General features: G+C 60.0%; 428 protein-coding genes, 7 tRNA genes, 1 other RNA gene and 18 pseudogenes (2 of these 454 running past the window's edge). 184 read left to right on the top strand and 270 right to left on the bottom strand.

From position 1 onward, the window contains the following. The 3 genes in view from ACP8IT_RS03130 to hepT are tightly spaced (at most 56 nt apart) and all read left to right on the top strand, a layout consistent with a single transcriptional unit that may run on beyond the window. On the top strand, window positions 1-462 hold the 3' portion of the coding sequence (locus ACP8IT_RS03130; RefSeq protein WP_490290377.1) for an amidase. The gene continues 741 nt to the left of window position 1, outside the view; only the last 462 of its 1,203 coding nucleotides appear in the window; its start codon lies beyond the left edge, outside the window; its stop codon occupies window positions 460-462. A 56-nt stretch (window positions 463-518) separates the two neighbouring features. Beyond that, window positions 519-938, top strand: a complete 420-nt coding sequence (locus ACP8IT_RS03125; RefSeq protein ID WP_284612451.1) for a hypothetical protein — start codon at window positions 519-521, stop codon at window positions 936-938. Further along, entirely contained in the window at window positions 935-1,369 is a 435-nt protein-coding gene (gene hepT, locus ACP8IT_RS03120) for a type VII toxin-antitoxin system HepT family RNase toxin (RefSeq protein ID WP_284770055.1), read from the top strand. Before ACP8IT_RS03125 ends, hepT begins: the two co-directional genes overlap by 4 nt. Here hepT and ACP8IT_RS03115 read toward each other — a convergent pair. Further along, the gene (locus ACP8IT_RS03115) at window positions 1,355-1,864 is read right to left on the bottom strand and encodes a 2'-5' RNA ligase family protein (protein ID WP_490290376.1); all 510 of its coding nucleotides are present in this window, start codon (window positions 1,862-1,864) and stop codon (window positions 1,355-1,357) included. The two genes, hepT and ACP8IT_RS03115, sit on opposite strands and share 15 nt — an antisense overlap. A gap of 346 nt (window positions 1,865-2,210) precedes the next feature. Between ACP8IT_RS03115 and ACP8IT_RS03110 the strand changes: the two genes are divergently transcribed. The 4 genes from ACP8IT_RS03110 (at window position 2,211) to ACP8IT_RS03095 (ending at window position 8,436) form a co-directional block, all read left to right on the top strand. After that, on the top strand, window positions 2,211-4,157 hold the full coding sequence (locus ACP8IT_RS03110; protein ID WP_490290375.1) for a fructose-specific PTS transporter subunit EIIC: 1,947 nt from the start codon (window positions 2,211-2,213) through the stop codon (window positions 4,155-4,157). A gap of 145 nt (window positions 4,158-4,302) precedes the next feature. Next, on the top strand, window positions 4,303-5,064 hold the full coding sequence (locus ACP8IT_RS03105) for a LamB/YcsF family protein (protein WP_490290374.1): 762 nt from the start codon (window positions 4,303-4,305) through the stop codon (window positions 5,062-5,064). Beyond that, window positions 5,064-6,653 (top strand): 5-oxoprolinase subunit B/C family protein, encoded by a 1,590-nt coding sequence (locus ACP8IT_RS03100; RefSeq protein WP_490290373.1) that lies wholly within the window; start codon window positions 5,064-5,066, stop codon window positions 6,651-6,653. The genes ACP8IT_RS03105 and ACP8IT_RS03100 overlap by 1 nt, the downstream gene beginning before the upstream one ends. Beyond that, a complete protein-coding gene (locus ACP8IT_RS03095) occupies window positions 6,643-8,436 on the top strand; it encodes an acetyl/propionyl/methylcrotonyl-CoA carboxylase subunit alpha (protein ID WP_284640291.1) in 1,794 nt (597 codons plus the stop codon). The genes ACP8IT_RS03100 and ACP8IT_RS03095 overlap by 11 nt, the downstream gene beginning before the upstream one ends. Window positions 8,437-8,446: 10 nt before the next feature. Here ACP8IT_RS03095 and ACP8IT_RS03090 read toward each other — a convergent pair whose 3' ends face one another. Continuing rightward, window positions 8,447-9,580: an ATP-binding protein gene (locus tag ACP8IT_RS03090; RefSeq protein WP_490290372.1), complete on the bottom strand. Its 1,134-nt coding sequence runs from the start codon at window positions 9,578-9,580 to the stop codon at window positions 8,447-8,449. 144 nt (window positions 9,581-9,724) lie between these two features. On the opposite strand from ACP8IT_RS03090, the gene ACP8IT_RS03085 reads away from it, so the two are divergent. Then, entirely contained in the window at window positions 9,725-10,342 is a 618-nt protein-coding gene (locus ACP8IT_RS03085; protein WP_490290371.1) for a GntR family transcriptional regulator, read from the top strand. 19 nt (window positions 10,343-10,361) lie between these two features. On the opposite strand, the gene ACP8IT_RS03080 is transcribed toward ACP8IT_RS03085, so the two are convergent. From ACP8IT_RS03080 to ACP8IT_RS03070, 3 genes are all read right to left on the bottom strand, one after another. After that, entirely contained in the window at window positions 10,362-11,141 is a 780-nt protein-coding gene (locus ACP8IT_RS03080; RefSeq protein WP_490290370.1) for a putative hydro-lyase, read from the bottom strand. Then, entirely contained in the window at window positions 11,132-12,295 is a 1,164-nt protein-coding gene (locus ACP8IT_RS03075) for an NRAMP family divalent metal transporter (protein ID WP_005277435.1), read from the bottom strand. Before ACP8IT_RS03075 ends, ACP8IT_RS03080 begins: the two co-directional genes overlap by 10 nt. Window positions 12,296-12,455: 160 nt before the next feature. Next, complete coding sequence (locus ACP8IT_RS03070) at window positions 12,456-13,406, bottom strand: DUF559 domain-containing protein (protein ID WP_232207987.1); 951 nt, start codon at window positions 13,404-13,406, stop codon at window positions 12,456-12,458. 460 nt (window positions 13,407-13,866) lie between these two features. Here ACP8IT_RS03070 and ACP8IT_RS03065 point away from each other — a divergent pair, with 460 nt between their 5' ends. Continuing rightward, window positions 13,867-14,919 carry a ribonuclease HI gene (locus ACP8IT_RS03065; RefSeq protein ID WP_490290369.1) on the top strand — a complete coding sequence of 351 codons (1,053 nt, stop codon included), beginning with the start codon at window positions 13,867-13,869 and terminating at the stop codon, window positions 14,917-14,919. Window positions 14,920-14,939: 20 nt separating this feature from the next. Here the strand turns inward: ACP8IT_RS03065 and galK are convergent, their stop codons facing one another. The 6 genes from galK to ACP8IT_RS03035 all read right to left on the bottom strand — a co-directional run bounded on the left by galK (window position 14,940) and on the right by ACP8IT_RS03035 (window position 20,809). After that, entirely contained in the window at window positions 14,940-16,166 is a 1,227-nt protein-coding gene (gene galK / locus ACP8IT_RS03060; RefSeq protein WP_490290368.1) for a galactokinase, read from the bottom strand. Then, on the bottom strand, window positions 16,159-17,253 hold the full coding sequence (gene galT / locus ACP8IT_RS03055; protein WP_302521148.1) for a galactose-1-phosphate uridylyltransferase: 1,095 nt from the start codon (window positions 17,251-17,253) through the stop codon (window positions 16,159-16,161). The genes galK and galT overlap by 8 nt, the downstream gene beginning before the upstream one ends. Further along, window positions 17,253-17,495, bottom strand: a complete 243-nt coding sequence (locus tag ACP8IT_RS03050; protein WP_023016871.1) for a hypothetical protein — start codon at window positions 17,493-17,495, stop codon at window positions 17,253-17,255. Before ACP8IT_RS03050 ends, galT begins: the two co-directional genes overlap by 1 nt. 10 nt (window positions 17,496-17,505) lie before the next feature. Beyond that, entirely contained in the window at window positions 17,506-19,155 is a 1,650-nt protein-coding gene (locus ACP8IT_RS03045) for a sodium:solute symporter family protein (RefSeq protein WP_490290367.1), read from the bottom strand. Window positions 19,156-19,173: 18 nt separating this feature from the next. Further along, on the bottom strand, window positions 19,174-20,073 hold the full coding sequence (locus tag ACP8IT_RS03040) for an aldose 1-epimerase family protein (protein WP_005281655.1): 900 nt from the start codon (window positions 20,071-20,073) through the stop codon (window positions 19,174-19,176). A gap of 280 nt (window positions 20,074-20,353) precedes the next feature. Then, window positions 20,354-20,809, bottom strand: coding sequence for a YdcF family protein (locus ACP8IT_RS03035; protein WP_490290366.1), 456 nt, complete (start codon window positions 20,807-20,809; stop codon window positions 20,354-20,356). Between the two features lie 121 nt (window positions 20,810-20,930). On the opposite strand from ACP8IT_RS03035, the gene ACP8IT_RS03030 reads away from it, so the two are divergent. Genes ACP8IT_RS03030 through ACP8IT_RS03010 form a run of 5 tightly spaced genes read left to right on the top strand, consistent with a single transcriptional unit; the run spans window position 20,931 to window position 26,248 of the window. Then, window positions 20,931-21,920: a LacI family DNA-binding transcriptional regulator gene (locus ACP8IT_RS03030; protein ID WP_490290365.1), complete on the top strand. Its 990-nt coding sequence runs from the start codon at window positions 20,931-20,933 to the stop codon at window positions 21,918-21,920. Beyond that, window positions 21,917-23,467: a sugar ABC transporter ATP-binding protein gene (locus tag ACP8IT_RS03025; RefSeq protein WP_487282228.1), complete on the top strand. Its 1,551-nt coding sequence runs from the start codon at window positions 21,917-21,919 to the stop codon at window positions 23,465-23,467. Before ACP8IT_RS03030 ends, ACP8IT_RS03025 begins: the two co-directional genes overlap by 4 nt. A gap of 9 nt (window positions 23,468-23,476) precedes the next feature. Then, entirely contained in the window at window positions 23,477-24,418 is a 942-nt protein-coding gene (locus ACP8IT_RS03020; RefSeq protein WP_023016865.1) for an ABC transporter permease, read from the top strand. A 10-nt stretch (window positions 24,419-24,428) separates the two neighbouring features. Continuing rightward, on the top strand, window positions 24,429-25,343 hold the full coding sequence (locus ACP8IT_RS03015; RefSeq protein WP_490290364.1) for a substrate-binding domain-containing protein: 915 nt from the start codon (window positions 24,429-24,431) through the stop codon (window positions 25,341-25,343). Then, entirely contained in the window at window positions 25,340-26,248 is a 909-nt protein-coding gene (locus ACP8IT_RS03010; RefSeq protein WP_005277419.1) for a ribokinase, read from the top strand. Before ACP8IT_RS03015 ends, ACP8IT_RS03010 begins: the two co-directional genes overlap by 4 nt. 18 nt (window positions 26,249-26,266) lie before the next feature. Here the strand turns inward: ACP8IT_RS03010 and ACP8IT_RS03005 are convergent, their stop codons facing one another. The 3 genes from ACP8IT_RS03005 to ACP8IT_RS02995 all read right to left on the bottom strand — a co-directional run bounded on the left by ACP8IT_RS03005 (window position 26,267) and on the right by ACP8IT_RS02995 (window position 29,163). Then, entirely contained in the window at window positions 26,267-27,130 is an 864-nt protein-coding gene (locus ACP8IT_RS03005; RefSeq protein ID WP_490290363.1) for an endonuclease domain-containing protein, read from the bottom strand. Window positions 27,131-27,429: 299 nt separating this feature from the next. Continuing rightward, window positions 27,430-27,930, bottom strand: coding sequence for a 5-(carboxyamino)imidazole ribonucleotide mutase (gene purE, locus ACP8IT_RS03000; RefSeq protein WP_302521138.1), 501 nt, complete (start codon window positions 27,928-27,930; stop codon window positions 27,430-27,432). A 24-nt stretch (window positions 27,931-27,954) separates the two neighbouring features. Then, window positions 27,955-29,163 (bottom strand): 5-(carboxyamino)imidazole ribonucleotide synthase, encoded by a 1,209-nt coding sequence (locus ACP8IT_RS02995; RefSeq protein WP_490290362.1) that lies wholly within the window; start codon window positions 29,161-29,163, stop codon window positions 27,955-27,957. On the opposite strand from ACP8IT_RS02995, the gene budA reads away from it, so the two are divergent. After that, window positions 29,149-29,880, top strand: coding sequence for an acetolactate decarboxylase (gene budA / locus ACP8IT_RS02990; RefSeq protein WP_284628974.1), 732 nt, complete (start codon window positions 29,149-29,151; stop codon window positions 29,878-29,880). The two genes, ACP8IT_RS02995 and budA, sit on opposite strands and share 15 nt — an antisense overlap. Here budA and ACP8IT_RS02985 read toward each other — a convergent pair. Together ACP8IT_RS02985 and ACP8IT_RS02980 are read right to left on the bottom strand one after the other, a co-directional pair. Then, the gene (locus ACP8IT_RS02985) at window positions 29,858-30,298 is read right to left on the bottom strand and encodes a YdbT family protein (RefSeq protein WP_034653800.1); all 441 of its coding nucleotides are present in this window, start codon (window positions 30,296-30,298) and stop codon (window positions 29,858-29,860) included. The genes budA and ACP8IT_RS02985 overlap by 23 nt on opposite strands. Before the next feature lie 87 nt (window positions 30,299-30,385). Then, window positions 30,386-31,255, bottom strand: a complete 870-nt coding sequence (locus ACP8IT_RS02980) for a biotin--[acetyl-CoA-carboxylase] ligase (RefSeq protein ID WP_302520821.1) — start codon at window positions 31,253-31,255, stop codon at window positions 30,386-30,388. Between the two features lie 43 nt (window positions 31,256-31,298). Here ACP8IT_RS02980 and ACP8IT_RS02975 point away from each other — a divergent pair, with 43 nt between their 5' ends. The 6 genes from ACP8IT_RS02975 to treS all read left to right on the top strand — a co-directional run bounded on the left by ACP8IT_RS02975 (window position 31,299) and on the right by treS (window position 37,363). Further along, window positions 31,299-32,288: an ABC transporter ATP-binding protein gene (locus ACP8IT_RS02975; protein WP_490290361.1), complete on the top strand. Its 990-nt coding sequence runs from the start codon at window positions 31,299-31,301 to the stop codon at window positions 32,286-32,288. 101 nt (window positions 32,289-32,389) lie between these two features. Then, window positions 32,390-33,652, top strand: a complete 1,263-nt coding sequence (locus ACP8IT_RS02970) for an ABC transporter substrate-binding protein (RefSeq protein WP_237799334.1) — start codon at window positions 32,390-32,392, stop codon at window positions 33,650-33,652. Between the two features lie 195 nt (window positions 33,653-33,847). After that, complete coding sequence (locus ACP8IT_RS02965) at window positions 33,848-34,855, top strand: carbohydrate ABC transporter permease (RefSeq protein ID WP_431832154.1); 1,008 nt, start codon at window positions 33,848-33,850, stop codon at window positions 34,853-34,855. After that, a complete protein-coding gene (locus ACP8IT_RS02960; protein ID WP_023016855.1) occupies window positions 34,855-35,676 on the top strand; it encodes a carbohydrate ABC transporter permease in 822 nt (273 codons plus the stop codon). The genes ACP8IT_RS02965 and ACP8IT_RS02960 overlap by 1 nt, the downstream gene beginning before the upstream one ends. Then, window positions 35,676-35,861 carry a hypothetical protein gene (locus tag ACP8IT_RS02955; RefSeq protein ID WP_023028381.1) on the top strand — a complete coding sequence of 62 codons (186 nt, stop codon included), beginning with the start codon at window positions 35,676-35,678 and terminating at the stop codon, window positions 35,859-35,861. Before ACP8IT_RS02960 ends, ACP8IT_RS02955 begins: the two co-directional genes overlap by 1 nt. Then, complete coding sequence (gene treS / locus ACP8IT_RS02950; protein ID WP_302526337.1) at window positions 35,858-37,363, top strand: maltose alpha-D-glucosyltransferase; 1,506 nt, start codon at window positions 35,858-35,860, stop codon at window positions 37,361-37,363. Before ACP8IT_RS02955 ends, treS begins: the two co-directional genes overlap by 4 nt. Window positions 37,364-37,606: 243 nt before the next feature. Here the strand turns inward: treS and ACP8IT_RS02945 are convergent, their stop codons facing one another. From ACP8IT_RS02945 to ACP8IT_RS02935, 3 genes are read right to left on the bottom strand one after another with little or no spacing between them, the layout of a single operon-like run. Beyond that, the gene (locus tag ACP8IT_RS02945) at window positions 37,607-38,185 is read right to left on the bottom strand and encodes a hypothetical protein (protein WP_005277394.1); all 579 of its coding nucleotides are present in this window, start codon (window positions 38,183-38,185) and stop codon (window positions 37,607-37,609) included. Window positions 38,186-38,188: 3 nt separating this feature from the next. Beyond that, entirely contained in the window at window positions 38,189-38,761 is a 573-nt protein-coding gene (locus tag ACP8IT_RS02940; protein ID WP_490290360.1) for a hypothetical protein, read from the bottom strand. 22 nt (window positions 38,762-38,783) lie between these two features. After that, complete coding sequence (locus ACP8IT_RS02935; protein WP_490290359.1) at window positions 38,784-40,052, bottom strand: hypothetical protein; 1,269 nt, start codon at window positions 40,050-40,052, stop codon at window positions 38,784-38,786. 342 nt (window positions 40,053-40,394) lie between these two features. Between ACP8IT_RS02935 and ACP8IT_RS02930 the strand changes: the two genes are divergently transcribed. The 4 genes from ACP8IT_RS02930 to ACP8IT_RS02915 are packed head-to-tail and all read left to right on the top strand — an operon-like array spanning window position 40,395 to window position 43,105. Next, window positions 40,395-41,855, top strand: coding sequence for an acyl-CoA carboxylase subunit beta (locus ACP8IT_RS02930; RefSeq protein WP_490290358.1), 1,461 nt, complete (start codon window positions 40,395-40,397; stop codon window positions 41,853-41,855). Between the two features lie 6 nt (window positions 41,856-41,861). After that, window positions 41,862-42,071, top strand: coding sequence for an acyl-CoA carboxylase subunit epsilon (locus ACP8IT_RS02925; RefSeq protein ID WP_005281605.1), 210 nt, complete (start codon window positions 41,862-41,864; stop codon window positions 42,069-42,071). Then, window positions 42,071-42,658: a Maf family protein gene (locus ACP8IT_RS02920; RefSeq protein ID WP_023016848.1), complete on the top strand. Its 588-nt coding sequence runs from the start codon at window positions 42,071-42,073 to the stop codon at window positions 42,656-42,658. The genes ACP8IT_RS02925 and ACP8IT_RS02920 overlap by 1 nt, the downstream gene beginning before the upstream one ends. 30 nt (window positions 42,659-42,688) lie before the next feature. Further along, window positions 42,689-43,105: a DUF3151 domain-containing protein gene (locus ACP8IT_RS02915; protein WP_005281598.1), complete on the top strand. Its 417-nt coding sequence runs from the start codon at window positions 42,689-42,691 to the stop codon at window positions 43,103-43,105. 89 nt (window positions 43,106-43,194) lie between these two features. On the opposite strand, the gene ACP8IT_RS02910 is transcribed toward ACP8IT_RS02915, so the two are convergent. Beyond that, the gene (locus ACP8IT_RS02910) at window positions 43,195-43,914 is read right to left on the bottom strand and encodes a DUF4282 domain-containing protein (RefSeq protein WP_484483627.1); all 720 of its coding nucleotides are present in this window, start codon (window positions 43,912-43,914) and stop codon (window positions 43,195-43,197) included. Window positions 43,915-44,248: 334 nt separating this feature from the next. Between ACP8IT_RS02910 and ACP8IT_RS02905 the strand changes: the two genes are divergently transcribed. The 6 genes from ACP8IT_RS02905 (at window position 44,249) to ACP8IT_RS02880 (ending at window position 50,743) form a co-directional block, all read left to right on the top strand. Beyond that, complete coding sequence (locus ACP8IT_RS02905) at window positions 44,249-45,112, top strand: sulfurtransferase (RefSeq protein WP_237800608.1); 864 nt, start codon at window positions 44,249-44,251, stop codon at window positions 45,110-45,112. A 150-nt stretch (window positions 45,113-45,262) separates the two neighbouring features. After that, window positions 45,263-47,023 carry an acetyl-CoA carboxylase biotin carboxylase subunit gene (locus ACP8IT_RS02900; protein ID WP_005281591.1) on the top strand — a complete coding sequence of 587 codons (1,761 nt, stop codon included), beginning with the start codon at window positions 45,263-45,265 and terminating at the stop codon, window positions 47,021-47,023. Between the two features lie 22 nt (window positions 47,024-47,045). Beyond that, the gene (locus ACP8IT_RS02895; protein ID WP_005281589.1) at window positions 47,046-47,504 is read left to right on the top strand and encodes a hypothetical protein; all 459 of its coding nucleotides are present in this window, start codon (window positions 47,046-47,048) and stop codon (window positions 47,502-47,504) included. A 158-nt stretch (window positions 47,505-47,662) separates the two neighbouring features. Continuing rightward, window positions 47,663-49,168, top strand: coding sequence for an ATP-binding cassette domain-containing protein (locus tag ACP8IT_RS02890; protein WP_490290357.1), 1,506 nt, complete (start codon window positions 47,663-47,665; stop codon window positions 49,166-49,168). An 85-nt stretch (window positions 49,169-49,253) separates the two neighbouring features. Continuing rightward, entirely contained in the window at window positions 49,254-49,622 is a 369-nt protein-coding gene (locus ACP8IT_RS02885; protein ID WP_023028373.1) for a GntR family transcriptional regulator, read from the top strand. After that, on the top strand, window positions 49,619-50,743 hold the full coding sequence (locus tag ACP8IT_RS02880) for a DUF1648 domain-containing protein (protein WP_490290356.1): 1,125 nt from the start codon (window positions 49,619-49,621) through the stop codon (window positions 50,741-50,743). The genes ACP8IT_RS02885 and ACP8IT_RS02880 overlap by 4 nt, the downstream gene beginning before the upstream one ends. Here the strand turns inward: ACP8IT_RS02880 and ACP8IT_RS02875 are convergent. Continuing rightward, a pseudogene (locus ACP8IT_RS02875) lies at window positions 50,740-52,026 on the bottom strand (thymidine phosphorylase). The gene ACP8IT_RS02880 and the pseudogene ACP8IT_RS02875 overlap by 4 nt on opposite strands. Window positions 52,027-52,230: 204 nt before the next feature. Between ACP8IT_RS02875 and ACP8IT_RS02870 the strand changes: the two are divergent. From ACP8IT_RS02870 to ACP8IT_RS02845, 6 genes and pseudogenes are all read left to right on the top strand, one after another. Then, window positions 52,231-52,671 carry a cytidine deaminase gene (locus ACP8IT_RS02870; RefSeq protein ID WP_490290355.1) on the top strand — a complete coding sequence of 147 codons (441 nt, stop codon included), beginning with the start codon at window positions 52,231-52,233 and terminating at the stop codon, window positions 52,669-52,671. A gap of 33 nt (window positions 52,672-52,704) precedes the next feature. Next, complete coding sequence (locus tag ACP8IT_RS02865; RefSeq protein ID WP_284781843.1) at window positions 52,705-53,925, top strand: NupC/NupG family nucleoside CNT transporter; 1,221 nt, start codon at window positions 52,705-52,707, stop codon at window positions 53,923-53,925. A gap of 595 nt (window positions 53,926-54,520) precedes the next feature. After that, window positions 54,521-55,102 carry an ABC transporter ATP-binding protein gene (locus ACP8IT_RS02860; RefSeq protein WP_005281569.1) on the top strand — a complete coding sequence of 194 codons (582 nt, stop codon included), beginning with the start codon at window positions 54,521-54,523 and terminating at the stop codon, window positions 55,100-55,102. Further along, window positions 55,099-56,121 carry a hypothetical protein gene (locus tag ACP8IT_RS02855; RefSeq protein ID WP_023028369.1) on the top strand — a complete coding sequence of 341 codons (1,023 nt, stop codon included), beginning with the start codon at window positions 55,099-55,101 and terminating at the stop codon, window positions 56,119-56,121. Before ACP8IT_RS02860 ends, ACP8IT_RS02855 begins: the two co-directional genes overlap by 4 nt. Before the next feature lie 140 nt (window positions 56,122-56,261). Beyond that, window positions 56,262-56,639, top strand: coding sequence for a GntR family transcriptional regulator (locus tag ACP8IT_RS02850; RefSeq protein ID WP_490290354.1), 378 nt, complete (start codon window positions 56,262-56,264; stop codon window positions 56,637-56,639). Continuing rightward, window positions 56,636-57,682: pseudogene (locus ACP8IT_RS02845) on the top strand (DUF1648 domain-containing protein); the annotation flags it as partial. The gene ACP8IT_RS02850 and the pseudogene ACP8IT_RS02845, both read left to right, overlap by 4 nt. Before the next feature lie 253 nt (window positions 57,683-57,935). Here ACP8IT_RS02845 and ACP8IT_RS02840 read toward each other — a convergent pair. From ACP8IT_RS02840 to prpD, 4 genes are all read right to left on the bottom strand, one after another. Then, on the bottom strand, window positions 57,936-61,367 hold the full coding sequence (locus tag ACP8IT_RS02840) for a pyruvate carboxylase (RefSeq protein ID WP_490290353.1): 3,432 nt from the start codon (window positions 61,365-61,367) through the stop codon (window positions 57,936-57,938). Window positions 61,368-61,823: 456 nt separating this feature from the next. Continuing rightward, window positions 61,824-62,984, bottom strand: coding sequence for a bifunctional 2-methylcitrate synthase/citrate synthase (locus ACP8IT_RS02835; RefSeq protein ID WP_023030189.1), 1,161 nt, complete (start codon window positions 62,982-62,984; stop codon window positions 61,824-61,826). Window positions 62,985-62,997: 13 nt separating this feature from the next. Continuing rightward, window positions 62,998-63,930 (bottom strand): methylisocitrate lyase, encoded by a 933-nt coding sequence (prpB, locus tag ACP8IT_RS02830; RefSeq protein ID WP_490290352.1) that lies wholly within the window; start codon window positions 63,928-63,930, stop codon window positions 62,998-63,000. Further along, a complete protein-coding gene (prpD, locus tag ACP8IT_RS02825; protein WP_490290351.1) occupies window positions 63,930-65,441 on the bottom strand; it encodes a 2-methylcitrate dehydratase PrpD in 1,512 nt (503 codons plus the stop codon). The genes prpB and prpD overlap by 1 nt, the downstream gene beginning before the upstream one ends. 165 nt (window positions 65,442-65,606) lie before the next feature. Here prpD and ACP8IT_RS02820 point away from each other — a divergent pair, with 165 nt between their 5' ends. Next, window positions 65,607-66,920: a short-chain fatty acyl-CoA regulator family protein gene (locus ACP8IT_RS02820; RefSeq protein WP_023016835.1), complete on the top strand. Its 1,314-nt coding sequence runs from the start codon at window positions 65,607-65,609 to the stop codon at window positions 66,918-66,920. Between the two features lie 9 nt (window positions 66,921-66,929). Here ACP8IT_RS02820 and ACP8IT_RS02815 read toward each other — a convergent pair whose 3' ends face one another. From ACP8IT_RS02815 to upp, 4 genes are all read right to left on the bottom strand, one after another. Beyond that, window positions 66,930-68,357, bottom strand: a complete 1,428-nt coding sequence (locus ACP8IT_RS02815; RefSeq protein ID WP_005281545.1) for an NAD(P)H-quinone dehydrogenase — start codon at window positions 68,355-68,357, stop codon at window positions 66,930-66,932. Window positions 68,358-68,427: 70 nt separating this feature from the next. Further along, window positions 68,428-69,618, bottom strand: a complete 1,191-nt coding sequence (locus tag ACP8IT_RS02810; protein WP_005277354.1) for a M20 family metallopeptidase — start codon at window positions 69,616-69,618, stop codon at window positions 68,428-68,430. A gap of 78 nt (window positions 69,619-69,696) precedes the next feature. Beyond that, window positions 69,697-70,065 carry a helix-turn-helix domain-containing protein gene (locus tag ACP8IT_RS02805; RefSeq protein WP_023028365.1) on the bottom strand — a complete coding sequence of 123 codons (369 nt, stop codon included), beginning with the start codon at window positions 70,063-70,065 and terminating at the stop codon, window positions 69,697-69,699. Window positions 70,066-70,112: 47 nt separating this feature from the next. Beyond that, window positions 70,113-70,748 (bottom strand): uracil phosphoribosyltransferase, encoded by a 636-nt coding sequence (upp, locus tag ACP8IT_RS02800; RefSeq protein WP_034653796.1) that lies wholly within the window; start codon window positions 70,746-70,748, stop codon window positions 70,113-70,115. 57 nt (window positions 70,749-70,805) lie between these two features. Here upp and ACP8IT_RS02795 point away from each other — a divergent pair, with 57 nt between their 5' ends. Genes ACP8IT_RS02795 through ACP8IT_RS02785 form a run of 3 tightly spaced genes read left to right on the top strand, consistent with a single transcriptional unit; the run spans window position 70,806 to window position 73,286 of the window. Beyond that, entirely contained in the window at window positions 70,806-71,084 is a 279-nt protein-coding gene (locus ACP8IT_RS02795; protein ID WP_005277346.1) for a hypothetical protein, read from the top strand. After that, entirely contained in the window at window positions 71,085-71,993 is a 909-nt protein-coding gene (locus ACP8IT_RS02790) for a C40 family peptidase (protein ID WP_126318403.1), read from the top strand. 54 nt (window positions 71,994-72,047) lie between these two features. Next, window positions 72,048-73,286 carry a hypothetical protein gene (locus ACP8IT_RS02785; protein ID WP_284610014.1) on the top strand — a complete coding sequence of 413 codons (1,239 nt, stop codon included), beginning with the start codon at window positions 72,048-72,050 and terminating at the stop codon, window positions 73,284-73,286. Between the two features lie 142 nt (window positions 73,287-73,428). On the opposite strand, the gene ACP8IT_RS02780 is transcribed toward ACP8IT_RS02785, so the two are convergent. From ACP8IT_RS02780 to ACP8IT_RS02735, 10 genes are all read right to left on the bottom strand, one after another. Beyond that, the gene (locus ACP8IT_RS02780; protein WP_288747809.1) at window positions 73,429-74,106 is read right to left on the bottom strand and encodes a type 1 glutamine amidotransferase domain-containing protein; all 678 of its coding nucleotides are present in this window, start codon (window positions 74,104-74,106) and stop codon (window positions 73,429-73,431) included. A gap of 31 nt (window positions 74,107-74,137) precedes the next feature. After that, complete coding sequence (locus ACP8IT_RS02775) at window positions 74,138-75,058, bottom strand: amidohydrolase family protein (RefSeq protein ID WP_490290584.1); 921 nt, start codon at window positions 75,056-75,058, stop codon at window positions 74,138-74,140. A gap of 48 nt (window positions 75,059-75,106) precedes the next feature. Continuing rightward, window positions 75,107-76,000, bottom strand: a complete 894-nt coding sequence (locus ACP8IT_RS02770; protein ID WP_490290350.1) for an RDD family protein — start codon at window positions 75,998-76,000, stop codon at window positions 75,107-75,109. Between the two features lie 55 nt (window positions 76,001-76,055). Further along, complete coding sequence (locus ACP8IT_RS02765) at window positions 76,056-77,135, bottom strand: YhjD/YihY/BrkB family envelope integrity protein (protein ID WP_490290349.1); 1,080 nt, start codon at window positions 77,133-77,135, stop codon at window positions 76,056-76,058. Between the two features lie 95 nt (window positions 77,136-77,230). Next, window positions 77,231-78,262 (bottom strand): tryptophan--tRNA ligase, encoded by a 1,032-nt coding sequence (gene trpS / locus ACP8IT_RS02760; protein WP_284897330.1) that lies wholly within the window; start codon window positions 78,260-78,262, stop codon window positions 77,231-77,233. A gap of 11 nt (window positions 78,263-78,273) precedes the next feature. Continuing rightward, the gene (locus tag ACP8IT_RS02755) at window positions 78,274-78,753 is read right to left on the bottom strand and encodes a DinB family protein (protein WP_126318391.1); all 480 of its coding nucleotides are present in this window, start codon (window positions 78,751-78,753) and stop codon (window positions 78,274-78,276) included. Window positions 78,754-78,768: 15 nt separating this feature from the next. Next, complete coding sequence (locus tag ACP8IT_RS02750; protein ID WP_005277318.1) at window positions 78,769-78,960, bottom strand: hypothetical protein; 192 nt, start codon at window positions 78,958-78,960, stop codon at window positions 78,769-78,771. Window positions 78,961-79,010: 50 nt separating this feature from the next. Continuing rightward, complete coding sequence (locus tag ACP8IT_RS02745) at window positions 79,011-79,958, bottom strand: trimeric intracellular cation channel family protein (protein ID WP_005277314.1); 948 nt, start codon at window positions 79,956-79,958, stop codon at window positions 79,011-79,013. Beyond that, on the bottom strand, window positions 79,958-80,851 hold the full coding sequence (locus ACP8IT_RS02740; protein ID WP_490290348.1) for an exodeoxyribonuclease III: 894 nt from the start codon (window positions 80,849-80,851) through the stop codon (window positions 79,958-79,960). The genes ACP8IT_RS02745 and ACP8IT_RS02740 overlap by 1 nt, the downstream gene beginning before the upstream one ends. Before the next feature lie 35 nt (window positions 80,852-80,886). After that, the gene (locus ACP8IT_RS02735) at window positions 80,887-82,140 is read right to left on the bottom strand and encodes an MFS transporter (protein WP_302524857.1); all 1,254 of its coding nucleotides are present in this window, start codon (window positions 82,138-82,140) and stop codon (window positions 80,887-80,889) included. Window positions 82,141-82,331: 191 nt separating this feature from the next. Here ACP8IT_RS02735 and ACP8IT_RS02730 point away from each other — a divergent pair, with 191 nt between their 5' ends. The 3 genes from ACP8IT_RS02730 to ACP8IT_RS02720 all read left to right on the top strand — a co-directional run bounded on the left by ACP8IT_RS02730 (window position 82,332) and on the right by ACP8IT_RS02720 (window position 88,699). Further along, window positions 82,332-84,545: an NADP-dependent isocitrate dehydrogenase gene (locus tag ACP8IT_RS02730; RefSeq protein ID WP_490290347.1), complete on the top strand. Its 2,214-nt coding sequence runs from the start codon at window positions 82,332-82,334 to the stop codon at window positions 84,543-84,545. Window positions 84,546-85,143: 598 nt separating this feature from the next. After that, window positions 85,144-86,574: a PepSY-associated TM helix domain-containing protein gene (locus tag ACP8IT_RS02725; protein ID WP_490290346.1), complete on the top strand. Its 1,431-nt coding sequence runs from the start codon at window positions 85,144-85,146 to the stop codon at window positions 86,572-86,574. Window positions 86,575-86,629: 55 nt separating this feature from the next. Further along, a complete protein-coding gene (locus ACP8IT_RS02720; protein WP_490298658.1) occupies window positions 86,630-88,699 on the top strand; it encodes a M3 family metallopeptidase in 2,070 nt (689 codons plus the stop codon). On the opposite strand, the gene pdxT is transcribed toward ACP8IT_RS02720, so the two are convergent. Then, window positions 88,696-89,304, bottom strand: coding sequence for a pyridoxal 5'-phosphate synthase glutaminase subunit PdxT (gene pdxT / locus ACP8IT_RS02715; RefSeq protein WP_490290344.1), 609 nt, complete (start codon window positions 89,302-89,304; stop codon window positions 88,696-88,698). The genes ACP8IT_RS02720 and pdxT overlap by 4 nt on opposite strands. A gap of 10 nt (window positions 89,305-89,314) precedes the next feature. After that, window positions 89,315-90,202 (bottom strand): pyridoxal 5'-phosphate synthase lyase subunit PdxS, encoded by an 888-nt coding sequence (pdxS, locus tag ACP8IT_RS02710; protein ID WP_126318381.1) that lies wholly within the window; start codon window positions 90,200-90,202, stop codon window positions 89,315-89,317. 81 nt (window positions 90,203-90,283) lie between these two features. On the opposite strand from pdxS, the gene pdxR reads away from it, so the two are divergent. After that, on the top strand, window positions 90,284-91,600 hold the full coding sequence (gene pdxR / locus ACP8IT_RS02705) for a MocR-like pyridoxine biosynthesis transcription factor PdxR (protein ID WP_490290343.1): 1,317 nt from the start codon (window positions 90,284-90,286) through the stop codon (window positions 91,598-91,600). Window positions 91,601-91,637: 37 nt separating this feature from the next. Beyond that, window positions 91,638-91,835, top strand: a complete 198-nt coding sequence (locus tag ACP8IT_RS02700) for a hypothetical protein (protein ID WP_023016815.1) — start codon at window positions 91,638-91,640, stop codon at window positions 91,833-91,835. 4 nt (window positions 91,836-91,839) lie between these two features. Here ACP8IT_RS02700 and ACP8IT_RS02695 read toward each other — a convergent pair whose 3' ends face one another. Genes ACP8IT_RS02695 through ACP8IT_RS02685 form a run of 3 tightly spaced genes read right to left on the bottom strand, consistent with a single transcriptional unit; the run spans window position 91,840 to window position 95,885 of the window. Next, window positions 91,840-92,676 carry an SPFH domain-containing protein gene (locus tag ACP8IT_RS02695; RefSeq protein WP_023028350.1) on the bottom strand — a complete coding sequence of 279 codons (837 nt, stop codon included), beginning with the start codon at window positions 92,674-92,676 and terminating at the stop codon, window positions 91,840-91,842. After that, window positions 92,677-93,321 carry a hypothetical protein gene (locus tag ACP8IT_RS02690; RefSeq protein ID WP_490290342.1) on the bottom strand — a complete coding sequence of 215 codons (645 nt, stop codon included), beginning with the start codon at window positions 93,319-93,321 and terminating at the stop codon, window positions 92,677-92,679. Further along, the gene (locus tag ACP8IT_RS02685) at window positions 93,321-95,885 is read right to left on the bottom strand and encodes a nitric-oxide reductase large subunit (protein WP_005277288.1); all 2,565 of its coding nucleotides are present in this window, start codon (window positions 95,883-95,885) and stop codon (window positions 93,321-93,323) included. The genes ACP8IT_RS02690 and ACP8IT_RS02685 overlap by 1 nt, the downstream gene beginning before the upstream one ends. 221 nt (window positions 95,886-96,106) lie before the next feature. Here ACP8IT_RS02685 and ACP8IT_RS02680 point away from each other — a divergent pair, with 221 nt between their 5' ends. Further along, window positions 96,107-96,331: a hypothetical protein gene (locus ACP8IT_RS02680; RefSeq protein ID WP_023028348.1), complete on the top strand. Its 225-nt coding sequence runs from the start codon at window positions 96,107-96,109 to the stop codon at window positions 96,329-96,331. Here the strand turns inward: ACP8IT_RS02680 and ACP8IT_RS02675 are convergent. The 3 genes from ACP8IT_RS02675 to ACP8IT_RS02665 are packed head-to-tail and all read right to left on the bottom strand — an operon-like array spanning window position 96,328 to window position 97,796. Then, entirely contained in the window at window positions 96,328-96,939 is a 612-nt protein-coding gene (locus ACP8IT_RS02675; protein ID WP_023016811.1) for an anti-sigma factor, read from the bottom strand. The genes ACP8IT_RS02680 and ACP8IT_RS02675 overlap by 4 nt on opposite strands. Then, the gene (locus ACP8IT_RS02670; protein WP_490290341.1) at window positions 96,936-97,544 is read right to left on the bottom strand and encodes a sigma-70 family RNA polymerase sigma factor; all 609 of its coding nucleotides are present in this window, start codon (window positions 97,542-97,544) and stop codon (window positions 96,936-96,938) included. Before ACP8IT_RS02670 ends, ACP8IT_RS02675 begins: the two co-directional genes overlap by 4 nt. Window positions 97,545-97,553: 9 nt before the next feature. Further along, the gene (locus tag ACP8IT_RS02665) at window positions 97,554-97,796 is read right to left on the bottom strand and encodes a hypothetical protein (RefSeq protein ID WP_284809125.1); all 243 of its coding nucleotides are present in this window, start codon (window positions 97,794-97,796) and stop codon (window positions 97,554-97,556) included. A gap of 162 nt (window positions 97,797-97,958) precedes the next feature. On the opposite strand from ACP8IT_RS02665, the gene ACP8IT_RS02660 reads away from it, so the two are divergent. From ACP8IT_RS02660 to metX, 4 genes are all read left to right on the top strand, one after another. Continuing rightward, window positions 97,959-99,524, top strand: a complete 1,566-nt coding sequence (locus ACP8IT_RS02660) for a redoxin domain-containing protein (protein WP_490290340.1) — start codon at window positions 97,959-97,961, stop codon at window positions 99,522-99,524. Between the two features lie 10 nt (window positions 99,525-99,534). Beyond that, the gene (locus ACP8IT_RS02655) at window positions 99,535-100,116 is read left to right on the top strand and encodes an MBL fold metallo-hydrolase (RefSeq protein WP_284608922.1); all 582 of its coding nucleotides are present in this window, start codon (window positions 99,535-99,537) and stop codon (window positions 100,114-100,116) included. A gap of 82 nt (window positions 100,117-100,198) precedes the next feature. Next, window positions 100,199-101,515, top strand: a complete 1,317-nt coding sequence (locus tag ACP8IT_RS02650) for an O-acetylhomoserine/O-acetylserine sulfhydrylase (RefSeq protein WP_490290339.1) — start codon at window positions 100,199-100,201, stop codon at window positions 101,513-101,515. Beyond that, window positions 101,512-102,618 (top strand): homoserine O-acetyltransferase MetX, encoded by a 1,107-nt coding sequence (gene metX / locus ACP8IT_RS02645; RefSeq protein WP_490290338.1) that lies wholly within the window; start codon window positions 101,512-101,514, stop codon window positions 102,616-102,618. Before ACP8IT_RS02650 ends, metX begins: the two co-directional genes overlap by 4 nt. Before the next feature lie 365 nt (window positions 102,619-102,983). Here the strand turns inward: metX and ACP8IT_RS02640 are convergent, their stop codons facing one another. From ACP8IT_RS02640 to ACP8IT_RS02630, 3 genes are all read right to left on the bottom strand, one after another. Then, on the bottom strand, window positions 102,984-103,949 hold the full coding sequence (locus tag ACP8IT_RS02640; RefSeq protein WP_490290337.1) for an HNH endonuclease signature motif containing protein: 966 nt from the start codon (window positions 103,947-103,949) through the stop codon (window positions 102,984-102,986). Window positions 103,950-104,064: 115 nt separating this feature from the next. Next, the gene (locus ACP8IT_RS02635; protein WP_023030162.1) at window positions 104,065-104,379 is read right to left on the bottom strand and encodes a DUF3017 domain-containing protein; all 315 of its coding nucleotides are present in this window, start codon (window positions 104,377-104,379) and stop codon (window positions 104,065-104,067) included. Further along, a complete protein-coding gene (locus tag ACP8IT_RS02630) occupies window positions 104,376-105,224 on the bottom strand; it encodes a bifunctional methylenetetrahydrofolate dehydrogenase/methenyltetrahydrofolate cyclohydrolase (RefSeq protein WP_284636312.1) in 849 nt (282 codons plus the stop codon). Before ACP8IT_RS02630 ends, ACP8IT_RS02635 begins: the two co-directional genes overlap by 4 nt. Window positions 105,225-105,247: 23 nt before the next feature. Between ACP8IT_RS02630 and ACP8IT_RS02625 the strand changes: the two genes are divergently transcribed. Continuing rightward, window positions 105,248-105,718 carry a tRNA (cytidine(34)-2'-O)-methyltransferase gene (locus ACP8IT_RS02625; RefSeq protein WP_005277253.1) on the top strand — a complete coding sequence of 157 codons (471 nt, stop codon included), beginning with the start codon at window positions 105,248-105,250 and terminating at the stop codon, window positions 105,716-105,718. On the opposite strand, the gene ACP8IT_RS02620 is transcribed toward ACP8IT_RS02625, so the two are convergent. Further along, window positions 105,702-107,000 (bottom strand): PH domain-containing protein, encoded by a 1,299-nt coding sequence (locus tag ACP8IT_RS02620; protein ID WP_284636311.1) that lies wholly within the window; start codon window positions 106,998-107,000, stop codon window positions 105,702-105,704. The two genes, ACP8IT_RS02625 and ACP8IT_RS02620, sit on opposite strands and share 17 nt — an antisense overlap. Then, complete coding sequence (locus tag ACP8IT_RS02615; protein WP_284636310.1) at window positions 106,997-107,458, bottom strand: PH domain-containing protein; 462 nt, start codon at window positions 107,456-107,458, stop codon at window positions 106,997-106,999. Before ACP8IT_RS02615 ends, ACP8IT_RS02620 begins: the two co-directional genes overlap by 4 nt. Window positions 107,459-107,570: 112 nt before the next feature. Between ACP8IT_RS02615 and ACP8IT_RS02610 the strand changes: the two genes are divergently transcribed. Then, window positions 107,571-108,119 carry a hypothetical protein gene (locus tag ACP8IT_RS02610; RefSeq protein WP_278722801.1) on the top strand — a complete coding sequence of 183 codons (549 nt, stop codon included), beginning with the start codon at window positions 107,571-107,573 and terminating at the stop codon, window positions 108,117-108,119. After that, window positions 108,112-108,330 carry a helix-turn-helix domain-containing protein gene (locus ACP8IT_RS02605; RefSeq protein ID WP_023025311.1) on the top strand — a complete coding sequence of 73 codons (219 nt, stop codon included), beginning with the start codon at window positions 108,112-108,114 and terminating at the stop codon, window positions 108,328-108,330. The genes ACP8IT_RS02610 and ACP8IT_RS02605 overlap by 8 nt, the downstream gene beginning before the upstream one ends. Before the next feature lie 164 nt (window positions 108,331-108,494). On the opposite strand, the gene ACP8IT_RS02600 is transcribed toward ACP8IT_RS02605, so the two are convergent. Next, window positions 108,495-111,614 carry an error-prone DNA polymerase gene (locus tag ACP8IT_RS02600; RefSeq protein WP_490290336.1) on the bottom strand — a complete coding sequence of 1,040 codons (3,120 nt, stop codon included), beginning with the start codon at window positions 111,612-111,614 and terminating at the stop codon, window positions 108,495-108,497. Between the two features lie 136 nt (window positions 111,615-111,750). Between ACP8IT_RS02600 and ACP8IT_RS02595 the strand changes: the two genes are divergently transcribed. The 3 genes from ACP8IT_RS02595 (at window position 111,751) to ACP8IT_RS02585 (ending at window position 114,401) form a co-directional block, all read left to right on the top strand. Then, window positions 111,751-112,614 carry a MetQ/NlpA family ABC transporter substrate-binding protein gene (locus ACP8IT_RS02595; protein ID WP_023016795.1) on the top strand — a complete coding sequence of 288 codons (864 nt, stop codon included), beginning with the start codon at window positions 111,751-111,753 and terminating at the stop codon, window positions 112,612-112,614. Between the two features lie 72 nt (window positions 112,615-112,686). Beyond that, window positions 112,687-113,724, top strand: coding sequence for a methionine ABC transporter ATP-binding protein (locus ACP8IT_RS02590; protein ID WP_126318359.1), 1,038 nt, complete (start codon window positions 112,687-112,689; stop codon window positions 113,722-113,724). Continuing rightward, a complete protein-coding gene (locus ACP8IT_RS02585) occupies window positions 113,721-114,401 on the top strand; it encodes a methionine ABC transporter permease (RefSeq protein WP_005277229.1) in 681 nt (226 codons plus the stop codon). The genes ACP8IT_RS02590 and ACP8IT_RS02585 overlap by 4 nt, the downstream gene beginning before the upstream one ends. On the opposite strand, the gene ACP8IT_RS02580 is transcribed toward ACP8IT_RS02585, so the two are convergent. Beyond that, window positions 114,388-115,260: a sucrase ferredoxin gene (locus ACP8IT_RS02580; protein ID WP_490290335.1), complete on the bottom strand. Its 873-nt coding sequence runs from the start codon at window positions 115,258-115,260 to the stop codon at window positions 114,388-114,390. The genes ACP8IT_RS02585 and ACP8IT_RS02580 overlap by 14 nt on opposite strands. 110 nt (window positions 115,261-115,370) lie before the next feature. On the opposite strand from ACP8IT_RS02580, the gene ACP8IT_RS02575 reads away from it, so the two are divergent. Further along, window positions 115,371-115,928, top strand: coding sequence for an AMIN-like domain-containing (lipo)protein (locus tag ACP8IT_RS02575; protein WP_023016792.1), 558 nt, complete (start codon window positions 115,371-115,373; stop codon window positions 115,926-115,928). Here ACP8IT_RS02575 and ACP8IT_RS02570 read toward each other — a convergent pair. Both ACP8IT_RS02570 and ACP8IT_RS02565 read right to left on the bottom strand, forming a co-directional pair. Continuing rightward, window positions 115,925-117,457 carry a DNA polymerase Y family protein gene (locus ACP8IT_RS02570; RefSeq protein WP_490290334.1) on the bottom strand — a complete coding sequence of 511 codons (1,533 nt, stop codon included), beginning with the start codon at window positions 117,455-117,457 and terminating at the stop codon, window positions 115,925-115,927. The genes ACP8IT_RS02575 and ACP8IT_RS02570 overlap by 4 nt on opposite strands. Further along, window positions 117,454-118,122, bottom strand: coding sequence for a hypothetical protein (locus ACP8IT_RS02565; protein ID WP_126318350.1), 669 nt, complete (start codon window positions 118,120-118,122; stop codon window positions 117,454-117,456). The genes ACP8IT_RS02570 and ACP8IT_RS02565 overlap by 4 nt, the downstream gene beginning before the upstream one ends. Before the next feature lie 58 nt (window positions 118,123-118,180). On the opposite strand from ACP8IT_RS02565, the gene ACP8IT_RS02560 reads away from it, so the two are divergent. Together ACP8IT_RS02560 and ACP8IT_RS02555 are read left to right on the top strand one after the other, a co-directional pair. Continuing rightward, window positions 118,181-118,600 (top strand): hypothetical protein, encoded by a 420-nt coding sequence (locus ACP8IT_RS02560; protein WP_490290333.1) that lies wholly within the window; start codon window positions 118,181-118,183, stop codon window positions 118,598-118,600. 137 nt (window positions 118,601-118,737) lie between these two features. After that, entirely contained in the window at window positions 118,738-119,802 is a 1,065-nt protein-coding gene (locus ACP8IT_RS02555) for an HNH endonuclease signature motif containing protein (RefSeq protein ID WP_490290332.1), read from the top strand. Window positions 119,803-119,865: 63 nt separating this feature from the next. Here the strand turns inward: ACP8IT_RS02555 and guaA are convergent, their stop codons facing one another. The 3 genes from guaA to guaB form a co-directional block, all read right to left on the bottom strand. After that, the gene (guaA, locus tag ACP8IT_RS02550) at window positions 119,866-121,440 is read right to left on the bottom strand and encodes a glutamine-hydrolyzing GMP synthase (protein WP_474896638.1); all 1,575 of its coding nucleotides are present in this window, start codon (window positions 121,438-121,440) and stop codon (window positions 119,866-119,868) included. Window positions 121,441-121,694: 254 nt separating this feature from the next. Then, window positions 121,695-122,846 (bottom strand): GuaB3 family IMP dehydrogenase-related protein, encoded by a 1,152-nt coding sequence (locus ACP8IT_RS02545; RefSeq protein WP_005277202.1) that lies wholly within the window; start codon window positions 122,844-122,846, stop codon window positions 121,695-121,697. 7 nt (window positions 122,847-122,853) lie between these two features. Further along, complete coding sequence (gene guaB, locus ACP8IT_RS02540; protein ID WP_490290331.1) at window positions 122,854-124,374, bottom strand: IMP dehydrogenase; 1,521 nt, start codon at window positions 124,372-124,374, stop codon at window positions 122,854-122,856. Window positions 124,375-124,494: 120 nt separating this feature from the next. Here guaB and ACP8IT_RS02535 point away from each other — a divergent pair, with 120 nt between their 5' ends. After that, window positions 124,495-124,866: a DUF5319 domain-containing protein gene (locus ACP8IT_RS02535; RefSeq protein ID WP_005277198.1), complete on the top strand. Its 372-nt coding sequence runs from the start codon at window positions 124,495-124,497 to the stop codon at window positions 124,864-124,866. Between the two features lie 19 nt (window positions 124,867-124,885). On the opposite strand, the gene ACP8IT_RS02530 is transcribed toward ACP8IT_RS02535, so the two are convergent. Together ACP8IT_RS02530 and ACP8IT_RS02525 are read right to left on the bottom strand one after the other, a co-directional pair. Continuing rightward, window positions 124,886-125,644 (bottom strand): hypothetical protein, encoded by a 759-nt coding sequence (locus tag ACP8IT_RS02530; protein ID WP_278723923.1) that lies wholly within the window; start codon window positions 125,642-125,644, stop codon window positions 124,886-124,888. Window positions 125,645-125,709: 65 nt separating this feature from the next. Further along, complete coding sequence (locus tag ACP8IT_RS02525) at window positions 125,710-126,282, bottom strand: sigma-70 family RNA polymerase sigma factor (RefSeq protein WP_005277195.1); 573 nt, start codon at window positions 126,280-126,282, stop codon at window positions 125,710-125,712. A 419-nt stretch (window positions 126,283-126,701) separates the two neighbouring features. Between ACP8IT_RS02525 and ACP8IT_RS02520 the strand changes: the two genes are divergently transcribed. Further along, window positions 126,702-126,998, top strand: a complete 297-nt coding sequence (locus ACP8IT_RS02520; RefSeq protein ID WP_023016784.1) for a WhiB family transcriptional regulator — start codon at window positions 126,702-126,704, stop codon at window positions 126,996-126,998. 368 nt (window positions 126,999-127,366) lie between these two features. On the opposite strand, the gene groL is transcribed toward ACP8IT_RS02520, so the two are convergent. The 4 genes from groL to ACP8IT_RS02500 form a co-directional block, all read right to left on the bottom strand. Further along, window positions 127,367-128,992 (bottom strand): chaperonin GroEL, encoded by a 1,626-nt coding sequence (gene groL / locus ACP8IT_RS02515; protein ID WP_490290330.1) that lies wholly within the window; start codon window positions 128,990-128,992, stop codon window positions 127,367-127,369. Between the two features lie 9 nt (window positions 128,993-129,001). Beyond that, window positions 129,002-129,295: a co-chaperone GroES gene (gene groES, locus ACP8IT_RS02510; protein WP_023028321.1), complete on the bottom strand. Its 294-nt coding sequence runs from the start codon at window positions 129,293-129,295 to the stop codon at window positions 129,002-129,004. A gap of 311 nt (window positions 129,296-129,606) precedes the next feature. Beyond that, window positions 129,607-130,869: an FtsX-like permease family protein gene (locus ACP8IT_RS02505; protein WP_490290329.1), complete on the bottom strand. Its 1,263-nt coding sequence runs from the start codon at window positions 130,867-130,869 to the stop codon at window positions 129,607-129,609. Next, window positions 130,853-131,458 carry an ABC transporter ATP-binding protein gene (locus ACP8IT_RS02500; RefSeq protein WP_237791472.1) on the bottom strand — a complete coding sequence of 202 codons (606 nt, stop codon included), beginning with the start codon at window positions 131,456-131,458 and terminating at the stop codon, window positions 130,853-130,855. Before ACP8IT_RS02500 ends, ACP8IT_RS02505 begins: the two co-directional genes overlap by 17 nt. 112 nt (window positions 131,459-131,570) lie before the next feature. Between ACP8IT_RS02500 and ACP8IT_RS02495 the strand changes: the two genes are divergently transcribed. Together ACP8IT_RS02495 and ACP8IT_RS02490 are read left to right on the top strand one after the other, a co-directional pair. Then, the gene (locus tag ACP8IT_RS02495; protein ID WP_490290328.1) at window positions 131,571-132,791 is read left to right on the top strand and encodes a sensor histidine kinase; all 1,221 of its coding nucleotides are present in this window, start codon (window positions 131,571-131,573) and stop codon (window positions 132,789-132,791) included. Continuing rightward, window positions 132,788-133,423 (top strand): response regulator, encoded by a 636-nt coding sequence (locus ACP8IT_RS02490; protein WP_474896635.1) that lies wholly within the window; start codon window positions 132,788-132,790, stop codon window positions 133,421-133,423. Before ACP8IT_RS02495 ends, ACP8IT_RS02490 begins: the two co-directional genes overlap by 4 nt. A gap of 11 nt (window positions 133,424-133,434) precedes the next feature. On the opposite strand, the gene ACP8IT_RS02485 is transcribed toward ACP8IT_RS02490, so the two are convergent. The 11 genes from ACP8IT_RS02485 to ACP8IT_RS02435 all read right to left on the bottom strand — a co-directional run bounded on the left by ACP8IT_RS02485 (window position 133,435) and on the right by ACP8IT_RS02435 (window position 142,299). Then, window positions 133,435-133,863, bottom strand: coding sequence for a hypothetical protein (locus ACP8IT_RS02485; RefSeq protein ID WP_005277173.1), 429 nt, complete (start codon window positions 133,861-133,863; stop codon window positions 133,435-133,437). Window positions 133,864-133,952: 89 nt separating this feature from the next. After that, window positions 133,953-134,996: a tRNA (adenosine(37)-N6)-threonylcarbamoyltransferase complex transferase subunit TsaD gene (gene tsaD / locus ACP8IT_RS02480; RefSeq protein ID WP_284628603.1), complete on the bottom strand. Its 1,044-nt coding sequence runs from the start codon at window positions 134,994-134,996 to the stop codon at window positions 133,953-133,955. Further along, window positions 134,996-135,517, bottom strand: coding sequence for a ribosomal protein S18-alanine N-acetyltransferase (gene rimI / locus ACP8IT_RS02475; protein WP_284628602.1), 522 nt, complete (start codon window positions 135,515-135,517; stop codon window positions 134,996-134,998). The genes tsaD and rimI overlap by 1 nt, the downstream gene beginning before the upstream one ends. After that, entirely contained in the window at window positions 135,514-136,206 is a 693-nt protein-coding gene (gene tsaB / locus ACP8IT_RS02470) for a tRNA (adenosine(37)-N6)-threonylcarbamoyltransferase complex dimerization subunit type 1 TsaB (protein ID WP_284628601.1), read from the bottom strand. The genes rimI and tsaB overlap by 4 nt, the downstream gene beginning before the upstream one ends. Continuing rightward, on the bottom strand, window positions 136,206-136,715 hold the full coding sequence (locus ACP8IT_RS02465) for a hypothetical protein (RefSeq protein WP_005277164.1): 510 nt from the start codon (window positions 136,713-136,715) through the stop codon (window positions 136,206-136,208). Before ACP8IT_RS02465 ends, tsaB begins: the two co-directional genes overlap by 1 nt. A gap of 173 nt (window positions 136,716-136,888) precedes the next feature. Beyond that, the gene (locus tag ACP8IT_RS02460) at window positions 136,889-138,478 is read right to left on the bottom strand and encodes an aspartate:alanine exchanger family transporter (protein ID WP_490290327.1); all 1,590 of its coding nucleotides are present in this window, start codon (window positions 138,476-138,478) and stop codon (window positions 136,889-136,891) included. A gap of 88 nt (window positions 138,479-138,566) precedes the next feature. Beyond that, the gene (tsaE, locus tag ACP8IT_RS02455) at window positions 138,567-139,067 is read right to left on the bottom strand and encodes a tRNA (adenosine(37)-N6)-threonylcarbamoyltransferase complex ATPase subunit type 1 TsaE (protein WP_284611550.1); all 501 of its coding nucleotides are present in this window, start codon (window positions 139,065-139,067) and stop codon (window positions 138,567-138,569) included. Further along, entirely contained in the window at window positions 139,057-140,154 is a 1,098-nt protein-coding gene (alr, locus tag ACP8IT_RS02450; protein WP_284611549.1) for an alanine racemase, read from the bottom strand. Before alr ends, tsaE begins: the two co-directional genes overlap by 11 nt. Window positions 140,155-140,365: 211 nt before the next feature. After that, a complete protein-coding gene (locus ACP8IT_RS02445) occupies window positions 140,366-140,731 on the bottom strand; it encodes an SdpI family protein (protein ID WP_126318322.1) in 366 nt (121 codons plus the stop codon). A 372-nt stretch (window positions 140,732-141,103) separates the two neighbouring features. Continuing rightward, complete coding sequence (locus ACP8IT_RS02440) at window positions 141,104-141,979, bottom strand: IS3 family transposase (RefSeq protein ID WP_490290326.1); 876 nt, start codon at window positions 141,977-141,979, stop codon at window positions 141,104-141,106. Window positions 141,980-142,014: 35 nt separating this feature from the next. Continuing rightward, window positions 142,015-142,299: a transposase gene (locus ACP8IT_RS02435; protein WP_284611587.1), complete on the bottom strand. Its 285-nt coding sequence runs from the start codon at window positions 142,297-142,299 to the stop codon at window positions 142,015-142,017. A gap of 45 nt (window positions 142,300-142,344) precedes the next feature. Between ACP8IT_RS02435 and ACP8IT_RS02430 the strand changes: the two are divergent. Both ACP8IT_RS02430 and ACP8IT_RS02425 read left to right on the top strand, forming a co-directional pair. Further along, window positions 142,345-143,313 (top strand): annotated as a pseudogene (locus ACP8IT_RS02430) (IS256 family transposase); the annotation flags it as partial. 36 nt (window positions 143,314-143,349) lie between these two features. Continuing rightward, window positions 143,350-144,077 (top strand): annotated as a pseudogene (locus tag ACP8IT_RS02425) (IS1634 family transposase); the annotation flags it as partial. A 30-nt stretch (window positions 144,078-144,107) separates the two neighbouring features. Here the strand turns inward: ACP8IT_RS02425 and ACP8IT_RS02420 are convergent. Next, window positions 144,108-144,998 (bottom strand): cation diffusion facilitator family transporter, encoded by an 891-nt coding sequence (locus ACP8IT_RS02420; protein ID WP_005276393.1) that lies wholly within the window; start codon window positions 144,996-144,998, stop codon window positions 144,108-144,110. Between the two features lie 212 nt (window positions 144,999-145,210). Beyond that, window positions 145,211-146,357 (bottom strand): annotated as a pseudogene (locus tag ACP8IT_RS02415) (IS1249 family transposase). A gap of 72 nt (window positions 146,358-146,429) precedes the next feature. On the opposite strand from ACP8IT_RS02415, the pseudogene ACP8IT_RS02410 reads away from it, so the two are divergent. Then, window positions 146,430-147,503 (top strand): annotated as a pseudogene (locus tag ACP8IT_RS02410) (IS256 family transposase); the annotation flags it as partial. Here the strand turns inward: ACP8IT_RS02410 and ACP8IT_RS02405 are convergent. The 5 genes from ACP8IT_RS02405 to ACP8IT_RS02385 form a co-directional block, all read right to left on the bottom strand. After that, a complete protein-coding gene (locus ACP8IT_RS02405; protein ID WP_490290325.1) occupies window positions 147,423-147,875 on the bottom strand; it encodes an ATP-binding cassette domain-containing protein in 453 nt (150 codons plus the stop codon). The pseudogene ACP8IT_RS02410 and the gene ACP8IT_RS02405 sit on opposite strands and share 81 nt — an antisense overlap. Window positions 147,876-148,070: 195 nt before the next feature. Further along, complete coding sequence (glmS, locus tag ACP8IT_RS02400) at window positions 148,071-149,942, bottom strand: glutamine--fructose-6-phosphate transaminase (isomerizing) (RefSeq protein WP_284628596.1); 1,872 nt, start codon at window positions 149,940-149,942, stop codon at window positions 148,071-148,073. Window positions 149,943-149,965: 23 nt separating this feature from the next. After that, window positions 149,966-151,132, bottom strand: a complete 1,167-nt coding sequence (locus tag ACP8IT_RS02395; RefSeq protein ID WP_284628595.1) for a mannitol-1-phosphate 5-dehydrogenase — start codon at window positions 151,130-151,132, stop codon at window positions 149,966-149,968. Next, window positions 151,132-153,117, bottom strand: coding sequence for a PTS mannitol transporter subunit IICBA (locus tag ACP8IT_RS02390; protein ID WP_282006252.1), 1,986 nt, complete (start codon window positions 153,115-153,117; stop codon window positions 151,132-151,134). The genes ACP8IT_RS02395 and ACP8IT_RS02390 overlap by 1 nt, the downstream gene beginning before the upstream one ends. Before the next feature lie 306 nt (window positions 153,118-153,423). Then, window positions 153,424-156,228 carry an FAD-binding and (Fe-S)-binding domain-containing protein gene (locus tag ACP8IT_RS02385; protein ID WP_490290324.1) on the bottom strand — a complete coding sequence of 935 codons (2,805 nt, stop codon included), beginning with the start codon at window positions 156,226-156,228 and terminating at the stop codon, window positions 153,424-153,426. Window positions 156,229-156,430: 202 nt separating this feature from the next. Between ACP8IT_RS02385 and ACP8IT_RS02380 the strand changes: the two genes are divergently transcribed. Continuing rightward, entirely contained in the window at window positions 156,431-157,264 is an 834-nt protein-coding gene (locus ACP8IT_RS02380) for a dienelactone hydrolase family protein (RefSeq protein ID WP_490290323.1), read from the top strand. Between the two features lie 22 nt (window positions 157,265-157,286). On the opposite strand, the gene ACP8IT_RS02375 is transcribed toward ACP8IT_RS02380, so the two are convergent. The 4 genes from ACP8IT_RS02375 to glmM form a co-directional block, all read right to left on the bottom strand. Then, the gene (locus tag ACP8IT_RS02375) at window positions 157,287-157,565 is read right to left on the bottom strand and encodes a hypothetical protein (RefSeq protein ID WP_490290322.1); all 279 of its coding nucleotides are present in this window, start codon (window positions 157,563-157,565) and stop codon (window positions 157,287-157,289) included. Further along, entirely contained in the window at window positions 157,565-159,361 is a 1,797-nt protein-coding gene (locus ACP8IT_RS02370) for a hypothetical protein (RefSeq protein WP_490290321.1), read from the bottom strand. The genes ACP8IT_RS02375 and ACP8IT_RS02370 overlap by 1 nt, the downstream gene beginning before the upstream one ends. After that, window positions 159,361-159,675 carry a hypothetical protein gene (locus tag ACP8IT_RS02365; protein ID WP_034653448.1) on the bottom strand — a complete coding sequence of 105 codons (315 nt, stop codon included), beginning with the start codon at window positions 159,673-159,675 and terminating at the stop codon, window positions 159,361-159,363. The genes ACP8IT_RS02370 and ACP8IT_RS02365 overlap by 1 nt, the downstream gene beginning before the upstream one ends. A gap of 95 nt (window positions 159,676-159,770) precedes the next feature. Further along, window positions 159,771-161,114 (bottom strand): phosphoglucosamine mutase, encoded by a 1,344-nt coding sequence (gene glmM, locus ACP8IT_RS02360; protein WP_005277129.1) that lies wholly within the window; start codon window positions 161,112-161,114, stop codon window positions 159,771-159,773. A gap of 195 nt (window positions 161,115-161,309) precedes the next feature. Between glmM and ACP8IT_RS02355 the strand changes: the two are divergent. Then, a pseudogene (locus ACP8IT_RS02355) lies at window positions 161,310-162,023 on the top strand (BCCT family transporter); the annotation flags it as partial. 118 nt (window positions 162,024-162,141) lie between these two features. Next, window positions 162,142-163,236 carry a BCCT family transporter gene (locus ACP8IT_RS02350; RefSeq protein WP_490290320.1) on the top strand — a complete coding sequence of 365 codons (1,095 nt, stop codon included), beginning with the start codon at window positions 162,142-162,144 and terminating at the stop codon, window positions 163,234-163,236. 328 nt (window positions 163,237-163,564) lie between these two features. On the opposite strand, the gene rpsI is transcribed toward ACP8IT_RS02350, so the two are convergent. The 6 genes from rpsI to eccCa all read right to left on the bottom strand — a co-directional run bounded on the left by rpsI (window position 163,565) and on the right by eccCa (window position 170,583). Continuing rightward, window positions 163,565-164,107 carry a 30S ribosomal protein S9 gene (gene rpsI, locus ACP8IT_RS02345; protein WP_237800669.1) on the bottom strand — a complete coding sequence of 181 codons (543 nt, stop codon included), beginning with the start codon at window positions 164,105-164,107 and terminating at the stop codon, window positions 163,565-163,567. After that, window positions 164,107-164,550, bottom strand: coding sequence for a 50S ribosomal protein L13 (gene rplM, locus ACP8IT_RS02340; protein WP_237800670.1), 444 nt, complete (start codon window positions 164,548-164,550; stop codon window positions 164,107-164,109). Before rplM ends, rpsI begins: the two co-directional genes overlap by 1 nt. 360 nt (window positions 164,551-164,910) lie before the next feature. Then, window positions 164,911-165,198 carry a WXG100 family type VII secretion target gene (locus ACP8IT_RS02335; protein ID WP_005277116.1) on the bottom strand — a complete coding sequence of 96 codons (288 nt, stop codon included), beginning with the start codon at window positions 165,196-165,198 and terminating at the stop codon, window positions 164,911-164,913. 44 nt (window positions 165,199-165,242) lie between these two features. Next, window positions 165,243-165,557 carry a WXG100 family type VII secretion target gene (locus ACP8IT_RS02330; protein ID WP_005277114.1) on the bottom strand — a complete coding sequence of 105 codons (315 nt, stop codon included), beginning with the start codon at window positions 165,555-165,557 and terminating at the stop codon, window positions 165,243-165,245. A 133-nt stretch (window positions 165,558-165,690) separates the two neighbouring features. Then, entirely contained in the window at window positions 165,691-166,893 is a 1,203-nt protein-coding gene (locus ACP8IT_RS02325) for a type VII secretion-associated protein (RefSeq protein WP_490290319.1), read from the bottom strand. Then, window positions 166,894-170,583: a type VII secretion protein EccCa gene (eccCa, locus tag ACP8IT_RS02320; protein ID WP_490290318.1), complete on the bottom strand. Its 3,690-nt coding sequence runs from the start codon at window positions 170,581-170,583 to the stop codon at window positions 166,894-166,896. A 152-nt stretch (window positions 170,584-170,735) separates the two neighbouring features. On the opposite strand from eccCa, the gene ACP8IT_RS02315 reads away from it, so the two are divergent. Together ACP8IT_RS02315 and ACP8IT_RS02310 are read left to right on the top strand one after the other, a co-directional pair. Further along, window positions 170,736-172,184: a ubiquitin family protein gene (locus ACP8IT_RS02315; RefSeq protein ID WP_490290317.1), complete on the top strand. Its 1,449-nt coding sequence runs from the start codon at window positions 170,736-170,738 to the stop codon at window positions 172,182-172,184. Next, on the top strand, window positions 172,184-173,434 hold the full coding sequence (locus tag ACP8IT_RS02310; protein WP_490290316.1) for a S8 family serine peptidase: 1,251 nt from the start codon (window positions 172,184-172,186) through the stop codon (window positions 173,432-173,434). Before ACP8IT_RS02315 ends, ACP8IT_RS02310 begins: the two co-directional genes overlap by 1 nt. Here ACP8IT_RS02310 and eccB read toward each other — a convergent pair. The 12 genes from eccB to secY all read right to left on the bottom strand — a co-directional run bounded on the left by eccB (window position 173,431) and on the right by secY (window position 183,414). After that, on the bottom strand, window positions 173,431-174,714 hold the full coding sequence (gene eccB, locus ACP8IT_RS02305; RefSeq protein ID WP_490290315.1) for a type VII secretion protein EccB: 1,284 nt from the start codon (window positions 174,712-174,714) through the stop codon (window positions 173,431-173,433). The genes ACP8IT_RS02310 and eccB overlap by 4 nt on opposite strands. A gap of 93 nt (window positions 174,715-174,807) precedes the next feature. After that, window positions 174,808-175,689 carry a tRNA pseudouridine(38-40) synthase TruA gene (gene truA, locus ACP8IT_RS02300; protein ID WP_490290314.1) on the bottom strand — a complete coding sequence of 294 codons (882 nt, stop codon included), beginning with the start codon at window positions 175,687-175,689 and terminating at the stop codon, window positions 174,808-174,810. 419 nt (window positions 175,690-176,108) lie between these two features. Beyond that, complete coding sequence (gene rplQ, locus ACP8IT_RS02295) at window positions 176,109-176,621, bottom strand: 50S ribosomal protein L17 (protein ID WP_005277082.1); 513 nt, start codon at window positions 176,619-176,621, stop codon at window positions 176,109-176,111. A gap of 67 nt (window positions 176,622-176,688) precedes the next feature. Beyond that, window positions 176,689-177,699, bottom strand: coding sequence for a DNA-directed RNA polymerase subunit alpha (locus ACP8IT_RS02290; protein WP_005277080.1), 1,011 nt, complete (start codon window positions 177,697-177,699; stop codon window positions 176,689-176,691). A 115-nt stretch (window positions 177,700-177,814) separates the two neighbouring features. Beyond that, window positions 177,815-178,420, bottom strand: coding sequence for a 30S ribosomal protein S4 (gene rpsD, locus ACP8IT_RS02285; protein ID WP_023016758.1), 606 nt, complete (start codon window positions 178,418-178,420; stop codon window positions 177,815-177,817). 21 nt (window positions 178,421-178,441) lie between these two features. Next, window positions 178,442-178,846, bottom strand: a complete 405-nt coding sequence (gene rpsK / locus ACP8IT_RS02280) for a 30S ribosomal protein S11 (protein ID WP_005277076.1) — start codon at window positions 178,844-178,846, stop codon at window positions 178,442-178,444. Window positions 178,847-178,849: 3 nt separating this feature from the next. Continuing rightward, a complete protein-coding gene (gene rpsM, locus ACP8IT_RS02275; protein WP_005281309.1) occupies window positions 178,850-179,218 on the bottom strand; it encodes a 30S ribosomal protein S13 in 369 nt (122 codons plus the stop codon). A 182-nt stretch (window positions 179,219-179,400) separates the two neighbouring features. Further along, on the bottom strand, window positions 179,401-179,619 hold the full coding sequence (gene infA / locus ACP8IT_RS02270) for a translation initiation factor IF-1 (RefSeq protein WP_003854422.1): 219 nt from the start codon (window positions 179,617-179,619) through the stop codon (window positions 179,401-179,403). Between the two features lie 259 nt (window positions 179,620-179,878). Further along, a complete protein-coding gene (locus ACP8IT_RS02265; protein ID WP_005281304.1) occupies window positions 179,879-180,670 on the bottom strand; it encodes a L,D-transpeptidase in 792 nt (263 codons plus the stop codon). Window positions 180,671-180,749: 79 nt separating this feature from the next. Continuing rightward, window positions 180,750-181,544: a type I methionyl aminopeptidase gene (gene map, locus ACP8IT_RS02260; RefSeq protein ID WP_023028299.1), complete on the bottom strand. Its 795-nt coding sequence runs from the start codon at window positions 181,542-181,544 to the stop codon at window positions 180,750-180,752. Beyond that, window positions 181,544-182,089: an adenylate kinase gene (locus tag ACP8IT_RS02255; protein ID WP_005277013.1), complete on the bottom strand. Its 546-nt coding sequence runs from the start codon at window positions 182,087-182,089 to the stop codon at window positions 181,544-181,546. The genes map and ACP8IT_RS02255 overlap by 1 nt, the downstream gene beginning before the upstream one ends. Further along, window positions 182,089-183,414, bottom strand: a complete 1,326-nt coding sequence (gene secY / locus ACP8IT_RS02250) for a preprotein translocase subunit SecY (protein ID WP_023030124.1) — start codon at window positions 183,412-183,414, stop codon at window positions 182,089-182,091. Before secY ends, ACP8IT_RS02255 begins: the two co-directional genes overlap by 1 nt. A 377-nt stretch (window positions 183,415-183,791) precedes the next feature. On the opposite strand from secY, the gene ACP8IT_RS02245 reads away from it, so the two are divergent. Continuing rightward, entirely contained in the window at window positions 183,792-185,099 is a 1,308-nt protein-coding gene (locus ACP8IT_RS02245) for a class I SAM-dependent methyltransferase (RefSeq protein WP_005281300.1), read from the top strand. 11 nt (window positions 185,100-185,110) lie between these two features. Further along, complete coding sequence (locus ACP8IT_RS02240) at window positions 185,111-186,613, top strand: FAD-binding oxidoreductase (RefSeq protein ID WP_490290313.1); 1,503 nt, start codon at window positions 185,111-185,113, stop codon at window positions 186,611-186,613. A 107-nt stretch (window positions 186,614-186,720) separates the two neighbouring features. Here the strand turns inward: ACP8IT_RS02240 and ACP8IT_RS02235 are convergent, their stop codons facing one another. The 7 genes from ACP8IT_RS02235 to rpsH form a co-directional block, all read right to left on the bottom strand. Beyond that, a complete protein-coding gene (locus ACP8IT_RS02235) occupies window positions 186,721-186,861 on the bottom strand; it encodes a hypothetical protein (protein ID WP_005277003.1) in 141 nt (46 codons plus the stop codon). A gap of 142 nt (window positions 186,862-187,003) precedes the next feature. Further along, on the bottom strand, window positions 187,004-187,450 hold the full coding sequence (rplO, locus tag ACP8IT_RS02230; RefSeq protein WP_005277000.1) for a 50S ribosomal protein L15: 447 nt from the start codon (window positions 187,448-187,450) through the stop codon (window positions 187,004-187,006). Window positions 187,451-187,453: 3 nt separating this feature from the next. Beyond that, window positions 187,454-187,639: a 50S ribosomal protein L30 gene (gene rpmD / locus ACP8IT_RS02225; protein ID WP_005276997.1), complete on the bottom strand. Its 186-nt coding sequence runs from the start codon at window positions 187,637-187,639 to the stop codon at window positions 187,454-187,456. 3 nt (window positions 187,640-187,642) lie between these two features. After that, complete coding sequence (rpsE, locus tag ACP8IT_RS02220) at window positions 187,643-188,266, bottom strand: 30S ribosomal protein S5 (protein ID WP_005276995.1); 624 nt, start codon at window positions 188,264-188,266, stop codon at window positions 187,643-187,645. Window positions 188,267-188,306: 40 nt separating this feature from the next. Then, the gene (gene rplR, locus ACP8IT_RS02215) at window positions 188,307-188,708 is read right to left on the bottom strand and encodes a 50S ribosomal protein L18 (RefSeq protein ID WP_023016753.1); all 402 of its coding nucleotides are present in this window, start codon (window positions 188,706-188,708) and stop codon (window positions 188,307-188,309) included. A 3-nt stretch (window positions 188,709-188,711) separates the two neighbouring features. After that, window positions 188,712-189,248, bottom strand: coding sequence for a 50S ribosomal protein L6 (rplF, locus tag ACP8IT_RS02210; RefSeq protein WP_005276991.1), 537 nt, complete (start codon window positions 189,246-189,248; stop codon window positions 188,712-188,714). A gap of 15 nt (window positions 189,249-189,263) precedes the next feature. Then, the gene (rpsH, locus tag ACP8IT_RS02205) at window positions 189,264-189,647 is read right to left on the bottom strand and encodes a 30S ribosomal protein S8 (RefSeq protein WP_005276990.1); all 384 of its coding nucleotides are present in this window, start codon (window positions 189,645-189,647) and stop codon (window positions 189,264-189,266) included. Window positions 189,648-190,001: 354 nt separating this feature from the next. On the opposite strand from rpsH, the gene ACP8IT_RS02200 reads away from it, so the two are divergent. Beyond that, window positions 190,002-190,250 carry a DUF6457 domain-containing protein gene (locus ACP8IT_RS02200; protein ID WP_005276987.1) on the top strand — a complete coding sequence of 83 codons (249 nt, stop codon included), beginning with the start codon at window positions 190,002-190,004 and terminating at the stop codon, window positions 190,248-190,250. Next, window positions 190,250-191,068: a formate dehydrogenase accessory sulfurtransferase FdhD gene (gene fdhD / locus ACP8IT_RS02195; RefSeq protein WP_490290312.1), complete on the top strand. Its 819-nt coding sequence runs from the start codon at window positions 190,250-190,252 to the stop codon at window positions 191,066-191,068. The genes ACP8IT_RS02200 and fdhD overlap by 1 nt, the downstream gene beginning before the upstream one ends. On the opposite strand, the gene ACP8IT_RS02190 is transcribed toward fdhD, so the two are convergent. Further along, a complete protein-coding gene (locus ACP8IT_RS02190; RefSeq protein ID WP_490290311.1) occupies window positions 191,065-191,850 on the bottom strand; it encodes a formate/nitrite transporter family protein in 786 nt (261 codons plus the stop codon). The two genes, fdhD and ACP8IT_RS02190, sit on opposite strands and share 4 nt — an antisense overlap. Before the next feature lie 145 nt (window positions 191,851-191,995). On the opposite strand from ACP8IT_RS02190, the gene ACP8IT_RS02185 reads away from it, so the two are divergent. From ACP8IT_RS02185 to ACP8IT_RS02175, 3 genes are all read left to right on the top strand, one after another. Next, on the top strand, window positions 191,996-193,006 hold the full coding sequence (locus ACP8IT_RS02185; RefSeq protein WP_023028294.1) for a hypothetical protein: 1,011 nt from the start codon (window positions 191,996-191,998) through the stop codon (window positions 193,004-193,006). 202 nt (window positions 193,007-193,208) lie between these two features. Next, a complete protein-coding gene (locus ACP8IT_RS02180) occupies window positions 193,209-196,658 on the top strand; it encodes a choice-of-anchor M domain-containing protein (protein ID WP_490290310.1) in 3,450 nt (1,149 codons plus the stop codon). An 836-nt stretch (window positions 196,659-197,494) separates the two neighbouring features. Further along, the gene (locus ACP8IT_RS02175) at window positions 197,495-197,782 is read left to right on the top strand and encodes a hypothetical protein (protein ID WP_490290309.1); all 288 of its coding nucleotides are present in this window, start codon (window positions 197,495-197,497) and stop codon (window positions 197,780-197,782) included. Window positions 197,783-198,336: 554 nt separating this feature from the next. On the opposite strand, the gene rplE is transcribed toward ACP8IT_RS02175, so the two are convergent. From rplE to rplN, 3 genes are read right to left on the bottom strand one after another with little or no spacing between them, the layout of a single operon-like run. Next, a complete protein-coding gene (rplE, locus tag ACP8IT_RS02170; RefSeq protein WP_005281269.1) occupies window positions 198,337-198,888 on the bottom strand; it encodes a 50S ribosomal protein L5 in 552 nt (183 codons plus the stop codon). Between the two features lie 2 nt (window positions 198,889-198,890). Continuing rightward, window positions 198,891-199,205: a 50S ribosomal protein L24 gene (gene rplX, locus ACP8IT_RS02165; protein WP_005276967.1), complete on the bottom strand. Its 315-nt coding sequence runs from the start codon at window positions 199,203-199,205 to the stop codon at window positions 198,891-198,893. A 4-nt stretch (window positions 199,206-199,209) separates the two neighbouring features. Further along, the gene (gene rplN / locus ACP8IT_RS02160; protein ID WP_005276965.1) at window positions 199,210-199,578 is read right to left on the bottom strand and encodes a 50S ribosomal protein L14; all 369 of its coding nucleotides are present in this window, start codon (window positions 199,576-199,578) and stop codon (window positions 199,210-199,212) included. Window positions 199,579-200,309: 731 nt separating this feature from the next. On the opposite strand from rplN, the gene ACP8IT_RS02155 reads away from it, so the two are divergent. From ACP8IT_RS02155 to ACP8IT_RS02145, 3 genes are read left to right on the top strand one after another with little or no spacing between them, the layout of a single operon-like run. Then, complete coding sequence (locus tag ACP8IT_RS02155) at window positions 200,310-201,149, top strand: MetQ/NlpA family ABC transporter substrate-binding protein (protein ID WP_023028291.1); 840 nt, start codon at window positions 200,310-200,312, stop codon at window positions 201,147-201,149. Between the two features lie 15 nt (window positions 201,150-201,164). Continuing rightward, window positions 201,165-202,187 carry a methionine ABC transporter ATP-binding protein gene (locus ACP8IT_RS02150; RefSeq protein ID WP_490290308.1) on the top strand — a complete coding sequence of 341 codons (1,023 nt, stop codon included), beginning with the start codon at window positions 201,165-201,167 and terminating at the stop codon, window positions 202,185-202,187. After that, the gene (locus ACP8IT_RS02145; protein WP_005281257.1) at window positions 202,187-202,864 is read left to right on the top strand and encodes a methionine ABC transporter permease; all 678 of its coding nucleotides are present in this window, start codon (window positions 202,187-202,189) and stop codon (window positions 202,862-202,864) included. The genes ACP8IT_RS02150 and ACP8IT_RS02145 overlap by 1 nt, the downstream gene beginning before the upstream one ends. Window positions 202,865-202,922: 58 nt before the next feature. Here ACP8IT_RS02145 and ACP8IT_RS02140 read toward each other — a convergent pair whose 3' ends face one another. After that, the gene (locus ACP8IT_RS02140) at window positions 202,923-204,950 is read right to left on the bottom strand and encodes a sucrose-specific PTS transporter subunit IIBC (RefSeq protein ID WP_023028289.1); all 2,028 of its coding nucleotides are present in this window, start codon (window positions 204,948-204,950) and stop codon (window positions 202,923-202,925) included. A 124-nt stretch (window positions 204,951-205,074) separates the two neighbouring features. After that, window positions 205,075-206,283, bottom strand: coding sequence for a glycoside hydrolase family 32 protein (locus tag ACP8IT_RS02135; RefSeq protein WP_023028288.1), 1,209 nt, complete (start codon window positions 206,281-206,283; stop codon window positions 205,075-205,077). Window positions 206,284-206,303: 20 nt separating this feature from the next. Between ACP8IT_RS02135 and ACP8IT_RS02130 the strand changes: the two genes are divergently transcribed. Further along, window positions 206,304-207,188 carry a carbohydrate kinase family protein gene (locus tag ACP8IT_RS02130; RefSeq protein ID WP_490290307.1) on the top strand — a complete coding sequence of 295 codons (885 nt, stop codon included), beginning with the start codon at window positions 206,304-206,306 and terminating at the stop codon, window positions 207,186-207,188. Beyond that, window positions 207,185-207,580, top strand: a complete 396-nt coding sequence (locus ACP8IT_RS02125) for a hypothetical protein (RefSeq protein WP_023028286.1) — start codon at window positions 207,185-207,187, stop codon at window positions 207,578-207,580. The genes ACP8IT_RS02130 and ACP8IT_RS02125 overlap by 4 nt, the downstream gene beginning before the upstream one ends. Window positions 207,581-207,618: 38 nt before the next feature. On the opposite strand, the gene ACP8IT_RS02120 is transcribed toward ACP8IT_RS02125, so the two are convergent. The 4 genes from ACP8IT_RS02120 to ACP8IT_RS02105 all read right to left on the bottom strand — a co-directional run bounded on the left by ACP8IT_RS02120 (window position 207,619) and on the right by ACP8IT_RS02105 (window position 211,589). Further along, on the bottom strand, window positions 207,619-208,446 hold the full coding sequence (locus ACP8IT_RS02120) for an ABC transporter ATP-binding protein (RefSeq protein ID WP_023030112.1): 828 nt from the start codon (window positions 208,444-208,446) through the stop codon (window positions 207,619-207,621). 84 nt (window positions 208,447-208,530) lie between these two features. Then, on the bottom strand, window positions 208,531-209,565 hold the full coding sequence (locus ACP8IT_RS02115) for a FecCD family ABC transporter permease (RefSeq protein WP_490290306.1): 1,035 nt from the start codon (window positions 209,563-209,565) through the stop codon (window positions 208,531-208,533). Then, window positions 209,562-210,641: a FecCD family ABC transporter permease gene (locus tag ACP8IT_RS02110; protein WP_278723832.1), complete on the bottom strand. Its 1,080-nt coding sequence runs from the start codon at window positions 210,639-210,641 to the stop codon at window positions 209,562-209,564. Before ACP8IT_RS02110 ends, ACP8IT_RS02115 begins: the two co-directional genes overlap by 4 nt. Further along, the gene (locus ACP8IT_RS02105) at window positions 210,642-211,589 is read right to left on the bottom strand and encodes an ABC transporter substrate-binding protein (protein WP_284631355.1); all 948 of its coding nucleotides are present in this window, start codon (window positions 211,587-211,589) and stop codon (window positions 210,642-210,644) included. 100 nt (window positions 211,590-211,689) lie between these two features. Here ACP8IT_RS02105 and ACP8IT_RS02100 point away from each other — a divergent pair, with 100 nt between their 5' ends. Beyond that, entirely contained in the window at window positions 211,690-212,511 is an 822-nt protein-coding gene (locus ACP8IT_RS02100) for a siderophore-interacting protein (RefSeq protein ID WP_278723833.1), read from the top strand. 71 nt (window positions 212,512-212,582) lie between these two features. Here ACP8IT_RS02100 and rpsQ read toward each other — a convergent pair whose 3' ends face one another. The 11 genes from rpsQ to rpsJ are packed head-to-tail and all read right to left on the bottom strand — an operon-like array spanning window position 212,583 to window position 217,757. Further along, window positions 212,583-212,891: a 30S ribosomal protein S17 gene (rpsQ, locus tag ACP8IT_RS02095; RefSeq protein WP_005276946.1), complete on the bottom strand. Its 309-nt coding sequence runs from the start codon at window positions 212,889-212,891 to the stop codon at window positions 212,583-212,585. Between the two features lie 2 nt (window positions 212,892-212,893). Next, window positions 212,894-213,124 carry a 50S ribosomal protein L29 gene (gene rpmC / locus ACP8IT_RS02090; protein ID WP_005276944.1) on the bottom strand — a complete coding sequence of 77 codons (231 nt, stop codon included), beginning with the start codon at window positions 213,122-213,124 and terminating at the stop codon, window positions 212,894-212,896. Then, complete coding sequence (gene rplP / locus ACP8IT_RS02085; RefSeq protein ID WP_005276943.1) at window positions 213,124-213,540, bottom strand: 50S ribosomal protein L16; 417 nt, start codon at window positions 213,538-213,540, stop codon at window positions 213,124-213,126. The genes rpmC and rplP overlap by 1 nt, the downstream gene beginning before the upstream one ends. Window positions 213,541-213,543: 3 nt before the next feature. After that, window positions 213,544-214,290, bottom strand: a complete 747-nt coding sequence (rpsC, locus tag ACP8IT_RS02080; protein WP_005276941.1) for a 30S ribosomal protein S3 — start codon at window positions 214,288-214,290, stop codon at window positions 213,544-213,546. Then, a complete protein-coding gene (gene rplV / locus ACP8IT_RS02075; protein ID WP_005276938.1) occupies window positions 214,290-214,652 on the bottom strand; it encodes a 50S ribosomal protein L22 in 363 nt (120 codons plus the stop codon). The genes rpsC and rplV overlap by 1 nt, the downstream gene beginning before the upstream one ends. 3 nt (window positions 214,653-214,655) lie before the next feature. Continuing rightward, window positions 214,656-214,934, bottom strand: a complete 279-nt coding sequence (rpsS, locus tag ACP8IT_RS02070; RefSeq protein WP_005276936.1) for a 30S ribosomal protein S19 — start codon at window positions 214,932-214,934, stop codon at window positions 214,656-214,658. A 13-nt stretch (window positions 214,935-214,947) separates the two neighbouring features. Next, window positions 214,948-215,784 (bottom strand): 50S ribosomal protein L2, encoded by an 837-nt coding sequence (gene rplB / locus ACP8IT_RS02065; RefSeq protein ID WP_005276935.1) that lies wholly within the window; start codon window positions 215,782-215,784, stop codon window positions 214,948-214,950. A 35-nt stretch (window positions 215,785-215,819) separates the two neighbouring features. After that, window positions 215,820-216,122 carry a 50S ribosomal protein L23 gene (rplW, locus tag ACP8IT_RS02060; protein ID WP_005276934.1) on the bottom strand — a complete coding sequence of 101 codons (303 nt, stop codon included), beginning with the start codon at window positions 216,120-216,122 and terminating at the stop codon, window positions 215,820-215,822. Next, on the bottom strand, window positions 216,122-216,775 hold the full coding sequence (rplD, locus tag ACP8IT_RS02055) for a 50S ribosomal protein L4 (protein WP_005281229.1): 654 nt from the start codon (window positions 216,773-216,775) through the stop codon (window positions 216,122-216,124). The genes rplW and rplD overlap by 1 nt, the downstream gene beginning before the upstream one ends. Beyond that, window positions 216,772-217,428: a 50S ribosomal protein L3 gene (rplC, locus tag ACP8IT_RS02050; protein WP_005276932.1), complete on the bottom strand. Its 657-nt coding sequence runs from the start codon at window positions 217,426-217,428 to the stop codon at window positions 216,772-216,774. The genes rplD and rplC overlap by 4 nt, the downstream gene beginning before the upstream one ends. 23 nt (window positions 217,429-217,451) lie before the next feature. Further along, window positions 217,452-217,757, bottom strand: a complete 306-nt coding sequence (rpsJ, locus tag ACP8IT_RS02045) for a 30S ribosomal protein S10 (RefSeq protein WP_003848085.1) — start codon at window positions 217,755-217,757, stop codon at window positions 217,452-217,454. A gap of 711 nt (window positions 217,758-218,468) precedes the next feature. Here rpsJ and ACP8IT_RS02040 point away from each other — a divergent pair. The 6 genes from ACP8IT_RS02040 to amaP are packed head-to-tail and all read left to right on the top strand — an operon-like array spanning window position 218,469 to window position 221,788. Then, window positions 218,469-218,948, top strand: a complete 480-nt coding sequence (locus ACP8IT_RS02040) for an Asp23/Gls24 family envelope stress response protein (RefSeq protein WP_005276899.1) — start codon at window positions 218,469-218,471, stop codon at window positions 218,946-218,948. Between the two features lie 5 nt (window positions 218,949-218,953). Then, window positions 218,954-219,301 carry a Rossmann-fold NAD(P)-binding domain-containing protein gene (locus tag ACP8IT_RS02035; protein ID WP_005276897.1) on the top strand — a complete coding sequence of 116 codons (348 nt, stop codon included), beginning with the start codon at window positions 218,954-218,956 and terminating at the stop codon, window positions 219,299-219,301. A 2-nt stretch (window positions 219,302-219,303) separates the two neighbouring features. Then, window positions 219,304-219,498: a hypothetical protein gene (locus tag ACP8IT_RS02030; RefSeq protein WP_005276895.1), complete on the top strand. Its 195-nt coding sequence runs from the start codon at window positions 219,304-219,306 to the stop codon at window positions 219,496-219,498. After that, entirely contained in the window at window positions 219,498-220,661 is a 1,164-nt protein-coding gene (locus tag ACP8IT_RS02025; RefSeq protein WP_023016736.1) for an Asp23/Gls24 family envelope stress response protein, read from the top strand. The genes ACP8IT_RS02030 and ACP8IT_RS02025 overlap by 1 nt, the downstream gene beginning before the upstream one ends. After that, window positions 220,654-221,220 (top strand): DUF6286 domain-containing protein, encoded by a 567-nt coding sequence (locus ACP8IT_RS02020; RefSeq protein WP_005281210.1) that lies wholly within the window; start codon window positions 220,654-220,656, stop codon window positions 221,218-221,220. Before ACP8IT_RS02025 ends, ACP8IT_RS02020 begins: the two co-directional genes overlap by 8 nt. Continuing rightward, on the top strand, window positions 221,213-221,788 hold the full coding sequence (gene amaP, locus ACP8IT_RS02015) for an alkaline shock response membrane anchor protein AmaP (RefSeq protein ID WP_023016735.1): 576 nt from the start codon (window positions 221,213-221,215) through the stop codon (window positions 221,786-221,788). The genes ACP8IT_RS02020 and amaP overlap by 8 nt, the downstream gene beginning before the upstream one ends. Here the strand turns inward: amaP and ACP8IT_RS02010 are convergent. Continuing rightward, window positions 221,777-222,475, bottom strand: a complete 699-nt coding sequence (locus ACP8IT_RS02010; protein ID WP_490290305.1) for a hypothetical protein — start codon at window positions 222,473-222,475, stop codon at window positions 221,777-221,779. The genes amaP and ACP8IT_RS02010 overlap by 12 nt on opposite strands. A gap of 347 nt (window positions 222,476-222,822) precedes the next feature. Between ACP8IT_RS02010 and ACP8IT_RS02005 the strand changes: the two genes are divergently transcribed. The 4 genes from ACP8IT_RS02005 (at window position 222,823) to ACP8IT_RS01990 (ending at window position 228,533) form a co-directional block, all read left to right on the top strand. Beyond that, entirely contained in the window at window positions 222,823-223,806 is a 984-nt protein-coding gene (locus tag ACP8IT_RS02005) for an ABC transporter permease (protein ID WP_490290304.1), read from the top strand. After that, on the top strand, window positions 223,807-224,799 hold the full coding sequence (locus ACP8IT_RS02000) for an ABC transporter permease (RefSeq protein ID WP_023028275.1): 993 nt from the start codon (window positions 223,807-223,809) through the stop codon (window positions 224,797-224,799). Beyond that, window positions 224,796-226,679 carry an ABC transporter ATP-binding protein gene (locus ACP8IT_RS01995; protein ID WP_490290303.1) on the top strand — a complete coding sequence of 628 codons (1,884 nt, stop codon included), beginning with the start codon at window positions 224,796-224,798 and terminating at the stop codon, window positions 226,677-226,679. Before ACP8IT_RS02000 ends, ACP8IT_RS01995 begins: the two co-directional genes overlap by 4 nt. 147 nt (window positions 226,680-226,826) lie before the next feature. After that, entirely contained in the window at window positions 226,827-228,533 is a 1,707-nt protein-coding gene (locus ACP8IT_RS01990; protein WP_490290302.1) for an ABC transporter family substrate-binding protein, read from the top strand. Window positions 228,534-229,072: 539 nt separating this feature from the next. Here ACP8IT_RS01990 and tuf read toward each other — a convergent pair. The 8 genes from tuf to ACP8IT_RS01950 form a co-directional block, all read right to left on the bottom strand. Beyond that, entirely contained in the window at window positions 229,073-230,263 is a 1,191-nt protein-coding gene (tuf, locus tag ACP8IT_RS01985) for an elongation factor Tu (RefSeq protein WP_005276884.1), read from the bottom strand. Between the two features lie 390 nt (window positions 230,264-230,653). Continuing rightward, on the bottom strand, window positions 230,654-232,783 hold the full coding sequence (fusA, locus tag ACP8IT_RS01980) for an elongation factor G (RefSeq protein ID WP_023016729.1): 2,130 nt from the start codon (window positions 232,781-232,783) through the stop codon (window positions 230,654-230,656). 319 nt (window positions 232,784-233,102) lie between these two features. Next, window positions 233,103-233,570, bottom strand: a complete 468-nt coding sequence (rpsG, locus tag ACP8IT_RS01975; RefSeq protein WP_005276881.1) for a 30S ribosomal protein S7 — start codon at window positions 233,568-233,570, stop codon at window positions 233,103-233,105. A 6-nt stretch (window positions 233,571-233,576) separates the two neighbouring features. Further along, window positions 233,577-233,948 (bottom strand): 30S ribosomal protein S12, encoded by a 372-nt coding sequence (rpsL, locus tag ACP8IT_RS01970; protein WP_005276879.1) that lies wholly within the window; start codon window positions 233,946-233,948, stop codon window positions 233,577-233,579. Window positions 233,949-234,211: 263 nt separating this feature from the next. Further along, on the bottom strand, window positions 234,212-234,763 hold the full coding sequence (locus tag ACP8IT_RS01965; RefSeq protein ID WP_284781935.1) for a nucleoside/nucleotide kinase family protein: 552 nt from the start codon (window positions 234,761-234,763) through the stop codon (window positions 234,212-234,214). Window positions 234,764-234,789: 26 nt separating this feature from the next. Then, complete coding sequence (locus ACP8IT_RS01960; protein ID WP_237800707.1) at window positions 234,790-235,560, bottom strand: energy-coupling factor transporter transmembrane component T family protein; 771 nt, start codon at window positions 235,558-235,560, stop codon at window positions 234,790-234,792. After that, window positions 235,553-236,980, bottom strand: a complete 1,428-nt coding sequence (locus tag ACP8IT_RS01955) for an ABC transporter ATP-binding protein (RefSeq protein ID WP_490290301.1) — start codon at window positions 236,978-236,980, stop codon at window positions 235,553-235,555. Before ACP8IT_RS01955 ends, ACP8IT_RS01960 begins: the two co-directional genes overlap by 8 nt. Before the next feature lie 13 nt (window positions 236,981-236,993). Further along, complete coding sequence (locus ACP8IT_RS01950) at window positions 236,994-237,608, bottom strand: ECF transporter S component (RefSeq protein WP_490290300.1); 615 nt, start codon at window positions 237,606-237,608, stop codon at window positions 236,994-236,996. Window positions 237,609-238,121: 513 nt separating this feature from the next. On the opposite strand from ACP8IT_RS01950, the gene ACP8IT_RS01945 reads away from it, so the two are divergent. Next, window positions 238,122-238,877 (top strand): hypothetical protein, encoded by a 756-nt coding sequence (locus ACP8IT_RS01945; RefSeq protein WP_284610061.1) that lies wholly within the window; start codon window positions 238,122-238,124, stop codon window positions 238,875-238,877. 161 nt (window positions 238,878-239,038) lie between these two features. Here the strand turns inward: ACP8IT_RS01945 and ACP8IT_RS01940 are convergent, their stop codons facing one another. The 3 genes from ACP8IT_RS01940 to pgfA all read right to left on the bottom strand — a co-directional run bounded on the left by ACP8IT_RS01940 (window position 239,039) and on the right by pgfA (window position 248,049). Beyond that, the gene (locus ACP8IT_RS01940) at window positions 239,039-243,034 is read right to left on the bottom strand and encodes a DNA-directed RNA polymerase subunit beta' (protein ID WP_237800711.1); all 3,996 of its coding nucleotides are present in this window, start codon (window positions 243,032-243,034) and stop codon (window positions 239,039-239,041) included. A 132-nt stretch (window positions 243,035-243,166) separates the two neighbouring features. After that, window positions 243,167-246,661, bottom strand: coding sequence for a DNA-directed RNA polymerase subunit beta (gene rpoB / locus ACP8IT_RS01935; RefSeq protein WP_005276870.1), 3,495 nt, complete (start codon window positions 246,659-246,661; stop codon window positions 243,167-243,169). Window positions 246,662-247,035: 374 nt separating this feature from the next. Further along, window positions 247,036-248,049 carry a cell envelope lipid trafficking protein PgfA gene (gene pgfA / locus ACP8IT_RS01930; RefSeq protein ID WP_490290299.1) on the bottom strand — a complete coding sequence of 338 codons (1,014 nt, stop codon included), beginning with the start codon at window positions 248,047-248,049 and terminating at the stop codon, window positions 247,036-247,038. Between the two features lie 366 nt (window positions 248,050-248,415). Here pgfA and ACP8IT_RS01925 point away from each other — a divergent pair, with 366 nt between their 5' ends. The 4 genes from ACP8IT_RS01925 (at window position 248,416) to ACP8IT_RS01910 (ending at window position 251,740) form a co-directional block, all read left to right on the top strand. Next, the gene (locus tag ACP8IT_RS01925) at window positions 248,416-248,970 is read left to right on the top strand and encodes a hypothetical protein (protein ID WP_490290298.1); all 555 of its coding nucleotides are present in this window, start codon (window positions 248,416-248,418) and stop codon (window positions 248,968-248,970) included. Between the two features lie 29 nt (window positions 248,971-248,999). After that, entirely contained in the window at window positions 249,000-249,410 is a 411-nt protein-coding gene (locus ACP8IT_RS01920; protein WP_349018032.1) for an ATP-grasp domain-containing protein, read from the top strand. A 149-nt stretch (window positions 249,411-249,559) separates the two neighbouring features. Further along, window positions 249,560-250,465, top strand: coding sequence for a SagB/ThcOx family dehydrogenase (locus ACP8IT_RS01915; protein WP_490290297.1), 906 nt, complete (start codon window positions 249,560-249,562; stop codon window positions 250,463-250,465). A 90-nt stretch (window positions 250,466-250,555) separates the two neighbouring features. Beyond that, the gene (locus ACP8IT_RS01910; RefSeq protein ID WP_239275287.1) at window positions 250,556-251,740 is read left to right on the top strand and encodes an MFS transporter; all 1,185 of its coding nucleotides are present in this window, start codon (window positions 250,556-250,558) and stop codon (window positions 251,738-251,740) included. 495 nt (window positions 251,741-252,235) lie between these two features. Here ACP8IT_RS01910 and ACP8IT_RS01905 read toward each other — a convergent pair whose 3' ends face one another. The 7 genes and pseudogenes from ACP8IT_RS01905 to rplJ form a co-directional block, all read right to left on the bottom strand. Beyond that, window positions 252,236-253,357, bottom strand: a complete 1,122-nt coding sequence (locus ACP8IT_RS01905) for a hypothetical protein (RefSeq protein WP_284639960.1) — start codon at window positions 253,355-253,357, stop codon at window positions 252,236-252,238. Further along, window positions 253,341-254,096, bottom strand: a complete 756-nt coding sequence (locus ACP8IT_RS01900) for a class I SAM-dependent methyltransferase (protein WP_284897171.1) — start codon at window positions 254,094-254,096, stop codon at window positions 253,341-253,343. The genes ACP8IT_RS01905 and ACP8IT_RS01900 overlap by 17 nt, the downstream gene beginning before the upstream one ends. Then, complete coding sequence (locus ACP8IT_RS01895; protein ID WP_490290296.1) at window positions 254,089-255,222, bottom strand: nitroreductase family protein; 1,134 nt, start codon at window positions 255,220-255,222, stop codon at window positions 254,089-254,091. The genes ACP8IT_RS01900 and ACP8IT_RS01895 overlap by 8 nt, the downstream gene beginning before the upstream one ends. Beyond that, entirely contained in the window at window positions 255,222-256,325 is a 1,104-nt protein-coding gene (locus tag ACP8IT_RS01890; RefSeq protein ID WP_490290295.1) for a SagB/ThcOx family dehydrogenase, read from the bottom strand. The genes ACP8IT_RS01895 and ACP8IT_RS01890 overlap by 1 nt, the downstream gene beginning before the upstream one ends. A gap of 294 nt (window positions 256,326-256,619) precedes the next feature. Beyond that, window positions 256,620-256,911 (bottom strand): annotated as a pseudogene (locus ACP8IT_RS01885) (IS1249 family transposase); the annotation flags it as partial. 296 nt (window positions 256,912-257,207) lie between these two features. Beyond that, window positions 257,208-257,597 (bottom strand): 50S ribosomal protein L7/L12, encoded by a 390-nt coding sequence (rplL, locus tag ACP8IT_RS01880; RefSeq protein WP_005276856.1) that lies wholly within the window; start codon window positions 257,595-257,597, stop codon window positions 257,208-257,210. A gap of 88 nt (window positions 257,598-257,685) precedes the next feature. Then, the gene (gene rplJ, locus ACP8IT_RS01875) at window positions 257,686-258,207 is read right to left on the bottom strand and encodes a 50S ribosomal protein L10 (protein ID WP_005276854.1); all 522 of its coding nucleotides are present in this window, start codon (window positions 258,205-258,207) and stop codon (window positions 257,686-257,688) included. Window positions 258,208-258,493: 286 nt separating this feature from the next. Between rplJ and ACP8IT_RS01870 the strand changes: the two genes are divergently transcribed. Beyond that, complete coding sequence (locus tag ACP8IT_RS01870) at window positions 258,494-259,831, top strand: cryptochrome/photolyase family protein (protein WP_490290294.1); 1,338 nt, start codon at window positions 258,494-258,496, stop codon at window positions 259,829-259,831. Between the two features lie 111 nt (window positions 259,832-259,942). Here the strand turns inward: ACP8IT_RS01870 and rplA are convergent, their stop codons facing one another. The 7 genes from rplA to ACP8IT_RS01835 all read right to left on the bottom strand — a co-directional run bounded on the left by rplA (window position 259,943) and on the right by ACP8IT_RS01835 (window position 263,270). Further along, window positions 259,943-260,647: a 50S ribosomal protein L1 gene (rplA, locus tag ACP8IT_RS01865; protein ID WP_490290293.1), complete on the bottom strand. Its 705-nt coding sequence runs from the start codon at window positions 260,645-260,647 to the stop codon at window positions 259,943-259,945. A 68-nt stretch (window positions 260,648-260,715) separates the two neighbouring features. Further along, entirely contained in the window at window positions 260,716-261,159 is a 444-nt protein-coding gene (rplK, locus tag ACP8IT_RS01860; RefSeq protein WP_005276845.1) for a 50S ribosomal protein L11, read from the bottom strand. 170 nt (window positions 261,160-261,329) lie between these two features. Beyond that, a complete protein-coding gene (gene nusG / locus ACP8IT_RS01855) occupies window positions 261,330-262,229 on the bottom strand; it encodes a transcription termination/antitermination protein NusG (protein WP_490290292.1) in 900 nt (299 codons plus the stop codon). Between the two features lie 129 nt (window positions 262,230-262,358). After that, window positions 262,359-262,691: a preprotein translocase subunit SecE gene (secE, locus tag ACP8IT_RS01850; protein ID WP_023016713.1), complete on the bottom strand. Its 333-nt coding sequence runs from the start codon at window positions 262,689-262,691 to the stop codon at window positions 262,359-262,361. 173 nt (window positions 262,692-262,864) lie between these two features. Further along, window positions 262,865-262,937: transfer RNA gene (locus tag ACP8IT_RS01845), tRNA-Trp, on the bottom strand. A 137-nt stretch (window positions 262,938-263,074) separates the two neighbouring features. Further along, window positions 263,075-263,146: transfer RNA gene (locus tag ACP8IT_RS01840), tRNA-Met, on the bottom strand. A 48-nt stretch (window positions 263,147-263,194) separates the two neighbouring features. Beyond that, window positions 263,195-263,270, bottom strand: a tRNA-Thr gene (locus ACP8IT_RS01835). A gap of 174 nt (window positions 263,271-263,444) precedes the next feature. Between ACP8IT_RS01835 and ACP8IT_RS01830 the strand changes: the two genes are divergently transcribed. From ACP8IT_RS01830 to ACP8IT_RS01810, 5 genes are all read left to right on the top strand, one after another. Then, complete coding sequence (locus ACP8IT_RS01830) at window positions 263,445-264,380, top strand: sugar-binding transcriptional regulator (protein WP_490290291.1); 936 nt, start codon at window positions 263,445-263,447, stop codon at window positions 264,378-264,380. Window positions 264,381-264,493: 113 nt separating this feature from the next. Continuing rightward, entirely contained in the window at window positions 264,494-265,219 is a 726-nt protein-coding gene (gene deoD, locus ACP8IT_RS01825) for a purine-nucleoside phosphorylase (protein WP_284628539.1), read from the top strand. Window positions 265,220-265,234: 15 nt separating this feature from the next. Beyond that, window positions 265,235-266,590, top strand: coding sequence for an MFS transporter (locus tag ACP8IT_RS01820; protein WP_284628538.1), 1,356 nt, complete (start codon window positions 265,235-265,237; stop codon window positions 266,588-266,590). A gap of 11 nt (window positions 266,591-266,601) precedes the next feature. Next, window positions 266,602-267,249, top strand: a complete 648-nt coding sequence (gene deoC / locus ACP8IT_RS01815; RefSeq protein WP_490290290.1) for a deoxyribose-phosphate aldolase — start codon at window positions 266,602-266,604, stop codon at window positions 267,247-267,249. Window positions 267,250-267,252: 3 nt separating this feature from the next. Next, a complete protein-coding gene (locus tag ACP8IT_RS01810; protein WP_490290289.1) occupies window positions 267,253-268,830 on the top strand; it encodes a phospho-sugar mutase in 1,578 nt (525 codons plus the stop codon). A 164-nt stretch (window positions 268,831-268,994) separates the two neighbouring features. Here ACP8IT_RS01810 and ACP8IT_RS01805 read toward each other — a convergent pair whose 3' ends face one another. After that, window positions 268,995-270,032: an ABC transporter substrate-binding protein gene (locus ACP8IT_RS01805; protein WP_284611438.1), complete on the bottom strand. Its 1,038-nt coding sequence runs from the start codon at window positions 270,030-270,032 to the stop codon at window positions 268,995-268,997. A 141-nt stretch (window positions 270,033-270,173) separates the two neighbouring features. On the opposite strand from ACP8IT_RS01805, the gene ACP8IT_RS01800 reads away from it, so the two are divergent. Genes ACP8IT_RS01800 through ACP8IT_RS01790 form a run of 3 tightly spaced genes read left to right on the top strand, consistent with a single transcriptional unit; the run spans window position 270,174 to window position 272,999 of the window. Then, window positions 270,174-271,121, top strand: a complete 948-nt coding sequence (locus tag ACP8IT_RS01800) for a FecCD family ABC transporter permease (protein ID WP_005276827.1) — start codon at window positions 270,174-270,176, stop codon at window positions 271,119-271,121. Then, window positions 271,118-272,173: a FecCD family ABC transporter permease gene (locus ACP8IT_RS01795; protein ID WP_237791537.1), complete on the top strand. Its 1,056-nt coding sequence runs from the start codon at window positions 271,118-271,120 to the stop codon at window positions 272,171-272,173. Before ACP8IT_RS01800 ends, ACP8IT_RS01795 begins: the two co-directional genes overlap by 4 nt. 22 nt (window positions 272,174-272,195) lie before the next feature. Beyond that, window positions 272,196-272,999 (top strand): ABC transporter ATP-binding protein, encoded by an 804-nt coding sequence (locus ACP8IT_RS01790; protein WP_490290288.1) that lies wholly within the window; start codon window positions 272,196-272,198, stop codon window positions 272,997-272,999. A 475-nt stretch (window positions 273,000-273,474) separates the two neighbouring features. Here the strand turns inward: ACP8IT_RS01790 and ACP8IT_RS01785 are convergent, their stop codons facing one another. Next, the gene (locus ACP8IT_RS01785) at window positions 273,475-274,149 is read right to left on the bottom strand and encodes a hypothetical protein (RefSeq protein ID WP_034666810.1); all 675 of its coding nucleotides are present in this window, start codon (window positions 274,147-274,149) and stop codon (window positions 273,475-273,477) included. Window positions 274,150-274,343: 194 nt separating this feature from the next. On the opposite strand from ACP8IT_RS01785, the pseudogene ACP8IT_RS01780 reads away from it, so the two are divergent. From ACP8IT_RS01780 to ACP8IT_RS01765, 4 genes and pseudogenes are all read left to right on the top strand, one after another. After that, a pseudogene (locus ACP8IT_RS01780) lies at window positions 274,344-274,481 on the top strand (transposase-like zinc-binding domain-containing protein); the annotation flags it as partial. Window positions 274,482-274,635: 154 nt separating this feature from the next. Then, window positions 274,636-275,040 (top strand): hypothetical protein, encoded by a 405-nt coding sequence (locus ACP8IT_RS01775; protein ID WP_005276821.1) that lies wholly within the window; start codon window positions 274,636-274,638, stop codon window positions 275,038-275,040. Further along, entirely contained in the window at window positions 275,033-275,362 is a 330-nt protein-coding gene (locus tag ACP8IT_RS01770; protein WP_005276819.1) for a transcriptional regulator, read from the top strand. The genes ACP8IT_RS01775 and ACP8IT_RS01770 overlap by 8 nt, the downstream gene beginning before the upstream one ends. Before the next feature lie 125 nt (window positions 275,363-275,487). Beyond that, a pseudogene (locus ACP8IT_RS01765) lies at window positions 275,488-275,694 on the top strand (IS1249 family transposase); the annotation flags it as partial. A 124-nt stretch (window positions 275,695-275,818) separates the two neighbouring features. Here the strand turns inward: ACP8IT_RS01765 and ACP8IT_RS01760 are convergent. Together ACP8IT_RS01760 and ACP8IT_RS01755 are read right to left on the bottom strand one after the other, a co-directional pair. Beyond that, window positions 275,819-275,900 (bottom strand) — tRNA-Tyr (locus ACP8IT_RS01760). 110 nt (window positions 275,901-276,010) lie between these two features. Continuing rightward, on the bottom strand, window positions 276,011-277,015 hold the full coding sequence (locus ACP8IT_RS01755; protein ID WP_005281118.1) for a polyprenyl synthetase family protein: 1,005 nt from the start codon (window positions 277,013-277,015) through the stop codon (window positions 276,011-276,013). A gap of 98 nt (window positions 277,016-277,113) precedes the next feature. Between ACP8IT_RS01755 and ACP8IT_RS01750 the strand changes: the two genes are divergently transcribed. Then, complete coding sequence (locus tag ACP8IT_RS01750; protein ID WP_490290287.1) at window positions 277,114-278,382, top strand: geranylgeranyl reductase family protein; 1,269 nt, start codon at window positions 277,114-277,116, stop codon at window positions 278,380-278,382. Window positions 278,383-278,397: 15 nt separating this feature from the next. Here the strand turns inward: ACP8IT_RS01750 and ACP8IT_RS01745 are convergent, their stop codons facing one another. From ACP8IT_RS01745 to ACP8IT_RS01720, 6 genes are all read right to left on the bottom strand, one after another. Then, on the bottom strand, window positions 278,398-279,102 hold the full coding sequence (locus ACP8IT_RS01745) for a demethylmenaquinone methyltransferase (protein ID WP_023016699.1): 705 nt from the start codon (window positions 279,100-279,102) through the stop codon (window positions 278,398-278,400). 11 nt (window positions 279,103-279,113) lie between these two features. Further along, the gene (locus ACP8IT_RS01740; protein ID WP_023030077.1) at window positions 279,114-280,313 is read right to left on the bottom strand and encodes a glycosyltransferase family 4 protein; all 1,200 of its coding nucleotides are present in this window, start codon (window positions 280,311-280,313) and stop codon (window positions 279,114-279,116) included. Window positions 280,314-280,373: 60 nt separating this feature from the next. After that, window positions 280,374-280,823 (bottom strand): DUF3592 domain-containing protein, encoded by a 450-nt coding sequence (locus tag ACP8IT_RS01735; RefSeq protein ID WP_490290286.1) that lies wholly within the window; start codon window positions 280,821-280,823, stop codon window positions 280,374-280,376. Continuing rightward, window positions 280,824-282,446: a 2-succinyl-5-enolpyruvyl-6-hydroxy-3-cyclohexene-1-carboxylic-acid synthase gene (gene menD, locus ACP8IT_RS01730; protein WP_023030075.1), complete on the bottom strand. Its 1,623-nt coding sequence runs from the start codon at window positions 282,444-282,446 to the stop codon at window positions 280,824-280,826. 109 nt (window positions 282,447-282,555) lie between these two features. Continuing rightward, complete coding sequence (locus tag ACP8IT_RS01725) at window positions 282,556-283,308, bottom strand: hypothetical protein (protein ID WP_490290285.1); 753 nt, start codon at window positions 283,306-283,308, stop codon at window positions 282,556-282,558. Between the two features lie 78 nt (window positions 283,309-283,386). Beyond that, complete coding sequence (locus ACP8IT_RS01720) at window positions 283,387-285,801, bottom strand: excinuclease ABC subunit UvrA (protein WP_490290284.1); 2,415 nt, start codon at window positions 285,799-285,801, stop codon at window positions 283,387-283,389. Window positions 285,802-286,064: 263 nt separating this feature from the next. Here ACP8IT_RS01720 and ACP8IT_RS01715 point away from each other — a divergent pair, with 263 nt between their 5' ends. From ACP8IT_RS01715 to ACP8IT_RS01695, 5 genes and pseudogenes are all read left to right on the top strand, one after another. Continuing rightward, the gene (locus tag ACP8IT_RS01715; protein WP_490290283.1) at window positions 286,065-288,044 is read left to right on the top strand and encodes an FAD/NAD(P)-binding protein; all 1,980 of its coding nucleotides are present in this window, start codon (window positions 286,065-286,067) and stop codon (window positions 288,042-288,044) included. A gap of 190 nt (window positions 288,045-288,234) precedes the next feature. Beyond that, complete coding sequence (locus ACP8IT_RS01710) at window positions 288,235-288,534, top strand: transposase (protein WP_121953200.1); 300 nt, start codon at window positions 288,235-288,237, stop codon at window positions 288,532-288,534. Window positions 288,535-288,708: 174 nt separating this feature from the next. Beyond that, window positions 288,709-288,907, top strand: a pseudogene (locus ACP8IT_RS01705) (hypothetical protein). Window positions 288,908-289,086: 179 nt separating this feature from the next. Continuing rightward, window positions 289,087-289,833 carry an IS3 family transposase gene (locus tag ACP8IT_RS01700; protein ID WP_490290253.1) on the top strand — a complete coding sequence of 249 codons (747 nt, stop codon included), beginning with the start codon at window positions 289,087-289,089 and terminating at the stop codon, window positions 289,831-289,833. Beyond that, window positions 289,760-289,969: an integrase core domain-containing protein gene (locus ACP8IT_RS01695; RefSeq protein WP_490290282.1), complete on the top strand. Its 210-nt coding sequence runs from the start codon at window positions 289,760-289,762 to the stop codon at window positions 289,967-289,969. The genes ACP8IT_RS01700 and ACP8IT_RS01695 overlap by 74 nt, the downstream gene beginning before the upstream one ends. Before the next feature lie 228 nt (window positions 289,970-290,197). Here ACP8IT_RS01695 and ACP8IT_RS01690 read toward each other — a convergent pair whose 3' ends face one another. The 5 genes and pseudogenes from ACP8IT_RS01690 to ACP8IT_RS01670 form a co-directional block, all read right to left on the bottom strand. After that, window positions 290,198-290,743 carry an EamA family transporter gene (locus tag ACP8IT_RS01690; RefSeq protein WP_232207983.1) on the bottom strand — a complete coding sequence of 182 codons (546 nt, stop codon included), beginning with the start codon at window positions 290,741-290,743 and terminating at the stop codon, window positions 290,198-290,200. Window positions 290,744-291,224: 481 nt separating this feature from the next. Further along, window positions 291,225-291,937 (bottom strand): annotated as a pseudogene (locus tag ACP8IT_RS01685) (IS6 family transposase). Window positions 291,938-292,067: 130 nt separating this feature from the next. Then, on the bottom strand, window positions 292,068-292,832 hold the full coding sequence (locus ACP8IT_RS01680) for an ABC transporter ATP-binding protein (protein WP_490290281.1): 765 nt from the start codon (window positions 292,830-292,832) through the stop codon (window positions 292,068-292,070). Beyond that, on the bottom strand, window positions 292,825-293,703 hold the full coding sequence (locus tag ACP8IT_RS01675) for an ABC transporter permease (protein ID WP_490290280.1): 879 nt from the start codon (window positions 293,701-293,703) through the stop codon (window positions 292,825-292,827). The genes ACP8IT_RS01680 and ACP8IT_RS01675 overlap by 8 nt, the downstream gene beginning before the upstream one ends. 14 nt (window positions 293,704-293,717) lie before the next feature. After that, window positions 293,718-294,887, bottom strand: a complete 1,170-nt coding sequence (locus ACP8IT_RS01670) for an ABC transporter substrate-binding protein (protein WP_490290279.1) — start codon at window positions 294,885-294,887, stop codon at window positions 293,718-293,720. Between the two features lie 227 nt (window positions 294,888-295,114). Between ACP8IT_RS01670 and ACP8IT_RS01665 the strand changes: the two genes are divergently transcribed. Then, a complete protein-coding gene (locus tag ACP8IT_RS01665) occupies window positions 295,115-295,660 on the top strand; it encodes an OsmC family protein (RefSeq protein ID WP_284628526.1) in 546 nt (181 codons plus the stop codon). Window positions 295,661-295,722: 62 nt separating this feature from the next. On the opposite strand, the gene ACP8IT_RS01660 is transcribed toward ACP8IT_RS01665, so the two are convergent. Next, a complete protein-coding gene (locus ACP8IT_RS01660; RefSeq protein ID WP_490290278.1) occupies window positions 295,723-296,733 on the bottom strand; it encodes an o-succinylbenzoate synthase in 1,011 nt (336 codons plus the stop codon). Between the two features lie 426 nt (window positions 296,734-297,159). On the opposite strand from ACP8IT_RS01660, the gene ACP8IT_RS01655 reads away from it, so the two are divergent. The 7 genes from ACP8IT_RS01655 (at window position 297,160) to ACP8IT_RS01625 (ending at window position 303,133) form a co-directional block, all read left to right on the top strand. After that, window positions 297,160-297,459 (top strand): type II toxin-antitoxin system RelE/ParE family toxin, encoded by a 300-nt coding sequence (locus ACP8IT_RS01655; protein WP_023030060.1) that lies wholly within the window; start codon window positions 297,160-297,162, stop codon window positions 297,457-297,459. Between the two features lie 14 nt (window positions 297,460-297,473). Beyond that, the gene (locus ACP8IT_RS01650) at window positions 297,474-298,568 is read left to right on the top strand and encodes a HigA family addiction module antitoxin (RefSeq protein ID WP_023028234.1); all 1,095 of its coding nucleotides are present in this window, start codon (window positions 297,474-297,476) and stop codon (window positions 298,566-298,568) included. A 495-nt stretch (window positions 298,569-299,063) separates the two neighbouring features. Continuing rightward, window positions 299,064-299,525, top strand: a complete 462-nt coding sequence (locus ACP8IT_RS01645; protein ID WP_023028233.1) for a DIP1984 family protein — start codon at window positions 299,064-299,066, stop codon at window positions 299,523-299,525. A 301-nt stretch (window positions 299,526-299,826) separates the two neighbouring features. Further along, window positions 299,827-300,795: a 1,4-dihydroxy-2-naphthoyl-CoA synthase gene (locus ACP8IT_RS01640; protein WP_034658040.1), complete on the top strand. Its 969-nt coding sequence runs from the start codon at window positions 299,827-299,829 to the stop codon at window positions 300,793-300,795. A gap of 15 nt (window positions 300,796-300,810) precedes the next feature. Beyond that, window positions 300,811-300,951, top strand: a complete 141-nt coding sequence (locus ACP8IT_RS01635) for a hypothetical protein (RefSeq protein ID WP_023028231.1) — start codon at window positions 300,811-300,813, stop codon at window positions 300,949-300,951. Between the two features lie 66 nt (window positions 300,952-301,017). Further along, the gene (gene menE, locus ACP8IT_RS01630; protein WP_490290277.1) at window positions 301,018-302,154 is read left to right on the top strand and encodes an o-succinylbenzoate--CoA ligase; all 1,137 of its coding nucleotides are present in this window, start codon (window positions 301,018-301,020) and stop codon (window positions 302,152-302,154) included. 73 nt (window positions 302,155-302,227) lie between these two features. Next, window positions 302,228-303,133, top strand: coding sequence for a 1,4-dihydroxy-2-naphthoate polyprenyltransferase (locus ACP8IT_RS01625; RefSeq protein WP_490290276.1), 906 nt, complete (start codon window positions 302,228-302,230; stop codon window positions 303,131-303,133). A 21-nt stretch (window positions 303,134-303,154) separates the two neighbouring features. Here ACP8IT_RS01625 and ACP8IT_RS01620 read toward each other — a convergent pair whose 3' ends face one another. Then, entirely contained in the window at window positions 303,155-303,478 is a 324-nt protein-coding gene (locus ACP8IT_RS01620) for a DUF4229 domain-containing protein (protein WP_023025118.1), read from the bottom strand. 38 nt (window positions 303,479-303,516) lie between these two features. Between ACP8IT_RS01620 and ACP8IT_RS01615 the strand changes: the two genes are divergently transcribed. Beyond that, window positions 303,517-303,792 carry a hypothetical protein gene (locus ACP8IT_RS01615; protein ID WP_005276761.1) on the top strand — a complete coding sequence of 92 codons (276 nt, stop codon included), beginning with the start codon at window positions 303,517-303,519 and terminating at the stop codon, window positions 303,790-303,792. On the opposite strand, the gene ACP8IT_RS01610 is transcribed toward ACP8IT_RS01615, so the two are convergent. The 7 genes from ACP8IT_RS01610 to hemL form a co-directional block, all read right to left on the bottom strand. Next, window positions 303,789-304,046 carry a helix-turn-helix domain-containing protein gene (locus ACP8IT_RS01610; RefSeq protein WP_023016668.1) on the bottom strand — a complete coding sequence of 86 codons (258 nt, stop codon included), beginning with the start codon at window positions 304,044-304,046 and terminating at the stop codon, window positions 303,789-303,791. The two genes, ACP8IT_RS01615 and ACP8IT_RS01610, sit on opposite strands and share 4 nt — an antisense overlap. Continuing rightward, window positions 304,047-305,153, bottom strand: coding sequence for a c-type cytochrome biogenesis protein CcsB (gene ccsB / locus ACP8IT_RS01605; RefSeq protein WP_490290275.1), 1,107 nt, complete (start codon window positions 305,151-305,153; stop codon window positions 304,047-304,049). 82 nt (window positions 305,154-305,235) lie between these two features. Then, window positions 305,236-306,867, bottom strand: a complete 1,632-nt coding sequence (locus ACP8IT_RS01600; RefSeq protein WP_490290274.1) for a cytochrome c biogenesis protein ResB — start codon at window positions 306,865-306,867, stop codon at window positions 305,236-305,238. Between the two features lie 7 nt (window positions 306,868-306,874). Next, window positions 306,875-307,678 (bottom strand): cytochrome c biogenesis CcdA family protein, encoded by an 804-nt coding sequence (locus tag ACP8IT_RS01595; protein ID WP_490290273.1) that lies wholly within the window; start codon window positions 307,676-307,678, stop codon window positions 306,875-306,877. Next, on the bottom strand, window positions 307,679-308,296 hold the full coding sequence (locus ACP8IT_RS01590; RefSeq protein WP_490290272.1) for a TlpA disulfide reductase family protein: 618 nt from the start codon (window positions 308,294-308,296) through the stop codon (window positions 307,679-307,681). After that, on the bottom strand, window positions 308,296-308,904 hold the full coding sequence (locus ACP8IT_RS01585; RefSeq protein WP_023028225.1) for a histidine phosphatase family protein: 609 nt from the start codon (window positions 308,902-308,904) through the stop codon (window positions 308,296-308,298). Before ACP8IT_RS01585 ends, ACP8IT_RS01590 begins: the two co-directional genes overlap by 1 nt. A gap of 36 nt (window positions 308,905-308,940) precedes the next feature. Beyond that, window positions 308,941-310,251, bottom strand: a complete 1,311-nt coding sequence (gene hemL / locus ACP8IT_RS01580; protein ID WP_023016662.1) for a glutamate-1-semialdehyde 2,1-aminomutase — start codon at window positions 310,249-310,251, stop codon at window positions 308,941-308,943. A 136-nt stretch (window positions 310,252-310,387) separates the two neighbouring features. Here hemL and ACP8IT_RS01575 point away from each other — a divergent pair, with 136 nt between their 5' ends. Further along, window positions 310,388-311,227: an NAD(P)-dependent oxidoreductase gene (locus tag ACP8IT_RS01575; protein ID WP_284609760.1), complete on the top strand. Its 840-nt coding sequence runs from the start codon at window positions 310,388-310,390 to the stop codon at window positions 311,225-311,227. A 115-nt stretch (window positions 311,228-311,342) separates the two neighbouring features. After that, window positions 311,343-312,386, top strand: a complete 1,044-nt coding sequence (locus tag ACP8IT_RS01570) for an HNH endonuclease signature motif containing protein (protein ID WP_490290271.1) — start codon at window positions 311,343-311,345, stop codon at window positions 312,384-312,386. Between the two features lie 371 nt (window positions 312,387-312,757). Here the strand turns inward: ACP8IT_RS01570 and ACP8IT_RS01565 are convergent, their stop codons facing one another. The 9 genes from ACP8IT_RS01565 to ACP8IT_RS01525 form a co-directional block, all read right to left on the bottom strand. Then, window positions 312,758-314,140, bottom strand: a complete 1,383-nt coding sequence (locus ACP8IT_RS01565; RefSeq protein WP_490290270.1) for a protoporphyrinogen oxidase — start codon at window positions 314,138-314,140, stop codon at window positions 312,758-312,760. Further along, entirely contained in the window at window positions 314,141-315,175 is a 1,035-nt protein-coding gene (gene hemE, locus ACP8IT_RS01560; RefSeq protein ID WP_490290269.1) for a uroporphyrinogen decarboxylase, read from the bottom strand. A 183-nt stretch (window positions 315,176-315,358) separates the two neighbouring features. Continuing rightward, window positions 315,359-315,913, bottom strand: coding sequence for a tellurium resistance protein TerC (locus ACP8IT_RS01555; RefSeq protein ID WP_490290268.1), 555 nt, complete (start codon window positions 315,911-315,913; stop codon window positions 315,359-315,361). Next, the gene (locus ACP8IT_RS01550; RefSeq protein ID WP_490290267.1) at window positions 315,910-316,899 is read right to left on the bottom strand and encodes a proline-rich domain-containing protein; all 990 of its coding nucleotides are present in this window, start codon (window positions 316,897-316,899) and stop codon (window positions 315,910-315,912) included. The genes ACP8IT_RS01555 and ACP8IT_RS01550 overlap by 4 nt, the downstream gene beginning before the upstream one ends. A gap of 9 nt (window positions 316,900-316,908) precedes the next feature. Then, window positions 316,909-317,892: a porphobilinogen synthase gene (gene hemB, locus ACP8IT_RS01545; protein WP_490290266.1), complete on the bottom strand. Its 984-nt coding sequence runs from the start codon at window positions 317,890-317,892 to the stop codon at window positions 316,909-316,911. A 29-nt stretch (window positions 317,893-317,921) separates the two neighbouring features. Continuing rightward, entirely contained in the window at window positions 317,922-319,598 is a 1,677-nt protein-coding gene (locus ACP8IT_RS01540) for a bifunctional uroporphyrinogen-III C-methyltransferase/uroporphyrinogen-III synthase (protein ID WP_490290265.1), read from the bottom strand. A 209-nt stretch (window positions 319,599-319,807) separates the two neighbouring features. Then, the gene (gene hemC, locus ACP8IT_RS01535; RefSeq protein WP_490290264.1) at window positions 319,808-320,704 is read right to left on the bottom strand and encodes a hydroxymethylbilane synthase; all 897 of its coding nucleotides are present in this window, start codon (window positions 320,702-320,704) and stop codon (window positions 319,808-319,810) included. Further along, window positions 320,705-322,039, bottom strand: a complete 1,335-nt coding sequence (locus ACP8IT_RS01530; protein ID WP_490290263.1) for a glutamyl-tRNA reductase — start codon at window positions 322,037-322,039, stop codon at window positions 320,705-320,707. A gap of 76 nt (window positions 322,040-322,115) precedes the next feature. Next, the gene (locus ACP8IT_RS01525; protein ID WP_302525257.1) at window positions 322,116-322,355 is read right to left on the bottom strand and encodes a glutaredoxin family protein; all 240 of its coding nucleotides are present in this window, start codon (window positions 322,353-322,355) and stop codon (window positions 322,116-322,118) included. A gap of 97 nt (window positions 322,356-322,452) precedes the next feature. Between ACP8IT_RS01525 and ACP8IT_RS01520 the strand changes: the two genes are divergently transcribed. Continuing rightward, on the top strand, window positions 322,453-323,490 hold the full coding sequence (locus ACP8IT_RS01520; RefSeq protein ID WP_023016651.1) for an HAD family hydrolase: 1,038 nt from the start codon (window positions 322,453-322,455) through the stop codon (window positions 323,488-323,490). A 110-nt stretch (window positions 323,491-323,600) separates the two neighbouring features. Here ACP8IT_RS01520 and ACP8IT_RS01515 read toward each other — a convergent pair whose 3' ends face one another. From ACP8IT_RS01515 to ACP8IT_RS01495, 5 genes are all read right to left on the bottom strand, one after another. Then, the gene (locus tag ACP8IT_RS01515; protein WP_003855542.1) at window positions 323,601-323,702 is read right to left on the bottom strand and encodes a 30S ribosomal protein bS22; all 102 of its coding nucleotides are present in this window, start codon (window positions 323,700-323,702) and stop codon (window positions 323,601-323,603) included. Between the two features lie 275 nt (window positions 323,703-323,977). Beyond that, entirely contained in the window at window positions 323,978-324,166 is a 189-nt protein-coding gene (locus tag ACP8IT_RS01510; RefSeq protein ID WP_005276651.1) for a helix-turn-helix domain-containing protein, read from the bottom strand. Window positions 324,167-324,417: 251 nt separating this feature from the next. Further along, the gene (proC, locus tag ACP8IT_RS01505) at window positions 324,418-325,209 is read right to left on the bottom strand and encodes a pyrroline-5-carboxylate reductase (RefSeq protein WP_023016649.1); all 792 of its coding nucleotides are present in this window, start codon (window positions 325,207-325,209) and stop codon (window positions 324,418-324,420) included. A gap of 81 nt (window positions 325,210-325,290) precedes the next feature. Further along, window positions 325,291-326,520 (bottom strand): Rv0497 family membrane protein, encoded by a 1,230-nt coding sequence (locus ACP8IT_RS01500; protein ID WP_490290262.1) that lies wholly within the window; start codon window positions 326,518-326,520, stop codon window positions 325,291-325,293. A 9-nt stretch (window positions 326,521-326,529) separates the two neighbouring features. Next, window positions 326,530-327,459, bottom strand: a complete 930-nt coding sequence (locus ACP8IT_RS01495; RefSeq protein ID WP_175279178.1) for a Ppx/GppA family phosphatase — start codon at window positions 327,457-327,459, stop codon at window positions 326,530-326,532. Window positions 327,460-327,492: 33 nt separating this feature from the next. Between ACP8IT_RS01495 and ACP8IT_RS01490 the strand changes: the two genes are divergently transcribed. Next, window positions 327,493-328,392: a DUF3109 family protein gene (locus tag ACP8IT_RS01490; protein ID WP_490290261.1), complete on the top strand. Its 900-nt coding sequence runs from the start codon at window positions 327,493-327,495 to the stop codon at window positions 328,390-328,392. Here ACP8IT_RS01490 and ACP8IT_RS01485 read toward each other — a convergent pair. From ACP8IT_RS01485 to mshA, 4 genes are read right to left on the bottom strand one after another with little or no spacing between them, the layout of a single operon-like run. Then, the gene (locus tag ACP8IT_RS01485; protein ID WP_490290260.1) at window positions 328,389-329,099 is read right to left on the bottom strand and encodes a response regulator transcription factor; all 711 of its coding nucleotides are present in this window, start codon (window positions 329,097-329,099) and stop codon (window positions 328,389-328,391) included. The two genes, ACP8IT_RS01490 and ACP8IT_RS01485, sit on opposite strands and share 4 nt — an antisense overlap. Then, complete coding sequence (locus ACP8IT_RS01480; protein ID WP_490290259.1) at window positions 329,096-330,376, bottom strand: sensor histidine kinase; 1,281 nt, start codon at window positions 330,374-330,376, stop codon at window positions 329,096-329,098. Before ACP8IT_RS01480 ends, ACP8IT_RS01485 begins: the two co-directional genes overlap by 4 nt. Window positions 330,377-330,426: 50 nt before the next feature. Beyond that, a complete protein-coding gene (locus ACP8IT_RS01475; protein WP_005276632.1) occupies window positions 330,427-331,173 on the bottom strand; it encodes a phosphoglyceromutase in 747 nt (248 codons plus the stop codon). Between the two features lie 41 nt (window positions 331,174-331,214). Beyond that, window positions 331,215-332,480, bottom strand: a complete 1,266-nt coding sequence (gene mshA / locus ACP8IT_RS01470; RefSeq protein ID WP_023028206.1) for a D-inositol-3-phosphate glycosyltransferase — start codon at window positions 332,478-332,480, stop codon at window positions 331,215-331,217. Between the two features lie 66 nt (window positions 332,481-332,546). Between mshA and ACP8IT_RS01465 the strand changes: the two genes are divergently transcribed. The 4 genes from ACP8IT_RS01465 to ACP8IT_RS01450 all read left to right on the top strand — a co-directional run bounded on the left by ACP8IT_RS01465 (window position 332,547) and on the right by ACP8IT_RS01450 (window position 338,158). Beyond that, complete coding sequence (locus ACP8IT_RS01465) at window positions 332,547-334,265, top strand: long-chain-fatty-acid--CoA ligase (RefSeq protein ID WP_490290258.1); 1,719 nt, start codon at window positions 332,547-332,549, stop codon at window positions 334,263-334,265. Window positions 334,266-334,285: 20 nt separating this feature from the next. Beyond that, window positions 334,286-334,813 carry a methylated-DNA--[protein]-cysteine S-methyltransferase gene (locus ACP8IT_RS01460; RefSeq protein WP_490290257.1) on the top strand — a complete coding sequence of 176 codons (528 nt, stop codon included), beginning with the start codon at window positions 334,286-334,288 and terminating at the stop codon, window positions 334,811-334,813. Between the two features lie 70 nt (window positions 334,814-334,883). Beyond that, window positions 334,884-336,593: a long-chain-fatty-acid--CoA ligase gene (locus tag ACP8IT_RS01455; RefSeq protein ID WP_490290256.1), complete on the top strand. Its 1,710-nt coding sequence runs from the start codon at window positions 334,884-334,886 to the stop codon at window positions 336,591-336,593. A gap of 11 nt (window positions 336,594-336,604) precedes the next feature. Further along, on the top strand, window positions 336,605-338,158 hold the full coding sequence (locus ACP8IT_RS01450; RefSeq protein ID WP_490290255.1) for an AMP-binding protein: 1,554 nt from the start codon (window positions 336,605-336,607) through the stop codon (window positions 338,156-338,158). Window positions 338,159-338,206: 48 nt separating this feature from the next. Here the strand turns inward: ACP8IT_RS01450 and ACP8IT_RS01445 are convergent, their stop codons facing one another. Beyond that, a complete protein-coding gene (locus tag ACP8IT_RS01445; protein ID WP_005276616.1) occupies window positions 338,207-339,376 on the bottom strand; it encodes a YihY/virulence factor BrkB family protein in 1,170 nt (389 codons plus the stop codon). 70 nt (window positions 339,377-339,446) lie between these two features. Between ACP8IT_RS01445 and ACP8IT_RS01440 the strand changes: the two genes are divergently transcribed. Further along, window positions 339,447-339,923, top strand: a complete 477-nt coding sequence (locus ACP8IT_RS01440) for an S-ribosylhomocysteine lyase (protein WP_023028200.1) — start codon at window positions 339,447-339,449, stop codon at window positions 339,921-339,923. Window positions 339,924-340,134: 211 nt separating this feature from the next. On the opposite strand, the gene ACP8IT_RS01435 is transcribed toward ACP8IT_RS01440, so the two are convergent. After that, entirely contained in the window at window positions 340,135-341,256 is a 1,122-nt protein-coding gene (locus ACP8IT_RS01435; RefSeq protein WP_284609775.1) for a UDP-N-acetylmuramate dehydrogenase, read from the bottom strand. Between the two features lie 24 nt (window positions 341,257-341,280). Here ACP8IT_RS01435 and ACP8IT_RS01430 point away from each other — a divergent pair, with 24 nt between their 5' ends. From ACP8IT_RS01430 to ACP8IT_RS01420, 3 genes are read left to right on the top strand one after another with little or no spacing between them, the layout of a single operon-like run. Beyond that, window positions 341,281-341,772 (top strand): DUF2505 domain-containing protein, encoded by a 492-nt coding sequence (locus ACP8IT_RS01430; RefSeq protein WP_005276611.1) that lies wholly within the window; start codon window positions 341,281-341,283, stop codon window positions 341,770-341,772. Window positions 341,773-341,804: 32 nt separating this feature from the next. After that, on the top strand, window positions 341,805-342,614 hold the full coding sequence (locus ACP8IT_RS01425; protein ID WP_023030030.1) for a hypothetical protein: 810 nt from the start codon (window positions 341,805-341,807) through the stop codon (window positions 342,612-342,614). A gap of 49 nt (window positions 342,615-342,663) precedes the next feature. After that, on the top strand, window positions 342,664-343,467 hold the full coding sequence (locus ACP8IT_RS01420) for an LmeA family phospholipid-binding protein (protein ID WP_237801421.1): 804 nt from the start codon (window positions 342,664-342,666) through the stop codon (window positions 343,465-343,467). A 37-nt stretch (window positions 343,468-343,504) separates the two neighbouring features. On the opposite strand, the gene ACP8IT_RS01415 is transcribed toward ACP8IT_RS01420, so the two are convergent. The 8 genes and pseudogenes from ACP8IT_RS01415 to ACP8IT_RS01380 form a co-directional block, all read right to left on the bottom strand. Then, window positions 343,505-343,948 carry a hypothetical protein gene (locus ACP8IT_RS01415; protein ID WP_005276605.1) on the bottom strand — a complete coding sequence of 148 codons (444 nt, stop codon included), beginning with the start codon at window positions 343,946-343,948 and terminating at the stop codon, window positions 343,505-343,507. 2 nt (window positions 343,949-343,950) lie between these two features. After that, window positions 343,951-344,241: a DUF2516 family protein gene (locus ACP8IT_RS01410; RefSeq protein WP_005276604.1), complete on the bottom strand. Its 291-nt coding sequence runs from the start codon at window positions 344,239-344,241 to the stop codon at window positions 343,951-343,953. Between the two features lie 5 nt (window positions 344,242-344,246). Next, window positions 344,247-344,672, bottom strand: coding sequence for a CGLAU_01105 family protein (locus tag ACP8IT_RS01405; RefSeq protein ID WP_302520101.1), 426 nt, complete (start codon window positions 344,670-344,672; stop codon window positions 344,247-344,249). 33 nt (window positions 344,673-344,705) lie between these two features. Beyond that, the gene (locus ACP8IT_RS01400; RefSeq protein WP_490290254.1) at window positions 344,706-346,037 is read right to left on the bottom strand and encodes a DUF445 domain-containing protein; all 1,332 of its coding nucleotides are present in this window, start codon (window positions 346,035-346,037) and stop codon (window positions 344,706-344,708) included. A gap of 179 nt (window positions 346,038-346,216) precedes the next feature. Beyond that, window positions 346,217-346,549: a hypothetical protein gene (locus ACP8IT_RS01395; RefSeq protein ID WP_005276599.1), complete on the bottom strand. Its 333-nt coding sequence runs from the start codon at window positions 346,547-346,549 to the stop codon at window positions 346,217-346,219. Between the two features lie 260 nt (window positions 346,550-346,809). Next, window positions 346,810-347,013 (bottom strand): integrase core domain-containing protein, encoded by a 204-nt coding sequence (locus ACP8IT_RS01390; RefSeq protein WP_490290250.1) that lies wholly within the window; start codon window positions 347,011-347,013, stop codon window positions 346,810-346,812. Then, entirely contained in the window at window positions 346,946-347,692 is a 747-nt protein-coding gene (locus tag ACP8IT_RS01385; RefSeq protein WP_490290249.1) for an IS3 family transposase, read from the bottom strand. The genes ACP8IT_RS01390 and ACP8IT_RS01385 overlap by 68 nt, the downstream gene beginning before the upstream one ends. Before the next feature lie 179 nt (window positions 347,693-347,871). Further along, a pseudogene (locus ACP8IT_RS01380) lies at window positions 347,872-348,070 on the bottom strand (hypothetical protein). A gap of 14 nt (window positions 348,071-348,084) precedes the next feature. Between ACP8IT_RS01380 and ACP8IT_RS01375 the strand changes: the two are divergent. Next, window positions 348,085-348,210 (top strand): hypothetical protein, encoded by a 126-nt coding sequence (locus ACP8IT_RS01375; protein ID WP_255342443.1) that lies wholly within the window; start codon window positions 348,085-348,087, stop codon window positions 348,208-348,210. Between the two features lie 403 nt (window positions 348,211-348,613). Here the strand turns inward: ACP8IT_RS01375 and ACP8IT_RS01370 are convergent, their stop codons facing one another. Both ACP8IT_RS01370 and ACP8IT_RS01365 read right to left on the bottom strand, forming a co-directional pair. After that, a complete protein-coding gene (locus ACP8IT_RS01370; RefSeq protein WP_023016632.1) occupies window positions 348,614-348,940 on the bottom strand; it encodes a hypothetical protein in 327 nt (108 codons plus the stop codon). A 2-nt stretch (window positions 348,941-348,942) separates the two neighbouring features. Further along, a complete protein-coding gene (locus tag ACP8IT_RS01365; RefSeq protein WP_023016631.1) occupies window positions 348,943-349,455 on the bottom strand; it encodes a hypothetical protein in 513 nt (170 codons plus the stop codon). A gap of 239 nt (window positions 349,456-349,694) precedes the next feature. Here ACP8IT_RS01365 and ACP8IT_RS01360 point away from each other — a divergent pair. From ACP8IT_RS01360 to ACP8IT_RS01335, 6 genes and pseudogenes are all read left to right on the top strand, one after another. Then, window positions 349,695-349,893 (top strand): annotated as a pseudogene (locus tag ACP8IT_RS01360) (hypothetical protein). 179 nt (window positions 349,894-350,072) lie between these two features. Beyond that, complete coding sequence (locus tag ACP8IT_RS01355; protein ID WP_490290249.1) at window positions 350,073-350,819, top strand: IS3 family transposase; 747 nt, start codon at window positions 350,073-350,075, stop codon at window positions 350,817-350,819. Continuing rightward, a complete protein-coding gene (locus ACP8IT_RS01350) occupies window positions 350,707-350,955 on the top strand; it encodes an integrase core domain-containing protein (protein ID WP_490298657.1) in 249 nt (82 codons plus the stop codon). Before ACP8IT_RS01355 ends, ACP8IT_RS01350 begins: the two co-directional genes overlap by 113 nt. A 598-nt stretch (window positions 350,956-351,553) precedes the next feature. Next, window positions 351,554-352,078: a hypothetical protein gene (locus ACP8IT_RS01345; protein WP_200442019.1), complete on the top strand. Its 525-nt coding sequence runs from the start codon at window positions 351,554-351,556 to the stop codon at window positions 352,076-352,078. A gap of 67 nt (window positions 352,079-352,145) precedes the next feature. Continuing rightward, window positions 352,146-352,628 carry a helix-turn-helix domain-containing protein gene (locus tag ACP8IT_RS01340; protein ID WP_005276570.1) on the top strand — a complete coding sequence of 161 codons (483 nt, stop codon included), beginning with the start codon at window positions 352,146-352,148 and terminating at the stop codon, window positions 352,626-352,628. Then, the gene (locus ACP8IT_RS01335; protein ID WP_005276573.1) at window positions 352,621-353,040 is read left to right on the top strand and encodes a hypothetical protein; all 420 of its coding nucleotides are present in this window, start codon (window positions 352,621-352,623) and stop codon (window positions 353,038-353,040) included. Before ACP8IT_RS01340 ends, ACP8IT_RS01335 begins: the two co-directional genes overlap by 8 nt. Before the next feature lie 193 nt (window positions 353,041-353,233). Here ACP8IT_RS01335 and ACP8IT_RS01330 read toward each other — a convergent pair whose 3' ends face one another. Both ACP8IT_RS01330 and ACP8IT_RS01325 read right to left on the bottom strand, forming a co-directional pair. Next, window positions 353,234-353,614: a hypothetical protein gene (locus tag ACP8IT_RS01330; protein ID WP_155802666.1), complete on the bottom strand. Its 381-nt coding sequence runs from the start codon at window positions 353,612-353,614 to the stop codon at window positions 353,234-353,236. Between the two features lie 312 nt (window positions 353,615-353,926). Next, a complete protein-coding gene (locus ACP8IT_RS01325) occupies window positions 353,927-354,553 on the bottom strand; it encodes a hypothetical protein (protein ID WP_155802668.1) in 627 nt (208 codons plus the stop codon). Window positions 354,554-355,199: 646 nt separating this feature from the next. Here ACP8IT_RS01325 and ACP8IT_RS01320 point away from each other — a divergent pair. Continuing rightward, window positions 355,200-356,379, top strand: a pseudogene (locus ACP8IT_RS01320) (IS3 family transposase). On the opposite strand, the gene ACP8IT_RS01315 reads toward ACP8IT_RS01320, so the two are convergent. Beyond that, complete coding sequence (locus tag ACP8IT_RS01315) at window positions 356,380-357,174, bottom strand: ArsR/SmtB family transcription factor (protein ID WP_005276583.1); 795 nt, start codon at window positions 357,172-357,174, stop codon at window positions 356,380-356,382. It abuts the pseudogene before it with no gap. 29 nt (window positions 357,175-357,203) lie between these two features. On the opposite strand from ACP8IT_RS01315, the gene ACP8IT_RS01310 reads away from it, so the two are divergent. From ACP8IT_RS01310 to ACP8IT_RS01300, 3 genes are read left to right on the top strand one after another with little or no spacing between them, the layout of a single operon-like run. Further along, window positions 357,204-358,082 (top strand): ThiF family adenylyltransferase, encoded by an 879-nt coding sequence (locus tag ACP8IT_RS01310; RefSeq protein ID WP_035108266.1) that lies wholly within the window; start codon window positions 357,204-357,206, stop codon window positions 358,080-358,082. Then, window positions 358,079-358,741: a formyltransferase family protein gene (locus ACP8IT_RS01305; RefSeq protein WP_005276586.1), complete on the top strand. Its 663-nt coding sequence runs from the start codon at window positions 358,079-358,081 to the stop codon at window positions 358,739-358,741. The genes ACP8IT_RS01310 and ACP8IT_RS01305 overlap by 4 nt, the downstream gene beginning before the upstream one ends. After that, the gene (locus ACP8IT_RS01300; RefSeq protein WP_005276588.1) at window positions 358,738-360,102 is read left to right on the top strand and encodes an MFS transporter; all 1,365 of its coding nucleotides are present in this window, start codon (window positions 358,738-358,740) and stop codon (window positions 360,100-360,102) included. The genes ACP8IT_RS01305 and ACP8IT_RS01300 overlap by 4 nt, the downstream gene beginning before the upstream one ends. Before the next feature lie 638 nt (window positions 360,103-360,740). Here ACP8IT_RS01300 and ACP8IT_RS01295 read toward each other — a convergent pair. The 9 genes and pseudogenes from ACP8IT_RS01295 to ACP8IT_RS01255 all read right to left on the bottom strand — a co-directional run bounded on the left by ACP8IT_RS01295 (window position 360,741) and on the right by ACP8IT_RS01255 (window position 368,510). Further along, window positions 360,741-360,968 carry an integrase core domain-containing protein gene (locus ACP8IT_RS01295; RefSeq protein ID WP_302526375.1) on the bottom strand — a complete coding sequence of 76 codons (228 nt, stop codon included), beginning with the start codon at window positions 360,966-360,968 and terminating at the stop codon, window positions 360,741-360,743. Further along, window positions 360,901-361,647 carry an IS3 family transposase gene (locus tag ACP8IT_RS01290; protein ID WP_490290249.1) on the bottom strand — a complete coding sequence of 249 codons (747 nt, stop codon included), beginning with the start codon at window positions 361,645-361,647 and terminating at the stop codon, window positions 360,901-360,903. The genes ACP8IT_RS01295 and ACP8IT_RS01290 overlap by 68 nt, the downstream gene beginning before the upstream one ends. Window positions 361,648-361,826: 179 nt before the next feature. After that, window positions 361,827-362,025 (bottom strand): annotated as a pseudogene (locus ACP8IT_RS01285) (hypothetical protein). 514 nt (window positions 362,026-362,539) lie between these two features. Next, window positions 362,540-362,683: pseudogene (locus ACP8IT_RS01280) on the bottom strand (IS256 family transposase); the annotation flags it as partial. Between the two features lie 76 nt (window positions 362,684-362,759). Then, window positions 362,760-363,953: pseudogene (locus ACP8IT_RS01275) on the bottom strand (IS3 family transposase). 590 nt (window positions 363,954-364,543) lie between these two features. Then, window positions 364,544-364,918, bottom strand: coding sequence for a hypothetical protein (locus ACP8IT_RS01270; protein ID WP_005276566.1), 375 nt, complete (start codon window positions 364,916-364,918; stop codon window positions 364,544-364,546). Between the two features lie 56 nt (window positions 364,919-364,974). Next, window positions 364,975-365,724, bottom strand: a complete 750-nt coding sequence (locus tag ACP8IT_RS01265) for a succinate dehydrogenase/fumarate reductase iron-sulfur subunit (protein ID WP_126318127.1) — start codon at window positions 365,722-365,724, stop codon at window positions 364,975-364,977. Continuing rightward, complete coding sequence (locus ACP8IT_RS01260; RefSeq protein WP_126318125.1) at window positions 365,724-367,739, bottom strand: fumarate reductase/succinate dehydrogenase flavoprotein subunit; 2,016 nt, start codon at window positions 367,737-367,739, stop codon at window positions 365,724-365,726. The genes ACP8IT_RS01265 and ACP8IT_RS01260 overlap by 1 nt, the downstream gene beginning before the upstream one ends. Window positions 367,740-367,754: 15 nt before the next feature. Next, window positions 367,755-368,510, bottom strand: coding sequence for a succinate dehydrogenase cytochrome b subunit (locus ACP8IT_RS01255; RefSeq protein ID WP_023016617.1), 756 nt, complete (start codon window positions 368,508-368,510; stop codon window positions 367,755-367,757). A 372-nt stretch (window positions 368,511-368,882) separates the two neighbouring features. Between ACP8IT_RS01255 and ramB the strand changes: the two genes are divergently transcribed. Next, window positions 368,883-370,292 carry an acetate metabolism transcriptional regulator RamB gene (gene ramB, locus ACP8IT_RS01250; RefSeq protein ID WP_490290248.1) on the top strand — a complete coding sequence of 470 codons (1,410 nt, stop codon included), beginning with the start codon at window positions 368,883-368,885 and terminating at the stop codon, window positions 370,290-370,292. 93 nt (window positions 370,293-370,385) lie between these two features. On the opposite strand, the gene lpdA is transcribed toward ramB, so the two are convergent. Beyond that, window positions 370,386-371,798 carry a dihydrolipoyl dehydrogenase gene (lpdA, locus tag ACP8IT_RS01245; protein ID WP_490290247.1) on the bottom strand — a complete coding sequence of 471 codons (1,413 nt, stop codon included), beginning with the start codon at window positions 371,796-371,798 and terminating at the stop codon, window positions 370,386-370,388. A 634-nt stretch (window positions 371,799-372,432) separates the two neighbouring features. Between lpdA and ACP8IT_RS01240 the strand changes: the two genes are divergently transcribed. From ACP8IT_RS01240 to ACP8IT_RS01230, 3 genes are all read left to right on the top strand, one after another. Further along, the gene (locus tag ACP8IT_RS01240) at window positions 372,433-373,512 is read left to right on the top strand and encodes an alpha/beta hydrolase (RefSeq protein ID WP_005276560.1); all 1,080 of its coding nucleotides are present in this window, start codon (window positions 372,433-372,435) and stop codon (window positions 373,510-373,512) included. Window positions 373,513-373,548: 36 nt separating this feature from the next. Then, entirely contained in the window at window positions 373,549-374,874 is a 1,326-nt protein-coding gene (locus ACP8IT_RS01235) for a M1 family metallopeptidase (protein WP_490290246.1), read from the top strand. A gap of 176 nt (window positions 374,875-375,050) precedes the next feature. Beyond that, complete coding sequence (locus ACP8IT_RS01230) at window positions 375,051-375,338, top strand: hypothetical protein (protein ID WP_284900319.1); 288 nt, start codon at window positions 375,051-375,053, stop codon at window positions 375,336-375,338. A 232-nt stretch (window positions 375,339-375,570) separates the two neighbouring features. Here the strand turns inward: ACP8IT_RS01230 and ACP8IT_RS01225 are convergent, their stop codons facing one another. Further along, on the bottom strand, window positions 375,571-377,049 hold the full coding sequence (locus tag ACP8IT_RS01225; protein ID WP_490290245.1) for an ApeA N-terminal domain 1-containing protein: 1,479 nt from the start codon (window positions 377,047-377,049) through the stop codon (window positions 375,571-375,573). A 285-nt stretch (window positions 377,050-377,334) separates the two neighbouring features. On the opposite strand from ACP8IT_RS01225, the gene ACP8IT_RS01220 reads away from it, so the two are divergent. From ACP8IT_RS01220 to rfbA, 4 genes are all read left to right on the top strand, one after another. Beyond that, a complete protein-coding gene (locus ACP8IT_RS01220; protein ID WP_474902064.1) occupies window positions 377,335-378,891 on the top strand; it encodes an HNH endonuclease signature motif containing protein in 1,557 nt (518 codons plus the stop codon). A 134-nt stretch (window positions 378,892-379,025) separates the two neighbouring features. Next, window positions 379,026-380,030, top strand: coding sequence for a dTDP-glucose 4,6-dehydratase (gene rfbB, locus ACP8IT_RS01215; RefSeq protein ID WP_490290244.1), 1,005 nt, complete (start codon window positions 379,026-379,028; stop codon window positions 380,028-380,030). 2 nt (window positions 380,031-380,032) lie between these two features. Continuing rightward, on the top strand, window positions 380,033-381,418 hold the full coding sequence (rfbD, locus tag ACP8IT_RS01210; protein WP_490290243.1) for a dTDP-4-dehydrorhamnose reductase: 1,386 nt from the start codon (window positions 380,033-380,035) through the stop codon (window positions 381,416-381,418). Between the two features lie 2 nt (window positions 381,419-381,420). After that, a complete protein-coding gene (rfbA, locus tag ACP8IT_RS01205; protein WP_284897050.1) occupies window positions 381,421-382,269 on the top strand; it encodes a glucose-1-phosphate thymidylyltransferase RfbA in 849 nt (282 codons plus the stop codon). Here the strand turns inward: rfbA and ACP8IT_RS01200 are convergent. The 3 genes from ACP8IT_RS01200 to ACP8IT_RS01190 are packed head-to-tail and all read right to left on the bottom strand — an operon-like array spanning window position 382,266 to window position 384,836. Continuing rightward, window positions 382,266-382,880, bottom strand: coding sequence for an MBL fold metallo-hydrolase (locus ACP8IT_RS01200; protein ID WP_284636612.1), 615 nt, complete (start codon window positions 382,878-382,880; stop codon window positions 382,266-382,268). The genes rfbA and ACP8IT_RS01200 overlap by 4 nt on opposite strands. Then, window positions 382,880-383,965: an S-(hydroxymethyl)mycothiol dehydrogenase gene (locus ACP8IT_RS01195; protein WP_284631724.1), complete on the bottom strand. Its 1,086-nt coding sequence runs from the start codon at window positions 383,963-383,965 to the stop codon at window positions 382,880-382,882. The genes ACP8IT_RS01200 and ACP8IT_RS01195 overlap by 1 nt, the downstream gene beginning before the upstream one ends. A gap of 52 nt (window positions 383,966-384,017) precedes the next feature. Beyond that, a complete protein-coding gene (locus ACP8IT_RS01190; RefSeq protein WP_005276540.1) occupies window positions 384,018-384,836 on the bottom strand; it encodes a GDSL-type esterase/lipase family protein in 819 nt (272 codons plus the stop codon). 152 nt (window positions 384,837-384,988) lie between these two features. On the opposite strand from ACP8IT_RS01190, the gene ACP8IT_RS01185 reads away from it, so the two are divergent. Next, window positions 384,989-386,611, top strand: coding sequence for an AMP-binding protein (locus tag ACP8IT_RS01185; protein WP_490290242.1), 1,623 nt, complete (start codon window positions 384,989-384,991; stop codon window positions 386,609-386,611). Here the strand turns inward: ACP8IT_RS01185 and ACP8IT_RS01180 are convergent. The 3 genes from ACP8IT_RS01180 to ACP8IT_RS01170 all read right to left on the bottom strand — a co-directional run bounded on the left by ACP8IT_RS01180 (window position 386,595) and on the right by ACP8IT_RS01170 (window position 388,577). Next, window positions 386,595-386,936 (bottom strand): hypothetical protein, encoded by a 342-nt coding sequence (locus tag ACP8IT_RS01180; RefSeq protein ID WP_490290241.1) that lies wholly within the window; start codon window positions 386,934-386,936, stop codon window positions 386,595-386,597. The two genes, ACP8IT_RS01185 and ACP8IT_RS01180, sit on opposite strands and share 17 nt — an antisense overlap. Window positions 386,937-387,159: 223 nt before the next feature. After that, window positions 387,160-387,235 (bottom strand) — tRNA-Thr (locus ACP8IT_RS01175). A gap of 142 nt (window positions 387,236-387,377) precedes the next feature. Then, the gene (locus ACP8IT_RS01170; RefSeq protein WP_284900328.1) at window positions 387,378-388,577 is read right to left on the bottom strand and encodes a DNA polymerase III subunit delta'; all 1,200 of its coding nucleotides are present in this window, start codon (window positions 388,575-388,577) and stop codon (window positions 387,378-387,380) included. A gap of 37 nt (window positions 388,578-388,614) precedes the next feature. Between ACP8IT_RS01170 and ACP8IT_RS01165 the strand changes: the two genes are divergently transcribed. Further along, on the top strand, window positions 388,615-390,147 hold the full coding sequence (locus tag ACP8IT_RS01165; protein ID WP_034666788.1) for an adenylate/guanylate cyclase domain-containing protein: 1,533 nt from the start codon (window positions 388,615-388,617) through the stop codon (window positions 390,145-390,147). Beyond that, window positions 390,147-391,355, top strand: coding sequence for a DUF418 domain-containing protein (locus ACP8IT_RS01160; RefSeq protein WP_490290240.1), 1,209 nt, complete (start codon window positions 390,147-390,149; stop codon window positions 391,353-391,355). Before ACP8IT_RS01165 ends, ACP8IT_RS01160 begins: the two co-directional genes overlap by 1 nt. Here the strand turns inward: ACP8IT_RS01160 and ACP8IT_RS01155 are convergent. Together ACP8IT_RS01155 and topA are read right to left on the bottom strand one after the other, a co-directional pair. Beyond that, window positions 391,348-392,106, bottom strand: coding sequence for a hypothetical protein (locus ACP8IT_RS01155; protein ID WP_490290239.1), 759 nt, complete (start codon window positions 392,104-392,106; stop codon window positions 391,348-391,350). The genes ACP8IT_RS01160 and ACP8IT_RS01155 overlap by 8 nt on opposite strands. 26 nt (window positions 392,107-392,132) lie before the next feature. Next, complete coding sequence (topA, locus tag ACP8IT_RS01150; RefSeq protein ID WP_490290238.1) at window positions 392,133-395,138, bottom strand: type I DNA topoisomerase; 3,006 nt, start codon at window positions 395,136-395,138, stop codon at window positions 392,133-392,135. Between the two features lie 246 nt (window positions 395,139-395,384). On the opposite strand from topA, the gene ACP8IT_RS01145 reads away from it, so the two are divergent. Next, a complete protein-coding gene (locus tag ACP8IT_RS01145) occupies window positions 395,385-396,023 on the top strand; it encodes a DedA family protein (protein ID WP_023016600.1) in 639 nt (212 codons plus the stop codon). A gap of 15 nt (window positions 396,024-396,038) precedes the next feature. Here the strand turns inward: ACP8IT_RS01145 and ACP8IT_RS01140 are convergent, their stop codons facing one another. Continuing rightward, window positions 396,039-396,242 (bottom strand): cold-shock protein, encoded by a 204-nt coding sequence (locus tag ACP8IT_RS01140; protein ID WP_005276524.1) that lies wholly within the window; start codon window positions 396,240-396,242, stop codon window positions 396,039-396,041. A gap of 180 nt (window positions 396,243-396,422) precedes the next feature. On the opposite strand from ACP8IT_RS01140, the gene ACP8IT_RS01135 reads away from it, so the two are divergent. Further along, window positions 396,423-398,792: a DEAD/DEAH box helicase gene (locus ACP8IT_RS01135; protein ID WP_490290237.1), complete on the top strand. Its 2,370-nt coding sequence runs from the start codon at window positions 396,423-396,425 to the stop codon at window positions 398,790-398,792. On the opposite strand, the gene ACP8IT_RS01130 is transcribed toward ACP8IT_RS01135, so the two are convergent. The 8 genes from ACP8IT_RS01130 to ACP8IT_RS01095 form a co-directional block, all read right to left on the bottom strand. Continuing rightward, window positions 398,789-399,112, bottom strand: a complete 324-nt coding sequence (locus tag ACP8IT_RS01130; protein ID WP_284611201.1) for an Rv3654c family TadE-like protein — start codon at window positions 399,110-399,112, stop codon at window positions 398,789-398,791. The genes ACP8IT_RS01135 and ACP8IT_RS01130 overlap by 4 nt on opposite strands. Further along, the gene (locus ACP8IT_RS01125; protein WP_005276517.1) at window positions 399,105-399,419 is read right to left on the bottom strand and encodes a hypothetical protein; all 315 of its coding nucleotides are present in this window, start codon (window positions 399,417-399,419) and stop codon (window positions 399,105-399,107) included. The genes ACP8IT_RS01130 and ACP8IT_RS01125 overlap by 8 nt, the downstream gene beginning before the upstream one ends. 33 nt (window positions 399,420-399,452) lie before the next feature. Beyond that, window positions 399,453-399,656 carry a DUF4244 domain-containing protein gene (locus tag ACP8IT_RS01120; protein ID WP_005276515.1) on the bottom strand — a complete coding sequence of 68 codons (204 nt, stop codon included), beginning with the start codon at window positions 399,654-399,656 and terminating at the stop codon, window positions 399,453-399,455. A 58-nt stretch (window positions 399,657-399,714) separates the two neighbouring features. Then, window positions 399,715-400,338, bottom strand: a complete 624-nt coding sequence (locus ACP8IT_RS01115) for a type II secretion system F family protein (RefSeq protein WP_490290236.1) — start codon at window positions 400,336-400,338, stop codon at window positions 399,715-399,717. Further along, window positions 400,335-401,114: a type II secretion system F family protein gene (locus ACP8IT_RS01110; RefSeq protein ID WP_490290235.1), complete on the bottom strand. Its 780-nt coding sequence runs from the start codon at window positions 401,112-401,114 to the stop codon at window positions 400,335-400,337. The genes ACP8IT_RS01115 and ACP8IT_RS01110 overlap by 4 nt, the downstream gene beginning before the upstream one ends. Beyond that, window positions 401,107-402,309 carry a TadA family conjugal transfer-associated ATPase gene (locus ACP8IT_RS01105; RefSeq protein ID WP_490290234.1) on the bottom strand — a complete coding sequence of 401 codons (1,203 nt, stop codon included), beginning with the start codon at window positions 402,307-402,309 and terminating at the stop codon, window positions 401,107-401,109. The genes ACP8IT_RS01110 and ACP8IT_RS01105 overlap by 8 nt, the downstream gene beginning before the upstream one ends. Beyond that, window positions 402,306-403,376 carry a septum site-determining protein Ssd gene (gene ssd / locus ACP8IT_RS01100; RefSeq protein WP_490290233.1) on the bottom strand — a complete coding sequence of 357 codons (1,071 nt, stop codon included), beginning with the start codon at window positions 403,374-403,376 and terminating at the stop codon, window positions 402,306-402,308. Before ssd ends, ACP8IT_RS01105 begins: the two co-directional genes overlap by 4 nt. 350 nt (window positions 403,377-403,726) lie before the next feature. Beyond that, window positions 403,727-404,443: an oxidoreductase gene (locus ACP8IT_RS01095; RefSeq protein WP_490290232.1), complete on the bottom strand. Its 717-nt coding sequence runs from the start codon at window positions 404,441-404,443 to the stop codon at window positions 403,727-403,729. 126 nt (window positions 404,444-404,569) lie between these two features. Between ACP8IT_RS01095 and ACP8IT_RS01090 the strand changes: the two genes are divergently transcribed. Together ACP8IT_RS01090 and ACP8IT_RS01085 are read left to right on the top strand one after the other, a co-directional pair. Further along, the gene (locus ACP8IT_RS01090; RefSeq protein WP_023028175.1) at window positions 404,570-405,073 is read left to right on the top strand and encodes a phage holin family protein; all 504 of its coding nucleotides are present in this window, start codon (window positions 404,570-404,572) and stop codon (window positions 405,071-405,073) included. A gap of 78 nt (window positions 405,074-405,151) precedes the next feature. Beyond that, the gene (locus tag ACP8IT_RS01085) at window positions 405,152-406,060 is read left to right on the top strand and encodes an alpha/beta fold hydrolase (protein ID WP_490290231.1); all 909 of its coding nucleotides are present in this window, start codon (window positions 405,152-405,154) and stop codon (window positions 406,058-406,060) included. A gap of 63 nt (window positions 406,061-406,123) precedes the next feature. On the opposite strand, the gene ACP8IT_RS01080 is transcribed toward ACP8IT_RS01085, so the two are convergent. The 4 genes from ACP8IT_RS01080 to nth all read right to left on the bottom strand — a co-directional run bounded on the left by ACP8IT_RS01080 (window position 406,124) and on the right by nth (window position 409,329). Further along, entirely contained in the window at window positions 406,124-407,320 is a 1,197-nt protein-coding gene (locus ACP8IT_RS01080; protein WP_490290230.1) for a MarP family serine protease, read from the bottom strand. Between the two features lie 62 nt (window positions 407,321-407,382). Further along, window positions 407,383-408,084: an NUDIX hydrolase gene (locus ACP8IT_RS01075; protein ID WP_126318081.1), complete on the bottom strand. Its 702-nt coding sequence runs from the start codon at window positions 408,082-408,084 to the stop codon at window positions 407,383-407,385. Further along, on the bottom strand, window positions 408,081-408,671 hold the full coding sequence (locus tag ACP8IT_RS01070) for a TlpA family protein disulfide reductase (RefSeq protein ID WP_490290229.1): 591 nt from the start codon (window positions 408,669-408,671) through the stop codon (window positions 408,081-408,083). Before ACP8IT_RS01070 ends, ACP8IT_RS01075 begins: the two co-directional genes overlap by 4 nt. A gap of 4 nt (window positions 408,672-408,675) precedes the next feature. Then, window positions 408,676-409,329: an endonuclease III gene (gene nth / locus ACP8IT_RS01065; protein ID WP_490290228.1), complete on the bottom strand. Its 654-nt coding sequence runs from the start codon at window positions 409,327-409,329 to the stop codon at window positions 408,676-408,678. Window positions 409,330-409,672: 343 nt separating this feature from the next. On the opposite strand from nth, the gene glxR reads away from it, so the two are divergent. After that, window positions 409,673-410,356: a CRP-like cAMP-activated global transcriptional regulator GlxR gene (glxR, locus tag ACP8IT_RS01060; protein WP_005276495.1), complete on the top strand. Its 684-nt coding sequence runs from the start codon at window positions 409,673-409,675 to the stop codon at window positions 410,354-410,356. Between the two features lie 87 nt (window positions 410,357-410,443). Here glxR and ACP8IT_RS01055 read toward each other — a convergent pair whose 3' ends face one another. The 4 genes from ACP8IT_RS01055 to ACP8IT_RS01040 all read right to left on the bottom strand — a co-directional run bounded on the left by ACP8IT_RS01055 (window position 410,444) and on the right by ACP8IT_RS01040 (window position 412,309). Continuing rightward, window positions 410,444-411,259, bottom strand: coding sequence for an MBL fold metallo-hydrolase (locus ACP8IT_RS01055; RefSeq protein WP_023028172.1), 816 nt, complete (start codon window positions 411,257-411,259; stop codon window positions 410,444-410,446). 18 nt (window positions 411,260-411,277) lie between these two features. Beyond that, the gene (locus tag ACP8IT_RS01050; protein WP_005280879.1) at window positions 411,278-411,736 is read right to left on the bottom strand and encodes a RidA family protein; all 459 of its coding nucleotides are present in this window, start codon (window positions 411,734-411,736) and stop codon (window positions 411,278-411,280) included. Next, window positions 411,737-411,895 carry a Sp36 family protein gene (gene sp36, locus ACP8IT_RS01045; RefSeq protein WP_126318073.1) on the bottom strand — a complete coding sequence of 53 codons (159 nt, stop codon included), beginning with the start codon at window positions 411,893-411,895 and terminating at the stop codon, window positions 411,737-411,739. Between the two features lie 90 nt (window positions 411,896-411,985). Next, the gene (locus tag ACP8IT_RS01040; RefSeq protein WP_005276491.1) at window positions 411,986-412,309 is read right to left on the bottom strand and encodes a WhiB family transcriptional regulator; all 324 of its coding nucleotides are present in this window, start codon (window positions 412,307-412,309) and stop codon (window positions 411,986-411,988) included. Window positions 412,310-412,454: 145 nt separating this feature from the next. On the opposite strand from ACP8IT_RS01040, the gene ACP8IT_RS01035 reads away from it, so the two are divergent. Continuing rightward, complete coding sequence (locus tag ACP8IT_RS01035; protein ID WP_490290227.1) at window positions 412,455-414,926, top strand: transglycosylase domain-containing protein; 2,472 nt, start codon at window positions 412,455-412,457, stop codon at window positions 414,924-414,926. A gap of 3 nt (window positions 414,927-414,929) precedes the next feature. Here ACP8IT_RS01035 and ACP8IT_RS01030 read toward each other — a convergent pair whose 3' ends face one another. Further along, window positions 414,930-415,394: a GatB/YqeY domain-containing protein gene (locus ACP8IT_RS01030; RefSeq protein WP_005276488.1), complete on the bottom strand. Its 465-nt coding sequence runs from the start codon at window positions 415,392-415,394 to the stop codon at window positions 414,930-414,932. Between the two features lie 43 nt (window positions 415,395-415,437). Between ACP8IT_RS01030 and ACP8IT_RS01025 the strand changes: the two genes are divergently transcribed. Together ACP8IT_RS01025 and ACP8IT_RS01020 are read left to right on the top strand one after the other, a co-directional pair. Beyond that, window positions 415,438-416,325, top strand: coding sequence for a metallophosphoesterase (locus tag ACP8IT_RS01025; protein WP_490290226.1), 888 nt, complete (start codon window positions 415,438-415,440; stop codon window positions 416,323-416,325). A 67-nt stretch (window positions 416,326-416,392) separates the two neighbouring features. Then, a tRNA-Pro gene (locus ACP8IT_RS01020) sits at window positions 416,393-416,466 on the top strand. A gap of 69 nt (window positions 416,467-416,535) precedes the next feature. On the opposite strand, the gene ACP8IT_RS01015 is transcribed toward ACP8IT_RS01020, so the two are convergent. Together ACP8IT_RS01015 and ACP8IT_RS01010 are read right to left on the bottom strand one after the other, a co-directional pair. Continuing rightward, window positions 416,536-417,900, bottom strand: a complete 1,365-nt coding sequence (locus ACP8IT_RS01015) for a CitMHS family transporter (protein WP_484483727.1) — start codon at window positions 417,898-417,900, stop codon at window positions 416,536-416,538. 351 nt (window positions 417,901-418,251) lie between these two features. After that, window positions 418,252-419,715, bottom strand: coding sequence for a hypothetical protein (locus ACP8IT_RS01010; RefSeq protein WP_490290225.1), 1,464 nt, complete (start codon window positions 419,713-419,715; stop codon window positions 418,252-418,254). Between the two features lie 84 nt (window positions 419,716-419,799). Here ACP8IT_RS01010 and ACP8IT_RS01005 point away from each other — a divergent pair, with 84 nt between their 5' ends. Continuing rightward, window positions 419,800-420,372: a hypothetical protein gene (locus ACP8IT_RS01005; protein ID WP_490290224.1), complete on the top strand. Its 573-nt coding sequence runs from the start codon at window positions 419,800-419,802 to the stop codon at window positions 420,370-420,372. Between the two features lie 116 nt (window positions 420,373-420,488). Here the strand turns inward: ACP8IT_RS01005 and ACP8IT_RS01000 are convergent, their stop codons facing one another. After that, on the bottom strand, window positions 420,489-422,039 hold the full coding sequence (locus ACP8IT_RS01000; RefSeq protein WP_490290223.1) for a catalase: 1,551 nt from the start codon (window positions 422,037-422,039) through the stop codon (window positions 420,489-420,491). A gap of 183 nt (window positions 422,040-422,222) precedes the next feature. On the opposite strand from ACP8IT_RS01000, the gene ACP8IT_RS00995 reads away from it, so the two are divergent. Further along, window positions 422,223-422,765 (top strand): RNA polymerase sigma factor, encoded by a 543-nt coding sequence (locus tag ACP8IT_RS00995; protein WP_005276476.1) that lies wholly within the window; start codon window positions 422,223-422,225, stop codon window positions 422,763-422,765. A gap of 260 nt (window positions 422,766-423,025) precedes the next feature. Next, on the top strand, window positions 423,026-424,384 hold the full coding sequence (locus tag ACP8IT_RS00990; RefSeq protein WP_490290222.1) for a YkvI family membrane protein: 1,359 nt from the start codon (window positions 423,026-423,028) through the stop codon (window positions 424,382-424,384). A gap of 127 nt (window positions 424,385-424,511) precedes the next feature. On the opposite strand, the gene ACP8IT_RS00985 is transcribed toward ACP8IT_RS00990, so the two are convergent. Further along, window positions 424,512-425,543: an aspartate-semialdehyde dehydrogenase gene (locus ACP8IT_RS00985; protein WP_490290221.1), complete on the bottom strand. Its 1,032-nt coding sequence runs from the start codon at window positions 425,541-425,543 to the stop codon at window positions 424,512-424,514. Between the two features lie 25 nt (window positions 425,544-425,568). Continuing rightward, on the bottom strand, window positions 425,569-426,834 hold the full coding sequence (locus ACP8IT_RS00980) for an aspartate kinase (protein WP_023016575.1): 1,266 nt from the start codon (window positions 426,832-426,834) through the stop codon (window positions 425,569-425,571). A gap of 240 nt (window positions 426,835-427,074) precedes the next feature. Here ACP8IT_RS00980 and ACP8IT_RS00975 point away from each other — a divergent pair, with 240 nt between their 5' ends. Then, window positions 427,075-427,917 (top strand): DMT family transporter, encoded by an 843-nt coding sequence (locus ACP8IT_RS00975; RefSeq protein WP_034653341.1) that lies wholly within the window; start codon window positions 427,075-427,077, stop codon window positions 427,915-427,917. Here the strand turns inward: ACP8IT_RS00975 and ACP8IT_RS00970 are convergent. Further along, window positions 427,914-429,005 carry a hypothetical protein gene (locus ACP8IT_RS00970; protein ID WP_490290220.1) on the bottom strand — a complete coding sequence of 364 codons (1,092 nt, stop codon included), beginning with the start codon at window positions 429,003-429,005 and terminating at the stop codon, window positions 427,914-427,916. The genes ACP8IT_RS00975 and ACP8IT_RS00970 overlap by 4 nt on opposite strands. A gap of 234 nt (window positions 429,006-429,239) precedes the next feature. On the opposite strand from ACP8IT_RS00970, the gene leuA reads away from it, so the two are divergent. From leuA to ACP8IT_RS00940, 6 genes are all read left to right on the top strand, one after another. Continuing rightward, window positions 429,240-431,057, top strand: coding sequence for a 2-isopropylmalate synthase (leuA, locus tag ACP8IT_RS00965; RefSeq protein WP_490290219.1), 1,818 nt, complete (start codon window positions 429,240-429,242; stop codon window positions 431,055-431,057). Between the two features lie 34 nt (window positions 431,058-431,091). Continuing rightward, window positions 431,092-431,874: a hypothetical protein gene (locus ACP8IT_RS00960; protein ID WP_490290218.1), complete on the top strand. Its 783-nt coding sequence runs from the start codon at window positions 431,092-431,094 to the stop codon at window positions 431,872-431,874. Between the two features lie 429 nt (window positions 431,875-432,303). Beyond that, the gene (locus ACP8IT_RS00955; RefSeq protein WP_414017574.1) at window positions 432,304-433,404 is read left to right on the top strand and encodes an exonuclease domain-containing protein; all 1,101 of its coding nucleotides are present in this window, start codon (window positions 432,304-432,306) and stop codon (window positions 433,402-433,404) included. 27 nt (window positions 433,405-433,431) lie between these two features. After that, a complete protein-coding gene (locus ACP8IT_RS00950; protein WP_005280819.1) occupies window positions 433,432-434,709 on the top strand; it encodes a Mur ligase family protein in 1,278 nt (425 codons plus the stop codon). Next, window positions 434,702-435,475, top strand: coding sequence for a type 1 glutamine amidotransferase (locus ACP8IT_RS00945; RefSeq protein WP_490290217.1), 774 nt, complete (start codon window positions 434,702-434,704; stop codon window positions 435,473-435,475). Before ACP8IT_RS00950 ends, ACP8IT_RS00945 begins: the two co-directional genes overlap by 8 nt. 124 nt (window positions 435,476-435,599) lie before the next feature. Further along, window positions 435,600-436,682, top strand: a complete 1,083-nt coding sequence (locus ACP8IT_RS00940) for an HNH endonuclease signature motif containing protein (RefSeq protein WP_490290216.1) — start codon at window positions 435,600-435,602, stop codon at window positions 436,680-436,682. A 61-nt stretch (window positions 436,683-436,743) separates the two neighbouring features. Here ACP8IT_RS00940 and ACP8IT_RS00935 read toward each other — a convergent pair whose 3' ends face one another. From ACP8IT_RS00935 to ffs, 6 genes are all read right to left on the bottom strand, one after another. After that, on the bottom strand, window positions 436,744-437,400 hold the full coding sequence (locus tag ACP8IT_RS00935; RefSeq protein WP_023029977.1) for a recombination mediator RecR: 657 nt from the start codon (window positions 437,398-437,400) through the stop codon (window positions 436,744-436,746). 72 nt (window positions 437,401-437,472) lie between these two features. After that, window positions 437,473-437,838, bottom strand: coding sequence for a YbaB/EbfC family nucleoid-associated protein (locus ACP8IT_RS00930; protein WP_023024999.1), 366 nt, complete (start codon window positions 437,836-437,838; stop codon window positions 437,473-437,475). 56 nt (window positions 437,839-437,894) lie between these two features. Further along, window positions 437,895-440,627, bottom strand: a complete 2,733-nt coding sequence (locus ACP8IT_RS00925) for a DNA polymerase III subunit gamma and tau (protein ID WP_490290215.1) — start codon at window positions 440,625-440,627, stop codon at window positions 437,895-437,897. A gap of 18 nt (window positions 440,628-440,645) precedes the next feature. Then, window positions 440,646-441,170: a suppressor of fused domain protein gene (locus tag ACP8IT_RS00920; protein ID WP_237791637.1), complete on the bottom strand. Its 525-nt coding sequence runs from the start codon at window positions 441,168-441,170 to the stop codon at window positions 440,646-440,648. Window positions 441,171-441,192: 22 nt separating this feature from the next. Then, window positions 441,193-442,464, bottom strand: a complete 1,272-nt coding sequence (locus tag ACP8IT_RS00915; RefSeq protein WP_284629513.1) for an aspartate aminotransferase type Ic — start codon at window positions 442,462-442,464, stop codon at window positions 441,193-441,195. Between the two features lie 64 nt (window positions 442,465-442,528). Continuing rightward, window positions 442,529-442,625: signal recognition particle sRNA small type (gene ffs / locus ACP8IT_RS00910), an RNA gene on the bottom strand. A 209-nt stretch (window positions 442,626-442,834) separates the two neighbouring features. On the opposite strand from ffs, the gene ACP8IT_RS00905 reads away from it, so the two are divergent. The 3 genes from ACP8IT_RS00905 (at window position 442,835) to ACP8IT_RS00895 (ending at window position 444,866) form a co-directional block, all read left to right on the top strand. Further along, window positions 442,835-442,923, top strand: a tRNA-Ser gene (locus ACP8IT_RS00905). Window positions 442,924-443,050: 127 nt separating this feature from the next. Next, window positions 443,051-444,592 (top strand): molybdopterin-dependent oxidoreductase, encoded by a 1,542-nt coding sequence (locus ACP8IT_RS00900; protein ID WP_490290214.1) that lies wholly within the window; start codon window positions 443,051-443,053, stop codon window positions 444,590-444,592. 25 nt (window positions 444,593-444,617) lie between these two features. After that, entirely contained in the window at window positions 444,618-444,866 is a 249-nt protein-coding gene (locus ACP8IT_RS00895) for a hypothetical protein (RefSeq protein ID WP_023016563.1), read from the top strand. On the opposite strand, the gene ACP8IT_RS00890 is transcribed toward ACP8IT_RS00895, so the two are convergent. The 3 genes from ACP8IT_RS00890 to gluQRS are packed head-to-tail and all read right to left on the bottom strand — an operon-like array spanning window position 444,863 to window position 447,701. After that, window positions 444,863-445,198: a hypothetical protein gene (locus ACP8IT_RS00890; protein WP_490290213.1), complete on the bottom strand. Its 336-nt coding sequence runs from the start codon at window positions 445,196-445,198 to the stop codon at window positions 444,863-444,865. The two genes, ACP8IT_RS00895 and ACP8IT_RS00890, sit on opposite strands and share 4 nt — an antisense overlap. A gap of 3 nt (window positions 445,199-445,201) precedes the next feature. Further along, on the bottom strand, window positions 445,202-446,794 hold the full coding sequence (locus ACP8IT_RS00885) for a cation:proton antiporter (protein ID WP_005276438.1): 1,593 nt from the start codon (window positions 446,792-446,794) through the stop codon (window positions 445,202-445,204). A gap of 13 nt (window positions 446,795-446,807) precedes the next feature. Next, window positions 446,808-447,701, bottom strand: coding sequence for a tRNA glutamyl-Q(34) synthetase GluQRS (gene gluQRS / locus ACP8IT_RS00880; protein WP_490290212.1), 894 nt, complete (start codon window positions 447,699-447,701; stop codon window positions 446,808-446,810). 33 nt (window positions 447,702-447,734) lie between these two features. On the opposite strand from gluQRS, the gene ACP8IT_RS00875 reads away from it, so the two are divergent. Next, window positions 447,735-448,418 (top strand): queuosine precursor transporter, encoded by a 684-nt coding sequence (locus ACP8IT_RS00875; RefSeq protein ID WP_237791641.1) that lies wholly within the window; start codon window positions 447,735-447,737, stop codon window positions 448,416-448,418. On the opposite strand, the gene tgt is transcribed toward ACP8IT_RS00875, so the two are convergent. Beyond that, window positions 448,394-449,650 carry a tRNA guanosine(34) transglycosylase Tgt gene (gene tgt, locus ACP8IT_RS00870; protein ID WP_490290211.1) on the bottom strand — a complete coding sequence of 419 codons (1,257 nt, stop codon included), beginning with the start codon at window positions 449,648-449,650 and terminating at the stop codon, window positions 448,394-448,396. The two genes, ACP8IT_RS00875 and tgt, sit on opposite strands and share 25 nt — an antisense overlap. Then, window positions 449,647-450,585, bottom strand: the 3' end of a protein-coding gene (locus ACP8IT_RS00865) for an MMPL family transporter (protein ID WP_490290210.1). 1,716 nt of this gene lie beyond the right edge of the window; only the last 939 of its 2,655 coding nucleotides appear in the window; its start codon lies beyond the right edge, outside the window — the gene reads right to left on this strand; the stop codon is at window positions 449,647-449,649. The genes tgt and ACP8IT_RS00865 overlap by 4 nt, the downstream gene beginning before the upstream one ends.

Here is a 450,585-nt window from a genome sequence, read left to right as displayed (position 1 = left end):
GCTGCTACCGCGAAGCTCTACGCGCCGATGCGCCTCAAGGAGGCTTACGACGTCCACCAGCCCTACCTTGATCAGCGGGATAAGTACCAGGGCGTCATCTTGCAGCGCGTCCTCGGCGGGCAGGATATTTCTCAGGCAGACTACGACGCTGCGGCGCAGCAGGTACAAGAACTGCGCACGAAAACACTAACGCTTGTCGATGCCTCCCCCATCATCCTCACCCCCACCCTCGACGCCGGCCCCATCAAGTGGGAGGACATCACTGTAGAAAACACTGCAGATTCCGCTGCCAGCCTGCGCCGCTGGACCGAGCCATTCAATGTCTTGGGCTGGCCGGCGATCACTATCCCGCTGCGCACTACAGAGACCAAGGGAGTGGGTGATGCGGTGCAGGTCATCGGCAAGCCGGGCCAGGACCTCACCGTCTTGCGCGTCGCCCGCGAGATTCAGGCGCTGCTTTAAGCACACCGCAATTCTGCGCGTCTCTGCCTGCTGACGGCGTTGGTAAGGTGATGGTTATGAGCACTCCAGCACAGCTTGCCGCGCGGTTGCGCGCTGAGGCCGATGACGGGTCCTTGGAGTCATTCTGCTTGGATACCGGCATTGACCTGCTGGTTCTTTTTGGCAGCGCGCACGTAGATGCCACCAATGCGAATGATGTTGACCTTGCCTATTCGGTTGATTTCTCGCGCGCGAAGGCTGACCGGCCGAATCTGCTCGACGTTGCCACGGCGTTTTACTCCCGTTACGGCGACGGCATCGATCTCATGTGCCTGGATACCGCAGACACGGTGGCGCAGCATGAAGCTCTGCAAAAGTGTGAGCTCTTGGTCGATCCGTCCAATTCCAAGTATGGAACGCTGCAAATGATGGCGGCACGGGAGTACATCAATACGGCGTACCGCCGCGAGTTCGAGCTCAGGAGCTTAATGTCATGAGTCCACGGGATTTCCAATCAGACACTATCCGCAAAAGGCTTGTCTCCCTCCGGCGCATACTTGGCGAGCTTGAAAAATACCGGGATTCAGATGCGAAAGAACTGCGCTCTGACCTTTCACAAATGTATGCCGTGTTTTTCATGCTGCAGCAAGTAATCGATCTTGCCACGGATATTAACCAACACATTGCGGCAACGACCTTAAACGTTGCGGACTCTAGTAGCCGTCGCGGTTTCGAAGATCTCATCCGCGCGGGCGTTTTACCCGCTGACTTGGAGCAGGATTTCTATAAGAGTGCGGCTTTGCGCAATGTCATTACTCACCAATACGTTGAAGTTGATTTGGGAATCGTCTCCAATTCAATCCCGCGAGTATTAGATGTATATACGCAATACGTTAAATCGATTTCGCGCTGGCTAGCCTCCCGCTAGCACGGTCTTTTCTTGCGTGCGCGGGCGCCAATACGCAGCTTCTACTGCGTTAAGTTCCTTAAAGTGCGAGGACGTCAGTTCATCCATCGCGGTTAAATAGCCACCCACATCCTCGCGCGGTAAGCGCAGGCCCATCGTCAGATGCGGCGTCCAGCGCGGTCCGCGGCCCTCAGGATTGGCAGCGCTAATCTTCCGCGCTGCTATTTCGAGTTCATCGCTAGTCTCTAATAACCAGGCCACGGTTCGTTTCCGCTTCGTGCCGAAGATGACGTTTCCCACGCGCCGAAACGTCGCCGGAATAACCGCCGGTAAAAGCTCCGCGGCAAGCTCCACAACGTGGGGCTCCATCTTCTGTGCGAAGGTCACCGTAATATGCGGGCGCTGGTTTTGCACGGGGAATCCGCGCTCGGCAAGACCTGCAAAGATCTCCCGAATCTGCTCTTCCTGCTTTTCTGGCAGGTAGAGCAGGATATTATCCGGCGATGCTGTACTCACGATGCGGCTTTCTTCGGTTCAAGTGGGCACGATTCACTCGTGTTCCCAAGATGCGGGCGGTTACGGTTTACTTCTAGTTCTGTTTCTAGGGTACCGCCGGTCAACACTGGTGCGATCTCCGCGATGCTATAGGTCCCATGCTCAATTTGAGCAAAGTCGCCCCTCAAAAATCGCATCGCGCCTTCAATTGACGCAGAGGAGGATGCGCATAGGACCCTGCACAGAGGAGGTTGTACATCGGGCACTGCGCATTGGCTCCCGCACACAGGCCCCCGCACAGCGGACTCTGCGCAAAGAACCTCCCCTTTTCCTTGTGCTCGTTTACACGGGTGCCTTTAATAAGAGTATGAGCACATCAGATTCTTCGCCCTTCATTCTCGCCATCACGGCGTGCCCAACGGGTATCGCCCATACCTATATGGCCGCCGAGAACTTGGAGGCCGCCGCCAAAAAGCTGGGCTACCGCATCAAGATTGAAACGCACGGTTCCATCGGCGTGGAGGGCAACTTCAGCGCGCAAGACATCGAGGAAGCCGATGCGATTGTTATCGGTGCCGATACGGCCATCGCAAAGGACCGATTCCACGGCAAGCGCCTGGTAGCCACCGGCGTGGACGAGGCCATCAAGCACCCAGAGCGGCTACTGACCAAGTCCTTGGAGGCGCAGCGGTGGAAGGGTGAGGATGAGGGGGCATCGGAAAGCGAGGCAGAGGACGCAGCGGACGATGCTGGGCTGCGAGGTATCGGGCAGACCATGTACAAGGCGCTGATGAACGGCGTTTCCCACATGATTCCCTTCGTGGTTACCGGCGGACTGCTCATCGCCGTGGCGCTGTCCTTGGGCGGCACGCCCACGCCGGAGGGGCTCTCGATTCCTGAAGATAGCTTCTGGAATACGCTCAATGAACTCGGCGGCCTGGCATTTTCGCTGATGGTGCCGGTCTTGTCTGGTTACATTGCCGTCGGCATCGCGGATAGGCCGGGCTTAGCGCCGGGCCTTATCACCGGGCTCATCGCCACAACCGGCTCGCTGTACGGGTCAGAGGCTGGCGCCGGATTCTTGGGCGGTATCGTCACCGGTATTCTCTCCGGCTACGTGGCCCTTGCGATCAAGAAGATTCCGGTGCACAAATTCATCGCGCCGATTTGGCCGATTATCGTCATCCCGATTTTCACCACGCTGATAGTGGGCTTGGCCTTCATCTATTTCATCGGCGCGCCGATTGCCACGGCCTTTGAGGCCATGACCGAATACCTCGGCGGGCTGGAAGGCTCGTCTGCGATTGTGCTGGGTCTTATTATCGGCGCGATGATCGCCTTCGATATGGGCGGGCCCTTCAATAAGACTGCCTTCCTGTTTGGCGGCGGCATGATCGCTGCGGGAAATGCGGCCCCGATGGGTATGGCTGCTGCCGCGATCGCGGTCCCGCCGCTCGCAGTGGGCGTGGCCACCCTCCTGCGCCGCGGTTGGTTCAATAAGGCGGAAAAGGATTCCGGTATCGCCGCGCTATTCATGGGATTTTTCGGCATCACCGAAGGCGCCATTCCCCTGGCGGCGGCGCGTCCCCTGCAGGTCATCCCGGCCAACGTCGTCGGTGGTGCCGTCGCCGGTGCCATGGCCGGCGCTTTCGGGGTCCAAGATCATGTCATGCACGGCGGCCCCATCGTCGCCGTCCTCGGCGCGGTGGATCAGGTGGCGTGGTTCTTCGTGTCCATGCTCTGCGGCGTTGCCGTGTGTGCCGCGCTCATGCTCCTGCTCATTCGCCTGACGCAACGCTCCCCGGAATCGGACGAGGATACACAGTCACCTACTGAGCTCCCACTTCTCGATGCCTCCACCATCAGCCTCGATGAGCCGCTCGGCCAAGACTCCGAGGCCGTCATCAAATCCTTGGTTTCCCTCGCCGCAGCCGATGGCCGCATTAACGACGCCGCCGCGGTTGCCGATGCCGCCCTTGCCCGCGAGGCCCAACACTCCACCGGCGTGGGCCACGGAGTGGCCATCCCGCACGCTCGTTCCGCTGGGGTTACCACACCGACGCTGGCTTTCGCCCGGCTTCCCGAAGCCGGTGTCACCTGGGGAAGCGGCGAAGAACCAACGACCTTAGCGTTCCTCATCGCCGTTCCCGATGACGCCGGAAAACAGCACTTAAAGCTGCTGTCTACCCTCGCCCGCGCCATCATGAAGGAAGATTTCCGCGCCCAGCTGCACGAGGCCAACTCCCGCGAAGAGGCAGAAGGGATTGTCTCCTCTGTCCTCCAGGCCGAACCCCACGCCGCCGTGGAGTCTTAGTCCTCTGCCCTACCCTCGGCCGCTGCTGAGAGGAGCTGTTCCACCGACACCACTCCGCCCAAAAAGTAACCGACTTCACAAAAGGCAGTGGCACGGGTTACACTTGGAACCATACTTATTGTTCAACAATTAAGGATGGTGTTGAATGGCTTCGCTCCACATTGATCTCAACGCAGACTTGGGTGAAACCACCGCTGGCAACCCGGTAGCAGATGATGCTGCGATGCTGGAGATGGTCTCTTCCGCCAATGTCGCCACCGGCTTCCACGCCGGTGACCCGCACTCCATTGCCCAGACCCTTGAGGCCGCGGCGCGTGCGGGAGTAACGGTCGGTGCACACGTGGGCTATAACGATCCAGCCGGCTTCGGCCGCCGTTTCATCGACTACAACGCGGCGGAGCTCGCGGACGAGGTCACCTACCAAATTGGTGCGCTCGATGCGCTGGCGCGCGCCAATGGCACGCGGGTGTCTTATGTGAAGCCGCATGGCGCGATGTACAACACCATCGTCAAGGACGAGGCACAGGCCAAGGGAGTTATCGCGGGCATTAAGGCCTTCGGTGACCTCCCCGTGATGCTGCTGCCAGGCGGCCTCGCGGTCGATATTGCAGAATCCCAAGGACTCACCGTCATCCGCGAGGCGTTTGCGGATCGCAACTACAACCCCGATGGCACGCTGGTCTCCCGCAAGCAGGACAATGCGGTAATGGGGGATGAAGGGGATGTCGTCAAGCGCGTGCTGGAAGTCGCCCAAACCGGATCCATTACCGCCATCGATGGCACCACGCTCGATGTCGATGCCCAATCCGTGTGCACCCACGGTGACTCGCCGGGCTCCGTGAAACTGCTGCGCGGTGTGGTCGAGCGCCTCAGCGCGGAAGGAATCGACATTCGGAGCTTTATCTAATGCCACACATTCACTTCGTAGGCACCCGTGCCCTGCTCATTGATTTGGACGGGCTCGAGCAGGTCATGGCGTGGCACGCGGCGCTGTCCGCTAAACCACTCAAGAATCAGGTGGATTGCATTGCCGCCGCCACCACGTTGCTCATTACCTTTGAGGCGCCGAATTCCGCGCGCGCGGCCGCAGAGTTCCTGACGGACTTCTCCCCTGCCGCCGCTACCGCGAAGGAGACGCGCACGGTAGACATCGACGTGCTTTACGATGGCGACGATGTCGACGCCGCCGCCGAGCTCCTCGGCATGTCGCGCGAGGCCTTGATTGACTGGCATACCTCTACCGAGTGGACCGCCGCCTTTGGTGGTTTTGCCCCCGGTTTTACCTACTGCGCGCCTTCTGATCCGGCCCAGGCCAAGGCCGTGCCACGCCGCGCCGATCCGCGCACGGCCGTTCCGGCTGGCGCCGTGGGTATTGCGGGCGAGTTCTCTGCGGTCTACCCGCGCGTTTCGCCAGGTGGCTGGCAGTTGCTCGGCACCACCAATACCCCGATGTGGGATTCGCACGCGAACCCGCCAGCACTGGTGCAGCCCGGCGACCGGGTGCGCTACCGCGCGGTGGACGAGCTTCCGGACTTGGTGGATCGCAGCGCGGAGTCCAAGCGCTCGCCGGCCCGCCTGCCCCGCATGGAGGTCCTCGATGCCGGCCTGCTCACGCTTTTTCAAGACCTTGGCCGCCCCGGCGTAGGTGACTTGGGCGTAACACCCTCCGGTGCCGCCGACCACGCCGCCGCGGCAACCGCGAACGTTGCCGTTGGCAACCCGCGGGGCGCGACGGTGCTAGAAAATATCGGCGGCATTAAGCTGCGCGCGCTGACCGATACCGTCATCTGCGTTACCGGCGCCACCGCCCGCGTCCGTCTGGGTGAGATGCCCGTGCACCTCGCCCGCCCGGTGCTCGTTACCGCCGGCCAGACCGTGACGGTCGGTGCCGCAACGGTGGGCATGCGCAACTACGTGGCCATTCGCGGCGGTATTATTGCCGAATCCGAGCTCGGCTCCTCTGCCACCGACGTCCTCTCCGGCCTCGGCCCCGACCCCGTCACCACCGGCGATGTCATCGGCGTGCTGCCGCGCTCGACCGGCATGACGGATGCACAATTGGTCAACCCCCTGCGCGTATCCGCTGATTCCGCTGGCAAAACGCGCGCGACGCTGCGCTGCGTGCTGGGCCCGCGCGATGACTGGTTTGGCGATAATATTTCCACCTTCCTGGATACCGAATGGGTCGTTTCCTCTGATTCCAACCGCGTTGGCCTCAGGCTTTCGGGGACGAAAGACGGGGATGTCACCGTGCAACGCGTCAAGGACGGCGAGCTCCCCTCAGAGGGAATGGTGGCCGGCTCCATCCAGATCCCGCCGAATGGCAAGCCGGTGGTCTTCCTGCGCGACCATGCCGTCACCGGCGGCTACCCCGTCATTGCCACCGTGCTGGAAGAAGATATCGACATCGCCGCGCAGCTCCCGCCCGGCGCGCGCGTGACCTTCCGCCTCGTGACACCCCAAGCTTTAAATACTGGAGAAGAAAATGCAGATTAAAACCGTCCTCATTGCTAACCGCGGCGAAATCGCCGTGCGCATCGCCCGCGTGGCCCGCGATTTGGGCATTAAGTCCATCGCCATTTATTCCGAGGCCGACGCCGGCGCCCTGCACACCCAGGTTGCCGATGAAGCCTATGCGCTGCCCGGCAATACCGCCGCCGATACCTATATGAATATCCCGGCGCTACTGGATATTGCAGTGCGCGCCGGTGCCGATGCCATCCACCCGGGCTACGGTTTCCTCTCCGAAAATGCTGACTTCGCCCGCACCGTCACCGATGCCGGCATGATCTGGATCGGCCCCTCCCCGGAATCCATCGAGCTTTTGGGCGATAAGATTGCCGCCCGCCGCGTGGCCGAAGAGGTCGGCGCGCCCCTGGCCCCGGGCACCTCCGATCCCATTGATGATTGGCAGGAGGCCCGCGCCTTCGCCGAGGAGCACGGCCTGCCGATTGCCATCAAGGCCGCTTATGGCGGCGGCGGGCGCGGCCTTAAGGTCGTGGACTCAATGGATGAGATTGAGGGCGCGTTTAACTCCGCCGGGCGCGAGGCCATGGAGGCCTTCGGCCGCGCCGAGTGCTACGTAGAGAAGTTCCTTACCCACCCGCGTCACGTGGAGGCGCAGGTCCTGGCGGATACCCACGGCAACGTCCGCGTGCTGGGCACCCGCGATTGCTCCACCCAGCGCCGCTTCCAAAAGCTCATCGAGGAGGCCCCGGCGCCCGCGCTTTCCGATGCCCAGCGCACCGGCATCATCGAAGGCGCCCGCTCCATTTGTTCCCACGTGGGCTATACCGGAGCCGGCACCGTGGAATACATCGTTTCCGAGGACGGCACCATCTCCTTCTTGGAGGTCAATACCCGCGTCCAGGTCGAACACCCCGTGACCGAGGTGGTGACCGGCACCGATATCATCGCCGAGCAATTCCGCATCGCCGCGGGCGAGCCCCTGTCTATCTCTGAGGATCCAGCCTCCACCGGCCACGCCTTTGAGTTCCGCATCAATGCCGAGGACATCCTCAACGGCTTTGCTCCCTGCCCCGGCACCATCGTCTCCTTCGAGCCGCCCACCGGCCCCGGCATCCGCGTCGATTCTGCTGTCCGCTCGGGTTCTATCATTCCGCCGTACTATGACTCGCTCATCGCCAAGCTCATCGTCTGGGGACCCACGCGCGAGGTGGCCCTCGCCCGCTCGCGCCAGGCGCTGCGCGAATTCGATGTCTCCGGCGTGCGCACCGTACTGCCCTTCCACCGCGACATGATGGACGAGCCAGCACTTATTGGCACCCCGTCTTCCGCCGAGGCCGATGCCGGTGCCAGCGACATCGGCGTGTTCACCGACTGGCTCGACCACAACTACCGGCCCTCTGCCGCCAACCAGGTAGACAAGGTCGAGGCCATCTACACCAAGCGCCGGACGGTAGCGGTGGAAATCGATGGCAAACTCGTCAATATCGGCGTGCCCATGGACTTCCTCGCTGGTGCTGGTGCCGGCGCTGGCGCGGGCGCCGCGGGTGATTCTGGTGCCACTGCCACCGCTCCCTCAACGGCCGGGGCACAGTCCAGCGACGATAACGCGGTCACCTCCCCCTTCGAGGCCAACCTCGTGGCCTGGAATGTATCCGATGGCGATAGCGTCTCCGAAGGAGATTCCATCGCCACGGTCGAGGCCATGAAGATGGAATCTGCCATCAAGGCCCCGCGCGGCGGCACCATCAAGATCCTCGCTGAAGAGGGCGACCGCCTGGATTCCGCGACGGTGATTGCGACCATCGACTAGCGCGTGCTGCCTAACTGGGTGCTTGGCCGCGCAAATACTCGCCAAGGTAGGGCAAAAGGAAATGCACGGTTCCGTAGCTGCGGCTAGCGATGAGATCGCGTTCTAAAAGCAGCTTGCGGGCCATGGAAATGGCATTGGGAGTCTTGCCCAGGTGCGCCGCGATGGCACCGGTGGGAATATCAGCCCCGTGTTCGAATTCCAGCTCCGCCATGGCATTGAGAAAAGCGCGCTGGGCATCAGGAACATTCTTCAACGCAATCTTGTGCACCTGGTTGCCCATATGCGCTGGAACCTCGCGCGCAATGGAGGACACGTGGCGCTCTTCGATGGCATCCGCCCCATCGAGTACCGCACGGGTCCACGCCAAAGCACCGACCAGCTGCAATAGGTACGGATAGCCCCGCACCAATGCGGTCGCCTCTTCCAAAGCGCGCTCGCTGAAACCGCGCCCAGCCGCGGTGGCGGTGCTGTGGAGGGTTTCGGCTACGGTGGCATCATCAAGCAGCCCCAAATCCAGCCGTTGAGCGCGGCGCAAAAAGGTGGTGCCCTCGTGCTCCAATAGCTCTTCTACCCCAAACGTCAATCCCGCGGCGGCGAAGGCAATATCGTACTCGTCCCGAATGAGATCCTGGATGGCGGTGGCAAGCTGCGCAAGCTCATCCACGCTGGCCGCTTGCACCTCATCGACAGTCAACAGGACACCAGCATCATGCGCACGCGCGGCCTTCAGGAGGCTGCGCAGCCGCGAGACCAAGCTGGGTTGGGCCTGGTTGTGGGGCAATTGCGTCGTTACAGATCCCACGCCCGCCACAGAGAATCCCGTGATCTTGCGGCCAGGAGTCTCCGTATAGTCCAGCTCCTCGATGGCTTCCGGAATCGTGGAATCGCGCAGCTGCGCTACCATCTGGGCATCCGCATAGGCGCGGATGACAACCCACCCAAGGCGGCGCGCGGATTCTTCAAACTCATTGAGCAGTACCGTTTTGCCCACCCCGCGCGTACCGCTGACCAGCAAGGCGCGCTGCATGCTGCCCACGCCACCCACGAGACCATAGTTAAACGAGCTGATTTCAAATTCGCGCCCGGCCAGCTGCACCGGCGACGCGCCGAAACTGGGGCGAAAAGGATTCTTATCCGGAATCACTATGCCAGACCTTCCTTTTAGATCCTTTAGAACTATGGCTTCAGTTTAGATCCTTTAGAACTTCGCCGCCTCTTTAGAACTTTTAGATCTTTAAGTCATACGGAATGGCCGTTGACGCCTCACCCATTCAGTAAGGTGAGGGTCATGCTTTCCCAGTCCGTCGCCACCGCTTTGCGCCAAGAGATGTCGGCCGGCAATTTTCAGCCCGGCGAGCAGCTCAGTGAGGTAAAGGTGGCCGAGCAATTCGGTTGCTCCCGCAATACCCTCCGCGAGGCCTTCACCACGCTCGCCGCTGAGCGCCTGGTTGAACGCATCCCCCACCGCGGCGTCTTCATCGCCACCCCGGATGCCGCCTATATCCGCGATTTATTCGCCGCTCGCGCCGCCATCGAACCCGCCGCGGCGCGCTGGGGCGCATTTGCCGATGCCCCCTCGCTCATCTCCCTCGCCTCCTCCGCCTTCGAGTGCGCGAAGCGCGATAAACACCAGGAAGTCTCCTCCATTAACCAGCGCTTCCACCAAGCCCTGGTGGCAGGGCTTGGATCCCCCACCTTGGATGAGCAGATGAGCAACCTGCTCGCGCGCATGCGGCTTACCTTCTTATTGGTCATCCCCCGCTACCCGCAGCTGCACGCCGAGCACATTCAAGACAACGTTGCTGTAGCCACGCTCATCGCGGATGGAAAACGCGAAGAGGCCACCACGCACTTGCGCGATAGCCTCTTAGAAACTTGCGATACCATCTTGTCCTTCACGGACTAATTAAGCGGCAGTTAAATGCCTATGGAATGAGATACTCCGCATCGCGGGCACTGGTCACCAGCATCTTGCCCGGCGCATGGGAAATGGCCAGCTCCGGCTTTGATTCCATCACGATGGCCTGCGGAGTAACCCCACACGCCCAAAAGACGGGCAGGCAACCTTCTGGGATGTCCACTGCATCGCCAAAGTCCGGGTGCGCTAAATCCGCAATGCCGATGGCCGCCGGATCCCCCACGTGCACCGGCGCCCCGTGCACGGACGGATAGCAGGAGGTAATGCGCACCGCATCGGAAACCTGCGATGCCGGAATCGGGCGCATCGATACCACCATTGGCCCGGAGAATACGCCCGCAGGAGTAGTAGGGATATTCGTCCGGTACATCGGCACATTGCGCTGCTGTTTAATATGCGCGATCTCGATGCCCGCATCCACCAGCGCCGTTTCAAAGGTAAACGAGCAGCCGATGAGGAAGCTGACCATGTCGGGGGTGTAATAGGAGGTGGCATCGGCAAGCGTGGCCGTGTGCTCACCGTTTTCAAAGATGCGATAGGCCGGAATATCGGTGCGAATATCGCCGCCAGGTAGCAGATCCGAGGTGTACTGCCCCGCCTCAAGCACGCCGACGATGGGGCACGGCTTGGGGTTACGCTGGGCAAAAAGCAGGAAGTCGAAGGCGTATGCGCTGGGCAGCGAGAGCAGGTTGGCCTGCATGTATCCCCGCGCGTGCCCGGCGGTGGTGGTCATCTCGTGGGTGCGCGCGAACTCGCGCACCTCTTCTGGCGTGTGCATTATGCCCATATCGCTGTGATTCCTGAGACTGCGCGGAGACCGATGAAGATGGTAAGCAACCAGGCCAGGCCGCCAAGGATAAGCAGCCACTTTGGGTACTTATAGCCCTGCAGCAGATCCTTGCGGCGCCAAGCCACCCACATCACCAGGGCGAAGCCGATGGGAAGGATGAGCCCGTTAATCGCACCGGCGAAGATCAAGAGCTTTTGCGGCGCGGAGTTGATTATTACAAAAATGACCGTGCAGACCGCAATGAAGATAACGGTGAAGATATTACGGGTCCGGGCCGGGGTTTCCTGGGTGGTCACGAAGGAGACCGAGGTATAAGCGGCACCGATGACGGAGGACAGCCCTGCGGCAAAGAGCACCATGCCGAATGCACGAAGGCCGAATTCACCGGCCGCGTGGTAGAAGGCATCGGCGGCGGTATTATTTTCTTTTAGCGTGACGCCGGTAGCCACCACGCCCAATACCGCTAAGAAGAGCAGCATGCGCATAATACCGGTGACGATGATGCCGCTGACGGAGGTCCGCGTAATATTCTTGACGTTTTCAACGCCGGATAAGCCTGCATCGATCAACCGGTGCGCGCCGGCGAAAGTGATATAGCCACCGACTGTGCCGCCGATGATGGTGGTAATGACGAAGAAATCGATTTCACCCGGCGCGACGGTATTCTTCAGCGCCTCCCCTACCGGCGGCTGGCTGACGATGGCCACATACAGCATGAGCAGGATCATCACCGCGCCCAGGGCTGCCACGAGGCGGTCCAGCGCCATTCCAGCGCGGCGGGAGAGGAAGATGAACACCGCAATCGCCGCCGCAATGACGCCGCCGATGCGCGCATCGATGCCCAACATTGCGTTCAAGCCTAGGCCCGCGCCGGCGATATTGCCGATATTAAAAATCGCCCCGCCGAAAAAGACGAAGCCAGCAAGCACCCAACCCAAGCCGGGAAGGACGGTATTGCCCAAAGTATTGGCGCGCATTCCCGTCACGCAGAGCACGCGCCACACATTGAGCTGGATGGCAATGTCCACCAAGATGGACAGCGCAATTGCGAAGGCAAAAGAAGCGCCCATCTGGACGGTAAAGACCGAAGTCTGGGTCAAAAAGCCCGGGCCGATAGCCGAGGTAGCCATGAGGAACATGGCGCCCGCCATGGCGCCGATGCCCTTGGGCGGGGCGGAAGCCTGTTTTTCAGCACTCACTAATTTCACCTTTCGTGACGCCGGTCTCTCCTAAATGTGATTCGCATCATCATAATTGCTCCCCCGGAGGTTGTTCAACAACATTTATGGCAAGGGGTGCTGCGGGGGTGATCTACGCTACTTTTCCCGCCTTTCGCTCCAGGTATTCAACTATTGTCTCTACGACCCTATTCGGGTCATTGACCAGCTCTTTTGGCCCAAATCTCAATACCGTAAATTGCTGGTTTTCGATTTCTCGTTGCCGGCGCATCTGTTCCTTGACCACTGTTTCCGGCGCTGTCCCATACGTACCGTCGTACTTAGTGTCCCCGTCGACCTCGATAATGAGCCACCCATCGATACATAAGTCAGCCCGATACTTTCCCAATACGCGAAATTGAGGATACACAGTGGCAGCGGGAATCCTTTCAATAATTAACGCCCGCAAAAGCGACTCGTACGGTGATTCGGAACCGGCATACGCATGCTTGACTACCATTTTCATGGGGATAGGCCCCTTCATCCGAGCCATCGCTGCCCGTGTTTCCTTCAGATCTTCTACCGAAACCAGGCCCGCACGTAACGCGGAATCGACCGCAACAAGCCCCTCCGCAAACCCATGTAGCCTGGCGATATCCAAGCATGTCCGCGCCGGATTCGTCACGCGGACTCCAGACCTTTCCACCGTTGTTTCCTCTATCCGTGCCATGCGGTAATACTTTCGCGGCCACTGCGTGTGCGGTGGAATACTTCCTGACGGTGAAGCGAGCTCAATGAGCTCATTTCTCCGGGGAATCACCCAAATTCCCCAAATACGCGCAGCTGACTTAGCCACCAACGATGCCCTGTGCGCACTTAGGCCGGCCCCTAAAGTAAGGGCCAACTGTTGCTTATGCCATGGCCAGCTTTCCCACGTCGTTGTTTTTACTGCAATCCAGGGTGCAACCCGCTTTAGTTCTCCTGAGTAGAGCGCTGGATAGTAAGGACTAGTTGAACCTGCATAACGAAGATTAATGAACTCATGATTTAACATGCTCTTTATCTTCGCCGCTTCTTGGAGAAACTGCTGAGCGTGATGCTCCAAATGGTCACATTCTGAGCTCCTTGCGGGACACCTGCACCGAACGGGTGCCAATCCCAAGGGACGGGCGACTAACACCTTTTGCGAAGGCCCGGAAGTCGGTCGCTTTGGTCAGAGTTCGAAGGTCAGCCTCCTATGGTCAACCTCCACTGCAATAACTGAGCAAACTGGCGCCTCAAATATCGCAAATCTTCTTCAAATATTGCATAGGACCCTGCACATTTTGCGAAGCTCCCTGAGGAGGCCTTCGAGCTGCCGGTTGCGGAGTATGCTGAAGCGGCTTTGCGCAGCTTTTGGCGGAGCTTCTGAGGGGCCCTTTGAACAGCCCACCATACAGCTCTTTGCGGCACTGTTGCGGTCCGGACCGCAACGAGTACTAGAACTATCGCGAACCTTCACGAATCGAGCCCACATCAGGCGCGTGCAGCTCACCGCTGGAATGGGGCGTGATTTACTAGAACCAATGGAACCCCTCGAACTCTCAGCACTCACCGGCACGCAATCGCGCACCTATGGCACCCGCAAAATCACCAAGGACATGGTGTCTGCGCCGGTCCATGTGGCGATCGCGTTGTGGGATGAACGCTGGGATTCAGCGGAGGATGGAACCATCGAGGGGTGGGTCATTGCGGTCAATACCGCCCAGGCACGCTTCGTGCGCAAAGGCCAGATCAAAAAAGGCGATATCGTTAAAGTTGCGGTACGCGAGCTGCAACGCGCCCTGCACGGAATCGATGGGCGCACCTGGATTGTCACCGGGCACAGGCAAAATGCGCTCCGAGCGGCGCTCGAGAAGCGCGGCTATACGGTGACGGGGAGCTTTGCGGGGGAGAATCGGGCATCGGCAAGCGCGAGCTCCGCACGCCGCAAACAAGCTGGCCTGACCGCGCGGAAGGCGCGCAAGCTGGGCGAGGCCCCGAAAAAGAAAGAAGCCAACCACGTCGAAACGCCAGAGGCGAAATGGTGGCCCAACTTCTCGCACACGACGTCGTGGCCGGCGGGCACGGTGGTGCGCATCGCCACCGACGCCTCCTCCGATACCGTGTTCAAGGGCTCGATGTGTTTCGTGGCAGGCAACGGCGACTACCGCCTGCGCACCCGCGAGACGAAAGCCAGCACGGACGAACTGGAGCTAGAAGCGCTCACACTCGCCTTAAAGTACCTGCTCAAGGTAGGTGCGACGAAGGCCGTCATCGAATCCGACTCCGTTGCGGCATTGGATGCGGTCAACCACATTGTGCACAAGAAAGGCTCGAAGGCGGCACGATCTGGACGCAGGTGGCGCGGGGTCTCATCTGGTGCGCGTTCCCGGTTCCAACAGGCCTGGGGCGACCTCGAAGGCACCTGCGAAGTGGATATCCGCAGGGTGCTCGGTCATGCCGGTGATCCGCTCAATCGCGCCGCCGATCAGATTGCGTATATGGGGCTGCGCGCCATTGCCCACCCCATGAAGCAATCGCGGCCTACCTTGCAAAGCGGGATCAGCAAGGCGCTCAAGGCGGTAAAGCCCCGGTAACGGTTACCGCCGCAGCACGCTTATTGCAATCGGCGCGCGCCCTCTCCAGGGCGGGCCACCACGAAGGTCGGAGCGGGAAAGCCCTGCTGTGCCGCTGCTTCTTCAATAGCCTGCGCGGTCGCGTCCACTTCGTCCTTCGCTATTAGGGCGATAACCGCACCGCCAAAGCCACCACCAGTCATGCGCGCACCGAGCTCACCTGCCGCGTTAAAAGCAGAATCGAGTTCGGGCGTTGTGACCTCGTAAAGATCCCGCAGCGAGACATGGCTATCGCGCATCAGCTGGCGAAATGTATCCATATCGGATGCGCACAAGGCGGAAGCAGCACTCAAAGTGCGCTCGGTTTCTTCCACCACATGGCGCACGCGCCTTTGGTACAGCTCGGCCGAATCCGAGGACTTTTCGGCAACGATTGCGGCAAAGTCCACGGCATACGGAATATCGCGGATGGTGCACCCAGCTGCGGATTGCACGTCATCGATAACTCCGCGGCGGGAGGCGTATTGGCCATCGGAAAGCGTGTGAGGTGCGTTGGTATCCGCAATGAGCAGCACCAAGTCTTGGGAGGCGATATCGAATGGGATGCGTTCGACGGCACCGGTAGCAAAATCGAGGAATAAGGCCTTTCCACGCTGCCCAAAGAGGCTGGCATTTTGATCCAGTCCCCCGGTGGAGGCGCCCACCACCTCGTTCTCCGCGCGAATACAGGCTTCAACGAGCCCGCCGCGGGCAGCATCATCGGGTAAATGCCCATGGTCGAGTTCATAAGCCGCTACGGCAATAGAGCACTCCAACGCTGCAGAACTGGATAAACCAGAGCCAACGGGAACGTCCGATACAATCGCGACGTCGAGTCCATCGCACCGCAATAGATCGGCCTCGACCGCCGCCCAGATGGCTCCTGCGACGTAACCTGACCAGTCAGCAGGATGTCCCGGTTTCACGCTAGAAAGCGGAACACAGGCCTGAGCTACGGAACCATCGAATTCCGATGCAATGCGGATTGCGCCATCTGTACGCGGGCGCACGGCCACGGCCGTATTTTGTTCCAGGGCAAAAGGAATGGACGCACCACCGGCATAGTCAATATGTTCGCCGATGAGGTTCACCCGCCCTGGAGCCGCCCACACCCCAACCGGCTCAGGGGCAGCAGCACCTGCCTCATCTTCAGCGAAAGTCTCCACGAAAAGCCGACGGGCAGCGGTAGCAAGTTCCTCGTCTGTGCGCGTAGAAAACCATTTAGGCATCCCAGACCTCCTTAAAGCGCGCAGCGATGCGTTCTGGTGTGGTGTCATTAATCCACACTCCCTGCGCGGATTCAGAACCGGCAAGATACTTCATGCGATTTGGCGAGCGCATGAGTGAAAATAGCTGCAAATGCATCCGGATGCCCGGGCGAAGCTCCGGATCCACCGGGGCTTGTGTCCAGCCGGCAATATATGGCGTCTTTTCCACGCCCTCAAAAAAGCGATCGACCGCGGAATAAAGCTTTTTCAGCACTCCAGCAAGGTCGGCGCGTTGTGCTTCATCGAGCGCCGAAAAGTCTGGGACATCGTCATTGGGCAGAACCATCGCCTCAAGCGGCCATTTAGCTGCCGCAGGAACGAATACCGTGAAATATTGCGTCTCCGCAATGATGCGATCGTCTGCTTCCCGTTCCCTATCGAGAAGATCCTGGAAAAGATCGCCATCATAGGCGCGAACCGAATCCACAATGGAGCGCAACCGCGGGGAAAGGAACGGGTAAGAATAAATCTGGCCATGCGGGTGCTGGAGGGTAACCCCAATTTCTTCCCCGCGATTTTCAAAGGGGAATACTTGCTGCACTCCGTCGATGGCGGATAATGCGGCGGTGCGGTGTGCCCAGGCCTCGATCACGGTGCGAATACGGGATTCAGGCAGATCGCGGAATGAAAGGGTTGGGTCCTCGGTAAAACACACCACCTCGCAACGGGCCTGGGCTGGCAGGCGCGGGACCATGCCGAGGAGCTCATCTTTATCCGGTTCCTCAATCGTGGCGGCCATGGAGAACGAGGGAAAGCGGTTTTCAAAAACCACCACGTCATAGCTGGGGCTGGGAATCTCAGTAGGCAGTTGGTCTGGCCGCGTCGGGGCTAGAGGGTTCTCATTGGCAGGCGGCATGAAGGTTCTGTTCATGCGGTGTGCGGCGAAAGCAACCCAGTCTCCCGTCAATGGATCGCGCCGCATTTCGGAAGCGGGAGCAACGGTGGGAATATCGCGGGCATCATCAAGCACGCGATCGGAATGCGGCTGATCGTCGAAGTAGATGATCTCGCGGCCATCGGCAAGCTGAGCGTGAGTGATATCAACCATTAGTCTTCTCCTGGGATCCGGATTGGTTTCAGGCGCGCCCACAGAACAAAAAGCGCTGCTACCGCGAGCATTGCCAGGCCTGCCCACAGGTTATTCGCCGCCTCTTTTGGCATTGCGGTATCCGGGTTGACGCCAGGGTCAAGGAAGAAATAACAAGCAATGAGAATAATTCCGTACAGGCCTAATAAGGCGCCAATCACATTGCGCAAGTCAAACGCGCCTGCGTGTTTTTTATCAGACATGAGCTACTCCTTAGGCAAAGATGATGTTGAGGCCGACGGCAATGACGAGGCAAATAATGCCCAGTGGGACAGTTTGCTGGTACCACGGCAGGGACTTTTCGGTGTAGTCCTCGAAGTGACCCTTTGGGGTAACGGAGGAGACGAAGCCCACAAGCTCGCTGTCAGGTTTGGGCTGGGTGCACATGCTGACGATGATGGACACAAGGATATCCACAACGAAGGCGACACCAGCAGCAACGAACGCAGTTCCCTGCCCCGGAAGATTAATGGCGTCAGTGAAGGTAGCTACGTACCAGAACGCAATCGCCGAAGCCGTACCGGCAACCAAGCCCGACCAACCGGCGTGCGGAGTCATCCGCTTCCAGAACATGCCCAAGATGAACGTGGCGAAGAGCGGCGCATTAAAGAATCCAAAGAGCGTTTGCAGGTAATCCATGATATTGCCAAAGTTTTTCGCCAACAACGCGGTGAAAATCGCAATCGCCGTCGCCGCTACCGTAGCCCATCGCCCGAACTTGAGGTAATAATCGTCCTCACGATCCTTAACCACATACGTTTGCCAGATGTCATAGGACATAACTGTGTTAAAGGCAGAGATATTGGCGGCCATACCAGCCATAAAGGATGCCAGCAGACCGGCAATAGCCACGCCCAAGAGGCCATTGGGCAATAAATCGCGCATTAGCAGCAAAATGGCGTCGTTCGGCTCGGCGCGTTCTTCCATCAGGTCCGCAACCGATACCGAAGCCACCATGCCGGGGATGACCACCAAGAATGGGATAAACATCTTGGGGAAAGCACCAATGATCGGGGTCTTGCGGGCCGCGGAAATGGAATCCGAGGCCATTGCTCGCTGCACTTCTACGAAGTTTGTGGTCCAGTAACCGAAAGACAGCACAAAGCCCAAACCCAGGACGATTCCGATGACCGACCACACGGGGTTTTCGAAACCGGAAATTTCCGTGCCCGGCCACGTGTGAAAGTGCGATTCATCAGCAACGGCATCTTTCAAGCCGCTCCATCCGCCGACTCGGTTGAGGCCGATAATCGTCAAAGGTGCGAGTGCCGCCACGATGACAAAGAACTGCAATACCTCGTTATAAATGGCTGCGGAAAGGCCACCCAATGTGATGTAGGACAGCACGATAATCCCGGCTACCAGCAGAGATACCCACATCTGCCATCCCAGCAAGGCTTCTACGATGGTGGCTAGAAGGTAGAGGTTCACGCCGGCAATGAGCAGCTGAGCGATGGCAAAGGAAATCGCATTCACCAAGTGTGCTGCGTTGCCAAACCGCTTGCGCATGAACTCTGGGACCGAACGCACCTTGGAGCCGTAATAAAACGGCATCATCACGATGCCAAGAAATACCATGGCGGGAACGGCACCGATCCAGAAGTAGTGCATGGTCTGGAAGCCATACTCCACACCATTGGCGGACATACCAATAATTTCTACCGCACCCAGATTGGCGGAAACGAAGGCCAACCCGGTTACCCAAGCCGGCAGACCCCTTCCGGATAGAAAGAAGTCAATGGAGTTTGAGACCCGGGCCTTTGCCGCCCAGCCGATGCCCAACACGAATAGGAAGTAAATGGCTACCAACAGGTAGTCCACCCATGAGGCATCCAGCCTCAATACGGATTCAGCTGTTTCCATCGCTGACCTTTCTCGATTTTATTTTTCTACGGCAGACAAATGTAGGTTAAAAACTTGCGGTTTCCCCTGCTTTAGTCGCACAAGATCTATCCCACTGCGCAAGGCATTAGGTGGCGCACTCATAGGTTCAACTGCCAAGGCCTTGCCCGATGGTGCTACTTCGCGGGGAAAATTCTCCGGTGTATACAGTTGCACCCACTCCACACCGCTATCCATGGCCAAGCGGACCCCGCGGCCATCGGCGGTATAGTCCGCTACAAGCGGGCCGTGTCCGTGAAAACAGTCATCCCAGTTCACACGGTCCAGCGGTGTGTCCACCAACTTCGCCGGGCGCACCTCACCGGTGGGCAGGTTTCTTTCATCCAGAAGGTGGTGCTCATCCACATTCAGGTTGAGCACGCACTCGTGCGTGGGTGCACCCTGCGCAGACAAGTAAAGGTGAAGCCCATAAGCAAATGGAATCTCCTCGGCGTGCTCGGTCACGGCCTTCACATGAGAATGCAAGCCGCTGTCATCCACGGCGTAGGTGGCCACTAGCTCTACAGTCCAAGGCCAGCCATTGTGGGGCCCAATGCTAAAAGTTAGCGTGACCTCGTCTTTATGCTGTTCAACTAGCTTCCACCAGTTCACTGCAAGCCCATGAATAGCGTTATTGCGCTCTGGTTCTGTAATGCCCAGCTGGTAGTGCTCACCCTGCCAGGTGAATTGACCGTCTTCGGTGCGGTTAGGCCACGGCGCCATTACCACCCCGGCCATCATCGGGGGCTTGTCCTTATAGGTTTCTAACAGCGGCCGTCCCTGAAAGGTCAGGGACTTCACGCCGCCGCCCCATAGGGCAATTTCGGCTAAGTAATCGCCATGAGAGATGCTGACGCACTCAATGTCGGCGCGCTCTTCATTCGATGTATAACCGGTCATATTAACGACCTTTCTGGCTATAACGTGTGATTGAAATCAGCTTAAGATCTCGCGCAAAATCAAGTCAATCGTTTGCACAACCATCTCCTTAAAAGGAGCATTTGGCCAGCTCGGCCACTGCAAGATTGACCCATTTCAGGGCTACTGCGGTGTACATACCCACACCATTGCGTACCCACATGCCTGAGATTGATTTTTACCTCTCCCCCAGAATGCGAGGAATACTAGCCTCCCAGCAGTCCAAGCCAGACGAGATCACCCACTGCACAATCGCTTCCCACTACTTGCGCAGTCGCCGCCACAGGATGCGCGCCGCGGAATGCGGGGTCGCCACAACCTCGCGCAGGTAATTGCTCGGCATCGAAAGCCACGGCGTGCGCGCGGGATGAACGTTAATCGCGATCCCCAAGTGCCAAGCCCACAATGTGGTGCGCAGTGCATGGAAATCGTTGGTAACCACCTGCAACACAGCATCTGGTGCGAGGCTGTGCGCGTTTTCTAGGTTCTCATTTGTGCTGGTAGCGGCCGGTTCCACGAGCACATCCGCAGGATCAACACCCCGCTGGATTAGGTACTCAGCCATCGCGCCCGCTTCCCCGCGGCCAGAGACGATGACCGTCTGCCCAGAATAGAGTTCGAGCGCCTTATCCAAGCGAGACCGCAGCATGGCGCCCGGATGGCCGTGGGTGACACGGGAGCCCAATACAAGGAGCGGATCGCGCTGGGAATTATCCATGATTATTAGCTTAGACCGGCGGGAACCCTTGACACTGATAAGAGCCAAACCGTAGAGTTAAAATAATCGTGCAAACGATTGCACACTTAGTCGTTTATTCCCCATCTATGAGGAGCTCGGCATGGCTACAACCACGCTGAAAGACGTCGCCGCGGCTGCTGGGGTGTCCATTTCCACCGCCTCACGCTCGTTGGCGGGAAATACCTCGATCTCAGAAGCCACGCGGACTCGGGTTCAAGACATCGCCGATAAGCTTAATTACAGGCCCAATGCTCAAGCGAGGGCCCTGCGCAGCGCGCGCTCACACGCCATCGGGCTCATCATTCCCAATCTAGATAACCCCTACTTCGCTGCCATGGCAGCGGCGGTGGAAAAAGAAGCAAACGCCCAAGGTATCGCCACCATCATTACCAATTGCGGGGAAGATCCGGAACGCCTAGTGACAGCACTGGAAGCATTGGGACAACGACGAGTCGACGGCATCATCGCCGTACCACTCGCTGGGACAAAGGATGCCCTAGCGCAATCGCAGGAACAACGCCCCCTCGTTCTCATTGACCGCGAACTCGACTCGCTGCCAGCCGTAGTTTCGGACCCCACCCATGGAATCAACGACGCCGTGGCCCAACTCAAGGACAAGGGGCATACCAAGATTGGTTATCTCTCGGGGCCGCAGGAAACATCTACTGGTCGCCAGCGCCTCGAAGTGTTTAAGCAGGCCGCTCAGGGAATGGATATACACATCCACCAAGGCAACTTTCGGCACAAGGAAGGCTATAAGGGCGCCATCGAACTGCTGCAAGCAGAAGTCACCGCAATTGTTGCCGGGGATTTCATGATGACTGCCGGCGCATTAGAGGCCTGTCATAACGCCGGTAAATCCATCGGCCAAGAAGTAGCGCTCGTTGGTTTCGATGATTTTATCTATCTGCGGTTTCAAGCAGCCCCAATTTCCGTGGTGGACCAAGATGTCGCCTGCATGGGCCGAGCCGCCGCTGCTGAACTCATCGCATCCATCGAAGACAAACGACAACCCCAAGGAAAAATCCTTCCCACCCGCTATATTCCGCGGATGTCCACAGCCCACGAGGTGCAGGGAGAAAACACATGAGCGATACCGTCCTCAAACTCGACAACGTTACTAAGTCCTTCGGACCAGTCGAGGTCATCAAAGGCGTAGATTTAGACGTACGCTATGGGCAGATTCAAGCCCTCCTCGGTGAAAATGGTGCCGGGAAATCCACACTCATCAAGATGATCGCAGGCGTACACGAGCCGGATTCAGGACGAATCCTCATTGATGGATCCGAGGTAAAAATCCCCGATACCAAAGCCTCCGAAGCGTTTGGCATCGCCACAATCCATCAAGAGCTCAACCTCGTTCCCACGATGTCTGTGGCAGAAAACATCATGCTCGGGCGGACGCCGAATAAGTTTGGCCTAGTCAACAGAAAACACCTCAAAGCACAAGCTAAAGCAGCATTAGACCTCATCGGCTTGGACGTTGATTTAAATCAACCGGTAAGCGAGCTGGGCATCGCCAAGCAGCAATTGGTAGAAATAGCCAAAGCCCTATCGATGAATGCGCGCATCCTCATTCTTGATGAGCCAACCGCGGCATTGACGGGCAAAGAGGTCGATGCCCTTTTCACGGTATTAGAGGACCTGAAAGCCAAGGGCGTCGCGATGGTTTTTATCAGCCATCACCTCGATGAACTGGCGCGAATCGCAGAAACCATCAGTGTGCTGCGAGACGGCGCCTTCATCGCTGAAGTCCCCGCTGATACCGATAAGGACGAGCTGGTGCGGCTTATGGTTGGCCGTGAGATTGAAAACCAGTATCCGCGAGAAGCTTCGGCTCAGCCTGGTAAGGCACTGCTTGAAGTTAAAGACCTGTCCTCCGAAGGCGCATTTCACGATGTCTCGTTTGAAGTGCGCGCCGGCGAGGTGGTCGGGCTGGCCGGCCTTGTGGGAGCGGGCCGTACAGAGATTATCCGCGCTATCGCCGGAGCAGATTCGTACGATTCAGGCACGATACATGTCGAAGGAAACGCTCTGCCCAACGGCGATATCAGTTCCTCCATCGCCGCGGGGGTGGGCCATATTCCGGAAAACCGTAAATCACAAGCCTTGATTCTCGATGCCTCAGTATCCGACAATCTTGGCCTTGCCACCTTGTATCCCACGGCGAAGGCAGGGCTCGCAGACCGCAAGGGGCAACACCGACGTGCCGGTGAGGTTGCCGAAACCCTTCGGATCCGTATGGCCGGGCTGGACCAACCCATCCGTGATCTCTCGGGTGGTAACCAGCAGAAGGCTGTGTTCGGCCGGTGGGTACTGGCCGGCTCCAAAGTCTTATTGCTTGATGAACCAACTCGCGGCGTCGATGTTGGTGCAAAGGTAGAAATCTACAACATCATCAACGAAGTAACTGCAGAAGGCGGAGCAGTACTCATGGCTTCCTCTGATCTGCCTGAGATTCTCGGTATGTCTGACCGCATCCTCGTAATGTCCGGTGGCCAACTGGTGGGACAGCTACCCAAGGATTCCACTCAAGACGAGGTCATGGCACTTGCCGTTTCCAACGTAGCTGCCGCTACGGAAGTCTCCGCAGTCAACACCGAATCCGCCACACCACCTTCCGCCTCTACAAAATAAGGAATACTCATGACCAAGAATCGCATTGCCAACTGGGCCATGAATAATGGCGCGCTCGTGGGGCTCATCGCCTTGTGTATCGCGCTCTTTATCGCCACTCCCTATTTCCTTACGGTGGCTAACCTCCTCAACGTAGGTATTCAAGCTGCCACGGTGGCCATCTTGGCCTTTGGCATGACTTTCGTCATCGTCACTGCAGGCATTGACCTTTCTGTTGGCTCGGTGGCGGCCTTGGGAGCAATGGTTTCGGCCTACATGTTCTCCAACGCTGGGCTTCCCGGCTGGCTTACTCTGCTTATCGGTTTGTTCGTCGGTGCGCTCGCCGGTGCTATCTGCGGTATGGCCACTGCTTGGGGAAAAATTCCCTCTTTCATTGCAACTCTGGCCATGATGTCCATCGCCCGCGGCATCACGCTCGTAATTTCACAGGGTTCGCCCATCGAAACTGCACCCACAGTTAACGCCTTCGGCGGCGACGTATTCGGCTTCCCGGTTCCCATCATCATGATGGTCATCGCTGGCGTTATCTGCTGGTTCATCTTAGAGCGCACCGTCCTCGGCCGTTCCATGTATGCCATCGGCGGAAACCTTGAAGCCGCGCGCCTGTCTGGTCTGCCAGTAAGGCGTATCCAAATCGCAGTATTCGCGCTTTCCGGATTTTTCGCCGCCTGGGCAGGAATGGTTATGGCGGGCCGCCTTGAATCCGCACAGCCACAAGCCGGAACCGGTTATGAGCTAGATGCTATTGCAGCCGTTGTCATCGGTGGTGCCTCCCTTTCCGGCGGACAAGGCAAAGCCACGGGCACACTCGTTGGCGCCATCCTTTTGGCCGTGATTCGCAATGGCTTGAATCTGCTCAATGTTTCTTCTTTCTGGCAGCAGATTGTCATCGGCTTGGTCATCGCCCTAGCCGTGGGCTTCGACGTATTCCGTAATAAGACCGCGAATTAGGCAGGACACCATGAAGACACTTTTAGCCTCACTCATCGTCCCAGCTCTAGCGTTGGGCCTTGCCTCGTGCAACCGCTCCGAGGAGGACCGAAACCGCATCACCCTTTCTGTATCGACGCAAACGAATCCATTCTTCGTAGAGTTACTCCACGGCGCACAAGATAAAGCCAAAGAGTTAGACGTTCCCCTCGATATCCAAGATGCCTCCGATGACCCGGCTCAACAGGTCAATCAGTTGGGAAATGCAACATCCATGGGCGCAAAAGTCGTTGTCATTAATCCCACCGATTCTGATGCCGTCGCCCCCGCTGTACGCAGCATCAAAAATGATGGTGTGCCAGTCATTGGGGTCGACCGAGACGTCAACGGCGTGGAACTAGATTCCATGGTTGCTTCTGATAACGAGGCCGGTGGCGCCCAAGCGGCGGATAAACTCGCAGAATCGATCGGAGAAGAGGGCGAAATTCTGATCCTGCAGGGAACCGCCGGTACCTCTGCCTCGCGCGAACGCGGCAAGGGATTTGAGGAAAGGATCGCGCAGTACCCGGGCATCAAGATCGCCGGCAAACAGTCTGCGAATTTCGACCGCACTGAAGGCCTCAACGTAACTACCAATCTGCTGCAGGCGAACCCGAATATCAGCGCCATTTTTGCAGAAAACGATGAGATGGCTTTAGGCGCTGTTGAGGCTCTCGGTTCCAGAGCCGGCAAGGAAGTCAAAATTGTTGCCTTCGATGGCACCTTTGACGGACTCAAAGCCGTAAAAGATGGCAAGCTGGAGGCAACGATCGCCCAGCAGCCTGCCGAGCTTGGTGCCCGAGCAATTGAACAAGCAGCAGCGCTTCTGCACGGCGAGAGCGCAGAAAAGAATGTCCCTGTTGAGGTTATTACCGTCACCAAAGACACCGTGGAGGATTTCCAATGAGCAAACTCACCGTCGTCGGCTCGATTAATGCTGACCTTATTGTCCACGCCGAACGCCACCCGCACCCCGGCGAAACCCTGCTGGGCTCCGGCGGCGAGATCCTCGCTGGTGGCAAGGGCGCAAACCAAGCGGTAGCCGCTGCGCAATTGGGCGCCAATGTAGCTTTCGTCGGCGCGGTCGGTTCCGATCCCTACGCCGAGCCCGCCATGCACTACATGCACAGCTCCGGCATCGATCTCAGCGCGGTGGAACAGTCCGATACCACTACTGGTTTGGCGGTCATCACGGTCTCCGCCGATGGCGAAAACACCATCGTCATCTCCCCCGGCGCGAACGCTCTTGTCGATGCCCCCTTCGTCACCGCCCGCCAATCCACCATCGCCGATGCGGACGTGGTCCTGCTCCAGGGCGAAATCCCCGCCTCCGGTTTCAAAGCTGCTGTCGATGCCGCCCAAGGACGCGTAGTCGTCAACCTCGCCCCGGTCATCGAGGTGGACCGCGACGCCCTCCTGCAGGCCGATCCCCTCATGGCCAACGAGCACGAGGCCGGCCTCATCCTTGAGCAACTGGGTCTTTCTTCCACCGGCACCCCGCGCGAGCTCGCCCACCGCCTCGTCTCCGCCGGCTTTAAATCGGTGGTGCTGACCCTCGGGGCCGAAGGCGCCTACGTGGCAACGCCCGAATCCAACACGGACATCCTCACCCCACAGATCACCGCGGTCGATACCACCGGCGCCGGCGATGCCTTTGCCGGAGCATTTTGCACCAAGCTCCTTGAAGGCGCCACGCTTGTCGATGCCGCCACCTTCGCCGCCCGCGTCGGTGCCTTCGCCGCCACCAGCGCCGGCGCCCAGCCGTCCTATCCCACGACCTCTTCGAGGTTGCCAGAGGTCACGCAGAAATAGAACTGTGTTCAACGGTATCTAGCCGTAGATTGGTTCGGACTCAAATCCGGCGAGAATCCAATGCCACTGCCACACGGGCTTGTGAACGTGCGACGTGAAGTTGGTGCGGTTCTCGTCTGCTTCGATTATTTGCTGCACTACATCCACTAAGTGGTGCTTCACGCAGCTCCCCGAGTACCGCAACACCGTATAGCCTTTCACCGCAGCGTTATTTCCCTTCCATCGGTCCTTAATGAAAGTACCTAGGTCTTCAGCCTTGTGATAATCGTAACCATCAATCTCTACCGCCACCTTACCCACCACAATGTCCCACAGGTACGGACCAATTTGGTGGTTAACCTGCACCTTTTTACCGCGCTCCTGCAATGCGCGGGTCACCTTCCTCTCCGCTTCACTATCGGCCCCGATGGCGGCCTTTTTCACCAGTTCTTTGACCCTTGCCGGTACCCGAGAGATAGCGCCCCATTCCTTCTCTAGGGCTTGTTTCCCGCGTCGCGTCTTATAGCGCCCTTCTAGCATTGCCAACGCTTCCGCTTCTCCTACTTCTCCCGCGGCCAAAAGCGGATTCTGCACGGGAACGCCATCCTGGCTAAAGGTCGTTGTCTGCCGCGTACGCTGCACCTTTAACCAAGTAGAGTTCGCCAGCGGGTGCTCGTAGGCACAATGCAGCGGAAAGGTCAGTTCCTTCTCGGAATAGAGCTCAACCGCAGATTTCCCCGCGAGCATTATTCCAGGCCATTTTTCATGCACGATGTAAGCGAGCTCGAATGGTGTGGGTTTCCGCCACGTATACAACCCACGGCGAATTTTAATTATCTTGCCGCTGGCCAGACCGGACCTCAGTTGCCTTTGATTCAACCCCGATACTAAAAGTTCCTTCATCTACTCCCCCTCGGAGCACTTACGCCCCGAGTGGAAGTGTAAGTGAGGCGGCACGGACTCGCAGGGCCACGTGCCACCGACCTCAGCCCTGAGGCGTCCATAATAACCGCGTTCCTCTAAAAATCAGGCCGAAAAATGCAGAAACGCGGTTGTTTTGAACGCAGCGCCGCCCGATGAACGCCCTAGGAGCCAGGAAACCTACGCACGCCATACAAAAATGTCCAAAACAACCGCGTTCCTCTAAAAATCGGGCCCAAAATTGGAGAAACGCGGTTGTTTTGGACACAGAGTACTAGGGACTACTCCCCTAGCAGCTTCGAGCGCAGGTTCTTATCCTTCTGCTCAACTTCTTCTGCCATCTTTTCTTGGTAGGCAACCATCTTGTCTTGCAGGGCGGGGTCTCCGGCGCCCAGGATGCGGGCGGCCAGCAGGCCGGCGTTCTTTGCGCCGCCGATGGAGACGGTGGCCACGGGAACGCCGCTAGGCATCTGCACGATAGAAAGCAGGGAGTCTAGGCCATCGAGGTCCTTGAGTGCGCGCGGGATGCCGATAACGGGCAGCGGCGTGGCCGCTGCAACCATGCCCGGCAAGTGGGCGGCGCCACCGGCACAGGCGATGATGGCTTTAAGCCCGCGGGAGTGCGCTCCCTTGGCGTAGGCCAACATCTTTTCCGGGGTGCGGTGGGCGCTAACCACACCAACCTCAAAGGGGATGCCGAAGTCCGCGAGGACTTCCGCTGCGGGTTCGACGGTGGGCCAATCCGAGTCCGAGCCCATGATGATTCCTACCTGCGGTTCCATAATGTCCTTTCTAGGTTTTAAGAGTTATGCCCACGTTGCGTGCATGAGAAAGTGCGCGGCCTGCCGGGCGGCATCGCGGGTCTCATCGAGTGATGTACCAGCGACATTGACGTGGCCGATCTTGCGGCCGACGCGGTGATCCTTGCCGTACAGGTGAATCTTGGCGTGCGGGTAGCGTTCCATGACCTCGCGCACGCGCTGCGGCATAGGCATCTTGGGGTCTTCGTCCGCGCCGAGCACATTTGCCATAACGGTCACCGGGGCGAGGGCGTCCACCGCGCCCAAGGGCAGGTCGAGTACGGCGCGCAGGTGCTGTTCAAACTGCGAGGTAACGCAGCCATCCTGGGTCCAGTGGCCGGTATTGTGCGGGCGCATGGCCAATTCATTGACGGAGATGTCCTCGCCACCCTCACCGTTGAAGGCGAAAAGCTCCACGGCCAGCACGCCGGTCACGCCAAGGGATTCGGCAATGCTTAGCCCCAGCGCAGAGGCACGTTCTGCCAGCTCAGGCGAGAGACCGGGCGCGGGCGCGATGGCCTCGACACAGATGCCGTTGGCCTGGCGGGACTGGGTAATGGGCCAGACCTTGGCTTCACCGGATGGGCGGCGCGCTACCAAGATGGACAGCTCGCGGGTCAGATCCACCTTCTCTTCGGCCATGAGCGGCGTGCCGGCATCTAATAGCTCGGCGACGAGCTCATCAAGATCCGCATCCGAAGGAAACCACACGCCCTTGCCGTCATAGCCACCGCGGCGGGCCTTGAGGCAAACGCGCCCGTCTACGGCATCGAAAAAAGCGCGGGCATCGGCGACGGATTCGATGGCGCTAAACCGCGGAACGGGCGCCCCCAGAGCGGAGAGTTTTTCGCGCATGTCCAGCTTGTCCTGGGCATAGCGCAGGGCGCTGGGCTGGGGCTGGACGTTGAAGGAGGCATCGATAAGCGCGGCGGAATGCTCATTGGGCACATGCTCATGCTCAAAGGTAACCGCATCCGCGCCGCGGGCTGCCGCGAGCAGATCCTCGTACTTGTGGTAATCGCCCACCACGATATCCGGGGTAACCTGCGCGGTCGAAGAATCCGGGCTACCAGCAAGAATCCGCAGATGAATATCGAGTTCAGCGGCGGCAGGCTGCATCATGCGCGCCAGCTGACCATCGCCACAGACAGTTACAATAGGTTTTGAGACACTCACGCCCACAATATTAGCTTGGATACCATGTTTACCCGTCATTCGATCTTCCAGAACTCCCTCATGAGCGCCCTCCTTGATGGCATTTATGACGGCGAGATGACCATCTCTGAGCTGCTAGGAAAGGGCAATTTTGGTATCGGCACCTTTAACGGCCTCGATGGTGAAATGATCATCTTGGACGGGACCTGCTACCAGCTGCGCGGCGATGGCTCCGCGCGGGTTGCGGACCTAGACCAGCAGACCCCTTATGCCGTGGCCACCAACTTTGTGCCGCGCATTCTTGTCGATGCCCCACGGGGCCTGCGCCGCAACGAGCTTTCCGCCTTCATCGATGAGGTGGAACCTTCCGCCAATTACATGTACGCCGTCCGCATCACGGGCAGGTTTTCTGAGGTCTCAACGCGCACCGTGGTTAAACAAACCAAGCCCTATCCCCCAATGACCAAGGCGGTCGGTGGCGATAAAGAGATGCACTTTAGCGATGTCGAAGGCGTCATCGGTGGCTTCCGCACTCCCGTGTACGAGCGCGGGATTTCGGTGCCCGGCTGCCACGTGCACTTTATCGACGCCGCGCGTAAGTCTGGCGGACACGTGCTGGATTACACCGTGGATGAAGCGAAAATCGAGCTCTGCCCCGGTTCCGATCTAGAACTGCGCCTGCCGCTGACCCAAGAATTCGGCCGCGCAAACCTCGCGCCGGAGGATCTTGATAAGCAATTGCACTCCACCGAGGTTAAAACCAGGGGCGATCATTAATAATCTCCGCCACCTGCTTTGACTTGGCTACGGTGGGAAAATACATGGCTCTGTCCCAGCCGTTGAGCGCAATGGAGATACCGCCGCGGCGCTTGCGGGCGCCGCGAATATCTTCCAGCGGGATCGAATCGATGTGGCGTCCTTCCCGCACGATGACGCGGCGGTTGGTCACGATGAACCGCTTGCGGCGGGCCTTATATAAAGGAATAAGGAAGCGCCACGTGCTCAGCCCAGCCCACAAAACGACGAGTCCATTGCGCAGTATTGGTTCTACCCCCTCGGCATCGCACCAGCCGATGGCAATCCACAGCACGCCCGTAATGAGGATGAGCTCCAAGAATGGGAAAACGAGCGCGCGAAACGGCGCGGACACGTCCGCGCGCTTAACCTCGCCTTGGCCCATCTTCATCAATCCCATAGCCATGGATAGTACCAGTGCGAGGCCGTGCTGCTCAGTCCACGCGGACTCCGCAGCACCTGCCGCGCGATGCCTATCGTGCGGCGCTTATCGCGCCGGACGCAGATGCGTCACGTCGCCGGCGGAGTAGTACTCGCCCGCGACGTTAATGCGGCCGTCATCGCCGATGCCCTCGACGCGGCCGATGACATCGCCAGTCGGGGTCTCCAGCCGCACCTCTTGGTCAATAGATGAGCACACCGCCCGGTAATCCTGCATCAGCTGCGGATCTTGGTTCTCCCACTGCGTAATGCGCCGGCGCAGGTTTTTCAGCACGGTAATGGCCAGCTCGGTGCGGTCGGTATCGCGGCCTTCCAGAGCCAACGAGGTCGCCTTTTCGATGGGCAATTCCTCGCGGGTGAGCGTGACATTAATGCCCATGCCCACGACCACGCGCGCGAAGGGCGCCTGCCCGCCGACGGCCTTATTCACCTCGGCCTTATTGACTTCTGCTTTGTTGACCTCAGCCTTGTTCAACTCAGTCTTATTGAGTTCTGCCTTGTTGACCTCGGTCTTCGGTGCGGACTTGAAGGCTTGGCCCACGGGACCGGCCTCGGCAAGGATGCCGCAGAGTTTATTGCCATCGATATGCACATCATTCGGCCACTTCAGCACGGACCCCTCGATGGAATCGGTCACGGCCAGGCCGGCAGCCAGCGGAAGCGTGCCCAAGTAATCGAGGGAATCGGGCAAGAGCAGCACGGAAAAAATCACTTGGGAGCCGGCCGGCGCCGTCCACGCCCGGCCGAGGCGGCCCTTGCCGGATAGCTGCTCATCGGCAAGCAGCACGGTGCCATCGGCAACGTTTGTGGCCTGCATCAGATCGGTATTGGTGGAACCGGTCTGATCCACAAAATCGATGGTGGTGAAATCCTCTGCCAGGGCGGTGCGAATGCGGTGCTTATCAAGTGCAGTCATAGATTCCAAGATACCGCCCGCTGGTGGTGCTAGTGTGTTGCGCATGGCAAAGGTCACTTTTGAAAAGGTAAATATCACCTACCCCGGCGCGGCGGCGCCCACCGTGAAGGAATTGGACCTAGAAATCGCGGACGGCGAGTTCCTCGTTTTGGTGGGCCCTTCTGGCTGCGGCAAGTCCACGACGCTGCGCGCGCTGGCGGGCCTTGAGCCAACGTCTAGTGGCCGGATTCTCATCGATAATGCGGATGTCACGGGCCTCGAGCCGGGCGATCGCGATATCGCGATGGTTTTTCAAAATTACGCGCTCTACCCGCACCTTTCGGTGGAAGAAAACATGGGCTTTTCGCTCAAACTGGCCAAGCTCCCGAAGGCTGAAATCAAGCAAAAGGTCCAGGATGCCGCGGAAATGCTGGGCCTAAGCGAGTTCCTTAAGCGCAAGCCCAAGGACCTATCGGGCGGTCAGCGCCAGCGCGTGGCCATGGGCCGTGCCATCGTGCGCAATCCTAAGGCCTTCCTCATGGATGAGCCGCTATCTAACCTGGATGCAAAGCTGCGCGTGCAGACTCGTACCGAGCTTGCGAGCCTGCAGCAACGGCTTGGGACCACCACGGTCTATGTCACCCACGACCAGGTCGAGGCCATGACGCTGGGGCACCGGGTAGCCGTGCTCAAAGATGGCGTATTGCAGCAGGTTGCCCCGCCGCGCGAGCTTTATGCGGAACCGGCCAACGAGTTCGTGGCCGGCTTTATCGGTTCGCCTGCGATGAACATCTTTGACCACAACGGCGAGCGCCTGGGCGTGCGCCCGGAAAACATGCACCTCAATGAGGGTGCTGAGGGCCTGCACGGCGTGGTCGACTTGGTTGAAGAATTGGGATCCGAATCCTTCGTTTACGCCACGGTGGGTGACGAGCGTTTCGTTGCGCGCTGCGAAGGCACCCCGCCGCAGCGCGGCGAGGAAGTTGTATTGACCTTTGATGAAAACGCGGCACACCGCTTCGATCCAGAAACCGGGCAGCGCATCACCACCTAAAGCACCCCCGTATAGAGGTGAATAATCAAAATCTATTCAGCGCGCGGTGTTTGTAAATTATTTTTAAGGAACACCCAAGCTTTCTGAAAGGTGAATCCCCCATGAAGAAGTACTTCATTCGCACCACAGTCGCCACCACGGCGGTACTGGCCCTTGCCGGCTGCTCCACGTCTGACGATGGTGCAGATAACGCGGATGGCTCCGCATCCGGTTCCGGTTCCGGCGCTGACTCCCACGGCCCCATCACCTTTGCCATGGGCAAAAACGACACGGATAAGATCACTCCCATCATCGATAAGTGGAATGAAGAAAATCCGGATGAAAAGGTCACGCTCAAGGAGCTCGCGGGCGAGGCAGATGCCCAGCGCGAGACCCTCGTGCAGTCCCTCCAGGCCGGTAACGATGACTACGATGTCATGGCCCTCGACGTGGTCTGGACCGCGGAATTCGCCGCCAACCAGTGGCTCCAGCCGCTCAACGGTGACTTCGAGACCGATACTTCGGAGCTCTTGCCGGCCACCGTGGAATCGGCAACCTACAATGACGTGCTGTATGCGCTGCCGCAAAACACCAATGGCCAGCTCCTCTTCCGCAATACTGAGCTCGCGGACGCTACCCCGGAGAAATTCGCTGACCTCGAATCCGCCTGCAAGGCCCTGGAAGATGGCAAGAAGTGCCTGACCACCCAGCTCAAGCAGTACGAGGGCTTGGCTCTGAACACCGCCGGCTTCATGGAGGGCTGGGGCGGCTCGGTGCTTGACGATGACGGCAATGCCACCGTCGACTCCAAGGAGGCCCAGGAAGGCCTGCAGGCCATGGTGGATGCGTATGAAGACGGAATCATTTCCAAGGACTCCACCGCCGCCACCGAGGAAGAGACCAACATGGCCTTCACCGAGGGCAAGACCGCCTTCGCAGTGAACTGGCCCTACATGTACACCAATGCCGTAGATGCCGGCATCGACGTTGAGGTCCAGGCACCGCTGGGCAAGGACGGCGTCGGCGTATCCACCTTGGGTGGCTACAACAACGGCATCAACATCAATTCCAAGAACAAGGGCACCGCCCTGGACTTCATGAACTTCATCATCAATGAGGAAAACCAGAAGTCCTTTGCTGAGCAGTCCTTCCCGCCGGTTCTTTCCTCCATCTACGATGACCCGCAGCTGCAGGAGGAATTCCCCTACCTGCCAGCGCTAAAGGAATCCCTGGAAAACGCCGCACCGCGCCCGGTATCGCCGTTCTACTCCGCCATCTCTAAGGCCATTCAGGACAACGCTTATGCCGCGCTGACCGATGGCAAGTCCGTCGAGGATGCCACCTCCGATATGAAGGCGGCCATCGACTCTGCTTCGCAGGGTTAAAGATACGCTCCCTACCCCTCGTATCCCACGAGCAGGGAGCATGCATAAAACTGAGAAATACATAGCGAACCGCTAGTGCACAAATGGGTGAGGAAGGCGCATACGCCATAGCCTCACCCTTTGTGGTTTTCCCACCCTAGTTGGGGATAGAATCTAGCGCACCAGAAATTATCTGAACCAGAAAGGCGAATAACCGTGGTCACCACTTCGCCGACGCAACAGACGCACCCATCATCGAAGAAACCCAAGCGCAGCCCTAGCTCCAGCAGGTTTGCCAATTTCGGGCGGCCGGCCGCGCTGATCGCCCCGGCGCTTATCGTGCTGGGCATTATCATCGGCTATCCCATCGTGCGCGCGGTCATCCTGTCCTTCCAGGGAAACCGGCAGCTTAACCCACAAACGGGCATCTTTGAAGAAGGCGGTTTTGCCGGCCTAGACAATTACCTGTACTGGATCAATAACCGCTGTGTTTCCGGTGCGGGGGAAATCACGACGTGCCCGCCCGGTGTTATCGCCACCGACTTCTGGCCGGCCGTAAAAATCACGCTGTTTTTCACCGTGGTCACGGTCGCCTTGGAGACCATCCTCGGCATGTTCATGGCCATCATCATGAACGGCGAGTACCGCGGCCGCGGCTTAGTGCGCGCCGCCGTGCTTATCCCTTGGGCCATTCCTACCGCCGTGACCGCCAAACTGTGGCAGTTCATGTTCGCCCCGGACGGCATAGTCAATTCCTTACTGGGCACGAATATCGCCTGGACCACGGACCCGTTTTATGCGCGCTTTGCCGTCATCATTGCAGACGTGTGGAAGACCGCACCGTTTATGGCGCTGCTCATCCTGGCTGGCCTGCAGATGATCCCCAAGGATGTCTACGATGCCGCCCGCGTCGATGGCGCCAACCGCATCCAAACCTTCTTCCGCATCACCCTGCCGCTGGTGCGCCCAGCCCTGATGGTGGCCGTACTCTTCCGCACTCTGGATGCGCTGCGCATGTATGACCTTCCCGTCATCATGATTTCGAGCTCGTCTAACTCCCCAACCGCCACCATTTCCCAGCTGGTGGTGGAAGATATGCGCCAAGGTAACTTCAATTCCGCCTCGGCGCTATCCACCCTTATCTTCTTGCTCATCTTCTTCGTCGCTTTCATCCTCATCCGTTTCCTCGGCGCGGATGTCTCCGGCAGAAAGGGTGCAAAATAATGCGTAAATTCGGACACTACGCGGGCATTATCTTCATCATGTTCTGGGGCCTTGCTCCCTTTTATTGGATGGTGGTCACCGCCCTGCGCAGCCAGGAATTCACCTTCGATACCACGCCCTGGCCAACGCATATCACGCTCGATAATTTCCGCGATGCCCTCGCGACGGACAAGGGCAATGACTTCCTCGGCGCGCTAGGCAATTCGCTGTTCATCTCGCTCGCAACCACCGCGGTAGCCGTCTTGGTCGGCGTATTTACCGCGTATGCGCTCTCCCGCTATGACTTTCCCGGCAAGGGTATTGTCACCGGCATCATCCTGGCAGCCTCCATGTTCCCCGCCATCGCGCTGGTTACCCCACTCTTCCAGCTCTTTGGCCGCCTAGAGTGGATCGGCACCTACCGCGCGATGATCATCCCGAATATCTCCTTCGCCCTGCCTCTGACGGTCTATACCCTGCTCAGCTTCTTCCGGCAGCTGCCGTGGGAGCTCGAGGAGGCCGCCCGCGTGGATGGCGCTTCCCGCGCCCAGGCATTCCGCCTCATCCTCCTGCCGTTGGCCGCACCGGCGCTCTTTACCACCGCGATCATTGCCTTTATCACCACGTGGAATGAATTCATGTTGGCCAAGCAGCTATCCACGACGGGCACCGAGCCGGTCACGGTGGCCATCGCCCGTTTCTCTGGCCCCTCGGCCTTCGAGTACCCTTATGCCGCAACCATGGCGGCTGGTGCATTGGTGACCATTCCGCTTATCATCATGGTGCTCATTTTCCAGCACCGCATCGTCGCCGGGCTTACCGCAGGAGGTGTCAAGGCCTAATGCGCCGGTCCCTGCTGTGGGATTCGCTCCTCGGATTCCTCGGCTTCTTCGCGTGCCTTGCGGTCATCCAAGCCGTAGTGAACTTATTTGAAGACTCCCCCGCCGTATGGCCCGGCCTAGTGGCCGGCGCGCTGTGCGCACTGACCTACCTTGCCTGGCGGGCAAAAAGAAAGGATCTGCAATGAGCTGGTACCACAACGCCGTCTTCTATCAAGCCCTCGTGGGCTCCTTTAAGGACTCCGGCAATAACGAGGCCGAGAATAAGGGCATCGGTACGCTGCGCGGGGTCATCGACAAGCTGGATTACCTCCAGTGGTTGGGCGTGGACTGCCTCTGGCTCTCGCCGTTTTATGCCTCGCCGCTGCGCGATGACGGCTACGATATCGCCGATTATTATTCCATCCACCCCGATTACGGCACGATGGCCGATTTCGAGGAACTGGTCGAGGAATTGCACCGCCGCGATATGCGCATCATGACGGACCTGGCGCTCAACCACACCAGCTCCGATCACCCGTGGTTCCAGGCCTCGCGCTCCGACCCGGATGGCCCATTTGGGGATTTCTACGTCTGGGGCGATGACCCCGAGCGCTACCCCGAAATCCGCGTCATCTTCACGGACGTTGAGACCTCCAACTGGACCTGGGATGAGGAGCGCCAGCAGTACTATTTCCACCGCTTCTACTCCCACCAGCCGGATCTCAATTACGATAACCCGGACGTGCAGGATGAGGTCTTTAATATCTTGTCCTTCTGGATGGACAAGGGCCTTGATGGCCTGCGCCTCGATGCCATCGCGTACCTCTTCGAGCGCGATGAGCTCGGCGGCGAATCCCTGCCGGAGACGGTGGAGTTCGTGGAAAAGATTCGCTCCTTTATGGATACCCACTATCCCGAGGCCGTCCTCATTGCGGAGGCCAACCAGCCACCCAAGGAGACGATGGAGTACTACGGCTCCGGCAATCGCTTCCACATGGTCTTCAACTTCCCGGTCATGCCGCGGCTGTACCAGGCGCTCGCGCTTGGCGATGCCACCCCCGTCTACGACATCCTCGACCAGCTACCGCCGCTGCCCGAGGGCTGCCAGTGGGGTACCTTCCTGCGCAACCACGATGAATTGACCTTGGAAATGGTCGACGATGACGTCCGCGAGCTGATGTATCAGACCTACCTGCCAGAAGAAGGGATGCGGGCGCATGTGGGCATCGCCAGGCGGCTCATGCCGCTCATGGGCGGGGACCGCCGGAAGGTGGAGCTGATGTTTTCGCTGCTGATGACCCTGCCGGGTGCGCCCTTTATTTATTATGGCGATGAAATTGGCATGCTCGATGACACCTCTTTGCCGGACCGCTATGCCGTTCGCACCCCTATGCAATGGGACGATAGCCAAACCGCGGGCTTTAGTTCCCGCACCCCGGCGCGGCTGCCCATCGTCGGCGGCACATCCGTGGAATCGCAGCTCAATGATGCCACTTCCCTGCTGCACAGCGTGCGCACCATGATCACGGAGCGCCACGCGCACCCCGAGCTGGGCACGGCACCCTGCGAGCCGGTGGAAACCGGAAAAGAAAGCGTGCTGGGTTACCAGCGCGGCGACCTTTTGTGCCTGCACAATTTCAGCGACCGCTCCGTTGACCTAGGCCCCGTCGAGGTCGGGCCTTACGGGTACGCGTGGTTGCCGGCTTAACTTTGTGCATCCTCCACTGCGATAACTGAGCAAACCCAGCCTTCAGATATCGCAAATCTTCCTCAACTGTTGCAGGGGACCCTGCACTTTGGAATGTGCACTTTGGAGGATGCACTTCTACAAAGCGGGCGGTGCGCGCTACGGGTTGTGCGCGCCACGGGTAGTGCGCGCTGAGCTGCCACACAAAGAGCCCAGCTCCACACCCCCATTCACAGGGTGCAGCTGGGCTCATTTCCTTATGACTTAACTCCAGTCCGGGGCGTCTTCTAAGCGCAGCTCGGAATAGCGGGACTCTGGAACGGTGGCCGAGTATGGTTTGCCCACCGTTTCCCACACTTGATCTTGATTGCAGCGCACATCCTGGCCGTCGGTATCCAGCATGGTAAAGCCCCACACCAACTTGCCTTGGGAATTTGCCGGCAAGGTATATGGCCCAACTACCTGGTTAATCTTCCAGTGTTGTTCGCTGACGTAGTTGAAGCCGTAGGTCTTGGTCAGGATCTTGGCCAGATCGCCTTCACCGCGCACGGAGCCAGACACTTGAACGGTTTCCGTTCGCGCTTTGGATACGGTGTGTTTAACCGGCAGCGGCTCAGCGTTGTGGTTTGCCACGCTGGCGGCATCGGTTTGCTTGAACCAGCGGCGCTTCGCGGTGACATAGGTGGAGTTCTCCCCCGGCGTTGCGCAATGCGTGCCGGGCTTAAAGTCATCGTTCCAGCGCTGGGGCAGCTCAAAGTCTCCGCCGAAGTCAGAGGCGTGGGCGACGGGGACGGCCACCAGGCTCAGCGCTGCGATCGCACTAGCGATGGACTTCGCCTTCACGGTTTAACCCCAATCGTTGTTATCGCGGGTGGAGACCGCGACGTGGCGTTCCTTGGGCAGGGTTGCGGTAAAGGTATCGCCGTTGGCCTGCCAGGTGTGGTCGGAACCGCACACGGTCTTTTGGCCCTCAAAATCAGAAACTACCCATCCGGCCTTCAGCACAGCGGTCTTGCCCGGCGCGATATCGTATGGGCCGATCTGCTCGCCAACCTCATAGGACTGGCTCGAGGTGTAGCTGGAGGAGAAAGTGAAGTTGATCAGATCCAGCAGCTTGAAGTCCACACCAGCAGAAACGTTCCACTCCTTGGTCTTGGTTTCCTTCATGGAACGGGTCACTGGAAGCGGCTCGTCGTTGTAGTTAGAGATGGTCCAGGTACCGGCGGAGCCGTCGAAATAGGTGCGCTTGATGTCAACGGTTTGGCCGGTATCGCCGGGGTTGGCGCAGCGCTCGCCAATGGTAGTGGGGTTTGCTGGGCCCAGGTCGCGCTGTGGCAATGCGTTAGCGGCTGGGGCAGCGAATACGCCGGTGGCAACGGCCAAAGCCGCGGTGGTGGACGCAATCTTGGACATGCGCATGAGGTGTGCTCCTAAAAGGTAGTTAGTAGATGGTTTGGGTGGGTACGGGCAGATCGCGGTATTCGTCAGGGGTGACGTCTACGGTGCGGGTGCTGCCGTCTTTGGAGGTGATGGTGGCCTCGGCCCAGAAACCGCTCGGGGCGGTGGTCTGCTTATAGTTCGAGGTGAGGTCGTACTTGCCGGATTTTCCGCAGTGCACCTCACGGTAGTTGATGCGGGTCATGGTGGTGCCGTACTCCACGCGCACGCGTTCCCCGGGCTCAAGGTGTATGTGCTTGAGCTCAGTACCAACCGGCATATAGGCGCGCTTGACGGCGCCAACGGATTCGAGCCAGCCCTGTGGAATATCGCCCCTATTGCCCCGCCAATTGGTATACGGATCGTGCTGGGCGCCGACGACGAAGTCGGTCACTGGCGCAAATTCATAGTCCCCGTGCGACCAGTTGAGGAAGTCGGTGGAGTAACCGGGCTTGCGGAAGGTTGGCTGCACCGCGGTGATATCCAGCGGGTACCAGGACTTTTCTTTGGCCTCGCACGTATCGCCTTCCTTGGGCCACGCGGGATCGCGTTGGGGTTCGGCGGCCGGCTGCACGATCTCGTCTTTGTCTGGATCAGCAATCTTTTCCAAGCTGGGACCGGAGACCGCGGTGTAGTTTCCTTCGATGGGCTTAGAATTCGTGCTGCCGGAGCGGGAAGGAATTTCCATGGCCAGATCCGATACGGAGCCATCGGCCTTGATGATATAGGCAAAGGCATAGCGCTCTGCTGGGCCTTTACCGCGGATGACATTGGCGCCCGGGATGTTTTCGAGGCGATCATCATTGCAGCCGACGAACATGGAAATAAAGTCCTTTTCCACCACGCCGTATTCCACACGGAAGGATTCGCCCGGCTTGAGCTTGACGGGGCCAAAGGTTTCCTTGTCTCGCCAGCCGTTGGCCAGCTTTAGGCCGATATCGGATTTAGCGGTGGTATCCCAGCCAGAGGGCAGCTTGGCCTTGGAATTGGCATCAATCTCGTGGTTGGTGCCGGTTTCTACCTCTGCGGTATACGGCACTTCCTGGTCGGTGCTGTTTTTAAATTGCAGGGTGCCATCGCTTAAATAGCGACGCCCGGTTTCAGCAAAACGCCATTCGCGCTCGGCGTAATCTCCGGCGGCACTGCAGCTTTTGTAAAGATTGGTAATGGGATATGCCTGTGGCATTGGAGGAATATCGCGCGCCTGTGCTGCGGGGGCAATAAGCGCCGCGATGGCAAGTGGGGCGATGAATCTCAGTCTCTTTGAAATCACCTGAAGACCATCCTTGTGGTTGTGAAATATACAAGAAATTATTCGTGAAGACGCAGCTAATATTAAGCCCGCTGTTATAAGTCCTCAACAGTTACAGAATTTTTCACCCATGCCTTCTCACCCGCCGTGCGGTGGGAAAATACCGTCTTACTGGTAAGAAATGCCAGAGATTGCCACGCGCCCCATCCCCCAATAAAGGGGATCTAATGCTTCCTAAAGGCCCAGCCCCACCGATGCCGCGCCTATACCGCGCCGGCGCCCTCCCGTCGCCACCGCTAACCGGCCTGCGCGAATCCAGACAATTTCCGCATCTTTGGCCTTCCACTAGTAAACTCAACGCCTATGACTGACCTGAAGACCACCGCTGGCAAGATTGAGGACCTGGATAACAAGCTCACCGAGTCCCGCGCGCCGTTGGGGGAAGGCGAGCCAGCCGCCCGCACCCGCGTGAATCAGCTGCTCGATGAGGGGTCCTTTGTAGAAACCGATGCACTGGCCCGCCACCGCTCCATCGACTTTGGCCGCGAGCACGATCGCCCGTACACCGATGGCATCGTCACCGGTTATGGCACCATCGACGGGCGCCGCGTGTGCATCTTCAGCCAGGATGCCACCGTCTTTGACGGCACGATGGGTGAGGTTTATGCGGAAAAGCTCACCAAGGTCTATGACCTTGCGCTGAAAACCGGGGTGCCCATCGTTGGCATCTATGATTCCACCGGCCCGCGCGTGCAAGAGGGCATCGTCACGCTGGCCGGCTACGCCCGCAACCTCGCCCGTGCGACGGAGGCCTCCGGTCTTATCCCGCAGATCTCTGTGGTGGCCGGGGATACAAGCGGCATCGCGGCTTTTGCGCCCACGCTTGCCGATGTCCTCATTGTCACCCACGGCACCAGCCTGCACCAGGCAGCCGGCGAGGTGACCCAAGCGGAACCGGAAACCTTTGGTGGTGCCGCAGTCCACGCGAAATCCGGCACCGCGCAGCTCAGCGCCCCGAGCGAGCAGGCAGCGCTCGCCTTGGTCCGCGACGTACTGGCTTACCTGCCGGCCAATAACCGCGCCGAGGCAACGCGCATCGATACGCGCGAGGTCGCCGAGTTCGATCTGGATTCCGTCATCCCGGATTCAGCAGAGGATGCCTATGACATGCGCGAGGTGGTCAACGCGGTCGTCGATAAGGGCTCCTTCTTTGAGCTTTCGGCCGAGGCTGCGCCCAATATCATTACCGGCTTTGCCTTCGTGGATGGCCGCGCCGTGGGCATCGTTGCCAACCAACCGCTTTCACTTGGCGGCGCGTTGGATTCGGCCGCGACGGAAAAGGCGGCGCGCTTTGTGCGCCTGTGCGATGCCTTTAATACCCCGATCATCGAGTTCGTGGACTCGCCCGGTTTCGTTGCCACGCCGGAGGAAGAAAAGGCCGGTCTCCTGCGCCGGGCGGCGGGGTTTGCGTATGCGCAGGCGGAGGCGAGCGTCGGCAAGCTTACGGTGGTCACCCGCAAGGCCATTGGCCCGGCCTACGCGTTTATGGGGTCCAAGGATCTGGGCGCGGATTTGGTCTATGCCTGGCCGACCGCGGAAATCTCCGTCGCCGAGGCGGCCGAGACCTCGCTGGCCATCTACGGCGATAAGGATAAGCAGGAAGAGATGGACGAGCTCTTCTTGCACCCCTACGCCGCCGCCGAGCGCGGCCTGGCCGATAATGTCATCGAGCCTTCCGCCACCCGCCACTACCTGGTTGAAGGTCTGCGCCTGCTAGAGCGCAAGGTCGTGGCCCAGGTACCCAAGAAGCACGGAACTGTTTAGGAAAAAATGTCTGAAACCGAAATCAAAGTCCTGAAGGGAAACCCCACGGAAGAAGAGCGCGCCGCGCTATCGACGGTGCTCAAGCAGATGAAAAAGGACCACTCCGGTGCCTTTGGGGATCGCAACCACTGGGGCAGGCCCGGTGAGCGCTTCGACCACTACGGCGCGCAGCGCGTCTTTAATCCTTCCGCCTTCCACACCGTGCGGTATTACTAATGCGCCTCATTTTGGCCTCGCAGTCGCCCTCGCGCGCCGCCATCCTGCGCGGGGCCGGCGTGGAACCGGTGCTCGAGCCCGCCGAAATTGACGAGCGCGCCCTAGAAAACCAGTTGGTGGGGCACTCACCTGCCGATACCGTGGCAAAGCTTGCCACCGCCAAAGCCGAGAAGGTTGCTTCCCGGTACCCCGACGAGCCGGTCATCGGCGGCGATTCCATGCTGCTATTGGATGGCCAACTGCAGGGCAAACCGCACACCGTCGACGCCACCATCGAGCGTTGGCACCACCAGGCAGGCCGCACCGCGCAGCTGCTTACCGGCCATTGCCTGATTTTTGGCGCGCAGCGCCACGTGGAAACCTCCACCACTACCATCCGCTTCGCAGAGGCTTCTGCCACCGATATTGAGGCCTACGCCCGCACTGGCGAGCCCTTGGAGTGCGCGGGAGCGTTTACTTTGGAGGCCATGGGTGGCTGGTTTATCGATAGTATCGACGGCGATCCCTCCTCTGTCATTGGGCTGTCCCTACCGGTGGTGCGCCGCGCGCTCTACTCTTTTGGGCTCAGCGTTTCTGATTTCTGGTAGGCCCGCACGAGCATCGCTAGAGTGTGTCTTATGGAAATGAAAGACATGCTTGCCCCAGAACCTATTAAGTTGCCCGCCGATCCCGGCGCTAAGGACGCGGCCGCGCCTGCGGCCGGCATCGTAGACCACCCAGATTCCCCGTTGCTATGGGCCATGCTCGCGGAGCAGGAGCTCGCCAAGCTCGAGGGCGCGGACCCCAACGAGTACATCACCGCTTATGCCTATGCCCGCACCGGCTACCACCGCAGCTTGGACCGCCTGCGCGGCAACGGCTGGAAGGGCTGGGGCCCAGTCCCCTTCTCCCACGAGCCCAACCAGGGTGTCCTGCGCGCCATTGCCGCCCTCGGACGCGCCGCCAAGGCCATCGGCGAGGACGATGAGTACGACCGCATCCGCCAGATGCTTTCCGATGCCGACCCCGATAGCGTTGCCCAGCTGCTCGACTAAGCCCACACTGCGGCTTATTAGGCCAATATAAAAAGCACATTCTCCCTGTTCAATCCCAGAGGAGAATGTGCTTTTCTTGTAGCTCATGCCTAGTTCAGCCGGTGCAGGATTTCGCGGGTATATTGCGTCGTCCGGATATTTGCGACTGCGAACTCTAAAAAGAGCCTCAAGCCAATGAGCTCGCCAAAGCAGATAAGCGTAACCAAGATGGCGGTGATAATCCCGAACGGACCAAAGAAAACGAATCCTAAAAGTAGGCCCAACAACCACGTGCAGCCAAGGATGATCATGCCGATGACATAAATCGCCGAAGCATAGCCTACGGTGATGAATTTATCGAAGCTGAAGTCCAAGAGGCCGGAGAAGAAGCCATCGGTTGGCGTCTTCGTGCGCGGAGCCTGTGGCGGGAACTGCCCGCTGTTATTCGGATACGCAGTAAATCCTGGCTGCTGCCCATTCGGCGCGTTCCACGCCTGCTGTCCCTGCCAAGAATTGCCCTGTTCTGGATAGGAATTTGGCGGCTGCGCGGGCCCCGGTTGCGCTGGACCCGGTTGCTGCGAGTACTCGGGGTGCTGATAAGCCGCCTGTTCCTGGCCCGATTGCGGGTGCTGCTCTTGGCTGCTTTGCGAGCCTTGTTCCTGGCCAGCCTGCGGGGTGCCATGGGAACCGAAAGCTCGCGCGTCATTGTCCGCAAAAGCACCGAAATCCTCGGTAGTGTCATTGCGCGGACCCTCAGAGAAATCACGGGCAACGAAGCCCTTCGAGAATTCCTCGTTGTCGTTGGTGGAGTTGTCGCTATGATCAGCCATAATCGCAGCCCATATTCCTAGGTCTAGGGAGAAACAGAACGATCTGACTATAGACCTTTTCAGCGCGTGGCGCGGTGTAAACATGATTAAAATTCGCTGCCCCGATTAATCTTCGAGAGCTGCTGGGTGCGCTCCTTAAGTAATGCAGCGGGAAAACTTGTAGAATCGCGGCTCCAAGTAAAAGCACTATTATGTTTAATGCTTTCCCGCCCCCACTTGGCTGTTTTATTGTATGGAATACCACACTACGGCCTCCCAAGTGATCAATTTGGCATTCATCGGGTTAGAGTGGTGGGAGCGAATCATCCCGTTTTATTAGAAAGGCAGGCGGGCAGTGGCAGAAGTAGACCCCTATCCCCCATTCCAGCAATATGCGCACCCAGAGCGGCTTGTCTCCGCTCCGTGGCTGTCTGCGCGCCTGGGCGTTAAAGGGCTGCGCGTCATCGAGGTCGATGAAGACTCCCTTTTGTACGATATCGGGCACATTCCCACGGCCACGCGGATTAATTTCCGCACCGAGCTGTTGAGCTCGCTGACGCGCGACTTTATCAACGGCGAGGAATTTACCCGCTTGATGCGGGAAAAGGGCATCCACGAAGACGATACCGTTGTTTTGTATGGCGATAAGTCCAATTGGTGGGCGGCCTATGCGCTGTGGGTATTTACCCTCTTTGGACACAAGGATGTTCGCCTTCTCGATGGCGGGCGCGATGCGTGGATGTCAGAAGAACGCGATACCTCCTTCATGGTCCCGGAATTCCCGGAGTCGGATTATCCCGAGGTAACCCGGGACGATTCCGTCCTGCGCGCCTTTGTTTCCGATGTTCGCGAGGCAACTGGTTCCCTGGTTGATACCCGCCCGCCGGAGGAATTCGCGGGTGAGGCGACGGAGTTCGACCCGAATGGAAACTCGCCGTATGGCACGACCATGTGCCACGGCCACATTCCGGGTGCGATCAACTTGGAGTGGGACCGCGCAACCTACCCCAATTCTTGCTTCCGCAACATTGATGACCTCAAGGTCAACTACGGCATGCTGGAGCCGGATACCCCCACCATTTTGTATTCCCACGTGGGCGCGCAGGCCGCGTTTACGTGGTTCGTGCTGACCTACCTTTTGGGCTTTAAAAAGGCGCAGGTCTACGATGGATCATGGTCTGAGTGGGGCAACATGGTCAATATGCCGATTGAAAAGTAGATTTTCGTCCGGTCATTAATTACCCACATCGTGACGATGTGGGTTTATTTTTGTTTAAACGTAACAATTATTGCCAAACGGACGAATTAATATTTTGGTGTGCAACAATAGATCCCGTAGTAAACGAAGTGTATTCAGGAGGTTACTGCCGTGGCAGTAGAAACCAAGAAGATCTCCAAGGTTCTCGTAGCGAACCGAGGTGAGATCGCCGTGCGCGTCATTCGTGCTGCTCGCGATGCCGGGATCTCCTCAGTCGCCGTTTATGCCGAACCGGATGCGCAGGCGCCCTTCGTCACGCTTGCCGATGAAGCCTTTGCCCTCGGCGGTTCCACCTCTGCTGATTCTTATCTTGTCTTTGACAAGATTCTGGACGCTGCCGCTAAGTCCGGCGCGGATGCCATCCACCCCGGCTATGGTTTCTTGTCCGAAAATGCCGATTTTGCTCAGGCCGTTATCGATGCCGGCCTGACCTGGATCGGCCCGCCTCCCCAATCCATCCGCGCTTTGGGCGATAAGGTCACGGCCCGCCACATCGCCGAGCGCGCCGAAGCCCCCATGGCCCCTGGTACCAAGGATCCGGTGGCCAACGCGGACGAGGTCAAGGCCTTCGCGGATGAGCACGGCCTGCCCGTGGCCATCAAGGCGGCGTTTGGTGGCGGCGGCCGCGGCATGAAGGTCGCGCACACCGCCGAAGAGATTCCGGAGCTTTTTGAATCCGCGACCCGCGAGGCCACCACCGCCTTTGGCCGCGGCGAGTGCTTTGTCGAGCGCTACCTCGATAAGGCCCGCCACGTGGAGGCCCAGGTTTTGGCGGATAAGCACGGCAATGTGGTGGTCGTCGGCACGCGCGATTGCTCCCTGCAGCGCCGCTTCCAAAAACTCGTAGAGGAGGCGCCGGCGCCTTTCCTGAGCGACGAGCAGCGCGCCTCCATTCACGAGTCCGCCAAGCGCATTTGCCGCGAAGCTGACTACTGCGGCGCCGGCACCGTGGAGTATTTGATTGGCGCCGATGGCCTGATTTCCTTCCTCGAGGTCAATACCCGCCTGCAGGTGGAGCACCCCGTTTCGGAGGAAACCACCGGGCTGGACCTCGTGCGCGAGCAGTTCCGGATTGCCCAGGGCGAAAAGCTTTCGCTCAGCGATGACCCGACACCGCGCGGGCACGCCTTTGAATTCCGCATCAACGGCGAAGACGCCGCGGCCGGTTTCATGCCGGCTCCCGGGACCATCGTCAAGTACTCCGAGCCAGCCGGCCCGGGTGTGCGCGTGGATTCGGGCGTCGTCGAGGGCTCGGTCATCGGCGGGCAATTCGATTCCATGCTGGCCAAGCTCATTGTCTGGGGTCCGGACCGCGAAACCGCCCTGCGGCGCTCCGCCCGCGCCCTGGCTGAATATCAGGTTGAAGGCCTGCCCACCGTGTTGCCCTTTGACAGGGCCATCGTCGCGAATCCCGCCTTTACCGCGGAAAATGGTTCCTTCGATGTCTACACCAAGTGGATCGAGGAGGCTTGGGATAACCAGCTGACGCCGCACGATGATTCCACCGATGCGGAAGCCGGCGCGCCCGAGGCCTCCCAGGTCCACACCGTAGAAATCGACGGCCGCCGCATCGAGGTAGCATTGCCCGCCACCTTTGGCATTACCGGCGCGCGCAAGCGGAAAAAGCGCAAGGGTGCCGGTGCCAAGGCCGCGGTATCCGGCGATGCCGTGACCGCACCGATGCAGGGCACGGTTATCAAGGTCAACGTGGAAGAAGGCCAAGAGGTAGAAGAAGGCGATATCGTCATGGTCCTTGAGGCCATGAAGATGGAAAACCCCGTCAAGGCCCACAAGTCCGGCACCGTGACTGGGCTGGCGGTCGAGGCCGGCGCGTCCACTACCAAGGGCGCGCAGCTGCTGGAAATTAAGTAACCGTGCCAGCTAACCTGGAAGAATGACTGATTCTTCTCTTGGTGTTCGCTTGGCCAAGGAAGAGGACCGCGACTACCTTGCGAGCCTCTTCCCCTCCTATATCGCGGACTGGTCCCCCATCGTTGATGGCGGCGTCATCGCCTTGCCCCTTGCTGCCAATGAGGACCCAACTGTAGAGCCCGTGGGGGCCGCGCTCCTGCGCTACTACCCCGCCGCCACCAAGGGCCCAGCCTTCCTTGGGGACTCGGGCGCTGACCCGCTTGACGATGCCACCTGGCTCACCCCCTTCGATCCCGAGGACATCCCAGAGCTCATCGTCGCCACGAATGGCACCGACGACGAGGCTTCCCGCGCCCACGACCTGCTCGTTGCCAATGCTACAGACCTCGCGGCCGAGCAAACCGCCCCCGGCATCGCGTCCGCCACGCCACTACCGGGGTTCGAGGAGCTCACCCAGGGTAAGTTCTTCCGCCGATTTTAATCTGGCACCCATTTCTTGCAGGCCTCCGGTTCCAGCAAGAGATGAATTTTAGCTAGTACCCTTGTGTTCTGCACCACAGCTGCTATTGTTGAGGGCTATGAAGATTTCCGCCTAGTACGACGTCCCTTGCACACTCGTTCTTTAAAGGTGGATTCTTCATGCCGATTTCTTTTTCCCAACTCAGCCTGTCGTGGCCAGACGGCACGCCCTGCTTTTCACAGCTTTCCGGAACGATCCCTGACTCGGTTACGGGGATGATTGGCGATAATGGCTCCGGAAAGTCAACCCTTGCTAAGGTCCTGTCCCACCAGATCGCGCCGTCCTCGGGTACATTCACGGCACCAGAGGTCACGTACCTAGACCAAGATCTTGGCTTGCGTGATTCCTTAACCATCGCCGAAGTATTCGGCGCGGCGGAAAAGATTGCCGCGCTCCACGCACTTGAAGCGGGAAATTACTCCGAGGATCTGCTGAAAACCATTGGTAACGACTGGGATATCGAAGACAGGATTCATGCGTGCCTCCATAACGCAGGGGTTCCCTACCCGCTAGATCGCACCATCGGTACGCTGTCTGGAGGCGAAGCGGTCACCATCGCATTAAACGCCGCCTTTTTTAATCATCCAGACTTTGTCATCCTCGATGAGCCGACCAATAACTTGGACGCAGCAGGAAAATCCAAGGTCACCGAGCTTATTTCCAGCGCTTCTACGCCCATTCTTGTCATCTCCCATGACCTAGACCTGCTCTCCCATGTCGAGCACATTGCAGAACTCTACGCGGGAAGTTTGCGGTTATTTTCCGGAAATTATCACGCTTACCGGGAGACGATAGAAACCGAACAGCGCGCTGCTGAAGCAGAAACGCGCGAGGCCAAGGCCGAACACCGCAAGCAGGTGCGCGAGCGCGAGGCGATGCAGGTGCGAATTTCCAGGGACAATCGCCGCGGGAAGGCCTTCTCGCACAACCGCCGAAAGCCCGGGATGGCGATGGGAAATGACAAGAATCGCGCCCAAAATACCGCGGCTAAGCGGTCGGCTCAGGCATCGGGTTCGGTAAAGGAAGCATTTGCTGCCTATCAAGCTGCGCAACATAAGATCCGCCCGGACGAACACGTACACCTTGACCTCCCAGGCACGCAGCTGCCTAACGGCACCCGCGTGCTCACCAGTAGCATCGTGGATATAACCGGCCCTGAGCATGTACGCCTTATGGGACCAAACGGCAGCGGGAAAACCACGTTCCTTAATGAGGTTGCGCGGGGCGGCGTTGAGTACAGCTTGGACTGTGGATACTTGCGGCAGAAAATCACCCTGCCAGAAGATCGCACAATCTTAGAAATGGTAACAGAGGCCAATCCCACGGCTCACCCACAAGTCATCCGCGATCAATTGGCACAGCTACTATTTCGCGATGACCAGGTGCACCGCCGCACCGGCCAGCTTTCCGGCGGCGAACGCTTCCGCGCGGAATTTGCCCGAGTCCTATTGGCCGAGCCCAGCCCTCAATTCCTCTTGCTTGATGAGCCCACCAATAATTTGGATATCACCACCATAAAGTGGCTCGTGCAGATCCTCGAGTCCTACGAGGGTGCGTACCTGCTGGTCAGCCACGATGACGGTTTCTGCAAAGAGCTCAGCCTCACTTCGCAGGTGCATATCTAGGCCCCAGTCTCCGCTTTGTATTACCTCCACTAATACAGACTGTGCTACTATTAGTTGCACAAAACTTATTGGAAGGAGGTAGCTCATGCTCATCACGCTCAACCCTGACGCGGATGCGCCGGTCTTCCAGCAGATTCACGATGAAATCGTGCTGGCCATCGCCCGCGGGCAGCTTTTTGCCGGCGACAAGCTCGATCCCGTGCGCCAGGTCGCCGCGGATATTGGTATCAACCCGGCCACCGTAAAACACGCCTACGACTTGCTCGTTGCTGATGGCCTCGTCGAAACCGCGGGTCGCTCCGGATCGATCGTCCGGCCCGGCGCGCACACCGCGGCGCAAGAACAGCAGGTTCGGCAACGCCTGCGCCGCGTGGCAACCCTCGCCCGCGCCCAGGGCTTTTCCGCTGAGGAGCTCCACGGCTATCTCGATTCCACACTGAAGGAGCTCGCATGATTCTTACCGTCCTCATGGCCGCGACCACGCTGGTCATAACGTGGATAATGACCACAATCCCGGCGCTTGCGGCGCCAGGCGCCCCGCTCGGCGTTCGCGTTCCCCAAAGCCACCTTTCGGATCCCGTTGTGGTCGGTGCTATTTCTGGATTTAAGACTCGGACGTGGGTTGTGGGCATCGCCGCGACGGTTATCTCGCTGTTCTACGTTAACCATTCGTGGGTGGCGGCCCTGTCTTCCCTGCTGGTCATTATCGGCAGCATGTGGGCTTACCTCTCCCAGCGCCGCTATATCATCGCGGCTAAGAAGAACGGCGGCTGGTTCGACGGGGTAGAAACCGCGGTCAGCGCCCAGGTAGCGGGGCGAGACTCCGAAGCCGTGCAGGATATTGATGTACCTACGCCGTCTTTTCCCTGGCTGACCATGTTGGGTTCCTTGCTTGCCATCGTCGCCGGCGCGCTCATCGTCGCCGCCCATTGGACCGATATCCCCGATCCCGTACCGGTGCACTGGGATGATTCTATGGAGCCCGATAGCTGGAGCGACAAGTCCATCGGCAGCGTCTTTTTCATCACGTTTATCGCGCTGGGAATGTGGTTGCTTTTCGTCGGCATCTGCTGGCTTATCCAACGCACCGCGGTTCGTCCACGCTCGGAGCGCTCCATCAAGGCGCGGCTGCGGAATCAGGCAAACCTTGCAGCCTCCAACGAAGCGATGGGCGTCCTGCTGCTTCTCATGTCCCTCGGGCTGGCGTTTATACAGATAACCGGCCCGGTACCGAGCTATCAGGACCTAGCTGGCCTCTCCTTTATCACCATGGTGGTGATGACCATTAGCGGCACCATAGCCATCGTGGCGATGATACTGCGCGCCCAATCGCAGCTCGAGCAACAGCTGCGTGGGGTGAAACTTCCGGATAAAGACAAAGAATCCCCCGATAATGACGAGCATTATAAGTGGGGGATCCTGTACTACAATCCCGATGACCCAGCGGTGCTGGTGGACAAGCGCCTGGGCGTCGGAGTGTCCTTCAACTACGCCACGTGGCAGGCAAAGGTCTTCCTCGCCGTCATGGCACTCATCATCATCGGGTCGATTGCTCTTCCATTACTCCTGATTTAACCAATGCGGTCCAGGATGATCTGGCGCTCCTTATCCAGCGGGGCCTCGGTAATCTTAAAGCCCTGCTACAAGGTCTCGAGGGAGCGCTCGAAGCGCTCTGGGGTCTCCGTGTGCAGGGTGAAAAGCTTCTGGCCTTTGGATACCTTTTCGCCCTTGACCGCGTGCAATTCGATGCCCGCGGTTGCCTGTACCGGGTCTTCCTTCCGGGCGCGGCCAGCACCCAGGCGCCAGGAGCTCACGCCGACGGACAAGGCATCGAGTTCGGTCAGGTAACCATCGGATTCAGCGATGACATCGTGGGTATGCGTAGCCACGGGAAGCTTGGCGTCTGGGTCTCCGCCCTGCGCCTTAATCATTTGTTTCCACTTGTCCATGGCGCGGCCATCCTTGAGCGCCTTTTCCACGTCGGCATCGTGCACGCCGGCCGCTTCCAGCATCTCGCGCGCAAGTGCCAGGGTCAGCTCGACGACATCGCTTGGCCCACCGCCTGCCAGAACCTCGACGGATTCTTCAACCTCGAGCGCGTTGCCCACCTTGCGGCCCAACGGGGTGGACATATCCGTGAGCAGTGCCGTGGTGGCGGTGCCGGCGTCATTGCCCAAGTCCACCATGGTCTGCGCCAGCTCGCGGGCCAAGGTCTCGTCCTTCATAAAGGCACCAGAGCCCACCTTGACGTCGAGGACCAAAGACGAGGTACCTTCCGCGATTTTCTTCGACATGATGGAGGAAGCAATAAGCGGAATCGCTTCAACGGTGGAGGTGATATCGCGCAGGGCATAGATCTTCTTATCCGCGGGCGCGAGGCCAGAGCCTGCCGCGCAAATGATGCAGCCCGGATCCTCCAGGATTTCCATCAATCGCTCATTGGAAATATCCGCCTGCCAGCCAGGGATGGCCTCCAGCTTGTCCAGGGTGCCACCGGTGTGGCCCAGACCGCGGCCGGAAAGCTGCGGGACCGCGACGCCAAAGGCGGCAACGAGGGGCGCGAGAGGCAGCGTAATCTTATCGCCAACGCCGCCGGTGGAGTGCTTGTCCGCAGTCTTCTTGGACAAGGACTCAAAGCTCATCGTCTCACCGGAGGCAATCATCGCCTTGGTCCACTGCGAGATTTCCTCGCGATTCATACCGTTGAGGAAGATCGCCATATTGAGTGCGGCCATCTGCTCATCGGCCACGACCCCGCGAGTATAGGCATCGATGACCCAGTCGATTTCCTCCGGGCTAAACACCCCCTTATCGCGCTTGGTGCGAATAACATCTACCGCATCGAATTTCTCGGCCATGACGACTCCTCCTGTAATGATTTGGAAACCGAAACATACAAGCACATAATGTGATTTACTGCACTATATATAGTGGTTGTACACTCCACCACGTCCAATTATTATTCCCTATAGAACAGATGTCAATGAGTATTTTTCTTTTTGTTCTAATGGAGAATTAACGCAGTCTCTCTTCACCCCCGTACAAAGAAAGTCCATACCGCAATGAACGCCACCCCGGATTCGCCTCCCACCGATGCCGAATTGCTCAACCTCGCTGAAGACGCAGCCCACCACGCCTGGGCTCCCTATTCCTCTTTCCCAGTCGGTGCGGCTTTGCTGCTTGCCGATGGCCGCATTGTCACCGGCTCCAACGTCGAAAACGCCTCCAGTCCGCTAGGCATTTGCGCCGAACGCAATGCCGCCGCGCACATGGTCACCACCGCAGACGTAACGGCCACCGATGGCCACTTGCCCAGCATCCCGCAGATTAAAGCGGTTGCTATCGTCGGCTTAAAGTCCGCGCCTTGCTACCCTTGCGGTGCCTGCCGCCAGGTCCTGCGGGAGTTTAACTGCGAGCGCGTCATCGTCTCCGTCGATGGAAAGCCCCGGAGCCACGACTTTGCCGAGATCCTCCCCCACTCCTTTGGCCCAGAGTCACTCTAATTAAAAAGTCCCTTCAAAGAACGGTCAGAAAATATGGAACGCTTACAAGGATTGCTCGGCATCATCGCCATTCTTGCAGTGATCTACGTCCTGTCGAGCTCGCGTAAAAATATCAAGTGGCGCACCATTGGCGTGGGCCTTGTCCTGCAGGTGGTCTTCTGTTTCTTGGTCCTCGCGTGGGATCCTGGATTCAAAGCCCTCAAGGGCATCGCCAATGGGCTAACTAAGCTCACGGAATTTACCAACGAGGGCACCCAATTCGTCTTCGGCGGCCTCTTCGGTGATGACTTCGTCTTCGCCCTCAATGTGCTGCCTGTCATCATCTTCTTGGGCGCCATCATCGCCGCCCTGTACTACCTCCGGGTTATCCAGTACTTCGTGGAATACGTCGGATCCGCCATCAAGTGGCTCATGGGTACCTCCAAGGTGGAATCGGTTTGGGCCACCACCGTCATCTTCCTCGGGCAATCCGAAGCCCCACTGGTGATTAAGCCCTACCTGCCCAAGCTCACCCGATCCGAGCTTTATACCTGTATGGTCGGTGGCTTTGCCTCCGTGGCCGGATCCACGTTGATCGGCTATTCGCTCTTGGGCGCGCCCCTGGAGTACTTGCTCGCCGCATCGCTCATGAATGCGCCGGGCTCGCTGCTCGTCGCCAAGGGCCTTATGCCAGAGACGGAAGAGACGAACCTCGACGCCACCGTTAAAGACGTCCGCGATACCGAATCTAAAAACATCATTGACGCCATCAGTAGCGGTGCCATGGCCGGCGGTAAGATCGCCATCTCGGTTGCCTGCTTGCTCATCGCCTTCATCGCCTCGATCGTGATGCTCTCTGCCATCCTCGGCGGCATTGGTTCCCTCTTCGGTCAAGATAACTGGTCGCTGGAAGGCCTCTTCGGCATCATCTTCGCCCCAGTGGCCTGGCTTATCGGTACGCCTTGGAACGAGGCCCTCGAGGTGGGTAACTTCATCGGCCAAAAGACCATCCTCAACGAGTTCGTTGGCTACACCGCATTCGGTGAAAGCGTCGATGAGCTCAGCGATAAGGCCGTCTTGATCTCCTCCTTCGCCCTCGCTGGCTTCGCCAACCTGTCGTCCATCGGCATCCAGATTGGCTCCATCGGTGGCCTCATCCCTGAGCGCCGCGGTGAAGTAGCAAAACTTGGCCCGCGCGCACTCTTCGGTGGCTTCCTTACCAATATGCTCAATGCCGCCATCGTCGGCGTCATCGTTGCACCAATGGTTCTCTAACCCGCCCGGCCAGATTCGATAACTAATCACGCCAAAATTTCCCAAAAGCAACCGCGTTTCCACAAAAATCAGGGCCGAAAATGGCCAAACGCGGTTGCTTTTAGACGTTTCCGCGAACTAGGTATGCAGCGACACAATTAATTGGTTGCGTCCTCTAGCTTTATACACCTTGAACCGTACGGAGTTTGTGTCAGCTCACGGCGCAGACGAGCATTCTCAGCGCGAAGATCGGGCTAGCTTAGCCCATCGGAGGATCCTCGGCGTTCGCGCTCATTTTGCCCCACCGGCCTAAAAGAACCTCGGCAGTGGGAGTGTCTAATGGTTTGTGTGTGGCAATCTATCCCGAATCAAATACTGGGCTCGACGAGAAAGAGAAACCTGTGATCCGATTCGCCATGAGAGATTACGGCACCCTAAAACCTCTAGACAGGCTCTTGTGACTTACATGCCAGGCACAAGGAGCCAAGCCCATCAATAGAACAGGAACGCACAATCATACCCAAGGTTTTAATCCAAGATTACTTCCTGAAACAATTGAATCGCATCAAAGCTACCGCCCCCTAGGGCCAGCCACCTGTCTGCTAACCTGGCAACGATGTTGACAATAGATGCAGACTACGGACATTCCGCCGCCTTGGGGCACCTCAATCGCAGCTTTAATGCCGGTCGCGTATACGGCCTAAAAGGCCCGAATGGTGCGGGTAAATCTACGCTGCTGCAGACGTTGAGCGGCGAGATTGCCCCACTAAATGGCACCGTTTTCATCGACGGTGCCGCGCCCGGTAGCGCTGCGGCGGCCGGTTCCGTCATCTCCGTCGGGGACCCAGTCTTCCTCCCCGATCTCACCGTGGGTGAGCACTTTAGCTTGCTATCCCGCCGCTCCGGCGTAAACTTTGCCGAGGTCCATGAGCTCTGGGCCATCGACGACGCCATCCGGAACTCCGCTGTCAGCAGCCTTTCTTCTGGCCAGCGCCAGCGGGTCTACCTCGCAGCCCAGCTTTATCAGCCGGCCAAAGCCTTGCTTATCGACGAACCCGAGCGCCACCTCGACCACACCTGGACCGCCTTCTTGGCCGAGGAGCTACGCCACCTGGCAGCCAATGGCCGCTGTGTGGTGCTCGCTTCCCATTCTCCGGCCATCTTCGCTGCCTGCGACGAAGTAGTGAAGATTTCATGAAACTTCTCTCCACAGCTTCCTCAGCCATCTATTACGCCTTCATCGCGGCACTTATCGCGAGCGTCAGCGTCTACGCCTGGCACAATGCTGCAGCGCTTCTGCCCTCGCTAGCACAGCGCACGGCCGCTGCTCTGCCCGCAACCGCGACCATTGGTGCCGGGCTCGGCTCGCTCGCCCTCATCATCCTCCTCGAGGCGCTCTATCCGCTGCGCAGCCTTTCGCTCGGGCGTTGGGTCTATGCGGATAGGCCGCGGGGGCGCATGGGAGGCGTCGATAAGCTGTCTATTGCCCAGCTCGCCGGCGTGAGCCTCCTAGGTCTTGCCCTGTGTGCATCGCTGCATCTTCCACTCTATGCGGCGATAACCCTCCCCCTGCTGCGGTTTGCCATCGGCTGGCGATCCTTCGAACTCGCCTCGCTCCTCCGCGCGGGCCGTACCCGTGCCATCGGCTCGTCCTCCTTTGGGCTACTGGATTCTGAGGTTTCTGCCGATGCTATCGCCTCCCAATCCGCTCGCCTGCGCCCGCGCTCACATGCCACGGCTTCGCTCAGTCTCCTCTTTGCTCGGCGCCTGTTTCGCCGGTGGTACATCCCCCTCGGTGCGGTCGCCGTCATGGGACTGACCCTAGCGCTAGCACCTCAGCTCGGCGGCCTTGCTCTTATTGGATTTGCTGCCGCTTGGACCATTGTCGGCGCCGCTACTGGCCGCGCCGCCTCCTTCGGCCGCATCGTCGATGGTGCGTGGCCCGACTGGGGACTGCCACTGGCTGCCACCGCAGGTGCTGCCGTTGTCGGCACCGCCTTCATCGCCACCGTGTGGAAGCTGTCCCTGTTCACGCTCGCAGCATGTTGTTTGGGGCTTAGTTACACCGCTTTTAAGCGCTCCCGTCCCGCACGCGTTACCACCATGAATATCATCGATACCGGCGGCTTCGGCGCCTCCTTCTCTCCCGAGGTCTTCGGTTACTTCATGCGCGGGAGCTACGGTATTGCTGCCATCGCTGGGGCCCTTTTTCTCTAGTCTCCCTGCCCCGCAACCCAGGTACGTCACTGCATTAAGTCGCCGGTACCTGGGATTCTTTTTGCCCTCTTTTCTGTACCACATAAAATAATACAGATTGTGTTACAGCAAGTAATACAGAAAAAGATTGGAGGTGACAGATGTTCATTACCCTTAACCCCGAATCTGACGTCCCCGTTTTTCAACAGCTTCACGATGAAATCGTTTTGGCTATCACTCGCGGACAGCTTTCCGATGGCGACAAGCTAGATCCCGTCCGCCGCGTTGCCAAGGATATAGGCATTAACCCTGCCACCGTGAAGAAGGCATACGACCTCTTGGTTTCCGAGGACCTTGTAGAAACCGCCGGACGCTCCGGCTCCATCGTCAGGCCTGGTGCTCGCACCACCGCGCAAGAAAAACAACTGGAAGAGCAATTAAGCCGCATAGTCGCACTCGCCCGCACCCAAGGCTTTAGCCCAGATGAGCTCCACGCTCGACTCAGCTCCACCCTTAATGACCTGGAAGTATCACCATGATTTTCACACTCATAATGGCCGCCACCACCCTGGTTATCACCTGGATCATGGCCACAGCCCCCTCCCTGGCCTCACCTGGCACCCCGCTCGGAGTGCGCGTGCCCAAGACTTATCTTTCTGATCCTGCGGTTACCTCCGCCTTCGCCGGATTCAAGATACGCACGTGGAGCTGCGGCATCGTGGCAACGGCCATGTCCCTCTTTGCCTGGAAACTGCCGTTATTAGCCGCACTACCTTCCCTCGTGGTGGCGCTCGGTGGCATGTGGGCTTATGCGTCCCAACGCCGCCGTATCATCGCGGCTAAAAAGGCGGGCGGCTGGTTCGACGAGGTTGAAACCAGCATCGCTGCCCGTGTTTCCACCACAGCCATTGATGCGCCCGAATTTCGCGGCATCCCTACCCCGACCTTTCCGTGGGTAACCATGCTCTCTTCCCTGCTGTGCATCGCGGCCGGTGCCATCATCGTAGCTTCCCACTGGTCCGCCATTCCGGACCCCGTTCCCGTGCACTGGAATGAATCCATGGAGGCCGACAATTGGAGCGACAAATCAATTGGGAGCGTGTTTTTCTCCTCATTCGTCGCTTTAGCATTGCTGGGCCTATTTGCCATTATCTGCTCTTTTATCGCGCATAGTGAGGTGTCCCCACGCTCTGAGCGCAGCATTAAAGCGCGGCTGCGTAACGAAGCAAACCTCGCCCTGACGAACACCGGCATGGGAGTCCTCACCCTGCTCATCAGCGCCGGGATGGCGCTGATGCAGGTAACCGGCCCTATCCCGCATTATCAACGCTTCAACGGCGCCGCGATCACCACAATGCTGATTCTCACCATTGGTGGCAGCATCGGTCTAGTTGTATTTCTTCTCTACAAGCAATCCCGGTTATCCGAACAATTGCGCGGTATTCACTTCGCTGATGAAGACAAAGAATCACCGGACAATGACCACCTCTATAAATGGGGAGTAATATATTACAACCCGGATGATCCGGCGGTACTGGTAGATAAGCGCTTCGGTACGGGAATGTCATTTAATTATGCCCGGTGGCAGGCCAAAGTCTTTTTCGGCCTCGTGGTACTCATCTTGGTCGGCTCGTTAGCATTGCCCGTCATCCTTGGTTAAGGCGAGCCTCCGCCATCCTCGCGAATCAACGATTTCGTCCATCTAGAGCAAGGATTTCGTCGACGGTTGCGGTCATTTGGATGGACGAAATCGTTGATTTTTAGCACAGCTAGACACCAAAGCGCCCCGCTGCCTCGAGATAAATCGAGGGAAGCGGGGCGCTTGAGTGTGCAGACTAGTTGATTACGGCAATGAGGTCGCCGCCTTCCACCTTGGTGGCCTGGCCAATGGCCACGCGGTCCACCACACCATCCTTGGTGGCGGAAATGGAGGCTTCCATCTTCATCGCTTCGATGACCGCGACTTGGTCGCCGGCCTTGACCTCGTCGCCTGACTCTGCCGTGGGGTTGACCACACCGGCGAACGGGGCCGCTACGTGGCCGTCATTGGACGGGTCCGCCTTCTCCACCGTGGCCACGGTGGATTCGGCGTTTTCATCGCGCACCTTCATCGGGCGGATTTGGCCGTTGACGTTGAGCACAACATTGCGCATGCCCTTCTCATCCGGCTCACCCACGGCATCGAGGCGCACCACGATCTGCTTAAGGTTGGAGCGATCGGTGGAATCTTCTGGGAAGAAGTGCACTACCTTTTCTTCGCCTTCGGTCAGGCCGTAGAAGAAGGTCGTATCCGTCAGCGCCTCGGTATTGCCATACTTGCGGCGGAACTCGTTGAATTCCTCGAACTGCTTGGGGAAGAGCAGGCGGTTCAGGCTGGCGCGGCGCTCATCCGAGTTATCCGATTCCAGGTGCGGCTGCTCCTCTGCCGGGACATCGTTAATCTGCGCACCGGTTTCGGCGCGACCATCGAGGACCTTATCGCGCAGCTCCGGCCAGCCACCCGGAGGGGTGCCCAGCTGGCCGCGGAGGAATTGATCCACGGAATCCGGGATATCGTACTTCGTCGGGTTGGCCGCGAAATCTTCCGGAGCAACGCCGGTGCCCACGAGGTGGAGCGCCAAATCACCCACCACCTTGGAGGACGGGGTGACCTTGGTGGGGCGGCCGAGCATCTCGTTGACGGCGGCGTAGTTATCCTCGATGACCTCGAAGCGATCCGCCAGGCCCAATGCGACGGCCTGCGCGCGCAGGTTCGACAGCTGACCGCCCGGAATCTCGTGCTTGTACACGCGGCCGGTCGGGCCAGGAATGCCGTTTTCAAACGGGGCGTATAGCTGGCGCACGGCCTCCCAGTACGGCTCCAAGTCCGAGACCGCTTGCAGGTCGATTCCGGTATCGCGCTTGGAGTTGGAGAATGCAGCGATGAGCGCGGAGAGCGATGGCTGCGACGTGGTGCCGGCCAGCGGCGCCGAGGCACCATCGACGATATCGGCGCCAGCGCGCGCAGCCGCGAAGTAGGTAGCGATCTGCCCACCGGCAGTATCGTGCGTGTGCACGTGGACCGGCAGATCGAATTCCTTGCGCAGCGCGGTCACCAGCGTGTGCGCGGCCTCTGGGCGCAGCAGGCCCGCCATGTCCTTAACGGCCAGGATGTGCGCGCCGGATTCTACAATCTGCTCGGCGAGCTTCAAGTAGTAATCCAAGGTGTAGAGGTCTTCCTTCGGCGAAGAAAGATCACCGGAATACGCCATGGCTACCTCGGCCACGGTGGTATTCGTCTCGAGCACGGCATCGATGGCAGGGCGCATCTGGGAGACATCGTTAAGCGCATCGAAAATGCGGAAGACATCCACGCCGGACTTAGCCGCTTCCTGCACGAAGGCGCGGCACAACGAATCCGGGTACGGGGTATAGCCCACGGTATTGCGCCCGCGCAGGAGCATCTGGATGTTCTGGTTCGGCATCGCCTCGCGCAGCAGATCCAGGCGCACCCAGGGATCCTCGTGGAGGAAGCGCATGGCCACGTCATAGGTAGCACCGCCCCATGCCTCCACGGAGAAGAGATCTGGGGTCAGGCGCGCCACGGCCTCTGCCGCGGAAACCAAGGCGGTGCTGCGCACGCGGGTGGCAAGCAGGGACTGGTGGGCATCGCGGAACGTCGTATCCGTGACCATCAAAGGGTCTTGGGCGCGAATCTTTTCCGCGTACTTCTGCGGCCCGAGCTCCAAGAGGTCATCGCGGGAACCGCGCGGGAGCGGCTCTTCCGTGTTGAACTTCGGCAGCTTATCAAACGGGCGCAGCGCGGTGGGCCTATCACCATTGGGCTTATTCACGGTGATATCCGCGATGTAGTCCAGGATACGGCCGGACTCATCCACCGCTGGTGGCGCCTTGAGCAGATCTGGGTGCTCGGTAATGAATCCGGTATCGACGCGGGTGTTGACGAAGTCCGACTCATTGAGCAAGGCGCACAGGAAGCCAATATTGGTGGCCACGCCGGAGACGTGGAACTCGTTCAGCGCGCGGCGGGCACGGTGGACGGCCTGCTCGAAGGTGGTGCCGCGGCAGGTCATCTTCACCAACAGGGAGTCGAAGTTGGGCGATACCTCAGCACCCACGGAGGTCGCACCATCCAGGCGCACACCAGCGCCGCCCGGCGAGCGGTACGCGGTCAACGTACCCGTATCTGGGCGGAAGCCATTATTCGGGTCTTCGGTAGTAATGCGGCACTGCAGGGCGGAGCCGGTAATGGTGATATTTTCCTGCGACAGGTTGATGTCTTCCAAGGAAGCACCTGCGGCGATATTCATCTGCGCCTTGACGATGTCCACACCGGTAACCTCCTCAGTCACGGTGTGCTCCACCTGCACGCGGGGGTTCATCTCAATAAATACGTGGTTGCCGCGCTCATCCACGAGGAACTCCACCGTGCCGGCGCCCTCATAGTTGATGTGCTCGCAGAAGTTCACGGCATCCTGACAGATGCGATCGCGCAGCTCCGGATCCAGCGATGGCGCGGGAGCGATTTCCACGACCTTCTGGTGGCGGCGTTGCACGGAGCAGTCACGCTCAAAGAGGTGGATGACATTGCCCTGGGAATCCGCAAGCACCTGCACCTCAATGTGTTGCGGATTAATCACCGCAGTCTCGAGGTACACGCTGCCATCGCCGAAGGCCGCCTCCGCCTCGCGCGAGGCCTCTGCCGCCCGTTCGCGCAGCTCAGATTCCGATTCCACGTAGCGCATACCGCGCCCGCCACCACCAGAGACGGCCTTGACAAAGACCGGGAAGCTGAAGTCACCGGCGTCTGCTACCAGCTTATCGATGTCCGTAGTCGGCTCCGAGTCCTGCAGTGTCGGCAGCCCCGCTTCCTTCGCGGCGTTAACCGCAGCGGACTTATCACCGGTGAGATCTAGCGTGCTCGGGGTGGGGCCAATGAACTTAATTCCATTGTCCTCGCAGGCACGGGCCAAATCAGCGCGCTCGGACAAGAAGCCGTAGCCCGGATAGATCGCATCCGCCTCAGACTTCTTGGCAGCGCGGATGATTTCCTCGATATCGAGGTACGCCTTAACGGGCTGTCCCTCGTTACCAATGCGCACTGCTTCATCCGCAAAGGCGCGGTGGAAGGAGTTGCGGTCTTCACGAGGATAGACGGCGACGGTCTTCGCCCCCGTTTCAAAGGCAGCGCGGAAAGCACGCACGGCGATTTCACCGCGGTTGGCTACCAAAATCTTGTCGAACGATGGAAGGGCGGAATTGGCCACTTGGGTGTTCCTTTCAACTTGGAAGACGCCGCGTTGCAACGTCCCCACTGGGGTGATCCGTCTCTCAGTTTAGAGATAAGAATAGTTTTTATCATCCCTTTTTAAAAACGGGATTTTCTACACTCACCTGCAACTTAAACCCCACGCAAGCAATTTCTGCCAGCCAACCAGTATTAACAGGCCTAGCAATTCTGCAAAGTCTGCAAATTTTCAGCCGGCAAATTTTTCGCAGCCGCAGACGCTACATGTGCATCCTCCTCTGCAATACCTGAGTCGAAAATGCAACATCTGAGGGCGCGGTTTGCTCAGTTATACCGTAGAAGGATGCACATTTAACGCCGATAAACGCAGCAGGATGCACAAATGCTCCCCACGTGAACGTGGGGAGCAAATGCGGTCCACTTAACGGCCTACTCAACGGCCCACCGCGGGACGAACCGCGCGGAGGCCGAGCGATTAGAAGGACTTAGGCGGAACGGAGCGCTGGTCTTCGCCGACGTAGGCGGACAGCGGGCGAATCAGCGAGTTGTTCTCGTTTTGTTCCACGATGTGCGCGGTCCAGCCGGTGATGCGGGCCATGACGAAGATCGGGGTGAAGAACTGAATATCGAACCCGAGGATGTGGTAGGCAGGGCCGGCCGGGAAGTCCAAGTTCGGCTTGATCTTGATCGAGGTGTTTTCTTCCATAGTCTTGGCCATAATGTCGTACATGTCGATCCACTTGGTCTGGTCGTGCTGCTCGGCCAACTCCTTGAAGGCAGCTTCCATGGTGGGAACGCGGGAGTCGCCGTTCTTGTACACGCGGTGACCAAAGCCCATGACCAGGTCCTTGTTGGCCAACTTGTTCTTGGTCCACTCCTCGGCCTTGGCAGGATCGTCTACCTCGAGGAAGTTCTTCATGACGGCCTCGTTGGCACCACCGTGCAGCGGCCCCTTGAGCGCGCCAATGGCGGCGACGATGGCGGAGTAGGTATCAGACATCGTGGAGGTAACCACGCGCGCCGAGAAGGTGGAGGCATTGAAGGAGTGCTCGGCGTAAAGGATGAGGGACTTATCAAAGGCCTCGATATCGGCGCGGTTGACCGCTGGGGAGCCTTCTTCATCGCCGAAGACCATCCACAGGAAGTTTTCGGCAAAGCCCTTCTTGCGGGACGGCTCGATGTAGCCCTCACCGCGGCGGCGACGGATGTCGAGCGCGATGATGGTGGGGATCTTCGCCATGAGTTCGAGCGCGGTACGGCGCACGTGCTCGGAGTCCTTGGTGTATTCCTCCGCGTCCTGGGCACCGATGAAGGAGATGGCTGTGCGCAGAACGTCCATGGGGTGGCAGCTTTGCGGCATGGACATGATCAGGTCAATGAGGTGGCGGTCTAGGTGTCGCAATGCCTTCTCACGCGCGGAGAAGCGGATGAGGGATTCTTGCCCCGGCAGCTTGCCATTCCACAAGAGGTAAGCGACCTCTTCGAAGGAGCAGTAGCGGGCCAGTTCTTGGACCGGGTAGCCGCGGTAGGTCAAAGAGTTGGTCTCTGGAACGACCTTGGAAATGGCGGTTTCATCGACAACGACACCGTAAAGGCCCTTGCGGATTTCTGGGGTTTCGTTTTTCTTATCGGACATGGTCACTGGCTCCTTAGCTTTCAAAAATGGGTTGGTAGCTGTCTTTGGAATAGGTGAATACGGACTGGTCAAACTCGTTGTATTCCTGGTAGCGGACCAGTTCGTACAGGCGGGAGCGGTGCTGCATGCGCTCTAACCACTCGGTCTGGATGCCGGTATCTTGCAAGTCGCGCAGGAATTCTTCGGTAGCGCCCATGGCCACGCGGAAGCTGGAGACCGGCCAGATCACGGCGTTGTATCCCAACCCGTCGAGGGTCTTTGCTGATTGCAGCTCGGTCTTGCCAAACTCCGTCATATTCGCCAACAGCGGCGTATCCACGGCGGCGCGGAACTTTTCAAAGTCCTCGGGGGAATATAGCGCCTCGGTGAAGATGAGGTCCGCACCGGCTTCGGCATAGGCCTTAGCGCGGTCGATGGCGTCATCGATGCCATTGACACCGGCGGCATCGGTACGCGCGCAGATGATGAAATTAGGATCGCGGCGCTCGTTGACGGCCGCGCTGATGCGGCGGACCATGACTTCCTTGTCCACCACTTCCTTGCCGTCGAGGTGCCCGCAACGCTTCGGGTTGACCTGATCCTCCAGGTGGCAGCCGGCTAGGCCGGCATCCTCGAGGGCGGCGACGGTGCGGGCGGCGGACATGGGTTCGCCGAAGCCGGTATCGGCATCGACAAGCACGGGCAAGTCGGTAGCGCGCGCGATCTGCCCGGCGCGCTGGGCCACCTCGGTCAAGGTAGTAAGCCCAATATCAGGCAGGCCCAAATCATTAGCCAGTACCGCGCCGGATACATAGACGCCGTCGAAGCCGCCGATGTCCTGGATAAGGCGGGCGGTCAGCGGGTTAAACGCGCCCGGCAGCGTGGTGATCGATCCGGATTCGATGGATTTGCGGAAGTTCGCACGCTTTTCAGCGTTGGTGATTGTAGAACCAAATAGTCCAGCCATTAGAAGATTCCCTCCGGTTTCTCGGGCGCGGTGGCAAGGTGCTCATCGCTGACCCGCACGTTGAGTTCGGTTAGATCGGTGAGGTTTTCTAGGTCTTGCACGGCGGTGAGGAAGCGCTCTTGCTCGGCCTCGTCGACGACGCCATCGGCAAGCTTTTTGAACTTGGCAATGTACTGCTCGCGGGCGAAGGGGCGGGCGCCCAGCGGGTGGGCGTCAGCTACGGCGCGCTCGTCTTCGATGACGGTGCCGTCCTTGAAAGTGATAACGGCCTTGCCGCCGAAGGCTTTTTCCTCAAGGTCGTTGGAGTGATAGCGGCGCGTCCACTCGGGATCCTCAACGGTGGAGATCTTCTGCCACAGCTCGATGGTCTCCGGGCGGTTGGAGCGCTCAGGGGAATAGGAGGTTTCGTGGTCCCAGACGCCATCTTCTAGCGCGACCGCGAAGATGTACATCACAGAGTGGTCCAGGGTTTCGCGGGAGGCGGAAGGATCCATCTTCTGCGGATCGTTCGCGCCGGTGCCGATGACGTAATGGGTGTGATGGGAGGTGTGCAGCACGATGGACTCGATATCCGCCGTCTTCAGGCCCTTATCCTCCAGCGTCTTTTTCAGCGCAAAGGCCATGTCGATGGGAGCCTGCGCCTGGTATTCCGCGGAGTGTTCCTTGGTGTAGGTATCCAGGATGGCGGTCTTGGCCTCACCGTTTTCTGGCAGGGGCACGGTGTAGGTGCGCTCTGGTGAATGCAGCATCCAGGCGATGAACCCGTCCTCGCCCTCCCAGATCGGTGCCGGGGCACCCTCGCCGCGCATGGTGCGGTCGACGGCCTCGATGGCCATCTTGCCCGCGAAGGCCGGCGCGTAGGCCTTCCACGAAGAAATCAGGCCCTTGCGGGACTGGCGGGTTGCCGTGGTGGTGTGCAGCGCCTGGCCGACGGCCTGGTAAATCGTATCCCTATCCAGGCCCAACATGGTGCCAAGCCCTGCGGCTACCGATGGCCCCAAGTGCGCCACGTGGTCGATCTTGTGCTCGTGCAGGCACATGCCTTTGACCAGGTTGACCTGGATTTCATAGCCGGTCGCAATGCCGCGGATAAGGTCGCGGCCGCTCAGACCCTTGTGCTGCGCTGCGGCAAGAAGCGGCGGAATATTATCGCCGGGGTGGGAATATTCGGCGGCGAGGAAGGTGTCGTGATAGTCCAACTCGCGGACTGCGGTGCCATTGGCCAGTGCGGCCCACTCTGCGGAATACGTGCCATCGATGCCGAAAATGGTGGAACCGCCCTTGTCCACGGGGTGGGCTTCTGCCATCACTCGCGCGGACGTCACAGGGCCACGGGCAACAGAGGCCATAGCCACGGCAGCATTGTCGATGATGCGGTTGATGATCATCTCGGTGGTTTCTTCCGGGACCTCTACGGGGTCCGCGGCCACCTCGGCCACCTTGAACGCCAGGTGCTCCTCGTATGGGAAGTCCTCGGCGGATTTATGGGTGCGTACCTCATGGTTTTTCACTAGTTGCGTCCTCCTTCATCAAGAATGCGTTGTAAATCACAGTAAATGTTTGCATGTGGTGCACGCTATAAGTAATGTTTGTGGAAATTAGCGGACTTCTTTTGTGAAATCTGCAAAACTTGTGATTTTCACAGCGCAGGGGACTTAAAGGAAGGACGGGGACGCATGACCAAGCACTATGCGGGGGCACGGATTCACGCTTTGCGCAAGCAGCGCGGGCTCACCCAGGTGGCGATGGCGAAGAAGTTGGGGTTATCCACGAGCTACCTCAACCAGTTGGAAAACGACCAGCGCCCGCTGACCGTAACCGTGTTAATGCAGCTAGCCCAGCGCTTTACCGTGGATCCCAGCTACTTCGCCGAAGACCGCGATATCCATACGATTACCGAGCTCCGCCACATCTTCCCCGATGCCTCTGAAGAAACGCTCTCGGATCTCGCCTCTCGCTTTCCCGAGTTGATGCCGCGGTTTGTTGATGTTGCTTCCCGCGCGCCCGCTGCGGACCCCTCCCCCTTTGAAGTGGTGCGGGATTTCTTTTATGACGCGCATAATTACATCCACGAGCTCGATGTGCTCGCAGAAGAACTCGCTGGCCAGTTGGGCGATCGCGTCCTGCGCCGCGGCCGGCTCGCCTCCCGCATGCATGAGGATCTGGGGGTTACGGTGCGCTTTTCCCGTCCCGGCCCTCGGCGCAGCTTCGACCCAGATACGCGCGAGCTCTCGCTGCGCGATGGGTTATCTGAGGCGCAATTGGTCTTTGAAATGGCCCTGCAATACTGCCTGCTGGCCTACGGCGATATCTGTGACAACCTCGTATCTGAACTGCCCGAAGGCGAATCCCAAGACTTAGCCACCCTGGGCCTTGCGCAGTACTTCGCGGCGGCTGTCACCATGCCCTACCAGCGCTTTCTCACGATGGCAGAAGATACCCGCTACGATATCGACCTGCTGTGCAACTACTTTGGGACTGGGTTTGAAACAACCGCGCAGCGCCTCGCCACGCTCCAGCGCCCAGGGCTTAAGGGCGTGCCCTTTTCCTTCATCCGCACCGACCGCGCGGGCAATATTTCCAAGCGGCAGTCCTCTACCGCCTTTCACTTCGCGCGCTCTGGTGGATCCTGCCCCCTGTGGGTAGTCCACCGCGCCTTTGAAACCCCGAACCGCATTACCCGCCAGGTCGCCGCCATGCCGGATGGCCACGCTTACCTGTGGATCGGGCGTTTCGTGCAGGGAACCGCCAAGTCGTGGGGCACCCCGCGCAAGGAATTCGCGGTAGGCCTAGGCTGCGATATCACCCAGGCGGATCGCATCGTCTATGCCGATGCCTTGAACCTGGACAGTTCCGCCGCCACCCCGATTGGCCCAGGCTGTACGGCCTGCCCCCGCGAATTCTGTCCACAGCGCGCCCTGCCGGAGGCAGATAGGCCGATCAAAATCGAGCTTAACCGCACTGCGGAGCATGCTTACTCCACGTTCTAGGAACGAGGTTTACTCCAGGTCATCATGGGCCACCAAGCGGCGGGCGGCCTCGGTGATGGTGCCAGATAGCGATGGGTAGACCGCAAAGGAATCGGCCAGCTGGTTCACCGTGAGCTGATTGGTCACTGCCATAGCGATGGGCAGGATGAGCTCGGAGGCGGTCGGCGCGACGATGACGCCACCGATCACGCGGCCGGACGTTGCGCGGCAGAATAGCTTGACAAAACCGTGCTGCAGCGAACGCATCTTTGCACGCGGGTTGGTATTGAGCGGCATGGTAATGGCGCGGGCGGCGACCTCACCGGCCTCGATCTCGGCCTGGGTAAAGCCGACCGCGGCGATCTCCGGGCGGGTAAAGACCGCGTTAGCCACGGTCTTCAGGCGCAGCGGCGAGACGCCTTCACCAAGCGCGTGGTACATCGCCACACGGCCCTGCATCGCGGCCACGGAGGCAAGCGGGAAAAGATCGGAGCAGTCACCGGCTGCGTAAATGCCGGCAATATTGGTGCGCGAGACGCGGTCTACCTGGATGTGACCAGACTTCGCGGTTTCCACGCCCACGTTTTCCAGCTTCAGATCCTTGGTATTCGGGACAGAACCAATGGACATGATGACGTGCGAGCCGTGAATCTCGCGCCCGTCCTGCGTGGTGACCAGCACGTTACCGTCCTCGGTGCGGTTAACGGTTTCCACGCGGCAGTTCTTTTCCAGCTCCACGCCGCGCTCGCTCAGCACGGTTTCGAGGACGTCGGCGGCATCGGCATCATCATGCGGCAAGATGCGATCGCGCGAGGCCACCATCGTGACCTTGACGCCCAGCTCGGCAAAGGCGGAGACGAACTCCGCACCGGTGACACCGGAACCCACCACAATGAGGTGCTCCGGCAGCTCGGTGAGGTTATAGACCTGCTGCCAGGTCAGGATACGCTCGCCATCCGGCTGGGCGCCGGGCAAAATGCGTGGGGTGGCGCCGGTAGCCACCAAGACGAGGTCCGCATCCAGCGTCTCCTCGTGGCCATCCTCATTGAAGACCGCGGTGACCTTGTGCCCACCAAAGGCATCGGCCTGCTGATCCTCCGGGAAGTGCGCGCGGCCATCGATAACGCGGGCGCCCAGGGAATCCATGGTATTGCGGATATCACCGGATTGCTTAGCCGCCAAGTCCTGCACGCGCTGGTTCAGCGCACTGATGGAAAGCTGCGCCTTGCCGATGCCCTCGTTCAGCTCCATGTCATCCGCGCGGCGCAAGTCCGTTTTAATATTGGCGCCGGCAATAAACGACTTGGAGGGAACACAGTCCAAGACCACGCTATTGCCGCCCATGCCTTGGTCTTCGATGATGGTGATTTCCGCGCCGTACTTGGCGCCAGCCAGCGCTGCCTCATAGCCCGCCGGGCCACCGCCGATGATGACAATTCGCTTGGTCTGGTTCAACACGCAATTGCTCCTTTATAGGCTCCACTTTTAAAGTCGCCTACGAGTCTAACCCGTAGGTAACCCCAGCGCGTTAGTCCGCCTGCGCATTCTCCCCCATAAATTGCTCGACCACAGCCCCGAAAAGCTTAATGCCCACACCAATTGCCCGCTCATCCACGATGAGGTCGCCCATGTGCAGATCGTGCTGCTCCCCCTCCCCGGACCAGCAACCAAGGCGCGCCATGGAACCGGGCACCTTTTCCAAATACCAGGAAAAGTCCTCGCCGCCGGAAGACTGCGGGGCCTGGACCACGGCTTGCGGGTCGATGGATTGTGCGGCAGAAGCGAGCATGGCGGTAGCGACGTCATCGTTAAGCACCGGCGGCACGCCGCGGTTATAGGACAATTCGTGTTCTACCCCCACCGGCGCGAGGATCTGATCCACTAGCTCCGCGAAGAGCTCCTGCATCTGGCGCCAGATGGTGATATCGGCGGTGCGCATCGTGCCGGTCAGCATGCCAGTTTCCGGGATTGCGTTAGGAGCGTAGCCGGAATTGACCTGGCCAAAGACCAAAACCGTGCCGGTGCGCGGATCAACGCGGCGAGACAGCAGCGCCGGCAGCTCCGTAATAACCTTGCCCAGCGCATAGACCACATCCGCGGATAGGTGTGGGCGCGAGGTATGCCCGCCCGGGCCCTTGATCTTGAGCTCCACCACGTCCGTTGCCGAGGTAATAGCCCCGGCGCGGATGCCAATGCGCCCCACGCGCAGCTTCGGCTCGGCGTGGATGGCGAAGATGGAATGCACGCCTTCTAACGCGCCCCAAGAAATAACGTCGGTGGCCCCGCCGACCCACACTTCCTCCGCCGGCTGGAAGATGACGCGAATGCCCAGCTCCAGCTCATTAACCCGCTGGAAATCCGCCAGCGCGCACGCCAAGCCGAGCGCCACGGTGGTGTGCACATCGTGGCCGCACGCGTGCATGGTACCGGGCTTCTCGGAGGTAAACTCCAGCCCTGTTACCTCGGTAATGGGCAGGGCATCGATATCGGCGCGGAAGGCCAAGCGGCCAAGCTCTGTATCCGGGCCGATATCCACCATGAGGCCGGTGTGCGGGAAGCGCTGCGGCTCGAGCCCGTAATCCGCAAGGATATTCGCGATGTAATTGGTGGTTTCCACCTCTTGGTTCGCCGTTTCCGGATTGCGGTGGATATGGCGCCGCCACGCGATGACCTCCGCACGGTGAGCATCGAACCACTCGTTAATAAACTCCGAGATCACGCGCACGCCTCCCTGTTGCTGGACTATCTCTTGGAGGCAGTCTACAACTAGACCATGCGGTTCAGTAAGTCAGGGTGGTTAGCCCCGCGCATCACTAAAGCGCCGCTGGTTGATGTAGTCCTGTGGAAAGGGCGCCACATCTTCTACCCCGAGCACGGCGGAGTCTGCCAAGTGGCCCTCCACCACGTCCCCACCGGCCGGCAAGAGGACCGCCGGCGGGATTTCTAAAGCCAGCGCCAGTTTGTACACCGTGGATAATTGCGGGTCCGCCATGGTGTGTAGGCCATTTTCATTGCGTTCCAGGTTGGAAATCTGGCTGCGCGATACCCCCGAAATATCCGCAAGCACTTGCTGGGATACCCCGCGCCGCTCGCGCACGCGGCGCAGTTGTTGCGAAAATCCGTAGCCGTAGCTCGACCACATTAGTTGAATAAAACTCACGATCATTTCCCCCTTTGAAAGCCGCCTTCGGGCTTTCAGGGAGAAATACTAGCTTAAAGATCGATATTGCGCGGGCCGTAGAGGCGATCGCCGGCATCGCCAAGCCCCGGCACGATATAGGCATCCGCATTGAGTTCAGGGTCAATGGCGGCGGTGACGAGGCGGACGGGAAGGCCCGATTTCTCCAGCGCATCCACGCCATTTTGGGCCGAGACCATGCAGATGGCGGTGATATCGGTAGCGCCGCGGGCGGCCAAGAGGCGCAGGGCGTGCAGCAGGGATCCGCCGGTGGCCAGCATGGGATCAACGACGAAGACGGTGCGCCCGGTCAGGTCTTGCGGCAGCGCCTCCAAGTACGGCACGGGCTCGTGGGTTTCTTCATCGCGCGCCATGCCAATGAAGCCGACCTGGGCATCTGGAATCATCGACAGGGCGGGATCCACCATGCCGAGCCCGGCGCGAATGATGGGCACGATGATGGGTGGATCCTGCAGGCGGGTGCCTTGTGCTGTGGCAACCGGGGTTTCGCAAGCGAAGTTTTCTACCGCCAAATCGCGGGAGGCTTCATATACGAGCATGGTTCCCAGGTCCTTGAGCGCAGCGCGAAAAGCGGAGTTATCACTGCGCGCATCGCGCATCAGGGTCAGGCGGGAAGCAGCAAGCGGGTGGTCTACGACGTGGATATCCATGCCCACTACTTTAAACTTTTTGGGAACCACTTGGGCCATTGGCCAGTCCAATAGGGCATGAGACCATTTCAGATAGATACCGCCCACGCCCGTCATTTAGCCCGTGACCTGCATGCGAACGCGCAGGGAGACAATCCACCCCACCCGGCATTGCCCGAAGATTCGGCCTTTACCGGGTTCAATGAGGCCGTTCATGCCGCCTTAGACAATATTGGGGCGCGGATGACCATGCTGCGCCACGATATGGGGCACATCGCGCAGTCTTCCTTCCAGATGTCGCGTGAAGCGGAAGACTCCGATGCGGCGCTGCGCGACTTACTCGGGGCGGCGATCTAAGTGCTTGCTACCGCCATTAAAAATATCGCCGCGCTGCAGCCTTCGCCGCTTCCCGATGTCCAACTTCCCCGCGTCCCAGATCTCTCCGCCGCCCAGCCGCTGGCGGATATCGCGCACGGTGATGCCTCGCAGCTTATCGCCGCCGCGAACCTCCTCACCGGCGATAACGAGACCATCTCCGCAGTACTCAACCAGGCCCGCGGCCTCGTTACGGCGGCTGCCGGCGATATCTTTGGCATCGGCACGCGGCTCATCCAGGCCGCTGCGCCCATCGCGATGGGATTAATCTCCCTTGATCCCGCCTCCCGGGCTGCAGCGCTTGCGTCCCTTCGCACCGTGATAGACGAGCACATTGGCTTGGCGATGGCCCGGGTCAACCGACTGAAAGACGAGCTCACCACCACCGCCGCGGCCCTGTTGCCCATCTCCCAGCGACCGGTGGAATCAGCCGTTGGCCAGCCCCAGCAGGCCACGGCCGCCGCGGCGACGCATACCGCGGTGGCTCCTCCGGCGGAGCTCGGTGCTGCACCCGCGCCGCACGCATCAGCGGGCGCAGAAGCTGGCTCAGAGGCAGGCCGCGCGGCCGTGGCCGCGGCCAAGAGCCAGGTGGGCCAGCCCTATACCTGGGGCGGAACCGGCAACGGTGGCTTTGACTGCTCAGGGCTTACCCAGTGGGCCTATTCCCAAGCGGGGGTGGATATACCGCGCACGGCGGACCAGCAGGCCATCGGCAAGCAGGTCAGCGCCGATCAACTCCAGCCCGGCGATCTGGTGGTCTGGGATGGCCATGTGGCGATGTATTCCGGTAATGGCGAGATTGTGGAGGCCGGCGACCCCGTACAGACCAACCCGCTGCGAACGAATAATATGGGCATGCAATTTAAGGGTTTTTGGCGGCCGACTGCCTGACAAGGCCCCGGCAATTCCGCGCGGCAGCTGGGGCGTTGGGTAGACTAAAAGCTCATGAGTACCCGTGCGATTGTGCCTATTAAGCTCTCCTTGACTGAGGGCGATTTTTATACCCTCTGGGCGCCCAAGTGGCGCGAAAATGGCTCCGAGTGGCAAGCCTTTTTGGGCGACGATGACTCCGTCTTGGTCTTTGACTCCCCCGCTGAGCTGCTGTGCTACCTAGAGTCCGATGCCAAGCATGACCTGCTGGATCACCCGCAGTGGGAGCAATTTTCCGCCCGCCCGGCGCACCGCGTCACCCCGGCCAAGCGCGATGAATACGATCTCATCGGCATGCCAGAAGCCCTCGCCGGCCGCCCCAGCCACGCCAATGTCTCCACCGTGGCGCGCGATCTCGAGGTGGCATCCGCGCTTGCCGATGTCGCCGCTGCCGAACAGACCACCATCTTCTTCGCCACCCACTCCATCCTGCGCAACGTCTCCCGCGGCGCCGATCACTACTCGGGCGAGCAGGGACTGAATGAGTGGACCGGCGTCGGGCGGGTCATCTTGACCAATTGGAAGAAGGTCATCGCGGATCTGGATAAGCACGTCCGCGTGGTTCCTAGCGATGAATTCGACGCCGCCGCTATCTCCGATGCCGAAACCCGCATCTCCGAGGCCGCGAGTGCCGCCGAAGCCGCAGCCAAGGAAGCCGAAGAAAAGCGCAAGGCCGCAGCAGACGCTGCCGATCCTTATGACGAGTCCCCCTGGGCCGCCGCCGGAATCGACCCGATTAAGATCACCGCGCAGTCGAAGTCCGTCTACACGCTGCGCACCTACCTAGACGGCAAGCCCATCTTCTTGGGCAAGTGGGGCGAAATCTTTACCTTCGATTCCTCCAAGACGCTAGTGCGGTGGCTCATCGACAATGATGACCACGACTTGGCACGCGTGTCCACCTGGGAGGACGTCGTCACCGCAGCCAACGCCGGTGAGCTAGAGGTGCAAGTCCATCCGGATAACCAGTATTCCTTCAACGGGCTTGTCCGCGATATTGAAAAGGGTCCAGAAGCGGTAGACTCCGACCAGCTGGCCCGCTGCTACGAGGTCTGCGCCGATGCCGCGGACTGGGCCGGGGACGATTCCATCAACTCCTATATGCTGGCCAATCCGCGCCTGCAGGACTACCTGGGCTACATGCTCGGTTCCACCGAGCACGCCGGCTACGTCCCGTCGAAGCCGTATAACGAACACGCCGAGTCCTGGAAGGGCCTCGAGAACATGCTGATTAAGCGTTTCTCCCGCTTCTAGAATCACCAGGTCTCTTTAAAACAGAAGAAAGCCAGCCACTCCCCGATCTGGGTGGCTGGCTTCTTTTGTGGCCAAGAGCCCCGACGAGGCGGCTAGGAACGGCGGCTCCTGTTGGCGCCGCTTCCCAGCGTGGCCCACGGTTTTAGAAGTCGCGCAGGATGCGCTGTGCCAAAGGCTCAGAGGATGCCGGGTTCTGGCCGGTGTAGAGGTTGCGGTCAACCTCAACATAAGGCTGCATCGGGTCGGTCTGCTTGAAATCAGCGCCGAGCTCGCGCAGGCGGGTCTCAACAACCCACTTGGCGGCGGCGATGGTCTCCTCGCCCTCTTCGGCGTTGGTAAAGCCGGTCATGGTGTAGCCCTTAAGCGGCCAGTTGTCATTGTCCAGCGCGAGCAATGCAGCCGGTGCGTGACAGACCAGGGATAGCGCGCGGCCGGAGTCGATGCGCTCCTGCAGCAGCTTGGCGGAGTCCTGGTCATAAGCTAAGTCCTCCATTGGGCCGTGGCCGCCGGGGTAAAAGACGAGGTCGTAGTCGGCTTCCTTAATATCGGCCAGGTTCAGTGGGTCTTCCAGGTCTGGACCGATTTCTGCGAGGTAGTTCTCCTGCTCGGCGCGGTCGCCCTCAGACAATACCTCGAGGCTGTACTCGTCTACCACGGGTGCCTTTGCGTTCGGCGTAGCAAAGTCGATATCCCAACCAGCGTTCTTAAAAACGCGGTGCGGAGCGATGAGCTCCTCGGCCCAGTAACCGGTAGGACGGGCGCTGCCATCAGCCAGCGTCCACTTATCAGCGGCGGTAACAACGAATAGTGCGGAAGGCATGTCTTCCTCCTTTATGTAGATTAACTATCTATTACTCTTCGGAAGCGTTGTCATTCAGGTTCATTGAGAACCCGGAATCTTGGAGCGACTCCTCAGTATCGGGGCCGACAAGTTCCGGATCGGAGAGGTCCTCGTAGGCCGGAAGGACAACGGTCTCAAGGATACGCTGCCTTGTCTCTTCGGTGTCGAAAATATTCTCAATCGCCTTTACGGTGAGATCGAAAAACTCCTCCAAGCCGTATCCAAAGGTCTCGCTCAAGGCGAGAAACTGCCTGCTCAGTGTGGAATCACCGGAGGAGACGGAGCAGGTAAAACCGAGCTGCTGTAACAGCGGCAGCGGGTGATCCGTGAGTTCCTCGACATCGTCCACGGGCGAAAATACCAGTGGAATGTGTCGGTCGCGGATCCATCCGGAGGCCTTGCCCGGGCGGATTCCATCGACATCGGCGGTGAAATCATCGATCATATTCACCGGTCGCAGCAAACGGTTCACTCCGGCCTGCGCCGCGCTTTCGGTGGCGGCGAAATCCTCGCCCACCGCGATCTGCGTAGGCAGGTACTTCGCGCGGAATTCCGCCGCTGCGGCAGCATTCCCCTCCGGCAGGGTGTAGCCCGCAATACCCGCAGAGTCCTCAGCGTTAGCCGCCGGCTCTGCCGCCTCGAGGACAAACCGAACCTCAAGATCGCCGAAGCGTTCTGCGGCCACCTTGCGCACAACCGCTGACGTATCGAAAGAATAAGCCGCGGGGTTGAGCTGCAGCTCGGCGTAGACCACGTGGTCATCGGCAAGCTGGGCGCACTGCTCGCGAATATCCGCATTCAATTCCTCCGCGGTGCCGGCCTGCGAGCGGACCGGTTCCCAGAGGGATACCTTGGGCAGTTGTTCCACCACGCTCTCGGCGGAATCCTTGTTTTCGGGGCTAATCAAAGGTGCATCATGCATGCGCACCATCGTAGGCACGCACCCTAGGATGCGCCATATCCGCGCCCCACCCGCGTTTTACTTGCGCGGCTTCCTCTTAACCACTTCGGCGTTTGCGAGATCGTCGTGGGAACCGCGCAGGTTGTTTTCCTCGTTGATGGTGGTCGCGTGCACCACCGCACCCAACATACCCACCAATTGACCGATACCAGGAATCACGTTAATTAGGCGCCACCACTGGCGCTTGGCGGACTGGCTAAGGCTGAGCTTTTCCTTCGTATCCACGTCCCGCACGGTATAGCCGGCAAGAATCTTTGCCGGGCTAGCGCCCAACCAAACTTCGCTGCCCAGAACGTAGACCACCATGACGATGCAGAAAACGACAAAGGACAGGGCTTCTACATCCGCGAGCTCGTCGACGCCCGCGCCAACCGCGCCGCTGATGCCGCCGGCCAAGAAAAAGTCCAAGATGCCCATGCCGATGCGCGTTTCCTGGGACGGCCGTTTCTGCGCTTGGTGCTGGATTGGCGCCGGCGCGGTAGCGGGCGATGGCACCATCTGCTGCTGCGGCGAGGCATGCTGGGCGAATGGATCGCGCGCGTACGGGGAGCTATACGGGCTGGGCTGGGCAAACCCAGGTGCCTGTGCCGGGCCCTGTGGTTGATCGTAGAAGTTCGGCTGCGGGCGCGGGGCCGGGGACCACTGCCCCACCGAGCTCAGTGTGCCGAGCTCGCCCCACGTCGGGCGGAGGCCGGTGCGCAATGCTTCATCGTATTCGGCCCTCTTCTTCGCCGAACCCAGGATGCTGGCCGCTATGCGCAGCTGGACGCGCCGCGGCTCATCCTGGTTATATCCCTGCTGCCCGAGCTTGATGTCTTTTGCTTCCAATAAAACGGAAAGCTCGTCCTCGCCGCCACTGCGGTCGAGGTCCCACTTTTCGTAGAGGTCTGGGGCAATATCATCGGCGTTCATAGTGTCCTATCTTAAAGGTAAGGCGCGCGGCGGTCCTCACCCGTAGGGAGGATAATTATTTCCGGCGGAAGAGCTTCGCCACACCCACGGCCGCAGCCCCCAGGGCGGCACCCACGCCGAAGACCGCGCCGACCGGTGCGCCCTCGCGCACCTCATTGCGCACGCGAATAACGGCGGGTTCTGGAACCGGCGGGTGCGCGTACTTCAAGGATTCTGCGGTCGTCGCGGTCCATGCGGAAATATACAGCACCACGCGCCACACCAAGTACATGACGATCATCAGGACGATGACCGGGCCAAAGACCGCACCGGCCGGGCTGCCGGTGGCAGAGGACATAATCACCGTGGACAGCTGCTTAATAGCCTCGAATGCCACCGCACCAATGGCAGCGCCGATAAAGCCGGACTTCTTAGGCACCTTCGTGCGCGGCAGGATCATAATCAGCCACCACATGACGATGAAGTTAGCGATAAGTCCCAGCAGCAGGCCACTAAAGAAGAACACGTAGCCCATGCCAGGGAAGGAATCGATGCCCAACAGATCGAAGACCTTCTGCGTAAGCCCAGAGGAACCCGCCGCGGTCACGCCGAAGGCCACGACAAAGGCGACGATCAGGCCGATAAGGCCCAGAAGATCCGAGAACTTCTTCTTCAGGAAGGAGCCACCGTCGTTGGCATCGATGCCCCACATGGCGGAAATGCCGATGCGCAGGTGGTTCATCCACCCCAGTCCGGACCACAGGGTGGTCAAACCACCGATACCGAACATGGCACCGCGCTGGTCAATGGCCTTATCCAAGATCTCATTGACCGACTCGCTGAGGTTCCCGTCAATGGAGTCCGTGATATAGGACTGCAAGTCATTGAGCAGGTCCTCGCGGTTAGCAAGGACGGCGGCGATGGTGGCCACCAGCAGCATCGCCAACGGGAAGATGGACAGCACCGAGTAATAGGTAATGCCGGCGGAAAATTGGTTACCGCCCTCTGCGGCATAGCGCTCTTGCATGCGCATGAGGTGATCAACCATGGGCGATTTACGCCGGACCTTATCTATCGCTCCCGGATCATCGGCGTTGGCACGCTCGATACCGTAGTGGTCCGTCTTTTTAGAGGAGGATTGCGTGGTGGTGGACACGTGCTTCCCTTCTTGTTCGCACAGCGTTTATCCTCGTATAGCGTAGCTGGCAAACATCCACTTGTCCCTCGGTGGGGTGGGTTAAGGGGTACCTACTACCTGCGCGGGCGAGGAAGGAAGCCGACTTTTTCATAGACGGCATCGACAAGCGGCTGCGCTACTTCCTGTGCGGTCTGGGCGCCGCGCTCCAAGATGCGCTCCAGCTCGCCGCGATCCGCCATGAGCTCGTCGTAGCGCTGCTTGAGCGGGGTGGTAAAGGCCTCGAGCGCCTCCGCTGTATCCACCTTCAGGTGCCCGTAGCCCTGGCCGGCGTACTTTTCCACCAAGGAGTCGATGGACTCGCCAGTCAGCGCGGATTGGATGACCAGCAGGTTCGATACGCCCGGCTGGTTTTCCCGGTCGAAGGCAACCGAGCCCAGGTCATCGGTCACGGCGGACTTAATGCGCTTGGCAGAGGTCTTCGGGGCGTCGAGCAGGTTGACCAGGCCCTTGGGGTTGGGGCCGGACTTAGACATCTTGGACGTCGGATCCTGCAGGTCATAGATCTTCGCCGCGCCCTCTGGAATGAACGGCTCCGGCACGTGGAAGGTCTCGCCGTACTTATTATTAAAGCGCTCGGCCAGATTGCGGGTGAGCTCCAGGTGCTGGCGCTGGTCCTCGCCCACCGGCACGTAATCCGGCGAGTACAGCAGGATATCGGCCGCCATCAGGATGGGGTAGGTAAAAAGACCCACCGAGGTGCGATCGGCGCCGCGCTTGGCGGATTTATCCTTGAACTGCGTCATGCGGGAGGCCTCGCCGAAGCCGGTCAGGCACTGGAATACCCAGGTCAGCTCCGCATGGGCGGGCACGTGGGACTGGACGAAGAGGGTGGATTTTTCCGGGTCGATGCCCAGCGCGATGAGCTGTGCAGCACCCGCCATGGTGCGGTTGCGCAGCTCCTCCGGATTCTGCTCCACGGTAATCGCGTGCAGATCCGGGATGAAGTAAAAGGCATCGTAGCCTTCCTGCAGGTCGATCCACTGCTTCAGCGCTCCCAAGTAATTTCCCAAGTGATAGGAATCAGCGGTGGGCTGAATGCCGGAAAGTACGCGGGACGCAGAATTAGATGCAGTGGAATCAGTCATGTCAGGTAATGTTACTCCGTCATTTTTGCTTGTTGATTGGCCGCCCCAAGATGTTGCGCGGCATCATCAAAAATCGAGACCAGCCGGACGCCGCGGGTAACGTGCGGCGTCCACGAGGTGTCGATCACGTCATCGAGGTTGTCATCCTCCAGCGAGGTCACATACGCCTTGACCTGCTCCAATGCTTCCTGGGTATAGCTGCGGAGCTTGCCGATGTCCTGCGTGGTCACCGCACGCGCTTCCTCCGCCGATTGGCCATAGCCCATGGCATCCGGCAGGTCGAGGTCGTAGCGCTGCCACAGCTCTTCTTCCCCAGTCAGTTGCGCTAGCTGCAGGTCTGCCATGCGGCCGGTGTGCCATAGCAGCCACGTGATCGAATTCGGGTGATCACCAAAGTGCGCATTGGCGGTCTCGTTAGTCAGATCCGGCAATGCGGCGAGCGCATCGAGCGGGCGTTGCGCCATGTCCGTAAGCAGATCGATAGCCCTCATCGCCAGACCGCGCCCTTAGACCTTGCGGGAGGTGGGACTGACGATGTCCATGAAGACGGCGAAACCGGTCACCATGAAGGCACCGCCGACGCCCATGAGGACGATGGGGCCAAGGAAGGCGAAGGACGGTCCGACAGCGGTCCACCACCAGATGCTCAGGGCGAGGATTACGGCGCCAAGGACAAAAGGAATAATTGCGCGAGCCATGAACTTTCTCCGTTGCAGATTTCGAAATTTTTAACGTGTTAATACTAGCACTACTGCTTGTGCTTGGGGGTCCTTTGCCTGCCCACATCCTCCTTGTTGAAGGTCCATTGCTGCTGCACATCCACTCCCCTCGCTCCCGGCGAGTGCTTGCCGCTGGGGCGGGTAATGGATGCGTGAGCGGTCGGCCGCGCGATCCGGTTGCTATTTAGCTCCTCGAGGCTGAGCGGGGAGGAAAAATCGCTTGCGGTGCGCTTGTTACGAATCAGCGGCCGGGTAATCGGGCTGGCGTAGCGGGTGGCCGCGCCCGCCTTCCGCTTGGCCCGGCGGGCACCATCGCGCACGATGCGCGCCGATAGCCGCAGGCGCGGATCCATCTGTTGCTCGCCGTCGCGGTACTCGAAGACGGGCAGGCCCTTCTTAAAGTAGATAGCCGCAAGGCGCGCGCTAAAGCAGACTAGGGCGGTGATGATCGCCGTGGGTTCCTCCGATAGCCCGGCGCGCAGGAGGATCATGTAGAGTCCGGCCGCCAGGATCGAGATGGCCGCATAAAATTCTCCGGAAAATACCAGCGGAATGCGGTCTGAGAGCAGATCGCGCAGCACGCCGCCGAAGACGCCGGAGATGACCGCGGATACCGAGGCGATGATGAAGCCGTAGCCCAAGTGCGCGGCAATCTGGGTGCCCAGCACGGAAAAGACCGCCAGCCCCAAGGCATCGAGGATGAGGAAGAGGTGGCGGAAATAGTGCATGAGAAAGGACATGCCCACCGTGACGATGGCGGCGGCGATGACGATGACCAGATAGATGGGGTGTTCCACCCAGGTCAGCGGTGGATCCGCAAGCACGATATCGCGGACGGTGCCGCCGCCTAGCGCCGTGATGGAGGCGATCATCGTCACGCCGAACAGGTCGAGTTTTTGTCGGCCGGCCGATAGCGCAGCCGTCATGGACTCGGCGGTAATGCCGATGACGTACAGGACGCTAAATAGCGGCGACATCAGACGTATTCCACCAGCAGCGGCGAGTGATCGGACCAGCGCTGCTCCACGGTCGGGGCCTTATCCACCCAGGTGCGCTGCGCGCGATCGAGCAACGGCTGGGTAGCGGCCTGGTAATCAATGCGCCAGCCCGCATCGTTATTGAAGGCCTGGCCGCGATAGGTCCACCAGGTATAGGGTCCGTCGGATTCTGGGTGGAGCCGGCGCGCCACGTCGAACCACTGCGGCGCGGTGGCCGGCTCCCACGGCGTGGTGCCCGCGTAGTCTACGACGCCGAGCCATTCGCCCAGGTTCTTTTTCTCCTGCGGCGCCTCATCCGGGAAGCTGCCAAAGACGTGGTCTAAGAACGCACGCTCTTCCGGCAGGTGGCCGGCTTTCTTTTCGTTGGCCTTATTATTCTTCAAGTCTTGGGCCCGGTGGCAGATATTCCAGTCGCCGCCGATGACCATGTCCTTATCGGCGTTTTCTGCCAGCACGGAATCGAATTCGTCCAAGAAGCGGTACTTTTCATCCAGCTTCGGCGAATCGGTATCACCGGAAGGCAGATACAGCGAGGCCACGCGGATATCGCGGGTGGTGGCGGCAATCCAGCGGCCGGCATCGGTGAAGGAGCCGAAACCGATTTCGACATCGGCAAGCGGCGTGCGCGAGAGGATGCCGACTCCGGCGCGGCCCTTAGCGGCGGCATCGGCAAGCTCCAAGTGCCAGCCCGCCTCCAGGGCGGGCGCCAGGGCCTTTGTGGCTTGGTCCGGGGTGGCGCGGACCTCTTGCATCAGCACGATATCGGCCGGGGTCTGTTCCAACCAGGCATTCATGCCGGGGTTATTCTCATTGCGCTGCTTGCAGGCGGCGCGGATTCCATTGACGTTGACGCTAGCGATGGTAAGGCTCATGGTGCTCCAGAATATAGGCGTGTGCGGTGGTAGTTCTAGCCGCGATTGGCAAGGCGTTTTTTATCCCACATTGTTATCGCCCACACAACGCAGCCTGCGGCCGCCAAGCCGGCGCCCGCCAGCGCCGGAGCAGAGTAGCCCAGGCCCGCGCCGACGACGATGCCGCCGATGGTCGCACCGGCCGCGTTCGCGATATTGAGCGCGGACTGGTTGAGCGCGGCGGATAAGGTCTGGGCATCGCCTGCCACGTGGACCAAGCGCAGTTGCAGGGAGGGAACCAGCGTGGAGCCCATAAACGCCACCATGCCAAAGCAAATGGTGGCCGGGATGGCGTGGCTGGAAAGGAAGTAGAAGGCGGTGAGGATGATGATCAGGCTGGCCAAGGCGAAAATGATCCCGAATTCGAGGTTGCGGTCCGCCAACCAGCCGCCAAAGGCATTGCCAATCGTCATGCCAATGCCGTAGGCCATGAGCACGACCCAAATCAGGCTATCGCTCAGGCCCGCGACCTCGGTCATGGTCCAGGAGATATAGGTATAGACGGAGAACATGCCGCCGAAACCGACCACGCCCATGATGACGGTGAGCCACACCTGGCTGTTTTTGAAGGCGCCGAACTCGGTGCGGATATCCGTTTGTTTCATCTCCGTCATGTGCGGCATGAGGAAGAACAGGGCCACGGCGGTAATAAGGCCGATGACCACGACCACCAGGTAGGCCGCGTGCCAGCCCAGCGCGGAACCCAAGGCCTGTGCCGCGGGCACGCCGATGACCGTGGCGATGGCAAGGCCCATGCCCACAAACGCCATGGCCTTGCCGCGCCCGCCGGGAGGGGCCATCGATGCCGCAGACAGGTTGGCCACGGAGAAGTACGCACCGTGGGGCATGCCGGCGATAAAACGGGCCACCATGAGCACCCAGTAATTCGGCGCAAGGACCGACAGCAGGTTGCCCACCACCAAAAAGCCGATAAGCAAGAGGATAAGGCGGCGGCGCGGGAGTTTGCCGGTAAACGCCGCAATCAGGGGCGCACCGACCACCACGCCGAGGGCGTAGGTAGTAATCAGCGTGGAGGCGGTATCCTCAGAAACCCCGAAGTCCTCCGCGATCAGCGGCAGCAGGCCCATCGAGACGAACTCGGTGGTACCGATAGCAAACGCGCCAAGGGCCATCGCCACCATGACGATGGTGCGGCGCGCGGTAGAAATCTCCGTCTGGCGGGGCAAAGGCCGACGGTGAATGCGGTGTTCATGGGCGCTGCGCGGGCTTAACTGATCGATAATTTTCACGAGGGGCGACGATACACCCCACCTGGGCATAAAGCATGTTCAGGGCGTGGACAGGTGAAGAGATTTACCCAGCGCATGGCCCCGTGACCGATGCCACCCAGCCCCAGAATGTACCGAGCGCTCCACATGGAGCGGACAAAATCGGTAATCTGGTCATCTGAAGAAATTTTCCCACATTTAATAGGAGAATCATGGCTAAGATTACGTGGACCCGTACCGATGAGGCGCCGCTTCTGGCGACCTACTCCCTCAAGCCCATCGTGGAGGCCTTCGCTTCCACCGCGGGCATTGACGTAGAAACCCGCGATATTTCCCTGGCTGCCCGCATCGCCGCGCAGTTCCCGGAGCGCCTCACCGAGGAGCAGAAGGTGGAAGACGCCCTGGCTGAGCTGGGGAAAATGGCCAAGACCCCAGAGGCTAATATCATCAAGCTGCCGAATATTTCGGCTTCCCTGGTGCAGCTAAAGAAGGCCATCGCCGAGCTGCAGGCCGCCGGCTACGACCTGCCTGATTACCCGGATAATCCCTCCACCGACGAAGAAAAGGACATCGCGGCCCGCTACGATTCCGTCAAGGGCTCCGCCGTTAACCCCGTCCTGCGTGAAGGTAACTCCGACCGCCGCGCGCCGGAGGCCGTAAAGAACTTTGTTAAGAAGCACCCCCACCGCATGGGCGAGTGGTCCAAGGATTCCAAGACCAACGTCGCCACCATGGACGATAACGACTTCCGCCACAATGAGAAGTCCGTCATCATCCCCGAGGAAGATACCCTGTCCATCGTGCTGAAGACCGCCGACGGCGAGCAGACCCTGCTGCCGGAGCTGCCGGTACTTAAGGACGAGGTCATCGACGGCACCTTCATGTCCGCCAAGGCCCTCGATGAGTTCCTGCTGCAGCAGGTCAAGCGCGCCAAGGAAGAGGGCGTGCTCTTTTCCACCCACCTGAAGGCCACCATGATGAAGGTCTCTGACCCCATCCTCTTCGGCCACGTCGTGCGCACCTACTTCGCCGATGTCTTTGATAAGTACGGCGACGAGCTCATCTCCGCCGGCCTGAACGGCGAGAACGGCTTGGGCTCCATCCTGGAGGGCCTAGACAAGCTCGACAATGGCGAGGAGATCAAGGCTGCCTTCGAATCCGCGCTTGCCGATGGCCCCGATCTCGCCATGGTCAACTCCCACAAGGGCATCACCAACCTGCACGTGCCTTCCGATGTCATCATTGACGCCTCCATGCCGGCAATGATCCGCACCTCCGGCCACATGTGGAATAAGAACGACGAGGAGCAGGACACCCTCGCCGTCATCCCAGATTCCTCCTACGCCGGCGTGTACCAGGCCGTCATCGAGGACTGCAAGGAAAACGGCGCCTTTGACCCCACCACCATGGGTACCGTGCCAAACGTCGGCCTGATGGCTAAGAAGGCCGAGGAGTACGGCTCCCACAACAAGACCTTCAAGGTTCCCGCGGACGGCACCGTTGAGGTCCGCAACTCCAAGGGCGAGGTGCTCATCGAGCACGACGTCGAGGCCGGCGATATCTGGCGCGCCTGCCAGACCAAGGACGAGCCGATCCAGGATTGGGTCAAGCTCGCCGTCAACCGCGCCCGCCTGTCCGGTATGAAGACCATTTTCTGGCTCGACCCAGAGCGCGGCCACGACCGCAATATCCAGTCCTTGGTGGAAAAGTACCTGAAGGACCACGACACCGAGGGCTTGGACATTGAGATCCAGGATCCGGTCACCGCTACCAAGACCTCCATCGAGCGCATCCGCCGCGGCGAGGACACCATCTCCGTGACCGGTAACGTGCTGCGTGACTACAACACGGACCTCTTCCCCATCCTCGAGCTGGGTACCTCCGCAAAGATGCTGTCCGTGGTTCCATTGATGGCAGGCGGCGGCCTCTTCGAGACCGGTGCCGGCGGCTCCGCCCCGAAGCACGTCCAGCAGGTGCAGGAAGAAAACCACCTGCGCTGGGACTCCCTCGGTGAGTTCCTGGCGCTGGCCGAGTCCTTCCGCCACGAGAACCAGACCAACGGCAACGAGAAGGCCGGCGTGCTGGCCACCACCCTGGACAAGGCCACCGAGCGCCTGCTGAACGAGGGCAAGTCCCCATCCCGCAAGGTGGGCGAGAACGACAACCGCGGTTCCCACTTCTTCCTGGCCACCTTCTGGGCCGAGGAGCTGGCTAACCAGACCGAGGATGCCGATCTCGCGGCCACTTTCAAGGACGTCGCCTCCGACCTTTCCGGCAAGGCCGATGAAATCTCCCAGGCTCTTATCGATGCCCAGGGTGAGCCCGCCGACCTCGGCGGCTACTACTGGCCCAACGACGAGAAGACCTCCGCTGTCATGCGCCCTGTCGCACAGTTCAACGAGATCATCGATGGCCTGAAGAAGTAAACCCGCGTTAGGTTTCTAGCCACAGACCGCCTCGATTACTCCTCGGAGTTCGAGGCGGTCTTTTCTTGCTTCGTTCGCCGAAATCCGGCCAAAACAACCGCTTTTATCACCAAATCTACCCATCTAACTGCGCAAACTTTTTCTTGCTCGTTTCTTGCTTCTCAAGCCAAAACGGTTGCGCCCGCTAGCGTGGTGTGGAGCTCGTGGTAAGCCTCACGGCCGTGCACAATAGGGCGACCATCATATCGATCCAACGGACCTGACCTCCGCCTCGTCGGCGCCGTACTAGCTGAGCAGCATAAGGATTGGGTTCCGCAAAAACTCTTTACGCGGCAGGCGAGCACAAGCGGCTAGCCGAGGAAACCAGGAACAACTTCATCGATGGCCTGAGAAAGTAAAAGCTTCTTCACCAGCTAATTTTCACCGCGCGTTCCCTTCACTGGGGCGCGCAGTGTCGTCGTTTTCGCTCCTTCAATTTCACACAACTGAAAAAATTTTTTCACCTTCCGGGAACCAGGGTTGCCTAAGTTCCGACTATTAGTGCAGTTGATATCAGCACCCATGCAACTGACCACTAAGCACGAAAGAGAACTATTTTATGAGTCGGACGGCTCTGCGTTCCTTCATCCAACGCATACACTTCTACGGCGGCATGTTCGTCGGCCCCTTCATCCTGATCGCAGCATTGACCGGCTGCCTCTACGCCCTAGCGCCGACCCTGGAAAAGTTTGCTTACCGCGACGTCATGACCGTTGAGGAAGTAAATAACCCGGTAAGCCTGGAGGACCAAATCAGCGCTGCCCAAAAGGAGCACCCGGATATGCCGGTCTCCCAGGTGTGGCCGGCGGAATCGGCGACGGACTCCACGCGCGTGCTGGTGGCAGATCCGGGCATCGACGAGAGCCTGCAGCGCACCGTGTTTATTAATCCGGCCGATGGCGAGGTCATTGGTGACTACCCCACCTACTCCGGCCTGGGCGAAATGCCGCTGCGCCGCTGGATCTCCTCGCTGCATGAAAGCTTCCACCTAGGCCAGCCGGGCGAGCTCTATTCCGAGCTAGCCGCCTCCTGGCTGTGGGTCTTAGCCTGCGGCGGCCTTTACATGTGGTGGATTCGCCGCCGGCCCAAGAAGGCTGCCGCACCGCTAAAGAAGCAGCCACAGCGCTCCAAGCGCTGGAAGGCCACCCGCCTGCACTCCACGATGGGCGCTTGGATTTTCATCGGGCTTATTGGCCTGTCCGCCACCGGCATTACTTGGTCCCAGCTGGCCGGCGAGAACGTCAATTCCGTGGTGGAAAAGATGAACTGGAAGGCCACGCCGGTTGAAACCGCGCTCGCCACCGATTCCTCCGCCGATGGCGGACACGATACCCACGCCGGGCACGAAGGCCACGGTGCTCACGGCGCCCACGGCGCTCACGGCGGGGATGCGGAAGCTGCGGGCGAAGCGCCGGAGCCGGAGGTCATCGCCGAGCAGGCCGAGCGCGTCTATGCCACCGGCCGCGCGGAAGGACTAACGGGCCCGCTGCGCCTGTACGCCCCGGAGGACACCAACTCGGGGTGGAAGGTCAGCGAGCGCTGGGTCGAGTGGCGCTATACCTCCGATGAGATATCCGTCGACGGTTCCACCGGCGAGGTCATCGACCGCCTGCCTTTCTCCGAGCTGCCGCTATTTAGCAAGCTCAGCAGCTGGGGCATCTACCTGCACATGGGCATCATGTTTGGCCTACCGCTGCAGATTGCCCTCTTCGCCCTCGGCCTCGCCATTGCCGCCATGGTTGTTCTGGGCTACTACATGTGGTGGAAGCGTCGGCCGCAATTTGCACCTGGCTCCAAGCGGCACTTCTCCTGGGCCACCACCGGCCTGGGCGCGCTCTTTGCCGCCACCGTCGGTGTATTTATGCCGCTTTTGGGCATTACCCTTGCCGCATTCCTCGTACTAGACATCATCGTGATGAATACCGGAAAGCGCAAGGCCACCGCGCCAAAGAAGAAGGATGAAGACGCGGAGCTCGTTCCCGTGGGCTAGCAATCTTAGTGAAAGCCATCACACAGGGTGGAGTAAATGGGTACATTGGTCATTTATGACTAATCCATTACTCCACCCTTCATCATTGCCCTACCAACTCCCGCCGTTTGCGGAGATCAAGGTCGAGCACTACCGCCCCGCCTTCGACGAAGCGCTCGCGCTCCACGATGCCGAAATCTCCGCCATTACTGAAAATCCCGCTGCCCCCACCTGGGAAAACACCGTGGAAGCCCTCGAGCGTTCCGGCCAGGACCTCGACCGCGTGATGTCGGTCTTTGGCAATCTTTCTGGCACGGACGTCACCGATGAGATGGAAGAGATCGCCGCCGATATCTATCCGCGCCTGTCCGCCCACTACGACGCGATGTACCAGGACGAAAAGCTCTATCAGCGCATCAAGGACGCTACCCCGCCCGCCGGCGATGAGGAGGGCGCGCGCCTGCACGAACACCTGCTACGCACCTTTGCGCGCCAGGGAGCGGATCTCGATGCCGCCGGCAAGGCCCGCCTCTCCGATATCAACCAGCGCCTGTCCGCCCTATCGGAGGAATTCGGCCGCAATCTCATGGCCTCCACGCGCGAGCACGCCGTCGAGTTCACGGAGGAAGAGCTCGAGGGCCTGCCGCCGGAACGCATCGCCTCGGCCAAGGCGGATGCCAAGGCCCTAGGCCGCGAAGGCTACGTCATTCCGCTCGAGCTGCCTACCGTGCAATCGGAGCAGTCCCGCCTGGCTCGGGAGGGGGCGCGGAAGAAGCTCTATGCGGCATCGGCAAGCAGGGGCTCCGAGAACAACATTCCAGGGCTTATCGAGGCCGTCCAGCTGCGCGCCGAGCGCGCCGAGCTGCTGGGCTATGCCTCCCACGCCGATTACGTCATCGCGGAAGAAACCGCTGGCAGCGCCGACGCCGCGCGCGACATGCTCGCAGACCTCGCTCCCGCCGCCGCGGCCAATGCCGCCGGCGAGCACAAGCTGCTAGCCGAGGAAGCCACGCTCAACGAGCAAAACTTCCACGCCGCCGACTGGCCCTACTGGGAATCCAAGGTCCGCGCCCGCGACTTCTCGCTCGACGAGGAGGAACTGCGCCAGTACTTCCCCCTGGACAAGGTCCTTACCCAGGGCGTATTCGCTGCTGCCGAGCGCCTGTACGGCATTACCGTTGCCCCGCGCGAGGACCTGGAGGGCTATGCCGAGGGCGTGCGCGTCTGGGAGGTGCTCGACAAGGGTGTCGAGCACGGAGAAAATGACGAACACGAAGATAACGTCGAGCACGGCGATAAGGGAATCGGCCTGCTGCTCACGGATTACTTCGGCCGCCCCACCAAGCGCGGTGGCGCGTGGATGAGCCAGTTCGTGGGCCAGTCAGGCCTGCTGGAGCGCAAGCCGGTCATCGTCAACGTGCTGGGCATTACCAAGCCCGCCGATGGTTCCCAGCCCCTGCTGAGCCTGGACGAGGTGCACACCCTCTTCCACGAATTCGGCCACGCCTTGCACGGGCTGCTTTCCGATGTCCACTACCCCACCTTCGCCGGCACCAACGTCCCGCGCGACTGGGTGGAGTTCCCCTCGCAAATCAATGAGAACTGGGCGCTGGATAAGCAACTGGTCAAGCAGTATGCGCGCCACGTCGACACCGGCGAACCGATCCCCGATGAGCTGCTCGATGCCGTGACCGCCGCCTCCGAGTTTGGCCAGGGCTTTGCCACCTCGGAGTACTTGGCGGCCTCCATTATCGATTTGGCGTGGCATTCGCTCAGCGCCAAGGACGCCGCAACGCTGGAGGCCACCCCGGAGGCCGTGGACGCATTCGAGGAGGAGGCCCTGCGCGCGGTGGGCCTGGATAACCCGCACATCGCCCCGCGCTACCGCTCAACGTACTTCAACCACATCTTCGCCGGCGGCTACTCCGCGGGCTACTACTCCTACCTGTGGGCGGAGGCGCTCGATGCCGATGGCTTCGAGTGGTTCAAGGAGCAAAGCGATCTGCGCGCCGCAGGACAAAAGTTCCGGGACCTCATCCTCTCTCGGGGCGCCTCCCGCGATTTCGGCGCGGCCTACCGCGACTTCCGCGGGCGCGATAAGGACGTCGCGCCGCTGCTCAAGCGCCGCAGCCTCTCCGGCGCCTAGCGGATACTGTCCAGCCAGGCGGCGTGCACGCGCGCCTCATCGTTTTCTTCCGGGTGAAAGCTCAAAGCGGTGACGGCGCCGTGGCGCACGCCCACGACCGCCTCCTCCGCGCCGTCGCGCGGCACGGTCGCGATGACCTCCACGCCCTCGCCCACGCGGGTGACCAGCGGGGCGCGGATGAAGCTCGCCTCGATGGGCAGCGTTTCTTCCCCGACCACGACCGGCACGGTGCGCTCGGCGGAAAAACGCTGGTTGCCAAAGGCATTGCGCCGCACGGTGATATCGAGCAGCCCCAGGGTCTGCTGGCCCGGCGAGGGGTTATCCAGCTCGCGGGCGCAATAAATCAGCCCGGCGCAGGTGGCGAGCACGGGCAGGCCTGCGGCCGCGGCCTCGCGCAGCGGACCTGCCACGCCGAAGGTGCGGGCGAGCTTGTCGATGACACTCGACTCCCCGCCCGGAATCACCAGCCCATCCAGGCCCTCGAGGTCGCGCGGCACGCGCACCCGGCGCGTGTCCGCCCCCAGGCCTTCGAGGATGTGCAGGTGTTCTTCCACGCCGCCTTGCAGCGCGAGCACCCCGATCGTGGCGCTAGCTTCTTGTGGCATGACCACGCGATTACCAGCCGCGCTCGGCCAGGCGGTGCGGTGCCGGCACATCGCCGACATTGATGCCGACCATGGCCTCACCCAGGCCGCGGGAGAGCTTGGCGAGCTCGGCGGGGTCATCGTAAAGCGTAGCGGCCTTCACGATGGCCTCCGCGCGCGCCGACGGGTTACCGGATTTGAAAATGCCGGAGCCCACGAAGACGCCTTCGGCACCCATCTGGCGGACGAGGGCGGCATCGGCAGGCGTGGCCACGCCGCCGGCAACGAAGAGGACGACCGGCAGCTTGCCCGTCTCCGCAACCTCCGCAACCAGGTCATACGGCGCCTGGAGTTCCTTGGCGGCGACGTACAGCTCGTCGCGGTCGAGGTGCTGCAGGCGGGCGATTTCCGCACGAATGGTGCGCAGGTGCTTGACGGCCTCGGAGACATCGCCAGTGCCGGCCTCGCCCTTGGATCGAATCATGGCCGCACCCTCGGTGATGCGGCGCAGGGCCTCGCCCAAGTTGGTCGCGCCGCACACGAACGGCACGTCGAAGTCCCACTTATTGATGTGGTTGACGTAATCGGCTGGGCTGAGCACCTCGGACTCATCGATGAAGTCCACGCCGAGCTCGCCCAGAATCTGTGCCTCGACGAAGTGGCCGATGCGCGCCTTCGCCATCACGGGGATGGATACGGCGTCGACGATGCCCTCGATAAGCTCCGGATCGGACATGCGGGCCACGCCGCCCTGGGCGCGGATATCGGCAGGCACGCGCTCAAGTGCCATGACGGCGCTCGCGCCCGCATCCTCGGCGATGCGCGCCTGTTCCGGGGTTACGACGTCCATGATGACGCCGCCCTTGAGCATGTCAGCTAGTCCACGTTTCACGCGCGTGGTCGCAATGTTTTCGGTCATGCACTCTATACTGCCCTGCTCAAGTGGTACAAGTAAAGAACCATTTCCCGCGTGTTGGGGTGTACCACTTATACTGTGTTCATGCCCCTGCGCCTCGACCCCGCCGATACGCGCGCCCTGCCTGTGCAAATTGCCGCCGCCGTGCGCGCCGATGTCACCTCCGGCGCCCTGCTTCCCGGCGAGCCCGTGCCCTCCACGCGCACTCTGGCCACCCAGCTCGGCGTCTCCCGCGGCAGTGTCGTTACCGCATATGAGCAGCTCACTGCCGAGGGCTACCTCAGCGCGGAAGTCGGCTCCGGCACCGTCATCAACCCCCGCCTGCCCCACAGCCCGCCGCCGCGCCCCGAGCCCGCGCCGCAGCCCCCTCCCACACCCGACCTCTTGGAACTGACCCCCGGCCTGCCCGATACCGCCGGCATTATCACCCCCGAATGGCGCGCGGCCTGGCGCGATGCCGCCGCCCAGCCGCTTTCCGATGCCCCTCCACTCCCCCACCACATCGCCAACCACCTGCGCCACATGCGCGGGCTGCGCGTGGATCCGCGGCGCATCGTCATCACCGCCGGTGCCCGCGATGGCCTCGCGCTCGTGCTGCGTACGCTGGGCACCGCGCTGCGCGTCGGCGTCGAATCTCCCGGCTATCCCAGCCTGCGGCGCATCCCGCAGGCCTTGGGCCATCAATTAGTAAACGCGCCCACCGATGCCGACGGCGTTACCGTTCCGGCCACCGACCTCGACGCGCTGATTGTCACCCCAAGCCACCAGTACCCGTATGGCGCGTCGCTGCCGGCCGAACGCCGCGCCGAACTCGTGGCCTGGGCCCGCCAGCACGGCGCTTTACTCATCGAGGATGATTTCGATTCCGAGCTGCGCTACGTAGGCCAGCCACTGCCCGCGCTCGCCGCGCTCGCCCCAGAGCGCACCGTGTTGCTCGGGACCTTTTCCACCGTGATTTCGCCGTCCATCGCCTGTGGCTATGTGGTGGTCCCGGATAGGCTGCGCGGGGGCATCGACAAGCAGCGCGATATCTTTGGCCAGCCGGTCGGTACCATCCCGCAGGCCGCGCTCGCCCATTACCTGGCCAGCGGGGCGCTGCGGCGCCACACCGGCCGCATGCGCCGGACCTATAAGCGCCGCCGCGACCTCGTGGCCGATGCCCTGGGCTCTCTCCCCGCCGCGCGCCTACTGCCCATCAATGGCGGTCTACATGCGGTTTTGCTGTGCGACCCGGCCATCGTCCCGCGTGCCGCCGCCCGCGGCATCAAGCTGACTCCGCTGCGCGAATACTGGGGCGGCGTGGACGCCGAAGACGGCGTCGTTTTAGGTTTTGGTCATTTAAGCGATGACGACCTGCGCCACAGCCTGAGCGCGGTCGCCGCCGCGCAACGCGAATGTTAGCCTGAATTTAAATGCCCTCGCACAGAAAGACGTAAGAATGACGCTTGGCCCGCTCGAACTTCTGCTCATGCTCATCCCGCTAGCTATCTACATCGGACTTATAGCCGGTGTCATTTATTTAATCGTGCAGGTCGCGCGCAATTCCAATGATATTAAGCAGAATTCGCAGGCCATCGCGCAACTTCGAGAGGCACAGAAAAACGGCCCCTCCGCTGGGCAGGGGCCGCATTCTTAAGCGCCTAGTCCGCAGGCTTTTCCGTATTTACCGCCTGCGAGAAGTTCTCGCTGAATTCCTTAAATCCCTTATTAAAGGTGCCCAGGTTTTCCATGAAGCCACCCATGATGTCTATGGGCAGTGGGAAGACGATGGTGGAGTTTTGGTCCGCGCCGAGCTCCAGCACCGTTTGTAGGTAGCGCAGCTGCAGCGCCGCCGGGGCCTTGCCCAGCTCCTCGGCGGCCTCGCGCAGCTCGCGGGAGGACTGCAGCTCACCGTGGGCCGAAATGACCTTGGCACGGCGCTCGCGCTCCGCCTCCGCCTCGCGCGCTAGGGCGCGCTGCATCATCTCTGGGATTTCTACGTCCTTGATCTCCACGATGCGGGTGAGCACTCCCCACCGTTCGGTTTGGCCGTTGATGATCGCCGCCAGGTCCTCGTTGAGCTCCTCGCGGTGGGCCAGCAAATCATCGAGGCTCGCCCGCCCCAAGAGCGAACGCAGGGTGGTCTGCGCAATCTGCGAGGTGGCCACGGCGTAGTTTTCGACCTCGAGGACCGCCTTGCTCGAATCGGTAACCTCGAACATGACCACCGCATTCACGCGCACGGACACGTTGTCCTTAGTGATGATTTCCTGCGGCGGAATCGTCAGCGTCACCACGCGCAAATCCACGCGCTCCAGCTTATCGATGCCCGGCAGCAAGAAATGCAGCCCCGGCTCCAGCATCGGCCGCAGGTGGCCAAAGCGGAAGGTCACGCCCCGCTCATACTGCTTAATCACCTTGAGCGAGTAAGACAAAAATACCCCGATGAGGGCGATGATGATGCCGATGACGATCGGCCAGAATACGGGAGCGGACACTTAGACTTCCCCTTCCAGTTCTTGACGCACCGAGCGATAGCGCGTGGATTTTCCGTACTTCGAACCATAGCGATCAACCTGCGCCGCCAATTCCGCCTCGCGGTTATCCATCTCCGGCACCACAAGCTGCGGCGCGTTCGAGGGCGTATTCCACAGGTGGCGGGCCAGCGGGTACACGCCGAATCCGGTAATGATGAGCACCGTGGCCAGTGTCAACGCCACCTCCGTGGGCGAATGATAGCTAATCAGCGAGGCCAACGGCAGCAGGTAGCCCATCGCCGCGACCGCCAGCGCGATGCCGCGGTGGAAACGCCCCGAATCCGAATGCGGCCACGGGTCCAATTGGCGCGTGACCTCCCGGCCGTGGTGCGAGACCGTGCACTGTTGCTTGACCGGGCAGGTATTGCACACGGTCGGGTTCGCACGGTAGCGCATGACGCGGTTTTCTGGGTCGAAGCTGGAGGGCCAGAGCCAGTGATCTTCGGGGCATCGCCAAGCATCGTGGTCTTCCAAGTACCGGAACGTGCCGGACTGGTTGGACATGGTGCGGTTGGCGGTTTGTTGCGCGAGCAGGTCGAATACCCAGGCCACTGCGAGCAGGAAGAGCCCGTAGCACGCGGATAGTACGGTAAATGCACCCGGCATTAGTCGTCCTTCTTATCCGAGCGGTAGGTACCGCCCCACTTGGTGCGCGATTCAAATTCCTGGCGCGGCGCGGTGGCTGAATCGCCGCGCTCGGCATCGGGATCTTCCTCCTCAACGAAGGCACCGCGCTCATCGATGTACCCGTAGCGCCGGCCCGTGGAGCTGCGCTTGTCGACGCGCCCCTTGCCGCCCGAAACCAGCCCCACCGAGGAACCCACGGGGACCTCGCCCGCGTGGTCGTCCTCGTCCGGGGTGATGATGCTAAACAGCGGGTTGGTTGGGTGCTCCTCCACCGTTGGGATCTCCTTCTTGTAGAGCACGCCGCGCAACGCCATCCAGAGGAAGGGCAGGACGCCGAGGAGGAACATGACATCGCCAGGCAGGCGCAGCCATTCCATGATGAAGTTGCCGGGCTGGGTGATATAGCCCAGCGACCGCGCTTCCACGTAGCCCGATCCGACGGATTCGTAGAGCTGCATGATGCCCAGCGGCAGGAGCGAAATGACCACCATCCACAGCAGGCCCAGGTTTTGCAGCCAGAAGGCCCAGCCCATGGCCTTATCGGACCACTTGTCCTTGGGGATGAGGTAGCGCAGCGCAAAGACCGACAGGCCCACGGCCAGGAAGCCGTAGACGCCCATCATCGCGCCGTGGGCGTGGTTCGCGGTAAGGGCCGTGCCGATTTCGTAGTAGGAAACGATAGGCAGGTTGACGAGGAAGCCGAAGATACCCGCGCCCAAGAAGTTCCAGAAACCGACGGAGACCAGGAACATCACTGCCCAGCGGTGCGGGAAGGGGCGCTCGCCCGAGGCGCGCTGGCGGGAGCCCAGCTGCATGAAGGTCCATGCCTCAACGGTCAACAGGGTCAGCGGCACGACCTCGGCGGCCGAGAAGAATGCGCCTAGGGCCATGTGCTCGACCGGGGTGCCCGAGAAGTACAGGTGGTGCATCGTGCCCAGCACGCCACCGGTGGAATAGAGGATGACGTCCAAGAAGATGATGCCCAGGGCGATCTTTTCGCGAACCACGCCGAGCAGGACGAAGACGTAGGCCACCATGACGGTGGTAAATAGCTCGAGGAAGTCTTCCACCCACAGGTGAACCACCCAGAAGCGCCAGAACTCCGCGACGGAGATGTGGGTTTCCGATCCCGCCAGGTTGCCCACCGCGTAGAACGCTGGGATGGCCAGGCCGGCGAAGAAGAAGAGCCACGGCATATTGGACTTGTGCTCGTTTTTCAGGCGGCCGCGCAGCTGGCGGTAGATGATGCCAATCCATACGAACATGCCGATGGTAAGCAGCACCTGGAAGAAGCGCGGCAGGTCCAGGTATTCCCATTGCTGGGAAAATAGCGTGCCCTCTTCGATGTAGCCCATGGTGGAAAGCCATTCAAAGGCCATGGATCCAAAGACCACGACCGCGATGGCGCCGAGCAGGAACCATACGAGCCAATCCTGCTTCTTCGGTTCCTTCTTGCCCACGAACGAGGCCAGGAAGATGCCGGCCGCCAAGAGCCCGCCGGCGGTCCATAGGAGGGAAAGCTGCACGTGCCAGGTGCGCGAGACGTTATAGGGCAGGATTTCTTGCAGCGGGATGCCAAAGAAGCCGGTTAGTTCCGTGCGATAGTGCTGGCTGGCCGCACCCAGTAGCGCCTGGATTAAGAACAGCAACGCAATGACCAGGACGAACCAAGCCACCACCTTCTGCGACTTGGTCAGCCCAACCTCGCCCGGCTGCTTAAAGTCCAGGTTCGGTGCTTCTTCCGAATGCCAGCCGATGGACTTGGACCACCGACCGTAAATCGCAAAGATCAGACCGGTACCGCCGATAAGCGCGATGAGCGAGAGCACCGACCACACCACGAGATCCGCGGTCGGACCGTTGTCCACGCGCGATTCCGCTGGCCAGTTATTGGTATAGGAATAGTCGTGGCCCGGACGCTCTGCCGCCGAAGCCCACGCGGTCCAGCCGAAGAAGCCGACGAGGTTATTGATGTCTTGCTCATCGGTAATAAAGTCCGACGGCAAGCCACTGTTGTGGGAATCCGGGCCAAAGTACTGCGCGTAGTAGTCCTTATTGGCCTCGAACGCCGAAATCTGGTTATCGGTCCACTCCAGTACGCCCGTTTCTTCGTCATAGCGGTTGGTGCGGAATTCTTCAACCACGGCCTCTTCGGGAGTGGCGGAAGAATCAACGAAATCGGGAATACCGTTCGCGTCATTTTCCTCGCGGGCGTGGTCGAGGGCGCGGCGCAGGTACTCCGCCGTGTAGTCCGGGCCCAGGTAGGCACCGTGCCCCAGCACGGAGCCGTATTGCTGCAGGCCGCGGGCCTGGTACAGCGCCTGGCCGTTTGTGATTTCGTCCTTGGTGAGGACCGTTTCGCCCGTGGATTCGGAGACAATCTTTTCCGGCAACGGCATGGATGCGTCATAAGTGCGGTACGCCAAAAATCCCATGACCAAAAAGCCAAAGATCATGACGAGGGCGATGCCCTGCACCCACACGTTGCTCACCTTGAGGACCGGTTTCTTCCGGTCTTCAACCCCAGTCGTGGTGGTGGCCATAAAGTGTCCTTTTCACAGTTGTAGAGAGTTCGACATACATCATTATGAACGGACAAAGCGGTGTTAAATAGTCGAACGGAAGACCCCTACCCCCATTCGCCCACATCCGCCAGACCGCACGCGGGCATTATTGGGAAAATCGGTGCACCATATAGCCGGGTTCCGCCCCCAGAATGCCCACCCAGCTTGTTTACCCCCGGTTTTTCCGTAACAATTAATGCATGACATTCGCAGAGCACACTAAACGCAATTGGCTCATCACTTTTTTCGCTGCGATTTTCCTCGCCGCCATCGTTTGCATGATTTTCTTAAACGATCCGCACCGCACAATGGTGATCGCGATGGTTTTCATCGCATCATCACTCCTGCTCTTCGGCGCGATCCTAGGAATCTGGTACCTGTTTCAGCGCAAGCCAAAAAAGGAATCCGCAAGCGAGGATCGTTAGCTCAGACGCACCTCGACGAGCGTGCGGCCCGTAGGTTCCGCACTGCCTGCGGCGGGTTCCTCCGTCACCATGACCTTGACGGCATTGGTTTCAAAAGGCATCCACACTCCATCGTGCGGGTCTTGGCCGATGACGCCGGCCGAGGTCATCGTTTTGTCCTCGGAAATCGCCCACACCTGCGCGCCCATGCCTTCCTTCAGCTCAGGCTGGCCATCGACCATCGCGCCGGACTTGCCCATCGAGGCCGAGGACACGATATCCAGCCGCGCACCTGAGGCATCGGCCTTTCCTTGAATCAGGTCATCAGCCTCCATGATGTGGTGCATGGACTCCTCGCCCGACGATTCTGCGACCACGGTATTGCCCTCACCAGCGTCTTCTCCACCCTGGTGGGGAATCCACAGCACCACACCGGCGATCACAACGGCCGCGGCTGCGGGGACCGCAACAAAAGCCCGCCAGCGCCGGCGCGGCATCTCCACCACCTCGGCTTCCACGTCGAGGGAGGAAAATACCTTGTCCTTCATCTCGGGCGGCGGATCGATCTCAGGAAGGGAATCGAGGAAATCATCAAACTCCGCTTCAGAAAACTCGTGCGTGTTGCTCATTTCCCCTCCTTCCCGAGGATAAGTTTTAGTTTCTGCACGCCATCGCGCACGCGCGTCTTCGCCGTACCAATCGGTACATTTGTTGATTCTGCCAATTCGGCGCGGGTTAATCCAGCAAAGAATGCAAGCATCACGGCCGTGCGGTGCGGCTCGCCAATCTTGTCGACGGCCGCGCGCAGGCGCTGCGATTCCACTTTGCTGAGGGCTTCATCTTCGATGTCTAGGTGATAGGCGGCATCGGCAAGCGCGGCTTCGCGGTCATCCCGCTCCACGCTGGCAACGTGGCTGCGCAGCTTATCGACGGCCCGCCCATGCGCAATCCGCCCCGCCCACGAACGCGCCGTCCCCTTCTCCGGATCGAAGTCCACGGCCTTGGTCCACACCTCTACGAAGACGTCCTGGGCCACTTCCTCCGCCAACGCCTGATTGCGCAGGACGTGCAGGCACACGCTGTAAATGGTCGGCACGAGGGCGTCGTAGAACTGGCTGAAGGCACGCTTATCCCCCGCGGCGGACGCCGTCAAGAGGCGGTTTAATCGCGCGTGATCGTCGGGAGTGAGCGTAGACACAGGGTGTGAGTTTACCTCCAGCACTCGGGCGGGCATAACGGTGAATTAGTGCGCCATCTCATCGCTCATCATGGAATCAGACATCTTCGCATCGGATTCAGGCGCCATCATCTCGTCGCTTTTCATGGAGTCCTTGTCCATGCTGTCCGATTCAGGCGCCATCATCTCGGACGACGGGGTCATCATCTCAGACGAGGTCTCCCCAGACTTCGAGTCATCGTTATTGCAGGCAGCCAGGCTACCGGCGGCGATAGCAAGGGCAGCTGCGGCGGAAATGATCTTCTTCATGAGGGTTCTCCTTGTAGTCGCGGGCCGGCTTTTCCGGCCCTCTATCCACCCATTCGGAGCGGTAAGCGGAAACGGATTGGAAAACTTTCCAGCAATCCATTCTCGCCCCGACTCCGAATTGGTTGATATATCACTGCACCGACATTTCGGAGGACACAACGAATGCTAGAGACACTGTTTATCGGGTTTACCGGTGGCCTTATCACGGGAATTTCCCCGTGCATCCTGCCGGTTCTACCCCTCGTCGTCGCGGTCAGCGGCGGCTCGCGCCGGCGGCCTTGGCAGGTAGTAGGTGGGCTGGTCACCAGCTTCACCCTCGTGACGCTTTTCGCCACTACGGTACTCAACGCCCTGCATCTGCCCGCCGACATCGTGTGGAAGGTGGGCGTCGTCTTACTCATCCTCGTGGGCCTCGGCATGATTTTCCCCAAGGTGCAAGAAATACTCGAATGGCCCTTCCAGAAACTGCCACACGCCGGCGGGCTGCAAGCCAAGGCGCGCGATAAGGGAGGATTCGCCGTGGGCCTGGCCATGGGCGTCATCTTCGTCCCCTGCGCCGGGCCGGTCCTCGCGACGATTTCCGTCGCCGGGGCTACCGGCCAGATCGACGCCCATATCCTTGTGCTCTGCCTGTCCTTCGCGGCTGGCGTCGCCATCCCTCTTCTTGCCTTCGCCCTTGGCGGCAACGAGGCCGGCAAACGCGTTGACGCTTTCCGAAGCCACCAACGCCCCCTCCGCATCACCGCCGGCATCTTGGTCATCGCCATGGCGATTGCCATTGCCGCAGGCGTGCCGACGTGGCTGCAAAAGAAGCTGCCGAGTGTGGAGTGGAAGGGGGAGACATCGACAAGCGCGGAGGGCACACCCGTACCCGAGTTCCAGGGCCTGACCGGGTGGTTTAATACCGACGAGCCCGTAGATCCCCGCACAAATGGGAAGGTAACGCTCATCGACTTCTGGGCCTATGCCTGCATCAACTGCCAGCGCAACAACGAGCACATCACCAAAATCTACGACCACTACAAGGACTTTGGATTCGAGGTCGTGGGAATCCACGCGCCCGAGTACGCCTTCGAGCGCGAGGCCGCCAACGTCCGCAAGGCCGCCAAGGAGCAAGGCATCAATTATCCGGTCGCCCAAGATAACGACTTCGCCACGTGGAAGGCATTCGACAACCACTACTGGCCGGCGCACTACTTAGTAGACAGCAACGGCACGGTGCGCGAAACCCACCACGGCGAGGGCGATTACGCCGCCACCGAGCGCCACATTCGCGAGCTTTTGCTCGAGCGCGACCCCGGCGTTGCGCTACCCGAGCCGTTGGAAGGAAGCGATTACACAGGGGCGTCTGAGCGCAATCCGGAAACCTACCTGGGCACGGACCGGGCTCGCTATTTCGACAACAACGGTTACCGCCCCGGAACCCACGATTTTGAGCTCGGCGAGCCGAAACGCCAGTATTCGCTGGGTGGGACGTGGACGCTGGAGGACCAGCCCATTACTGCGGGCAACAACGCGCGGCTTCGCCTGAACTATCACGCCGCATGGGTGCAGTTGGTGGTCTCCGGGAAAGGCACCGTTACCCTGCACCGCGCACACGGCGATACCGAGGAATTTCCCGTCCACGAGGATGGCACGATTGACCTGGTCAAGGGAGAGGAGATGTCGGAAACCATCGAGCTCGAGGTCAGCGAAGGGCTAAAGCTTTACTCGTTTACCTTCGGTTAAGCTGGGGCGTATGGAATTTAGTCTGCTTGGCCACGCCTGCGTCGCCGTCGAGGCACCAGGCGGGCGCATCCTTATCGATCCCGGAACAATGACGCCGACTATCCCCGATGCCGATGCGGTGCTCATTACCCACGCGCATGCGGATCACCTAGACCCAGACCGGCTTCCCGATGCCCCACTCTGGGCACCTGCCGAAGCCTGCGAACAACTGGGGCGCGGTACCGCGGTTACACCGGGCGAGACCATCACCGTCGCCGGCCTCGACATCGAGGTACTCGGCGGCCAACACGCGCCGATCCACCCGAATATTCCGCGCCCGGTCAACGTGGGCTACCTCTTGGGCGGCCTGCTCCACCCCGGCGATCAGTACATCGATCATTCGGCCGAGGTTTTGCTCCTGCCCATTGCCGGGCCGTGGGTAAAGGCTGCTGAGGCGGCCGATTACGCCCAGCGCGTGGGCGCCGCAGCCACGGTTCCCATCCACGACGCCGTGCTTTCTGATGTCGGCCGCACCGCCTTCGACACCATGCTCACCAATGCTGGAGTGCCGGGCTATAGGCGGCTCGCGCAGGGTAAGAAGTTTACCGCTTAGTCTATTTTTATTCTCGGACTATACTGCGGTTTCGGCGCTGGGTGCTGTACGTTACATACCGCTTGGTCTAGTCTTGCGTGGCATGACGACGAAATACGATAACTCCAACGCAGACTGGTCCTTTGCCACTCGCTCCGTTCATGCAGGCCAAAACCTCGACGGCGCGCACAACTCCCGCAACGTGCCGATTTACCAAACCACCTCGTATGTCTTTAATGACGCCGAGCACGCGGCTAACCGCTTTAATCTCTCCGATGCAGGCCCCATCTACACCCGCCTGACCAACCCAACGCAGGATGCGCTGGAAGAGCGCCTGGCCTCCCTTGAAGGCGGCGTGGCCGCCGTAGCCTTTGCCTCCGGCCAGGCCGCAGAGACTGCGGCCATTTTCAACCTCGCCTCGGCAGGCGATCACATCGTTACCTCCCCGCGCCTCTACGGCGGCACCTCCACGCTTTTTACCGTCACACTCAAGCGGCTTGGCATCGACGTCACCCTCGTAGAAAACCCGGACGATCCCCAATCCTGGCAGGACGCCGTGCAGCCCAATACCAAGGCCTTTTACGGCGAGACCTTTGGCAACCCGGTAGCCGATGTCCTCGACATCCCGGCCATCGCCGAGGTCGCCCACACTAACCAGGTCCCGCTCATCGTGGATAACACCATCGCCACCGCGGCGCTGGCCCGCCCGCTCGACTTGGGCGCGGACATCGTCGTGGTCTCGACCACGAAGTTCTACACCGGCAACGGTTCCGCGGTGGGCGGCGCGATTATTGACGGCGGCTCCTTCGACTGGACCGTCGAGCGCGACGGCAAGCCAGTATTCCCCTACTTCGTCACCCCGGACGAGGCCTACCACGGCCTGAAGTACGCCGACCTCGGCGCCCCCGCCTTCGCGCTCAAGGCCCGCGCCGGCCTGCTGCGCGATACCGGCGCCGCCATTTCCCCGTTCAATGCATGGCTGACGCTCAATGGCATTGAGACGGTAGGGCTGCGCATCGACAAGCACAATGCCAACGCCCAGGCCGTGGCCGAGTACCTAGAAGGCCACGCCAAGGTGACGAAGGTCAACTACGCCGGCCTGGATTCCTCGCCGTATAAGAAGGTCAAGGAGAAGCTGGGCTATTCCTACACCGGCTCCGTGCTGTCTTTCGACATCAAGGGCGGGCGCGAGGAAGCATGGGCGTTTATCGATGCCTTAAAGCTCCACTCCAACCTCGCCAATATCGGCGATACCCGCTCGCTCGCGGTTCACCCGGCAACCACCACTCACTCGCAGTCCGACGATGCCGCCCTGGCCGCGGCGGGCATTGCACAGTCCACCATTCGTTTGTCCGTGGGCATTGAAGATATCAACGACATCATTGCTGACCTCGAACTGGGATTTAACGCGCTGGCATGAGCTGTATAAGTATCGGCGATTTTCACACCGAAGCAGGCGCCACGCTTTCCGATGCCCACATCGCCTACCACCGCTTCGGCCATTTCCTCGGCGATCCGCACGGCGGGAATAACGTCATCCTGGTGGAACACGCGCTGACCGGCAACGCTGATGTGGCCGAATGGTGGTGCGATCTCATTGGCCCCGGCAAAGCGCTGGATACGACGAAGTGGTGCGTAATCGCCATGAACGCACTCGGTGGCTGCAATGGCTCCACTGGCCCCTCTTCCCCGCATGCGGATGGCCGCCGTTGGGGATCCCGCTTTCCGGCGCTATCTATTCGCGATTTGGTAGCCGCAGAGAAAAAGGCGCTGGAAGAGCTGGGGATAACGCGCGTGCATGCGATCATCGGCGGTTCCATGGGTGGCGCGCGCACCTTGGAATGGACGCTGATGTATCCCGAGGCTGTCGATGCCGCGTGCGTTATCGCCGTCTCCGCGCGCGCCTCCGCGTGGCAGATTGGTATCCAGTCGGCACAGATTTCCGCGATTGAACGCGATCCCTTCTGGCACGGCGGCGACTATTATTCCTCCTCTCAGCGCCCCCGCGAGGGCCTGGCGGCAGCGCGGCGCATCGCGCACTTGACGTATCGCGGCGAGCAGGAAATCGATGAGCGCTTTGGTGTTCAGGCCCAAACCGGCGAAGAGCCGTTGGGGCCCTATCGCCGGCACGACCAGCGCTTCGCCGTGAACTCGTACCTGGATTACCAGGGCTCGAAGCTGGCGGATCACTTCGATGCCGGTTCCTACGTCACGCTTACCGAGGCCCTCAACCGCCACGACATCGGCCGCGGCCGCGGCGGCCTGAACCGCGCGCTCGGTTCTTCACAGGTGCCGACCATGGTCGTGGGCGTCGACACGGACATCCTTTATCCGTATCACCAGCAGGAACACCTCTCGCGCAACCTGGGCAACCTGCTGGCCATGGCGAAGGTAGTCTCACCTGTTGGCCACGATGCATTCCTCACGGAATCGCGCCAGATGGACCGCATCCTGCGCAACTTCCTCACCCTGTCCCAACCGCACCCACTGGACGTGGACAGCACCATCGACTACGCCATCTAGCCATCCCCACCTGCGCACGGACACTCGGCCCGAGACACAACTTCTTGCGGTTGCCGAGTGCTCCGGGCAAGGCTGGAACAAGCAGCGTGCAGGTGGCGGGCAGTTCGGAGCGGCATGCGGTGGTGGGTGGTTCGGCGCGACTGGGATGAGCAGCGTGCAGGTGGCGGGCAGTTCGGAGCGGCATGCGGTGGCGGGTGGTTCGGCACGACGGGTATGAGCAGCGCGCGGGTGGCCATCGCGCTGGCATGCCTTGGCGCATGGCTTGTCGTCGCGGGGTCCGCGCGGCGTGCCGGGTGGCAAGGATACTTATACAAGGATCGCCGAAGCGGCGCAGGGTTTAACTGCGCTGGCTTCGGCGATGTTTTTTATCGGGCCCAGGGCGGGCGCCACACGATACCTTCATGTGGGCGGCGCTCTAGGCGCCCACGACGGGGCGGGGCATTGGGGTCATCGTCGTTGACGGCATTGTGATACTTGCAGGCGATGGTCAGGTTCTCAGCATTGGTCTCGCCGCCGAGCAGCCACGGTTGCAGGTGGTGAACCTGGCATTCATCGGCAGGAATATGACAATCGGGCCACGGGCACACCGGATTTTCCGCCATCGCCATCTGCCGCTGTTTCCAGGTGGCGAGCCGGCGCGTGTGGTACAGGTTCACGGGGCCGGTAACGGGGTGGATGAGGGTGATGAGGCCGGCATCGGCAAGCGCGCGCTCGGCTAGCTGCGCCCCGGTGATGGTGGCGCCGTTGGTTAGCTGCAGGGTGACGTCCTCGCCGTGGGTAACCTTCACCATGTCATCCAAGGTCAGGACCACGTTCGTGGTGATGGTGGAGGTGGCCGCGCCCTCTGCAAATACCCGGCGCGCATCGTCCACCGTAGAGACGTGGTTATTAATCTCGGCTACCAGCTCAGATTCCGCGGTAATGGTCAGCGTCCACAGGTCATCGGTGCGGCGGGTGAGCCGGACGCCCTCCGCGCGCTTTTGGGTGCGTTCTTCTTTGACGCGGCGGCGGGCGCGCTTTTCTATCTCGCTGGTAGAAACGTTGAGCCGGCACAACTCCTCGCGCAGGGCCCACGCCGCGCGCTGGGTCTTCAGCTTCTGCGCGTGCACCTCAATGATTTTCAGCGCATCGAGCGGGAGCGCGGTGGTACGGGCGGCGCGCTGCTTTGCGCTAAACGATGTCCTGCCAAAATACGTATCCGCCAACCGCGCAAATTCCGCGGCCTCTTTGTCGCTGAAACCGCGGTCTACCAATTCGGCTTCGGATAGCCCAGCGCACTCCCCGATGAGCGCCATCGGGGAGTTAATCGCTGCGAGGTAATCCGAAATCATGGCCCCGAGCCTAAACCGCGGGTAGCGGAGGGCGCGAGGCCAAGAGTGCTGCGGCTGTGGATAACCACGCGACACGCCGCAGATTGGTGATACTGAAACAATCACCTGTGGATAACTAGCTGCCCAGCGCGTCCACGGAGTAGGCGAGAAAGGCCATCAGCGCACCGATGACGCCGGTAAACGTGGCATCGAAGCGGCGCGAGCGCACCGCCAGCACGCCGACGCGGCTCGAATCGCACGTCAGGCGCACCACCGTCAGCCACAGCAGCGCAAGCCCGAGCAAGAAGGTGGCCCTGCGCCAATACTCGAAAATGGCATAGCCGCCGGACAAGGCCACCCCGGCGATGAAGAGCCCGATGGCCACCCACTGCACGGAGGCGGGCAGCGGGGACGGTGCCAGGTGCGCGTCGTGGGGGTTGTCTAAATTCACGCCAGCTTTTCCGCGCGCTCAACGATGTTGCGTACCAAAAAGGCGCGCGTGAGCGGTCCGACGCCGCCTGGATTGGGCGAGACGTATCCGGCCTTATCCCAGCAGTCGGGGGCGATATCGCCGGTGAGCTTGCCGTCGACGCGGGACACGCCGACATCGAGAAGCGCGGCGCCTTCTTTAATCATGTCCGCAGTGAGCATGTGCGGCTGACCGGCGGCGGCGATGACGATATCGGCTTCACGGGTTTCGGCGGCAAGATCCTTCGTGCCGGTGTGGCACAGGGTGACGGTAGAGTTCTCGCTGCGGCGGGTCAGCATCAGGCCAATGGGGCGACCGACGGTCACGCCGCGGCCGATGACGACGGCCTTAGCGCCGTTCAGCTCCACGCCGAAGCGGCGCAGCAGGTGCAGGCAGCCATTCGGGGTGCACGGCAGCGGGGCTTCCTCGTTAAGCACGAGCTTGCCCAGATTGACCGGGTGGAGGCCATCGGCGTCTTTTTCGGGATCGATGCGCTCGAGAATGGCGTTCTCATCCAAGTGCTTGGGCAGCGGGAGCTGGACGATGTAGCCGGTGCAGGCGTCATCGGCATTGAGCTCATCGATGACCGCCTCGAGCTCTTCCTGCGAAATATCCGCCGGCAGGTCCTTGCGGATGGAATTAATACCTAACTTTTCGCAATCGCGGTGCTTCATCTTTACATAGGACTGGGAGCCTGGGTCCTCGCCCACCAGAACGGTGGCCAGGCCAGGGGTTATCCCCTTGTCTTTCAGGGCGGCCACGCGCTCGGCGAGGTCCGCAAAAATCTCGTCACGGTACAAGGTGCCATCTAGTTTGGTAGCGCTCATAGCCCCCATCCTAGACTGAAGGCATGAGCCAGCTGCACATCGTCTTTGACAATCCCGTCATTCCCACCAATACCGGCAATGCCATTCGCACCGCGGCGGTGACGGGCGCGAGCCTACACCTGATTGAGCCGCTGGGGTTTAACTTTGACGATAAGCACCTAAAGCGCGCCGGGCTGGACTATCACGACCTGGCGGATGTGCAGATTCATAAGGATTTCGACGCGTGCATGGAGGCGCTGCCCGGCGCGCGCGTTTTCGCGTTTACCACGCATACGGATAAGTGGTTTACAGACGTGGAGTACCAAGACGGCGACGTGCTGCTCTTTGGCACGGAGCCGACCGGTCTGCCGGATGAACACGTCAACCATCCGCGCATCACCGATCAGGTGCGCATTCCGATGGTCCCGGCTAGGCGCTCGATGAACCTCTCCAACTCCGCATCAACCGCGGTCTTTGAGGCCTGGCGCCAGCTGGGGTTTAAGGGAGCGGTGTAAGTTCTGGCAGGTCGCGGGAACGCAGGCGGTTAAGGAGGGCGTGGGCATCGGCAAGCGCGAGGTTGCGCGCCGCCATCTTCACGGGCCCCTGCACGAGGTCGAGCTCCACCGTGGCTAGGCCGAATAGCTGGGAAATCGGGCCGCGGCGCAGGGTGAGTTCCTGGATGTGGCGCAGCTCGATGGCTTGGACGCGGCGGTTGAAGCGGCCGGCGCGCACGATGACGTAGTCGCCGGCCAGCGCGACGGTTTGCTGCCGGTAATCGATGGGCGAGACCCATTTGGCGCGCGCGGGCGAGGCGTAGGTCGGGGCGGCATCGGCGGGCAGGAATTGCCGGGCTTGCTCGCGCTTGCCGACGGGCACGATCCGCGTCGATCCCGATCCCTCGCCGCTCGCCGTGCCACCGTAGCCGGCGACCGACACGCGCGTTTCGTACCAGTCGAAGGGGCGCCATAGGAAGGGCTGGGTGACCTGGACGGCGTGGATGCGCTCGAGGCGGATGTTTTGGCGGCGGCGATCGGCAAGGCCGTAGGTGATATTGAGTACGCCATCCTCAAGGCTGGCGGTATAGCGCCATGAGGAGTCAATCACGTTCCAGGCGCGCGGGACAGTAGCCAAAAGGATGGGCAGCGTGATGGTCAGGGACATCGGCGTGACCACGAGGAAGACAAGGGCCGCAAGCAGGACGATCGTGGACGCGTGCAAGGCGGCCGCGGCCAGGGAACGCGCGATGGGGATTTCGGGAATGAGGGTGTCGTTTTCTTCCTCTGCCTGCTGTTCCCGCGACTCGCCGCGGACGCGGGAAAGGATTTCGGCGCGCAGGGATTCGGCCTCGGCCTTTTTCAGGTATGCGATCTCGATGGCCGAGGATTGCCCGCCGGCGGTTTCCACGCGCACGGCCGCGAGCCGGAAGAGGCGGGCGATGACGGGCTCGACGACGTCTACAGCCTGCGTGCGGTCATAGCGCGCGGTGCGCAGCTGCGTAGAAAAAAGACCCTGGCGCAGGGAGAGTTCCTCCTCGCCCAGCTGGTAGCCCATCTGGCGCCACCATACGCCGGAGACTAGCCACACCACAAAGCACACGGCAGCGAAACCAGCCAACGCCATGCTGATATCGCGCAGGGCCTGCGTGCGGTTGTCACCAGTGACAAAGGCAAAGATGCTGCGCAGCGCTTCCATATTAACGTTCAAGGCAAAGGCCGCGATGACGGCCAGGATGACCGACCACAGGCGCAGCAGCGGGGTCAAACGGTGGACGCGTTGGTAGTTCGGTGGAGCACTCATAGGCCGCTCATCCGTTCGCGGGCGTGGTCGGCAAGGCGGGTACGCAGGGCATCGGCAAGCGGGGCTTCCAAGCCCTTAATGGTGGCGTCCGTCGTTGCGGAGGCAGTGTGCAGTTGCAGCTCCTTGAGCCCGAAAACGCGCTCGAGGGGGCCGGCGGTCACGTCGACGAACTGGATGCGGCCGTAGGGCACGACGGTAAAGGTGTGCCAGAGCTTGCCGCGGGTAATGAGCAGCTCATCGTCGGTTTCGCACCAGCCCATGCGGCGCACTTGGGCCGGAATGAGCCAGATCAGCCAGAAAAAGAGGACGGCGAAGAGCCCCGCCGCCCAGTAGAACCACGTAGTCCACCAGTACCCTGCCGCTGCGGCCGCCGCGGCGAAGATGCTCGTCCAGCCCAGGTGGCGGATATAGCGCACGTTGATCAAACGCGGCGAGACGGGGTTCATTTCTTCGCTCATAGCTACTGACAGTAGCAATCGGACTCGTACCCTTGTGCAACTTATCGTTATTCGATATTATCGAATTACGACAACATCGAAAGTCGATAAGAAATCGGCGGAAAGGCTTGTCATGACCACCCCACAGCCCACCTCCCAAGCTGAGCGCCGCGAAATTAACGCTGCGGCCGCCCTCTGCCTGTTCACCATTGCCATCCTCGGCCCCACCTACCTGCGCGACCTTGCCACCGGACACTTTTCCACCGCGCTGAGTGCGGCCATCCCGGAAGGCCTAAGCAAGCACAACCTCGACGGCGGGCCATTCTGGATGCTCACTGCGGGGCTCGTCGTCAAGATTGCAGGAATCTTGATTATCGCGTTCTTTGCCTATCGTTTGGTGAAACCAATGCTTCGTGGGCAGGTTTTCAACACGAAAAACATCCGCTTCCTTAATGGAATGACCTTTGGGATTCTCGTCTGGTTTATCGGACGCTTCCCACTCGAAGGTATGGGCAATAACTGGGCTTCCTCGCAGCTCGACATTGACTGGTGGGCCAACCAGAGCGGTTCCTCATTAGGCGAGCTTGCGCTGCCCTACCTTTTTGTCTGCACCCTCCAGCTCTTCTCAGTTGCCATCAAGCGCGGCAGCAAGCTCGAAGAGGAGGTCGAAGGCCTTGTCTGAGGAGCAAGAACCCCAGGTGATCTGCCACCTCGACCGGATAATGGAAGAGCGCGGTATTACCGGAGCGGCACTCGCCAAAGAGGTAGGTATCACGCCAGTTAACCTGTCCGTCCTGAAGAATAATCGCGCCAAGGCCGTGCGCTTTAACACCCTTGCGGCACTGTGTACGGCGTTGGACTGCCAGCCGGGCGATATCTTCGAAGTGGAATAGAAAACCTTGTCATTATGTTGGCCTTATGCAGTACTTTGACCTATGTCCACGGAAATCTATAGGAAGAATTCCTAATGGCTGACTAACTCACCGCAGGCGCTTAGTACTAGCCGGCGATGTTTTCTCGGCCTAGCCACCGCTTTTGGGCTTCGATGCGGAGAAAACTAGCGGAAATCGCGGGAGCCGCGCGAGAGGAAATCGCCAAAATCCAGCGGCTCGAGCTTGTCTGCAACCACGCTTACCACGCCGGTGGCATTTTGCACGATGCCGCGGATGATAAGGGCGCGGGCGGTGCGGGCGAGCACCTTCTGCCGGGACCACAGCCCGGGCGAGACCATCACATTCATCAGGCCGGTTTCGTCCTCCACGCCCAAAAAGGTCAGGCCGGAGGCGGTGCGCGGGCGCTGGCGGTGCGTAATGATGCCGGCGATGCGCACGCGGGTGCCATCGGGGACGTGGGGAAGGTGGGAGGAAGGCAGGACATCGCCAAGCGCGGCCCTGACTAACTCCATAGGCTGCTTATCGTGGGTGACGCCGGTGGCGGCGACATCGGTAGCCATCAGCTCGAAGGCCGACATGCCGGGCAGGTGCGGCGAGGCGAGCGCAGACGTGCCAGGCAACATGCCCTCGCGCTCGGTGGCGGCGACGCCAGCCTGCCAAAGCGCTTGGCGGCGTTCCAACCCCAAGCACTCCAGCGCCCCCGCCGTGGCCAGCGCCTCCACCTGCTCCACGCTGAGATCCGCGCGGCGCGACAGATCGGAGACGCTACTAAAGGGCGCGGCGGCCTCCACGCACTCGGCGGCCTTATCCCCCAGACCCTTGATGAGGTTGAGGCCCAAGCGAATCTCGCCGGTAGGCAGCGCCGTGGCCTGCGCGCCGGACTCGTTGATGCTCAGCGGCAGCACGCGCACCCCGTGGCGCCGGGCGTCCTGAATGAGAGATTGCGGCGAATAAAAGCCCATGGGCTGCGCGCGCAGCAAGCCCACACAAAACTCCGCGGGATAGTGGTGTTTAAACCAGGCGGAAAAATACACCAACGAAGCAAAAGACTGCGAGTGCGATTCCGGGAAACCATAGGCGGCAAAGGCGGTAATCTTGGCCCACAGCTTCTCCGCGACCTCGCCCTCGATGCCGTTGGTCACGCGCAGGCCCTCATAAAAGCGGCTGCGCAGCGCGGCCATCTTGGCGGGCGAGCGCTTCGAGCCCATGGCCCGGCGCAGGTCATCGGCCTCCGCGCCAGTAAAACCTGCGGCATCGACCGCAATCTGCATCAGCTGCTCTTGAAAAAGCGGGATGCCCAAGGTCTTGCCCAGCGATTTCTCCAGCACCGGGTGGTCATAGGTCACGGGCTCGAGGCCATCGCGCCGGCGCAGGTAGGGGTGCACGGAACCGCCTTGGATGGGGCCGGGGCGGATGAGCGCGACCTCCACCACGAGGTCGAAGAAGCAGCGCGGTTTGAGCCGCGGCAGCGTGGCCAGCTGCGCGCGGGACTCCACTTGGAAGACACCGACGGCATCGGCGCGGCAGAGCATGTCGTAGACCGCGGGCTCGGCCAGGTCGAGCTCCCACAGGCGCACCTCGCGGCCGGTGGTGGCACGCACGGCATCGATCATGTGGTGCAGCGCTTCCAGCATGCCGAGACCCAGCAGGTCGAATTTCACCAGCCCGGCGGCGGCGCAATCGTCCTTATCCCACTGCAGCACGGAGCGGTTTTCCATGCGGGCCCATTCCATCGGCACCACGTCCGCGATCGGCCGGTCACATAAGACCATGCCGCCGGAGTGGATGCCGAGGTGGCGCGGTTGGTCGAGGAATTGCTCGGCGAGTAAGGAGACATCGGCAGGCGGCTCGGCTATGCCCTTCGACCACGCATCGGCCGAACCCTGCGGGTAACCCAGCGCGCGGGCGGCGTCGCGGGTAGCCCCCTTGCGGCGGTAGGTAATGACGTTGGCTACCTGCGCGGCGCGGTCGCGACCGTGGGTGCGATAGACGTACTGGATGACCTCCTCGCGCCGGCCGGATTCGATGTCGATGTCGATATCGGGCGGGCCATCGCGATCCGGCGACAAGAAGCGCTCGAAGAGCAGCTGCGCGGAAATGGGCTCGGCGTTGGTAATGCCCAGCGCGAAACAGACGGCGGAATTGGCTGCCGAGCCGCGCCCCTGGCAGAGGATATTTTCCTGGCGGCAAAAATCCACCAGGTCGCAGACGATGAGGAAGTAGCCCGGAAAGCCCAGCTGCTTGATGATGCCCAGCTCGTGCCGCATCTGCTTTTTCGCCTTGGCCTGTATTTCGGGCGGGCGCGAGGCGTAGCGCTTTTTACCGCGCCGCCACACCTCGTGTTCGAGCCAGCTCATCTCGGTATGCCCCTCCGGCACGACAAAGTCCGGCAGGTTAGGCGCGAGGGCACCCCAGGTAAAGGAGCATTCCCGGGCAAGGCGCACGGTTTCGGCGATAAGCTCGGGCCGGCCCGGAAGCAACTGGGCCATCTGCTCGCCGGAGCGCATCCAGCCTGCGCCCATCGGGTGGGTATCCGGTGCGGCTTCCTCTAAGGATTGACGGTGCGCCAAGGCGCGTTTAGCGGCGGCGAGCCGTACCTGGTCGCGCGTTGCTGCCGCAGGTCGAGCGGTTGCGATGGCGCGGAGATTATTGTACTTATCCAGGAAACTGTGGTGATCCGCATCTTCGGGAGACATTGTGCACGCATATTCGAGAACTATGCTGTCTATTTTTATTCTTTCGAGAACGTGATCGATTTTTTGTATAGCCTCCCACCCCAGCAGGAAAAAGCACTCCCCTTCTAGCTCGCGCGCCACGGCGTCTAGGGGCGGGTACGCGACACTCCCCTTCTCCCCGGCATCCATCCGCGCGCGGGCGATAAGGCGCGAGAGGCGGCGGTAGCCTTCCGGGGTGCGCGCCAACACGGTCACCGGGGCTTCCGCAAGGGAAAGCTCCGCGCCGTATATGGCCGGAAGTCCGGCCTTAGCTGCGGCTTCCGCGAATTTCATCAGGCCGTAGAAGCCATCCCGATCCACAACGGCCAACCCCTCGAGGCCAAGCTCTAGGGCGCGGGCGACCAGTTCTTCCGGCTCGGCGGCACCGTCGAGAAAGCTATAAGAGCTTACCGCGTGCAGCTCCGCAAAGGGCACGGCGGAGTGCCCACGCTGGACAGACTCATCGCCGCCACCGAGGTGATGTACGGCGACGGGCGCGGCAGTGTCCTTGCCGGATAGTATCCTTTCTAAACGCGACCACGGCAGCGCCTTTCCACCATTAAATTTCACCCTTCACAGGGTAATGTCGAATTGGTGTTCTATACAACCCGGCGCGATGAGATGTGTTCAATAGACAAAGCGGTTCGCTTATTGCTAGATTGCTAAACGGTCAATTTATTTCAACTCCTACATGTAAGGGGACCTCATGCAGATTCGTCGCGCAGCGGCCGCTACCGCCGCCGTTACCGTCGCCGCCACCAGCCTCGTGGCCTGCTCCTCCGACGCAGATGATGACAAGACCATCACCGTTGGCACCACCGATGATGCAAAGCAGGCCTGGGTTGCCTTTGAGCAAGAAGCCAAGGACGCCGGCTACGACATCGACATCAAGTCCTTCTCGGATTACAACACCCCGAACCAGGCCCTAAACCAGGGCGAGCTGGATACCAACAACTTCCAGCACCTGAAGTTCCTGGCTGAGTACAACCACGGCAACGGCACCAACCTGGTGCCCATCGTCGCCACCGAAATCGTGCCGCTGGCGCTGTTCTGGAAGGGCCACGACTCCCTCGACGGCATCGAGGGCGAAGAAGTTGCCATTCCGAATGACTCCACCAACCAGGGCCGCGCCATCAACGTGCTGGTCCAGGCTGGCCTTATCACCTTGAAGAAGGACGGGCTTATCACCCCGACCCCGCTGGACATCGATGAGAAGAAGTCCAAGGTCAAGGTCGTGCCGGTCGATGCAGCCCAGACCCCATCCGCACACGGCGAGGGCACCCCGGCGATTATCAATAACTCCTTCCTGGAGCGCGCCGGCATCGACCCGGCCACCGCCGTCTTCCAGGATGATCCGAACTCCGAAGAGGCAGAGCCTTATATCAACGTCTTCGCCGTTCGCGAGGAAGACGCCGATAACGAGGACATCAAGAAGCTCGCCGAGCTCTGGCACTCCGATGCGGTACAAAAGGGCGTCGACGAGGACTCCGCAGGTACCTCCGTCGAGGTCGAGCGCACCCCAGAAGAACTCCAGGAAATCCTGGACAAGCTCGAAGCAGATTTGGACTAATCACCCTTGCCTTCTACCCCGCCGGTTTTCACCCCGGCGGGGTTTGGCACTTCCTCACTAAGGACGCAACCCGTGGCAGATTCCACCCAGAACGGCACTCGCATTGAGTTCCGCAATATCACCAAGGTCTTCCAGCAGAAAAAGGCCAAGGTCAAAGCTCTTGACGATGTCTCCTTGACCGTCGATTCCGGCGAAATCATCGGCATCATCGGCTACTCCGGCGCCGGCAAATCCACCCTGGTCCGCATGATCAACGGCCTGGATACGCCCACCTCCGGCGAGCTGCTGCTCGATGGCCAGAATATCGTCGGCATGTCCGAAAAGAAGCTGCGCGGCATCCGCCGCAATATCGGCATGATCTTCCAGCAGTTTAACCTCATGAACTCCCGCACTGCGGCGGGCAATATTGAGTACCCGCTGCAGCTGCAGGGCATCGGCAAGCGCGAGCGCCAACAGCGCGTGCAGGAGCTGCTGGATTTCGTTGGCCTGGGAGATAAGGGAAAAAGCTACCCTGAGCAGCTTTCCGGCGGCCAGAAGCAGCGCGTGGGCATCGCGCGCGCCCTGGCCACGAATCCGTCGCTGCTGCTTGCCGATGAAGCCACGTCCGCCCTCGACCCCACCACCACGCAGGAGGTCCTCGACCTGCTGCGCCGGGTAAATAAGGAGCTCGGCATCACCATCGTGGTCATCACCCACGAAATGGAGGTCGTGCGCTCCATCGCGGATAAGGTTGCGGTGATGGAAAATGGCCACGTCGTGGAACAAGGCAGCGTCTACCAGGTCTTTTCCAATCCCCAGACCGCCGTGGCCGCCAAGTTCGTCGCCACCTCGCTGCGCAATGAGCCCGACGTGGTGGAAACCGATGACCTGCTCGCCCACGAAGGCCGCCTGTTTACCATCAACCTGACCGAGGAATCCGGCTTTTTCGGCGCCGCGGCCAAGCTGAAGGATGCGGGCGTATCCATCGCCGTCGTCCACGGCGGCATTACCACCTTGCAGCAGCACTCCTTTGGCAAGCTCACCGTGCGCTTGAGCGGCAACGACGCCGCCATCGAAGAGTTCTACCGCGCCCTATCTGCCACCACTCAAATTGAGGAGATTGAACGATGAACGTCAACTATCTCGCCGCCGCCGACTGGGACCGCTTGGGCGGATCGCTTGTCGATGCCATCGTCGACACCCTCATCATGGTCTCGACCACCCTCGTCGTCGCCGGCATTCTGGGCCTGGGGCTCGGTATTTTGCTCTACACCGCCCGCCCGGGCGGCATCCTGCAAAATAAGGCCGTCTACCTGGTGGTCAACCTGCTGGTGAATTTCGTTCGCCCCATCCCGTTTATTATTTTGCTGGCGTTTGCGCAGCCGCTCACCGTCGCCGTGATGGGCGGATCCATCGGCCGCGAACCGGCCACCTTCGTGATGGTCATCGCCGCCACGTTCTCCGTGGCGCGCGTGGTGGAACAAAACCTCGTGGCCATCGACCCCGGCGTTATCGAGGCCGCCCGCGCCATGGGCGCTTCGCCGTGGAAGATCATTACCTCCGTGATTATCCCGGAGGCCCTCGGCCCGCTGATTCTGGGCTATACCTTCCTGTTTATCGCCATCGTAGACATGTCCGCCATGGCCGGCTACGTCGGCGGCGGCGGACTGGGTGACTTTGCCATCGTCTACGGCTACCGCGCCTTCGAGTGGGAAGTCACCGTCGTGGCCACGCTTATCATCATCGTGCTGGTGCAGGCCGCGCAGTTCTTTGGCAACTGGCTCTCCTCCAAGGTTATGCGCCGCTAATAAGCTCCACGCCCGTGGCCACAAGCGCCTTGCCGGTCTTGGGCGCGTCGCCGCAGGACGAGACCACTCCTTCCACGGCGCGCTGCTCGAGCGTCACGCTCCACCGCCGGCCATCGGCATGCGTGACCACGGGGCCCTGCTTTTCGTCTTCTGCGTGGAGCTGACCGTAGTAGAGGTCCTCGGAGGCATCGATAAGCTCGCGCGCTACCGCCAACTCCGCCACCTGGCCGCGCGGGCCGAAGATGCCGCGCCCGCGATTGACCGGGTAGAAATACTTTCCTTGCGCCGCCGCCGCAATCATCTGCGCGGCGGCTTCTTTATTCATCCGGCCAAAGGAATAGGCCCACGGCATGAGCATGACCGAGGGCGCGAAGCGGTGCCCCTTCGTGTGCGAGGTCTCCCACACCATATCCGGGTAATCCTCCACCAGCTCCGCGGCGAGCGGCCGGCCCTTCACGGCGCAGCACTTATCGCGCTTAGCGTGGGTACACACCAAAACCAGCGGCGTATCGAGGGATCCTCCCCCGTTGCGACCCGGCGCAGTGAGATCCAGGTCCAGGATCTTTTCCGGACCGGTCAAAAGGACCAATTCCATCACGCCCTGCTCGGCCCACACCAGGTAGCACCGGTGCATGGTGCCGATCTGGCGGCCATCGCGGCCAGGGCGGCGAATCAATTGCAGCCCGACCTGGCCCTTGAGTTTTTTCTTCAGCTGGGCCGTAAGCTCCGGGCCAAAAGTATCGCCATCAAGCACGTCGCGCGACCAGCCGCCGGGCCACTCGAAGAGGACAAACACGGATTCTTTTTTCGCCGTGCCGGGCAGCGGTTCCACCTGGTAATCTGAACAGAAATCGGTCATGTATCCTAGCCTATCCCGTCTGCAACTCAGCTCACATATTTGGCAACAATTCGGTCAAGATCTGGCCCCAATGCTAGGCAGCAATTACTGGAAATTATACTCTAGTGGTCATGTATAAAGCCCGCCTCTCGCTCCTGCTTGCCGCCGCAGCCTTCCTCACCGGCTGCAGCACCGAATCAGCGGATGACACCACCATGGCGGCCTCTGTGGGAAACTCGCACATCAACCCGCTGGGTGAGGCGGATATGAGCATGAAAACGCTGCGCCCCGAGGCCCCTTCGCAGCTCGTGGTGACCAAGGTGCGCGTGGGCCAGCACGATGGTTTTGAGCGCGCCGTCTTCGAGCTCGAGGGCGAAGGCTCCCCGGGCTGGTTCGTGGATTACGCCGATAATCCCAAGCAGCAAGGCTCTGGCCAACCCATTAACTATTCCGGTGATACCGCGCTCAATGTCAATATCGATGGCGTGGTCTATCCGTTTGAGGCAGGCATCGACGAGCCGCGCATTGGCATCGTCGAGGCACCTGCCGGCGGCGTTATTACCCAAGTGGTCAACGGCCGCACCTATGAGGGCCGCAGCCAGTTTGTCATCGGCATGAACCAGCGCAAGCCTTATTCCGTACAGGTGCTAGAAAATCCCACGCGCCTCGTGGTAGATATTCGCTCCTAATACGTCGCTTCCACGCGCCAGCGCCCCTCTGCCCACACCAAGAGCCAGGCGCGCTGGCGCTGTTCCCGCTCAGCCTGGCCCACAATTTGTAGCCGCGCCGCATGCTGTGGTTTTTCGGTCCACCACTGCGTATCCACCGGCCACGGGCCAGCCCAGCCGATAACGCGGTAGCGGTGCGCGCCCCACCCGAGCGCCACGGGCACAGAGGATAGGAGGGCCTCGGCGGTGACGATGACGTCCCGCGCGGCGGCATCGATAAGCCGAATGCGCGCGGCCGGGTGGTTCGGCCCGCCGCCTAGGCGCGCGGGAAGCGGTGCGGAAATCCTGCCCGGCCAGCTGCCCTGCGGCGTGGCATCGCGCTGCTCCCCATAGGGCACGTACTCGATGCGCTCGGCCACCCCACGGCCACCGGCGGCCCGCGGCTGCAAGACGCGGTCTATGCCCAGCTGCGATTGCACGCGCGAAATCACCCGCTTGACCTGTTCCTGTGAGGCATCCCCGCCCCAGAGGCCATCGGCCTGCGGCTTGGCCACCTCCACCGGCTCGAGCACCAGCCGCACGATCGCGGCGCCGTCCTTGCCGCTCGAGCGCGCCGCCGTAAGCCACCCATCCAGCTGCCAGCGCACCCGGTCCGCGGTCGCTTGCTCCGTCAACGCCTCGTGCGTGCGCCATACCCGGGCCACGGTTTCACCAGTGGCCAGCTCCGCCACCACGCGCAGGCGCACGCACACCACTTCCGCCTCCGCCAACCGCGCGTGCAACTGCGCGGCCAATTGCCTGGCCACGAATGCCGCCGCATCCACGCGCTCGATGGATTGCTCGCTGCTCACGGACAGATCGGGCCGCGCCATTTCCGGGGACACCCGCCGGTCCGCCCGCGCGTGCGCCACCTCGTGCGCGCGTTTGCCCTGCTGCCCAAACCGGGTAACCACCTGCTTAAATGGCAGCGCCGCCACATCACCTAACCGGCGCACGCCCAATTTCTGCAGCTGGGCCACAAATTCCGCAGAAAACCCCAGCGCAGCCTCCTCGGCTAAGACGCCCACGGGCTGGGCGGTCAAGAAATCCCGGGACCCGCCCTCCGGCACCACCGCGCCTACCCCGCGGTGCCGAGCCGCGATGATGGCCGTGGCGATCTCGTCTGCCACGCCGAGGGTGGAATCAAAACCGGCGTGCGCGGTGGCATCGGCAAGCATCTCCAGCGCCTCCGGCCCGTGATAGCGCAGCGCCGCCCCCGCGTCCACGATGGCCAGGCCGGGCCGCAGCACCTCCACGGACGAGGCCACGGCGTCCAAGCCCGCCGCAATCTCCGCGAAGGCCGCGCCGTCCCTATCCGGGTTCGCCTCCACCACCTTTACCTCAGGGCAAATCGCCTGGGCCTGTCGCAGGCGCATCCCACGCCGAATGCCCGCCCGGCGCGCCGCGCTATCGCACACCAGCACCGCATGATTGCGCGCGATCAGCACCGGCCCCGCCTGCCCAACCGCCTGGATGGGCCAATCCGGAAACCACACCGCGGCCACCCTCATACGGCCTCCAACCTGCGGGCTTCGCCCATGGTGAGGCTCCCGCGCGCCGTGCCCTTTTTCGAGTCCACCGCAAGATCGATATCCACGCCGCGGATGCGCCCGCTGCCCTTGCCGATGCCCCGATACGTACTCACCTCCGCCCCAATGCGCACCGCGGTGCCCGGCAGCCGCGCGCCCACGGTCAGCACCGCAGCCTGCCCGCCGCGGATCTTCGCCCACACCGGCCGCGCCTTGGCCGGGCTCAGCTCGCCGGGCGGGCCATGGTGGACGATAAGGTCCATGCCCTCTGCCAGCACACTGGTTACCGCCCATGACTCCAGGCCCGGATCGGGGACGGTGACCACGTTGTTAAGCTGCCCCATTTCGGAAACTTGTGCGAGAGAAAGATCCGGCCACCCCACTATCCCCACATGGCCCCCGCGGGCCGTAAGATGGCAGATAAGCTCCACCACGAGCGCGGGACACTCCGCACACGAGACCACCTTCCGCCGAGCGAGCCCACCTGCGGGAAGTAGCCGCGCCAGCTGGGGAACGGTATCTACCAGCTCGTCTTCATCCTCCTGCTCCATCGCCTGCATGCGGGCGCGCAGCACCGCAACGCGGTCGGACCTCTCCAGCCCCGCTACCGCTTTTTCCAGGCGAACGTTCGTTTGACTCACCCACACAGTATGAACCCTCAACCGGACACATGCAACTGTATGTTCGAATGGTAGCCTTAAGCGCATGAACCTGAACGAGGCCTACGGTGCTATGCGCGAGAATCCAACCCCCATCCCCACCCCGCCGTGGGTGCGCCTCGGATCCTCCATCCTGCTCGGTGCCACCGTCGCGCTGCTGACCACCCGCACCCATTTCTTCGCCACCCTATCTGGGGCCGCGGTCTGCCTCGTGGCGGCCTTCGTCTTGGTCTTTGCCCACCCCTACCGCCGCGAGATGCGCTCCTACACCGACCGGCACGATGCCGATCTCATCCCCACCATCGCGCAGCTAGTACCGCTGATGATTTTGTGGCTCCTTATTATGCTCGCACCCATCCTCGGCCTGCCCGCGTGGGGCTCAGCGCTGGTGTGGGTTGCGGTCTCAGGTATAAGTTTTATCGCCTTCCCCCACGTGGATGGCACGCGCCGGCTGGCCTTTGTCTAATCCATGCGACACTGCGGGGACTTATCCACAGGATTTCCCCTGGTTTTCGCGCTGCAGATTCGGGTTATCCACAGATTGCGCCTTTGCGGTTGCCCTAGCGATTGAGCGCGGGCTAACACCGCCTTAGCGTAGGCGGCATGAACGCACTCGAGACCTACCTCACCGCCCTCGCGCCCGGCATGGATATCATCGCCGCGTGCCGCGGGCTATCTGGGGCTGAGCTCATGGAGCGCGGCGCGCCCGATGCCATCGCCGCCGACCTGCTCCTTCTATGCGAAAGCTACTACGGCCGCACCGCCTTTAGCCGGATGCAGCGCCGCGCCATTGCCGATGCCCGCGCCAACTCCCACCCCATTGCCCTCCTTGCCGGCATCGAGCGCGTGGTCAACCGCGCGCCCAGCAAGAAGCAGGCGTGGGAGCTGCGCGCGGAGTGCTGTGCGATGTCCGCGGAGATGAGCGCCATTATCAAACACGCCCGGCGCCGGGTGCGCGAGATGAAAAAGTCCACGGTCAGCCCCGGCGTGCGCACCTACCGGCGCCCCAATGACTACTGGACGCTCGCCATTACTGGTACCTCCCGCTTCATTGCGGATCTGCAGGGCGCGATTACAGCCGCCGATAAAAAGCCGCTGCAGGCGGTGGAAGATATCTTCTTCGGCGCCGGCAGCGCCGCGCGCTCCACGGTGGTCACCAACGCCATCGTGCCGCTGGAGAAATTCATTCGCATCCGCGACGGCCACGGCGACGACGTGCAACTCGATCTCACCAACGGTGCGACCATGTCCGGTACCGAGTACCTGCGCCGCGTGCTTAACGATGCCGGCTATTCCGCCCCCGGCCCCAGCGGCAGCGGCAGCGGTGATGGCGAAACGGGCTATGTCACCCTCGTGCATCCTGTAGAAGGGCCGGTCAACCTCTACCGCACGGCGCGCGTGGCCACCGATAAACAGAGGATGATGGCGGCCGCGGAAAATCCGCGCTGCGCCTGGCCCGGATGCAATCAGCCGGCCGATTTATCCCAGGTCCACCACCTCACGGCCTGGAGCCGCGGCGGGGAGACCAATATGAACAACCTCGTCGTGTGCTGTGCTTACCACAACGGCATCAACGACGACGATCCCAATGCCCCGCCTCGGCGCGGACGGCTAGAAAGGGTGGGCGGTCGCATCGTCTGGCGGCCACCCGTAACACCCCGCAACTAGCCGCAGGTATGCGAAAAGGCGCTCAAGTACTGAGCGCCTTATACGCATGCCGTTTTGTGGGTTTTACTCCCACTCGATGGTTCCCGGTGGCTTGGAGGTGCAATCCAAGACCACGCGGTTGACGTCCTTAACCTCGTTGGTGATGCGGGTGGAGATCTTCTCTAGCACGTCATACGGCAAGCGGGTCCAGTCCGCGGTCATGGCGTCCTCGGAAGATACCGGGCGCAGCACAATGGGGTGGCCGTAGGTGCGGCCATCGCCTTGGACGCCGACGGAGCGGACATCGGCAAGCAGCACGACCGGGCACTGCCAAATCTGCTCGTCCAAGCCAGCGTTGGTCAGCTCGGTGCGGGCAATCAGATCCGCCTGGCGCAGGGTCTCGAGGCGATCCTCGGTAACCTCGCCGATGATGCGGATGCCCAGGCCAGGGCCCGGGAAGGGCTGGCGGCCGACGATCTCTTCCGGCAGGCCCAACTCGCGGCCCACCGCGCGCACTTCGTCCTTAAAGAGCAGGCGCAGCGGCTCGACGAGCTCGAACTCGACGTCATCCGGCAGGCCGCCGACGTTGTGGTGCGACTTAATATTGGCGGTGCCATCGCCGCCGCCGGATTCGACGACGTCCGGGTACAAGGTGCCTTGGACGAGGTAGTCGACGGTGGAGCCGGCGGGGGCATCGTCAAGCACGCCGGCCACGGCGCGCTCGAAGGAGCGGATGAACTCCGCACCGATGGCCTTGCGCTTTTCCTCGGGGTCGCTAACACCCGCCAGCTTTTTGAGGAAGGCCGAACGCTCGTCGGCGGTGACCAGCTTGGCGCCGGTCGAGGCCACGAAATCCGTTTCAACCTGCTCGCGCTCGCCCGCGCGCAGCAGGCCGTGGTCGACGAAGACGCAGGTCAGGCGATCGCCAATGGCGCGCTGCACCAAGGCTGCAGCGACCGCAGAGTCCACGCCACCAGACAGGCCGCAAATAGCGCGGCCTTCCTCGCCTACTTGGGTGCGGATATCCGCGATGAGCTGCTCGGCGATATTATCGGCGGTCCAGTTCTGCTCCAGACCGGCGATCTCCGTGAGGAAGCGGGTGAGCACTTCTTGGCCGTGCGGCGAGTGCAGCACCTCTGGGTGGTACTGCACGCCGGCCATCTGCTTGGCCGGGCACTCCATGGCGGCCACGGGCGCGCCAGCGGAGGTTGCGGTTACGTCGAAGCCCTCGGGGGCGGCGGAGACGGCGTCGCCGTGGGACATCCATACCTTGTGCGTGGGCTCGAGGCCCTCGTGCAGGATGCCGCCCTTGACGTCGATGTCGGTGCGGCCGTATTCACGCTCACCGGTAGACGATACGGTACCGCCGAGGATGTGGTTCATGGCCTGGAATCCGTAGCAAATGCCGAAGACCGGAACGCCAAGCTCTAGCAGCTCAGGCTTGAGCGCTGGGGCACCGTCGGCATAGACGGACGACGGGCCGCCGGACAAAATAAGCGCGGCGGGGTCCTTGGCTTTGATTTCCTCGATAGAGGCGGAGTTGGAAACAACCTCGGAATAGATTTTGGCCTCGCGCACGCGGCGGGCAATGAGCTGCGCGTACTGAGCGCCAAAGTCCACGACGAGGACTGGGCGCGGGGTAGTATTTGGCTTAGTCACGCCCCATAGTCTAACCCATAGGCCCCGCGGCCCAGGAAGCGCTTGCTCATGTAGGGCATTGCGGCGGCTTTCGCGCCGTGGTGGCGCGGGCCGCGCAAGCGAATCGGGGTGCGCGAGGGCCCATGGACGCAAGTAACACAGGGTGCGCCAGGAAGCCGTGGGCGCGGCGGCGCCGGGCGCAGCGATTCGGCGCGCGGTGGGACTCGGGGCGCAGCAGCGCGAGCCCGCACCGTGCGAGGCGCGCCGCGCGCTACTTAGTAGCGAACCGCGAGCTCGACCTTCTGGAACGACTTCAAGTCGGTGTACCCACACTTTGCGAGGGCACGCCGCAGCGCACCCACGAGGTTGGTGCGGCCGAATGGTTCGCTGGATGGGCCGTGCAGCACGGTTTCCAGGCTCGGCGCAGCCACGGGCGCAGCATCGCCTGCGGTGAGGAAATCCACATCGAGGTCGGTATCGACGCCGGCGAACTGCGCGTATCCGCGCGGGAACCGAGGATGGCCTGCGGTAGCCGGCCAGTACCATCCCCTACCGCCTGCCTCTCGGGCCTGGGCAAGAAGGGGGCCGAGCGCGACACTATCGGCGCCGCAGGCGAAGGCCTTGGCGATGGTCCCGGAGTTATCGAATTCCGCATCCGCAATGATGTGCACGTAGCGGCCTTCGGTCTCGTCGAGGTAGTCGCGGCGGGCGGCGGCGGCATCGGCAATGGCGGTGGCCATGGCGGTATCGATGCCGACGGTTTCCGCGTTAGTCGTCACTCCCGCGCCCACGATGACGCCGGCCGCCCCGGTGCGCATCAGGTGCAGCGCCGTGGTGTAGTCCGCCACGCCACCGGCGATGACGGGTACTTCAAGCGAGCCGATAAATTCCTTCAGGTTCAGCGGCTCGCCGCCGGTGGCGACGTGTTCCGCGGACAGCAGCGTGCCCTGGATGAACAGTAACTCGGCCCCAGCCGCGATGGCCTTGGGCGCCATCTCGCGGGCATTTTGGGGCGAAACGCGCACGGCGACGGTCACACCGGACTCGCGCACTTGGGCAATGCGGGAGGCAAGGAGGGCATCGTCAAGCGGGGCGGCGTGCAGCTCCTGAATGGTGGAATTATCGCCCGGCTGGGAATAGATGCGTGCCAAGGCACCCTCGAGGTCCTCGTGGCGGCCCCACAGGCCTTCGGCGTTGATGACACCGAGCCCGCCCTGCTTGCCCATCTCGATGACGAACTCGGGCGTGGCGAGAGCATCGGTGGGGTGCGAAACGAAGGGGGTATCGAAGGTATAGGCATCGATATTCCAGGTGGTATCCACGTCCTTGGACGAGCGCGTGCGGCGCTGGGGGACGATGGAGACCTGGTCTAAATCAAAGGTGCGGCGGGCCTCGCGGCCGATGCCGATTTCGGCGTATTCACGCATGTTTGTCCTAGCGGTAGTTCGGGGCTTCGGCGATTTGCTGCAGGTGGTGCGGGTGGGATTCCTTCAGTCCCGCGGCGGTGATCTGGACAAATCGCTTGGTCTTGAGCTCATCTAGGGTGGCCGAGCCGGTGTAGCCCATGGCCGCGCGCAGGCCGCCGATGATTTGGTGCACGATGGCATCGATCTCACCGCGGAAGGGCACGCGACCCTCCACGCCTTCTGGCACCAGCTTGTCCTCGCTGCGTACGTCAGCCTGGAAGTAGCGGTCCTTGGAGTAGGAACGCTTTTCGCCGGAGAGCCCGCGGCCCTGCATAGCACCCATGGAACCCATGCCGCGGTAGCGCTTGTACTGCTTGCCCTGGTAGACCACGATGTCACCGGGTGCCTCAGTGGTACCGGCGAACATGGAGCCCAGCATGACGGTATCGGCACCGGCAGCCAGCGCCTTGGCGATGTCACCGGAGTACTGCATGCCGCCATCGCCGATGACCGGCACGCCCGCGGGAGCGGCGACGGCTGCGGCTTCCATCAGCGCGGTGATCTGCGGCGCACCAACGCCGGCGACGACGCGGGTGGTGCAGATGGAGCCCGGGCCGATGCCGACCTTGATGGCATCCGCGCCGGCGTCGATCATCGCCTGGGCGGCCTCGCGGGTGGCGAGGTTGCCGCCAATGACATCGACCGTGTCGCCAAAGTCCTTCTTCACGCGGGAGACCATCTCGAGCACGCGGTTATTGTGGGCGTGGGCGGAATCGACGACAAGGGCATCAACGCCGGCATCGACAAGCGCGGCGGCGCGCTGATAGGACTCCTCGCCGGTACCAATGCCCGCGGCAACCAACAGACGGCCGGAAGCATCCTTGGAGGCGTTGGGGTACTGCTCGGATTTGACGAAGTCCTTGACGGTAATAAGGCCAATGAGCTTGTTATTGGCATCAACAATCGGCAGCTTTTCTACCTTATTGGCCGACAGCAGCTCTAGGGCCTCGTCCTTGGACACGCCCTCGCGCGCGACGACGAGCGGCATCGCGGTCATGACATCGCTGACCTTGCGGTCAAAGTCCGGCTCGAAACGCATATCGCGGTTGGTGCAAATGCCCAGCAGGGTGCCGTCCTTATCCACGACCGGCAGGCCGGAAATGCGGAAGCGGGCGCACAGGGCGTCGACCTCGCCAATGGTCATCTCGGGGCGGGCGGTGACCGGGTCCGTAACCATGCCGGACTCGGAGCGTTTGACGATTTCTACCTGCTCAGCTTGCGCTTCCGCAGACAGGTTGCGGTGCAGCACACCGATGCCGCCCTGGCGCGCCATGGCGATGGCCATGCGGGCCTCGGTCACGGTATCCATCGCTGCGGATGCCAGCGGCACGCCTAGGCGAATATTGCGGGTAAATTGCGCGCCGGTATCGACCTCGGAGGGCACGATATTGGACTCGGCGGGCAAAAGAAGCACGTCATCAAAGGTCAAGCCGCGCAGGGCTACCTTGTTCGGGTCATCTCCACCAGTGTGAATAGGGTAATCGCTCATCGAGGTATCTCCTTAAACAGGTTCAGCGGCTACCCCAACTGTAGTGCGTGCCCGGCCAATGACACCATTCAGGCTAGGGGTTAATTGCCTTAAGCGGGCAAGTTCAATAGGCTCGCAGGCGTGAACTTCTTCGCCAATATGCCCCGCGATCCTTTTGCAGACGATCCGAATGACCCCGCCTCCTTCTTGGAGGAGGACGAGCAGGTCATGCCGCTTTCCGATGAAGACCGCCTCGCCCTTATCCACGATCTCGCCTTGGTAGAGAAATTCGCAAGTGTGCTCGGCCCGCGCGGGATCGATGGCATCTTCTTCCTGTGTGAAGACTGCCAGGAAAACCACTTCTACGAGTGGGACATTATGGCCGCCAATATGCGCGCCACGCTGGCAGGCGAGCTCGCCCCAGTACACGAGCCGGGGGCAGAGCCGGACCCGCGCCGCTACGTGCCGTGGGACTACGCGCTGGGTTACGTCGACGGCTTGGAAAACCGCTAGGGCGTAAGTACCGCCCTAGTTACTCGGAGCCTGGCCCCAACTGAATGGTTGTGGTGGGGCTTTCTTCGGGCTCGCGCGTCTCCGGCTGCGAGTTCTCCGGTGCTTGCTCCGTTACCACCACGGTTGAGGTCTGGTACTGCGTTTCCGTCACGGTCTTCGGCGCTGGTTCGGGCTTGTCCTGCGGCTGCTGACCCGGCACGGTCTCGGTGGCGGTTTCCGTCACGGTCGTGTGCTTCGGACGGGCAGAGCGCTTCTTTTCGGCCTCTTCCTTGGCGGCGATGGCGTTTTCTTCCTTGCCTTCAGCCTCTTCGAGCTTGGCGCGGGCTTCCTTCATGAGTTCGCGCGCGCCTTCGATATCTCCCTCTGCCGCGCGGGATTCCATCTCATCTAAGGTCCCGGCCAGCTCCACGTTGCGGGTTTCATCTGGGTGATCAAAGGCGCCGGAATTAACCATGACCCCGCCCGCACCGGCGAGGATCACAGTGGCGGCGGCCGCGCCGATAAGCCCATGCATCACGGGGCGATTGCGCCGGCGAGACCGCACCTTATTGAGGCTTACGACTTCCGGTTCTTCCTCTACCCCATCCACGCGCGGGGCTGGCGGCATCTGCTTATCGATGTCCCGCTTCAGCCCCAGCAGTAGCCCAGCGAGCTCATCGCTGCCGTTGGAGGGATCTTTGCCCTGCGACAGCTCGGTGAGGAATGCATCATCATCTACCAAGGGCTGGAGCTGCTCCGTCAGGTCATCGTTATTCTTTTTAGAATGCTTGGAGGCCATGATGGTTTCTGTCCCTCCTTCCTTTCTTAAGGTGTACGCGTGCGACTAGAGCGGGGGTTGTGGCTTTAGCCCTCGGTAGCTAGTTGTTGCCCAAGAGCCTTTCGCAATTGTGCGAGAGCTCGGTGCTGTGCGACGCGAACCGCACCCGGGGTAGACCCCACGATATCGGCGGTTTCTTCTGCCGAAAGACCAACGAACACGCGCAAAATAACGATGTTTTTTGCCTTGTCACTTAAGGTATCGAGCAAGGCGCGCATTCTGTTACTACCGTCATTTTCCAGCGCCCATTCCTCGGGAGTCGCCTCGTTCGCGGTGCTTTCTGGAAGCTCTTCGGTGGGTGTAGAGCGGTCGCGGCCCATGGCGCGGTGGGCATCGGTGACCTTATTAAAAGCGATGCCGTAGACATAGGCCATAAACGGCCGGCCCTTGTCTTCATAGGAATCGATAGAGGTGGCGACGGCGAGGCAGATTTCTTGGGTCACGTCTTCCGCGGTGGGCTGGCGCCCGCCACCGATGCGCGCGCGGCAATAACGCAGCACCTGCGGATGAATAATTTGCAGGATAGATTGCAGTGCGCGGCGGCTACCACCAGCGGCCAGCGGGACGAGTTCCGCTAGCTCTTTATCCTTATCGCTCACGAGTGCACCCTCTGCAGACTATTAAATCGATATTCAACCATATTTCCTCTGGGGCAGGGAGTGCAAAGGGACTATTGCGTTGCACACCTCCGCCTCGGCACTGCCCGTGCTTGGCGATGCCCCAGCAAAGAAAACCCCACCAAGAAACCCGCGCCCAGCGGTTGTACCCGCATTGAAGGCGGGTTTATGCCCCCTGCACAATAGAAAGAGGAAAATTCATAATTCGTTAACCTTAGTCATTATTGCAGGTAAATGGGCGCTAACGAGTCCCATAAATAAATACAATACCTAGAAGTTAAATACTAGTAACCCTTTGTTTACCAAGACGCGACACACTACAAATCGTTGCGGTTCGCGGATGACTCTCCACCGGCCGCCAGCGTAAGAATTCTCGTCCTGTTATAAGGAGCTTAAGAAACGTGTCTCAGTCCAAGTCTCTTCTCGGACCTACTGCAGATGTTTGGGATTGGCAGTTGCAAGGTGCGTGCCGCGGTGAAAACTCGGACGTGTTTTACCATCCAGACGGAGAGCGTGGCCGCGCCCGCGCCCAGCGCGAAAACCGCGCCAAGGCCATCTGCAATTCCTGCCCGGTTATCGAGCTCTGCCGCGAGCACGCCCTGCGTTCGGCCGAACCGTATGGCGTCTGGGGCGGAATGAGCGAGTCTGAGCGCGTGGTGGCGCTGCGCAAGCGTCGCCGCGCAACGGTCAACGCTTAAGCCACAATTTAAGTTAGCGCGTAAAGCCCACACACCTCGCTCGCGGCGGGCGGGAGTCCGGGGTTCCGGACTAGCCCTGCTTGGCCAGCGCCTGCTGCAAATAACGCCCCGTGAGGGACTCCTTCGAGCCCGCTAAGTCCTGGAGCGTGCCACTAAAGACGAGGCGGCCGCCGGCTGAGGAGGAACCCAAAGCTTGGCGGCTTTTGTGAACTATCCTCTCTCCTTCTGCCACTGGCGGCTAAAAAGGCCTACCGGGGCATCGCACGGGTTATGGTTTCCGCGTGCTTTACGTATAAGCCAGAAGCCCGCCGCAAGCCGACCCAATAAGACGGGGAGGCCGCGGCGGGCTCTGGGCTATAGCGCAGGAATTAGTGGTGGTGATGGCCGTGGCCGTGACCGGCCTCAGCGTTGTCTTCTTCCTGCGGCTTTTCCACGACGGATGCCTCGGTGGTAAGAACCATGCGGGCAACGGAGGTGGCATTGACCACTGCGGAGTGGGTGACCTTCACGGGATCGATGATGCCGTTATCGATGAGGTTGCCGTACTCCAGGGAGTTGGCGTTAAAGCCTTCACCGTTGGCCATCTCAGATACGCGGGAGACGATGACAGAGCCATCGAGGCCTGCGTTTTCTGCAATCCAGAATGCCGGGCGGGTCAGGGCGCGGGCAACGGCGAGCACGCCGACCTTAGCCTCGCCCTCGAAGTCCTGGGCAAAGGACTCGAGTTCCTTGGAGATCTGCACCAGCACGGAGCCGCCGCCGGCGATGACGCCTTCTTCTACGGCCGCGCGAGCGGCGTTGATGGCGTCCTCGACGCGCAGCTTGCGCTCGTTGACCTCGGTCTCGGTTGCGGCACCGACGCGGATAACGGCGACGCCGCCGGAGAGCTTAGCCAAGCGCTCCTCGAGCTTTTCCTTATCCCAGGTGGAGTCGGTACGGGCGATTTCGCCGCGGATCTGTTCACGGCGATCATCGAGGGCTGCGGCGCTGCCGCCGCCATCGACAAGCACGGTGTCTTCCTTGGTGATGGTCACGCGGCGCGCGGAACCCAGCACCTCAAGGCCGACCTCGTTCAGGTTGACGCCCACCTCAGGGTCCACCACGGTGGCGCCGGTAACCACGGCCAAGTCATCCATGAAGCCCTTGCGGCGCTCGCCAAAGTACGGTGCCTTTACGGCGGCGACCTTCAGGACCTTGCGGATGGAGTTGACCACGAGCGCCTGCAGCGGCTCGCCTTCAACGTCTTCCGCGATGATGAGGGTCGGGCGGTTGGTCTCCGCGATTTTTTCCAGCAGCGGCAAGAAGTCCGGCAGGGAAGAAATCTTGTTGCGGACGAGCAAAATGGCGGCATCATCAAGCACCGCGTGGTTGGTCTCTTCCTCCGTAGCGAAGTACGGGGAAAGGTAGCCCTTGTCAAAGGAAATACCTTCGGTGACATCCACGGTGGAGTCCATGGTCTGGGACTCCTCAACGGTAACAACGCCGTCCTTGCCCACCTTTTCCATGGCGCCGACAACCATCTCGCCGACCTCCGGATCGCGGGAGGACACGGTGGCTACCTGCGCAATTTCAGAGGCGGAGTTGACCGGGGTGGCGCGCGCCTTGAGCTCTTCGACGGCCTTTTCCGCCGCCGCGGAGATGCCGCGGTTAAGCTCTACCGGATTAGCGCCGGCTGCAACGTTGCGCAGGCCCTCAAAAATGAGCGCCTGGGCCAGCAAGGTAGCGGTGGTGGTGCCATCGCCGGCGATGTCGTTGGTCTTGACCGCAACGGACTTGACCAGCTGGGCGCCGAGGTTCTCGAAGGGCTCCTCGACGTCGATATCGCGGGCGATGGTCACGCCGTCGTTGGTGACGGTCGGGCCACCGAAGGCCTTGGACAGCACGACGTTGCGGCCGCGGGGGCCGAGGGTGACCTTGACGGCATCAGCCAGCGTATCGACGCCGCGCTGAATTCCCTCGCGGGCTTCTTGGTCGAATGCAATAAGCTTTGCCATAAGTATTTCCTACTTCTCGATGATGGCGAGGATGTCGCGCTGGCTCAGCAGCAGGTACTCTTCACCGTCGTACTTCAGCTCGGTGCCACCGTAGCGGGAGAAGACAACGGTGTCGCCTTCTTTAACATCCATTGGGATGCGGTCATCTTCGTCTTCCCAACGGCCCGGGCCGACGGCAATAACGGTAGCTTCCTGCGGCTTTTCCTTTGCGGAATCCGGAATAACCAGGCCGGATGCGGTGGTGGATTCTGCTTCTACGATCTGTACGAGGACGCGGTCCTCAAGCGGCTTAATAGTTGCCATGATGTTTCCTCCGTATTGTTCGTTTGCGCGCCTTAATGGCGCGCGCGTGCCGGTTGTGGATGTCCAGCACAGCCGTCGTCGCGGGTGAACAACTGTGGGTCAAACAACCTGATTAGCACTCTACCCTCGTGACTGCTAACCCTCAACAACGACGCGACCCCCGCAGCGGGGCCACACTAATGCGCCGTGTAGGTCAAAGACGGTGAATAAGCAGCCTTGAGCAGTCATTTTAAATCCATCCACCAGTTTGAAGCCGTTTCACCCATCAGTTTGAGCGCGTTCTACCCATCAGAATATCGGCGATTCATCCATCAGTTTGTGCGGATCTGGGCGGTTGAGCGCAGGAATCCCGCGAGAATGAGCTTGACCGCGCACAGCGCAAGAAACATGGCGCCAAAAATTAGGCCGAATGGCGCCCACCACACCCCGGCGAAGCCCTCCCATAGGGCGCTCATCCCGGAATGAGAATCGGTCTGCAGCAGGTGGTTGAGCAGCGCGACCACCGTTGCGCTCAAGGTGATGACTATGGCCGCAGCAGTAATAGTCAGGCAGAAGGCCTCGCCCACCTGCACCCGCACCCACGCTGCTGGCGAGGCACCGGCCAACCGCAGTCCGCGAACATCGCTGGCGATGCGCGAGCGCATAATGAGTGAAGTCAACACCGCACCAACGATGCTTGGGGCCACGACTGGGCCGAGAAACGCCGCGAAGACCTGCCCCGATGACAAGGTGTCTAAGTCGCCCATACTACTTTTGAACATCCTTATCCCCGAGCCGACCGCGACAATCAAGCCACCAAACAGCACCCACGGGACGATATGGGGCACGGAAAAGCGGCGGCGCACCCGCACATTGGCCCCGGCGATGCCGCATAGTCGCGTCCATTGGTCCACGGCGGGCATGAGCCATGGCGTCATGAATGCCACCAGGATGACCAGCCCCATGGAAGCGGCGATGCTATCGGCCGGCTCCTCTATCTGCAGGCAGCCGTACACGGCACCGCCCACCAAACCGGCAGCCACAAGGCAGCGCAGCATCACCCACACGCGGCGCGGTTCCACCCGCGGGCGAAAGACCCGGCGCAGTGGCACTAGGGCACCGCAGACCGCCGATGCCACGCAAATGGATACAGCGATGCGGATGACTAGCGGGGTAATGGCCAACTCCGGCATGGGAATCCCATCACTGCGAAAGGCCGCGGCCATGGGTTCAACAAACAGGCGTGCCGGGAAGGTCCCTATCAGCGCAGCGATAGCACTCACGGCAATCACCTGCCCCACGATGAAGCTATTGATCATCCACCCAGGCATACCAATCATGCGCCACGAGCGGTACACGGGTTCGCGTTCTTCAATAATCAGCCGCATCTGCGACAGCGTGATCAACACCACTGTGCAGACCGCCATGCCCAGCACGGTGCCGCCGAGCGGCCCCGTGGGATCTTCGTCCGCATCCGAGGTGGCCACCAGCATCGATACCGCCAGCGCGCACGCGGCCGATGAGACCACCATGGTCAAGGCCACGGCAAGCCATGAGAGCCAATTGCTTTGTAAGTCCTTAAGCCACACCAGCATGGTTGGCCTCCTGGAGCTCGATAATGCGGTCGGCGGCCTCCGCGGCGAGGTGCGAGTGGGTCACCATGACCACCGCGGCCCCGCCCCGTGCGGCGGTGCGGAGGTGAGTGAGGACGAGCTGGGCGGTGGCATCGTCAAGCGCGCCCGTAGGCTCATCGGCGAAGATATACGGCGCACCGGCCAGCAAGGCGCGGGCGACGGCGACGCGCTGCTGCTGGCCGCCGGACAGCTGCGCGGGCAGGCGGCGCTCCAGCCCGTCAAGCCCCAGAGACGCAAAGGTCTTCTGCACCGCGTCCCGGCTGCAGCGCCGGCCGGAAAAGTGCGCGGTCAACGTGGCATTTTTGCAGGCGTTGAGCGATTCCAGCAGGTTATAGTCCTGGAATACGAAGGCGCGCTCCGTGCGGCCCGGCGCGTTGACCGTGCCGGAGCTAGGCTTATCCAGCCCGGAGAGCAGGTTCAACAGCGTGGTCTTGCCGCTACCGGATGGCCCCATAATAGCGACAAATTCCCCCGGCTCGATGCTTAAGTTCACCTCGGCGAGTGCGGTATGGCTGCCGTAGCGCTTGCTCAGATTCTGTGCTTTTAACATGCCTTCCATTCCACCGGCCGGCCCCCGCACGCGCGATGGGGAAGGCTGCCCGAAAAATGGTGGGGCTAGCTCTACTGCCCCCACCCCGGCGCGGCGGCTAGGCTGAACGGATATGCGAACTGTCAAGGCCAATGGGTGGAGCCTCGTCCTCGGAATACTCGCCCTTCCGGGACTCGTGATTTCGGTGCTCATGCTGCCGTGGATTCCGCTGGTAGCCCGCGCCGCAGAGTTTATCGGCCGCATTGGCGCGAAGTGGATGGGCGTTGATATTCCCCCGCGGCGGGCCAACAGATGGTTTGATTGGCAGCAGTTTTATCACCTTTTACTACAGCTTCTTATTTGCGTGGCCTGCTTTGTCAACTGGGTCTCTGTCGGTTTTGTCGCGGGCGTACTGGTCATCGCGCCGTTTATTCCGCAGGCCGAGTTCAATGCCGGCGAGTGGACCACCGATAATCGCCCATTGATTTTTGTCGTGTGCTGGCTCGCGGCCGCCGTGCTCTTCGTCCTACTGGTGGTGCTCAACCGCCTGCTGGTCAAAGCCTCCATTTCCCTCACCCGGCTCGCCCTGAGCCCCTCCGCACAGGAGTTGGCGGCCTCGCGCGCCACGCTTATTGATGCCTTTTCGGGCGAGCGCCGCCGCATCGAGCGCGAGCTCCACGATGGTCCGCAGCAGTACCTGACCGCGCTCAAGCTCAACCTGGCTGCGGCCAAACTCCAGTCCCCGCCCGAGGCCCAGCAGGCGCTTGCCGATGCCGAACATAACGCCACCCAAGCCCTCTCCGCCCTGCGCGCTACCGTGCGCGGCATTGCACCGCAGGTGCTTTTCGATGACGGCCTCATCCCCGCCCTCGATGAACTCTTGGCCCACAGCGGGCTCGACGCGGAACTGCACGTCGAAGGCGCGGAGCGATCGATTGGGGAAACCACGGCGCTGCTGGCCTACCACGCGGTAGCAGAGGCGCTGACCAACGCCTCCACCCACGGCGCGGCCACCGCCGCCACCGTGTCCATCTCTTTTGGCGACGATCTTCACCTCAGCATCCGCGATAACGGCTCCGGTGGCTTCTCTACAGGAGTAGGCCCTAGCGCGTCCGACCCCGCGCACTCCCGTGTCGGTGCTGATACCAGCGCCGACGCGACTGTTGGCACGAGCGCCGACGCGACCGCCGGCACGAACACCGGAAAGCCCGCGGGAACGACTGGGGGCACTGGCCTAGCCGGACTGCGCGAGCGGGCCGCGGCGCTCGGCGGCAGCGTCGACTTCTCCCCCGCGCATGAAGAAGGACAAGGAGCAACATTGACCATCTCACTACCGCTAAAGGAGGCGCGATGAAACTCTTATTGGCAGAAGATTCTGCCCTCTTGCGCGCCGGGCTAGAACAGCTTTTGGCGGCACTGGGCCATAGCGTGACCGCCGTCAACGATGCGGAAGAATTGCGCGCCTGCGCAGACAGCGATGACTTCGATCTGATCATTTCCGATGTCCGCATGCCGCCCACCATGAGCGATGATGGGCTGCGCGCCGTGCACGATGTGCGGGCGGCAGACCCGTCGCAACCGGTGGTGGTACTTAGCCAGTACGTGGCGGCAAGCTACTTGGATCGGCTCTTAGAACACGGCGGATTCGGCTACCTGCTCAAGGAGCGCGTATCCGATGTGGATGAATTCGTGCACACCCTCGAGGAAGTGGCGGGCGGTGGCACCGTCGTCGACCCAGAAGTGGTTACCGCCTTGCTCTCCGCGCGGCGCACGGGGCTGAGCCAATTAACCGCCCGCGAACGCGAGGTTTTGGGGCTGATGGCGCAGGGATTGAGCAACCAAGAAATCGAAGACAAGCTGGTATTAACCGCTGGGGCGGTAAGCAAGCACGTCTCCAATGTTTTTCTCAAGCTCGGGTTTCGGCCCGAAGACGCCAATCGCCGCGTCAAGGCCGTGCTGATGTGGCTGCGCCACACCGAACGCTAAAGGATGGGTGCTTACGCGCTCTTCGTGGAGTTGATGACCGCCGCGCGCCAGAGTGTGTACTCGTCAGGGAAATCCTCGCGGTAGTTTTTCACCGCGCGGATGCCGTGCTCGACGGAAGCGATGACCTCATCGATGGAGTCCTCCTCGCCCTCTGCATCCACGAAGATGACCGGGCCGCTGATAGCGCGGATGGGGTCTTGCAAAAAGGCGGAGTTTCCCGTGTCCGCGGCATTGCGTGCCAGGGATGCAACCGGGTTGGGCTCGGCGCCTTCCTGCTTGGCTTCTGGGTTATACAGCGCGGCGTAGGTCGTACCGTCATCTTGAAAGACGACGGAGACGCGATCCTCGGTGGTGCCGCCCAAGAACTGGTTGGCGTGTTCTAATTCGAACTCGATTTTTCGGCGCGTGAGATCGGGGTTGACGAGGAAACCAACGGTCATGAGAGAAAGCTCCTTTAAAGCGGAGAGGGCGTGAACGCGTTAAACGTTACCGCCGACTCCCCCACCCCGCAGTGCGAGGAAAAAGAACTTTAGGTTAACTGTGGCTCTTCCACGTCCAGTTGCGTATCGGTGCCGATACCCAGGCCCGACGGCTCAGCACCCTCATGAATGAGCTGGGCGCCGAGGGCAGCAATCATCACGCCGTTATCGGTGCACAGATTAAACCGCGGCACGCGCAGCTCCACACCAGCGGCCTTGCAGCGCTCGGCGGCCAGCTCCCGCAGCCGGGAATTGGCCACGACGCCGCCACCGAGCAGGAGCACCTTCGCCTCGGTATCCTCGCAGGCGCGAATGGCCTTGGCGGTGAGCACATCGGCCACAGCTTCTTGGAACGAGGCGCATACATCCTCCACGGAGATGGTCTCGCCGGCCTTTTCGGCGCGCTCCACATAGCGCGCAACGGAGGTCTTTAGCCCCGAGAACGAGAAATCATGCCGGTGCTCGCCGCGCAGATCTTCGGCGCGCGACATGCCGCGCGGGAAATCAATGGTGGGTTTTCCGCGGCTAGCCAGCTTATCGATGACCGGCCCGCCCGGGTACCCCAGCCCCAGGAGGCGGGAGACTTTGTCGTAGGCTTCACCGGCGGCATCGTCAAGCGTGGAGCCCAACTCGCGCATCGGCTTTCCCACGGCCTCGACCTCGAGCAACTGCGTGTGCCCGCCGGAGACCAGCAGCGCGACCGAGTGCGGCAGGCTCTCGCCCTCGAGGTTGGCCACGGCCACGTGGCCGCCGAGGTGGTTGACGCCATAAAAAGGCACGCCCCACGCGGCGGCATAGGCCTTGGCAGCGGAAGCGCCGACGAGCAGGGCGCCGGCCAGGCCCGGGCCCACGGTGGCGGCAATGGCATCGGGCTTATCGATGCCCGCCTCCTCCAACGCCGCCCGCATCACCTGCGGCATGGCCTCCAGGTGCGCGCGGGAGGCGATTTCTGGCACGACGCCGCCAAAGCGCGCGTGCTGCTGCATTGACGAAGCAACGGCATTGGCGAGGATCTCCATATGGCCGTTCTGATCCAGCTCGACGATGCCCACGCCGGTCTCATCACAGGAGGACTCGATGCCCATGACCTTCATTACTGCTCCTTTGCTTCGCGCTGGCTTGCTTGTGGCGACTGGCTGGGGCGCACCATGACGTGCGCATCCGCGCCGGAGGGCTGGTAATAATTGCGGCGGATTCCCTCGATGCTAAAGCCATAGCGCCGGTATAGCTCGATGGCGGGATCGTTTCCCACGCGCACCTCCAAAAAGACCGGCGCGCTTTTTAGGTCCGCGATATAGCAAATATTATCCATCATCATGCGCGCGATGCCGCGGCGCTGGGCCTTAGGATCGACGCCGATGGTGTGGATTTCGAACTCTGGATCTGCGGCTGGGCCCATCATGCCGATGCCGGCATAGCCCAATAAGACCGGATCCTCGCCTTCCTCCGGCGCTGCGGGATCGAGGGCGCCTTCCACCCCGAGGTAAAAGTTGAAGGGCTGGGCCATTTCTTGCTCAAATACTGCTTCCGTCCACGGGGTTTCACCGGGAAAAAGCACCTTTTCCAGCTCGGCGCAGCGCGGGGCATCGGCGGGGGTGAGCTCGCGCAGGTTCACAGCCGCACCTCTGGAATGGCCGCGGAAAGCTGCTGCTTTTTGGGCGGAACCGCATCGGGGCGGCGCAGGTACATGGGCACGAATGGCGCCGGATCCGCGTCGAGCCGCGCGACGGCCACCAAGCCCTCGGCGGTGGGTGCGCCCTCGCTACGCGGCAGCGTGGCGAGTTCTTCCGGCAGCTGGTCGGCCAGCTTCTCCGGGATGATCACCTGCGCGATATCCTGCACGGCAAGCTCCCCCGGCTTCGATACATCTGGGCCCGCAATGCGTTGTCCCGCGCGGTAGGTGGCCCAATAAATTTCCTTGCGGCGGGCATCGGTGGCAACTAGCGCCGCGTCCGCCGCCTCCCTTTCATCGGCTGCATCGGCCCCAACTAGCGCAGCGTGCGCGATGGCATCGTGGGTGCAGACGCCGTGGAGGGGGATGGAGAGGGCATCGGCAAGCGCCTGCGCCGTGGCCATGCCAACGCGCAAGCCGGTAAAGGGGCCAGGGCCCATGCCCGCAACGATGGCGTCGAGGTCGTCGAGCTCCAGACCGGCCTCGCTCATTACCTCGAGGATGGTGGGCATGAGCCGCTCATTATGCGCGCGCGCATCGGCCAGAATGCGCTGCGTAATCTGCCCTGACTCGGTGTCGACTGCCCCGGTGACCAGGGCGGTCGTCGCCGTATCAATGGCCAGGACGCGCATTAGCCGACCAGCTTCCACACGCCGTCTTCACTCTGGAAGGTCAGCGGCTGGGAGCCCTGGACCAGCGGAACCCCGCCGTCTAGGCCGTGGCCCTGCTGCTCCATGGCTTTAACCTGGGCGTTGATCATCTCGCAGACCTCCACCTCGGAGGAATCCAATTCCTCTACATAGGGATCAACGTTGTGGCCCAGCGCCATGACGTAGCTCTTGCCCTCAGGAACAACGCCGTCCTCGAAGGTGATGTCATCAGGGTTCGGGGCGGCTTCCTTGACCTTGTCTTCTGCCATGCCCTCGCAAATGAAGCCGATGGCGCTGTAGTCCGCACCGTAGACATCAGAAGGAATAAGCGACATTACCTCGAGGTTCCGCGGGGCATGCTGCAAGGTGTTGGTGAGGTTGCCCTCCAAGGAATCCTCATCACGCAGGGTGGCCCCGGCAACGAGCACCATCATCACAATGATAAACAGCGCGATAATGGTCGTGGTCAGGTTGCGAGCAAATTTAGTCATGGGGTGAGTAACGCTCCTCGGGTCAAGGGGTCCTATATGTACATATGGTGAAGTGATTGTCAGTTCTATTACCGAGGCTACTCGGCGGCCAACAAACACTCACCCACGGGGTAGTGCCTGCCAGTGTAGGCGGCTTACCCAGTGGGAGAATAATTAGCGCGGGACATACGGGGCTAAAGCAATAACAATAACAGCACCTGAGCGGCGATAATCTTGCCAATGATGGTGGTCGGGTACACCGTTGCCCAGCCGCGCCCAGCGAGCTCCGTGCCGGTTTGGCCCCGGATATAGGCAAATACTGCCGGGTTCGTGGTCATGCCGGCCGCACAGCCCATGGCCTCGTCCCACTTCAAGCGCAGCACCAGCATGCCGATGACCCCGATGAGGATGGCCGATACCAAGGTAATGATAAAGCCAACGCCGATGATGGTCAGCGAGGACGGATCCGTCAGGGCATCGCGGAACGATGCGCCTGCCGATGTCCCCACGCCCGCCAGGAAGAGCGTCAGCCCCAGGTTCGAAAGTGTTTCCCTGGTGTGGAAGGGCATCTGCCAATTGATGGGGCCGGTGCGGTTCAGGTAGCCGAGGAATAGGCCGACCACGACGGGGCCGCCACCAAAGCCCAGCTGCAGGGTCGATCCTCCCGGCATGGGGATGGGGATAAGGCCCAGCAGCATGCCCAAGGTCAAACCGATGGACATGGATAAGAGGTCAGCATTGCCGAGCGCCGATTCGGAATCGCCCAAGTACTTGCGCACCTCGCGCACGTGGTGCGAGCTACAGACTACGCGCACGCGGTCGGAGTAATTCAGCACCATATCCGGGTGCGGGACCGCATCGCTATCGCCCTTGCGCACGCGCGCGATGATGAATCCATGCTCGAGCGCATCGATATCGCGGATGCGCTTGCCCGCAATTTGCGGATTAGACACGGTTATCCGCTTAAATTCCAGGCCCGCCTCTGGGGTGAGCTCGACGGGGTATTCCTCACCGAGCACCTCGATGGCACCGGCGACGTCTTTTTCGGAGCCATTAATAAGGAATGCTTCGCCCTTGCGCAGGGGCATATCCGGCTGCGCCAGCCGGTGGTGTTCCATATCGGAAATCTCGCGGGTGGCCACCACGCTGTGCCCGGTAACTTGATACAGGTGCCCGGCCGTATCCGGGAAGTCTTTGGTCAGCCGCACGCCTTTGGCCACCAGCGGGGCGGGAATCATCCCCTCTTCCTTGGCGTCTGCCTCGTGGTCCACCTTCAGAATTTTCGCGCCGATGGCGGCGACCAGGATCGCGCCGATGACCGCGCCCGGATAAGCCAGCGAATAGCCGACGACCGGGGTGGAATTGCCCAGCATATCCACCACCGCTGCCATACCTGGGGTGGACGACAGCGAACCAGCAAACATACCCGCGGCGACATCCGTATCGAGGCCGAAGACGCGAATGAGCCCGAAGCCTACGCCCACGAGCAGGACCAACATGCCGATCATAAAGACGGTTAGCTTCCAGCCGCGGGTAGCAAATTCGCGAACGAACGACGGCCCGAAGTTCAGGCCAATGGCATAGACAAAGATGGCCAAGCCGAATTGATACACCAGCGGTGGAATCTGGATATCCGGATTGGCGGTAGACAGCCCGAGCGCCACGAACATCGCGGCCGCGGCGCCCAAAGAGATGCCAAAGAATTTGATTTTGCCGATGGCCAAACCGATGGCCATGATGGCAAAAAGGGCGAGCAGAGGACTGGAGGCTAGGAGTTCTAACACCCTTCAAGGATCCCGCACCTTAAATACCTAAAGCAACTTGACGCCCTAAGATATCCATCACTTATACCTTCAAATTAATGAGTCCTAGCTAATCGTTGTGACGCCACGACCAGCTGACGCGGCGCACGTCCTCATCGGCACCGGCGAACTCCGCCGGTTCGCGGTCGATGCTCACAAAGAGGTAGGAATCCGCAATCTGCTCGATAAGGCCGCCGCCCCATTCGGCGACGACGACAGCATCGGCAAGCTCGGTATCCAAGTCCAAGGCATCCAGCTCCCCCAGGGGATCGCCGGAATTGGCCCCGCCCTCATCCAAGAGGCGGTACGCATCCACGTGCACCAAGTCCGGTCCCCCAACCCGGGAGCGGTGCACGCGGGCAATGACAAACGTGGGCGAGGTAATCCGGCCCTTGACCTGCATGCCCTGGGCTATGCCTTGGGTGAAGGTGGTCTTGCCCGCGCCCAATGGGCCATCCAAGATGACGACATCGCCAGCTTCCAGCGCTGCGCCCAGTTCCTTGCCGCAGGCGTGGGTCTGTTCCACCGTTGCCAGATCGCGGGTTCCAGGCTCCGGAAAGTTACTGTGCATCGGACTCTCCTATATATTCGCGTTCGGTGCGGCCGGTGGGCCGGCACACCACTTCATAGTTGATGGTGCCCACGGCATCAGCAAGCTCGGTGGCAGACATGCCACCCTGGCCAAAGATGATGGCCTCATCACCGGGGGTAATGCCGTGCGGGTTTTCTCCTAGATCCACCACAATTTGGTCCATGCACACCCGGCCTACCTGGGGATAAAGCCGCCCGCCGATGCCCACCTGAAGGTGGCCCTGGTACGCCCGCGGCAGACCATCGGCATAGCCACAATCCACCGTGGCTAGGAAACCCGGCTTATCCGCGCTCCAGGTACGCCCGTAACTGGTGGCCTCACCCTTATCGATCGGCTTAAGCCCAAAGACGGTTCCGGACCACGTCATTGCAGGGCACAATCCATGGTCCCGCCCCGCGATGGGCTCGAGCCCATAGCACGCGATACCCACCCGCACCTGCTCAAAGTGCGCCGATGGGCGCGAGAGCGTGGCCGGCGAATTAGCCAAATGATTGACCGGACACTCCAGACCCGCCGCGTGCGCCGCATCCAGGGCGCGCCGAAACTCTTCTTCCTGGGTGTCATTATGCGTGTTATCCGGATCGTCGGCGCAGGCAAAGTGGGACATAAGGCCTAGGACGGTGATATGCGGGGCATCCCGCAGCAGCGCAAAAACCTCACCCCACTCCGCCTTATCCACCCCAGAGCGGTGCATTCCGGTTTCGACCTTGATATAGACCTCAGCGGGAACCTCTGCCTCTACTAGCTTCTGGGCCTGCGCGGGAGAATTGACCGCAATCTGGATTCCACATGCTAGGGCCTCTTCTAGCACCTGATCCGTCTGCCAGATCCATGCCGCGATGGGTAAGTCCACACCCATACGCCGCAGCTGCACGGCTTCTGTCAGCGTGGCGACGCCAATGGAATCCGCCCCCGCTTCCAGCATTACGGGCACGACCTTTTCTACTCCGTGCCCGTAAGCATCCGCCTTCACCACGCACATCAGCTTGACGTCTGGGCCGATCTTCTCCTTGATCAGCCGCACATTGTGCGCGATGGCAGCAAGATCAATTGTGGTTTTCAGCATGCCACTATTGTGCCACTTTCCACCCGCGCGCTGAATTTACTCCACATACACCAAACCCCACTCCCCTCGGCCCCTCTTGATCAGCAGGCAAAGAAGAAGCAACCGACGAATTCGCCCACTGCACTAAAACAGAAGAACTTGCAGCCGCCTCGAAATTACCACCTACAGTAGAACCTACTACCATCAAACCGAGCGCCCGAAGAAAACCGACCTACTTAATTCGCGAAGCAACCCGATCCCCCATGATCACAAGACCCAAAAACATGCCAATACCAAGCATAATGGTCACGGTGAAAACAACCTCGCTATTAACATCCACCCTTGCCCATAAAACAACTAGATTAACGACGGATCCCAGAGCAAAGTAGACAGCAAGAAGCATGAAATAAAAGGAAGTAGAACGATGTGCTGCCTTCCAAGCTTCTCGAGAACTTAACGTGTTAGACGTCATGATACCAGGCATCCTGCTGTAATCCCATGACTTAAAGCTTCCCTTGGGTGACTCCTTAGAGATGAAGAAGCACAACAAACTCAAAACATTAAAAACAATAATGATAAAAACTGTCGAAACAAGCATTAAAGTCTCTTTTCCGCCCTTTGGAACATTTCCGGCCTAAGCAATAGCAAATTTAAATACGAGATACTCGCCAGCATGAATTAATCTGGCACGTGGGATCTATAGCGCCGACGCCCCACTTCGACACCTCCAAAGTAAATAGTAGCGGACCCTAAGTACATCACGAGGGCGCCCGTCATCACCATAGAGAAACTAATCAACCCCATAAAAACAGCTATGCCTAGTGAAAGGCAATCCCGACAAATAGCAAAATTACTTTCGCCCGCACATTAGAAATCCAAGCTGCTGCCAACAATAATTCGAGCAACAGAGTACCCCAAGTTAGCGCAACCACGGGCCCGACCCCCGAAAAGTGGACACGTCGGGGGTTAACTATGCGACTTTAGCCAGTGTAGCTGAAGTCGCGACTTCAAAGACATCAGGAGCTACGAGGTTGCACCAGGAGTGGCGCCTGCGGGTGTTGTAGCGCATGCACCACCGGAAGACTTCCTGACGGCAGCTAATTGGGTTGTCAAAGACTTTCCGATTTCGCATCACTTCCCGCTTTAAAGTAGCGTTAAACGATTCTGCTAGGGCGTTATCGGCACTCGTTCCTACTGCTCCCATGGACTGGCGTACACCCAGCGACGAGCAGTAATTTCTGAACGCTTGTGAGGTGTACACGCTGCCGTGATCTGAATGGAAAATAGCCCCGTCAAGACTGCCACGCACACCGTGTGCGTGGGCTAGAGCATCGATGACCAGTGAGACACGCATGTGGTCTGCGAGTGCATAACCTGCAAGTTTCCGTGAATAGGTGTCAATGACTGTGGCCAGATACATGTTCTTGCCGCCCTTACACGGCAGGTATGTAATGTCGCCGACATACACACGGTTCGGCTCGTCAGCGGTGAATGTACGGCCTATTAGATCTGGCATGACACGGTGACCAGGCTTGCGCCTAGTGGTGGTGCACCGACGCCGTTTGCTAAAGCCTTGAAGTCCCGTGGCTTTCATGATTCGTGCAACCTTCTTATGATTGGTCGGGCCGAAGTCCGTATCGTCGTTGAGGCTTGCAGCGATGCGTTTAGCACCATAAAGCCCGTGCTCATCATCAAAGATGGTTGCGATTCTTGCACCAATAAGACCGTCGGAACACATCTTTACCCTGCGTTCTTGACGGGTGCTCACCCACTTGTAAAACGAGGAGCGATTGAGCTTTAACACATGGCACATCCGTGTGAGCCGAGTACTCGGTTCGGTGGTCATCGACAAACTGGAAGCGCAACTCCTGTGAGTCTGCTTTAAGCAAAATATTTCGCGGCCTTGCGCAGAATATCGCGTTCTTCGCGCAGCTTCGCGTTCTCTTTTTCTAGCTGTCGGATCCGTTCGGAATCATTCGCCGCTTGGGCTTTCTCGTGCATGGCTTTTATGCGGGCACGTTTGCCGGTGCCGTACTTTTTGACCCAAGAATGCAGCGAGGCTCGATTGATGCCGAGCTCTGCTGATGCTGAGTTCAACGAGAGGTCCTCATTGTTTTCATAGAGGGCCACGGCATCGCGTTTGAACTGTTCGGAGTACCTGGACATGGTGGTAGATTACCTTTCTTCCCAGCTCGACTGGGCTGGATATCAGGTGTCCACCAAATGGGGGTCAGGTCCTATGCCGGCGGAATGACCATTCGGGATATCCAGCACCATATGGCAACTGCGATGCGGGTTGATATCTCCCATGAGACGATTTCAGCGGTTACAGACGCAGTCTTGGATGAGGTCATGATCTGGCAAAACCGCCAGTTAGACGAGTTCTACCCAGTCATTTTCCTGGATGCACTACGTATTAAAGTCCGCGACGGCGGCCGAGTAGTCAACAAATCTGCGTACATGGCAATCGGCGTGGATTTAGATGGCATCAAACACATCCTGGGATTGTGGATTGCCAAAGAAGAAGGTGCTTCCTTTTGGGCACACGTGTGCGCCAACTTATCTAACCGTGGGGTCAAAGACGTCTTTATTGTCTGCTGTGACGGGCTGAAAGGCCTACCAGAGGCAGTTGAGGCAACCTGGCCGAACTCTATGGTGCAAACCTGTATCGTGCACCTGATTCGCGCCGCTAACCGGTGGGTAGCCTACGGGGATCGCCGGGGCGTATCAGCCGCGTTGAAAAAGATTTACACTGCCACGGACGAGCCCACAGCACAGGTTGCTTTAGACGAATTTGAAGCCTCCGAGCTGGGTGAGAAATATCCCCGCTCAGTCAAGGTCTGGCAGGACGCATGGGGCCGGTTTGTCCCGTTTCTGCAGTTCCCACCAGCAGCCAGAAAGGTAATCTATACGACGAACTCCATTGAGTCGTTCAACAATGAGCTGCGTAAAGCTACCCGCAACAGGGTGCAGTTCACCAACGATGAATCAGCGATAAAGACGCTGTGGTTGATGATCTGCAACATCGAAGACAAACGAGCCGCAAAGAGGGCAAAGCAAGGCAAACGAGTCTCAGCGACAGCCGGCAGACTCATGGAAGGAGCCCGAGTTTCCGGCTGGAAACAAGCCATTAACCAAATGGCCGTGGCCTACCCCGACAGCTTCGACAAATACCTATAAACCTAGCCCCACACACAAACAACTTGACACCCTCCGAACAAGCAAGCATTGATAGATGCAGGTCTGCACTACATTTTGTCGGTGAAACCCCACCGTGCCTGAGGTGATTGAAACCTGGCGGCGGGAAATCCCTGGTGAAGCCTACGCCCACGGCCAGATCTGGACACAAGCCTCGGCAAGCGATGCGCGCAAACACACAACCCCGAATACGGTGACCCACTTCCAGTACTCCTATGATCGGGCCAGACGCGGCCTGCGCGGAATCAAAGAGCAAGTCGCAAAAGCCAAACGCGCTGTTGACGGCGAAATCGCCATTAAGCGCAACCGCTATTTCGATCTTTCCACCCCGAACAAGAAGGTCAACTACGCTCTCGCTGCCAAACACCGAGCCCTAGCCGGAATTAAAGGCTATGAAACCGACCTGACCGCTCTTCCCGCCCAGGAGGTTATCGGGCATTACCGCAGGCTATTCCACATTGAAAATGTCGTATCGGATGTCGAAATCAGACCTGAAAGCACGCCCAATCTATGCGAGGAAACAAAACTCGATCACAGCACATCTCAATATTGTGATGGCAGCACTAGCCGTGACCCACCTGATGGAGACCCGCAGTGGTCACTTCATCAAACGCCTCGTGAGAACACTCAAGAAATACCGCAGCTTTCAACTCGTCGTTGGCGGCGAAACCATTCACGCCGCCGTACCATTCCCGCCCGACCTCACTGCCACCATCCAAGTAATCACCGGCCGCGAACTTCCGCACAAAATTGGCCTAAGTCAGGTTAGAAGGGAATCAGCACACCGTCTCGTGGGATTCGTGCTCTGGGTGCTCAATCTGGATGGTGGAGTGCTCGATACCGTGTTCGCGCAGGGCCTGCTGGGCGGCATCCAACAGCGGGCCGGTGCCGACGGTGCCGTCGCGCACGATATGCACGGTCGTGAGCACGTTCACGCCGTCCAGGCTCCACAGGTGCAGGTCGTGGATGTCAGCAACGCCCTCGACCTGCCGCAGCGCGGGCTCGATCGCACTGGCGTCGAAGTCCGCCGGGACTTGCTCGAGCAGCACGCTCGTCGAAAGCCGCATGAGCTGCCAGGCGCGCGGCAGCACCATCGCCGCGATCGCTAGGGAGGCGATCACGTCCGCCGCCACAAACCCCGTGGTCAGTACCACGATGCCGGCCACGATTACTGCGACAGAGCCGAGCATATCCACTAACACGTGCAAGAACGCGCCCTCCACGTTGATCGAGGATTTGCGGTGCCGGTGCAGAACCCACGCCGATAGCGCATTCGCCACCAGGCCGATCACCGCGATGATCAGCATCGTTTTTCCCTGCACTTCGGCCGGGCTCTGCAGGCGGCGCACCGCCTCGACGACAATCCACACCGAGATCGCCAGCACCATCACTGCGTTCGCCAGTGCAGCAAGCACCTCCACTCGTCGGTAGCCGTACGTGGCCTGAGCCGATGCTTGTCGGCGCCCAACCAACACCGCTAACACCGCGATGATCAACCCCGCAGCGTCGGAAAGCATGTGCATCGCATCCGCCATCAGCGCCATCGAACCCGCCAACCAGCCGCCGATCAGCTCCGCGAAGAAGACGGTGCCGGTAATGCCTAGCGCAATCAAGAGTGCGCGCAGCGGCGTGCTGGAGTGATCGTGGTCGTGGTGCTCGTGTGCCATGCACTCAGCCTATCCCCGTCGACGCTTATTGACAATTAAATGGAAATGGATGGCGGTAAGCGCAGCCACTGAGGCCAAGTCGGCCTGCTTTAGGTCATTGTGCAGTTGTCCTTTGAATGTGTAGAGAAGCTGAAACATGAACAACCAAAAAGTAGGGTTAAGTAGCAGAATGTGTGTCCGTTCGGCGTGTTGCGGGGCGGGTACACGGTTAGTTACTTCATGGGGTCTTTTCTGATTCCTATCGAGTGTTCGTACTCGGTTGGGATAGCGTTGTCGTAGAAGGCTGGTCGGCCTGTTTCTTGGTCGGCTTTGTTGTGGTTTTCTTCGGCAAGATCGTTGACTTTGGCGAGTTGATCTTGGCCATAATTGCACTGCCTGGCGATATTTAGCGGATCGTCAGGCAGTTGCTTTTTGGTGTGGAGGTACCACTCGAGCATTTTTCGTTGGCGTTCCCCTGACCTGCCTCGGTGCGCATCGGCGATGCGTTTGAGCTGGGCGTTTATGCCGCCTTCAAGACTGTTTGTCGTTGAAGCCCAGCGCTTAGGATCAGGCACATTCGGTGGTGGCTTAAGGTAAGTAAACAACCAATTGTTGCGCGATAGGTGCAGCAGTGAGTTGTAGGCTTTGCGTATTCGCAGATGAGTCCATTCCCACTGGTTATTGAGTGTTCGGCGTTCCTTTGGCACGGGTGTTTTCTCGTTGAGGAATGTTTTGAATACCTGACCGAAGTCGTGCAGACGTAGCGTCCACTCCCGTGCCTGTTCGAGTGTGGTGACACGGGTTAGTTTCAGCGCCAGTGCGTAGATGGTTTTGCCGGCGTCGGTGCGCGGCCGTGAGGTGGTGTAGCGGCGGATGACGCGTTGCGCATGGACGAGACAACGCTGAATCATCGCGTTTGGCCAGCAGGCTTTAATCGCGGTGAGTGCGCCTTGTCCGACGTCGATGACGACGCAGAGCGGCTCGGCGATTTTGCGAAGAAGCTGCGTGTATGCGTGGACAGTTTCGTGTTTGGTCCAGTGCCAAGCAATGACGTGGTGGCGTCGATGAAGATCTGCTCGTAGACGCGCTGCGGGGCACCGTCGTTGGGGACGTCGATGAGCCAAAACGGTTCAATCGGCGATCAAGTGTCCAACGACTCACCCTTTGTTGCCCGGCGAGTTCAGACAACGTCACTGTGGAGGTGACATAGGAGATGAAGGCTTTAAAGTCGCAGGCCTGAGTGAGATCGGTGCGGGTTCGTGTCGTGGAGCTGCCGCAGTTCGGGTCTTTGCACCGCCACCTGGTTGTGCCTTTGGATGTGGTTCCGTTTTTCTTCATTTGCCCAGCACATACCGGGCATCGTGGTCTGTTTTTACTCACCCGGAAAGCACACCAGAGAGTGTCTGATGGTTTGTGTGTGGGTACCTAACCTGCATGAGGAGATGGACCAGAATGACTACTGTGGCGAGACGAGATCCGGCTGATAAGGCCAAGATTGATGCGATTGAAAAGAAGCTGCTTGCTAATCCTGACATCGCGAAACTGATTGATGACCTAGGCACGTCCACAACGGATGCCAACGACCTAGTTCGCGGCATGTTACAAGCCTCGATTACCAGGGGACTCAACGCTGAAATGGATGCCCACCTGGGCTACGAGTCTGGCGACAGGAGCGCTAAAGCTGCAGCTAGAACAGACAATTACCGCAACGGGTCGTATCCAAAGACCGTGGATTCTAACTACGGGCCAGTCACCGTTGATGTCCCTCGGGATCGGGCTGGAACATTCTTTCCGACTATGGTCCCTAAAGGTTCTAGGCGCTTGACTGATGTTGATGACATGATCGTCAGCTTGTATGCCGGTGGGATGACAATTAGGGATATCCAGCATCATATGGCAACGGCGATGCGTGTCGATATTTCCCATGAGACGATTTCTGCGGTTACTGACGCCGTGCTCGATGAGGTTATGGTCTGGCAAAACCGCCAGCTAGACGAGTTCTACCCCGTGGTTTTCCTGGACGCGTTGCGCATTAAAGTCCGCGACGATGGCCGAGTAGTCAACAAATCTGCGTACATGGCAATCGGCGTGGATCTCGACGGTATTAAGCACATTTTAGGATTGTGGATTGCCGAGGAAGAAGGCGCTTCATTCTGGGCGCAGGTATGCGCCAACTTTTCTAACCGTGGGGTCAAGGACGTCTTTATCGTCTGCTGTGACGGGCTGAAAGGCCTGCCAGAGGCAGTTGAGGCAACCTGGCCGAACTCTATGGTGCAAACCTGTATCGTGCACCTGATTCGCGCCGCTAACCGGTGGGTAGCCTACGGGGATCGCCGGGGCGTATCAGCCGCGTTGAAAAAGATTTACACTGCCACGGACGAGCCCACAGCACAGGTTGCTTTAGACGAATTTGAAGCCTCCGAGCTGGGTGAGAAATATCCCCGCTCAGTCAAGGTCTGGCAGGACGCATGGGGCCGGTTTGTCCCGTTTCTGCAGTTCCCACCAGCAGCCAGGAAGGTCATCTATAGGGCCCGACCCCCGACGTGTCCACTTTTCGGGGGTCGGCCCCCCGATTAACTCATAAAGTTCTGGCTCATACTCACCAGCTTCGACCTTGGAAATCGCCGCGAGTACCTGGGAGACACCGAAAATGTCTGCTATCACATCAGTTTCATTCCAAGCGAGGTCTTGCGGCAGGTACGCTACCGATTCCGGCTTTTCCACCGTCCCCGCAGTGGCTGGAATATTTCCTAGTATGACCTCTAAAAGAGTTATCTTTCCTGCACCATTATCCCCAATTAGCGCAGTTAAAGGGCCAGAAAAGGCACCGTTTAGGCTGCTAAAGCAGGTTTGACCATCTGGCCAAACTAACGAAAGGTCATTCAATAAAATAGGCATGCTTAAATCCGTTCTTTATCTTGTGTCTTACGCGAAACCACGACGGATGAGCACTGCCCACTCCTTTCACCGGCAACTATTGCTGCGAAAAGTATAGCAATTTCAAGCCTAGAAAAGCGAAAGCCCCCTTTTCTTCCCGCGCAAGAAAATGCAGCAGGAAGAAAAGGGGCTTGGCTAATGCCGTGCAGTTGTGGATTACTCCACGGTCACGGACTTGGCCAGGTTACGTGGCTGGTCCACGTCGTAGCCCTTTGACTTTGCCACGTGCGCGGCAAAGATCTGCAGGGGCACGGTTGCGAGGAGCGGCTGCATCAACGTCGGCGCCTTTGGCACGCGGATAACGTGGTTAGCGTAATCCTCTACCGCGGTATCGCCTTCTTCTGCGATCACGATGGTAATGGCACCGCGGGCGCGGATTTCCTGGATATTGGATACCACCTTGGAGTGCAGCGAATCGCGCCCGCGCGGGGACGGCACGATAACGAAGACCGGCTGGCCCTCCTCAATCAACGCGATCGGGCCGTGCTTGAGCTCGCCTGCGGCAAAGCCCTCCGCGTGCAGGTAGGCGATCTCCTTGAGCTTCAGCGCGCCTTCGAGGGCGACCGGAAAGCCTACGTGGCGGCCCAGGAAGAGCACGGATTCCGCATCCTTCATGGAGTTGGCCAGGCCGGCTACCTGCTGTTCTTCATCGATGACGCTTTGTACCTTATCCGGCATATTGCGCAGCTCAGCAAGAACCCCCTGAATTTCATCAGAGAACATATTGCCGCGCAGCTGTGCCAGGTACAGGCCCAGCAGGTAGGTCGCGGTAATCTGCGCCAAGAAAGCCTTGGTGGAGGCCACCGCGATTTCGGGACCCGCGTGGGTGTAGAGCGCCGCATCGGATTCGCGCGGAATGGACGAGCCCTGCGTATTGCAGATGGCGATGACCTTCGCGCCCTGCTGGCGGGCGTGGCGCACGGCCATCAAGGTGTCCATGGTCTCGCCGGACTGGGACAAGGCCACGACCAAGGTCTTCTCGTTGACGATCGGATCGCGGTAGCGGAACTCGTGAGCGAGCTCGACCTCGGTGGGAATGCGGCACCAGTGCTCGATGGCGTACCGCGCCACATGGCCGGCATAGGCCGCGGTGCCGCAGGCGATCACGATGATCTTATCGATGGACTTCAAGACTGACTCATCGATGCGCAAGTCATCCAAGGTCAGCTGGCCTTGCTCATCAAAGCGGCCCAACAGGGTATCGCGCACGGCGGCAGGCTGATCGTGGATTTCCTTTTCCATAAAGGAATCAAAGCCACCCTTTTCAGCGGCGGCCGCATCCCACTTGATCTCAAAGGACTTGCCCTCGGTGGGATTGCCGTCGTAGTCAGTAATGACCACATCGTCAGCAGTGATGGTGACTACCTGGTCATTGTCCATTTCCACTGCGGACTTGGTGTAGTCAATAAAGCCCGAGACGTCAGAGCCCAAGAAGTTCTCGCCTTCGCCCAAGCCGATGACCAGGGGCGAATCGCGGCGGGCGGCAACGATGCGATCCGGCTGGTCAGCGTGAATGGCCAGCAGGGTAAACGCACCGTCGAGGCGCTTAGCGGTCAGCTGCATTGCCTTGGTGAGGTCACCGGCGGCGTCGTTGTGGAAAACATCGCCAAGCAATGCCGCGGCAACTTCAGTATCGGTTTCAGAAACGAAGTTGTAGCCCTTGTTCAAGAGCTCGGTGCGCAGCTCCGCGAAGTTTTCGATGATGCCGTTGTGCACCACGGCCAGCTTGCCACCGTCAACGACGTGCGGGTGTGCATTGAGATCGGTCGGACCACCGTGGGTGGCCCAACGGGTGTGCCCGATTCCCAAAACGGAATCCTTCAGCGGACGCGCTGCAATCTCATCGTCCAAGGCAGCAACCTTGCCCGCCTTCTTCCGCCAACCGATTTCCCCATCGGCGTACATCGCCACACCAGCGGAGTCATAGCCGCGGTATTCCAATCGACGTAGACCTTCCAGAACTACATCCAGAGCGAAGTAGTCGCGGTCACCGTTAGCTAGACCTATATATCCAACAATTCCACACATAAGAAGTGATCCTACATCATTAATTAACGGGCAAATGCTTCAGATAGCTCGGGGAATAGTGGGTGTTCCGGAGCTATTCCGGTCAGCTCAGTTGCCAGGGAATCCGTCGCCGCGCGGTCGCCCGCAGCGTCTTGCAAACGTTTTTGAAGCTCGACTGACTCCGCATCCTCAGGAACATCAAAGTCCAAGGCAGCTCTCACAGCTTCGACCAAAGAAGTAGCTTCAAACCCTCGTTCTGCCAATTCGGCAGCGGGTCCGATGAACCGTTCGTTACGAGAAATCTTCCGCAATGGCGCACGACCTACTCGGTCGGTAGTGTCTGGAAGCTCTGGATTTTGGAATCGCTTTAGAATCTTATCAACGTACGCCTGCTGGACCTCAGGATCGAAGTCGAATTTCTCGATAATGAGCTGCTTCGTTTCTGCCAAAACAGCGGCCACTTTTCCACGGATTTCCTCGCGCGACAAAGCATCGGAGATAGCGGAGATTCCTTGCTGCTTTCCAAAGTACGCAGTCGCTGCGTGGCCCGTATTTACAGTAAAGAGCTTCCTGGTGATATACGGCGCGAGGTTATCTACCCAAGTAATTCCAGAGATATCGGGAACGTCAACGCCAGCCTGTGCAAACGGCTCAACTTCCACGGCCCATTCATGGTAGGTCTCAACAGTTACATCCAGCGCTTCAGCGCCTGTCCGACGCTCTTGGTTCGGAACGATGCGATCGACAGCAGTATTAGGGAAAAATGCCACCTCATCAACCTCTGGATAGACCTTGCGGATGGCATCAGCCAGCCCATCAGTGGCGTTGATCGCATTTTCGCATGCCATCACAGGCACCCTTGCGCTACCAGCCGCTGCACGACGCCTTAACCCCTCTGCAATTGAAGGCGCGATAAGTCCCAGCACAGTGGGACCTACTGCAGTAGTAATCATGTCCGCATCAACTATCTCCGCATACAGACCTTCCTCGTCTTCTGCGGAGTTCACACCGGAAAAACCGGTCACCGTTACGTCCCGAGCGTCAGCGCCCACTTCGTGCACGGTATAAGAATCAAGATCGTTCAATAAGTTGATCAATGGTTCAGCAACGTCCGCGAACTTTAGCTCGTAGCCGGCTTCATGCAGGATTGCTCCCACAAATCCACGACCAATATTTCCCGCACCGAAATGCAATGCCTTCTTAGTAGCCATTACTTATTCACCTTTTCGAAAATTTCGAGGATCTCGTCCTTCGTTTTGGCCTGTTCAAGCTGCTCCACGGTGTCTGCTTTGCCAAAGATTTTGGCAATTTTCGACAATGTCTTGAGGTGAGAGCCATCTGCACCAGCGATACCGACAATGAACGTGGCGGGCTTGCCGCCCCAGTCTACGGGTTCATCCAGACGGATAAAGGAGATGGCAGATCCTTTGATAGATTCCTTTGCCTCATTTGTTCCGTGCGGGATTGCCAGACCATTGCCCATAAAGGTGGATACGGACTTTTCGCGTTCATGCATTGAATCTACGTAAGCTTGCTCAACCGCCCCTGCAGACACTAGCAATGCTCCTGCTTGGTCAATTGCTTCTTCACGGGAAGTTGCATGCCCATCGAGGACAATCGTTTCCGGACGAAGTACGTCAGTACCGGCAGAGGCATTCTCGGACACAGCATCCGAAGCTGCGGGGTCTTCTGCAGCATTTTGTTCGTCTGCAATTGGAGCTGTGGTGGAAGATTCACCAGATTGCTGCTCGCGAATTAGCTCTACCACTTCGTCATAACGCGGCGAGGCCATGAAGTTATCTACTGTTACGTGAATAGCAGACGGCGTTGCTGGTTTTGCACGCTCTGCCAAGTCCTCGTGAACGACGACGAGCTCGTAATTATCTTTTAGATTATTGACTGCCGAATTGGTGACGGTGACTACGTCTCCGAATCCTGCTTCCTTAATTTTATTCCGGAGCACGGAAGCGCCCATCGCGGAAGAGCCCATTCCGGCATCGCAGGCAAAGACAACATTGCGAATCTCAGGGGACTCTTCTGCAGATTGAGAAGAAAGTGCCCCTGCTACAGAGGATTTCTTCCCCTTCATAGCCTCCATATCTGCGGTGGCCTTATCCAAGTCGTCTGTGCCCTTCGTGAATTTCAGAATCGGCGCAGCGATAGCAAAGGACACTGCAGTGGACGCGAGAACTGCAATAGTTACCCCGAGATAAGAATCGGACGCGACGGTTCCGTAAATCGCGATGATGGAGCCAGGGGCTGCAGGCGAGCGAAGTCCAACGTCCATAATCGTGTTGATGGCAACACCGGCCATTCCGCCACCAATTGCGGCAAGCAGAAGCTGCGGACGCATCAGTACGTAAGGGAAATAAATCTCATGGATACCACCGAAGAAGTGGATCAAAGCGGCTCCAGGAGCCGTTGCTCGCGCCGACCCCGCGCCAAAGACCATGAAGGCAAGCAGGATTCCCAAACCAGGTCCTGGGTTAGCTTCCAAGAGGTAGAGGACCGACTTACCAGTCTCTGCTGATTGGTCAGTCGCCAACGGAGTAAGAACACCGTGATTAATGGCGTTGTTAAGGAAGAATACCTTCGCAGGTTCGATCAGAGCGGAGGTCAGCCACAAGAGGTTGTTGGAGATTAGGAACTCCACTGCCCGCCCAGCAATGTCCATGATGAAGTTCATCACTGGAGTCAGTAGGTACATCGATGCGATAGCACCAGCGAAACCGAAAATACCCAGTGAGAAGTTGTCCACCAGCATTTCGAATCCAGGGCGAACTTTTCCAGCCCACAAGGACTCAAGCTTCTTGAATAGCCAGGCAGCCAGAGGGCCACAAATCATGGCGCCTAGGAACATGGGCGACGAGTGACCGTCTTCGCCAATCCACTCTGGCGCGGAGGTACCCATGATGACACCCATCGTAACGATGGCACCTACCACACCACCGCGGACCTCATGCACCAATTTACCGCCGGTAAATGCAATAAGAATCGGCAGCAGGTACGTCACCATGGGGCCGACCATCGTATTTATCTTTTCGTTCGGGAAGAACCCGTCTGGGATAAATAGAGCGGTGAGAATACCCCAAGCGATGAAAGCGCCGATATTCGGCATAATCATCGAGGATAAGAATGTTCCGAACTTTTGAACGGCGACGCGAGCCCCGCCCTTTTGTTGTTTCGTCTCAGCCATGCGCACAATCCTTCACTAGCAGCTGAGTGCGTGCGAACTAAGCACACGCACAGTGGGAACGTTTTTAAATTATTGATTTCATCAATTACCTCGTCATTTTAGCCCCTTTGCAAGCGGAACTTTAATTTTGAATGCATAATAATTTCCTTCGGCCCACTTTGATGAGGGAATCGGGTTCAGTCGAGGTAATTCTTTTAGCTAAATCAGCAGGAACACGCTGGTCACGAAGCTCCTTGGCTGCAGCTGACCGGGTTGTGGGAGAAGAGGGGCATCTGCAAGCAGCCGCGCCCCTTCCCTACCGGACCGCTAGCGGGTGGCGCGCTCCAGCATCTCCAGGACGTGGTGGTAATCCTCGCCGGTGGCGCGGGACATGCCCAGCTCACACGTGCGGTTGGTCGAAGCGTGATACTGCGCGCCCAGCTCCGTGACCTGGGCGGCCTCGGCGCGGGTGGCGGACTCCGTGAGCTCTGGGTGGAGCATGCCGCGGTCGCCGGCATAACCACAGCAATTCCAGGCGGTGGGGATATGCACCTCCGTAGCTGCGGCCCGGGCGACCTTTTCAACATCGCCCATCATGCCGAGCTGGAACGCCGAACAGGTCGGGTGAATCGTCATAGAATCCACCGGCTGGGTGGTCTCGAGGCGCGGCAGCAGCGTATCGGCGGTAAAGCTCAGCGCATCGATGACGGTAATGCCAATGGATTCCAGCATCTCCTGGAAGCCCGCGGTACAGCTGGATGCATCCACGATCACGGGCAGGCGGGCGTTATCTGTGGCCTCCATGATGCTCTCGCGCACGCGCTGTTCCATAATGTCGTGGCCCTTGCGCATGCCCTTTGAGGACCATGGCGTTCCGCAGCAGAGCTTTTCGATGCCCTTGGGAACCTCCAGCGCGATCCCCGCTCGCTCCAAGACGGTGATGAAGGCTACCGTTGCACCCATGCCCTCGCCTTGCGGGGCGAACATGGAGTTTACGCAGGCTGGAAGGTAGATTCCCGAGGTCTCAGCGTAGCGATCTCCCACGCGCCCGGCCAGGCGCTCGCGGGACTTGCCGCCCTTGCCGAGCTCCGGCTGGTATCCCGGCACGGTATCGGGGCCGATGAGCGAGCGGGCCACGTCGGTGACTTTCGTGACCAGCTGCGCCGGCAGCATATGCGCGCCGGTTAGCGCCGTTGCTGCACCGCGGCTGGTGACCTGCCAATTCTTGGCGGCGGTAGACCAAACCTTTTCTTCTGCGGCCCCAGCATTCTCGTGGCGCAGCTTCTTGATGAATTTACCGGTATCAATGCCCACTGGGCAGGCGGTTAGACACATAGAATCCACGGCGCACGTATCGATGCCCATGTACTCATAGGCCTCATCGAGTTCTGCAACCAAGTGTGTATCGCCACTTTCTTGCGCCCGCTGGCGGGCACGGCGCACCACGATGCGCTGGCGTGGGGTCAAGGTGAGATCCCTCGACGGGCAGACCGGCTCGCAATAGCCGCACTCAACGCACGGGTCGATTTCTTCTTCCACCGTGGGGTTGAGCTTGATATTTGTAATGTGCGCATCGGGGTCATCGTCCAAGATGACACCTGGGTTCATCGTGCCGGCGGGATCGCAGGCACGCTTGAGCAGCTGCATGACCTCGTAAAGCTCATCGCCGTACTGGCGGCGCACATACGGGGCCATGGCGCGGCCGGTGCCGTGCTCGGCCTTGAGGTTTCCCTCTGCCGAAAGCACCAAGTCCACCATTTCCTCATTGAAGTTGTTATAACGGCCAATGGCGCTATCGCCTTCGAAGCGGTCCGTTAGAAGGAAGTGGATATTGCCGTCTTTCGCGTGGCCGAAAATGACCGCATCGTCGTAAGAATAGCGGGTAAAAAGCTCCTGCAAGGAGGAACAGGTATCGGCCAAATCGCCCACCGGCACCACAACGTCTTCCAAGAGCGCCGTGGTTCCTGAGGGCCTCGCTTCTGCCACCTGGGCATACAGGCCCTTGCGGAAGTTCCACGCGGCGGTGCGGGTGGGAATATCGGCTGAAAATTCCGCCGGTGATTGCAGGTCCAATTCGCGCAAAAGGGCCGAGCCCTTGTGTTCTTTTTCCCGCAGCTCTTCTTTGTCATCGGATTGGTACTCGATAAGCAGCGCGGCCTGCGAATCCACATCGAAGCCGGTAATGGCCTGCGGGACCTTATCAAAGCCTTGGCCGACGCGAATAGAGGCAGAATCCATTAGCTCCAGGGTGGCGGCACCGGTCTCCACCAGGGAAGGCAATGCCTTCGTAGCGGCGGAGAGATCGTTAAAGACTGCCACGGTAGTCGTCGTGAGGGAAGAGATGGACACGGTGCGAAAGACCGCTTCCGCGATAAACGCGAGCGTTCCTTCGGACCCCACCAACAGGTGCTCAAAAAGCTTGACTGGGCTGTCAAAGTCCAGGAAGGAATTAAGCCCGTAGCCCATCGTATTTTTCAGCTGGAAATGGCGGCGGATGATATCTACTGATTCCTGGTTATCGCGCACGCGGCGCTGCAGGCGGGTCAGCGTATCCACCAGCTCGGGTTCCTGCGCCTGGAATTGCCGGTCCGCATCCGCGTCCGCAGTATTGATCACCGTGCCAGAAGGCAAGACAAAGGTCAGCGATTCCAAGGTGTTATAGGTATTGAACTCGGTGCCGCAGGCCATTCCGGAGGAATTATTCGCCACCACGCCGCCGATGGTGCAGGCCGCTTCGCTGGCCGGGTCCGGGCCGAGCTTGCGATTGCGCAGCCCCAACCGCGCATTGACCTGGCGCACGGTCGCCCCTGGCTGCACGCGCACCCGCTTGCCGTCATCGAGGACTTCAATGCCCCGGAAATGCTTGCGCACATCCACTAAGTAGCCCTCGCCGGAAGCCTGACCGGCCAGGGAGGTGCCGCCCGAGCGCAAGGTCACCGGAATACCTTGCTGCCGCCCTGCCTTGAAAATGGCGGCCACGTGTTCTGCCGAGCGCGCTTCAATAACGGCCTTCGGGGTGTAGAGGTAGTGCGAGGCATCGGAGGCATAGGCCACCCTGTCGATGATGCCGGTCTTTACCTCCGGCCCATCCTGCGGAAATAATTGGTCGATCTTAGGGGTGCCGGTAGTCATATGCGGCGACCTGCCTTCCCAGAGAAGCATAGAAAATGTTACCTAGTGCACATTTTCGCCCGCCTTCTCGCCGCCGCGCAAGTAAGGCAACCCATATAACTTCGGCACCGCCAACCCCTTTTGTCCTCCGCGAATCCCCCGCATGTGCCACTCGCCACCCCTTGCCACCAGCACGGGGTGATCTTCATCTATCCTAGAATGCGTGTCTGCGAATTTGAATAAACACTTAGGAACGTTATCGAAGCGTGGCCGCAACCGCGTGCTGGTTGGCGACCTCGATTATGCGGGTATTACCGGCAAGGTTTATACCCCTGCGGAAGGCCAAGGCCTGCCCGCCGTCGCCTTTGGCCACGATTGGATGCACAAAATCAAGGATTACCACGCCACGCTGCGCCACCTCGCCAGCTGGGGCATCGTCGTGGTCGCCCCCAATTCTGAGACCGGCATGTTCCCCGATCACCGCAACCTGTCTGCAGACATGGAATCTGCGTTGCAGATCGCCGCTGGGGTAAAGCTCGGAACCGGCAATATCACCGTATCGCCGGGCAAGCTCGGCATGATCGGCCACGGCATGGGCGGCGGCACCGCGGTTTTGAGCGCGGTTGATAACCCGAAGGTCAAGGCCGTCGCCGCAATTTATCCCGCCGTGACCGCCCCGTCCGCCGTCGAGGCCGCCCGCAGCCTCGATACGCCGGGCTTGGTCATTGGCTCTGGGCGCGATGATATTTTCAATGCCGGAAACCCCGCCAAGCTGGCCTATAACTGGCGCGGCCAGGTGGCCTACCGGGCCATCGATAAGGGCACGCAGGCCGGCTTTAGCGAAGATCGCTTCCGCAAATTAGCCATCGGTTCCGGCGCCTTCCAATCCGGCCCCACCGAAATCGCCCGCGGCCTCGTCACCGGTTTCTTGCTCTCTACCCTTGCCGGCGAGTCTGCCTATGACGGCTTTGCGGATCCTGAGGCGAGCGCGAAGAAGGTAGAAAGCTTGACCGGCGATGAACTGGCCGAGCGCGCCGGCGTTGCCCGCGATGACTAAAAGCTAACTCGCTGAACTAGACCTATCCACGTCGCAGCACAGATTTCACCTGCCCCGATGCGTTATTGACACGCGTTGGGGCAGCACTATTTCGGCGCCACGTTCCAGCAGCTGCTTGCCGATGCCCCACCGCATCACCGTCCCTTCCCCCGCGCTGCCCATTTTTAGCCTGTTGCACGGCCTTGGCCGTGGACTTTTCTAGCTCGTCTTGGGCCTTAGCCAGGCTTTTTTCAAATTCCAACATGCGCCGCGCGGTGCGCTCGCGAAACCCCTGCGCGAATTCTGCAAAATCGTTATTCATTACCACTGCCCTGCCTTTCGTGCAGTCACGGATGGTTCATCTGAGCTTGGCTCTGGTGCAGGCTCGGGGGCCGGGGCTGGTTCCGGGGCTGGGGCCTGTGGCTGTGCAGGTTCCGGTGCCGGTGCCGGCGCTGGTGCAGGCTCAGGTTGAGGCTGCGGCTCTGGCGCAGGTGCTCCAGCTCCAGCGGCTTCCGCTGCCTGTAGGTGCTGCACCTTTTCTGGTGGCGGGGCCGGTTCTTCCACCTGAGAGAGCTCCGGAGGCGGCTCAATTGTTCCGTCTTCCGGGCACGGTTCAGGCGCGGGCTCGGGCTGCGGCTCAGGTTCTGGGCACGGCTCCGGCTCCGGTTCCGGTTCTGGTTCTTGCTCAGGGCAAGGTTCTGGTTCAGGCTCCGGTGCGGGCTCGGGTTCCGGCTCAGGCGCAGGTTCCGGTTCAAGCTCTGGGCAATCTGCATCGGCGATATTTTCCAGGCACTCCGCAGCACCCTCAATGATGAGGCCTACGCCCACCAAAGCGATTCCTGCACCGACGATTCCCAAGCTGCCGCTGCAGGAGGACTCGATGTCACAGGCCGCATCATCTTCCACGGCAGCCGGTGTTGTTGGTTCTTTTTCGCATTCAGAATCTTCCGGCACAGGCTCAGGTACTGGGTCCTGTTCTGGCTGCGGTGCGGGTTGTTCCTGTTGTTCTGGTGGGCAGTCTTGTGGTTTGGGTTCCGGCTCAGGATTCGGATCTGCGTGCGCCGGAGTGGTCGTGGATTCGTTCTGTCGAGGCGGCTCGTTTACGAAACCGCGGCACTGTTGGCACTGGCACCCGGAAGGGTGCTGCTCAGGTGCGGGTTCAGGAGCCAGCTTCGGAGCCGGTCCTGGTTTCGGCTCCGGTTGCAGCTCGGGAGCTGGTTTCGGCTCGGGTGCGGATTGTGGTTGCGGTGCCGGTTTCGGATCTGGCTTCGGATCTGGCTTTGGCTCCGGGGTCGGCTCTGGCATCGGTTCCGGCTTGGGCGGGCACTCAGCGGTAGATGCGGGTTGCGTCGGCTGCGCTGGCTGCGGCGGGTTGGGGACGGTGTCGCCCCCGCCATCGGGCATCGGGCGCGTGGGAGCTGGCGTATCTGGGCACTTTTCCACTGGCGGTGGGCAGGAATCCTCCTCGGCCTCTGCCGGCTCGGGGCATTCCTCAGGAAGAGGCCGCTCACAGACGCATTCGCAGCGCGACTCAAACTCGTCGTAACAGGATTCAATGGCATCATCGCGGTCCCGGCACGTGCTAGCGATGGAGTCATTGGTGTCATCGATGATCTTCGCACCAATAGTGGAGACGATGGGAATAATGAACTTGGCCAGCGGGTGCCTGGTAGCCACCATGGACAAGATATTGAGCAGTGGGATTACCGCAGAAATCAGCTCGGTGAGTGCGGTATCGGAGGTATCAACGACATCGGAAATAGCGCCGGAGCATTGCTTGGCAGAGTCAGTAAGCTGCTTGCCTTCATCGCGGTGGATATCAAAGTCTTTTTGAATGCCGGTCAGGTGCTCGCGCAAGGTGCCGTTAGCAACATCGGAGTCGTCAGTGCGCAAGAAATCCGCAAGCCCCTTTCCACCACTGTGCGGGAGATTTCCTCCCACCGCGGAGATGGTATGGCGCAGTATGTTTTGTGGGGCGATTCCATCTACCGCGCTGATGAGCTCACTCAGAAGCCCCAAGGGCATGCTGGGGCCGGAGTAATTTCCCAGGCAGGCCAATTGGAACTGCGAAATGGCGGCGGAATAATCCCCTAAAAGCGACTTAGTCAACGTACTCATTAGTCCACTGCCTTTCCGCTTTCTCCTGCAAAGGAGCGGCTAAAGCCGGCATCGTACGTGGCGAATGCGCGCATCTGATCGTGCGCTGCCTGGCCCGTGGCAGAGATATTGTCTAAGCGCCACGTTCCATTGTCATGAATGCGCGCGAGGATGCTGCGTATGCGCTCCCCGTGGCCGGAAAAATTCCGCCCAGCCGCGGCAACGGGAAAGTCTGGAACATCGGCGCGGTGGGCTTGGCGCTGTTCATCGTTGGCGCTTATAGCTTGTTGTAGTGCGGACATCGCCTCTGCGGGGCGAAGAAAAACCTCAGACATCGGTATAATCCCCAAATCCATATGCGGTAAGTGTGCTCACCTTCATTGGACTGGGGTTTATACCAAATGGTTCCCGGTACTTCTTATTTTCCTGCCTATACCGAGGCGACGACGGCAGAAAGCCTACCCGCCACCTTGCGGGCATGTTCCTCTTCTGCAGCTTCCACCATGACGCGGAACAGCTCTTCGGTGCCAGAGGGTCGGAGCAGGACGCGGCCGGTTTCCCCGAGCTCTTCTTCTGCCTCGACGATGGCCTGCTTGACCTCGGCAGAATCCATGATCGCCGCCTTATTGGATACCGGAACGTTGATGAGCACCTGCGGCAATACGGTCATCACGGAGGCCAATTCCTTCAAGCTCTTTCCAGACTTGGCCATACGCGCCATGATGGAAAGGCCGGTGAGGGTGCCATCGCCAGTAGTGGAGTCATCGGGAAGCACGACGTGCCCAGATTGCTCGCCGCCGAGGGAGAAATCGCCGCGGTGGAGCTCTTCGAGCACATAGCGATCGCCCACCGCCGCGTGGCGGACCTCAATGCCTTGCTCCTCCATGGCAAGCGTCAGGCCCAAATTGGACATGACCGTGGCCACGAGCGTGTTAAAGCGCAGGTCATTGTCTTCCTTCATTCCAACCGCGAGCAAGGCCATGATCTGATCGCCATCGACGACGTTGCCTTCGGCATCGACGGCGAGGCAGCGGTCCGCATCGCCGTCGTGGGCAAGGCCCAAATCGGCACCATGCTCAAGCACCGCTGCCTGGGCTTTTTCAATATGGGTGGAACCACAATTTTCGTTGATATTAAAGGCATTGGGCCGGTGGTAGATCGGGATGACCTCAGCGCCTGCTGCTTCATAGGCGCTAGGAGCAACCTTTGAGGCCGCGCCATTGGCCGTATCCACGACCACCTTGATGCCGCTCAAGTCAGTGGAGACGACCTCCTTCAGGTGCGCTAGATAGCGCTCACGGCCATCGGGCGCCTCCGAGATAATGCGGCCCAGCTTGGTGCCCGTCGGGCCCTCCTCAACGAGGTTATCCATCGCGGCCTGAATCTTATCTTCCACGCTATCCGGCAGCTTTTTGCCGCCTGCGGAGAAGAACTTAATGCCATTATCTGGCATCGGGTTATGGGAGGCAGAGATCATCACGCCGAGATCCGCTCCGTAATCATCCGTCAAAAAGGCGATGGCTGGGGTAGGAAGCACCCCCACGCGCACAACGTCCACGCCGCGCGACGCCAAGCCGGCGGCGATAGCGGCATCGAGCATTTCGCCCGATACGCGGGGGTCACGGCCGATGATTGCCAAGGGGCGGCGCTCATAAGATTCGCGCTGCGCAGTAAAGACCTCTGCAGCCGCTTGTCCCAGCGTCAAGGCCAAAATGGGAGTCAGCTTTTTATTCGCGAGGCCGCGAACTCCATCGGTTCCAAATAGTCGAGTCATGCAGACAATTATGCCTTGTTAGTCCCGCGGGTCGCATGTTTGGGGCATCGGCAAGCGGGCTAATTAGGTAACCAACATCACGAAAAATGTCCTTGTGGTGAAAAGCAAAATTTGCTTAAAGTCGTACTTTTTGCCTTTTATATGAAATTATTAGCTAGGTTATACTTCACTCTTTTGCCCTAGAGAGGATCAACGATGAACGAACCTAGATCTTCAGGTGACAAGTCACCTGAAACTACCTCGCAAAAGGCACGATCAGCCATTGCGAAAGCCGCTTCTGGGGAACGCGCTATTCATCCAGCCCTCATTCCCGGAGTAAGTGTCGAAAACACCCGCGCAGATTTCAAGACCAATAAAACCGTCTTTGCGGTGGCCTTGGCATCAACAGTTGGCATTATCCTGTGGGCCATCATCGCCCCAGATAACCTGGCCAACACAGGAAGCACCATGCGGGCATGGGTCGTCCAAAACTTTGGATGGCTATTTACGATCATCATGATTGCCACCACGGCATTCCTGCTGACGATCGCCATCGCCCCAACCGGCAAAATTAAGCTCGGCGCCGATGATTCCAAGCCTGATTTCTCCCGGAACGCCTGGATCGCCATGCTCTTTGCCGCCGGTATGGGAATCGGCCTGGTCTTCTACGGCCCGATGGAGCCGCTTGCCCTATTCTTGACTCCACCGCCGTATCTCTCCGGTGTCGAATCCGGCAGCCAAGAAGCCATCCTTCCTGCCTTTGCCCAGGCGGTTCTGCACCACGCTACGTTGCCGTGGATGATCTTCGCGCTAGTGGGCGGCGCGCTTGCCTATGCTGCTTATCGACGCGGCCGCATCCCGCTCATTTCCTCGCTATTTGAACCCCTCATTACGGATTCGAATAACCGGGTATTTGGAAAGATCGTCGATATCTTCGCAGTGTTGGTCACCCTCTTCGGCACGGCGACCTCGCTGGGTATCGGTGCCCCTGCAGATCCGCACGGGAACCTCGATCCTTACCGGCAAGCCCCTCGAAGGCAACGGAATCATGGTGGTGATCATTACGATCCTCACCATCCTTTTCATTCTTTCCGCAATGTCCGGCATCAAGCGCGGCATCCGCATCCTGTCCAATATCAACATGGGCCTGGTCATCGGACTCGCGGTCTTCGTGCTCATCACTGGGCCGACGCTCTATATTCTGGACCTGCTTCCCGCCTCCCTGCTGCAGTTCTTCAAGCACTTCGAAGACATGATGTCCCTCTCCGCCTCCCAGGGTGAGCCGGAGAAGGAATTCGTCACCGCATGGACCATGCTCTACTGGGCGTGGTGGATTTCCTGGTCGCCCTTCGTCGGCATGTTCATTGCGAAGATTTCCCGCGGGCGCACCATTCGCGAATTCGTCTTCGTCATCATGCTCGTGCCCACCACCCTTTCGCTTTTCTGGTACGTCATCTTTGGTGCCACCGCAATTAAGACCCACCTGGACGGAGACGGAATCGAGATCGAAGGTTCCGGCGAGAATGTGATGTTCGATCTCATGAGATCGCTGCCGCTCTCTAGCATCACCACGGTCATCGTTCTCCTTGCTGTGGTGGTCTTCTTCAACACGGCCGCTGACTCCGCTACCAACGTCATGGGCTCCATGTCCCAATCAGGTCGACCAATCCCCTCGACGTCGATTTCCGTTATTTGGGGCGTTGCCCTGGGTGGCATTTCCTTGTCCCTGCTCCTTATCGCCGGCAAGGATGCGCTCAGCGGCCTGCAGTCCATCATGGTCTCCAGCTCGCTGCCGTTTACCTTCATCCTCATCGGCATCATGGTGGCGTGGGGCAAAGACTTGGCACGCGATCCTGCAATACTGCGCAGGAAATACGCACATGCTGCCATCGAGCGCGGCACCCACTTGGGCCTCCAAGAACACAATGGCGACTTCGTATTCAGCTCTTCTGCCGTTCCAGAAAACCACGGTGCTGGGGCTGAAATTGAAAACGATGACCCGTACCTCCACGAGTGGTACACCATCAACGCATCGGATGAATACCTTGCAGAGCAGGCTGCTCTCCGCGAAGAGTGCCGCGCCGAGCTCAAGAACTTTGCACAGAAGAAAACCGAGGACAAGGCCGCAAAAGACGATGAATAATCTCCCTGCCTAACCGGCCTTCTCCTCTAGGCTCTAGGTCCCTAGCCCGCCTCCATCGCGCTGCGCATTAGCGCTCACCGCGATGAGAGGCGGGCTTTTCTCTGTCCCTACAGTCCGTGGCGCGCTGCGGCGTGCGAGCGCTTCATCGCGACCCGAGCTGAGCGCCTTTGTCTCGCGCAAGGCTAAGCCTCAAGAGGCCGGCCAGGCGGGGTTTGGCCGTCCCAACCGAAAGGGACACCGCCAAGAGCGATAAAACGACAATGCCGCCGCCTCCCAGAATGGGAAGCAGCGGCAATGTATGGCGCTTGCGCGCGCAGTAGAAGCGAGATTAACGCTTGGAGTACTGCGGTGCGCGACGTGCCTTGTGCAGACCAGCCTTCTTACGCTCAACTGCACGAGCGTCACGGGTGAGCAAACCAGCCTTCTTCAGGGCGGAGCGATCAGCCGGGTTGTAGATGTTGAGTGCACGAGCGATAGCCAGGCGCAGGGCACCGGACTGACCGGTTGGGCCACCACCGTTAACGGTGACCTTCAGGTCAAACTGGTTCTCGCGGTCCAGCAGGGTCAGCGGGGTGAGGATGTCCTGCTGGTGCAGCTTATTCGGGAAGTACTCAGCGAACTCGCGGCCGTTGACCACGATCTGGCCGGAGCCAGCAACGAGGCGAACGCGAGCGACGGCGCGCTTACGGCGACCGACGGTCTGAATTGGGCCCTCGTGAACCGGAGCAGCGGCCTCAACCTCTGCCTCGGTCTCAGCGTTGGCGCTAGCCAACGAATCACCGATGGTGTTGGTGAACTCTTCGGTAGCGGCGCTTGCTGCAGCGATGTCAGCAGCCTCGGCTACATTGTTGTCGATGTTCTGCTCAGCCATTACTGTGCCACCTGCTTAAACTCGAAGGTTTCCGGCTTCTGACCGGCGTACGGGTGCTCATCGCCTACGAAGACGTGCAGCTTCTTGATGGAAGCGCGGGAGAGCTTGTTGTGCGGCATCATGCCGGCAACAGATTCTTCGATAACGCGGACCGGGTTGGCGTCCAAAGACTGACCCAGGGTCATGGTCTTCAGGCCGCCCGGGTAACCGGAGTGGCGGTAGCGCATTTCGCGGTCGCGCTTGGTGGAAGAAACGTGAATCTTGTCAGCGTTGATGATGATGACGTGGTCACCGGTGTCAACGTTGGGTGCGAACTGTGGCTTGTGCTTGCCGCGCAGCAGGTCTGCCACGGTGGAAGCAAGCTTGCCCAGCACCACGTCAGTAGCATCGATGACGTACCACTTGCGGGTGATGTCACCGCTCTTTGGGTGGAAAGTAGACAAAATGACTCCTTGAAAGTCTGTCTCGGAACTGCCGGCCAGCGCTAAGCATCCATTCGCTTCCCAACAGCGGCCGGTGGAGACCTGCGGGAAGCGCTTCGCCAGCTGCTTGCCGACGAGCGAACACATAGGGCTACAACTTTAGCCGCTACCGGAGTAAAAGACCAAAACGCCAAAACCGGCACCTTTCCAGGAAGAAGAGGTACCGGTAAAAGAGGTTCTATGTGGCGGTTTGTGCAAGTAGCGCGGTAAGGAGACGGCGGCTGCGTTCGCCTCCTGCCGGATGGATACGGGCACGGGCACCGCCCGACTCCCCTATTGCGCTTTAAAGAAACAGGTTAGATAGATGCCGCCAAGGGTGCGTTAACCCCAGCTAGCGGCGGCGCGGCGGTTGACATCGCTCATGGCGTCATTGCCCTGGGACACGGTCTTGGAGATGGTTGCCAGCACGGTATTGAGTTCTTGTGCTGCCTTATCCCACTTGGCCTGGGCCTGGTTATAAGCCACTGCGGATTCACCTTCCCAGGTGCTCACCATGGGCTGGAGGCGGGACTTGAGGTCGGCCAAGGTGCTGTTGATGCGGCCGGAGGTGGCGTTGATATCAGCTGCGGCAGAAGAGATGGCGCCGAATTGGTACTTAATTTCGGACATGGGAAAAATGCTTCCTTTCGAAGTTGCTGGTGGAGGTGGCTGGGTTACAGGGCGAGGCCGCCGCCAACATTGGAGAAGGCCTGGGTGTTTTCGGCTTCGACGTTGTCAAAGTTGTGGGCATTGCTGCGGATGTTTTCAGAAATCGAGGTCAATGCCTCGCGCAGTTGCTGCGCGGAGGTGTTATAGCGCTGCATCAAGTTATCGAATGAAACCTGCGCCTGGCCGGCCCAGCTGCCGCGGACAGAATCAACTACACCCTGCAGGCGGGTGAGCTCGCCTTGGACCTCGTCATTGGTGTTATCGACGCGGCCGGCGGTAGAGACCATGACATCGGCTTGTGTCTTAAAAGTCTGAGACATAACAGTGCGCCCCTCCTTAGGGCGGGAAGAGATGTTGAGTGTGATTTCCCCCGAAAAAGCTTCTGTGCTTTCTCACCGTTATTGGACTGTGCTCAGACCCATTTGGTTCCCGGGACGTTAAAAACTTTTCTGTTTATTTCTTACTCAGGGATTCGGTGGCCATCCGGCACGCGGCTTTTTGCACGGCATTGGCATTATGACGGGTATGGCACCCCACCGACATGTGGTGCCCGGTATCTTCCCAGATGGTCCATTCCACAACGGAGCCATCGCCGGGGTCTTCTATATAGTGCAAACGCCCTGCGTCCTCGGATACATCGCGCAGTTCCGGATCCTTGTCTACCTGCGCTTTGATTTCACCAAAGAGCGCCTTGGCCGGCACGTTAAAAAGCGAGTCCGCCGCTAAGAGAATCCTTAAATCAGGGTCTTCTCCTGTGGCGGTCACTAGGCCTTCCTCCACAGTGGCCTGAAATCCGGTGGGAAGGACGACGGAGAGCCCTTCGATATCAAGGCGCTTTTCGCCTGGGTTGAGCTCGCCGTCACCGCCCGCGTCGCCAGCCGCGTCCGCGTTGCCATCGCTGCCACCACCGGATTCTTCCTTTGGCACGGAGTCGGCGGCGCTCGCAGCGGTGGCACTTCCAGCGGCGGTGCCGGCCTCGCCGCCGTCCTCATTATCGGACGCATTCGCCCCCATGGCCCACCACGAGGCGCCAACGACGGCGAGGATCACCACGACGATGGCGACATGAAACATATCGATGGCACCTATCCAGCCGCGCAGCTTATCGGCCCACCGCGTGCTCGTTCCCCTCTCCTTCCCTGCTCGCTTTCCAGTTCCGGTTCCAGTGCCGGTGCCGGTCTCGGTTTCCATTCCTGATTCCGTGTGTTCCATGGATATATCCATCTGGGCGGTGGGCGCGGATTCTAGGGCATCCGCAAGTGCCGATGCCGCCGCTACTGCCGACGGTGCCCCTGCCTCGCCCGCAGCCGATTCAGCCTCTCGTACTGGAGTTGATTCCGGTGCGGGTGTTGCATCTGACTGCTGCACGCGGGCACCGGCTACATCGAGCTGCCGCTTCACGATGGTGACGGCTTCGCGGGAGATGGCGGTGCCAGAGGGATCCGCGATGACGGATACGTCCACGTCCGGCCAAGCTGATCCAGCGATCTTCGCAATCTGGTCCATGACGTGGCCTAAGGCCTTGCCTTCTACGATGCCGGTCCCGGCGAGATCGTAGCGGTACACGGTCTCTGGGCCTTCAAAGATGGTGGCCGCATCCATAACGGTCACCGTAATCGTTGCCGCTGGTGAGGAGATAGGTGTTTCTGTAGACATTTATTCTTCTCCTTCCCCATAGACCACCTGGGCGATTCCCAGGTTTTCGCCGCGGATGCTCCACTGCCCGCGCCCGGGCGGCTGGTGGCTGGGCTTGAGCCCGAAGATGGTGCCTTCGTCGCGGTCGGCATCGAAAAGCAGGAATGCGGGTTGCAGATCGCGCACCGCGGAAAAGAATTGGCCGAACAGTGCCCGGCCGATGCCGCCGGATTTTCGGGCGATGACCATGTGCAAGCCGATGTCCCGTGCGTGCGGCAGGAGATCGATTAAGGGTGCCAGGGCGATATCGCTGACCAAGTCCGCATCATCGATCACCACGTAAATATCCGGGCCCTCCCACCAATCGCGGGCGGCGAGTTGCTCTGGGGTGATATCCGGCCCCGGCAAGCGTTGTTCCAGCGTGCGCACGGTATTAACGATTTCCTCCTGCGCGCTTGATTGCGTTGCGGCATAGGCCGCCACCATGTCCTGATCCAGCGTGCCCAGGTGAGCGCGGCGCTGATCGATGACCACCAGTCGCGCCGCCTCCCGCGGAAGGCTACTAATCCCGCGCATTATCTGTGCCAAGAAATTGGACTTGCCGCAGCCTTGGGCGCCGATGGCAACTAGGTGCGGCTCGCGCTCCGGATTCCACGCCAAGGTGGAAAGGTCGCGCCCGCCGATGCCCCACGGGATGCCGCCAGTAGGTGCTTCGCCATGGGCGGCGAGCGCCTCTGGGGTCAGGACCGCCGGCAGCATCTTCAAGCGCGGGGCGGGAACGGCGTTTGCATGCACGCGGCAGATATGGGCAATATCCTGATTCGAGGTGTGCGCAAGCAGCATATTTTCGCCCGCCTGTGTCAGCCCCCTGCCCGGCGCGCTGGGCAGTTTTTGCTGCAGCTTGCGGTCAATAAGCGAATCGAGTGCCTCACCCAAGCGCAGCTCGAGGCGGTGGGCGATGAGGTCCCTAATCGCCGGGCGCATCGTGGTCCACCGGGAGGTCGCGATGACAACGTGGACGTTGGCGGAGGCGCCATCAGCGACGATATCCGTAATGGATTCGGCTAAATCCTCAAACTCCGCATTGGATGGACCGATGTGGTGCCAGCCATCGATAATCAAGAAGGTCTCGCGCGATTCCGGCCGGCGAATAAACCCGGCGACCTCATCGACGATGCGGCGGATCTTTTCGCCTTCTTCGCGCCCGGCTACCCCGGCAACGTGCGGTAACCGGTCTAGGGCCGCTAACTGCCCGCCGCCCAAGTCAATGACATAAAAGCGGATATCTTCCGGCCGCCGGTTAAGCGCCAAGGAGGAGACTATCGTGCGCAGCGCACCGGACTTGCCGGATTGCGGTCCCCCGCACAGGGCAAGGTGGCCGCCGTGTTGGTGAAAGTCGATGACTAGTTGGTCTTGGCGCTGGTAGTACGGCCTATCGATAATCCCGATCGGCGCGGATAGTTCCGCTGCGGTGGACTCCGCGCCCTCCATATCGAGGGACGATAGTTCAATGACCGGCGGCAGCGGAGGCAGCCAAATGCGGTGGGCCTCCTGGCCGCGCGCGGCGGCCTCCTCGCCGGCGGCGCGAACCACCTCGGTAAGAACCGATGTGGATTCATCCATCACCACCGTGGGCGAATTCTGTGCAGCGGCATCGTCCTGCGCCCATCCCGTAAAAAGCTCCACCCGGCGCGGCGGGCTTGCGGGGTTGCCGTCCTGGTCCGTGGCCGCGTGCATCCCCGCGCCAGGTGCAGCCCGGCGCGCGAGCGGCCCTGATACGTAGGAGGCCTGAAACCGGGTGAGGTCCTCGGCATCGGACTTCAGGTAACCGGCGCCGGGTTGGCCGGGAAGGTGGTAGGCATCGGTCACACCAAGGACCTGGCGGGATTCGGCGGAGGAAAAGGTTTTCAGGCCGATTCTGTAGGACAAGTGGGAATCTAGCCCCCGCAAGCGCCCTTCCTCGAGCCTTTGGGAGGCCAAAAGAAGGTGCACGTGGAGGCTGCGCCCCAAGCGCCCCACGGCAACGAAGAGCTCGGCGAAGTCCGGGTGCTGGCCCAAGAGCTCGGAAAATTCTTCGACGACGATGACCAGCGCCGGCAAGGGCCCATAGTCCCGCACGGCATCCGCAGAAGCGTTGTACTCGCCCACATTGGCAAAGTTGCCGGCGGTACGCAGGAGTTCTTGACGGCGGTTCATCTCCCCGGAAATGGCATCGTACATGCGCTCTACCAGGGTGGATTCTTCTTCAAGGTTGGTAATGACCGCAGAAGTATGCGGCAGGCGGTCACAGCCTAGGAAGGTCGCACCACCCTTGAAATCCACCAACACCAGGTTGAGTTCATCCGGGCTATGCGTGGCGGCAAGTGCAGTCACCAGGGTGCGCAGGAGCTCAGATTTACCGCTGCCCGTCGCCCCGATGCATAGGCCGTGCGGCCCCATTCCGCCATGCGCGGATTCTTTGAGATCCACGGTCACCGGCTGCCCGATGGAATCGATGCCGATGGGCACCATGAGCCGCGAGGCACCATCGCGCCCGTGCCACATGCCGCTGGCGGCCAACTCGTCCACGCCGCTGTAACCGAGCAGCCCCAGCAAATCATTGCCTCGGCGCCCAGAGGTGCTATCGGGGCGACGAAAGACCGCCATCCGGCGGGCCATAATCGTGGCCGCGGCAGTGCCCAAACTATCGGGTGTACCTAGTTCTTCCACGCCCGCGGCCGTGACCACCTGCAGGGTATCCGCCGCGACGAGGCACAGGCCTTCTTGTTCCGCGCGCAGGCTCAACGCAGACGACGGCGCGCCGCCTACCTCAATGACGGTGGTATAAGAATCGCCGTGGAAGAAGTCTTCGGTGCCGGTGGTCAGGAGGGCATCGACAAGCACAATGCGAAACCGCGCCTTATCGGGCTCCCGGGTGTGCGGCAGCCATTTCAGCCACTGCCACTCGCCGCCGATGGCCTCGATCCCGATGGTCTCAGGACCGTGCGCCAGGGCTAGCTGCATGACGAGGGCGCGCACCGTATCGCGGGCATTATCGCCGGTAAAGGATAAAAACCTAAAGGCCTGCAATTGGATCACCACCGGCATATCGGGCACGGTGCCCACCGCCTTGATGGCCTGGCGCATGCTCACCGCACAGACCGGGTCCAGGTCCTCGGTCGCACCAGAATCAGGCACGTTGATGGGCGTGCACAACGTGGTGGGCCCAGTGCCCACGCGCACCTCCAAGGCATCCGGATCATCAGGCCCACGCTCCCACATGCGCCGCGATCCCACCAGCGGTTCCAGCCCCGCCGGATCCGGATGCCGATACAGCTCGTGCGCACGCTGCGCACCGGCATTATCCAGGGCCTTTTCCCGCAGTGCCTTAATGTGGCGCAAGTAGGTCCGCCGGGTTTCATCCGGGTCCTGCCCGCTATTGTGCGGCCCAAACATCATGGCCATACTGGCCAGCATCATCAGCGGAAACATCAGGGATACCGGGCTGATATGCCGCGAATCGCCCGCGCCCAACACCATCAGCGCCACCATGCCCAACATCGCGGCGATCATCACGATGGGCAGCAGCAGGCGCACCAGCGGCACCGGCTGCGGGCGCACCGCTTCCGGCACTTCCTCTGCCTCGACGGTGCCGGTGGGAAGCGGCGGTGGCGCGTCCCGAAGCGGCATGGACAATGGCTCCACGATGTGGGTTTCCCCGATCCCAAGCATGGGTAAAATCCTCCCCCGATCCACACGCTTAGCGCTCTTGGCCCCCTGCCAAGATTCCCCGCGCTGCGGTGGACACGACGCCACCAGTAAGCCACAATATGTGGCGTTGGGCAAGGGGGACGCCCACAAACATGAGACAATTCGGGGGAATTATGACCGCTCCAACGGCGCATCACCTGCGCCTTACCATCCGCATCCACGCAGAATCCTTCCACAAGGAAGCAGACGTGGCATTGCCGTTAAGCTCCAGCCTGGGCGAGCTCATGGCAGAACTTACTGACCTTGTCGATGCACCCGCGATCGCCTCACCCTGGCGCGCCGGCACGGCATCCGGGCGCGCCATCGACCTCACCGCACCGCTTGCCGCCACGCCGCTAGCGGAAGGCTCCATCCTGGTGCTCGCCCCGCGCGAGGAGCGGCCCGCGCCCGTAATCCGCGACGCCGCCGAGTCCCTCGCCGCCCAGAGCCGCGACGACACCACCTCCGCCATTCCCATCGTCTGGGCGTGGACCGGGCTCGCCGCGGCCTTCGCCGTCGCTTGGGTGCTCTCACTTCCGGCGGTGGCCTGCGCCGGGCTCGCCATCGCGGCCTTCGTGCTCGCACTGTGGACGCGGGCGCTATCGCTTGTCATGCTCACCCTGGCGGCAGGGGCGGCGAGCGGCTGGACACTTATTTCGCCCGCGCTTGCCGATGCCCCCTATGCCGCCCTCACCACCAGCGCCACCCTGCTCGCGGCGTTATTGGCCTGCCACCTCACCCGGTTAAGCACGGTACGCATTACCTCCGGCGCGCTCACCATCGCCGGGCTAGTGCTCATTGCAGCCGTGAGCTACCTGCTTCCTGGGCTCAGCGGCAATTCGGGCATCGGCACGAGCCACGGCACGGCAGCGGCTGCGGGCACCGTTATCGCAGGCATCATAATGCTTGCCACCGCCCCCGCGCTGACCATCGCCACCGCGGGGCTCAAGGTGCCGCAATTGCCCACCGCAGGCCAAGACCTCGCCGTCTCGGATGAGCTTCAGCCCGATGTGGACGATCGCGCCACCCGCGCCGGGTACGCCTACGAGGGCATCTGCTGCGCAATCGCGCTCTGCCTCATCCCGGCCCTTATCGCGCTCAGTTTCACTGGCACCGGCACCCTTGTGGCCACGGACGGGACCGTGGACGAGGCGGGATCCGCCGCTACCATCGGGTCTCGCATCGCCGTGCTTTTCGGCACCGGTTTAACCGGGCTCGGCTTCGTCCAAGCACTCTACGTCTCCGTTGCCGGAACGGTGGTCATGCACGCCACGCGTCACGGGCGCGTGCTTGCTAGCTGGGCTCTCATGCTCGTCGCCATGGTTGCCTGTCTTACCGCCTGCCTGTGCGCCGTGCATGCGATTGCCGCAGATGGGCTTGCTGGCGCTTGGGCGCCAACGGTGGTTGCGGCCCTCCTGCTTACCGCGATGCTAAGCGCACCACTGTGGACGGCCAAAATGAGCGAGGTGGAACCAACGACCATCGCCTGGTTCGAACGCATTGAGTCCCTCACCATCGCCGCCTGCCTGCCGCTTGCCGCGCACCTCGCCGGGATCTTCGAGCTCATCAGGGGGCTGGGATAATGGGCCACACCCGCTCGCGTCGTTCTTCCGCACTACCTGGTTTCAGCGGCAGTTCAAGGCTTGCTGCTTGCGCCCTTACCGCATGTGTCCTCGCCGGAACCAGCGGCTTCATCACAGGAGCTCCCACCGCGCCCATCGCGGGCGCACGGGAACCGGACCGGGAATGCGCCACCGCGCATCCTTCTCCCCTAGCGCCAGAGCCTTCCGAGGACCAACGCGCCTACCGTTCCCAGCTGCATTCCTTTGCCACGGGCGAGGGCATAAAGGTAGCCGTCATCGATACCGGCGTTGCCCACCACGATCAGCTGCCGAATCTCACCGCAGGCGCGGACCTGGTCGCTCCGGAAGAACCGGATCCGCACCGAGATTGCGACCTGCACGGCACCGTTGTAGCCGGCATCATTGCCGGGCACGATATAGGCATCGCCCCACGCGCTGAGATCCGCGCCATCCGCCAAACCAGCGCGCATTATCGCCAATACGATGGCACGGCCGGCGAGTCCGACGAGGACAGCACCACCGGCTCGCTCGACACATTGGCCCGCGCCATCGATCATGCCGTGGAGGACAACGCCCGGGTGATCAATATTTCCGTGGTGTCCTGCGTTCCAGAGAAGACCGCGCGGCGCATCGATAGCTCCCGCTTGGATGAGGCGCTCGGCCACGCAGAAGATGCCGGCGCGGTAGTCATCGCAGCCTCCGGCAATATTTCCTCCGGCACCTGTGAAGAAGGCGATCACGTCTTTCCCGCTGATTCACCAACCGTTTTATCCGTTAGCGCCCAAGAGGATGCCCACGCACTCGCCGAGTACTCCCTCACGCCTGCCGATGGCCCACAATTATCCGCCCACGGCTTCGTCCCTTTAGCGCTTAATCCCGCCGGTGGCTGGGCAGAAGGGAAGAACCAACAGGATTCCCTGGCACAGTTTCACGGCACCTCATTCGCGGCCCCAGTAGTCAGCGGCACCGCCGCCCTATTAGCCGAGCGCTACCCAGACGCCAGCGCTGCCGATATACGCCAACGGCTCCTCTCTGCCGGCGAGCCCGGCAACGGTTTCATCGATCCACTCGCCGCTCTGACGCATATCGATGGCGAATATGCCGCACCCGCGCGCGATCTGACTATCCAGCCCGCCAAAGACGAACGCTCCCCGGCTGCGAGCCGAACCGGCTGGGTGCTCGGCGGGCTAGTCCTGCTGCTGACCGGCCTGGCGGTTGCCCGCGGGCTACGCCGGCCCAAGTCGGCCTAGGGGCTGACCTGCAGGGCTTCGTCCCGGTCCAAGCGCGAAGCCTCTGGCAAAAGCCGGATGATTTCCCACGGAACCTCCGCCCCAATACCGGTGCCGAGGGCCTCTAAGAGTTCCTTATTGTTCACCGCATGGCGCTGCCCCGTAGGCGAGACAACGTGATAGCCATGCCCGGTATCCACTCCGACGCCGCCTGCCGATAGCCCGCCAAAACGATCCGCTATACCCTCTCCGGCGAGCGCTACCGTCCCGGGGTTCTCAGTCACCAGCGCTGCCCCACCATCGCTATCAGCGCACATCCAGCCCTCATCTGGGCCAACGAAGTCGAAGGTGGTGGCGGGCAGGCGGAAGTTTAAGGGGGCATCGGCAAGCGCGCCTACCTCTTGTGGTGAGGCTTCTTTGCGCGTCGCGCCGTAGCTAACCAACATGTCTGCCTGGGTGGCGGAAAGCTCGGCGACGCCGTCGTCCGTTTGGGCCCACTGGCCCTGCCCGGTGTCCATGATGTCCGGCAGCGGATCGGGAAACGTCAGCGGCGGCTGCTCCGCAAAGGCATTGAGCAACTCCGCGGGGACGGGCCAGGAATGGGTGCTCCCGTCGATGCCAATCCCGCGGCGGATGACCCGGCCCTCCGTGCTCTGCGCATCGGGCAAGCGCACGCGCCCGTCCGCGGTGAGCAGCCACTGCACACCATCCGTTTCTGCGAGCGCGGCGCGCTCCTCCCCAAAACCCTCCTGCGGCGGATCCGCCACCACGATGACCTCTTCTTGGGCCACCTGTTGGCCATCGATGCTGGTGGGATTATCCGCGGGCCGCTCATCGTGGCCGGCAAGGCACGCCGCCCACGAGCGCTGCGGGGTCTCGCCCGGTGCGGCCAAATAGCCGGGAGCATCCGAAATTCCCACCGGCGTGCCCAACGAGGCCTCGCGCAAATGCTCGTCCCCAATGGTCTGCGCCTCGGCCGCCTCGCCGGCGATGATCCGCGCGGACGACAGGTTATAGACGGGGTGGTACGTATCGTTGACGTCCACGAAGAGCTGGCCTTGCTCCGAGCGCACGATGGGCGCATCCCCTGGCTGCGGGCTCGGCTGCAACCAGGCCAAAAGCCCAGAACCGACGGCCAAAAAGGCCACGCCTACCCCGCCGAATATCATCGCCTTGCGGCGGCGGGCTAGCGGATCATGGATCATACGGGTATCGCCCAATACGAGCCCGTGTTCCACGCGGCGGCGTAAAAATTTATGGCCCGAGACTTGGGCCTTGGTCGTTGGCAATGGACGTGCCATGAATTTCCCCCCGAAAATTCCCCGAAAAGTCTAAATAAACCCAGACCTCAGGCTAGCGCAGGCTCCTCACCCCTGCCACTTGGCAGCGTGTTTTCACAAGGTCGTGCGCTTTTCCCTCGTTATATCCGCGCGCGCGGACATTTCGCCCGCCTCCGGGTAATCCACCTGCACTAAAGACAGGCCCTTCGCCGGTGCCACCGGGATGCGAGAGGAGCGCTTGGTTTCCTGCAGCAACGCCTCGGCAAAGTCGACGTCCCTGCGGCCTTCCCCAACGCTTAAGCAACAGCCAACCAAAGAGCGCACCATCGACCAGCAGAAGGCGTCCGCGGTCACCCGGGCCTCAAAGAGCTGCGGTTCTTCCGGCGTCGAGACATCCTGCCAGCTAAATTCCTGTAATTCGCGAATGGTGGTGGCATTCGGCTTGGCCTTACAAAAGGCCGCAAAATCGTGCAGACCCACCAGCGCCGTCGCCGCATCCTGCATGGCCCCGATGTCTACCGGTTTAAACCATTCGGCCGTATCGCGCGCCCGCGTCGGCAGCGCACCCCTCTGGCTGGTGGTTATCCGGTACACATAATGCCTGCGCAGCGCAGAAAATCGGGCATCAAAACCTTCTGGCGCGAAATCGCAGCCGTGCACCCGGACGTCTTCCGGCAACAACTTGGCAAGCCTGCGCACCAACTTCCCGGGATCATTTGCTACGGACCGTTGCTCCAGCATCTCCTGCGGCACATCCACGTGCGCCACCTGCCCGCGAGCATGGACGCCCGCATCCGTACGCCCAGCTACCGTCAGCGGTACCTCCGTCCGAGCGATCATTGTTAGCTGCTCCTCGAGCACGCCTTGGACGGTGCGCAGTCCGCCCTTTTGCCTGGCCCATCCGTGAAAATCGGTGCCGTCATAGGCCAGATCTAACCGGATCCGAACGAATCCTTCTGCTGGTCCCTCATCTGCGATCGCTGCTGCTTCAGTCATGGTGGACCTAATGCTACCGGAGGCATCGGCGAGTTCCCGAAATGTGCAACCTCTCCTGCTACACCTCCCCTATTCGTTTTGAGCAGAAAATGCAATATCTGAAGGCCGTATTTGCTCAGTTATTGCAGTGGAGGATGCGCATAGGAGGTTGAGCGTAGGAGGTTGTACATAGTTGTCGTTGTGGATTGGAAGTTGCGTGGTCCGCTGCATGGCGAAGTCGCACGACGGAGTGGGACGAGGGGCGGGACGACGGAGTGGGACCAAGTACCTGAGGCTCCAAGTCCAAAACGACAAAAGCCGCCTCCCCTGTCTCTTCGTAAAGAGAATGGGAAGGCGGCGATTATGCGCTACTTCTGCGAGTAGGAACTGCAATCCACGCAGGGCGTTAGGGCCTGCGCGAATTCAGTGACCGAGGGAGATTACTTCTCCTCGGACTCCTCAGCAGAGGTGTTCTCAGCTGCGGTGTCCTCGGCCGGAGCCTCGGTCTCCGCAGCCTCGTCTGCCTGAGCCTCTTCAGCCTCAGCAGCCTTGGAAGCGGCAGCGCGGGTAGCGCGGTTAGCCTCGGAGGTCACGGTCTCCTCAAGAACGAGGGAGATCTGGGACATCGGGGCGTTGTCACCGGTGCGGTTGTCCAGCTTGATGGTGCGGGTGTAGCCACCCTCACGGTTCTCAAACTTCGGTGCAACCTCGTCGAACAGGTGGGAAACAACATCCTTGCGCGGGATGAGCTTCAGCACTGCGCGGCGGTCAGCAATGGTGCCGGACTTAGCCTTGGTGATGATCTTTTCGACGTACGGGCGAAGAACCTTCGCCTTGGCATCGGTGGTCTTGATGGCGCCGTGCTCGATCAGGCTAGCTGCCAAGTTGCTCAGCATGTGAGCTTGCTGCTTGGCGGAGCCACCGAGACGGGCACCCTTCTTCGGGGTAGGCATTGTTTACTCCTCGTGTGCGGTAAAAGTTGAGCGCGCGGCAACGAGTGCCGCAGTTCAGGGTGATTCTTTACTCGGAATCGTCCGCAGCCGGGTCCTTGAAGTCACCGGTTTCTGCGTCGTAGCCCTCGAGCTGGGTTGGGTCGAAGTCCTCAGGGGTGTCCTTCAGAGCAAGGCCCAAGTTAGCCAGCTTGATCTTTACCTCATTAATCGACTTCTGACCGAAGTTACGGATATCCAGCAGGTCGGACTCAGTGCATTCTGCAAGCTCGCCGACGGTGTGGATCTCCTGACGCTTCAGGCAGTTATAGGAGCGAACGGAGAAGTTCAAGTCCTCGATAGGCATGCCGTAGGCGGCGATGTACTCGGTCTCCTGCGGGGAGGGACCAATCTCGATGCCTTCGGCTGCGTTGTTCAGCTCGCGTGCCAGGCCGAACAGTTCGACCAAGGTGCCACCGGCAGAAGCCAGGGCGTCGCGGGCAGAAATCGAGTTCTTGGTTTCGACGTCGATAGTCAGCTTGTCAAAGTCGGTGCGCTGCTCAACACGAGTAGCTTCGACCTTGTAGGAGACCTTCAGCACTGGGGAGTAGATCTGGTCGATTGGAATACGGCCGATTTCCCCAGAAGTTGCGGCAGCCGGGACGTAGCCACGGCCGCGCTCGACGACGAGCTCAATGTCCAGCTTAGCGGTGTCATTTAGCGAAGCGATGTGCAGATCCGGGTTGTGGATCTCCACGCCAGCCGGCGGCTGGATATCGCCCGCGGTGACATCACCAGGGCCTTCCTTGCTCAGGTACATAACCACCGGCTCATCGGAGTCGGAGGATAGGACCATGCTCTTGATGTTCAAGATGATCTCAGAAACGTCTTCCTTCACACCGTTGATGGTGGTGAACTCGTGGAGCACACCATCAATCTTGATGGAGGTTACCGCTGCGCCCGGGATGGACGACAACAGGGTGCGACGCAGCGAGTTACCGAGGGTGTAGCCAAAGCCCGGCTCGAGCGGTTCGATGACGAACTTGGAACGAGACGAGTCGATGAATTCCTCGGTGAGCTGAGGACGCTGGGAAATGAGCATTGCAATTCTCCTTTTCGGCGACCGCTATTTGACGCCGGTAGAGGGGGGTAAAAATCTTGAGGTTGAAGATTCCTGATGGACCGCGTGGCCTTGCAGGGCCGTGCGGTATAACAGTTTACTTCGAGTAAAGCTCGACGATGAGCTGCTCTTGCAGCGGAATGTCGATCTGAGCGCGCTCGGGCAACTGGTGCACGAGGATGCGCAGCGTATCAGGAACGACCTGCAACCATGCCGGTACGTTGGCATCGATAAGAGCGTCCTGAGCGTCTTCGAACCATTCCATCTTCTGGGAACGCGGGCGGACATCGATGATGTCGTACTGCGTAACCCGGTAGGACGGGATGTTGATGTTCTTGCCGTTCACGGTGAAGTGACCGTGGGAAACGAGCTGGCGAGCCTGGCGGCGGGTACGTGCCAGACCTGCGCGGTAAACCACGTTGTCGAGGCGGGTCTCCAGCAGGATGACCAGGTTGTCACCGGTCTTGCCTGGGAGGCGGTTAGCCTCGGTGTAGTAGCGGCGGAACTGACGCTCCAGCACACCGTAGGTGTACTTTGCCTTCTGCTTCTCCTGGAGCTGCAGCAGGTACTCAGATTCCTTGATGCGGTTGCGGCCAGCCTGTCCCGGAGGGTACGGGCGGCGCTCGAATGCCATGTCTCCGCCGACCAAGTCGACGCGAAGACGGCGGGATACGCGGGTAGCGGGGCCAGTGTAACGAGCCATTTTCTTACCTCTTTCCTTCCCTTAAACCTTGCGACGCTTGGTCGGACGGCAGCCGTTGTGCGGCTGTGGAGTTGCATCCGTGATCGAGGAAACCTCGAGGCCTGCAGCCTGCAGGGAACGGATGGCGGTCTCGCGGCCGGAGCCCGGACCCTTGACGAATACGTCAACCTTCTTCATGCCGTGGTCCATTGCCTTGCGTGCGGCGCTTTCAGCGGCCATCTGCGCGGCGAACGGAGTGGACTTACGGGAACCCTTGAAGCCAACGTGGCCGGAGGATGCCCAGGAGATAACAGCACCGGTCTGATCGGTGATCGAGACGATGGTGTTGTTGAAGGTGGACTTGATGTATGCGTGGCCCAGAGCCACATTCTTCTTGACGACGCGACGGCCGGAACGGCGTGCGCCGGAACGAGTCTTTGGAGGCATGAACTACTTCTTCTTTCCTGCGATCGTCTTCTTCGGGCCCTTACGAGTACGCGCGTTGGTCTTCGTACGCTGACCGCGTACCGGCAGACCGCGACGGTGGCGCAGACCCTTGTAGCTTCCGATTTCAATCTTGCGACGAATATCAGCCTGAACCTGGCGGCGGAGGTCACCCTCTACCTTCCAGGAGCCTTCAATTGCGTCACGCAGTGCCGAAACCTGTTCATCTTCCAGGTTGTCGGTGCGCAGGTCAGGAGAAATGCCAGTCTTTTCTAGCAATTCCTTGGCACGGGTTGGACCGATGCCGTAGATGTAGGTGAGAGCGACCTCCATACGCTTATTGCGTGGGAGGTCAACACCAGCTAGACGTGCCATAAGGCGTGTCCTTTCGGGTTGTTACGGCGGTTTTCTCCCCATCCGTCCCGCTCCATGCAACGCTTCGCCCGGACCGTGCCGGGAATCCTTGGGTTGCTTACCAGTGCGGGCTCAGGCCACCGTAGCCTGAGGTGTACAGGACAAAGCCATGCTTCGCCCTTGGGTGAGGAGGCTGACTGTGTTTACTTGTAGCGGTAGACGATGCGTCCGCGGGTCAGGTCATAAGGAGACAGCTCTACGACGACGCGATCCTCCGGGAGGATGCGGATGTAGTGCTGACGCATCTTACCGGAAATGTGTGCAAGAACCTTGTGCCCATTGTCGAGCTCGACACGGAACATTGCGTTTGGCAAAGGCTCGACGATGCGACCCTCTACCTCAATTGCGCCTTCCTTAGCCATAACCTCTACTTTTCTGGCGACAGACAAGTACCTGTCACCTGCATGTTTGTTGTCTACTGCGGTGGTGCAAGCCAACCAAACCTACTGGCGCTATACACCGTCAAACCAGCATACGCTGCAGCGACACGATTTCCAAACCGCGCGCACTTTCATAAATCCCCAACCGGCAGCGGAAAACTAAAAATACCCTCGCGTTCAGTTCCAAATTCCGGAACCAAGCGCGAGGGCGAGGCGCGTTAACGCGGTGAGCTACACCGAATTAGTAGATGTAGACCTTGTCACCAATCTGGACATCGTTCCAGTAGCGAACCGCTGCATCGTAAGGCAGGTGGACGCAACCGTTGGAATCAACGTTGGTGTTATCCAGGTGGAAAGCGTGGCCGTTATTGGTGAAGTAGATGGAGTACGGCATCGGCGCGTTATTGAACTCGCGGGAGATTTCGTCCTTCACCTTGCGGTTGACGTGGAAGGTACCGCGCGGGGTTTCCTCGCCCACCATGCCGGCGGACATGGATGGGGAAATGTAGGACACGTCGCCACCTTCCTGCAGCCAGGTGCGGCGGCCGTCAAGGTCGACACAAATCTTGGCATCTGCCGGGCAGGAGCCGCGGTCGAATTGGTTAGCGCGGCGCTGCTCCTCCGCACGGCGCGCCGCCTCTTCAGCCTTCGCCTTTTCTTCCGCAATCTGCTGTGCGTGTGCGCGCTCAGCAGCCTCGCGAGCCTGGCGTGCTTCCTCGTTCTTCTGAGCCACTAGGCCCGGAAAGAGGAATTCCAGGGCGCTATCGACTGCGGACTGCACGTTAGGCACCAGTTCCGGGGTGTACTTCTCAGCCTGGTCCAGGATGTCATTGCGGGTCTGCCATGCCTGGTCGCGGGTCTGGCCGTGGAAGTTATCAAGCTGCTGCTGGGCCTGGGCAGTGAGCTGATCGAGGGAAGGGAGTTGCTGAGCAGAGGCTGCAGGGGCGCCGGCAATCGTGCTCAATGCCATGACGCCAGCCACTGCTGGTGCAGCAACGGTGGCACTTAACTTGCGGAGGCTGAATTTAGACATAGTGGTGAGTATAAACCTTTCAGGGGATTTACGCCTAGTTTAAGCGGCGATTTTTCAGGGAATATGTACTGGGAATTTATTAGTAGCGCCTGGTGAGGATACGCGGGCCGTCCGCCGTCGCGGCTACCGTGTGCTCCCAATGTGCGGCAACGGAACCGTCGAGCGTGACCACCGTCCAGTCATCTTCTAGCACCGCGCTATCGACGGTACCCAAGGTGAGCATGGGTTCGATGGCTAGCACAGAGCCCTCCTGGATGAGGGGCCCGCGGCCAGGCTTTCCCTCATTTTCCAAGTAGGGCTCTTCGTGCATGGTCCGGCCAATTCCGTGGCCGCCGTAACCATCCACAATATAGAGGGATACGCCAAACTTATCTTCGGCGCGGTAAGTTGCCTGCTCCAAGGCGTGGGACACGTCGGTCAGGCGGTTGCCCGGGACCATCGCCTGCAGTCCTTCCATGAGCACCCACTCGGTCGCCGCGTTCAATGCCGCAACGTCCGGGTCCAGTTCACCGATGGGAAAGGACCACGCGCTATCTCCTACCCAGCCATCGAGGGTGGCGCCGCAGTCGATGGAGAGGAGGTCGCCATCGGCAAGCACGGTCTTCGCATCCGGAATCCCGTGCACGATGACATCGTTAACGGAGGAACAAATGGAGCCCGGAAATCCCTCGTAGCCCTTGAAGGTAGGGGTGGCACCGGCGGCGCGGATGGTCTGTTCCGCCACCGCATCGAGCTCCAGCGTGCTCACTCCTGGCGCCGCCGCGGCGCGAACTGCCTGCAGCGCCTTGCCGACGATCTCGCCAGCCGCCTGCATGGCATCCAGCTCGCCCGGGGTGCGGGCGGGAATGCGCTTGGTGCGGCGCCGAAAAGCCATTACTTGCCCAGCGCTTCCATGGCGCGGGCGTTGATCTCTTCGACGGAGCCTTCTGCCTTGATGGGGATGATGGCATCGCCGTAGTGCTCGATGAGCGGGAAGGTCTCATCGCGGTAGACACCCAGGCGGGTGCGGATGGTTTCCTCGTTATCGTCGGCGCGGCCGCGGGCCATCATGCGCTTGACAACAACGTCCTCAGAAACCTCGAAGTTCAATACGCCGTCGAGCTTTTCGCCCTTCTTGGACAACAGCTCTTCCAAGATGTCTGCCTGCTCGGTGGTGCGCGGGAAGCCGTCCAAGAGGAAGCCGTTCTTGGCGTCGTCTTGGCTGAGGCGCTCTTCTACCATGCGCGCGGTGACATCGGTAGGCACGAGCTTGCCGGCGTCGATATAGGACTTCGCCTCAACGCCCAGCGGGGTGCCCTCGCCAATATTGGCGCGGAAGAGGTCACCGGTGGAGATGTGTGGAACGCCGAGCTTTTCGCTCAGGATTGCTGCTTGGGTGCCTTTGCCAGCACCGGGAGGGCCGAGAAGTACAAGACGCATTATTTCAGTAGTCCTTCGTAGTTGGATTGGAGAAGTTGAGATTCAATTTGCTTGACCGTGGTCAAGGCGACGGAGACCATAATCAAGATGGCCGTACCGCCAAAGGCGGAGGTGCCGGCGGCCGAAGAGTGGCCAACGCCAAGATCCAGCAGGATATTCGGCAGGATGGCGATCAACGCCAAATACAGGGCACCGACGCTCAGCAGGCGGTTCATGACAAAGCCGAGGTACTCCGCGGTGGGGCGGCCCGGGCGGATGCCGGGGATGAAGCCACCGTACTTCTTCATGTTATCGGCTTGCTCAGCGGGGTCGTACTGCACCGAGACGTAGAAGTATGCAAAGAAGATGGTCAGCAGGAAGTACAAGACGATGTACTGCCAGGAGGACGGCGCCTGCAGGTGCGCAATCACATTGCGCTGCCACCAGTTATCCGGGGTGTGCACGGAGCTGGAGTTGACGATCTGCGTAATCAGCACCGGCATGTAAATAAGCGAGGAGGCGAAGATGACCGGGATAACGCCGGCCTGGTTGACCTTGAGCGGCAGGTAGGTGGAAGAGCCACCGTACTGGCGCCGGCCCACCATGCGCTTAGCGTATTGCACCGGAATGCGGCGCTGGCCCTGCTCGATGAAGGTAATGCCGACGACCAGGACGATAAGTCCGGCCAGCACCATCGCGAAGACCATGCCGCCGTTGTTTTGCAGGATATTCATGCCATCGGTAGGCAGGCGCGTCGCAATACCGGCGAAAATGAGCAGGGACATTCCGTTGCCAATGCCCTTTTCCGTAATCAGCTCGCCCATCCACATCACGAGGACGGCGCCGGAGGTCATCGTCACCACAAGCAGGATCAGGGTGAAGAAGTTGCGGTCTTCCGCCAAGACCGGCACGCCTTGGCCCAGCAACTGCTCGCGGTCCGCCAGCGCGACGATGCCGGAGGATTGCAGCAGCGCCAAGGCGAGCGTGAGGTAGCGGGTGTACTGGGTCATTTTCGCCTGCCCAGACTGACCTTCCTTCTTCAGCTGCTCAAAGCGCGGGATGACCACGGTCAGCAGCTGCACGATAATGGACGCCGTAATGTAGGGCATGATGCCGATGGCGAAGATCGACAGCTGCAATAGGGCGCCGCCAGAAAACAGGTTAATCACGGAGTAGAGGTCTCCGGATTCCTCTGTCAGCTGACGCAGGCGCCCTGCAATTGACGCGTAATCTACACCCGGCGACGGGATCTGTGCACCGATGCGGTACGCAATAATCATCACGATGGTGAAGATGATCTTCTTGCGTAGGTCGGCATCCTTAAAAGCCTGCAAAATGGCGGACACTACAAAATCCTCCTGGCCTACCGCTGTCACGCGCGAATCTATGGATTCCTCACGCAGCAACACACGGAGGTGGACACTCTATGGCTCCCGCAGGGCTCCACATCTTCCTCACTTGGCGTTAAGAAGTAAAGACAAGGAGTCCCAAAGGAACGGTGGAACACTTTTGACCCCATAACCCTACCAGCCTTATATCTGCGCGCCACATCTAACCCGCATTATGTGACAATGATTGCCTATTCTTTCGCGCTTATTCCGCTGGGGGTTTACCATGTTAATTATTGCCCTGCGCAATTTTTTACCCGTAGTTTTCCGGCCTGGCGGTCCCTAAACGCCAAGGTCGTTATTGGTGTGAACCCAACGTTGCGAAAGAAGTCTGAATGAGCAAAAAATTCACGCCGATGACCGTTGCTGAGATCATCGACGTCTTTATCCCTAGTCCCAACCCCTTCCGCTGGGAGGCCTTTGATGGCTCTGCCACCGGCCCTGCCGATGCTGATTACAAGGTCACCATCAATAGCCTCGGCGGACTTGCTTATATCGCCACCCACCCAGGCGATGTCGGATTCGCCCGCGCCTACGTCACCGACGGCATCTCTGTAGAAGGCGAGCACCCCGCCCACCCGTACGGCATCTTCAATGCCCTGCATGCCATGTATGACAAGTTCGAAAAGCCCGGCGCTAAAGACTTGGCCCGCGTGATTCGTTCGCTGGCTTCCATGGGCGCCTTCCACATCCAGCCGGTGCCTGAGGTAGAACGTGCCTCCTGGCTGCGCCGCAAGCTGCACGATGGCCTGTCCAAGCACTCCAAGGAGCGCGATGCCGACGTCATTTCTGATCACTATGACGTGGGCAATGACTTCTACGAGCTCTTCTTGGGCGATTCCATGACCTATACCTGCGCCTACTTCCCCACCCCGGATGCCACCTTGGAGGAAGCGCAGGAAAACAAGTACCGCCTCATCTTTGACAAGCTGCGCCTGAAAGAAGGCGACACCCACCTGGATGTAGGCTGTGGCTGGGGAGGCATGGTGCGCTACGCCGCCCGCCGCGGCGTGAAGTCCATCGGCGTGACCTTGTCGCAGGAGCAAGCCGAGTGGGGCCAAAAGAAGATCGAGGAAGAAGGCCTACAGGATCTGGCTGAGGTCCGCTTCATGGACTACCGCGATGTCACCGAAGAAGGCTTTGATGCGATCTCCGCCATCGGCATCATCGAGCACATCGGCGTGCAGAACTACGATGACTTCTTCAAGTTCATGTACAGCAAGCTCAAGGTCGGCGGGCTGATGTTGAACCACAACATCACCTACCCGGATAACCACAAGACGCCCAAGGGCGGGTTCATCGACCGCTATATCTTCCCCGATGGCGAGCTCACCGGTTCCGGCAACGTCACCAAGGCCATGCAGGACAATGGCTTCGAGGTCTTCCACACCGAATCCCTGCGCTTTGATTACATGCGCACCCTGCACGAGTGGTGTGAGAACTTGAAGGAGAACTGGGAAGAGGCCTGCGATTTGGTCGGCCTGCCCACCGCGCGCCTCTACGGCATCTACATGGCTGGCTCGGAGTGGGGCTTCGAGCGCAATATCATTAACCTCTACCACTTCTTGGGCATCAAGCTCGGCGAGGCTGGCTCCCGCGCCGGCGTGCCTGAGCGCCGTTGGTGGGAAGACAGCCGCTTTTAAAAGGAGCCCATATGACCCTTTTGGATCACTTACGCGAGCGCGTTTCTGCCCTGCAGCCGCGCCCGGTCGATGCCGTGCGCATCGAGCCCGTGGGCTGGCAGGCCCACCGCGCCGGCGTCGATACCTTGCTGCGCAGCTTCCGCGAGGTCCCCGCCGGCAAGCGCGTGCGCCTGGCCAAAAAGACCTCTAACCTCTTCCGCGGCCGCAGCGAGAATCAGATAGGCCTTGATGTCTCCGGCCTGGGCGGGGTCATCGAGGTCGATCCCCTCGCCCGCACCGCCGATGTGCAGGGCATGTGCACCTACGAGGACTTGGTTGATGCCACCCTGCCGCACGGCCTCATGCCGTTCGTCGTTCCGCAGCTAAAAACCATCACCCTGGGCGGCGCGGTCACCGGCATGGGCGTGGAATCCACGAGCTTTCGCAACGGCCTGCCGCACGAGTCCGTCATCGAGATGGATATCCTCACCGGCACCGGCGAGATCCTTACCTGCTCGCGCGAGCAGAACGTCGATCTCTTCCGCCTCTTCCCCAATTCCTACGGTTCTCTGGGCTACGCGGTACGCCTCAAGATTGAGCTCGAGCCCGTGCCGCCCTACGTGGAGCTGCGCGAGCAGCGTTTCCACACGGTGGAGGAGGCAAGCCGCGTGCTTGCCGATGTCTCCGTCGTCCACACCCACGAGGGTCAGACCGTCGATGGGCTAGACGGCGTGGTCTTTTCCGAGGACGAGGCTTACCTCGTCTTCGCGCGCTTTACCGATGAGGAGGGCCCTACCTCCGATTACACGCGGGATAAGATCTACTACCGCAGCCTGCAGCACGCCCAGGGCATGCGGCGCGACCGCCTTACCATCCGCGACTATATCTGGCGCTGGGATACTGACTGGTTCTGGTGCTCGCGTGCCTTTGGCGCCCAGAACCCCAAGGTGCGCAAGGTCTGGCCGCGCGAGCTGCGCCGCAGCTCCTTCTATTGGAAGCTGGTGCGCCTGGACCGCAAGTACGAGTTGGAGTACAACTTCATCAAAAAGCCGCACGGCAAGCCGCGCGCCGAGCGCGTGGTCCAGGATATTGAGGTCACCCCGGAAAACCTCCCAGAGTTCCTCCACTGGTTCTTCCAGGCCTCCGATATCCAGCCCGTGTGGCTGTGCCCCATCCGCCTGCGCAATGGCGTGGGCGAACTCGTGGGCACCGGCGATATTGCCGCCGAGTCCCAGGACCCCTGGCCGCTCTACCCACTGCGCCCCGGAAAGACGTGGGTCAACGTCGGCTTCTGGTCCGGTGTGGACGGCGATCACGTCGATCCCAGCGCTCCTGGCAATGGGGCCTTCAACCGCGTCATTGAAGAAAAGGTCAATGACTTGGGCGGCCACAAGTCGCTGTACTCCGAGGCCTTCTACTCCCGCGAGCGGTTCGAGGAACTCTATGGCGGGAAGCTTCCCGATGCCATCAAGGCCGTAACGGACCCCGATGACCGCTTCCCCGGCCTTTTTGAAAAGACCGTGGACGAGGCATAGGACGGCTCCCAAAACCACATAAGGGTGGAACGCTCGTGAAAGCGTTCCACCCTTTTTGTAGCTACGGGCCCAATCCCCGACAGGGCCGGAGGCTTAAATCAGCGCGATTACTGCTCCTGGGCCACCTGCGCGGTCTCAGCGTTATCCGGCTGGGACAGCTGCGGGTTGGCGTCAACGGGGCCGGTGGAGCCGGCGAGCGCCAGCACGGCGGAGATGACAGCGGCAAGGAATGAAGAAATGGACGACATAGCAAACTCCTAGCTAGTAGGGATGAGTGTTTACGGTGATAACACTACCACTGCCATGCATACGTCCGCATAGATCGACTACACCCCCTCGCCCCGCACACAAGGTGCGAGGAAAGGGGGTGTAGTTAGTCTCTAGTCCAGATTACTTGGTGTTGGCGGAACCGCCAGCAGCCTCAATCTTTTCTACAGCGGACTTGGAGAACTTGTCTGCGGTGACGTTCAACTTAACGTTGATGTCGCCGCTGCCCAGGACCTTGACCGGCTGGTTAGCGCGGACGAGGCCAGCAGCTGCGATGTCAGCGACGGTGATGTCGCCGCCATCGGCAAACTTCTCGGCCAAGTCAGCCACGTTAACAACCTGGTACTCAACGTGGTTCGGGTTCTTGAATCCCTTGAGCTTAGGCAGACGCATGTGGATGGGCATCTGTCCACCCTCGAAAGCAGCGGGAACCTGCTTACGAGCGCCGGTACCCTTGGTACCGCGACCAGCGGTCTTACCCTTGGATGCCTCACCGCGGCCAACGCGGGTCTTGGGCTTGTTTGCTCCTGCGGTTGGGCGCAGGTCGTGCAGCTTGATGATATCAGCCATGGTTTACTCCCCTGCCACTTCTTCGACGGTGACCAGGTGGCGAACCTTGTGAACCATGCCGCGGATGATCGGGGTGTCCTGCTTAACAACGGACTGACCGATGCGCTTGAGGCCCAGAGCCTCAATGTTCTTGCGGTGGTTCGGCTTGGTGCCCACCAGGCCCTTTACCTGTGTAATCTTCAGAGCCATTGTTTATGCCTCCTGACCTGCGCGCTTGCGCAGCATACGGGCCGGGGTGACCTCTTCGATGGACTTGCCGCGGCGTGCGGCAACCTCTTCGGGGCGGACCAGCTGCTTGAGGCCGTCCACGGTAGCGCGGACGACGTTGAGTGCATTGTCGGAGCCCAGGGACTTCGACAGAATGTCCTGCACGCCAGCGCATTCGAGCACCGGACGAGCAGCACCGCCGGCGATGACACCAGTACCAGGAGCGGCAGGCTTCATCATGACGATGCCCGCTGCGTCGCGACCCTCTACCGGGTGGGTGATGGTGCCGGCAACCATAGGTACGCGGAAGAAGTTCTTGCGAGCCTCTTCTGCACCCTTCTGGATTGCAGCCGGAACTTCCTTAGCCTTGCCGTAGCCAACGCCTACCTGGCCCTGGCCGTCACCAACGACGACGAGAGCGGTGAAGGACATGTTGCGGCCACCCTTAACGGTCTTGGAGACGCGGTTGATGGTCACAACGCGCTCGATGTACTTATCGCGCTCGTTGTCCTGCTGGTTACGACGATCGTTGCGACGGCCGTTGCCGCCGCGGTTGTTCTTGTTGTTCTCGGCGGAGCGTCCGCCGTCACGCTGTTCACGGTCCGACATTACGCGATCCTTCCGTTGATGTTTCCGTTGACGATGATCATTAGAACTTCAGACCACCTTCACGTGCGGCGTCTGCCAGCGCAGCGACGCGGCCGTGGTACTTGTAGCCTGCGCGGTCAAAGACGACCTGCTCAATGCCAGCGGCCTTGGCGCGCTCAGCAATCAGTTCGCCCACCTTGGCAGCCTTTGCCTTCTTATCGCCCTCGAGTGCACGGATGTCCGCTTCCATGGAGGATGCGGAGGCCAGGGTGTGGCCTGCCAGGTCATCGATGACCTGGACGTGCATGTGGCGCGAAGAGCGGTGCAGGACCAAGCGCGGGGACTCAGGGGTGCCACGCAGGGTCTTACGGATACGGAAGTGGCGGCGTGCGCGTGCTTCGCGACGACGAGAAGAAATGTCCTTGCCGACTGGAGTGCGCTTCGTGTTTTCAGTGTTTGCCATTGCTTACTTACCCGTCTTTCCGACCTTGCGACGGATCTGCTCGCCTTCGTAGCGAATACCCTTGCCCTTATAAGGATCGTCCTTACGCAGGCGACGGATATTAGCGGCGATCTGTCCGACTAGTTGCTTGTCAATACCGGTAATGGACAGCTTGGTGTTGCCGTCCACTGCGAAGGTGATTCCCTCCGGAGCCTTGATGAGGATCGGGTGGGAATAGCCCAGGCTGAATTCCAGGTCCTGGCCCTTTTGCTGCACACGGTAGCCGACACCAAAGATTTCCATCTTGATGGTGAAGCCCTCGGTCACGCCGATGACGGCGCTGTTGAGCAGCGAGCGGGACAGGCCGTGCAGAGCACGGTGCTTGCGGTGATCATCAGGGCGGGAAACGGTCAAGATGCCGTCTTCCACGTTAATGGTGATCGGATCCGGAACGTTTACGCTCTGGGTACCCTTAGGGCCCTTGACCTCAACGTCTTGGCCGTTGATGTTGATTTCGACGCCGTTTGGTACGGCGATCGGTGCTAGACCGACTCGAGACATGTGTCAAACCTCCCTTTACCAGACGTAGGCGAGAACTTCTCCGCCTACGCCCTTCTCCTCAGCCTGACGGTCAGTCAGCACACCGTGGGACGTGGAAATGATAGCCACGCCCAGGCCGCCCAAGACCTGTGGCAGTTCGGTGGACTTTGCATACACACGCAGACCCGGCTTAGACACGCGACGCAGACCAGACAGGGAACGCTCGCGGTTGTTGTACTTCAGCTCGAGGGACAGGGTGTGACCCTCGACGGTGTAGTCAGCGATGTAGCCTTCCTGCTTCAAGATGTCAGCAATGTTTGCCTTCAACTTGGAGGTAGGCATCGACACGACGTCGTGGTGTGCGTTACTTGCGTTACGCACGCGCGACAGCATGTCGGCGATAGGATCAGTCATAGTCATATGAGTGACCGTGTACCTTTCTCGTTGCGGTTCCCGTGCTCACCAAAGCGTTTTCCGTGTGATTTCGGGCTACTCACGCTCCTCACGGTCAATACCGCAAGGCGCTCGCCACCCTTTGATTCAGACAACGGTCCGCTATAAACGGCGAGGGGCCTACAACAAAGTTGATGTTCAATTCTTTTTCGGCTCTGCGTTTTGCCAGTTCAACACGCCAAACCCGCAAGGCTTTGCGCGTGCACCGGCTGCAGCGCAGGCACGCCGGAACACTTTACGCCATATCCTGCGGTTTTCCAAATAAATCCCCTGCATTCATTACAGTCGGATACAGCGCCACATGAATGAGGAGTAGTTGAGATGAGTACCGAGAACGAAGATCCGATCCGCACCGCCCACCAATGGCTCGAAGAAGCCGCGCGGCTATTAAACCTCGAGCCCCATGAGGCCACGGCGCTAACCCGGGAACTGCTGGATTTAACCAAGGACGTGGCCCATACCCAATCGCGGCCGGCAGCACCGTTGACGGCGTTCGTGGTGGGATTGGCATCGGCAAGCACGGCAGAAGCCAAGGTAAATATAGAAACCCTCAAGGAGGCGCTGAAGTAATGGCCGGACGCAAGAATGCCACGTTTGCCGTCACGAAGGTCCGCCTGGGCGAGCACGCGCAGGTAGATACCCGCGCCGATACCGTCGCCGGTGAGGAGCCGCTTGAGATTCGCGTGGGTGGGCAGACCATCACCACCACCATGCGCACCCCGGGCCATGATATTGAGCTGGCGCACGGTTTCCTCCACTCCGAGGGGCATATTGCCGCGCTTTCCGATGTCACCACCGCCCGCTACTGCGCCGGTTCCACCGTCGAGGGCATGAATACCTATAACCTGCTGGACATAGACCTGGTGAAGAATACGCCGTTGGACTTGAGCGATCTCCGCCTGACCACGACGACGTCCGCCTGCGGCGTGTGCGGTACCTCGTCTATCGAGGCGCTGGCGAAGAAGTCTCGCTATTCCATCCCCCAGATCCCCGTGGACCCACAGCTGGTGGTCCAGCTGCCGGAAAAGCTGCGCGCCGCCCAAAAGGAATTCCGCAAGACCGGCGGAATCCACGCCGCCGGCGCGTTTACCCTCGAGGGCGAGCCGGTGGTCATCCGGGAGGACATCGGCAGGCACAACGCCGCCGATAAGGTCATTGGCCACCTGCTCATGGAAGAGCGCCTGCCCGCCAATGACCTCATTTTGGTCATGAGCTCCCGCGCCAGTTTCGAGCTGGTGCAAAAGGCCACCATGGCCGGTTTTGGCATGCTGGTTGCCGTCAGCGCCGCCTCTTCCCTTGCCGTAGAGACCGCCCGCGAGACCGGCATGGCGCTGGTGGGCTTTGCCCGCGCCGATCGCTTTAACCTTTATTCGGGCACGCTGGCCTAGTCGCGGTAATCCTCCGGCCCATTATTGAGCCAGGCGTACACGCCACCGATAAGCAAGCCGCCGCCGATGAAGTTACCAATCCACACCAGCGTCCAGTTGAGGGCAACGTTGCCAACGGTCAGCGCTGCCGGCAGTGGATCGCTGCCGAAGAAGGTGAGCGCAAAGAGGCAGAAATTGGCAATTACGTGTTCGAGTCCCAAGCCCACGAAGATGCCGATGATCGGGACGATGACGATGAACTTCGACACGATTTCCTTGGCGAAGACCGCACCAACGATGCCCATATTGACCACGAAGTTCGCGGCCATGCCCTCTACGAGCATTCCCTGCGGGGATTTGGTCAGCTTGCCTTCAGAGATGGTGACCAACAGGTGCGAGGGATCCATATTCGCGAGCTTGGCGGACATGCCCATGACGGCGGCAAAGATGATGGCGCCGACAAGGTTAAAGATCGTGGTAATAAGCAGTACGTAGAAGGCCTTGCCCCAGGACAAGTGCTTCTGCATCGCTCCGTAGACCATGTACATCATATTGCCCGTGGCCAGCTCCGCACCGAGGATAACGATGGCGAAGAGGCCTAGGCCGAAGAACAGGGCAAAGGTCACGGACCCCAGGCCCGGGGCAAGCCCTTCCACCGCTTGGCCAACGACGCCGGCAAATACGGTGCCGATGCACAGATACACACCGGCGAGGATTGCGCGGACAGAAAATCGTGAAAATGATTGATCGAGTAGGGCGGCCTTTTTCAGGGATCCGGCCTTGGCAGCTTCGTTGAGAGACACCGTTTTTTATTTTCCTTATTTAGCTGTACTTATACGGACAAGAGAATCACGGATTATCGTAGCGCGTTATGCATTCACCGCGTCAATAAAACTAAACAGAAATTATTACTATAAACTTGGTTCACACCCACCCCTATCGTCCCTAATGTCCCTATTTTTCCTCGAAGGTCGCATGGACCACCAAGACCGGCCACGGAGGGAGAGGCCCCAACGTTCTGCGGCGCGATCGCGCCACTCGGCGGCATCAGAAAGCAACACTGCCGCTACGTCTTATTCCCGCAGGACCCGCAGCACGCGCCCCCGGCCATCGAGCAGCGACGCCATAGGAGCCCAGCCTAGACGCTCCGGCAGGCACCGTTCCGACGATCGCGATTGGCGCAAGGCCGAAAACCACGCGCGACGCATTCAGCGCCGCTACCCCAACCGCCGCCTCAAGGAGACCTCCCTGCCCAGGCACCGGAAGAAGCCTTCCGGATGGGATCGCGTCAAAGATGCGTGGAAGTCGTCCTGGGTCCTGCGCATCGCCGCCGGCATCGTGGTCACGCTGCTAGTCATCAGCTCCATCAATCGCAGCATCAGCCCGCCGGAAGGCCTGGAGACCAACGAGGTCACTGCGGAACAAGCCCCCGTCATCGAGCCATCCGCCGCGGTAGAGATGTTCATTCCCGCCATCGATGTCCATGCGAAGTTCGACGATGACAATTGCCGCGTGCTCGATGGCGCCATCAACCCTGACACCATGGATAAGGCCTGCACCTATACCGCCGATGATCGCCCGTATTCCCTGCCGGGAACCAATGCCGAGGATATCGTCGTCATCGCCGGCCACACCGGCGCGGGTGTGCCTGCCGTATTCAATAAGCTTTACGATGGCGCCGCCAACGAGCACAAGGTCAGCATCGGCGATAAGCTCTACGTCCGCACCAAGAATTCCGACCAGAACTGGCTCATCTACACCGCAACCGATCTCCACGACCCCGATAAACAGGGCCTGGCCGGTGACTCCAGCGTATGGGGCGAGGACGCGATGCCAGGCAGGCTGCTGACGATTAGTTGCATCCAGCCCGCCAACCCCCTCGAGGCCGCCGTGCGCAATGCCGTTGTGGGATGGCAATACGAGGGCACCACCCACACCGCGAAGGACAAGAAGGCTTAATCGCCGGCCACCCCTCCGCCGCCTACTCCCCGCAGTCCCTACTTCCACCGCCGGAAGTAGGGACTTTTCATATCCTCCCTTTTCCCAGCGCACAGGTATATTTTCCCTCACCTCACTATATGTACCGATAACGGTTTGCAATAGTGTAATATTCGTTTGAATCTACATAAAAGTTCACTGCCTTTAACCTTGGGAGAACCTTATGCCTTTGCGCACCTCATTTGCGCGCTTTGCCACCATAGTGGTGGCCTTGGCGCTCGCGTTATTCCACGCTCCCCTCGCCCTCGCTGGCGATGCCCCGATTGTCCGCACCCAAACACACGTGGATTCCCCGCACGCGGTGTGGCAGGACGGGAACTTCAAGCTCATGTCCAATAGTGCGGGCCTAGTCCCCATCGAGGACACGATCAACTGGGTGAGCCACGGCCGCGTCGACGGCGGCCTAGGAGCCTATGCCTGGCGCGTGCCCGATGACCCACGCTTTGAATTTCTTAAGGCCAAGACAAACCAGCTCATGTACTACGGCGGCCCCGCGGTCGGCTTCCCGAAAAACACCATGCCCATCTGGGCTGGGTTCGGCGCCGCTGCAGATCTACCTACCGATCAATTCCGCGATAAGTCCTTCAACATGGAGATCGTGGACTTTAAGGGCCCCGGCCGCATGGAGCTATTTAGGTACAACGGAGAGGACTACCCCCTCAACCGACTCTGGTCCTCCCACGATCCGGGATTCCGTACCACATGGGTTAACGCGGGAACGCATACGCATAACGCTACGACGTTTACCCGTCCCGGCCACTACGAGGTCACCTACCGCGCTTCTGCGCGAAAGAAGGATGGCACCTTCATCCACTCCGAGCCACAAACCTTAGTCTGGCAGGTAGGCGGGACCAACCCCGCCGAGCGCACGATTACCGATCTTGATGCTGCCTTTAACGACGCCAAGTCTGAAGGCTCCGCAGCCGAAGATTCCGAGTCCGATGCCCCTATGTTCAAGATGGCTCCCTCCACAGCCGATACCAAGGGCGCGAAGGAAGGCATCCTCACCACGCTGTCACTCGATACGGGAAATGCCAAAGACACCGGCCGCGCCGTCTTCACCATCAATGGCCACTACCTTGCCGAGCGCAAGGTAGAAGGCGGTAAGGCATCGTGGGATGAAATGATCGGTGAAGAAAAATCCGACTTCCAAGCCATCTTTATCCCAGACGATGACGCCCCAAGCCCACGCTGGGTATCCGAACCCGTGGAGTTCTGGACCAGCGCCGTCACCGTCAAGGAAAGGGCCGCTAAAGATGACGAAGCTTTTACAACGAAAAGCGGCGAGCTTCCTACTCCCGAAATGGAAGAGATAGAGCCGTTTGAGACAGAGCCCCTTAAGATCGAGAGCCCAGATATCACCGTGTCCACCAGCGAGGTATACGGCGATGGTGACCGCAATATCGACATCACCGTAGAGCCCGAAGATGACCGCACCACGGTGCGCGTTACCGGCGGCTTCTACAAGGTAAATGGCGAACCGATGACCAACCTACCGGAAAAGCATATTGCAGATTGCGAAATCGGCTTTACTTCCGGGCCAGGACAAAGGACGAGCAGGCAACTCATCGATAGCTGTAAGCAGCCCGGCTACCAGCTCATGCTACGCATCGTTCCTGATTCGCGTTCCGATGCCGGCGGCGCCACGCTATTTAGCCATACTCACAAAGAGGCTTATAAGCCGATAGCTGAGACCACCGTCTCGTTCGCAGATGCTCCCGATTCCGCGGACACGCAGGAACCAGAAGGCTCGGAGAATCCAGAAGACTCCAACACACCAAAGAAGCCGCAAGGTTCGGAAGAAGCAGAAGAGTCAGAGGGTTCCACCCCAACCGAAGAGTCTTCCCCTGAAGCACCTTCCACGACCCCGAAGCCTTCTGTCCCCAATGTCCCCAAACCCAAACCGCAGGGCCCGAAGGATAAGGACACCCCCAACAAGGAGCTCAATCTGCACCGAGGCCACGTCGATATCGCCCCAATCCACGAGGACGGTGAGCTGCACCTAGGCATCAAGGACGAGACGAATCTGTACCATATTGGTGCAATCTGGCGTAAGCCTTCCGATGTCTTTTTCACCGTTCCCAAGCAGGTCAAGACCACCTTGAACAAGGACATCCCGCACTTTGGAAAGAAAGGCAGCGCAGCCTACGTCCTGCCAGAGACACAGCGCACCGGCGTGGTGTGGCCTGGGATAAGCACCGAAGATGCGTACCAGGACACCAAGAAGGACTACACCTTTACTTTCACCCCCGTCAAAGCCCCGAAGGACGGCGAATGGTTGGCATATCTGGCTGATCAAACCGGCCTAGACCAGCGCCTTGCCGGCAGCGATGGTACGCATTCCTATACCACCGAAGGCCCTGACCACATGCACCTCAACTGGGCATTCAACAAGCCCGGTACGTATGAAGTCGGTGTCACGGTCGCCGAAAAAGACGGCAAAACCGCGAAGAAGGCCGTTCTGCGCTTCAAGGTAGCTACCGAGGATTCATCATCTGCTACCCCACCAACCAAGGGCAATGACAATGCGACCGAAGGCGGCTCCAATGGCAGCACCGACGGCACAACCGACAACAACGCCCCATCGAAGGAACCAACCCCAGAGTCAACGGACCCCGCTCCCAGCGAAGAGCCTTCCAAAAAGCGCGAGATCACCAAGGGCCACATCGACTTCGGGCCAAAGGTTGTGGACAATAAACTTGGCTTCTATGTCAACGAAGACAACCGCCACAACGTGCCTGAAGACGTAGCGTTGCGCATTCACGATGCGCAACGCGTGCCGGTCGCTGACTCTCTGGCTAAGACGCTGTCCTTTACCGGAATGGTAAAGACTGGCTCAACGATTTACCACCTGCCATTACAACAGGATCACAATGCTGTGTGGCCGGGATGGGACACGATCAAGGTCGGGCAAGACTACCGTGACGCTGCTATCGAGGTTCGTCCTAAGTCAGCGCCTACGGATGGACAATGGTGGGCCGGCCACACTGCCTCCCTGAATACACCGGAACGGACCTTAGCCGATAGCAAAGGTACCCATACGATTAAGGGCGTTGAGGATGGTCCTTTCCATGTCCACGCGCACTGGATCTTTACCGAACCAGGCCGCTATGAGATGGACATGCGCACCGTCAACAACAACGGCGACAAACTCACCGACTGGCACACCGTGACCTTCCTCGTGGGCGATTCAACCACCCAGCCCGGCGGAAAAGGCGCTGACAAAGAAAGCGATAAGGAAAAGGGCAAGCCCGCAGACTCCTCGAAGGATAAGCAGCCAGCCGCTACCAAGCCAGATAACGGCACGAATAGCACCGGCACTAACAAGCCGGGCTCCGAAAAGTCCAAGGCTTCTACCTCGTCCGGATCGAATGCAGGTGCCAAGGGAAATAGCACTGGGAAGTCGGAGGGCTCCAGCAAGTCCACAACCGCTAAGGGTGCAGCAGGCGGCGGCTCTGGTCCGGGCTCCGGATCCGGCGGAGGCTCCTCCAGCTCCCACAACGGTGCACTAGCCTCCACGGGTGCCAATATCGGTTGGGTACTCGTGCTCGCCGCACTCTTTATTGTCGGCGGCATAGTGTTGGTAAAAAAGCGCTCTAAGGACAGTCAGTAGCCCTTAAGTTCCGAGGTTCGGTGCACCACCTCACTGCAACGAAATCTCATCGGGGAACTGCTCCACGACCTTAGATCCCAAGAAGCATCTACTTCTGACGCAGAGCTCGTCCCCGAGCATGGTCGCTTACCAGTTCGGGCCGGGCTCATTTTGCGTTTTGACGTGGTTATTTACGCACCAAGCCTTTAACCTCTGCCCGAATGGGGTGGAAACTAAACTGAACGGTTATATTCAGCATGTTAAAAACAGTTCAATGGAATATGCTGGGTGCCTACCTACCTTTCTGGCTCATTCCCTATTATCGAAGATAACACTATGCAAATTAAATTTATCTAACTGTTTACGGGTTCTTGGGAAAGTCAGTAGAAATTGAGCCTGTATGCAGTGATAGCCCGACTACATAATGGAATAAATTGACCGCTAAGAGAAATTGGGTCCACGTGAATCAACATGGTACCCTGAGCAATTTATGACCAATGGACGGGCGAAGGTTCCCCGTAAGAAATGTGATTAGCTTTGTTTAGCCGTATATCGAAATCTGCTTTAACTCCTTTCATCATTCTTGTATCCACTTCTCTAGCAGGCTTTTTCTGGGGAGAATTAAGAGTTTTCCCTCTTGCTGTGGCGGTAATATTCTTGGCCCTGTACAACGCCTCTATACGTAGAGATTTTTACCCAAGATCGGAATCTGGGGTATTTTTCGTCGGTTTTGTATTATCTATTTTTGGTGGATTATTGAATGATTCAAATTACACATTCTCCCTTGGGCTAATGATAGCTTCGACGTTCCTTTTGTTTTTAAATCTTAATAAGGAGGGCCCAACCCGCCCAAGGAAATGAAATGGCTGACCATAAAGCCTCTACCATGGCCACTGATATTCCCATCTATTTTTTCCATCCAGGATTGCCGTGGGAACGAGGCAGCAACGAAACACCAACGGCAGGCTCAGGAGAAACCTTCCCAAAACAGTGACCTGTCCATCTACAGCGCCGGGGACCTGGAGATGATCGCCAACATTCACAACCCCAAACCACGCAAAGCACTCAACTGGCGCACCCCAGCCGAAGTCATGACCAACGCCCTGATGTCGATTTGGGGTAGTTGGTACCGTGAGTCCGCGTAGTTGGCACCAGGGTTACGCGTACCTGGTACTGCAAGGGTTTTCTTTCATAGTTGATGCGACACCACGATTCGTTGGTGTCGCATCAACTTCTACTTGGAAAGAAGCTCATTGTTGTGGCTAACTTCAAACAGATCCTTGCGATGTGCCTTGACGGTGCTAGCTATACGCAGATCGCACATACATTGGGGTGGGGCCTAACCCCCGACGTGTCCATTTTCCGGGGTCAGGCCTTCACTCGTGAGCCGTCTCAACAACGGCTACCGAATCCGCATAGGAGACTTTGACATGTGCAAAGCCACCTCTCCAATAGGGCCAAATAGTGCAAAAGCCGGGCCGACTCAGTCGGGCCGCCCCGGTACCAACTACCCAGAACACGGCAGTACCGAGTCCCCAGAACACCGGTACCAAAAACTCGCATCTGACACCTGACACAAACCGGTAGTATCACACCAAAGTAACCGTCATCGTTGCAACGACCCCTAGAATCCAAGCGCTGGCATTAAAACTAGAAAATCCCAACTCCTTGTAGGGAGTTGGGATTTTTAGCGCTCTATTTACTTGAACGGGAAGCCGAGCTCGCGCAGGAGCTTACGGCCTTCTTCGTCGTTAGTAGCGGTGGTAACGACGGTGATGTCCATACCACGGGGACGATCGATCTTGTCGATGTCGATTTCGTAGAACATGGACTGCTCGGACAGACCGAAGGTGTAGTTACCGTGGCCGTCGAACTGCTGGTCAGACAGACCGCGGAAGTCACGAATACGTGGCAGCGCGATGGTCAGCAGACGGTCCAGGAATTCCCACATGCGGTCGCCGCGCAGGGTAACGCGTGCGCCGATCGGCATGCCTTCACGCAGCTTGAAATTCGCGATGGACTTCTTTGCGCGACGCAGCTGTGGCTTCTGACCGGTGATAGCGGTCAGGTCCTCGAGAGCGCCATTGATGACCTTGGAGTCACGAGCAGCTTCGCCAACACCCATGTTGACGACGACCTTGGTGACGCCAGGGATCTGCATGACGTTGTCGTAGTTGAACTCTTCGTTCAGGTTCTTGCGGATTTCCTCGCGGTAGCGAGTCTTCAGACGCGGGGTGTAGTTCTCGCTCATTTTTAGATGTCCTTCCCGTTGCTACGCGCGATACGGACCTTTTTGCCGTTCTCGTCGAAACGGTAGCCCACGCGGGTCGGGTTGCCCTCGGAGTCAACGATCGCAACGTTGGACACGTGGATCGGAGCTTCTTGGGTAACGATTCCGCCGGACTCGGCGCCACGCTCGGTAGCGGAGTTTGCGACGTGCTTCTTGATGCGGTTAACGCCCTCAACGAGGACCTTTTCGCGCTTCGGGTATGCCTCGATGACCTTGCCCTTCGCGCCCTTATCTGGGCCCGAAATGACAATCACCATATCTCCCTTATGGATCTTCATAAGATTAGATCACCTCCGGTGCTAGAGAAACGATCTTCATGAAACGCTTGTCACGAAGTTCACGAGCAACCGGGCCGAAGATACGGGTACCGCGAGGTTCGCTATCGCCCTTCAGAATAACTGCAGCATTCTCATCAAAGCGGATGTAGGAACCGTCCGGACGACGGGTTTCCTTCTTCGCGCGGACGATAACTGCCTTAACTACATCGCCTTCTTTAACGCTGCCGCCTGGAACAGCGTCCTTGACGGTTGCGACGATAATGTCGCCGATGCCAGCGAAGCGTCGGACGGAGCCACCGAGAACGCGGATGCACAAAAGCTCACGTGCACCAGAGTTGTCGGCGACGCGCAGACGCGATTCTTGCTGAATCACTATGGGTCTCCTGACCTGGATTGATGTGCGACAAGATTTCCGTCCTTGCCACACGCGGTCTACAAACTTGCTGTGCTCGAGCCTTTACAACGAACACGTAAAAGCGTCGATGGGTCTCGGACCGGCGATTCGGAAACGCACCGCTACGGACCGACCAGCTCTCGCAACCTATACATTGAACCACATGGCTTAGCTACTTCCAAAACAGTGCAAACGCAGCGCTTTGACTCCGCCAATCACCCCATAGAGGTGTAGCACTTTAAGAAACACCCCTACACGGTAAAACCGTAAAAAGGACTGGCTGTGCCGGTCGGGAACAATTCCCGGCCGGCACAGCCTTTTTCTATGCGCGTTAAAAATTCCAAGGGGAAGGCAAATGAGGGATTCACGGCTGCCGGGCTCAATGCCCTAGAACCCGATAGCCCTTCCCTACCCTCATTAGCCCCTCCCCACGCCCTCTCCGCTCCTAAAAGGAGCATCGCAAAGCTTTTGCGCCCTGACACACAACTAGACCCCGCCTGTACAATTTTGCATAGTAAATCCTATTAAATTCCCCCGATTATTTATGCACGGTCTATATTTTTCCCGGGCCACCTGCGGAAATGCCAACCCCCAGCGGCCAGACCAACCCTCGAAACACAGAGATTTCACTCCGTACAACTTGGTCTATATAGTTGAACCGGGTAGTCTATTAGGCGTCCACTTTTACGTCTACTATTTAAAGGTTCCTCATGTCACGCTCTCTATTTACAAAAATTGGCGCATCGGTAACCGCTGCCGCAACCGCACTCACCCTGGGCGCTTGCGCTAGCGATAATGAAGACGACGGCGATACGGATACGATTCAGGTCGGTACTTCCCCAGGGCCATATTCCGAGCTTTTCAAGGACGGAATTGAGCCAATCCTTGAAGATGAAGGCTTTAAGGTCGATTACACGGACTTCTCCGAGCTGCGACAGGCAGATGTCGCTCTATCCGAGGGGCAGATTGATCTCAACGTAGACCAGCACACGGCGTACATGAACGTCTACAACCAAGAGACTGGGTCCGAGCTGACCAACCTCACCGATATCCCCACCGTTAAGACCAAGATTTACTCCAAGTCCCATAAGTCCATTGATGATGTGGATAAGGGACACACCGTTGCCATCCCGCAGGACGGTTCGAACCAGACTCGAGCATTCCGCCTTTTGGTCAAGCTTGGCTGGCTCACCATGAAGGACGATGCTGACCAGAACCTCTTGACGGTCAATGACATTGAGGACAATCCGCACGACCTCAAGATTCAGCCGATGGACTCTGCTACCATTCCGCGCTCCATGGACGATGTTGACTGGGGTATTATCCCAGGCTCCATCGCTTATTCCTCCAAGGTCGATCCTTCCCTGGCCCTTGGGGAAGAAGACCTCAGCGATGACCTCATCCTCCAGGCCGTCACCACGGAAGACAAGAAGGACGCCGACTGGGCTAAGGCAGTTATTGAGGCCTATAAGTCCCAGGAGTTCCTCGACCACGTCGATAGCGTGAACGAGGAAAACTACTGGTTCGTCCCAGACTCGCTCAAGAAGTAATACGGAACTTTCTCCATGCTTGATGTTGAATTTCGCGACTTAGGCAAGACCTTTCGCACCAAGTCGGCCTCGGTGACGGCCCTGGAAGGTGTCAACTTGGACATCGAAAAGGGATCCATCTTCGGGGTCGTCGGCACGAGCGGTGCCGGCAAGTCCACCTTGCTGCGCACCATTAACGGACTGGAAAAGCCCACCGCTGGAACGGTCAATGTTCTAGGCCGTGACCTTAATGCGCTGTCCAAGAAACAACTGCGCGAGCTGCGCGGAGAAGTGTCCATGGTATTCCAGCACTTCAACCTGCTCGATACGCAGACGGTGGCCCAGAACGTGGCAATGCCGCTCATCCTGGCCAAGACCCCGAGGAAGGAAATCCAGCAGCGCGTCACTGAGGTACTAGAGATGGTGGGGCTTGAAGGGCGCGCTCAATCGCTGCCTAAGCAGCTTTCTGGTGGTCAGCGACAACGCGTCGGGATCGCCCGCGCCTTAATCACCAACCCAAAGATTCTGCTGTGCGATGAACCGACATCAGCCCTCGACCCGCTAACGACTGACCAGATTCTGGATCTCATCGTCCGCGTGAACCAGGAACTGAATATCACCGTCGTCATCATCACGCATGAGATGGGTATCATCTCCCGCATCGCGGACACCGTTGTGGTCATGGAGGACGGCCATGTCATCGAAAATGGTGCCGTAAGCGGCGTCTTTTCTGCCCCGCAGCAACCCCTGACGCAGCGGCTCGTGGAGACCGTACTCCCGCAGCACCTTCCAGCGTCGGTGCAAGACACGGTCAATGCCTCCCACTATGACCGCGTCCTGCGCGTCACCCACCACAGCGGCGCGGCAAAAGGCCTTGTCAACGGCTTGGTGCAACGGGGCATCGACACGGATCTTATCCACGCCTCCGACGTGGCCCTGCGCGATGGCACGGTTGGCACGCTGGTGCTCGGGCTCGTCAATAAGGATGAAGCTGCGCTTAACGATGCCGTGCAGTGGATACAGCAGCAGGGCCAACTCAACGCAGAGGTAGTGAACTAATGGATTTAACTGAGATCTTCGATACCAAGGTTTCTATCGATCAATACCTAGAGGCCGGCTGGCAAACCCTTTATATGGTGGGCATTTCCCTCTTTTTAGGAACGATCGGCGGAGTTGCCCTGGGAATCATCCTGGTACTTGCTAATCCACAGGGCATGTACCCCAACCGCGTGCTGTTTAGGATCACTGACTTCCTCGTCAATACGGTGCGCTCCTTGCCGTTTATCATCTTGATGGTGGCGATCGTCCCGTTCACGCGCCTTATCGTCGGCACTTCCATTGGCATGACCGCGGCGCTGGTGCCGCTAACCATCTTCATCGCGCCGTTTATGGCCCGCCTCATCGAGCAATCGGTGTTGGAAGTTGGCGATGGCATCCTCGAAGCTGCGGAATCCATGGGCGCTTCCCTGTGGCAAACCATCCGTTATTTCTTGCTGCCAGAGGCTAAGGCCTCGATCATCTTGGCGCTGACCACCTCCACCATCACGTTGATTTCTGCCACTGCGATGGCCGGAACCATCGGTGGCGGCGGCGTCGGTGACTTGGCGGTCTCGTATGGTTATCAGCAATTCGATACCGTAGCCATTATCCTCACCGTGATCATCCTCATCGTGGTGGTACAAGCAATCCAGGGCTTGGGCAATGCGCTCGCCCGCCGGGCTCGCAACGGGGCCTAAGACACACAAACAAGTAAAAAGGCTGGGGTTTATCCCCAGCCTTTGTCTTGTCCGTCCCTTAAGACGTAGCTTCCTTTGTAGAAGGTTTCGATGTCCCCTGCTGAGCCTTCGGGTCAACGGTAAATAGGTCCGTCCCAGAGCCAATGAGTTCACCCTCGCGGAAGGCCGCGGTGGGAATAACGGGACCGGTCTTCTTGGCATTGGACACAACGATCGGCGTCGTTACCGGCAGGCCTGCTTCCTTGATGGCCTCGATATCGAATTCAGCCAGAACCTCGCCTTGCTTGACGGTATCGCCCTTATTGACATGCGAGGTGAAGTGTTCGCCCTTGAGGTTTACTGTATCGAAGCCAATGTGCATAAGGATGTCAATCGGCCCCACCGCTGGGTCGTCCACGCGCAGGGCGTAGGCGTGGTGGGAAGGAAAGGTCACGGTGATGGTGCCATCTGCAGGCGCGACGAGCTTGCCCACCGTCGGTTCGATGGCAACACCTTTACCCAGCTTGCCCCCGGCGAACATGGGGTCCTTAACTTTGGATAGGGGCAGGGCATTTCCCTCTAGCGGAGAAAATATTGTCGCGGCATCTGCGGCGGCGGAGCCAGCGGCAGCAGACTCCTCAGCAGCCTCGGCGGCCAAAGCCTGCGCAGCGGGAGGGTTGACCTCATCAGGATCAATGGTGCCGTTGCGGTGGATGAGCACCTGCCCGTACAGGTAGGCCCCGATGAAGGCTACGGCGAAGGAGATGACACCACACAGCAAGAAGGTTGGGACAAAGCGGGGAACGGAGACGAAACCGATGAAGCCGGCGGCGCCGAGGGCATCCGCAAGCACGCCAAAAATGGCGATGAACGTAGAGGCGATGGCTGATGCCGCCATACCGATATAAAACGGCCACCGCAGCCGCAGGTTAACGCCGAAGATCGCGGGCTCAGTAATACCAAACAGCGCCGAGATACCGGAGGCACCGGCCAAGCCCTTGAGCTTTTCGGAGCGCGCCAAGAAGTACACGGCCAAGGCCACACCACCCTGGGCAATATTGGCCATCGAGGCAATGGGGAAGATGAAGGAACCGCCCTCATTCCACAGCATCGTCTCAATGGGCGGGAAGGATTGGTGTAGGCCGGTAATGACGATCGGCGAATAAACCAGACCGAAAAGGAAGCCCGCCACGGGACCGGCAAAGTCATACAAGTTGGCCAGCCCCATACCCAACCACTCACCGGCGGTGCGCAAGATTGGGCCCAGCCCCATAAAGGTAATAAAGCCCGTCACCAGCAGGGTAAGCAGGGGTGTGAGCATGAAGTCCACGGTGCCCTTGAGGTGCTTGTGCAGGAACTTTTCAATCGTCGCCAGGATCCAGGCGATGACCAGAATGGGCAAGATCGAGCCCTGGTAGCCAGCTTGGGCAACGTCGATGCCAAAGATATCCCAGTAGGGCATCTCGCCATTTTCAATAGCCTCGGCAACGTTATAGCCGCTAACCAAATCCGGCATGACCATCGCCATGGCCATACCCGCGCCGAGGAATTCATTGCCGCCAAAGCGCTTAGTAGCAGTAAAGCCCACGAGGATGGGCAAGAAGGCAAAGGGAGCGGATGCCAAGAGGTTGACCAGTCCGGCAAACCCTTCCCACGAAGGATACATTTCGATGACGGATTGATCCCCAAATAGTCCCGGCGCGGTCAGCACATTATTTAATGCCATCAACAAACCGCCGCCGAGCAGGATAGGGATTAGCGGAACAAAGATATCGGCCAAGACCTTGACCGCGCGGGAAAACCAGTTGCCGGATTCCGCGGCAATATCCTTCAAGCGATCGGTGGACACGGCGACGTCCTTGGAAATGGATTTGGTCATTTCCTGAAAGACGATATTGACATCGCCCGGGCCCACGATGACCTGGAACATGCCACCGGCTTCGAAGGTGCCCTTCAGATCCGGATCGTTGTCTAGCGCTGCGGTATCAACCTTGTCCGAATCATCCAACACCATGCGCAAGCGCGTGGCGCAGTGGGCAAGGGCAATAATATTTTCTTCGCCGCCTAATGCCTTGAGAGTGCGGGCGGCGACCTCTTGATGCTCCATGGACCAACCTTTGTTATTTAGGTCACATTAAATGACCGAATGTGATTGACTACTTCCCATTTAAGTCTGTTTGGGCCGAAATGTCCACAAAGCAAAAAATTGTCGATCTTAGTTCCGCAGGGTCTTAGTCCAGCGGCTCCCATGCCTGCCAGGGAGCATCCCCAAAAACGGCGAATGCCGCGGCGATGCGACCGCCGCCGGCAAAGACTTCTACGGCGCAGCCATCGGCGATGAGCCGCATTTCTCCATCGGGGCATGTGATCGGCTCACCGCCGTTGAAAGAGATGGTGCCACCGCCTTGCACCACGCGGAATGCTTCCTTCCCGGTGGCATCGACAAGCGCATAAGCTCCCTCCCCCGTTATATCGATGGTCGAGCCAAAGCCGTCCCTGCCGCGGGTTTCCGGCAGCGCAGACCACAGCGGTTCTTGGCACAGATAGTTATCCTCCAGCCACAGCCGCCGCGGAATAGTCAAGGTATGCACCCACCCCTGCGTTGGAGTCTCATCATGAGCGGGCATGCCCATCCAGCCCAACAGGATATTTTCCTCGGTTGCCTGCGGCGCATAAAACTGCGTGCCGTAATCCAGCAGGGTAAAGCCGCGCTCAACGTGGAAATTAAGCCCGTCCAAGGTGCCGACGACGTAGCCGCACCGGTCGGTTTCCTCCTGCGGACAGAAGATCAACACGTGTTTATCCCCAAAGGTCAGCAAGTTGGGACACTCCCACATATAGCCACCCGGAAGCTGCGCGGGATCATCAAAAACAAGCTCACCCTGGAACTCCCACTGCCTTAAATCCTGCGAATAATACAGCACGATGATTCCGCGTTCGTCTTCCGTTTGCGCACCAATGACCATGCGCCATCCCTTCCCGGCGCGGGAAATATGGGGATCGCGGAAGTGGCCGGTATACCCCTCCGGAGAATCAGCGATGAGCGGGTTGGCGGTATCGCGGACATAAATCCCGCCTTCCGGCCCAGAGGGGTCCATGACCCGCACGCGGTTCTGTGATGGGATGCGGCGCCCGTCTTCTTTCAGGTTCCCGGTATAAAAAAGCCACACGTCCGTGCCGTCAACAACGGCCCCACCGGAGTAGCACCCATCCTTGTCATAGGGCAGGTCAGGATAAAGAGCATCGGGATAATGCCGCCACGGTGTGGGCGCGGATACCGTGGTGGTGGCGTGACCCCAGCCGGTCCGGCTGGGCTTGTGCGGAAAGGCAGGGTCATGCTGGTAATACGCGTGCAGAATATCGCCATCCACAAAAAGGCCATTGGGGTCGTTGAGGCGGCCCAGTGGTGGCGCAAGGTGAAAGTTCGGTCGGTGGTTCATGTCCCCGATACTATGGAACTATGACTATTCATGTGTGCGGCGAAGGCCTCGTGGACCTGGTTCCGGTATCCCCCGGCCGCTTGAATGACCTCACCCCGGCGCTGGGCGGCGGCCCCTTCAACGTGGCCATCGCCGCGGCGCGCTTGGGCGCGGACGTGGAATTTCAATCGCGGATTTCTACCGAAGGGTTTGGCCAGGAATTATTCCGGCGCCTTGAAGAAGAAGGCGTCGAAACCGCCCACGTGCAGCGCGGCGAAGAACCGACCACCTTGGCGGTGACCACCATCGCGGAAAACGGCACGGCCTCCTATAACTTTTATGTGGAAGGCACCGCAGATCGCTTCGTTGAGCCCAAACTAGCTCCGGCAGATATCGCCTGCTTCGGTACCGTCTCCCTGGCCTTGGAACCGGGCGCTTCCCGCTATGCGCAGCTGCTCAGGGACTTCGCCGCGCAGGGAACGCTCGTGGCCCTAGATCCCAATATCCGGCCTTTTTATGCCACCGAGGCGCATAAGAAATTCTTGGCGGATTTGCTGACACACGTCTCGGTGTTGAAGCTATCGGATGAAGAGGTGGACTTTTTAGGCGAGGAGTTCACCCACCAGGTCCCCATCGTGGCCACCACCCGCGGCGGCGACGGAATTAGCGTCAGGGCTGGGGATACTTCTCTCGACGTTCCTGCAGCCGCGGTAGAGGTCACCGATACCATCGGCGCCGGCGACACCATCATGGCAGCCCTACTGACGCAACTCGATGATCGCAGCCTCGATGCAAACAAGGCCGCAGCACTAAGCACCGAAGAGTGGCGCGATATCCTCCACTTTGCTGCCACCGCAGCCGGCATCACCGTCTCCCGCACCGGCGCCAATCCCCCACTGCGCAAGGAAGTAGAGTCAGCCTTATGAGCTACACCAAACGCACGCTGTGGATACACCTGGGCCTATTCCTCTTAGTGTTCCTCGCATTCATCCTCCCCGTTGTCATTGGTACCGCAGCCCTGCTCCCGCTGTGGCTCTCGGGTGGATTAAGCATCGTCCTTGCAGCGGCCGCGCTTATTGATGCCGCCTTTAAGTTCTTCGCCCCCGCCTCCCCACGCAGCCTCAAGCTGCTCTCCGGCATCGCCGGCATCGTGCTGCTAGTGGGCTGGGGAATCTGGATCTACATCTACGGCAACATGGCGGCAGTCGGCACAGGAACCTACCGCATCGGCAATTTCCTGCTGAGCGTGGGCTGCGTGCTCAACCTCTTCATCATCGCCATTTCGGTTTTGGATATCCGCCGGTTGGCGCGGCAGTAGCCGAACCAAGCGCTCCTGGCGCTTAGCGCGGGGAGCGCTTAGTTGTCGCTGGGGAGAACGCGGCGGGGGACGATAATGGGGGCATCGCCAAGCGGGTCGTCCCAGGCCTCCGCCTCGATGCCATAGGCCTGCGCCAATACCTTTGGAGCCAGCGCCTGCTTGGGTGCACCGCGCGCGATGATATCGCCGGCCTTCATCACCACCATGGAATCGGAATAGTGGCCCGCGAGCATAAGATCGTGCAGGACCACAACCACCGTTTTGCCGGCGCGCGCCTGTGCGCGAGCCAGCTCCAGCATGCTCATGGCGTGGGCGGGGTCGAGGAAGGTGGTGGGTTCATCGAGAAGCAGCACCGGCGTATCCTGCGCCAGCGCCAAAGCCAGCCACACGCGCTGGCGCTGCCCGCCCGATAGGGAGGCAATATCGCGGTCGAGGAAGTCCACAATCTCCGTGGCTTCGCAGGCCTGGGCGATGATCTCCCGGTCCGAAGGAGAAAGACCGCGCATCCTGCCCTGATAGGGGTGGCGCCCGCGCGCGACCAACTCGCCTACCCGCAATCCATCGGGGGCCACGGGGTGCTGCGGCAGCAGCGCCACCTGCTGCGCGGCTTCCTTCGCGTTCATCGCATGCAGGTCAGCCTCCCCGACCATGACGCTACCCTGCCGCGGGGCCAGGATTTTAGACAGCGTCTTGAGCAGCGTGGACTTGCCGCAGCCATTGGGCCCGATGAGCGTGGTGACCTCACCGGCGCGGGCATGCAGGTCGACGCCGGAGAGGATATCCTCGCCGTCCTTATATCCCGCATGGATGCCGGTGGCTTGGAGGCTGCACCGGCGCTTCGGGCTCGTGGGCTGATTATCCGTCATATCTTTTCCTTCATCCACGTACGAGTGTGTAGCACTATTTGGGTGGCGGGCTGGACTGAACTTCGCTGTGCCGCGCCACGGCTTTTAACTGCGCCGGGCCGCATTCCACACCAATACCACCAGGGCGCAGCCGCCGATGACCGAGGAAACCGCACCCACCGGGGCGTTGACCGGAATCGCGCCGGCAATGACGGCGCACACGGTCAGCAGAGCCGCGCCCGCGGCTGCCGATGCCACCGGCGAGGGCGTAGGCGTGCGCGCCACCATCCGCGCCAGGTGCGGTGCCAGCAGGGCGATAAACCCGATGGGTCCGACCACCGAAACCACCACGGCGCAGATGCCGGTTGCCGCGATGAGCAGCAGGGCGCGCTGGCGGGAGATATTGACGCCCAGGGTGGTCGCGGAGGAATCATCATGGGCAAGCAGCGGCAGCTCCCGCGCGCACCAGATGCCTATGGCAATAAACGGCGCTAACGCCACGAGTAAGGGAACGATGACCTCCATGCGCACAAACCCGGTCGAGCCCGCCAGCCACGTTTGTGCCTCGGCTGCGCGCTGGATCTGGGCGCTGCGCATCAAATACGCCACGATGGCCTGAAACATCAGCGATAAGGCGATGCCGACGATGACGATGCGATTGCTCGTGCCGATGCCGCCCAGGACGGCGAGGAGGATGACGACGAGAAGGGCGCCGATCATCGCCAAGCATGCCCGCCACCAGAAGTCCGGGATGCCGTCCGCGAAACCGGGGCGAGAATGCACGGTGCCCAGTACTACCAGCACCGATGCGCCGCCGGTCACGCCCAGGATATCCGGCGATGCCAGCGGGTTGCGCGCCATGGTCTGCGTCCAGGAACCGGCCACGCCGAGGGCGGCGCCGACGATGACGGTGGCGATGGCAACAGGCAGGCGCAAGTCCCACACCACCCTGATGTGGCTCTCGCTGCCGCCGCCGGTGAGCACATCGAGGACCTGCCGCGGGCTCAACTCGAGCGGCCCTTGCCCCAGCAATACCAGGTAGGCGGCAAGCGCGATAAGGGCAAATACCAGCGTGGCGGCGAGTACGCGGACGTGCCTGCGACGCTGTTGCGCTTGCAGGATACTGTTTATCGTTGTCATGCGTTATCGCCCCACGCTCTGCCCACGCCGCGGTGAGCGCCCCAAATGAGGAAGGGCGCGCCCACGATGGCAAGCACGATAGACATCTCTAGCTCCGAGTTACCGACGATGAGCCGACCGATGATATCGGCGGCGAGCACGGCGCAACCGCCCAGGAGCGCGGAGGGCAGGATCATCGTGGCAACGCTTGGGCCAACCACCCGCCGCACGATGTGGGGAATGGCGAAGCCGACGAAGGCAATGGGGCCGGTCGCCGCCGTGGCGCTGCCGGCCAGCACCACGACGCTGAGTGCTGCGCCCACCCGCGCGGTGGTGGGAGACCCGCCCAAGGCGAGCGAGGACTCTTCCCCCATGGCCAATAGGTCAAGCGGCCTGGCCGCCATTGCCGCGCACGCCAGGCCGATGAGCAGGCCAATACCCGCAATGGCGACGTCTTCTGGGCCGCGCCCAAAGGTCGAGCCGATGGTCCAGCGCCGCATGCTATCGAGGACGTCCGTGGAATACAGGCCGATGATCACCGCTCCCGATCCCAGGGCGGCGGAGACACCGGCGCCGACGAGAATGAGCGTCAGTGGATCCTGGAACCGCCGCGAGACGGCCAGAACCAGCAGCGTGGTAATGCCCGCGCCAACGAGCGCAAGGGTGGTGCGCATGCCGGTGGTGGTAGCAATGCCAATGGCCGTGCCCAGGGCAACGAAGAACGAGGCGCCTGCGGTAATACCGATAAATCCGGGGTCCGCCAGCGGGTTCCTGGTCCACGATTGCGCCAAGACACCGGCGACGGCAAGGGCAGCGCCGGCGAAATAGGCCAAAAAGGTGCGCGGCATGCGCAGGTTCCACACGATATCGCGGATATCCTGCTCGCCTGCCCCGCGCAGCGCGGCGATGACCTCATCAGGCGGAATGGAACGGGAACCCAGCGCCAAGGACGCCACCGCCAGCACGAGGCTGGCGAGAATCAGGGCAACAAGGAACGTCGTGCGACCCTTTCCCCGCGCCATCACCGGTGTGGCTGTGGGGTTTTGCGCTGTGGAACCCGTCTGGATAGTCTGGCCGTCCTTCGTGGTTGCTGACAATTACAGCTTCTCTTCAAACTTATCTATTGCCCAGGGGATGGTCACTGGGTTCGGCATGCTCATGGCGTTGCCGGTATCCGTGTCCAGGTAGCGCACGCGCCCATCCTTGACAATATCGAGGCCCTGGAAGGTCTTATCCTTCTTCAAGACATCCGCGGAGCCGTTGTAATCCAGGACAAAGAGGTGTTCAACCTGGTTGAGCTTTGCGTAGTTTTCCGGGGCAATGTCAACGAAGAAGCTGCTGCCATCGCCCTTCAACTCATCGGGGATCTCCATGCCAAGATCCTCGATGAACTGTCCGCGCCCGTCCTCATCGGTGTACAGGCCAATCTTTCCGTCATAAGGCATAACGATGGCCGCGGACTTGCCCTGCAATTCGGTGTGCTCGCGGCGGAATTCCTCGAAGGCCTTTTCGGTGTCCTTGATGAGCTTTTCGCCGTCGTCTTCCTTATCCACGGCGTCCGCAATGGCCTCTACCTGCTTTTCCCAGGGAATCTGCCAGTCTTCATACCCATCCGGCTTGACGGTAGTCGGCGCGATCTCTTCCAGGGATTCCTTCGCGCGCGCATCCACCGCCTGGTTCACCGCAATGATCTTGGTGGGATCGGCAGCGGTGATCTGCTCAAAGGTCTCAGCGGTAAAGCCCGTTGCGGTGTTGTAGATGACCTCGGGCTTGGCATCGCCAAGAAGCTTCTTTGACCAAGGGCCGACGCCGGACGGATCGCCGTCGCCCTCAGCGCCCCACGGCGCCACCGTCACGGGAGTAATGCCCAGGGCGAGCAGCGTATCGGCATCGCCGAGGCCCAGGCTAGCCACGCGCTCCTCGCTGGCGGCTTCGGTGGACTGCGTGCTTTCATCGCCCTCACCGCGCGAGCAGCCGGCTAAGGCGACGGCTCCGGCGGACAGCAGTGCCACAACACCCATGGTGCGGCGTCCGAAAATCTTCATGAGGCTAACCCTTTCGGTAAAGGAGGTAAATGACGTGGCATATCCTATCCCCCCCGAAAGAATTAGGCAAGGCTTAACTGTGCACAGGTATGTTGGACGCATGAATTCTTCCTTACAATCGTCCACGATGCCTGAACACGAATTGATCCCCGTTACCCTCACCGCTAATGAGCAGATCCGGCCGCGGCTGCACCGCCTGACATTTCACGCTGAGGCGTTCCGGACGTATGAGCTCGCCGGCCCCGATGAATACTTTGGCCTCGTCATGCCGCAAGCCGGGCAGGAATTTGCGCCCTTCCCCGTCGATGGCGTCAATATCCGCGCGGCGGTGGCCGCTATGGACGAGGAAACGCGTCCAGACCTGCGCTGGTACACCATACGCGCGCTGCACCCTGAGGACGCGACTGTCGATGTCGATGTAGTCACCCACGGCGATTCCGGCCCCGGCTCGCGGTGGATTCTGCGCGCGCAACCCGGCGATACGGCGGGGTTCTTTACCTGCAACGAGATGTGGCGGCCGACAGAGGCTGCGCAGCTATTGGTCGCCGATGCCTCTGCCCTGCCTGCCCTGCGGCACATCCTTGCCTTTCAAGAGGAACATGACCCGGCGAAGCTCGCTTCCACCGACGTCGTAGCCGTGGTCACCAGCGATGACGAAGTAGAGCCTGGGTTTACGGCCAGGTGGGAGCCCAGCGTGCGCAGCCTGCGCGTCCTTCGCACCGAGCCGAAACAGGAGGCGGATTCCATCGTTGCCGCGCTGGAAGCAGATTATGCCGGTGACTCGGTGCCAGGGTACGTGTGGGTCTCCGGCGAGGGAGATTTGGCAAAGAAGGTCCGCGGCCTCGCGGTCAAAGACTGGGGCCTTGCTACCGACGACGTCACCTGGGTGCCCTATTGGTTTTATGGAAGGGCCCGTCCTTAAGAGTCCTAAAACCGCGAGAGGCCCCTGCGCCGAACCATGTGGTCCGGTACAGGGGCTGCGCTGGCTAGGGTTTACTTAGCCTTCTCGATGATCTTTACGAGACGGAAGTGCTTGTCCTTGGACAGCGGGCGGGTCTCAGCGATACGTACGAGATCGCCTACGCCTGCGATTTCTTCCTCATCGTGCGCCTTAACCTTCTTGTTAGAGCGCATGATCTTGCCGTACAGAGCGTGCTGCTTGCGGTCTTCGATCTCGACGACGATGGTCTTGGACATCTTGTCCGAGACAACGTAGCCGGTGCGGACCTTAGGAGCACCCTTGACCTTCTCCTTCTTCGGAGTTGGTCCCTTCTTGGATTCAGTCACGTTAGCCTCACTCATGATTAAGCCTCAGCTCCCGGAGCGACAGACAGGCCCAGCTCGCGCTCGCGCAGAACGGTGTAGATGCGGGCAATGTCGCGCTTAACCGTGCCGATGCGGCGGTTGTTGGTCAGCTGGCCGGTGGCCTTCTGGAAACGAAGGTTGAACAGTTCTTCCTTCGCATCCTTCAGACGGGTTTCCAGCTCTGCGTTGTCGAGCTCACGGAACTCGTGGGCGGGGGTACCGGTTGCCATTAGAACTGGTCCTCCTTCTTGATGATGCGGACCTTGCAAGGAAGCTTCTGGCCAGCGCGGCGCAGAGCCTCGATTGCAACAGCCTCAGTTGGGTAGCTCATCTCGAAAAGTACGCGGCCAGGCTTCACGTTAGCCACCCACTTCTCAACCGGGCCCTTACCGGAACCCATACGAACACCGAGCGGCTTCTGGGTCAACGGACGGTCCGGGAAGATGTTGATCCACACCTTGCCACCACGCTTAACGTGGCGGTTGATGGCAATACGTGCGGCCTCAATCTGACGGTTGGTGATGTACGCAGGCTCCAGTGCCTGGATTGCGTAATCGCCGAAGTTAATGCGGTTTCCGCCCTTGGACACGCCACGACGGCTCGGGCGGTGCTGACGGCGGTACTTAACACGCTTAGGAATCAGCATGGATTAGCCCTCCTGCTTCTGCTGTGCACGCTGGCGGCGCTGGCCACCGCGGCGGGAGCGACCGTTGCGGTCACCGCGGCCACGGCCCTGTGCCGGAGCGTTCAGTTCGGACTCGCGTACGCCACCGACGACGTCACCCTTGTAGATCCACACCTTGATGCCGATGCGGCCGAAGGTGGTGTGGGCCTCTGCGGTGCCGTAGTCGATCTCGGCGCGAAGAGTGTGCAGCGGAACGCGGCCCTCGTGGTAGCGCTCAACGCGGGACATTTCTGCACCGCCCAGGCGGCCGGACAGCAGAATCTTGATGCCCTTAACCTGTGGCTGGCGCATAGCGGACTGGATAGCCTTGCGCATTGCACGACGGAATGCGACGCGGTTAACCAGCTGCTCCGCGATGGAGTGAGCAACCAGGGTTGCGTTTGCGTCTACCTGCTTGACCTCAAGGATGTTGAGGGCAACCATCTTGCCGGTGAGCTTTTCCAGCTCGCGGCGGATGCGGTCAGCCTCAGCGCCGCGGCGGCCAATCACGATGCCCGGACGGGCGGTGTGAATGTCCACGCGGACGCGGTCACGGGTGCGCTCGATAACGATGTCGGCGATGCCGGCGCGCTCGAGGCCCTTGTTGAGGTAGTTACGAATCTTGATGTCTTCGGCTACGTAGTTCGCGTAGTCCTTATCCGCGAACCAGTGGGTCTTCCAGTCGGAAGTGATGCCCAAACGTAGGCCGTGAGGATGGATCTTCTGGCCCATTACTTGGCCCCTTCCTGCTGGCTTTCGACAACCACGGTGATGTGGCTGGTGCGCTTACGAATCATGAATGCACGACCCTGTGCACGCGGCTGGAAACGACGCATGGTCGGACCCTCGTTGGCGTATGCCTCGGAGATGACCAGGGTGCGTGGGTCGAGGCCGAAGTTGTTCTCAGCGTTAGCGGCTGCGGAAGCAACGACCTTTGCAACTGGCTTGGAAGCACCCTGCGGTGCGTACTTCAGGATTGCCAAAGCTTCGCTTACGGACTTGCCGCGGACCAGATCGAGCACACGACGTGCCTTCATCGGGGTAACGCGGACGTAGCGGGCCGTGGCGGATGCGGAGGTGATGGTCTCACTCATCGCTTATCGACGTCCCTTCTTGTCATCCTTGACGTGACCCTTAAAGGTCTTGGTTGGTGCAAACTCGCCCAACTTGTGGCCGACCATGGAGTCCTCGATGAAGACCGGCACATGCTTGCGGCCGTCGTGGACGGCGAAGGTGTGACCGATGAAATCGGGGAGAATGGTCGAGCGGCGAGACCAGGTCTTGATGACCTGCTTGGTGCCTGCATCGTTTTGAGCATCCACCTTGTTGAGGAGGTGCTCGTCGACGAACGGGCCTTTCTTAAGGCTGCGTGGCATTGTTTACCTCCTCTTAGCGCTTCTTGTTCGGGCGACGACGGCGCACGATCATGTTGTTGGAGTAACGGTTCGGGTTGCGAGTGCGACCCTCCTTGTGACCCCATGGGGACACTGGGTGGCGACCACCGGAGGTCTTACCCTCACCACCACCGTGTGGGTGGTCAACCGGGTTCATAACGACACCACGGACGGTCGGGCGAACGCCCTTCCAACGCATGCGGCCGGCCTTGCCCCAGCGGATGTTCATCTGCTCGGCGTTGCCAACTTCACCAACCGTTGCGCGGCAACGGATGTCCACGCGGCGGATTTCAGAAGACGGCATACGCAGAACGGCGTACTTGCCTTCCTTACCCAGCAGCTGGATGGAAGCACCAGCAGAGCGGGCCAGCTTTGCGCCAGCGCCCGGCTTGAGCTCAACGGCGTGGATGGTCGAACCGGTCGGGATGTTGCGCAGCGGCAGGTTGTTGCCCACCTTGATATCTGCGTTCGGGCCGGACTCGACAACAGCACCCTGCTTCAGGCCCTTCGGCGCGATGATGTAGCGCTTCTCGCCATCTACGTAGTGCAGCAATGCAATGTTTGCGGTGCGGTTCGGGTCGTACTCGATGTGAGCGACCTTTGCCGGAATGCCGTCCTTGTCGTTACGACGGAAGTCGATCAGACGGTAACGGCGCTTGTGGCCACCGCCGATGTGGCGGGTGGTGATGCGGCCGTAGTTATTACGACCACCGGTTTTGCTCAGCGGGCGCAGCAGGGACTTCTCCGGAGTCGAACGAGTGATCTCGTCGAACTCAGATACGGAGGATGCGCGGCGACCCGGAGTTGTCGGCTTGTACTTACGAATAGCCATAATTCTTCCTTTTCCTTTCGGCTCTCCGGTGGCGCTTAAGCGCCTGCGCCGAAGACGTCGATGGAGTCGCTGCCTTCACGGAGCGTCACGTATGCGCGCTTGGTGGACTTACGCTGACCGAAGCCGGTGCGGGTGCGCTTGCGCTTACCTGCACGGTTTACGGTATTCACGGAGTCGACCTTCACGTCAAAGATCTGCTCGACGGCATCTTTAATCTGGGACTTGTTGGAGTCTGGGGAGACGAAGAACGTGTAAACGTTCTGCTCCATCAGACCGTAGGACTTCTCAGATACAACCGGGGCGATGATGACATCGCGCGGGTTAGAAATCTTAGCCATTAGTTCTCCTCCTTATCCGCGCCGGTAGCGCGAGTGATGAAGGTGTGTAGCGCCTCAACGGAGAACACAACGTCATCGGAGTAGAGAACGTCGTAGGTGTTGAGCTGACCGGCGTCCAGGATCTGAACGTTCGGCAGGTTATTAGCGCTACGACGGGCGTTGATGTCCTCGCGGCCGATAACCAGCAGCACGTTGTCGCGCTCGGTCAGGGACTCGAGGAAAGCCTTGGCCGCCTTGGTGGACGGCTTCTGGCCTGGAACCAACTCTTCGATGACATGGATGCGCTCGTTGCGAGCACGGTCAGACAACGCACCGAAGAGAGCAGCCTTGATCATCTTCTTAGGGGTGCGCTGTGCGTAGCTACGTGGCTGCGGGCCGTGGACGGTGCCACCGCCGGTGTAGTGCGGCGCACGGATGGAACCCTGGCGCGCACGACCGGTGCCCTTCTGGCGGAAAGGCTTGCGGCCACCACCGCGGACGTCGCCGCGGGTCTTGGTGGCGTGGGTGCCCTGACGAGCAGCAGCAAGCTGTGCGTTGACAACCTGGTGCATCAAAGCAACGGATGCCTCGGTGTCAAAGATTTCAGCCGGCAGGTCCACGGAGCCATTGGTCTTACCTTCAGAGGTGTGGACGTCTAGCTTGAGGTTGCTCATGCGTGTGCACCGCCCTTCACTGCGGTCTTAACGGTGACGAGGCCGCCGCGCGCACCAGGGATAGCACCCTTGATGAGCAGCAGGTTGGACTCGACATCGACTTTCTGAATCTTCAGGTTTTGGGTCGTCACGCGGTCGTGGCCCATGCGGCCAGCCATGCGCTTGCCCTTGAAGACGCGGCCTGGGGTAGCAGCGCCACCGATACCACCAACGCGGCGGTGAGCGGCCTGGTTACCGTGAGCTGCGCCCTGACCCTGGAAGCCGTGGCGCTTCATAGCACCAGCGTAGCCGTGGCCCTTGGTCTGGCCGGTGACGTCAACGAAAGTGATGCCTTCGAAGATGTCTACCTTGACCTCTTGGCCAACCTCGTATGCGGAGGTGTCGTCCATGCGGATTTCCGCAACGTGACGACGCGGGGTTACGCCAGCCTTTTTGAAGTGACCAGACTCAGGCTTGTTTGCCTTGCGTGGGTCAATCTCGCCAAAGGCGATCTGGATGGCGCTGTAGCCATCGGTTTCGGGGGTGCGAATCTGGGTGACAACGCATGGCCCTGCTTCAACGACGGTGACCGGAACAACGCGGTTCTCGTCATCGAAGACCTGGGTCATGCCGAGCTTCTTGCCCAGAATGCCCTTGATCTCGTTTTCACTCATTATTAGTTCTCCACCAAAGTCGCTTACTGGATGTTCACGTCGACGCTTGCCGGAAGATCGATGCGCATCAAAGCATCAACGGTCTTCGGGGTCGGGTCGAGAATATCGATCAGGCGCTTGTGCGTGCGCATCTCGAAGTGCTCGCGAGAGTCCTTGTACTTGTGCGGAGAACGAATAACTGCGTACACGTTCTTCTCGGTTGGGAGCGGCACTGGGCCAACTACACGAGCACCCGTACGGGTAACGGTCTCGACGATCTTCTTTGCAGAAGCGTCGATTGCCTCGTGGTCATAGGCCTTCAGCCGAATGCGGATCTTTTGTCCCGCCACGCTTATCCTCTTCCTCGCTTCCCCACTTTCACATTCCCGGCGTTTCCGGGGCGTGAAGCGGTGGGAAATTGCTTCTCGATTTCTCTATAACGTTGTCCGGGCCTGGGGCCTGACACAACGCCAGTGGTCTGACTGTCATGACAACCAAGAGATACAGCACATGGCAAATGCCAGTCTGCAGTGCTCCTGACGGGGTACAAGACCCGTAGTCAAAGTATTGTGAAGAGGACGGTTTTCACGCATTACACGTGGAGAGTGTCCTATTCGCTAACTGCCGCTGTTTATTTGCCATGCCCCTCCTCCGGTCCATCGTCTCGGGGTGTCTCTGCTCTAGCGCGGACCTAGCCCGATCGGATGACCTTCCAGTCTGTGTTTCAGGAAAGCCCTGATCCACGGTGACAACGAAGGTGTCATGTTCGCTTTACCAGCTCAGCGCCTCCCCGATATGCACCGTGTTAAAGACGGTCCGTTACCGGTTCGCGCTGCCCTGTTAAAGCAACCTAAGTATTTAAGCACGATGGGCTGGTGTTTTTCAAACCACCCCGGCAATAGTGCCAATAATCACGTTTTGGTAAATATTGTTGTCACAGACCCCACGTCCGGTTAGGCGGTAGGTACGCTCAAAGAGGGATTTAGAACCGCTGGTTCTTGGTCCTTCAATTTCATATTGCGACCATGCAAGTCAATATTTAAGGAAAGGCCTTAAAGACCATGTCTGAGAACAACACTCCTGCAAAGCACTCTGAGAACAACGTTGCCGCTTCTGAAGAGCGCGAGGTAAACAACAACCTGGAGACTCAGTACGGCACCACCACCATTGATGACGTCGTTGTTTCCAAGATCGCCGGCATTGCAGCCCGCGAGGTTTCCGGCGTTGACTCCCTCGGTGGCGGCGGCGCTCGCATGATGGGCACCATCCGCGAGTCCTTCGGTGCATCCGAGGACGTACGCCAGGGTGTTGACGTAGAGGTAGAAAACGGCTCCGCAAAGATCGAGATCGCCATCACCGCTGAGTACGGCGTTGCCATCCACGAGCTGGCTGAGGCAATCCGCCGCAACATCATGAACGCTGTCGAGCGCATGACCGGCCTGACCGTAGAGCGCGTTGACGTTGTTGTTCACAACGTCAAGCTGCCGAAGGAAGACTCCGAGTCTGAAGAGCAGGCTGCACTGAACCAGGGCCAGGCATAAGAACAATGCCTGAACCCCGAGCGCAATTTGAGCTCGAGGTAAGCCACGCTCACGCAATTGCGGAAGCGGTGCAAAAGCTCAACGGTGTCGCGGGCCTTGACGGCGGACGCTACGGCTCGGTGAACCTACTCTTCCCGGGCGAAAGGGTTTCCGGCATGCGCCGGCCCGATCCCCGCGACGATCGCCACCTGCAAATCAACGTCCGCGTTGATATCAGTGCGCAACCTGATCTGTACCGTCTGGCGGAAGAAATCCGCTCGACCGCCCGCAAGGCATGTACGGAATTAGATCGCGTCGACGTTGAGTTTTCTGATGCCGTAGATGGCTTATCCGCTGCTCCCTCGAAGGATTAGATATGAAAAATTACACCACATTGGGCATTGTTATCGGCCTGCTACTTGCCTTCTTTTTGTACTTAGGTTGGGGTTGGATGCTGCTCGCCGTGCTGCTTGCTGCTATCGGTGGCCTCTTGGGCTCCCATTTTGATGGCCGCATCGACCTCAGCGCTGTGTGGAATGGCCTCATTGGCAAGGAGAAAGGCCAAGGCTAATGTCAGAAGGTTCCACTAAGGGCCACACGCGTTTCTCGCTGCGGACCATGGAACGAATCGTGACCGCCGCAATTGCTAGCGTGCCTGGCACAAAGGATTTAGATGCCAAGCTTGCTGGCATTGGCGGACGCGGTTATCCACGGGTTTCGGTACAGATGGACCCAGAGCGTGAGGTCGCCGCAGTAAGCGCGACCATCGCTGTGGTGTGGCCATCGCCGGTTACCGCAGTCGCGGAAAGTACGCGTGCCGCCATTTCAGAGGCCATTGCTGCCCACACCGGCTATACCACCACCCGCGTTAATGTCACCGTTGGTGAATCGGTTCCGGATACTCGCGTTACCGCAGAACAGGTAGCGCAGCGCCCTGCTGCTTCGGCTTTTACGCCGGAGGTCACCCCGTCTACCGTGACCCAGCCTGTCACCCAGGACTCGGTCGAGGTGCGAGGCATCGAGACCCCGGAAGAAGCCGCGGTTCGCACCGTCGATACCCCGCAAGAGGCGGTGGTTCGCACAGTTGCCGTTCCACCAGAAGCGGATATCCGCGAGATTTCTTCCGGGAAGGAAGTTGCCATCCGCGGAGTATCGGCGCCGCCTGGCGATACCCCGGTGCGCTCCGTTGACACGCCGCGGGAGGCGCCGGTGCGCAGCATTTCCGCTGATCTTCCGGATCACCAGCTGTTAGACATCAGTGCTCCAGAAGATCACGAACCGCGCCGCATCATCGAACCGCGCCCAGAGCGGGTACGCAGTGTTCGCGCCCCGCGCCCTGCTCGGTTGCTCCCGAGCGGACAGGTACGTCCCTTCGCCAAGAAGGCAAAGGTCTCTGTCCCTCGTCCGCAGCCTTTGCGCAAGATCGACATCGACAATGCGCAACAGTACAAGCGCGTTCGCGTTGCGCGGCCGGCTCCCCTGCGCAAGGTGCACTCACCTCGCCCACGACCACTGCGCAAGATCGAGATCGATAATTCCCGGAGCGAGCAGCGCGTGCGGACCGCAAGGCCCGCCCCGCTGCGCAAGGTTCAGGCCCCGCGCCAGGAACCGCTCAAGCGCATCAAGGTAACCCCAACGAGCCAGCGCCCGCTGCATGTCTATGCGCCACGGCCTGAGCCGCTGCGTGCCATTTCCATCACCCCATTCCACGAGCAAGGAGGCAATAATGGCTGAGATGAATATGCCTGAGCATTTCGGGCAACAGCCCAAGGCGTCTCCTGCCGTGCGTACGTGGACCGTCATTTTAGGTTTCGTCCTGCTGGCCATTGGCATTGTGGGCGTACGCGAAACCTGGCTTGTCGGCGCAGACGCCAATGCCCAATCGTGGGTCCAGCCGGTCCTCAATCTTATTGCCACCGAGCAATTAGAAACGTGGATGATCTGGGCTGGCGTGGGCTCCATCGTCGTTGGTCTCATCTTTGTAATCGCTGCGGTAAAGACGCGCCGCAATACCCACATCCAGGTCGCTTCCGAGTCCGCTTCCATGTGGATGCGTCCGGTTGATGTCGCGCGCTTGAGCTCTGCTGCAGCGCGCCGCGTTCCGGGAGTCGCGTCCGCACAGACTTCCGCGGATACCAAGAGCGCGAAGGTTACCGTCAATGGCGATGAGCAAGACTCCGAGTTGCCGGGGCGCGTAGAAACTGCTGTCACCCGTGCCTTGGAAGTGCTTGCGCATCCACCAAAGGTCACCGTAGCCGTAGAGAAGATTCCGGAGATGGATAATCATGTCTAAAAAGCTTGCTACCTTTGACCGAATCCTCCTCGGCCTGCTCGGAATCATCCTCATCGCGCTCGGTGTGTGGCCGATTCTCATTAACTTCAATGTGGAATTTGCTGAATACCTGGCCGAGTGGGTAGACCACGATACGTGGCGCACTTTGGGCGACAATAGTTGGTGGGTCTGGGTCTTGGCCGGTGCCTCTGCCCTATTGCTCATCATTGGTTTGTGGCTCATCGTCGTAAACCTGCGTCACCGCCGCTTTAATAATGTGGAATCCGCAGCTTCCAATGAAGAAGGCGCAATCTCTGCATCCATGAACGCCATCGCCACCGCGGTGGCCAAGGATCTGGACGCGTTAGAGGGTGTGGACCGGGTCGAGCGCTTGGTTGCATACGACCGCGCCCGCCCAACGCTGCAGTACACGGTGGTTGCCAACCCAGACACGCCGCTGGAGCGGCTGACCAACGCTGTAGAAACGAATGAGCGCGACTTCCGGGAGGCTTTCCCCGACGCTGACCTAGATACCAGCTATAAGCTGCACTTCACCAAGGTCAAGCCGATGAAGGATTTAGCTGAATAAGGGGTTTGGGGTCTCTGCAACAAGAACCTCAACTACCTTGCCCAATCGCGCATAATCGCCGCCCTCGAGGAGTAACTCCAACTCCTCGCCAGGGCGGCATTTTTCTATCCTCTTCCACGCATAATTATGGGCAACCACCCGCCGGTTTTCCTTGTGAAAGAGATGCAGTCCGTGGTCTAGGACAGCGATAGCGTCGTCCACGCGGAGGACATAGACAAAGTCACCCAACTCGTAGCGGCTCAGGCCACTAAGTTCCGGCAGCGACTCATCCAGGCGCATGATGCTGGAGACGATCCCAAGGCGGTGTTCAAAGCCCTCAGTATCCGTAACCACGAAGGTCCGGCCAGGCCCCGTTGGCCTAATGGCGCTGTATTCCCACACCACCGGCTGAGCATTCGGGCGGCGCACGATGATGCGGGAGGAATCGGCGGTGATGCGGGAGGTGGGGGCATCGCTAAGCACGAGCCACACACCAGTGCCCACGCGGCCGCCCTCCAAGGGCAATAGCGGCGGGTGAACCTCGGCCTGCCGCTCGAGTTCGGTGACTAACTCCGCGTCGCTCACGCCCCAGCCGATGCCCCGGTTGGCCAATAAGGCAAAGAGCGTCGGCAGGCTCAGATCGGGCTGGCCCTCCCATGCCTTGCGCAGCGCTGCCAAGGTCGGGTCAATGCGAGTGGGATCTTCCATGAGGGTCTAGCCTACCGAGCCGTTCCGCCCTACTACAGCCACGGGGCAGCAGCCCGCCTTGGCTGATTGGTTACCCCCGTTTTCACTTATTTTCAGGTAAGCGTTCCCTATAACTGTTGAACAATTCAGGTTTTTAAATCTGCAGCTGAATCCCATTTTTCTTTTTAAGGCCCTAAGCGTCTACACTGAAAAAATACCTGTCGTTTGATTGGCGATGTACATCACGGGGCTACGTGAATTGTGCGCTCGCTTATATCTTATTAGATTAGTCACATACAACGACTCCATCGTTGGCTTCATATTTATTCGCACTGTTTCCTGCTTAACCGCGCACGGAGAATTTCCCCATGACAAAGTATTTGATCAAAAAGATCTTGGGCTGGTTACTCATGATCTTTTTAGCCACTAACTTGGCTTATTTCTTGGCGGCCTCGTTTTTGGACCCGCGTTCGAACTACACCGAGCGCCGTCCACCACTTTCAGATGAGGAAATCAATAACCTCCTCGAGCCTTATAACCTCAGCCCAGAAACCCCGCTCCTGGAGCGCTGGTGGACTTGGCTGACCAATATCCTCACGAAGTGGGACTGGGGACAATCTCCGGTCGGTGAGATGGTTAACGAAGAGATCAGCTACCGCATCTGGGTATCCGCACAGCTGCTCTTGCTGGCCACCATCCTGTCCATCGTCATCGGTGTGGCCGTTGGTGTATACACCGCCTCCCGCCAGTACAAGACCGGTGACCGCGTGTGGCAGGGAATTTCCATCATTGCAATGAATACCCACGTGGTTGTTGCCTCCATCGCCGTCGTCTGGGCCGCCCTGGAGATCAACGATTTGACCGGCAAGAAGATTTTCTACGTCGTCGGCTCTAAGTCCTTGGGGATCGAGGGATTCTTCCCCAAACTCCTGGACTCCGCGCAGCACCTCGTCTTGCCCACGATTTCCCTGGTGATCATCAGCTACGCCAGCTACCACATGACTCAGCGCACGCTGCTGCTCGATAACCTCGATGCGGATTATGTCCGCACCGCACGTGCAAAGGGACTTACCCGCCAGCAGGCCATCCGCAAGCACGCGCTGCGCACCTCCATCATTCCGGTGGCAACGTCCGTCGCCTTCTCTGTGCCCGGCATCTTCACCGGTGCCGTGATGACGGAGCGCATCTTCGGCTGGAACGGTATGGGCCAGTACTTCATCCAGACCATCAGTAAGAACGACATCAATGGCGCGGTAGCCGTGGCGGCATTCGGTGCCGCAATGACGGCCGTGTCCGCCGTCTTGGCAGACCTCGTTGTTGTCGCCTTGGATCCACGAGTAAGGGTGAGCTAAATGACAAATCCCAAAGAACCAAAGATGTCCAAGAAACAGCCCCGTGGCGAGGTTTCTACGCGCACCGAGGTCGTCTCCGAGGATCCTTTAAGCAATGAGGAAGCCGAGCGCATGGCCACGCTGCCGGAGGTTCCCCGCGGTACTTCCCGGTACAAGCTGTACGTCCGCCGCTTCTTCCGCAACAAGCTGGCCACCGTCGGCGTTTTCATCCTGGGCTTTCTCATCTTCGCCGCCCTTTTTGGCAATTTCTTTGCCCAGTGGGACTACACGGAACCGGACTTCCTCGCCCTGTCTGAGCCGCCGAGCCCCGAGCACTGGTTCGGTACCAACGATTCCGGCAATGACCTTTATGCCCAAACCATCCACGGTCTTGGCAGGTCCCTGACCATCGCCATCGTGGTGTCCTTTGCCACGTTAGTCATCTCCGCATTCATCGGCTGTGCCGCAGCCCTGTGGGGCGGAATCGCGGAAAAGGCCGTCCTCGCCGTTATCCACTTCCTGCTGTCCATCCCGACCTTCCTGCTCATCGCCCTCGTGGTGGCAGACTCCGGCGGTGACTGGAAGCTTTTGATGGTCGTCCTTATCGCCTTCGGCTGGATGTACCAGGCCCGTGTGATTTGGTCCTTGGCCCTTACCGTCCGCGAGCAAGACTATGTCCGCGCCGCAAGCTACATGGGCGTATCCAAGATGCGCACCATCATCCGCCACGTCATTCCCAATATTGGTTCGCTGCTTATCATCCAGTTCGTCTTCGGCGTGGTGGGCACCGTGGGCTCTGAGACCGCCCTGTCCTTCCTGGGCTTGGGCGTGAAGCTTCCCGATGTCTCCCTCGGTACCTTGCTGCAGGGCGGCACCGCCTCCCTGCAATCCGCCCCATGGCAGTTCTACTTCCCCGCCGCTACCTTGACGCTGCTGACCGTCTCCATGGCATTTATTGGCGATGGTCTGCGCGACGCACTCGATCCCAACTCCAATTCCGGAGGTAAACTATGACTTCGCCTATCTTGTCCGTCAATGACTTACGCGTCAGCTTCCCTTCTGAAGCAGGTACCGTCTCTGCGGTGCGCGGTGTCAGCTTTGACCTACACCCCGGCCGCACCCTGGGCATCGTCGGCGAATCCGGCTCCGGTAAGTCCGTAACCTCCATGTCCATCATGGGCCTGCTGCCGGAATACGCCAAGGTTGAAGGCTCCGTAAAATTCGATGGCCGCGAGCTCCTCGGGCTTTCTGATAAGGAAATGTCAGGCATCCGCGGCAATGGCATCGGCATGATCTTCCAGGATCCGCTCTCCGCGCTGACCCCGGTCTTCGATATTGGTTCGCAGCTGGTGGAGGCTATCCAGGCGCACCAGGACATCGGCAAGAAAGAAGCGCTGAAGCAAGCCACCGAGCTCTTAGATCTGGTGGGCATTCCCGAGCCACACCTGCGCCTGAAGTCCTTCCCGCACGAGTTTTCCGGCGGTATGCGCCAGCGCGTGGTCATCGCCATTGCGATTGCGAATAACCCGCGCGTACTCATTGCCGATGAGCCGACGACGGCCCTCGACGTCACCATCCAGGCCCAGATCCTGGACGTCATCCGGCTGGCCCAGCGCGAAACCGGCGCCGCCACCATCATGATCACCCACGATATGGGTGTGGTGGCAGAAACCGCCGATGACGTCATGGTCATGTACGCCGGCCAGCCGGTAGAACACGGCGATGTCGATACCATCTTCTCCAACCCGCGCATGCCCTATACCGTGGGCCTGCTTGGTTCCACCCCGCGCCCCGATGCCTCGGCCTCGGAGCCCCTCACCCCCATCGAGGGCAACCCGCCGGTCTTGGTGGATCTAAAGGATCGTTGCCAATTCGCCCCGCGCTGCCCCGTCGCGCAAGAGGCTTGCCTTTCCGGCGAGCCGGAGCTGATTCCGCTAAAGGACGAATCCACCTCCCACCGCAGCGCCTGCCTGCGCGCGCCGGAGATCCACGACCGCAAGATCGACGGTGAGCTGATGTTCAAGCCACCGCTGCTTTCCGATGACGTCTTGGCCGACGTTCCCCGCGAGGATCGCAAGACCACCCTCGCCGTAAATGACCTGCGCAAGCAGTTCCCGCTTACCAAGGGCGCGTTGATTAAGCGCAAGGTGGGCACCGTCAAGGCCGTGGACGGCATCACCTTCGATATCCGCGAAGGCGAGTGCCTGGCCATCGTCGGCGAGTCCGGCTGCGGTAAGACCACCACCCTGCTGGAGATCATGGACTTGGACCCAGAAAACGGTGCCGTGGTCCTCAATGGCAAGGACGCCAATGGCATGAGCGGCTCCGAGCGCCGCGAGGCCCGCAAAGACATCCAGATCGTCTTCCAGGATCCGATGAGCTCACTCAACCCCCGCCTGACCGTGCGCGAGGTCATCGCGGAACCCCTCAACTCGCTTGGCTACGACGGCGATGTCGATGCCCGCGTGAACGAACTCATGGGCCTAGTCGGCCTCGACTCTTCGCAGCTGGACCGCTTCCCTAGCCACTTCTCCGGCGGCCAACGCCAGCGCATCGGTCTGGCCCGCGCCCTGGCCACGCGCCCTTCGGTGCTCGTGCTCGATGAGCCCGTCTCCGCTTTGGACGTATCCATCCAGGCGGGCGTCATTAACCTGCTCGAGGACCTGAAACGAAAGCTGGGCCTGTCCTATCTCTTCGTTGCCCACGACCTTTCCGTAGTGCGCCACCTTTCGGACCGCGTTGCGGTCATGTACAAGGGCAAGTTTGTTGAGTCCGGTTCAACGGATGAGATTTTCGATAACCCCCAAGACGACTACACCAAGAAACTTCTGGATGCCATCCCGAATCCAGATCCCAAGGTTGCCCGCGCACGCAGGGAAAAATCCCGGGCCTAGCTACCCCCTAGCCCCGCATCCTTTTCCCAAAGTGATTGCGGACACAAATTTGAATATTGTATAGTTATTCACACAGTTGGCTTTTGTGGTTACGTAACTCTCCGTTTATGCCAACTTCGTCTTCATCTCACGCAAGGAGTAATCCCCATGAAAAAGTTCGGTCGCTTCCGCATAGCAACGGTTGCTACTCTTTCCGCCACCGCGCTCGCACTCACCGCCTGCTCGAGTTCTGACGGTGGCGACGGCAACGGTTCTTCCAACAAGGCTGTTGGCGGGCTCGAAATCGACGTCAAGCCCACCGGTGACTACAACGAAAAAGAACGCGATGAGATCAAGGACGGCGGCGAGCTCACCCTCGCCCTCGGCGAGCTGACTGAGCAGCAAAACAACTTCCACGCCAACATGACCGTGGATACCGGCACCGTGTGGAGCTGGTACAACCCGCAGATGGCGCTTTATGACGGCGAGGGTCACTACACCCCGAACCCTGCGTACCTGGATTCGGTAGATGAGTCCACTGAGGGCGATAAGACCGTCGTGACCTACGACATCAATGATGACGCAACCTTCAACGATGGCACCCCCATTGACTGGACCGCTATCGAGAACACCTGGCGCTTCAACAACGGCAAGGACATGGACGTCCAGGTCAACTCCACAGACGGTTACGAGCTCATCGAATCCGTGGAAAAGGGTGAGAACGACAAGGAAGCCGTCGTCACCTTCGAAGGTCCATACCCATGGTGGCAGGGACTTTTCAACGACATCCTGCACCCAGCAATTGATACCGCCGAGAAGTTTGACCAAGAGTACTTGGGCAAGCTCAACCCACAATACGGCGCGGGCCCATTCAAGGTTGACAACGCCGACTTCCGCGGCGGCACCGTGTCCTTCGTACCTAACGAAAAGTGGTGGGGCGATGAGCCGAAGCTGGACAAGGTCAGCTACCGCGTGATGGAGTCCCAGGCAACCATCAACGCTTTCCAGGCTGGCGAAATCGACGCGGCCGGTGTGGGAAGTAAGAATAACCTCACCATCGCCGCAGATATGGGCGATTCCATCGATGTCCGCGCAGCTACCCGCCCGGCCAGCGTCCTGTTCACCTTGAACTCCAAGGCCCCACAGCTGGCTGATAAGGATGTTCGCCACGCAGTATTTGCAGCCATCGACCGCGACCAGCTCGCAGAAATCCGCTACAACGGCCTTGGCTATGAAGAGGAAATGCCTGGCTCCTTGACTCTCTACCCAACCCAGGAAGACTACAAGGACAACCTCTCTGAGGTTCTCGAGTACGACGTTGAAGAGGCAAAGAGCCTACTGGAAGACGCCGGCTACTCTGAGGGCGATGATGGCTACTACGCCAAGGACGGCGACAAGCTGTCTCTGCGATACGTGCTTATCGGCGATGATGAGGTCTCCAAGTCCACCGCTACCGCGGTCCAGAAGATGCTCAAGGACGCCGGAATCGAGCTGAAGATTGAAGAGCGCCCAAGCTCTGACTTCTCCAAAATCACCAGCGAGCGCGACTTCGACCTTTTGCTCTCCGGCTTCGCTGCATCTGACCCATTCGGCCCAGCATACTTCGGCCAGACCTACGCGAGCGACTCCACCCTCAACAAGTCCTCGACCGGTAGCGAGGAATTCGATAAGAAGATCGAGGAAATGCAGAAGCTACCAACCCGCGAGGAGCAGATCGAGCGCATCAACGAGCTTGAGTCCGAGGCCTTCGCTGAGTACGGACTGCTTCCATACGCCAACGGTCCAGTGATGGTCGGCCAGAAGAAGGGCCTCGCCAACATGGGTGCCCTCGGATTCGCTATCATTCCTAAGGAAAACATCGGCTGGGAGAAGTAGTACCTACCTCCCTTAACGAGTAAAGGCCTTCCACCACCTGCTAGCAGGTGTGGGAGGCCTTCCTTCGTCTCTGAGTGTGTTTGGCCCCGGTATCCCAATCCAGGCCCAACTCAAAGGCAATAGCCTCGCTCCTCCGTGCGTGCGAGCGGGACAACATCGCGCCGCCGGACCATTAGGCGTTAGCGCAGTCCGTACGCCAGCTTAAGAGCCCCACGACCCCGGATTACCCTTAGAACCATCCTTAAGCGCCTCCTGCCGAAGGGTGCCAGCCAAGCCGTTGGCCCAAGCGCCTAGGAACCTCTGAGATAGCCTCTACCCTGGCATAACCATATCGCTGCCTTCAGGCCTCCAACAGCGATACTATGCCTCCGGCTGGCTCTACAGTTACCACGGAGTGCAGCAGACAGCCGCTAATGCACCGGCAGCCGGTGGACGAAGACCTTTCCAATTCAAGGCGTGTAGGAATCAAAAAAGTCCGCCACACCGGCATGCGGTGCAGCGGACTCTTAAAGCTCTACTGAGCGGTTACGAAGCCTCGATTAGTCGAGAACCTTGGTAACGCGGCCAGCGCCGACGGTGCGGGAGCCCTCGCGGATAGCGAAGCGCAGACCCTCGTCCATAGCAACAGGCTGGATGAGCTCAACGGACATCTCAACGTTGTCGCCAGGCATAACCATCTCGGTGCCCTCAGGCAGGTTCACAACACCGGTAACGTCGGTGGTGCGGAAGTAGAACTGAGGACGGTAGTTGTTCATGAACGGGGTGTGGCGGCCGCCCTCTTCCTTCTTCAGGACGTAGACGGAACCCTCGAACTTGGTGTGAGGGGTGTAAGCGCCCGGCTTGATAACAACCTGACCACGCTCAACGTCCTCACGCTTGGTACCACGCAGAAGCAGACCACAGTTGTCGCCAGCCTCGGTGTAGTCCATCATCTTGCGGAACATCTCGATACCGGTAACGGTGGTGTTCTGGGACTTCTCCTGGATACCGATGATCTCAACGTCCTCGTTGACGTTCAGACGACCACGCTCAACACGGCCGGTAACAACGGTACCGCGGCCGGTAATGGTGAAGATGTCCTCGATAGGCATCAAGAACGGCTGATCGGTAGCGCGCTCCGGATCAGGGATGGAGTTGTCGCAGGCATCCATCAGGTCAACGATGGACTGTACCCACTTCTCGTCACCCTCGAGTGCCTTCAGAGCGGAGATGTGAACGATAGGAGCTTCCTCATCGTAGTCCTGCTCTGCGAGCAGCTCGGAGATCTCCATCTCCACGAGCTCGATGATTTCCTCATCATCAACCATGTCGCACTTGTTCAGTGCAACGAGGATGTAAGGAACGCCAACCTGGCGAGCAAGCAGAACGTGCTCGCGGGTCTGCGGCATCGGGCCATCGGTTGCAGCAACAACCAGGATAGCGCCGTCCATCTGAGCCGCGCCGGTAATCATGTTCTTGATGTAGTCGGCGTGGCCCGGGGCGTCAACGTGTGCGTAGTGACGCTTCGGGGTGGAGTACTCCACGTGGGAGATGTTAATGGTAATACCGCGCTCCTTCTCCTCAGGAGCCTTGTCGATCATGTCGAACGCGAATGCCTGGTTCTCCTCAGGGTACTGGTCAGCCAGAACCTTGGTGATCGCTGCGGTGGTGGTGGTCTTGCCGTGGTCGACGTGTCCGATGGTGCCGATGTTCACATGCGGCTTCGTACGCTCGAACTTCTCCTTTGCCACTGTATGTCCTCCTGGACTATATGGTGGCTACGACCTTCGCAGCCACGTGGTTGACAGTTGTCATTGGCACCTGACCCAATATCTGGGACAAAGCGCTAATGACGCTTTCTTTACGTGCCAGTTACACGATCCTAGATTTATCCCGCGGTTTTTTCAAACCGCCATTATAGGAGGTAACCCCGCGAATCTTCGCGGCCATTTCCCTCAACAAGAGTCTCAAATAAAGGATCCTGGGAGGGTAACGGCCGGCTCAATTCACAACCACTGGTTTTAGCTGCAAACTCAGCCCGCCGCTACCCTGGCCCAGTTGCCACATTTAGCGGTGAGGCTGGCATCTACTGGCAGAGACTACCAGCCCTTAGCCACCGCTGAACGGGCGGGGCGTCGCTATTAGTTAGCGCCGCCGGTGCGCTCTTCGATGATCTCCTGAGCCACGGAGGAAGGGACCTCAGCGTAGGAGTCGAAGACCATGGTGAAGTTAGCGCGGCCTGCGGTGGAAGAACGCAGGTCACCGATGTAGCCGAACATTTCAGACAGCGGAACCTTGGCCTTGACGACCTTGGCGCCAGAGCGGTCTTCCATGGCGAAGACCTGGCCACGACGGGAGGAGATGTCACCGTTAACGGTACCCATGTACTCCTCAGGGGTAACAACCTCAACGGCCATCATTGGCTCCAGCAGAACCGGCTTTGCCTTGGCCATAGCTTCCTTGAATACCTGGGAGCCGGCCAGCTTGAAGGCCATCTCAGAGGAGTCAACGTCGTGGTAAGCGCCGTCTTCCAGCGTTGCCTTGATGTTGACCATCGGGAAGCCAGCCAGGTAGCCGTACTGCATTGCGTCCTGGATACCAGCATCGACGGAAGGGATGTATTCCTTCGGCACGCGGCCACCGGTCACGGCGTTCTCGAAAGCGTAGGTTGCGGACTCGCCCTCTTCCAAGGTCTCTGGGTCCGGGTTGTACGGCTCGATGGTGCAGATAACCTTTGCGAACTGACCGGAACCACCAGTCTGCTTCTTGTGGGTGTAGTCGATGGACTCCACCTTGCGGCGAATGGTCTCGCGGTAAGCAACCTGTGGGTTACCGATGTTTGCCTCGACCTTGAACTCGCGCTTCATGCGGTCAACCAGCACGTCGAGGTGGAGCTCGCCCATACCGCCGATGACGGTCTGGCCAGTCTCATCATCCAGCTCAACGGTGAAGGTTGGGTCCTCGGCAGCGAGCTTCTGGATGGCGTTACCCAGCTTCTCCTGGTCGGCCTTGGTCTTCGGCTCGATGGAGACCTTGATAACCGGGTCCGGGAAGTCCATGGACTCAAGAATGATCTGGTCATTCTTGTCACACAGGGTGTCACCGGTGGTGGTTTCCTTCAGACCAACAACGGCGTAGATGTTGCCGGCGTCAGCCTGCTCCACCGGGTTCTCCTTGTTGGCGTGCATCTGGAAGAGCTTACCGATGCGCTCCTTCTTGCCCTTGGTGGAGTTCATGACCTCGGTACCAGGGGTGACCTGGCCGGAGTACACGCGCACGAAGTTGAGCTGACCGAAGAACGGGTGAGCTGCAATCTTGAAGGACAGTGCGGAGAAGGAAGACTCAACGGAAGGCTTACGGGTAAGCTGCTGGTCCTCATCGCCCACAGCGTGGCCGATAACCTCGCCCACGTCCAGCGGGTTAGGCAGGAAGTCCACAACAGCATCCAGCAGTGGCTGGACACCCTTGTTGCGGTAAGCGGTACCGCAGTAGACCGGGTAAATCTCAGAGTTGATGGTCAGCTTGCGGATGCCGGCCTTCAGCTCGTCGATGGAAAGCTCTTCGCCGCCGAAGTACTTCTCCATGAGTTCTTCATCGGACTCTGCAACGGCCTCAACCAGCTGCTCGCGGTACTGCTCAGCCTTTTCCTTGAGGTCCTCAGGGATCTCCTCGTAGGTTGGCTCTGCACCGGTCTCGACCTTGCCGCGCCAGGTGATAGCCTGCATGTTCAGCAGGTCAACAACGCCGTCGAAGTCATCCTCAGCGCCGATAGGCAGCTGCATAACGAGCGGCTTAGCGCCCAGGCGCTCAACGATGGTGTCAACGGTGTAGTAGAAGTCTGCGCCCAGCTTGTCCATCTTGTTGACGAAGCAGATACGCGGAACGTCGTACTTAGCAGCCTGGCGCCACACCTGCTCGGACTGTGGCTCCACACCTTCCTTACCGTCGAAGACGGCGACGGCGCCATCGAGGACACGCAGGGAGCGCTCAACCTCAACGGTGAAGTCAACGTGACCCGGGGTGTCAATGATGTTGATCTGGTTGTTGTTCCAGAAACAGGTCACGGCAGCCGAGGTAATGGTGATGCCGCGTTCCTTTTCCTGTGCCATCCAGTCAGTGGTGGATGCACCGTCGTGGGTCTCGCCCACCTTACGGTTGATACCGGTGTAGAAGAGAATACGCTCGGTGGTGGTCGTCTTACCAGCATCGATGTGGGCCATGATGCCAATGTTGCGGACCTTGTTCAGATCCTTGAGCACTTCTTGTGCCACGTTTATACCCCAACTTAATAGTCGTCGACGCCGTGACCAGAAACCTGGCTAAGACGCCTGCATGGATAAGTTCTTGAAAAGTTTGCCATTGTGTGGCCGTGCTAGGTGCCCAGCGGCTCCTAGACTTCCATCGCTTCAGTGTACTGGACACAAAGCGAATGCGCTGGACTAGCCCAGCTGTGCTGGACTAAATCACACCCTGTGCCACCAAAATGGCCCAAGCAAGAGATATGAAGTTTTGTGTCGCCGCCGGGGAACCCGGAAATCAGCGCGAAACTCGTTTCTCGTTGCTTAGGCCATTGATGAAGGTGCTGAAAAATTACCAGCGGTAGTGAGCGAAGGCGCGGTTAGCCTCAGCCATCTTGTGGGTATCCTCACGACGCTTCACGGAAGCACCGAGGCCGTTGGAGGCATCCAGGATCTCGTTGGCGAGACGCTCGATCATGGAGTTCTCGCGGCGCTGACGGGTGAAGGTCACCATCCAGCGCAGTGCCAAGGTGTTGGCGCGGTCCGGACGGACCTCAACCGGCACCTGGTAGGTAGCGCCACCCACGCGGCGGGAGCGAACCTCGAGGTCCGGACGGATGTTGCCCAGCGCCTTTTCCAGGGTGCCAACCGGGTCGGTGCCGGTCTTCTCGCGGCAAGCCTCAAGCGCGCCGTAGACGATGCGCTCTGCGGTGGACTTCTTGCCGTCCTGGAGGATCTTGTTGACGAGCATGCTTACCTGCTCGGAGTTGTATACCGGGTCCTTTACTACAGGACGCTTCGGAGCAGCATTCTTACGCATTGTTTATTACTGTCCCTTCTTTGCGCCGTAACGGGAACGAGCCTGCTTACGGTCCTTGACGCCCTGGGCATCCAGGGAGCCACGGATGATCTTGTAACGAACACCTGGAAGGTCCTTCACACGGCCGCCGCGAACGAGGACCATGGAGTGCTCCTGCAGGTTGTGGCCCTCACCTGGGATGTAGGCCGAAACCTCGATGCCGCTGGTAAGGCGCACACGAGCAACCTTACGAAGAGCGGAGTTCGGCTTCTTCGGGGTGGTGGTGTACACGCGGGTGCACACGCCACGACGCTGCGGGGAACCCTTCAGCGCAGCGGTAGAGACCTCTTTGCGCTTGGTCTGGCGGCCCTTGCGGACCAGCTGTTGAATAGTTGGCATTAAACAGTCTTTCTGTCGAATTGCACCACTTCTCAAGAAGGGAACCAAACATGCAAAAATAGGCGCTCTTTCCCGGGGCGCTTCCGCATGTCCAGAACTCTTCCCAAGGCGGGCGCCTTGTTAAGGATCAGACTTTTCACCATGTTCTTTGCGCGCCATATTCACACAGGGTGCGCAGTACATAGTGAACTAGAGATAAGACTAGCAAAGCCAGCGCTATGAATACAAAACAGGAAATGCATCCTGCCGGCGGTTTGGGTGGGCTACTCCCACTCCCACGTCAGGTCCGGCTCTGCGGCCTTATCAGAAAAGTAGGATTTCTCCTGCTCTTCCCAGGTGCTAAACCATTTCTCATAGGCCGGCTCGCGCGCAATCGCGCGCTCATAGCGCTGCTCGCGGGGGCCATCGATGCGCACGGTTACTACCGCGCCGCGCTTTTTCGCGGCTGCGATATTGTCCGCGGTCACGGAGCCAACGCCCTCGACGATGAGATCATCGCGCACGTCGAGGCTAGCCCAGTCTCCGGGGCAATTGGCTTCCCAATCCCAGCGCCAATAGCCGGGGTTCATGGTGCGCAAGACCTGCTCGCCCACCATCTCGGAGCCCTTCTCTAAGCCATGCCAACCGGGATAGAATTCATCGAGGTGAACCACGCGCCAATTGGTGCGATCTGCCAAGGCTGCGGAGGTCCAGGTTTTGCCGGAGCCAGAGGGGCCATCGATAAGCACCGTGATGGGTTTAAACGCACGCTTTCGCGAGGCTGCTAGCTTAACGATGTCCTCCAAGAGGCGCTCTTGTTCGGCATCAATGTCCATAGTGCTTGAATCACTGCTTTCGCGGATTAAAGGCCAAAGAATCTCCAGGCCCCAGTAAGTACCGAAGTTACCACCGGTACACAAGCAAGGGCGAGGCCGCAGGCCATCACCCACCCATCGCGGGCGTGCAACCTGGATTCTCGGGCCCAGGTCCGCTCCCCTCCTCCGGGTGGGGTGCGCCCAAATCCGCGCGCTTCCATCGCCGTCGCAAGCTTGCCGCCGCGGCGCAGGGCAATGACCAATAGGCCAAAGGACATCGTAAGCAAGTGCTTGAATCGACCTTCATCCGTAAGCCCGCGGGCCCTGCGCGCCATGCCGAGCGATTGCCAATCGGATTTCAGCAGCGTCATCATGCGCACGCCGGCCACAGCACCAATGACGAAGCGGGAGGGAAGGCGGAGGATCTGCGAGAGGGCATCGCCAAGCTCGGTGGGATCGATATCGCGCGCGAGCACCACCGTCGGTAGGGCGACCGCGAGCACACGCAGCGTGATCGCGATGGCCAGGGTGAGCGAATTTTCCGTCACCGTAATAAGCCACCAACTGAAGTACTCCTCTCCCCCGGGCGCGCCATAGAGCAGCATGGAAATGCCCGAAAGCGGAGCGATGAGGAATAAGAACCAGCCGGTCTTCCACAACCGCAACCAGGAGACACCGCACAGCGGTGCCAAAATGAGCGTTAGGCTTAGCGATAGCGCCGCCGATACCCAGTCGATGGAGGCAAGCAGCGGCGTGACCCAGACAAACATCAAGAAGATGCGGGTCAGCGGGTTTACATTGCGCAAGAGATTAGGCACCGCGCACCTCCACCTGGTGGTCACCCAAGGCCTCTATAAACAGCGGATCATGGGTAATGGAGGCAATGGTGGTGCCGTCATCGGCCAATTGGCGCAACAGGCCCACCAATTCCACAAAGGTGCCGGGATCCTGGCCAAAGGTCGGCTCGTCCAAAAGCAGCACCTCCGGCGCGGTCACCAGCGCCGTTGCTACAGAAAGCCGGCGCTTTTCGCCGCCGGATAGCGTAAACGGGTTGGCCTTGAGCAAGTGCCCCAAGCGCAGCGATTCCACCAGCTGCGCGATGCGTTTCTCTGGGGGATCAACGCGCATGACCTTGGGCGCGACCCGCAATTCCTCTTCCACGGTGCGGGCGACAAATTGGTGTTCTGGATTTTGGAAGACGAAACCAATGTGGTCAGCCAACTCGCGGGATTTCCACCGGGAAGGCGGGCCCTTCACGCCGCGGCGGATGAAGTCAGCGACCCCGATTTCCCCGGATTCAGCTGGCAATAGGCCCGCCATCGTCATCAGCCACGTGGATTTACCTACGCCATTGCGGCCGGTGATCACTGTCGAGGCCCCCGCTGGCAGGGAGATAGACCGCGGCGGCCCATAGCGAGTCACCAAATCCTCGCTCCACAGCGCGGCGTTGGACTCATCGAGGGCATCGCTCGTCAGCGACCGCGCCTGCGGTAGGCCGGTGACCTGGCGCTTGCGAGCGGCATCGGCAAAGGGGCCATCGGAAATGATGCGTCCATCCCACAGCTCTACTGCGCGGTCCAACACGCCTTCCCACGCCGCATGTTGATGCTCGACTACCACCAAGGTGGCACCCGTGTGCTCTACCAGCTTGCCGACGGCCCGCACCACATCCCCCGCCCCTTCCGGATCCAGGTTGGCGGTGGGCTCGTCCAATAGAACCACGCCCGCGCCCATGGCGATGACCCCGGCCAGTGCCAGGCGTTGCTTCTGCCCGCCGGAGAGGTGCTCGGTGGGAAAATCCAGGTCCACATATGGGCCTACCAACTCTTGGGCTTGGCGCACCCTGCGCCAGATCTCCTCGCGCGGATATGCCAGGTTCTCGCAGCCAAAGGCGATATCATCGCCCACGCGCGCGGAGATAACTTGCGAATCCGGATCCTGCAGGACCAAACCCACCGGAATGGTCCGGCCCGGTTCTTCGACCGTGCCCGCAGAGTCCTCCAAGGTGATGGTGCCGGTGCGCGTGCCTTCTTCATCGGAGCCCAAGACGCCGGCGATCGCCGCCAAAAGCGTGGATTTGCCGGAACCGGAGTCCCCGCACAGCAAGACCTTCTCACCGGGTTCGATGACAAGGTCTATGTCCTGCAGCGCCGGTTGCGAACGCCCAGCGTGGGTCCACCCGTAACCGCGGGCCGCGATTTTTGTGGCATTTCCTGCTAAGCGTGAAAAATCAGTCACGGCAGTCTAGACCCTAAGCGCGCTGTTCGCGGCCTACCGCAAAGCGGTCAAGGGCACCGGTCTTTGCCAATGCCTTCACCAGGTAGAAGCCCAGGGCGCCCGCCAAGATAGCACCGGAGATGGTCAGGGTGACCAAGTAAATCATATTGAACTCGAAGGACTTCGCGAGGTTACCGGAGATAAACAGCTCCAGGACGAAAGCGCCCCAGCCTGCTGCCATACCGGCTAGGATGGTCACGCCAAGGTTGAACTGGCGGTACATGAAGATGGCGAAGATGATCTCCACACCGATACCCTGTGCCAGGCCCGAGTACAGGGTGCTAATACCCCATTGGGAACCCAAGACGGCCGACACCGTGGCGGCAAGGACCTCCACGTAGACTGCCGCACCCGGCTTGCGGATGACCAATCCACCCAGGATGCCGCCCAACAGCCAAATGCCCGTGGCCAAACCGCCAAGGCCCGGCGTGAGCGCATCCATGGCCTCATACCAGGCATAGCCCACGGCATTCCAGCCCAAGAATACGAAGCCACAGGCAACACCCAAGACGGATGCCACCACGATATCCACCACGCGCCAGTTCAGATTGCGCTTTGGTGCTGCGGACGCAGCTGCATTAGTAGTCATTATTTCCTCCCTCTCGCCGGAATTACCCGGATCAGGTTCAACGGTTCACCGCGTCATATCGCAGTATCTCAGCCTTCATTTCTGTGCCTGTGCGGCCTGTGCGCCCGCGGGCCCACAGATTCTGAAAGCTCCCGTGTATTGCTTTAAATCAAGTAGTCCAAGGCCCACATTTTTACTTATCTGGGCCACAGGCTTTACTCATACTAGCAGGCACGCATACGGGTCCTCACAACCAATTCGGCGGCCGAGTTGGGCTCCCAGTAACGGGAAGCCTATACACAATCCATCAGACGCTCTCAAAACGAAAGGACCCCGTCCGATGCTTCGGTTTGTAACCGGTGTTCGAACGTGGCCCTTCCTACTGGAGTGAATTAAGATCCTAGGTGGCTATATCACTCTCTCCATTCCGAGAATAGACCAAAAAGCACACTATGACAAGATCACCTAATCCGCGATGCCGAGGAAGACGAAGCAATGCACGGATCCAGACATGAACAGCATGTACTACAGACGTTGGGAGAACAGCGCACTGAAAAATATTTAACCCAAATGGGAAATCATGCTGGTCGAGCCCTCACGCTTTATAGGTGGGACCTTCAACTATCTGCGGCGCTTTGGAACTTATTATCCGTTTTTGAGATTGTCCTCAGAAACAAGATTTGCAAAGCGATCGATGAATGGAGCGATGAGCAGGAGCCTCAAAGCAATAAAAATTGGATTGAACATCCCACTTGCAATGTATCCTTCCCTCTCTCCAAAGTCAGCCAACAAATTGCAAACAGAGCCCTAGGAAAAGCCAGGAATGCTAAAGGGATTCGCGACAACGGAACTGGGCTCGTCGAAGGAACTCATCCGCGAAAAGGTCAACCCATTAACCGTGATGACATTATTGCCCAAGTCACCTTAACTCAATGGAAGGAAGCTTTCTTCTACCGAGAACCGACAATTCGCCCCGATGGCACCCGCAAGTATTACCCTAACGAGACCACCTATACGAATCTCAAGTCCGTGTACAAAGAGATAACTAGCCGGGCGCTGTCATCGGGTCCTAAGACTATTTCCCCTGATCGAGCCAGTTTTATCATGCATCACGCCGTTTTGCTTAGAAATAGAATTAGCCACCAAGAGTCACTGATCGATATCGATTGCAGCATCTACCGGAAGGAAATTTTTGAATTACTTAATTGCTTGGATCCTAGCGTTCTTCAATATTTTTCGGCGAGCGATCCCCTTCCGGCAATTCTGAAAAACGATCCTCGTTCAAAGTGACGTTAAATTGTATCCCAATTCAAAGCCCATATTTGAAAATTAAAATATTTATAGGCCATCTGCGTTAATAGAGAAATATCCTGAAAGAGCCCCCGCTTACCGTGTGCACGGAAGCGGGGGCTCTGACTGGACGCGGTGCCGAGGGGCACGCGCTCTAGGACTTAGAAGGTGAAGTCCTCATCCAGCGGAACGGAAGCGCCGGTGAATTCACCGAAGCCGTCATCACCGTAGATGGAATCGCCGTAAGTCGGAATCGAGTAAGCGGCGTTGCGCGCAGCCTCGGTCGGCTTGACGGAGATATTGCGGTAACGGGAGATACCGGTACCGGCCGGGATCAGCTTACCGATGATGACGTTTTCCTTGAGGCCGATGAGCTTATCGGAGCGCTTGTTAATAGCGGCATCGGTAAGCACACGCGTGGTCTCCTGGAACGAAGCTGCGGACAGCCAAGACTCGGTAGCCAAGGAGGCCTTGGTAATACCCATGATCTCCGAGCGCAGCTGCGCCGGCTCGCCGCCTTCTGCAACCTGTGCAGCGTTCATTTGCTTGGCCTCAGAAAGGTCGATCAGGTTGCCCGGCAGCAGCTCCGTGGTACCGGCGTCGATGACGGTACCGCGGCGCAGCATCTGGCGGATGATGATCTCGATGTGCTTGTCGTGGATGGCCACACCCTGGGTGCGGTACACGGCCTGCACCTCGTTGATGAGGTGCTGCTCCACGCCGCGACGGCCCAGAACCTCGAGCACGTCGTGCGGGTCAGCCGCACCACGCATCAAGCGGTCACCGGTCTCAACGTGGTCGCCGTCCTTCAAGGAACGCTCGATCATCGCATCCGGGTTGGACTCCATCGGGCGACGCACCTGGGCCAGGCCCTGGCGCTTGGAGAGCTTCTCGTAAACCACGTCATCAGAACCGTCATCCGGGGTGATGGTCATGGTCCAGAAGTTGCCCTCATCGGACAGGGACACGGTGCCGTCCACGGAAGCAATCGGTGCGCGGTTCTTCGGGTTACGGGCCTCGAAGAGCTCCTGCACACGCGGCAGACCACCGGTAATGTCGCCACCGACACCACCCTGGTGGAAGGTACGCATGGTCAGCTGGGTACCAGGCTCACCAATGGACTGTGCAGCCACGATGCCGACGGCCTCGCCGATGTCGACCAATTGGCCGGACGCCATGGACTTGCCGTAGCACTTCGCACAGACACCGGCCGGGGTCTGGCAGGTCAGCACGGAGCGGACCTTGACGTCGGTGACCTTGGCATCGAGAAGCTTCTGCGTGAGCTCCTCGGTCAGGTCTGCACCGGCCTCTGCAACGACCTCGCCGTTCTCGTCCTTGACGTCCGTAGCAAGCACGCGACCGGAAGCGGAGGTCTCCCACAGCTCGGAGAGGACGACCTTGTCGCCGGAGACCTCGCCGATAGGAACGCGCACGCCCTGGCGGGTGCCACAGTCCTCTTCGCGGACGATGACGTCCTGGGCGACGTCCACCAGACGGCGGGTGAGGTAACCGGAGTCAGCGGTACGCAGTGCGGTATCGGCCAGACCCTTACGGGAACCGTGGGAGTTGTTGAAGTACTCCAGCACGGACAGGCCTTCGCGGAAGGAGGTCTTAATCGGACGGGTGATGTAATCACCGTGCGAGTTCACAACCATGCCCTTCATACCGGCCAGCGTCCAGATCTGACGCATGTTACCGGCAGCACCCGACTTCACAATCATCGGAATTGGGTTGTAATCCGGGTAGATGCTCTCGACAGCCTCACCGACGGTATCGGTAGCGTCCTTCCACAGCTCCACCAGGCGGTCATAACGCTCGCGCTCCGTAAGCGCACCCTGCTCCCAGTACTTACGCTCGATGCGCTCTGCTTCCTTCTCATAAGATTCGAGGATCTCGGTCTTATTCGGCAGCACCAGCACGTCAGACATCGTAATGGTCACACCGGAGCGGGTTGCCCAGTAGAAGCCGGCGTCCTTCATGTTGTCCAGAACCTGAGCCACGGTGATCATTGGGTACTTGGTGGCCAAGTCATTGACCACGTCACCAATGAGGACCTTGCCGTCGGTGCCGCCGCCCTTGCGGACCATGATGCCCTCAAGGTACGGGTAGTTCCACGGCAGCAGCTCGTTGAACATGATCCGGCCGATGGTGGTATAGCCCAACCATGCCTGGCCCTTGGACCAGCCATCGGGGAAGAGCTCTGCCTCGATGTCCTCTGGTGGGCGCAGGTGATCGATGCGGACCTTGATCGGTGCCTGCAGGCCAACCGTGCCGCGGTCGTAGGCCATGAGGGCCTCGGCGTAGGACGAATACACGCCGGTTGCCGGGTAGTCCTCGCCAGCCTCGCGGTAACGACCGTTGCCACCAATCTCGTCCTCTGCCTTGTCCATGGTGAGGTAGTACAGACCGGTCACCATATCCAGACGTGGCATAGCCAGTGGCTTACCGGATGCCGGGGACAGAATGTTGTTGGAAGCCAGCATCAGCACGCGAGCCTCTGCCTGTGCCTCGGCGGATAGCGGCAGGTGAACTGCCATCTGGTCACCGTCGAAGTCGGCGTTGAACGCCTCACAAGCCAGGGGGTGCAGCTGAATAGCCTTACCCTCGACCAGCTTCGGCTCGAAGGCCTGGATACCCAGACGGTGCAGCGTAGGCGCACGGTTGAGCATCACTGGGTGCTCAGAAATGGCCTGCTCCAGCACGTCCCAGACCTCTGGGCGCTGGCGCTCCACCATGCGCTTTGCGGACTTGATGTTCTGGGCGTAGTCATTTTCAACCAAGCGCTTCATGACGAAAGGCTTGAACAGCTCGAGTGCCATCAGCTTCGGCAGACCACACTCGTGCAGCTTCAGCTGCGGGCCGACGATAATAACGGAACGACCGGAGTAGTCCACGCGCTTACCCAGCAGGTTCTGGCGGAAACGGCCCTGCTTGCCCTTGAGCAAGTCAGACAGGGACTTCAACGGGCGGTTGCCCGGGCCGGTAACCGGACGGCCACGGCGGCCGTTATCGAAGAGCGCGTCCACAGACTCCTGCAGCATGCGCTTCTCGTTATTCACGATGATCTCTGGTGCGCCCAGGTCGATCATGCGCTTCAGGCGGTTATTGCGGTTGATAACGCGGCGGTACAGGTCATTCAGGTCCGAGGTGGCGAAGCGGCCACCGTCGAGCTGCACCATCGGGCGCAACTCAGGCGGAATAACCGGAATAGCGTCCAGCACCATGCCTGCCGGGTCGTTGCCGGAGTTAAGGAATGCGGCAACGACCTTGAGGCGCTTAAGCGCGCGCATCTTCTTCTGGCCCTTGCCGTTGTTGATGATCTCGCGCAGCTCCTCAGCCTCTGCCTCGAGGTCGAAATTGCGGACCAAGGTCTGGATGGCTTCTGCACCCATGCCGCCGGTGAAGTAATCCTCGTAGCGGTCAACCAGCTCTTCGTAGATGGTCTCATCGATGACCATCTGCTTCGGAGCAAGCTTCAAGAAGGTGTTCCAGATTTCATCCAGGCGTGCGACTTCCCGCTCGCCGCGCTCGCGGATGTGCTGCATTTCCTTATCAGCAGCGTTTTGTACCTTCTTGCGGGCATCGGCACGCGCACCGGCTGCCTCCAGCTCCGCCAAGTCGGATTCCAGCTTGGAAGCGCGCTCCGCGATCTCGGACTCGGTATCGTCCTCAACGTCCTTCTTTTCCAGCAGCATTTCTGCTTCCAGAGTGGACTGGTCGTTGTGGCGAGCCTCTTCATCAACAGAGGTGATGATGTTCGCTGCGAAGTAGATGATGCGCTCAAGGTCCTTCGGTGCCAGGTCCAGCAGGTAGCCCAAGCGGGAAGGAACGCCCTTGAAGTACCAGATGTGGGTTACCGGAGCGGCCAGCTCGATGTGGCCCATGCGCTCACGACGCACCTTGGACTTGGTGACCTCAACGCCGCAACGCTCACAGATGATGCCCTTGTAGCGGACGCGCTTGTACTTACCACAAGCACACTCCCAGTCACGGGTAGGTCCGAAAATGCGCTCGCAGAACAGGCCGTCCTTTTCCGGCTTTAGCGTGCGGTAGTTAATGGTCTCGGGCTTTTTAACCTCGCCCTTAGACCAGCGACGGATATCGTCAGCAGTGGCCAGACCGATGCGGAGCTCGTCGAAGAGATTTACGTCAAACACGTAATGTCTCCCTTTCATCCTCGTCATGTGAGGAATTGATGGCTTTTAATGAATTAATCTTTATTGCCCGCCCGCGGCGGCCCCGGTGTTAAACACCGGAACCGTGCATTCCGCAGTGGACCGAGAATCTATTTAGGCGATGTCAGCGGAAGAACCCTCATCGCGGGACAAGTTAATGCCAAGCGATGGGCTATCCATGTCATCGTCATCAGAGCCAGACAGCTCCATCGGGGTGCCGTCAGTGGAAAGAACCTCCACGTTCAAGCACAGGGACTGCAGCTCCTTGAGCAACACCTTGAAGGACTCAGGGATGCCCGGATCTGGAATATTGTCGCCCTTCACGATGGCCTCGTAGACCTTCACGCGGCCTACCACGTCATCGGACTTGATGGTCAGCAGCTCCTGCAGGGTGTAGGCAGCGCCGTAAGCCTGCATTGCCCACACCTCCATCTCGCCGAAGCGCTGGCCACCGAACTGAGCCTTACCGCCCAGTGGCTGCTGGGTAATCATGGAGTAAGGACCAGTGGAACGGGCGTGAATCTTCTCATCGACCAAGTGGTGCAGCTTGAGCATGTACATGTAGCCCACGGAGATGGGGTACTTGTACGGCTCGCCGGACCGGCCATCGAAAAGCGTGGCCTTACCGTGCTCGTTGACCAGTACGTCGCCGTCGCGGTTCGGGCGGGACGATGCCAACAGGCGCTCGATTTCGTGGTTGGTAGCACCGTCGAAGACCGGGGTGGCGGTCAGGGAGTCCGCTGGGACATCGTAAAGCTCTTCCGGCAAGGTCTTGAGAAGCTCGGCGTTAGCCGGATCCTCGGTGTCGACCTTCCAACCAGCGTGAGCCAACCAGCCCAAGTGCAGCTCAAGAACCTGGCCGATGTTCATACGACGCGGCACACCGTGCGTATTCAGCAGGATGTCCACCGGGGTGCCGTCCTCCATGAACGGCATATCCTCTGGCGGCAAGATCTTGCCCACAACGCCCTTGTTGCCGTGGCGGCCGGCCATCTTATCGCCGTCCTGGATCTTGCGCTTTTGCGCCACGTACACGCGGATCATCTCGTTGACGCCCGGTGCCAGGTCATCGTCATCATCGCGGGAGAAGCGAGCAACGCCAATAACCTTGCCCACCTCACCGTGCGGAACCTTCATGGAGGTATCGCGAACCTCGCGGGCCTTTTCACCGAAGATGGCGCGCAGCAGGCGCTCTTCCGGAGTCAGCTCAGTCTCACCCTTCGGGGTGACCTTACCAACCAGGATATCGCCGGCACGGACGTCAGCACCGATGCGGATGATGCCGCGCTCATCGAGGTCGCTCAAAACGTCCTCGGAAACGTTCGGAATCTCGCGGGTGATTTCCTCAGCGCCCAGCTTGGTGTCACGAGCATCGATCTCGTGCTCCTCGATGTGGACGGAGGTCAAGATGTCCTCTTCCACGATGCGCTGGTTGAGGATGATGGCGTCCTCGTAGTTGTGGCCTTCCCACGGCATGAACGCAACCAGCAGGTTGCGGCCGAGCGACATCTCACCGTTGTGAGTACCTGGGCCATCGGCCAAAACCTGGCCAGCCTCTACGCGCTGACCCATGGAAACCAGCGGGGTCTGGTTGTAGTTGGTGCCCTGGTTGGTGCGCTCGAACTTGCGCAGGATGTAGGTATCGCGCTGGCCCTCATCATCCATGATGGTAATGACGTCAGCGGTGACGTTTTCTACTACACCGGCCTTTGGCGTGATGACGACGTCACCCGCGTCATAGGCAGCGCGCTGCTCCATACCGGTACCCACCAGTGGGGCCTCGGAGCGAACCAGCGGGACCGCCTGCTTCTGCATGTTCGCACCCATCAAGGCACGGTTAGCATCGTCGTGCTCCAAGAACGGAATCATGGCGGTACCAACGGAGACCATCTGACGCGGGGAAACGTCAACGTAGTCCACACCGGAGGCATCGGTCACTCCGATGTCACCCTCCTTCAGGCGGACCTCGATGCGCTCGCCAATCAAACGGCCTTCCTCGTCCTGCTCTACCTCGGCCTGAGCAATGGCGAAGCGGTCCTCCTCATCAGCGGTGAGGTACTCCACCTGGTCCGTAACCTTGCCATCAACGACCTTGCGGTACGGGGTCTCGATGAAGCCGAAGGGGTTCACGCGGGCGTAGGACGCCAGCGCACCAATCAGACCAATGTTTGGACCCTCAGGGGTCTCAATCGGGCACATGCGGCCGTAGTGCGACGCGTGCACGTCTCGCACCTCAATGCCGGCGCGCTCACGGGACAGACCGCCTGGGCCCAGCGCGGACAGGCGGCGCTTGTGGGTCAGGCCAGACAGGGAGTTGTTGTGGTCCATGAACTGCGAGAGCTGGGAGGTACCAAAGAACTCGCGGATAGCAGCAGAGACCGGACGCACGTTAATCAAGGACGTCGGCGTGATGGACTCAGCGTCCTGGGTGGTCATGCGCTCGCGCACGACGCGCTCCATGCGGGACAGGCCCACGCGGACCTGGTTCTGGATGAGCTCACCCACGGTGCGCAGACGACGGTTACCAAAGTGGTCGATATCGTCGGTGTTCAGCGAGATCATCTCGCCGTTTGGCGCCTTCATCTCACGCTCGCCAACATGCAGGCGTACCAGGTACTCCAAGGTGACGGCGATGTCTTCTTCAGTCAGGGTCATCAGACCGTCGTGGTCGCCGCCAAGGCCCAGCTTGCGGTTGGCCTTGTAACGGCCAACCTTGGCAAGGTCATAGCGCTTAGCGCGGAAGAAGGAGTTATCCAACAAGGACTGCGCCAGCTCACGGGTAGGCTGCTCGCCCGGACGCTGCTTGCGGTAGATCTCCAGCAGCGCTTCATCGGTATTGGATACACCGTCAGATTCTAGGGTGGACATCATGAGCTCAGAGAAGCTGAAGCGCTCCCTGATCTGCTCCTCGGTCCAGCCCAGCGCCTTCAACAGGACGGTTACCGGCTGGCGGCGCTTGCGGTCTATGCGCACGCCGACGGTATCGCGCTTGTCCACGTCGAACTCCAGCCAAGCACCGCGGGAAGGAATAATCTTCACGGAGTGCAGCGGGCGTTCGGTGGACTTATCGATGGAACGATCGAAGTACACGCCCGGGGAACGCACCAGCTGGGAGACGATGACGCGCTCGGTACCGTTCACGATGAAGGTACCCATATCCGTCATGATCGGGAAGTCACCGATGAAGACGGTCTGCGACTTAATCTCTTGGGTGTCGTTATTGATGAACTCTGCGGTCACGTACAGCGGCGCGGAGTAGTTGATGTCCTTTTCTTTACACTCATCGACGGTGTTTTTCACCGGCTCGAAGCGAGGCTCCGACAAGGACAGGGACATATTGCCCGAGTAGTCCTGAATCGGCGAGAGCTCTTCGAGGATATCCTCAAGGCCGCTCGTCACGCGTGCGTTATCGCCGCGCTCAGCCTGCTCACGCTCGCGCCATTCCGGCGAGCCGACGAGCCAAGCAAAGGAATCGAGTTGTACGTCAAGGAGGCCCGGCAGGGCGATAGGCTCGCTAATTTTTGCAAACGAGTATCGCTTCGGGGCTCCGGGGATATTGGCCACTGACTTGGTCTGGCGGGAGACTGCCAAGATGGGTCCTTCCAGCACCTCACGCGGATTGCTACTCGCCCTGGCCGACGAGCAGCAAAACCGCTGGTAATTTTAGCATTCGGTCTGCTGTGGAGTGTCTGGGTTCAGAATGCACAAAATCACCTTGTCAAGTCGGTTTTGCCATCACCAACCCGAAAGGCTAAATGTGCACCGAAGATCCAGATTCCAGCGCAACGAATTAGTGTATAGGAAAAACTCAGGTATGTAAAGACACACCACTCTTAAGGCTTTTCTTTCCGCGCTAGGGGGCAAGCTCTCGCTCGCCGCTGCGCCAACGCGGCAATAATGTTGCGCCAGATCTAGCGGGGCAACCACAAGCACCGTACCACTAAAAACTCATTCCACCGCAACCCGAACCGCGCTTAATACTCTTAGCTGACACTTTCGCTAGTTATTTCGCTGGCGCTTTTCTTTCCGCGTCGGCGCACATGCTTGTTTTTACGGTCGTAAATTCCCAGCGCCCCAATGACTCCAATAAAGGTGAACACGATACCGATACCCAGTGCCGCCCACCGCGCAATCTCCGCCACGCGGTTGCGTGGGAACGATTTCGCTTCATCGAGTAGCGCCGCGCGGGACTCCTCTGAGGTGGAACCATTAAAGACGAATGCTCGCTCGCGGCCTACGCCCTCTCGGTCCGCGTAGTAGTCATCGATATCCATGTCCATGCCCACCACCAGGCCGGTAGCTTGGTCGACGTAGAAATCCGTACTACCCGAGTGCATCAAATAACCAGGTTCGTGTCCCCCATCTTCCTTGGGGAAAGAGGTGGTATTGCCATCGGCGGCATAAAGCTGCGCTACGTTTGTTGGCTCGATTTCCTGGTGATACCGATACACCGTACGGCCATCTATTTCAGTTTCCTCTTCAAAGACCGCGTCCACTGCCTTGCGCAAGGTGGGGTCAAAGACTGGGTAATTCGTCTTTTCCGCATCCGCCGGGAATTTTAGCCAGTACCCATCGACAGCAACCTTCTCCTCAGGGCTGGCCAAGGTATGGCTCAGGCTGGCCTCTGCCTTTGCCTCACCGCTCAGGCGGTCAATGGGATAGGTCCACACCTGCGCCTGGCTTAAATCATCGAGTCCTTGGCCATCGCCGCGCAGGCGCGTCTCCCCTATGCGCAGCGTCGCAGTATCTTCATCCGAAGGCTCTTGGATGCCCGCATTGATCTGGTAGGTCATCGGCCCGGAATAAGGCGACGTTCCATCCTTATTGACCACTTGGGAATCCGCGGACTCATCCTTAAGAGTCCACGTGGTGTTTTTGAGTTCCAACGGCAGCCGCGGCGAGAAATCCAAAAACGCCGGCGCCGCTACTCCGGCGGCCACCATCGCTACGCCGAGGCCGAGCAGAAGGACGGAGAAGATGCGGGACTTGGGCAGCATGGTGGCTTATCCTACCGACTCGTTTGTTCAAAACACACTTCCTGAAACGAGATTTAGAACTTTTGTAGGATACCCGGACCCAAAGTGCTCATGTAGATTCTAATTACCGCAAGTAATGCACATCACACTACCGGGAGGTTTTACCTTGCATCACACAGAAGTAGCACCGCGTCTCAGCACTCAGATAGCGCGGGAGATTCTAAACCAGACAGAACACCCCACACCACGACCCAATCACAAGCTGGACGCCTTTGTTAATGATTACAAAATCAAGGCAGCAAATCACGACGTAAAAAAGGACTTTTAGCTACCCCCTGTGGATGCAAGCCCCTCAAGCATGCATCCACAGGACTCCGCCATATATCTATGACCATCCTTATAGACAAAAATATCACCATAAGACTTCAAGGCCCAAGCAACGATTTTCAGCGAGAATTCCGCCACAATCACCCCGAATCGCTTCCATCAAAAAGTGTAGTCTTCATAACCCGCCAAGATGACCGAGAATGTGACCTCCTGTCGCTGATTCTCGCCAGCCAAAACATTGGAGTCGTACGAATTGACAGCGACGGCGAACTCAGTAAAGAGCTATTACCAATAGATAACTTCGGAAGACTGGTTACGGAACATGGCAAGACCACGGTGGCAGTAGCTTGGATCCGCCATTTTTCACGCGAATCTATAAAAAATATATCCTGCGTTAAAGAGGAAATAATTTATATCAAAGATCAGGCAATATCCTACATACAAACGCTTGAAGAGATTGCTTTATTTAGCGTAAATCAATTTTGTAACGCTCGGTCACGGCTTGCACAAATTCAGCTCGCCAATTCTATTGGACTTACTACCCCTCAAACGTCAATTGGATATGAAGCGGCGTTTCCCTTTTCAATTGCCAAACCGATTGGCCCCACTGGGTAGAACCGACTCCGGGAACACTTCTTGGAGCTATGCCTAAACGTTTGAAGCTAGATCAATCAACTCGTGATGAGCCGGTACCTCTCCTATTCCAGAAGTATATGAACTCAGAGTATGAGCTCCGCTGCTACGTAATCGACCAAGAAGTTATCGTTTTCCGAGTATCGGGATATGACAATGCAGACGACCTGTGGCAAGAGAACAACGGCGTGAGCGTATCTCTATATAAATCTACCCAAAGATTAAAAGATATTCTAATTGAATACTCCCAACTATCCGGTTGTAATTTATGTGCCATCGACCTCCTAATACAAGGAGGTGACCCAATATTTCTTGAATGTAACGTTTGCTTCGATTGGCTATTCTACGAAGACCGAGCTGGCACGAATCTCGTCTCCAACGCCATTGCTAGATATTTACAAAGGACTTTAAACGATGCTTAGAATAGCGACAGTGGGCCATTTTTCGGTTCAAGGGACCGTATCTCGTTTGGGACAACCCTCTAGAGCAAACTCAGACAATCTTAAACCAGAAGGCAAGGGAGGAACTCTTCCGCTTACTAGATAGTCAAACTATTAGTGGAGTAACGGTCGTGTCTAGCGAAGATTCATTTCCGGAACTCCAGAACTTAGGGGTACTACAGCATTTTTCTAATGAACCCCCCAATACCGAATGCACGGTTCTAGATATGTGGCCCGATACTCCTCCGCTCGCGCGCGACTACGCATTTGCCAGCGGAGTCCGTTCCGACGAGACAATCGCTCAACTAGATGAGCATCACCAGCATTTAAGGGAAAAACTCGCGCTCACCGGCCCACCGCATCATGTATGGGAGAATCCGATTTTCGCCAAGCAAGAATTGAACCTTCCGCACGGCGAGACAATAAGCTACTCCAGAAGCTTCAAATCTGTTTTGAATTCTCGAAAATCTGCACGTTTTACGAATACAGAGCTAAAATCAATTAGCCTTAGGTCACTAGCATCAATCCTTTACGATTCCGCAAGCTTTTCAAAGCGCCCAACAACAAACGAACAGAAGTCCGGAAACATCCATTTTCGTTCGGCCCCATCTGCCGGAGGATTGTGCTCAACCGAGCTCATTGTCCGCGTTAGTAGATGCGATTCAATCGACGATGGTTATTATTTATACCATCCGAAAAACCATTCCTTACTGTTTCTCAATCATCTAGAGCCCTATAAGGAATGGAAGACCGCGGTTGGGAAACAATCGCATGTCGTGGATGCCCCAATACATTTTATTACTGTTGGTGATCCTCGAGTCATATCCTGGAAATACGAAAGTCTAAACTCGATTCGAACGCTCTGGCTAGAAATTGGGCACCTTAGCCAAGTTATTCAAATGGTTGCTACAGCCACTGACCACCTCTCTCGGGGCATTTCTCTCTTTCGGGAAGACATCATCGCTGACAACGCGGGACTAGATTGGCGATCTTTCCTCTGGGGCATGCTAATTGCAGTTGGGCCTAGGGACGACTGAGATGGCTTTGTTATAGGAGGAGCATTGAATATAAATGAAGTTGATCGCACCAACCCAAGTGATTTTAGACTATTCCTGTGGTCTGACCTCGTGGCTCAGATAGCCGGGGTAGGAGCCGGGCTTGCTATTCCGGTGGTCACTCTACGCTTGAGCGATAGCCTTACCCTTGCCGGCCTGTATGGAACCATCACCGGAATAGCTGCACTGGCAGGCGGAATCATCGGCGGCTCTCTTGCGGATATGTGGCGCCGCAAGCCACTCATCATTGTGACCAACGCTCTGGCCGGGGTACTCAATCTCGCGTTAGCGAGTCTCATCCTATCCGGAAGTTTCTCCCCCATGGTCTTCGGTGCGCTTCTCGGGAGCATGATGTTCTTTTACCGGATAGGTCAAGCTTGCTCCGACCCTTGCCTGCCCCAGCTCGTTGAGGAAGAACAGCTCGCCGCCAAACAAGGGCTCATCCAAGCACGTCTGCAATTTGCGGGACTCATCGGCCCCACTGTGGGCGGCGCGCTTCTAGAAGTCAATGTGGCACTGCCCTTCGTGTTTGTCGGTCTGGCAAATATCCTCACCATTGTCTTCTTCCTCTTCATCAGGGCTCGCCTAGACCCCACAAAGAAGGCAGAGAACAAGCTCCTACGCACGACGAAGGAAGGCTTAGCCATCGTGGCTCGCGCGCCACTACTTCGCGGGCTCATTGCCATGCAAACACTGTCGAACTGCGCAATTAACGGCTCGCTGTTCATGGCGGTCCTCATACTTGAGGAGGGGAATAACCCTGGATGGGTAACGGGACTAGCCCGCACGTCCATAGGCCTCATCGGGATTGTGGGGGCTTTGTCGACGGGTTGGTTGCAGAAGAAGTTCTCCTTCGCCACCCTTCAGGTAGGCACATGCGCCTGGGTTGCTGCATCAATCGCCTGTGGTGCCCTGCTCAGCCCCAGCCTGTTGATGATCATCCCCTTAGGGCTGTCTGTTCTTACAGCCCCAGCCGCCGGCGCGGTAACCTATGCCGCACTCCACAGGCTTCTGGCAGAAGAAACTTTTGGCCGAGTCACCAATATCCAAATGAGCACCGTCGTTTCACTCTCTAGTGTGTGGTCGACCCCGCTGGCCGCATTGTCTCATCGCTGGACCTTGACCACTGGTTTGTGGGCCAATGCGCTCGCCGGGCTCCTCGCTATCGGGCCCGCCCTTATCTTTGTGCGCCGAGCCGATCGCGTCCTTGCGCAAGCAGACGCGAGGGAGAAAGGGAATTCCCCTAGCCACTCATGAGCGCAAGTCAACTGTTCCTATGAATGAGACTCGGCTTCTTCTTTGTGATTCCACGAAACGATGGTGTCGATTTGGGGTAGTTGGTACCAGGGTTGCGCGTACCTGGTACTGCAAGGGGTTTCTTTCATAGTTAATGCGACACCACGATTCGTTGGTGTCGCATCAACTTCTACTTGGAAAGAAGCTCATTGTTGTGGCTAACTTCAAACAGATCCTTGCGATGTGCCTTGACGGTGCTAGCTATACGCAGATCGCACATACATTGGGGTGGGGCCTAACCCCCGACGTGTCCATTTTCCGGGGGTCAGGCCCTCTCGAGTTCTGGTTGAAGGCCTACCCATACACAACGATGGGCGGTTCCGTCCATTGAAGTACTCCGTTGGACTACGTTTTTCCGACGGAGATTAAGGCTCCATTGCAAGCCCAATTTTAATTGTCTGGAAAGAGTACTACAAAGCAAAAGATCAAGATCGCCCCGCGGGAGCAATACGATGACTACCTGTTGATTACACCGTATATATTAGCCGCAAATAACTGCGCTAACCCGGCACCAAAAGAGGATGATAGGGAAAATATTGCTACTATCAACGCTCTATTGTCGTCCGATCCTGCGTTATATTGCGTATCCCAAGCAACTACAGTTGCAATCGTCTGCCCTGTGTGAACTAGGACGATAACAATCACCATGACGAGGAAAAATGGAATCAGTGCTATGGAGAACAAAAAAGCGGTTGACAAGATCGAGAAAGCAATTATGCCGATTCCGATCGCTATGGCAATACGAGCCCTATTCGTCAACTTATTAAACACTCCGTCGGTATTGGAAATCATTTTATGGATCGCGCGATTTATTAAGATTCCAATAATTGAGGAGAAGCCAAGAAGCCAAGACGCTTTATTTCCCCATAGACTAATAGCATAGGGAGCAATTGAACTACTTACAGCGACGACAGAAAACGATACGAGGAGAGCTAACCACAACTTCCAATCGTTAAACGAAAGTGCTTTCCACATCGAACTTAGCTTTTTCGTTTCCCTTTCGGTATCTGGGACTTCCGAGAGCCTAAAAGTCGAAGCAGCACAGAGGCTGTACGCGACAATGCCACTGCAAGCTATCAGAAATTCCATCCGAAGCTGCGCCAGAGCCCCAAGGGAAACTGTTATAGCCCCAAGGAAGACGACTGTTAGAGTCATAGTCCGCAGCTTCGCCTTAAATTCAAGTAACTTTTCCCTACTGAGGTACAAAGGGGGAAGCGTCCCGCGCAGAGGAGAGACAAGCCTACCTAGGAAGAATAGGAGGAGGATACACCCAAAGATGCTTCCTGCATTTTTTGGAGCGAAGCCTAAATAGGCGTAACACAGAATTTGCAAAAACTGGACTCCGGCCAACAGTCTCACGACACCGAACAGGTCTGCCATTCTTGCCATCGCTAACGATGTAATCGTTCCCAGTGATATACCTAGTCCTACAGCGCGCATACTATCACTTGCACTTAGGAACGATATTTCTGCGGTATAATACCCGATACCAGCAGTGAAAAGTGAGGTTGCGAAAGCATCAGATATCACATTCAGCGATATACAAAATTCAGGGTTGTCTTTAACTTGGCTTTTCATTTAAGAACCCATTAACCACAATTTCTACGAAATTTATTTGGACGACTCCGCCGCTTCCGCGTTCTTTTATAAAATTGTCTATATCTTGCTTCAATAAGGCACCGTCCCAGGGCGGTCTAGATGGACGCCAATAAGAAGAAGACAAAACGAAGTCAAAAAGCATGTCTGCCGAGTATGGAATTGAAATAAAATATTCAGAACCTCTAGCTGAATCCAAGGATAGATAAGCCTTCAGTATAACTTCATTTGCATCAGCACCGTATAGAGCTCCAAGATGCTTTCTGAAAATTTTATACCAAGCGCGTGTAGTAGAATCACTGGTATTGAACCAGCTCCAAAGACATACAACCGGCAGATGATCTAGACCTAACCGTTTTAAAGAATTATGAGTTTGATATGTATTTACCCAATCGAAAGATCCACTAAAGACTACTGCGTCAACCTTAGCTGACACGCTTTTAATAGCCGAAAGATCTTCTGCGGAAGTATGATGAAATTCTATATTTGTACCGTTTAAATGTTTTCTAGCCACATCGATATGTGCTTTTACCGGATCGACTGCAACTACACCCTCACTTTCCTCGGAAAGCCAGAAACTTGACCGCCCAGTACCGCAACCAATATCCAACGGATATTTTGGTAGAGGTAAAGAAAAACCAAGGTCACTCCAAAGGGATCCCCAGTGCTGTGAGAAATGTGGACGTGAATGGTTATATCGATATAATAAATCCTCATTCATTGTCCACCCTTTTTCCAATGGAAATTAAATATATAGCCTCAAGCTCCATCGGGTGAGAGTTGACGAGTTTTTTGAATTTTTCATCGTCGAGCGCTGGGGTTTGCCAAGTTTTATACCCTAACGCTGTTGCAGCCATTAACATAGTCTGAGCGAAACTACCACCCTCAGTAAAGACCCAGCGATAAGCTCTAGGTGACCGATACTTCCACATATAGTGCGCCCAGTTAGCAGCGAATATAACGTTTACCGGTACCTCATCAGCGAATTGCTGGCCCCACAAGAAGGATGACAAGCGATGCTCCTGGTGATGTGATACGGGTATTAGTCCCTCGGATACTGGGTCATATTGATAGCATGTCCCCTTTTTTAACGGGCTAGGTGGATTCCTACCTGGAAGGACGAAAGCTACGAACGGCTCACCTCTACTATAACTTTGAGTAACCCTGAGAGGGGCTACTCCATCCGTCCATAGACCTTTCATTGTCCATCTCAGAATCGAAGACAAATCTTCGAGACAAACTAACGTTTTCGAGAATCTGTATCCAGTGCGACGTTCTTGAACAGTTCGCGAAAAAGACTTTTGTAGCGCCACCCCTCGTGGCAGTATTACTGTACTTTCATTTGGAAGAGGCGTAGCAACCCTTGGTGCTGGAGGCGGTGTATCGGGAATAACATTCTTGCCATTCGAAATCGTCATCACTTTTGGATTATTTCGATAATCATGTTTCCAGATCATGTCATGTTCAAGCCAATACTCGTGTAGCGCATCGCTCCAATTCAGTTCTAACCATTGGCTTTCGCTTGGTGTAAGGCAGTGGCTGTCATCCGTTAAAATGCCATTAGTCTGTAGCTTTTCTGCCAGTGAAGTCGCATTTTTTATATTCAAGGATAACGATTCTTCGAAATAGTTTATCCATTCTTCTTCAAATAGTCCGTCTTTCGAAGCCAGCAAAGATGCTGCGATTTCATTGGCTACTTCTATATGTCGCGCCTTGCTTCCCTCACCGGTCGAAATCGAGCAGTTTCGTACATTAGTGTCGCTAGGCCTAACAGTAAATGTTTTTGGTATCCACAAAATTTTATCTACAAGTTCAGCGGAACCATGAATGAGTCTTTGCTTTTCCATTAGAGGATTCCTTGTGTCCCTAGAGAAAGAATATATACAGGAGCTTCGGCACAGTCATCGTCAAGGCACAAAAGCTCCGACCATGTACTGTCATGTAAAGACGGGCACTGAAAAACATCTATACCCCGAGCTCTAAAATTCAAGTTGAGTGACTGAACCAAATGGCCTAGCTCAAGCATAATCATGCGGTAGGACCGCGAATAACGGTACTTCCACGAATGACGAGACCATCGGCAACTGATAGCAATAAAGATCTCAGAGCTAACTATCCCGCCTTTTCCAAAGCAAGCTGCATCAATGGCCCTTTTGTCTATGCCGTCTTGCTGGAGATTTAGTTCTTCCGTCAATGGGTCGTACCAATAAGTACCGTAAGTCCCTTTGCCTTCTAGGTCCGAAATGAGATATAGCTCGAAAGGATGTCTGGCTCCGCCGGATGGATATGGCCGTTGTTGATGAACTCCTAGTGAGCCCTTCACGAGGCGTTGAGTACTGAATCCATCTCTAATTGCGCCTATAACTGCGTCAAAGTCTGGCGGTGCTCCAATAAACTTATTTATCGGTTTCGATCGGTTAAAAACATCTTCTACAGTAATCTCCGGGTTCAGAGAGCAGTGACGGATGGTGAATTTTTGATCCGTTTCTTTTGGCGAGTAATGGGGCGGCTGGCCTCCGGCAAACTCAGGTTGACTGAGTAGATCGTCATAAATTTTATGGTAGGTTTCCCCACCGTCCAAATCCGGTACAAATTTAAGGTTGCGACAAGCAATATGGAAATCGGCTGCGTCCCTCCAGCCATATTTGTCCCACTCATCGCGGATCTGTTCCGATACTTGATCGGGAGATTCTTCAAGCACGCCAAGGTCAAGAAATTTTGCGGATAACTCTCGAGCTTGTTTGATATCGATGCCGATGATTTTAATGGCCTGTTGCTCTACTTCTTCAAGTGTTTTCTCCTCACGAAGAACTAGCAACCATAGTAATATTTCCTGGGCTTGCGGCGAATCCACCTGGAAGTCTGTGCGATTGTTTCCTGAACCAGCTCGGATGCGAAATTTGGAATTTCCGTCTATTTTATCAAATCTGGTATTACGCGATAGTTTCATAATTCTTTTAAAGCCCCTCATTTCAAAGATATGGAATGAGGAGCAGGTGTTAGTTGTTCATCTGGATCATGACGTCAAAAACGCGGGTGGGTTCAATATTAAGCGAGAAAGCGCTTCCATTATCGTCAGTGTTATTGGAGTTCGCGGTATCTTCCTTCATAGTTCACCTCCTAACTTCAAGTTAAGGGTAGCCTAAACTATAACGCAGGTTGTTAGACCCAAATGTGCTTAACCTCACATTGCGAACGCTTGGTGATTACCGGTGATATTTTTTGATCCCCGTTAGTCAAGTCCGGTGTAGGTGCCGTCGATGAAGATTTGATCATAGATTCGGTGCGGGTTCGGACTATTAGGGATATCGATAAGCTATAAGGGGGCAAACCGGCGGTTGAGAGTCCACCGGATTATTCCTTGCCGCTGGGCAAATTGCGGCAAAGACGTTGTAGATACCGCGTAGCGGTAGAAGGCGCGGAAGTCCCGGGCCTGAGTATGGTCAGTTCGCTGGCGTGTTAGGGAGCTTTCCGCAATTGGGGTCTTTGCATCGCCATCTGGTTTTCCCTTTGGATGTTGTGCCATTTTTCTTCATCTGCCCTGCACAAATAGGGCATCGTGGTCGGTTAGTAGTGACTGGAAGAATCAACCAGCTCACCACATACCAAATGCAGGTGTCATTCCGATGGATTGAGCAAAAAGAAAGGCTGAATTATCCCCAGCAGCCTATTCAGCCCCTATTTAAACAAGCTAACCAGCGCTTACTCTGAAACCGAGACACACTTCCTACTACTTAACCCCAAGGGGCATATAAAACGGGAGAAACCCCCATCTCCCACCGCATTTAGCGCGGTAAGAGTGGGGGCTTCGAAAGCGTGAAGCTCAGTAAAATTACTTGAGCTCGACGGAAGCGCCAGCCTCTTCCAGCTTGGTCTTAGCAGCCTCAGCGTCGTCCTTGGAAGCGCCTTCGATGATGGCCTTAGGTGCACCCTCAACCATTTCCTTAGCTTCCTTCAGGCCCAGGCCGGAAACGAGCTCGCGGACAGCCTTAATAACGCCGATCTTCTTAGCGCCAGCGTCGGTCAGAACGACGTCGAACTCGGTCTGCTCCTCAGCAGCGGAAGCGCCGCCCTCAGCCGGGGCGCCCGGTGCAGCAGCGGCAACCGGTGCAGCAGCCTCAACGTCGAAGACGTCCTCGAATTCCTTAACGAACTCAGACAGTTCGATGAGGGTCATTTCCTTGAAAGCTTCAATGAGCTCGTCCTTGGTGAGCTTAGCCATGATGGCAAGTCCTTTCTGTGTTGTGTGCTTGTTCCCCGGTGATGGGGTAACAGGCACGGTGTTTTATGTGTGCGTCTGTTGTGACGACTTAAGCTTCTGCTTCCTTCTTGTCCTGCAGAGCAACAACGGTGCGAACCGCCTTGGTTGCAGGAGCGTTGAAGACAGCGGCTGCCTTCGCCATAGAACCCTTCATAGCGCCAGCCAGCTTTGCGAGGGTGGTCTCGCGGTTGTCCAGCTTGGCGATGGCCTGAACCTGCTCCGCAGACAATGCGTCGCCGTCCATGTAGCCACCCTTGATGACGAGTGCCTTGTTGTCATCAGCAAACTTGGTGATGATCTTCGCAGCATCTACTGCCTCGCCCTTGATGAACGCAATTGCGGTCGGGCCAGTCAGCAAATCATCAAGACCTTCGATGCCAGCTTCGTTGGCAGCGATCTTGAAGAGGGTGTTCTTGGCGACGGAGTAGTCAACGTCAAAGCCCAGGTTGTTACGCAGCTCCTGCAGCTGGGATACGGTCAGGCCGCGGTACTCAGTCAAAACGACGGAACTAGAATCGGCCAGCTTCTCCTTCAGCTCTGCCAAGTCTGCAGTGTTCTTTGGGTTTGCCATTGTCTCTCGCCTCCTTCCAAAACATCTCTTTTATTTTCCGCCGGGGCCTTCCAAAAAGAAAAGCCCCGTGCAAGAGCACAGGGCGTGCGACATGAGAAATGCCGCGGAATGCGCAAAGTGTCTCCTGCGTGGGCCGCCTCCAGGGTGGAGAACTTTCAATCCTTAGTGGATGACCAACGGTCTTCGGTGAACTTTGACTCGGCCACAAGGCCGTTCAAACTTCACAAGAGATACTACCGTGCTTTCCTCGTATTCCCAAATTGCCCAGCCGCGTAGGCTATCTAGTATGACTTCCCTCATGTGGTTTCGCGATGACCTGCGCTTATCCGATAACCAGGCCCTTACCCGCGCCGCGGAGGCCGCCACCGATAAAAACGGTTCAAAGCCAGAGTTAGTGGCCGTTGTCCTCGATGAGCCCGCCTACCCCAGCACCCGGCCGCTCGGTGGCGCCACTCACTGGTGGCGGGAGCGTTCGCTCCATGCCCTAGCGCAGGAGCTTGCCTCCCGTGGGGTGAAGCTTCTGCGCGCTACCGGCGATGCCCGCACCGTCATTCCCCGCATCGCCCACGAGGTTGGCGCCGATACCGTCACCTGGAACCGCCGCTACCACGGCCCGCTGCGCGAGGTAGACGCCAGGGTCAAAGCAACGCTTGCCGATGCCGGAATTAACGCCATCTCCTGCCCCGGTTTCACCCTCGTGGAGCCATGGGAGGTCACCAACGCCCAGGGCAACCCTTATAAAGTCTTTACTCCCTTCGCGGCCGCCGCGCGGTCCCAGCTTGCTGATGAGGAACCGCTGCCAGTACCCGAATTGCTGGCGGGGCGGGAGATGGGGGCATCGGCAAGCAGCAGTTGGCCCAACCCCAGCGCCGATGAACCGCAGTGGGCCGCGTCGCTCGCCCAGTATTGGACTCCCGGAGAGGCCGGTGCGCGCGAACGCCTAGCCCAGCTCGACTTAGCTCACTACGCCGAGGAGCGCGATATACCCGCGCGCAACGCCACGTCCCTGCTCTCGCCGCACTTGCGCTTTGGCGAGGTATCCCCGCGCGAAGTCTGGGTGGCCGCCGCCGAGGAGCCCAACGCGGAGAAATTTCAGTCCGAGTTGTTGTGGCGGGACTTTGCCTGGCACCGGCTCTACCACCTACCCGACCTGGCCTCCCGCAACGTGCGGCAAAAATTCGACCGCTTCGACTGGTCCTGGGATGACCCGCGGCTGAAGGACTGGCAGGAGGGCACGACAGGCATACCGCTTGTCGATGCCGGCATGCGCGAGCTCTGGCACACCGGCTACATGCACAATCGCGTGCGCATGGTAGTGGGTTCGTTTCTTACCAAGAACCTGGGCATCCATTGGCGCCTAGGCGAGGAATGGTTTTGGGACACCCTGGTGGATGCCGATGCCGCGTCCAACCCATTTAACTGGCAATGGGTGGCCGGCTGCGGCGACGATGCCGCACCCTTCTTCCGCATCTTCAACCCGGAAACCCAGGCCCAGCGCTTCGACCCGGATGGCGCGTATATACGCCAGTGGGCGCCCACGCTATCCGCCCCGCCCATCGTGGACCTCAGGCAGTCGCGCCAGGCGGCGCTAGATGCCTACGCCGAGATCAAAGACGCAAACTAACGCCCAGTACCTTGGCTTTTCGTTCACACCGCAGGGCCTGATGTTCGATGCAAAAAGACCCCAAGGAAAATCCTCGGGGTCTTCGTTCACGCGCTGTGCGCTATCACCGTCTTATTCGGTGTAGCCCTTCTGCACGGAGCCGTCCACAGGAATGCCTGGGCCGGAGGTGGTGGAGATGGTAGCGCGCTTGACGTAGATGCCCTTTGCGGAGGCAGGCTTCAGGCGCTGGATTTCATCCATGAGGGCGCCGTAGTTCTCAGCGAGCTTCTCAGCATCGAAGGAAGCCTTACCAAGGATGGCGTGCAGGTTTGCAGCCTTGTCCACGCGGAAGGAGATCTTACCGCCCTTAACCTCGCTAATTGCCTTAGCAACGTCATTGGTCACGGTACCGGTCTTCGGGTTAGGCATCAGACCACGTGGGCCCAAGACGCGGGCGACGCGGCCAACCTTGGCCATCTGGTCCGGGGTAGCGATGGCAACGTCGAAGTTCAGGTTGCCCTCGTTGATCTGCTCGATCAACTCGGAGGTGCCGACGATGTCAGCGCCAGCTTCCTGAGCTGCGGTTGCCTTCTCGCCCTCAGCGAAGACGGCGACGCGAACGTCCTTACCGGTGCCGTTAGGCAGGGAAACGGTGCCGCGCACCAGCTGGTCAGCCTTGCGTGGGTCAACGCCCAAGCGAAAGACGACATCAACGGTGGCGTCGAAGTTCTTGGAGGAGGTCTCCTTGGCCAACTTTGCGGCCTCGATCGGACGGTACAGGCGGGACTTATCTACCAGTTCCGCAGCGGCCTTATAAGCCTTAGACTTGGTGCTCATTTAACAATTCCTTTTCTGGATTGGCGTGGTATTTGACGGGCCGAAGCTGGCCCTACCACATAAAGTTTTTACTTCTCCGGTGCGCCATCGATGTTAAGGCCCATGGAGCGGGCGGTACCAGCGATGATGTGTGCGCCGGCCTCGATGTCGCGGGCGTTGAGGTCCTCGAACTTGGTCTGTGCAATTTCCTTGCACTGATCCCAGGTGACGGAGCCGACCTTATCGGTGTGTGGGACACCGGAGCCCTTCTGAACGCCTGCGGCCTTCAGCAGCAGCTTGGCTGCCGGCGGGGTCTTCAGCTTGAAGTCGAAGGAGCGGTCTTCGTAGACGGTGATCTCAACAGGAACCACGTTGCCACGCTGGTTCTCGGTAGCGGCGTTATAAGCCTTGCAGAATTCCATGATGTTGACGCCGTGGGCACCCAGTGCCGGGCCAACTGGCGGTGCCGGGTTAGCGGCGCCAGCCTCGATCTGCAGCTTGATGAAGCCAGATACCTTCTTCTTAGGAGCCATCGAATTACCTCTTTCCTGTGGTACCGGACCTGCGTCACGATGAATAACGCGGCCCGTCCGGATGCTCACCTCAGTGGGCCACCGGAGGATGAAATGATTTACGTGTGCGCATGCAAAAGGCGCACGGCGTTCCAGTCTAGAACACCGTGCGCCCTGCACAAAATCATTTTTTAAGAAATGCGCTCGATTTCCGTCGGCGACAACTCCACTGGGGTTTCGCGGCCGAAGATGGAGACCAAGCCCTGCATTTTGCCGGTTTCCGGGTCGATTTCGGAAATGGTGGCAGATACGGCAGCCAGCGGGCCGGACAGGATGGTAACGGCCTCGCCCACCTCGAAGTCGTGGGCGTATTTCTTGGCCACTTCCTTCTCTGGCATTTCGACGACCTGCTCGCCCTCTTGCTCGTTCGGGGCGGCCTCGCCCTTGGTGGCGGGAGCTTCATTCGGCATGAGGAACTTAGCCACATCGCGGGTCTTGACTGGCGTCGCGTTGCCTTCATTGCCCACGAAGGAGGTCACGCCGGGGGTTTCGCGGATGACGGACCAGGCGGCATCGTTAAGCTCGGCGCGCACCAGGACGTAGCCCGGCAGCAGCTTGCGCTTAACAATCTTCTTCTTGCCGTCCTTGTTTTCCATGATCTGCTCGATGGGGACGACGACCTCAAAGATGGAGTCTTCCACCTCAAGGGTCTGGGCACGCATGTCGAGGTTGGTGCGCACCTTGTTCTCGTAGCCGGAGTAGCACTGGATGATGTACCACTGGCCCGGCTGCTTCTTCAGCTCGCGGGTGAATTCGCGCAGGCGCTTGCGGTAGGCGGCGTCCTCGGCCTCTTCCTCGGTTTCGGCGGAAGACTCTGCAGCGGCCTCTTCTGCGGACCCAGCCTCCGCCGCGGGGGCATCGGCAAGCGCAGCGTCTTCTGCGCCAGCGGTGTCAGCCTCAGCCGGCGCTGCGGCCTCCTCTTGGGCGTCCTCGACTGCGCTGGCGTGCTCTGCAGCCTGCTCCTGCACGTTGGACTGCATGGCCTCCTCTAGGGAGGTTCCTGGGTTTTCGACGTTATTCTCGTCGCTCATGAGTGGTACTCCAAAATGTCATCGGCGCGTGTTGTAGAACCAGCCTACCCGCGGCGCGTGTGGGCAAAAAGTATCCCGCCGTTCCGGAGTGCGGAAACAGCGGGATAAAAGATTATGGGACCATTCTAGCTAATTAGTCAGAATCTTCTCAACTCCGAGGCCAGCCAGGGTATCAACACCCCAAACCAGCGCGGTCATGACAATCAAGAAGGCGAACGTGATGAGGGTGTACTGCAGCATCTCCCCACGAGTGGGCCAGACCACCTTCTTCATTTCAGAGACAACCTCGCCGGGGAATGCGGCGATGCCACCACCCGGGCTGTCGGTGCGGTTTTTATCCTCAACGCGGACGACGTTCTTCTTCGCCGAGTCCGTGGAGGTCGTGGAAGCCGCACCAGAAAGCTGACGCTTACCGGTGGGACGCGGGGCCGCCGAGCCGTTCGGCTGCTGCTCATCGCTCACAGCTAACCCTCCTTGGGAAATGAATTCTTTTTCTAGGCATGAATCTCCGCCCAGACATAACTTTGTCAACCCTAGCAAAAGCTGCACGGGCAGGAAAGCACGCCAGGCGGGTACGCCGCATCTGTGACAAAAATATCCCCGCCACCTGGAAAACCTGGTGACGGGGATTCTTGCAGGGGCGACAGGACTCGAACCTGCAACCTACGGTTTTGGAGACCGTTGCGCTACCAATTGCGCCACGCCCCTATTTTGTTATCCGTGACGCTTGAACGTCACGCGCCGATGACCTTACCAGATCCCTAATTCCGCACGGAAACCAGTGCTCCATTAAGGCCATAGGCACGGTAGTAAAAAAGCGCCGCAGTGGCGCTTTTCTTTCCCGGTAGCGATGGCGAGAATTGAACTCGCGACACAGCGATTATGAGTCGCTTGCTCTACCACTGAGCTACACCGCCATGGTGAACACCTTCATCCTGCAGGAAGATATTTCCTCCAGACATGAATGGAGCCCCCTGACAGAATCGAACTGTCGACCTTTTCCTTACCATGGAAACGCTCTGCCGACTGAGCTAAGGGGGCATATCCCAGCATCAAGCACGTCAATATTTCGTTGTGCTCTCCGTTGCGGACTTCAATAATGTAACCTGCCACCTCCACTTTGCACAAATCGCCACGTCAGCGCCCATAAGTGAGGAAATTTCTGCGGCTTAGACGATGGTGGTACTGCCTGCCCGGTGTGCTTGAATGAAAGGCATGCTGGATCATAAAGACTGTCTTTCTCTCGACGCCGCGAAGCTCTACTACAACTCTGGTTTTTCGCAGGCGGAGGTGGCGGCGCACCTGGGAATTTCCCGGCCGACGGTCTCCAAATTGCTCACCCACGCCGCCGAGCGCGGCTTTGTCACCGTGAGCATCACCGATCCCCGCGAGCAGTCCGATAAGCTGGTTTCTGCGCTCTGCGAGCGCTTTTCGCTTGCCGATGCCCGCGTCACCGCCACCCCTCCCGGCGGCTCCCTGCTTGCGGATTTAGGCAGCGCCGGCGCCGCCCTACTGGAAGAGCTCATTACCGATCACACCTCGGTAGGCCTTTCCTGGGGCGAGACCATGTCCGCGGTGGCCTCCCATTTACGCAAGCGTCCGCTAGAGGGCGTGGACATCGTCCAGCTCAAAGGTGGACACTCCCACTCGGAGCGCTCCACCAAGGATCTGCACACCATGCAGGCGTTTACCCAGGCCTTTAATGCCGAGGCGCACCTACTCCCCCTCCCGGTCATCTTTGATTCCGTCGAGGCCAAGGAGTGGGTCGTCCGCGACCGGCACATTTCCACAATCCTCGATATGGGGGCGTCGGTGGACGTGGCGGTATTTACCGCGGGGGCCATCGAAAAGGCGTCCCTGGCGCTGAACCTAGGCTATCTCACCGAGGAAGAAAGTGAGGAACTTCTCACCAATGCCGTAGGCGATGTCTGTTCCCGCTTTTATACCGCCGAAGGCACCATCGCCTCCCCCGCCGTGGATGCGCGCACCGTCGGCATCGGCTTGGACGATTTAGCCCAACGCCCCACTCGCGTACTCGTGGCCGGCGGACACACCAAAACCCGCGCCATCAACGTAGCCCTTGAGATGGGCTTGGCCACTCACCTCGTGACCGATCAATCCACAGCTCACAGGCTATTGGAGCTTAATTAGCATAAAACGCGTCACACTTAAGGAACATTTGTTAACCACCCCATTGACATTGGTTCCGGGCGGACTAGACTAACCCATGTACACACCCGAAGTTCACATGGAGGAGCACGTCAATGTCCGCCACCGACATTTCCACCCCGCACATCAACCCGCACGGCGCACCAATCGCAGAGACCATCCTGCTGCCCGGTGACCCACTGCGCGCGAAGTTCATTGCTGATAACTTCCTCGAAGACACCGTCCAGTTCAACGAAATCCGCAATATGCTGGGCTTTACCGGCACCTATAACGGCACGCCGGTATCCGTCATGGGCACCGGCATGGGCATCCCGTCCATCGGCATTTACTCCTGGGAGCTCATCCATAAGTTCGGTGCGAAAAAGCTCATCCGTGTAGGCTCCATCGGCGCGATGCAAGAAGACATCGAATTGCACGATGTCATCGTTGCTTCCTCTGCCTCCACCGATTCCAACTTCCTGTCCCAGTATGACCTGCCAGGCACCTACGCTCCCACCGCATCGTGGAAGCTGCTCAAGGCCTTGGTTGATGAATCCGAGAAGCAGAACCAGCACATTCACGTGGGCAATATCTTGAGCTCGGACATCTTCTACAACATGGACCAGACCGTCAATGACCGCTGGGCACACATGGGCGTGCTCGGCGTGGAGATGGAATCCGCGGCCCTCTATGCCACCGCCGCTGAGGCCGGCGTCGACGCCTTGGGCCTGTTTACCGTCTCCGACAACATCGTCACCGGCAAGCAGCTTTCCGCTGAAGACCGCCAGACCGCCTTCCGCACCATGGTGGAACTTGCTCTGCCGCTCAACGCCCTGGACTAAAAGGACCCCGCCGCCATGCTGAAAAAAGTTAAGGCCACCCCGGGTGAGCGCACCCAGGTAAATCCCAAGGCCGCCGTCCCCATTCTGCTGTTCGTCTTCGTCTTCTCCCTCATCATTGACAATGGTTTCAAGACGATGACCATGCCGATCGCGGAAGCGCTCGAAATTTCCGATAAGACCGCGTCGCTGCAGGCCTCCCTGGCCGGCGTGATCATTGGTATCGGTGCCGTTGTCTACGCCGCCTTGGCGGACTCCATCTCTATCCGGAAATTGATGCTTACCGGCATCGTTTTTGTGGCCGTGGGTTCCATCCTGGCCTTCGTCTTCTCCGGTTCGTGGGCCATGGTATTAACCGGCCGCCTGATTCAAACCACCGGCTTGGCCGCCGCTGAAACGCTCTATGTCATCTACGTGACCAAGCACTTGAGCGAGGATGATCAAAAGACCTACCTCGGTTTTTCCACCGCCGCCTTCCAGGCCGGCCTGCTCATTGGCGCGCTAACCTCCGGATTCATCTCCACCCACGTGTCCTGGACGGCGATGTTCCTCATCCCGCTCATCCTCCTGCTGACCATTCCGCCCATCATTAAGAATGTGCCGGAAGATGAGGCCGTGGAAAGCCACCTGGATGCGATAGGCCTGTTCTACGTTGCTCTCTTCGCCAGCGCGCTCATCTTGTTCATGCAGGATTACACCTGGTATTGGCTCATCTTTGCCATCGTTGGCGTTGCCGCATTCACCGTGCACATCAAGAACGCAAAGAACCCCGTGGTTACCCCGGAGTTCTTCACCAATGGCCGCTACGTGTGGACCATTATCATGGTGCTCTTTGTCTATTCCACGCAGCTGGGCTTTATCTTCCTGCTGCCGTTTGCAGCCCATGACATGCACGGCATGAGCTTGGATCAGGCCTCGCTGTTGATGGTTCCGGGCTATATCTGCGCCATCCTCGTCGGCATCTTCTCCGGCAAGATTGGCAAGGTCATGTCCTCTCGCGCCACCATTTACACCGCCTTTGGCATGGTTGCCGGCGCGCTCTTGTTCGCCGCGTTCTTCGCGCAGGTTCACGTTTCCGTGCTCATCATCGCCATCGTGGCCTTTGCCAGCGGCTTTGCGCTGATGTACGCCCCACTGGTCAACACCGCCCTGCGCAATATCAGCGCAGCCAAGTCTGGCATCGCCATTGGTTTCTACAACCTCACCATTAATATCGCCGTGCCCCTGGGCATTGCCTATACCGCCAAGCTGCAGGAATCCACCAGCTACACCACCACGCTGTTGGTCCTCACCTTCATCGCCGCCATCGGCTCTGGCCTCTATGTGGTCTCTGACCTCAAGATGGCCCGTAAAGAATCCGCTTCTATTTCCTAAAGGAGATAATCATGACTTCTCGCACTGACGTTGCTTCCTACATCGACCACACCCTGCTCAAGCCGGAGGCCACCCCGGAGCAGTTCCGCGCCTTGGTAGAAGAGGCCACCGAGCTTGGCACCTACGCCGTGTGCGTCTCCCCTTCCGCCCTGCCGCTCGAGACCCCGGAGTCCCTCCACGTCGCCACGGTCGTGGGCTTTCCTTCCGGCGCCGTCAAGCCGGAAATCAAGGCCGCTGAGGCCGCCCGCGCGGTTGCCGATGGCGCCGAGGAAGTAGACATGGTCATCAATATCCCGCTGGCCATCGAGGGCCGCGCCGAGGAGCTGCAGGCAGAAATCCAGGCCGTGCGCGATGCCATCCCAGGCACGGTACTCAAGGTCATCATCGAGTCTGCCGCGCTTTCCGATGCCGCCATTGTCCTCGCCTGCCAGGCCGCCGCTGCCGCCCAGGCGGACTTTGTCAAGACCTCCACCGGCTTCCACCCCGCCGGCGGCGCCTCCACCCATGCGGTAAAGCTCATGCGCGAGACCGTAGGCGACAAGCTGGGCGTGAAGGCCTCCGGTGGCATCCGCACCGCCGAGGATGCCCTCGCCATGATCGAGGCCGGCGCCAGCCGCCTGGGGCTATCCTCCTCCGCCAAGATCCTCGAGGAGCTTTAAGCCATGTCTGTGGATAAGACCTTCGATATCGACTACGCCCGCACCTGGGCCGAACACGATCCGGATGCAGACACCGCCCGCCAAGTGCTGACTTGGATTGAAGAAAATAACTCCGAAGAACTCGCCGCCGCCTTCGCAGGTCCCCTGAACTTTGGTACCGCGGGCCTGCGCGCTGCCGTGGGCGCGGGCGAATCCCGTATGAACCGCGCCGTAGTCATCCGCACCACCTACGGGCTTATTACCTGGCTCAAGCAGCAGGTGGATACCCCAGTCGTGGTCATCGGCTGCGATGCCCGCCACGGCTCCGCGCAGTTCCAGCGCGATGCCGCGCAGGTTATCTCCGCCGCCGGTGGCAAGGCCCTGGTCCTGCCCGCGCAGAACCCGACCCCACTGACGGCCTTCACGGTCCGTTCCCTGGGCGCGGACGCTGGCATTATGGTCACCGCCTCCCACAACCCGCCCGCCGATAATGGCTACAAGGTGTACCTGGGTGGCCGCGTCGCCACCGGCCCGGGCGAGGGCGTGCAGCTCATCTCCCCGGCCGATAAGGAAATCGCCGCCGCCATCGCTAAGGCCCCCTATGCCGATGAGGTCCCGCTCACCTCCGATCACATCGAGGACGTCGATACCCGAGCGGAGTACCTCGACCGCGCCGCCGCGTTGGTCGGTGAAAATACCGATATCACCATCGCGCTGACCGCCATGCACGGCGTGGGCGCCGAGCTGGGTAAAGAACTGCTGTCTCGCTGCGGCTTTAGCGTCTCGCTGGTGCCAGAACAGGCCGCTCCTGACCCGGATTTCCCTACGGTCTCCTTCCCCAACCCGGAAGAGCCCGGCGCACTGGACCTTGGCATTCAGCATGCCGAGAAAATCGGTGCCGATATCCTTATCGCTTACGACCCCGACGCCGACCGCTGCGCCGCCGCCGTGCCTACCGATGGCACCTGGCGCCAGCTCAGTGGCGATGAAACCGGTGCCTTGCTTGGTGATTACCTCGCTCGCCGCGGCGCTACCGGCAACTTCGCCAACTCCCTCGTATCGTCCCGCCTGCTCGGGCGCATCGCCGCGCACTACGGCCTCGGCCACGAGGAAACCCTGACCGGTTTCAAGTGGATCGCCCGCACCCCGGAGCTCGCTTTCGGATATGAAGAAGCCATTGGTTTCTGCCCCAATCCCAACGCAGTGCGCGACAAGGACGGCATCTCCACCTCCGTGGTGCTCGCCAGCCTCGCCGCCGAATGCAAGGCAGCCGGAAGCAGCCTCCTAGACCGCTTGGATGATATCTACGCCACGGTCGGCGCCCTGCACACGCAGCCGCTGACATTCCGCGTCGAGGACTTGAGCCTGATTACCCAAGCAATGGACAAGGTCTCTACCACCCCACCGACCGAGCTCGCCGGTTCCCCGGTGTCCAAGGTGGAAAAGTTTGCCCAAGGCTCGAAGTTCTTCACCGATAACGATGACCGCGTCATCGTTCGCCCCTCCGGCACCGAGCCCAAGCTCAAGTGCTACCTGGAGTCCCCCGACGCCGGTCGCCTCGATGCCATCGCGGCCGACCTGCGCGATTACTTCGGGCTCTAAGCCGGCGCCTACTGGAAACAGTTTTATGGGCCAGCAGGATTTCGCCACCATAGCGCGAATCTGCTGGCCCATAAGGCTTTATAAGGCGCCCTAGAGCACAAGGGCTCTTCTTTCCCTTCACGGGAAGCGCCCAACTCGGGCGAGCCCTGGTGCCATCAGGTCAATTACTTAACATCCAAGTATTCGACTAGTTCTTCCGCGATCTTTTTCGCACCCGTTGGGCCGAGGCCCAAGAACCAGAGGTCATCGCTGACGCGGAAGGCCTTGCCACCCTTCACCGCTGATAGATTCTTAAATTGTTCGGATTCGACAATTTTGTCCTCACCAGTGGCCGATGGATCACCGTAGCTGGAGTAAAACAGGTAATCTCCGTCTGCTTCAGAAATGGACTCTGGAGAAATCTCCGCTGCCAGCTCATCAATGTCCTGGTTTTCTGGGCGAGCCAGTCCTGCATCGCGCAGAATGACACCGATGAGGGACTTATTGGCGTACAGGCGGATCTTGTCTGGCATGAATCGAAGCATGGAGACCGTCGTGTCCTTCGGCATTTTCTCCTTGATTTGAGCCAAGGTATCCGCATAGTCGTTGAGGATATCGACGGTTTTCTCCTCTTCACCGAGCGCGTCACCGATCAGCCGGAAGTCTTCCTTCCATGGATAGCCTGGGCGGATAGCCAACACGGTCGGCGCGATATCGGAAAGCTGCCCGTACAGATCGTCCACGCGCAGCTGGCTGCCCACAATGAGATCAGGCTTTAGCTCCGCGATTTTTTCGACGTTCACCTCTTGAATGGTGCCAACCGAAGGTACGTCTTTCACCTTGTCAGCCAGGTAATCCGGCACTGGATTCGCACCCTTAGAGGTAACCATGCCTACCGGCTTAATCCCCAAGGACAGCACGGAGTCGAGCTCGCCCATGTCCAGCACCACAACGCGCTCTGGCTTCTCTTTGATCTCAGTTTCACCATTGGCGTGTTTAATGGTGCGCGGGAACTGGCCGGGCTCAGCGTCAGTTCCCAACTTAGCGGTTTCTTCATCTGCGGTACCAAAGCGCTCACCACTATGGGAGACGCTTTCATTGCCCGGACCACCCTTGGATTCGTCATTTTCGGCGGCACTGCAGGCAGACAGTGACAAGGCAATGGCGACGGCGGCAGCCATGCTTGATAGCAGGCGTTTTTTGTTGAACAATACTTCTGACATAATGGTTAGCCTAAGCTAACTTACTTATTTGTTGAAAATAATATGACGCATACCAAATCAACGCTCCCCCCAATGGGTGTACCGAATGCTCGTCGCCGCAGGTGGCGGGTCGGCGTATTCCTTGCACTTGCACTTCTGCTAATGGTGCTTCTGATTGTGCTCAGCCTATTCATCGGCGCGCAGTCTTTTAGCCCCTCTGAAATAGTCGCAGGCCTCCGCGGTGGCCCCGGCAGCGGCACGGCTGGAGACATCCTCTACGAGCGACGAATCCCACGCACCGTCGCCGCCATCCTTGCGGGCACTGGGCTCGCGGTCGCCGGCTGCATTCTCCAAATCATCACCCGAAACCCGCTGGCAGATACCGGAGTATTCGGTATGAACGCCGGCGCCGCCTTTGCGGCCGCGCTCGCACTTAGCGTGTTCGGACTATCTTCGCCCATAGCTTTTACCGCCGCCGCCTTGATCGGCGCGAGTGGCACCATGCTATTAGTTGCGCGCCTAGGACGTGACGTGTCTGGAGCCATTGATCCGCTCCGTATCGTCCTTGCCGGCGTGGCGTTAAGCGCTGTGTTCGAAGGCCTTTCTGAAGGCATGTCGCTCCTAGATCCGCAAGCCTTCGCCCGAATCAAGGCGTGGATGGTGGGCAGCATGGATATAGCCGCTACCACCCCGCTTTATCTCATGGGGTGTGGATTGGCTATCGCCGCAGTGATGCTACTTTTCCTAGCACCCCGCCTGACCGTCCTGCCGCTAGGTGAACACGCTGCAGAAGCACTTGGCATCAACGTAGCCCAAACCCGCGCGCTGGCCCTCTTTGTTGTATCTTTGCTCGCCGCAACAACCACTGCCGCAGTCGGCGTATTAGCATTTGTCGGCATGCTTGTCCCCCACTTGGTCCGCCAAGTGGGCATCACCAATGAGCGCGATCAGATTTGGATTAGTGGGTTAATCGGTCCAAATCTGCTTCTCTTCGCCGACATCATCGGGCGGCTTATCTTGCCCGGCGAATTACCCGCCGGAGTAACCGTCGCGATAATCGGTGCTCCTTTCCTCATTTTCCTTGCACAACGCAAGCAGGTGGTTCTATGAGGCCCACAGAACTAGACGCCACGAGGACCGCTACCACCTCGGTACGCACCATCGCTGCGCGATACCGCCGCCGCGAAACAATTGTGCTTTTTGTGGGCATCGCCGCTGTCCTTCTCGCTGCCGTCGTAGCGCTGACGTACCCTGGCGCAGGACTAGATCGCGTGTCGGCCTGGCAGGCGCTTATTCACCCCGACTCCGGCTTCGGCACCACCGTAATCTACGAATGGCGCTTGCCCAGGGTCACCGCTGCCATCGTGGTAGGAGCTGGCCTCGCTATCGCCGGCACACTTTTTCAGACCGTAACCCGCAACCCGCTGGGCTCGCCCGATATCATTGGTTTTAACACCGGTGCCTATACCGGGGTGATCGTGGTGAGCTACTTAGGATTTAGCAGCTTTATTAACGTCGCATTAGGGGCGGTGATTGGGGGCGGGATTACCGCGCTGATCATCGTCGTCCTGGCCCTGCGCAGGCAGGTCAGCGGCATGCGACTCATCCTGGTCGGTATCGGAGTCTCCCTTACGCTCTCCGCGGTCAACCGTTACCTCATCTTGAGCGCAGATTTGGACACGGCCATGGCTGCGGCCACGTGGGCTGCTGGTTCGCTCAACGGCATTGAATGGATTTTTGTCGGCCCAGCGGCCATCGTGCTGGCACTAATCATCGTGCTAGCTTTCACGTTGAGGTCGCGTTGCGAGGCCCTAGAGCTTGCCGATGACACCGCCTACTCCCTCGGCCTAAATGTAACCCGCACCCGCCTTGTTCTAGTGTTCCTCTCTGCCCTTTTAACAGCACTGTGCACCGCGCTGGCCGGTCCGATTTCTTTCGTAGCCTTAGCGGCACCACACCTGACAAGGTTCCTTACCGGTGGCCAACGAGTCAGCCTCCCTGCTGGTGCACTTATCGGCGCCACCTTGCTATTGGTCTGCGACATCATAGGGCAACAGCTTTTCCACCCCACCATGCTTCCGGTTGGCGTCGTAACCGTCACCTTGGGCGGCACGTATCTGATCATCCTCATGCTCTTCGCGCACCGCACCTACCGCAGGTAATTTTGAAAGGACTTTTCCCATAATGGCTTTCCCAGATTCAGACAGCGATGGAGACATCGCGGTAGCAGTACAGGGCGCTACCATCACTTACGGTGACTTCACCGCCGTAAACAACGTAAGCGTGGACTTCCCACGCGGAAAGTTTACGTGCATTATTGGCCCCAATGGCTGTGGCAAATCCACGCTTCTGCGCGCTATGGCGCGAGTATTGCCCACAGAGGCAGGCACTATTTCCTTAGCAAACAAACAGATTGATTCTTTCGGCCGCAAAGAATTATCGCGGCGCATCGCGCTCATGGCCCAAGATGCAATAGCCCCTGAACACCTCACCGTGACGGAACTGGTAGCACGTGGCCGGTTCGCACACCTAGGGCCGCTAGGGCAGCGCAGCAGCCAAGACTTCGACAAGGTATCCCAAGCAATATCGACGGTGGAACTGGATTCGCTGGCTGACCGGCGAATGAATGAATTATCCGGCGGTCAACGCCAACGCGCTTGGTTGGCCATGGCGCTAGCCCAAGACACCCCAGTGCTCTTACTAGATGAGCCCACAACCTTTTTGGATTTGGGCTATCAGCATGACTTGCTCACTCTCGTGAGAAACCTCAGCAAAAACGAGCACAAAACAGTCATCGCCGTAGTACATGACCTCCAGCAAGCGATACGTTTCGCCGACCATATAGTAGCGATGCAAAGCGGGCAGTTAGTCGCCCACGGAAATCCCGTGGACATAATCACCTCAGAACTAATTGAGCACCTATATGGCCTACCCGTAGAGGTTACCAAGGCTGGGCAGCAAGGACGGACAGTAATCATTCCAGACTGAAGTTTGAAGTGTCCCAGGTTTTTCCTCTGAGTAGACGGGAAATCTAAACTAGGGCCTGACCCCCGGAAAGTAGACACATCGGGGGTCAGGCCCAGCGGATTCATAAGGCCTTGGACTACGCCACCCCACAAGAAGTAGAAACCGAATACTATCTCACTCAGCCCATCAACACAGGGTCGTAAACGGAGCGGAACTCAACCCAGGACGCTTCAAAATTTGGGAATCACCTACCCGTGGCCATTTCCTCTTTATCTTTATCCGGCCATACCGTCACTGCTTTGTATGTGTAGTAGACACATGCCACGAATACAACAATATTTCCAAAGATGATCCACTGCGGTATATCATTCGGCAGAACTATCTCTAGAACAGCACTCACAAAGCACATCATTGCAACGTTTGTACTCAACGCAATGATCAGCATTCTACGTCCAAGGCCCATTTTTATCCCCTTACTTTTTCGTGTTTCCTATATTTATCCGCACTGGTCAGCGGCTGTTATGATAGAACCAGATGCGCTTGCCATGGTAGCTGCAGCCAGCGTAGGCCCAATAGGGCCTGTGAGCGGTGCAGAGGCGACCCCGACTGCAGCTGCTGTAGTCCCTCCGATCCCTACGAGGATGGTCCCCGCACACCCAGCAGCAGACCGAGTCTGAATGAGGGTTGCGTCGACCAACTCTGGATCAACATTCGTTGAATACTTTGCAGCGATCTGGTTGCCCTCTACCGAGTATTCGATGTCTACTTTCTCTCCAGTGGTGAGAGTCTTTGAAGTGGGCAGAGCTTCTTCTTTGCCATTCGGGCTTTCTACAACTACTGCGTCTGCTTCTTTATGAACATTGCCGTTTACTATTTCAGCGGAGTATCCACTCTCATTAGCGTCATTGATTACGAGAAGTGCCTGTTGCTCCTCCTGGGCCTTAGCAATCCTTTCCTTAAGGACATCATTTCCCGTCCCTATGTTGGTTGACTGCTGAACCTCGTTCTGAGGAGTTTCTGCGGATGTAGCGACTGGCGCTGGTGCGAGTACAGAAGCTAGTGCGATAGAAGCAGCAAGCTTAGTTCCGAACTTCAAGGAAAAACCTCTTTCTGAATTCTGGAATACGAATGAACTCAGGTGGATGATAAGGTCTGCGATCGTCCTGCGCAAGACATAACTGGAATATCCCCTTTTGACCTTTAAGGGTTAAGGGTTAGAAAGTGTGTCTGGGATCGGGGATTTTTAGGTTCTGACCTGTAGGTTAGCGTGAAATATATGCTTTGGGAGCATATATCTGGCCTCAACACGGTAAATCCCCAGTGTGGCTGCCAGTCTGTGGTAGTAGGCGGTAGTGTGGTGACTCAATGCCAAAGAACCGACCACGCTGCTACTGCGGCGGTGATACCAAACGCAATGGAACAACCAGCAAAGGCACTACCCGATGGCGATGTAAGGCCTGCGGAGCCTCAGTCAATAAAAGTCGGCCAGATGTCACAGTAGCAGACCACCAGTCCCGTTAGACCCCGAGCGTAGCTACATTCCCACTATGCACAGTCCTTCACTTGCATACTTGGCAAGCATTAGACTTGCATGCACAGCGAGTGTTACACTTGCCTTAGTTGCAAACCAGGGAAGTTGGCGTTAGGGAGAAGAACGATGAGCGACGACCTTAAGATCATTCACGACGTTCAAAAGCGCACCACGTGGAAACAGAGCTGGTGGGCGGTGGCGATAGTGGCGCTTGGCGTCGGCGGCGGTCTCGCGCTAACCAAGCTGTCATGGTGGTACGGCCTCGCGGTTCTTGTACCGACGTTCGTTCTGGGCTATCTCCTCAAGGATAAGATTGCAAACCCATTCGTGCGCCTCGATCCAAATATGGGTCCGAGCAACGATCACGCAACCTGGTCACGAGTATTGCTACCCGGTGCAATGATCATGTCTACAACACCGACGCCGGATTCATGGCCCTGGATAGTGTTCTCCGGAGCGGTAGTCACTGCAGCTACCGCGTGGATGTTGTATGAGAACCGCAACGCCGCTGTAAAGGGTGTCAATGTCTAAGGATTCTTCACCACGCCCAGCAAAGCTGGATCCGGTCATCCACCCCATCAATCGGCTTAAAATTTGTGCCGCGCTGTTCCATTCAGGCGCAACCGACGGCAGGCAGATGAAATACGCCGTGCTTGCAGAACTCACCGAGCTTCCCGCCGATACGCTGTCCAAGCAGTTGAAACATCTTGAGGACAGCGGCTATATCAGCCGCACCCGCGAATATGGCTCCACGCGCGCGAAAGACGCCGTCTGGGTCGCGTTGACTCAGACTGGAACAGGAGCCTATGCACAGCACGTTGCCGCACTTAAAGCCATGACAGAGGGCTCATAGGCTGCGCAGCCACTGCATAATGTGCTGCCACAACTGCAGAAATTCGAGGTAGCCGTCACTCCCCGGGAAGTGCCCACCGTTCTCAATGGTAGTGAGCGGAGCCGAGAAAACGTCGGCAAGCGTGATGGCTGTATCTAAAAACAGAACTGCCCGACGATCCCGTAGAAATCGCCAGGCAGTCCAACTGGGGCCAGGACCAACTCGCCAAAGTACAAACCCTGACCCACAACGAGAACCAAGCCGACCACGAAACAGGACGACCAACCCTCTACGACAACGCTATCGACACCAACTACACCCATTCAATCGGCATCCAAAAAGGCCAAATCTAGCCCAAGCGACACGCCGAGCCAGACACACATTTTGACCCTTAACCCACCTTTAAGCCCCAAGACACACTTTTTGTCGCATATGCCACGAAGCCCCGCAAGCTTCAGCTTGTGGGGCTCCATGTTGTGCCAGGTAGAAGATTCGAACTTCTGAAGGCAATGCCGGCGGATTTACAGTCCGCTCCCTTTGGCCGCTCGGGCAACCTGGCATGCACTCTGTGGTGCGTGTATGTACTTTACTATGAAGCACCCACCTACCTCCAAATCGCCAGCGCAGCAGGGAGAAATGGGGTGTGTAGGAGGGGGCATCGACAAGCAGCTAGCCCACGCGGCGGACGGTGTAATCCGCGAGCTGGCGCAGCGCTTGGCTAGCGGAATTTTCCGGCAGTACGGAAAGCTGTTCTTCTACGGTGCGCAGGTAGGCGTTAATGTCCTCTAGCGCCCTCTGACGGCCGCCAGACTGGCGCAGGAGCTCGATAGCACGCTCGACCTCAGCATCGGTTTCTAGGGGGCCTGTCAGCAGCTCACGCAGCTGGTCGCCCACCTCGCCGTCTTCCTCCAAGGCGTAGAGGACCGGGAGGGTAAACACGCCCTCTCGCAGGTCGGTGCCCGGGGTCTTTCCGGAGTCTTTCGGATCGGAGAAGATATCGATGACATCGTCCACGATCTGGAAGATCATGCCGATGGCACCGCCAATGCGGTACAGGGCCGCAGCGTGGTCGGCCGAGGCGCCGGAGTGGTACGCGCCGAGGTAACCGGCAGAGGCGATAAGCACCGCGGTCTTTTCCTGAATAACGGCCATGTAGTGGTCCACGGGGTTGGCTTCGCCGGCACCGATGGTCTCGCGCATCTGGCCGGTCACCAGCTCTTCAAAGGTATCCGCAAAGTGGCCTACGGTATGGGTATCTAGTTGGCTCATCAGGCGGGAGGCGTGTGCGAGGAGGGCATCGCCGGCAAGGATGGCTACGGAGTTATTCCACCGAGAGTTGGCGGATTCCACGCCGCGGCGGCGGTCCGCCTCATCCATCACATCATCGTGGTACAGGGTGGCAACGTGCACCATCTCCACAACGGTGGCGGACTTAATAACCTCTTCACAGCCCGGTTTGGCGCCGTACTCAGAGGCAAGCAGTGCCATCATCGGACGAAAGCGCTTGCCACCTGCCTTGGACAGATGGCTTACCTTGTCCTTCAAGAAGTCCTGGCCGCGGTCAGTTTCACTGCGCAGCTTTTCTTCTACTGCTTCCATGCCCGCGCCAATGCGTTCATTAAGCTGTGGATCACCAAGATCCACGTGAGTGGCATGCGAGTGGCCGTGAGTCATTAAATAGCGTTCCTTGCAATTAAAAGCCAGAGATAATCGTTTATCTACCGTAGTCCAAACCAGCCCCCTTAACACACTTGAGGGGTTGAACTAGTGCAATGATAGTCCCTATGTCGGAACAGATCGATTCCCCCCGCCCTGTCGAAGTCGCCATCATCGGTGCAGGACCCGCAGGAAGTGCCGCGGCCATCCACGCCGCCCGCGCTGGCTATGAGACTGTCCTCATTGATTCGTCCACCTTCCCCCGCGATAAAACCTGCGGCGATGGGCTCACCCCACGGGCAATGCACCAGCTAGACAAGCTTGGCATCACGGTTAACGCCTCCTACCGCAACCGCGGGCTTAAATTGCATGGCTACGGCGGGGACGTCACCGCCCCGTGGCCGCAGACCTATCCTTCCCAGGTGGGCACCGCCCTGCCGCGCTTTAGGCTCGATGCACAGCTGGTAGAGGCAGCCACCGCCGCCGGGGCCACGCTTATCTCTGGTACCCCCGCGAGCGCCCCGGTCATAGAGGGCAACCGCGTGACCTCGTTTCGCATTGGCAAGCAGATTATTCGGCCGAAATGGCTCATCGTGGCTGATGGCGTGCGTTCTACCTTTGGCAAGCAACTGGGCCGCACCTGGCACCGGGACGAGGTCTATGGCATCGCCGCGCGCTCCTATGCCGCCTCCCCTCAAGCAACCGAGCCATGGATGCACTCGCACGTGGAATTAAAAGATGAAAATGATGCAGTCCAGCCCGGCTACGGGTGGATCTTCCCGTTGGGAGCAGAGCTTGGGCAGGTCAATATCGGCGTCGGCGCGCTGTCGACCGCGCAGCGGCCGGCCAAGATTAATACCAAAAAGTTGCTGGAGTTCTACGCAGCCCAGCAGCGCGCCGAGTGGGGCCTTGGGGACATCGAACACGTCACCTCTGCTCTGCTGCCCATGGGCGGGGCGGTCTCTAATGTGGCGGGGGCCAATTGGATGCTCATTGGCGATGCCGCCGCCTGCGTCAATCCCTTAAACGGCGAGGGCATCGACTACGGCCTCGAGACCGCAGCGCTCGCGGTGGGCATGCTCGGGCCGAAGGATTTCACCCTCGCGTGGCCGGCCACCCTGCGCGAGCACTACGGCGAATCCTTCCTCCTTGCGCGCACGGCCGCCCGCCTGTTGACCTACCCGCAATTCCTGCCCGTGGCGGGCCCATTGGCGCTGCGCGGGCCGGTGGGCCGCTTGCTGATGCCCGCCGCAGCCCGCCTTATGGGCAACCTCATCACGGAGGAGGACCGCGACCTTATCGCCCGCCTGTGGCGCATGGCGGGCCGCAGCGTAGGCGCCGTCCGGCGCGATACGCCCCTGTGGGCCTCCACCGCGGCGGTCTAGGCGGGCTACAAGGGGTTACTGTGGGGCATCGGCAAGCGGCTTCGTTGCCGAGTGCAAGGCAACGATACCCAGGGTGAGGTTTTGCCAGCCCGCGTTGGCCCAGCCATTGCGGTTGATGGCCGCCGCCAATTCCTCTTGTCCAGGCCAAGCGCGGATGGATTCCGCGAGGTAAATATAGGCATCCGGGTTGGAGGAGACCACGCGCGCAACCGGGGGCAGCAGGCGCATGAGGTATTCCTTGTACACGGTGCCAAATACCGGGACGATGGGCGTGGAAAATTCCGCCACCGCCAGGCGCCCGCCCGGTTTGGTCACGCGCGCCATTTCCCGCAGGCCCAGCTCGTAATCGTGGATATTGCGCAGGCCATAGGAGATGGTGACGGCGTCAAACGTATTATCCGCAAAGGGCAATTTCATGCCATCGCCGGCCACCTTGGGCACATCGCGCTCGCTTCCGGCGGCGAGCATGCCGCGCGAAAAATCGCAGGCTACGCACCACGCACCGGATTTAGACAGCTCTTCTGTAGATACCGCGGTTCCGGCCGCGAGGTCGAGGACCTTCTCCCCCGGCTGCAGGTTAAGGCGCTCGCGGGTACGCTTGCGCCAGCGCTTGTCCTGCCCAAAGGACAAGACGGTATTGGTGAGGTCGTATTTTTCGCCGACGGCGTCAAACATGCGCGCGACGTCGAAGGGCTTTTTATCCAGATCTGCCTTAGACACAAATGCCTAGTCTAGGCTACGCGCGCCCCAAGGGCACGAGCCGCCCACCGTGGCAGCTCTGGGCGCTGCCCCAAAATGGTCAGCGGCACCCGGCGGGTATCTTCTAACACCTCTTCGTAATAGCCCACCAGCTGCTCGCACAGCGCGGTCCACGTCTTAGAAGAAATGGCGGCGCGTGCATTATCCCGCAACTCCGCATGGATCTCTGGGTTTAAAAGCGCATCGACGGCATTGGGCAGGTCCTCGACAAAGCTATCCACGTCTAAGAGCAGGCCGTTATAACCTTCCTGGATAAGATCCACGGGCCCGCCTGCCCGCGGGCCGATGGTGGGCACGCCAGAGGCCTGGGCCTCCTGGATGGACTGGCAGAAGGTTTCAAATTCGCCGGCGTGCACAAAAACATCGAGCGAGGCATAGGCCTGCGCCAGCTCCTCACCGCTGAGCGCGCCGGTAAACACGGCGCCGGGAAGCTGTGCCTCCAGCAGAGGGCGCTCTGGGCCGTCACCAACAATAACCAGCTGAATATCCTCGCGGCCATTGAGTGCGGACAAGCGGTGCACGCCCTTTTCCGCGGCCAAGCGGCCGACGAAGCCGACGATGTTCTTCTTTCCACTGCGGTCCCAGTTGCGGCGCAGACTAGCAGAGCGCTTTTGGGGATGGAAAAGCTCAGCATTGACGCCGCGGCCCCAGTGGCGCACGTGTTTAATGTGGTGTTTTTCCAAGTCCCGGATGGTCAGCGAGGATGGCGCCAAGGTCATCTGGCAAGAGTTGTGGATCGTGCGCAGCCACTCCCACACGGCGTAGGCCAAGGCGGAGGCATGGTACTTGGTGGCGAAGCCTGCGACATCGGTTTGGTAGAGCGCCACTGCCGGAATGCGCTGTTGGCGGGCCGAAAATGCGCCCGCTGCACCCAACACGAACGGGCTGGCTAGGTGGATGATATCGGGCCTGAATTTCCGCAACGCGTCATCCACGGCCGTGGTTGGCACGCCCACCGGCAGCGAATCCACCAGCGGCACGCGCACGGTGGGCACGCGGTAGATGGGAAAGCCTAAATAATCGGGGATTTCTTCTTGGCCCTCGCGGGCACCGGGAGCGATGACAATCGCGTCGTGTCCGGTTTCGTGCAGGTGCTCCAAAACGCGCAGCACCGAGTTTGTCACGCCATTGACATTGGGGAGGAACGATTCGGCCACGATTGCAACTCGCATGCCACCATAATGGCCTATTTTTCTTGGCCTTTGGTGAATCCAATGAAAAATCTGGGTAAATTATTTTTCAGCGCGATTTTCAGCCCGGCGGGTGGTCACGGTGATAAGCCACCACAACCCCACGGCGGCAAGCGTAGATACAACCGCCACGGACAGCGCCGGTATGACCGCCAAGGTCCACTCGCGGCCTTCTACCTTCACCAAATCCGGGTTGTCCTCGGCGTACTGCACCCATACCTGCTGGCCCTCGCCCAGATCCGTCGGATAGAGCAAGCCTTGCCGTGGGGAATGATAGATCCCATCGCTATCTTGGAAATCCACGGTAGTGCGCAGCGCGCCGACGTCCTTGACCGTTGCCAAGGCCCGGCTAGGCTGCGCGGAAATGGCGCGGTCATTGAGGAAGGGCCCTACCACCAGGCCCACCGACCCCACGATCAGCGCCACATAGATGGCCAGCACAAGCTGGTGCAGCCGGCGCCGAAAAACCGCGGGCCTATAGCGCGGGGCCACTTACTGGCCCACCTTCTGCGTGAGCTTATCCTGCAGCGCCCGGCGCGTGGCACGGGTGGTCTGCGCCTCCACGATGGTAATGCCCGTGGAGTATTCCTTGAGCTCTGCCAGGGTATCCAGCAGCTCCTGCGGGGTGGTCACCAAGCGGTGGTCGGCACCATACGCCTCCGCCAGCTTGCCGATGCCCACCCCATGCGGCGTGCCAAAGGCCGGCTCGAAGGCATCGCGAAGCGCGGGCGCGCCTTGCTCCAAGGTCTCGAAGATGCCGCCGCCATTGTCATTGGCCACCACGATGGTGAGGTTTTCCGGCCGCGGCTGGTCCTCCGGGATCAGCAGCCCATTGGCATCGTGCAAGAAGGTCACATCCCCTACCAGGGCCATCACGCGTGGGGCGCGCCAATTGGTGGGGTCCAGCGATTGCGTGGCCAGGGCGACGCCGATGGCTTGGGAGACGGTGCCATCGATGCCCGCCACCCCGCGCGGGGCGTAGGTATCCACGCCGTCAAAGGGCATACCGATAAGGGAGGCATCACGCACCGGATTCGAGGCGCCGAGCACCACCGTGTCATTGACCGCGAGCGTATCGCCTACCGCCGCCGCTACGTGCAGGCCGGTAAACCCGAGCTCTTCATCCTCCAGGGTTGTGCGCACGGCCTCGCCGGCCATGTCGGTCGCGCCCTGGCAAATCTTGAGCCACTCGCGGCTTGGCTCCCCGGTGGTCTTGACAGTGGTGCCAAGGCGCGCGTTATCCCCGCGCTGGTTGGTAAAGTCCGCCGTGCGCGAGAGCACCACGAGCTCGATATCCGGGTCATTCATCAGCGCGAGCACGCCGCGATGCAGCGTGGGATGGCCCACCACGATGACCTGCTCGACCTTGGTATTGACCACATAGTCATTCGCGGAAACCTGCGCCTTGCGGAAAATATGCGCCGCGGCCGGGTGCACGGGGTGGAACGGCCCCGGCGCGGAGGGCTCCGCGATGGTCGGCACGTCTTCTAAGCCCTCGACCTCCCAGGCCTCATCGCCGGCGATGACGAGGGTATTTTTGCTCAAGTCCACCGCGACCTCGCCGTGGTCATAAAACCGCGGGGTGGCCGCGCGGGTGCCATCGCCACTTACCCGTTCCGGCAGGCTATCTCCTACCAGGGGTGCGTCAAAGGCGATATTGATATGCACCTGGAGGTCGCGCTCAAACCGCTCCGCAAGGGCGGCGATATCCTCTGCCGCATTGACCTGGGTGGTATCCGCATAGACGCCGAAGATGCCATCTTGCACGATGGTTTGGGAGGCACCGGTGCCGATCAACCGCTCTGGGCGGTCCGCGCTGATTATGGCCAGCGGGGTATGCGAATAGTGCGCCTCAACCACCGCGGGCAGCGTATTGGCCACGGCCGTGCCGGAGGTCATCACCACCCCGACGTGGCGGTGTTGCACGCGCGCCATGCCTAAGGCGGTAAACGCGGCGCCGCGCTCATCAATGCGGGTGTGCACCCGAATATCCTCGCGCGCGAGGAGCGCGAGCGACAGCGGTGCGTTGCGGGATCCCGGGCACAGCACCACATCGGTAAGGTGGCGCGCTAATTGGGCGGCCACCTGTTCAGCCAGCTGCATCGATTCATTCATGCTGCCAGATTTTACCTACTGCGGCGCAGCGGCTGGCAATCGGCAAATGGCATTCCCGCCGCGCCTTGCCGTGCCGCGCCGCCGCCCTGCCTATATCCGGTACCGCTGGTTAGCCCTGCTGCTGGTTGCCGCTATTGCCAAAGAGATCCCGCAAGAGGCGCTCCACGTCGAGGTCATCGCCTTCTTCCAGGCGGTCCTGAATTTCCGGTGGCAGCTCGGTAGGAATATCTTCAGGGAGTTCGTCCTGCAGCTTTGGCAGATTGCGCAAGCGCTCAGAGATGCCGGGGCCCGCATCCTCGGTTTCAGTCACCGTGGTGGGCACCTGCGTGGTCGTGGTTTCCGTCACCGGTTCTGGCGCGGGCTTATCGGCATCGCTCGCGGCATTGCGCCACAAGAAGAACAGGGCGCCCGCTGCCAGAATGGCTACCACGGCGATGGCGGCAAAGACCCCGGCCATCCCGCCGTTTTTCTTTCCCCTGCCGCGCTGGTCCGGGTCATAGTCCGACGGCACCGGCTCATACTGCTGCTGGGCGTATTGTTGCTGGCCATACTGTTGTTGGCCGTACTGCTGCTGGCCATATTGCCCGCCGGGCTGCTGGTAGTTTTGTTGGTAATTCTGCTGGTAATCGGCGTTCGCGTCGAATTGCCGCGTCTCATTCTGCGGCTGCTGCGCGCCCGGGAAATACTGCTGCGGGCGCTGGTTGCGGGCATTACCGCCCGCATTATCTGGAACGCGGCCTATCTGGCGCGTGGCATCCTCGGCCGGGCCAGACCACTGGCGGGTCTCGTCAGTGCCGCGGTCATCATTGTGAGAGCCGTTTCGGCCATTGGAACCGTTTTCACCAAAGCCATTATTTGTCATGCCTACCAGATGTACATCATTTTTCTGTGAGTTCCCAGGGAATCTCCCAGATGCCAGCGCCGAACCGGGGAGAGGATGCTAGCTCTGAGGTTGGCGTGCCCGCAGCGCACTGCCGGTCGCGGTATCTTCCGCGGCCAGCTGGCTTGGGGTGGCATCGGCGATAATCTGCCCGCCGTCCGCACCGGCACCGGGGCCCATCTCAATGATGCGGTCCGCGCTCGCCAGAACGTTGAGATCGTGTTCGATGACGATCACGGTATGCCCGGCATCGACAAGCTTGTGCAGCTCCGCATTGAGCAGGGCAATATCAGCCGGGTGCAGGCCGGTGGTGGGCTCATCCAGCATGTAGACCGTGTGCCCGCGCCGCGAATTGCGGGAGCGCTGCAGCTCCGTGGCGAGCTTGATGCGCTGCGCCTCGCCACCGGAAAGCTCCGGTGCGCCCTGCCCTAAGCGGAGGTAGCCCAAGCCCACGGCCTGCAGCGTGGCGATGGCGCGATGGATCTTTGGTTCCTCAGCAAAGAACTCTGCGGCCTCATCCACGGTAAGCTCCAGCACCTCTGCGATGCTGCGCCCGTGCCAGGTCACCTCGAGGGTCTCATCGTTGAAGCGGGCACCGCCGCATTGCGGGCAGGTGGTATAGGAACCCGGCAAAAAGACCAGTTCTACTTCGATTTTTCCTGCGCCACCACAGGTGGGGCACTGGCCCTGCTTGACGTTGTAGGAAAAGCGCGAGACCGTCCACTTGCGCTCCTTGGCCTCCGGGGTGGAGGCAAAGAGCTTGCGCACGTTATCGAAAAGGCCGGTATAGGTGGCCAGCGTGGACCGCGGGGTGCGGCCAATGGGCTTTTGGGAAATCTGCACCAGACGGGAGACCTTATCCAGGCCCTCTACCCCGGCAAGCGAGAACTCGTGGCCGCCCTCGTCTGCATCATCTTTATCCTCATCCGCCACGGCGGTGGCGGATTCCTTGAGGGTTTCTGCCAGCACGGTGCTTACCAGCGTCGACTTGCCGGAACCCGAGACCCCGGCAACAGCGGTAAATTGCCCCAGGCCAAAGTCCACATCGAGCCCGTCGATGCTGCGCGCAGAAATGTCGTGGAGGCGGAGGTGGTTGGAGGGGGTACGGGGGGCATCGGCAAGCGCGAGCTCACGCTGCGCCAAGGCGCGGGCGGTGGGGGTATCGGCGTCGTAGTCCTCGACCGGACCGGAATAGACCACCTTGCCGCCGCCCTCGCCGGCGTAGGGGCCGACGTCCACGAGCCAATCCGCCTGGGCCACCAGATCCATATCGTGTTCTACCAGCAGCACCGAATTGCCGGCGTCAATAAACCGGCGGCACATGTCCAGCACCGCCCCGCGCTCATCGGGGTGCAGGCCGGCAGACGGCTCATCGAGCACATAGGCCACGCCAAAGAGGCCGGAACGCAGCTGGGCGGCTAGCCGAATGCGCTGCAATTCACCCGCCGAAAGGCTCTGGGTGGGCCGGTCCAAGCTGAGGTGCGCCAGCCCCAACTCTAGGGCAGAAGTCAGCGCCGGCAGCACCTGTTTGAGCAGCAGATCCTCTGCGGAGTTTTCCTCCGGTTCCTGCGCGCTGAGCACCTCATAAACCTGGTCCAGGGGCAGCGCGCCCAGCTTATCGATGCTCATTCCCGCATACGTCACCTTGAGCGCCCGCGGGTTCAACCGGCGGCCGTGGCAGGTATCGCACTCGCGGGATTCCATGAAGGACAACGTGCGCTTGCGCAGCGATTCTGATTGGGTCTCCTGCAGCGTCTTGGTGAGGTAGCTGGCTACCGAGCGCCACGTGCCCTCATAATTGCGCTGGATCTGGTCCGCGCCGCGCAAGGGCTTCACAGTGACCACGGGGCGTTCTTCCGTAAATAGGATCCAGTCGCGATCTTCCTGCGGCAGGTCTTGCCAAGGCGAATCCAGGTCATAGCCCAAGTTCATGAGGATATCGTGAAAATTCTTGCCCGCCCACGCACCGGGCCAGGCCTTAATGGCGCCTTCCTCAATGGACAAGGTGGGATCGGGCACCATCGATTGCTCGGTGGGCTCGTGCACCACGCCCGCGCCCTGGCACTGCGGGCACATGCCCTCTGGGGTATTTGGTGAAAAGGCATCCGAGTAGAGGCCCTCAGGGTTATCCCCGGCGCGCGAGTACAATAAGCGCACGCTATTAGATAGCGCGGAGACCGTGCCCACCGTGGAGCGCGCCCCGCCGCCAGAGGTGGATTGCTGCAGCGCCACCGTGGGCGGCAAGCCCTCCACTTGGCTTACCTGTGGGTCCACCGCGGAGCTAATGAGCCGGCGCGCAAACGGCGCCACCGATTCCAGGTAGCGGCGCTGCCCTTCCCCGTGGATGGTGCCAAAGGCCAGGGAGGACTTTCCGGAACCGGAGACTCCCGTCACCGCCACGAGTTGGCCGCGCGGCATATCCACATCGACGTTGCGCAGGTTGTGTAAGTGGGCATCGCGAACCTTGATTGTCATGACCACAATCCTACCCGCGCACCAGCTTCCTAAGGCAACGCTTCGGCCCGCCACCCCCGCCGCGAATTGCCTACCGACCTGTCTACCACTCAGCCCGCCCAAGAATTAATTTCACGCCTGCCCGGGGTGTTCCGGCTGGCGAGCGCGCCCTGCCAGCACCAAGCTGCCGCCGGTGCATATTTCGCCGACACTCTTGCTGATAGACTTCATTGTCTATTATGACGATTCCGCTTGGTCTATAAGCTAGAAGGTAGGGCTCCGCGTTGACCGATAAAACTTCATCCATCGCGCTGATTGGACTTGGCCCCCGCGGCATTTCCGTCCTCGAGCGCCTCGTGGCACAACTCAATACCGTGTCCCACCCGCCAGAGAAGCTAACGCTGCACCTTATCGATGATGCCCAGCACGGCGGCGGCAAGATTTGGGATATCAACCAGCCCAAATACCTGTGCATGAATACCTTCGCGCACGGCATGACGCTGTTTTCTGAGCCCAACTCCACGGTGGAGGCCCCAGTGGTGGAAGGCCCCACCATCTACGAGTGGATCCGCCTGACGCTTGGCGGTGCCCACGTGTCCCCCGGCGCCCGCGATTACGTCGCCGCCCATCCGCTGGATCCGCAGGTGCTTGAGGAATTCGGCCGCGCAGAACTGGAGAAGCTGCGCCCCGAATCCTATTTGCCGCGCGCGCTATACGGCCACTACATCCTGTGGGTCTTCCGCTCCGTCTTGCAGGATGTACCAGGCTGGGTAGAGGTCAAGCAACACCACGCCCGCGTGGTGGATATTGCTTCCCGCGATGGCGCGGATATTTTGTACCTCACCGACGACACCACCGTTGAAGCAGGCTCCACCTTGGCGGTTACGGGCTGGCAGAACCAGGGTTATACCGAAAACGAGCGGTGGATTCTCAGGATCTTGGAAGAAAACCCCAGCCTGCGCTGGATCCGCGCCGATAACCCCATTGACCAGGGCGTTGACTCCATTAAGGACAATGAGAAGGTCCTCGTGCGCGGGCTTGGCATGGGCTTTTTCGATATCCTCATCCTGTCTACGGTGGGCCGCGGCGGTAAATTCGTCGAGGATTCCTCCAAGCCTTGGGGCATGCGCTATGAAGCCACCGGCACCGAGCCCACTTTTGCGGCCGCCTCCCGGCGCGGCTATCCCTTCCTGCCGCAATCCGATGAAGGATCGCTGCCACCGGCAGCGAAAATCCCGCGCCTGAAAAAGGTCGTCGCCGAGCTGTCCCACCGCACGGGCCCGCGCTCCATCAACTATGACACTGAGGTGTGGCCTGCAGTCGCCCGCGATGCCTACCAGGCCTATATCGATACCCTCGTCCGCGTCGAGCCGGAGAGCCTGCGCACCTCCCGCGAGGACATCATTGCCGCCCTCGATGCCACCCCGGTGGATGCAGGGGTGGCCTATAACGGCCTAGCCCAACTGGATGAGGTCATTAAGCGCCATACCACCAAGGATTTCAGCCTGCTGCGCTGGATGCACCTGCTCACGGAGGATTTTTCCAGCCAGCAGGAGCTCACCGAGCACATCGTGCAGAGCCTGTGCGAGGACCTGGCAGAGGCCCAAAAAGGCCCGGATAGTCCGGTGCGCGCCGCCCTGTGGTCGGTCGGTTTCTCCCGCAAACCCACCCAGGTCCTCGGCGCCGAGGGTCGCTATACCTTGGAGTCGCGCCACCACATGTTTGATAAGGCCATTACCTTGGGCCAAACCACGTGCTCCGGCCCGCCGCCCTTCCGCACGCAGCAATTGCTGGCGCTTGTCGATGCCGGCATCGTCAGCTTCGTCGGCGGCAACCCCGTCTTGGGCACGAATGCCGATGCCGACGAATGGACCATGAGCTCCAGCGCATCCGGCGGCAAGCGCATCCCGGGCACCACGCTTCTCGATGCCTGGGTACACAAGCCCGACATCCGCCGCACCCCTCACGATTCCTTCATGCACTCCCTCGTGGAATCCGGGCGCGTGCGCGCGTTTACGGAAACCGCAAGCGATGGCATCGAGGTACCCACCGGCTCGCCTGCTGAGGACCCCGATACCCGCCAGGTCCACAACGCCGACGGCACGGTGGATAAGCGCCTGCACCTCGTGGGAATCCCCGCCCACGCCGAGTACCCGGATACCACCTTGGCCCCGCCCATTCCGGGCACGGATTCGTGGTTCATCCAGGAAGCCGATAAGGCCGCCGTGCACGCGGCCCAGGTAGCACTCGCGGGGCAAGCGTAGCTAGCAGCGAGGGGGCAGGCAACCGCCTGCCCATTACGCTGTTAGCAGTTCCGTTCAGAGGAGCCCAGGATTCATACTCCTAGCCCCATGCTGGGGCAGGTTATGTTTATCTGCGTTCGGACCTGACCCCCATTTGGTGGACACCTGATATCCAGCCCAGTCGGACTGGGAAGAAAGGTAATCTACCACCATGTCCAGGTACTCCGAACAGTTCAAACGCGATGCCGTAGCCCTCTATGAGAACAACGAGGATCTCTCGCTGAACTCAGCATCAGCAGAGCTCGGTATCAACCGTGCCTCGCTACATTCTTGGGTCAAAAAGTACGGCACTGGCAAACGTGCCCGCATAAAGGCCGTGCACGATAAAGCCCAAGCGGCGAATGATTCTGCGCGAATCCGACAGCTAGAAAAAGAAGTCTCTAAGCTGCGCGAAGAACGCGACATCCTGCGTAAGGCCGCGAAGTATTTTGCCGAAGAGACTCACTGGTGATCCGCTTCCAGTTTGTCGATGACCACCGAACCGAGTACTCGGCTCACACGGATGTGCCACGTGTTAAAGCTGAATCGTTCCTCGTTTTACAAGTGGGTGAGCACCCGTAAAAAACGCAGGTTAAAGATGTGTTCCGATGCCCTTATTGGTGCAAGAATAAAGACCATCTTTGAAGTGTCCCAGGTTTTGTTCCGTTTGAGTAGATGGGAAAATCTGGAACATGCCGAGAAAATTTGACCAGGATGCGAAGGATCGTGTGGTCCGTCTCGTGGAGGACCGCATCTTGGCGGAAAATATGTCGATGCACCCCGCGTGCCAGGCAGTAGCTCCAAAGCTGGGGGTTTCATGGCACACAGCTCGTCAATGGACTTAAGCCTGCCCGCCGTGCAGGAAACATCCCAGAACCTGTATCTGAAGATTTGGCCGCCGAAAATGCCAGGCTACGTCGTGAAAATCAAGAGCTCCGCGATACTAATGAGTTGTTGAAGGCTGCCTCGGCTTTTTTCGCCTCATGACTCGACCCGAAACGTTAAGAAATGATCCGGTTCATCGATGAAAACCGGAATCGTTTCTCTGTCGAGTTCATCTGCACTGGCGTTGAAAAATAACCGGGCTGGTGGGTTTATCACCTCGCGTGGGTATCGCCAGTCCAAGGCTCGCGGGTTAAGTGCTCGTCGACTTCGTGATGCTGCGTTGGTTGAACGCATTAGTGCTGTTCATAGAGATAATTACGGTGTCTTAGGTGTGCGGAAAATGTGGCATGCTCTTCGCCGTGAAGGAATCGATATCGGTCGTGAACACACCGCCCGACTGATGCGCCTGGCTGGCGTTTCTGGCAAAGGCACAGGCGGATCACCGATTACAACCCGAAAAGCTAACGTGCCTGATTTGCGCCCGGACTTGGTTGAGCGTGAATTTAAAGCTCAAGGACCGAATAAGCTGTGGGTGGCTGACATTACCTATGTACGGACACGAAAAGGATTCGTCTACACCGCGTTTGTCACCGACGTCTACTCCCGGCGGATCGTCGGGTGGGCGCTGTCAGATTCGATGCGGACCGAAGCTTTGCCGCTGCAAGCACTCAACCAAGCGATTGTGAGTGCTGAGGAAACAACAGGTCTCATTCACCATTCGGATCACGGCTCGCAGTACGTCAGCGTTGTCTACAACGAGCGACTTACCCGGCACGGCATTGACGCTTCCACCGGAAGTGTCGGTGACTTATATGACAATGCTCTGGCTGAAAACGTTAACGGCCCCTCACAAGAACGAGCTAGTCCATACCCGCAGGTGGGATGACGTTGTAGAGGTAGAAATCGCGACGTTCGAGTGGGTGTCATGGTGGAACGAGACAAGGCTCCACCAAAGCCTGGGATACCGAACCCGGTCGAGGTGGAAACCGAGTTTTGGAAGCAGAACCCGCAACAGGCAATAATGGAAAACAAGGCAAATGCCTAGGAACAAAACTCGGGGCACTTCACTTCCCGGCACAACAAGGTCAAATTTTTCTTGGCTACATTCCCGGAGTAGGGCCAGGGCCCATGGATCGGAAATGCTCCCGTCTTCGTTAGCTGAGATGGCATACGGCGGGTTAGCAGTAGCAACCTCTACGTCCCTTTTTTGGCGCAGGGTTGCCACCAGATCGGCGCCACTTGAAGAATCATCAACTACTAATATTTTCATTTTTCCGTGTTCCCCACATTGCTTGGCTTATGGTTATTGCCACAATGAGCATCAACAAAGTTAACTGAATTGGTTCGACTTGAGAGCCCAATGCCACCTCGGTAGCCATCACCACGGCCGGAAGGGCCGCGATGATCAGTGCCGAGATGAAAGGCGGCGCTAAGGTAATTCCCCACTGCAAGAGCAGGATAGGAAAAGTAATGCACATCACCGATAGCAGGACGATTGACAGGGTAGAGCCTCGAAGCATCTCCGCTTCCACGGAAAAGAAAGCCACGAGACCGCTAATAATCCAAGCTAAGTGAAACCTCACTGCTGCAATCGTGAGAACGCTGTTCCCTTGTTCAGTAGCCCAGCGCGAGGAGTAAAGCACTCCTACCGCAGAAATTCCTGCGCCTACAGCTAGAGCGAAACCCAGATAAGACTGGGGTGAACTGCTTCCCGTTCCTAGGAGGAAAAACATAGAGCCAGAACCACTACTGCAGTTGTTGACACCAATGAACTGCTGAGTCTTCTGGCCGACCAAGTCATTATTACTGCGACAATAAAAGGGCCGACTCCTGTTTCGATGACACTTGCTGCAGTGGGCTGCATCAAAGTAGTGGAAACATAGAATAAGCAGAAAGCGCCCGCAGTAAACAGATTGAGGCTTGCTGCAGTTGTCATTTTCATGGGGGGATGCGGTGTTTCCGTAGCTCGGTATTTTCTACGATAAAACGCTAAATAGACCACTGTGGAGATAATCGCCGCGATAAGAAACGCTGAAAACGTAGTAAAAGTAGATAGCTCTGGGTCTACTTGGGCTCCGACTATCGCAGTGCCGATTCCTTGCCATAGGACAGCTAGGGCTACGATAACCGCCCCTACACCTGGTTTATTGGACTGGATCATAAAACCTTACCCTCAAAATCCGTAAAGTTAACTTAATAGGTGCTGTTGCAAAGTTGGGCGGAGAGCAGCGAAGACTCAGTTTCTCATTCCCTGACGGCCGCTGCGTGTGGGCGTTGTTAGGCCATCTCGAAGACCCGGTTGACGATCACCGCGTCCGGGTTCGGTTGCCCGTAGGCAAACATCGTACCTAGCCCTTTCCGCAATGAGTGCATCGCCTCCATCCCTTTCAACGTCCGATATGCAGATGTCCGGTTCTTAAACGCGCCTTTCGGCCCGAGAATCCGCTTCAGCCGACCATGGTCGCCTTCCAGGATGTTGTTGAGGTATTTCACCTGCCGGTGTTCCACTGTTGGCGGGCAGATTCCCTCTGACTTCAACTCGGCGATTGCCCTGGCTAGGGAGGGTGCTTTATCGGCGTTGATCACTCTGGGATACCCGGCTGACGCATTGGATCTGACGGCCTTGGCCAGGAAACACTTCGCTGCGGCCACGTTCCGATTCGAAGAGAGGTAAAAGTCCAGGGTCTGGCCACCGGCGGTGATCGCCCGATAGAGGTAGCACCACCTGCCGCCGACCCGGATATAGGTCTCATCCACCCGCCAGGAACTGGCCTGCCAGTCAGGTACCTGCCGGTACCACCGTGTTTGCTTGTCCAGCTCAGGCGCGCATTTCTGGACCCAGCGGTAGATCCTGGTGTGATCGACCGGCACGCCCCGCTGAAGTCATCATTTCCTCCAGATCGCGGTAGCTCACCCCGTAGCGGCAGTACCACCGCACTGCCCACAGAATGATGTCACGGGGGGAAATGACGACCCGAGAAGATACCCATGGCTGTGATTATTTCACCTCGCTCTTCCTACTGCCCCAACTTTGCAACAGCACCCAGCAACCTAAAGTCAACACACCCCCAACAAGCCCACCCACGAAGTTGACAACCTATATAGGAACATCCTCTCGCTCTAGCCGTTTTCGAGCAGCCCAAGGAGCCGTTCGCGCAGCTCATTTTTGCGCTCCACCACCGCGGAGTCATCGCTGCCGCTGCGCGGGCGGGGCAGCCCAACTTCAATGTCCTCGATGATGGTGGCCTCTGGCCCCGGCGACATGACCACAATGCGATCCGAGAGCAATACTGCCTCATCCACGTCGTGGGTAACCATGACCACCGTGCGGCGGTTTTCTTCCCACACATTTAGCAGCAACGACTGCAGCTGGCGGCGGGTTAGCGCATCCAATGCGCCGAAGGGTTCATCGAGCAATAAGATATCCGAGCCGATGGCGAAGGCGCGCGCCAAACCGACGCACTGCTGCATGCCTCCGGATAACCGCGACGGGCGCCGGTCGGCCGCATGGCCCAAGCTGACCTCGTCGAGGAAGTCCTGCGCAATCTTGCTGCGCTCTGCCTTCGATAGCTCCGGGCGGGCCGATCGCAGCCCGAATTCGATATTCCCGCGCGCCGTCATCCAGGGCAGGAGCGCGTGATTTTGAAATACCACGCCGCGGTCAGGACCTGGGCCGGTCACGGCCTCTCCTCGCGCGCGCACCTCGCCGGTAGAGGGGAATGCCAGGCCCGCGATCATATTCAGCATGGTGGATTTGCCGGAGCCCGATGGCCCCAGCACGGACACGAACTCGCCTTCCCCAATGGATACTGAAGTTTCCCCAATGATCTTCGTTGGGCCGTAGCTTTTGGTAATACCAGCAAATTCGATATGGGCATTAGTCATAGCGCACCACTTTCTGCAGGGAGGCAACGAGGTAATCCAGAGCCAATCCGATGACACCGATTAAGACGATGACCACGACGATGGCATCAATATCGAGGCGGTTCCACATATTCCAGACAAAGAAGCCGACACCTTGCCCACCGACGAGCATTTCTGCGGCCACGATGACCAACCAGGCGGTGGATAGCGATTGTCGCATGCCGGTGATAATCCCCGGCAGCGCCGCCGGCCCGACGATATAGAGGAGCTGTTGCATCCGGTTCGTGCCGAGCGTGGCCGCCAGGTTCTTATACGTGGGGTGAATCCCGCGGACGGCCTCGATGGTATTGAGCAGCGTCGGCCACAAGGCGGAGAGGATGATGACGAAGACGGCGGTATTTTCGGCATCGCGAAGCAGTGCCAGGCCTAGTGGCAGCCACGCCAGCGGGGACACGGGGCGCAGGATCTGGACAAAGGGATCCGTCGCGCGGCGGAAGGTAGTAGAAGATCCCAGCCAAAAGCCCAGCGGAATGGCTATCACCATGGCGATGGCAAAGCCGATGAGCACGCGGCGCAGGGAAGCCACCATGTGCCAAAAGATGCCCACCGAGGCCGGCCCATCCCGGTAGAAGGGATCAGAAAGGATCTCTACGGCCCTGTCCCAGGTGCGCGCGGGAGTGGGGGCGATATCGGAAAGCCAGCCCGCAGCCGCGACCGCCTGCCAGATGGCGATGAAGGCAATGAAAAGCGCAATACCCAGGCCTATTGCCTTCCACGGGCTCTCCCGCCGCTTCTTCCGGCTGGCGGTGCGGCCCGAATGGGGCGCTGCGGTGTGAGTGCCAGTGGAGTGCGCTGTGCTGGTGCTAGTGCTGTGATTTTTCAGTGTGGTCATAAGCGTGGGGGTCCTTAACGCTGGTACCCGGCGGTGGGGTGCAGGGGATCGAAGGTATGGCCGTTGATTTCCACTGGGTCCGTAGTGAGATCGGCCTCGCGCGGCAAGACGGATTTTGTGACGTCTATGAGCGCTTGATCATCCATCGGCATTGCCTTTCCGCCCAGATCCCAGCGGGCCATTTGGGCGGCCATCCACGTAATTGCGGTGGCAGAGGTGCTGCCGCCGAACTTAATCATCTGTGGATCCACCATGTCCTTGCCGTCCCAGGTGGTGTAGTTTCCGGCCAGCGCCCGCGAGATCAGCTCTTCCTTCTGATTCAGGTACTTCTCCTTGGCCAGCATGGAGGCCGATTCGTGGACGTGGTGCGGGCTATCGACGTACTGCGCGCCTTCGTGCAGCGCCGCGACTACGCGGTCGCGCACGTCCCGGTCCACTTCCTTCGCCACGGCCACCGAGCAGCACGGGTGGTTATCCCACATCTGGCGGGTGGGAACAAAGGCGCGGCCTGAGCCGGTAGTTAGAGCGCGCTGGTTGAAGGGCTCTGGGCCAATGAAGCCGTCGATAGTACCTACCGAAAGTTGCGCCACCATATCGGCCGGGCGCAACAGGCGCAGCTCCACATCAGAGACCGGATCCACCCCGCCGGCCACGAGGTAATCGCGCAGCAAGAGGGCATGCACGGAGTATTCAAAAGGAATGCCTAGCACCATGCCCTCGAGGTCCGCGGGCCGCGACACGGTATCCAGGTGGGAAGTGGACAAGGTCAGTGCCTGCCCATTGGTGTTTTGCGTAAAGGCCAACTCGGTAGGCCGGGAGGCATTGGTGGCACCGGCATCGATGGCCAGCGGCCTGGGCGAGAGCATGTGCGCCACGTCTAATGCGCCGGTGGCATAGGCGGTCCAGAGGTCTGCCCATCCCGCGAATTTACGCAGCTCAACGTTGAGGCCCTGCTTTGCGAAGGCGCCCAGGCCGTCGGCGGCGACCAGCGGGGACGCGCACGCGATGGGTACGAATCCGATGGTGAGGGTTTCCTCGCCCTGCCCGGATTGTCCAGACTGGGGCTTGTCCTCCTGCCGCGGCGTGGAACATGCGGATAGCACCTGCGAGCCTACTGCTACCCCGCCCATTGCCACTGCGCTGCGCAGTATCTGCCGTCGCGACAGCTTCCGATTGTGAACCATGCGTTCTTTCTAAGATAGACCAAGTGGTTTGTTCAGAACGAACCTAGGCTAGGCACACTACGGTGTCAATTTCTAAATTCACAGGTCAGGAAATGTGGTGCACACATTTATATTCACTCTAGACCTGGCGTTCTCTACAAAATAGACCCCTTGTTCTAGATTTATATTTGTCTTCGCGTTACCATGGCGCCATCAGTTAATAAACATCTGATACAAGGAGCAATTTAATGTCTGATCTCACACCGAACCACAAAGAAGGCGACGCTCTCGAGCCCATTGACGGCGAGAAGCTCAACGACCTAGCACAGAAGAACATCGACAACCCTGAGGGAGCCAAGAAGCACGTCCGCTCCCACACTGAGGCTGACGGTTTCTTCCGCAATAACACCACCGTGCGCGACCACACCATCAAGGTGGGCGAGCCTTTGCCGCTGCTTGGCGATGACTCCGCGCCCAACCCCACTGAGGTCGCCCAGGCCGGTCTTGGCGCCTGCATCAACGTTGGCATCCAGGCCATCGCTCAGCACCGCGGCGTTACCCTGACCAAGCTGGAGCTCGACATCGTTGGCGACATCGACCTCTCCCCAACCTGGGGCGTTGGTGACTTGGGCGAGGACAAGCGCCCGGGCGTTTCCGACGTCAACGTTAAGGTCAACATCGACGGCGACGCCGACCAGGACACCCTGCAGAAGATCGTGGACGACGCCATCAAGTGGTCCCCGGTTGTTAATACCTACACCCGCCCGGCCAACCTCACTCACGAGTTGGTCTAAGGTTTAGATAGATAAAAGCGCCTGGCAAGTGCCAGGCGCTTTTCTTATGCTTTCAGGCGCAACTACAGGTGCTGCCACGATTCCCGGAGGCGCTCGAACCACCACTCGCGGCGATCGGCCGGCGCGGCTAGGTCGGACAGACGGTCCGGTTCTGGGGCGAGGATCTCAGCGCGCAGGTGCCCGTCGTGTAGCTGGCGTGGCGCGGTGACATCTTCTTCGAAAAGGATGCCCGTGGCCAGGCCTGCTGCGGCCGGAGTGACGTCAATATCCTCGTCATCATAGATTTGCGGCAGCGCCGCCACTGCCGCCAAGCCCATATTGATGCCAATGGAAGTATCCAGCGCCGAGGCCACCGTAATATCCATATGCCGTTCGCGCAGGTGCTGTGTCACGTCGAGGACGCGGCGCACCCCGCCCAGCGGCGCGGGTTTGACCACCGCCACATCAGCTGCCTGCAGATCCGCCACGCGGTACGGATCCTCAACCTTGCGAATGGATTCATCCGCGGCCACGCGCACAAAAAGTCCGTTGCGCATGAGCTGCCTGCGCACCTCCACCAGTTCTTCCGCGCTCGCGCAGGGTTGTTCCATGTAGTCCAACGGCATGAGCGCCTGGGCGGCCTCTACCGCTTCGGCCACACTCCAGCCGCCATTGGCATCCACGCGCAGCACCGGGATAACGCCCCGGGCACTCACGTGTTCGCGGACGGCGTGGACGCGTGCGATGTCATCGGCAAGCGTCTGGCCCTTCTCCGCCACCTTGATCTTGAACGTCCGGCAGCCGGGGTAGCGATCCACAATCGCCGGGACCTCACTGGCGGGAACGGCGGGAATGGTGGCATTGACCTCTACCCATTCGCGGACGGGCTTAGGAAAACCCTCGTAAGCGGCTTCCAACCCGGCGCGCAGCCACGCGGCCGATTCCGCGGGCCCGTATTCCAGGAACGGCGCAAATTCACCCCAACCGGCAGGCCCTTCAATCAGCAACGCCTCCCGCGTGGTGATGCCGCGAAACTTCACGGCCAGCGGGAGGGAGACTACGTGGGCGCGGTCGAGCACGTCATCAATGTTCATGGATTCATACTATCTGCCTTACTTACCCATGCCTAAGTAAGAACACTTCAGCACATACAGCCCGGTATATTCATTTTATACTAACCCCTAAAGGGGGAAATTTTCATCGCGTCAACAAATCCAGTAGATAACCAGATAAGCTGTATCTCGAGAATTGAACCTCAGTAAGCGTCGGCTCGTTTCCGGCGTTGAATGCTCCAGCCGAACCTTCGGGTTCGGCTTTTCTTAGATCTGGAAGGCTTATCCTGCCGGTGGGCCACCTCGCTGCAGCGAGGTGGCCCTCTTTCACACCTAGTCCCCATCTTGCAGAACCGGCACATCTGACATATTATACTTCACATGAGGGGTGATTAGCCCTATACAAGTAGAGAAGGATGGGTCACGTCAGATGGGCGCGGCACTAGTGAACTGGACGAGGTGGACTTGGTGCGCATCCTCTTCGAGGACGACGAACTTCAACGAATGGCCGAGGATTCCTCCTACATCCCCAAACGATGGGGTTCGGACATCATCAAGGCATATCGCAAGAAAATCCAAATCCTGAGGGGAGCCGTGGATGAACGCGACCTGCGGGCCATGCGGTCGTTACATCTGGAACAACTGAAAGGCGACCGAGCCGGGACCTCTTCGATCCGCCTGAACAAGCAGTTTCGGCTCATCCTCAAATTCGCAACGAACAGCGATGGCCGCGTGGTCATCGTTATTGAAATGGTGGATTACCACTGAGAGAAGGTGAACTCATGAATACTTCAATTGCTGCGGAGCTATTCCCGGCCGGAGAGATCCTCGCTGACGAGCTGGACGCACGCGACTGGACCCAGGCCGACTTTGCCGAGGTACTCGGACGTCCGGCACAGTTTGTCTCGGAGATTATTTCCGGAAAAAAGGAGATCACGCGCGAATCCGCAGCCCAGATCGGCGCCGCCCTGGGCACCTCCGCGGAATTCTGGCTTAACGTCCAGGACTCCTACCTGCTATGGAAGCAGTCCCAGGACGACCGTACGCAGGACAACCTCAACGCCGTGAAAACCCGCGCACAGTTACGAGAGTTAGCCCCCGTCTCTCTGCTCGTCAAGCGGGGATACATCACCGCCACCGACGTACAAAGTCAGGCATGCGAGGTGCTGAACTTATTTGGCAAGAAATCCTTTGAAGATCCCTTGGGAATAAGCTTCGCCGCCCGCCGTAGTAACCGCGAGGAAAATGTCACCGTTTTGCAGGAAGCGTGGGCGGCTTGCGTTAGAGCAACTGCCAGCGTTCTCGACGCTGTCCCCTACTCCCGTAAGGCACTAGAAGACCTCGCCCGGACGCTGTCGAGTAGAGCATGTGACCCGCAGGCGTTTGCTGAGTTCCAGACTCTGTTCGCCGAGGCGGGGGTGAAACTTGTTTATGTGGAGGCTTTTCCGGGAGCAAAACTCGACGGCTGCGCCATGATGATCGACGGACACCCCGTGATTGGCATATCGGGACGAGGGAAACGGCTCGATAAGATACTATTTACCATCCTGCATGAGACAGCCCACATATTATTGGGTCACCTTGTCGATAATGGCGAGGTCATCCTCGATGACCTATCAGATGACAGTGCCAATAATGAAGCCGAGGCAGACCAGCTGGCCAGCGAACTCGTGATCTCTAGCCCTTTACCGGCGGTTCCTGATCGTGTGCACTCATCCTGGATTAAAGAACAAGCCGGCCACTTAGGGGTTCATCCCATCGCCCTGATTGGAAGGCTTCAAAAAGAGGGTAACCTGTCGTGGAAAACCACTCTCGTGCGCAACGCTCCCACCGTCATCGCTCAGCTTGAAAGCTGGAAATCACCCCTCCCAGCCTGACTGAGATTGTAAACTTCGTTCACCCACCAGCAAGACGTTTGCCTATCGGACACTGAAAGAAATGGAAGCGATGCACTCATTGTGGAAAGGATACGGTTTGCTGACGACTCCGATGCCCAAGATTTTCTTCACTACGTTTTGAAACAGTCGTATTCGGGCCAAGGGGTGGGAACCCACCCCACAAGAAGTACTATGCACGCCGCGGACGTTACCTCATTACCGACTATCTGCAGCTAGTGAGCTAACGTGAGGAATTCCCTGCCGAGCAACCACAATGTTCTCCAGGCATAGCCGCTTTGCAGGGAGGTTGTTTCTCTAAAAACTTACCGCCCCTAGGGGGCAGGGGAACCGAAGTCTATCAGGGGTAATGAGAACTGAACCCCAGCCAAAAAGATCTAATAAGTAGTGGATAAAAGCATCTTTCATCCTTAGAAACCATTGACCCCAGCCCCCACCCCGGCTACGTTGGTTCCTACCTACCCCGAAGGAGGAACCATGTTACTGGCAGAAGCATTAGCAGAGCGCGCGCAGGCGCAGGAACGGCTCAATGAGCTGCGCGAGCGCCTGCTCTCCGTCGTCCGCGTGCAGGAGGGCGATACCCCGGACGAGGATCCGGCCGAGCTTTTGCGCGAGTTGGAGGGCATTACCGGGCGCATCGATAAGCTCGTGCAGGCCATCAATGCCACGAACGTGGCCACCGATTTTGATGGCGAGAAGAACTTGATGCAGGCACTTGCGCTTCGCGATGGCCTCGTGCGCACCCGCCGCATCTACCACGACCTCGCCCAGGCCGCGGGCGCGCGCCAAGACCGCTACTCCCGCGCGGAGATTAAATTCGTGGCCACGCTGCCGGTAGCAGAGCTGCGCAAGCGGGTCGATGACCTGTCCAAGCAGTACCGGGAGCTTGATACCCGCATCCAGCAGTTGAACTGGAATACGGAACTGATAACTTCATAGCGAAGCTTTAGTCATGCCACGCCGCGCGCGTGGCGGTAGCCTTTACGCACTTGCAGCGAGTATGCCCCCGCCTTCGAGGGGAAATTCGAGGACATCTAGGCACCCTTTGGCGTTAAAGGGTTGAGGAAGTTCGAGTCTTCCCACCGTATTGATGACCGCGCCGGCACAGGGTACACGGGTACATTGCGGGTAACCCCTCGCAGTTATTGAGTATCGATCATTACCAGCATGCTGGGCAGTGCGTAGAGGTGAGGGTTGGGAATGGGGACTAAACTTTTTCGCGCCCACTATGCTGGGCGCTATGAGCGAGCAGAAGAAATACAGCACCGATAATCCATTCCGCGAGGAATTGTGGCGCCCGGTTGAGGGCTTTGGGGATCTCACGGACGTCACCTATCACCGCCTGGCGGCAGACGGGCGCAAGAATGGCATCGTGCGCATCGCCATCGACAGGCCAGAGGTGCGCAATGCCTTCCGGCCGCACACCGTGGATGAGCTGTACCGTACCTTGGATCACGCCCGCCGCACGCCGGATGTGGGCACGATCTTGCTTACCGGCAATGGCCCATCGCAAAAAGATGGGGGTTGGGCGTTTTGTTCCGGCGGTGACCAGCGCATTCGTGGGCGCTCGGGGTATCGCTATGCCACCGAGCACGCCCACGATGATGCCACGGCGGATGAGTCCAGCGTCGATGAGGCCCGGGCCAAGGTCGAAGGCGGCCGCCTGCACATCCTGGAGGTCCAGCGCCTCATCCGCACCATGCCCAAGGTGGTTATCGCCGTGGTCAATGGATGGGCCGCCGGCGGTGGGCACTCGCTGCACGTGGTCTGCGACATGACCGTGGCCTCCCGCCAGGAGGCACGCTTTAAGCAGACGGACGCGGACGTTGGATCCTTCGATGCGGGCTATGGCTCGGCCTACCTGGCCAAGATGGTGGGCCAGAAATTCGCCCGCGAGATCTTCTTTTTGGGCCGCACCTACGATGCCCAGCGCATGTATGAGATGGGCGCGGTCAATGAGGTCGCAGACCACGGCGAGCTCGAGGACGCCGCCATCCGCATGGGCCAGGAGATCAACATGAAGTCCCCCACCGCCCAGCGCATGCTGAAATTCGCGTTCAACCTCACCGATGATGGCCTGATGGGCCAGCAGGTCTTCGCCGGCGAGGCCACCCGCCTGGCCTATATGACCGATGAGGCCGTCGAGGGCAAGCAGTCTTTCTTGGACAAGCGCGAGCCCAACTGGGACGAGTTCCCTTACTACTACTAAGGAGTGCCCCGCACCGTGCTCATCGCATTCTGTATCCTGCTCGCGGTCCTCGCCGTCGCGGGCGTTCTCGGCTCCCGCGTGTGGATGCTGCGCCGCATTAAAGAGGCCGAGGCCAATAACGAGCGGCCCTTTGATCAGGAGGACACGTACCGCTGATTCCTGCATCGACTCACCCCGGCCGCAACCGGGGTTTGTCCCGCTGTGGCCTTAAGATCTAGTGCCGTGACTATCCTCGCCCCCTTGCCCGTCGACCCGCACGATCCCGCGGCCATCCTGCCGGACCTCGAATCCGCCATTGCCGGTAGGTCCTGCTTTTTGCCGCTGCCGCTTGCCGATGCCACCCGCGCCACCCTCCTGCGCAATTCCCAACGCGCCGGCGAGCCCATCGCAGAGGACATCGCGCTCGTGGTCTCCACCTCCGGGTCCACCGGCACCCCAAAGGGCGCGCAGCTAACGCCGGCCAACCTGGTGGCCAGCGCCGATGCCACCCACCAGGTCCTCGGTGGCCCTGGGCAATGGCTCTTGGCGATGCCCGCCCACCATATCGCCGGCATCCAAGTCCTCGTCCGATCCCTTGTGGCCGGGGTGGATCCGCTCTGCCTCGATCTCAGCGCGGGCTTTAATATCTCTGCCTTCGCCCGCGCCGCCGCGGAGCTTTCCCGCACTGGCGACCGCACCTACACTGCGCTCACCCCGCTGCAGCTGGCCAAGGCCATGGACTCGCAGGAGGGCATCGATGCGCTCCAGAGTTTCGATGCCATCTTGGTGGGCGGTGCCGCCATCCACCCGCGCCTGCACGCCGCGGCCGCGGACCAGGGCATCACTATCACCACCACCTACGGTTCCTCCGAGACCGCCGGCGGCTGCGTCTACGATGGCCGCCCACTGCCCGGTACGACGGCCCGCGTCCAGGACGGCCGCATCTTACTCGGCGGGCCCACCATCGCGCGGGGCTACCGCAATGCCCCAAGCCACGAGGCATTTCCCGGAAACGGGTGGTTTGCCACTTCCGATGCCGGCGTCATCGAAGATGGCATCCTCACCGTCACCGGACGCCTCGATAATGTCATCGACTCCGGCGGGTTGAAACTGCACCCAGAGGTCTTGGAACGCGAGATCCTTCGGGTGCCCGGTGTTGCCGAGGCGTGCGTCGTCGGCATCCCGCACCCGCGGCTGGGCCAAGCCATCGTGGCCGCCTATACCGGTAATGCCGAGCTTGGCGATATCTTCGAAGCCCTCGAAGACGCCGAACTCCCCCGCTGGCAGCTACCAAAAGATCTAAAGCGCCTCGCGGAATTTCCCACCACCGGTCCTGGCAAGGTTGACCGCCAGGCCGTCGCCGCCCTCTTTAACGCATAGCCCCACCGCAGGCCCCAGCCTCGACTCCGGCCCTGACTTCCTGATTGCTGTACGCCCACTACGCAGTGGCACAATGGTGGCTATGACTTCATCAGCCGGTAATTATTCCGCTACCGCACAGGATTGGATCAATGGCGCTCGCCCGCATACGTGGGCCAATGCCTTCGCACCCGTAATCGCAGGTACGGGCGCGGCCTTCGGCATTAATAGCGGGCATATCGGCCGCGCGCTGCTCGCACTCATCGTGGCGTGGGCGCTAATCATCGGCGTGAACTTTGCCAACGACTATTCCGATGGCATCCGCGGCACCGATGATGACCGCACCGGTCCGCAGCGGCTGACCGGCAGCGGGCTTGCACAACCGCGCCACGTGAAATACGCCGCCTTTGGCTGCTTCGCCGTCGCCGGCCTGGCCGGAATCATCCTGTCTCTGGCCGCTGGTGCCTGGTGGCTCATTATCATCGGTGCGCTGTGCATCGCTGGTGCGTGGTTTTATACCGGCGGCAAGAACCCCTACGGCTACCGCGGCCTGGGCGAGGTCGCCGTCTTTATATTCTTCGGCCTCGTCGCCGTGCTCGGCACTGAATTTACCCAAGCCGGCCGCATTTCCTGGACTGGCCTAGCCCTGGCCATCGGCATCGGCGCCATGAGCTCCGGGGTGAACCTGGTCAATAATATCCGCGATATTCCCTCCGATGCCGAGGCCGGCAAGATCACCCTCGCGGTGCGGCTGGGCAATAAGAACGCCCGCCTGCTGTTTACCGGCCTGCTGCTCTTGCCCTTCGTGCTTACCATCGCGGTTGCCTTCGGCAGCTGGCTCGCGCTCGCTGGTCTGGTCTACTTCCCGTTTGCACTCCGCGCGGTGCGCACCGTCAATCGCGGCGCTACCGGAGCCGAGCTCATCCCCGTGCTGGGGCTGACCGGGCGCGCCATGCTCATCTGGGCGGTGATCGAGGCCATCGCCGTCGCCCTGGTCTAGTCCGTGCCTAGGCTTGCGCGCCTAGGCCTCCGCGCGGCCTTCCAATTCGGCCTGCACCCAACGCTTGTGCGCCTTGCGTTGCGCGGAGTATTCCGCCAACGTCTGCGTGGCCTCGATGCGCCAATTTTTAAAAATCAGCATCGATAGCGGCAGGGCGACAAAGAGCGCTAAGAGCGCTGCCACGAGGACGGGGATGGGGAAATCAATCGCTACCGCCAGCAGCTCGATGACCGCGGTGAGCGCGATAAAAAGCACCACGCGCGCGAGCCCGTATTTCCATAGCGCCTTGCGGGAGCGACGGCGCAGTTCGGGGTCCGGCTTCGGTGGCTCAGGGTTGTGCGTCATGGGGGTCGATTGTACGCCGTACAGGTAGAATAATCTGCATGGGTCGACTAATCCTCCTACTGCTTTTTGTCCTCGCCGCCTACCTGGTGTGGAAGGCCTTCGGGCCATCATCCTGGAAGTCCCGCCAGGTTGAAGAACAACCGCGTTCCATCAAGGGCCCCGATGATGACGAGGAGTTCCTGTGGAACCTGGAAAAGGAGCGCTTCAAGCAGCGCCGCAAGCAGGAGGCCGAGGAAGAAAAACGCCGCCAGCGCCGCACTCGCGACGCCGACGGCAACGGTGATTCAAAGGGCCAGGACGACAACCAGGATTAATCCTTTGGCACGAACCGCATCTCAAGTCCCAGCGCTTCTGCCACGGCGGTAACCTTTTCCCACCGCACGCCTGCCCCACCGTGTTCGATGGTGTGGAGGGTGGAGCGGGAGACTTGGGCGGCATCGGCAAGCTGCTGCTGGACGATGCCCAACTCCCGCCGCCGCTGCGCAATCTGCGCGCCCAAGCCCAAGATGAGCTCGTTATCGCCGGCGGGCTTTCCCTGCTTATTGCGCGGGCTATGGTTGGTGGCCATTTAGTTCAGCCCCGCATAGGAGTGTAGGCCGGAGACCACCATATTGATGAAGAAGAGGTTGAAGATCATCACGGCCGTAGCCAAGATGTTGATCCACGGCGCGGCCTTGCGGAAGGCCGGGGTCGCACGGGCGTGCAGGTAGGCCGCATAGAGGATCCAAGTGGCAAAAGACACGGTTTCCTTCGGGTCCCAGCCCCAAGGCCGGCCCCACGCGGATTCTGCCCAAATGGCGCCCAAGATGATGCCTAGGCCCAAGGTGGGCAGGGTGATAACGCCCAAGCGGTATGCCAGGCGGTCAATCTTTGCCGCGGACGGCAGCGGATAAGCCAGCGCGCCAAAGAAGCCGCGTTCGACGTCCTTTGGCTGCCACAGGCGCAACAGGCTCAAAAGCGAGGCGATGCCGGACACGATGCCGATGGACGCGCCCAAGGACACCACCGTGACGTGAATGGGCAGCCAGTGCGATTGCAGCGCCGGCACCACCGGTGCGGAATCCGCATAAAGCTTGGTGGAACCGTAAAACATCAGCGCCAGCACCGGGGTAAGGATCCACGGCCAGACCGTGCGCCATTCCTTGCGCTGCATGGCGATATTGCCCACCAGCAGCACGCCGAAGCACACCATCAATACGTATTCGTAGAGGTTGCCAAACGGGAAACGGCCCGTGGCCAGCCCGCGCAGCACGATGGCCGCGGCGTGCAAAGCAATGCCAACCCACATCAGCGAGGTGGTCATCCCGCCGAGCTTATCCAGCTTGCGTTCCTTTTCCGCGACTTTTTCCTCGCTCGAGGTGGCGGCCGCAGACGACGCCTCAGCCTCGTAATCGGTGCTGGCAGCTGCTGCGCCCGTGCCAGTGGCGGCGTCAGAGCCGGTGGCCGCGTCTGTGCCGGTGCCAGCCCCGGTGGCGGTCCCGGCCGCGGCGCCAGCCTCGGCCCCTGCGCCGACCAATACCTTGGACGCCTCCGAGCGACCCACGCGGCGCGCCTCGATGAGGCTGCGAATGCGGCCGTAGTACAACAGCGACATAAATAGCGCGACGCAGTACACCACGAATGCGGTCTGCACCGCGAGATCCGAGAAGTTCGACAGATTCTGATCGATCTGCAAGGGAGTCCACCTAGCCTTCACACGTGCGGGATAATGCTGAATACCTTACTCATGCACACAGCGGGATCCAACTATAGTTGGATTAATCATCAGTATAGAGTTTGTCTTCTTCCACCTCATCTGGATCCGGAAGCTCCAAGAGCGCGCGGTGCAGCTCGTGGAATTCCTCGGACCAGCCGGCGCGGTCGGTGCGGGCGAGACCACCCATCTCGATGGTGGTGCCGCCGGCGGAATCCGGCCGCAGGCGAATATAGACGCGGCGGCGCTTAATCATCAATGAGGCCACCAGGGATACCAACATGATCAGCGCGGATGCCAGCACCCACTTCTGGAATGGGTCATAGGAGACCTGGTAATTAGCAAACTCATTGGCGCCGTTGAAGGTGATCTTGGTGCCATCGTCAAGCGTGACGTCATCGCCCTGGCTCAGGTTCACGCGGTCGATCTTTTGCAGCTGGCCCGAGTGTACGAGGCTTGTGTCCAGCGAGAAGAGCGACTGCGGCGTACCGGTATCGAGGCCAGCATCGCCGCGGTAAATATCGACCGCCAGCGCCGGATCATTCAGGCCTGGGTGGGAGGACTGCAAAAGCTTACCGTTCTCACCGCTCCACTCGGCCGTCGGGGCGAAGAGGCCCTGGATGGCCAGCTGGTTTTGGCGGCGCTCGAAAAGATCCGGGTACATGCCCGCAGGCGGGTCAAAGCGCAGCACGCCCGAGGACAGGAAGAAGGTCGTGTCAGTGGGCTGGAATTGGATGGTCTGCGTGCGCTTTTCACCATCCGGCCACTCCACGGTCACCGTCGGCGCATAGCCGTGGCCCTGCAAGTAGACGCGGTTTTGCGCCAGGCGCAGCGGGTGGTTGACCTTGAGCTCGTAGTCCTTCCATTCGGAAGGATCCTTATAAATATCGTCGCCTTCCGCATAAGAGACATTGGAGGTAAACATCTCCGCCTGGCCATTGGGCAGGTACTTCGCGGTGAAGTCGTGCGCGGTCATGCAGAAGGGGTGGAGCCCAGTGCCATCGAAAAGCGGCCCTGCCCGGAAGGAGTCAAAGTTCGAGGTAGAAGTATTACAAAACTCCGTGGACTGCTCCAGCGAGGTATTGCCGCCCTGCGAGCCGGACTCCGTCACCACGATGACCTGGCCCTCGTAGTTGACCAGGCGCCCGGCGGCCACGGTGACCAGGATCGCCACCAGCGCGACGTGGAAAATGAGGTTGGCCAGCTCGCGGCCGTAGCCGCGCTCGGCGGAAAAGGCGTGCACCCCGGCGCGATCCTTATCCGGGGCGTACTCGGCCACGCGCCACCTTTTCAGACGCTTGTGGATCTCCGTGCTGAGTTCTTCCTCGCTCTTATCCGAATGCCCCTCGGCGCTCAGCGGCAGGCGGTGCAGGTACTTCGGCGCGCGCGTGGGTTGAGTGCGCCACGCCTTGTAGTGATCGATGGAGCGCGGAATGATGCAGCCGATGAGCGAGACCGCCAACAGCAGGAAGATGGCTTGGAACCAGATGGAGGAAAAGACATCAAAAAGCTGCAGCTTATCGTAGATTTCCGCTACGGTGCCATTGGATTCGATGAACTCCTGCACGTTCTGCTCGTTCAGGTCGCGCTGCGGCAAGAGGGAGCCGGGGATGGCGGCGAGCGCCAGCAGGAATAGCAGGGCCAGCGCGGTGCGCATGCTGGTAAGCCAGCGCCAAGCTTTGCGGATATATTTCACGTCTCTCCTAAATGAGGGTTGCGCCGTAGTCCACGGTCCATTTCTGGATAAAGGAAATAAACTCGCCCCACAGGCCGGTAATCAGGGCAAGGCCCACGAGGATCATCGCCACGCCGCCAATGATCTGAATGGTGCGCGAGTGCTTGCGAGCCCACGAAATGGTGCGCATCGCCCGCGCGGATCCCAGGGCCACCAGCAGGAACGGCAGGCCGAGCCCCAGGCAATAGCCCACGATGAGCAGGGCGCCACGGGCCGCGGTCATGCCTTCGGTGCCAGCGGAAATGGACATAATCGCCGCCAACGTAGGGCCCAGGCACGGCGTCCAGCCCAGCGCGAAAACGCCGCCCAGAAGCGGCGCGCCCAGCCACGTGGTCCAGCGCTTCGGCGCCAGGCGCGTGTCTTTCTGCAGCGCCGGAATCGCGCCAAGAAATACCACACCCATCAAAATGGTGACGCCGCCGCCCACGCGCATCAGCGTATCGGCGTTGAGCCTAAGCGCGGAAATCGCGCCAAAGACCGAGACCGTCGCCAGCAAAAAGACCACGGTAAAGCCCAAAATAAACAGCGCTGCCGCCAGGACGACGGCCCATTGCCTGCGCTTGCCGACGCCCACCCCCAGCTTCTCGTCATAGCTCACCTCACCGCCAACAACGCTGGCGAGGTAGGAGATATAGCCAGGCACCAGCGGGATGACGCAGGGGCTGGCAAAGCTCACAAGCCCTGCCAGAGCCGCGGCAAGGATGCCGAGGATCAACGGGCCGGAGGTGGCAGCTTCGGCAAACTGACCGCCGATATTTGCTGCGTAATCCATTTATTCCTTTTCTAACTTATCCACAACTTCCATCACGTCATCGGTAGTGATGGACCGCAAGAAAACGGTAGCCGGACGGTGCTGTTTATCCAAGACGATCGTGGTCGGCACCACGGACGTAGGAACACCACCTAGCGCCGCAGCCGTCTTAAATGGTGGGTCATAGATGGAGGGATATTCCAAGCCGTTATCGTCCAAGAAGTCATTGGAGACCTGCGGGTTATAGTCGCGCACGTTAATGCCTAAGACCGTGCCCAAGTCGCGCTCTTGCAGTTCGGCGTGCACCGCCTGCAAGTCATCGGCCTCGGCGCGGCACGGCGCGCACCACTGTCCCCAGGAATTCAAGACCACGACTTCACCCTCGTAGTCACCCAGGGAAATGGTCTTATCCGTATCGCGGACGTCCGCACCGCTGAAGCTGCGCAGCGGTTTCCTATCGGCTTCCTCGTAGTGGATTTCCCGCTCCCCACCCGGGGAGATAAATTCGAACTCACCGCCGGTGGCCACCGCGTTCTGCGCATTTTCGGCGTCCTGCGTGCAGGCGGTCAGGGTCAGGGCGGTTACGGAGAGCGCGGCTGCCACAACGTGCGTTGCCGCACGGGTGCGTGTGCGTGCCATTAAATCTCCTGCGCCGGCGAGGAGTAGAAGATATCGGTGACCTGGTTATCCTCAAAGAGCAGCGAGGTTACCGAGGCCAGCGCACACTCGCGATTCCACGGCGCATGCGGCAGGCGCTGGCCCAGCACCGTGCGCTGCACCATCACGATGGGCAGCTGGTGGCTCACCAGCACGGCCTCGTGCCCCTCCGCCGCAGTATGCGCGCGGTCGACCGCCCCGAGCATGCGCTCGGCGATGCCCTCATAAGCCTCACCCCACGACGGCTCCAGCGGGTTGACCATCTTGGGCCAGTGCCGCGGGTTCCACAGCGCCGAGCGCAAACCCTTGGTGCGCAGGCCCTCGAATTGGTTACCGGACTCAATGAGCGTCTTATCGACGTCCACATTTAGCCCCGTTACCTGCGCAATCGGCCGCGCCGTCTCCTGCGCGCGCTGCAGCGGCGAGGCCGCCAAATAGGTCACATCATGATCGCGGAAGCTTTCCGCCGTCCGCGCGGCCATGGAATGCCCGCGCGAGGATAGGTGGTAGCCCGGGATGCGCCCGTACAGGATCTTGCCCGGGTTGTGTACCTCGCCATGGCGCACGAGGTGAACGATGGTGCGTGTCATGTCTCTCCTTGTTGAGTAGGCCTTGTTGCGCAGGCCTTATTGTGCGGGACGCGCTGCAGCCGCGGCCTTCGCGGCGGGCTTGAGGGCGGCATCGATGCGCTCGAAGTCGGCATCGCCAAGAGCATCAGAGACGAACCAGGTCTCGAACGCGCTCGGTGCCACGTAGATGCCGTTTTCAAGCAGCGCGTGGAAGAACGGGGCAAAGCGGAAGTTCTCCGCTGCCTGCATGTCCGCGAAGTTGCGGCCCTCGCCCTCTGCAAAGCGAATGGAGAACATGGATGCCGCGCGCTGAATGTGGTGCGCCACGCCCTCGGCCTCCAGCGCGGAGGAAATCATCGCGCCAAGCTGGTCGGCCTTTTCTTGCAGGCGGGGGTAAAGGGATTCATCGGCAAGCTGCAGCGACTTCAGGCCCGAGGCCATCGCCACCGGGTTACCGGACAAGGTGCCCGCCTGATAGACCGGACCATCCGGCGCCAGGTAGTCCATGACCTCGGCGCGACCGCCAAAGGCCGCGGCCGGCAAGCCACCGGAAACCACCTTGCCAAAGGTCACCAGGTCCGCCGCCACGCCATCGACGCCGTACCAGCCCTTGTACGAGGTGCGGAAGCCGGTCATGACCTCGTCGAGGATGAGCAGAGCGCCATCGGCATGCGCGATTTCCTTCAGTGCCGCGTTGAAGCCCTCATTCGGGGCCACGGTGCCCATATTGCCGGCAGAAGCCTCCGCAATGATGCAGGCAATCTGGCCCTCGTTCTCCGCAAAGGCCTCGCGCACCGCATCCAGATCGTTATAAGGAACGACGATGGTGTCCTTCGCCGTCGCACCCGTCACACCCGGCGAATCCGGCAGGCCAAAAGTCGCCACACCCGAGCCTGCCGAGGCCAATAGCGCATCCACGTGCCCGTGGTAGCACCCCTCAAACTTCAGCACCTTCGCGCGGCCCGTATAGCCGCGGGCCAAACGCACCGCCGACATGGTCGCCTCCGTGCCGGAGTTAACCATGCGCACCTTATCGGCCGCAGTGCGCTTGACGATTTCCTCCGCCAGCAGCGCCTCCCCCTCCGTCGGCGTGCCAAAGCTCAGCCCGCCGGTGGCAGCCCGCTGCACGACCTCCACGATTTCCGGGTGCGCATTGCCGTGGATCATCGGGCCATACGAGCTCACGAGGTCAACGTACTCATTGCCGTCGACATCCCACAGGCGCGATCCTGCGCCCCGCTCGATCACGCGGGCCTGGCCACCCACGGAGCCGAAAGCGCGCACCGGCGAGTTCACCCCGCCCGGGATCACTTTGGAGGAACGCTCGAACCACTGTTGCGACTGGGAAGTATTAGGCATGTCTGTCATTCTAGCGACTCGCGCGACATACAAAAGTTTGACTGTGCATGTCGGTGGAATTCACAGCAACCCTCCAACGTTCCCTGAGGTTCCGCGATACGTCATAGAAAACGGCATTCCCGCTGAGATGGCACACTGGGGAGGTATGAAGATTGCATTTTTAGGAACCGGACGCATGGGCACCGAGCTTGCCCGCCACCTACTATCTGAGCACGAGCTGACGGTGTGGAATCGCACCGCTGAGCGCGCGCAACCGCTCGTGGACGAGGGCGCTGCGCGCGCCGATACCCCCGCCGCGGCCGTCGAGGGCGCCGAGGTCATCATTACCTCCCTCTTCGGCCCCGACCAGATCCGCGAGGTGGTCATCGAGCCGCAGCTTATCCCCGAGGGCATTACCTGGATCGACACCACGACGGTCTCGCCTGACGATGCCCGCGAGTTCGCCGCCGCCATCGATTCCTACGTCCACTCCCCCGTCGTGGGCTCGCTGGTCCCGGCGCGCGAGGGCAACCTGGGCGTTTATGTTGGCACGCCTGACGATGACCGCCGCGAGCTCGCCCTCGGCCTTGCCGAGGCCTGGGCGGGCGAAGAAAAGCTGATTGGGGTGGAAACGGCGGCGACGGCGGCCATCGGCAAGCTGCTGGCCAACCTTGCCCTGGCCGTGACCGCCGAAGGCCTGCTCGAGGCCCTGCAGCTCGGCGAATCCGAGGGGCTCGATTCCGAGGTCATCTTGCAGATGCTCGATATCACCGGCCTGTCGTTTATGTCCAATATGAAAGGCCCGTTCATCACCGGCGAGCGCAATACCGACCCCGGCGATTTCACCGTCGACGCCCTGGCCAAGGACGCCAAGCTCATGGAGAAGACCTCCGATAAGCCCCTGCCCGCCGTAACTGCTGCCATCGAGCGCTTCGCCGAGATGCAGGACATGGGCCACGGGAACCAGGACTTCTCATCCATCTTCGTTTTCCGCAATAAGGGCTAGTTATTCACATGTCGCGTCAACGAACCGCGGCTTTTTAGCGCTTTTCGGGCGAGTTATCCACAGGCTGCGCCCGCGCGCCGCGCTTTAGTTGCGCTATCACCTTAAGCTGCGGGGCATGACAGCACTTCAGGCATACCTCGCGGCTTTAGCGCCCGGCATCGACATCGTCGCCGGGTGCACTGGCATGTCCGCCCGCGAGCTGCGCGCGGCCGGTGCGCCGAATCGGACGGCGCGCACGCTGCTCACGCTTGCCGATGCCTTCTTCTCCCCCACCTCCTTTCCCCGCCAACAACGCCGCGCGGTAGCCGCCGCCCGCGAACGCGCTCACGCGCTGCCAACACTCGAGGTCATCGAGCGCTATGCCACGCGCGCCAAGACCAAGCGTCAGGCATGGCAGCTGCGGGTGGAGCTCTGCCGCACCGCAGCGGATACCGATGAGATGGAAAAGCTTGCGCGCAAGAAACTGCGCGAGATCAATCCGCCCACCCCGCCGCGCCCTGGCGTGCGCATTCGCCGCCGCAAGGACGCGCCGTGGACGCTCGCGATTACTGGGCCCTCCGCCCTCATCGCTGACTTGGAGTCCAACCTGGACGAAGATGCGCCCTTAGATTCCGTCGCGGGGCTTTTCTCCAGCTCCGCCGCCGCCCCGCGGCCGACGGTAACGACCAATGCGATCATCACGCTCGACGAGCTCGACCGCATCATCGATGGCGACGGCGAAGAAATCACCATCCAACTCACCAACGGCGCGCGGCTCACCGGCGCCGAATTGGTCGCGCGCGCCCTTTCCGAGCGCGGCCTTATCACCCTTGTGCATCCCTTCGAGGGCGCGGTAAACCTCTACCGCACCGAGCGCATGGCTAACGAGAAGCAGCGGCTCATGGCCGCCGCCGAAAATCCCGTCTGCCCGTGGCCGCGATGCAACTATCCTGCGGATAAGTGCCAAATCCACCACTTGGAAGCCTGGCAGCACGGCGGCGATACCAATATGGCCAACCTTGCGGCCTGCTGCCCATATCACAACGGCGTCAACGACGATGACCCGAATGCCCCACCTCGCCGTGGTCGCCTCGCCCGCAGACGCGGGCGGGTGGTGTGGCAACCGCCCTGGGCCGACACCGTGCCCGATGCCGTGCCCGGCCCCAGCGCCGGAACCTAGTACACGCACCTAGCGCCCAGGTCCCGCCGCCATTCCCGGCCGAGGGACGTGTCCTCGCACATGCCAATCATCTGCGCGCATGTCAGGTTTCCGCACGCGCGTGCATTGGCCACTGGCGCCTGTTCAGGCAGCAGTAACCCTGCTGCCTGAACAGGCATGCCCAAATCCGCCTCGCTGCTTCTTCTAATCGCGTCGCGGTTCAGCCGAGACACAGCCGGTGATGCTTAACCACCGGCAGCACCAACCACCAACTTCGCTAGCTGCAACCGGCGCTGGCTCCCGGTGGAGTCAACTACAGCCGGGGTTAGTTTCAACCAGCGCGGACTGCAAGTGGTGCCAGTGGCAAGCAGCGTTAATTGCACCCGCGCGAGCTAGCTGCTAGCGATGCGGACGGCGGCAGCGCGCGCATCCGCGAGGACCGCAGGCACGCCCACGCCGCCGGCCCAGGCGCCCGTGACGTCGACGCCTGAGGACTGGGACAAGGCATCGCGCACGGCGGCCACGGTGTCGAGGTGGGTGGCATCAAAGCGCGGCAGGCCACCGAACCAACGCTGGGTGAAGATTTCGGCAACGCCAGCCGCGCGGCCGTCGAAGCCAGTCAGGTGCTGCAGGTCATCGAGGGCGTAGTCCACGAGGTCGTCTTCTTCGGCGCGGACGATGGCGTCGTCGCCGAACCGGCCGAACGAGGCGCGCACCAGCGCCCCGCCGCGCTCTGCCAGGTGCGGCCACTTGCGCGATGACAACGTGAACGCCTTTGCGTGCACGTCATCTTGGTCGGTGGCGACGAGGATGCCGGAGTTTTGCGGCAGCGCGGTGCCGGAGGGATCGGTGTCGGATTCGAATTTGAGGCCCACGACTGCCGATGCCGCCAGCTTCACCCCCTTCAACCGCGTCGCCGCATCCGGCGCCACCTTGGGCAGCAGGCGCGCGGCGGTGGGTGCTGGTGTAGCTACCAGCACGCGGTCGAAGGGCGCGGTATCGCCCGGCGCGCCGGTGAGGCGGAACTTATCGCCATCGCGCGTGATGCCGGAAATGAACGTGTCAACGAAAATCTTCGCGCCGGATTTCTCCGCCAAGGTCTCGTAGAGTTCGGCGTAGCCACCGCGGAAAGTCTGGAAAACGGGCCCGGAAGCGCTGGGGTTATCCGCGCGGGCTTCCTCGAGGGAGCTCACGGCCGCAGAAAGGGTGACGGGGTGGGAGGCGGCGAGGGAATCGAGGGCATCGGCAAGCGTGGGGATGGTGGCGCGCAGGCCCAGGTCATCGGCGGTGCACGAGTACACCCCGCCCAGCAGCGCGGAAACCACGTGGTCCACCAGGTCCCCGCCGTATTGTTGACGCACCAACTCACCGACCGAAACATCGCCGCCCACGGTCCACTCGAAGGGCTGCTCGTTATCGATGCGCCGCGCCGTCTCCGCCGAAACCAGGTGCGCAACCGGCTCGGAATGCGACGGAATGCCCATCACCCCGCCCTGCGGCAGGGCCTTGAGCTCCCCGCTGTAGACCAGCGAGCGCAAACCTGACGGGTCAACTAAACTCCCGGCAAGGCCGAGGGAGTGGAAGAACTCCACGGCATCGCGCCGCCGGGCGAGGAAAGCCTCGGCCCCCATGTCGGTGGGGCCGTCATTAAACGGCACCGAATACAGCTTGCCGCCAATCCGCCCGGCGGCCTCGAAAACCTCGACGTCGTGATCACGCAGTTCGTAGGCGGCGGTAAGGCCGGCGAGGCCGGCACCGATGATGGCAATACGCATTTAGCCCTCCTCGTGAATGATGGATACGGCGCGGGTGATGGCCTCCGCGTCGGTGGTGGGCAGCACCCCGTGCCCAAGGTTCCAGATATGGGTGTCGATATCGCCGCGCTGCTGGGCGCGCTCGACCTCGTCGCGGATGGTGCGCACGGCGTGGCGCACGGCATCGTCGCCGGCAAAAAGCAGCGCTGGGTCGAGGTTGCCCTGCAGCACGCGCGAATTCACGCGCTGCGCGGCGGCGTCCATGGCCACGCGGTAATCCACGCCCATGACCTCGGAGCCGGCTTCGGACATCGCCGGCAGCAGCTCGCCGGTGCCCACGCCGAAGTGGATGCGCGGGATATCGACGCTGGCCAGGATTTCCTGCGAATATGGCAGCACGAACTCGCGGTAGTCGCGCTCGTTGAGGTAGCCTGCCCAGGAATCGAAAAGCTGCATGGCGTCGATGCCGGCATCGACTTGCACCCGCAGGAAATTAATGATGGTGGGCACGAGCCGACGCATGAGCATGTGCCACGTCTCGGGCTCGGCGTGCATGAGCGCCTTGGTGCGCTCGTGGTTCTTGGACGGCCCACCCTCGATGAGGTAGCTGGCCAGGGTAAATGGCGCGCCGACGAAACCGATAAGCGCTTGGGTCTCGGTCAGCTCGTCGAGGATTCCCGCAATGCCTTGGGCGACTTCAGGCACGTCAGCTTCCAGAATAGGCAGCTTGCCGATGTCCCCCTTCTCCCTCACCGCCTTCTCCATCACCGGCCCGCGCCCAGGCACGATGTCGACGTTGACACCGGCGGCCTTGAGTGGGACCACGATATCGGAAAAGAGGATGGCCGCGTCCACGTCGTGGCGGCGCACCGGCTGCAGGGTGATTTCTGCCAGGAGTTCCGGCATGAAGCAAGAGTCCAGCATGCTGATGCCCTCGCGGGCGGCGCGGTACTCCGGCAGGGAGCGACCAGCTTGTCGCATCAACCACACCGGCGGGCGGGAGGGAGTGCGGCCGAGGGCGGCGTCGATAATGGGGGCGCGGTTAAGTCGAGACATACCCCTCATTATGAATCAAAAGTTGGAGCAGGGGCTAATTTGCCGCGCCTTTGCCCGCGCGCTTCATGCGTGTCAATGGCGCCTCGGCTTGCGCGCTAGCCCTGCGATCAGCGTCCGTCAGCCGTAGGCCAGCTGCGCACTAACCTCGCGTGAGGCGAGCGCTAGCCCTGCGATCAGCGCCCGTCAGCCCCGCCCGTGGAGGCTGCGGTGGGCGATAAACCGATTGGACTGGGGCCGGAAGAGCAGAACCACCGCGATAAGCAGCGTCACGGCGATCAGTAGCAGGCCGAGACCACCGATACCAAGCGCCAGTGCTGCGATATTGAAGAAGAGGGCAATCGCAATGACAACGGAAATAATGCGGCGCGCCCACTTCGATCCGTTGGCGAGTTGCGCGGAAAAGAGCGCCAGAATGATTGCGCCTATGATATTAAACACCGCGACGAATAGGCGGTTCGACCGCACGTACTCGGCGACGCGCGAATCCGAGGGCTCCATCTGCTCGCCACCTCCGCCGAAGATGCCGACCATGCCGCTGACCAGCATGATGACGGCTGCAACAACGAGTACCCAATACGCCCACTGGAGCGGGCGCGGCCACACGGACAAGTCTTGTTCCTGGGTGATGTTCTGTACGGGGCGGTTATAGTCGCGGGGCCCTGGGCGTTGATTCTTATCCGCAGGACCGTCGCTTTGACCATCATCGCGCCGGCCGTGGCCGGGGAACATGCTGGTCATCGGTTGACCCTGTCGTCATCGCCCCTGTTTTGGGAGGCGGAATTCCGCGGAGACTGATTGCGGCCGACTTTATCTTTGGAGTCCTTTTGCTTGGCGTCCTTCTCTTTGGCGTCCTTCTCCTTGGCCTCCTGCTTTTCGCGCTTCTCACGCTCTTTATCGCGGCGCGCCTGCTCGAGTTCCTTTTCCAGCTCGCGCATTTGCTCGAGCTCGCCGGTGTAGTCAAGGGTGTCGGGCTTAATGGAGAAGATGAGCCCCAATACGGCGGCGACGCCGACCAAGATCTGTACCATGCCGTCGGCAGCGAAGAGCCAGTCGGGGACGTCGGCACCCGCGGGCGTGACCATGAAGGTCAGAAGGATGCGGAAACCGAAGTAAATGGAAAAGGCGAACCAGATGCGGCGCGAGGTGCCCGCGCGTTTTGATGGCTCTGCCAGCGACTTCAGCAAAAACAGCAGCAGCACCAGCACGCCGATGGCAATGGCTGCCGACAGCGCCACCGATCCATAGGCGGCCATTTCAATTAAGGAGTCCGAAACTTCTTCGCCGTCCTCGCCACCCGAGGCGCTTTCGACCATCTGCTTGGCCTGCGCCATGAGCACATCGTGGTTGAGCAGGGTCAGCACCACGTTGAGGATCTGGTGGACGGTCTCGCCGACGACGACGCCCAGCCAGAGCCACAACATGTAGACCACGGTCTCGGGGCGCTTGGAACCGCCCTTCGCGTCCTTGCCGCGCTGACCGCGCGGGCCATGCGGGGCGCCGCCCTGAGGCGACCCGGGCTGTGGCTTAGGCCGCGAGTCTCGTTGAGGCTCTCGCTGCTTATCGCGCTGGGGCCCCTGCTGGCCGCGCGGGTCACCTGCCTGCGAATCGCCTAGCTGCGGTTCCTGCTGACCGTGCGGGTCGCCAGCCTGAGGCGATCCGGGCTGGGGCGGCTCGGGGCGCGGCGACGCGGGCGGCGGCGTCGGACGAGAAGAAGGCTGTGTCACAAGAATCCTTTACTTGAGCAGGCGTGCGGCTTCGGTGGCGAAGTAGGTCAGGATCTGGTCGGCACCGGCGCGCTTGAAGGCGGTGAGCGACTCGAGCATGATGGCCTCGCCATCGACCCAGCCGTTGGCGGCACCGGCCTTGATCATCGCGTACTCGCCAGAGACTTGGTAGACGGCAACGGGCACCGGGGAGGTCTCCGCGACTGCGGACAAGACATCCAAATACGGCAGGCCGGGCTTGACCATGACGAAGTCGGCGCCCTCCTCGATATCGAGCTCGGCCTCCAGCAGGGATTCGCGGAAGTTGCGCGGGTCTTGCTGGTAGGTGCGGCGGTCGCCCTCCAAGGAGGAGCCGACGGCCTCGCGGAAGGGGCCAAAGAAGGCGGAGGCGTACTTCGCGGAGTAAGCCATGATGGACACGTCATCGCGCCCGGCCTCATCGAGATCGGCGCGGATGGCGGCAACCTGGCCGTCCATCATGCCGGACGGGGAAATGATCTGCGCGCCGGCTTCGGCCTGAGAGCGGGCCATTTTTTGGTAGAGCTGGACGGATTCATCGTTAAGCACGCGGCCCTGGTCATCGAGGACACCGCAGTGCCCGTGCGAGGTGAACTCGTCGAGGCAGGTATCGGCCATGATGATGAGGTCATCGCCAAACTCCTCGCGCAGGGCGGCGATGCCACGGTTCAAAATGCCGTCGGGATTCCAGGCCACGGAGCCGGTGGCGTCCTTGTCCTTTTCCAGCGGAACGCCGAACAGGTCCACGCAGGTAACGCCGGCCTCGAGGGCTTCTTCGGTCGCGCGGCGCAGCGAGTCAAAGGTGTGCTGGTACGCGCCGGGCATGGAGGAAATCTCATTCGGCTCATCGAGGCCGTCTGCGATAAACATCGGCAGAATTAAGTCCGATGGGCGCAGCGTGGTTTCGGCGACGAGGTTGCGCATCTGCGGCGTGGAGCGCAGTCGGCGGGGGCGGCGGGCAGGAAAAGAGCTCATTGGGTACTCCTTAGAGCGAGACTAAAAACTTACGCCTTCTCGACCTTAGTAGTCTTCTTGCGCGCGCGACGCTTCTTGCGGGGCGCGGGCAGGTTACCGGCAGCGCGGAGGGCGGCGACGTGGCTGGCGAGGGCATCGACAAGCGCGGGCACGTCCGCAACATCCGGCACGACATCGACGCGCAGGCCCAGCTCTTCTGCGGCCGCGCTTGCCGATGGCCCGATGCACGCGATGATCGTCCGCTGGTGCGGCTTGCCGGCGATGCCCACCAGGTTGCGCACGGTGGACCCGGAGGTAAAGGCCACGGCGTCGAAGCCGCCGGTCTTGATCATGTCGCGGATTTCGGCCGAAGGCGGGGCGGCGCGCACGGTGCGGTAGGCCACGACGTCGTCGACGTCCCACTGGAGGGCTTGGAGGCCATCGACAAGCGTATCGGCGGCGATATCGGTGCGCGGCAGGAGGACGCGGCTCACGGCGTCGATGTCCTCGACGTAATTGGGAAAGACCTCGAGCAGGCCCTCGGCGTTTTGCTTCTTCTTGTGCGGCAAAAGCTCCGGCACCATGCCTTTGGCGCGGATGGCATCGGCGGTCTTGGTGCCCACGGCGGCGAGGTGCACGCCGGCGAAATCGCGCGCGTCCAGGCCGAGCTGGGAAATCTTATCCCACACGGCGGTCACGGCGTTGACGGAGGTAAAGACGATCCACTTGTAGCGGCCCTCGACAATGCCCTTGATGGCGCGGTCCATCTGCGCCGGGTTGCGGGGTGGCTCGATGGAAATCGTCGGCACGTTTTGTGGGATGGCGCCGTAGCCGGCCAGGCGCGCGGACATGGGCCCGGCCTGTTCCTTGGTGCGCGGCACCAGCACGCGCCAGCCGTAGAGCGGGCGGTTTTCCCACCACGAGTACTTGGTGCGGTCATCGATGCTGCGGCCGAGCGTGACCACCAGCGGGCCGGACAGGTCTGCATCCAGCTTGGCGATGGTCCCCAGCGTCGTCTCGTACGTGCGCTGCAGGCGCGTGGTGCCGTGGACGGTCACAAAGGCCTCGGTTTCCGCCGGCATGCCGCGCTGCTGCAGCTCGGTGGAAATCTCCGCGAGGTCGTCCTTGGTGGCTTGCAAGACGATGGGCTGGGTGGCATTGGCGAGTGCGTCCCAGTCGGCTCCATCGGTGACATCGGCCTCCGTGTACGTCGAGCCCAGGGCCAGCCCGGCAAAAGACGGCACGGTTGAGGGCAGGGACATACCCGGCACAACCTGGAATTTCAGGCCGGCGGAGGCCACGGCGTTGATTTCGGCCTTGATGGATTCGCGGTTGAGCGGGTTGCCGGTCACGAGGCGGATGACGTCCTCGCCATCGGCCTCGGCAAGGCACTCGCGCAGCTGGCTGACGATGTCCTCGCCCGGTGCATAGACCACCGCGGCGGTCGGTGCCGGCGGGCGGGGCGGCTTACGGCGCGCACCCTTGGCCTTGGCATCGGCGCACATTTGCGCATATTCCTCTTCCGCGGCATCCAACAGTTCTTGCGGGACGGGCAGCGCGGTGGCGACTGCATCGCGCACTCCCTGCATGACCTGCGGATCGGCCACGGCGATAGCGTTATTGGCCAGAACTTCGCGGGCGCGGACGGTCAGCAGGTCTGGGTTTCCCGGACCAGCGCCCACGAAGACGATCTTGCCCAACTGGGTGTCTGACACAGCATTGCTCATAAAGTTCTTTTCTAGATCTGGGCCCGCGGCACCGCACACGGACATGATCGCCTGCAGTGTTTCTCCCCGCGCCGTCGGTGGGTATCAAGGTCATAACGGCCAAAATCCCAGGCGCGACGTCCTGGGATGCCCTTAAAGGGGGCCGGGTATCATTGCAAAAAATGATCTATGGTATCTACACCTTAAATTATTAGCGCTTAAAGTAGAAATTACTGACCAAGTAGGTCGGCCGCGCCTTGGGCGAAAAGCTCGTCAGAGACCCGCGCGCCCAACTCTGCCGCTTCCGCAGCGTCCGCCGCGGTGCCGGAGGCGGTGGCGGTCAATTGGCGGGAACCATCCAGCGCAAAGACGCCGCCGCGCACCGTGAGCTGATCACCATTCCAGCGAGACGTAGCGGCCACGGGCGCGGTGCAGCCGGCCTCGAGGCGGGCGAGAACGGTGCGCTCGGCGAGGGCTGCAGCGGTGGCTTGATCATCGACAACGGCGTCGAGCGCCGCGGCGGCCTCAGTGCCGGCGACGGCCTCGATGGCAAGCGCACCCTGGGCGGGGGCGGGCATGAATAATTCTGGATCGAAGATATCGCTCGCCCGGTCCTCGTAGCCGCCGCGCAGCAGGCCGGCATAGGCCAGCACCACGGCATCGAGTTCGCCGTCGGTCACCTTGGACATGCGGGTATCGATATTACCGCGCAGCGGGCGGATATCCAGGTCCGGGCGCAGGGCGGCCAGCTGGGAGATGCGCCGCGGCGCCGAGGTTCCCACCCGCGCGCCCTCCGGCAACTGCATCAGGCTCATCCCATCGCGGGCGACCAGCACCTCGCGGCTGTCCTGGCGCTGCGGGATGACCAGGCGGAAGCGGTCATCTTCGGCCGTGGGCAGGTCCTTGAAAGAGTGCACGGCGATATCGCATTCGCCGCGGTACAGCGCCTCGCGCAGCGCCTGGGTGAATACGCCCACGCCGATGCGCTCGACCGGGGCCATATTGGTATCGCCTGCGGTGGTGACGATGTGGAGTTCGGAATCGAATCCGGCATCGATAAGCCAATCGCGGACGTGTCCTGCCTGGGTGGTGGCGAGCTTGGAGCCACGGGTACCAATCTGGAACATTTACGCCTCCTTATTCAGCGTGGGCAATTCATTGACGGCCACGGCAACGCCGGAGCCTTCCAGCTGCAGGCCAAAAAGCTCCTGCAGGGCATTTTCGCTGTTAAAGCTGCTATCCGATGCCGCCAGCTTCTTCGCCCGCACCGTCGGTTCATGCAGCAGTTTGTCGGCGACGCGCTTGAGGGCGCCTTGGACATCGGCAAGCTGCTTGCCCTCTAGCTCCGGGTGCTTTTGCTGCAGGCGGGCCGCCTCGCACTCCACGAGGTCCGCCGCGCGGCGGTGCAGGGCGCTGACAGCCGGTGCCACATCGCGCACGCGCTGGGCGGAGGTATAGGCGGCAAGCTCCTCGTCCACGATGGTGCGGGCCTGCTCGTGCGGGCTCGTGCCGGCCGCGACGTCGGTGGCGGCCGCGGACAGGGACTTGCTGAGGCGCTCGATGTTCACCAAGTCCACGTCATCGATTTTCGTTGCCTCGTCATCGATATCGCGTGGGAGGGAGAGGTCAATGAACATCAGCGGGTGCGCGGGCGGGATATCGCCGGCGGTGATGGTAAAGCCTTCGGCGCCGGTGGCGGAGATGGCGAGGTCGACATCGGCAAGCGCGGCGGCGCGGTCCTGAAAGTCCACCACGCGGGTGCGCACCCCGGCCTCTTCTGCGTGGCCGGCAAGGCGCTCGGCGCGCTCGCGGGTGCGGTTGGCAATCACCAGCTCGCCGATGCCCAACCGGCCCGCGTGGGTGGCCGCAAGCGAGGCCATCGCCCCGGCGCCGAGCACCAGCGCGGACTTGCCCTGCAGATCCTCCGCATCGAGGCGCTGCAGTGCCTGGTCAAAGGCGAAGGTCACCATCGAGACGCCGGCCTTGTCGATCTCCGTTTCCGAGTGCACGCGCTTGCCGGCCCGCAGCGCGGACTGCGCCAAGGCGTGGATGCGCGGGCCAACCGTGCCCTGCTCGGAGGCGGACTGGTAGGCAGAACGCACCTGGCCGATGATCTGCTGCTCGCCCACCACCATTGAATCCAGGCCGGAGGTAACGGACATGAGGTGTTCCGCGGCGGCATCGGCATAGCGCACGTAGAGGTAATTGCGCAGCTCTTCCTCATCGACCTGGGAGACTTCCTTAAGCACCCGGATGACGTCCTGCACGCCGGTGTGGAAGGCATTGGTCACCGTGTAGACCTCGAGGCGGTTGCACGTGGAAATGATCATCGCCTCAGTCAGGGACTCGGCATCAACCAACTGCCCGCAGGCGGAATGCTGCACCACATCGTCCATGCTCAACTTTTCCAGCAACGCCACGGGTGCCGATTGGTGGGACATTCCCACAACAAGCACGCTCATGCTCCACACTCCTCAACCTTTTGATTGACCGCAATGGTTCCAAAGACTACCCCGCATGGGCGTGGAACCCGAATCGTCAGCGCAGCTCGGCAGCCAGCTCTTCGTTATCGACTTCCCAGCAGGCGAATTCTTCCCCGTCTATCACTACAACGGGAACGCGGTCACCGAATTCCATCTCGAGCTCGCGGCTGTCTTCTACGTTGCGCACTTCCAGCTGGGCGCCGGCCTGCTGAATGACGGGGGTAATCTGCTCTTTTACCCGTTTGCAGGAACCGCAGGTGGGGCGCACCATGAGCTCGACTAGATGCTGGGACATAGGGGCGGGATTCTCCTCATAAGGACGCCGACGGTGGAAACGTTTACTATGGACATATTAGTCCACCCCGCGTTTGCGAAAGCTGTTTATTCCACTCGTGTCCGCTATACCTCCCCCCGGGTTCCCCGAATCTCCCCGCGACTTTTTGGCCAATTGGACGGCCTCGCGCGGCAATCTGCGCAACTTCTTAGAAAACCAGGCGCTGGCCCCCTTGGGCGAGGAAGAACAACGCGCCGCAGGTGAGGCGGCCGCTGCCGCCGCCTTAGAGGAATTCGGGCTCGAGCTCGAGGACTTCGCCTCCGGCATCGCCTCCGTCTCCGGCTCTTACGACGCCGCAGGCTCCCCGCGCATCACGGACCAAGATCCGGACGTCCCCGTCGATGTGGGTGCCGCCGCCTTTTTCGACGTGGACAATACCCTCGTTCAGGGTTCCTCCTTGGTGGAATTCGGCTTTGGGCTCGCCCGCCGGCGCTATATCCGCATCTCTGAGATACTCCCAGTGGCCTGGAAGCAACTAAAATTCCGCCTCTCCGGCGCGGAGAACGCAAAAGACGTTGCCGCCGGTCGCGCGCAGGCCTTGGAGTTTGTCAAGGGCCGCAGCGTAGATGAGCTCATCGATCTCTGCGAGGAAATCGTCGAAGCCTCCCTCGCCCGCCGCGCATACCCCGGCACCACGCAGCTCGCAGAGATGCACCTAGCCGCCGGCCAACAGGTGTGGCTGGTCACCGCTACCCCAGTCCAGCTCGCCCAGGTCTTGGCGCGTCGCTTTGGCTTTACCGGCGCCCTCGGCACCGTCGCGGAGGTAGAAGACGGCAAGTTCACCGGCCGCCTAGTCGGCGATATCCTCCACGGCCCGGGCAAAAAGCACGCCGTGGCCGCCCTCGCTACCATCGAGGGCCTCGATCTGGACCGGTGCACCGCCTACTCCGACTCCGCCAATGACATGCCCATGCTCACCATGGTGGGCACCCCCGTGGCCATTAACCCGGACCGCAAACTGCGCAATATCGCAGAAGAGCGCGGTTGGATCGTCCGCGACTACCGCTCCATCCGCCGCGCCATCCGCACCTACGGCCTTCCAGCGCTTGTCACGGCCGCCTTTTCCTATGGCGGCTGGCGCTATTTCCGGAAGTAGCAGCGCACGCGGCGGAGCGCTCTCAGCGTAGAAGCAGCTTCGGCACTAAAACCAGAAATCCTCCGCCGCCGCGCTAAGGCACGGTGCGGAGGATTCCTAGGCTGTTGGGTTTACTTACCCAACTTACGACGCTGCACGCGGGTGCGGCGCAGCATCTTGCGGTGCTTCTTCTTGGACATGCGCTTGCGGCGCTTCTTGATGACAGAACCCATAACAGGCGTCCTCACTTTCTTTTAGTACGTACTGTGAACCTGCCGGCGCCTGAAACGGCAAAGGTGCACTCTTTGCCACCTTGGCCGCACATATGCGGGCCATCACGGCGTGCCGACACGAATGCGATCCATCTTACCTAGTCCCCAGCGTGTCTCCAAAAGTGGCCCCGATGGAAACCCGCGGCAAGACGTCGCGCGGAAAAACGAGACAGCGCCCACCACCGCTGACTAAAAGTGGCCAACAGAAGTGGGCGCTGCCTGAAAGGCGCGAGAACCTACGCTCCGTAAACGGATGCCTCGAGGTACTCGTTGACGGCGGACTCGTGAACGCGGAAAGAGCGTCCGACGCGGACTGCCGGCATTTCGCCTGCGTGAACCAAACGGTAGACAGTCATCTTGGAGACGCGCATGATTTCAGCGACCTCCGCGATGGTCAGAAAGGTTCCTTTTTCTTCATTTGCCATAATTATCTAACCCTTCAGCTCGTTACGCGCTGTAGGCTTCCCCTCCCACAGGACTTCACGCACGTGCTTGTCCCAGCCTATCGTGAAACATGTGACTAATGCGACCCAAGTGCCAAATTTTTTCACAGCAGTTGTTCAGTTCACCGCCAAAAGTGCTGCGTAACAACCGCCTCATGGCTCCCGTACGGCCCCCGCGCGGTGTGAGGTAACTACACCCCCACCACGGGGAACTGGCCGCATTAGGCAGGCCGCTAGCCCAGCTCCTTGGCCTTATCGGAGCAGGCCTCGGCGGCGCGGTAGAACGCACCGCGCAGGCCGGACTCTTCCAGCTCGCGCACGGCCGCGGCGGTGGTGCCGCCTGGCGAGGTCACGCCTGCGCGCAGCTGCGTTGCCGAGCGGCCCGAGTTGGCCAGCATATCGCCCGCGCCGGCAGCCGCCTGGGCGGCGAGCTTTTCGGCGATATCGCGGGGGAGGCCGAGCTGCACGCCGGCATCGACAAGCGCCTCTGCCACGAGGAAAAAGTACGCCGGCGAGGAACCCGCCAGGGCGGTCGCGGCGTCGATATTCTTCTCCGGAATGACCGCAACCTCACCAACGGCCTCGAGCAGCTCCGTCACGCCCTGCATCTGGGCCTCAGTGACGTGCTCGCCGGCGGCGCAGGTGCACATGCCGCGGCGCACCAGCATCGGGGTATTGGGCATAACGCGCACAACAGGCACGCCCTCGCCCGCTGCGGCCTGCAGGGCCTCCAGCGTCAGCCCTGCGGCCATAGAGACCACCACGGCGTCCTTGGCTGGGTTAATCTCGCCCAGCAGGTCCAAGATGGCGTAAGGCTTGACGGACGCGAAGATATAGTCCGCGCCGTCCACCGCCTCGGCGTTATCCGTCGTGACGTTAACGCCATAGTTGCTCTTGAGTTCTTCACCGCGGGAGGCCGTGCGGTTAGTCACCGTGATATCGGAGGCATTAAAGCCCGATTCCACAAGACCCGAGGTCAAAGCCTCACCGATTTGTCCTCCACCTAAAATTGCAATCTTTGTCATAGTCTCCACCATGCCAAAAATAACGACACCCGGCTACCTCCACGAGGGAAGCAGCCGGGTGGTTCTCAGCGGATGGCCGGTTTAGAGCATGACCAAAAGCAGCGGACCAAAGGTCAATATGAGGCCGGTAATGCCTGCGAGGAACATAGAGAAGCCATCGCGGGCGGTGCGCAGCGCATGCGTGACACCAGCCATGATTGCGGTGACGCAGAGCGCCAGGATGGCCACGACGATGCGCGGGAAGTTATCCCACAGCACTTCAAAGCCCTTGAAGATGATGATCGCCAAGACGATGCCCACAACCACCATGATGAGGATGGACATGGGGTTAAGCTTCTCGTGCTCTTCGGTGATTTCCTCGTCCCGCACCTGGGGCAGCTCACCGGTATCGTCGGACTTCTTCGCGGCCGCGGCAGGTTTTTGCGCAGCCGCGCCAGCCTTGGCCTTGGTTCCCGCGTCCTTGGCATCCTTCGCTCCCGCTGCGCTCGCAGCAGCGGCACCTGCGCCAGCTGCGCCTGCCTTTTCCTTGGCGCCGGATTCGGCGCCGTCAGCGGCGTCCTTGCGCTTGTCCTGCGAGGGCTGCGAAGACTGCGACTTGCCGATGCGCTGGATCACCGCAGTGTCATCCGCGGACGGCTGATAAGACTTCTTCTCGGCGTCCTTAGCCGCAGCCTTGTCCTCCGGCTCCGACTGCGCAGGTTTCTTTGCTTCCTGCGCGTTTGCCTTCTGCGCGGGGGCGGGCTTGGCCGTCGGCTGCGAGGCAGAACCTGCCGCAGGCTTAGGAGAGGCGGTAGGCCCATTCGGCTTGCCGTTCTGCTTCGGCGCTGGGGACGCAGTCGGAGTAGCCGCGGAAGGCTTCTCAGCAGCCGGCTTAGGGGAAGCGGATTGGGGCTGGGATGGCTTGCTTTGCGCAGGCTTGCCGATGCCCGACCGCCCCACGCCCTGCTTCGAGCCTTCCTGCTTGCCCGCGGCTGGCTTCTCCGCGCTTGGCTTACCTGCAACGGCCTTGCCCGCTGCAGGCTTGGACTCCGAGGTCTTAGACTCCGCAGCCTTGTTTCCCGCGGACTGCTCGTCCTTGGATTTCGGCGCGCGGATGACAGGGGCGTCATCGTCGATGGAGACGCTGGTGTGCTTCGCCTCAGGCGGGGTGGACTTTACCTTCTTCAGGCTGCCGGTGAGCTCGGCAACGGATACGCCGCCCTCATCGAGGCTCCGCCGACGGCGGCGAGAGGTCTTCTCGTCCTTGTCCGTGCGGTCCTTCTTATTGCGAGCCAGCAGCTCGGCCACGGTCAACTGTTTTTCGTCAGCCATGATCTCTTCCTATTCCAATCCCTTGTCGGTCCGGCGCAAAATAACACCTTCGCGCAGCGCCCATGGGCAGATTTCTAACTTCTCAATTCCCAGAGCTCGCATGCTTGCCTCGGCAACCAAAGCGCCGGCGACGATTTGGTGCGATCGGTTCGAACTTACACCCTCGAGGTCCGCTCTGTCTGCTGCAGTCATGCGAGTGATGAATGAAATCAACTGGCGCAGGCCCGGTGCGGTCAAGGTGCGCTTGACATATGGCCCTGCAGACGAGGGTGCCGCGCCGGTCAGCCGCGATAGGGTGCGGAAGGTTTTCGAGGTACCCACGGCTAGGCCGGCGGGGCCCATCGCCTTCATCTGCGTAACGGCATCTTCAAGCTCTGCATCGATGAAATCGCGCAGCGCACTGACCTTCTTTTTCTCCGGCGGATCAGTATCGAACCAGTTATGGGTAAGCCGGCCTGCACCCAGATCGAGGGAGAAAGCCAGGTCAGGGTGTTCATCGGTACCGGTGGATAGCTCTAGGGAACCACCGCCGATGTCCAGGTTGGTGATACGCCCGGCGGACCAGCCGTACCAGCGGCGAGCAGCGAGGAAGGTGAGCTGGGCTTCCTCCACGCCCGAGAGGATCTGCAGGCGCACGCCGGTCTGCTTTTCCACCTCATCGAGCACTGCTTCAGAGTTAGGGGCAGAGCGAACCGCGGAGGTCGCGAAGGCGATAAATTCGGCGCACCCGAGTTTGTCACCCAGCTCACTTGCCTCACCCACGGCGGACACGAGCTTTTTCAGGCCCTTTTCGTGGATGTTTCCCTTCTTATCCAGCTGCTCTACCAGCCGGAGTGGGGTCTTCCAATCGCTCATCGGAGTAGGCCGTCCCCCCATTGCGGCATCGACCGCAACGAGGTGGACGGTATTACTTCCAACGTCTAATACACCTAATCGCACACTAATAGCGTAGTAGGTCTACCGTGGTTAGGTGTGAATCGCCCAAAATCTGACACCGTTTACCTAGGTTTTCCCGCGAGCTCGCCAGCGGCGGCATCGATTAAAGCCGGGCGCGAAGAGGCCCCAGGTTTTCCGCGGGAGTGGTTCGAATTTACCAACCCAAACGACCCTTACCACGTCTTTTCCATCGATCTCACGTGGGTGGAATCGCACTACAGCTGCCAATTTGGCACGTCGGCGTGCAGGGGCATCGATAAGAGCCAGCCCGATGTGGGCTGCTGCGTGCACGGTGCATATATGGCCGATGAACAAGACCGGGACCAGCTTTACGATGCCGTCTCCCGCATGCCCGCGCGCTACTGGCAGCTGCGGCCAGCGGGGGTAGATGAGTTCCTGGCGCAAGAAAACACCGATGAGCTAGAGCCGTGGTTGGAATGGGATGAGCTTGACGGCGAGGACGGCGAACCGGAGCCGGCGCTGAAAACGCCCATCGTGGATGGCGCCTGCATCTTTGCCAACCGCGCCGGCTGGGAAACGGGCACCGGCTGCGCGCTGCACCAATGGGCAGTAGATAGCGGCGAGGAGCTGACCGTGGTCAAGCCAGAGGTGTGCTGGCAGCTGCCGCTGCGGCGCTACGAGGATTATGAAGAACGCCCCGATGGGCAGGAGATTTTGCGCACCACCATCGGCGAATATGACCGCCGCGGTTGGGGCAATGGCGGCGAAGACTTTGATTGGTACTGCTCTACCGATGGCGCCTGCCACGCCAATCCGCTGCCGATGTGGCAATCGCACGAGGACGAGCTCGTCGCGCTCATGGGGCGCGAAAGCTACGATATTTTGGCGCAACAATGCCGGGCTCGTGCGGAGGCCGCCGAGCACGGCGTAAAGCTTAGCCAGCACCCAGCCAGTATCAAGGCCGGCTGGTATTAGAGCTCGAATTTATAGCCCAACCCGCGCACCGTCACCAGGTGCTTCGGGCGAGAGGGATGCTCCTCAATCTTGGTGCGCAGGCGCTTGATGTGCACGTCGAGCGTCTTGGTATCGCCCACGTAATCCGCACCCCAGATGCGATCGATGAGCTGGCCGCGGGTCAGCACGCGCCCGGCGTTACGCAGGAGGTATTCCAGCAGGTCAAACTCCTTGAGCGGCATCGCTACCGGTTCATCCACCACGGTGACGATGTGGCGTTCAACATCCATTTTCACGCGGCCGCCGGATAAGATCTGCTCGTCTTCTGCCTCGGCACCCTCCGCGGCGTCGGCGTGGGAGGACTGATCGTTGCCGCGGCGCAGCACAGCGCGGATGCGGGCGATGAGCTCGCGGGAGGAATACGGTTTGGTGACGTAATCGTCCGCGCCCAGCTCTAGACCCACGACCTTATCGATTTCCGCATCGCGCGCGGTCACCATAATGACCGGCACGGAGGAGGTAGCGCGCAGCTGCTTGCACACGTCGGTGCCGGACATGCCGGGCAGCATGAGGTCAAGCAGCACGATGTCGATGTCATTATCGGCGAATTTCTCCAGCGCGGATGGGCCATCGAGAGCGATAATCGGCTCGAAGCCTTCCTTGCGGAGCAAGAATGCCAGCGGATCGGCCAGCGACTCTTCATCTTCCACGATGAGAATGGTGGTCATTGTGCTTTATCCTTTCGACGTGCTGCTACGCGTGCTACCGCACGCTGGAGCCCAGGAGCCGCCGCATCGACGGAATCCCTGTCTTCATTATCCTGCAAGTCAGCCTCGTGCGCTGGCTTCTCTTCCTTATATATGGGCAACTCGATGGTGAAAGTAGAGCCCGTGCCAGGCCGCGACCACAGCTTGATATTGCCCCCGTGGTTGGCCACCACGTGTTTGACAATTGCTAATCCTAGGCCAGTGCCTCCCGTCTGCCGCGACCGGGCTTGGTCAACGCGGAAAAAGCGCTCGAAGACGCGCTTTTGATGCTCCGGCGGGATGCCGATGCCGCGGTCCGTTACCCGGATCAGCACGACGTCATCCCCCACCACCTTCTGTGAGACGGAGACCGGCAATTCCTCTGGCGAATAATTGATCGCGTTGGAAATCAGGTTAGACAGCGCCGTTACCAAGAGAGAACGATCGCCTCTGATCTGCACGCCCTCGGAGGGACCTTGGGTCAGCCTGATGGAGCGCGCGTCTGCGGCGAGCTGATTGCGCGAAATCGCCTCGTCAATGAGATCGTCCACGTAAAGCGGTTGCATTTCCGGTAGCGCTTCGGCGCCCTGCAGCTTGGACAGCGAAATAAGCTCGCTGACCATATCCGCCATGCGGTTGGCTTCTTTTTGCACCTTGGTACCGAAGTACTTCACGTGCTCCGGGTCCTCGGGGTCTTGGAGGAGGGCCTCGGCAAGCAGCGCGATGCCACCGACCGGGGTTTTCAGCTCGTGGGAGACATTGGCCACGAAGTCACGGCGCGCGGATTCCATGCGCACGTTTTCGCTCTCATCGGTGCCGTAGATGATGATGAAGCGGCCATCGTTCAGCGTCAGCGGCTTGATGACGGCCTTGACCTGCGTGACGCGGTGCCCGGTGCGGCGCTTGGGGATGGCCAGGTCCACGGTGCGGGTTTCCTTATCCTCGAAGACCTGCTCTGCGGTCTTCCAGATCTCTGGGTTGACGGCGCGATCGTGGACCACGGACATCTCGTGCGCCGCTGGATTGGACAGGATGATTTCCTGGTTCCTATCGAGCACCGTCAGCGCCGTGGGCGAGCCTTGGACCGCAAGATGCAGGCCTTGGCTCACGGTGGTGACCTGGTTTGCCTGGGCATCGCTCGCGCGCTGGCGGCGTGCCATACGCTCGCGCACCCGGGAAATTAATGGCAGCGTCACCGCGCAGACGAGCACGCCCGCGAGAAAGACAAAAATTAATTCCACGTGATTAAGCCTAATCATTAGAAAGTCCCCAGGGAGCACCTCCCCAGGGACTTATATGCAGTAGCGGGTTACTTGCCACCCTGCGCGGCGACGGCAGCGGCCCCGGCCTCGGCGGCCTCTGGGTCCAGGTAGGTGCCGCCCTCGTTGACCACGGAGCCATCCTCCGCAATCTCGTACACCAGCGGGATGCCGGTCGGGATATTCAGCCCGGCGATGTCATCATCGGAAATACCATCGAGGTGCTTGACCAACGCGCGCAGGGAGTTGCCGTGCGCTGCGATCATGACTGACTCGCCCTTCTTAGCCCGCGGCAGAATCTCTTCCTCGAAGTAGGGCACGAAGCGCTCGACAACGTCCTTCAGGCACTCCGTCTGTGGGACCTTGTCCAAGTCCGCGTAGCGGGGGTCGTTGGCCTGGGAGTACTCGGCGTCATCGGCAAGCTCGGGCGGGCGCGTGTCATAGGAACGGCGCCATGCCATGAACTGGTCCTCGCCGTATTCTTCCTTGGTCTCAGCCTTGTTCAGGCCCTGCAACGCACCGTAGTGACGCTCGTTAAGGCGCCAGTCACGGATGACCGGGATCCAGTGGCGGTCGGCCGCATCCAGCGCGATATTGGCGGTGCGGATGGCGCGGCGCAGCAAGGAGGTGTACAGAACGTTGGGCAGGATGCCCTCTTGCGCGAGCAGCTCGCCGCCACGCTTGGCCTCTGCCTCACCCTTTTCTGTCAGGTCAACATCGACCCAACCGGTAAATTGGTTGGATTCATTCCAGGTGGATTGGCCGTGGCGAAGAAGAATCAGTTTTCCGTTAGTCATGCCTCCAGCATGCCACGAAACCGCCCGGCGCGTCAGTGAGGCTAGTCTCCCATCGCGCGGCGTTGGTGGCAGTCAGGCACCGGAATCTGCTGGGCTTCGGCATAAATCTCCGTCAGCTCGCGAGCCGTGTTGGTCCAGCTAAAGCGCGCGGCGTGCGCGACGGCGGCCTCGCCCATGGCGATGCGCCGGGGGTCATCGTCCAGCAGCTGGGTCAAGGAATCCGCCCATTCCTTCGGATCGTGGGACGGCACCAGCAACCCGGTCTCACCATCGACGACGGCGATGGGCAGCCCACCCACGGCCGCGGCGACGACCGGCGTGCCAGAGGCCTGTGCCTCGAGCGCCACCAATCCAAAGGATTCGTTGTAGCTGGGCACCGCCACGATATCCGCGGCGCGGTACACCCCCACCAGTTCCTCGGGCGGGCGGGGGCCTAAAAAGCGCACGCGCTTTTTAACGCCCAACTCCCGCGCCAATTCCCTATACGCCTCCGGCGAGGCATTGGCCCCGGATGGCCCGCCGCAGATCAGCACCCGAAAATCGCGGGTGGGCTCGCGGTGGCAGAGCTCGGCGGCGGTGCGGATGAGGACTTCGGGCCCCTTGAATTTCTGTAGCCTCCCCACAAAGGCGATGACCTTGGTGTGCAGCGGGATGCCCAGCTCGCGGCGGGAGCGCTCCGTATTGCGGTCGGTGCCAGGGGTGAAAAGGCCCACGTCGGCACCCGGGGAGACCACGCGAATGATGTCGCGCTCGGCATCGTAATGCTCCGCCAAGTCGCGGGCTTCCTGATCGGTATTGACCACCAGGAGATCGGCATTATCTACCAATTGCTGCTCGCAGATGCGCCGCGCCTCCGATTCCACGGTGTCCTCGGCGGTGCGGTAAGCGTTTTTCACCGCGGCCAACGTGTGGGCGGTGTGGACGAGGGGGATGCCCCAAAGATCGCGCAGCAGCCACCCCACTTGGCCGGACAGCCAGTAGTGGGAATGAATAAGGTCATATTTTTTGCCCTGCCACTTGGCAAATTGCACCACGCCGCCGGAAAAGGCCGCGAGCTGGGTGGGCAAATCTTCCTTTTCTAGCCCCTCAAAGGGGCCTGCCACGATGTTGATCACCCGCAGGTTGGGGGCCACGTCCACGATTTCTTTGTGGCTGGGGCGGGTAGCGCGGGTATAGACGTCCACCTCCACGCCAAGCTGGGCTAATTGGCAGGCAATATTTAAAACGTAGACGTTCATTCCGCCGGCATCCCCGGAGCCAGGCTGCTCAATGGGGGAGGTATGCATAGAAATCATGGCGATGCGCATGTTGTCCCATCTTAGCGGCGCTATACTGGCCCCTGCCAACAACCTACGCTACCGAAAGGTCACGCATTGTCCGCTTACGAATCAAAGGCATGGCTCCAGTATTACCCGGAGTGGACGCCGCATAGCCTCGACTATGGCACCACCACCCTGTTGGACCTGTATGACAACAACCTCGAGGTCAATGGCGATAAGTCAGCCACGTATTTCTTTGGGCGCACCCAAAACTATTCCGAGCTGGACCGCCAAGTGCGCGCCGCCGCAGCAGGCCTTAAGGCCTTCGGCGTGCGCCCCGGTGACCGCGTAGCCATCGTTGCTCCCAATAGCCCGCAGTACATCGCGGCCTTTTATGCCATCTTGAAGCTCGGCGCCCAGGTTGTGCTGCACAATCCGCTCTATACCGCCCACGAGCTGGAGGGTCTCTTCCAGGATCACGGCGCGCGCATCGCCATCGCCTGGGACAAGGCCGCCCCCACCCTGGAGAAGCTGCGGGCTACCACCAACCTGGAAACGGTCGTGTCCATCAACATGATCAACGCCATGCCCACCCTGCAGCGCGCCGCACTGCGCCTGCCGCTTCCCCCGCTCAAGGCCAAGCGCGAGCAGCTTTCCGCCCCAGCGCCGAATACCGTGCCGTGGGAGGCGCTGATTGGCGATGCCATCGGTGGCAACGGCAGCGATATCAATACGCCGGAGGACATTGATAAGGACACCGTCGCGCTGGTGATGTACACCTCCGGTACGACCGGCGCGCCCAAGGGCGCGATGCTCTCGCACGGCAACCTCGTATCCAACCTGCTCCAGGGCAAGGCATGGGTCCCGGGCCTGGGCGATAAGCCAGAGCGCATGCTCGCCGCCCTACCCTTCTTCCACGCGTACGGCCTGACCATGAACGTCACCTTGGCCCAGCTCATCGGCGGCGAATTGGTTATTCTCCCCGTGCCGCAGATCCCGCTCATCATGCAGTTGATGAAAAAGCACACCCCGACCTGGGTCCCGGGCGTTCCTACCTTGTACGAGCGCATCGTCAAGGCAGCCGAGGAACAAGAGGTTCCCATCAAGGGCGTGCGCGCGGCCTTCTCCGGTGCGTCCACCCTGCCTTCTGAGACCGTCAATAAGTGGGAGCATGCCACCGGCGGCCTGCTCGTGGAGGGCTATGGCCTTACCGAGTGCTCGCCGATTATCGTGGGTAACCCCATGAGCACCGATCGTCGTCCCGGCTATGTGGGCATTCCTTTCCCGGATACCGAGGTGCGCATCGCCAACCCCGATAATCTGGATGAAACCCAGCCAGACGGCGTCGAGGGCGAGGTGCTGGCCCGCGGCCCGCAAATTTTCAAGGGCTACCTCAATAACCAAGAAGCCACCGACGCCGCCTTCCACGGTGACTGGTTCCGCACTGGTGACATGGGCATCATGGAAGAAGACGGCTTCATCCGCCTGGTCAGCCGCATCAAGGAAATCATCATCACCGGCGGCTTCAACGTCTACCCGGGCGAGGTCGAAGAAATCCTGCGCGAGCACCCCAGCGTCGACGACGCCGCCGTGGTGGGCCGCCCACGCGAGGACGGCTCCGAAGATGTCGTTGCCTGCCTCGATCTTGCCGATGGCGCCGCGCTCGACCCCGAAGGCCTCAAGGACTACTGCCGCGAGCGCCTGACCCGCTACAAGGTTCCGCGCACCTTCTACCACTTTGAAGAGCTGGCCAAGGACCAGATGGGCAAGATCCGCCGCCGCGAGGTGCAAGCAGACCTCATCAACCGCCTCGAAGCGGAGAAGAACGCCTAAGAACTAGCGTTCACACCACCATGCTGCGCACCATCGACACCCCCATCGGCCCGCTGCTGCTCACCGCGGACGCAGACGGGCTGTCCCGCGTTGACTTCGTCGCGATCCAGTTGGGTCGCGACGGAACCAGCAAGGGACACCGCGAAACCAATAAGGTTCGCGGCGAGGTGAGCGGCGGGGTGAATGGGGGCATCGACAAGCGCGGTGCAGACATCTTAGATGCGGCGCAGGAGCAGCTCGCGGAGTATTTCGCCGGGCGCCGCCGCGAGTTTGACCTGCCGCTCAACCCGGCGCCGACGACCGAATTTCGCGCCCAAATTCACGCGCAGTTGGACACCATTGGCTACGGCGAGATCTCAAGCTATGGCGAGCTCGCCGCCGCCGTGGGGCGTCCTGCTGCTACTCGGGCGGTCGGCACAGCCTGCGGCGCCAATCCCCTGCCGATTATTCGGCCCTGCCACCGCGTGCTGCGCAGCGATGGATCGCTCGGTGGCTATGCCGGCGGCCTAGATATCAAGCGTTTTTTGCTGACACTCGAAGAAAACTAGAGGATTTCCTCACGTTCTGGGTATACTCGCCCTTTGTAATATTTTTCTTTACCAAACGAAAGGGTAGCGCGTGTCCGCATACGAATCCCGGGCCTGGATTAAGCACTACAGCGACTGGACCCCCGCCACGCTTGATTACGGCGATAAAACCATCGTTGACTACTACGTCAATAACCTCCGCATCAATGCGAATAAGTCCGCTACCTACTTCTTCGGCAGTACACAGAGTTACGCGGACTTAGACGCACAGGTGCGCGCCGCCGCCGCGGGCCTTAAGGCCTTTGGCATCCGGCCTGGCGATAGGGTCGCCATCGTCATGCCCAACTGCCCCCAACACGTGGTGGCGTTTTATGCCATCCAGTTGCTGGGAGCCACCGCGGTGGAGCACAACCCCCTCTACACCGCCCACGAGCTCGAGGGGCTGTTCCAGGACCACGGGGCGCGCGTGGTCATCGCCTGGGATAAGACGGCGCAGACGCTGAATAAGCTGCGCGCCACCACCCCGCTAGAGACCATCGTGTCCGTCAATATGATCGAGGCGATGCCGCCACTAAAGCGCCTCGCGCTGCGGATTCCCCTGCCACCGCTGGCCGCCAAGCGCGAGCAGCTGACCGGTGCGGCCCCGAATACCGTGGCCTGGTCCACGCTTATCGGTTCTGCCATCGGCGGCGACGGCAAGGACCTCGAGATTGCCCAGGTTACGCAGGACGATATCGCGCTTATCCTCTACACCTCCGGCACCACCGGAAAACCCAAGGGCGCGCTGCTTTCGCACGGTAATCTCATCGCCAACTGCGTGCAGGGCGAGGCCTGGCTGACGAATATGGATGCCACCGACCAGCGCTTCCTCGCCGCCTTGCCGCTCTTCCACGCCTACGGCATGACCACGCTGTGCGTGCTCAGCATCTATTTCGGCGCCGAGCTCATCTTGGTCCCGTCCCCGCAGATGCCGCTCATCATGGACATCATTAAGAAGCACACCCCCACCTGGCTGCCGGGCGTGCCCACGCTGTACGAGAAGATCATGGACGCCGCCGAGGACAAGGGCGTGGATCTCGCCGGCATCAGCAACGCCTTCTCCGGCGCCGCCACCCTGCCGGTTGACGTGATGGAGCGCTGGGAATCCATGACCGGCGGCCGCCTCGTGGAGGGATTTGGCATGACGGAGACCTCCCCCGTGCTCATTGGCAACCCCATGAACGGCAACCGCCGCCCGGGCTATGTGGGCCTGCCCTTCCCCGATGTTGAGGTGCGCATTGGCAACCCGGATAACCTCGATGAAACCCAGCCAGATGGCGAGCCGGGCGAGATGCTGGCTCGCGGGCCGCAGATCTTCCAGGGCTATTTCAATAACGAAAAGGCCACCGCGGAGTCCTTCCACAACGGCTGGTTCCGCACCGGCGATATGGCCATCATGGATGAGGATGGCTGGGTCCGGCTGGTCAGCCGCATCAAGGAAATCATCATCACCGGCGGCTTTAACGTCTACCCAGCCGAGGTCGAAGAAGTGGTGCGCAAGCACCCAGACGTCAAGGAGGTCGCCGTGGTGGGTCGCCCGCGCAAGGATGGCTCCGAGGACGTCGTCGCCTGCGTCATCCTGCGCGATGGCGCCGTCCTAGACCCAGAGGGCCTCAAGTCCTTCTGCCGCGAGCGCCTGACCGGCTACAAGATTCCGCGCACCTTCTACCACTTTGAGGAGCTGGCTTCGGACCAGCTGGGCAAGATCCGCCGCCGCATGGTGCAGCAGGATCTCCTCGATCTCCTCACGCAGAAGGCTTAGTATTAACCACCATGTCAGACCTCGAGTACGACGCCACGCTGACGGATTTCCTCGCCACCGCAGTAGCCAACTTCCCCGACCGTCCCGCCACCTTTTTCGGCGGCGAGACCTTGAGCTACGCGGAGCTGGATACCCGCATCGCCGCTGCCACCGGCGCCCTGCGGGAGATGGGAATCCGCCCCGGTGACCGGGTAGCGCTGGTCTTGCCCAACTCCCCGCAGCACCTCATTGCCTTTTTCGCGGTGCTGCGCCTGGGCGCGGTCGTAGTCGAACATAACCCTCAGTACACCGCCCACGAGCTGGCCCCGCTCTTTGCCCACCACGGCGCCCGCATCGCCCTGGTCTGGGATCAGGTCGCCGCCGTGGTCGATGGCCTGGCCAGCACGGTGATCCCCGTGTCCTTGGCGGCGCCCCTTCCCCTCTCCGGCGCCCCAGTGCCTCACCGCCAGGCCGCGCTTGCCGATGCCGCCCTCATCCTCTACACCTCCGGCACCACCGGCCAGCCCAAGGGCGTGGTGCTCACGCACGGCAACCTCGCCGCCAATTGCATCCAATTGGAAGCGCAAGCCGATCTGCGCCCGGGCCACGAGCGTTTCCTCGCCACGCTGCCGATGTTCCACTCTTATGGATTGACCATGAGCGTCTTGCTCGCGGTGCGCTGCGCCGCCGAAATCATCCTGCTGCCCGCCCCGCGCCCCGCGGCCGTGGTCAGCGCCTTGGCACAGCGCCGCCCGACCTGGATGCCGGGCGTTCCCACCATTTATGAGCGCGCCATGAATGAACTGGCGGCGGAATCTGCCTCCGAGGCGGCCGCCGAACAGGCCGCCGAGCAGGCCGCAGACCTGGGCGGGGTGCGCTACGCCATTTCCGGCGCGGCATCGCTGCCCGCGCGCATCATCGAGCCCTGGCAGGACCGCACCGGCGGCATGCTCGTCGAGGGCTACGGGCTTACCGAGGCCTCCCCCGTGCTGACCATTAACCCGCTTGGTGAGGGTCGGCGCGTGGGGACCATCGGCAAGCCGCTTGCCGATACCGAATTGCGCATCGGCGATCCCGATGATCTGGACCGCAGCCAACCCGATGGCATGCCCGGTGAGATCCTGGCGCGCGGGCCCCAGGTTTTTTCGGGCTACCTCGATAATCCCGCCGCCACGCGGGAGGCATTCCACGGCGATTGGCTGCGCACCGGCGATATGGGTGTGCGCGAGGCCGATGGTCATTTCCGGCTAGTCGGCAGGATTAAAGAAGTCATCATCACCGGTGGCTTTAATGTCTTTCCCAGCGAGGTGGAACACGCCCTGCTTAGCCACCCCGCGATAAGCCAAGCCGCGGTGGCCGGCGTCCCGCGCGCCGATGGTTCCGAGGACGTCGCCGCCTGCCTGGTGCTCCACCCCAGCGCCACCTTCGACGCGGAAGCGCTGCGCGAGCACTGCCGCGGCCTCTTGGCCCGCTATAAGGTCCCGCGCCATTTCGTGGTGCGCGAGGAATTGCCCACCGATCAGCTGGGCAAGCTGCGCCGCCGCCAGGTGCAGGACATCTTGGTGGCAGCAGTGTCCTCACACTAATCCTCAGCAGCGGTGGATTCCCGGCGCGGGCTACGTCCCGGTGCGGGGCTATTCCTCGCCGCGGGCGGCATCGGCAAAGATGCGCCCCGAGCGCTCTTCTAGTTTCTTCTTCGCGCGCACCTGCTGCTGCGCCGCGAATTCGGAGCGCGGTGGGGCTTGAATATAGCGCTCTGCGTGCAGTCCAAGTTGCAGCTCCTTGGCACGCAGGACCTCCGCATCGATCTTGATGCCCAAAATCAGCATCGTATTGGACAGCCAGACGGTCATAAATACCGCCATGACCGTTCCGAATGCCCCGTAAATGCTCACCCCGGCCAGGTACTTGATGTAGAGGGAAAATGCGCCCCACACCACCAGGTTCGTCACTAGCGCTACCACCGAGCCCAAGGTGATCCAGCGAAAACGGCTGGGCCGAACGTTCGGCGCAAAGTGGTACCACACGGCAATAAGCGCCAGCGCCACCACGACAGTTATGGGAAAGCGCAGCCAATTCCACACCGGCATAAAAATGCCACCGAAAAAGTCCACGGTTCCATGCAGCCCTAGGCGGAGTGCTACAGGCTCGATGACGCTGTCCACGACGGTATCGCGCAATAAATTGGCACACAGGACCACCACCGCGCCAATGACGAGGACCACGGTAATGGCCCACATCAACGCCCATGTGCGGATAGTGCCGCGTCCCTCCACCCGGCCGTAGACAGTATTGGCGGTGCGCGAGAAGGCACGCACATACGCCGAGGCGGCGAAGAGTGAAATCAGGACGGAGACCACCAGTGCAAACGTGCCCTCCCGCGTAGAACCGATAATGGAGCTGACAATGGTGCCGGCTTCCTCCGCCATAGAACGGGGCACGTACGTATCGATGAACTGCGCAGTCAGTGCCTCCACCTCTCCCCGGCGCGAAGAAAAGACCAGCGTGGCAATGGAATATGCCGCCAGGACAGTGGGCGCGAAGGCCATGAGGGTGAGGTAGGTCATCGCGGCGGCGCGGTCCATTAAGGCATCGTGGAAGAAATCAGCCCACACGCGTCGCATTACCAGGCCCCAGCTGTCCTTGCGCAGGCGGTTGCCGCGCGCCCACGGATCGACATCGGCGGCGGGGCTTTCCACGGTGACCAGGGTGGTAACGGTGCTTGGCACGATCTTTTGTTGCTGGGCAGTCTGCTTCCGGGCTTGCTTGCTGCCGGTTGCGGGGGCATCGTCCAAGGCACTCATAGTTACGCAGCGTATGCGGCCTAAGAATCTATTCTGTGAAGTGACACTCGCAGCGATTAGGCTGGGGAGTATGACTGAACAGAACCAAGAAAAGATTAACGTCAAGTCCTTCGAGCTCGACCACCGCCTCGTCAGCGCGCCTTATATCCGCGTGGCTGACCGCACCGATTTGGGCGGCGGCGTGGAGATTATCAAGTATGACCTGCGCTTCTGCCAGCCCAATAAGGAGCACTTGGACACGGAGGCACTGCATTCCGTGGAGCACATGATGGCCAACTTTATGCGCAACTACACCGATAAGCTCATCGGCTTTGCTCCCATGGGCTGCCGCACCGGCTTCTACGCCATCACCAACGGCATGGAGCAGAATGAATTGCTGCGCGCCGTTGAGGGTGCGCTGAACGATATCCTTTCCGCCACCGAGGTTCCCGCCGCCAACGAAGAGCAGTGCGGTTGGGGCGCGCACCACAGCTTGAAGGGCGCACAGGATGCGGCCCGCAAGTTCTTGGACGCCAAGCCGGAGTGGCTCGAGGTCATGGCTGCCTAAGACTGCGCCGGGCCGGCTTTTGCGCCGCCCGTGCTGCCCGCGCTGCCAGTGCTGCCTGCAAGCGACACTTACGTCCAAAACAACCGCGTTTCGCCAAAAATGAGGGCAAATTTTAGAAGAACGCGGTTGTTTTGGACGTTTTTATGTCCGCGCAGGCCTAAAACCCGCGCGGCCACAGCGGCTGCGGCCCCGTCGCGCCGAAAGGCGCGGCCTAGTCCTCGTCCATGGATAGGCCCAGCCACACGGGCTCGGGCACGAGCTCGACGCCGAAGGCTTCGCGCACGCCGTCGCGGATCGTGCGGGCCAGGGCGACGATATCGGCGGCGGTCGCGTTTCCGCGATTGGTCAGCGCCAGGGTGTGCTTGGTAGATAGCGTTGCCGGGCCGGAGCCGGGGTAGCCCTTTGTGAAGCCGGCGTTATCGATAAGCCAGGCGGCCGAGAGCTTCTCGTGCGGGGAGGTATCGCCCTGTGCGGCGGCGGGGTGGCGGGGCATGCGGTCGGCGGGGGCATCGCCAAGCGTGGCGCGCACCTTGTCCTGGATGGCATCAGCGACGCTGGACTCGACCACAGGGTTGGTGAAAAAGGAGCCGGCAGACCAGGTGTCGTGGTCGGCGGCATCAAGCACCATGCCCTTGCCGCGGCGCAAGGCGAGGACCTCCTCGCGGACCTGGGCGACGGGGCGGCGCTCGCCGGGGTTATCGGTAAGCTGGCCAAAGCGCAGGGGGCGCGACAGCCCGTCCGTGGTCAATTGCAATTCGACCTCGAGTACCACCGCGCGGCCGGTGAATTTCAGGTTGGAGTAGCGGTAGGCAAGATCGAGATCGGAGACGGGAACCCACTCATCGGCATCGGTGCGCAGGTTATACAGGCGCACGCGGGTCAAGACCTCAGAAATCTCGGCACCATAGGCGCCCACGTTTTGCACGGGCACCGCGCCCACCGTGCCGGGAATGCCGGACAGGCACTCGATGCCGCCCAAGGACTGCGCCACGGATTCCGCCACGACTTCGTCCCATACCGCGCCGGCTTGGGCGCGCACGAGACCGGTCTGGGTATCCATGTCCACCGCGGCAAAGTCCAGGACAACGGCGACTACGTCTACCTCGCCATCAGAAACCAGCAGGTTGGAGCCACCGCCGACCACGATGAAAGGAACTTTTTCTTTCGCGAGGTACCGCAGTGCCGCAACCGCTGCTTCGGGCAGCGAACAACGCAACGTGACCTGTGGCTTTCCCCCCACGCGCAAGGTGGTGAGATCGGCAAAGCTCGCCGTGGGATCCACGTCTACGCCGTCGATTGCTGTGAGTTGTTGCGTCAAAAATTTATCAAGCACGTATACCAAGGTAGTCTGTTAAGCATGTCAACTCGTAGTGAAAACACCGTAACCATCAATCAGCCTATCGACATGGTTCACAAGGCGCTGCTCACCCAGGGGTACTGGGAGTACATCGTGGAAAATCTTTCCCCGGAGGCAGGCCAGGTTCACGATTTCTCCGATAACGTAGCAACTCTCTACGAGGTCCTGCCGACCAACCTCTTGCCAGAGGCAGTGCGCGCCATGGTCTCGCAGGACCTCAAGGTCAAGCGCGTGGTCACCGTGGGCGAGCTCAACGGCCAGGCCGCTGACGTCAACTACACCGCAGACGTCAAGGGCACCCCGGTGGACTTCAAGGGCGAGATTTCCCTGGCCGGCGAGGGCGAGATGACCAAGCTGACCTACACCAACGAGATCTCCGTCAAGATCCCGATGATGGGCGCAGCCATCGAGCCGAAGGTGGGCGAATCCCTGGCAGAGCTCTTTGATAACGAGGGCAAGCTGACCGAACAGTGGATTTCTGAAAACTCCTAAGGCATCCCCAGCCTTAGCATCCACCGATTCCCATGGCCGACCACGCTCATAACCTGCGCGCCAGCGCAGCAGCGGGTCGGCCTTTTGGCGTTATTACCCGCGGCACTACCAACTACAACCGGCTGCGGCGCTGCGATAGGTGGATGGTCGCCCACCCGGAAATCTCGGCGCTGTTGCGCCACGTACGCACCCCGCTCGCGCTCGACGTGGGCTATGGAGCCTCCCATACCACCACCGTGGAATGGGCGCGGTGGCTGCGCCGCATCAATCCCCGCGTGGATGTGCGCGGGCTGGAAATCCACCCGGACCGGGTGCTGCCGCCGCGCGATGGCGTGCGCTTTGAGCTGGGCGGTTTTGAGCTCGCGGGCTACCGTCCGCAGGTGGTGCGCGCCTTTAATGTGCTGCGCCAATACGATGTGGACCAGGTTGCGGAGGCCTGGCAGACGGTGTGCTCGCGCTTGGCCCCTGGCGGGTTCTTTGTGGAGGGCACCTGCGATGAGCTGGGCCGGCGCGCGGCATGGATCCTGCTCGATCAGCATGGGCCAAAGACGTTGACGCTCGCGTGGGATCCCTTCGACGTGGCCCGCCCCTCCGATGTGGCCGCGCGCCTGCCCAAGGTGCTCATCCACCACAACGTGCCCGGCGAGCCCATCCACGAGCTCCTGCAGGCCGCCGACAGGGCCTGGGATCGCGCCGCCGGGTGGGCCCCGCACGGCCCGCGGGTGCGGTGGCGCATGGCGCAGGCCCTGCTTGCCGATGCCCCCTTCAACCTCCACCCTCCCCGCCGCCGGCTGCGCGATAATACGCTCACTGTGAGCTGGGAGAGCATCGCGCCCCGCTAATATCCAGCACACATTGCCACCGGCCGCCTCATGCGCCACACTGGTAGTCATGGCTGCAAAGAAATCGGGCGGATCGCTCGCTTGGAAAATTGTCGTAGGCGTCCTCGTAGCGCTGCTTGTTTTAATCCTCATCGCCGAATTTGGCCTGCGCTGGTTCATTGGTAACCAGATGACCGAGGAGTTTAAAAATAGCGCCAAAGAAGAAGGCATCGAGGTCACGGAGGATCCCTCGGTAAGCTTTGGCGGCAGCCCCCTCCTTTTTGGGCTTATGCGCGGCTCGATTTCCCAGATGGATATGACCACGCCGTCGACCCTGCAGATCGAAGGCTCGCAGATCAAGGGTCAACCCGCCTCTGAAATCCACGTGGAAGATATGTCCACGGATGCAGATAACCCAGTGGCCGGCTTCCTCCGCGCCACCACCACCGTTCCGGATGACTATCTGCTGGCGAGCTTCCAAAAGGGAATCTCGGACCAATCCGGCAGCGAAACCATTGGGAATATGGTGGTCACTGAAATCACCGCGAATGACCAGAGCGACGAGCTTGAAGTGAAGTTTGGTGGCGGCTTAGCCAGCCTTTCGCTCAAGCCCACCGCCCGCGACGGCAAGCTGGAGATCAATGCCACCGAGGCCGCCATCTTTGGCCTCTCCCTGCCAGAGCAAGCCACCAGCGCCATTTCTGATGCCCTGCAGGACGGCATGTCCGAGCAGCTCGTTGCCAATGACATGCAGGTTGAATCCGTGGACGTGGGCGATGGCAAGCTCACGCTGACCATCACCGGCACCGATGTCCCGATGAACGATATGGACCACTTCTCCGCCGAGAGCGGCGAGCAGAAGAAGGCCGCCTAACAGCGCCGACCTAGGGAGTGGCGGCCTAGGGCGCGACTTAGGCGGCGGGAAATTCTACGACGGGCAGCGAGCTGGACAGCTCGCTGCCTTTTCCTATGACAATCTTGTGAAAACCGGCCTGGGCGGCAGCGGTTTCCGCGAGGGACCGTGCCGGTTCCGCCTCCGGCAGGATGAGGCCCACGCGGGCCGGGTCCGGGCAAGCCTCGCGGATGGCTACGAGCTCGGAGAGGATGGGGGTGGCATCGGCAAGCGTGGCGTCCACGCTGACCCAGACCTCGTCCGCGCCGGACTGGATGGCCAGGCGGGCCTCAGAGGCCTTGATGAGCGTGTGGTGCCGGCCGGTGGGATAGCCCGCCACGGCGGTAATGCCCGCCGGCTCTGCTGCAGCCGCCACCGTCACGTGGTGCGGCGAGACCAAAACATGCTGCCCCGTGGCCTGCTCCCTAACCTCGGCGGCGGAAGCGTGCAGGAGATTTTTCATGCTTAGTAGCTGTAGTCGCCGTTGATGATGGCCTTGAGCTGCGGGCGCACGTCAAACCAGTAGATGCCGGTGATGACCGTGCCAATCCACGCCAAAAATTGCAGGCCGGTAGCCATCGCCACCGCCGAGCCCGCAAGCAGGCCTACCCATACCCATTTACCTTTGCGGTCGCCGGCCCGAAACGCGTCCTCGCGCGTAGATGCCGCGAGGACAGCACCGATGATGGCAGCAATGGTCAGGGCCTGGAAGAAGTAGATGGGAAACTTATAGGCAATGTCAAGTAAAACGTACATGCAGATTAATTCGTGGGTTCGTCGGTATCGATAACTTCGCCATCGATAATATTATCGTCCTTGTCCGCCGCAGCGGAATTACCGTTCTTGGGCGCGTTCTTCTTCTCGTTCACGCGCTCCTGGGCATAGCCATACGCGTCCTTCACGCCCTCGCGGGTTTCCTGGTACGCATCCGCGAACTTGTCCTTGGCCTCAGAGAAAGCCTCCGAGTCGCGGGTTTCCTCCGCGGCCTTCTTAATGGACGCTCCCCACTGCTTGGCGGTGGTGGTGGCCTTATCCAGCATGCCGTCCTTGTCACCCAGTGGGTCCTGCGCACCTGCGCCCTGGTTCTCGCGCTCTTCCTGCAGGCGGCCACCGAAGTCCTTGGCGGTATTCAGCGCGGACGCACCGGCTTCCTTCAGGGAATCAAAAAGCTTCTTCTTCTCAGTCATGAAATCCTCCGTGTGATGGTTTAGTCCGGCGCATTAGGCGCCGAAAATGAGATGATTAACAGCATATATGGCCAAGCCTGCCAGGGAGCCGACGATAGTGCCGTTAAGGCGAATAAATTGCAGATCCTTGCCCACCATCAGCTCGATATTTTGCGAAGCCTCCTGCGCATCCCAGCGCTTAATGGTCTCCGGGATGATCGCGATGATCTCCGGGGCGAATTTCTCCACCGCATAGCGCGCAGCCTTGTCCACCAGGTCATTGGCCTGGGCCAAGAACTCGGAATCCTCGAGCAAACGGTGCGCTAGTTCCTTCACCTTGGCCGTCATCTTCTGCCGCAGGAAGGACTCCGGGTCATTGAATTGATCAATCAGCGTGGTAGAAATCGTGCGCCACATTGCCGCCGGTGCCTGCTGCACCTGATCAGAGGCGAGCATCTCTTGCTTGATGTTGTCGATGCGCTCGCGCATATCCGCATCCCACTGCAAGTCCGCAGCCAACTTGGACAAGTTGCGGCGAATGGCCAGGCGGGCCTCGTGGTTGCCATCGCGGCGAACCTCATCAGCGAACTCGACGAGCTCGGAGTAGACCTTGTCCCCCACCATCTCGCGGGCAAAGCGCGGCGCCCACCCAGGCATGCGCTCATCAATGGCCGTGACCACGGTCGATTCCATCCCAAGGATTTTGCCGTGTGCCCAGTCAATGAGGTCATCTTCCAGTGGGCGCGCCTTGCCGTCCGCGATATAGCCCTCCAGCAACCGCCCCAACGGCGGCCCCCACTCCGGCTCCGCCAGGCGGTCCATGACCTGGGTGCGGATGAACTGCTCTGCCTCAGCTGGGTCGAGGTCCTCCACGACGCTAGCGGCGCGCTGACCAATCCATTCGGAGACTTCCTCCGCCTTGCCGGGTTCTGCCCCCTGGCGCGCCAACCACAGCGGCAGCTCCGCATCCCGCACCTTAGCGCTCAGCGCATCCGCGGTCAGGAAATTCTCCTCCACAAAGTCCTTCAACGCATCGCCCACGCGGTCCTTATTATTTGGAATCAGCGCGGTATGCGGGATAGGCAAGCCCATCGGCCGGCGGAAGAGTGCAGTCACCGCAAACCAGTCCGCCAGGCCACCGACCATGCCAGCCTCCGCCGCCGCACGCACGTAGCCCACCCACACCGGCGCTCCGCTTTCCGATGCCTGCCACCACGAGCACCCCAAAAAGATCACCGCCGCCAGCAAAAGCAGCGACAGCGCAATCGCTTTCCACCGCCGCAGGTCCGCCCGGCGCGCCTCCTGATTGCCGGCCTGCGGCACACCGGTGCCTGACGATGCCGGCTCCCTCGCCGTATCGAGCTCTGCGTCCGAGCGGTGCGTCATGAATTCTCCTTGGAGTTCGTAGGTGCATTCGAGCTTCGCTCTATAACACTAGTTGGCATTGCAAAGGGGCAAGAAAGCTGGCTTGGCTAAAATCGTTTGATTAGGATTTGTATCGCCCCTAAGCCTTTAGGCAGCTGGGTAAAGGTGGGGATTGAGGAGCTGAAAACTTCCCACGGCCTTCACTTCAGGCGAGAATTAATAATCACTACAACGGCGAAACCAACATAGGCGATCAATGCGCCAGCAGTGCCAAAGCTTAAGAATGCTTTAGTTAAATTTGAAAAATCATCCCGGACTGCAAAACCTAAAGCCGACACAATCCCAGTGGTTATCGCAATAAAATTAACGGCGCTTGGAATCGTCACCTTATAGAGATGAATCTGCCATATAGTGACCACTGGTCCAAAAAGCAGGCTCATAATCACAAATGCATTGTCTTGCATGTACATGGCCCACAGGGAGGAGGAGACCGCTAACATACCCAGCGATGCGTAGGTGATTCCTTTTAACATAGTCACTCACGTATCTTTGTACATTCGAATCGAGGGTGGCTGTGATTTCTGTCGGCCTTCAATCCCTACGAAAAACTATACCAAGAGTGAAGGAAGAATGAGTTTTATAGGACCAGACCTCCAGGCTGATCGGAGACCGATGCTCCGCCATGGGCATTATCACCGTCTTGAACCCGTAGTCCAGGGGAATGATGAGGAACCATCAAGCGAGACACTGAAGTGCCCCGAGTTTTGTTCCTAGGCATTTGCCTTGTTTTCCATTATTGCCTGTGGCAAGTTCTGCTTCCAAAACTCGGTTTCCACCTCGACCGGGTTCGGTATCCCAGGCTTTGGTGGAGCCTTGTCTCGTTCCACCATGACACCCACTCGAACGTCGCGATTTCTACCTCTACAACGTCATCCCACCTGCGGGTATGGACTAGCTCGTTCTTGTGAGGGGCCGTTAACGTTTTCAGCCAGAGCATTGTCATATAAGTCACCGACACTTCCGGTGGAAGCGTCAATGCCATGCTGGGCAAGTCGCTCGTTGTAGACAACGCTGACGTACTGCGAGCCGTGATCCGAATGGTGAATGAGACCTGTTGTTTCCTCAGCACTCACAATCGCTTGGTTGAGTGCTTGCAGCGGCAAAGCTTCGGTCCGCATCGAATCTGACAGCGCCCACCCGACGATCCGCCGGGAGTAGACGTCGGTGACAAACGCGGTGTAGACGAATCCTTTTCGTGTCCGTACATAGGTAATGTCAGCCACCCACAGCTTATTCGGTCCTTGAGCTTTAAATTCACGCTCAACCAAGTCCGGGCGCAAATCAGGCACGTTAGCTTTTCGGGTTGTAATCGGTGATCCGCCTGTGCCTTTGCCAGAAACGCCAGCCAGGCGCATCAGTCGGGCGGTGTGTTCACGACCGATATCGATTCCTTCACGGCGAAGAGCATGCCACATTTTCCGCACACCTAAGACACCGTAATTATCTCTATGAACAGCACTAATGCGTTCAACCAACGCAGCATCACGAAGTCGACGAGCACTTAACCCGCGAGCCTTGGACTGGCGATACCCACGCGAGGTGATAAACCCACCAGCCCGGTTATTTTTCAACGCCAGTGCAGATGAACTCGACAGAGAAACGATTCCGGTTTTCATCGATGAACCGGATCATTTCTTAACGTTTCGGGTCGAGTCATGAGGCGAAAAAAGCCGAGGCAGCCTTCAACAACTCATTAGTATCGCGGAGCTCTTGATTTTCACGACGTAGCCTCGCGTTTTCGGCAGCCACATCTTCAGGCACAGGTTCTGGGATGCTCCCCGCACGACGGGCAGGCTTAAGTCCATTGACGAGCCGTGTGCCATGAAACCCCCAGCTTTGGAGCTACTGCCTGGCACGCGGGGTGCATCGACATATTTTCCGCCAAGATGCGGTCCTCCACGAGACGGACCACACGGTCCTTCGCATCCTGGTCAAATTTTCTCGGCATGTTCCAGATTTTCCCATCTACTCAAACGGAACAAAACCTGGGACACTTCACCAAGAGCGAATGAAAAATGTAGTAGCTCTTGCTAAACAAGGGAATTGGTCTGAGGCGTCTGAAGAGTTCCGCGAGCAGACAGGTGCGGATATTAAAATGAGTGTCTTTGCAGCTCAAATTGCTTCTATTGTTTAGGCACAAAGAAGTTCCTGTTCAACAGGTGTAATGCGCTTTCCTAAATAAGAGTTCTGAGACACGATAAAAGACTAAACGGGTAAGAACCTTTAAAGGTTCTTACCCGTTTAGTCTTTCCGCCTTGACCGTGTGGGAAGTCAGCGCGGGTGGTGACATCGGCCATGGACGCACTTTTTCGGCGCTTACCTTGATTATTAGTACTGTCTTGAAACCAATATATTTGGGCACATTTGTAGATGAAGGGTACCCAATCAGGAGCGTCCTCCGCTTCTGCGGCTGACGTACTCCTGACTCACTTAAGTGGTAATTGCCGTTCTTAGATCACATCAGGAAATTGATGCGTTTACTTATGGGGTCGACGCCGCTCCAGGAGAAATAAAAACGAGTATGCATATGGCATGCTTTAAGACAAGGTGTAAATGACAATACCAATAATGGCAATGACTGCCATTATTATAGAAAAAGTAATCAACCTCTTATCGTATGGAAGTTCATAAACTGACGGGGACACTTCCTTAGCTGCTGTCTTTACACTCCCCAGCATGAGGGCTGTGAACAATAGAAATGTTAAAAGGTGAGCCCACCAAGGAACGGGATTGCTCCATGTTATGAAAACGTTAGCAGACGTGAAAATCCCTGCCATAAGGAGAGCGAGTGTGATGGGGCGCATGTTATTCCCGAAGGATGTTTTCACTCTGCCGTCGAGAGCAAATGAGGTGAGATTAGCCATGCTTAACATCCTACTGCAGTTGCTGCTGCCCCCGCCGCAATGGTGCAAGGGATTCCTGCGGCTCCAGCGGTTCCCGCTGAAGCGGGAATGCATACAAGGCCTTCAACTGCTGCCCCTACACCCCACTTGACCCATTTATTGTTGGTGCAGGCCCTTTCAGCAATCCCCGAAGATGACACGGGGACGATGGTCCCGTCCTTATCTTGGAAAAGCTTCATGTCTTTAGGTAGTTCTGCATCTACTGAAGCGACTAGATCGCCGTGTTTATTATGTACATTTACGGTTGCCCCGGAGAGTGTTACTTTATCTCCGCTTTGCAGGTGAGGCTTAAGCCCTACGCCGTCCATTGCATCAAATGATCTGCGTCCGTCCTTTGAGTCAAACGTCAAAGCATCTTTTTTCGTCTCTTGTTGTGCATGATTGCCAGTTGCGGCTTCGGCTTGAGCGGCAGTGGCTAGCCCTCCACTCGTCGCCAGCGCAAGCGCGATAGAGGCAAAGATTTTCTTAACGGACATTTTATAAAACCCTTTCCTGGTACATGAGTGACTAAATTCGTCACCCTATCGATATGTGAAATTAGAGACTTTTTTATTTATTCATCAAACGTTCAAGCGGTCAAGCGAAAGGAGTGAAAATTAACCATATGTTTACAACACCCTCGATAGCTCACCGCATATTAATTAGGAAATCACCCTATAGACAAAGAGGTTACGAGAACGTTAATTGTGCATAAACTCTGAAATGTTGACTTGAAGTGTCCCAGGTTTTGTTCCGTTTGAGTAGATGGGAAAATCTGGAACATGCCGAGAAAATTTGACCAGGATGCAAAGGATCGTGTGGTCCGTCTCGTGGAGGACCGCATCTTGGCGGAAAATATGTCGATGCACCCCGCGTGCCAGGCAGTAGCTCCAAAGCTGGGGGTTTCATGGCACACAGCTCGTCAATGGACTTAAGCCTGCCCGCCGTGCAGGAAACATCCCAGAACCTGTGCCTGAAGATGTGGCTGCCGAAAACGCGAGGCTACGTCGTGAAAATCAAGAGCTCCGCGATACTAATGAGTTGTTGAAGGCTGCCTCGGCTTTTTTCGCCTCATGACTCGACCCGAAACGTTAAGAAATGATCCGGTTCATCGATGAAAACCGGAATCGTTTCTCTGTCGAGTTCATCTGCACTGGCGTTGAAAAATAACCGGGCTGGTGGGTTTATCACCTCGCGTGGGTATCGCCAGTCCAAGGCTCGCGGGTTAAGTGCTCGTCGACTTCGTGATGCTGCGTTGGTTGAACGCATTAGTGCTGTTCATAGAGATAATTACGGTGTCTTAGGTGTGCGGAAAATGTGGCATGCTCTTCGCCGTGAAGGAATCGATATCGGTCGTGAACACACCGCCCGACTGATGCGCCTGGCTGGCGTTTCTGGCAAAGGCACAGGCGGATCACCGATTACAACCCGAAAAGCTAACGTGCCTGATTTGCGCCCGGACTTGGTTGAGCGTGAATTTAAAGCTCAAGGACCGAATAAGCTGTGGGTGGCTGACATTACCTATGTACGGACACGAAAAGGATTCGTCTACACCGCGTTTGTCACCGACGTCTACTCCCGGCGGATCGTCGGGTGGGCGCTGTCAGATTCGATGCGGACCGAAGCTTTGCCGCTGCAAGCACTCAACCAAGCGATTGTGAGTGCTGAGGAAACAACAGGTCTCATTCACCATTCGGATCACGGCTCGCAGTACGTCAGCGTTGTCTACAACGAGCGACTTGCCCAGCATGGCATTGACGCTTCCACCGGAAGTGTCGGTGACTTATATGACAATGCTCTGGCTGAAAACGTTAACGGCCCCTCACAAGAACGAGCTAGTCCATACCCGCAGGTGGGATGACGTTGTAGAGGTAGAAATCGCGACGTTCGAGTGGGTGTCATGGTGGAACGAGACAAGGCTCCACCAAAGCCTGGGATACCGAACCCGGTCGAGGTGGAAACCGAGTTTTGGAAGCAGAACTTGCCACAGGCAATAATGGAAAACAAGGCAAATGCCTAGGAACAAAACTCGGGGCACTTCAAGTAGATCGTTTATCAGGGCCGCCAAAAAGGGGACGAGGCGGACCATGAGCGCGCCAACGATGAACAAGGCGATAAGCCCAATGCCGATGACGGCGCCGAGGGCTAGCTCCTTGAGTGTGTGGCCGTGGAAGCATGACCGGTCGACCCACAAACACCATGTGCCCAGCCAGATGGCGGCGGTGAAGAATGTGGCGGCGTAGAAACCTCCCGAACCAGCCGGCGCCTGAGAGGAATAGAACAGTCCGATGGCACCCAAGATTGCAGGTAGAACTACCCGCCAGAGAATCGGCAGGCGGGTGGCGGTGGCATCACCGTGCGGCATGAAGGCCTTTCACAGTGGGGAAATCAATGAGGGAGCTCGACGCGGGAGGTCATGATTTAGTGTAATCGCGTACTGTCGAAAGTATTGACAACATCGCACTCGTCGACGTGTGCCGGGAGCCAGGAGAAAACATGAATAAAGATACCGCTGTGTAGGCACGGCTGGCGCTTGTCACGGGGGAAGGTGAGATTTGAAGGGCATACCTGCGTAGGGGAGTTCGGGAGGAACTAGTGGATGATTTCGAGTTTCCGGAGATGCCTCACGTGTATCTGCCGGCAGTTAATGCGGACGATGGGTTGACGCGTTGGGAGTTTCTGCAGGGGGCGTTGGATGAGTTCCAGAAGCTTGAAGGTATCAATAAAGATGCTTTTCTCGAGATGCAACAACTTTTGCTGCGTTGGAGTGAGCGTGGCGCCCGAGAAGATGACGTTGCATTGGTGGAGCCATCGGGCACGAGGGTTCTCAATGAAATTCTGAACCCGCCATGGTTAGGCGAGTTGAAAGGGTGGGGAACTGGTGGGAATGGCGAGGACCGTCATTTTCGACTGTACTTCCTCGATATCTCTTCGAGGCCGGGTGAACCGGCCCACCAGATGCTTGTGAGCTTGTGTAAAGAAAAGCGGATCTTTGATGACACGCGTCAGGGAGCTCATAGGACTAACGAGGCGCAGGATCGAGATATTTTGCGGGCTATGCGTCTAGGGAAGCGATGGTGTCAGAAAAACCGGGTCACTTTTCGGCCATGGCCGAAATAGGGATGTGCATTTTAATGCACATAGCTTATGATGGGATGGAACATAGGGAAGCAGGGGTGAATTGATAATGGCGAAGTTAACTATCAAGCCGAAGGATGCGTTGCCCGGGGACCTCATCGGGTCGCAAATGGACCTCATTGAGCAACTCGTGGAGTTTCGAAAACTGCGAGGTATGACGCAAAGCGAGGTGGCATCGCGCATGGGTGTCGACCGCTCTGTTGTCACCAAGTTTGAATCATTGGTGGGACTTGGGAAGAAGAACCACACAATGAAGATGATTCGTGCGTACGCAAACTCCGTTGAAGCGTATGTGGCGCACGTTGTAGTAGATGGTCGTATCCAGCACGGAAGTGCTCCCTACGCCGAGCTTAAAGAAAATATTGCTCGGCGGATTACCGCTTTGGCAAACGTGAACGAGGCTCACGAACAATTCCCTGATGCTGGCCGTGGTCAGCTGGGAACGGACTTTGTATTTGCTGCCCCGGTAGAGTCCGCTGAAACAGGAGTACTGCAGCAGATGGACTACACAATGGAGTGGACTCTTGTCTAAGGAACAACGGGCTGGCTATGCGACGTGGCAGTTGCTTCGCGCTGAGGGGCAGCGCATCGGGGAACAACAGTCGAAGGATGTAGTGCAAAAGAAAGGTCAAGTATCTTTCCAGGTTTCGCGAGGTCAGACTAGTGAGACTCTGGTGCTTGAAGTTCGCATTGATGTTGACGTGCCGGAGCGCGCGAAGTTGGCGCTGGCCCTACGTGGTGACTGGCCAAATTCAGAACATAAAAAGTTAACGCCGGAAGAATTGGATCAGCTTCTCTTGGGCTACAAGCTTGATGAGCTCGTTGCCGTGGTCAATTACGAATTGCAAAACCTAGCGCCTAAGTTTGGCGTGTCAGCACCCTCGATTCCGCAAGAGCAATTGGAAGCCCTACGCCAAGACGCTGCGGACAAGGAAGCGGAGTAGTCCGTGCCGTTCCTTGGGATAAGGCGGATGGCCTTTCCAAGCGCGTGCCCGTTGGTGTCGCGGCTACCCGGTCGCTGAATGATGAGGTAGGCAGCGGCGGCCATAAATTATTGCAATAGTGTACTGTCAAATGTATTGATAACATTGCACTCGCCGGTTTACCAGCCCATCCAGGCTGGCGAACGGAATCTTACTAGGGGCCATTGCGCTTACCAGCAGAAACAAAGCACATAGCACTACAAATAGCAACCGGTATAGCAATACCTATAGCTATATGTATAGCGTCACGGAGTACTCCTGCTGCTTGCGGCTGTCGCGCATACTTAGGCAGTGCTGGTTTCGCTTTGAGTATTTGCCCCACCCTGCCGTAGGTGATGCCAAGAAGGTAGGCAATATCGCGGTAGTTGTACCTACCATCCGCTAGCTGCCGAGCATGTTGCGACATATTGGCAAGCTCGTGCGCTTCACGCTCGCGGATGGCGGCAAGTTGGTCGCGGGTAGCTTGAGCTTGTTGCTCTACTTCACCAACAAGGTCGAGATGAACGATAGCTGTTTCAAAGGATTTTTGGTCCAAAGTTGCTGTCCATGCTCTCTGCCCAAACACAGACTTCTTCAAGGTGAGCTCTACCGAAAAAATTCCATTCGTGAGTTTCCCTAAAGAGGAGTAGGAGTTAAAACAAGTAGATTAACTGTTAAGGCAATGGACACAACGATAGAAGTTGCCCTCCAAAAAAGAACCTTACCTCTTTTAAGACTATTAAGCTGGGGCCATTTAATGTCCGCAGCAACCCAAAGAAGAGGAAAGAAAAATAGGTAGGGAAACCCAGCAACGGCTGCGCCCATAGAAATCAAAATTATCGAGGCAGGTAAAATCCCCGACCCTGCTTTAGTTGCAGGTCTTGTCTGCATTGTACTCTCCTGAAGGTACAATATTTGCTGTGATGCATTCAGTCCGACGGTTCAACTTTACTTGACTGAAAGTCTCAGAAGACTTAGACGTCCAAGTTCCATTTCCAGTCGCGTATGCGACTGGATCATTTGCGTGACCGTCGTATGACCACGTTGGAGTTTTGGTCTCACCGCCAGCATCAATTACTTTGACGCTATCAATACTTACGCCGGGGTTCCCGCAAATTTCGACGGTCTGCCACCATGTGTAAAGTGTGTTTCCAAGCAAAGCTTTCTGCTCGAAATGCACACCATCCTTGCGGCAATAGTCTGCAGATCGTGTCGCGGTTCCCGAGTCTGCTGCCTCAGAAACAACAACATCACCAGGAGTATTATACTTATCAAAAGCTTCTCGATCAGCCGATGATAGCTTTTCAATGGCTTCTTCGGGAGCCGAGGATTCCATAACACGGTTGGTCACTTCCTTGGCTTTAGATAGCTCAACCGAATTACCTTCACTATCTGCCATAGCGGGAGCTTGCATGCCACTGGCCATGCTCAGTGCGAAGACTGCACTTGCTGCAAAAGCTGACAACTTCTTGTGATTTTCAGTGTTGGTTTTCATCTGAATTCCAATCTGAGTTCTTATCGTCCTAGTCCTTGACAAACATAACCTAACGCGTGAAGGGGGCAAGGGACAATCATTCGACTTTTTGCGTAGCGGAATTGTTATATTTCCAGCGTGGCCTAACGCCGGCATCGAAGCCGACACGGACGGAGCAACCGTCACCAAGACCGCCACCTCAGTCCGGCAACGACCACCCCGCCCGGAACTGGACTAGCCCCTAGAAAAACAAAGACAAAGCACCCTACGGGGTGCTTTCATTTTTGTCCTGCCAAGTCTGCGCTGATTTACCATCATTAGGCCACTTATCCCCAGGGTTTCACCTGCGATTAAACCTATTTTCCCAGGTCGCTTATAACTATATCCCTGTATCTCTATACCCAGGGGTGATCAACCAACAAAACGTCATCTTGTGGGTTACGGTTTAGGCTCCCGCCTCGCCTTACGGCTCGTTGGGCTGCCGCCCAAATCAATAGATTTGGTTGCCACCAAGACACCCCACCGCAACTACACACCTTATTGCCCTTACGGGTAACCCCACAGTATTTACAGTCAGCACCCGTACCTTGCGCGAGAGGACCTGACCCCCTGGTGGTGGACACGCTGAAACCAGCATGTCGCTGGGGAAGTGAGGTACCTTTCCACCATGCCACGCAAGACCTACACCGAGCGGTTCAGGGGTCAACCGCAACTCGCTGCGCAGCTGGCGCGATGCCTTCGGCACACGCACCAAAACCAATGCCAACGGTGAGAAGGTCGCCAGCCTCATCGCCGCGTCGGACTCCGCCACCGCTGCCTCAGGACTGTCGGACGCCGAGCGCATCCGCGTACTGGAACGCGAAAACGCCAAACTCCGCGAGGAACGAGAAATCCTTCGTAAGGCGGCCAAGTATTTCGCGGAAGAGACGAACTGGTGAACCGCTTCCGGTTCGTTGACGACCATCGAGACCTCTACGAGGTCAAGCGGTTATGCCAGGTCTTGAAACTCAATCGGTCCTCTTACTACGCCTGGAAATCAGCTGCCCCTGCCCGCCGGCAACGCCTCGTCGATGACGCGGTGCTGGGAGCGCAGATCAAGACCACCTTCAACGCCGAGAACGGCTGCTACGGCGCGAAATGAGTGACTGCGGCGATCGACTCCGATCCCGTCAACGACCGGGGCAAGGGCGGCCGTCTCAATCACAAGCGCACCGCCCGGCTGATGCGGCAGATGGGCCTTTTTGGTTTCACCAGGAAACGCCGGGTGAAAACGACGACGTCGAGTAAACGGGACCCGAGGTTTCCGGATCTGCTGCAACGCCGGTTCACTGCGGACAGGCCGAACGCGGTCTACGTCGGCGACATCACGTACCTGCCGATCGTGGACGGGTCGAATATGTACCTGGCCACGGTTATCGACTGCTATTCGCGGCAGTTGACGGGGTTTGCGATCGTTGATCACATGCGCACCGAGTTGGTTGAAGAAGCCCTGACGATGGCCCGGAAGGTTCGCGGGAGCCTAGACGGGGCGATCTTCCACTCGGATCACGGCAGTGTTTATACCTCTGATCAGTACCGGAGACTATGCGTGCGCTTCGGTGTCACCCAGTCGATGGGCGCGATCGGGACGAGTGCGGACAACTCGTTGGCGGAGTCGTTCAACGCCTCGTTGAAGCGGGAAGTCCTGCAGGATGAGTCTAGTTTTCACTAGTCAGTTGGCCTGCCGCCAGGATGTGTTTCGGTGGTGCACGCGGTACAACACCAAACGATTGCATTCATGGTGCGGTTACCGCTCACCGAACGCCTTCGAAGACGCCGGGTTAGCTACACTTACTATCGCATCGTGATTAAATCCCCGTGTCCACTTTCCGGGGTTCGGGCCCATTGAGGGAGATCCCCGCGTCGTTGAGCGCTGCCCGCCCGGTGGGAGTGAGACGCACGGCCCGGGTACGACCCCTGCGGGAAAGCCATTCCTTATCCAGCAGAGTCTTGCAGATTCCCGTGCCGAGAGGGCCGGCGAGGTGGAAGCGGCGTTCGGTGGAGTCCATGCACGACCTGCCCGTGTCGAGCATCTTCGGGGGCACACCCCACTGTATGAACAAGCGATGACCTTGATTAGTGACCTGACAGTGCGAGTCGATGAACTCGTGCTCTTCCAGTTGTTCAGCCAGGCGCACCCCGAGCTTACCGGCGAGGTGCTGATAACAGGTGCGGCCTTCACGTAGGTTCGCATTCGCCCGTGACGCGCTGAGGCTGTGAGGAGTGGGCAGGGGCGAGCGGGCGACCACGCCAAGGCTCTCGACCACTCGTGCGATGTCTTCCCCGGCCAGGCGAATGTAGCGGTGCCGGCCCTGCCGAATGTCGTGGACGAGACCGTGGGTGACGAGCACGTCAACATGCTCGCTCGCCGTCGACCGGGCCAGGCCCGCGTACCTGCCAAGTTCACCAACCGTCCAGGCCCGCCCGTCCATGAGCGCAGCACACATGGCCGCCCGCGACGAGTCAGCCAGAGCCGACGCGACTGTCGAGATATCCGGGACCGCTTCAGGAAACACGCGCGCAACCATGCCTCCAGTGTGCACCCGGAACTGTTCGGTGACGACCGAACAATCGCAGGCATAGTCTGAACTCACCAGATTCATTGCATCAGGAGGCGAAGGGAGCGATCGCGATGAACGGGGACCGCCAACGGCTACGCGGGCACTACGATGAGGACTTCTACTGGGAACGCGTTGACCGCAACCTGGGTTGGCTCGGCGACACCACCGAGGAACAGCGTGAACGCCAAGCACGGTTGCGCGATGCCGTGATCGGCATCGTCGGCACCGGGGGCATCGGCGGTGCCGCAGCCGCCCGCCTGGTGCGCATGGGCGCACTCAACCTGAAACTGGCCGATCCCGACCACTTCGACCTGACTAACGTGCAACGCCAGTACGGCGCCGGGCGAGACACGATCGGCCGCAACAAGGCCGAAGTCGTCGCGGAGCAGGTCTTCGCACTGACCGGGGATGCCAACATCGATGTCTTCCCCGAGGGCATCACCCCGGACACGGCTGAAGAGTTCATGGACGGCTGCGACTATGTGATGGACCAGATGGAGTTCTACCAGATCAGCAACCGCTACGCCCTCCATCGCGCCTTCCGCGCCTCGGACCGGTGCAGGTTCATGTTCAAGATCCCGACCGTCGCGCACTCGACGGTCGTGTTCACCTACACGAAGGACTCGATGCCCATCGAGGAGGTCTACGATCTCCCCGAGGATGCCGAGTTCACCCCGGACGTGATCCACCGGCTGATGGAACGCATCATGCCCGAGCATCAGGACTTCCCCTCGCCAGGCACGCTGGATGAGTGGTTCGTGGAGAAGCAGACGATGCCGATCTTCGGAGCCTGCCCGCCCCTGGCCGAAGGCATCCTCGTTGAACGCCTCGCCCAAGAGATCATGGACTTGCCCGGCCGTACGCCTCTGCCCGTGCAGCCCGGGTACGCGCTCTTCGACACCCTGACCTGGGAAGCGAAGACCGTTGAGAAGGCGTGGTGGGCGAAATGACACGCATGGTGCTCTTCACCGAGACCAATTCCGTCTTTGGCTCTTACTTCCTCACCCGACTTGCCAGGCACGATGATGTCATCCTGGCGGCTGTGGTGCTGCGTGAACCCGGCACACTCTGTGACTACTACCTCGATGAGCCCGAGCCCCTCGACCTCGCGAAGGACGCCGCCGAGCTGGATGTGCATACGCTGCGGCCGGCGCACATCAACACCGACGAATTCATTACCGCCATTGGGGGCCTGGCGCCGGACTACTTCATCGTCGCCAACTACCAGCTGCGGCTCGGGCAGCGACTCCTCGCGGTTCCGAGCTACGACGCCCTCAACTTCCACCCCAGCCCGTTGCCCCGCTATGCGGGGCTGGCACCGTTCTATTGGATGGCCGAGAACCACGAGACCCAGGGCGGAGTCTCCGCAGTGCGAACGACAGCTGGGCTCGACGAGGGCCCCCTCGTCGCCCAGCAACTCCTCACGCTCACCGGGGGAGAGACGGCCAGGGAGATCCGGGACATGCACTTCGCCGCGTCCTGGCGCCTGTTCGATCTGGTGCTGCCGACACTACTGGACCGGTCCTACCGGACCTGGGATCAAGACCTGAGCAAGCGCACCTACTTCGGCCACCCGCCCGCCGAGGCTTCGCTGGAGTCTCGCGTATGACCGCGCATCGGCACACGGCGCTGGTCGCGACCCTCCTCGGTTTCTTCATCGTCATGCTCGATACGACCATCGTCAATGTCGCCCTCGCCGAGATCGGCACTGACCTCGACACGACGGTGGGCTCACTGCAGTGGGTCGTCGACGCTTACACCCTCGTGTTCGCCGCGTTCCTTCTCACAGCTGGGGCCGCATGCGACCGTCTCGGGGCCCGCAGGGTCTACCTCGCTGGCCTGGTGGTCTTTGCTGTACTCTCGGCCGTGTGCGCCCTCGCTCCCACAGGCGGGTTCCTCGTCGCTGGTCGCACCGTCCAGGGCGTGGGCGCGGCAGCGATCGTGCCGGGCTCTCTGGCATTGCTGTCGGCTGTGTACGACGATCCGAAGGAACGAGCACGCGCCATCGGGCTGTGGGGCGGCGCAGGAGGTGTTGCCGCCGCGATCGGACCGGTCCTGGGCGGAGCGCTGGTGTCGGCGATCGGGTGGCGGGCGGTGTTCTGGGTCAACCTCCCCATCGTCGCTATCGGCTGTCTGCTCACCTTGTGGGCAATTCCCGCGCTCACGGGCAGTCGCGCGAGACGGGTGGACCTACCCGGACAGGTGCTCTCCGTGCTCACGCTGGTGGCAGTAACCTATGCAGTCATCACCGCAGGCGAACACGGATGGTCACCCTGGCAGGTAGCCGCGCTGATCGCCGGGGGCGTCTTCCTCGCCCTGTTCATCATCGCAGAGCGACGACACCCGGACCCGATGCTGCCGATGGCCTTGTTCACTCGTGCCCGGTTCTCCGTGGCCGCAATGGTAGGGCTCGCGCTCAACATCAGCTTCTTCGGACAACTCTTCGTGCTCTCCCTCTTCTTCCAGCAGTACCTGGGATACGAGCCGTGGCTGGCAGGCCTCGCGCTGGCACCACAGGCGTGCAGCGCCGTGGTCGCGTCACCGCTGGGCGGCCGTGCCGTCGCCCGGTGGGGCGCGTTCCCCACCATGCTCACCGGCCTGGTAGTCGGCACGATCGGCTTCAGCAGCCTCGTGCTGCTCACCGCAGAAACCCCTTACGTGGTGGTCGCGGTGTTGACCTTCACAGCTGGATTCGGGATGGCCTTCGCGATGCCGGCCGCGACCTCGGCCGCAGTGGCCTCGGCCCCGCCGGAACATGTCGGCATTGCAGGAGGAGTCATCAATGCCGCCCGCCAGACCGGCAGCGTCGTCGGCGTCGCAGTCCTCGGCGAAATGGTCGCCAGTGGAGCGTTCCTCACAGGCTTCCACACAGCCGTCGCGGTCGCCGGTGGAGTCTTCGGTGCCGCAGCGCTCGTAGTTGTTGCCACCATCATCAGTCACCTACAGGAGCCAGTTACACCTGAAGTTTAGAATCATTGTGTGATGAAGCACCATCGGAGGAGGTCGAAGAAGCCGCCAGTCGAACGCGTACTGTGCTCCGAAACTGGTAAACGCGAATACGAGCACTATGATGACGCCGTGCACGTAGCACTGAAACGGTCGCGACGGGCAGGGCCGCTGCGGATCTACGAATGCCCCTCGTGCGGGTCGTGGCACCTAACCAAGCGCCCTGACTGGGGTAAACCACCGGCGAACTAATGACACTGTACGGGTCTGTCTCGGCGAGGAACGCTCCGGAGCGCGTCTTTCCTGGACGCTCCAGGAGTTTCGTTCTCATGCATAGGCAGCCGAGGCGCGCTGCAAGGCTTGTAGCCCTGAGGTCAGTCGCCTAGGGCTTTGTACCATGAAACTAGGCGCGCCAGCGACCATAGGCCATGGTCAGAGAGTATGAACACTGGTGACCAGATAGCAGGTCGCTTGTGTCAGGCAATGCGCCGGCGCATTGCCTGACCAGTATGAGCAACAGAGCGCGCTCAAAACGTTAGGGCGCGCACGCGCAAAAGAGAGCAGTCCCTTTTCGTAGTCACCTATGCTCCTCAGCCCACCGGGGTATGCACACAGCGCTCATACACTAAAAGAGTCACACTGAAGTGCCCCGAGTTTTGTTCCTAGGCATTTGCCTTGTTTTCCATTATTGCCTGTGGCAAGTTCTGCTTCCAAAACTCGGTTTCCACCTCGACCGGGGTTCGGTATCCCAGGCTTTGGTGGAGCCTTGTCTCGTTCCACCATGACACCCACTCGAACGTCGCGATTTCTACCTCTACAACGTCATCCCACCTGCGGGTATGGACTAGCTCGTTCTTGTGAGGGGCCGTTAACGTTTTCAGCCAGAGCATTGTCATATAAGTCACCGACACTTCCGGTGGAAGCGTCAATGCCATGCTGGGCAAGTCGCTCGTTGTAGACAACGCTGACGTACTGCGAGCCGTGATCCGAATGGTGAATGAGACCTGTTGTTTCCTCAGCACTCACAATCGCTTGGTTGAGTGCTTGCAGCGGCAAAGCTTCGGTCCGCATCGAATCTGACAGCGCCCACCCGACGATCCGCCGGGAGTAGACGTCGGTGACAAACGCGGTGTAGACGAATCCTTTTCGTGTCCGTACATAGGTAATGTCAGCCACCCACAGCTTATTCGGTCCTTGAGCTTTAAATTCACGCTCAACCAAGTCCGGGCGCAAATCAGGCACGTTAGCTTTTCGGGTTGTAATCGGTGATCCGCCTGTGCCTTTGCCAGAAACGCCAGCCAGGCGCATCAGTCGGGCGGTGTGTTCACGACCGATATCGATTCCTTCACGGCGAAGAGCATGCCACATTTTCCGCACACCTAAGACACCGTAATTATCTCTATGAACAGCACTAATGCGTTCAACCAACGCAGCATCACGAAGTCGACGAGCACTTAACCCGCGAGCCTTGGACTGGCGATACCCACGCGAGGTGATAAACCCACCAGCCCGGTTATTTTTCAACGCCAGTGCAGATGAACTCGACAGAGAAACGATTCCGGTTTTCATCGATGAACCGGATCATTTCTTAACGTTTCGGGTCGAGTCATGAGGCGAAAAAAGCCGAGGCAGCCTTCAACAACTCATTAGTATCGCGGAGCTCTTGATTTTCACGACGTAGCCTCGCGTTTTCGGCAGCCACATCTTCAGGCACAGGTTCTGGGATGTTTCCTGCACGGCGGGCAGGCTTAAGTCCATTGACGAGCTGTGTGCCATGAAACCCCCAGCTTTGGAGCTACTGCCTGGCACGCGGGGTGCATCGACATATTTTCCGCCAAGATGCGGTCCTCCACGAGACGGACCACACGGTCCTTCGCATCCTGGTCAAATTTTCTCGGCATGTTCCAGATTTTCCCATCTACTCAAACGGAACAAAACCTGGGACACTTCAACACCGCGGAACTGAGATTCGCCTACGACCTTGCCGGGCATACAGGTAGCACTCTTGCCGGTGCATCCCGCGGACGAACGCTCGGCGCTGCGCTGGTACAGATCAAAGTGCGACTGCGGCATTGATGGGAACAATTGCTGTTCCAGTCAAGAAAGGAATGAACGTTATAAATTTACGTCTATTCCTGATTAGAAAAGTTCCAACGTCGGTAGAGCGCGTTGAATAGTCTCGCTGCAGAAAAGAACACGATAAAAAGGAAAACCGAAGACAAGCAGAAGATTAAAATTGCTTCCACTAAGGTTCCCTGCTCGCTCTGGAGCGATATAATGGTCACCACGATAGCTCCTAAGAGAGACGCGGTGATTACTTGCTAAAGAGGCCAAGCCCCATTTTTCATCAGTAGCCTACTCAGCTCTTAAGTTATCTGATTCCACCTAATCATAAGCGCTAATACGGCGTTACGAATGGGGTCTTTGCAGCGTTTGCGACGGGCTTGAGTTCAGAGGGTCGTTGCAACATGCCCCGAACTGGGCCATTGGCATCCGTTGTCGACGTGCCTAGGTCATCAATCAGTTTCGCGATTTCTGGGTTAGCAAGCAGCTTCTTTTCAATCGCATCAATCTTGGCCTTATCAGCCGGATCTCGTCTCGCCATAGTAGTCATTCTGGTCCATCTCCTCATGCGGGTTAGGTGGGCCTGACCCCCGGAAAGTGGACACATCGGGGGCTAGCTATGCTGCTTTGGTCAGTGTAGCTGAAGTCTTGGTTTCAAAGACATCAGGCGCTACAAGATTGCACCAGGAGTGCCGCCGGCGCGTGTTGTAGCGCATGCACCACCGGAAGACTTCCCGGCGGCAGGCGATCGGATTGTCAAAGACTTTCCGCTCTCGCAGCACTTCACGTTTTAAGGTGGCGTTAAATGATTCTGCTAGGGCTTCTATCAGCACTCGTTCCTACCGCGCCCATAGACTGGCGTACACCTAACGACGAGCAATAGTTCCTAAAGGCCTGTGAGGTGTACACGCTGCCGTGATCGGAATGGAATACAGCCCCGTCAAGACTGCCACGCACGCCGTGTGCGTGGGCTAGGGCATCGATGACCAGTGAGACACGCATGTGGTCTGCGAGTGCATAACCTGCACGTTTGCGTGAATACGTGTCAATGACAGTGGCCAAATACATGTTTTTCCCTCCTTTACATGGCAAGTAGGTAATATCGCCGACATAAACGCGGTTCGGCTCGTTAGCTGCGAATTTGCGGCCTAGCAAATCCGGCATGACTCGGTGGCCAGGCTTGCGCCTGGTAGTGACACATCGGCGGCGCTTGGTAAAGCCTCTAAGCCCCATGGCTTTCATAATTCGTGCGACTTTCTTGTGATTTATCGGGCTGAAATCCGTATCACTGTTGAGGCTTGCAGCGATGCGTTTAGCACCATAAAGACCATGCTCATCATCAAAAGTGGCCTTGATTTTTGCACCAATAAGGGCACCAGAATACATCCTTGAACTGCGCTTTTCACGGGTGTGGACCCATTTATAAAACGAGGAGCGATTGAGCTTTAACACATGGCACATCCGCTTGACCGAGTACTCGGTTCGGTGGTCATAGACAAACTGGAAGCGGATCACCAGCGTGTCTCTTCGGCAAAATATTTGGCGGCCTTACGCAGGATGTCGCGTTCTTCGCGCAGCTTAGAGACTTCTTTTTCCAGCTGACGGATTCGCGCAGAATCATTCGCCGCTTGGGCTTTATCGTGCATGGCCTTTGTGCGGGCACGTTTGCCAGTGCCGTACTTTTTGACCCAAGAATGTAGCGAGGCACGGTTGATACCGAGCTCAGCTGATGCTGAGTTCAGCGAGAGATCCTCGTTGTTCGCATAGAGGGCTACGGCATCGCGTTTGAACTGTTCGGAGTACCTGGACATGGTGGTAGATTACCTTTCTTCCCAGCTCGACTGGGCTGGATATCAGGTGTCCACCAAATGGGGGTCAACCATTAGACACTCTCTCCAAGTAGGTTGCAGGGTCGATAGAATGTGGTGCAGCGGTCATCGTCATATGCCGTTCGGTGAGATGTGGTTGTTGAGTCGAAAGTTTCCGACGGTGACCGCCCTACTATTTTCGGGCCCACCATCAGCAAGCGTTACACCACACTAAGGGACGCAACCGCTGGATATCAGGTGTCCACCAAACTGGGGTCAGGTCCAAATGAGATGTTCTATGGGCCTAAATGGCGACATCATGAGGAATTAGAAAAAGCGATTCATAACTATGTCGACTTCTAAAACGAACGAAGAATCAAGCTTGAGTTCGGCAGATTAAGCATCAATCAACGCCGACGCAAGCTGCTACTCTAAATATTCCTAAAAATGTCCGCATCCCCTCTTGCTACTTAACCCCTATCTGCTTCAAATACAAGCAACCCCCGCCTCCTGCAGAGCTTATATGCGGTAGAGGCGGGGGTTGTGTAGAGTCAGTACAGAAACTGAGACGTTGCCTGAACTAGGCGTGCGCCTTAGTTAACTCGGCCGGTTTCCTTGCGGTACTGGCGGTAGTAGCGGCGTCCATAGTGGATGGTGCCGGCGGCTGCGATGGCCACCACAACCAAGGAAATGACGCCGATGGCGATGGTCAGGCCGTAGTTGCCTTCACCTGCGGTGCCCAGCGGGGTGTCCCACACGCCGAGGCCCCAGATGAGGATGCCGGCTGCTGGCAGGCAAGACAGGATCAAGCCCATGCCGACCCACGTGGAGGTGCGGAGAAGGGAAGAGTGAGGAGCTGCGAAGGATACTGGGTCGTAGCCTTCGATGTAGTTGTCCTGAATCTTGCCGGAGAACTCCGGATACGTTTCGCTCTGGTAGTCAGCAACTACGTGGGTGTTATCGCTCATGGCGGAGTCTTTCTGTCTTTCTCTCGTTCCTAGTATTCCTACGGAATAACTCTAGCTTAGTCGTCCTTGCCACGGAAAGCAGCACGTGCACGTTCGCGGGTAACGGCAGATACTGCGGTCAGTGGGACGCCAGCCGGGCAGACATCGGCACACTCACCGTAGAGGGAGCAGTGGCCGAAGTTGGATTCCAAATCAGCAACCATGTTGCGGGCACGGCTGCCGCGCTCTTCCTTACCCAGCGGCATCATGGACAAGTGAACCAGCTTGGCGCCGGTGAACAGGTGTGCCGCACCGTTCGGGCAGGCAGCAACGCAGGCACCGCAACCAATGCAAGCGGCGTGGTCCAGCGAGTACTCGGCGGTCTCGTGGTTGATGTGCATGGTATCGGCATCCGGTGCGGTGCCGGCATCCATGGATACGTAACCGCCCTGCTCCATCACGTGGTCCAGTGCGGAGCGGTCAACCACCATGTCCTTAATGACGGGGTACGCAGCGGAGCGGAAGGGCTCCAGCTGGATGGTGTCGCCATCGTTGAAGTTGAACAGGCGCTGCTGGCAGGCAGGGGTGTTCTGGCCCGGGCCGTGTGGGCGACCGTTGACGGTCAAACCACAGGTACCGCAGATGCCCTCGCGGCAGTCAGAAGCGAAAGCGAACGGTTCTTCGCCGCGCTCAACATAGCCGTCGTTGACGTGGTCCAATAGCTCCAGAATGGACATCTGCTCGGAGGCATCATCCACCTGGACGGTTTCGAATTTACCTTCCTGGGTGGGTCCGGCTTGACGCCAGATCTCAAGTGTCAATTTCATTACTTGTAGTTCCTTGTCATCAGCGGGATCGAGTCAAAGTACAGGGGTTCTGCGTGGCGGATGAACTCGTTCTTGTTCGCGCCCGGCTCCCAGGCGGAAACGAAGCACCAGTTTTCATCGTCACGCTCGGCTTCGCCTTCTTCAGAAAGGTGATCTTCGCGGAAGTGAGCGCCGCAGGACTCATCGCGGTCGAGGGCGTCGATGCACATGAGCTCACCCAGGTCCAGGTAATCGGCAACGCGCAGGCCGTATTCCAGGACTTGGTTCATGTCATTCGCCTCACCAGGGATGCGGACGTTCTTCCAGAAGTCATCGCGCAGCGCGCGGATCTTCTCGATGGTGTCCTTCAGGTCATCGACGTTACGGGACACACCGCAGCCGAAGTACAGCAGGTCACCCAGCTGGCGGTGGTAGTGGGACGGACCGTGCGGGTCATCGCCGTGGACCTGCATCAGCTTATCGATGCGCTCCTGGGACTTCTGCACGGCTTCCTGTGCCTCAGCGGAATCCTCGGCCAGCTTGTCCTCATTGAGGTGGTCAGCCAAGTAGTTCGGGATGGTAAACGGCAGGGTGAACCAGCCATCAACGGAAGCCGAAAGCAGGGAGTTAGCGCCCAGGCGGTTAGCACCGTGGTAGGTCCAGGAGCACTCACCGGCGGCGAAGAGGCCGTCAATAGAGGTCATCTCGTTGAAGTCGGTCCACAGGCCGCCCATGGTGAAGTGGCAGGTAGGAGCGATGCGCATGGGGGTCTCGTACGCGGACTCACCAATGGCCTCTTCATACATCTGAATGAGGTTGGAGTAACGCTCGCGGATCTTATCCTTACCCAAACGTTCGATGGCGTCGCGGAAGTCAAGGTAGACCGAGTTCTTCAGCGGTCCAACGCCCAGGCCCTTGTTGATCTGCTGGGAAATTGCACGGGAGGCAACGTCACGGGGAACCAGGTTGCCGAAGGCCGGGTAGCGGCGCTCCAAGAAGTAGTCGCGCTCTTCTTCCGGAATGGTGTTCGGGTCGCGGTCGTCGCCCTCTTCCTTGGGCGACCAGATGCGGCCATCGTTACGCAGGGACTCCGACATCAAAATGGTCTTGGACTGCCAGTCAGAGTTGACCGGCAGGCCCGTCGGGTGAAACTGCACGAACGCCGGGGAAGCCAGATAAGCGCCCTTGTCATAAGCGCGCATCATGGCGCTGGCGTTGGAGTTCTTCGCCAGGGTGGACATGTGGTAAACGTTGCCGTAACCACCGGTACCCAGGATGACGGCGTGGCCGGTGAAGGCCTTGAGCTCACCGGTAATCAGGTTGCGGGTGACAATGCCGCCCGCGCGCTTCTTGCCGTTGTCCTCATAGGTGATGATGTCCTGCATATCGTTGTGGGCAAAAAGCTCCACATTGCCCAGGCCGATCTGACGGTACAGTGCAGAGGTCGTGGACAGCTGCAGCTGCTGACCTGTTTGGCCACGGGTGTAGTAGGTACGGGAGACCTGCACACCACCGAAGGAACGGGTGGCCAAGGTGCCGCCGTATTCACGGGCGAACGGGGCGCCGATGGCGTTCATGTGGTCGATAACACGAACGGACTCGTTAGCCAGGCGCCAGCAGTCAGACTCGCGGCAGCGGTAGTCGCCGCCCTTTACGGTGTCCTTGGTGTGGCGGTACGCGGAGTCGTTATCCACCTTCTTGGCGCGGGAGGCGTTGACACCACCCTGCGCAGCAATGGAGTGCGCGCGGCGCGGGGAGTCGTGGTAGGTGAAGACCTTGACGCCGTAGCCCAATTCACCAAGGGCTGCCGCAGCAGCACCCGCGGACAAGCCGGTACCTACAACGAGGACCTCGAACTTGCGGCGGTTCAGTGGGGAGACCAGGTTCATGTGGTCAACGTGGTGAGCCCACATATCCTTCATCGGCACGCCGTGCGGTTCCTGGGATTCCAGGATATTACCAGCGGAGACGCCCTCAACGATGGACTTTGGGTGCGAGAAGTTGGGGTGTTCACGCTTGAGTTCAGTAGTAGTCATGGGTTCCTATCTCCTTTAGCTGACCAAGCCCAGGGCAACGGACAAAGGCATAACGATGTTGCCGATGCATACAACGGCCGGGATGATGTAGGCCAAGACCAAGAAGGTCTGACGCCATTTTGCACCGGTGATACCCAGGTCAGATGCGGCAAGGCGGATGCCGTGGGTCAGGTGCAGGAAGAGGCAGCACATTGCCAGCACGTAGAAGATGGTGACCGGCCAACGGCTAAAGGTTTCGATCATATTGGCCTTGACAGAGCCTTCAACGAATCCCTCTGGGGCCATCGGCTGTACGCCCATGGTGAGGTCCAGCAAGTGGAAGATGATGAAGAGCAGCAGCACGATACCAGTTACCAGCATGGACTTGGTGGCGAAGGAATCCAGGCCACCCATCAGGTTGGTGCGCTTGAACTTGCCGCGGGATGCCTTGGAGCGGGAAGCCAAGGTAAAGGCACCGTAGATGTGGGCAAGGATTGCCACGATCAGCACGATGCGGATGATCCACAGGGCAGAGCCATGCGGCAACAGCGGTTCACCCATAGAGCGCAGGAACTCGCCGTACTCATCCAGGGCGGGCTCACCGTTGTGTGCCGGCATGTACAGCTTCAGGTTGCCGGCCATGTGGCCGACGACGAAAAGCGCAAAGAGCAAACCGGTAACGGCCATGATGAGCTTCAGTACCCACGATGGCGTTCCGGGCTGCTGACGAATTGGTTCATTAGTGATGTGGCCGTGAGCGATTGCCTCACGGTCCGGATTTCTTAAAGTCATGACACCTCCATAGTCGTACTTACCTTAACTGGGCTTAACCGCTGGTTACTAGTTATTTTCGAGCGGCCAATTGCTCCTGGTTCGCAAGCGCGACTAGGCAGTGAGATCTTTTAGGTAAGGGTATCCTGAGAACAAGAATGCGAAAACGCTGTTACCTTGGGTACCTTCATTTCCGCAATGCAGATGTTTCATATTTGTAGCCCAAATTGTGAGCTTCGCCACTCCATGTTGCGCAAGTGATTAACCCACCCCTTTATGTGTCAAACTTTCGCATGAAACCCCACAAACAGCGTGTCCAGGTAGCGAAGAGTCTTCACAAAATTTTCGCCATAAAGATGCACAGCCGCGCTCGCTACTAGTAACCTTTGGCGCATGAGTAAGACGTATGTGGGATCTCGCCTTCGCCAGCTTCGCCGCGAACGCGATCTCAGCCAAGCCTCCCTAGCTGGCACCCTCGGCCTTTCCGCTAGTTACGTCAACCAGATTGAACACGACGTCCGCCCGCTGACGGTGCCGGTGCTGCTGCGCATTACCGAGGTCTTTGGCGTCGACGCCACGTTTTTCTCCCGCGATGATGATTCCCGCCTCCTCGCAGAGATCCAGGACGTCATCCAAGACAAGGAGCTATGCCCCTCCCCAGTGGAACTGCAGGAGCTATCGGAGCTGGTGTATAACCACCCCACCGTTGCCCGCACGCTTGTCGATGTACACCGTCGCTACCGCAATGTGCGAGATAAGCTGTCGCTGGCGACGGATACGAGGAGGACATCGGAAAGCGCCGCCGCCTTATCCATGCCGCACGATGAGGTGCGCGACTTCTTTTATGCCCGGCAGAATTACCTGGACGGGCTGGACCATCACGCTGAGGAACTCGCCGGTGACCTCGGTGTTTCCGGGTTCGGCATTCGCGATACCGAGCAAGCGCTGGCAAACTGGCTGCGTGAGGAACACGGCGTAGAAATCGAGCTCACGGCACAGATGGATGGCACGCTGCACCGCTTTGACCGCGAGAGCGGGCAGTTCACGCTCGCCTCGCGCTTGAGCGAGGGCCAACGCGCCTTCCGCATGGCCGCCGAGCTCGGCCTGCTCGAGGCCCAGGAGCAAATCTCCGCGCTCGTGGCCGATGAACCCTTTACCTCTGATGCCTCCCGCAGCCTGGCGCAACGCGGCTTGGCCAGCTACTTTGCAGCCGCCACGCTCATGCCCTATGCCATGATGCACAGCGAGGCCGAGCGCGCCGGCTATGACGTGGAATACCTGTGCCAGGTCTTCGGCGTGGGATACGAGACGGTCGCCTCCCGGCTTTCCACCCTGCAGCGCGATAACCTGCGCGGCGTTCCCTTTACCTTCGTGCGCGTGGACCGCGCCGGCAATATGTCCAAGCGGCAATCCGCCACCGGCGTGCACTTTTCCAATAACGGCGGCACCTGCCCGCTGTGGAATGTCTATGAGACCTTCACCCGTCCAGGTGTCATCTCGCGCCAGCTCGCGCAGATGCCCGATGGGCGCAACTACCTGTGGATTTCCCGCGCTGTGCAGCACCACCAAGGACGCTACGGCGATACCAATAAGCTCTTCGCCATTGGCTTAGGCTGCGAGGCCCGCCACGCCGATCGCACGGTCTATGCAGACGGCCTTGACCTCACCAATCTTCACGCCGCCACGCCCATCGGTCCAGGGTGCCGCACCTGCGCCCGCGAAAACTGCTCGCAGCGCGCCTTCCCGCCCATCAACGAGGCAATCAATATCGATATTCACCGCTCGGCGGTCGCGCCTTACTAGCTGGAATTTTTAGTCACACACAGCGAGACGGCACCGCGGTCCTCCTTCTTGGAGAACGCTGCGGTGCCGTTATGCGGTATAGGGGAGGCTTGTTTAGAGGTTGATCATGTGGCCACTGATGCCCTCGGCGGCTTCCTTCATGGCCTCAGACAAGGTCGGGTGGGTGTGTACGTTGCGGCCGATTTCCTCAGTGGTCAGGTCGAAACGCTGTGCCAAGGTCAGCTCAGGCAAGAGCTCCGACACGTTGGAGCCCACCATGTGTCCGCCGATGAGCTCGCCGAATTCGCCGTCAGCAATAAGCTTGACAAAGCCGGCGGTCTCATTCAGGCCAGCGGCCTTACCGTTTGCGGAGAACGGGAAGGTAGCAACCTTGATGTCCTTATCCGGGAACTTCTCCTTGGCTGCCTCTTCGGTGTAGCCAAAGGAAGCGACCTGCGGGTTGCAGAAGGTAGCGCGCGGCATGTTGTTGTAGTCACCCAAGAGCTGAGTTTCTGCATCAGCAATGGTTTCTGCCGCTACAACGCCCTGTGCCTCTGCCACGTGTGCCAACTGCAGCTTCGCGGTGACGTCACCGATGGCGTAAATGTGGTCAACGTTGGTACGCATGCGGTCATCGATGTCGATTGCGCCGCGCTCAGTCAGCTCAACGCCGGTGTTCTCAAGGCCAAAGCCCTCAACGCGCGGAGCGAAGCCGATGGAGATCATGGCGCGATCCACGGTCAGGGTGTCCTGCTTGGAGCCGTCCTTGGATTCGACCTCAACGGTGACATCGTCGCCGTTGTCCTTCACAGAGGTGGTCTTGTAACCGGTCAGGAGCTTCACGCCGAGCTTCTTGTACTGCTTGGCAATCTCCTTGGATACGTCCTTGTCCTCGTTCGGCAGGACGCGGTCCATAAACTCCACGATGGTGACGTCCACACCGTAGTTGGCCAGCACGTAAGCAAACTCCATGCCGATGGCGCCGGCGCCCACGATGACCATGGACTTCGGTGCTTCCTCGTTCAGGATCTGCTCTTCATAGGAGACGATATTGCCGCCGAGCTCAACGCCAGGCAGGGACTTGACCACGGAACCGGTAGCGATGATGCAGTCATCAAAGGTAACGGTCTTACCTTCGTCATCGCCCTCAGTAATCTCAATGGTCTTATCGTCCTTGAAGGAACCCAGACCGTTAATCTCGGTGATCTTGTTCTTCTTCATCAGGTAGTGAACGCCCTTGACGATGCCCGAAGAAACCTTGCGGGAACGCTTGTGGGCCACACCGAAATCAAAGGAAACATCGCCGGAGATGCCAAAAGCCTTCGCCTCGTGGTTGAAGGTGTGGGCAACCTCTGCATTCTTCAGCAGCGACTTGGAGGGAATACAGCCTACGTTGAGGCAGACTCCGCCCCAGTACTGCTTTTCAATAACAGCGACTTTCTTTCCAAGCTGAGCTGCGCGGATGGCGGCAACGTAGCCGCCAGGGCCCGCACCGAGTACTACTACGTCATATTGTTCGTTAGTCACGCCCTACAGGATACGTAACTTTCTCCTCATTGTCGCGTAATTGGTCACACTTGGGGGCACCCCACCCCATGCGGCGGTGAGAAGAAGGAAAGGGCCCTGCAAAGGGAGGCATCGGCAAGCAGCAGATGCACCCCCGCAGGGCCCTTGAGGCTTCGCAGGTTTAGATCAGGTGAAGGGAAACCAGCAGCTTGGAGTAGGCCTCCAACGCGGAGTGGATGAAGGGGCCGAGGAATTCGTTGATGGAAACGAGGACGGTATCAAAAACGTTCATTGAGGTTCTTTCTTTTGTTGGAGCGCACGTGCACAATCGCACTGCTTAGCTTTTCACACTAAAAGCACTAACGCAGCCATTTCTGCTGGCGTTACAGCTGCGCCGCGACTTCTTGGGAGATTATGACACACAAACCTCAATTGTCACAGTGTTTGTTATCATTAACAAAGGTACAGGCGTATAGAACACCGCTTACCCCCGCTCATGCCCCAAATCGGCCTAGGTCTTTACCGGCGGGCATTTATTGGGCACTATAAATGGCGATATCTATATGTCTAAACACTGAATATACTTCCTTAATATGCCAATTTTTCGCGGCCGAAGTATAGTTATCGAGTCCACTCCCTACAGGAAAGAAGCACCATGAAGCGTCTCAATTCTGTCCTCGCGGCAGCTGCGGTTTGCACGGGCTTGGCTTATGCCCCCGTGGCAGGCGCGGCCGAGCTGACCCCGCAGCAGGTGGCGGGCGATGCCGCACAGTCCACGATTTCCCCGCTGGAGCCTACCCCGGAAATCGAGGGTAAGTCCTGGTACAAGAAGTACAAGGATGATGCGCGCGTTGAAAAGCTCGAGGCAACCTCGCCGGCGATGAACGGCCGGAAGATTCCTTTGGCCGTCGTCCGCGCCCAGCATGAAAACCGCCCGACCGTGTACCTGCTCAACGGTGCAGGCGGCGCGGAACAGGACATGGATTGGCTGAAGCTTTCTGATGCCGTTGACTTCTACCACTCGAAGGACGTCAACGTCGTTGTCCCACAGGCCGGCGCTTTCTCCTACTACACCGACTGGATCTCTGAGCCGAATTCGGGCTTCCTCCAGGGGCCACAGAAGTGGGAGACCTTCTTGACCAAGGAGCTGCCGGGGGCCATCGAGAAGCACATCAATGCCGATAACCACCGCGCCATCGCGGGCATGTCCATGTCCGCCACCTCCTCCCTGCTGCTGGCACAGCACAACCAGGGCTTCTACGACGCCGTTGGTTCCTTTGCAGGTTGCGCGGCTACCGCGTACCCCATTGAGCGCCAGGGCGTAGAGCTGACCGTTGGCCGCGGCGGCGGCAGCGTAGACCAGATGTGGGGCCCGTTGGGTTCTCCCACCAACCGCTATAACGACGCCATGATGAATGCCGAGAAGCTGCACGGCACCGAGCTGTACGTGTCCTCTGGCTCCGGTTTGGCTAGCGAGGAGGATACGTTCTCCTACATCCAGTCCAAGGGCTACAACCCGCTCCAGGCAGCGCAGGGCTCCGCTACCCTGCAGGTTGAAGGCGGCGCCATCGAGGCCGGGGTGAACTACTGCACCCACAACTTCAAGGCCAAGCTTGACCAGGCTGGCGTGCCAGCAACCTTTAACTTCCGCAATACCGGAACCCACTCGTGGCCACACTGGAACCAGGATCTGAAGGATTCCTGGCCAGTATTCGAGCGGGGCTTCAATAGCTAAATTTAGGCTGTGCGCAACGGGCGGTAGGGTGCAATTATGACATTGCTTCCTACCGCCTTTTCGCGTGCGCATACTGATCCTTATACTGGCGTGGACTTCAACCTTGGTTTTGAAGTCACCCACTACACGCTGGACTTGAACTACCGCGTGGAGCCTAACCTGCTGCAGGGCGAGGCCATTTTGAGCGTGCGCGCGGTGGAGGAACTGACCTCCTTAACCTTAGATCTTGGCGGGGCGATGGTGGCGCGACGCGTGACCGCCAGGCACGCGCCCCGGGTGGCCAAGTTCCGCCAATCCTCTGGGAAGCTGCGCCTGCGTTTTGCCTCCGAAATCCCTGCCGGAACCGAGTTTGAGCTGCACATTCGCTACGGCGGCAGCCCGCGCCCCATCCGCACCACGTGGGGCGAAATTGGTTGGGAGGAAACCGAATCCGGCTCGTTGGTGGCCAGCCAGCCCAATGGCGCGCCCAGCTGGTTCCCCTGCGATGACACGCCTTCTGAAAAGGCGACGTATGACATCATCATCACCGCCGATAGCCCCTTTACCGTCATTTCCAATGGCGAGTTGGTCTCCCGCAAGGCCGGCGGTTCCACCACTCGGTGGCACTACCGCACGCGCCACCCCATGGCCACGTACCTGGCAACGGTGCAGGTAGGAGAGTTTTCTTCTTATTCGCTGGGGGCTGATACCCAGGCGTGGGCCCCGGCGTTTTTGCGCGAGCGCGTGCGGGAGGAATTTTCCCAGCAGCAGGAGATGGTGGATTTCTTCTCCTCTATCTATGGGCCTTATCCCTTCCCCTCCTATCAGGTCGTCATTACCGAGGATGAGCTGGAGATTCCCCTCGAGGCCCAAGGCTTGTCCATTTTTGGTTCCAACCATGTGAAGGGCGATCACGCCTTCGAGCGGCTCATCGCGCATGAGCTCTCCCACCAGTGGTTTGGCAATTCCGTCGGCCTTTCTGCGTGGACGGATATTTGGCTCAATGAGGGTTTTGCCTGCTACAGCGAGTGGTTGTGGGGCGAGCACAAGGGAGGCGCGTCCGCGCGCGAGGCGGCGCGCTCGCATTATCAGGTCTTGGCTCGCAAGCGCCAAGACATCAAGGTTTCTGATCCGGGCGCGCGCGATATGTTCGATGACCGCGTGTACAAGCGCGGGGCCCTCGCGGTACACGCCATTCACCGGCTGCTTGGCGATGCCTTCTTCCCCACCCTCACCTCCTACCTCACCCAGCATCAGCACTCCGTGGTCGAGCCCGCAGATCTTCTCTCGGCCTTCCGGGAGGCGGCGCCAAACGCCGCTCTTTTCGATGCCACCGTCTCCGCATGGCTCGATGAAACAGCGTTGCCCAAGTTTCCGGATTAACCGAATCTAGGAAGTGGGTACGATAATGGCCAGCCGATAGGCACTACAGGAGCGACATATAACCACCGGCTTGGATCTTGCTCCCATGAGGAGAAGGTCCATAAAACCCGCCGAAGACCCTGGAGACACGTTAAAATACACAAAAGCAAATAGCCCCAATCCATGAACGGAAAGCCATGAGTTTCTTTAGCCGGGTATTCGGAAGAGACAGCGACAGCGAAACTGAAGAAGAGCCAGTTGTCGAGAGTGAAATTACAACGTGTGATTACTGCGGAAAAGAGAGCGACGACCTAATCTGGGTAGACATCAGTTTTCGTGTAGAAGGCCGCCCGTCCCATGTGAGTGACATCTGTGAAAATTGCTACGAGGAGCTTGACGCCGAGGGCGACTACCCAACCTACTGCTGTGGAATGATGTACGACGAAGGGGAGGAAGTTTGCGCCAGCTGCGGCGAACCCCTCTAATTAGAGTCGTCGCGCGGCAAACTGGCTCTTCGCGTTTCGGAGTGCGTAGCTGACCAGCGAGCGGAGTTCGGGGGTGGCGCAACATATAGGGGCCCTGGCCGGTACAAGACGAGAGTTAGCAGAACACGGGTTGTGGGCACAACGAGGGTATGACTAAGTTAGCTGGCTAAGTGTGAGCAGATCAACCTTAACGATTTTTCACTAGTCAGACCCGAGAGCGCCAAGTTGGGGCCTAGTCTCCATATCCTTCTTCAACATCACTATTTTGATCACTAGTATCCAATACATCTATATCCGCGTGATTCCAACGGAAGCTACTATTCGCTTTAGTTAACCGAGCGCTTTCCTGCTTCCATTCCTCGTCCGTCAACAGAATTGCCCAATTGTCATTATCTAATTCATCCTGCGATTTCGGATAGAACTCTTCAATGTTGGTTATACGGCTCCAGGTGTAGTCCATAATCGGATTGTGGGGGTCGACTTGGAAACAACACCAGGCTCTAAGCCAGTTAATGCCTTGTTCTGCTGTTCGCACGATTTCTGCAAATTCAGGATAATCATTATCGGCATGCTTGATCCCTTTGTAAGCGGTGTTAAATCGGCTAGCCCATTGCGCAGGATGCAACATTGCAATCCTTGGCATGCTAAGGCATATCCGTTTTAGATAGACAGGAAAGCAGTTATCTACTGTTCCCCGCTCTACTTGGCCAGGGATTCTGTGCCCGAATTCCTCTACCGCAACTGCTACATTTAACAGCCGATTCTCCCAAGAGATCTTTTCGGATAAAGCTCTTTTTAAAGCATCGACACCGGGCTTATTATCTGCCCAGAACTCTAGCCAGTGGGAAAGAACTTCGGGGTTTTCCGTGGAATAGTGGATTAGCGCCTCAGGATTTCGACCTTTTTCTATATCAAGCAGAGCATCCTCGTTACCTAAAGTTTCGACTCTACACTCCTCCCAATAGTCAGGATCGATTGGTCGATGATTGAGGTCAAGTACCGGATTGCTACTCGAGCTAACGCTTCGCTCAGAAAAACCAATAGGTTGACCGTATATGATCGAAAGAAAGTCGAGAATTGCGGAATGTTCCTCAAACGCAACATCACGTTCTTCTGGCTTCTCCAGCTTTGTGATAATTCGAGCAGTGCTAAATGCCTGTAACCCCTTGCCCATTCCGATTGACTCAGTACGTGCTTCAATAACAATCCGGTGGTTCAACTGTCCCTTAAACGGAATTGTCTTCGGCTTCTTGAGATTGATCGCCAGCCAGTTTTTATCGTCTCTGTAATCGGAATCGATAAGCTCTGTACACTCCGGCATCCAGTTACGCAGCATCGGCACGTACGAAACAACCTCAGATGCGTTCTCCCATGTCCTGCCATTTCCATCGAAGATCAATTGTTGAGGTCGCAGCTCCCACCGTTCAACTCCCTGAAATGGCCCCGCACCCTGCACCTGAATTGTCCAGCAATTTGCTACCTCAACTTGCCCCAGTTCGTCTACAAAAAGGAAGTCAAATGAACGGTTCCAGGTGCCACGGGGACTTACCGAACCCGTCCAACGTTCCTTAGGCTCGGCGTATTCCGAAACCAGTGAGATCACACACTGACCACCCTGCCGTGATAACGATGCTGAGATTGGCGCATGCCCATCTGAGATGATCCAACCTTGCCGATCCCGATCTGCAGTCAAAACGTTATTGGTTTTCAATTCCCAGCCAATCCGAAAGTAGTTTCATCAACCCTGCAAAATGGGCAACTCCAATTTTAGCCATGTTCCTCAACTAACGGTTCATAATTTGTCAGCAAAAGACACTGAGAGTGCAGATTTAGTGGTTTTGGTTGCGTTTTAGGTGCGTTTTGGGCGTGTTTGGTTGTAGCTGAACCCGTTTGAGTGGGGAATGTACAGTCTATTGACCATTTCCTTTCTTGCTGTTGCGCTGGCGTTTTATTAGATTAAAATAGAACATGAAATCGAAACAGGAAGGAGGGAACCATGGAAACTGCAAAGCACACGGAAATCAATTCAGCCATTTCAGATGTGGCTGCGGGGCTTACGCGCCTGCGCAACCTTATGCAGAATCCGGACGATCTCTCCTTCGAGTTGCTCCACCCCAACTTCGAACATTTAGAGCGAGCGCTGGGCAATAAATCCACCATCGATGCCGCCTTTGCCTTCATTGCAGAGCGCGATGATGCCGGCAGGCGGGTCGGCTCCTCTAAGGCCAAGGACTACTTAGTCGCTCGCCTTGGCCTCACGGAATCCGAAGCCGCTGCCCGCCTGCGCAATGGCAAGAACCTCTTTGCTCCCATCGAGGATCCTGAACCTCCTCCCCCGCCAGCAGACGACGAGGCGGACGCGGTGGCGCAAAAGAAAGCCGAGGAGGAAGCGCGCCGCCGCGCCGATCGTGAGCGCCGGGCGGAAGAACAACGCCGCAAGAAGCTCTTCGAGGAAGACCCCATCCCGGAGCGCGTCCTCAACCTCATCGAACGGGAACTGCGCAACCTCAATAAGTTCGCGGTTCCTGGGCCGCGAGAGCTGCGCAATAAGGCTCTAGAGGAAGCCAAGCGCCGCTCCTATGAGTCCCTGCGCGATTGGCTACGTCAGGCCATCCGCAAGGCGAATAAGCATGCCGTGGATCCCTCCGGGAAACGCGATCCGCACGCGGCCACGCGCAAGCGCCGCTTCAGCATTTCTCACCAAGATGCAGACGGTGGCGTGCACATCTCCGGCTACCTTGATGCCTCCGCCGCTGCGGTCTTGGCTAGTGCCTTCGCCCCTGCCAAGAATAAGGGCAGCGAGAGCCTGAGCCCCGAAGACGATACGCGTACCTATGCCCAGCGCATGGCGGATCAATTGACCGCGGCTCTAGGTAGCTACTTGTCCGCAGGGCAAAAGAAATCGGACGGCCTCGGCTCCTTCTTTGTGGCCACTACCCTTGAAGAGCTACAAGCGATGAACAGCGACACCCGCTTCACCACGAGCGTGGGAATCGACCTATCCCCGCTCGATCTCCTCCGCCTGGGCGCTGCTCAGCACGACTTTTTCTGCGCCGTCGATGACAAAGGCTTCCCGCTCGAGCTCGGGCGCACCAAGCGCACCGCGTCGCTGTGGCAAAAGCTGGCGCTTGCCGCCAGTGAAATCGTGTGCACCCACCCGGACTGCAACCGGCCGTGGCAAGACTGCGATGTCCACCACCTGCAGGCATGGTCCCACGGGGGAGCTACAGACCTCCGGAACCTCACCCTGCTCTGCCGTCGGCACCACGTGGACAATAACGATAACCGCGATGGCCACAATGGCATGGGGCATGCGGAAAGAGACCCGGAAACGGGACGCGTGGGCTACCGCTCAGCGCATACCGGCGGGCTTTCGCCCTCGGTGGAGCTCAATAACTCCCCCGCTGCAGAGCAAGCCCCGGCGCGCAAGCTCGCCGACCCACCTGCTCAGCCTCATGCCCCGGTGGATTCACCACCCAGTTCCCCTGCCGATTCGCCACACACTTCCGGGACGGACTCACCACCTAGTCCGCCACCTTCCGGAGCAGCGTGAGCATGCCCTACCACCCACTCTCTACCGTGCCTTCAGGCCGTACGATCATGTCGTGCGGCCTAGAAGTGCGTGTACAAGCGTTTTAGGGCTGTCCACGCGCAGCGCTTGTACGGACTGCCCTACACTGGAGACTCATGCACACCATGCTCGTTACTGGCGGCGCCGGCTTCATCGGTGCCAATTTCGTGCGCCTCATGGCCAAGGTTCGCCCAGATACCCGCATCACCGTCTTAGATAAGCTGACCTATGCCGGCAACCGGGATAACCTTGCGGGGCTCGATGTGGAATTAGTGGAGAGCGATATCTCGGATGCTACGGTGGTGAATCCGCTCGTCGCCAAGGCGGATATCGTCGTGCACTTCGCCGCCGAGTCCCATAATGATAATTCCCTGCGGGATCCCTCCCCGTTTATCCACACCAATGTGGTGGGTACCTATACCCTTCTAGAGGCGTGCCGGACATACGATGTCCGCTTTCACCACGTTTCTACCGATGAGGTCTTCGGGGACTTAGAAATTGGGGCGGATACCAACTTCACGGAGGATACCGCCTATGCGCCCTCCAGCCCTTATTCGGCCACCAAGGCGAGCTCCGATCACCTCGTGCGGGCATGGGTCCGATCCTTTGGCCTGCGCGCCACCATTTCTAATTGCTCAAATAATTACGGGCCTTACCAACACATCGAAAAGTTCATCCCGCGCCAAATCACCAATATCCTCTCCGGGCATACCCCCAAGCTCTACGGCACGGGCGAGCAGGTTCGTGACTGGATCCACGTCGACGATCACAACGCGGCGGTGCTAAAAATCATCGAAGAGGGGCGGATTGGTGAAACGTATAATATCGGCGCTGACCAGCCGGACATCGATAATAAGCGCATCATCGAGATAATCTGCGAAATCATGGGACATACCCAGGGAGGTCGAGCCCTGTACGAGCACGTGGCGGACCGCCCCGGCCATGACCAGCGCTATGCCATGGACGCTACCAAGCTGCGCCGCGAATTGGATTGGCGGCCCCGCTTCACCGATATCCGGGCGGGCTTGGAAAATACCATCGCCTGGTATCGCGATAACGAAACGTGGTGGCGCTCCCATAAGAATTCTGTAGAAGCCCGCTATAAAGAGCAAGGACAGTAATTATGCAGGTACACAACACCGCCATTGAAGGCCTACGCATCATCGAGCTGGACGTACACGGAGATAACCGCGGTTGGTTCAAGGAAAACTGGCAGCGCGAGAAACTTAGCGAGGCCGCACCAGAATTGGCTTCGTTCCAGCCGGTGCAAAATAATATTTCTTATAACCGCACCGGTGCCACGCGCGGGCTGCACGCCGAGCCTTGGGACAAGCTCGTCTCCGTCGCGAACGGCAAGATCTTTGGCGCTTGGTGCGATCTGCGGGAAGGCTCCGCAACTTTCGGCGAAATCGTCACCCATGAAGTGGGTCCGGAGACCGCCGTATTTGTGCCCCGCGGGGTTGCCAATGGCTTCCAAGCCCTCGAGGAAACTTCTTATTCTTATCTGGTCAACGAGCACTGGTCCCCCGAAGCGCGCTATACCGGAATCAACCTCGACGTGGTGGAGTGGCCCCTCGAGCCACGCGAGGTATCAGAAAAGGATAAGCACCTGCCTGCGCTTGCAGACGTCACCCCCATTCCTCCCCGCAAAATCCTCGTGACCGGTGCGAACGGTCAGCTCGGTAGGGCGCTGAAGCGGGTTCTTAAGAATGCCGAGTTCTGCACCCATGCGGAGTTCGACATCACCAATCCCCCGCAGCGCCAGTGGAAGCAATACGAGGTCATCATCAACTGCGCCGCCTACAACGACGTCAATGGCGCCGAGGACGATCGCGCCGCCGCTTGGGCCGTAAACGCCGAGGCGCCGGCCAAGCTCGCCCGCATCGCTGCCGAAAACCAGCTGACCTTCGTGCACGTATCCAGCGACTACATTTTCGATGGTTCTAAGGAGCTGCATACCGAAGACGAGATCCCCTCGCCCCTATCCGCCTACGGGGCGTCGAAGGCCGCGGGCGAAACCGCCGCGCAAACCGCACCGCAGCATTATGTTGTGCGCACCTCGTGGGTATTTGGCGATGGCCCAAACTTCATCGCCACCATGCGCCGCCTCGCCGAAGCGGATAAGGAGCCAAAGGTCATTCATGACCAGCGCGGACGCCCCACCTTCGCTGAGGATTTGGCCAAGGGCATCGCGCATCTCCTGCGCACCCAGCCCGAATACGGGATTTATAATATCTCGAATTCCGGCGATACCGTCGGGCGCGATGAAATGGCGATGTCCGTATTCATCGGCTTGGGCCACGACCCATCAGAGGTCACGCCGGTAAGCACCGAACAGTATCGGGAAATCGCTGGCCCCGAAGCACCACGGCCCAAAGAATCAACGCTTGCCCTAGATAAAATCGAGGCCACGGGCTTTTCCCCGCAGAATTGGCGGGCCGCCCTCGCCTTGTACCTCGCGCTGTACCCTAGCGTTCCTGGCGAGCCCAGCAAGGCCAGCGAGGAGTAGCGATGAAAGGCATAATCCTTGCCGGTGGATCCGGAACGCGGCTTTATCCCATCACTAAGGGCATCTCTAAGCAGCTCATGCCCATCTATGACAAGCCGATGATCTACTACCCATTGACCACGCTCATCCAAGCGGGCATTCGGGAGATCCTCATCATCACCACCCCAGAGGACGCCGGAGCTTTTCAAAGGCTCTTCGGGGATGGATCCCAGCTCGGGTTGATGATCGATTACGCCGTGCAGCACCGGCCCGAAGGGTTGGCGCAGGCTTTTTTGATTGGGGAGGATTTCATTGGTGATGACAGCGTTGCGCTGGTCCTGGGCGATAATATCTTCCACGGCTTCGGCGGGGAGCTAAGCCAGTGCCGCAATCCAGAAGGCGGCATCATCTTCGCCTATGAAGTATCGGATCCGCAGCGCTACGGCGTCGTGGAATTCGACCAGGCTGGTCAAGCACTGAGCATCGAAGAAAAGCCGGAGGAACCGCGGTCTAATCATGCCGTCGTCGGGCTGTATTTCTACGATAACTCGGTCATCGATATCGCTAAGTCCATCACGCCAAGCGATCGCGGGGAGCTCGAGATTACCTCCATCAACGAGGCCTACCTGCGCCGCGGCGCGCTAAGTGTGCAGCGCCTCCATCGCGGCAGCGTGTGGTTGGATACCGGCACCGTCGATTCCATGAGCGAGGCCGCCGCCTACGTAGAGGTGATGCAGAAGAGGACGGGCATCATCATCGGTTCCCCCGAGGTGGCGGCCTGCGAAGCCGGATTCATCTCCCAGGCAGAGCTGGAAGCGCTAGCCCAGCCCCTCCTCAAATCCGGCTACGGAGAGTACTTGCGCGATTATTAGTAGCCGCGCTCGATGTACTCGTCGATGCGCGCCGCTTCCGCTCCCACCGTCGTGGCATCGCCGTGGCCCGGCAAGACCTTCGTATCTTCCGGCAGGTTGAAGACGACGTTGCGCAGGGATTCGATGATGACATCGAAATCCGAGTACTTGCGCCCCGTCGCGCCAGGGCCGCCGTTGAACAGGGTATCGCCAGACAGCAGCGTGCCATCGACGTAGAGGACGACGCAGCCCGGCGAGTGGCCCGGGGTGTGGTAGACGGTGATCTTCTCGCCGTTGATGTCGAACTGGCCGTTATCGGCTAGGTCGATGTAGTGGGCATCGCCATTCGCCTCTCGCCAGAGCATGTCATCGTCCGGGTGCATGTAGACATCCGTGTCGAAGCGCTTCGCCGCCTCCGGCGCGAGCTCGCAGTGGTCGTTGTGGCCGTGGGTCAGGATGATGCCCTCAACCTGGCGATCGCCCACCAACTCTGCCACGGCATCGAGATCGTGGGAGGGGTCGACGATGTAGACGCTGGAGGCATCGCCAAGCACGTAGACGTTATTGTCCACGTCCCATTCGCCGCCATCCAAGCGGAACTTGCCAGAAGTTACAGTGCTTTCAATCTGCATTAAAATTCCACCACCGAACGTAGTACCTTGCCGTCCTTCATAGTTTGGAAGGCAGACTCGACATCGTCAAGCGCGATGCGCTCCGAGACGAACTTATCCAGCGGGAAGTTGCCGGCCTTGTGCAGGGCAACGTATGCGGGGAAGTCGCGTTCCGGCAAGCAGTCACCGTACCAAGCCGGCTTGATGGAACCGCCGCGGCCGTACAGGTCAATGGCGGGGATATCCACGTGGTCGGTCAGGTTAGGCACGCCCACCATCACCATGCGGCCGGCATGATCGCGGGAGTAGAAGGCCTGGCGCCACGTCGGCTGGATGCCCACCGCGTCGATGGAAACGTCCGTACCGAAGCCGCCCGTGAGATCGCGCACCACATCGATGACCTCCTGCTCCGACATGCCCTTCGAGCAAATGGTGTCGGTGGCGCCGAACTCGCGCGCCGTCTCCAGCTTGGACTCGTCGATGTCTACGGCGATGATCTTCGCCGCGCCCGCCAGCTTCGCACCGGCAATCGCCGCCACGCCGACGCCGCCGCAACCGAAGATGGCTACGGACTCGCCCAGCTGGATATCGCCGGTATTGACGGAAGCGCCCAAGCCGGCCATGATGCCGCAGCCCAGTAGGCCGGCAGCTGCGGGGTCCATGTCATCGACCTTCGTGCACTGGCCCTCGTGGACCAGGGTTTTCTCTGCGAAGGAACCGATGCCCAGCGCAGGGGTGAGCTCGGTGCCATCCTCCAAGGTCATGGCTTTCGAAGCGTTGTGGGTATTAAAGCAGTACTTGGGCTCGCCCTTCTTGCAAGCGCGGCACTCGCCGCACACTGCGCGCCAGTTCAGGACGACGAAATCGCCCTCCTCCACGTGGGTAACCGAAGAGCCTACGGTCTCCACCACGCCTGCCGCCTCGTGGCCCAACAGGAAGGGGAAGGCATCCTCGATGTCACCATCGCGGTAGGCCAAGTCGGTGTGGCATACACCGCAAGCCTGCACCCGCACGATGACGTCATTGGGGCCGGGATCGGGAACGACGATATTTACGGTCTCAACTTCCGCGCCCTTAGAGCGGGCAATAACAGCTTTTACAGTCATGTCCACAACCATACCTACATTTTCAATATGGCCGCGGTAATGAAAATAGTTGCTAGGAAGCCGCAATCACATTGGCCGCGTGCTCGTGGCCACGCTGGTTCATGTGGATAGGCAAGTTACCCGCGCCCGCCGTAAAGTCCACGAGACCTGCCCACATGCGGTCATTCGCATTAGCGCACATGCCGTTATTGCGGGTCGATGGCTTCATATCCAAAAACTGCACGCCGGTGCGGGCCGCCAGATCAACCTGCATCCACTGCGCCTTATTCTCGTAGTCCTGAACCATGGGCAGGAAGGTCGAATCCAGCGGCGTCGGGCCAACGTGGACGAGGCAGTAGTGCGGCCCCGAACCGATGGTGGGGTAGCCCACGATCTGAATGCGGGCATTCGGCGCGGCGTGCTTGATCCGCTCAATCTGCGGGGCGGTGCGATCCGTGAATTCCCGGCGAATCTGATCCATATTCAGATCGCGGTGGTTATAGGTGTCGTTGAAGCCGGTGGTAATCAACACGCGCGCGGTATCTGGGGTCAGCGCGCCCGATCCGATGGCGGCATCCACCTGCTGCCAAATCTGCGGGCCGTTCGACATCGACACCGCACCAGAGCAGGAGAAATCGCGCACCGGCAGGCCCATTTTGGCGCCGGCCCGCTTCGCATAGTTGAAGGAGGTGGGGCAGTTTTCCCCGATTACCCGCGTTGGATTGAAGCGATCCTTCAAGTATTCCCCGCCATTCGGATCCGCCATGACCGAGTCGCCAAAGGAAACGAGATTGCGCTCTGCCGCGCTAGCCTGCGGAGCCGCTACCGCCACGCCCACCACCGCGATCGCGGAAGCGACGACCGAAAATGCCTTGAGTTTTAGGGATTTCATTGAGGGACCTTTTCTTCAAACCTTGTAACTTAAGTGTAGATTAGTCACTCCAGTAACATTTTTCGAGTTAGAAGCAACATCATCTTTTCTTCTAACGATATCGATCGTAGTTATATTTTTGTTATCTTCGCCTTTTCGGAGTTATCTCTTTCATGAAATTGTCTGATGTTTCCTTCCACGCGTCCGCGCTCAGCCAGTTCTTCCCTGCCCTCTTCAAATCGGGGCTGATTACCCAGCAAGGCGGGCTGAGCGGGCAGATCAAGCTCCTGCCCAACCTCGCGCGCTACCGCTTCACCACGGCGCGTGAAATCGAGCAGGCCTATTTGACCTGCCCCGATCGCCTCGCGCTTATCGATGACGACGGCACCCTCACCTACCGCCAGCTGCGATCCCACGCGCAGAATTTCGCCCGCTACCTAGAGTCCCTGGAGCTGCCGGAAATCCGGCTCGGCGTCATGGCCCGCAACGGCCGCGGCATCATCATCCCGCTCGGTGCCAAGGGCTACGCTGGTGCCGGGATCTACCTGCTCAACGTCGGTTCTTCCCCAGAGCAGCTGGCCGGCTGCATCGAAGAAAATGGCATTAACGTCCTCGTCATCGATGATGAATTCATCGACCGCGTCGACCCCAACCTCGATATCCCGGTCATCATCGCCCACGATACGGGGGCAAGCGATCTGCCCACGCTCGATAAGATCGTGAAGAATCCCCTGGATATCGCGCTGCCCGCCTTTCCCAAGCACGGCCCCATCGTGCTGATGTCCTCCGGCACGACCGGCATCCCCAAGGGCATCGTCCGTCCCGAGCCGACGTTGCCTGTCGTGCTCGCCTCCATCGTGGGCAATATCCCGTGGCGCGCCGATCAGCGCGTGCAGATGACGGCCTCCATCTTCCACACTTGGGGGTGGGCCTGCATCAATATCGCCTTGGGGCTGCGCAATACCATTGTCACCCGCCGAATTTTTGAGCCGGAGCAGGTGCTTGATGATGTCCAACGCTACCGCCTCGACGGCATGCTCTCCTCCCCCATCTTTTTCAAGCGCTTGGTGGATCACGATCCCGAGGGCGCCTTCGATACCTCGAGCCTGAACTTCATCGCCTCTGCCGGCAATGCCCTTACCCCGCAGGTGGTCAAGGACACCAATGCGCGCTTCGGCCCCATCCTCTGCAATGTTTATGGTTCCACGGAGCTGGCGCTTGCCTCAACGGCCACGATGGAACAGGTCGCAGAAAACCCCGATGTTGTGGGCAAGGTGGCCAATGGCACCAAGCTGCGCATCCTCGATAAGGAGGGCCACCCCGTTCCCCACGGCGAGGTGGGCGAAATCTACCTCACTAATTCCACCGCCATGACCGGCTATACCAACCCCAAGCTCAAGCTCAATCGGATCGATGGATTGTTGTCGATCGGCGATCTTGGGTACATCGACAAGCAGGGCTTCCTCCACGTCGTGGGCCGGGCCGATGACATGATCATCGTGGGCGGCGAGAATGTCCACCCCCAGTCCGTGACCGAGGTGCTCGAGGCCATGCCCGGCATCGATGAGGTGCACGCGGGTGGCGTGGAGGATAGCGAGACCTTCAGCCGCATCGCCGTCTGGGCGGTGCCTACTGCCGATGCCGCCGGCCGCGAACTGACTGCCGATGCCATCCGCGCCTGGGTGCACGATAAGCTCGCCGAGCACTCCGTGCCCCGCGATGTGCATTTCTTATCCAAGCTGCCGCGCAATGCCACCGGCAAGGTGGTTCCGCGCCTGCTTAAGCACGGCGACTAAATTTTTCAATGCCCCACCACATCGGTGGGGTAAAGAGCACGGCAATAAGCCAATAAATCAACCAGAAGCTGCCGTTTAGCCCTACCACCGCGATGCTAACTACAAGGATCGCAGCCGTCACCGCGCTGGCATATACGGATTTTCTTACATTATTATCGGACTGATTCCCAGACTCGGTTTTCGACTTCCCGCTGAGTTTCCGATCCACTGCGCGGATAATATCGCCGCCAAAGACCAGCGAAAATGCGATATAAAAAGCTGCGAAACCGTGCATGAATCCCGCTTCGCCGTCAGTATGCAGAGTGAAAAATGAGAAAATTAACAAGACTATGTCAATAATTGGCGTAGCGATAAAGAATGCCAGTCCAATTCTTGGGGCCTTGACGATGTATCGGAGAACACCGCCCAGAATAAGGCACGCCCAAAAGAGGATTTCTGCTGCGACGGTAGCAATAAGCAGTGTCTCGTTCCTTCCCTCATCGAGGCCATATGGCCTGCTTCTATTGAAGGAGAGTTTATATTAAGGAAGAACCCCGCACATATAAAAATGGAGCCGCCTGCGAGAATCGAACTCGCGACCTTTTCATTACGAGTGAAATGCTCTACCGACTGAGCTAAGGCGGCGCGCTGCTTAAAGCAGCACTGGCGATTCTATCGCAGGGGTGGCGCGGAAAAGAAATCGGGGCTCAGGCCTGGTTTTTGGCGGGCCGGTGTTAAACTCCGGCCCGATACTAGCGACGGTCCCGGTACTAGACAGCCCCCAGCGCTAGAGGCAGGCCCGCCGCAGCCTGCCCACCAAGCCGTCGAAGGCAATCTGCGTGCCCACGTTCTGGGTCAGCTGCTCGCGGCAATAAGAAATGGCGGACTGGCACTCCAAGAGGCCCTCCTCGCTCACCCGCTGCGCCAGCTCGCCAGATAGCCCCGCGAAATCCGGGTGGGTCATCTCCACCTGCGCGCCCACCTTTGTCATCAGCGCGTCGCGGTAAATTCCGGAGAGATCGACGAGCACCAAATCGAGGTTATCGATGACCCGCCGCTTCGCCCGCTTCTTGTGCTGTTCTTGTAGGTCCTTGATAGCGGAGCGAGCATCGCGCTGCGCCTTCGCCGCGCCCTTGCCCTTCGCGCCCACGCCAAAGGTATTTTCCAGCTTGGCCAGCTCCGCTTCTTCTTCCTCCTTGTGCGATTCCTTCGCCTCCGCATCCACCAGCTTGAGAAGCGAGGTCACCGCTTGGAATCCCTGGGATTCGTGGAAGATGTCCTCGGCCAGGTTGATGGCCACCGCGCGGCGCTTTTGCACCGTAGGATCCGCCACCAAGTGGCGCGCCCTGCCCACGTGGCGCAGGGAAGTCACGGCGGCGAGGCGGGCATCGTGATCCGAGGCGCCTTCGCTCACCAACTGCGCAACGATATTCTCCACCGACGGCGAGGGAATGTACAGGTGCCGGCAGCGCGAGCGGAGGGTCTGGGAGAAGTCCTCGGGGGCATCGGAAGGTGCGCACATGATAATCACAGTGCGCTCCGGCGGCTCCTCCACCGTCTTGAGCAGCGCGTTGGCGCCGTTATTGTTGAGGCGATCCGCGTTATTGAAGATCACGACGCGCCACGGGGCAACCGTGGGCAGGCTCGCGGCGCGCCCAATGACCTCGCGCACCGTATCCACCGGGATAATGACCTCCTGCGGATCCACCAAGACCAGGTCCGTGTGCTGCTTAGTACCCAGCACGGCGCGGCAGGCCTCGCATTTTCCGCAGCCCGGCTCCTCTGGATCGGTGCACATGAGCGCGGCCGCGAAATCGATTGCGGCCAAGGAACGCCCGGAACCAGGAGGGCCGGTAAAGAGCCAGGAATGGCTCATCGCCCGCGGATCTGCCCCCGGCATCCCCCGCGCCGCCCGCGCGGCACCCAAGATAGTGCGGGCCACACCTGGGGTATCTGCCAATCGTTGCGCAACGCTTCCCGTATTCACTCGCTCTAGCCTACTGGTCTTACTACAGTAAGTAGTTATGAACAGACTATTGCGTGGCGCTCGTTGGCTTATGGGAACCCAATGGCCGGTATACGCTGCCTTGGTCTTGGGCGCCAATCTCATCGGCGCCATCGCGATCATGACCTTCATCCTCTATTTCCTGCCCATGCCGGAAATCGAGGACTTTGCCGCCGAGCTGCCCAACCTGAAGGGAGTGGCGGCGGTCTACCTCATCTTTGCCGTCATCATCGGCATCGCCGCCACCCTACTGCTCTTCCGCCCCGTGCTGGACTGGCAGCGCAATCCTGATGCACACGATCCAAATATGGTGCGCACCCTCGTGCTGCGCATCCCCGTGTACCAATCCCTGGTCGCGGCCGCGGTCTGGCTCATCGGCATCATCTTGACGGTGGCAATCTCCAGCGGGCAATCCGGGCGGCTCGGGCTCGTCGTGGGCATCTCCACCACCCTGGCGGGCCTGGTGGTCATCATCTTGACCTACCTGCAGGCAGAGCGCCTCGTGCGTCCCGTCGCCGCGCAAGCCGTCGCCCGCCGCTTTGAAGATTCCACAGTCGAACCACCCATCAAATATCGCCTGTTTTCCACCTGGCTGATGACCTCCGGTGTGCCGCTGCTCGGCATCGTGCTGGTGCTGTTGGGGCAGCACACCGGGCTCTTCTCCGGCGATGCCAGCGAAATCATCCCGGCCATCGTGGCACTGGCCCTCACGGCCTTGGCCACTGGGTTTATCGGCACCAGCTTCGCCATCATGAGCGTGGTCGATCCCATCGTGGAGCTGCAGGATGCGATTAACCGCGTACGCCGCGGCGAGTCCGATGCCGAGGTCGATATCTACGATGGATCCGAGCTCGGCGTCCTGCAGGCAGGTTTCAATGAGATGATGCGCGGGCTGCGCGAGCGCCAGCGCGTCCGCGATATCTTCGGCCGCTACGTGGGCACCGAGGTGGCCCAGCGCGCCCTTGATGAGCGCCCCGAATTGGGCGGGGAGGACCGGAAGGTCGCGGTGCTGTTTATCGATGTCATCGGTTCCACCACCTTCGCGGTCAACCATTCTCCCGAAGAGGTGGTCACGGAGCTCAATAAATTCTTCGAGCACGTCGTGACGGTGGTGCACCGCAATAAGGGCATCATCAATAAGTTCCAGGGCGATGCCGCCCTCGCCGTCTTTGGCGCGCCGCTCAACGTCTATGACTCGACCTCGATGGCCCTGCAAGCCGCCCGCGAGCTGCGCGGGGAATTGCGCGGGCTCGAGCTGCAGGCCGGCATCGGCGTCGCCTCTGGCCACGTGGTGGCCGGCCACATCGGCGGCGCGGATCGCTTCGAGTACACCGTCATCGGCGATGCCGTCAATGAGGCCGCCCGCCTGACCGAAATGGCCAAGGACACCCCTGGCCAGGTCCTGACCAATGCTGCTACATTAAAGACCGCCAACGAGGCCGAACAGGCCCGCTGGACCGTCATGAAATCCATCGAGCTGCGCGGGCGCCGCCGCATGACCCAGTTGGCGCGCCCCATCCGCGCCAGCCTGGCAGAAAGGTGCGAAATCTAATGGCAAGCACCCGCCTCATCGTGCCCGATGCTGCGCGCGGAATGGCGCTTTTAGGCATCGCGATAGCGAATATGACCACCGCGTGGATCATCACCGAGGACCGCCCGGGCGCGTATTTCGGCGGCATCCTCAATGACAGCGTGCTCGATAAAATCGCCGTCGTCTTCGGCGCTTTCTTCGTGCACAACCGCGGCCTGCCCATGTTTTCTACCCTGCTGGGCTTCGGCGTGGGGCTTATTGCGATGAGCCTGTGGCGGCGGGGATTTCCGCTGGGGGAGGCAAGGAGGGTCATCGCCAAGCGCTATGGCTTCCTCGCGCTGTTGGGCGCGGTGCATATGGTGCTGCTGTTTTGGGGCGACATCATGTTTGTCTACGGCATTGCGGGCATAGTCATTGCCCTGCTGCTCACGCTGCACAATTCTACGCTGCGCAAGATTTCTAATATCGCGCTCGGGGTGCTGACGGTGCTCGGCATCGCCGCGTTTATTTTCTCCGCGATTGACGGCGGGCTCGATATCCCCGTCGATGCCATTGGCACGGTAAATTCCTACGGTGACCTGCTGCTCAGCCAGCTTCTCACCCTGGGCGCACAGATCATCTCTGCCCCGCTCATCGTGCTGATGTACCTGCCGGTCATGCTGGTGGGCTTTGTGTGGGCGCGCGAGGGCGTGCTTGCCGATGTCCCCTCTCACCGCCCCCAACTCCTGCGCTGGGTGGCCATCGCCGCCGCCGTAACGCTGGTCATTGGCACGCTGTGGTCCTTAGGCACCCTCGGGGTCATTGATGAGCGCTGGGCGAACGCCGCCAGTAGCGCCAATTCCACCCTCGGCGTGCTAACCGGGCCGGGGATCCTCGCCGGGCTCGCGCTTATCCTGCAGCCCGTGCAAGAACGCCTTGCCGCCGGTACCTCCGCGCCCGCGCTCTTGTGGCCCTTCGTCGCGCTGGGCAAGCGATCCATGAGCGGTTATGTGGGCCAGTCGATACTGTTTTTCCTTATCGTGCATCCCTTCACGTTGGACTACGGCCATGACCTTGGCGCCTTCGGCCAAGCCGCCCTCGCCTGCGGCGTGTGGCTGGTAACCGTGATTGGCGCCTGCGTGCTCGAAGCGCTGGGCCTGCGCGGGCCCTTCGAGGTGGTGCACCGCCGGCTATCTTATGGGCCGAGCATGCAGCCGGAGCGGAGCGTACCTCGTCAGGGCCTTACCTAGTCAGGGCGTCAACTAGCAGGAAGTGCCCCAGAGCAAAGGCGCCGGCCTCCGCCGCGCCCACCACCCGGGCCGCCTTCGTGGGCTTGGCTTGTTTCTTGTTTTTCTTCAGTATCCGCGTCTTCTGCTGAGACTCAGCAAAAGACAGCCACGCCCGCAGCGCAGTCAGGCCTTCCGCCGCGACCAAGAGATTGGCGCCGTGGCTCAAGCCCTTCGTCGCATCGGTGCGCAGGCGCAGATCGCCCGCCAGCGCCGAGGTCGTGAGCACCGCCGCGCCGCCCACCGCTACCGCGGTCCGGGTGGGCTGCTTGCGCGTAGCGACGAGCGCCGCCGCCCACGCCATGGCGCGCAGGCCCCACCCGCGGGCATCGTTGCGCGCGCCGCGCCGATAAAGCACCCACGAATACGCCGCGTGGCTAGCGGTCACGCCGGCCACCCCGAGGAAGGAGGGGTGCTGCAAGCGGCGCGCCTTTTCCACCTGGCCCACCGCGCCGGCTAACAAGGCGGGGCTCAGGGTAGGGTCCTGCGCCTCCGCGGCCAATAGCGGCAAAAGCGGCGCGCTCGTGACGGCGTGGGCCTTCTTCCAGCCAAAGAGGCAAGACCATACCGTGGATTCACCAAGCGCCAGGTACGCGAAACGCCGCCAGCCCCGCGGCGTGCGCCGGGCTGGGTCGGTGACATCGGCAAAAGTTTCAGACACCGCGCGGGTTAAGGCCGCGGTGCCTTCCTCGGTGCGGGCAAGAAAATCATTCATGCCCGCCACCTTACTTATTTCCGCGCTTATTTCTTCCGCGAGCCGGCTTTAACCACGTTCTTCGTGCCGGGCGAAGGCTTCGAGCTGGATTTCTTAGCTGCCTTCTTAGTGGCCTTTTTGCTCGACTTTTTGGTCGCCTTCTTAGTGGCCTTCTTCGTCGATTTCTTCGTCGACTTCTTTGTGCTCTTCTTAGAAGACTTCTTCGTGGACTTCTTCTTCGTCTCCCCAGAGGCCTCTTTGGCGCGGCGCTCGGAAAGGAGCTCGTTGGCGCGGGCATCGGTAAGCTGCTCCGGATCGTCGCCGCGGCGCAGGGACGCATTGGTGGTGCCGTCCGTGACGTACGGTCCGAAGCGGCCATCCTTAACGGTCATAGGCTTGCCCGAGACGTCATTATCGCCGAGTTGCTTGAGCGGCGGCTGTGCGGCCGCGCGGCCTCGACGCTTCGGCTCCGCATAAATGCGGCGGGCCTCATCCAAGGTGATGCTAAAGATCTGCTCTTCTTTAGCCAGCGAGCGCGAATCCGTGCCCTTCTTCAGGTAGGGGCCGTAGCGGCCGTTTTGGGCGGTAATCATCTCCCCGTCGTCCACGCCCACCTCGCGCGGCAGGGACAGCAGCTCAAGGGCCTGTTCCAGCGTGACGGTCAGCGGTTCCATCGAGCTAAAGAGCGAGGCCGTGCCAGGCTTCAGCTTCTCATCAATGTAGTCATTGATGATCTTTTCCTTCTGCTTCGCGGCCGTCTTGGTCTCCCAATTCTTGGCGCGCTTGCCTTCCTCGGCGCGCTGCTTATCCTCTTCGGCGCGCTCCTTGGCGACGATCTCCAAGGCCTCCGCCTCGGCCTTCTCCCGCTCATCATCGCGGACGACCTCGGTGACATAGGGGCCGAAGCGGCCTTCCTTCGCCACCACCATGCGGCCGTTTTCGGGATTCTCGCCCAGCTGGCGCCCGCCCTGCGAGGTAGCAAAGAGCTTTTCCGCCAGCTGTTCATTCAGCCCATCCGGGGTCACCGTCTCCGAGAGGTTGGCGCGCTGGTATTCCACGCTGCCGTCCTCGTTGGTGCCGATCGCGCGCTCGATATAGGGCCCGTAGCGGCCGACGCGCACGAAGACCTCGCGGCCCTCCGAATCGGTATAGAGCTTGAGCGAGTTGACCTTGCGGGCATCGATGGCCTCGAGGTTGACATCGATAAGCGATTTCAGCCCGCCATGCCGCGCAATGGAGGCCGCCTTGTGCTCGTTGGCCTCAGCGTTGCCAAAGTAAAAGCCGTTGAGCCAGTCCGTGCCATCCTCCGTGCCGGTGGCAATCGAGTCCAGCTCATCTTCCATGGACGAGGTGAAGTCATAATCCACCAGCTCGGTGAAGTTTTCCTCCAAGAGGCCCACCACGGCGAAGGCTACCCAAGAGGGAACCAGGGCGTTGCCGCGCGAGACCACGTAGCCGCGGTCCTGGATGGTCTTGATGATAGAGGCATACGTCGACGGGCGCCCGATGCCCAAGTCTTCCATCTTTTTCACCAGGCTGGCTTCGGTATAGCGCGCCGGCGGGTTGGTGGAGTGGCCTTCTGCCGAGACCTCTTCGGCCTTCAGATCGCGGCCTTGCTCCAGGTGCGGCAGGCGGTTCTCGCTCTTCTTGCTCGTATCCTCGTCGGCGCCGTAAGCCTTCAAGAAACCCGGGAAGGTAATGGTGCGGCCGGTTGCAGAGAACTCGACATCATAGGCGCCATTATCCGTGGTCGCGGTGCCGGCGACCGCCACCTTCATGGAGGTGCCCTTGGCATCGGCCATCTGCGAGGCCACGGTGCGCTTCCAAATTAAGTCATAGAGCTTAAATTCCTCCGCATCCAGCTGGCTAGACAGCTGGCCCGGGGTGGCAAAGGACTCGCCGGCGGGGCGGATCGCCTCGTGCGCCTCCTGCGAATTCTTCACGCGGCGGTCATAGACGCGCGGGGAATCCGAGACGTATTCTTCACCATAAATGCTGGTAGCGGAGCTGCGCGCGGCGTTCAAGCCCTGCTGGGACAGCGAAGAGGAGTCCGTACGCATATACGTAATGTGGCCGTTTTCGTAGAGGCGCTGCGCAATGCGCATCGTGCGCTCAGAGGTAAAGTGCAGGCGCCGGCCCGCCTCTTGCTGCAGCGTCGAGGTCATAAACGGCGCATAAGGCTTGCGGGTATAGGGCTTGTGCTCTACCCCGGCTACTGTCATGCCCGCGCCCTGCAGGGACTTTTCCAAGGCCTCCGCCTGCGGCTGGGTGATGACGATGACGTCCTTGGTCTTCACGTTTCCGCGATCGTCGAAGTCGCGGCCCACAGCCACGCGCTTCCCATTAACCGCGGTCAGGCGCGCGTCAAAGGCCGACGGGCCCTCGCCGCTGCCCGCCCCCGCGTCCAGGGTAGCGAGCAAATCCCAGTAATCGGCGGAGATAAAGGCCATGCGTTCGCGCTCACGCTCGACGATGACCCGCGTGGCCACCGACTGCACGCGCCCAGCCGAAAGGCGCGGCATGACCTTCTTCCACAACACCGGGGAGACTTCGTAGCCATAGAGGCGGTCGAGGATGCGGCGGGTTTCTTGGGCATCAATAAGGTCATAGTCCAAATCGCGGGTGTTTTCCGCCGCCTCCAAGATGGCGGACTTGGTGATCTCATTAAAGACCATGCGGCGCACCGGCACCTTGGGCTTTAAGACCTCTAACAGGTGCCAAGCAATGGCCTCGCCCTCGCGGTCCGGGTCTGTTGCCAGCAAGAGGCTATCGCACTGCTTCAGCTTGGATTTAAGGTCAGCGACCTTTTTCTTCTTATCCGGGCTGACGACGTAGAGCGGGGCGAAGTCATCTTCCGGGTTAACACCCAAGCGGGCCCAAGATTCCTTCTTGAACTTCGCCGGCACGTCGGCAGCGCCCCGCGGGAGATCGCGGATATGGCCCACGGAGGCCTCCACGATGTAGTTATCTCCCAGGTACGGCTGGATCTTTTTCGCCTTAGTTGCCGACTCCACAATCACTAAAGTTTTGCCCGGCTCGGCCGCTTCTGCCACTTCGACTTCATCCCTTTCGATGATGCGAACATTAAAATTTGTGCGCTTTCAGCAATCGCCCCTAGCGTACACAGGTGGTTTATACCGTTCTTCGCACCATATACTCGGTAATACCAAAAGGCTGTGTAGGGGGCACTTCGCACCCCCACCGAACCGGTCTATACTGACCTTTTTAGAAAGTCCAGCAGCTGTGAAAGCATTGTTGGGGACGATAGCACACCCACAACACACCCCGTGGAGGATTAGATGGTTGACACAGTAACCATGTGGATTGAAGCCATCATGGGCACGGAGTGGGTTTATCCCATCGTGGGCCTGCTCATTTTCGGGGATTGTTTCTTTCCAGTGCTCCCCTCTGAAATCCCGCTGAATATGGTCGGCGCTTGGTCCGGTTCGCAGGGATTTCCGCACCTGCCCACCATGTTCTTTGTGGCGCTCGTAGCCGCCATGTTGGGCGATAACCTGTGCTTTTTGCTGGGCACGCGGTTCATGCCGCTGCTTAACCGCATTCAAAAAGGAACGAAGGCCTACGAGGCCCTCTCCTGGGTAAAACGCAATGTGCGCCGCGGCGGCGGCGCGGCCATTATCATTGCCCGCTTTATCCCCTCGGCCAGGCTCTTTATGACCATTTTGCTGGGGTCAATGCGCTTTCCCTGGCCGGTCTTCCTCTTCTTCGACACCATTGGCGTGATGCTCTGGGTATTCCAGGCTTTGGCCATTGGTTATGTCGGCGGCATGGCGTTCTCCGATACCCCACTATTTGCGATGGTCATCAGCATTATCGCCGCCATCTTCATCGGCTTGGGTCTGCAAAAGGCCCAAAACAGCATCATGGAGTGGTGGGATACCCGCCGCGGCTACGCCGAAACGCCCTACGGCGCTTAAAAACCCTAGAGAATTTTAGAGAATGGAAACGGCCTGCGCCTGGTCGCCCTTCGGGCCGGATCCAACCTCGAAGCTGACCTTCTGGTTTTCTTCCAAGGTGCGGAAACCGCTGCCCTGAATCTCGGAGTAGTGCACGAAGATGTCTCCACCGCCGTCCTCGCGCTCGATGAAGCCGTATCCCTTTTCGGAGTTAAACCACTTAACGGTTCCTTGTGTCATGGTGAACTGAGTTCCTTTTCTTAAAGAGGTAGCGCGGATTGCCGCGCCGGTAGTTATTCGGTAAATGGGTCCTCGAGCAGTACCGTGAAGTATAAAACCGCACCAAGACAACATTGGCCTGTCAACAGTGTGACACGTTCCACGCCAAAGCGATAGATTTAACTCACAAGGGGGTAAAAATTGTCTCACCCGGCTGGCGATAACCCCATTGGTGAAGAGCTCCTAGAACTCATCCAGCGGCGCCTTTCTGAGTCCACCCTGACGTTTCACACCACGCTCCCGGCAAAGCGGGCGCGCTACGCCGATTGGCCGGAGTGGGTGCTGCCGGGGTTGAAGGAGGAGGTGATGGATGGGGGCATCGGCAAGCTCTATGCGCACCAAGCCGAGCTCGCCGAATGCGCGTGGCAGGGCCGCGACGCCGTGATTTCTACCGGCACCTCGTCCGGCAAATCCTTGGGCTACCAGCTGCCCATCCTCACCAGGCTGGCGGAGGAACAGACCGCGTGCGCGCTCTACCTCACCCCCACCAAGGCCCTGGGATCGGACCAGCTGCAATCCGCAATCAAGCTGTGCCGAGGGATTCCGGAGCTCAAGAACGTGGTGCCCGCGCCCTATGACGGCGATACGCCCCAGGAGTCGCGGGCAGGCGTGCGCGAGCATTCACGCCTGGTGTTTTCCAATCCCGATATGGTGCACATGTCCATGCTGGCCGCGCACGCGCGGTGGGCGCGGGTGCTGCGCCACCTGGAGTTCATCGTCATCGATGAATGCCACTCCTACCGGGGCGTATTCGGCGCCAATGTGGCCCTGGTTCTGCGCCGCTTGCTCCGCCTGTGCCGGCATTATGGATCGCAGCCCACCATCATTTATGCCTCCGCAACCATGAATGACCCGGCCCGGCATGCCGAGCGCCTCACCGGCCGCCCGGCGCACGCGATTACTGAGGATTCCGCCCCCACCGGCGCGCGCACGGTCGCGCTCTGGGAGCCTGGGTTCTTGGAGGGCGCAGAGGGCGAGCACGGCGCCCCCGTGCGGCGCGCGGCCACCACGGAGGCCGCCGAGTTGATGGCAACCTTCATCGCGGAAGGCGCCCGGACCATGACCTTTGTGCGCTCCCGCCGCTCCGCCGAGGTCGTGGCGATGGTAGCCGCCGAGACCCTTTCCGGCAGTTTGGGCCGGCCGGATTTCGCGCAGCGCATCGCCGCCTACCGCGCCGGCTACCTGGCCGAGGACCGCCGCCGGTTGGAGCAGGCGCTTGACGATGCCTCCCTTTTAGGCGTCGCCACCACCTCCGCCCTCGAGCTGGGCATCGACGTCGGCGGGCTCGATGCCGTGGTCACCGCTGGTTTTCCGGGCACGGTGGCCAGTTTTTGGCAGCAAGCCGGGCGCGCGGGCCGCCGCGGGCAAGGCTCGCTCGTGGTGCTCGTCGCCCGCGATGAACCCATGGATACCTACCTGGTGCACCACCCCGATGCGCTACTGGGAAAACCGGTGGAAGCAAGCGTCTTTAACCCCACGAACCCCTATATCCTCTTTGGCCATATCTACTGCGCGGCGGTGGAAAAACCGCTGGATGATGCCACCATTGCTGAGTGGGGTGCCAGCGCGGTCATCCACCAGCTTGCGGAGCAAGGCCTCGTGCGCCGCCGGGAGCGCGGGTGGTTTGCCGTGCCCATTCCCGCCTCCAGCGCGGAGGAGCTCTCGCCGGAAACCGCCCACTCGGCGGTATCGCTGCGCGGCGGTGCGGGCGAGGAGGTCATGATCGTGGATGCCTCAGATGGGCGGCTACTGGGCACCATCGATGCAGCGCGCGCGACCGGCCAGGTCCACCCCGGCGCGGTTTACCTGCACCAGGGCGAAAGTTTTGTCATCGAGGAGCTCCTCCTATCCGATTATGTGGCACTCGCCCGCCCGGAGACCCCCGAGTATTCGACCACCCCGCGCTCTACTACGGATATTCGCATCGTGCGCGAGGCCGATAACCTGGTCAATTATTCCCCGGGCCTGTGGGTGGCGGACGTGGAGGTCGAGGTCACCGACCGCGTCACCGGGTACCAGGTGCGGCTTGCCGATGGCACCATCGGCGACGATATCCCCCTCGATCTCCCCGAGCAGCGGCTGACCACCCGCGCCGTGGCTTATACCATCGACCCGCTGGCACTTTCTGCGATGGGCATTACCGCCGCCGATATCCCCGGCACCCTCCATGCGGCCGAACACGCCGCCATTGGGCTGTTGCCGCTTATCGCCACCTGCGACCGCTGGGATATCGGCGGCGTATCCACCGCATTGCACGCGGATACGCTTCCCACCGTCTTTGTCTACGACGGCCACCCCGGCGGCGCCGGGTTTGCCGAAGAAGGCTTCCGCCGCTTCCCCGAGTGGATCGCGGCCACCTTTGAGGCGGTGCGCTCCTGCCCCTGCGAGGCCGGGTGCCCATCGTGCGTGCAATCGCCCAAGTGCGGCAATGGCAATAACCCACTGAGCAAGGACGGCGCCATCAAGCTGCTCGGCGCGCTCGTCACCATGACGCAGGAGGCCGCGGTTTAAACAGGGCCCGCCTTGGCCGTGGCGCTCTGGCCGCGCACCGCGGCAACGGCGATGATATCGGGTGCATTGTCAGTGCATTCCTCAAGGATCGCGCCGTTATCCCGCGCGGTGCTTTCTGCGGCCGCACACGCATCCTGGCCGGTGGCTAAGGCCCACGCGCCGGCTACCGCGGCAAGGTCCGCGGCCACCTGCGCTTCATGGCGCGCGGTCACGCGAGACCCCACCGCCGCGATGACCAGCAATAAGCTGATGATGGCGACGATGATTCCCGTGGCAGCGATGGTCGCGTATCCGTCCTCACCGCGCAGTTTGCTAGTCATTGCCAGCCACCTCCGCGGGAAAGACCGCCTCCGCGCTCATGGTGCCGATGGGAGCATCGACGCTTACCGATGCCCGAATAAGCCCCGCGCTTTCCCGCACGCTCACCCGGGCATCCTCGCGGGCCGGTTGGTACTCGACGCCGATGGCGTGCGACCTAGCCGCCGCGCCCGCCATATCCACCGCCGCGATATAGGACGCCATCGTCGCGATCGCACCGATGATGCCCGCCGCCACGAGGACGAGGGAGCTTAATGCCAGGGCGGCTTCGATGGTCACGGAACCATCGTCATCGACTACCGTGCGCATGATTCCTCCTTTCTTGTGTTCTAGTGCGCCCGGTTAGCTCGGGGTATTCGATAGCGCATCGGTGATAATTCCCTCGATGGCATCGACCACGCCGCCGCCGTTAATGACCATGTACAGCACGCCGGCAAGTGCCGCAGCCGCAAGCGATCCCATGGCGTATTCAATGGTGCTCATCCCCTCATCGTTGCGGACGAGGGCGCGGGTGAGCTGGGAGTACTTAATAAATAGTGCAGACATAATGGAGAGTCCTTTCTTAAAAGGTGTGGTGGTTGAGTAGAAGTGAAAAATGGTGCATCTAGAAAAGCTGCGCGCCCAAGCTGATCACTACGGGCGCGAGGCCTAGAACGATGAATGCTGGCAGGAAGCACACCGCCAGCGGGAGGGCAATGAATACTCCTGCGCGCTCTGCTTTAGCCGTAGCGTGAGCAGATGCTTCGGCGCGCAAAGAAGTACAGATTCGCGTGCATCCGGCGGCTATGGTGGCGCCGGACTGGCCCGATAAGATGACAAGCCCCGCCACGTCCTCTAATCCCGCATGGCCCTTCATGTGGTCCCATGCAGATTCCGTGGGCACGCCAACTCCTAGGAGCGCGGATACCGTCTCCCACAGGTGCTGGGTATCGGCCTCTGCCGTACGCGCGACTGCCGTAGCAGCGGCGTGCACCGTCAGGCCCGCACTCAGGCAAGCTGCGAAAAGCTCGATATCCCCGGCCACGAGGAGTGGATCCACGGTGGTAGAGGGCTGGAGTTTGCTCATCAATCCCCCGCGCACTGTTGCGCCATCGCGCTTCGTCGGGCCGGCGCGCGGGGTCTTCGCCGTGTGCTGCGTTGCGTTCTGTTCCATAGCCGGTCCCAGCCGCCCCTTGGCGGCCGGCAGCCCAACGAGCACGGCCAGCGCTAAGCAGATAAAGGCCATCATGGTGCCGCCTTCCTGATGATGACGCGGGACCAAGCAAAACCGCCGCAGGCAAGCCCCACCCCGATGACCAGCAGGATTCCGCCCACTCCCCCGCCGAGCAAAAAGCCCAGCGAATTGGCCCCCATCGCCCCGCCCATGGCGATGCCCGCAATGGGAAGGCAGGCCAAGACCGTCGCCGTAGCTTGGGGTCCTTGCAGCCCGGCCGCGGTGGATTGGTGGTGGCGACGCAGCGCATCCATCCGGCTTTGGGCCTGCTCAAAGAGGCTGGCCACCGCGATGCCATGCTGAGTAGATAATTCGAGCAGGTGGCCTAACCGGGTAAGTTCTGCATCCGCATGGGCTCCTGAGAGCGCCACGTGTGGGGGCGCGCCGCGCGCCGCCGCAGTAGCGGTGGATTCTAAGGCCGCGCTCATATCCCGCGGCGTCGTTACGGGTAGGGACTCCGCCCCGCGCGATAGCGCGCTTGCAAGGGTTGCCCCGGCGCGCAGGTCAGCGGTGACGACCCCGAAGTATCCGGCCAGGGCCTCGCGGCCGCGCCGGCGCGCGCGGGCGGCCATGATGTCCTTGATATACCACGACACGCACCATGCGATGATCGCTGCCGCGACCGCAATGCTCATCCGCCCGACCGAGAAGAAGACCAAGCTGCCGCAGAATACGGCACCCAAGATGACCAAGGAGCTGGCCTTTATACGGCTGCCCTTTCCGGCGATGCGGGCCGCGCTCGAGGGCGCAGACAGCAAGAGGGCTGCGGCGAGCAATAAGAAGCTAAGCATCCGCCTGATCCCCTTCTTCTTCGCGCTGTTCCTCCAACAGGGAAGCGGAGAATTCCGCAAAGCCGGGCGCGGGCCCCTCGGTTGCGCTCCAGATGATGCGCGGGGTGACCGGATTGCCTTCTAAGACGCCGATATGGGCCAGGCGCCGTCCGTGTGGCGTGCGCTCCATGGTGAGAACCACGCTGACGGCGGCCGCCAATTGCGAGTGCAGGGCGCTGCGGTCCAGGCCGCCGAGCGCGCCGAGGGCCTCCATGCGGGCGGGTACCTCAAAGAGGGAATTGGCGTGCAAGGTACCCGCTCCGCCATCGTGGCCCGTATTCAGTGCAGCGAGCAGATCGACTACCTCTGGGCCGCGAATTTCACCGACGACGATGCGGTCCGGGCGCATGCGCAGCGCCTGCCGCAGCAATTGCGCCATGGTGATTTCCCCGCTACCTTCAGCGTTTGCCCGGCGCGAGACGATGCTCACGCAATGCGGGTGGTGGGGTGATAGCTCCGCCGTATCTTCGATGACCACGATGCGCTCGCGCTCGGATACGGTCCCTAAAAGCGCCGAGAGCAGCGTCGTCTTGCCGGAACCGGTTCCGCCAATAACGAGGAAGGACACTCGCTTTTTCATCATCGCGATAAGCAGCTGGCCAATGTCTTCGGGCACGGTGCCATTGGCCACCAACTGCGGCAAGGTGGTCTGCGCCTGCCGCAATACGCGCAGGCTAATGCACGTTCCGCCCACGGCGGGTGGGCTTAAAAGGGCATGCACGCGGAGCACGACGCCATCGGGGCGCGTGACGCGGCCATCGGCAAAAGGCTGGGCATCATCAAGCCGCGTGCCCGAGGCCGCCGCCAACCGGGAAGCGAGCTGGCGCACCTCCCCATCGTTGCGAAAGGTGATATCGCTGCGCTCGAGCCCCTCACCGCGGTCCATAAAGACGTCTTCGGGCCCGTTAACCACGACATCGGTCACGCCCGGCCGGGCCAATAAGGCATCCAGTGGCCCCATGCCGGTGGCATCTTGGCGCAAGCGCCGGAGCAGATCCACCACGGCGACGTCACTGATAACCCCTGCTTCCTCGCGGATCCGCCGGGCCAAGCTAGAGGCGTCGTGCACCAGATCCGGCTCGGCGGCAATGACGCGCTGCATCTTCTCCATGGTCTTTTCCATGGTTTCGGCCGAACTATCCATCGCCGCGCTCATGCCCCTACCTCCTCGCGCACCGCACGGGCGGTCTTAGCAAGCGCCGCGGGGAGCCGGGCCGGTAATCCACCGATCTCGATGCTGCGGGTGAGCCCGCGCACGGTGGGCAATTGGGCGCTGACCCGGTGGTGGATGATGTCTTCTACCTCGGGTGCGCTGAGAGCCGCCCACTGCCGTTGGCGCAGGACCACCACGATGTCGCGCCGCGCCTCATCCAGGCGCAGGATGAGTTGTGCGGCCGCCGCTGCCGAGCGCACCTCCGCTGCCACCACCAGCACCACGTGCGTGCAGGAAGCAGGGATATTTTCCGCCGTGCAATCCACCACGCACAAGCCCTCTCCCGCGTGTGCCGCAGACGTCGCCGCCGCCAAAAGCGTGGCATCTAGCGTGAAGGTGTCTTTCACCGTACTGCGCGCTGCGGATAGCACCGCTATGCCATCGGCGGTAGAAGGCAAGGCGCGGTAGAGATCGGCGGCATCGATGCTGCCATCGCCAATATTGAGCTCTGGCCAGCGAGCGCCTGGCAAAGCTTCCACGCCGAGGAGGAGATCGAGGCCGCCGGAGTGCGCAGTGGCATCGATAAGAAGCGCCCGCGCCTGCTCACCCGCCGTGCAGTGGGATCGCGCCAGGGCCGCTGCAAAGGTGGAGGTGCCTACCCCACCGCTGGCGCCCACCACCGCGATGGTGGCGGTACCGGGGCGGTCTTCCGGTGGGTGCGCGGCCTGGGCGATTGCCGCCAGCAGGTCTTTAATTTCCGCGGGGATTATAAAGGCGCGGTCCGCATGGCAGGCAAGCGCCGCCTCATAATCAATGGGCCCTGGGTCCGCGGCGAGGAAAAGCACCGGGACGGGAGTGGCCTGTGCGGCTTGGGCCGAAGCGATAACGCGCGCCATAAGCGCATCAACCAGAACCGTATAGGCCCCGGCGAGGCTGCGCGGAATATCGCGGGGATCGGTGACCGTAATGACCTCGTGACTGGTCGCGGCGGCGGCATGGACCGCCTCGGCGTGCAAGGCTTCCTCGCCTATAGCAACGACGATGGTGGAGCGAGACTGTGCTGTATTCATGCCCCCTAGCCTGAAGCACCCGCGCCACCAGCACTAGAGACGTGACTTCCCGCCTGTGGATAAAAGCGCGAAAGCTACCACTTAGCGCTCGGTTAGTTGCATTTTCAACAAAGCCTTGTGGATAACCGTAGATATAGGTGACGGCCCGCGCATCGGGGGGTGCGCGCGGGCCGTCAGTAACCCGGCCTCGGGGGGCGAGCCGGGGCAGGCCACACTGTATATCGGGGCCTTGCACCGCTTATTATGACACGTTCATTACCCGATCACAACAGCTAAGAAAAATAAGCTACCTGCACGGTCCTGACCTGCACCGAATGGATGTTCACCGCCTACCGGGTACGGGCTTACGGTTAGGCCGCGCGGGCGATGGCATCGGCTTCTTTGCCGCCTACCTCCCAGGCGGAGAGGTGAAAAAGCACCACCTCGCCGGGGCTGTCGCGGTAGCTCGCGCGGCACTCGCGGTAGGCCGTGGAATGGCGGTGGAAATACACCTCTGGCACGGCGAACCCGCGGGGATCGAAGCCGGTGTGTATGGCGACCAGGCGGGCGGCAACCCGCGCCACCACGCCGCTGCGCGGGCCAAAGAATTCGCCTGCCGCGATTTCGGCATGCACGACGCTTGGCAAAAGATCGCGGAATGCCGGGCCGCTCCCCTGCGCAATCAGGCGCGCCAAGCCTTGCAAGCGCGCGCTATCGCCGCTGGGAATCCCGTTGCCGCCGGCAGCGACGTCGATGCGCGCGAGCACTTGCAGCGGCGCGCGGGCAAAGGAGCGGACGGTAGAATCCACCACCTCAGGTGCCGCTACGGAATACGCGCTGACCGCGCCGGCGAGCGGACCGCTTTCCACATCGCCTGGGCCAGGATGCGGGGGGATGGCGTGCCCATCCAAGGCCACGCTAGCGCGCGCCCCGCGCATCAAGGACTCCGCGGAGATGACCTCATACCTGCGCAACCCTGCGGGCCTGCGGTGGGCGCGCGCGATGGCCGCTGCAGCCTTTTCCGCACCTTCTTTCACCCCCGGAAGGCGAAAAAGCGGGGATAACGCGTCATTTTCTGGCATATACATTAGGATAGCCCTAGACGTCCCGAGCCCCGAAGGCCCCCTATCGTTGGCGTGACACCATGGAATCGCGCTATTTCTATTATCATTGGGGCCGTTACAAGGTTTAGATGAAAACGAGGAGAATTAATCGTGAGCAACGATGGATTATTTACTGACGGCACCGATCAATTCGCACCAAAGGTTAATTCGATTCCTTTGAGCGATGTTGATGCATCGTCCTCCGAAACCTCCATCGGCAAGTTGGTCTCCAATGCCACCGAGCAGATGTCCCAGCTCGTGCGCTCTGAGGTAGAGCTGGCCAAGACGGAGCTGGCGCAGTCCGCAAAGAAGGGCGGCATCGGCGCCGGCTTCTTCGGTGCGGCCGGCACCATCGCGCTGTACAGCTCCTTCTTCTTTTTCTTCTTCCTCGCTGAGCTCCTCGCGCTCTGGCTAGAGCGCTGGGCTGCCTTCTTGATCGTCTTCCTCGTGATGATCGTGGCTGCCGGCGCCCTCGCCCTGCTCGGCGTCAAGAACGTCAAGAAGGTCAAGGCGCCGCAGAAGACCATAGATTCCACCAAGGAACTCAAGAACCTGATTCCGGGCAAGGCGCAGAAGTCGCTGGACCGGAAGGATACTCACGGCCTGTATACCTAAACCGCACGCACGACTAGATCCGCCTCAGCCTTTCCTGGGGCGGATTTTCTGTACACATAGAAAGGCGCCTTGCCCTCCATGGCCTTAGCACCACTTCCCCCCTCCACGGTTGAGCTGGAAGGACCCTTTGCGCACGAGTTTGTCCACACCCGGGGCATCCGCCTGCACGTGGCCATAGCGGGCGATAGCGCCGATCCCCTCGTCGTTTTTATTCACGGCGCTTTTGGCGGCTGGTTCGATTTCCAGGAGGTCATAGGGCCCCTCGCCCAGTGCGGCTACCACGTCGCCGCGGTGGATATGCGCGGCTTTGGCATGTCCGATAAGCCGCCCATCGATCCCGGCCAAGATATCCGCACCCTAGTAGGGGATCTGGATGGCCTCATTCAGGCCTTGGGCCACGAGGATGCCTATATCGTCGGCGCCGATACCGGTGGCGCGGTAGCGTGGTGCCTGGCCGCCGAGCGCCCCAATCGCGTGCGCGGCTTGGTGTCGGTCTCGGCCGCGCACCCGGTTGATATCCGCCGCGCCATCGCCGCACGCCCCTGGGACTTTGGGTGGATGATTCTGCGTTCCCTCCTCTGCCACCTGCCCAAGGTCACCCGCGCGAATACCCTGCTGCTCAGCCCCCGGGCCTATCGCAAGGAGCTCAGTTTGGATACGGGGCCCGCGCTTGCCGATGCCACCCTAGAGTCCATCCTTGCCCTGCGCCTGCGCGCCTCCCAGATTGGCAAGGTGCGCCGCGGGATCCTGTGGAATCACCGGATGCGCACCGCCGTGGTGCCCTTGAACTGGTCCGAATTAAGCGTCAAGCGTCCCGTCCTTTTCATCCACGCCCAACAGCGCCTGTGGAACCCCGTCATCCAGCGGGCGGCCCTGCGCGCCCGCGCGGGGTTTAGCGCCACCTCGATCCCAGGGGCCAAGAACCTGCCCTTCCTCGAGGCCCCCGAGGAGTTCGTCGACGAGCTGCGCCGCTGGCTCGACGCGTAGGGCGCATGGGGCGCGTAGGGCGGCGCGTGGGGAGACATACCCCACGCGGATCTAGTACGAAAGCTAGTGCGCCACGCACTCGCCGGTTTCTACTGGGCGCTGCAATTGGGTGACATCCCCAATGTGGCCGATGACCTCATCTGCGGTCAGCGCGTATCCGGTCTCAGAATCATCCACTGAGGCGCCGAAAATAACGCCCAAGACCTCGCCCGCGGTATTGACCAGCGGGCCGCCGGAATTGCCCTGTTGGATATTGCCGCGCACCGTATAGGAATCGCGCTCTACCCGGCCTTGGGAGTAGATATCTGGCCCGGCGATGGTGATGCGATCGCGCACCCGGGCCATTTCCGCATTAAAGGGGCCAGAGTGTGGGAAGCCCATGACCATGGCATCGTCGCCGGTCTGGGCCGGCTGCTGCGCCCACGGCAAGGGTTGGATGCCCAGGTCCGGCGCCCGCAAGACGGCGATATCGACCTCTGGGTTGTAGTAGACCACCGTGGCGTCCTTCAGGCCTAGCTTCGTATCCAACCTCACCGTTTGGGTGCCGGCCACCACGTGGGCATTGGTCACCACATAGTCGTTGTCCACCACAAAACCGGAACCCAAGAGGCGGCGGGAGCACTCTTCGGCATCGCCAAGCACGTGAATGATGGATGGGCGGATGCTGCGCACCAGCTCCGGGTCCTGCACGTCAGGGGCTGGATCCTCGACGTCCTCGCCGCTGATGGACTTTTCCCACGGCGAAACCAGGGGCGGAAGGCCCGATTCATTGAGCAACGCCGCCACGCCATTGGGAAGGGAAGCCAGGCGCGGCGGGGCGGCCGCGTTGAGGTTGCTCAGGATGCGGGAATCGCGCAGACCCTGCCCCGCGGAACCGCCCAGATTGGTGGCCACGGGGATGGAAATCATCCAGATGACAATGAGCGCGATGAAGGACTGAAAGACCGCGCCGAAGAGCGAATCTATTCGTTGGGTGCTGCGCGCCTTCATGCGATCGCGCACGCTGGTGCCCAAGGAAGAACCGATGATCTGCCCGATGCCCACCAGCAAAACCAGGATGCCCACGAGCAGGAGCAGGCGCAGCGAAGGCTCGTCTACTGTGCGCAATACGCTGGGGGCTACGGCGATGCCCACCACGAGGCCCGCGCCCACGCCGATGGCGGAGAGCACCGCGGCGAGCGCACCATTGCGCCAACCACTGAGCAATGCTGCTAACACGGCAAGCACAATCAGGCCGTCAACAATGAGCGCAGCAGTCATGGCTTTGGTTCTTTCTCTATCGAAATCTCGTGCGTCTCCCGGCGCCTCAAGCGCGCGGGCAATTAGGACATCTTCTCATTATTGCGGGACTTTTTGAGAGTGTCACGCAGGTCTATGACCGAATTGTTATCCCACGGTACGCTCCACCCAGAATGATCCAATAATGCTGCCAGCACCCCGGCAGTAAACCCCCAAATTACGTAGTCATTGGCATAAAACGCCGGGCCTTGCCACTGCTTAAATCCCACCAGCAGGCGGTTGCGGGGGTCAATGAGCTCCCTAATCGGGACGAAAAACACATCATCGGTCTCCGCCGGGCTTGCGGGATAGACCTCGCCCGGCTGCTTCCAATGGGCCAAAATCGGGCTGACCGGATTGCCCGTGGCGCGAATGTGCAATTGCTCCCACTGCTCTAAGGGCGTGACCGTATGGCGCTGCAGGTCGGTTTCCTCCCACGCCTCCCGCAGCGCGGTATCAACCAGCGACGTATCGCCCGGATCCCGCCGGCCGCCCGGGAAGGCAATCTGGCCGGAGTGCGAGCGCATGGACGGCGAGCGGTGCGTGAGCAAAATTTCGCCATCCTCCACGCTGTTCCCGCTCAGTAGCATCAGCACCGCGGCTTCCCGCTTGGTTGGCACCTCTTCCTCGGAGCCATTGAGCTGCGAGGCCTGCCGCTTACCAATGAGCTCTTGCACCTGACTCGTATCGACACCCAGCGCGGGTTTTATCCACTCGGGTGTGTATTCGGGCCATACTTTACTCATCCGGCAAGCGCCTCCTTGACCGTCTTTTCAATCTCGTCCGCAGAGGTAAACGGCTGGGCCGCCTGTTTGATCACTTCGCCATCGCGGAGGATCACGGTCACGGGAACCACGCCCGGCAGGCCCAGCGTGCCCGCGAAGCTATTATCCGGATCCTGGAAGCTCGGCAGGTCTACCCCCACGTCATTGAGGAACGCGGCCCCGTTGGCGGCGTTTTTATCCGCGTGCACTCCAATGACCTTCCAGTCCGGGTGGGACTCTGCCACCTCGTCCAAGTGGGGCAATTCCGCGCGGCATGGCTCGCACCACCACGCCCACACATTGGCGATGGTAATGCCCTCATCCGCCTTCTCCCCTTGACCTGCCTCATCGCCGCCCAGGCATTCCAGATCCACCCCGGCGATGGGGCCCGCGGGGCAATCTGGGCGCTCGGCTACGTCCTGGCCGTCCGCCGCGCCCGATTCCATGCCAGGGGCCTGCGCCGATTCATCCGCGCCGGTGTCATCCCCACGCAGCTGCATGACCCCCACTACCACGAGGACAGCGATGACAATGGCCGCAATGACGGTGCCGAAGACGTATTTTTTCATACCGCTAGCTTAATGCAGCCGGGCACAGATCCCGCACCACGCAATCCCCACACTCCGGGTTCCGGGCGTGGCAGACCCGCCGGCCGTGAAAAATGACGCGGTGGGAAAACATCGTCCACTGTTCCTCTGCAATGAGCTTGGCGATGTCCCTTTCTATCTTCACCGGCGTCTTCTCCCCCGTCAGCTCCAGGCGCTGCATCAGCCGGCTAAAGTGCGTATCCACGGTAAGGCCGGGCACCCCGAAGGCATCGCCCAGCACCACCAGCGCCGTCTTGCGGCCTACCCCAGGCAGGGAGGTCAGTTCCTTTACGGTCTGTGGCACCTCGCCGCCGAATTCAGAGACGAGGCGCTCGCCGATGCCCAGGAGGTGCCCCGCCTTCGCCCGCTGAAACCCCAACGGCCGCAGGATCGCCTCCAAATCTTCCCTCCTAGCCGCCGCATAATCGGCCGCGGTGGGATAGGTGCGAAACAGCTCAGGGGTTACCGAGTTCACGCGCGCGTCCGTGCACTGCGCGGAAAGCACCGTGGCCACCAAGAGCTGGAGGGGCGAGTCAAAATCGAGCTCGCACCACGCATCGGGGTGTTCGCCTGCCAATCGCTCATTAATGACGGGCGCTTTCTTGCTCGGGGCCGCGGTGGCCGGCAGTGATGAACTCATGCCGCCAAGCTTAGTAGGATAGGAATACATGATTTCACTTGTTATTTTCGTTCCGCTTGGCATCGCCCTTTTTGCCCTCCTCATGGAAAAATTGGAAGCGATTGTCTTCGCGGATTAGCAGAAAACCCGCTGGCTGTAACGCTAGGGTCGTAAGTGCTCCCATTTCTGTTATGTGAACGAAACAAGGGGCAGTACCCAAAAGTGACGAACTGCACTGTAAAATGGGGTACGCTAAAAAATTGACCCCGCTTGTTCCGCATTAGCGTGCCTCCCTGGAGCCCGCAAAAGGATGTGGCCCAAGCACTTTAGTGACTTATCGCAGTCGACATCCAAGGAGTAAAACGTGGAAGGCGTACAGGACACCCTCTCCCGCGCCGGAATCTTCCAAGGCGTTGATCCCGTAGCAGTGCAGAATCTTCTCGAGCAGATGGAGACAGTGCGCTTCCCGCGCGGTACCACCATCTTCGATGAAGGCGAGCCCGGTGACCGTTTGTATATCATCACCTCCGGCAAGATTAAGCTCGCCCGCCACGCCCCGGATGGCCGCGAAAACCTCCTGACTGTGATGGGCCCTTCCGATATGTTCGGTGAGCTCTCCATCTTCGATCCGGGCCCGCGCACCTCGTCCGCCGTCTGTGTGACCGAGGTCCAGGCCGCCACCATGAACTCCGAGCTGCTGGATAAGTGGGTTAGCGATCACCCCGCCATCGCCCAGCAGCTGCTGCGCGTGCTGGCCCGCCGCCTGCGCCGCACCAACGCCAACCTGGCGGACCTCATCTTCACCGATGTGCCCGGCCGCGTTGCCAAGACCCTGCTACAGCTGGCTAACCGCTTCGGCGTCCAGGAAGGCAGCGCGCTGCGCGTCAACCACGATCTCACCCAGGAAGAGATTGCCCAGCTGGTCGGCGCTTCCCGCGAGACCGTCAACAAGGCCCTGGCTACCTTCGCCCACCGCGGCTGGATTCGCCTCGAGGGCAAGTCCGTGCTCATCGTCGATACCGAGCACCTCGCCCGCCGCGCGCGCTAAAACCAAAAAATTCCCTCCATCCTCCGTGCATAGCACCGAAGGTGGAGGGAATAAGTGTTTTAAGCCGGTGACCTGCCGCGCAGCGCTTTAGTTGTCAGTACCGTCGAGGTACTTCAACGCAGTGCGCGTGGACTGCTCTGCGGCATGGCGCAGCACCGGATCCACATCGTCATACATTTCATTGACCAAGGTGGTCAGATCCACGTCATCGCCCAGCCGGGAGCGGATTTCCCGGATCTGATCCAAGCGGTAGTGCCGGCGATCAATGTACTTGCGCGCCACCTGCGAGGTATCCTCCAAATCCGGACCGTGGCCTGGGAAGAGCGGAACATCCTTGCCGCGGGATTCCAACACGTCCAAGGCGTGCAGGTAATCGGCCAAATCTCCGTCCGTTTCTGAAAGCAAAACGGTGTGGCGCCCCGCGATGGTATCGCCGGTGATAATGCCCTCTAGCCGGGAATTTTCCACCTCCCCGCTCCACACGAAGAAGGACGTGGAGTCCGCGGTGTGGCCCGGCGTGTGCAGGACCTCCAGCTGCGGGGTGATGCCCTCCAAAGTCAGGATCTCACCCTTCTGTAACGCCTCCGCGCCATTGCAATAGCTGGGATCGAAGGCGCGGATGGGCGCGCCAGTCATCTGCCGGAGCCGCTGCGCGCCAGAGGCGTGGTCATCGTGGCGGTGGGTAAGCAGAATTAAAGCCACCTCACCAGCATGACGATGCACAACGTTGAGGTGGCCTTCATCCTCCGGCCCCGGGTCCACGACGATCGACCGGGAGTCTTCAGCGGCACTAATAATCCAGGTATTCGTGCCCTCGAGGGCGGTATAGCTGGGATTATCACAAAGAACTACGCCAACGGATTGGCTTACGGGACGCAATTGACTATATGCGGGGTGCTCCATGCCTACCAGCCTATCCGATCACTCAGCGATCTCTACGATCAATTCGATCTCCACCGGGGCGTTCTTTGGCAAGGCCGCAACGCCGACTGCAGAACGAGCGTGCGTGCCAGCTTCGCCGAATACCTCCCCAATGAAATCCGATGCCCCGTTGACCACCGCTGGCTGATCCTCGTAGCCGGGATCCGAGGCCACGAAGCCAACGATTTTGATCACGCGGGAGATATTGTCCAGCCCGATCTCTGCATCGACAGCGGCCAAGGCATTGAGCACGGCAGTGCGGGCCTGTTCCTGGGCCTGCTCCGTGGTGACTTCAGCGCCAACCTTGCCGGTCACCGGCAGGGAGCCATCCACCAACGGAAGCTGGCCAGAGGTCCATACCTGGTTGCCCACGCGCAGCGCCGGCACATAAGAAGCCAGCGGCTTAGCGACGCCCGGCAGCTCCACCCCTAGCTCTTTCAAGCGAGCGGAAAAGCTCATTTACTCTGCCACCTCGCGCTTGAAGTAGGCCACCACATTCTCCGGGTTCGGGCCAGGGGTGATGGAGACCAATTCCCATCCGTCTTCGCCCCAAGAGTCAAGGATCTGCTTGGTGGCGTGGGTCAGTACTGGTGCGGTTGCGTATTCCCATTTAGTCATGGCGCTCATTCTAGCGATTTAATACGACTTATGCCGCCTCAATTGCGCAGCGCTGCCGGTACCGCGCGGGAAGTCACACCTGTGAGCGCCTTAAATGCCGACGAGTTCGCCGCCCTTAGCCAGGTAATTGGCCCAGTCTGTGATGTGGGGGTTCTTGCGCAGCAGCGCGCGGCGCTGGCGCTCGGTCAGCCCGCCCCACACGCCAAATTCCACGCGGTTATCAAGGGCATCTGCGCGGCATTCCGTTAATACTGGGCAGTGGCGGCAAATGACGGCGGCTTTGCGCTGTTCAGCGCCGCGCACGAATAATGCGTCTGGGTCCTCATTGCGGCACTTTGCTTGAGTGACCCACTCACCACGCTCGGGATTTCGGGCTGTATTGGACATTCCCGCAGTCTTCACTCGAACGGTCATGGGTGAGTGTTCTCCTTCCCAGACGGAATACTATGTACCGAGGCCTGAGTCTATTCACTAGAACGCGAGATTGTCTACGAGGTCACACTTTAGGGGGTGCAGGTAACCTTCCCCATTGCCAGTCAGACCACGTAGGGTATTGGGGGTGACTGTCTTCAAATCTTTGTCCAAGATAGCCCTGTCCACGGTCTTGGTAGCCGCGCTCATCGCGCTCGCGCTCGCCCCCTTTGCGGGCATTTCCGGCGTGGCGATCGCCCGCACCAACCAGACCATGCAATCGGACCTGCAAGACTTAACAGCGGGCAATATCCCCGGCGTCACCACGGTGCAAGACGCCTCGGGCAAAGATATGGCCTATGTCTATAGCCAACGCCGCCACCCCGTAAGTGGCGATGAGATTTCGGACGCGATGAAAAACGCCATCGTCTCCATTGAGGACGAGCGCTTTTACGAACACGGCGGCGTCGATCTCCAAGGCAATTTCCGCGCCCTGTGGACCAACCTCACCTCCGGCGGGGTCTCCCAGGGTGCTTCCACCATTGACCAGCAGTACGTCAAGAACTACCTCCTGCTGGTCTCCGCGCAAACCGATGAAGAACGGGCCGCGGCGACCGAACAGTCCGCCACCCGCAAACTGCGCGAAATGCGTATGGCAACGCAAATGAATGAGGAATTGGATAAGAAGGAAATCCTTACCAATTACCTCAACCTGGTCTCCTTTGGTAACCATGCCTACGGCGTGGAGGCCGCCGCGCGGACCTATTTTGATAGCCATGCCGCAGATCTCACGGTTCCACAGGCGGCGATGCTGGCGGGCATGGTGCAGTCCTCGGAGCGCCTCAACCCCTTTACCAATGAGGAAGAGGTGCTTGACCGCCGCAACGTCGTGCTCCAATCCATGGTGGATAACGGCTACCTGGAGCAGGCGGAAGCGGATGAGTATAAGGGGGAGGAATTGGGCGTCGGCAAGCAGCCCAGTACCCTGGACAATGGCTGCATCGGCGCAGGTGATCGCGGCTTTTTCTGCGACTTTGTACTGCAGTACCTCGAGGAAAAGGGCATCGACCAAGACCAGCTCGCCCACGGTGGATACACCGTAAAGACCACGCTGGACCCGCAGGTGCAGGATACGGCGCTATCCGCGGTGCAGTCGCATACCAACCCGGACGCCCAGGGTGTGGCCGAAGTTATGAATGTCATCGAGCCGGGCACGTCGGACCGTAAGGTCTTGGCCATGGTCTCCTCACGCGCGTACGGGCTGGACCAGGACAATAATGAGACCCTGCTGCCGCAGCCTAACTCCTTGGTGGGCAATGGTGCCGGCTCCGTCTTTAAGACCTTTACCGCCGCGGCCGCCATCGAGGCTGGCTACGGTATTAAAAATACGGTGGATGTGCCCACCCGCTACGAGGCCGAAGGCCTTGGCCACGGCGGCGCCGATAACTGCCCCGCCAACCGCTACTGCGTGGAGAACGCGGGCAATTATAAGGCCACAATGTCGCTGCAAGAAGCGCTGGCGCACTCGCCCAATACGCCGTTTATCAAGCTCACCGAGCAGGTTGGCGTGGCGCCCATCGTGGATATGGCGGTGCGCCTTGGCCTGCGCTCCTACGGCGACAAGGGCACCTTTGATAAGGACACCTCCATTGCCCAGCGCACGAAGGACGCCAATTCCGGTTCCTTTACCCTGGGCCCCACCCCGGTCAACCCGCTGGAGCTATCCAATGTGGGCGCCACCATTGCCTCCAATGGCCGGTGGTGCGAGCCCAACCCCATTGACAAGGTCCTGGATAAAAACGGCAACGAAGTCTACCTCAAGGAAACCCCGTGCGAGCAGGCGGTAGACCAAGACGTGGCCCACGCCTTGTCCAATGCGCTATCTGAAGATGCCACGCAGGGCACCGCCAAGGACGCCGCCCAGGCCGCCGGGTTTAGCTCCCCCATCGCCGCCAAGACCGGTACCACCGAGTCCAACCAGTCCTCGGCTTTTTTGGGATTCAACGACGGGCTCGCCGCCGCTCCTTATATTTATAACGACGGCACCGATACCCAGCCGCTGTGTACCTCGCCCGTGCGCCAGTGCACCGGCACCGGCAACCTCTTCGGTGGTTTGGAGCCCGCGCAGACATTTTTCACCATGGCATCGCAGCTGCCGCGGGCTACCCAGAGCGGGCTGCCCAATTACAACAAGAAATACGATGACGGCACCACCGGGGATAAGCTGCTCGATAGCGTGCGTGGGCAAAGCGAGTCCCAAGCCCGCAGCGCCCTTGAGGCCCGGGGCTACGTGGTAAAGACCTCCCGCGTCGTTGGCGGGGACGTGCCCTACGGCCGCGTGGTGCGCGCGATTACCGGCAAGGACGGCAAGAAGGAAGGCGCGGAGATTACGCTGCAGCTTTCCGATGGCTCCCCTGCCACCCAATCCCCCTCCAGCGGCGTCGGCAGTGCGAATGCCACCGGCGCACAAAATAACACCGGCAGCGCGAACACTACCGGTGTGAGCAACGAGGGAGGACATGGTGCCGGCGATTTCAACCTCAGTCCTGAGGACTTTGGAATCCGCCAAGAAGATATCGATAACTTCCGCAACGATATCCGCAGCCTCCTCGGCCGCTAAAGCTTAATTAAGCTGGCCTTTTACCTCTGCGGAAAGGCGCTTGCCGTCGGCCTGGCCGGCGGCTTTTGCGTTGGCCACCTTCATAACCGCACCCATCTGCTTCATGGTGGGTGCTTCACCGTTTTCCTTTTCTACCTCAGCAATTGCCTCTTCTACCAAGGCCTTAAGCTCCGCGTCATCGAGCTGGCGCGGCTGGTAGGCCTCGAAAAAGGGGACATCGACAAGCTCAGCCTCTGCCAATTCCGGGCGGCCGTTTTCTTCATAGACCTCCGCGGACTCGCGGCGCTTTTTAATCTCGCGCGCGATGACCTTGAGGATGTCTTCATCCTCCAGCTCGTGGCGGGAGCCGGTGGTTTCCTCGGCCTGGATTGCCGCGAGCAGCGCGCGAATGGCGCTGGTGCGCTGCTTTTCCTTGGCCTTCATCGACGTTTTCAGATCTGCTCGGATAGTATCTTTTAGCTCGCTCATGCCTTTCAATATACGTCCATTTAAGGCAGGTAGTGTAGAAGCTGTGAAACTTCAACGGATTCTTGGCGGCGTCGCCGCCGGCCTAGGTGTTGCTGCTTGGGGCTTTAGCGAGCTCAACAAATTCGAGCTCAAGGAATATACTCTTCCGCTCCTGCCCAAAGGCACCCTGCGCGGCGAAGAAGAGTTCCGCCTGCTGCATATTTCTGACCTGCACATGATCCCGGGCCAGCAGACCAAGATCGATTGGGTCTCCGCCCTCGATGCGCTGGAGCCAGACCTCGTGGTCAATACCGGCGATAATCTTTCCGATAAACAGGCCGTGCCCGATACCCTGCGCGCGCTCGGCCCGCTGCTTGCCCGGCCCGGCGTCTTCGTATTCGGCACCAATGATTATTGGGCACCCCGCCCGGTCAACCCCTTCAAATACCTGCTGGGTAAAAAGCGCGAGCCTTCCTACGTTGACCTGCCTTGGCGCGGCATGCGCGCGGCCTTCATGGAGCACGGCTGGTACGACGGCAACCAAGCCCGCCACGAGTTCAAGGTGGGCAATGTTCGCCTCGCCGTGGCCGGTGTGGATGATCCGCACCACGACTTGGACGATTATTCCGAAATCGCCGGGCCGCCCCACGAGGATGCCGATCTCTCGCTCGCGCTCCTCCACGCCCCCGAGCCGCGCGTGCTCGAAAAATTCGCCGCCGATGGCTATCAGCTTTCCCTCTCCGGCCATACCCACGGTGGGCAGGTCTGCCTGCCTGGCTCGCGCGCCATCGTGACCAACTGCGGCATCGACCGCCCGCGCGCCCAAGGCCTGCATGATTTCGGCCCGATGAAGATGCACGTCTCCAATGGCCTGGGTACCTCCAAATTCGCCCCGGTGCGTTTATTCTGCCGCCCCTCAGCCACCCTGCTGCGGATCACTGAGGTGGACTAGACCTGCCGTTTTGCCGATCTCATTCACCGTGCGTTAAGGTATCTCAGTACTGCTTTTAAGCAGTGACCGGGATATGGCGCAGGTTGGTAGCGCGCTTCGTTCGGGACGAAGAGGTCGCAGGTTCAAATCCTGTTATCCCGACAGCAGCCCGCAGGAAACTGCGGGCTTTTCCATGCCTATAGGGCCGCTTGGATTCCAGGCCCGCTACTTTTAGGCCAGCATTCCGGTAAAGAATGCGATGGCAACGAGGAAGATGGAAAATACCCATGCGATGGGGAAGGCTATCTTGAGGTACTTGCCCATCTGACCGTCCGCCAGTCCCAACGCCAACCATAACGCCGGCGAAAATGGGGAGACGAAGGTTCCGACCACGTTGCCGATGATAAGTGCGCTCGCAGCGCCCATACCGCTGACGCCGAAGGACTCCACCGTGCCCTGGACAATGGGCAGCACCGAGAAGTAGTACGCATCCGTGGAGGTCAATAGATCCAGCGGAACCCCAAAGAATCCCACGATGACGTGCAGATACGGCGCCACGCTTTCCGGCAGGATATTCACCAGGCTCAGCGCGATTTCTTCTAGCATCTTGGTCTCATTGAGCACGCCCAAGAACATCGCGGCCGCGATGATCACTCCGGCCATGGACAAGGCGTTGGGGGCGTGGCGCCGTAAGGCATCGCCCTGCTCCATCGCGCCGTCGAAGTTGACCACCAGGGCAATGGTGGTAGCAATGAGGAACGCGGGCGCCGGTGGCAACAAGCCCGAAAGCAGGGCGGCGAGCACGGCCAAGGCGACGACGATATTCGCGATGGTCACCCACCGGGATTTCCGGTACCTGAACCCAAGTTTCTGCTGTTCTTCGGCCTGCTTGGCGGAAAAATCATCCGCCAAGGAATTCACGTCCACTGAAATGGCACCCTTAATCTCGCCGCTTTCCTGCAGCTTGGCCAAGCGGCGCTTTTCGCGCCACCCCAATAGGGCGGCGATGGCGAAGATGAGGACCACCGCCACACCCTGGATGGGCAATAGGTGCAGCCAGATATCGTTGGGGTCTTGCTCAACTACCGCACCGGCGCGCCCCAGTGGCCCGCCCCACGGGACCATATTCATCACTGAAGCGGCCAGGGCCACGATGGTAATCAGGACGTAGCGCGACATGTGCAGCGCCCGGTACAGCGGCAGCAATGCGGGAATCGTAATAAGGAAGGTCGTGGAACCCGATCCATCGAGGTGCGCCACGATGCCGATGGCGGCCGTGCCTATGGTCACGGCCATGACATTGCCGCGGGTCGCCTTGATGAGGCTGCGGATCACCGGGGTAAAAAGCCCCACGTCCTGCAGGATGCCAAAGAAAATGATGGCGAAGATGAACATCACCACGACGTTGATGACAGAGCTTAAGCCTTCGCCAAAGAAATCCGCGATATCTTCTATGCCGAAGCCGGCTATCACAGCGCCGATGACGGGCACCAGGGTCATGGGAATAATGGGATTAACGCGGCCGCGGATGAGGATGCCCACCGTTACAAAGATGATGGCCAATCCCATCAGGGTTAGCCCGAGGGAGGTCTGCATTGCGCTCCTTTAAATGTCACTGGCGCCCGTATGGCGCACGCCATTAGCCAAAAGACGTATGGCTAATGTTAAACATTACTGTGTGGTAGCGCACATTCCTGCCGGTAGCCGCATAAACAACCCCAGCTCACCGTGGATATATAGCTTTGGGTAAAAACGGGAAACGACGCGGCGCCCCTACAGCACCGCGTCGTCCCTATTCCCTATCACTCACAACGGCGCAAGCCGCTCGCCTACCCCCTAAGTAGGCGGTGTGAGCACTAGTAAGAATAACACTTATCGTATTCCAGCCATAGCGCTGGCAAATATTGCCAGCTTTATACAAGCTTTTGTCTATTTAAGTATAAATTTTCATACTTTAGCGCCGGATTTTTGAACCTTTTTGACAGGAACGAGCCATTTCACTGCACTCAGGCCCACGAGAGTGATAGCGCCCAAGACGCCAAGGCCCGTCCACAGCACCACGGCCTCCCCATCGTTGCCAGCCACGGTCACGGCAGCCGTCGTCCAGTTCAGCGGCAAAAGGTTGGCCACTACCTGCCATACCTTGTCCACCCCGGCGATGGCCGCGGATTTCCACAGCCAGCCCACCAATGCGGTCTGTCCAATTCCAAAGAGCGCGGCAAGGATGGATCCCACGGTTAAGCCACACAGTTCGAGCAGGCCGCGCACGATAAGCGCGGAGGACAGGGCACCCAGGAATAGCGCCCCGCCGGCAGCCACCGCGGCGATGGGGGTAAGGCCGATGGATAGGACGTAAAGCAGAATCTCCCCGATGGCCACCGCTGCCAGCGATCCGCCGAGGACCATCAACCACGGGCGGAATCCCAGTTTCCAGGCCACCCCGGCGGCGGATCCGGCCAGCAAGACGAGCGCGGAAATGAGCATGGCGATGACCGGGCTCAGCTGGCGCGCATCCTCGTCCGCCGCCACGTGTGCGGGCGGCAGCGCACGCTGCACCTCGCCCAGGTTCGATTGGTTTTGTTCTGCCATGCCGGTGAGCTTGCCGGCGCCATCGTCAAGCTTGCCCACCCCATCGAGTGCCTCATCCACGCGGCTATTAAGCTCCGCGATGGACTGGTTGAGCTGCTGCGCACCTGCCACGGCCTGGTTGATGCCGTCGTGGTAGGCATAGCCGCTTACCGCCAGCTGGTTGGACAGATCGCGCGAGCCATCCTTCAACTTCTTCAGCTCCCCGGTCAGGGATTCATCGAGGCGGAAATTTTCCACCTGCTTGCGCAGATCCCCCAGTTGCGAGCGCACTTGCTTCGCTTCCTTGGAATCATTTCCCTCCAAATCGCGCACCGTGCCATCGATGGCCTCCAGGATTTGGCCTTGGACGGCTCCCAGGCCCACGACCTGGTCGACGGCCCCGCCAACGGTATTGGCCAGCTCCGTCGCTCCTCCGCCGAGGGTATTCGTCCCCGACTGCAGCTGGTTCAGCCCCGCCACCAGCTCTTGCGAACCGCCGGCGAGCTTGTCGACGCCCTCTCCTAGCTCCCCCGCGCCCTTATCCAACTCGCTGGTGCCTTTGTTCAATCGGTCCGCCCCGGATTTCAAGATACTGGCCTGCGCCTGGGCGCGGCTGGCTGCCTCGGCAGCTTCCTTGAGCTCTGGCGATGCCGAATTCGCCTGCGGTGCGCCATAAGGCTGCGCGGCGCTCGACCACGCGTGCGCCGGTTCCCACTGCGACCAGGCCGCCACTGCCGTGCCGACGATAAGCGGTACGGCGAGCAATACGAGCAGTAAGAGCGTGCGCCACCGCGAGGAACTCGCGGACGCAGTAGACGCGGTCGAGGCAAGGCTTTTGGTCATGCTAGTAACCTATCGCTGCAGGTCATTCCCTTTCTGCAGGCGCGCCGATCCCCGCGCATAACAAAGAGAATCTACTATTAAGACATGCCTATCCCCCGAAAATCCGTTCTCTCCCGCACGCTAGCCTGCGCGGCCGCGTTTCCGCTGAGCATGGCACTGGTGTCCTGCGCCGATGATGCCGATAACTCCGCCAACCCCAGTGAGCCCCAGTTTTCTGATGCCGTGGCGCAGTCCAGCTCCAGTTCCAGCTCGAGTTCCAGCGCTACGAGCTCTCCGGAGCCAACGACGGCTACTACAACCGATGCCCCCGCCACCTCACCCGCACAGACGCAGGCGCAGCAGCTCACCCCGCAAGAGGTCACGGTCACCACTACTGCCAGGCAAGCAAAGGGCGATTGCTCACCAGCATCCTTTGCTCCCCTAGCCCCCGATATGAGCAATATTGTGGTGCTCGATTGCGATGGCACTTGGGCACACTTTGGTCAAAACCAAACAGATTGGCTCGTATGGGCCCGCTTTGTCGATGGAGCATGGACGGTCATCCGCCCGATTGGCCAAGCCACCTCGGGGATGAGCGAGCCGTGCTATGACGTGGATAAATGGCTTAACCAGGGCGCGCCTCAATTCGTTGCAGACGATATGCGCCGCTGCAATTAGCCCGGCGTAGAAAAATCACAAAAGCCGCCTCCGACCAACTGCCCCAGCTCACAGCAGATGGTCGAAGGCGGCCTGTGTTTTATGCACCTAAGAAGCAGTACAACCGCAGCGGCGGGCTACTTCTTTTCAGCGAAGACCTCGCGCACGCGCTGACCCAAGTCCGGGTGGACGTTGGTCCAGTACTGGTACACGCGCTCTTCGGTTTCTTCGGAAACGCCGGCCATCGCGTTGGTGATATTGGTGACCAGGCGCTCCTTGGCGGCGTCGTCGTAGACGTTTTCGTACAGGTCGCGGGCCTGCACAAAGTCATCGTCTTCCGCGTGGCGCACGTACGGCGCGCGGACCAAGTCCTGGCCGTGGGGGTCCGGGTTCACATAGAAGTCTGCCGCAGTGGTGGTCTCGAGGTCCTCGCGGTTGTTGACGGAGGCATCGTCAAGCACGCCCGCGCCCTTCGCATGGCGGTTGGGCGAGTACACCGGATCCTCTGGAGCATTGTAGAAATACTGCATTGGGCCCTCGTGCTCGTAGGTATTGACCTTCTCCGCGTTGCGCGGCTGGTTGACCGGCAGCTGCTTGTAGTTCGGCCCGATGCGGTAGCGCTGCTGATCCGCATAGGCAAAGACGCGGGCCTGGAGCATCTTATCCGGGGACAGGCCAACGCCCGGCACGATATTGGAGGGATCGAGTGCAACCTGCTCGATCTGGGCAAAGAAGTTGCGCGGGTTGCGGTTGAGCTCAAAGTAGCCCACATCGTGCAGCGGGTAGTCCTTCTTGGACCAGACCTTGGTCAGATCGAAGGGGTTGAAGCGGTAGTCCTCTGCCTCCGCAAGCGGCATGATCTGCACCTTGACGTCCCAGATGGGGTAGTTGCCCTCTTCGATGGCGTTGTAGAGGTCCGCGCGGTGGCTATCCGGGTTCTTACCGGCTTCCACGGTGGCCTCTTCATCGGTGAAGTTCTCTACGCCCTGGCGGGAGATGAAGTGGTACTTGACCCAGAATGCCTCGCCGTCCTCGTTGACCCATTGGAAGGTGTGGGAACCGTAGCCATTTTGGTGGCGGGTGGTCTTCGGGGTGCCGCGGTCACCCATCAGGTAGGTCACCTGGTGAGCGGATTCCGGGTTGCGGGTCCAGAAATCCCACTGCATATCGGCATCGCGCAGGCCATTAGCACCCAGGCGCTTTTGGGAGTGGATGAAGTCCGGGAACTTCATGCCATCGCGCAGGAAGAATACCGGGGTGTTATTGCCCACAATGTCGAAGTTGCCGTCTTCGGTGTAGAAGCGCAGGGCAAAGCCGTGCACGTCGCGCCAGGTATCCGGGGAGCCCTGTTCGCCGGCGACGGTGGAAAAACGGCCCATCATTGGGGTGACGGTGCCCTTTTGGAAGACCTTGGCCTTGGTGTAGGCGGACACATCTTCGGTGATGTGCAGCTCACCGAAGGCGCCGTGGCCCTTGGCATGCGGGGTACGCTCAGGCACGCGCTCGCGGTTGAAGTGGGCGAGCTTTTCAATGAGGTGAATATCGTTGAGCGCGACCGGACCCTGGGGGCCGGCGGTCACGGACGTGTTCTCGGACGGCACGGGCTGGCCGGACGGACGGGTCGTGATGCCCTTACCTGCGGGACGCTGTCCCTTGTTCAGGATGTCATCAGCAGTGGAATTAGTCATGGTATGTCTTTGCCTCCTGGCAATCAGTCGATAATTTGGGGTCAATTATCAATCACGGACAACCCATAGCTTACTACGTTTAACGGCGCTGCGCTACCTTGCGCGCGCACGTGTTGCTTGCCCGTGTCCCAGCCACCGCAACCTTGGATAAGAAATCCAGGAGCTACTGGTAGATTCATTCAGGTGACCCACCACTCCGCAGCAGACGACGCCCGCGTCACCGAGCTCGCCCTCCGGGCTGGGCGCGGCGACCGAGCAGCGCTTACGGAGTTCATCAAGGCCACCCAGGATGATGTCTGGCGCCTGCTCGCCCACCTGGGCGGCCCCGAAATCGCCGACGATCTCACCCAGGAGACCTACCTGCGCGTCATCGGCGCCTTGCCGCGCTTTGCCGCCCGCTCTTCCGCGCGCACGTGGCTGCTCTCGCTGGCCCGGCGCGTGTGGGTGGATAATATCCGCCACGATATGGCCCGGCCCCGCAAATCCGCCACGCAATACGAGGACGCCATGAGCTCCGCCGCGGAAAATTCCGGTTCCTGGAGCGATTGGATCGATGCCCGGGCGCTTATCGATGCCCTGCCAGCCGACCGCCGCGAAGCCCTCATCCTCACCCAGGTGCTGGGCTATACCTATGAGGAAGCGGCCAAGATTGCCGGGGTGCGCGTTGGCACCATTCGCTCCCGCGTGGCGCGCGCCCGCAAGGACCTCATCGAGGGCGCAAATTAATACCCCCGAATGTTCGACCACCTAGACGCATACTTTCGCCGCAATACTTATCAAAGTGCAGGTACTTAGGGCAGCGCAGCGGGCGCATGCGGCCTGAGGTCGGGGTAGAAAAATGCTAAAGTGACGCGATTTCAGCTGTGAAGTCACGGCTGAAATGTGATTCTATTAGATACACACACGTGATAAATCGACCGTCGATCCGGGCCCGCGCGTTCCCAAAGCCGGGCCCGGCGAGTGTGAGTAAGAGAGTTTCTCCCCTCATGATTAAACGCGCAATCGGAATTTCCATGGCGTTTATTGGCGTCGTGGTGGGCGCAGGCTTTGCCTCGGGCCAAGAAGCCATGCAGTACTTCGTAGCTTTCGGTGAATGGGGCCTGTGGGGCATCGCCCTCGCCGCCGCCCTCATGATGGTCACCGGCGTGTCCATCCTGCAGCTGGGCTCCTATTTCCAGGCGGTGGAGCACACCGCTGTCTACAACAAGATCGCTTCACCAGTCACCGCCAAGATCTTGGACTGGTCCACGCTGATTACGCTGTTTTCCATCGGCTTCGTCATGTTCGCCGGTGGTGGCTCCAATATCAACCAGCAATTCCCCAGCATCCCCGTGTGGGTCGGCGGCACCGTCATGCTGATCCTCGTGCTGCTGGTGGGCCTTATGGATGTAGACCGCGTTACCCGCGTCATCGGTACCATCACCCCGTTCATCATCGTCTTCGTGGTACTGGCCACCGGCTACACCATCCTTACGGCCGATGTGGACTTCACATCCCTGAATACCTGGGCCATCGATAACGTCAATACCTCGCTGCCTAACTGGTGGCTCTCCGCCCTGAACTACACCGGCCTGAACGTCATGACGGCCGTATCCATGTCCATCGTCATCGGCGGTAACTTCCTAGATAACCGCGCCGTGGGCATCGGTGGCCTCATCGGTGGTTTCCTTTACCTCATCCTGCTGGCCCTGCTCGTCTTCGCCCTCTTCTTCGAGGCCAAGGACGTCAACGGCGAGGACATGCCGGTGCTGAAGCTGATTACGGGTATCCACCCGGTTCTCGGCATCTTGATGACCTTCGTCATCTACGGCATGGTCTTTAACACGGCCATCGGTATGTTCTACGCCCTGGGCAAGCGCCTGACCCGCAATAACCCGAAGCGCTTCTACCCCGTATACGCTGCATCCTGCATCATCGGCTTCATCCTGTCCTTCATCGGCTTCCAGTCCCTGGTCAGCAACGTCTACCCCATCCTGGGTTACCTCGGCCTACTGATGATTTTCGTGATGGTTTATAACCGCATTAAAAACCGCGGCATGCTTGCTGATGAATCCGATCGCCGCATGCGTGCCCACGATCTCGTCGCCCGCAAGCTCGACCCTCGCGAGCGCTTTACCAAGAAGAATGAGCGCGAGCTGCGCATGCTAGCCGCGGCCTCCAATATGCACACGCAAGAATTCATCGATCACCTCGCCGAGGATATCCACGAGGAGCTCGAAGAGGACGATGAACTCGACTACGACCGTTCAGAGCCCGCACCTTCCGTCACCTACGTCCAGCACACGAAGCCGGAAGTACCTTCCGTCGACAGCGACTTGGACTTTGGCAAGAAAGACGAAGACTAAGGTTTAAGCGCCACTAAATACAATTCGGCTCCTCCTTCCCGCGGTGGGAAGCGAGGAGCCGATTTTTCATATTGCAAAGCGCCGGGCAAGGCTTCGCAGCTCTGCCCGGCGCGGTGGTACCTTGCGGCTATACCAACAGTTCTGCGATCTGAATGGTATTAAGCGCAGCGCCCTTGCGCAGGTTATCGCCGGAGACGACGAGGACGAGGCCCTTATTGTCATCTACCGTCTGATCCTGGCGGATGCGCCCGACCAAGGAATCGTCCTTGCCGGCGGCGGCGAGGGGGGTGGGGACATCGGCAAGCGTCACGCCTGGGGCATCGCCTAGAAGCTCGGTGGCTTGCTCCGGGGCGATGGGATTGTCGAACTCCGCGTGGATGGTCAGGGTGTGGCCGGTAAAGACGGGGATGCGCACGCAGGTGCCGGCGACCTTGAGGTCCGGCAGGCCGAGAATCTTGCGGGATTCATTGCGCAGCTTCTGCTCTTCGTTGGTCTCATTGCTGCCGTCATCGACGAGGTTGCCGGCAAAGGGCAGCGCGTTATAGGCGATGGGCGCAACGAAGGGCCCCAGGTCCTCATCATCGAGGGCAGAACCATCGTGGACCAGGTTCACGTTGTGATCGCCCACGCTGTAGACCTGCGCGGCGAGTGTCTGCACGCCCGCCAGGCCGGAGCCGGATACCGCCTGGTAGGACGATACGTGCAGCTTGTTAAGCCCGGCGGCATCGTGCAAGACCTTCAGCACCGGCATGGCGGCCATGGTGGTGCAGTTCGGATTGGCGATGATGCCCTTCGGCGGGTTCTTCGCCTCCTCGGGGTTTACCTCAGATACCACGAGCGGGACCTCTGGGTCCTTGCGGTAAGCCGAAGAATTATCCACCACGGTAGCGCCCGCGGCGGCAAAGACCGGGGCCCACTTCTCAGAGGTGGACCCGCCCGCGGAAAATACCGCGATATCGACATCGGCCACGGATTCTTCGGTGACCTCGGCCAAGTCCTCCACTTCGATCTGCTCACCGCGGAATTCCAGCTCGGTTCCAGCGGAGCGGGCGGAGGCGAAAAAGCGCACCTTATCCGCCGGGAAATTGCGTTCTTCCAAAATGGAGCGCATCACGCGGCCGACCTGGCCGGTAGCGCCGACGACTGCAACGGTAGTCATTGTCTTCCTCTTTATTTGTTCTGGTTTAGCGTCCGGTTCCAGCATAGACGGTGGCTTCTTCCTCGCCGCCGAGCTGGAATTTATCGTGCAGGGCGCGCGCCGCCTTCTCTAGGTCCGCCTCGCGAGTCAGCATGGAGATGCGGATTTCGGAGGTGGAAATAAGCTCCATATTCACTCCCACATCGCGCAGGGCCTCGGTAAAGTCCGCCGTCACGCCGGGGTGGGACTTCATGCCGGCGCCGACGAGGGAGACCTTGCCTACCTGGTCATCGTAAAGCACATTGGACCAGCCACCCTCAGACTGCAGCTTGCTCAATAGCTCCATCGCGCGGGGGCCATCGGCGCGCGGGCAGGTGAAGGTGATATCGGTGGTGCCGTCCTCCAAGGAGGAGACGTTTTGCAGCACCATATCGATATTGATCTCCGCATCGGCGATGACGCGGAAAAGCTTCGCGGCCTCGCCCGGGCGATCTGGGATGCCCAGCACGGTTACCTTCGCCTCGGATTTATCAGTTGCTACACCAGTAAGTACTGCTTCTTCCACGGGGATATCCTCCATCGAGCCGGTCACCAACGTGCCGGGGTCATTTGAATAAGACGAGCGAACTCGCAACGGAACATTGAAAGCGCGAGCGTATTCCACGCTGCGCAGGACCAGAATCTTGGATCCTACGGCGGCCATTTCCAGCATCTCTTCAAAAGAGAGCTTTTCTAGCTTTTGCGCATCCGGAACAATGCGCGGATCGGCGGTATAGACGCCATCGACATCGGAGTAAATCTCGCACACATCCGCCTTCAGCGCCGCGGCCAGGGCGACCGCGGTAGTATCGGACCCGCCGCGGCCCAGCGTGGTCACATCGCGCGAGTCCTTATTCACGCCCTGGAATCCGGCGACGATGCAGATCTGCCCGTCCTCTAAGGCCTCGGTCAGGCGGCCGGGGGTGACGTCAACGATGCGCGCATTGCCATGGCGTTCGGTCGTCAGCACGCCCGCCTGGGAGCCGGTAAAGGACTGGGCCTTCGCGCCCAGGGACTCCACCGCCATGGCCACGAGCGCATTGGAGATGCGCTCGCCCGCGGTAAGGAGCATATCCATTTCGCGCTGCGGGGGAACGGGATTGACTTGCGCTGCAAGGTCGAGAAGCTCATCGGTGGTATCCCCCATTGCGGAGCACACCACGACGACATCATTGCCCTGCTTTTTAGTGGCCACAATCCGCTCCGCTACCGCGCGGATGCGATCTGCGGATTCGAGGGAGGAGCCGCCGTATTTTTGAACGATCAGGGCCACGGTGTGGTTGCCACCTTTCGTTTTAAAAGGCACTCCTAGGCGCAGGCGCGCCACAGAAATACCTGTCGGACACTAGTCAAATTCCTATGCTACCCCGCAAGGCGCTACACCTCATCATAATTCCGAAACAATACTTTTATTTTATTCACACCCACCCCCGTGCACACGCAAGGCGGTGGGCCGGGGGCGGCATCGCCAAGCAAAATGCATCTCCGGGACTTTTTTACTAGCGTTGAGCGGGTGTTAAGCAACTTCCTGGCCGTATTCTTCGCGCTCGCCTCCGCGCTTACGGTTGCTTGGGGCACGGTGGTTCGCCACCGCATCGCCCTTGAAGCAGACGATTCAGTCATGCGCTCCGCCATGACCAACCCACTGTGGTGGGTCGGCACCGGCGCGGCCATACTCGCCTACGGCCTCCAAGTCGTCGCCCTGGGCTTTGGTACCTTGCTGGTGGTCCAGCCCATTTTGGTGCTCTCGCTCATGTTTACCCTGCCGCTTTCGGCCTGGTACGCCAAGCGGCCCATGCCCGTGCACGAGACCTTCTGGTCCATTGCGCTGACGGTAGCGGTCGGCGTCATGGTGGTCTACGGCCGCCCCGTTGCCGGTAATCCCCGGCCCGAGTGGAGCCAGTGGTGGCCCGCGTTGCTATTGGGCCTGGCCACCCTGGTCGCGTTGGGCGTGGCCGGCCATAAATTCCGCGAGCAGCGCCCGCTCGCCCTGGGCACCGCCTGCGGCGTCATCTACGGCTTCGTCGCCCTGCTATCGAAAGCCGTGGTCGATATCTTCACCCACGAGGGCTTGAGCGTCCTGGTGGGCAGCTGGCAGTTCTACGGCCTCATCGGACTCGCTCTGACCGGCACCGTGGTGCAGCAATACTCCTTCAACGCCGGCCCGCTCGCGCAGTCGCTGCCAGCCATGACCATCTTCGAGCCCATCGTCGCCTTCGGCTTGGGCTATATGGTCTTGGGCGAGAAATTCCTCATCGATTCCACCGCCGGCTGGCTCGTCATGATGGCCGCGCTCGGCGTCATGATCGCCGCGACCATCATTTTGTCGCGCAACCCGGTCAGCCAGCGCAGCTAGATGGCCCACTCGAATACGGCCAGCATATAGGCTGAAAACCAGGCCCCGAAGAGCACCCAGGCGCCCACGCTTGCCGATGCCCCCTTCTTGCCCACCCACGGCACCAAAACCACCGCTGCAGGCAGTAAGAGGCGGGGACGGGAGTGCATGATGCCATCGGAAAGCAGCACATTAGCCATCAGCACCGCGGCAAACAGCCAGGCAGGAAGCGGCAGGCGCCCCCAGGCCAGCAGCAGGCAAATGGGGGCGGCGATGATCACCGCGGCACTGAGGAGATACCCGCCATTCGTGGCGCTAGACAGCGTCTCCGCCACCCAGGACACCGTCGCCCGGCCACCGTCGAAACCGGAATTCCAGTGCTTTTCCTGCAGGCCGAAGTAGCCGCCGGCGCCGGATAAATGGCGATTGGCCCACAAGATATAGCCAGCTAGGGGCAGCGCCGATACCGCCACGCTCAGCCAAGCCCACCAGGTGCGCCGCGCCTTAAAGAGCACCATAAGCGCGAAAACCACGATGAGATCCACCGCTGTCAGGCGGACGAAAGAGGTAAGAAAAATCAGCGCCCCGGCCGCAATCCAGCGCTGATCGTGCAGCATTACCACTGCCCAGATCGCGAGCGCGCCGAAGAGCGCCTCCGTATAGGGCATGGCAAAAACGATGCTCATCGGCGCGCTGGTGACCACCGCCGCACCGAGCACCTGGCCGCGCGTGCCCAGCCCCATCTGCCGGGCCAGCGCCATAACACCGGCCGCCAAGGCGATGGTGAAAAAGAGGTTGAGGACCATCGCCGTGCCCGCAACGTCCGTACCCAGCAGGTTGCTAACTGCCCGCACCACCAGCGGGAAGCCAGGAAAGAACGCAAGGGCCGTTTCTTCCGCCGGGGCATAGCCCGCGCGGGCGATGTCGACATAGTAGTTGGCGTCCCATTTATTCAACAGTCCCCACAGGGAATCACCTTGCGCCGCGGCCATCGCCGCGAGCACGCTGAGGCGAATCGCCGTGCCTACAACCGCCACGAGCGCGGCATAAAACCAGCAGCGCAGCGTGAACGTCACCGTGGGGCGGCGGGTGGTAGAAGCGATAGGCACACCAGCATGGTACGCCACGGGCCCGCGCGTCCCGCTGAATGAAATATGTTGCCACGCAGTGAGATTCTCTGTAGTGTGACCGGTATGACATTGCGGAACGACCTACTCCTTATCTGCCGCGGCGGGATTTCGGCCTAAACCTACGGCCAGCGCCCCGTCGCGGAGTCTGGCAATCCTTAGCCCAGCTGGCCGTCGCACTTCCCGACACCAAACACATTAAGGACACCGCACCCCATGTCTCCCAACGATTCCTTCATCAGTGCACCCCGCGAAATCACCACCCCTGCAGGCCCTCCCCGCGAGGGACAGCCCGCCTGGAATAAGCAGCGCGGCTCCTCCATGCCGTTCGAGCGCTACCAACCCTTCGCCGTAGAGGTCGAAGACATCGACCTGCCGGACCGCACCTGGCCGGGCAAGAAGATCACCCACGCCCCGCAGTGGTGCGCCGTGGACCTGCGCGATGGCAACCAGGCGCTGATCGATCCCATGAGCCCCGAGCGCAAGCACCGCATGTTCAACCTGCTGGTGCAGATGGGCTACAAGGAAATCGAGGTGGGTTTCCCGTCCGCCTCCCAGACGGACTTCAACTTCGTCCGCGAAATCATCGAGGGCGATAAGATTCCAGAGGACGTCACCATCCAGGTCCTCGTCCAGGCCCGCGAGCACCTGATTCGCCGCACCTTCGAGGCCTGCGCCGGCGCCAAGAACGTCATCGTGCACTTTTATAACTCCACCTCGAAGCTGCAGCGCCGCGTGGTCTTCCGCAAGGACAAGCCGGCCATCAAGAAGCTGGCTACCGATGCGGCCGAGCTCATCAAATCCATCGCCGCCGACTACCCCGATACCAACTGGCGCTGGGAATACTCCCCTGAGTCCTTCACCGGCACCGAGCTGGATTTCGCCCGCGAGGTCTGCGATGACGTGGTCGCCATCATGGATCCCAGCCCCGAGAACCCGATGATCATCAACCTGCCGTCCACGGTGGAGATGATTTCGCCGAATGTCTACGCCGATTCCATCGAGTGGATGGACCGCAACCTGGCCCGGCGCGATTCCATCTTGATTTCGCTGCACCCCCACAATGACCGCGGCGAGGGCGTTGCCGCCGCCGAGCTGGGCTACATGGCCGGCGCCGACCGCATTGAGGGCTGCCTGTTTGGCAATGGCGAGCGCACCGGCAACGTGGACCTGGTGACCTTGGGCCTGAACATGCTCACCCAGGGCGTTGACCCCCAGATCGACTTCACCGATCTGCCCAAAATCCGCGAAACCGTGGAGTATTGCAACCAGCTGCGCGTTCCGGAGCGCCACCCCTACGGCGGCGAACTGGTCTTTACCGCGTTCTCTGGCTCGCACCAGGATGCCATCAATAAGGGCCTGGACGCGCTGGCCGCAACGGTGCGCCCGGAGGCCAATTCCACCGACGTCAGCTGGGAAGAGCTGCGCGATGCCATCTGGGAGGTGCCCTACCTGCCCATCGACCCGAAGGACGTGGGCCGCGATTACCAGGCCGTTATCCGCGTCAATTCCCAGTCTGGCAAGGGCGGCGTTGCCTACATCATGAAGACCGACCACGGCATCAATATGCCCCGCGCCATGCAGGCAGAATTCTCCACCGTCGTCCAGGAAATCACCGATACCGAAGGCGGCGAGGTCAATTCCAAGAATATGTGGGACATCTTCGCCACCGAATTCCTGGACCGCACCACCCCGCTGCAGCTGGAATCGTTTGAGATCGACAATATTTCCGCCGAAGATACCGATGCCACCGTCACCGCCACCGTGACCTACAACGGCAAGGAATCCGAGGTCACCGGCACCGGCAACGGCCCCATCGCCGCCTACGCCAATGCGCTGGAGTCCTTGGGCATCGACTTCAATGTCATCGACTACTCCCAGCAGTCGCGCTCGGCCGGCGATGATGCCGAGGCCGCCTGCTACATTGCCGCCGACGTCAACCAGAACAAGGTCTGGGGCGCGGGCATCGCCGGCTCCACGACCCGCGCCTCCATCAACGCGATTACCTCCGCAGTAAACCGCGCGTTGGCCTAACGCGGGCGCGGGCCGGCATGGTAGAAGATCGACTATGCCTTCTTCTACCTACCTCATCCCCCACCGCGGCCTCGGCGCGGTGCAGGCCTTGCCCATTCACGGCGCATCGGTGAAGGGCACGGAGGAATTTACCGTCACCCTGGCTCCCGGCCAGGAGGGCGGTTTAAGCGTGGAAGCACAGGGCCAGATCGGCACCATTAGCGCCGCGGACCGCGCGGAATACCCCGAGATCGACCTGCTTTTCCGCGCCGGTCTCACCCCAGCCGCCACGGCCCAGCCGCATGCCGATGGCCACGTCACCCTCCTGCTTCCCCGCCCCGGACTCTGCCTGCCGGCGAATAATCCGCCCGGCGGCCCCTATACGATGCTGGGCTACGCCCCGCCCATCGATATCACCGATCTCCCCGCGGACCTCGATATCCCCGCCCAGGCCCGGATGCACGTGCTGGTCAACCTCGTGCCCTCCGCCAACGCCGTCGATGTCTTCTTCGGCCCTAAGTTCCTCACCACCCTATCCCCGGGCCCCTCGCTGCCCCCGCTTGCCGATGCCCCCATCCTCGCCCACGCCTACCACGCCCCGCGCGGCAACGATCGTGTGCTGAGCATCTACGCCGGCGACCCGCTTCCCGCCTCCAACGAGGACTCCGTGGCAGTTGCCACCCCCACCACGCAGGCGGCGACCGAGACTTTCGAAACCAGCAGTTTCCGCGCCGTCACCGCCACCCCGGAGCCCACGCGCCACACCGGGTGGTGGGTCACGGCCATAGCCCTAGTCGCCGTCGTGGCGCTGGTGACCGTATTCATCGTCGCGGTTTAGTGTCCACTAAACCGGATTAGGCAATGAAAAGGCCCGGCGCGCCCTGTCCCGCCACAGGAATTCCGGGATACTAGACTTAGGTTGATGAATAACACACCTGGCCCCTCCCCACGGTCGCCGCAGGCTCCCTCGCCGGCGACCATGGCGTCCCAGCATGCGGCTAGGACCCACGCCCAGGCGTCCCCTCACTCCGCAGCCGACTCCGCCACCCCTGACGCGGACCCCGCGCAGCCGGGCCCGCGTCGGCCTCGACCCCGTCCACGCCGCGCCGTCCGCCCCTCCGGCGGGCCGGCGAAGCCGAAAACCCCGGCCGACACAGCCGCTTCGGCCGCTCCAAGCACCACAGCATCCGAGGCCTCCGCATCCAGCGCGGACAGCGCGCCGCAAAAGCAGCCGGACAAGACCGAGACCGTCACCAAGCACCCCTACGTGGCCCTCACGCTGCAGACCACGGGCATCCACCCCTCGACCGGGCGCATCGTGACCATCGATGCGGTGGCCTTTGATAACGCCGGCGATATTGGCCAGCGCTTCCACGCCGTGCTCAAGCCGGATATCGACGCCGGCCCGCACCACCTCCACGGGCTCACCGTCGCGGATATCGAGCAAGCACCTGCCTTCAGCAGGATCCTCAAATCGCTGGATAAGCTTATCGATGGCCGCACCCTCGTCGTCCACGATATCCCCTATACCTGGGGTTTTATCGTCGCCGAGGCCCGCCGCGCCATGATGACCGCCGCCCGCCAAAACCGCGCGCGCAACCGCGGTCGCAATAAGGGCAAGCGCCGCCGCCAAAAGGTGGGCCACATGCCCGCCCCCGTGCGCATCATCGATACCTTGGCCACCTCGTATGCGCAGGGGGTGCGGTCGAATGATGTGCGGCTGAGGGGCGTCGCTAAGCAGAATGGCTTGGATGCTGATCCTAAGGCGACGGTGGAACGCGCCCGGCGTCCAGAGCAGGAGACCTCGCGCGAGGAGACGGAGCTGCTCATCCAGCTCTACCAGCACCAACAACGCGGCCCGGTGCGCAGCTATGCCCCAGACGATGTCCGCGCCGACCGCTTTGGCCTGCAGCGCTCGCACGTGCGCGTCGATGCCGCCGAAGCCCCCGTGCAGCACCACAACCCCGGCAAGTACGAGCCCGGCAAGGAGCTGCGCCGCGGCATGGAAATCGTCGTGGCCCCCGAAATTCTGGAGGACCCGGATACGATTATTTCCGCCCTCATGCGAGAGGAGCTGAACTATTCGGAAAAGCTCACCCGCGAGGCATCGCTTGTCGTGTGCAATGTCACCACGGATCTCGTGGGCAAGGCCATGCACGCCCAGCGCAAGGGCATCCCGCTGATGTCCGATGCCGCGTTTCTCGATGCCCTCACCCGCATCGAAGACCCCACCACTGCGCGGCGCCAGCCCCCGCAGAAGAGCGGTGGAAATAACCAGAGCAAGAGTCAGAAGCGGCGGCGCAGGCGCGGCGGGCGCGGCCGGGGGCGGCGAAATTCTGGCGGCTCGGCGCCCAAGAACAACGCCTAGGCCGCTTCCCCGACTACCCTAGGGGGCATGAGTTTTTCAGTCCCGGGTGCCTTGAAGAAGTTGCGCACCACCGCCGCGACATCCGCCGCGAAGCTGGCGACCACCGCTTCCCGCGCCACCGGCCGGGGCGCCGGCGGAATGATCGGCGGCCTTATCGCCAATGCCATTGACCCCTCCATCATGACCAACCTGGGTGGCGGGCGCCCGGCCGTGCTGGTCACCGGCACCAACGGCAAGTCCACCACTACCCGTATGCTCGCCGCCGCGGTCCGCGCCGAGCACCAGGTCGCCACCAACGACGGCGGCGATAACATGGACGCCGGCATCATCTCCGCGCTCATGGCAGGTAAGGACGCCTCGCACCTCGTCCTCGAGGTCGACGAGCTGCACGTGCCGCACGTTGCCGATAACCTCAACCCGCAGGCGCTCGTCCTGCTCAACCTCACTCGCGATCAGCTCGACCGCGTCGGCGAGATCAACAAGATCGAACGCGCCCTCCGCGGTGCCGTGGAGGCCCACCCGGACATGCTGGTCATCGCCAATTGCGATGACGTGCTCATGACCTCGGTGGCCTATGACGCCAAGAACGTCATCTGGGTTTCTGCCGGCGCCGGCTGGCTCGGCGATTCCGTCACCTGCCCGCGCACCGGTGGCCACGTCGTGCGCACCGAGGATGACTGGTATGCGGTCAAGCCGCTTGCCGATGGCCGCGAGTTCCGCCGCCCGCAGCCGACGTGGGGCATCGACAAGCATGGCGTTATTACCCCCACCGCAAAGCGCCCGCTGAACCTGGCGCTGCCGGGCCGCGCCAATCGCGGCAACGCGGCACAGGCCATCGCCGCAGCCGTCGAAGGCTTTGGCGTGGACTTGGATCGCGCAATTGCCGCGGCAGAAAGCATCGATGACGTCGCCGGCCGGTATTCCACCATTCATTGGAAGGGCCGCGAGATTCGCCTGCTGCTGGCCAAGAACCCCGCCGGCTGGCAAGAGGCCCTGTCCATGGTGGACCGCAGCGCCGATGGGCTGGTCATCGCCACGAACGGGCAGGTTGCCGATGGTATCGACATGTCCTGGCTCTGGGACGTAAAATTCGAGGGCTTTAACGGTCTCAGCGTCAAGGCCGCCGGCGAGCGCGGCACCGACCTTGCCGTCCGCCTCGTCTACGCGGATATCACCCACGAGCTCATCCCGGACCCCATGGATGCGCTCGCCGCCTGTCCCGAGGGCCGCATCGAGGTCCTTGCCAATTACACCGCCTTCCGCGATCTGAAAAAGGCCCTGTCCAAGGAGGCTAATAATGCTTAATATCGGCCTAGTGCTTCCCGATGTCCTCGGCACCTACGGCGATGACGGCAACGCCCTCGTGCTGCGCCAGCGCGCCCGCATGCGCGGCCTCGACGCCGAGATTCACCCCATCCGGCTGGGCGAACCCGTGCCCGAGACGCTGGATATTTATACCATTGGCGGCGGCGAAGACACCGCGCAGATCCTTGCCGCAGAACACCTCATTGCCGATGGCGGGCTAACCCGCGCCGCCAATTCCGGCCGCCCCATCTTGGCCATCTGCGCCGGCTTGCAGGTCCTGGGCGAGTCCTTCCGCGCTTCCGGCCGGGTTATCGATGGCGTCGGGCTTATCGATGCCACCACCGCCGGCATGCAAGACCGCGCCATCGGCGAGGTGTCTTCCACCCCTACCGGCGCCGGCGTGACCGCAGATCTCACCGAGCCGCTCACCGGCTTCGAAAACCACCTGGGCGCGACCATCCTCGGTCCGTCCGCTCGCCCGCTGGGAACCCTCACCCGCGGCAACGGCAACGCCGACCAAGCCGCCACCGCGGATCTCGCCGATGGTTCCACCCAGCGCACCTACGAAGGCGCCGTGCAGGGCAGCGTCATCGCCACCTATATGCACGGCCCCGCCTTGGCCCGGAACCCACAGCTCGCGGATCTGCTCCTCGCCCAAGCCATAGGCGTCTCGCTCGCGGATCTCGATCCGCTGGATATCCCCGCCGTCGACCGCCTGCGCACCGAGCGCTTCAACGCCGCCGAGCCGCCGCGCTCCCAGCGCTAAACCTGTGGATAACTTCCCCAATTCACGGCCTTCACAACCAAAAAGAGCCGAATTGAGCCAAGTTATCCACAGGCTGGCCGCGGTCGCCTTGTAGCTCCCAGGCCCCAACTCTAGGCTGCGGGGCATGACGTTATTGGAGCAGCTGGGGGACATCGCCAAGCGCGGCGTAGACCTGATTGAAGAGGCCTACGCTGCCGCTGACCTGCCCCTGCCTGCGGACCAAGCGCGCGAGCTGCGCCGCACCGCCGAGGCTTTCCTCTCTCCCACCAGCCACTCGCGCTATCAACGCCGCGCCCTAGCCGCCGCGCGCCGCAACCAGCACAGCCTGGGCACGCTCGCGCTCATCGCGCGCCGCTCCCGGCGGGTGAAGAATCCCACCGAGCGCTGGCGCTTCCGCGAAACGCTGTGCGCCACCGCCGGGACCACCGCCGAAGTGTCCCGCGCCGCCACCCGCCTGCTACGCGACATCGCCCCGCCGCCCGAGCGCGAAGACGGCGGGCGCCGCATCCTGCACGGCGAGAAAACCACGCTGAGCTTTACCGGCCCCGCCGCCGAAATGGCCGATATCTGGGCCACCGCGAAGGGCGATCCCCTCGCCTGGCTCACCGGTTCCCGCGCCGTCGCGCCGGCCAGCGTGACCACCAATGTCATCATCGAGCTGCCGGATTACCTGAAGATCCTGCGCGGCGAGGGCTCCGAAGTCCGCCTCGCCATGACCAACGGCGCCACCATCACCGGCGCCGACCTTATCCGCCGCACGCTCGCCGGCGCCGGCCTTTTCACCCTCATCCACCCCGAGGAAGGCCCCGTCAACCTCTACCGCGCCCGCCACGCCTCCGCCAAGCAGCGCCGCATGCTCGAGGCCGAAGGCGCGCGCTGCGCCTGGCCTGCTTGCAGGCGCCCCGCCGCCGAATGCCAAGCCCACCACATCTTCGAATACGCCCGCGGCGGCCACACCCACCCGGCGAATATGTGCCTTTTGTGCCCGTACCACAATTCGATCAACGGCCTTCCGGGGCGCGGGCGGATGGCGCGCGTCAACGGGCGCATCGCCTGGCTGCCGCCGCATCCGCGCCACGCGGACCGCCCAGCCCACCCGCCGGGTTCCGCTGCACCGTCACATTCGGCTTCGCCGCCTGAGCCGAATGCGCCTCCCCCAGTCTTTACTGGCCGCGCCCCACGAGGGCCGACCGCCGCCGTGCCCTAAACCGCAAAACCGCTCAGCTCGAGTAAATCCCGAACGGCACCGCGGTCGGTGCCGCGGACTCCTAAATGGTCAAGCGCCCCGAGAGCGCACGGGACAAGGTGAGCTCGTCCACGAACTCCAAATCGCCTCCGAGCGGCATGCCGGAGGCCAATCTGGTGATCTTTAAATCGGGGAAGTCCCGCAATAGCCGCACCAGGTAAGCCGCGGTGGCCTCGCCCTCCGTGTTTGGATCGGTGGCGAGGATGACTTCGCGGATGGTGGGAGTGTCGTCGTAAAGCGGAGCCTCTGGCGTGGAATCCGCCAGCTCCCTATCCGGCAACACCCCGCCCAGCCGCTGGAGGAGCGTGGAAATATTCAAATCCTTCGGCCCAACATTGGCCAGCGGGTCCAGCGCACCGCCAAGCACGTGGTAGCGGCCCTCGTACTCGCCCGTGCGCTCGATGACCTGGATGTCCTTCGGCTCCTCCACGACGCAAATGGTGGAGGCGTCGCGCTGCGAATTGATGCAAATCCGGCACACATCCTCGCGCGAAATATTGCAACAAATGCGGCAGAAAGTAACGCCATCGCGCACCCCGCCTAAGGCATTTTGCAGGCGCTCAATATCCTCCGGTTCCATGTGCAACACATGAAACGCGATACGCTGCGCCGACTTCGGGCCGATGCCCGGCAGGCGCGAAAACTCATCAATGAGGTCCTGCAGAGGTCCTTCAAACACCACAACTCCCAAAATTACGTCAAGGCCGCGGCCCCGCTATCGGGACAACGGCCTTTTAAGAATATCGCGCGGTTAGAAGCCGCCGAACATGTCATCCATCGACGGTCCACCCTGGCCGCCCATGCCCTGCGAGAGGGGACCAATCTTTTCCTGTGCCAGCTTGCCCGCAGCGGCGTGGGCATCCTTAAACGCGCCCATCACCAGGTCCTGCAGCGTATCGATGTCCTCCGGGTCAACCACGGACTTATCAATCTGCAGGTCTACCAGCTCGGCGCCACCGGTCATGGTCACCTTAACCAGACCATTGCCCGCGCTGCCCTCAACGTTGGTGGCCAGGATTTCTTCCTGCGCCTTCTGCAGCTCGGCCTGCACCTGCGCGGCCTGCGCGATGAGGTCATTCATGTCGTTGGGTTGTGGGGTGGAATCTTGTTCAGCCATAGCTTTCGTCCTTTCTCAATAGCTTTGCTACCGCCCGAGTCTACCGTGCCACAGTCCTATACACGGCGTGCGCCTAGTTCCTTTTCCACGAGCTCCATCGCCACCTCGGTGGCGCTGCGGTGGTCCATTTCGCCTGCGGACTGCGCGGCTTCGACCATGTCGCGTTCTTCATCATCGCGCGTATAGGCCGGCGGTTCTTCCGGCGGCGGCTCGTCCGCGGGGCTTTCCGGCTCGGGCGGCAGCGGCACCCCGTTGCTAAATTGCGGCGTGCGCGCGAATTCCTCATCGCGCTGCTTCGCCACCTCGCTTGCCTTGGCGATGCGCGAGCGCCACCCAGGCTTACTCTCCGCCTCCTTATCGTCGCTGGGCTCCCGCTCGGGCGCGTTGGGGTTCCATTCGGGTTTAGCTTGCGGGGCCCGCGGCGCATCGAATCCAGCGGTCTTCGGGTCCGTGCCCACCACGCAATTGACCTCAATATCACGCTGGAATTCCTCCCGCAGCACGTCCACGATGACGGAATTATTCGCCGGCGCATTGATGCGTTCTGCCAGCGCACCGGTGGTATGCCCCAGCGTCAGCGTATTATCGCGGAATCCGAGCACGCGGGCTTCGGCAAGCATGATTTCGGCGACCTTATTCCGCTTGCCGACGCTCCCCCTCAGCTCCACCCAGTTCCGCTTCACTGCCTCCACGAAGTCACCGTCATCGCCGCTTGCCGATGCCCCCTGCGCCTGCTGTTGTTCTCCATGGTCTTGTTGCTGCCCCTCCGGCTGCGCTGGCGCCTGCGCTGCCTGGGTCTGGCTCTGCCTCTCCGGCTGCGCGGGCGCCGCCGGCACCGGCTTCTCCAGCGGTTCCGCCTGGCTGTTACCGCGGGCTGGCGCATTCTGCGGAACCTGGCGCTCCTGGCCCCATGGATCCGCGCCGACGTCAGTTTTTACGTCGTCGCCTGCTCCAGCAGGCGAAGCGTCCTTTTCAGGCACATCGCTAGACTGCGAATCCGTGGACTGCTGCTCAGGCCGCCCAGCCCAATCAGCCTGCGCCGATTGCGCATGCTCCGCGCTCGGTTGTTCTTGGGACAACTCAGATCGTCCCTGATTCTCAGCCCCTGTCGACTCCGTTTGCGCTGGCTGTTCATGTTGCGCCGCCGGTGCTGGCTGCGCAGACTGCTCAGCCGGGGTGGCCTGCGCCGACTGCGCAGGACCCTCATGCTCGCCACGCGATTGCTGCGCCGTTGCCTCCGGTTGAGACGATGGTGACGGTGATGTTGCTTGCCCCGACTGTGCCTCGGTGCCAGCGGCCGCTTGATTTGATTGTTGTGCAGGCACCTCTGAGCCAGTAGGGCCCGTGGCGGCCTGGTTTTGTCGTTGCTGTGGCTCCGCCGGTGCGGTGGAGCCCGGAGCAGGCTGGTTTTGCTGGGCCTGGGACTTTGCGCGGCGCCGCGCGATGATGGCGGCCGCTGCCGACTGCGGGTCTTGGGCACCCGAAAAGGCGGGGCCGTTTCCCGCAGAGGGTGCCGCCTGGCCCGATTGTCCTGGCTGTCCTGCCTGCGCTGCCTGAGCCGATTGTGCCCCTTGGCCGGCCTGGTTGGGCTGGCTTGCCTGTGCGGATTGCGGGGCGCCGCTGGGCTGGGCGGCCTGAGGCAATTGGCCTGGCTGGCTCGCGGCGCCCAGAGCTGCACCCGGCGCCGCGCCGGACGAGGTACCGATGAGCAGGTGCGCGCACATGATTTCGAGCAGCAGGCGCGGCGAGGTGGCCCCGGTCAGATCGCTGATGCGATCATTGACGGTGGAGGCAAGATAAGTCAACTGCGGGCCGGAAAAACGCTGCGCTTGGGCGGTGAGCACCTCGGCGCGGTCGGTAGGCGCGGAAACCAGGCCGGCGTCGATGGCGCCCGGCACTGCCTGCAGGATCATCAGGTCGCGCAAGCGGTCGAGCAGATCCACCGCAAAGCGGCGTGGGTCGTGGCCGGCCTCGATGACGTTGTCGATCTGTGCGAAGAGGCCGGCCTTGTCGTTCTCGGCGAGGGTGGCGATGGTGTCATCGAGAAGCGTGACGTCCGTAACCCCCAGCAGCGGGCGCGCGAGGTCATAGGTCAAGCCATCGGGGCCCGCACCGGCCAAAAGCTGGTCCAACAGCGACAAGGTATCGCGCGGGGAGCCACCGCCGGCCTCGATGACCATGGGATAGACGGCGTCTTCAACCTGCACGCCCTCAGAAGCCACGGTCTTTTGCAGCAGCCCCTTCATCGCGGGCGGGGTAAGCAGGCGGAAGGGATAGTGGTGCGTCCGGGAGCGAATGGTGCCGATGATCTTTTCCGGCTCCGTCGTCGCAAAGATGAAAATCACGTGCTCGGGCGGCTCTTCAACCACCTTGAGCAACGCATTGGCACCGGACGGGGAAATCATGTGCGCCTCGTCGATGATGAAGATGCGGTAGCGCGATTCCGCCGGCGCATAGTAGGCGCGGTCGCGCAGCTCGCGCATGTCCTCCACGCCATTGTGCGAGGCGGCGTCGAGCTCCGTCACGTCCAGGTTGCCCGGGCCGCCGGGCGCAAGCGACACGCACGAATCGCACTTGCCGCACGGCGTCGAGGTGGGCCCGTGCTCGCAGTTGAGCGACCGGGCCATAATCCGCGCCGAAGACGTCTTACCGCAGCCGCGCGGGCCGGAAAAGAGGTAGGCGTGGTTGATGCGCCCCGCGTCGAGGGCGGCAGATAGCGGCGTGGTGACCTGCTCTTGCCCCACGACCTCGGCAAACGTTGCTGGACGGTATTTCCGGTATAAAGCCACGGTTAGCCAGTTTACCGGCTAACCCTCGCGCGACCAGTCCAGCAGGTCAATGCCCTGCTCGGCCACAGCTTTCTGCAGCTTGCCGACGCCTTCTTCCACCCCAAACGCATATTCCGCATCCGTCAGCATGACCAGCTGCAGCACGAGCGTCAGGCGGTCATCCTCGCGGTATTGCGGCGTCTGCCCGCCCCAGAGGTACGGGGCGATGAGCAGTCCGTGGTGCACGGTCTGCTCGCCAGGGAGATCTAAAAGCGACGGCAGCAAGACGCCGGGCTGCGCGGGCAAGAGGCCGCCCGCCTTCTCCAGCTTCGCGGCCGCGGCCCCCACGGCGGCGGCGACTTCGGGCTGGCCCACGCGCGCCACCGTCACCAGTTCGCAGCGCACATCTAGGCCTTCGGCATCGCTGCGCAGGCCGGTATCGACGTCGTTGAAGGTGGTGGTGAGGGCGAGAGATTGGGCATCGGCAAGCGTGGCTAAACCCAGCCTGCGCCCATCGACGTACCGGAACTCCAGCGGAGCCGGGATGACCTCGCTGAGCCACACTGCGGATTCGTCGGCGTTGATTTTAGCCCTCCGCCTTTTCGATGGCCGCCAGGAGCACGCAGGTGGCAACGCCGTCGATGGCTTCCTCGATTTCCTCCTGCGGCGGCAGCGACACCGCAAGACGGATATTGCGGTCATTCTCATCGCGTCCGTGCGGGTAGGCCGCGCCCGCCTTGGTGAGCACGATGCCGGCGTCCTTGGCCAGTTCCCACACGCGGGTGGCGGTGCCGTCGACGACGTCCATGGAGATGAAGTAGCCGCCCGCTGGGTCGGTCCATTCCGCCACGCCGTACTCGCCCAGGCGCTCATCCAGGATGCGGCGCGCGGCGGCGAACTTCGGCGCCAGCAGCTCGGCGTGGCGGCGCATCAGCTCGCGCACGCCGTCCGCGGACCCGAAGAACTCGGCGTGGGCAAACTGGTTAATCTTATTCGGCCCAATGCCGCGGATGCCCGCGTGCGCCAGGTACCAGTCGAGGTTCTCCGCCGAGGAGCCGAAGAAGCTCACGCCGGAGCCCGCGAAGGTGACCTTGGAGCTCGAGGACATGGCCCAGAAGCGGTTGGGGTGCCCGCCCTGCTTGGCGATGTCCAGCACCGGCAAGACTTCCGGAAACTCCTCTGTCAGCGTGTGTACTGCATAGGCGTTATCCCACACGATGCGGAAATCAGGCGCCGCGGTGTCCATTTCTGCCAGGCGGCGGGTCTTTTCCTCCGAGATAAGTACGCCGGTGGGGTTGGAGAACATGGGGATGAGCCACATGCCCTTGACCTGTGGGTCCTGGGCGAGCTTAGCGATGGCCTCGACATCCGGGCCGTCGTCTTCCATCGGCACTGTCACCAGCTCAAAGCCGAAGAGCTCCGTGATGGCGAAGTGACGGTCATAGCCGGGCACGGGGCAGATCCACTTGACGGTTTCTTCCTCGCTCCACGGGCGCAGCGAATCATTGGTGCCGAAGATATAGGACCAAGAAATCAGGTCGAACATGATGTTGAGCGAGGAGCTATCGCCGGCCAGCAAGAGCTCTGGGTCAATATTGATTAACTCGCCCCACAGCTCGCGCAGCTTCTTAACGCCCTTCAGGTTGCCGTAGTTGCGCAGGTCAGCACCTTCAGCATCGGTATAGTTTCCCTCACCCGGCAGCGACAACAGCGCATTGGAGAGATCGAGCTGCGCCTTCGAAGGCTTGCCACGGGTCAAATCCAGCTTGAGGCCCTTTGCCTTCAGTCCCGCATATTCTTCGCGGACTTTCGCGGCAAGTTCTGCCAAGGCGGACGATTCCAGAGTGAGAAGCGACATTAGTATGTCTTACCTTCCATAGTGTGGTGCGACGTTTAGCCACCAATACTAACGCACCCTGCACAAAAAAGGGACCCCGCGCACCCGTCAGAGCCTCCTGACCCTTGCTGCATTCCTGCCCTGGGGGAGTTCAGAGGATGGACGCCACGCGGAATCCTGTCTTTACCTTAACGCCCACGGCCCGCATAAGCCAAATACACCGCCGCCCGACATCGCTTGGGGCGAGGCGGAAGGCTGTGAGGGCATCGGCAAGCGGCAGCAGTTCGGTGAGCGCCGGGTCCTGCCCTACCGAAACCCAATAATTGCCCAAAAATCGGTACTGACCAGGCGATTGGCATTCTAATTGCCACGGCTGCTAATGTTTCTTCTCGGAGGATTCGACTAGCGGCCTATGTCACACGCCTGGAACGCGTGCGGGGTTCACGCCCCTCGTGGGTTCAAATCCCACATCCTCCGCCACTGGAAATCCCGGCTCGAAAGGGTCGGGATTTCCGCATATCTACAGCCTGCTTGTTTAATCCGTGAAAACCCGTCAAAATAGAGATAGTTCCTTTCCCCATAAACTATCTCACTAGGACTCTCCCCCATGGACTATGTCTTGGCTCTCGGCGAAAACCCCGATTTTCCTTTGTGGCTTCGCGCGACACACCTCATCAACTTTGTACTCATCGGCATGCTCTTGCGCTCCGGGCTGGAAATGCTTTCTTCCATGCCGCGCCTGTGGTGGCGCAATGACTGCGCCCCAGGCACCGAATGGCTGCGTTTTACCAAGCGCAAGCTGCCGAAGGAAGAGGGCGTATATACCTCTTTGATGGACGAGCTTTCGTGGTCACCGGTCGTGACGCTGCCGGGCCGCGAAAACGTGGGCCTGGGCCGCCACTGGCACGGCCTTTCGGTCATGCTGTGGGTCCTCAATGGCTTGGTATATGTCGTGCTGCTCTTTGCCACTGGCCTGTGGCAGCGCCTCATCCCCACGTCCTGGGACATCTTCCCTGAGGCCTGGGATACCTTCAAGGTCTATATCAGCCTCAGCGCCCCCGGCATCGAGCACTTCACGCCCTACGATGCCCTCCAGCAGTTGGCCTACGCCTTCGTCATCTTCATCGTCGCGCCCTTCATGATGGTGACCGGTCTGGGCATGTCGCCGGCCATCCGCGTGCGTTTCCCGTGGTTCGTCAAGATGCTGGGCGGCCACCAGGGCGCGCGGTCGCTGCACTTTATCGGCATGGTCTTAATGTCCGCGTTCATCCTGGTCCACGTGGTGCTGGTCTTCTTCGTGCACCGCGAGCACAACATGGTCCACATCGTCTTCGGCGACGTTTCCACCGAGCGCTATGTGCAGGCCTTTACCACCGTAGTCATCACCATCGTGGCGGTCATCATCTTCTGGATTGCCCTGTCCTACTGGACCTTGGCGGACCGCGCCCGGGCGCATAATTTCTTGGTCTCGTTCACCGAAATCGGCCGCAAGCTTTCACTGAACCACTTCCACCCGCGCAAGCCCAAGGAGACCAAGGACTCGCCGCTGCCCATTTCCTCCTTCCACTGGACCAACGGCCTGCCGCCGACGGAGAAGGAGTCCCCGGAGTGGACCGAGTACAAGCGCAATGGCTGGCAGGATTACGCCATTACCGTGGCTGATGATGTCAACGGCACCGAAAAGACCGTCACCCTTGAGCAGTTGCGGGAGCTGCCGCAGACGTCTTATATCGCCACGCATACCTGCATGCAGGGGTGGTCGGCGACCTCCAAGTGGGGAGGGCCCAAGCTTGCCGATGTCCTCGAGCTACTCTGCCCCCGCCCCGAAGGCGCCAACTACGTGCTCATCGAGTCCTATGGCTTGGCGCAAAAGATGTACGATAACCGCCCGCGCGAGCCTTTCTACGCGGCCTTCGATATCGAGACCGCCATGGAAGATCAGTCCATTTTGGCGATTTCGCGCAATGACCAGGACATCGATCTGCACTTGGGCGCCCCAGTGCGCGCCCGCGTGGAGTCGAACCACGGGTATAAGGCCGTGAAGTGGGTATCGCGCATTGCCTGGATTGGTGATTACGCCGACTACGGCGATGGCCGCGGCGGCACCCGTGAGGATTCCGCGCTCCAGGCCTTCAACGGCCGCATCTAACACCGAAGGATTAGAATCTGTTTCTATGACCGATAAATCTTCTGTCACCGAAACCCGCATCGCCATCGAAGGCGTCCGCAACGACAATGACGTGCGCAAGTGCCTGCAAAAGCTCTACGGCATCTTTGCCGATACGGGAATGGGCCAAGCCACCTTCGAGATGACCGGGGAGGCCACCGCGGATGTCGTCATCAAGCACTCCGAGTCCGTCACGGTGAACCCAGAGGTCATCGATGCGGCGGTGCGCAAGGCGGGGCCGTACCGCCTCGCCTAGTCGATGCGCGGTGGCTCGTAGCCGTCCTCTTTGAGCCACGCGATATGCGGTGGGGTATTCATGCCCCACTCGCTGCGCGCCCAGGCAAAGGTCTGGCGCACCTCGGCCTCGGAATAACCGCCATCGCGCAGGTACTGCCGGAAGCCATTCGGCCCGGAATCCTTGATCCAGAGCCAGACGTAGTCGTCAAGGGAGTCATCGGCAAGCAAGCTTTCTAGGCCCGCCGGAACGAACTCGCGCTCGGCGCGCACGCGGTCCGCCAAGTCCGCGTCGAGGAAATCGTAGAGGTAGTCCATCGCGTCCTCGAGCTCAGCATAGCGTTGTGGATCCATGGGCTAAATCTCCCGGTGATTGGTGCCGATGACCATGCGGTCGATCTCTTCCAGTATCTCATCCACGATGGCCGGATTGAAGGCCCGATCCTTGCGCAGGGCTAGGAGCTCGCTCTGCGCGGCATTGAGCGCGGTGCGGCGGGCCTCCAGCGCGACACGGCGGGCCTCCTCAGCGCGCTGCTTGCGCTCGTCGTTATTCTCAGCGGGGTTTTCGCCATCGCCCAGGCGGTCCTCGAACCACTGGATGACGTTGGCGGAAATTTCCGGATCGACCGTTTCGGCCTCGCCGGTGGCATCGTCCTCGGGGCGGAATTGCGATAGCGCATCGATGCTGGCGGCGCGCGCCCGCGAAACCACCGCGGCGCGCATCTTATCGTTGGCGGCCTGCGAGGCCTCGGTGAGATCGAGCTGCCGCATCAACCACGGCAGCAGCAGGCCGGGCAGCACCATGGTGACCAGCAGGACGGTCAGTGCGATAACGGCCAGCTCGTGGTGGAAGGCGAAGACGCCGGTGGGAATGGACAAAACCAGCGCCAAGGTCACCAGGCCGCGCATGCCGGACCAGGTCATCAGCAGCACCTCCTGCATCCGCAGCGGGGCAACGTGCGGGCGCCCGCGCGAGACGTTGAGGCGGTAGTAGAAGAACATCCACACAAAACGCACCACGAAGGCCACCAGCGAAAGGATCACGCCGACCATGACGGAATGCCACAAATCCGAGCCGACCTCCGCGATGGCGGTATTAACCGTCAGCCCGATAAGGCCAAAGGCGACACCGGTAAACAGCAGCTCCATGGTCTCCCAGAAAGACTGGCCGGAAAGCCGGTCCTCGGCCTGGATATCGGCGCGCGAGTTGAGCTCGACGGCGGCGATGACCACGGCGATAACGCCAGAGGCCTCCAGCTCCTCGGCCACGAGGAAGGTGGCAAAAGGAACCACCCAGGTCAAAGCGTTGCGCGCGACCACATCGTGGACGTGGGTAATAAACAGCGCCGTCAGCCGCCCGATGAGCCAACCAATGGCAAGCGCGACGACGGACGAATAAAGGAAGCTCAGCACGCCGCTGCCAAAAGAAATATCCCCGCCCTGGGTCACGGCGGCGAGCGCGAGGTGGAAGGCGACGATGGAGGCGGCATCATTAAATAGCCCCTCCGTTTGCAAGGTGGTGATGATGCGGCGCGGGATGCCGGCGGGCTCGGCCACCGCGTCCACGGCCACGGGGTCCGGCGGGGCGATGGCCGCGCCGATGAGGATGGCGGCGGCGATGCTAATCCCCGGCAGGAATGCGTAGGCGGTCGCGCCCACGGCCAGGGTGGTGGCGACGACAAGCAGCACGGACAGGCTCAGGATGGTCACCCACTGCCCGCGAATCACGCCCCAGGACGTGCGCCGCGCCAGCGCCCACAGCAGCGGCGGCAAAAAGATGGGAAGGATGAGCTCGGTGGGGATGTCGAATTGCGGCAGCCCCGGCACGAAAACGGCGCAGGCGGTAATAATCGTCAGCAGCGCGGGCCAGGGCAGCCCGACCCTATCGCCGATCGCAACGACGAAGACGGTCAGCAGCATGAGCCCGATGAGAACCAATAAAACTTCCATGGGCTCGATAGTATTACGCGCGCCAAATATACGGCTCGCGGCTCAATTCCTCCGGCCGGAACTGCGCGAGGAGCTCAGCGGCGGTCTCCGCCTCATAGCCCAAAGACTGCGCCAGCTGCTTGACGATGCCCCTCTGTTCCCCCATATCCCGCATCGTCACCGCACCATCGCGCTTGGCCAAGCGCTTGCCCGCGGAATTCAGGACCAGCGGCACGTGCACGTAGGTAGGCGGTGCAATCCCCAATAAGGAAGCAAGATAAGCCTGGCGCGGGGCGGAGGATAAGAGATCGTCGCCGCGGACCACCTGGTCGATGCCCTGGTAGGCATCATCCACAACCACCGCCAGGTTATAGGCCCAACCGCCGTCCTGCCCGCCGCGGCGCAGGATGAAATCATCGACGTCGCCGGTGTAATCGCCGTGCAGGGCATCGTGGATGGTAAAGGTGGAGACATCGGCGCGCAGGCGCAGCGTCGGCTGGCGGTTGTCGGCGGCGAGCTGGGCGCGTTTGGTGGCACGTTGGGCATCGGAAAGCGCACGGCAGGTGCCCGGGTACTGGCCGGGGATGGCGTGCGGGGCGCGGGAAGCCTCGCGGATATCCTTGCGCGAGCAGTAGCACTCGTAGACCGGCAGCTTCTGGAGCGCCGCGGCATAGGCGGCATCGCGACCCTGCTGGTAGATGACCTCGCCATCCCAGTCCAGCCCCAGGGCCGCAAGGTCCGCGAGCTGGCGCTCGGCCGCCGCGCGGGAGGAGCGCTGCTTGTCGATGTCCTCCACCCGCACCACAAACCTGCGCCCCGTCGAGCGCGCGTAGAGCCACGCGAGAAGCGCCGTGCGAAGGTTGCCAAAGTGCAGATCGCCGGAAGGGCTCGGGGCGTAGCGGCCCGCCCCGGTGGTCGCGGAATTCATAGTCCCAGCATACGGTTTGGCACAATAGTGGGCATGGAAAAATCCCCCTCCTCTCAAGTGCGCTTCATCCCTGTTCATTCCACTCTCTACCCCTGGCTCGTCACGATCTTCGTCGTGACGTTTTTGATTTCTAATATCAACGCCACCAAGGGCGTCCAGCTTGGGCCGCTCGTGACCGACGGCGCCTTCTTCCTCTTCCCGCTGGCCTATATCGTCGGCGACGTTTTATCCGAGTGCTACGGATTCAAGTCCACCCGGCGCGCCATCTACATCGGCTTTGCGATGGCCCTGCTCGCCGTGGTGTGTTTCTACATCGCCATCTGGCTGCCCGCGGCGGATTTCTATGAGGGCCAGGAGGCCTTCGCCGCCACGCTGGGCCTGGTGCCGCGCATCGTTTTGGCCTCCCTAGCCGGCTACCTGGTGGGCCAGCTGCTCAACGCGTGGACGCTGACCGCGATGAAGAAGCGCAGCGGCGAAAAGGGCCTTTTCTCCCGGCTGATCGCCTCCACCGTGGTGGGCGAGTTTGGCGATACCTTGCTGTTTTGTGCCATCGCCGCGCCCGTCATCGGCATCGACACCACGAGCGGTTTCATCAACTACGTGGTGGTGGGCTTTGTGTGGAAGACGCTGATTGAGGTCATCCTCTTGCCCATTACCTCCACGGTTATCAAGCTGGTGAAAAAGCGCGAGGATTACCGCGCCTTCGACGCCGCGTAGTAGCGGCCCAGGAATTCATCGCGGTAGTCCTCGTAGTAGCCGCCGTTGATGGCGGCGCGGATATTATCTACTAGCCGCACCATGAATTCCACGTTGTGGATGGTGCACAGCGTGCCGGCCAAAAATTCCTTAGCCTTGAGCAGGTGGTGCAAGTAGGCGCGCGAGTAGTTCTCCGTGACGTAGCCGCCGAACTCCTCGTCTACACCCTTAAAGTCCCGCTTGAACCGCGCATTGGTGAGGTTGAGGCGGCCATCGAGCGTGTAGACGCCGCCGCGGCGGGCCAAGCGAGTCGGCGCGACGCAGTCGAAGGTATCGGCGCCGGCTTCGACCGCGGTGAAGATGTCATCGGGCTCGGAGATGCCGAGAAGGTGGCGCGGTTTATCGTCCGGCAGTTCATCGCAGACCCAGCCCACGATGGTGCCGAGGTTCTGCTTTTCCAGCGCGCCGCCGATGCCGAAACCGCCGAAACCGCGCTGGCCCTTCTCCCGCGCGGCGCGGTCTAGGTCCAAGAGGCCGCGGGTGGCCTGGCGGCGCAGGTCCTCGTATTGCGCGCCCTGCACCACGCCCCACAGCGATTGCTTCGGGCGGTGGTAGCGCTCGCGGGTAAGCCGGTCGTGTTCCTCCAGGCACCGCTGCGCCCACCGATGCGTGCGGGCCACGGATTCTTCCTGGTAGGTGCGCGAATCAATGAGCGTGGTCAGCTCGTCGAAGGCGAACATGATATCCGCGCCCAGCCCGTGCTGAATCTGCATGGACTTTTCGGGCGTAAAGCGGTGCTTGGAGCCATCGATAATCGAGCGGAAATCCACGCCTTCCTCATCCACCTTGGCCATGCGCTCCCTTTTCGCGGCGCGAATATCCTTTTCGGTGAGATCCGCCAAGTCCATGGCGATGACCTTTTTAAAGCCCACGCCCAAAGACATCACCTGGAATCCGCCGGAATCGGTGTAGGTCGGCCCGTGCCAGTTCTCGAATTTCGCCACGCCGCCGGCCTCGTCCACGATGTCGTGGCCCGGCTGCAGGTAGAGATGATAGGCATTGGACAAAATCGCCTGCGTTCCGGTGGCGCGAATCTGCTCCGGCGTCAGGGTCTTTACCGTGGCCTTGGTCGCCACTGGGATAAACGCCGGGGTGGCGATATCGCCGTGCGGGGTGTGGATAACGCCGCTGCGGCCATTCTTGCCGGGGCCTTCGGGCAGGCGCTTATCGATGTCGAAACTTAAGTCCTTCATTCCTTATCTTCCTCTTCTTCCCTGGCCTTCTGGCCGTGTTGTGCTTCCCATTCTTCCTCAAGCGCGGTGCCCTCGATGTCTACGGTGGGCAGGATCTTATCCAGCCACTTGGGCATCCACCACGTAGCGCGGCCCATGAGGAACATGGAGGCCGGGACGAGGGTCATGCGGACAAAGAAGGCATCGAAAAGCACGCCCGCCGCCAAGGCAAAGCCGAAGATCTGGATGAACGGCAGCGGCTGATTGATAAAGGCCACGAAGACCGAAATCATGATGACCGCCGCGGCCGTCACCACGCGCGCGCCCTGGGTAAAGCCGGTGATGGTGGCCTCGTCGACGGCATTATAGGGCCCCGACGTGCCCTTCGGGTGCCGCGCGATGTGCTCGCGCATGCGCGTGACCAGGAAGACCTGGTAGTCCATGGCCAGGCCGAAGGTCACGCCGATAAGGAAGATCGGCATGAACGATAGCAGCGGGCCGGGGCCCGGGACGAGGCCCCACAGGCCGTCTTGCCATACCAGCACCGTCAGGCCGAACGCGCCGCCAACCGAAAGCAGGAAGCCCAAGCCCGCCACCAGTGGCACCAGGAGGGAGCGGAAGACGACGAGCAGCAGCACGATCGCAAGTCCCACGACGATGCTGAGATACGGCGCCATCGCATCGCGCAGGCGCTCGGTGATGTCCAGCTGCACGGCGGTCAGACCCGTCAGGCCAACTTCGGTGCCGGTGGTGCCTTCGATCTGCTTGGTAGCAGAGCGCAGCGCGTGCGCGACATCAATGGTTGCCGCTTCCGTCGGCGAGGTTTCCGGGGTCACCATGATTTGTGCCGCGCGCTGATCATCGCTGAGCGAAACGATTTGCGCGTGCTTTACCCCGCCGAGCGTCTTTAATTGATCCGCGGTATAGAGGAAGGACGCCAGCGCCGCCTTGTCCTC

The organism is Corynebacterium sp. LaCa_23, from assembly GCF_058182375.1.
Note: the sequence above shows the minus strand (reverse complement) of the source record. Positions and strands in the feature narration are given on the sequence as shown.

What these genes read in the sequence shown, in the direction of transcription:
- ACP8IT_RS03125 (WP_284612451.1), top strand. Translation starts at nt 519, where the DNA reads ATGAGCACTCCAGCACAGCTTGCCGCGCGGTTGCGCGCTGAGGCCGAT.
- hepT (WP_284770055.1), top strand. Translation starts at nt 935, where the DNA reads ATGAGTCCACGGGATTTCCAATCAGACACTATCCGCAAAAGGCTTGTC.
- ACP8IT_RS03110 (WP_490290375.1), top strand. Translation starts at nt 2,211, where the DNA reads ATGAGCACATCAGATTCTTCGCCCTTCATTCTCGCCATCACGGCGTGC.
- ACP8IT_RS03105 (WP_490290374.1), top strand. Translation starts at nt 4,303, where the DNA reads ATGGCTTCGCTCCACATTGATCTCAACGCAGACTTGGGTGAAACCACC.
- ACP8IT_RS03100 (WP_490290373.1), top strand. Translation starts at nt 5,064, where the DNA reads ATGCCACACATTCACTTCGTAGGCACCCGTGCCCTGCTCATTGATTTG.
- ACP8IT_RS03095 (WP_284640291.1), top strand. Translation starts at nt 6,643, where the DNA reads ATGCAGATTAAAACCGTCCTCATTGCTAACCGCGGCGAAATCGCCGTG.
- ACP8IT_RS03085 (WP_490290371.1), top strand. Translation starts at nt 9,725, where the DNA reads ATGCTTTCCCAGTCCGTCGCCACCGCTTTGCGCCAAGAGATGTCGGCC.
- ACP8IT_RS03080 (WP_490290370.1), bottom strand. Translation starts at nt 11,141, where the DNA reads ATGGGCATAATGCACACGCCAGAAGAGGTGCGCGAGTTCGCGCGCACC.
- ACP8IT_RS03075 (WP_005277435.1), bottom strand. Translation starts at nt 12,295, where the DNA reads ATGGCGGGCGCCATGTTCCTCATGGCTACCTCGGCTATCGGCCCGGGC.
- ACP8IT_RS03065 (WP_490290369.1), top strand. Translation starts at nt 13,867, where the DNA reads ATGGAACCCCTCGAACTCTCAGCACTCACCGGCACGCAATCGCGCACC.
- galK (WP_490290368.1), bottom strand. Translation starts at nt 16,166, where the DNA reads ATGCCTAAATGGTTTTCTACGCGCACAGACGAGGAACTTGCTACCGCT.
- galT (WP_302521148.1), bottom strand. Translation starts at nt 17,253, where the DNA reads ATGGTTGATATCACTCACGCTCAGCTTGCCGATGGCCGCGAGATCATC.
- ACP8IT_RS03050 (WP_023016871.1), bottom strand. Translation starts at nt 17,495, where the DNA reads ATGTCTGATAAAAAACACGCAGGCGCGTTTGACTTGCGCAATGTGATT.
- ACP8IT_RS03045 (WP_490290367.1), bottom strand. Translation starts at nt 19,155, where the DNA reads ATGGAAACAGCTGAATCCGTATTGAGGCTGGATGCCTCATGGGTGGAC.
- ACP8IT_RS03040 (WP_005281655.1), bottom strand. Translation starts at nt 20,073, where the DNA reads ATGACCGGTTATACATCGAATGAAGAGCGCGCCGACATTGAGTGCGTC.
- ACP8IT_RS03035 (WP_490290366.1), bottom strand. Translation starts at nt 20,809, where the DNA reads ATGGATAATTCCCAGCGCGATCCGCTCCTTGTATTGGGCTCCCGTGTC.
- ACP8IT_RS03030 (WP_490290365.1), top strand. Translation starts at nt 20,931, where the DNA reads ATGGCTACAACCACGCTGAAAGACGTCGCCGCGGCTGCTGGGGTGTCC.
- ACP8IT_RS03025 (WP_487282228.1), top strand. Translation starts at nt 21,917, where the DNA reads ATGAGCGATACCGTCCTCAAACTCGACAACGTTACTAAGTCCTTCGGA.
- ACP8IT_RS03020 (WP_023016865.1), top strand. Translation starts at nt 23,477, where the DNA reads ATGACCAAGAATCGCATTGCCAACTGGGCCATGAATAATGGCGCGCTC.
- ACP8IT_RS03015 (WP_490290364.1), top strand. Translation starts at nt 24,429, where the DNA reads ATGAAGACACTTTTAGCCTCACTCATCGTCCCAGCTCTAGCGTTGGGC.
- ACP8IT_RS03010 (WP_005277419.1), top strand. Translation starts at nt 25,340, where the DNA reads ATGAGCAAACTCACCGTCGTCGGCTCGATTAATGCTGACCTTATTGTC.
- ACP8IT_RS03005 (WP_490290363.1), bottom strand. Translation starts at nt 27,130, where the DNA reads ATGAAGGAACTTTTAGTATCGGGGTTGAATCAAAGGCAACTGAGGTCC.
- purE (WP_302521138.1), bottom strand. Translation starts at nt 27,930, where the DNA reads ATGGAACCGCAGGTAGGAATCATCATGGGCTCGGACTCGGATTGGCCC.
- budA (WP_284628974.1), top strand. Translation starts at nt 29,149, where the DNA reads ATGTTTACCCGTCATTCGATCTTCCAGAACTCCCTCATGAGCGCCCTC.
- ACP8IT_RS02995 (WP_490290362.1), bottom strand. Translation starts at nt 29,163, where the DNA reads ATGACGGGTAAACATGGTATCCAAGCTAATATTGTGGGCGTGAGTGTC.
- ACP8IT_RS02985 (WP_034653800.1), bottom strand. Translation starts at nt 30,298, where the DNA reads ATGGGATTGATGAAGATGGGCCAAGGCGAGGTTAAGCGCGCGGACGTG.
- ACP8IT_RS02980 (WP_302520821.1), bottom strand. Translation starts at nt 31,255, where the DNA reads ATGACTGCACTTGATAAGCACCGCATTCGCACCGCCCTGGCAGAGGAT.
- ACP8IT_RS02975 (WP_490290361.1), top strand. Translation starts at nt 31,299, where the DNA reads ATGGCAAAGGTCACTTTTGAAAAGGTAAATATCACCTACCCCGGCGCG.
- ACP8IT_RS02970 (WP_237799334.1), top strand. Translation starts at nt 32,390, where the DNA reads ATGAAGAAGTACTTCATTCGCACCACAGTCGCCACCACGGCGGTACTG.
- ACP8IT_RS02960 (WP_023016855.1), top strand. Translation starts at nt 34,855, where the DNA reads ATGCGTAAATTCGGACACTACGCGGGCATTATCTTCATCATGTTCTGG.
- ACP8IT_RS02955 (WP_023028381.1), top strand. Translation starts at nt 35,676, where the DNA reads ATGCGCCGGTCCCTGCTGTGGGATTCGCTCCTCGGATTCCTCGGCTTC.
- treS (WP_302526337.1), top strand. Translation starts at nt 35,858, where the DNA reads ATGAGCTGGTACCACAACGCCGTCTTCTATCAAGCCCTCGTGGGCTCC.
- ACP8IT_RS02940 (WP_490290360.1), bottom strand. Translation starts at nt 38,761, where the DNA reads ATGCGCATGTCCAAGATTGCGTCCACCACCGCGGCTTTGGCCGTTGCC.
- ACP8IT_RS02930 (WP_490290358.1), top strand. Translation starts at nt 40,395, where the DNA reads ATGACTGACCTGAAGACCACCGCTGGCAAGATTGAGGACCTGGATAAC.
- ACP8IT_RS02925 (WP_005281605.1), top strand. Translation starts at nt 41,862, where the DNA reads ATGTCTGAAACCGAAATCAAAGTCCTGAAGGGAAACCCCACGGAAGAA.
- ACP8IT_RS02920 (WP_023016848.1), top strand. Translation starts at nt 42,071, where the DNA reads ATGCGCCTCATTTTGGCCTCGCAGTCGCCCTCGCGCGCCGCCATCCTG.
- ACP8IT_RS02915 (WP_005281598.1), top strand. Translation starts at nt 42,689, where the DNA reads ATGGAAATGAAAGACATGCTTGCCCCAGAACCTATTAAGTTGCCCGCC.
- ACP8IT_RS02910 (WP_484483627.1), bottom strand. Translation starts at nt 43,914, where the DNA reads ATGGCTGATCATAGCGACAACTCCACCAACGACAACGAGGAATTCTCG.
- ACP8IT_RS02895 (WP_005281589.1), top strand. Translation starts at nt 47,046, where the DNA reads ATGACTGATTCTTCTCTTGGTGTTCGCTTGGCCAAGGAAGAGGACCGC.
- ACP8IT_RS02890 (WP_490290357.1), top strand. Translation starts at nt 47,663, where the DNA reads ATGCCGATTTCTTTTTCCCAACTCAGCCTGTCGTGGCCAGACGGCACG.
- ACP8IT_RS02885 (WP_023028373.1), top strand. Translation starts at nt 49,254, where the DNA reads ATGCTCATCACGCTCAACCCTGACGCGGATGCGCCGGTCTTCCAGCAG.
- ACP8IT_RS02880 (WP_490290356.1), top strand. Translation starts at nt 49,619, where the DNA reads ATGATTCTTACCGTCCTCATGGCCGCGACCACGCTGGTCATAACGTGG.
- ACP8IT_RS02870 (WP_490290355.1), top strand. Translation starts at nt 52,231, where the DNA reads ATGAACGCCACCCCGGATTCGCCTCCCACCGATGCCGAATTGCTCAAC.
- ACP8IT_RS02865 (WP_284781843.1), top strand. Translation starts at nt 52,705, where the DNA reads ATGGAACGCTTACAAGGATTGCTCGGCATCATCGCCATTCTTGCAGTG.
- ACP8IT_RS02860 (WP_005281569.1), top strand. Translation starts at nt 54,521, where the DNA reads ATGTTGACAATAGATGCAGACTACGGACATTCCGCCGCCTTGGGGCAC.
- ACP8IT_RS02855 (WP_023028369.1), top strand. Translation starts at nt 55,099, where the DNA reads ATGAAACTTCTCTCCACAGCTTCCTCAGCCATCTATTACGCCTTCATC.
- ACP8IT_RS02850 (WP_490290354.1), top strand. Translation starts at nt 56,262, where the DNA reads ATGTTCATTACCCTTAACCCCGAATCTGACGTCCCCGTTTTTCAACAG.
- ACP8IT_RS02835 (WP_023030189.1), bottom strand. Translation starts at nt 62,984, where the DNA reads ATGTCCGATAAGAAAAACGAAACCCCAGAAATCCGCAAGGGCCTTTAC.
- prpB (WP_490290352.1), bottom strand. Translation starts at nt 63,930, where the DNA reads ATGGCTGGACTATTTGGTTCTACAATCACCAACGCTGAAAAGCGTGCG.
- ACP8IT_RS02820 (WP_023016835.1), top strand. Translation starts at nt 65,607, where the DNA reads ATGACCAAGCACTATGCGGGGGCACGGATTCACGCTTTGCGCAAGCAG.
- ACP8IT_RS02805 (WP_023028365.1), bottom strand. Translation starts at nt 70,065, where the DNA reads ATGATCGTGAGTTTTATTCAACTAATGTGGTCGAGCTACGGCTACGGA.
- upp (WP_034653796.1), bottom strand. Translation starts at nt 70,748, where the DNA reads ATGGATATCCACGTCGTAGACCACCCGCTTGCTGCTTCCCGCCTGACC.
- ACP8IT_RS02795 (WP_005277346.1), top strand. Translation starts at nt 70,806, where the DNA reads ATGAGACCATTTCAGATAGATACCGCCCACGCCCGTCATTTAGCCCGT.
- ACP8IT_RS02785 (WP_284610014.1), top strand. Translation starts at nt 72,048, where the DNA reads ATGAGTACCCGTGCGATTGTGCCTATTAAGCTCTCCTTGACTGAGGGC.
- ACP8IT_RS02780 (WP_288747809.1), bottom strand. Translation starts at nt 74,106, where the DNA reads ATGCCTTCCGCACTATTCGTTGTTACCGCCGCTGATAAGTGGACGCTG.
- ACP8IT_RS02775 (WP_490290584.1), bottom strand. Translation starts at nt 75,058, where the DNA reads ATGGTGCGCATGCATGATGCACCTTTGATTAGCCCCGAAAACAAGGAT.
- ACP8IT_RS02770 (WP_490290350.1), bottom strand. Translation starts at nt 76,000, where the DNA reads ATGAACGCCGATGATATTGCCCCAGACCTCTACGAAAAGTGGGACCTC.
- trpS (WP_284897330.1), bottom strand. Translation starts at nt 78,262, where the DNA reads ATGACTGATTCCACTGCATCTAATTCTGCGTCCCGCGTACTTTCCGGC.
- ACP8IT_RS02755 (WP_126318391.1), bottom strand. Translation starts at nt 78,753, where the DNA reads ATGAGGGCTATCGATCTGCTTACGGACATGGCGCAACGCCCGCTCGAT.
- ACP8IT_RS02750 (WP_005277318.1), bottom strand. Translation starts at nt 78,960, where the DNA reads ATGGCTCGCGCAATTATTCCTTTTGTCCTTGGCGCCGTAATCCTCGCC.
- ACP8IT_RS02745 (WP_005277314.1), bottom strand. Translation starts at nt 79,958, where the DNA reads ATGTCGCCGCTATTTAGCGTCCTGTACGTCATCGGCATTACCGCCGAG.
- ACP8IT_RS02740 (WP_490290348.1), bottom strand. Translation starts at nt 80,851, where the DNA reads ATGAGCCTTACCATCGCTAGCGTCAACGTCAATGGAATCCGCGCCGCC.
- ACP8IT_RS02730 (WP_490290347.1), top strand. Translation starts at nt 82,332, where the DNA reads ATGGCTAAGATTACGTGGACCCGTACCGATGAGGCGCCGCTTCTGGCG.
- ACP8IT_RS02725 (WP_490290346.1), top strand. Translation starts at nt 85,144, where the DNA reads ATGAGTCGGACGGCTCTGCGTTCCTTCATCCAACGCATACACTTCTAC.
- ACP8IT_RS02720 (WP_490298658.1), top strand. Translation starts at nt 86,630, where the DNA reads ATGACTAATCCATTACTCCACCCTTCATCATTGCCCTACCAACTCCCG.
- pdxT (WP_490290344.1), bottom strand. Translation starts at nt 89,304, where the DNA reads ATGCCACAAGAAGCTAGCGCCACGATCGGGGTGCTCGCGCTGCAAGGC.
- pdxS (WP_126318381.1), bottom strand. Translation starts at nt 90,202, where the DNA reads ATGACCGAAAACATTGCGACCACGCGCGTGAAACGTGGACTAGCTGAC.
- pdxR (WP_490290343.1), top strand. Translation starts at nt 90,284, where the DNA reads ATGCCCCTGCGCCTCGACCCCGCCGATACGCGCGCCCTGCCTGTGCAA.
- ACP8IT_RS02700 (WP_023016815.1), top strand. Translation starts at nt 91,638, where the DNA reads ATGACGCTTGGCCCGCTCGAACTTCTGCTCATGCTCATCCCGCTAGCT.
- ACP8IT_RS02690 (WP_490290342.1), bottom strand. Translation starts at nt 93,321, where the DNA reads ATGCCGGGTGCATTTACCGTACTATCCGCGTGCTACGGGCTCTTCCTG.
- ACP8IT_RS02685 (WP_005277288.1), bottom strand. Translation starts at nt 95,885, where the DNA reads ATGGCCACCACCACGACTGGGGTTGAAGACCGGAAGAAACCGGTCCTC.
- ACP8IT_RS02680 (WP_023028348.1), top strand. Translation starts at nt 96,107, where the DNA reads ATGACATTCGCAGAGCACACTAAACGCAATTGGCTCATCACTTTTTTC.
- ACP8IT_RS02675 (WP_023016811.1), bottom strand. Translation starts at nt 96,939, where the DNA reads ATGAGCAACACGCACGAGTTTTCTGAAGCGGAGTTTGATGATTTCCTC.
- ACP8IT_RS02670 (WP_490290341.1), bottom strand. Translation starts at nt 97,544, where the DNA reads ATGCCCGCCCGAGTGCTGGAGGTAAACTCACACCCTGTGTCTACGCTC.
- ACP8IT_RS02665 (WP_284809125.1), bottom strand. Translation starts at nt 97,796, where the DNA reads ATGAAGAAGATCATTTCCGCCGCAGCTGCCCTTGCTATCGCCGCCGGT.
- ACP8IT_RS02660 (WP_490290340.1), top strand. Translation starts at nt 97,959, where the DNA reads ATGCTAGAGACACTGTTTATCGGGTTTACCGGTGGCCTTATCACGGGA.
- ACP8IT_RS02655 (WP_284608922.1), top strand. Translation starts at nt 99,535, where the DNA reads ATGGAATTTAGTCTGCTTGGCCACGCCTGCGTCGCCGTCGAGGCACCA.
- ACP8IT_RS02650 (WP_490290339.1), top strand. Translation starts at nt 100,199, where the DNA reads ATGACGACGAAATACGATAACTCCAACGCAGACTGGTCCTTTGCCACT.
- metX (WP_490290338.1), top strand. Translation starts at nt 101,512, where the DNA reads ATGAGCTGTATAAGTATCGGCGATTTTCACACCGAAGCAGGCGCCACG.
- ACP8IT_RS02640 (WP_490290337.1), bottom strand. Translation starts at nt 103,949, where the DNA reads ATGATTTCGGATTACCTCGCAGCGATTAACTCCCCGATGGCGCTCATC.
- ACP8IT_RS02630 (WP_284636312.1), bottom strand. Translation starts at nt 105,224, where the DNA reads ATGAGCGCTACCAAACTAGATGGCACCTTGTACCGTGACGAGATTTTT.
- ACP8IT_RS02625 (WP_005277253.1), top strand. Translation starts at nt 105,248, where the DNA reads ATGAGCCAGCTGCACATCGTCTTTGACAATCCCGTCATTCCCACCAAT.
- ACP8IT_RS02620 (WP_284636311.1), bottom strand. Translation starts at nt 107,000, where the DNA reads ATGAGTGCTCCACCGAACTACCAACGCGTCCACCGTTTGACCCCGCTG.
- ACP8IT_RS02615 (WP_284636310.1), bottom strand. Translation starts at nt 107,458, where the DNA reads ATGAGCGAAGAAATGAACCCCGTCTCGCCGCGTTTGATCAACGTGCGC.
- ACP8IT_RS02610 (WP_278722801.1), top strand. Translation starts at nt 107,571, where the DNA reads ATGACCACCCCACAGCCCACCTCCCAAGCTGAGCGCCGCGAAATTAAC.
- ACP8IT_RS02595 (WP_023016795.1), top strand. Translation starts at nt 111,751, where the DNA reads ATGCAGATTCGTCGCGCAGCGGCCGCTACCGCCGCCGTTACCGTCGCC.
- ACP8IT_RS02585 (WP_005277229.1), top strand. Translation starts at nt 113,721, where the DNA reads ATGAACGTCAACTATCTCGCCGCCGCCGACTGGGACCGCTTGGGCGGA.
- ACP8IT_RS02580 (WP_490290335.1), bottom strand. Translation starts at nt 115,260, where the DNA reads ATGACCGATTTCTGTTCAGATTACCAGGTGGAACCGCTGCCCGGCACG.
- ACP8IT_RS02575 (WP_023016792.1), top strand. Translation starts at nt 115,371, where the DNA reads ATGTATAAAGCCCGCCTCTCGCTCCTGCTTGCCGCCGCAGCCTTCCTC.
- ACP8IT_RS02570 (WP_490290334.1), bottom strand. Translation starts at nt 117,457, where the DNA reads ATGAGGGTGGCCGCGGTGTGGTTTCCGGATTGGCCCATCCAGGCGGTT.
- ACP8IT_RS02560 (WP_490290333.1), top strand. Translation starts at nt 118,181, where the DNA reads ATGAACCTGAACGAGGCCTACGGTGCTATGCGCGAGAATCCAACCCCC.
- ACP8IT_RS02555 (WP_490290332.1), top strand. Translation starts at nt 118,738, where the DNA reads ATGAACGCACTCGAGACCTACCTCACCGCCCTCGCGCCCGGCATGGAT.
- ACP8IT_RS02545 (WP_005277202.1), bottom strand. Translation starts at nt 122,846, where the DNA reads ATGCGTGAATACGCCGAAATCGGCATCGGCCGCGAGGCCCGCCGCACC.
- guaB (WP_490290331.1), bottom strand. Translation starts at nt 124,374, where the DNA reads ATGAGCGATTACCCTATTCACACTGGTGGAGATGACCCGAACAAGGTA.
- ACP8IT_RS02530 (WP_278723923.1), bottom strand. Translation starts at nt 125,644, where the DNA reads ATGGCCTCCAAGCATTCTAAAAAGAATAACGATGACCTGACGGAGCAG.
- groL (WP_490290330.1), bottom strand. Translation starts at nt 128,992, where the DNA reads ATGGCAAAGCTTATTGCATTCGACCAAGAAGCCCGCGAGGGAATTCAG.
- groES (WP_023028321.1), bottom strand. Translation starts at nt 129,295, where the DNA reads ATGGCAACTATTAAGCCGCTTGAGGACCGCGTCCTCGTACAGATCGTA.
- ACP8IT_RS02505 (WP_490290329.1), bottom strand. Translation starts at nt 130,869, where the DNA reads ATGCTGGTGTGGCTTAAGGACTTACAAAGCAATTGGCTCTCATGGCTT.
- ACP8IT_RS02500 (WP_237791472.1), bottom strand. Translation starts at nt 131,458, where the DNA reads ATGTTAAAAGCACAGAATCTGAGCAAGCGCTACGGCAGCCATACCGCA.
- ACP8IT_RS02495 (WP_490290328.1), top strand. Translation starts at nt 131,571, where the DNA reads ATGCGAACTGTCAAGGCCAATGGGTGGAGCCTCGTCCTCGGAATACTC.
- ACP8IT_RS02490 (WP_474896635.1), top strand. Translation starts at nt 132,788, where the DNA reads ATGAAACTCTTATTGGCAGAAGATTCTGCCCTCTTGCGCGCCGGGCTA.
- ACP8IT_RS02485 (WP_005277173.1), bottom strand. Translation starts at nt 133,863, where the DNA reads ATGACCGTTGGTTTCCTCGTCAACCCCGATCTCACGCGCCGAAAAATC.
- tsaD (WP_284628603.1), bottom strand. Translation starts at nt 134,996, where the DNA reads ATGAAGGTCATGGGCATCGAGTCCTCCTGTGATGAGACCGGCGTGGGC.
- tsaB (WP_284628601.1), bottom strand. Translation starts at nt 136,206, where the DNA reads ATGCGCGTCCTGGCCATTGATACGGCGACGACCGCCCTGGTCACCGGG.
- ACP8IT_RS02465 (WP_005277164.1), bottom strand. Translation starts at nt 136,715, where the DNA reads ATGACTAAATTTGCTCGCAACCTGACCACGACCATTATCGCGCTGTTT.
- tsaE (WP_284611550.1), bottom strand. Translation starts at nt 139,067, where the DNA reads ATGCACAGTAACTTTCCGGAGCCTGGAACCCGCGATCTGGCAACGGTG.
- alr (WP_284611549.1), bottom strand. Translation starts at nt 140,154, where the DNA reads ATGCTGAAAACCACAATTGATCTTGCTGCCATCGCGCACAATGTGCGG.
- ACP8IT_RS02445 (WP_126318322.1), bottom strand. Translation starts at nt 140,731, where the DNA reads ATGCTTGTTTCGACAGTTTTTATCATTATTGTTTTTAATGTTTTGAGT.
- ACP8IT_RS02440 (WP_490290326.1), bottom strand. Translation starts at nt 141,979, where the DNA reads ATGACCACCGAACCGAGTACTCGGCTCACACGGATGTGCCATGTGTTA.
- ACP8IT_RS02435 (WP_284611587.1), bottom strand. Translation starts at nt 142,299, where the DNA reads ATGTCCAGGTACTCCGAACAGTTCAAACGCGATGCCGTGGCCCTCTAT.
- ACP8IT_RS02420 (WP_005276393.1), bottom strand. Translation starts at nt 144,998, where the DNA reads ATGGCACACGAGCACCACGACCACGATCACTCCAGCACGCCGCTGCGC.
- ACP8IT_RS02405 (WP_490290325.1), bottom strand. Translation starts at nt 147,875, where the DNA reads ATGCCTATTTTATTGAATGACCTTTCGTTAGTTTGGCCAGATGGTCAA.
- glmS (WP_284628596.1), bottom strand. Translation starts at nt 149,942, where the DNA reads ATGTGTGGAATTGTTGGATATATAGGTCTAGCTAACGGTGACCGCGAC.
- ACP8IT_RS02395 (WP_284628595.1), bottom strand. Translation starts at nt 151,132, where the DNA reads ATGGCTACTAAGAAGGCATTGCATTTCGGTGCGGGAAATATTGGTCGT.
- ACP8IT_RS02390 (WP_282006252.1), bottom strand. Translation starts at nt 153,117, where the DNA reads ATGGCTGAGACGAAACAACAAAAGGGCGGGGCTCGCGTCGCCGTTCAA.
- ACP8IT_RS02385 (WP_490290324.1), bottom strand. Translation starts at nt 156,228, where the DNA reads ATGACTACCGGCACCCCTAAGATCGACCAATTATTTCCGCAGGATGGG.
- ACP8IT_RS02375 (WP_490290322.1), bottom strand. Translation starts at nt 157,565, where the DNA reads ATGAATAACGATTTTGCAGAATTCGCGCAGGGGTTTCGCGAGCGCACC.
- ACP8IT_RS02370 (WP_490290321.1), bottom strand. Translation starts at nt 159,361, where the DNA reads ATGAGTACGTTGACTAAGTCGCTTTTAGGGGATTATTCCGCCGCCATT.
- ACP8IT_RS02365 (WP_034653448.1), bottom strand. Translation starts at nt 159,675, where the DNA reads ATGTCTGAGGTTTTTCTTCGCCCCGCAGAGGCGATGTCCGCACTACAA.
- glmM (WP_005277129.1), bottom strand. Translation starts at nt 161,114, where the DNA reads ATGACTCGACTATTTGGAACCGATGGAGTTCGCGGCCTCGCGAATAAA.
- ACP8IT_RS02350 (WP_490290320.1), top strand. Translation starts at nt 162,142, where the DNA reads ATGGTGGTGATCATTACGATCCTCACCATCCTTTTCATTCTTTCCGCA.
- rpsI (WP_237800669.1), bottom strand. Translation starts at nt 164,107, where the DNA reads ATGGCTGAGCAGAACATCGACAACAATGTAGCCGAGGCTGCTGACATC.
- ACP8IT_RS02335 (WP_005277116.1), bottom strand. Translation starts at nt 165,198, where the DNA reads ATGTCCGAAATTAAGTACCAATTCGGCGCCATCTCTTCTGCCGCAGCT.
- ACP8IT_RS02330 (WP_005277114.1), bottom strand. Translation starts at nt 165,557, where the DNA reads ATGTCTCAGACTTTTAAGACACAAGCCGATGTCATGGTCTCTACCGCC.
- ACP8IT_RS02325 (WP_490290319.1), bottom strand. Translation starts at nt 166,893, where the DNA reads ATGTCTACAGAAACACCTATCTCCTCACCAGCGGCAACGATTACGGTG.
- eccCa (WP_490290318.1), bottom strand. Translation starts at nt 170,583, where the DNA reads ATGCTTGGGATCGGGGAAACCCACATCGTGGAGCCATTGTCCATGCCG.
- ACP8IT_RS02315 (WP_490290317.1), top strand. Translation starts at nt 170,736, where the DNA reads ATGACCGCTCCAACGGCGCATCACCTGCGCCTTACCATCCGCATCCAC.
- ACP8IT_RS02310 (WP_490290316.1), top strand. Translation starts at nt 172,184, where the DNA reads ATGGGCCACACCCGCTCGCGTCGTTCTTCCGCACTACCTGGTTTCAGC.
- eccB (WP_490290315.1), bottom strand. Translation starts at nt 174,714, where the DNA reads ATGGCACGTCCATTGCCAACGACCAAGGCCCAAGTCTCGGGCCATAAA.
- truA (WP_490290314.1), bottom strand. Translation starts at nt 175,689, where the DNA reads ATGACTGAAGCAGCAGCGATCGCAGATGAGGGACCAGCAGAAGGATTC.
- rplQ (WP_005277082.1), bottom strand. Translation starts at nt 176,621, where the DNA reads ATGCCTACCCCGAAGAAGGGTGCCCGTCTCGGTGGCTCCGCCAAGCAG.
- ACP8IT_RS02290 (WP_005277080.1), bottom strand. Translation starts at nt 177,699, where the DNA reads ATGCTCATTTCCCAGCGTCCTCAGCTCACCGAGGAATTCATCGACTCG.
- rpsD (WP_023016758.1), bottom strand. Translation starts at nt 178,420, where the DNA reads ATGGCTCGTTACACTGGCCCCGCTACCCGCGTATCCCGCCGTCTTCGC.
- rpsK (WP_005277076.1), bottom strand. Translation starts at nt 178,846, where the DNA reads ATGCCTCCAAAGACTCGTTCCGGCGCACGCCGTTCCGGCCGTCGCGTC.
- rpsM (WP_005281309.1), bottom strand. Translation starts at nt 179,218, where the DNA reads ATGGCACGTCTAGCTGGTGTTGACCTCCCACGCAATAAGCGTATGGAG.
- infA (WP_003854422.1), bottom strand. Translation starts at nt 179,619, where the DNA reads ATGGCTAAGGAAGGCGCAATTGAGGTAGAGGGTCGCATCGTCGAGCCT.
- ACP8IT_RS02265 (WP_005281304.1), bottom strand. Translation starts at nt 180,670, where the DNA reads ATGTCTAAATTCAGCCTCCGCAAGTTAAGTGCCACCGTTGCTGCACCA.
- map (WP_023028299.1), bottom strand. Translation starts at nt 181,544, where the DNA reads ATGGCTTTTCGGCGCCGCACCAAGCGCATTCCCGCCCGCACCCCGGGC.
- ACP8IT_RS02255 (WP_005277013.1), bottom strand. Translation starts at nt 182,089, where the DNA reads ATGCGTCTTGTACTTCTCGGCCCTCCCGGTGCTGGCAAAGGCACCCAA.
- ACP8IT_RS02245 (WP_005281300.1), top strand. Translation starts at nt 183,792, where the DNA reads ATGAGCAAAAAATTCACGCCGATGACCGTTGCTGAGATCATCGACGTC.
- ACP8IT_RS02240 (WP_490290313.1), top strand. Translation starts at nt 185,111, where the DNA reads ATGACCCTTTTGGATCACTTACGCGAGCGCGTTTCTGCCCTGCAGCCG.
- ACP8IT_RS02235 (WP_005277003.1), bottom strand. Translation starts at nt 186,861, where the DNA reads ATGTCGTCCATTTCTTCATTCCTTGCCGCTGTCATCTCCGCCGTGCTG.
- rplO (WP_005277000.1), bottom strand. Translation starts at nt 187,450, where the DNA reads ATGGCTGATATCATCAAGCTGCACGACCTGCGCCCAACCGCAGGAGCA.
- rpmD (WP_005276997.1), bottom strand. Translation starts at nt 187,639, where the DNA reads ATGGCTCTGAAGATTACACAGGTAAAGGGCCTGGTGGGCACCAAGCCG.
- rpsE (WP_005276995.1), bottom strand. Translation starts at nt 188,266, where the DNA reads ATGTCGGACCGTGAACAGCGTGACGGCGGACGCTCCGCCGAGAACAAC.
- rplR (WP_023016753.1), bottom strand. Translation starts at nt 188,708, where the DNA reads ATGGCAAACACTGAAAACACGAAGCGCACTCCAGTCGGCAAGGACATT.
- rplF (WP_005276991.1), bottom strand. Translation starts at nt 189,248, where the DNA reads ATGTCTCGAGTCGGTCTAGCACCGATCGCCGTACCAAACGGCGTCGAA.
- rpsH (WP_005276990.1), bottom strand. Translation starts at nt 189,647, where the DNA reads ATGACTATGACTGATCCTATCGCCGACATGCTGTCGCGCGTGCGTAAC.
- ACP8IT_RS02200 (WP_005276987.1), top strand. Translation starts at nt 190,002, where the DNA reads ATGAGTACCGAGAACGAAGATCCGATCCGCACCGCCCACCAATGGCTC.
- fdhD (WP_490290312.1), top strand. Translation starts at nt 190,250, where the DNA reads ATGGCCGGACGCAAGAATGCCACGTTTGCCGTCACGAAGGTCCGCCTG.
- ACP8IT_RS02185 (WP_023028294.1), top strand. Translation starts at nt 191,996, where the DNA reads ATGTCCCTATTTTTCCTCGAAGGTCGCATGGACCACCAAGACCGGCCA.
- ACP8IT_RS02180 (WP_490290310.1), top strand. Translation starts at nt 193,209, where the DNA reads ATGCCTTTGCGCACCTCATTTGCGCGCTTTGCCACCATAGTGGTGGCC.
- ACP8IT_RS02175 (WP_490290309.1), top strand. Translation starts at nt 197,495, where the DNA reads ATGAAATGGCTGACCATAAAGCCTCTACCATGGCCACTGATATTCCCA.
- rplE (WP_005281269.1), bottom strand. Translation starts at nt 198,888, where the DNA reads ATGAGCGAGAACTACACCCCGCGTCTGAAGACTCGCTACCGCGAGGAA.
- rplX (WP_005276967.1), bottom strand. Translation starts at nt 199,205, where the DNA reads ATGAAGATCCATAAGGGAGATATGGTGATTGTCATTTCGGGCCCAGAT.
- ACP8IT_RS02155 (WP_023028291.1), top strand. Translation starts at nt 200,310, where the DNA reads ATGTCACGCTCTCTATTTACAAAAATTGGCGCATCGGTAACCGCTGCC.
- ACP8IT_RS02150 (WP_490290308.1), top strand. Translation starts at nt 201,165, where the DNA reads ATGCTTGATGTTGAATTTCGCGACTTAGGCAAGACCTTTCGCACCAAG.
- ACP8IT_RS02145 (WP_005281257.1), top strand. Translation starts at nt 202,187, where the DNA reads ATGGATTTAACTGAGATCTTCGATACCAAGGTTTCTATCGATCAATAC.
- ACP8IT_RS02140 (WP_023028289.1), bottom strand. Translation starts at nt 204,950, where the DNA reads ATGGAGCATCAAGAGGTCGCCGCCCGCACTCTCAAGGCATTAGGCGGC.
- ACP8IT_RS02135 (WP_023028288.1), bottom strand. Translation starts at nt 206,283, where the DNA reads ATGAACCACCGACCGAACTTTCACCTTGCGCCACCACTGGGCCGCCTC.
- ACP8IT_RS02130 (WP_490290307.1), top strand. Translation starts at nt 206,304, where the DNA reads ATGACTATTCATGTGTGCGGCGAAGGCCTCGTGGACCTGGTTCCGGTA.
- ACP8IT_RS02125 (WP_023028286.1), top strand. Translation starts at nt 207,185, where the DNA reads ATGAGCTACACCAAACGCACGCTGTGGATACACCTGGGCCTATTCCTC.
- ACP8IT_RS02120 (WP_023030112.1), bottom strand. Translation starts at nt 208,446, where the DNA reads ATGACGGATAATCAGCCCACGAGCCCGAAGCGCCGGTGCAGCCTCCAA.
- ACP8IT_RS02115 (WP_490290306.1), bottom strand. Translation starts at nt 209,565, where the DNA reads ATGACAACGATAAACAGTATCCTGCAAGCGCAACAGCGTCGCAGGCAC.
- ACP8IT_RS02105 (WP_284631355.1), bottom strand. Translation starts at nt 211,589, where the DNA reads ATGAAGATTTTCGGACGCCGCACCATGGGTGTTGTGGCACTGCTGTCC.
- ACP8IT_RS02100 (WP_278723833.1), top strand. Translation starts at nt 211,690, where the DNA reads ATGAATTCTTCCTTACAATCGTCCACGATGCCTGAACACGAATTGATC.
- rpsQ (WP_005276946.1), bottom strand. Translation starts at nt 212,891, where the DNA reads ATGAGTGAGGCTAACGTGACTGAATCCAAGAAGGGACCAACTCCGAAG.
- rpmC (WP_005276944.1), bottom strand. Translation starts at nt 213,124, where the DNA reads ATGGCAACCGGTACCCCCGCCCACGAGTTCCGTGAGCTCGACAACGCA.
- rplP (WP_005276943.1), bottom strand. Translation starts at nt 213,540, where the DNA reads ATGCTGATTCCTAAGCGTGTTAAGTACCGCCGTCAGCACCGCCCGAGC.
- rpsC (WP_005276941.1), bottom strand. Translation starts at nt 214,290, where the DNA reads ATGGGCCAGAAGATCCATCCTCACGGCCTACGTTTGGGCATCACTTCC.
- rplV (WP_005276938.1), bottom strand. Translation starts at nt 214,652, where the DNA reads ATGAGTGAGACCATCACCTCCGCATCCGCCACGGCCCGCTACGTCCGC.
- rpsS (WP_005276936.1), bottom strand. Translation starts at nt 214,934, where the DNA reads ATGCCACGCAGCCTTAAGAAAGGCCCGTTCGTCGACGAGCACCTCCTC.
- rplB (WP_005276935.1), bottom strand. Translation starts at nt 215,784, where the DNA reads ATGGCTATTCGTAAGTACAAGCCGACAACTCCGGGTCGCCGCGCATCC.
- rplW (WP_005276934.1), bottom strand. Translation starts at nt 216,122, where the DNA reads ATGGCTAAGATTTCTAACCCGCGCGATGTCATCATCGCCCCGGTTGTA.
- rplD (WP_005281229.1), bottom strand. Translation starts at nt 216,775, where the DNA reads ATGAGCAACCTCAAGCTAGACGTCCACACCTCTGAAGGTAAGACCAAT.
- rplC (WP_005276932.1), bottom strand. Translation starts at nt 217,428, where the DNA reads ATGAGTGAAAACGAGATCAAGGGCATTCTGGGCAAGAAGCTCGGCATG.
- ACP8IT_RS02040 (WP_005276899.1), top strand. Translation starts at nt 218,469, where the DNA reads ATGTCTGAGAACAACACTCCTGCAAAGCACTCTGAGAACAACGTTGCC.
- ACP8IT_RS02035 (WP_005276897.1), top strand. Translation starts at nt 218,954, where the DNA reads ATGCCTGAACCCCGAGCGCAATTTGAGCTCGAGGTAAGCCACGCTCAC.
- ACP8IT_RS02030 (WP_005276895.1), top strand. Translation starts at nt 219,304, where the DNA reads ATGAAAAATTACACCACATTGGGCATTGTTATCGGCCTGCTACTTGCC.
- ACP8IT_RS02025 (WP_023016736.1), top strand. Translation starts at nt 219,498, where the DNA reads ATGTCAGAAGGTTCCACTAAGGGCCACACGCGTTTCTCGCTGCGGACC.
- ACP8IT_RS02020 (WP_005281210.1), top strand. Translation starts at nt 220,654, where the DNA reads ATGGCTGAGATGAATATGCCTGAGCATTTCGGGCAACAGCCCAAGGCG.
- amaP (WP_023016735.1), top strand. Translation starts at nt 221,213, where the DNA reads ATGTCTAAAAAGCTTGCTACCTTTGACCGAATCCTCCTCGGCCTGCTC.
- ACP8IT_RS02010 (WP_490290305.1), bottom strand. Translation starts at nt 222,475, where the DNA reads ATGGAAGATCCCACTCGCATTGACCCGACCTTGGCAGCGCTGCGCAAG.
- ACP8IT_RS02005 (WP_490290304.1), top strand. Translation starts at nt 222,823, where the DNA reads ATGACAAAGTATTTGATCAAAAAGATCTTGGGCTGGTTACTCATGATC.
- ACP8IT_RS02000 (WP_023028275.1), top strand. Translation starts at nt 223,807, where the DNA reads ATGACAAATCCCAAAGAACCAAAGATGTCCAAGAAACAGCCCCGTGGC.
- ACP8IT_RS01995 (WP_490290303.1), top strand. Translation starts at nt 224,796, where the DNA reads ATGACTTCGCCTATCTTGTCCGTCAATGACTTACGCGTCAGCTTCCCT.
- ACP8IT_RS01990 (WP_490290302.1), top strand. Translation starts at nt 226,827, where the DNA reads ATGAAAAAGTTCGGTCGCTTCCGCATAGCAACGGTTGCTACTCTTTCC.
- rpsG (WP_005276881.1), bottom strand. Translation starts at nt 233,570, where the DNA reads ATGCGTAAGAATGCTGCTCCGAAGCGTCCTGTAGTAAAGGACCCGGTA.
- rpsL (WP_005276879.1), bottom strand. Translation starts at nt 233,948, where the DNA reads ATGCCAACTATTCAACAGCTGGTCCGCAAGGGCCGCCAGACCAAGCGC.
- ACP8IT_RS01965 (WP_284781935.1), bottom strand. Translation starts at nt 234,763, where the DNA reads ATGGACATTGATGCCGAACAAGAGCGCCTCTTGGAGGACATCGTTAAG.
- ACP8IT_RS01950 (WP_490290300.1), bottom strand. Translation starts at nt 237,608, where the DNA reads ATGACTACTAATGCAGCTGCGTCCGCAGCACCAAAGCGCAATCTGAAC.
- pgfA (WP_490290299.1), bottom strand. Translation starts at nt 248,049, where the DNA reads ATGCTGCCCAAGTCCCGCATCTTCTCCGTCCTTCTGCTCGGCCTCGGC.
- ACP8IT_RS01925 (WP_490290298.1), top strand. Translation starts at nt 248,416, where the DNA reads ATGACCATCCTTATAGACAAAAATATCACCATAAGACTTCAAGGCCCA.
- ACP8IT_RS01920 (WP_349018032.1), top strand. Translation starts at nt 249,000, where the DNA reads ATGCCTAAACGTTTGAAGCTAGATCAATCAACTCGTGATGAGCCGGTA.
- ACP8IT_RS01905 (WP_284639960.1), bottom strand. Translation starts at nt 253,357, where the DNA reads ATGAAAAGCCAAGTTAAAGACAACCCTGAATTTTGTATATCGCTGAAT.
- ACP8IT_RS01900 (WP_284897171.1), bottom strand. Translation starts at nt 254,096, where the DNA reads ATGAATGAGGATTTATTATATCGATATAACCATTCACGTCCACATTTC.
- ACP8IT_RS01895 (WP_490290296.1), bottom strand. Translation starts at nt 255,222, where the DNA reads ATGGAAAAGCAAAGACTCATTCATGGTTCCGCTGAACTTGTAGATAAA.
- ACP8IT_RS01890 (WP_490290295.1), bottom strand. Translation starts at nt 256,325, where the DNA reads ATGAAACTATCGCGTAATACCAGATTTGATAAAATAGACGGAAATTCC.
- rplL (WP_005276856.1), bottom strand. Translation starts at nt 257,597, where the DNA reads ATGGCTAAGCTCACCAAGGACGAGCTCATTGAAGCTTTCAAGGAAATG.
- rplJ (WP_005276854.1), bottom strand. Translation starts at nt 258,207, where the DNA reads ATGGCAAACCCAAAGAACACTGCAGACTTGGCAGAGCTGAAGGAGAAG.
- ACP8IT_RS01870 (WP_490290294.1), top strand. Translation starts at nt 258,494, where the DNA reads ATGACTTCCCTCATGTGGTTTCGCGATGACCTGCGCTTATCCGATAAC.
- rplA (WP_490290293.1), bottom strand. Translation starts at nt 260,647, where the DNA reads ATGAGCACCAAGTCTAAGGCTTATAAGGCCGCTGCGGAACTGGTAGAT.
- rplK (WP_005276845.1), bottom strand. Translation starts at nt 261,159, where the DNA reads ATGGCTCCTAAGAAGAAGGTATCTGGCTTCATCAAGCTGCAGATCGAG.
- nusG (WP_490290292.1), bottom strand. Translation starts at nt 262,229, where the DNA reads ATGAGCGACGAGAATAACGTCGAAAACCCAGGAACCTCCCTAGAGGAG.
- ACP8IT_RS01830 (WP_490290291.1), top strand. Translation starts at nt 263,445, where the DNA reads ATGCTGGATCATAAAGACTGTCTTTCTCTCGACGCCGCGAAGCTCTAC.
- deoD (WP_284628539.1), top strand. Translation starts at nt 264,494, where the DNA reads ATGTCCGCCACCGACATTTCCACCCCGCACATCAACCCGCACGGCGCA.
- ACP8IT_RS01820 (WP_284628538.1), top strand. Translation starts at nt 265,235, where the DNA reads ATGCTGAAAAAAGTTAAGGCCACCCCGGGTGAGCGCACCCAGGTAAAT.
- deoC (WP_490290290.1), top strand. Translation starts at nt 266,602, where the DNA reads ATGACTTCTCGCACTGACGTTGCTTCCTACATCGACCACACCCTGCTC.
- ACP8IT_RS01810 (WP_490290289.1), top strand. Translation starts at nt 267,253, where the DNA reads ATGTCTGTGGATAAGACCTTCGATATCGACTACGCCCGCACCTGGGCC.
- ACP8IT_RS01805 (WP_284611438.1), bottom strand. Translation starts at nt 270,032, where the DNA reads ATGTCAGAAGTATTGTTCAACAAAAAACGCCTGCTATCAAGCATGGCT.
- ACP8IT_RS01800 (WP_005276827.1), top strand. Translation starts at nt 270,174, where the DNA reads ATGGTGCTTCTGATTGTGCTCAGCCTATTCATCGGCGCGCAGTCTTTT.
- ACP8IT_RS01795 (WP_237791537.1), top strand. Translation starts at nt 271,118, where the DNA reads ATGAGGCCCACAGAACTAGACGCCACGAGGACCGCTACCACCTCGGTA.
- ACP8IT_RS01790 (WP_490290288.1), top strand. Translation starts at nt 272,196, where the DNA reads ATGGCTTTCCCAGATTCAGACAGCGATGGAGACATCGCGGTAGCAGTA.
- ACP8IT_RS01775 (WP_005276821.1), top strand. Translation starts at nt 274,636, where the DNA reads ATGAGCGACGACCTTAAGATCATTCACGACGTTCAAAAGCGCACCACG.
- ACP8IT_RS01770 (WP_005276819.1), top strand. Translation starts at nt 275,033, where the DNA reads ATGTCTAAGGATTCTTCACCACGCCCAGCAAAGCTGGATCCGGTCATC.
- ACP8IT_RS01755 (WP_005281118.1), bottom strand. Translation starts at nt 277,015, where the DNA reads ATGACTCACGGCCACTCGCATGCCACTCACGTGGATCTTGGTGATCCA.
- ACP8IT_RS01750 (WP_490290287.1), top strand. Translation starts at nt 277,114, where the DNA reads ATGATAGTCCCTATGTCGGAACAGATCGATTCCCCCCGCCCTGTCGAA.
- ACP8IT_RS01740 (WP_023030077.1), bottom strand. Translation starts at nt 280,313, where the DNA reads ATGCGAGTTGCAATCGTGGCCGAATCGTTCCTCCCCAATGTCAATGGC.
- menD (WP_023030075.1), bottom strand. Translation starts at nt 282,446, where the DNA reads ATGAATGAATCGATGCAGCTGGCTGAACAGGTGGCCGCCCAATTAGCG.
- ACP8IT_RS01725 (WP_490290285.1), bottom strand. Translation starts at nt 283,308, where the DNA reads ATGACAAATAATGGCTTTGGTGAAAACGGTTCCAATGGCCGAAACGGC.
- ACP8IT_RS01720 (WP_490290284.1), bottom strand. Translation starts at nt 285,801, where the DNA reads ATGACAATCAAGGTTCGCGATGCCCACTTACACAACCTGCGCAACGTC.
- ACP8IT_RS01710 (WP_121953200.1), top strand. Translation starts at nt 288,235, where the DNA reads ATGTCCAGGTACTCCGAACAGTTCAAACGCGATGCCGTAGCCCTCTAT.
- ACP8IT_RS01700 (WP_490290253.1), top strand. Translation starts at nt 289,087, where the DNA reads ATGAAAACCGGAATCGTTTCTCTGTCGAGTTCATCTGCACTGGCGTTG.
- ACP8IT_RS01695 (WP_490290282.1), top strand. Translation starts at nt 289,760, where the DNA reads ATGACAATGCTCTGGCTGAAAACGTTAACGGCCCCTCACAAGAACGAG.
- ACP8IT_RS01680 (WP_490290281.1), bottom strand. Translation starts at nt 292,832, where the DNA reads ATGACTAATGCCCATATCGAATTTGCTGGTATTACCAAAAGCTACGGC.
- ACP8IT_RS01675 (WP_490290280.1), bottom strand. Translation starts at nt 293,703, where the DNA reads ATGACCACACTGAAAAATCACAGCACTAGCACCAGCACAGCGCACTCC.
- ACP8IT_RS01670 (WP_490290279.1), bottom strand. Translation starts at nt 294,887, where the DNA reads ATGGTTCACAATCGGAAGCTGTCGCGACGGCAGATACTGCGCAGCGCA.
- ACP8IT_RS01665 (WP_284628526.1), top strand. Translation starts at nt 295,115, where the DNA reads ATGTCTGATCTCACACCGAACCACAAAGAAGGCGACGCTCTCGAGCCC.
- ACP8IT_RS01660 (WP_490290278.1), bottom strand. Translation starts at nt 296,733, where the DNA reads ATGAACATTGATGACGTGCTCGACCGCGCCCACGTAGTCTCCCTCCCG.
- ACP8IT_RS01650 (WP_023028234.1), top strand. Translation starts at nt 297,474, where the DNA reads ATGAATACTTCAATTGCTGCGGAGCTATTCCCGGCCGGAGAGATCCTC.
- ACP8IT_RS01645 (WP_023028233.1), top strand. Translation starts at nt 299,064, where the DNA reads ATGTTACTGGCAGAAGCATTAGCAGAGCGCGCGCAGGCGCAGGAACGG.
- ACP8IT_RS01640 (WP_034658040.1), top strand. Translation starts at nt 299,827, where the DNA reads ATGAGCGAGCAGAAGAAATACAGCACCGATAATCCATTCCGCGAGGAA.
- ACP8IT_RS01625 (WP_490290276.1), top strand. Translation starts at nt 302,228, where the DNA reads ATGGTGGCTATGACTTCATCAGCCGGTAATTATTCCGCTACCGCACAG.
- ACP8IT_RS01620 (WP_023025118.1), bottom strand. Translation starts at nt 303,478, where the DNA reads ATGACGCACAACCCTGAGCCACCGAAGCCGGACCCCGAACTGCGCCGT.
- ACP8IT_RS01615 (WP_005276761.1), top strand. Translation starts at nt 303,517, where the DNA reads ATGGGTCGACTAATCCTCCTACTGCTTTTTGTCCTCGCCGCCTACCTG.
- ACP8IT_RS01610 (WP_023016668.1), bottom strand. Translation starts at nt 304,046, where the DNA reads ATGGCCACCAACCATAGCCCGCGCAATAAGCAGGGAAAGCCCGCCGGC.
- ACP8IT_RS01595 (WP_490290273.1), bottom strand. Translation starts at nt 307,678, where the DNA reads ATGGATTACGCAGCAAATATCGGCGGTCAGTTTGCCGAAGCTGCCACC.
- ACP8IT_RS01590 (WP_490290272.1), bottom strand. Translation starts at nt 308,296, where the DNA reads ATGGCACGCACACGCACCCGTGCGGCAACGCACGTTGTGGCAGCCGCG.
- ACP8IT_RS01585 (WP_023028225.1), bottom strand. Translation starts at nt 308,904, where the DNA reads ATGACACGCACCATCGTTCACCTCGTGCGCCATGGCGAGGTACACAAC.
- hemL (WP_023016662.1), bottom strand. Translation starts at nt 310,251, where the DNA reads ATGACAGACATGCCTAATACTTCCCAGTCGCAACAGTGGTTCGAGCGT.
- ACP8IT_RS01575 (WP_284609760.1), top strand. Translation starts at nt 310,388, where the DNA reads ATGAAGATTGCATTTTTAGGAACCGGACGCATGGGCACCGAGCTTGCC.
- ACP8IT_RS01570 (WP_490290271.1), top strand. Translation starts at nt 311,343, where the DNA reads ATGACAGCACTTCAGGCATACCTCGCGGCTTTAGCGCCCGGCATCGAC.
- ACP8IT_RS01565 (WP_490290270.1), bottom strand. Translation starts at nt 314,140, where the DNA reads ATGCGTATTGCCATCATCGGTGCCGGCCTCGCCGGCCTTACCGCCGCC.
- hemE (WP_490290269.1), bottom strand. Translation starts at nt 315,175, where the DNA reads ATGTCTCGACTTAACCGCGCCCCCATTATCGACGCCGCCCTCGGCCGC.
- ACP8IT_RS01555 (WP_490290268.1), bottom strand. Translation starts at nt 315,913, where the DNA reads ATGACCAGCATGTTCCCCGGCCACGGCCGGCGCGATGATGGTCAAAGC.
- hemB (WP_490290266.1), bottom strand. Translation starts at nt 317,892, where the DNA reads ATGAGCTCTTTTCCTGCCCGCCGCCCCCGCCGACTGCGCTCCACGCCG.
- ACP8IT_RS01540 (WP_490290265.1), bottom strand. Translation starts at nt 319,598, where the DNA reads ATGAGCAATGCTGTGTCAGACACCCAGTTGGGCAAGATCGTCTTCGTG.
- hemC (WP_490290264.1), bottom strand. Translation starts at nt 320,704, where the DNA reads ATGTTCCAGATTGGTACCCGTGGCTCCAAGCTCGCCACCACCCAGGCA.
- ACP8IT_RS01530 (WP_490290263.1), bottom strand. Translation starts at nt 322,039, where the DNA reads ATGAGCGTGCTTGTTGTGGGAATGTCCCACCAATCGGCACCCGTGGCG.
- ACP8IT_RS01525 (WP_302525257.1), bottom strand. Translation starts at nt 322,355, where the DNA reads ATGTCCCAGCATCTAGTCGAGCTCATGGTGCGCCCCACCTGCGGTTCC.
- ACP8IT_RS01515 (WP_003855542.1), bottom strand. Translation starts at nt 323,702, where the DNA reads ATGGGTTCTGTCATCAAGAAGCGCCGCAAGCGCATGTCCAAGAAGAAG.
- ACP8IT_RS01510 (WP_005276651.1), bottom strand. Translation starts at nt 324,166, where the DNA reads ATGGCAAATGAAGAAAAAGGAACCTTTCTGACCATCGCGGAGGTCGCT.
- proC (WP_023016649.1), bottom strand. Translation starts at nt 325,209, where the DNA reads ATGACAAAGATTGCAATTTTAGGTGGAGGACAAATCGGTGAGGCTTTG.
- ACP8IT_RS01500 (WP_490290262.1), bottom strand. Translation starts at nt 326,520, where the DNA reads ATGGCTGACGAAAAACAGTTGACCGTGGCCGAGCTGCTGGCTCGCAAT.
- ACP8IT_RS01485 (WP_490290260.1), bottom strand. Translation starts at nt 329,099, where the DNA reads ATGACCACCATTCTCATCGTGGAAGATGAAGAGTCGCTGGCCGATCCG.
- ACP8IT_RS01480 (WP_490290259.1), bottom strand. Translation starts at nt 330,376, where the DNA reads ATGATTAGGCTTAATCACGTGGAATTAATTTTTGTCTTTCTCGCGGGC.
- ACP8IT_RS01475 (WP_005276632.1), bottom strand. Translation starts at nt 331,173, where the DNA reads ATGACTAACGGAAAACTGATTCTTCTTCGCCACGGCCAATCCACCTGG.
- mshA (WP_023028206.1), bottom strand. Translation starts at nt 332,480, where the DNA reads ATGCGCATCGCCATGATTTCTATGCATACCTCCCCCATTGAGCAGCCT.
- ACP8IT_RS01460 (WP_490290257.1), top strand. Translation starts at nt 334,286, where the DNA reads ATGCTGCGCACCATCGACACCCCCATCGGCCCGCTGCTGCTCACCGCG.
- ACP8IT_RS01450 (WP_490290255.1), top strand. Translation starts at nt 336,605, where the DNA reads ATGTCAGACCTCGAGTACGACGCCACGCTGACGGATTTCCTCGCCACC.
- ACP8IT_RS01445 (WP_005276616.1), bottom strand. Translation starts at nt 339,376, where the DNA reads ATGAGTGCCTTGGACGATGCCCCCGCAACCGGCAGCAAGCAAGCCCGG.
- ACP8IT_RS01440 (WP_023028200.1), top strand. Translation starts at nt 339,447, where the DNA reads ATGACTGAACAGAACCAAGAAAAGATTAACGTCAAGTCCTTCGAGCTC.
- ACP8IT_RS01430 (WP_005276611.1), top strand. Translation starts at nt 341,281, where the DNA reads ATGTCAACTCGTAGTGAAAACACCGTAACCATCAATCAGCCTATCGAC.
- ACP8IT_RS01425 (WP_023030030.1), top strand. Translation starts at nt 341,805, where the DNA reads ATGGCCGACCACGCTCATAACCTGCGCGCCAGCGCAGCAGCGGGTCGG.
- ACP8IT_RS01420 (WP_237801421.1), top strand. Translation starts at nt 342,664, where the DNA reads ATGGCTGCAAAGAAATCGGGCGGATCGCTCGCTTGGAAAATTGTCGTA.
- ACP8IT_RS01415 (WP_005276605.1), bottom strand. Translation starts at nt 343,948, where the DNA reads ATGAAAAATCTCCTGCACGCTTCCGCCGCCGAGGTTAGGGAGCAGGCC.
- ACP8IT_RS01410 (WP_005276604.1), bottom strand. Translation starts at nt 344,241, where the DNA reads ATGTACGTTTTACTTGACATTGCCTATAAGTTTCCCATCTACTTCTTC.
- ACP8IT_RS01405 (WP_302520101.1), bottom strand. Translation starts at nt 344,672, where the DNA reads ATGACTGAGAAGAAGAAGCTTTTTGATTCCCTGAAGGAAGCCGGTGCG.
- ACP8IT_RS01400 (WP_490290254.1), bottom strand. Translation starts at nt 346,037, where the DNA reads ATGACGCACCGCTCGGACGCAGAGCTCGATACGGCGAGGGAGCCGGCA.
- ACP8IT_RS01395 (WP_005276599.1), bottom strand. Translation starts at nt 346,549, where the DNA reads ATGTTAAAAGGAATCACCTACGCATCGCTGGGTATGTTAGCGGTCTCC.
- ACP8IT_RS01390 (WP_490290250.1), bottom strand. Translation starts at nt 347,013, where the DNA reads ATGCTCTGGCTGAAAACGTTAACGGCCCCTCACAAGAACGAGCTAGTC.
- ACP8IT_RS01385 (WP_490290249.1), bottom strand. Translation starts at nt 347,692, where the DNA reads ATGAAAACCGGAATCGTTTCTCTGTCGAGTTCATCTGCACTGGCGTTG.
- ACP8IT_RS01375 (WP_255342443.1), top strand. Translation starts at nt 348,085, where the DNA reads ATGAAAAATGTAGTAGCTCTTGCTAAACAAGGGAATTGGTCTGAGGCG.
- ACP8IT_RS01370 (WP_023016632.1), bottom strand. Translation starts at nt 348,940, where the DNA reads ATGGCTAATCTCACCTCATTTGCTCTCGACGGCAGAGTGAAAACATCC.
- ACP8IT_RS01365 (WP_023016631.1), bottom strand. Translation starts at nt 349,455, where the DNA reads ATGTCCGTTAAGAAAATCTTTGCCTCTATCGCGCTTGCGCTGGCGACG.
- ACP8IT_RS01355 (WP_490290249.1), top strand. Translation starts at nt 350,073, where the DNA reads ATGAAAACCGGAATCGTTTCTCTGTCGAGTTCATCTGCACTGGCGTTG.
- ACP8IT_RS01350 (WP_490298657.1), top strand. Translation starts at nt 350,707, where the DNA reads ATGGCATTGACGCTTCCACCGGAAGTGTCGGTGACTTATATGACAATG.
- ACP8IT_RS01340 (WP_005276570.1), top strand. Translation starts at nt 352,146, where the DNA reads ATGGCGAAGTTAACTATCAAGCCGAAGGATGCGTTGCCCGGGGACCTC.
- ACP8IT_RS01325 (WP_155802668.1), bottom strand. Translation starts at nt 354,553, where the DNA reads ATGAAAACCAACACTGAAAATCACAAGAAGTTGTCAGCTTTTGCAGCA.
- ACP8IT_RS01315 (WP_005276583.1), bottom strand. Translation starts at nt 357,174, where the DNA reads ATGAATCTGGTGAGTTCAGACTATGCCTGCGATTGTTCGGTCGTCACC.
- ACP8IT_RS01310 (WP_035108266.1), top strand. Translation starts at nt 357,204, where the DNA reads ATGAACGGGGACCGCCAACGGCTACGCGGGCACTACGATGAGGACTTC.
- ACP8IT_RS01305 (WP_005276586.1), top strand. Translation starts at nt 358,079, where the DNA reads ATGACACGCATGGTGCTCTTCACCGAGACCAATTCCGTCTTTGGCTCT.
- ACP8IT_RS01300 (WP_005276588.1), top strand. Translation starts at nt 358,738, where the DNA reads ATGACCGCGCATCGGCACACGGCGCTGGTCGCGACCCTCCTCGGTTTC.
- ACP8IT_RS01295 (WP_302526375.1), bottom strand. Translation starts at nt 360,968, where the DNA reads ATGCTCTGGCTGAAAACGTTAACGGCCCCTCACAAGAACGAGCTAGTC.
- ACP8IT_RS01290 (WP_490290249.1), bottom strand. Translation starts at nt 361,647, where the DNA reads ATGAAAACCGGAATCGTTTCTCTGTCGAGTTCATCTGCACTGGCGTTG.
- ACP8IT_RS01270 (WP_005276566.1), bottom strand. Translation starts at nt 364,918, where the DNA reads ATGAGCGATAACACCCACGTAGTTGCTGACTACCAGAGCGAAACGTAT.
- ACP8IT_RS01265 (WP_126318127.1), bottom strand. Translation starts at nt 365,724, where the DNA reads ATGAAATTGACACTTGAGATCTGGCGTCAAGCCGGACCCACCCAGGAA.
- ACP8IT_RS01260 (WP_126318125.1), bottom strand. Translation starts at nt 367,739, where the DNA reads ATGACTACTACTGAACTCAAGCGTGAACACCCCAACTTCTCGCACCCA.
- ACP8IT_RS01255 (WP_023016617.1), bottom strand. Translation starts at nt 368,510, where the DNA reads ATGACTTTAAGAAATCCGGACCGTGAGGCAATCGCTCACGGCCACATC.
- ramB (WP_490290248.1), top strand. Translation starts at nt 368,883, where the DNA reads ATGAGTAAGACGTATGTGGGATCTCGCCTTCGCCAGCTTCGCCGCGAA.
- ACP8IT_RS01240 (WP_005276560.1), top strand. Translation starts at nt 372,433, where the DNA reads ATGAAGCGTCTCAATTCTGTCCTCGCGGCAGCTGCGGTTTGCACGGGC.
- ACP8IT_RS01235 (WP_490290246.1), top strand. Translation starts at nt 373,549, where the DNA reads ATGACATTGCTTCCTACCGCCTTTTCGCGTGCGCATACTGATCCTTAT.
- ACP8IT_RS01230 (WP_284900319.1), top strand. Translation starts at nt 375,051, where the DNA reads ATGAGTTTCTTTAGCCGGGTATTCGGAAGAGACAGCGACAGCGAAACT.
- ACP8IT_RS01220 (WP_474902064.1), top strand. Translation starts at nt 377,335, where the DNA reads ATGGAAACTGCAAAGCACACGGAAATCAATTCAGCCATTTCAGATGTG.
- rfbB (WP_490290244.1), top strand. Translation starts at nt 379,026, where the DNA reads ATGCACACCATGCTCGTTACTGGCGGCGCCGGCTTCATCGGTGCCAAT.
- rfbD (WP_490290243.1), top strand. Translation starts at nt 380,033, where the DNA reads ATGCAGGTACACAACACCGCCATTGAAGGCCTACGCATCATCGAGCTG.
- rfbA (WP_284897050.1), top strand. Translation starts at nt 381,421, where the DNA reads ATGAAAGGCATAATCCTTGCCGGTGGATCCGGAACGCGGCTTTATCCC.
- ACP8IT_RS01200 (WP_284636612.1), bottom strand. Translation starts at nt 382,880, where the DNA reads ATGCAGATTGAAAGCACTGTAACTTCTGGCAAGTTCCGCTTGGATGGC.
- ACP8IT_RS01195 (WP_284631724.1), bottom strand. Translation starts at nt 383,965, where the DNA reads ATGACTGTAAAAGCTGTTATTGCCCGCTCTAAGGGCGCGGAAGTTGAG.
- ACP8IT_RS01190 (WP_005276540.1), bottom strand. Translation starts at nt 384,836, where the DNA reads ATGAAATCCCTAAAACTCAAGGCATTTTCGGTCGTCGCTTCCGCGATC.
- ACP8IT_RS01185 (WP_490290242.1), top strand. Translation starts at nt 384,989, where the DNA reads ATGAAATTGTCTGATGTTTCCTTCCACGCGTCCGCGCTCAGCCAGTTC.
- ACP8IT_RS01165 (WP_034666788.1), top strand. Translation starts at nt 388,615, where the DNA reads ATGAACAGACTATTGCGTGGCGCTCGTTGGCTTATGGGAACCCAATGG.
- ACP8IT_RS01160 (WP_490290240.1), top strand. Translation starts at nt 390,147, where the DNA reads ATGGCAAGCACCCGCCTCATCGTGCCCGATGCTGCGCGCGGAATGGCG.
- ACP8IT_RS01155 (WP_490290239.1), bottom strand. Translation starts at nt 392,106, where the DNA reads ATGAATGATTTTCTTGCCCGCACCGAGGAAGGCACCGCGGCCTTAACC.
- ACP8IT_RS01145 (WP_023016600.1), top strand. Translation starts at nt 395,385, where the DNA reads ATGGTTGACACAGTAACCATGTGGATTGAAGCCATCATGGGCACGGAG.
- ACP8IT_RS01140 (WP_005276524.1), bottom strand. Translation starts at nt 396,242, where the DNA reads ATGACACAAGGAACCGTTAAGTGGTTTAACTCCGAAAAGGGATACGGC.
- ACP8IT_RS01130 (WP_284611201.1), bottom strand. Translation starts at nt 399,112, where the DNA reads ATGACTAGCAAACTGCGCGGTGAGGACGGATACGCGACCATCGCTGCC.
- ACP8IT_RS01125 (WP_005276517.1), bottom strand. Translation starts at nt 399,419, where the DNA reads ATGCGCACGGTAGTCGATGACGATGGTTCCGTGACCATCGAAGCCGCC.
- ACP8IT_RS01120 (WP_005276515.1), bottom strand. Translation starts at nt 399,656, where the DNA reads ATGTCTGCACTATTTATTAAGTACTCCCAGCTCACCCGCGCCCTCGTC.
- ACP8IT_RS01115 (WP_490290236.1), bottom strand. Translation starts at nt 400,338, where the DNA reads ATGATGGCCTTTATCTGCTTAGCGCTGGCCGTGCTCGTTGGGCTGCCG.
- ACP8IT_RS01110 (WP_490290235.1), bottom strand. Translation starts at nt 401,114, where the DNA reads ATGCTTAGCTTCTTATTGCTCGCCGCAGCCCTCTTGCTGTCTGCGCCC.
- ACP8IT_RS01105 (WP_490290234.1), bottom strand. Translation starts at nt 402,309, where the DNA reads ATGAGCGCGGCGATGGATAGTTCGGCCGAAACCATGGAAAAGACCATG.
- ssd (WP_490290233.1), bottom strand. Translation starts at nt 403,376, where the DNA reads ATGAATACAGCACAGTCTCGCTCCACCATCGTCGTTGCTATAGGCGAG.
- ACP8IT_RS01095 (WP_490290232.1), bottom strand. Translation starts at nt 404,443, where the DNA reads ATGTATATGCCAGAAAATGACGCGTTATCCCCGCTTTTTCGCCTTCCG.
- ACP8IT_RS01085 (WP_490290231.1), top strand. Translation starts at nt 405,152, where the DNA reads ATGGCCTTAGCACCACTTCCCCCCTCCACGGTTGAGCTGGAAGGACCC.
- ACP8IT_RS01080 (WP_490290230.1), bottom strand. Translation starts at nt 407,320, where the DNA reads ATGACTGCTGCGCTCATTGTTGACGGCCTGATTGTGCTTGCCGTGTTA.
- ACP8IT_RS01075 (WP_126318081.1), bottom strand. Translation starts at nt 408,084, where the DNA reads ATGAGTAAAGTATGGCCCGAATACACACCCGAGTGGATAAAACCCGCG.
- ACP8IT_RS01070 (WP_490290229.1), bottom strand. Translation starts at nt 408,671, where the DNA reads ATGAAAAAATACGTCTTCGGCACCGTCATTGCGGCCATTGTCATCGCT.
- nth (WP_490290228.1), bottom strand. Translation starts at nt 409,329, where the DNA reads ATGAGTTCATCACTGCCGGCCACCGCGGCCCCGAGCAAGAAAGCGCCC.
- ACP8IT_RS01055 (WP_023028172.1), bottom strand. Translation starts at nt 411,259, where the DNA reads ATGGAGCACCCCGCATATAGTCAATTGCGTCCCGTAAGCCAATCCGTT.
- ACP8IT_RS01050 (WP_005280879.1), bottom strand. Translation starts at nt 411,736, where the DNA reads ATGAGCTTTTCCGCTCGCTTGAAAGAGCTAGGGGTGGAGCTGCCGGGC.
- sp36 (WP_126318073.1), bottom strand. Translation starts at nt 411,895, where the DNA reads ATGACTAAATGGGAATACGCAACCGCACCAGTACTGACCCACGCCACC.
- ACP8IT_RS01040 (WP_005276491.1), bottom strand. Translation starts at nt 412,309, where the DNA reads ATGACCGTTCGAGTGAAGACTGCGGGAATGTCCAATACAGCCCGAAAT.
- ACP8IT_RS01030 (WP_005276488.1), bottom strand. Translation starts at nt 415,394, where the DNA reads ATGAGCGAGCTAAAAGATACTATCCGAGCAGATCTGAAAACGTCGATG.
- ACP8IT_RS01015 (WP_484483727.1), bottom strand. Translation starts at nt 417,900, where the DNA reads ATGCAGACCTCCCTCGGGCTAACCCTGATGGGATTGGCCATCATCTTT.
- ACP8IT_RS01010 (WP_490290225.1), bottom strand. Translation starts at nt 419,715, where the DNA reads ATGACCAAAAGCCTTGCCTCGACCGCGTCTACTGCGTCCGCGAGTTCC.
- ACP8IT_RS01005 (WP_490290224.1), top strand. Translation starts at nt 419,800, where the DNA reads ATGCCTATCCCCCGAAAATCCGTTCTCTCCCGCACGCTAGCCTGCGCG.
- ACP8IT_RS01000 (WP_490290223.1), bottom strand. Translation starts at nt 422,039, where the DNA reads ATGACTAATTCCACTGCTGATGACATCCTGAACAAGGGACAGCGTCCC.
- ACP8IT_RS00990 (WP_490290222.1), top strand. Translation starts at nt 423,026, where the DNA reads ATGATTAAACGCGCAATCGGAATTTCCATGGCGTTTATTGGCGTCGTG.
- ACP8IT_RS00985 (WP_490290221.1), bottom strand. Translation starts at nt 425,543, where the DNA reads ATGACTACCGTTGCAGTCGTCGGCGCTACCGGCCAGGTCGGCCGCGTG.
- leuA (WP_490290219.1), top strand. Translation starts at nt 429,240, where the DNA reads ATGTCTCCCAACGATTCCTTCATCAGTGCACCCCGCGAAATCACCACC.
- ACP8IT_RS00960 (WP_490290218.1), top strand. Translation starts at nt 431,092, where the DNA reads ATGCCTTCTTCTACCTACCTCATCCCCCACCGCGGCCTCGGCGCGGTG.
- ACP8IT_RS00950 (WP_005280819.1), top strand. Translation starts at nt 433,432, where the DNA reads ATGAGTTTTTCAGTCCCGGGTGCCTTGAAGAAGTTGCGCACCACCGCC.
- ACP8IT_RS00945 (WP_490290217.1), top strand. Translation starts at nt 434,702, where the DNA reads ATGCTTAATATCGGCCTAGTGCTTCCCGATGTCCTCGGCACCTACGGC.
- ACP8IT_RS00940 (WP_490290216.1), top strand. Translation starts at nt 435,600, where the DNA reads ATGACGTTATTGGAGCAGCTGGGGGACATCGCCAAGCGCGGCGTAGAC.
- ACP8IT_RS00930 (WP_023024999.1), bottom strand. Translation starts at nt 437,838, where the DNA reads ATGGCTGAACAAGATTCCACCCCACAACCCAACGACATGAATGACCTC.
- ACP8IT_RS00915 (WP_284629513.1), bottom strand. Translation starts at nt 442,464, where the DNA reads ATGTCGCTTCTCACTCTGGAATCGTCCGCCTTGGCAGAACTTGCCGCG.
- ACP8IT_RS00900 (WP_490290214.1), top strand. Translation starts at nt 443,051, where the DNA reads ATGGACTATGTCTTGGCTCTCGGCGAAAACCCCGATTTTCCTTTGTGG.
- ACP8IT_RS00895 (WP_023016563.1), top strand. Translation starts at nt 444,618, where the DNA reads ATGACCGATAAATCTTCTGTCACCGAAACCCGCATCGCCATCGAAGGC.
- ACP8IT_RS00890 (WP_490290213.1), bottom strand. Translation starts at nt 445,198, where the DNA reads ATGGATCCACAACGCTATGCTGAGCTCGAGGACGCGATGGACTACCTC.
- ACP8IT_RS00885 (WP_005276438.1), bottom strand. Translation starts at nt 446,794, where the DNA reads ATGGAAGTTTTATTGGTTCTCATCGGGCTCATGCTGCTGACCGTCTTC.
- gluQRS (WP_490290212.1), bottom strand. Translation starts at nt 447,701, where the DNA reads ATGAATTCCGCGACCACCGGGGCGGGCCGCTACGCCCCGAGCCCTTCC.
- ACP8IT_RS00875 (WP_237791641.1), top strand. Translation starts at nt 447,735, where the DNA reads ATGGAAAAATCCCCCTCCTCTCAAGTGCGCTTCATCCCTGTTCATTCC.
- tgt (WP_490290211.1), bottom strand. Translation starts at nt 449,650, where the DNA reads ATGAAGGACTTAAGTTTCGACATCGATAAGCGCCTGCCCGAAGGCCCC.